At 61.3% G+C, this 461,373-nt stretch carries 360 protein-coding genes and 2 pseudogenes (2 of these 362 only partly in view); 178 read left to right on the top strand and 184 right to left on the bottom strand.

Features of this window, described 5'->3' with window-relative positions; genetic code table 11:
- Positions 1–359, top strand: the final stretch of a protein-coding gene (locus PSEBG33_RS14235; RefSeq protein ID WP_005788004.1) for a LysR family transcriptional regulator. 556 nt of this gene lie to the left of the window's left edge; the window shows 359 of its 915 coding nt (coding positions 557–915); its start codon lies beyond the left edge, outside the window; the stop codon is at positions 357–359.
- Positions 360–371: 12 nt separating this feature from the next.
- Here the strand turns inward: PSEBG33_RS14235 and PSEBG33_RS14240 are convergent, their stop codons facing one another.
- The 3 genes from PSEBG33_RS14240 to PSEBG33_RS14250 form a co-directional block, all read right to left on the bottom strand.
- Complete coding sequence (locus PSEBG33_RS14240) at positions 372–2,804, bottom strand: TonB-dependent siderophore receptor (RefSeq protein WP_005788002.1); 2,433 nt, start codon at positions 2,802–2,804, stop codon at positions 372–374.
- Between the two features lie 77 nt (positions 2,805–2,881).
- A complete protein-coding gene (locus PSEBG33_RS14245) occupies positions 2,882–3,847 on the bottom strand; it encodes a FecR domain-containing protein (protein ID WP_005788000.1) in 966 nt (321 codons plus the stop codon).
- The gene (locus PSEBG33_RS14250; protein ID WP_005787998.1) at positions 3,844–4,371 is read right to left on the bottom strand and encodes a sigma-70 family RNA polymerase sigma factor; all 528 of its coding nucleotides are present in this window, start codon (positions 4,369–4,371) and stop codon (positions 3,844–3,846) included. Before PSEBG33_RS14250 ends, PSEBG33_RS14245 begins: the two co-directional genes overlap by 4 nt.
- A gap of 235 nt (positions 4,372–4,606) precedes the next feature.
- Here PSEBG33_RS14250 and PSEBG33_RS27365 point away from each other — a divergent pair, with 235 nt between their 5' ends.
- The 3 genes from PSEBG33_RS27365 (at position 4,607) to PSEBG33_RS30135 (ending at position 6,411) form a co-directional block, all read left to right on the top strand.
- Positions 4,607–4,846, top strand: a complete 240-nt coding sequence (locus PSEBG33_RS27365; RefSeq protein ID WP_032803874.1) for a hypothetical protein — start codon at positions 4,607–4,609, stop codon at positions 4,844–4,846.
- A 156-nt stretch (positions 4,847–5,002) separates the two neighbouring features.
- The gene (locus PSEBG33_RS14255) at positions 5,003–6,136 is read left to right on the top strand and encodes a sensor histidine kinase (RefSeq protein WP_005787994.1); all 1,134 of its coding nucleotides are present in this window, start codon (positions 5,003–5,005) and stop codon (positions 6,134–6,136) included.
- A gap of 155 nt (positions 6,137–6,291) precedes the next feature.
- On the top strand, positions 6,292–6,411 hold the full coding sequence (locus tag PSEBG33_RS30135) for a DUF6429 family protein (RefSeq protein WP_413817851.1): 120 nt from the start codon (positions 6,292–6,294) through the stop codon (positions 6,409–6,411).
- Here PSEBG33_RS30135 and PSEBG33_RS14260 read toward each other — a convergent pair.
- The gene (locus tag PSEBG33_RS14260) at positions 6,390–6,905 is read right to left on the bottom strand and encodes a GNAT family N-acetyltransferase (RefSeq protein WP_005787992.1); all 516 of its coding nucleotides are present in this window, start codon (positions 6,903–6,905) and stop codon (positions 6,390–6,392) included. The genes PSEBG33_RS30135 and PSEBG33_RS14260 overlap by 22 nt on opposite strands.
- Before the next feature lie 191 nt (positions 6,906–7,096).
- Between PSEBG33_RS14260 and PSEBG33_RS14265 the strand changes: the two genes are divergently transcribed.
- A complete protein-coding gene (locus PSEBG33_RS14265) occupies positions 7,097–7,717 on the top strand; it encodes a LysE family translocator (RefSeq protein ID WP_005787990.1) in 621 nt (206 codons plus the stop codon).
- 168 nt (positions 7,718–7,885) lie between these two features.
- The gene (locus PSEBG33_RS29990; protein ID WP_005787988.1) at positions 7,886–8,425 is read left to right on the top strand and encodes a hypothetical protein; all 540 of its coding nucleotides are present in this window, start codon (positions 7,886–7,888) and stop codon (positions 8,423–8,425) included.
- 99 nt (positions 8,426–8,524) lie between these two features.
- Here the strand turns inward: PSEBG33_RS29990 and PSEBG33_RS14270 are convergent, their stop codons facing one another.
- The 4 genes from PSEBG33_RS14270 to PSEBG33_RS14280 form a co-directional block, all read right to left on the bottom strand.
- Complete coding sequence (locus tag PSEBG33_RS14270; protein ID WP_005787986.1) at positions 8,525–9,739, bottom strand: aldose 1-epimerase family protein; 1,215 nt, start codon at positions 9,737–9,739, stop codon at positions 8,525–8,527.
- Positions 9,740–9,979: 240 nt separating this feature from the next.
- On the bottom strand, positions 9,980–10,546 hold the full coding sequence (locus PSEBG33_RS29345; RefSeq protein WP_005787984.1) for a hypothetical protein: 567 nt from the start codon (positions 10,544–10,546) through the stop codon (positions 9,980–9,982).
- Between the two features lie 202 nt (positions 10,547–10,748).
- Positions 10,749–11,918: a hypothetical protein gene (locus PSEBG33_RS14275; RefSeq protein WP_005787982.1), complete on the bottom strand. Its 1,170-nt coding sequence runs from the start codon at positions 11,916–11,918 to the stop codon at positions 10,749–10,751.
- The gene (locus PSEBG33_RS14280; RefSeq protein WP_005787980.1) at positions 11,918–12,811 is read right to left on the bottom strand and encodes a LysR family transcriptional regulator; all 894 of its coding nucleotides are present in this window, start codon (positions 12,809–12,811) and stop codon (positions 11,918–11,920) included. Before PSEBG33_RS14280 ends, PSEBG33_RS14275 begins: the two co-directional genes overlap by 1 nt.
- Positions 12,812–12,905: 94 nt before the next feature.
- Between PSEBG33_RS14280 and PSEBG33_RS14285 the strand changes: the two genes are divergently transcribed.
- The 4 genes from PSEBG33_RS14285 to PSEBG33_RS14300 all read left to right on the top strand — a co-directional run bounded on the left by PSEBG33_RS14285 (position 12,906) and on the right by PSEBG33_RS14300 (position 20,580).
- Positions 12,906–14,090: an MFS transporter gene (locus tag PSEBG33_RS14285; RefSeq protein WP_005787978.1), complete on the top strand. Its 1,185-nt coding sequence runs from the start codon at positions 12,906–12,908 to the stop codon at positions 14,088–14,090.
- Between the two features lie 65 nt (positions 14,091–14,155).
- Positions 14,156–14,875 (top strand): SDR family NAD(P)-dependent oxidoreductase, encoded by a 720-nt coding sequence (locus tag PSEBG33_RS14290; protein ID WP_005787976.1) that lies wholly within the window; start codon positions 14,156–14,158, stop codon positions 14,873–14,875.
- 65 nt (positions 14,876–14,940) lie between these two features.
- Complete coding sequence (locus PSEBG33_RS14295) at positions 14,941–15,423, top strand: VOC family protein (protein ID WP_005787974.1); 483 nt, start codon at positions 14,941–14,943, stop codon at positions 15,421–15,423.
- A 213-nt stretch (positions 15,424–15,636) separates the two neighbouring features.
- Complete coding sequence (locus PSEBG33_RS14300; RefSeq protein ID WP_032803512.1) at positions 15,637–20,580, top strand: RHS repeat-associated core domain-containing protein; 4,944 nt, start codon at positions 15,637–15,639, stop codon at positions 20,578–20,580.
- Positions 20,581–20,662: 82 nt separating this feature from the next.
- Here PSEBG33_RS14300 and PSEBG33_RS29340 read toward each other — a convergent pair whose 3' ends face one another.
- Positions 20,663–20,812, bottom strand: coding sequence for a hypothetical protein (locus PSEBG33_RS29340; protein WP_157264155.1), 150 nt, complete (start codon positions 20,810–20,812; stop codon positions 20,663–20,665).
- Positions 20,813–20,914: 102 nt separating this feature from the next.
- Between PSEBG33_RS29340 and PSEBG33_RS14305 the strand changes: the two genes are divergently transcribed.
- Together PSEBG33_RS14305 and PSEBG33_RS14310 are read left to right on the top strand one after the other, a co-directional pair.
- Positions 20,915–22,291: a pyridoxal-phosphate dependent enzyme gene (locus PSEBG33_RS14305; protein WP_005787970.1), complete on the top strand. Its 1,377-nt coding sequence runs from the start codon at positions 20,915–20,917 to the stop codon at positions 22,289–22,291.
- Positions 22,288–23,454 carry a cystathionine gamma-synthase gene (locus PSEBG33_RS14310; protein ID WP_005787968.1) on the top strand — a complete coding sequence of 389 codons (1,167 nt, stop codon included), beginning with the start codon at positions 22,288–22,290 and terminating at the stop codon, positions 23,452–23,454. The genes PSEBG33_RS14305 and PSEBG33_RS14310 overlap by 4 nt, the downstream gene beginning before the upstream one ends.
- A gap of 126 nt (positions 23,455–23,580) precedes the next feature.
- Here PSEBG33_RS14310 and PSEBG33_RS14315 read toward each other — a convergent pair whose 3' ends face one another.
- Positions 23,581–25,779, bottom strand: coding sequence for an OsmC domain/YcaO domain-containing protein (locus PSEBG33_RS14315; protein ID WP_005787966.1), 2,199 nt, complete (start codon positions 25,777–25,779; stop codon positions 23,581–23,583).
- 155 nt (positions 25,780–25,934) lie between these two features.
- Here PSEBG33_RS14315 and PSEBG33_RS14320 point away from each other — a divergent pair, with 155 nt between their 5' ends.
- Positions 25,935–26,495, top strand: coding sequence for a cysteine hydrolase family protein (locus PSEBG33_RS14320; protein WP_005787964.1), 561 nt, complete (start codon positions 25,935–25,937; stop codon positions 26,493–26,495).
- A 76-nt stretch (positions 26,496–26,571) separates the two neighbouring features.
- On the opposite strand, the pseudogene PSEBG33_RS27360 reads toward PSEBG33_RS14320, so the two are convergent.
- The 3 genes and pseudogenes from PSEBG33_RS27360 to PSEBG33_RS14330 all read right to left on the bottom strand — a co-directional run.
- Positions 26,572–26,703 (bottom strand): annotated as a pseudogene (locus PSEBG33_RS27360) (DNA mismatch repair protein MutT); the annotation flags it as partial.
- Positions 26,696–27,493: a nucleotidyltransferase domain-containing protein gene (locus tag PSEBG33_RS14325; RefSeq protein ID WP_005787960.1), complete on the bottom strand. Its 798-nt coding sequence runs from the start codon at positions 27,491–27,493 to the stop codon at positions 26,696–26,698. The gene PSEBG33_RS14325 and the pseudogene PSEBG33_RS27360, both read right to left, overlap by 8 nt.
- Positions 27,490–27,969, bottom strand: a complete 480-nt coding sequence (locus tag PSEBG33_RS14330; RefSeq protein ID WP_005787958.1) for an AAA family ATPase — start codon at positions 27,967–27,969, stop codon at positions 27,490–27,492. The genes PSEBG33_RS14325 and PSEBG33_RS14330 overlap by 4 nt, the downstream gene beginning before the upstream one ends.
- 188 nt (positions 27,970–28,157) lie before the next feature.
- On the opposite strand from PSEBG33_RS14330, the gene PSEBG33_RS14335 reads away from it, so the two are divergent.
- Positions 28,158–28,583: a DUF2231 domain-containing protein gene (locus PSEBG33_RS14335; RefSeq protein ID WP_005787957.1), complete on the top strand. Its 426-nt coding sequence runs from the start codon at positions 28,158–28,160 to the stop codon at positions 28,581–28,583.
- Positions 28,580–29,872, top strand: coding sequence for a PQQ-dependent sugar dehydrogenase (locus PSEBG33_RS14340; RefSeq protein WP_005787955.1), 1,293 nt, complete (start codon positions 28,580–28,582; stop codon positions 29,870–29,872). The genes PSEBG33_RS14335 and PSEBG33_RS14340 overlap by 4 nt, the downstream gene beginning before the upstream one ends.
- 30 nt (positions 29,873–29,902) lie before the next feature.
- Here PSEBG33_RS14340 and PSEBG33_RS14345 read toward each other — a convergent pair whose 3' ends face one another.
- Positions 29,903–30,811 (bottom strand): LysR substrate-binding domain-containing protein, encoded by a 909-nt coding sequence (locus PSEBG33_RS14345; protein ID WP_005787953.1) that lies wholly within the window; start codon positions 30,809–30,811, stop codon positions 29,903–29,905.
- A 92-nt stretch (positions 30,812–30,903) separates the two neighbouring features.
- On the opposite strand from PSEBG33_RS14345, the gene PSEBG33_RS14350 reads away from it, so the two are divergent.
- Together PSEBG33_RS14350 and PSEBG33_RS14355 are read left to right on the top strand one after the other, a co-directional pair.
- Positions 30,904–31,887, top strand: coding sequence for a DMT family transporter (locus tag PSEBG33_RS14350; protein ID WP_005787951.1), 984 nt, complete (start codon positions 30,904–30,906; stop codon positions 31,885–31,887).
- Positions 31,884–32,744 (top strand): alpha/beta fold hydrolase, encoded by an 861-nt coding sequence (locus tag PSEBG33_RS14355; protein ID WP_005787950.1) that lies wholly within the window; start codon positions 31,884–31,886, stop codon positions 32,742–32,744. Before PSEBG33_RS14350 ends, PSEBG33_RS14355 begins: the two co-directional genes overlap by 4 nt.
- Here the strand turns inward: PSEBG33_RS14355 and PSEBG33_RS14360 are convergent.
- Both PSEBG33_RS14360 and PSEBG33_RS14365 read right to left on the bottom strand, forming a co-directional pair.
- Positions 32,731–34,134: an MFS transporter gene (locus PSEBG33_RS14360; RefSeq protein ID WP_005787948.1), complete on the bottom strand. Its 1,404-nt coding sequence runs from the start codon at positions 34,132–34,134 to the stop codon at positions 32,731–32,733. The genes PSEBG33_RS14355 and PSEBG33_RS14360 overlap by 14 nt on opposite strands.
- 144 nt (positions 34,135–34,278) lie before the next feature.
- Positions 34,279–34,809 (bottom strand): GNAT family N-acetyltransferase, encoded by a 531-nt coding sequence (locus tag PSEBG33_RS14365; RefSeq protein WP_005787946.1) that lies wholly within the window; start codon positions 34,807–34,809, stop codon positions 34,279–34,281.
- Positions 34,810–35,129: 320 nt separating this feature from the next.
- Here PSEBG33_RS14365 and proP point away from each other — a divergent pair, with 320 nt between their 5' ends.
- Together proP and PSEBG33_RS14375 are read left to right on the top strand one after the other, a co-directional pair.
- Positions 35,130–36,632, top strand: a complete 1,503-nt coding sequence (proP, locus tag PSEBG33_RS14370) for a glycine betaine/L-proline transporter ProP (RefSeq protein WP_005787944.1) — start codon at positions 35,130–35,132, stop codon at positions 36,630–36,632.
- Positions 36,633–36,684: 52 nt separating this feature from the next.
- Entirely contained in the window at positions 36,685–37,188 is a 504-nt protein-coding gene (locus PSEBG33_RS14375) for a GAF domain-containing protein (RefSeq protein WP_005787942.1), read from the top strand.
- Here PSEBG33_RS14375 and PSEBG33_RS14380 read toward each other — a convergent pair.
- Entirely contained in the window at positions 37,166–38,086 is a 921-nt protein-coding gene (locus tag PSEBG33_RS14380) for an AraC family transcriptional regulator (RefSeq protein WP_005787940.1), read from the bottom strand. The two genes, PSEBG33_RS14375 and PSEBG33_RS14380, sit on opposite strands and share 23 nt — an antisense overlap.
- A 168-nt stretch (positions 38,087–38,254) precedes the next feature.
- On the opposite strand from PSEBG33_RS14380, the gene PSEBG33_RS14385 reads away from it, so the two are divergent.
- Positions 38,255–39,442 (top strand): MFS transporter, encoded by a 1,188-nt coding sequence (locus tag PSEBG33_RS14385; protein WP_005787938.1) that lies wholly within the window; start codon positions 38,255–38,257, stop codon positions 39,440–39,442.
- On the opposite strand, the gene PSEBG33_RS14390 is transcribed toward PSEBG33_RS14385, so the two are convergent.
- Complete coding sequence (locus PSEBG33_RS14390) at positions 39,435–40,256, bottom strand: AraC family transcriptional regulator (protein WP_005787936.1); 822 nt, start codon at positions 40,254–40,256, stop codon at positions 39,435–39,437. The two genes, PSEBG33_RS14385 and PSEBG33_RS14390, sit on opposite strands and share 8 nt — an antisense overlap.
- Before the next feature lie 96 nt (positions 40,257–40,352).
- On the opposite strand from PSEBG33_RS14390, the gene PSEBG33_RS14395 reads away from it, so the two are divergent.
- Entirely contained in the window at positions 40,353–41,564 is a 1,212-nt protein-coding gene (locus PSEBG33_RS14395) for an MFS transporter (RefSeq protein ID WP_005787935.1), read from the top strand.
- A 545-nt stretch (positions 41,565–42,109) separates the two neighbouring features.
- On the opposite strand, the gene iolG is transcribed toward PSEBG33_RS14395, so the two are convergent.
- Positions 42,110–43,114: an inositol 2-dehydrogenase gene (iolG, locus tag PSEBG33_RS14400; protein ID WP_005787932.1), complete on the bottom strand. Its 1,005-nt coding sequence runs from the start codon at positions 43,112–43,114 to the stop codon at positions 42,110–42,112.
- Between the two features lie 43 nt (positions 43,115–43,157).
- Complete coding sequence (locus PSEBG33_RS14405) at positions 43,158–44,183, bottom strand: LacI family DNA-binding transcriptional regulator (RefSeq protein WP_005787930.1); 1,026 nt, start codon at positions 44,181–44,183, stop codon at positions 43,158–43,160.
- A gap of 123 nt (positions 44,184–44,306) precedes the next feature.
- On the opposite strand from PSEBG33_RS14405, the gene PSEBG33_RS14410 reads away from it, so the two are divergent.
- From PSEBG33_RS14410 to PSEBG33_RS14420, 3 genes are read left to right on the top strand one after another with little or no spacing between them, the layout of a single operon-like run.
- The gene (locus tag PSEBG33_RS14410; RefSeq protein WP_005787928.1) at positions 44,307–45,152 is read left to right on the top strand and encodes an SDR family oxidoreductase; all 846 of its coding nucleotides are present in this window, start codon (positions 44,307–44,309) and stop codon (positions 45,150–45,152) included.
- On the top strand, positions 45,152–46,276 hold the full coding sequence (locus PSEBG33_RS14415; protein ID WP_005787926.1) for a phytanoyl-CoA dioxygenase family protein: 1,125 nt from the start codon (positions 45,152–45,154) through the stop codon (positions 46,274–46,276). Before PSEBG33_RS14410 ends, PSEBG33_RS14415 begins: the two co-directional genes overlap by 1 nt.
- Positions 46,277–46,315: 39 nt before the next feature.
- Positions 46,316–47,239, top strand: a complete 924-nt coding sequence (locus PSEBG33_RS14420; RefSeq protein WP_005787924.1) for a sugar ABC transporter substrate-binding protein — start codon at positions 46,316–46,318, stop codon at positions 47,237–47,239.
- Positions 47,240–47,373: 134 nt separating this feature from the next.
- On the opposite strand, the gene PSEBG33_RS14425 is transcribed toward PSEBG33_RS14420, so the two are convergent.
- The gene (locus PSEBG33_RS14425) at positions 47,374–47,679 is read right to left on the bottom strand and encodes a DUF2834 domain-containing protein (protein WP_005787922.1); all 306 of its coding nucleotides are present in this window, start codon (positions 47,677–47,679) and stop codon (positions 47,374–47,376) included.
- 83 nt (positions 47,680–47,762) lie between these two features.
- Here PSEBG33_RS14425 and PSEBG33_RS14430 point away from each other — a divergent pair, with 83 nt between their 5' ends.
- Entirely contained in the window at positions 47,763–48,551 is a 789-nt protein-coding gene (locus PSEBG33_RS14430) for a helix-turn-helix domain-containing protein (RefSeq protein WP_005787919.1), read from the top strand.
- A gap of 54 nt (positions 48,552–48,605) precedes the next feature.
- Positions 48,606–50,315, top strand: coding sequence for an amidase (locus tag PSEBG33_RS14435; RefSeq protein ID WP_032803506.1), 1,710 nt, complete (start codon positions 48,606–48,608; stop codon positions 50,313–50,315).
- A 454-nt stretch (positions 50,316–50,769) separates the two neighbouring features.
- On the opposite strand, the gene PSEBG33_RS14440 is transcribed toward PSEBG33_RS14435, so the two are convergent.
- Positions 50,770–50,985, bottom strand: a complete 216-nt coding sequence (locus PSEBG33_RS14440; protein ID WP_005787917.1) for a DUF6434 domain-containing protein — start codon at positions 50,983–50,985, stop codon at positions 50,770–50,772.
- Positions 50,986–51,137: 152 nt separating this feature from the next.
- On the opposite strand from PSEBG33_RS14440, the gene PSEBG33_RS14445 reads away from it, so the two are divergent.
- A complete protein-coding gene (locus PSEBG33_RS14445) occupies positions 51,138–51,563 on the top strand; it encodes a nuclear transport factor 2 family protein (protein WP_005787916.1) in 426 nt (141 codons plus the stop codon).
- 7 nt (positions 51,564–51,570) lie between these two features.
- Here the strand turns inward: PSEBG33_RS14445 and PSEBG33_RS14450 are convergent, their stop codons facing one another.
- Positions 51,571–52,896, bottom strand: a complete 1,326-nt coding sequence (locus PSEBG33_RS14450; RefSeq protein WP_005787915.1) for a PLP-dependent aminotransferase family protein — start codon at positions 52,894–52,896, stop codon at positions 51,571–51,573.
- Positions 52,897–52,983: 87 nt separating this feature from the next.
- Here PSEBG33_RS14450 and PSEBG33_RS14455 point away from each other — a divergent pair, with 87 nt between their 5' ends.
- From PSEBG33_RS14455 to yghX, 3 genes are read left to right on the top strand one after another with little or no spacing between them, the layout of a single operon-like run.
- A complete protein-coding gene (locus PSEBG33_RS14455; protein ID WP_005787914.1) occupies positions 52,984–53,874 on the top strand; it encodes a DMT family transporter in 891 nt (296 codons plus the stop codon).
- 51 nt (positions 53,875–53,925) lie between these two features.
- Positions 53,926–54,420 (top strand): PaaI family thioesterase, encoded by a 495-nt coding sequence (locus PSEBG33_RS14460; protein WP_005787913.1) that lies wholly within the window; start codon positions 53,926–53,928, stop codon positions 54,418–54,420.
- 44 nt (positions 54,421–54,464) lie between these two features.
- A complete protein-coding gene (gene yghX, locus PSEBG33_RS14465) occupies positions 54,465–55,352 on the top strand; it encodes a YghX family hydrolase (RefSeq protein WP_005787912.1) in 888 nt (295 codons plus the stop codon).
- 18 nt (positions 55,353–55,370) lie between these two features.
- Here yghX and PSEBG33_RS14470 read toward each other — a convergent pair whose 3' ends face one another.
- On the bottom strand, positions 55,371–56,243 hold the full coding sequence (locus PSEBG33_RS14470) for a LysR family transcriptional regulator (protein ID WP_005787911.1): 873 nt from the start codon (positions 56,241–56,243) through the stop codon (positions 55,371–55,373).
- A 131-nt stretch (positions 56,244–56,374) separates the two neighbouring features.
- On the opposite strand from PSEBG33_RS14470, the gene ampC reads away from it, so the two are divergent.
- Positions 56,375–57,514, top strand: a complete 1,140-nt coding sequence (gene ampC, locus PSEBG33_RS14475) for a class C beta-lactamase (protein WP_005787910.1) — start codon at positions 56,375–56,377, stop codon at positions 57,512–57,514.
- A 45-nt stretch (positions 57,515–57,559) separates the two neighbouring features.
- Here ampC and dctM read toward each other — a convergent pair whose 3' ends face one another.
- The 8 genes from dctM to PSEBG33_RS14515 form a co-directional block, all read right to left on the bottom strand.
- Positions 57,560–58,840, bottom strand: a complete 1,281-nt coding sequence (gene dctM / locus PSEBG33_RS14480) for a C4-dicarboxylate TRAP transporter large permease protein DctM (RefSeq protein WP_005787909.1) — start codon at positions 58,838–58,840, stop codon at positions 57,560–57,562.
- Positions 58,840–59,472, bottom strand: coding sequence for a TRAP transporter small permease (locus PSEBG33_RS14485; RefSeq protein WP_005787907.1), 633 nt, complete (start codon positions 59,470–59,472; stop codon positions 58,840–58,842). The genes dctM and PSEBG33_RS14485 overlap by 1 nt, the downstream gene beginning before the upstream one ends.
- A 162-nt stretch (positions 59,473–59,634) precedes the next feature.
- The gene (locus PSEBG33_RS14490) at positions 59,635–60,618 is read right to left on the bottom strand and encodes a TRAP transporter substrate-binding protein (protein WP_005787905.1); all 984 of its coding nucleotides are present in this window, start codon (positions 60,616–60,618) and stop codon (positions 59,635–59,637) included.
- A gap of 146 nt (positions 60,619–60,764) precedes the next feature.
- The gene (locus PSEBG33_RS14495) at positions 60,765–61,580 is read right to left on the bottom strand and encodes an HpcH/HpaI aldolase/citrate lyase family protein (protein WP_005787904.1); all 816 of its coding nucleotides are present in this window, start codon (positions 61,578–61,580) and stop codon (positions 60,765–60,767) included.
- A 14-nt stretch (positions 61,581–61,594) separates the two neighbouring features.
- Positions 61,595–62,788, bottom strand: a complete 1,194-nt coding sequence (locus PSEBG33_RS14500; RefSeq protein WP_005787903.1) for a CaiB/BaiF CoA transferase family protein — start codon at positions 62,786–62,788, stop codon at positions 61,595–61,597.
- A 10-nt stretch (positions 62,789–62,798) separates the two neighbouring features.
- Positions 62,799–64,148: an MmgE/PrpD family protein gene (locus PSEBG33_RS14505; RefSeq protein WP_005787902.1), complete on the bottom strand. Its 1,350-nt coding sequence runs from the start codon at positions 64,146–64,148 to the stop codon at positions 62,799–62,801.
- 10 nt (positions 64,149–64,158) lie between these two features.
- A complete protein-coding gene (locus PSEBG33_RS14510) occupies positions 64,159–65,322 on the bottom strand; it encodes an acyl-CoA dehydrogenase family protein (RefSeq protein WP_005787901.1) in 1,164 nt (387 codons plus the stop codon).
- Between the two features lie 28 nt (positions 65,323–65,350).
- Entirely contained in the window at positions 65,351–66,169 is an 819-nt protein-coding gene (locus PSEBG33_RS14515) for an FAS1-like dehydratase domain-containing protein (protein ID WP_005787900.1), read from the bottom strand.
- Positions 66,170–66,300: 131 nt separating this feature from the next.
- Here PSEBG33_RS14515 and PSEBG33_RS14520 point away from each other — a divergent pair, with 131 nt between their 5' ends.
- The 3 genes from PSEBG33_RS14520 to PSEBG33_RS14530 all read left to right on the top strand — a co-directional run bounded on the left by PSEBG33_RS14520 (position 66,301) and on the right by PSEBG33_RS14530 (position 69,951).
- Entirely contained in the window at positions 66,301–67,182 is an 882-nt protein-coding gene (locus PSEBG33_RS14520) for a LysR family transcriptional regulator (protein ID WP_005787897.1), read from the top strand.
- 137 nt (positions 67,183–67,319) lie between these two features.
- A complete protein-coding gene (locus tag PSEBG33_RS14525) occupies positions 67,320–69,143 on the top strand; it encodes a serine hydrolase domain-containing protein (RefSeq protein ID WP_005787895.1) in 1,824 nt (607 codons plus the stop codon).
- Positions 69,144–69,159: 16 nt separating this feature from the next.
- A complete protein-coding gene (locus PSEBG33_RS14530; RefSeq protein ID WP_005787894.1) occupies positions 69,160–69,951 on the top strand; it encodes a MipA/OmpV family protein in 792 nt (263 codons plus the stop codon).
- A gap of 50 nt (positions 69,952–70,001) precedes the next feature.
- On the opposite strand, the gene PSEBG33_RS14535 is transcribed toward PSEBG33_RS14530, so the two are convergent.
- Together PSEBG33_RS14535 and PSEBG33_RS14540 are read right to left on the bottom strand one after the other, a co-directional pair.
- Complete coding sequence (locus PSEBG33_RS14535) at positions 70,002–71,279, bottom strand: ATP-binding protein (RefSeq protein WP_005787892.1); 1,278 nt, start codon at positions 71,277–71,279, stop codon at positions 70,002–70,004.
- Positions 71,280–71,987: a response regulator gene (locus PSEBG33_RS14540; protein WP_005787891.1), complete on the bottom strand. Its 708-nt coding sequence runs from the start codon at positions 71,985–71,987 to the stop codon at positions 71,280–71,282.
- A 157-nt stretch (positions 71,988–72,144) separates the two neighbouring features.
- Here PSEBG33_RS14540 and PSEBG33_RS14545 point away from each other — a divergent pair, with 157 nt between their 5' ends.
- Positions 72,145–73,344: an MFS transporter gene (locus PSEBG33_RS14545; protein WP_005787890.1), complete on the top strand. Its 1,200-nt coding sequence runs from the start codon at positions 72,145–72,147 to the stop codon at positions 73,342–73,344.
- On the opposite strand, the gene PSEBG33_RS14550 is transcribed toward PSEBG33_RS14545, so the two are convergent.
- A complete protein-coding gene (locus tag PSEBG33_RS14550) occupies positions 73,300–73,902 on the bottom strand; it encodes a tRNA-(ms[2]io[6]A)-hydroxylase (protein ID WP_005787889.1) in 603 nt (200 codons plus the stop codon). The two genes, PSEBG33_RS14545 and PSEBG33_RS14550, sit on opposite strands and share 45 nt — an antisense overlap.
- Before the next feature lie 147 nt (positions 73,903–74,049).
- Here PSEBG33_RS14550 and PSEBG33_RS14555 point away from each other — a divergent pair, with 147 nt between their 5' ends.
- A complete protein-coding gene (locus PSEBG33_RS14555) occupies positions 74,050–74,913 on the top strand; it encodes a universal stress protein (protein ID WP_005787887.1) in 864 nt (287 codons plus the stop codon).
- A 528-nt stretch (positions 74,914–75,441) separates the two neighbouring features.
- On the opposite strand, the gene PSEBG33_RS14560 is transcribed toward PSEBG33_RS14555, so the two are convergent.
- Positions 75,442–75,909, bottom strand: a complete 468-nt coding sequence (locus PSEBG33_RS14560; RefSeq protein ID WP_005787885.1) for a DUF1289 domain-containing protein — start codon at positions 75,907–75,909, stop codon at positions 75,442–75,444.
- Between the two features lie 396 nt (positions 75,910–76,305).
- Here PSEBG33_RS14560 and acnB point away from each other — a divergent pair, with 396 nt between their 5' ends.
- Positions 76,306–78,915, top strand: a complete 2,610-nt coding sequence (gene acnB, locus PSEBG33_RS14565) for a bifunctional aconitate hydratase 2/2-methylisocitrate dehydratase (protein ID WP_005787883.1) — start codon at positions 76,306–76,308, stop codon at positions 78,913–78,915.
- A gap of 217 nt (positions 78,916–79,132) precedes the next feature.
- Here the strand turns inward: acnB and PSEBG33_RS14570 are convergent, their stop codons facing one another.
- Positions 79,133–80,410 (bottom strand): serine/threonine transporter, encoded by a 1,278-nt coding sequence (locus PSEBG33_RS14570; RefSeq protein ID WP_005787881.1) that lies wholly within the window; start codon positions 80,408–80,410, stop codon positions 79,133–79,135.
- Positions 80,411–80,963: 553 nt separating this feature from the next.
- Between PSEBG33_RS14570 and PSEBG33_RS14575 the strand changes: the two genes are divergently transcribed.
- The 7 genes from PSEBG33_RS14575 to PSEBG33_RS14605 all read left to right on the top strand — a co-directional run bounded on the left by PSEBG33_RS14575 (position 80,964) and on the right by PSEBG33_RS14605 (position 87,027).
- Positions 80,964–81,464: a DUF4822 domain-containing protein gene (locus PSEBG33_RS14575; RefSeq protein WP_005787879.1), complete on the top strand. Its 501-nt coding sequence runs from the start codon at positions 80,964–80,966 to the stop codon at positions 81,462–81,464.
- Positions 81,465–81,517: 53 nt separating this feature from the next.
- Positions 81,518–81,952, top strand: a complete 435-nt coding sequence (locus tag PSEBG33_RS14580) for a hypothetical protein (protein ID WP_005787877.1) — start codon at positions 81,518–81,520, stop codon at positions 81,950–81,952.
- Between the two features lie 145 nt (positions 81,953–82,097).
- A complete protein-coding gene (locus tag PSEBG33_RS14585) occupies positions 82,098–83,051 on the top strand; it encodes a 2-hydroxyacid dehydrogenase (protein WP_005787875.1) in 954 nt (317 codons plus the stop codon).
- Between the two features lie 129 nt (positions 83,052–83,180).
- Positions 83,181–84,248, top strand: coding sequence for a phosphotransferase family protein (locus PSEBG33_RS14590; RefSeq protein WP_005787874.1), 1,068 nt, complete (start codon positions 83,181–83,183; stop codon positions 84,246–84,248).
- Between the two features lie 21 nt (positions 84,249–84,269).
- Positions 84,270–85,037 carry an SDR family oxidoreductase gene (locus PSEBG33_RS14595; protein ID WP_005787872.1) on the top strand — a complete coding sequence of 256 codons (768 nt, stop codon included), beginning with the start codon at positions 84,270–84,272 and terminating at the stop codon, positions 85,035–85,037.
- A 70-nt stretch (positions 85,038–85,107) separates the two neighbouring features.
- Positions 85,108–86,541 carry a PLP-dependent aminotransferase family protein gene (locus tag PSEBG33_RS14600; RefSeq protein WP_005787871.1) on the top strand — a complete coding sequence of 478 codons (1,434 nt, stop codon included), beginning with the start codon at positions 85,108–85,110 and terminating at the stop codon, positions 86,539–86,541.
- Positions 86,542–86,625: 84 nt separating this feature from the next.
- A complete protein-coding gene (locus PSEBG33_RS14605) occupies positions 86,626–87,027 on the top strand; it encodes a cupin domain-containing protein (protein ID WP_005787870.1) in 402 nt (133 codons plus the stop codon).
- Between the two features lie 469 nt (positions 87,028–87,496).
- On the opposite strand, the gene PSEBG33_RS14610 is transcribed toward PSEBG33_RS14605, so the two are convergent.
- Positions 87,497–88,126: a DNA-3-methyladenine glycosylase I gene (locus PSEBG33_RS14610; RefSeq protein WP_005787868.1), complete on the bottom strand. Its 630-nt coding sequence runs from the start codon at positions 88,124–88,126 to the stop codon at positions 87,497–87,499.
- A 216-nt stretch (positions 88,127–88,342) separates the two neighbouring features.
- Here PSEBG33_RS14610 and PSEBG33_RS14615 point away from each other — a divergent pair, with 216 nt between their 5' ends.
- From PSEBG33_RS14615 to PSEBG33_RS14625, 3 genes are all read left to right on the top strand, one after another.
- Positions 88,343–89,668 carry a C4-dicarboxylate transporter DctA gene (locus PSEBG33_RS14615; RefSeq protein ID WP_177327440.1) on the top strand — a complete coding sequence of 442 codons (1,326 nt, stop codon included), beginning with the start codon at positions 88,343–88,345 and terminating at the stop codon, positions 89,666–89,668.
- Positions 89,669–89,826: 158 nt separating this feature from the next.
- On the top strand, positions 89,827–90,528 hold the full coding sequence (locus PSEBG33_RS14620; RefSeq protein WP_005787865.1) for a FadR/GntR family transcriptional regulator: 702 nt from the start codon (positions 89,827–89,829) through the stop codon (positions 90,526–90,528).
- Positions 90,529–90,544: 16 nt separating this feature from the next.
- On the top strand, positions 90,545–91,231 hold the full coding sequence (locus PSEBG33_RS14625) for a GntR family transcriptional regulator (RefSeq protein WP_005787864.1): 687 nt from the start codon (positions 90,545–90,547) through the stop codon (positions 91,229–91,231).
- Positions 91,232–91,368: 137 nt separating this feature from the next.
- On the opposite strand, the gene PSEBG33_RS14630 is transcribed toward PSEBG33_RS14625, so the two are convergent.
- Entirely contained in the window at positions 91,369–96,237 is a 4,869-nt protein-coding gene (locus tag PSEBG33_RS14630) for an NAD-glutamate dehydrogenase (RefSeq protein ID WP_005787863.1), read from the bottom strand.
- Between the two features lie 481 nt (positions 96,238–96,718).
- Between PSEBG33_RS14630 and PSEBG33_RS14635 the strand changes: the two genes are divergently transcribed.
- From PSEBG33_RS14635 to PSEBG33_RS14680, 10 genes are all read left to right on the top strand, one after another.
- Positions 96,719–97,072: a hypothetical protein gene (locus PSEBG33_RS14635; protein WP_005787861.1), complete on the top strand. Its 354-nt coding sequence runs from the start codon at positions 96,719–96,721 to the stop codon at positions 97,070–97,072.
- A gap of 259 nt (positions 97,073–97,331) precedes the next feature.
- Positions 97,332–98,291 (top strand): AAA family ATPase, encoded by a 960-nt coding sequence (locus PSEBG33_RS14640; RefSeq protein ID WP_005787860.1) that lies wholly within the window; start codon positions 97,332–97,334, stop codon positions 98,289–98,291.
- Between the two features lie 5 nt (positions 98,292–98,296).
- Positions 98,297–99,229: a DUF58 domain-containing protein gene (locus tag PSEBG33_RS14645; RefSeq protein WP_005787858.1), complete on the top strand. Its 933-nt coding sequence runs from the start codon at positions 98,297–98,299 to the stop codon at positions 99,227–99,229.
- Entirely contained in the window at positions 99,226–99,720 is a 495-nt protein-coding gene (locus tag PSEBG33_RS14650) for a DUF4381 domain-containing protein (protein WP_003190798.1), read from the top strand. Before PSEBG33_RS14645 ends, PSEBG33_RS14650 begins: the two co-directional genes overlap by 4 nt.
- A complete protein-coding gene (locus tag PSEBG33_RS14655) occupies positions 99,713–100,801 on the top strand; it encodes a vWA domain-containing protein (RefSeq protein ID WP_005787856.1) in 1,089 nt (362 codons plus the stop codon). The genes PSEBG33_RS14650 and PSEBG33_RS14655 overlap by 8 nt, the downstream gene beginning before the upstream one ends.
- Positions 100,798–102,537, top strand: coding sequence for a tetratricopeptide repeat protein (locus tag PSEBG33_RS14660; protein WP_005787854.1), 1,740 nt, complete (start codon positions 100,798–100,800; stop codon positions 102,535–102,537). The genes PSEBG33_RS14655 and PSEBG33_RS14660 overlap by 4 nt, the downstream gene beginning before the upstream one ends.
- Positions 102,534–104,174: a BatD family protein gene (locus PSEBG33_RS14665; protein WP_005787853.1), complete on the top strand. Its 1,641-nt coding sequence runs from the start codon at positions 102,534–102,536 to the stop codon at positions 104,172–104,174. Before PSEBG33_RS14660 ends, PSEBG33_RS14665 begins: the two co-directional genes overlap by 4 nt.
- Before the next feature lie 182 nt (positions 104,175–104,356).
- Positions 104,357–105,598 carry an exonuclease SbcCD subunit D C-terminal domain-containing protein gene (locus PSEBG33_RS14670; protein ID WP_005787851.1) on the top strand — a complete coding sequence of 414 codons (1,242 nt, stop codon included), beginning with the start codon at positions 104,357–104,359 and terminating at the stop codon, positions 105,596–105,598.
- Entirely contained in the window at positions 105,595–109,233 is a 3,639-nt protein-coding gene (locus tag PSEBG33_RS14675) for an AAA family ATPase (protein ID WP_005787850.1), read from the top strand. Before PSEBG33_RS14670 ends, PSEBG33_RS14675 begins: the two co-directional genes overlap by 4 nt.
- On the top strand, positions 109,230–109,823 hold the full coding sequence (locus tag PSEBG33_RS14680) for a glutathione S-transferase (RefSeq protein ID WP_005787848.1): 594 nt from the start codon (positions 109,230–109,232) through the stop codon (positions 109,821–109,823). The genes PSEBG33_RS14675 and PSEBG33_RS14680 overlap by 4 nt, the downstream gene beginning before the upstream one ends.
- A 372-nt stretch (positions 109,824–110,195) precedes the next feature.
- Here PSEBG33_RS14680 and PSEBG33_RS14685 read toward each other — a convergent pair whose 3' ends face one another.
- From PSEBG33_RS14685 to PSEBG33_RS14695, 3 genes are all read right to left on the bottom strand, one after another.
- Positions 110,196–110,375: a hypothetical protein gene (locus PSEBG33_RS14685; protein ID WP_005787847.1), complete on the bottom strand. Its 180-nt coding sequence runs from the start codon at positions 110,373–110,375 to the stop codon at positions 110,196–110,198.
- A gap of 156 nt (positions 110,376–110,531) precedes the next feature.
- Positions 110,532–111,707, bottom strand: coding sequence for a lactonase family protein (locus tag PSEBG33_RS14690; RefSeq protein WP_032803498.1), 1,176 nt, complete (start codon positions 111,705–111,707; stop codon positions 110,532–110,534).
- Complete coding sequence (locus PSEBG33_RS14695) at positions 111,694–111,990, bottom strand: DUF5629 family protein (protein WP_005787844.1); 297 nt, start codon at positions 111,988–111,990, stop codon at positions 111,694–111,696. The genes PSEBG33_RS14690 and PSEBG33_RS14695 overlap by 14 nt, the downstream gene beginning before the upstream one ends.
- Before the next feature lie 893 nt (positions 111,991–112,883).
- Between PSEBG33_RS14695 and PSEBG33_RS14700 the strand changes: the two genes are divergently transcribed.
- Positions 112,884–117,371 carry a dermonecrotic toxin domain-containing protein gene (locus PSEBG33_RS14700; protein ID WP_232289422.1) on the top strand — a complete coding sequence of 1,496 codons (4,488 nt, stop codon included), beginning with the start codon at positions 112,884–112,886 and terminating at the stop codon, positions 117,369–117,371.
- 55 nt (positions 117,372–117,426) lie between these two features.
- Here PSEBG33_RS14700 and PSEBG33_RS14705 read toward each other — a convergent pair whose 3' ends face one another.
- The gene (locus tag PSEBG33_RS14705) at positions 117,427–119,802 is read right to left on the bottom strand and encodes an efflux RND transporter permease subunit (RefSeq protein WP_005787841.1); all 2,376 of its coding nucleotides are present in this window, start codon (positions 119,800–119,802) and stop codon (positions 117,427–117,429) included.
- A gap of 16 nt (positions 119,803–119,818) precedes the next feature.
- Positions 119,819–120,859 (bottom strand): WD40/YVTN/BNR-like repeat-containing protein, encoded by a 1,041-nt coding sequence (locus tag PSEBG33_RS14710; RefSeq protein WP_005787840.1) that lies wholly within the window; start codon positions 120,857–120,859, stop codon positions 119,819–119,821.
- A 298-nt stretch (positions 120,860–121,157) separates the two neighbouring features.
- On the opposite strand from PSEBG33_RS14710, the gene PSEBG33_RS14715 reads away from it, so the two are divergent.
- Both PSEBG33_RS14715 and PSEBG33_RS14720 read left to right on the top strand, forming a co-directional pair.
- A complete protein-coding gene (locus PSEBG33_RS14715) occupies positions 121,158–122,273 on the top strand; it encodes a Gfo/Idh/MocA family protein (RefSeq protein WP_005787838.1) in 1,116 nt (371 codons plus the stop codon).
- Positions 122,274–122,652: 379 nt separating this feature from the next.
- Positions 122,653–124,734, top strand: a complete 2,082-nt coding sequence (locus PSEBG33_RS14720; protein WP_005787836.1) for a M10 family metallopeptidase C-terminal domain-containing protein — start codon at positions 122,653–122,655, stop codon at positions 124,732–124,734.
- Positions 124,735–124,760: 26 nt separating this feature from the next.
- On the opposite strand, the gene PSEBG33_RS14725 is transcribed toward PSEBG33_RS14720, so the two are convergent.
- The 10 genes from PSEBG33_RS14725 to PSEBG33_RS14770 all read right to left on the bottom strand — a co-directional run bounded on the left by PSEBG33_RS14725 (position 124,761) and on the right by PSEBG33_RS14770 (position 138,314).
- On the bottom strand, positions 124,761–126,464 hold the full coding sequence (locus tag PSEBG33_RS14725) for an AMP-binding protein (protein WP_005787835.1): 1,704 nt from the start codon (positions 126,462–126,464) through the stop codon (positions 124,761–124,763).
- 31 nt (positions 126,465–126,495) lie between these two features.
- Positions 126,496–127,794, bottom strand: a complete 1,299-nt coding sequence (locus PSEBG33_RS14730) for an acetyl-CoA C-acetyltransferase (protein WP_005787833.1) — start codon at positions 127,792–127,794, stop codon at positions 126,496–126,498.
- Positions 127,794–128,681, bottom strand: a complete 888-nt coding sequence (locus PSEBG33_RS14735) for a MaoC/PaaZ C-terminal domain-containing protein (protein ID WP_005787832.1) — start codon at positions 128,679–128,681, stop codon at positions 127,794–127,796. Before PSEBG33_RS14735 ends, PSEBG33_RS14730 begins: the two co-directional genes overlap by 1 nt.
- Positions 128,682–128,685: 4 nt before the next feature.
- On the bottom strand, positions 128,686–130,029 hold the full coding sequence (locus PSEBG33_RS14740; protein ID WP_005787830.1) for a 3-oxoacyl-ACP reductase: 1,344 nt from the start codon (positions 130,027–130,029) through the stop codon (positions 128,686–128,688).
- Positions 130,030–130,108: 79 nt separating this feature from the next.
- Positions 130,109–132,634, bottom strand: coding sequence for an acyl-CoA dehydrogenase (locus PSEBG33_RS14745; RefSeq protein ID WP_005787828.1), 2,526 nt, complete (start codon positions 132,632–132,634; stop codon positions 130,109–130,111).
- Between the two features lie 262 nt (positions 132,635–132,896).
- Entirely contained in the window at positions 132,897–134,345 is a 1,449-nt protein-coding gene (locus tag PSEBG33_RS14750; protein ID WP_005787826.1) for an outer membrane protein transport protein, read from the bottom strand.
- 132 nt (positions 134,346–134,477) lie between these two features.
- Positions 134,478–134,972: an alkane oxidation protein activator PraB gene (gene praB / locus PSEBG33_RS14755; protein WP_005787825.1), complete on the bottom strand. Its 495-nt coding sequence runs from the start codon at positions 134,970–134,972 to the stop codon at positions 134,478–134,480.
- A 134-nt stretch (positions 134,973–135,106) separates the two neighbouring features.
- On the bottom strand, positions 135,107–135,601 hold the full coding sequence (gene praA, locus PSEBG33_RS14760; protein WP_005787823.1) for an alkane oxidation protein activator PraA: 495 nt from the start codon (positions 135,599–135,601) through the stop codon (positions 135,107–135,109).
- A 125-nt stretch (positions 135,602–135,726) separates the two neighbouring features.
- The gene (locus PSEBG33_RS14765) at positions 135,727–137,007 is read right to left on the bottom strand and encodes an alkane 1-monooxygenase (RefSeq protein ID WP_005787821.1); all 1,281 of its coding nucleotides are present in this window, start codon (positions 137,005–137,007) and stop codon (positions 135,727–135,729) included.
- 308 nt (positions 137,008–137,315) lie between these two features.
- The gene (locus PSEBG33_RS14770; protein WP_005787819.1) at positions 137,316–138,314 is read right to left on the bottom strand and encodes an alpha/beta fold hydrolase; all 999 of its coding nucleotides are present in this window, start codon (positions 138,312–138,314) and stop codon (positions 137,316–137,318) included.
- Between the two features lie 294 nt (positions 138,315–138,608).
- On the opposite strand from PSEBG33_RS14770, the gene PSEBG33_RS14775 reads away from it, so the two are divergent.
- The 3 genes from PSEBG33_RS14775 to PSEBG33_RS14785 are packed head-to-tail and all read left to right on the top strand — an operon-like array spanning position 138,609 to position 141,892.
- Positions 138,609–140,147 carry a flavin-containing monooxygenase gene (locus tag PSEBG33_RS14775; RefSeq protein ID WP_005787817.1) on the top strand — a complete coding sequence of 513 codons (1,539 nt, stop codon included), beginning with the start codon at positions 138,609–138,611 and terminating at the stop codon, positions 140,145–140,147.
- Entirely contained in the window at positions 140,144–141,034 is an 891-nt protein-coding gene (locus PSEBG33_RS14780; protein ID WP_005787815.1) for an SDR family NAD(P)-dependent oxidoreductase, read from the top strand. The genes PSEBG33_RS14775 and PSEBG33_RS14780 overlap by 4 nt, the downstream gene beginning before the upstream one ends.
- 15 nt (positions 141,035–141,049) lie before the next feature.
- On the top strand, positions 141,050–141,892 hold the full coding sequence (locus PSEBG33_RS14785) for a metal-dependent hydrolase (RefSeq protein WP_005787814.1): 843 nt from the start codon (positions 141,050–141,052) through the stop codon (positions 141,890–141,892).
- 28 nt (positions 141,893–141,920) lie between these two features.
- Here the strand turns inward: PSEBG33_RS14785 and PSEBG33_RS14790 are convergent, their stop codons facing one another.
- Positions 141,921–144,557 carry an MGH1-like glycoside hydrolase domain-containing protein gene (locus tag PSEBG33_RS14790; protein WP_005787812.1) on the bottom strand — a complete coding sequence of 879 codons (2,637 nt, stop codon included), beginning with the start codon at positions 144,555–144,557 and terminating at the stop codon, positions 141,921–141,923.
- Positions 144,558–144,796: 239 nt separating this feature from the next.
- Between PSEBG33_RS14790 and PSEBG33_RS14795 the strand changes: the two genes are divergently transcribed.
- Positions 144,797–146,173, top strand: a complete 1,377-nt coding sequence (locus PSEBG33_RS14795; RefSeq protein ID WP_005787810.1) for a VOC family protein — start codon at positions 144,797–144,799, stop codon at positions 146,171–146,173.
- Between the two features lie 139 nt (positions 146,174–146,312).
- Here the strand turns inward: PSEBG33_RS14795 and PSEBG33_RS14800 are convergent, their stop codons facing one another.
- Positions 146,313–146,537: a YdcH family protein gene (locus tag PSEBG33_RS14800; protein ID WP_005787808.1), complete on the bottom strand. Its 225-nt coding sequence runs from the start codon at positions 146,535–146,537 to the stop codon at positions 146,313–146,315.
- A 175-nt stretch (positions 146,538–146,712) separates the two neighbouring features.
- Between PSEBG33_RS14800 and tkt the strand changes: the two genes are divergently transcribed.
- On the top strand, positions 146,713–148,770 hold the full coding sequence (tkt, locus tag PSEBG33_RS14805) for a transketolase (RefSeq protein ID WP_005787806.1): 2,058 nt from the start codon (positions 146,713–146,715) through the stop codon (positions 148,768–148,770).
- Positions 148,771–148,828: 58 nt separating this feature from the next.
- Here the strand turns inward: tkt and uvrA are convergent, their stop codons facing one another.
- From uvrA to PSEBG33_RS14845, 8 genes are all read right to left on the bottom strand, one after another.
- Complete coding sequence (gene uvrA / locus PSEBG33_RS14810) at positions 148,829–151,348, bottom strand: excinuclease ABC subunit UvrA (RefSeq protein WP_005787804.1); 2,520 nt, start codon at positions 151,346–151,348, stop codon at positions 148,829–148,831.
- Complete coding sequence (locus PSEBG33_RS14815) at positions 151,345–153,057, bottom strand: ATP-binding protein (RefSeq protein ID WP_005787802.1); 1,713 nt, start codon at positions 153,055–153,057, stop codon at positions 151,345–151,347. Before PSEBG33_RS14815 ends, uvrA begins: the two co-directional genes overlap by 4 nt.
- 101 nt (positions 153,058–153,158) lie before the next feature.
- Complete coding sequence (locus PSEBG33_RS14820) at positions 153,159–156,230, bottom strand: error-prone DNA polymerase (protein ID WP_005787800.1); 3,072 nt, start codon at positions 156,228–156,230, stop codon at positions 153,159–153,161.
- Between the two features lie 19 nt (positions 156,231–156,249).
- Positions 156,250–157,665 (bottom strand): Y-family DNA polymerase, encoded by a 1,416-nt coding sequence (locus PSEBG33_RS14825; RefSeq protein WP_005787798.1) that lies wholly within the window; start codon positions 157,663–157,665, stop codon positions 156,250–156,252.
- A 7-nt stretch (positions 157,666–157,672) separates the two neighbouring features.
- Positions 157,673–158,287: a translesion DNA synthesis-associated protein ImuA gene (imuA, locus tag PSEBG33_RS14830; protein ID WP_005787796.1), complete on the bottom strand. Its 615-nt coding sequence runs from the start codon at positions 158,285–158,287 to the stop codon at positions 157,673–157,675.
- The gene (lexA, locus tag PSEBG33_RS14835; protein WP_032803494.1) at positions 158,287–158,904 is read right to left on the bottom strand and encodes a transcriptional repressor LexA; all 618 of its coding nucleotides are present in this window, start codon (positions 158,902–158,904) and stop codon (positions 158,287–158,289) included. The genes imuA and lexA overlap by 1 nt, the downstream gene beginning before the upstream one ends.
- Positions 158,905–159,426: 522 nt before the next feature.
- Positions 159,427–160,056 (bottom strand): ribonuclease T2 family protein, encoded by a 630-nt coding sequence (locus tag PSEBG33_RS14840; RefSeq protein ID WP_005787792.1) that lies wholly within the window; start codon positions 160,054–160,056, stop codon positions 159,427–159,429.
- 43 nt (positions 160,057–160,099) lie between these two features.
- Entirely contained in the window at positions 160,100–161,077 is a 978-nt protein-coding gene (locus tag PSEBG33_RS14845) for a Gfo/Idh/MocA family protein (RefSeq protein ID WP_005787790.1), read from the bottom strand.
- 126 nt (positions 161,078–161,203) lie between these two features.
- Here PSEBG33_RS14845 and PSEBG33_RS14850 point away from each other — a divergent pair, with 126 nt between their 5' ends.
- On the top strand, positions 161,204–161,566 hold the full coding sequence (locus tag PSEBG33_RS14850) for an NUDIX hydrolase (RefSeq protein ID WP_005787788.1): 363 nt from the start codon (positions 161,204–161,206) through the stop codon (positions 161,564–161,566).
- A 15-nt stretch (positions 161,567–161,581) separates the two neighbouring features.
- Here the strand turns inward: PSEBG33_RS14850 and PSEBG33_RS14855 are convergent, their stop codons facing one another.
- The 13 genes from PSEBG33_RS14855 to PSEBG33_RS14915 all read right to left on the bottom strand — a co-directional run bounded on the left by PSEBG33_RS14855 (position 161,582) and on the right by PSEBG33_RS14915 (position 176,961).
- Entirely contained in the window at positions 161,582–161,830 is a 249-nt protein-coding gene (locus tag PSEBG33_RS14855) for a DUF1652 domain-containing protein (RefSeq protein ID WP_005787786.1), read from the bottom strand.
- Positions 161,831–162,288: 458 nt separating this feature from the next.
- Positions 162,289–162,525: a hypothetical protein gene (locus PSEBG33_RS14860; RefSeq protein WP_032803493.1), complete on the bottom strand. Its 237-nt coding sequence runs from the start codon at positions 162,523–162,525 to the stop codon at positions 162,289–162,291.
- Between the two features lie 4 nt (positions 162,526–162,529).
- A complete protein-coding gene (locus tag PSEBG33_RS14865) occupies positions 162,530–162,976 on the bottom strand; it encodes a GNAT family N-acetyltransferase (protein ID WP_005787782.1) in 447 nt (148 codons plus the stop codon).
- A gap of 89 nt (positions 162,977–163,065) precedes the next feature.
- Positions 163,066–163,395 carry a hypothetical protein gene (locus PSEBG33_RS14870; RefSeq protein WP_032803867.1) on the bottom strand — a complete coding sequence of 110 codons (330 nt, stop codon included), beginning with the start codon at positions 163,393–163,395 and terminating at the stop codon, positions 163,066–163,068.
- A 150-nt stretch (positions 163,396–163,545) separates the two neighbouring features.
- Entirely contained in the window at positions 163,546–164,619 is a 1,074-nt protein-coding gene (locus PSEBG33_RS14875) for a class I SAM-dependent methyltransferase (RefSeq protein WP_005787777.1), read from the bottom strand.
- A 38-nt stretch (positions 164,620–164,657) separates the two neighbouring features.
- On the bottom strand, positions 164,658–166,106 hold the full coding sequence (locus tag PSEBG33_RS14880; protein WP_005787775.1) for a class-II fumarase/aspartase family protein: 1,449 nt from the start codon (positions 166,104–166,106) through the stop codon (positions 164,658–164,660).
- Positions 166,106–167,539 (bottom strand): adenylosuccinate lyase, encoded by a 1,434-nt coding sequence (purB, locus tag PSEBG33_RS14885; protein WP_005787773.1) that lies wholly within the window; start codon positions 167,537–167,539, stop codon positions 166,106–166,108. The genes PSEBG33_RS14880 and purB overlap by 1 nt, the downstream gene beginning before the upstream one ends.
- 29 nt (positions 167,540–167,568) lie before the next feature.
- Positions 167,569–168,555, bottom strand: coding sequence for an HOASN domain-containing protein (locus PSEBG33_RS14890; RefSeq protein ID WP_005787772.1), 987 nt, complete (start codon positions 168,553–168,555; stop codon positions 167,569–167,571).
- 37 nt (positions 168,556–168,592) lie between these two features.
- A complete protein-coding gene (locus tag PSEBG33_RS14895; protein WP_005787770.1) occupies positions 168,593–169,588 on the bottom strand; it encodes an HOASN domain-containing protein in 996 nt (331 codons plus the stop codon).
- A gap of 512 nt (positions 169,589–170,100) precedes the next feature.
- On the bottom strand, positions 170,101–171,549 hold the full coding sequence (locus PSEBG33_RS14900) for an efflux transporter outer membrane subunit (RefSeq protein ID WP_005787768.1): 1,449 nt from the start codon (positions 171,547–171,549) through the stop codon (positions 170,101–170,103).
- Positions 171,546–174,722 carry an efflux RND transporter permease subunit gene (locus PSEBG33_RS14905; protein WP_005787767.1) on the bottom strand — a complete coding sequence of 1,059 codons (3,177 nt, stop codon included), beginning with the start codon at positions 174,720–174,722 and terminating at the stop codon, positions 171,546–171,548. Before PSEBG33_RS14905 ends, PSEBG33_RS14900 begins: the two co-directional genes overlap by 4 nt.
- Positions 174,719–175,885, bottom strand: coding sequence for an efflux RND transporter periplasmic adaptor subunit (locus PSEBG33_RS14910; RefSeq protein ID WP_005787765.1), 1,167 nt, complete (start codon positions 175,883–175,885; stop codon positions 174,719–174,721). Before PSEBG33_RS14910 ends, PSEBG33_RS14905 begins: the two co-directional genes overlap by 4 nt.
- A gap of 638 nt (positions 175,886–176,523) precedes the next feature.
- Positions 176,524–176,961 carry a DUF3995 domain-containing protein gene (locus PSEBG33_RS14915; protein ID WP_005787763.1) on the bottom strand — a complete coding sequence of 146 codons (438 nt, stop codon included), beginning with the start codon at positions 176,959–176,961 and terminating at the stop codon, positions 176,524–176,526.
- Positions 176,962–177,054: 93 nt separating this feature from the next.
- On the opposite strand from PSEBG33_RS14915, the gene PSEBG33_RS14920 reads away from it, so the two are divergent.
- Both PSEBG33_RS14920 and PSEBG33_RS14925 read left to right on the top strand, forming a co-directional pair.
- Positions 177,055–177,444, top strand: coding sequence for a DUF2946 domain-containing protein (locus PSEBG33_RS14920; RefSeq protein WP_005787761.1), 390 nt, complete (start codon positions 177,055–177,057; stop codon positions 177,442–177,444).
- A gap of 94 nt (positions 177,445–177,538) precedes the next feature.
- The gene (locus PSEBG33_RS14925) at positions 177,539–179,665 is read left to right on the top strand and encodes a TonB-dependent receptor (RefSeq protein WP_005787759.1); all 2,127 of its coding nucleotides are present in this window, start codon (positions 177,539–177,541) and stop codon (positions 179,663–179,665) included.
- Between the two features lie 126 nt (positions 179,666–179,791).
- Here the strand turns inward: PSEBG33_RS14925 and PSEBG33_RS14930 are convergent, their stop codons facing one another.
- On the bottom strand, positions 179,792–180,799 hold the full coding sequence (locus tag PSEBG33_RS14930; protein ID WP_005787756.1) for an ABC transporter substrate-binding protein: 1,008 nt from the start codon (positions 180,797–180,799) through the stop codon (positions 179,792–179,794).
- A gap of 131 nt (positions 180,800–180,930) precedes the next feature.
- Positions 180,931–181,380 carry a hypothetical protein gene (locus PSEBG33_RS14935; RefSeq protein WP_177327419.1) on the bottom strand — a complete coding sequence of 150 codons (450 nt, stop codon included), beginning with the start codon at positions 181,378–181,380 and terminating at the stop codon, positions 180,931–180,933.
- 395 nt (positions 181,381–181,775) lie between these two features.
- Here PSEBG33_RS14935 and PSEBG33_RS28720 point away from each other — a divergent pair, with 395 nt between their 5' ends.
- The 3 genes from PSEBG33_RS28720 to PSEBG33_RS14945 all read left to right on the top strand — a co-directional run bounded on the left by PSEBG33_RS28720 (position 181,776) and on the right by PSEBG33_RS14945 (position 182,700).
- A complete protein-coding gene (locus PSEBG33_RS28720; RefSeq protein ID WP_194440557.1) occupies positions 181,776–182,051 on the top strand; it encodes a hypothetical protein in 276 nt (91 codons plus the stop codon).
- A 110-nt stretch (positions 182,052–182,161) separates the two neighbouring features.
- Positions 182,162–182,392, top strand: coding sequence for a hypothetical protein (locus PSEBG33_RS14940; RefSeq protein WP_005787750.1), 231 nt, complete (start codon positions 182,162–182,164; stop codon positions 182,390–182,392).
- Positions 182,393–182,463: 71 nt separating this feature from the next.
- Positions 182,464–182,700 (top strand): DUF2789 domain-containing protein, encoded by a 237-nt coding sequence (locus tag PSEBG33_RS14945; protein ID WP_005787748.1) that lies wholly within the window; start codon positions 182,464–182,466, stop codon positions 182,698–182,700.
- Positions 182,701–182,707: 7 nt separating this feature from the next.
- Here PSEBG33_RS14945 and PSEBG33_RS14950 read toward each other — a convergent pair whose 3' ends face one another.
- The 13 genes from PSEBG33_RS14950 to PSEBG33_RS15005 form a co-directional block, all read right to left on the bottom strand.
- The gene (locus PSEBG33_RS14950; protein WP_005787746.1) at positions 182,708–182,911 is read right to left on the bottom strand and encodes a hypothetical protein; all 204 of its coding nucleotides are present in this window, start codon (positions 182,909–182,911) and stop codon (positions 182,708–182,710) included.
- A gap of 200 nt (positions 182,912–183,111) precedes the next feature.
- The gene (locus PSEBG33_RS14955) at positions 183,112–183,516 is read right to left on the bottom strand and encodes a TraR/DksA family transcriptional regulator (protein ID WP_003191666.1); all 405 of its coding nucleotides are present in this window, start codon (positions 183,514–183,516) and stop codon (positions 183,112–183,114) included.
- 361 nt (positions 183,517–183,877) lie between these two features.
- The gene (locus PSEBG33_RS14960) at positions 183,878–184,900 is read right to left on the bottom strand and encodes an ABC transporter permease (protein WP_003191668.1); all 1,023 of its coding nucleotides are present in this window, start codon (positions 184,898–184,900) and stop codon (positions 183,878–183,880) included.
- A gap of 26 nt (positions 184,901–184,926) precedes the next feature.
- The gene (locus PSEBG33_RS14965; RefSeq protein WP_005787739.1) at positions 184,927–186,480 is read right to left on the bottom strand and encodes a sugar ABC transporter ATP-binding protein; all 1,554 of its coding nucleotides are present in this window, start codon (positions 186,478–186,480) and stop codon (positions 184,927–184,929) included.
- Positions 186,481–186,545: 65 nt separating this feature from the next.
- Positions 186,546–187,481: a sugar ABC transporter substrate-binding protein gene (locus tag PSEBG33_RS14970; protein WP_005787737.1), complete on the bottom strand. Its 936-nt coding sequence runs from the start codon at positions 187,479–187,481 to the stop codon at positions 186,546–186,548.
- 49 nt (positions 187,482–187,530) lie between these two features.
- Positions 187,531–187,707 (bottom strand): hypothetical protein, encoded by a 177-nt coding sequence (locus tag PSEBG33_RS29545; protein WP_005787736.1) that lies wholly within the window; start codon positions 187,705–187,707, stop codon positions 187,531–187,533.
- A gap of 126 nt (positions 187,708–187,833) precedes the next feature.
- A complete protein-coding gene (locus tag PSEBG33_RS14975) occupies positions 187,834–188,862 on the bottom strand; it encodes a Gfo/Idh/MocA family oxidoreductase (RefSeq protein WP_005787734.1) in 1,029 nt (342 codons plus the stop codon).
- Between the two features lie 150 nt (positions 188,863–189,012).
- Complete coding sequence (locus PSEBG33_RS14980) at positions 189,013–190,023, bottom strand: Gfo/Idh/MocA family protein (RefSeq protein WP_005787733.1); 1,011 nt, start codon at positions 190,021–190,023, stop codon at positions 189,013–189,015.
- Positions 190,024–190,042: 19 nt separating this feature from the next.
- Positions 190,043–191,974, bottom strand: a complete 1,932-nt coding sequence (iolD, locus tag PSEBG33_RS14985) for a 3D-(3,5/4)-trihydroxycyclohexane-1,2-dione acylhydrolase (decyclizing) (RefSeq protein WP_005787731.1) — start codon at positions 191,972–191,974, stop codon at positions 190,043–190,045.
- Between the two features lie 10 nt (positions 191,975–191,984).
- On the bottom strand, positions 191,985–192,800 hold the full coding sequence (locus PSEBG33_RS14990) for a TIM barrel protein (protein WP_005787730.1): 816 nt from the start codon (positions 192,798–192,800) through the stop codon (positions 191,985–191,987).
- A gap of 26 nt (positions 192,801–192,826) precedes the next feature.
- Positions 192,827–193,615: a 5-deoxy-glucuronate isomerase gene (iolB, locus tag PSEBG33_RS14995; protein ID WP_005787728.1), complete on the bottom strand. Its 789-nt coding sequence runs from the start codon at positions 193,613–193,615 to the stop codon at positions 192,827–192,829.
- A gap of 3 nt (positions 193,616–193,618) precedes the next feature.
- Positions 193,619–194,506, bottom strand: coding sequence for a myo-inosose-2 dehydratase (iolE, locus tag PSEBG33_RS15000; RefSeq protein WP_005787726.1), 888 nt, complete (start codon positions 194,504–194,506; stop codon positions 193,619–193,621).
- 87 nt (positions 194,507–194,593) lie between these two features.
- On the bottom strand, positions 194,594–196,531 hold the full coding sequence (locus tag PSEBG33_RS15005) for a bifunctional 5-dehydro-2-deoxygluconokinase/5-dehydro-2-deoxyphosphogluconate aldolase (protein WP_005787723.1): 1,938 nt from the start codon (positions 196,529–196,531) through the stop codon (positions 194,594–194,596).
- Positions 196,532–196,815: 284 nt separating this feature from the next.
- Between PSEBG33_RS15005 and PSEBG33_RS15010 the strand changes: the two genes are divergently transcribed.
- On the top strand, positions 196,816–197,724 hold the full coding sequence (locus tag PSEBG33_RS15010) for a MurR/RpiR family transcriptional regulator (protein ID WP_005787722.1): 909 nt from the start codon (positions 196,816–196,818) through the stop codon (positions 197,722–197,724).
- Positions 197,725–197,731: 7 nt separating this feature from the next.
- On the opposite strand, the gene PSEBG33_RS15015 is transcribed toward PSEBG33_RS15010, so the two are convergent.
- Positions 197,732–199,144: a PLP-dependent aminotransferase family protein gene (locus PSEBG33_RS15015; protein ID WP_005787718.1), complete on the bottom strand. Its 1,413-nt coding sequence runs from the start codon at positions 199,142–199,144 to the stop codon at positions 197,732–197,734.
- 92 nt (positions 199,145–199,236) lie between these two features.
- On the opposite strand from PSEBG33_RS15015, the gene PSEBG33_RS15020 reads away from it, so the two are divergent.
- A complete protein-coding gene (locus tag PSEBG33_RS15020) occupies positions 199,237–200,472 on the top strand; it encodes a multidrug effflux MFS transporter (RefSeq protein ID WP_005787717.1) in 1,236 nt (411 codons plus the stop codon).
- Between the two features lie 101 nt (positions 200,473–200,573).
- On the opposite strand, the gene PSEBG33_RS15025 is transcribed toward PSEBG33_RS15020, so the two are convergent.
- Entirely contained in the window at positions 200,574–201,479 is a 906-nt protein-coding gene (locus tag PSEBG33_RS15025) for a hypothetical protein (protein WP_005787714.1), read from the bottom strand.
- A 392-nt stretch (positions 201,480–201,871) separates the two neighbouring features.
- On the opposite strand from PSEBG33_RS15025, the gene PSEBG33_RS15030 reads away from it, so the two are divergent.
- Entirely contained in the window at positions 201,872–202,555 is a 684-nt protein-coding gene (locus PSEBG33_RS15030; RefSeq protein WP_005787712.1) for a response regulator transcription factor, read from the top strand.
- The gene (locus PSEBG33_RS15035) at positions 202,533–203,924 is read left to right on the top strand and encodes a sensor histidine kinase (protein ID WP_005787711.1); all 1,392 of its coding nucleotides are present in this window, start codon (positions 202,533–202,535) and stop codon (positions 203,922–203,924) included. The genes PSEBG33_RS15030 and PSEBG33_RS15035 overlap by 23 nt, the downstream gene beginning before the upstream one ends.
- Before the next feature lie 36 nt (positions 203,925–203,960).
- Here the strand turns inward: PSEBG33_RS15035 and PSEBG33_RS15040 are convergent, their stop codons facing one another.
- Entirely contained in the window at positions 203,961–205,556 is a 1,596-nt protein-coding gene (locus PSEBG33_RS15040; protein WP_005787709.1) for a L,D-transpeptidase family protein, read from the bottom strand.
- Positions 205,557–205,596: 40 nt separating this feature from the next.
- On the opposite strand from PSEBG33_RS15040, the gene PSEBG33_RS15045 reads away from it, so the two are divergent.
- Together PSEBG33_RS15045 and PSEBG33_RS15050 are read left to right on the top strand one after the other, a co-directional pair.
- The gene (locus PSEBG33_RS15045) at positions 205,597–206,310 is read left to right on the top strand and encodes a murein L,D-transpeptidase catalytic domain family protein (protein ID WP_005787707.1); all 714 of its coding nucleotides are present in this window, start codon (positions 205,597–205,599) and stop codon (positions 206,308–206,310) included.
- Between the two features lie 30 nt (positions 206,311–206,340).
- Complete coding sequence (locus PSEBG33_RS15050) at positions 206,341–207,087, top strand: creatininase family protein (RefSeq protein ID WP_005787706.1); 747 nt, start codon at positions 206,341–206,343, stop codon at positions 207,085–207,087.
- A 136-nt stretch (positions 207,088–207,223) separates the two neighbouring features.
- On the opposite strand, the gene PSEBG33_RS15055 is transcribed toward PSEBG33_RS15050, so the two are convergent.
- Positions 207,224–207,565: a hypothetical protein gene (locus tag PSEBG33_RS15055; RefSeq protein WP_005787704.1), complete on the bottom strand. Its 342-nt coding sequence runs from the start codon at positions 207,563–207,565 to the stop codon at positions 207,224–207,226.
- Positions 207,566–207,610: 45 nt separating this feature from the next.
- Positions 207,611–208,255, bottom strand: a complete 645-nt coding sequence (locus PSEBG33_RS15060) for a hypothetical protein (protein ID WP_005787702.1) — start codon at positions 208,253–208,255, stop codon at positions 207,611–207,613.
- Between the two features lie 137 nt (positions 208,256–208,392).
- Here PSEBG33_RS15060 and PSEBG33_RS15065 point away from each other — a divergent pair, with 137 nt between their 5' ends.
- Positions 208,393–208,677 carry a hypothetical protein gene (locus PSEBG33_RS15065; RefSeq protein WP_005787700.1) on the top strand — a complete coding sequence of 95 codons (285 nt, stop codon included), beginning with the start codon at positions 208,393–208,395 and terminating at the stop codon, positions 208,675–208,677.
- Here PSEBG33_RS15065 and yfcF read toward each other — a convergent pair.
- Positions 208,636–209,268: a glutathione transferase gene (yfcF, locus tag PSEBG33_RS15070; RefSeq protein WP_005787698.1), complete on the bottom strand. Its 633-nt coding sequence runs from the start codon at positions 209,266–209,268 to the stop codon at positions 208,636–208,638. The genes PSEBG33_RS15065 and yfcF overlap by 42 nt on opposite strands.
- A gap of 94 nt (positions 209,269–209,362) precedes the next feature.
- The gene (locus tag PSEBG33_RS15075) at positions 209,363–209,905 is read right to left on the bottom strand and encodes a DUF924 family protein (RefSeq protein ID WP_032803862.1); all 543 of its coding nucleotides are present in this window, start codon (positions 209,903–209,905) and stop codon (positions 209,363–209,365) included.
- Between the two features lie 71 nt (positions 209,906–209,976).
- Between PSEBG33_RS15075 and PSEBG33_RS15080 the strand changes: the two genes are divergently transcribed.
- Positions 209,977–211,131, top strand: coding sequence for a DUF1624 domain-containing protein (locus PSEBG33_RS15080; protein ID WP_005787694.1), 1,155 nt, complete (start codon positions 209,977–209,979; stop codon positions 211,129–211,131).
- 286 nt (positions 211,132–211,417) lie between these two features.
- Here PSEBG33_RS15080 and metE read toward each other — a convergent pair whose 3' ends face one another.
- Positions 211,418–213,706, bottom strand: a complete 2,289-nt coding sequence (gene metE, locus PSEBG33_RS15085) for a 5-methyltetrahydropteroyltriglutamate--homocysteine S-methyltransferase (protein WP_005787691.1) — start codon at positions 213,704–213,706, stop codon at positions 211,418–211,420.
- Between the two features lie 288 nt (positions 213,707–213,994).
- Between metE and PSEBG33_RS15090 the strand changes: the two genes are divergently transcribed.
- From PSEBG33_RS15090 to mddA, 3 genes are all read left to right on the top strand, one after another.
- Complete coding sequence (locus tag PSEBG33_RS15090) at positions 213,995–215,092, top strand: carboxynorspermidine decarboxylase (RefSeq protein ID WP_005787689.1); 1,098 nt, start codon at positions 213,995–213,997, stop codon at positions 215,090–215,092.
- 28 nt (positions 215,093–215,120) lie between these two features.
- The gene (locus PSEBG33_RS15095) at positions 215,121–216,365 is read left to right on the top strand and encodes a saccharopine dehydrogenase family protein (RefSeq protein WP_005787687.1); all 1,245 of its coding nucleotides are present in this window, start codon (positions 215,121–215,123) and stop codon (positions 216,363–216,365) included.
- Between the two features lie 189 nt (positions 216,366–216,554).
- Positions 216,555–217,322: a methanethiol S-methyltransferase gene (mddA, locus tag PSEBG33_RS15100; protein ID WP_005787686.1), complete on the top strand. Its 768-nt coding sequence runs from the start codon at positions 216,555–216,557 to the stop codon at positions 217,320–217,322.
- Positions 217,323–217,560: 238 nt separating this feature from the next.
- Here mddA and glsB read toward each other — a convergent pair whose 3' ends face one another.
- Positions 217,561–218,469 (bottom strand): glutaminase B, encoded by a 909-nt coding sequence (gene glsB, locus PSEBG33_RS15105; protein WP_005787684.1) that lies wholly within the window; start codon positions 218,467–218,469, stop codon positions 217,561–217,563.
- Positions 218,470–218,524: 55 nt separating this feature from the next.
- A complete protein-coding gene (locus tag PSEBG33_RS15110) occupies positions 218,525–218,869 on the bottom strand; it encodes a hypothetical protein (RefSeq protein WP_005787683.1) in 345 nt (114 codons plus the stop codon).
- Positions 218,870–219,170: 301 nt separating this feature from the next.
- On the opposite strand from PSEBG33_RS15110, the gene PSEBG33_RS15115 reads away from it, so the two are divergent.
- Positions 219,171–220,253 carry an LLM class flavin-dependent oxidoreductase gene (locus PSEBG33_RS15115; RefSeq protein ID WP_032803859.1) on the top strand — a complete coding sequence of 361 codons (1,083 nt, stop codon included), beginning with the start codon at positions 219,171–219,173 and terminating at the stop codon, positions 220,251–220,253.
- A gap of 73 nt (positions 220,254–220,326) precedes the next feature.
- Here PSEBG33_RS15115 and PSEBG33_RS15120 read toward each other — a convergent pair whose 3' ends face one another.
- Together PSEBG33_RS15120 and PSEBG33_RS15125 are read right to left on the bottom strand one after the other, a co-directional pair.
- The gene (locus PSEBG33_RS15120) at positions 220,327–221,121 is read right to left on the bottom strand and encodes a class II aldolase/adducin family protein (protein WP_005787679.1); all 795 of its coding nucleotides are present in this window, start codon (positions 221,119–221,121) and stop codon (positions 220,327–220,329) included.
- A gap of 106 nt (positions 221,122–221,227) precedes the next feature.
- Positions 221,228–222,133, bottom strand: a complete 906-nt coding sequence (locus PSEBG33_RS15125; protein ID WP_005787677.1) for a LysR family transcriptional regulator — start codon at positions 222,131–222,133, stop codon at positions 221,228–221,230.
- 213 nt (positions 222,134–222,346) lie between these two features.
- Between PSEBG33_RS15125 and PSEBG33_RS15130 the strand changes: the two genes are divergently transcribed.
- The 5 genes from PSEBG33_RS15130 to PSEBG33_RS15150 all read left to right on the top strand — a co-directional run bounded on the left by PSEBG33_RS15130 (position 222,347) and on the right by PSEBG33_RS15150 (position 227,767).
- The gene (locus PSEBG33_RS15130) at positions 222,347–222,958 is read left to right on the top strand and encodes a cysteine dioxygenase (RefSeq protein ID WP_005787676.1); all 612 of its coding nucleotides are present in this window, start codon (positions 222,347–222,349) and stop codon (positions 222,956–222,958) included.
- Positions 222,955–224,538: a rhodanese-related sulfurtransferase gene (locus PSEBG33_RS15135; protein WP_005787675.1), complete on the top strand. Its 1,584-nt coding sequence runs from the start codon at positions 222,955–222,957 to the stop codon at positions 224,536–224,538. The genes PSEBG33_RS15130 and PSEBG33_RS15135 overlap by 4 nt, the downstream gene beginning before the upstream one ends.
- Before the next feature lie 82 nt (positions 224,539–224,620).
- The gene (locus PSEBG33_RS15140; RefSeq protein WP_005787673.1) at positions 224,621–225,595 is read left to right on the top strand and encodes an ABC transporter substrate-binding protein; all 975 of its coding nucleotides are present in this window, start codon (positions 224,621–224,623) and stop codon (positions 225,593–225,595) included.
- A 61-nt stretch (positions 225,596–225,656) separates the two neighbouring features.
- Positions 225,657–226,826, top strand: a complete 1,170-nt coding sequence (locus tag PSEBG33_RS15145) for an acyl-CoA dehydrogenase family protein (protein WP_032803858.1) — start codon at positions 225,657–225,659, stop codon at positions 226,824–226,826.
- The gene (locus PSEBG33_RS15150; RefSeq protein WP_005787669.1) at positions 226,823–227,767 is read left to right on the top strand and encodes a D-isomer specific 2-hydroxyacid dehydrogenase family protein; all 945 of its coding nucleotides are present in this window, start codon (positions 226,823–226,825) and stop codon (positions 227,765–227,767) included. Before PSEBG33_RS15145 ends, PSEBG33_RS15150 begins: the two co-directional genes overlap by 4 nt.
- A 44-nt stretch (positions 227,768–227,811) precedes the next feature.
- Here PSEBG33_RS15150 and PSEBG33_RS15155 read toward each other — a convergent pair whose 3' ends face one another.
- From PSEBG33_RS15155 to PSEBG33_RS15175, 5 genes are all read right to left on the bottom strand, one after another.
- Complete coding sequence (locus PSEBG33_RS15155) at positions 227,812–228,693, bottom strand: LysR family transcriptional regulator (RefSeq protein WP_005787668.1); 882 nt, start codon at positions 228,691–228,693, stop codon at positions 227,812–227,814.
- Positions 228,694–228,933: 240 nt separating this feature from the next.
- Positions 228,934–229,551 (bottom strand): isochorismate family cysteine hydrolase YcaC, encoded by a 618-nt coding sequence (ycaC, locus tag PSEBG33_RS15160; protein ID WP_005787666.1) that lies wholly within the window; start codon positions 229,549–229,551, stop codon positions 228,934–228,936.
- A gap of 24 nt (positions 229,552–229,575) precedes the next feature.
- Positions 229,576–231,414, bottom strand: coding sequence for an amidohydrolase (locus tag PSEBG33_RS15165; protein ID WP_005787664.1), 1,839 nt, complete (start codon positions 231,412–231,414; stop codon positions 229,576–229,578).
- Positions 231,411–232,001, bottom strand: a complete 591-nt coding sequence (locus tag PSEBG33_RS15170) for an antibiotic biosynthesis monooxygenase (protein WP_005787663.1) — start codon at positions 231,999–232,001, stop codon at positions 231,411–231,413. Before PSEBG33_RS15170 ends, PSEBG33_RS15165 begins: the two co-directional genes overlap by 4 nt.
- Positions 232,002–232,125: 124 nt before the next feature.
- A complete protein-coding gene (locus tag PSEBG33_RS15175; RefSeq protein ID WP_005787661.1) occupies positions 232,126–233,031 on the bottom strand; it encodes a LysR family transcriptional regulator in 906 nt (301 codons plus the stop codon).
- Positions 233,032–233,234: 203 nt separating this feature from the next.
- On the opposite strand from PSEBG33_RS15175, the gene PSEBG33_RS15180 reads away from it, so the two are divergent.
- A complete protein-coding gene (locus tag PSEBG33_RS15180; protein ID WP_005787660.1) occupies positions 233,235–233,633 on the top strand; it encodes a helix-turn-helix domain-containing protein in 399 nt (132 codons plus the stop codon).
- 58 nt (positions 233,634–233,691) lie between these two features.
- The gene (locus PSEBG33_RS15185) at positions 233,692–236,463 is read left to right on the top strand and encodes an ATP-binding protein (protein ID WP_005787658.1); all 2,772 of its coding nucleotides are present in this window, start codon (positions 233,692–233,694) and stop codon (positions 236,461–236,463) included.
- On the opposite strand, the gene PSEBG33_RS15190 is transcribed toward PSEBG33_RS15185, so the two are convergent.
- Together PSEBG33_RS15190 and PSEBG33_RS15195 are read right to left on the bottom strand one after the other, a co-directional pair.
- Positions 236,410–237,915, bottom strand: coding sequence for a winged helix-turn-helix domain-containing protein (locus tag PSEBG33_RS15190; protein ID WP_005787657.1), 1,506 nt, complete (start codon positions 237,913–237,915; stop codon positions 236,410–236,412). The two genes, PSEBG33_RS15185 and PSEBG33_RS15190, sit on opposite strands and share 54 nt — an antisense overlap.
- A gap of 95 nt (positions 237,916–238,010) precedes the next feature.
- Positions 238,011–238,961 (bottom strand): GlxA family transcriptional regulator, encoded by a 951-nt coding sequence (locus tag PSEBG33_RS15195; RefSeq protein ID WP_005787655.1) that lies wholly within the window; start codon positions 238,959–238,961, stop codon positions 238,011–238,013.
- Positions 238,962–239,142: 181 nt separating this feature from the next.
- Here PSEBG33_RS15195 and PSEBG33_RS15200 point away from each other — a divergent pair, with 181 nt between their 5' ends.
- Both PSEBG33_RS15200 and PSEBG33_RS27350 read left to right on the top strand, forming a co-directional pair.
- Positions 239,143–239,865: a pirin family protein gene (locus tag PSEBG33_RS15200; protein WP_005787654.1), complete on the top strand. Its 723-nt coding sequence runs from the start codon at positions 239,143–239,145 to the stop codon at positions 239,863–239,865.
- Between the two features lie 145 nt (positions 239,866–240,010).
- Positions 240,011–240,319: a hypothetical protein gene (locus tag PSEBG33_RS27350; protein WP_032803487.1), complete on the top strand. Its 309-nt coding sequence runs from the start codon at positions 240,011–240,013 to the stop codon at positions 240,317–240,319.
- Positions 240,320–240,447: 128 nt separating this feature from the next.
- Here the strand turns inward: PSEBG33_RS27350 and PSEBG33_RS15205 are convergent, their stop codons facing one another.
- Positions 240,448–241,407: a GlxA family transcriptional regulator gene (locus tag PSEBG33_RS15205; protein WP_005787652.1), complete on the bottom strand. Its 960-nt coding sequence runs from the start codon at positions 241,405–241,407 to the stop codon at positions 240,448–240,450.
- 109 nt (positions 241,408–241,516) lie between these two features.
- On the opposite strand from PSEBG33_RS15205, the gene PSEBG33_RS15210 reads away from it, so the two are divergent.
- The gene (locus PSEBG33_RS15210) at positions 241,517–242,059 is read left to right on the top strand and encodes an acyl-CoA thioesterase (protein ID WP_005787650.1); all 543 of its coding nucleotides are present in this window, start codon (positions 241,517–241,519) and stop codon (positions 242,057–242,059) included.
- 175 nt (positions 242,060–242,234) lie between these two features.
- Positions 242,235–246,011, top strand: a complete 3,777-nt coding sequence (locus tag PSEBG33_RS15215) for a hypothetical protein (RefSeq protein WP_005787648.1) — start codon at positions 242,235–242,237, stop codon at positions 246,009–246,011.
- On the opposite strand, the gene PSEBG33_RS15220 is transcribed toward PSEBG33_RS15215, so the two are convergent.
- Positions 246,008–247,636 carry a hypothetical protein gene (locus PSEBG33_RS15220; protein ID WP_005787647.1) on the bottom strand — a complete coding sequence of 543 codons (1,629 nt, stop codon included), beginning with the start codon at positions 247,634–247,636 and terminating at the stop codon, positions 246,008–246,010. The two genes, PSEBG33_RS15215 and PSEBG33_RS15220, sit on opposite strands and share 4 nt — an antisense overlap.
- A gap of 142 nt (positions 247,637–247,778) precedes the next feature.
- Between PSEBG33_RS15220 and pvdM the strand changes: the two genes are divergently transcribed.
- From pvdM to PSEBG33_RS15235, 3 genes are read left to right on the top strand one after another with little or no spacing between them, the layout of a single operon-like run.
- Positions 247,779–249,128, top strand: coding sequence for a pyoverdine-tailoring dipeptidase-like protein PvdM (pvdM, locus tag PSEBG33_RS15225; protein WP_005787645.1), 1,350 nt, complete (start codon positions 247,779–247,781; stop codon positions 249,126–249,128).
- 18 nt (positions 249,129–249,146) lie between these two features.
- Positions 249,147–250,415, top strand: a complete 1,269-nt coding sequence (locus PSEBG33_RS15230) for an aminotransferase class V-fold PLP-dependent enzyme (protein ID WP_005787644.1) — start codon at positions 249,147–249,149, stop codon at positions 250,413–250,415.
- Positions 250,416–250,443: 28 nt separating this feature from the next.
- Positions 250,444–251,316 (top strand): formylglycine-generating enzyme family protein, encoded by an 873-nt coding sequence (locus PSEBG33_RS15235; RefSeq protein ID WP_005787642.1) that lies wholly within the window; start codon positions 250,444–250,446, stop codon positions 251,314–251,316.
- A gap of 121 nt (positions 251,317–251,437) precedes the next feature.
- Here PSEBG33_RS15235 and PSEBG33_RS15240 read toward each other — a convergent pair whose 3' ends face one another.
- A complete protein-coding gene (locus PSEBG33_RS15240) occupies positions 251,438–252,265 on the bottom strand; it encodes a formyltransferase family protein (protein WP_005787640.1) in 828 nt (275 codons plus the stop codon).
- A 202-nt stretch (positions 252,266–252,467) separates the two neighbouring features.
- Here PSEBG33_RS15240 and PSEBG33_RS15245 point away from each other — a divergent pair, with 202 nt between their 5' ends.
- Both PSEBG33_RS15245 and PSEBG33_RS15250 read left to right on the top strand, forming a co-directional pair.
- Entirely contained in the window at positions 252,468–254,120 is a 1,653-nt protein-coding gene (locus PSEBG33_RS15245; protein ID WP_005787638.1) for a cyclic peptide export ABC transporter, read from the top strand.
- Between the two features lie 117 nt (positions 254,121–254,237).
- A complete protein-coding gene (locus PSEBG33_RS15250) occupies positions 254,238–256,679 on the top strand; it encodes a TonB-dependent siderophore receptor (RefSeq protein WP_005787637.1) in 2,442 nt (813 codons plus the stop codon).
- A gap of 174 nt (positions 256,680–256,853) precedes the next feature.
- Here PSEBG33_RS15250 and PSEBG33_RS15255 read toward each other — a convergent pair whose 3' ends face one another.
- The 3 genes from PSEBG33_RS15255 to PSEBG33_RS15265 all read right to left on the bottom strand — a co-directional run bounded on the left by PSEBG33_RS15255 (position 256,854) and on the right by PSEBG33_RS15265 (position 284,244).
- A complete protein-coding gene (locus PSEBG33_RS15255; protein ID WP_005787635.1) occupies positions 256,854–268,703 on the bottom strand; it encodes a non-ribosomal peptide synthetase in 11,850 nt (3,949 codons plus the stop codon).
- Between the two features lie 3 nt (positions 268,704–268,706).
- On the bottom strand, positions 268,707–282,740 hold the full coding sequence (locus tag PSEBG33_RS15260) for a non-ribosomal peptide synthase/polyketide synthase (protein ID WP_005787632.1): 14,034 nt from the start codon (positions 282,738–282,740) through the stop codon (positions 268,707–268,709).
- Between the two features lie 331 nt (positions 282,741–283,071).
- Positions 283,072–284,244 (bottom strand): MFS transporter, encoded by a 1,173-nt coding sequence (locus tag PSEBG33_RS15265; protein WP_005787630.1) that lies wholly within the window; start codon positions 284,242–284,244, stop codon positions 283,072–283,074.
- Positions 284,245–284,375: 131 nt separating this feature from the next.
- Between PSEBG33_RS15265 and PSEBG33_RS15270 the strand changes: the two genes are divergently transcribed.
- A complete protein-coding gene (locus PSEBG33_RS15270) occupies positions 284,376–284,963 on the top strand; it encodes a TetR/AcrR family transcriptional regulator (RefSeq protein ID WP_005787628.1) in 588 nt (195 codons plus the stop codon).
- Here PSEBG33_RS15270 and PSEBG33_RS15275 read toward each other — a convergent pair.
- On the bottom strand, positions 284,947–286,302 hold the full coding sequence (locus PSEBG33_RS15275; RefSeq protein WP_005787627.1) for an MATE family efflux transporter: 1,356 nt from the start codon (positions 286,300–286,302) through the stop codon (positions 284,947–284,949). The genes PSEBG33_RS15270 and PSEBG33_RS15275 overlap by 17 nt on opposite strands.
- A gap of 84 nt (positions 286,303–286,386) precedes the next feature.
- Positions 286,387–287,217, bottom strand: a complete 831-nt coding sequence (locus PSEBG33_RS15280) for an IclR family transcriptional regulator (protein WP_005787625.1) — start codon at positions 287,215–287,217, stop codon at positions 286,387–286,389.
- 243 nt (positions 287,218–287,460) lie between these two features.
- Here PSEBG33_RS15280 and PSEBG33_RS15285 point away from each other — a divergent pair, with 243 nt between their 5' ends.
- Genes PSEBG33_RS15285 through PSEBG33_RS15315 form a run of 7 tightly spaced genes read left to right on the top strand, consistent with a single transcriptional unit; the run spans position 287,461 to position 293,900 of the window.
- Positions 287,461–288,489, top strand: a complete 1,029-nt coding sequence (locus PSEBG33_RS15285) for an ABC transporter ATP-binding protein (protein ID WP_005787624.1) — start codon at positions 287,461–287,463, stop codon at positions 288,487–288,489.
- Positions 288,486–289,331 (top strand): ABC transporter permease, encoded by an 846-nt coding sequence (locus tag PSEBG33_RS15290; protein WP_005787622.1) that lies wholly within the window; start codon positions 288,486–288,488, stop codon positions 289,329–289,331. The genes PSEBG33_RS15285 and PSEBG33_RS15290 overlap by 4 nt, the downstream gene beginning before the upstream one ends.
- 4 nt (positions 289,332–289,335) lie before the next feature.
- Positions 289,336–290,130, top strand: coding sequence for an ABC transporter permease (locus tag PSEBG33_RS15295; protein ID WP_005787620.1), 795 nt, complete (start codon positions 289,336–289,338; stop codon positions 290,128–290,130).
- Positions 290,130–290,420 carry a (2Fe-2S)-binding protein gene (locus PSEBG33_RS15300; protein ID WP_005787618.1) on the top strand — a complete coding sequence of 97 codons (291 nt, stop codon included), beginning with the start codon at positions 290,130–290,132 and terminating at the stop codon, positions 290,418–290,420. Before PSEBG33_RS15295 ends, PSEBG33_RS15300 begins: the two co-directional genes overlap by 1 nt.
- On the top strand, positions 290,417–291,760 hold the full coding sequence (locus PSEBG33_RS15305; RefSeq protein ID WP_005787616.1) for an NAD(P)/FAD-dependent oxidoreductase: 1,344 nt from the start codon (positions 290,417–290,419) through the stop codon (positions 291,758–291,760). Before PSEBG33_RS15300 ends, PSEBG33_RS15305 begins: the two co-directional genes overlap by 4 nt.
- Entirely contained in the window at positions 291,757–292,854 is a 1,098-nt protein-coding gene (locus PSEBG33_RS15310) for an NAD(P)/FAD-dependent oxidoreductase (protein WP_005787614.1), read from the top strand. Before PSEBG33_RS15305 ends, PSEBG33_RS15310 begins: the two co-directional genes overlap by 4 nt.
- 14 nt (positions 292,855–292,868) lie before the next feature.
- Positions 292,869–293,900 (top strand): ABC transporter substrate-binding protein, encoded by a 1,032-nt coding sequence (locus PSEBG33_RS15315; RefSeq protein WP_005787612.1) that lies wholly within the window; start codon positions 292,869–292,871, stop codon positions 293,898–293,900.
- Here the strand turns inward: PSEBG33_RS15315 and PSEBG33_RS27345 are convergent.
- Entirely contained in the window at positions 293,845–294,552 is a 708-nt protein-coding gene (locus tag PSEBG33_RS27345; RefSeq protein ID WP_232289421.1) for an isochorismatase family protein, read from the bottom strand. The two genes, PSEBG33_RS15315 and PSEBG33_RS27345, sit on opposite strands and share 56 nt — an antisense overlap.
- A gap of 127 nt (positions 294,553–294,679) precedes the next feature.
- Positions 294,680–295,453: an L-iditol 2-dehydrogenase gene (locus PSEBG33_RS15320; protein ID WP_005787609.1), complete on the bottom strand. Its 774-nt coding sequence runs from the start codon at positions 295,451–295,453 to the stop codon at positions 294,680–294,682.
- Positions 295,454–295,695: 242 nt separating this feature from the next.
- On the opposite strand from PSEBG33_RS15320, the gene PSEBG33_RS15325 reads away from it, so the two are divergent.
- A complete protein-coding gene (locus PSEBG33_RS15325; protein ID WP_005787607.1) occupies positions 295,696–296,643 on the top strand; it encodes a helix-turn-helix domain-containing protein in 948 nt (315 codons plus the stop codon).
- Here PSEBG33_RS15325 and PSEBG33_RS15330 read toward each other — a convergent pair.
- Positions 296,637–297,437, bottom strand: coding sequence for an aminoglycoside phosphotransferase family protein (locus PSEBG33_RS15330; RefSeq protein ID WP_005787606.1), 801 nt, complete (start codon positions 297,435–297,437; stop codon positions 296,637–296,639). The two genes, PSEBG33_RS15325 and PSEBG33_RS15330, sit on opposite strands and share 7 nt — an antisense overlap.
- Positions 297,438–297,645: 208 nt before the next feature.
- On the opposite strand from PSEBG33_RS15330, the gene PSEBG33_RS15335 reads away from it, so the two are divergent.
- Entirely contained in the window at positions 297,646–298,596 is a 951-nt protein-coding gene (locus PSEBG33_RS15335; RefSeq protein WP_005787604.1) for a nucleoside-specific channel-forming protein Tsx, read from the top strand.
- A gap of 14 nt (positions 298,597–298,610) precedes the next feature.
- Entirely contained in the window at positions 298,611–299,642 is a 1,032-nt protein-coding gene (locus tag PSEBG33_RS15340) for a purine-nucleoside phosphorylase (RefSeq protein ID WP_005787602.1), read from the top strand.
- A gap of 47 nt (positions 299,643–299,689) precedes the next feature.
- Here PSEBG33_RS15340 and PSEBG33_RS15345 read toward each other — a convergent pair whose 3' ends face one another.
- The 6 genes from PSEBG33_RS15345 to PSEBG33_RS15360 form a co-directional block, all read right to left on the bottom strand.
- Positions 299,690–300,649, bottom strand: coding sequence for a quinone oxidoreductase family protein (locus PSEBG33_RS15345; RefSeq protein ID WP_005787600.1), 960 nt, complete (start codon positions 300,647–300,649; stop codon positions 299,690–299,692).
- Between the two features lie 28 nt (positions 300,650–300,677).
- Positions 300,678–300,851: a DUF1427 family protein gene (locus PSEBG33_RS28715; protein ID WP_005787598.1), complete on the bottom strand. Its 174-nt coding sequence runs from the start codon at positions 300,849–300,851 to the stop codon at positions 300,678–300,680.
- A gap of 69 nt (positions 300,852–300,920) precedes the next feature.
- On the bottom strand, positions 300,921–301,697 hold the full coding sequence (locus PSEBG33_RS15350) for an AraC family transcriptional regulator (RefSeq protein ID WP_005787596.1): 777 nt from the start codon (positions 301,695–301,697) through the stop codon (positions 300,921–300,923).
- 116 nt (positions 301,698–301,813) lie between these two features.
- Positions 301,814–301,984, bottom strand: a complete 171-nt coding sequence (locus PSEBG33_RS27340; protein ID WP_032803483.1) for a metallothionein — start codon at positions 301,982–301,984, stop codon at positions 301,814–301,816.
- An 89-nt stretch (positions 301,985–302,073) separates the two neighbouring features.
- On the bottom strand, positions 302,074–302,529 hold the full coding sequence (locus PSEBG33_RS15355) for a DMT family transporter (protein WP_005787594.1): 456 nt from the start codon (positions 302,527–302,529) through the stop codon (positions 302,074–302,076).
- 4 nt (positions 302,530–302,533) lie between these two features.
- Positions 302,534–303,022, bottom strand: a complete 489-nt coding sequence (locus PSEBG33_RS15360; RefSeq protein WP_005787593.1) for a DMT family transporter — start codon at positions 303,020–303,022, stop codon at positions 302,534–302,536.
- A gap of 117 nt (positions 303,023–303,139) precedes the next feature.
- Here PSEBG33_RS15360 and PSEBG33_RS15365 point away from each other — a divergent pair, with 117 nt between their 5' ends.
- Positions 303,140–304,117, top strand: a complete 978-nt coding sequence (locus PSEBG33_RS15365; protein ID WP_005787591.1) for a LysR family transcriptional regulator — start codon at positions 303,140–303,142, stop codon at positions 304,115–304,117.
- Here the strand turns inward: PSEBG33_RS15365 and PSEBG33_RS15370 are convergent.
- The 5 genes from PSEBG33_RS15370 to PSEBG33_RS15390 all read right to left on the bottom strand — a co-directional run bounded on the left by PSEBG33_RS15370 (position 304,074) and on the right by PSEBG33_RS15390 (position 319,452).
- Positions 304,074–305,393 (bottom strand): Nramp family divalent metal transporter, encoded by a 1,320-nt coding sequence (locus PSEBG33_RS15370; RefSeq protein WP_005787588.1) that lies wholly within the window; start codon positions 305,391–305,393, stop codon positions 304,074–304,076. The genes PSEBG33_RS15365 and PSEBG33_RS15370 overlap by 44 nt on opposite strands.
- Positions 305,394–305,434: 41 nt before the next feature.
- Positions 305,435–306,988, bottom strand: coding sequence for a DUF726 domain-containing protein (locus PSEBG33_RS15375; protein WP_005787586.1), 1,554 nt, complete (start codon positions 306,986–306,988; stop codon positions 305,435–305,437).
- Between the two features lie 209 nt (positions 306,989–307,197).
- Positions 307,198–307,503, bottom strand: a complete 306-nt coding sequence (locus PSEBG33_RS15380; RefSeq protein WP_005787584.1) for an XRE family transcriptional regulator — start codon at positions 307,501–307,503, stop codon at positions 307,198–307,200.
- Positions 307,496–307,861 carry a type II toxin-antitoxin system RelE/ParE family toxin gene (locus PSEBG33_RS15385; protein ID WP_005787581.1) on the bottom strand — a complete coding sequence of 122 codons (366 nt, stop codon included), beginning with the start codon at positions 307,859–307,861 and terminating at the stop codon, positions 307,496–307,498. Before PSEBG33_RS15385 ends, PSEBG33_RS15380 begins: the two co-directional genes overlap by 8 nt.
- A 200-nt stretch (positions 307,862–308,061) precedes the next feature.
- Complete coding sequence (locus tag PSEBG33_RS15390) at positions 308,062–319,452, bottom strand: autotransporter-associated beta strand repeat-containing protein (protein WP_005787579.1); 11,391 nt, start codon at positions 319,450–319,452, stop codon at positions 308,062–308,064.
- 329 nt (positions 319,453–319,781) lie between these two features.
- Here PSEBG33_RS15390 and PSEBG33_RS15395 point away from each other — a divergent pair, with 329 nt between their 5' ends.
- Together PSEBG33_RS15395 and PSEBG33_RS15400 are read left to right on the top strand one after the other, a co-directional pair.
- Positions 319,782–321,590 carry a monovalent cation:proton antiporter-2 (CPA2) family protein gene (locus PSEBG33_RS15395; RefSeq protein ID WP_005787577.1) on the top strand — a complete coding sequence of 603 codons (1,809 nt, stop codon included), beginning with the start codon at positions 319,782–319,784 and terminating at the stop codon, positions 321,588–321,590.
- A 72-nt stretch (positions 321,591–321,662) separates the two neighbouring features.
- Positions 321,663–322,217, top strand: coding sequence for a hypothetical protein (locus tag PSEBG33_RS15400; protein WP_005787575.1), 555 nt, complete (start codon positions 321,663–321,665; stop codon positions 322,215–322,217).
- Positions 322,218–322,245: 28 nt separating this feature from the next.
- On the opposite strand, the gene PSEBG33_RS15405 is transcribed toward PSEBG33_RS15400, so the two are convergent.
- The 7 genes from PSEBG33_RS15405 to PSEBG33_RS15435 form a co-directional block, all read right to left on the bottom strand.
- Entirely contained in the window at positions 322,246–322,962 is a 717-nt protein-coding gene (locus PSEBG33_RS15405; protein ID WP_005787572.1) for an alpha/beta hydrolase, read from the bottom strand.
- A gap of 10 nt (positions 322,963–322,972) precedes the next feature.
- Positions 322,973–323,728 carry a precorrin-6A synthase (deacetylating) gene (cobF, locus tag PSEBG33_RS15410; RefSeq protein ID WP_005787570.1) on the bottom strand — a complete coding sequence of 252 codons (756 nt, stop codon included), beginning with the start codon at positions 323,726–323,728 and terminating at the stop codon, positions 322,973–322,975.
- Between the two features lie 45 nt (positions 323,729–323,773).
- Complete coding sequence (locus PSEBG33_RS15415) at positions 323,774–324,328, bottom strand: histidine phosphatase family protein (protein ID WP_005787569.1); 555 nt, start codon at positions 324,326–324,328, stop codon at positions 323,774–323,776.
- A gap of 85 nt (positions 324,329–324,413) precedes the next feature.
- Positions 324,414–324,890: a YbjN domain-containing protein gene (locus PSEBG33_RS15420; RefSeq protein WP_005787567.1), complete on the bottom strand. Its 477-nt coding sequence runs from the start codon at positions 324,888–324,890 to the stop codon at positions 324,414–324,416.
- 144 nt (positions 324,891–325,034) lie between these two features.
- Complete coding sequence (locus tag PSEBG33_RS15425) at positions 325,035–326,375, bottom strand: MFS transporter (protein WP_005787565.1); 1,341 nt, start codon at positions 326,373–326,375, stop codon at positions 325,035–325,037.
- Between the two features lie 33 nt (positions 326,376–326,408).
- A complete protein-coding gene (locus PSEBG33_RS15430) occupies positions 326,409–327,938 on the bottom strand; it encodes a class I adenylate-forming enzyme family protein (protein WP_005787563.1) in 1,530 nt (509 codons plus the stop codon).
- A 3-nt stretch (positions 327,939–327,941) separates the two neighbouring features.
- Positions 327,942–329,120, bottom strand: coding sequence for an acetyl-CoA acetyltransferase (locus PSEBG33_RS15435; RefSeq protein WP_005787560.1), 1,179 nt, complete (start codon positions 329,118–329,120; stop codon positions 327,942–327,944).
- Between the two features lie 130 nt (positions 329,121–329,250).
- Between PSEBG33_RS15435 and PSEBG33_RS15440 the strand changes: the two genes are divergently transcribed.
- The 8 genes from PSEBG33_RS15440 (at position 329,251) to PSEBG33_RS15475 (ending at position 335,878) form a co-directional block, all read left to right on the top strand.
- Positions 329,251–329,823, top strand: coding sequence for a LuxR C-terminal-related transcriptional regulator (locus PSEBG33_RS15440; protein ID WP_005787559.1), 573 nt, complete (start codon positions 329,251–329,253; stop codon positions 329,821–329,823).
- Positions 329,824–330,007: 184 nt separating this feature from the next.
- On the top strand, positions 330,008–330,934 hold the full coding sequence (ctlX, locus tag PSEBG33_RS15445) for a citrulline utilization hydrolase CtlX (RefSeq protein ID WP_005787557.1): 927 nt from the start codon (positions 330,008–330,010) through the stop codon (positions 330,932–330,934).
- 11 nt (positions 330,935–330,945) lie between these two features.
- Positions 330,946–331,992: an ornithine cyclodeaminase gene (locus PSEBG33_RS15450; protein ID WP_005787555.1), complete on the top strand. Its 1,047-nt coding sequence runs from the start codon at positions 330,946–330,948 to the stop codon at positions 331,990–331,992.
- 226 nt (positions 331,993–332,218) lie between these two features.
- The gene (locus PSEBG33_RS15455) at positions 332,219–332,998 is read left to right on the top strand and encodes an ABC transporter substrate-binding protein (protein ID WP_005787553.1); all 780 of its coding nucleotides are present in this window, start codon (positions 332,219–332,221) and stop codon (positions 332,996–332,998) included.
- Positions 332,999–333,130: 132 nt separating this feature from the next.
- Positions 333,131–333,832 carry an ABC transporter permease gene (locus PSEBG33_RS15460; RefSeq protein WP_005787550.1) on the top strand — a complete coding sequence of 234 codons (702 nt, stop codon included), beginning with the start codon at positions 333,131–333,133 and terminating at the stop codon, positions 333,830–333,832.
- Positions 333,829–334,542, top strand: coding sequence for an ABC transporter permease (locus PSEBG33_RS15465; protein WP_005787549.1), 714 nt, complete (start codon positions 333,829–333,831; stop codon positions 334,540–334,542). Before PSEBG33_RS15460 ends, PSEBG33_RS15465 begins: the two co-directional genes overlap by 4 nt.
- Before the next feature lie 3 nt (positions 334,543–334,545).
- Positions 334,546–335,376: an ABC transporter ATP-binding protein gene (locus tag PSEBG33_RS15470; RefSeq protein WP_005787547.1), complete on the top strand. Its 831-nt coding sequence runs from the start codon at positions 334,546–334,548 to the stop codon at positions 335,374–335,376.
- A gap of 4 nt (positions 335,377–335,380) precedes the next feature.
- Entirely contained in the window at positions 335,381–335,878 is a 498-nt protein-coding gene (locus tag PSEBG33_RS15475; RefSeq protein ID WP_005787545.1) for an Lrp/AsnC family transcriptional regulator, read from the top strand.
- A gap of 67 nt (positions 335,879–335,945) precedes the next feature.
- Here PSEBG33_RS15475 and PSEBG33_RS15480 read toward each other — a convergent pair whose 3' ends face one another.
- The 4 genes from PSEBG33_RS15480 to PSEBG33_RS15495 all read right to left on the bottom strand — a co-directional run bounded on the left by PSEBG33_RS15480 (position 335,946) and on the right by PSEBG33_RS15495 (position 340,063).
- Positions 335,946–336,827: a TIGR03915 family putative DNA repair protein gene (locus PSEBG33_RS15480; protein WP_005787544.1), complete on the bottom strand. Its 882-nt coding sequence runs from the start codon at positions 336,825–336,827 to the stop codon at positions 335,946–335,948.
- A complete protein-coding gene (locus tag PSEBG33_RS15485; protein WP_005787541.1) occupies positions 336,824–338,044 on the bottom strand; it encodes a putative DNA modification/repair radical SAM protein in 1,221 nt (406 codons plus the stop codon). Before PSEBG33_RS15485 ends, PSEBG33_RS15480 begins: the two co-directional genes overlap by 4 nt.
- Positions 338,045–338,123: 79 nt before the next feature.
- On the bottom strand, positions 338,124–339,461 hold the full coding sequence (locus tag PSEBG33_RS15490; RefSeq protein WP_005787539.1) for a lysine N(6)-hydroxylase/L-ornithine N(5)-oxygenase family protein: 1,338 nt from the start codon (positions 339,459–339,461) through the stop codon (positions 338,124–338,126).
- A 119-nt stretch (positions 339,462–339,580) separates the two neighbouring features.
- Entirely contained in the window at positions 339,581–340,063 is a 483-nt protein-coding gene (locus tag PSEBG33_RS15495) for a sigma-70 family RNA polymerase sigma factor (RefSeq protein ID WP_005787538.1), read from the bottom strand.
- A gap of 255 nt (positions 340,064–340,318) precedes the next feature.
- Between PSEBG33_RS15495 and PSEBG33_RS15500 the strand changes: the two genes are divergently transcribed.
- From PSEBG33_RS15500 to PSEBG33_RS15565, 14 genes are all read left to right on the top strand, one after another.
- A complete protein-coding gene (locus tag PSEBG33_RS15500) occupies positions 340,319–341,491 on the top strand; it encodes an efflux RND transporter periplasmic adaptor subunit (protein WP_005787537.1) in 1,173 nt (390 codons plus the stop codon).
- Between the two features lies 1 nt (position 341,492).
- Positions 341,493–343,466: a MacB family efflux pump subunit gene (locus PSEBG33_RS15505; RefSeq protein WP_005787536.1), complete on the top strand. Its 1,974-nt coding sequence runs from the start codon at positions 341,493–341,495 to the stop codon at positions 343,464–343,466.
- Positions 343,459–344,871 (top strand): efflux transporter outer membrane subunit, encoded by a 1,413-nt coding sequence (locus PSEBG33_RS15510; protein ID WP_005787534.1) that lies wholly within the window; start codon positions 343,459–343,461, stop codon positions 344,869–344,871. The genes PSEBG33_RS15505 and PSEBG33_RS15510 overlap by 8 nt, the downstream gene beginning before the upstream one ends.
- A gap of 106 nt (positions 344,872–344,977) precedes the next feature.
- Complete coding sequence (locus PSEBG33_RS15515; protein ID WP_005787532.1) at positions 344,978–345,733, top strand: alpha/beta fold hydrolase; 756 nt, start codon at positions 344,978–344,980, stop codon at positions 345,731–345,733.
- 109 nt (positions 345,734–345,842) lie between these two features.
- Positions 345,843–346,610, top strand: coding sequence for a FadR/GntR family transcriptional regulator (locus PSEBG33_RS15520; RefSeq protein ID WP_005787529.1), 768 nt, complete (start codon positions 345,843–345,845; stop codon positions 346,608–346,610).
- 220 nt (positions 346,611–346,830) lie between these two features.
- On the top strand, positions 346,831–348,033 hold the full coding sequence (locus PSEBG33_RS15525; RefSeq protein ID WP_005787527.1) for an ABC transporter substrate-binding protein: 1,203 nt from the start codon (positions 346,831–346,833) through the stop codon (positions 348,031–348,033).
- Between the two features lie 56 nt (positions 348,034–348,089).
- Positions 348,090–348,950 carry a branched-chain amino acid ABC transporter permease gene (locus PSEBG33_RS15530; protein WP_005787523.1) on the top strand — a complete coding sequence of 287 codons (861 nt, stop codon included), beginning with the start codon at positions 348,090–348,092 and terminating at the stop codon, positions 348,948–348,950.
- A gap of 1 nt (position 348,951) precedes the next feature.
- Complete coding sequence (locus PSEBG33_RS15535) at positions 348,952–349,962, top strand: branched-chain amino acid ABC transporter permease (RefSeq protein WP_005787521.1); 1,011 nt, start codon at positions 348,952–348,954, stop codon at positions 349,960–349,962.
- Positions 349,959–350,708 carry an ABC transporter ATP-binding protein gene (locus PSEBG33_RS15540; RefSeq protein ID WP_005787519.1) on the top strand — a complete coding sequence of 250 codons (750 nt, stop codon included), beginning with the start codon at positions 349,959–349,961 and terminating at the stop codon, positions 350,706–350,708. Before PSEBG33_RS15535 ends, PSEBG33_RS15540 begins: the two co-directional genes overlap by 4 nt.
- Positions 350,708–351,403 (top strand): ABC transporter ATP-binding protein, encoded by a 696-nt coding sequence (locus PSEBG33_RS15545; RefSeq protein WP_005787517.1) that lies wholly within the window; start codon positions 350,708–350,710, stop codon positions 351,401–351,403. The genes PSEBG33_RS15540 and PSEBG33_RS15545 overlap by 1 nt, the downstream gene beginning before the upstream one ends.
- A 13-nt stretch (positions 351,404–351,416) precedes the next feature.
- Complete coding sequence (locus PSEBG33_RS15550; protein WP_005787515.1) at positions 351,417–352,685, top strand: Zn-dependent hydrolase; 1,269 nt, start codon at positions 351,417–351,419, stop codon at positions 352,683–352,685.
- Entirely contained in the window at positions 352,682–354,085 is a 1,404-nt protein-coding gene (locus PSEBG33_RS15555) for an amidase (RefSeq protein ID WP_005787513.1), read from the top strand. The genes PSEBG33_RS15550 and PSEBG33_RS15555 overlap by 4 nt, the downstream gene beginning before the upstream one ends.
- A gap of 91 nt (positions 354,086–354,176) precedes the next feature.
- Entirely contained in the window at positions 354,177–355,040 is an 864-nt protein-coding gene (locus PSEBG33_RS15560) for a LysR family transcriptional regulator (protein ID WP_005787511.1), read from the top strand.
- Between the two features lie 58 nt (positions 355,041–355,098).
- On the top strand, positions 355,099–356,103 hold the full coding sequence (locus tag PSEBG33_RS15565) for a LacI family DNA-binding transcriptional regulator (protein ID WP_005787509.1): 1,005 nt from the start codon (positions 355,099–355,101) through the stop codon (positions 356,101–356,103).
- Here the strand turns inward: PSEBG33_RS15565 and PSEBG33_RS15570 are convergent.
- The 13 genes from PSEBG33_RS15570 to PSEBG33_RS15630 form a co-directional block, all read right to left on the bottom strand.
- A complete protein-coding gene (locus PSEBG33_RS15570) occupies positions 356,100–356,825 on the bottom strand; it encodes an SDR family oxidoreductase (RefSeq protein WP_005787507.1) in 726 nt (241 codons plus the stop codon). The two genes, PSEBG33_RS15565 and PSEBG33_RS15570, sit on opposite strands and share 4 nt — an antisense overlap.
- Positions 356,826–357,319: 494 nt before the next feature.
- Positions 357,320–358,852 (bottom strand): FGGY-family carbohydrate kinase, encoded by a 1,533-nt coding sequence (locus PSEBG33_RS15575; protein WP_005787505.1) that lies wholly within the window; start codon positions 358,850–358,852, stop codon positions 357,320–357,322.
- Positions 358,853–358,856: 4 nt separating this feature from the next.
- The gene (locus PSEBG33_RS15580; protein WP_005787503.1) at positions 358,857–359,948 is read right to left on the bottom strand and encodes an erythritol/L-threitol dehydrogenase; all 1,092 of its coding nucleotides are present in this window, start codon (positions 359,946–359,948) and stop codon (positions 358,857–358,859) included.
- Between the two features lie 27 nt (positions 359,949–359,975).
- Complete coding sequence (locus PSEBG33_RS15585; RefSeq protein WP_005787501.1) at positions 359,976–360,968, bottom strand: ABC transporter permease; 993 nt, start codon at positions 360,966–360,968, stop codon at positions 359,976–359,978.
- A complete protein-coding gene (locus PSEBG33_RS15590; RefSeq protein WP_005787499.1) occupies positions 360,934–362,442 on the bottom strand; it encodes a sugar ABC transporter ATP-binding protein in 1,509 nt (502 codons plus the stop codon). Before PSEBG33_RS15590 ends, PSEBG33_RS15585 begins: the two co-directional genes overlap by 35 nt.
- 62 nt (positions 362,443–362,504) lie before the next feature.
- Entirely contained in the window at positions 362,505–363,425 is a 921-nt protein-coding gene (locus PSEBG33_RS15595; RefSeq protein ID WP_005787497.1) for a substrate-binding domain-containing protein, read from the bottom strand.
- A gap of 265 nt (positions 363,426–363,690) precedes the next feature.
- Positions 363,691–364,659, bottom strand: a complete 969-nt coding sequence (gene araH, locus PSEBG33_RS15600; protein ID WP_005787495.1) for an L-arabinose ABC transporter permease AraH — start codon at positions 364,657–364,659, stop codon at positions 363,691–363,693.
- Between the two features lie 9 nt (positions 364,660–364,668).
- Positions 364,669–366,171, bottom strand: a complete 1,503-nt coding sequence (gene araG, locus PSEBG33_RS15605) for an L-arabinose ABC transporter ATP-binding protein AraG (protein WP_005787493.1) — start codon at positions 366,169–366,171, stop codon at positions 364,669–364,671.
- Positions 366,168–367,154 carry a substrate-binding domain-containing protein gene (locus tag PSEBG33_RS15610; protein WP_005787492.1) on the bottom strand — a complete coding sequence of 329 codons (987 nt, stop codon included), beginning with the start codon at positions 367,152–367,154 and terminating at the stop codon, positions 366,168–366,170. The genes araG and PSEBG33_RS15610 overlap by 4 nt, the downstream gene beginning before the upstream one ends.
- A 37-nt stretch (positions 367,155–367,191) precedes the next feature.
- Positions 367,192–368,055, bottom strand: a complete 864-nt coding sequence (locus PSEBG33_RS15615) for an SMP-30/gluconolactonase/LRE family protein (RefSeq protein ID WP_005787489.1) — start codon at positions 368,053–368,055, stop codon at positions 367,192–367,194.
- Between the two features lie 16 nt (positions 368,056–368,071).
- Positions 368,072–369,652 carry an aldehyde dehydrogenase (NADP(+)) gene (locus PSEBG33_RS15620; protein WP_005787488.1) on the bottom strand — a complete coding sequence of 527 codons (1,581 nt, stop codon included), beginning with the start codon at positions 369,650–369,652 and terminating at the stop codon, positions 368,072–368,074.
- 10 nt (positions 369,653–369,662) lie between these two features.
- On the bottom strand, positions 369,663–370,655 hold the full coding sequence (araD1, locus tag PSEBG33_RS15625) for an AraD1 family protein (protein WP_005787486.1): 993 nt from the start codon (positions 370,653–370,655) through the stop codon (positions 369,663–369,665).
- Between the two features lie 16 nt (positions 370,656–370,671).
- A complete protein-coding gene (locus PSEBG33_RS15630) occupies positions 370,672–371,994 on the bottom strand; it encodes an MFS transporter (protein WP_005787484.1) in 1,323 nt (440 codons plus the stop codon).
- Positions 371,995–372,185: 191 nt separating this feature from the next.
- On the opposite strand from PSEBG33_RS15630, the gene PSEBG33_RS15635 reads away from it, so the two are divergent.
- Both PSEBG33_RS15635 and PSEBG33_RS15640 read left to right on the top strand, forming a co-directional pair.
- On the top strand, positions 372,186–373,922 hold the full coding sequence (locus PSEBG33_RS15635; RefSeq protein WP_005787482.1) for an IlvD/Edd family dehydratase: 1,737 nt from the start codon (positions 372,186–372,188) through the stop codon (positions 373,920–373,922).
- Positions 373,923–373,970: 48 nt separating this feature from the next.
- Positions 373,971–374,693 carry a FadR/GntR family transcriptional regulator gene (locus PSEBG33_RS15640; RefSeq protein WP_005787481.1) on the top strand — a complete coding sequence of 241 codons (723 nt, stop codon included), beginning with the start codon at positions 373,971–373,973 and terminating at the stop codon, positions 374,691–374,693.
- 16 nt (positions 374,694–374,709) lie between these two features.
- Here the strand turns inward: PSEBG33_RS15640 and PSEBG33_RS15645 are convergent, their stop codons facing one another.
- The 3 genes from PSEBG33_RS15645 to PSEBG33_RS15655 all read right to left on the bottom strand — a co-directional run bounded on the left by PSEBG33_RS15645 (position 374,710) and on the right by PSEBG33_RS15655 (position 378,981).
- A complete protein-coding gene (locus tag PSEBG33_RS15645) occupies positions 374,710–375,360 on the bottom strand; it encodes a hypothetical protein (protein WP_194440495.1) in 651 nt (216 codons plus the stop codon).
- Positions 375,361–375,549: 189 nt separating this feature from the next.
- A complete protein-coding gene (locus tag PSEBG33_RS15650) occupies positions 375,550–377,685 on the bottom strand; it encodes a TonB-dependent siderophore receptor (protein ID WP_005787477.1) in 2,136 nt (711 codons plus the stop codon).
- 204 nt (positions 377,686–377,889) lie between these two features.
- On the bottom strand, positions 377,890–378,981 hold the full coding sequence (locus tag PSEBG33_RS15655) for an NADH:flavin oxidoreductase/NADH oxidase (protein ID WP_005787474.1): 1,092 nt from the start codon (positions 378,979–378,981) through the stop codon (positions 377,890–377,892).
- A 91-nt stretch (positions 378,982–379,072) separates the two neighbouring features.
- Here PSEBG33_RS15655 and PSEBG33_RS15660 point away from each other — a divergent pair, with 91 nt between their 5' ends.
- Entirely contained in the window at positions 379,073–379,372 is a 300-nt protein-coding gene (locus PSEBG33_RS15660) for an ArsR/SmtB family transcription factor (protein ID WP_005787473.1), read from the top strand.
- A gap of 15 nt (positions 379,373–379,387) precedes the next feature.
- Here PSEBG33_RS15660 and PSEBG33_RS15665 read toward each other — a convergent pair whose 3' ends face one another.
- Together PSEBG33_RS15665 and PSEBG33_RS15670 are read right to left on the bottom strand one after the other, a co-directional pair.
- Complete coding sequence (locus tag PSEBG33_RS15665; protein WP_005787471.1) at positions 379,388–380,416, bottom strand: GGDEF domain-containing protein; 1,029 nt, start codon at positions 380,414–380,416, stop codon at positions 379,388–379,390.
- A gap of 2 nt (positions 380,417–380,418) precedes the next feature.
- Complete coding sequence (locus tag PSEBG33_RS15670; protein ID WP_228309729.1) at positions 380,419–381,270, bottom strand: hypothetical protein; 852 nt, start codon at positions 381,268–381,270, stop codon at positions 380,419–380,421.
- Positions 381,271–381,601: 331 nt separating this feature from the next.
- On the opposite strand from PSEBG33_RS15670, the gene PSEBG33_RS15675 reads away from it, so the two are divergent.
- From PSEBG33_RS15675 to PSEBG33_RS15685, 3 genes are all read left to right on the top strand, one after another.
- Positions 381,602–382,477: a bestrophin family protein gene (locus tag PSEBG33_RS15675; RefSeq protein WP_005787467.1), complete on the top strand. Its 876-nt coding sequence runs from the start codon at positions 381,602–381,604 to the stop codon at positions 382,475–382,477.
- 114 nt (positions 382,478–382,591) lie between these two features.
- Positions 382,592–385,000, top strand: a complete 2,409-nt coding sequence (locus PSEBG33_RS15680) for a glucose/quinate/shikimate family membrane-bound PQQ-dependent dehydrogenase (RefSeq protein WP_005787465.1) — start codon at positions 382,592–382,594, stop codon at positions 384,998–385,000.
- Positions 385,001–385,053: 53 nt separating this feature from the next.
- Positions 385,054–386,298 (top strand): carbohydrate porin, encoded by a 1,245-nt coding sequence (locus PSEBG33_RS15685; protein ID WP_005787463.1) that lies wholly within the window; start codon positions 385,054–385,056, stop codon positions 386,296–386,298.
- Here the strand turns inward: PSEBG33_RS15685 and PSEBG33_RS15690 are convergent, their stop codons facing one another.
- Entirely contained in the window at positions 386,299–387,282 is a 984-nt protein-coding gene (locus PSEBG33_RS15690) for a helix-turn-helix domain-containing protein (protein ID WP_157264151.1), read from the bottom strand.
- Positions 387,283–387,511: 229 nt separating this feature from the next.
- Here PSEBG33_RS15690 and PSEBG33_RS15695 point away from each other — a divergent pair, with 229 nt between their 5' ends.
- On the top strand, positions 387,512–389,569 hold the full coding sequence (locus PSEBG33_RS15695; RefSeq protein ID WP_232289420.1) for a TonB-dependent receptor: 2,058 nt from the start codon (positions 387,512–387,514) through the stop codon (positions 389,567–389,569).
- 539 nt (positions 389,570–390,108) lie between these two features.
- On the opposite strand, the gene PSEBG33_RS15700 is transcribed toward PSEBG33_RS15695, so the two are convergent.
- From PSEBG33_RS15700 to PSEBG33_RS15710, 3 genes are read right to left on the bottom strand one after another with little or no spacing between them, the layout of a single operon-like run.
- Positions 390,109–392,256, bottom strand: coding sequence for a TonB-dependent receptor (locus PSEBG33_RS15700; protein ID WP_005787459.1), 2,148 nt, complete (start codon positions 392,254–392,256; stop codon positions 390,109–390,111).
- Positions 392,257–392,289: 33 nt separating this feature from the next.
- Positions 392,290–395,352 (bottom strand): hypothetical protein, encoded by a 3,063-nt coding sequence (locus PSEBG33_RS15705; protein ID WP_005787457.1) that lies wholly within the window; start codon positions 395,350–395,352, stop codon positions 392,290–392,292.
- Complete coding sequence (locus tag PSEBG33_RS15710; protein WP_005787455.1) at positions 395,349–396,233, bottom strand: ABC transporter ATP-binding protein; 885 nt, start codon at positions 396,231–396,233, stop codon at positions 395,349–395,351. The genes PSEBG33_RS15705 and PSEBG33_RS15710 overlap by 4 nt, the downstream gene beginning before the upstream one ends.
- A 300-nt stretch (positions 396,234–396,533) precedes the next feature.
- Between PSEBG33_RS15710 and PSEBG33_RS15715 the strand changes: the two genes are divergently transcribed.
- Genes PSEBG33_RS15715 through PSEBG33_RS28705 form a run of 14 tightly spaced genes read left to right on the top strand, consistent with a single transcriptional unit; the run spans position 396,534 to position 422,805 of the window.
- Positions 396,534–402,944: a non-ribosomal peptide synthetase gene (locus PSEBG33_RS15715; protein WP_005787453.1), complete on the top strand. Its 6,411-nt coding sequence runs from the start codon at positions 396,534–396,536 to the stop codon at positions 402,942–402,944.
- Between the two features lie 38 nt (positions 402,945–402,982).
- Positions 402,983–408,436, top strand: coding sequence for a non-ribosomal peptide synthetase (locus tag PSEBG33_RS15720; protein WP_005787451.1), 5,454 nt, complete (start codon positions 402,983–402,985; stop codon positions 408,434–408,436).
- Positions 408,433–410,172, top strand: a complete 1,740-nt coding sequence (locus PSEBG33_RS15725) for an ABC transporter ATP-binding protein (RefSeq protein ID WP_005787450.1) — start codon at positions 408,433–408,435, stop codon at positions 410,170–410,172. The genes PSEBG33_RS15720 and PSEBG33_RS15725 overlap by 4 nt, the downstream gene beginning before the upstream one ends.
- The gene (locus tag PSEBG33_RS15730; protein ID WP_005787449.1) at positions 410,169–411,914 is read left to right on the top strand and encodes an ABC transporter ATP-binding protein; all 1,746 of its coding nucleotides are present in this window, start codon (positions 410,169–410,171) and stop codon (positions 411,912–411,914) included. The genes PSEBG33_RS15725 and PSEBG33_RS15730 overlap by 4 nt, the downstream gene beginning before the upstream one ends.
- On the top strand, positions 411,908–413,011 hold the full coding sequence (locus PSEBG33_RS15735; RefSeq protein ID WP_005787447.1) for a saccharopine dehydrogenase NADP-binding domain-containing protein: 1,104 nt from the start codon (positions 411,908–411,910) through the stop codon (positions 413,009–413,011). The genes PSEBG33_RS15730 and PSEBG33_RS15735 overlap by 7 nt, the downstream gene beginning before the upstream one ends.
- Positions 413,008–414,036: a class I SAM-dependent methyltransferase gene (locus PSEBG33_RS15740; RefSeq protein ID WP_005787445.1), complete on the top strand. Its 1,029-nt coding sequence runs from the start codon at positions 413,008–413,010 to the stop codon at positions 414,034–414,036. The genes PSEBG33_RS15735 and PSEBG33_RS15740 overlap by 4 nt, the downstream gene beginning before the upstream one ends.
- A 2-nt stretch (positions 414,037–414,038) precedes the next feature.
- Entirely contained in the window at positions 414,039–415,715 is a 1,677-nt protein-coding gene (locus PSEBG33_RS15745) for a class I SAM-dependent methyltransferase (RefSeq protein WP_005787443.1), read from the top strand.
- Positions 415,712–416,890: a cytochrome P450 gene (locus tag PSEBG33_RS15750; RefSeq protein ID WP_005787441.1), complete on the top strand. Its 1,179-nt coding sequence runs from the start codon at positions 415,712–415,714 to the stop codon at positions 416,888–416,890. Before PSEBG33_RS15745 ends, PSEBG33_RS15750 begins: the two co-directional genes overlap by 4 nt.
- Complete coding sequence (locus tag PSEBG33_RS15755) at positions 416,887–418,026, top strand: Gfo/Idh/MocA family oxidoreductase (protein WP_005787440.1); 1,140 nt, start codon at positions 416,887–416,889, stop codon at positions 418,024–418,026. The genes PSEBG33_RS15750 and PSEBG33_RS15755 overlap by 4 nt, the downstream gene beginning before the upstream one ends.
- Positions 418,023–418,742, top strand: a complete 720-nt coding sequence (locus tag PSEBG33_RS15760; protein WP_005787438.1) for a VOC family protein — start codon at positions 418,023–418,025, stop codon at positions 418,740–418,742. Before PSEBG33_RS15755 ends, PSEBG33_RS15760 begins: the two co-directional genes overlap by 4 nt.
- On the top strand, positions 418,735–420,333 hold the full coding sequence (locus PSEBG33_RS15765; protein ID WP_005787436.1) for a (2,3-dihydroxybenzoyl)adenylate synthase: 1,599 nt from the start codon (positions 418,735–418,737) through the stop codon (positions 420,331–420,333). Before PSEBG33_RS15760 ends, PSEBG33_RS15765 begins: the two co-directional genes overlap by 8 nt.
- A complete protein-coding gene (locus tag PSEBG33_RS15770) occupies positions 420,330–421,076 on the top strand; it encodes a thioesterase II family protein (protein WP_005787434.1) in 747 nt (248 codons plus the stop codon). The genes PSEBG33_RS15765 and PSEBG33_RS15770 overlap by 4 nt, the downstream gene beginning before the upstream one ends.
- A complete protein-coding gene (locus tag PSEBG33_RS15775) occupies positions 421,073–421,381 on the top strand; it encodes an isochorismate lyase (protein WP_005787433.1) in 309 nt (102 codons plus the stop codon). Before PSEBG33_RS15770 ends, PSEBG33_RS15775 begins: the two co-directional genes overlap by 4 nt.
- Entirely contained in the window at positions 421,378–422,805 is a 1,428-nt protein-coding gene (locus PSEBG33_RS28705; protein WP_005787431.1) for an isochorismate synthase, read from the top strand. Before PSEBG33_RS15775 ends, PSEBG33_RS28705 begins: the two co-directional genes overlap by 4 nt.
- Here PSEBG33_RS28705 and PSEBG33_RS15780 read toward each other — a convergent pair.
- On the bottom strand, positions 422,693–423,898 hold the full coding sequence (locus tag PSEBG33_RS15780) for a XylR family transcriptional regulator (RefSeq protein WP_005787430.1): 1,206 nt from the start codon (positions 423,896–423,898) through the stop codon (positions 422,693–422,695). The genes PSEBG33_RS28705 and PSEBG33_RS15780 overlap by 113 nt on opposite strands.
- Before the next feature lie 139 nt (positions 423,899–424,037).
- On the opposite strand from PSEBG33_RS15780, the gene xylA reads away from it, so the two are divergent.
- From xylA to PSEBG33_RS15800, 4 genes are all read left to right on the top strand, one after another.
- Positions 424,038–425,354 carry a xylose isomerase gene (gene xylA / locus PSEBG33_RS15785; protein WP_005787428.1) on the top strand — a complete coding sequence of 439 codons (1,317 nt, stop codon included), beginning with the start codon at positions 424,038–424,040 and terminating at the stop codon, positions 425,352–425,354.
- Between the two features lie 88 nt (positions 425,355–425,442).
- A complete protein-coding gene (xylF, locus tag PSEBG33_RS15790; RefSeq protein WP_005787426.1) occupies positions 425,443–426,444 on the top strand; it encodes a D-xylose ABC transporter substrate-binding protein in 1,002 nt (333 codons plus the stop codon).
- Positions 426,441–427,997 carry a D-xylose ABC transporter ATP-binding protein gene (gene xylG, locus PSEBG33_RS15795; protein ID WP_005787424.1) on the top strand — a complete coding sequence of 519 codons (1,557 nt, stop codon included), beginning with the start codon at positions 426,441–426,443 and terminating at the stop codon, positions 427,995–427,997. The genes xylF and xylG overlap by 4 nt, the downstream gene beginning before the upstream one ends.
- Positions 427,998–429,134, top strand: coding sequence for a sugar ABC transporter permease (locus PSEBG33_RS15800; RefSeq protein ID WP_005787421.1), 1,137 nt, complete (start codon positions 427,998–428,000; stop codon positions 429,132–429,134). It begins immediately after the preceding gene.
- Positions 429,135–429,220: 86 nt separating this feature from the next.
- On the opposite strand, the gene PSEBG33_RS28210 is transcribed toward PSEBG33_RS15800, so the two are convergent.
- The gene (locus PSEBG33_RS28210; RefSeq protein ID WP_005787413.1) at positions 429,221–431,713 is read right to left on the bottom strand and encodes a hypothetical protein; all 2,493 of its coding nucleotides are present in this window, start codon (positions 431,711–431,713) and stop codon (positions 429,221–429,223) included.
- Positions 431,714–432,026: 313 nt separating this feature from the next.
- Here PSEBG33_RS28210 and PSEBG33_RS15805 point away from each other — a divergent pair, with 313 nt between their 5' ends.
- The 3 genes from PSEBG33_RS15805 to PSEBG33_RS15815 are packed head-to-tail and all read left to right on the top strand — an operon-like array spanning position 432,027 to position 434,747.
- Positions 432,027–432,974 carry an ornithine cyclodeaminase family protein gene (locus tag PSEBG33_RS15805; RefSeq protein ID WP_005787411.1) on the top strand — a complete coding sequence of 316 codons (948 nt, stop codon included), beginning with the start codon at positions 432,027–432,029 and terminating at the stop codon, positions 432,972–432,974.
- Positions 432,975–432,987: 13 nt separating this feature from the next.
- On the top strand, positions 432,988–434,121 hold the full coding sequence (locus tag PSEBG33_RS15810) for an NAD(P)/FAD-dependent oxidoreductase (RefSeq protein ID WP_005787409.1): 1,134 nt from the start codon (positions 432,988–432,990) through the stop codon (positions 434,119–434,121).
- Positions 434,121–434,747 carry a helix-turn-helix transcriptional regulator gene (locus tag PSEBG33_RS15815; RefSeq protein WP_005787407.1) on the top strand — a complete coding sequence of 209 codons (627 nt, stop codon included), beginning with the start codon at positions 434,121–434,123 and terminating at the stop codon, positions 434,745–434,747. Before PSEBG33_RS15810 ends, PSEBG33_RS15815 begins: the two co-directional genes overlap by 1 nt.
- Positions 434,748–434,890: 143 nt before the next feature.
- Here the strand turns inward: PSEBG33_RS15815 and PSEBG33_RS15820 are convergent, their stop codons facing one another.
- Together PSEBG33_RS15820 and PSEBG33_RS15825 are read right to left on the bottom strand one after the other, a co-directional pair.
- Positions 434,891–435,667, bottom strand: a complete 777-nt coding sequence (locus PSEBG33_RS15820; RefSeq protein WP_005787405.1) for an ABC transporter substrate-binding protein — start codon at positions 435,665–435,667, stop codon at positions 434,891–434,893.
- 245 nt (positions 435,668–435,912) lie between these two features.
- Positions 435,913–437,412: a CoA-acylating methylmalonate-semialdehyde dehydrogenase gene (locus PSEBG33_RS15825; protein WP_005787403.1), complete on the bottom strand. Its 1,500-nt coding sequence runs from the start codon at positions 437,410–437,412 to the stop codon at positions 435,913–435,915.
- 109 nt (positions 437,413–437,521) lie between these two features.
- On the opposite strand from PSEBG33_RS15825, the gene PSEBG33_RS15830 reads away from it, so the two are divergent.
- From PSEBG33_RS15830 to PSEBG33_RS15845, 4 genes are all read left to right on the top strand, one after another.
- Positions 437,522–438,463 (top strand): LysR family transcriptional regulator, encoded by a 942-nt coding sequence (locus PSEBG33_RS15830; RefSeq protein ID WP_005787401.1) that lies wholly within the window; start codon positions 437,522–437,524, stop codon positions 438,461–438,463.
- Between the two features lie 189 nt (positions 438,464–438,652).
- The gene (locus PSEBG33_RS15835) at positions 438,653–439,111 is read left to right on the top strand and encodes a (2Fe-2S)-binding protein (RefSeq protein ID WP_005787393.1); all 459 of its coding nucleotides are present in this window, start codon (positions 438,653–438,655) and stop codon (positions 439,109–439,111) included.
- Entirely contained in the window at positions 439,111–441,345 is a 2,235-nt protein-coding gene (locus PSEBG33_RS15840) for a xanthine dehydrogenase family protein molybdopterin-binding subunit (protein WP_005787391.1), read from the top strand. The genes PSEBG33_RS15835 and PSEBG33_RS15840 overlap by 1 nt, the downstream gene beginning before the upstream one ends.
- A 16-nt stretch (positions 441,346–441,361) precedes the next feature.
- On the top strand, positions 441,362–442,702 hold the full coding sequence (locus PSEBG33_RS15845; protein ID WP_005787389.1) for a c-type cytochrome: 1,341 nt from the start codon (positions 441,362–441,364) through the stop codon (positions 442,700–442,702).
- Positions 442,703–442,820: 118 nt separating this feature from the next.
- Here PSEBG33_RS15845 and PSEBG33_RS29540 read toward each other — a convergent pair whose 3' ends face one another.
- A complete protein-coding gene (locus PSEBG33_RS29540; protein WP_005787387.1) occupies positions 442,821–442,970 on the bottom strand; it encodes a hypothetical protein in 150 nt (49 codons plus the stop codon).
- Between the two features lie 184 nt (positions 442,971–443,154).
- On the opposite strand from PSEBG33_RS29540, the gene PSEBG33_RS15850 reads away from it, so the two are divergent.
- The 4 genes from PSEBG33_RS15850 to PSEBG33_RS15865 all read left to right on the top strand — a co-directional run bounded on the left by PSEBG33_RS15850 (position 443,155) and on the right by PSEBG33_RS15865 (position 444,437).
- Positions 443,155–443,409: a hypothetical protein gene (locus tag PSEBG33_RS15850; RefSeq protein WP_005787385.1), complete on the top strand. Its 255-nt coding sequence runs from the start codon at positions 443,155–443,157 to the stop codon at positions 443,407–443,409.
- A 153-nt stretch (positions 443,410–443,562) separates the two neighbouring features.
- Positions 443,563–443,844, top strand: coding sequence for a hypothetical protein (locus tag PSEBG33_RS15855; RefSeq protein ID WP_005787384.1), 282 nt, complete (start codon positions 443,563–443,565; stop codon positions 443,842–443,844).
- Between the two features lie 99 nt (positions 443,845–443,943).
- Entirely contained in the window at positions 443,944–444,201 is a 258-nt protein-coding gene (locus PSEBG33_RS15860; RefSeq protein WP_005787382.1) for a DUF6555 family protein, read from the top strand.
- Complete coding sequence (locus PSEBG33_RS15865; RefSeq protein WP_005787380.1) at positions 444,198–444,437, top strand: hypothetical protein; 240 nt, start codon at positions 444,198–444,200, stop codon at positions 444,435–444,437. The genes PSEBG33_RS15860 and PSEBG33_RS15865 overlap by 4 nt, the downstream gene beginning before the upstream one ends.
- A gap of 679 nt (positions 444,438–445,116) precedes the next feature.
- Here the strand turns inward: PSEBG33_RS15865 and PSEBG33_RS15870 are convergent.
- Entirely contained in the window at positions 445,117–445,974 is an 858-nt protein-coding gene (locus tag PSEBG33_RS15870; protein WP_005787378.1) for an SDR family oxidoreductase, read from the bottom strand.
- A 305-nt stretch (positions 445,975–446,279) separates the two neighbouring features.
- Between PSEBG33_RS15870 and PSEBG33_RS15875 the strand changes: the two genes are divergently transcribed.
- The gene (locus PSEBG33_RS15875; protein ID WP_005787372.1) at positions 446,280–446,732 is read left to right on the top strand and encodes a GNAT family N-acetyltransferase; all 453 of its coding nucleotides are present in this window, start codon (positions 446,280–446,282) and stop codon (positions 446,730–446,732) included.
- Positions 446,733–446,738: 6 nt separating this feature from the next.
- Here PSEBG33_RS15875 and PSEBG33_RS15880 read toward each other — a convergent pair whose 3' ends face one another.
- Positions 446,739–447,233 (bottom strand): DUF2938 domain-containing protein, encoded by a 495-nt coding sequence (locus PSEBG33_RS15880; RefSeq protein ID WP_005787371.1) that lies wholly within the window; start codon positions 447,231–447,233, stop codon positions 446,739–446,741.
- Positions 447,234–447,314: 81 nt separating this feature from the next.
- Between PSEBG33_RS15880 and PSEBG33_RS15885 the strand changes: the two genes are divergently transcribed.
- From PSEBG33_RS15885 to PSEBG33_RS29535, 3 genes are all read left to right on the top strand, one after another.
- The gene (locus PSEBG33_RS15885) at positions 447,315–447,764 is read left to right on the top strand and encodes a helix-turn-helix domain-containing protein (protein ID WP_005787370.1); all 450 of its coding nucleotides are present in this window, start codon (positions 447,315–447,317) and stop codon (positions 447,762–447,764) included.
- Complete coding sequence (locus tag PSEBG33_RS15890; protein ID WP_005787368.1) at positions 447,761–448,210, top strand: N-acetyltransferase; 450 nt, start codon at positions 447,761–447,763, stop codon at positions 448,208–448,210. The genes PSEBG33_RS15885 and PSEBG33_RS15890 overlap by 4 nt, the downstream gene beginning before the upstream one ends.
- 176 nt (positions 448,211–448,386) lie before the next feature.
- Positions 448,387–448,536 (top strand): hypothetical protein, encoded by a 150-nt coding sequence (locus PSEBG33_RS29535; RefSeq protein ID WP_198287281.1) that lies wholly within the window; start codon positions 448,387–448,389, stop codon positions 448,534–448,536.
- Between the two features lie 15 nt (positions 448,537–448,551).
- On the opposite strand, the gene PSEBG33_RS15895 is transcribed toward PSEBG33_RS29535, so the two are convergent.
- The 7 genes and pseudogenes from PSEBG33_RS15895 to PSEBG33_RS15920 all read right to left on the bottom strand — a co-directional run bounded on the left by PSEBG33_RS15895 (position 448,552) and on the right by PSEBG33_RS15920 (position 455,581).
- Positions 448,552–450,060, bottom strand: a complete 1,509-nt coding sequence (locus tag PSEBG33_RS15895) for a sensor domain-containing diguanylate cyclase (RefSeq protein ID WP_005787367.1) — start codon at positions 450,058–450,060, stop codon at positions 448,552–448,554.
- A 348-nt stretch (positions 450,061–450,408) separates the two neighbouring features.
- Positions 450,409–450,617: pseudogene (locus PSEBG33_RS29530) on the bottom strand (SDR family NAD(P)-dependent oxidoreductase); the annotation flags it as partial.
- 29 nt (positions 450,618–450,646) lie between these two features.
- Positions 450,647–451,474 carry a DMT family transporter gene (locus PSEBG33_RS15900; RefSeq protein WP_005787361.1) on the bottom strand — a complete coding sequence of 276 codons (828 nt, stop codon included), beginning with the start codon at positions 451,472–451,474 and terminating at the stop codon, positions 450,647–450,649.
- 75 nt (positions 451,475–451,549) lie between these two features.
- On the bottom strand, positions 451,550–452,455 hold the full coding sequence (gene gcvA / locus PSEBG33_RS15905; protein WP_005787360.1) for a transcriptional regulator GcvA: 906 nt from the start codon (positions 452,453–452,455) through the stop codon (positions 451,550–451,552).
- A gap of 61 nt (positions 452,456–452,516) precedes the next feature.
- Positions 452,517–454,472 carry an FUSC family protein gene (locus tag PSEBG33_RS15910; RefSeq protein ID WP_005787359.1) on the bottom strand — a complete coding sequence of 652 codons (1,956 nt, stop codon included), beginning with the start codon at positions 454,470–454,472 and terminating at the stop codon, positions 452,517–452,519.
- Positions 454,472–455,380 carry an HlyD family secretion protein gene (locus PSEBG33_RS15915; protein WP_005787357.1) on the bottom strand — a complete coding sequence of 303 codons (909 nt, stop codon included), beginning with the start codon at positions 455,378–455,380 and terminating at the stop codon, positions 454,472–454,474. Before PSEBG33_RS15915 ends, PSEBG33_RS15910 begins: the two co-directional genes overlap by 1 nt.
- Before the next feature lie 12 nt (positions 455,381–455,392).
- Positions 455,393–455,581 carry a DUF1656 domain-containing protein gene (locus tag PSEBG33_RS15920; RefSeq protein ID WP_005787355.1) on the bottom strand — a complete coding sequence of 63 codons (189 nt, stop codon included), beginning with the start codon at positions 455,579–455,581 and terminating at the stop codon, positions 455,393–455,395.
- 147 nt (positions 455,582–455,728) lie between these two features.
- Between PSEBG33_RS15920 and PSEBG33_RS15925 the strand changes: the two genes are divergently transcribed.
- A complete protein-coding gene (locus tag PSEBG33_RS15925; RefSeq protein WP_005787352.1) occupies positions 455,729–456,517 on the top strand; it encodes an AraC family transcriptional regulator in 789 nt (262 codons plus the stop codon).
- Here the strand turns inward: PSEBG33_RS15925 and PSEBG33_RS15930 are convergent.
- Positions 456,514–456,876: a response regulator gene (locus tag PSEBG33_RS15930; RefSeq protein WP_005787350.1), complete on the bottom strand. Its 363-nt coding sequence runs from the start codon at positions 456,874–456,876 to the stop codon at positions 456,514–456,516. The two genes, PSEBG33_RS15925 and PSEBG33_RS15930, sit on opposite strands and share 4 nt — an antisense overlap.
- A 328-nt stretch (positions 456,877–457,204) precedes the next feature.
- Here PSEBG33_RS15930 and PSEBG33_RS15935 point away from each other — a divergent pair, with 328 nt between their 5' ends.
- Positions 457,205–458,239, top strand: a complete 1,035-nt coding sequence (locus PSEBG33_RS15935; protein ID WP_005787347.1) for an alpha/beta hydrolase — start codon at positions 457,205–457,207, stop codon at positions 458,237–458,239.
- A 68-nt stretch (positions 458,240–458,307) separates the two neighbouring features.
- On the opposite strand, the gene PSEBG33_RS15940 is transcribed toward PSEBG33_RS15935, so the two are convergent.
- Both PSEBG33_RS15940 and PSEBG33_RS15945 read right to left on the bottom strand, forming a co-directional pair.
- A complete protein-coding gene (locus PSEBG33_RS15940; RefSeq protein ID WP_005787344.1) occupies positions 458,308–459,408 on the bottom strand; it encodes a polyamine ABC transporter substrate-binding protein in 1,101 nt (366 codons plus the stop codon).
- Between the two features lie 63 nt (positions 459,409–459,471).
- Positions 459,472–460,287: a carbon-nitrogen hydrolase family protein gene (locus PSEBG33_RS15945; protein WP_005787342.1), complete on the bottom strand. Its 816-nt coding sequence runs from the start codon at positions 460,285–460,287 to the stop codon at positions 459,472–459,474.
- Between the two features lie 103 nt (positions 460,288–460,390).
- Between PSEBG33_RS15945 and PSEBG33_RS15950 the strand changes: the two genes are divergently transcribed.
- Complete coding sequence (locus PSEBG33_RS15950; protein WP_005787340.1) at positions 460,391–461,191, top strand: helix-turn-helix transcriptional regulator; 801 nt, start codon at positions 460,391–460,393, stop codon at positions 461,189–461,191.
- Here the strand turns inward: PSEBG33_RS15950 and PSEBG33_RS15955 are convergent.
- Positions 461,182–461,373: the end of a P1 family peptidase gene (locus PSEBG33_RS15955; protein ID WP_005787337.1), read on the bottom strand. Its footprint extends 918 nt past the window's final position; only the last 192 of its 1,110 coding nucleotides appear in the window; its start codon lies beyond the right edge, outside the window; it ends in the stop codon at positions 461,182–461,184. The genes PSEBG33_RS15950 and PSEBG33_RS15955 overlap by 10 nt on opposite strands.

Raw genomic sequence — 461,373 nt, 5'->3', positions numbered from 1 at the left:
GCCATCGAGGCGTCAACTTCCTGTCCGGCCAAAGCAATCGTATATTGCCGTGGCATTTCTCGGTCAAGGGTCATAATCGAACCCTGGTCAGTCAAGCGGGCATTACCGTCACCGAGTCAAACGCCTATGTGCAGTGCGGCGTGTCGGGCTTCGGCATTATCCAGGCGCCCGGCATCACCGTGGCAGAACATCTGCACAGCGGCGCGCTGGTGGAAATCCTGCACGCCTATCGGCCTGCCCCACGCCCGGTGTCGCTGCTGTACCCGAGCCGTACTCACTTGGCGCCGCAGGTGCAGGTATTCATTGAATGGTTGCAGGAGAACTTCGTGCAGCTACAGGCCGAGTGGCTGAGCAAGTAGGCCGTAGCGCCACTAAAAACTGTAACGCGCAGTCAGTTTCATATTGCGTGGATCGCCGTAGATGTCGTACGGGCTATAGCCCCCATTGGCCACGCTGCTGTAGTACACACGATCGAACAGGTTGTTGACGTTGACCTGCAAGTCCAGTTGCTCGCTGGCCTTGTAGCCTGCTACCAAACCAACCACGGTGTACGAACCCTGCTCGTTTTTCCAGGCCGTAGCGCCGGCCCCTCCCGAGGTGCGGATGCGGCTTTGTTGATAGACATCACCCCCCACGCGCCAGCGTTGCAGTTCACCTGGCAAGGTGTAAATGGTCGAGAGTTTGAACAGTTGCCGCGGCTTCTTGCGGTCGAAGTCTTCGCCTTCGCGGGCGGCATTGGCATCGCTGACATACTGGGTCTGGGTGTAGGTATAACCGGCAGCCAATTGCCAGTTATCAGTCAGGGCGCCCTGGATTTCCATATCGATACCACGGCTGCGTACCAGCCCGGCAGCTTCATAGCAGGCACTGGCCGGGCCTGAGCCGCAGCCTTTGACATCAGGCAGCTCCTGGGCGCGATTCTTCTGGTCCAGCTGGAACACCGCCATGCTGGCGTTCAATGCGCCGTCGAAGTATTCGCCCTTGATGCCCACTTCGTAGTTCTCGCCGACGATAGGCACGATTACGCTCCTATCGACGCCTTTTTCGCTCTGCGGCTTGAAGATATCGGTATAGCTGACATAGACCGAATGATGGATGTCCAGGTCGTAGACCAGGCCGGCATAGCGCGTCAGATTACGGGTAACCTTGTAGTTGCTTTCACTGTTTGCGCGGTCTTGGAATTCGTACCAGTCGACACGCCCACCGAGGATCAGCGACAGCGGTTCAGTCAGTCGCAGCCGGGTGCTGGCATAGAAGCTGTCCTGAGTGGTGGTCTGGGGAAGACCGTTGTCTGCCCTGACATAATTGGGCTTGGCATGACCACGCGGGTTCCACGTGAAGGGATTGATGCCCGTGTCGATGTAATCGCTCCAGTCCTTGCCGGACCGGTAATCCAGCTTGCGCTTGCTGACACCGAAGGTCAGGTCATGCTGTTGGCCGAGCAATTGGAAGGGGCCACTGAGCGCAAGGTCGTAGCCGGTTTCTTTCTGCTCCATGGCTTCGGTCCATAGATACTGGCGATTGTATTCCCAGATCGAAGAAGCCAGCACGTCACCGTCGGTTTTCGACTGCATCGCCGCTGCGCGCAGTGTCCAGTCGTTGGGCAGGCCTTGTTCCAACGTAGCGAAATAGCCGGTGGTGCGATTGTCCGAGTATTCCCAGTCATGCCCCAGGAAAGTGTCACGGGGCAGCCCCAGATGACCACCACCACGGGCCATGGGCAATCCACCCCAGATGTAGTTGGTGTGGGTCTTCTGTCGGTAGCCGCCCAGTGTCAAAGTGGTGCTCTCGCTCAGGTCAGCGTCGACCACGCCGTAGAACAGATCGTTATCACTTTCCACCGAGTCCCGGAAACTCTTGGCGTCTTGCCGCGAGACCACAGTACGGGCGCGCAGGGTGCCGCTGTCGTTGAGCGGGCCACCCATATCCAGCGTGCCCGTGTAGTCATCCCAGCTGCCGGCGCTGCCGGTGAACGTGCCCTGGAATTGGTGGGTCGGGCGCTTGCGAACCAGGTTGATGGCGCCCGCAGGGCTGCCGGCGCCCTGGGCCAGCCCGTTGGGGCCGCGCACGATCTCTACCCGATCATACATGGCCAGGTTGGCCTCTGCGCTGGGCAGGTAGGTCTGGAAGCTGGTGGGAAAACCGTCGTACATGATGTTGTCAACGTCGAAGCCCCGTGAACTGAACGTAGGCCGCCCCGCGCCGCCCGCGTTATTCAGAAACAGCCCCGGCGTACTTTTGATCACATCGCTGATGGTGGTCATGACCTTGTCGTCCATGCGCTTGCGCGTCACCACGCTGACCGACTGTGGCGTTTCGCGCAGGCTCAAGGGCAGCTTGGTGGCCGTTTGCATAGGCCCGGTGGTGTAGGAACCGCTGTTCTCGGTCGTCGACGTCAGGCCCTGACCGGTAATGCTGGTCGCGCCCAGTTCCAGCGTAGTTCCGGCCACCTGCGGTACCAACAGGTAAAGCCCATTACCCTGTGCCGAGGCTTGCAGGCCGGTACCCTGCAGCAGTTGCTGCAAGCCGCCTTCCACACTGGTGGCGGCATTCAGGCCAGGGCTGCGCAGACCTTCCACCAGGCCCGGTTCGATCGGTAAGGTGATACCCGCCTGGCTGGCGAAGGCCGAGAGCGCACTACTCAGGTTACCGGCCGGCACATGATAGCCGCGGCTCTGCTGCGCACCTTGCTCGGCGGCGTGCAGCGACGCCGCAGTCAGGGCGTCACCACCTGTGATGATCAAACCCAATGCGGCAGCGTGTACTGCGCGCGCCAGTGGTTGCATGCCCTGTTTCGTCGCCATGTGTTCGTCCCCGCCCGATAAAAGTAGTGTTGTTATGAGGGGGACACGCAGCCCGGCAAAAACACGACAACTATTTTTTACGTGCTCGTACGCGCCGTTACAGTCACCCAATAGGGCGTGCGGTAGTGGACGCTCACCGGCAGAGTCTGGCTGAGGGCGTGGAGAACCTGGTCGGTATCGCGCAACTGGAAGGCACCGGAAATCAGCAACCCGGCGACTGCCGGATCGCAACGCAGCAGGCCACGTCGATAACGGTCCAACTCATTGACGAAGTCATCGAGGCGCATCTTTTCTGCGCGCAGCACACCGCTCAGCCAGTCCAGACGATGCTGCGCCAATGGCAGGGACGGCTCCATCGCCTGGCTGTTGATATAGGTCTGCCGGCCCGCCGCCAAACGCATCATGCGGCCGTCTCGTGACAGCCGCGGGCTCACCTCTGCGGCACCCTCCAGCGCGGCGAGGAAAGTGCCTTGCGGATATTGGCGCACCAAAAAGCGGCTACCGAACAGCGCAATTTGCGCCTGGGCGGTGCTGACGATAAATGGCCGCGTGACATGCACATCGGATACCTCAACGAGCATTTCGCCGGCGATAAGGCGCACATGACGAACACTGTCGTCGTAGGCGATGTCGATAGCGCTACCGGTGTTCAAGCGAATCTGCGCGCCGTCCGGCAGATTCAGCGTGCGCTGTTCCCCCGTAGCCGTGCGCTCGTCCGCCTGCCATTCGCGCCATGGCAAGCCCCGGTATGCCGCGAGGCCAACCGGCGCGGCAGCGATCAACAATGCAAGGGTCTTGAGCGTTTGTCGACGCCCCAGGTTGCACGGGCGTTCCAACGCTGCGCGCGCGGCCCCCTCGCCAAGCTGCTGGGTACGAGCACTGAAACGCTCGGCCAGTTGCCAGGCCCGTTCGTGGTCTGGATGCTGCGCCCGCCACTCGGCACCAGCGACATGCTCGGCAGCGCACGCGCCGCTGCTCTGCAAGCGCACGAACCAGCTGGCCGCTTGGCGAGCAATACGCCGGTCAATGGGTTTGGTATTCATGCTGCGCTCTGGCTGGCGAGCACAATACACTCCTCGAACGCCCTCGCCAGGTGGCGTTGTACCGAACGCACGCTGAGCCCAAGCCGGCTGGCGATTTCTTCCTGCGTATACCCCTCCAGTTGCGCCATCAGGAAGGCCTGCCGGGTTTTGACTGACAACAGCGCCAGTACCTGATCGATCTCGTCGAGCGCCTCAAGCACCAGCGCCTGATGCTCCAGCGATGGAGCCAGATCCTGCGGGGCTTGCGCCAGCGCGTCCAGGTAGGCCTGCTCCAGTGATCGGCGTCGATAGAGATTGATGCTCAACCGATTGGCGACAGTGGCCAGGTAGGCGCGCGGCGTCGTGAAGTTCAACGGTTCGCCAGGCCCACTGCTGAGCAACCGCACGAACGTATCCTGGGCCAGATCAGCTGCATCGGCGGCATTGCCCAGGCGCCTGCGCAGCCAGCCGCGCAACCAACCGTGGTGGTGGCTGTAGAGCTGATCGATGGACTGGTGGCGACTTGCCGACGAAGTAGACTGCACGGTATGAAATGGATGCTAATGAGAATTTGTCGCATTCTATCAGCCCAGGCTCTGCCTCGTGCAACTAAAACGTTGTGCAGACAACCAAGCCTTCCTTGCCCTGTTCCTGTTCGCTTCACCTCATCGCCTTTGGCTTGAGCGCTGCGAAACTCCTTAACCTTCCTTTGGTCGATGCTTTGAAGGGGCCGTTAGCGCCTCAGATGTCTTGTGTGTAATGAATGCTGCGGAGACAGCCATGAAAGAAGCCTTCAACGATTTGCCCGGCCCCATAAAGCGACAGGCTGACAGACTCCTTCGCGAGATCGAACTCGCGGGGTCGATGATTCTTGCAGTCAAAGGGGGGGCCAAAGCCCAGGGGTTTGTTCTGGGAATAACCTGCTGCAAGGGGCTGACATCCGAGCGCTGTGAGCAGCTGGCAAGCCATTTTGACAGCGTTGTAGAGCGCAAGCTGAGGTCGCTGACACTCGGGCTTTAGCGTCAGCGGGATGAATTCCGTCGGCATGCAGATGGGATCAATGCTATCGCCCCCATGGCCGCGCTTTTAAAGCTGCGAACAACCTCCTACACTGCCGGGAATTTCCCTGCGTCTGCGCAGCCTCGCTCTTGTGCCCTACCCTTCAGGATTACAGACATGCGCCTGGCCGATTTCATCCTTGAGCACCTCGAACCTATTCTGCAAGCCTGGGAAGATTTCGCCAGAACCCTCGACACCCCGGGCGAGGACCTCGACAGCGTGGCGCTGCGCGACCATGCCGAGCAGATGTTGCGAGCCATCGTCAGCGACCTGCGAACCAAACAGACCCGCCAAGAGCAAATCGCCAAGGCCCAGGGCCTGGCCCCCGCGGAGGAGCAGGAGACCGCGGCAGAAATCCACGCCATCACGCGGTTGATGGCAGGCTTCACTATCGATCAGATGGTGTCGGAATACCGCGCCCTGCGCACCAGTGTGGTCAGCCAGTGGATGCGCCAGATCAAGGACGGCACGCCGATCAACGTTGACGACATGACCCGTTTCCACGAGGCCATTGACCAGGCCCTCGCCGAGTCCATCGCCAGCTATTCGCGCGCGGTCGAGGCGTCGCGCAACGTGTTTCTGGGCATCCTCGGTCACGACCTGCGCACGCCGCTCGGCGCGATCCTGCTGGGTGCCGACGTGCTGCGGCGCTCCCAGGATGCAGGCCCCAAGGCGAACAAAGTGGCCAACCAGATCTACACCAGTGTGCGTCGAGCGAGCCAGATCGTCGGCGACTTGCTCGACCTGACCCGCTGCCAGATGGGGCCGGGCATTCCGGTCAGAACGGCCGATATAGATCTCTCACCGCTTTGCCAGCGTGTCGTAGAAGAAATCCGCACGTTTCATCCTGAAGCGATCATCCTGTTCGATTCGAAGACCCAGGCGTCGGGCCAGTTCGACGGCGCCCGAATGGAGCAGGTGTTCTCGAACATCGTCAGCAACGCCGTGCAACACGGCGACACCACGCGGCCTATCCAGGTCGAGTTGGGATTACAGGAAGATTTCGCGGTATTTTCCGTGCACAACAGTGGAGAGGCGATACCTGAGGATGTGCTGCCGTTCATCTTCAACCCGATGGGCCGCTTCTCTCAGCGTACTGCCGTCAATCACGGCCCCACAGAAGGCTTGGGCCTGGGCCTGTTCATCGCCTCGGAAATCGTCGCTTCCCATGGCGGATCGATTGAGGTCAGCTCTGATACCGAACACGGCACGGTGTTTCATGTGCGGCTTCCCCTCACTTCGATAGCCTAGGTATCAACACAGCTTCGGCGCGACCCTGAACCGATGGGAGGGGGCTTGCCCGCGAAGACGTCGGCGCAGCAAACATTGGTGTTGACTGACCCACCGCTTTCGCGAGCAAGCCCGCCCCCACAGGAAATCTACGTTTAACTGACCGGCATGGTTATATTCTGAACCCGGTCAACAAGAACAAATCGGTTTGGTTGACGACGCAAGGGCAGGAGCGAGGCAGGCAACTGGCGGATCAATTGTTTGGAGCAAAGGCTCAGGTAAAGGACAACCTGTAGCGCACCTCCACCAGTGTGACGCCGCCCCTCTCAATGTTGAGTTCGCTGCCTGCGTCCTCGACACAACCGACCCTGCGATAAAAGCGCATGGCCCGTTCATTGCGGGCCAGGACCCAAAGCGTCAGGCAGTCATACCCCTGCTGAACCAACGCCTGCAAACCCGCGTTCCACAGGGCCAGCCCGACACCCGTTTGCCAATACCTGGCCAGAACATAGATGGCCATAACCTCCCCTGCATTTGCCCCGGCGGCCTCTTCGTCACGGCTGGCGCCAACGGCTATCCACCCGACAATCTGCTGGTCCACCTCTGCGACCCATACACCAGGTTCGCCCGCGGCTATCGAGCGACGCCAATAGGCTTCGCGCTGAGCCAGGGTGGCTTGCAACCCGTTCAAATAGTCGGTGGGCACCAGGTCGCGATACGCCTCTTGCCAGCTGCTGATATGCACTTGGGCAATGGCGTTTGCGTCGGTGGGTAATGCTCTGCGAATCATCGCGTGCTCCTTCCCTCGTGCACTGAATCCTGTCTTCGCAGTATGACTGCGGGCTTATGACGAAATCAGTTTCGCCGGGGACTAAATAAAGATCTTGCGCTGCGGCACGCAGATGCACTGCCAGCCTCATTGCCGCCCCTGCCGACTGCCCCTATCCTCAACGCTCTCATCCGACCAAACCCGGAGCCGCCATGGACCTCGCCACCCTTGCCCTCTTCTTGCCTGCCTGCTTCGCCCTGAACATGGCGCCTGGCCCCAACAACCTGCTGTCGGTAAGCAACGCCACTCGCTACGGCTTCCGCACCTCCTGCCTCGCAGGTCTCGGCCGCTTGCTGGCCTTTGCCGGCATGATCGCCCTCGCCTCCGCCGGGTTGGCGGCGGTGCTGCAAACGTCGGAGTTGTTGTTTTACGGGATCAAGATACTGGGCGCGGCGTATCTGTTTTATCTGGCGTATCAGCTATGGCGTGCGCAACCACAGGCCGAGTCACCAACAGCCGCTCACCAGGTCGGCTTATGGGCCCTGGCACGGCAGGAGTTTCTGGTGGCGGCGGGCAACCCGAAAGCCATCCTGATCTTCACCGCTTTCCTGCCGCAGTTCGTGGTACCTGGCCAACCCATCACCGCACAGTTCGCCCTGCTGGGCGCGATGTTCCTGGTTCTGGAATGGATCGCCATCAGCGCCTACGCCTACATGGGCCTGCACATGCGCCGCTGGTTTGCCGAACCAAGGGGCAAGCGCATCTTCAATCGTTGCTGCGCGGGGCTGTTGTCAGCGGCGGCGACAGTGTTGTTAACGGCGCGCAGGGCGTAACCCAACCACTGTAGAAGCGAGCTTGCTCGCGAAGACCGCCAACGTTGGCACGGGGTGCCTGGATAAAAGGTGGCGCTCTTGGGCTTGCGTGAGCACGTTGACGCAGACAGGCATTGCCGTAGAATCGCCCCCCCAAAAAATCAGCGTACACAGCGAGAAGGTGCTTCGATGCGACGGGTGATGATTGTGGGTCAACCTGGGTCAGGCAAAAGCACCTTGGCGCGCAAGCTTGGTCAGTGCACGGGTTTGCCGGTCGTTCATATCGACACTATCCACTGGCAGCCAGGGTGGATCGAACGCAGCCGCGACGCGAAGACCCAGCTTTGCCTGGAGGCCGAGGCCCGTGAACGCTGGATATTCGAAGGTGGCCATTCAACCACTTGGGACAACCGGCTGGCTCGCGCAGATCTGTTGATATGGATTGACCGTTCGGCGACGCTCCGATTCTGGCGCGTGCTGCTGAGGACGCTGCTCAGACGCGGTCAGACTCGACCTGACTTGCCGGAGAACTGTCCCGAGCGACTGGCGAACCTGCCGGAGTTTTTTAGATTCATGTGGCAGACCAAAGAATCTGCGCGAGTAAAGATGCAACAACTCGTGGCGGCTGCCCCACCTGCCTGCCGTGTGGTTCATCTGCGGTCCAATCGGGACACCAGGATATTTCTTGCGAGCATTAGACGTTCGACTGGCCGGACAACGCCAGATTGATCGCCGGCTGACGGCTTCACTCCGTCGTTAATGTTGCCGCACCCCGCATAAGCGTGGGTGCTCAACATCAATAACATCGCAATCATGCACCAGGCGGCGTCATTCCTTGGTCAAATCAACCAACGGCGTCTGCCGCACCTCAGTCTCACGCCCATCCTGAATTTCGCTGACCTGCTTCAAAGCCTTATCAACAGCGGCCTTGTCCGCCAACAGGCTATAGCTGATGCGGAACTGCTTGTGTTCCTTCGGCCCGATTGTCGGCACCAGATTCAGTGGCCGCTGATAACGACGGTTGTAGGAAAAACTCGTCCCCGGCTCCAGCCCCGTGACATAGCCCTGGCCTTGGGTGTCGGTGTTTTTCCAGAGGGAAAACACCGGCAGCGTCTGCGTATTGAAGCCAACCGAAACGCCCAGGCTGCCGGCCTTGTTATGCAGCACGGTCAAGGTATCGCCCTTGGCATCGGCATATGGCACCACGTTGTAGACCGTTTCGTCATAGTCCTTGGTCGGTGCGCGATAGGTTTGCCAGTCGGCCAATTCGCCCTTGGCCTTTTCGTTGAACGGCGACACCTGCTTCACCGGCGCGACAAACCGCGCGCCCTGCTCCAGGAACGGGGTGCTGAAGTTACTGTGATACAGCGCCTGGTATTCCTTCGGATAGTCGCCGTTGTTGGTCAGGGTGTCGTTGAGGGCAAACACCACACTGCCAGGTTGGGTGACCAGTTCGGTCGCGACAGAGAAGTCGACCTTCTTGAACGCCTGCTCTTTCAGCTCACCGCGCACGGTGATGGCATACGGTGGTTTTTCATCGATATGCAGCGTGACTTTATTCGCAGGAATATTGGCGGCCCGCCCGTGCAGGGTCAGCAGTTCGCCGTTGTCGATGCCAGGGTGGCCGACCCACTCGTAGCCGCAGCGGGTGACCAGCTCGTTGAAGCCTTCCAGCCAGCCCAACCCACCGCGGCCATTGAGCTCGATGAACGACGGATTGACCACTTCCTTGACCGGCGAATCCCAACCCATGCGCACATCGCCGACCGAAGCCTGCAACACGTTCATACCGCGAGTCGGCACCACCGAAAGCTTCATCGTGCCGTTATCGATATCAACGATGCTGACCCCCTCCTGCCGACCGCCGTGCAAGGTGCGCAGGGTAACGCTGAAGGGTTTGTCGGTTGTTATGCCGAGTTGCTGGCTGGTGATCTGCCAGTTCTGGGCGGCTTTGTCGGTGTCGAGCAGGACGTAATCCCAGGCCATGGCGTGGGAGGTGACGGAGAGTGTGCTGAGGGCGATGAGGAGTTTGAGCGGGGTCATGGCTACGCCTTTTTTTGGAGTTGTAGGCGTTTTATAAACTCGATGAAACGTTTCAGCAAGCTGAAAAAGCTACACAAAGCGGGTAGATTCTGAGAAAACCTTGGCACAAACCGATAAATTAAGTCTCTGTCAGGTAAAAATAACTGGGCCGAAAAAAGGTATGGTTATATTTATCTGAAAAAATAAACGGTCTCTTTTTTCGCTACAAAAGAGTAGGCGTCACGCTACTGTAGCTTCCAATTACTTAAAGAGATGATCATCCTCATCAAAAACCTCAAAAAGATTCCAGGCAATTAATTTCTCAAACAAAAACCGCCCAGCTTGTTTGAATACATCTAGAGCCAAGTGCTCTTCGCCGCCGGCTTCGACAATCAAGTTAAATTTCATTTTATTTGAATCGGGATCAACTAAAACAAAACGACATAAACAGCGAAGGCGAAGATCTCGCCCTGGAGAGGCGTGCTTTGTAGAGTTGCACAAGGTTTGGCAAATCAATAAGCTTCGGCATTCCGCCGCCATGGCAGTCTTAAAACTTTTGAATGTGCCGTCAGGGCTAATTTTTGCCTTCTGCTCTTGATTGCATGTCCTCCATACCCAATCTAAGATATGCCAGGCAGAAATCGCACAATTAAAAGCAGCAAACTCTGCTTCTTTTTCATTTTGATAGGGTCCGGTAGTGGAATTTTCCTCTCGTTCAAGGTTGCGTATCTCCCACGCGAGTTTCCAGACCATATCATCTAGGCATCTTGCTCCAAAAGCGCCCAACCCCACATCCTGTTCTAGCTCTTTACACCTGACCTTGGACAAAACAAACTCCTAAATTACCTTATACATAAAGTCATTTACCACACCTCGAAGAGCCAGTTGCAAGTTTGATCATTTTGCCTAACAAAGCGCGCACGCCCTCCGGAATTGAACTTCACAGATAACTTTGCCACGGCTTGTTAGCTTAGCTCAAACACTCAAGCCAAAAACCCCACAAGTTAAAAATAAACTTATCCAGTTGAACTCACAACCGATAGCGAATCCCCCTATTTAACAGAGTGTACATCCGCATCGCCCACCTAAAACCATCTGACAATGATCCTGCCGCCTCAAATTCATCATCAATCGCTGAAAAAATTTCATCCCCTAGTATTACCTGCATCTGAGACTTCATTGCCTTTCTGACTTTAACTGAAGGGATTTCAATACTTTTATAATAGATGCTTCCGAGGCGGAGCCCCATATCGAGCACTAGGGCTTCTTCATTCGTTAGCCATGAGCCGGCTTTGTGGAAACGCGTCGATACTCGATCAGCGTGAAGCTTGACTGTTTTCCAGTCAGCAGGAGTATTTTTTTCAGAAAGGCAAACTTTTCTAACGAGCGCAAGTGACTCAAGTATTATGCTGCTGTCTTTTGGTGGAAATATCTGTTGGGTACGGCGCTCTAGCCCCTGAATGACTGTAGTTAATTCATCGGGATCTTGGTTAACCATGTTGCCAACACTACCATGAATGAGCTCTACACCCTCCCACAGTTCACCGCCGTGATAGCCAATTTCCAATGCAGCGATCATTCGGTCTGGGTCAGACACCTTTACAGATGGTAATGATATCTGTGGATAGTGGTTTTTAAAAACCTGAGGATTCAGTAGTAGGCTAGCCACAATTTCGTCCCAATAAATGACAGATACCGCAAACAGTCCTTGAGCCACTCTGGCGTCAGATATGTCTCGCACTTGTTGCTGGAGGACTGCATCGTGATCGGTTGCGGTCGCGATAAACAGCGCTGTCAATCGCCCCCCAAATCCCTCGGCATTTGTAATCTCAGACGTGACATCTGTAAGTTTCAACTGCTCCCTATAACATTTACATTGAACCCCTACCGGCCGCCCAATATTGTCTGCGCCATAGATGTCTACTCCATTTTGAGCCTGGCCGGGCCGACCGTTTTTCTGCAAGTTTACGCTGCACCAGCGTAGCGCCTGAGCGTCTCTGACGATCGTTTCGAAATCCTGCCAGTTCGCAGGTATTGGTAAACGCATGGACTGGATAGTAGGCATAGCAATACCCGATAGTCTCGAAGAGGTCATGACCGTATCATTGCAAGTGTTTTTTTTCATGTTCCAATTAAAATTACCCTGATTTTTTAGGCAAAAACGAATAACTGCTATTTGCAGGGATTCGTCACCCTCCATCAAACCCCATGCCGCTCCACCAAAAAATCCACAAACGCCCTCACCCGCGCCGGCATCGCCCCTCCCCCCACAAACACCGCATGAATCGGCTCCACATCCCCCGGGTTAAAGTCCTCCAGCAACACCACCAACTCCCCCCGCTTCACCTCCTCCACCACACTAAACGCCCCAATCCGCGCAATTCCTGCCCCCAGCTTCGCCAACTGTGCCAATGCATCGCCACTGTTGCCCTCAATCGTCCCCGCCACCTTCAACGAAAACTCCCGCCCATCCACCCTGAACGGCCAATCCGGCGTCGCTCGGCGAAAGTTGAAGCGCAGGCAGTTGTGCTGGAGTAGATCCTGCGGCGTTACCGGGGTGCCATGCCTTGCCAGGTAGTCCGGTGAGGCGACGATCACCTGTCCGGTGGAGCCGATATGGCGGGCAGTCAGCGGGCTGTCGGCGAGGGGGCCGAAGCGGATGGCGACGTCGGCCTGGCCGCCGAGGATGTCCACGACTTCATCGCCGAGCATCAGGTCGACGACGATGGCGGGATAGCGGGCGCTGAAGGCGGCGATCAGCGGGACGATGGTCATGCGGCCATGGGCCAGCGCGGCGCTGACTCGCAGGCGGCCGCGTGGGGTGCCCTGGTCGGTGATGGCGTCTTCGACTTCGGCCATGTCTGCGAGGATGCGCCGGGCGCCGCGCAGGTAGGCTTCGCCTTCGGCGGTGAAGGTGATTGCGCGGGTAGTGCGCAGCAGCAGTCGGGTGCCGATGCGCTTTTCGGTGCGGGTGATGATGCGGCTGATGGACGATGGCGTCAGCCCCAGGGCTCGCGCCGCGCCCGACAGGCTGCCGTGCTCGGCGACCATGGCGAACACTTCCATCTCTCCTGACCGACCGCCGATATCCATTTGTGCCTCCTGCGCAAAGCTGTAGTTCCCGAGCCGGGGCTACTGCTTGATAAGGCTGGATTGTAGCATTCGGCACACAGATGAGGAGTCAACCATGCGTATCAATCCACCCCTTGTAGCCTTGTCCATCGGTGCCTTCGGCATTGGGGTCACGGAGTTTGCGCCCATGGGCATGTTGCCCGGTATTGCCGCCGATCTTGGCGTATCCATTCCAGCCGCCGGGCTGCTGGTGAGTGCCTATGCCATGGGCGTGCTGATCGGCGCGCCGATCATGACCCTTGCCACGGCGAGAGTGCCGCGTCGTTATTTGCTGATTGGGCTGATGGCGATTTTTACCTTGGGCAATTTATTGTCGGCGCTGGCCACCAACTATCAGACCTTGATGATCGCAAGGCTGGTGACGTCGCTGAACCACGGGGCGTTTTTCGGCATTGGTTCGATTGTGGCAGCCAGCGTGGTAGCGCCGGAGAAACGCGCGGGAGCGGTCGCGGCGATGTTTCTCGGGCTGACCTTGGCGACCATCGGCGGCGTGCCGCTGGCGACCTGGTTTGGCGAAAACTTTGGTTGGCGCACGGCGTTCTGGGGTATCAGCGGCCTCGGTGCGGTGGTAATGGCGGCGCTGTGGTGGGCGTTGCCGAATGCACCCGCGCCTAAAGGCGGCAGCCTGATGGCGGAAATCCGCGTATTGGGCCGCGGGCCGGTGCTGGCCGCGTTGGCGCTGACGGTGGTGGGCTCCAGTGCGATGTTCACGGTGTTCACTTACATCGCGCCGATTCTGCGCAACGTCACCCACGCCTCGACCAACTTCGTCACCGGGATGCTTGTGCTGTTCGGGATCGGGCTGACCCTGGGCAACGTGTGGGGCGGCAAGTCGGCCGACCGCTCGGTGGACCGTACCTTGATCACCTCGCTGGTGGTGTTGATTGCCGTGCTGCTGGCCTTCTCGGTACTGATGCAATGGCCGCTGCCTGCCGCCGTGTCGATCCTGCTATGGGGTGCCGCCAGTTTTGCGCTGGTACCGCCGTTGCAGATGCGTGTGATGGAGGCCGCCAAGGATGCGCCTAACCTGGCGTCGGCGATGAACATCGGCGCGTTCAATTTTGGCAATGCGATTGGTGCGGCGCTGGGTGGCGCGGTGATCAACGCCGGGTTGGGCTACCCGGCTATTTCCCTGGCCGGTGCAATCATGGCGGGCCTGGGCTTGATGATGGTGCTGGGTTTGGCCTGGCGCTCGCGGCGTGCGGGTTTACACACTTGCCGGGAAGCCGTGCAAGCCTGAACACCACGCTGGAAAGCCCCACCCAACTGCCTTATAACTACGCGCTTCAGTCAAGGAGACGCGTAATGAAAACCATGGTAGTTGGCGCCAGCAAAGGCCTGGGCAAGGCGCTGATCGAGGGGTTGGGCGAACCCGGGGATACGCTGATCGGTGTATCCCGCAGCCGTCCTGAACAGCTCAACCACAAGGCTGATGTGCAGGTGCGCTGGATCGAAGCCAACCTGGCCGAACCCGCCAAAGCTGCCCAGGCCATTGAGGCCGCGGTGGCCGAGAGCGGGTTGGATACCTTGATCTACAACCTGGGTATCTGGGAAGAATTTGCCTTCGACCCGGCGTACAACTTTTTGGCCGACGGTGATGAGCAGCTCGAAGCCATTGTCACGTGCAACATCACCGCTACCTTGTTGCTGATCAAACGCCTGCTGCCGGTGCTGCTCGACAGTGCCAACCCACGGATCATCCTGACTGGCTCGACCTCCGGCCTGCCGCAAAGTGGCCGCCCGGAGGTGGCCTTCGGTGCCTCCAAGTTTGCGTTGCGCGGGATTGCCGATGCCTTGCGTGAAGGCTATCGGCATCAGCGCCTGGGCGTGACCTGCCTGAACCTGGGTTACCTGAACACCGAAGACCCGTTGAGCACACCCCTCGCAGTGGCAGCGCAACGCGATCAGGGCCAGTCGATTCCTGTGCATGACGTGGTGCAAGTGGTGCGCATGACGCTGAACTTGTCCCCGGCCAGTTTCGTCAAGGACATCACCTTACCGGCGATCCTGGATGAGCGGTTCTGAACGGGGCAGAACGCCCGCGGTTATCGTCTAGACTTCACGCACCTTCCAACCCGAGGAGCCTTGCGATGAACAACAAAAATACGATCTGCCTCTGGTACAACAACGATGCCCTGGAGGCGGCGACCTTCTACGCCAACACCTTTCCCGACAGCAAAGTGGGGAACGTTCACCATGCGCCTGGCGACTACCCGGCGGGTAAACAGGGCGATGAGCTGACCGTGGAATTCACCGTGCTGGGTATCCCCTGCGTTGGCCTCAATGGCGGCCCGATGTTCAAGCACAGTGAGGCGTTTTCCTTTCAGGTGTCTACGGATGACCAGGAAGAAACCGATCGCTTGTGGCATGCCATCATCGACAATGGTGGGCAGGCAAGTGCTTGCGGTTGGTGCAAGGACAAGTGGGGGTTGTCGTGGCAGATTTCGCCACGGGTGTTGGTCGATGCGGTCACCAGTAAAGATCCTGTCGTGGCCAAGCGTGCGTTTGAGGCGATGATGAAGATGACCAAGATTGATATTGCAGCTATAGAAGACGCCGTGGCCGGACGTTGATGTGCATGATATCGATCCGAACTTGAAGGCCGCCAACTGTCATACAGATCACAAACATCCTTATTCGCAAAGGAGATTAAAAAATAAACTCAAAAACTATTTAATATAAAATACTGTGAACTCTTACAGTTACTGCAGGCTTACCGGCCGTGTAGTTTTCAAGTCGTAAACATCGCCCCACGAAGGGGCCTACTACGACATAAGGAAATGAACATGGCCCACAATCCAATGGGTACGGATCCTAGCGATTCCGAAAACGATCCGATTTTTAACGCCACCACTCAAAAACGCAACGTGGTCGATCCACGCACAGGCCTGTTCGAGGCCTTTATTCCCCTTCCCTCGATCGTCGGTAACGACGGCAGCGGCCCTGTGTTTGAAATGGGGCTTCACGGTGCCCCCACCGTCAATAACCTTTTCGGAATAGGGGATGACTTTTTTGTTAGGGTAACCACGTATAGCGTTGCGCGTAGCCTTTTAACATTGCATTCCGGCGAAACAATAAGTATAAAAGAAGGTGTCAATCCGAACCCACAAAACGATGCCGTTAAAGTCTCCTGGTCCGAAAACCAACTGACCGTAACGCGCAAGGACAAAAGATGTGAAGTATTGGAGCTGCTGGACAATACAGGCATCTATGTACCCAAAATATTGACAACCTATGAACACGGCCTCGACCTTGAACTGTCGAAAAACTTATATTTTACATGGATATCAACGCCCCACGTTATCGAGGGCAAAACGCATTATCAAATTCAATTAACAGGCATCACGGACAGCACCAAGCGAAACCTGCTCAAAATTGAATACACGACCCCCGCGCCGGATACATCGCCGGCCATTGGGACGGTCAAAATTATTTTCTGGCCTGATAATGCCACTCACACCCTCACCTACACGTTGGCACTTAAAGATTACGCCCTGCAATCCGTCACCCTCGGGGATACTCACAAAACCACCCTGGAGTATTTGGACCATCCGGTGTGTGGCTGGCTGTTGAACAAGATCACCAATTTCGACGGACTCCAAGAAGCGGTCGAATATAAAGACAACGGACTGACATTTCCGGACAATCCAAAGTTGTCGGCGTTGCCTTGCGTCAGTACTCACACACTCACCCCAGCGGGTGGCGGCACGCCTGTTATTACAACCTATACGTATGAGCGCCAAGATGAAAAAAAATACCGGACGATCATGACTGAGGGCGTACCGGCAATTCGCACCACGGTTTATCAATACAACGGTAACCATGACGTCGAGGCGGAGACGCTCTCCCAAGGTTCTGCCAAAACCCTGACGACGTATATTATGAATATGGATGATGGCCTTCACAATCGTGTAACCAAAGTAACTTACCAGCAAGCGAATAGAAGCCGGACAACGACAAACAAGAATTCTTTTAACGATAGCTCTGGCCTTGTCAAAAACCAACAACAGAACATTACCAGCGAGATGGACTATCTACGCTCGCCTGGAGAACCGCTTTACAACATTCAGAAAAATAGCGCCGGTACGCTAAGGGCCCGCGCATTACTAAACTCAATCGCACGCACTTCCAAGCAGGAACCAAATGACCAACCGGGCACCCCGTGGGAAACCGAAGACCGTACATATTATAGCCCATTCGCATCTGACGCCCTGGATACCAAGTTTGTCGAAACACCCGGTTTACTGGCAATCATCCCTGGATTGCCCGACTTGATCCCTACCTTACGTAATGTTGCCAAGTTTGAACTTTACCGGTATGAAATGCAGGACCTGATGGGGACCAAACTTTACAGTACGTTAGAATGCAGTTTAGCGACGGATAGACTTGCCGATGCCGCGTTTGTAGGCCAACAGTACGAATACTACGAGGCTAACTTTACAGAAGAAGGCACTGTCATCGAAGACTTTCGCACCGGACGCGTGAAGAGCATCCGCCGGTCGACATTGGGCAATAAATATTTGGCGCCCTTGGTGAGTGACCCTCTACGTTCGTTCGCCTATGCCTTGGGGGGCGTGGGTAATATCGAACTTACCACCACAACGACCGAAACCGATGAACACGGTAACAGCCGCACCTCATCGGAAACCAAGAGCACTCTTGACGGACGCCTCATTCGCCAAGTCGACATTGACGGCAACCGCACCGAGTACAGCTACAACAATAACGGTCAACTGAGCACCTTGACAGTGTGCGCGCAGAGCACTACCTATCGCCAGGTCACCACCTACAGTTACCCGGCGCCCGGGCAGATCCAAGTGACCGACCCCAATGGGCAAACCCGCTTGAGTCAGTACGACGGCCAGGACCGATTGGTCAGCGAATACCTGATCGAAGGCGGCCAAAAAAAACAAACCATGGCCGTCACCTACGACCGTATTGGGCGTGAACTGCGTAAAACCAAGTTTGATTACCAGGAGGGTTTGCCGCCCCTGCTTCATGAGTGGCAGGAGTTGAAATACGATGACTGGAATCAGGTCAGCGGCCGACGCTACAGTGATGGCAAGGAAGATTTCGACCTCAAGGACCCCATCGCACTGACGCTTACACAGTGGACCGGAAAGGCAATAGACAAGCACAGAATGATTACCACCTATAACTTGGATGAGACCATCAAGAAGATTGAATGGAAAGGCCAGGACGGCAACGTTTACCAGACCCAAACAGCCACCTACACCCGTGCCAGGCAGATCAAGCAACTGCACACGGACGGCGAACTGGGCGACACCACCATTGACTATACCTTCGATGGCAGTGGCCGTCTGTTGAGCGAAAAACATAGCGAAAAGAACAACGGAATACTGGCTCCCAGCTTGGTCTACACCTATTACTACACTTACCCTAAACACTGGCTGATGACCGAAGCCACCCAGATCGATATCGAATTCTCGAATAAACGCCACATACTGGGCAAACGCACCATCGACAGTTGGGGCCGAGTCACCTCACTCACCCGCGGCACGTGCACTGAAACTTATACTTATATAGGCGCCAGCTCAGTCCCTGCTTCAACCCAAACCGCCGATGGCACTCTACTCCAACATGAATACATCAAGGAGCTTGGCAACCGTTTGGCAAACACCGGGACGACCAACCGCACCGAGCAGCAATCTTACACCTACGCGTATGGGGCACAGAAGATCTCGTCTGCGAGCGAGGGCGATAAATTTCTCGAGTACAATCATGACGCCAATCTGCATGTAACCCGTCAGCATATACAAACTCAGCCTGGTCAAGCCAAAGAGACACTTTCCGATTACTCAATGGGGGGACGTCTGCTCACCAGCACAGACCCTAAAGGTCTTAAGTCACTTTTCATTTACGGCGCCGACCAGCGCAGAGCGGTCAACAATTTCCATTTTACATGTAGCCATGATTATGACAGTCAGGGACTTTTGAGTGAGGAGCGAATTATTGGTCCTTTTAACTCAACCGATCCGAAGGTCACCTTCGATGTGACATACACCTACGACGCAGAACGGCGTGAAACCAGTCGCCGATTTACACTCAGTGGCAAAGTTGACCTCAACATGGAGAGCGCGTATTACCGCGACGGCAAATTGAAATCGGTGTTGTTGAAACAGGACAACATCGTGCTGGGTTCACGCATCATGGCTTACACGCCGGGCGGGCGACTCAAGTCCTATACCACCACGGGTGTATGGCGACCCAAGACCCCAAAAAACCAGGACATCGACAAGCAAGAATTTACTTACGATGCCCTGGGGAATGTCACCACTTGCGTCACAAGCTTCGTTGGATTCAAGAACACCACAACCAACACCTACGACAGCCTGAACGGTTTTCGGTTGACGACAGTCAAGAACACCCATTCGGACTACCCCGCAGCCGCCACATTGAGTTACGACGCGGCCGGGCGGGTGATACAGGACGCTTCGGGAAAAAAATACGCGTATGACTGGCGCGGTCGATTGAGCAAGGCCGGAAGTATCCGTTATAGCTATGATCCCTCCAACCGACTGATGATCCGGGACAACAGTGGCAAGCAAACTCAACTCATCTACGACGGGCTATCGGTGTGTGGAGAATATTCCACTGCGGATAACGACAGCAGCCGGGAGCTGAACCCCGGGAGCGAGGGCTGTACGGTTTTACAGATCAAACGCTCGGGCGAGAAAACAACCCTGTTTGAACTCAGAGACCCCCATGGCACGGTAGTGACCAGCTATTACCTTGAGGCGCAAACTCTCAGGCATCACGCCTATACCGCATACGGCGAGCAATCCCCGGCTGCGACCGATTCCATGCTGGGTTTCAAGGGCGAATTCCTTGATGCCGATACGGGTCAATACGTTTTGGGGGCGGGCGGGCAAGGACGCTATTACTCAGCTTCCAGCATGTGTTTCTACACCCCGGACAGCCTCAGCCCTTTCGGGCCAGGTGGCCCTAATCTCTATGCCTACTGCGCCGAGGGTGATCCAGTCAATTTCAGCGACCCCAGCGGACATTTTTCAGTGAATAACGCTTTGTGGAATCAATGGCAGGGCCAAGGGCGAGAGCCTGGCCCCCTCTCGATCGAGGGCTTTACTCAATTCAGCAGCTGGGTTTTCGGTGCAGTTGGCATATTGGTCGCCGTCATAAGCGGGGGCACATCTTTACTGCTTACGGCTGCGCTGGTCGGGCTCGCGGTCGTGTCATTAGCGGCAAATATCGTATCGGTGCTTGTCCAAGATACCAACCCTGAACTCTCGCGTATTCTCGCCTGGGTGTCCTTTGGCACAGGAGTAGTGGGCGGCGGGGCCATGCTCCTTAAACAAGCAGCCTCTCTTGCCCTGTACCTGGGGCGCTCTGGACTCGCGATGGCCAGAAACCTTGTGTCTAGAACCTTCCCGAGCTTGATCCCCAGACTCAGACGACTCGGACAATTCAGAGACTATGGTCGCTTGTACAGGGATTTTTCACAGCCCAAGAACTCGCACATCGTCGGGCCGATAAAAGGCGATCCTGTGAAGGAGTTGGAACAAGGAAAGAGGGCCAAAAGCCTCTTTACTGCGGCTGAAGCCAACACGGTCGTATTTATTACGACTGGGACGCTTGGAAATATTGAAGCCTTTGACAATAATCTGGCTAACCAAACCAATAACCTCGTTGGCGACTTGACATCGTTACTTTGGGGCGCGTTTATGAAACATTGGCTGAAGGCCCGATAGCTCCAATAGAGCCATAAACGCGTCCTACTATGCCTCTGTCGAGATGGCCATAGCCGAACGCCGATGTGGAAGCGCTCAAGCTTTAGCGAGGCCGCGATGGCGGTGGGTCGGGCAACATAAATGCCGACAGTGCCGCCGCCTTTGCAGCCTCGCCAAGGCTCATCAACTGCCACAACTGATCGCCATCAGCCCCCTCCCGCGCATCATCTATGCGCCAAAAAAAGTCATGCATCGGACCGCCCGGTTGCGACCCGGGCGATACCGGCCTATGTTTCAAGCCATGCTGTGATTTGCTGTCCCCCACCCTGTGCCCATCCCGTAACCAGGTGACGACATGCCTACCCTTTCCCGTCCTGCCGTACTTGAACTGATCGGTAACACACCGCTGGTCAAGGTCAGCCGGTTCGATACCGGCCCTTGCACGCTGTTTCTAAAGCTTGAATCGCAAAACCCTGGCGGCTCCATCAAGGATCGCATCGGCCTGGCCATGATCGACGCCGCCGAGCGTGATGGGCGCTTGCGTCCTGGCGGTACCATCATCGAAGCCACCGCCGGCAATACCGGCCTGGGCCTGGCGCTGGTCGGCCGGGCCAAGGGTTACCGGGTGGTGTTGGTGGTGCCCGACAAGATGTCCACGGAAAAAGTCCTGCACTTGAAGGCCATGGGCGCCGAGGTGCACATCACCCGCTCCGATGTGGGCAAGGGCCACCCGGAGTATTACCAGGACGTAGCGGCACGCCTGGCCAAGGATATTCCGGGCTCGTTCTTTGCTGATCAGTTCAACAATCCGGCCAACCCGCTGGCCCACGAAACCAGCACCGCGCCGGAGATCTGGGCGCAGACCCAACATGATGTCGACGCGATCGTGGTCGGCGTCGGCTCGGCCGGCACCCTCACCGGCTTGACGCGTTTTTTCAAGCGTGTGCAGCCCGATCTCACGATGGTATTGGCCGATCCGGTGGGTTCAGTCATGGCCGAATACAGCCGCAGCCGGCAACTTGAAACGCCTGGCTCCTGGGCCGTGGAAGGCATCGGCGAAGACTTCATCCCATCGATTGCCGACCTGTCCAGCGTGCGCCATGCCTATTCCATCAGCGATGAAGAAAGCTTCGATCACGCCCGCCAATTGCTCAAGGCCGAAGGCATTCTCGGCGGCTCGTCCACCGGCACCCTGCTCGCCGCTGCCTTGCGCTACTGCCGCGAGCAAACCGAACCCAAGCGCGTGGTGACCTTTGTGTGCGACACCGGCACGCGTTATCTGTCCAAGGTTTACAACGACCAATGGATGAACGACGCCGGCCTGCTGCAGTACAAACACTACGGCGACCTGCGCGACCTGATCGCCCGCCGCTTCGAAGACGGCCGCGTGATCAGCGTGAGCCCCGACGACACCCTGCTCACCGCGTTCCAACGCATGCGCCTGGCGGATGTGTCGCAACTGCCGGTGCTGGTAGACGGCCAACAATTGGCGGGCGTGATCGACGAATCGGACATTCTGCTGGGCCTGCACCATGACGCGGCGGACTTTTCCATGACCGTCGCCAGCGCCATGACCGACACCTTGCACACCCTGCCCCCCAGCGCCAGCCTGGCCGAGTTGCAGGCGGAGCTGGATCGCGGCCTGGTTGCCATTATTGCCGACGCCTCGGGCTTCCATGGCCTGATCACCCGCGTCGACCTGCTTAATCACCTACGGAGATCCCTTGCATGAGTCAGCCCGATAAAAGCGCGTTTGCCACCCGTGTGATCCACGCCGGGCAGTCACCCGACCCGACCACGGGCGCGCTGATGCCGCCGATCTACGCCAACTCCACTTACCTGCAAGACAGCCCCGGTGTGCACAAGGGCTTCGACTACGGCCGCTCCCACAACCCCACGCGTTTTGCCCTGGAGCGCTGCGTGGCCGACCTTGAAGGCGGCAGCCAGGCGTTTGCATTTGCCTCGGGGCTGGCGGCGATTTCCACCGTGCTCGAATTGCTCGATGCCGGTGCGCATATCGTTTCGGGCAATGACCTGTATGGCGGCACCTTCCGGCTGTTCGACAAGGTGCGCCAGCGCAGCGCTGGGCACCGTTTCAGCTATGTCGACCTGAGCGACTTATCGGCCTTTGAAGCGTCGTTGCAGGACGACACGCGCATGGTCTGGGTCGAGACCCCGAGCAACCCGCTGCTGAGCCTCACCGACCTGCGCGCCGTCGCACGCATCTGCCGTGCCCGCGGAATTATCTGCGTGGCCGACAACACCTTCGCCAGCCCGTGGATCCAGCGGCCACTGGAACTGGGTTTCGATATCGTGGTGCACTCCACTACCAAGTATCTGAACGGGCATTCCGATGTGATCGGCGGTATCGCCGTTGTCGGTGACAATCCGGACCTGGCCGAACGCCTGGGCTTCCTGCAAAACTCGGTCGGTGCCATTGCCGGGCCGTTCGATGCGTTCCTGACCCTGCGCGGTGTGAAAACCCTGGCGCTGCGCATGGAGCGCCATTGCAGCAATGCCCTGGAGCTGGCCACCTGGCTGGAACAGCAACCGCAAGTGGCGCGGGTGTATTACCCCGGCCTGAAATCCCACCCACAGCACGCGCTGGCCAAGCAGCAAATGCGCGGTTTTGGCGGGATGATTTCGGTGGATTTGAACAGTGACCTGGCCGGTGCCAGGCGCTTTCTGGAGAACGTCAGCATCTTCGCCCTGGCCGAGAGCCTGGGGGGCGTGGAAAGCCTGATCGAACACCCGGCGATCATGACGCACGCGAGCATCCCGGCGGCCACGCGGGCGCAGTTGGGGATTGGTGATGGGTTGGTGCGGTTGTCGGTGGGGGTTGAGGATGTGGAGGATCTGCGAGCGGACTTAGCCCAAGCCTTGGCACACATTTAACGTCAAACATCGAGCAAAATGTGGGAGGGGGCTTGCTCCCGATAGTAGGGTGTCAGTCAATGTATTTGTTGACTGATACACCGCTATCGGGAGCAAGCCCCCTCCCACATTAAATCAACTGCGTAATCAGCCTTGGGTGATGTTAGCCCGCGCCGTATGCAGCTTCTTGTAGCTGTCGATCAAGCGTAGATGCCGGTCCAGCCCTTCGAGCTTCATGCTGGTCGGCGTCAGCCCGTAAAAGCGCACACTGCCGTCCACCGAGCCGATCACCGCATCCATACGCTCATTGCCGAACATGCGCCGGAAATTGGCCTCGTAGTCGGCCAGTTCCAGGTCGTCATCCAGCTCCATCTCCAGCACCGCGTTCATCGCCTGGTAAAACAGGCCGCGCTCGACGGTGTTGTCGTTGTACTGCAGGAACATCTCCACGCATTCCTTGGCTTCTTCATACTGCTTGAGGGCCAGGAATATCAAAAGCTTCAGCTCAAGGATGGTCAATTGGCCCCACGCGGTGTTGTCGTCGAACTCGATGCCGATCAGGGTGGTGATGTCGGTGTAGTCGTCCAGCTCGCTTTCAATCAGGCGTTCGACCAAGGCTTGCAGCTCGTCCTCGTTGAGGCGATGCAGGTTGAGGATGTCTTCGCGGAAGAACAGCGCCTTGTTGGTGTTATCCCAGATCAGGTCGTCCACCGGGTAGATTTCCGAATAGTCCGGCACCAGGATGCGGCAGGCGGTGGCGCCCAGGTGTTCGTACACCGCCATGTAGCACTCCTTGCCCATGCCTTCGAGGATGCCGAACAGCGTCGCGGCCTCCTGGGCGTTGGAGTCTTCGCCGTGGCCTGAGAAGTCCCACTCGACGAACTCGTAATCTGACTGGTCGCTGAAGAAGCGCCACGACACCACGCCGCTGGAGTCGATAAAGTGCTCGACGAAATTGTTCGGCTCGGTCACCGCCTGGCCTTCGAAGGTCGGCTGCGGCAGGTCGTTCAAACCTTCGAAGCTGCGGCCTTGCAGCAGCTCGGTGAGGCTGCGTTCCAGCGCCACTTCCAGGCTCGGGTGCGCACCGAAGGAGGCAAACACGCCACCGGTGCGCGGGTTCATCAAGGTCACGCACATCACCGGGAATTCACCGCCCAGGGATGCATCCTTGACCAGCACCGGGAAACCCTGGGCCTCCAGCCCCTCAATACCGGCGAGGATGCCAGGGTATTTGGCCAACACCTCGGCGGGTACGTCCGGCAGGGCGAATTCGCCTTCGATGATTTCGCGCTTCACCGCCCGCTCGAAAATCTCCGACAGGCACTGCACCTGGGCTTCGGCCAGGGTGTTGCCGGCACTCATGCCGTTGCTCAGGTAGAGGTTTTCGATCAGGTTGGAAGGGAAATACACCACTTCACCATCGGACTGGCGCACGAACGGCAGCGAGACAATGCCACGGGCTTCGTTGCCGGAGTTGGTGTCAAACAGGTGCGAACCGCGCAACTCGCCCTCGCGGTTGTAGATCTTCAGGCAGTAGGCATCGAGGATTTCACTCGGCAGCTCATCGTCCGGGCCCGGCTGAAACCAGCGCTCATCCGGATAATGCACGAACGGTGCATTGGCCAGCTCTTCGCCCCAGAACTGGTCGTTGTAGAAGAAGTTGCAGTTGAGCCGCTCGATAAACTCGCCCAGCGCCGACGCCAGTGCGCCCTCCTTCGTCGCGCCCTTGCCGTTGGTAAAGCACATCGGCGAATGCGCATCGCGCACATGCAACGACCAGACGTTGGGCACGATATTGCGCCACGAGGCGATCTCGATCTTCATGCCCAGCCCGGCGAGGATGCCGGACATGTTGGCGATGGTCTGCTCCAGCGGCAGGTCCTTGCCAGCAATGTAGGTGCCCGCGTCGGACGTGGAATTGGGCATCAACAACGCCTGCGCGTCGGCGTCGAGATTTTCCACCTGCTCAATCACGAACTGCGGCCCGGCCTGCACCACTTTCTTCACGGTGCAACGGTCGATGGAACGCAGGATGCCCTGTCGGTCCTTGTCCGAGATGTCCGCCGGCAGCTCGACCTGGATCTTGAAAATCTGGTTGTAGCGGTTTTCCGGGTCGACGATGTTGTTCTGCGACAGGCGAATATTCTCGGTGGGAATATTGCGCGTCTGGCAGTACAACTTCACAAAGTACGCCGCACACAACGCCGACGAAGCCAGGAAGTAATCGAATGGCCCCGGTGCCGACCCGTCGCCCTTGTAGCGGATGGGCTGGTCGGCAATGACCGTGAAGTCATCGAACTTGGCTTCAAGCCGAAGGTTGTCGAGAAAGTTGACCTTAATTTCCATGCGGGCACACCAGAATAACGAGCTAAACAAATTGGCGGCCATTATGAAGCGTTTCGCCGGGAAGTCTCAGGGTTTTGCGTGTGGGTTGCCGATCGGTGGTAACGTCCAACCGACCCACACTTGAATCGCGATACTCATCCCTACAAGGACAGGCCATGGAACCGATAGCGACGAACGCTGCACTGGTGATCATTGATATGCAGAAAGGCATGGCCGATCCCGCCCTTGGCCGCCGCAACAACCCAGACGCCGAACTGCGCATACAACAGTTGCTCAATGCCTGGCGACAGGCGCAACGCCCGATCATCCATGTGCGGCATATCTCCCGCTCTGACGCTTCGGTGTTTCGGCCAGGCCAGCCCGGCTGTGAGTTCCAGGATGCGTTGCACCCCCTGGCCCACGAGCATGTGGTGGAAAAAAACGTACCGGATGCATTCAGCGCCACGGGCCTGGAGCGCTGGCTGCACCTGCGCTCGATCCACCAGTTGGTGATCGTTGGCGTCATCACCAACAACTCCGTGGAATCCACCGCCCGCTCGGGCGGCAACCTGGGATTTGACGTGATCGTGGCGGCAGATGCGTGTTTTACCTTCGATCAAACCGACTTGTCGGGACGGCTGTGGCTCGCCGAAGACGTGCATGCGTTGTCGCTGAGTAACTTGGCGATGGACTATGCCAGGGTGCTCAACACCGGGGGAATCCTGGCCAGTCACTGACAAGGAAGATGGATGTGTCTCAGGGCAAGCACGTTGTGGTGCTTGGATCAATACATCCGCTTGCTCCCGTGACGGCCTTAAAGCCGCCGCCCGGCGTGGCCCAGTAATCCTGGCCGGCCAAGGTGCCGTCTTTGTGTACGAAGCGAAACAGCAGCACTTGCTGTGCAAGGTTTATAACCAGCAATCGTGCGGTTTTGCGTTCACGCATCTGATTGATTCCTTTCTATAAGTGCCGAAACCATCCAGCTCAAAAACGCCCGTAGCCGTGTAGTGAATGCCTCGCCCTCGGCGCTCGGGTTGCGTGCCTCAAACAGGAAGTAGGCGATTTGCACGCGCATGTTCGGGTAATGCCGAACGAACAACCCGACGTAGTCTTCCAGGGTTTGCGGCCAGCGTTGCGCGTCTTGCGCTCGCAGGGTGTGGGTAGCGCGGATCAAGGCCCGCGCTGCTTCCCGCTGCAGGCCAAGCCGTGTGTGTTCAGTGCCGGCCTGTTCGATGCGCACCAGGTACGCCGTAAGCGCCTGTTCAAAATCGCCGTTGACCGCCAGGGCGATTGAGCGGGACGGGCGAAACGGTTCGAAGTGCCGTGACAGGTCTTCGCCCCAGATACAGCGGCAATGATGTTTAAGCCAGAAGCCCCAACTGTTTCGGTTCTCGGGCGCCAACACCTGGGCGCGGTGGCCGATGTCAAAGTCGATCTTGGTGACTTGGGGATGCCGTTGCTCCAAGGCGAGTCGGGCGGACTCCAATTGTTCAAGCACGGGCGCATCCGGTGGTTCGACCAGTATCAGTGAAAGGTCAAGGTCGGAAACTCCGGCCTCGCTCTCGCCCCGTGCAATGCTGCCATACAGGTAAATCCCGTGCAGCCCCAGCGCAGGCTGGGACAGGGTGACGCAGATGTCCGCCAGGAGGGGCTGGAACTCGGATTGTATAGGCGCATCGGCGACGGTGAGGATATAGCCGTCGGCATCGATGCCTGCAGGTTTTTGCGGGGTCATGGGCGGTGCACCTCAATCACCAGGCCTTCCTCTTCACTCGGCACGCAGAAGTGGCGAGTGATCAGGTCGAACTCGGCGTCGGTCGCGGCAAAATCATGCTCACCCCGGGCGTTACGCTCATGCAGGCGGGCGCGGCAGGTGGCATCGTCCAGTTCCAGATAATGCAGGCAGTGCGGCACCTCGGCCGCCTGGGCCAGGCCTAGCAACCATTGGCGATTGGCGAGGGTGTTGGCGGGAAAATCCAGCACCACGTTGACACCGGACGCCAGCAGCTCGATCACCAGCGGCTCAAGCACGCCGCGAACCCGCTGGGCACAACGCAGGTAGTCGGCAATGCTCTGGATCTCACCGGGGTAGAGAGTGGCCAGCCAGTGGTCTTCGCTGAGCACAATGGCCGCGTGCTCGGCAGCCAGGGTTTTGGCGAGCGTGGACTTGCCAGAGGCGATCTTGCCGCACAACAGATGCAGGGTTGGCATAAAACGATTCCTTGTTGGGGCCAAGCAGGATGAGTCATGGAGCTGGCGTCGTAAACACATCCAGCTACATCTGCCAGGAAACATCTCCACCTCTCAATGAACTTTCTGACAAATGACAGGCTCCTTTCCTATGCGAAGTCAGCGCACCTTGAGTCCAGGGTGCAGAACGATAAGGAGCCGCCACCGACATGACTACCCTACCCACCTACCCCGTCGTCAGACCTGGCCCGCTGCATGGGACCTTACTGGCCGGCACTGTGCCGTTGTTTCTCGGCGCCTTGCTCAGTGATATCGCCTACGGCCAGAGTTACCAGATCCAATGGGCCAACTTCGCCTCCTGGCTGATCGCCGGGGCGCTGGTGTTCTGTGGTTTTGCCCTGTTGTTTGCGTTGGTCAATCTGGTGCGTGCCGAACACAAGGGCGGGCGCCCCGTGGCGTATTTCCTGCTGTTGTTGGCTACTTGGGTACTCGGGCTGATCAATGCCTTCCAACACGCCAAGGACGCGTACGCCATGATGCCCACCGGCCTGGTGCTGTCGGCGATTGTCACCGCCCTGGCGATCATCGCCACCTGGATCGGCTTGACCAACCTGCGCTCAGGAGCTGCCCGATGAAACCACTCAACACATTGACCGTGCTCAGCGCTGCCCTGTTGCTGAGTGCCTGTGGCGGCGAAGGTGACAAGACCCAGGCCCGCGGCCCCGATCCCAAGCTGCCCGAACAACAAAGCAGCCTGCTGCCGAGCATGAAGATCGCCGAGCCCACGCCTTGGGGCGAACAAAAGCCCAAGGTGCCCGAAGGCTACAGCGTGACCGCCATCGCCACCGACCTGGCAATCCCCCGCCAAACCCTGGTGTTGCCCAACGGCGACATCCTCGTAGCCGAAGGCCGTGGCGGCAGTGCGGCCAAGCTCAAGCCCAAGGACGTGATTGCCAGCGTGATCAAGGCTCAGGGCAACACCAAGGTCAAAGGCGGCAACCGCATTACCCTGCTGCGCGATGCCGACGGCGACGGCACCTATGAACTCAAGACCGTGTTCGCCGACAACCTCAACGCCCCCTATGGTTTGGCATACGCCGACGGCAAACTCTATGTGGCCAACCAGGACGCGCTGGTGCGTTTCGATTACGCCGACGGCCAGACCAAGGCCAGTGCGCCGCCGGTCAAAGTCACCGACCTGCCGGCGCAGATCAATCACCACTGGACCAAGTCCTTGGCGGTCAGTGATGACGGGCGCCAGCTGTATGTGGGCATCGGCTCCAACAGCAACATCACCGAGCGCGGCATGGAAGTGGAGATCGACCGCGCCATGGTCTGGCAGATCGACGCGGCCACTGGCGCGCACAAACCCTACGCTACCGGGCTACGCAACCCCACGGCGCTGACCATCCAACCGGGCTCCGGGCAACTGTGGACGGTGGTCAACGAACGCGATGAACTCGGCCCCGACCTGGTGCCGGACTACCTGACGTCAGTGCGCGAAGGTGCCTTCTACGGTTGGCCCTACAGCTACTGGGGCCAGAACGTCGACCCACGGGCACAACCGCAGAACCCAGCCAAAGTAGCCTCGGCGATCAAGCCCGATTACAGCCTGGGTTCCCACGTGGCTGCACTGGGTGTGGATTTCTCCATCCCAGCCATGGGTGAAAAATTTGCCGACGGCGTGTTTGTCGGCGAACACGGCAGCTGGAACCGCGACAATCCGGTGGGCTACAAGGTGATCTTCGTGCCGTTCAGCAATGGCAAGCCCGCTGGCGAACCCATCGACTTCGCCACCGGCTTTCGGGGTGACGATGGCAAGACCCGTGGGCGCCCGGTGGGCGTGACGGTGGACCCCAAAGGCGCACTGATCATTGCCGACGACCTGGCCAATACCCTTTGGCGCGTCACCCGTAATAAATAACCGGGGGTGACAGGGGCGGCGACGCCCCTGTCAGTCGTCCTTCTGCAATTGCGCTTCAAGCCAGGCCAGCAACGCAGCCACCTCCTCCCGACTGCTTGCCCCATGCTGCCTGTACACCGAAATAGCCTCCGGCAGAAACACGCTTTCAGCACAGGGGCGCACCAGTGCCCCACTGTCAATCAGCCTGCTGGCGGTGCGACGCCAGCCCATGGCAACACCGTGCCCTTCCACCGCCGCCTGCAACATCAGCGGGTAGCTGTCGAAGGTGGCACTGCGCGCATCTTTGGCCAACACCCGCCCAAACACCTGCAGCCACTCATCCCACTCCATCAAGTGCGGAGGTTCAGAGCTATGGTGCAAAAAGGTGCAAGGCTGTAACTCAGCGAGCGCTAACGGCTGCTGCGGGCACAGGTAGGCGGGACTGCACACCGGAAACACTTCATCAGAAGCGGTAAACATCAGCGTATGGGCACCACTGGCGCGCCGGGTACTTTGCAGGGCTACATCGAAGTGGCCCTCGAATTGCGTGATGGGCCGCGTACAGGTCACCACCTGGATCTCGACCTGCGGATATTGCTGATGGAACGTCGACAGGCGCGGCATCAACCAATAGAACGCCTCGCACAACTGGCACAACAGCACCACCCGATTGCGTAGCGGCGCCGCGCGCAGCTGAGCCGCGCCATCACTGATGCTTTGCAACGCGGCACTGACCACCCGCCCCAATTCACGCCCCTCTTGCGTCAGGAACACCGCACGGTTGCGCCGACTAAAGAGTTTCACCCCCAGGTTATCTTCCAGCCCGCGAATCTGCCGGCTGACAGCCGCCTGGGTGATGTGCAGTTCATCGGCCGCCTTGGAAAAACTTTCCAGGCGCGCAGCGGCTTCAAACGGCAACAGGCTGGCGAGGGGCGGTAAGGTTTTGCCAAGTAGATTCATAATCTGAGGTAATGCATCAAGGGCCGAGAACTCGTTTGTAGCACAGCCGTGCGGCTGGGCACCATGAATCCATTACTTCATGGATCAGCCTGATGAGCACTTCCCAAGCTTCAGTCTTTACCGGCGTGATATGCGCGGTGGTCGCCACCCTTGGCTGGGCACTGAACTTCATTGCGCCCTACGTCACCGGGGCCTATAGCCTCTACGATCTGATGGCTGTGCGCTTTCTGATGGCCGGCGGGCTGGGCGTCGTCTGGATGATTGTGTGTCGATCGCAACTGCGGATGCTCAGCCATGGCCAGTGCCTGCTCGCGGCACTACTGGGCGCAATGGGCTGCCTGGGCTACGGCGTATGCATTGCAGGCGGCGTGATCGTCGGCGGCCCGGTGCTGACGCCAGCGTTTGTCGGGATGGTCCCGGTGCTGCTGGCGCTGATAGGCAACGCCAGCGATAAAACCCTGCAGTGGCGTCAACTGGTGATGCCGTTGCTCTGTCTCTCGGTGGGGCTGTTGCTGGTCAATATCAGCAGTCTGCACCAGCCCTCTTCGGGCAGCGGCTCCTGGTTGGCCGGTCTGTTTTTTTCTTTGGGCGCCGTCGCCTTATGGATGGCGTTCAGCGTGATCAACCAACAGCAACTGGCGCACCTGCCGGCCAAGGTGACAGGTGTGTGGACCGCCCTGATGCTGGTGGGGGCCGGTGCCGCTGCGCTGATCATCCTGCCGTGGCTATACGTGTTGGGCGTGTTGCGGTTGCCCACCCTTGGCGCTGGCTGGAGCCAGGCATGGCCGCTGTATGCCTGGAGCCTGGTGATCGCCGTGATGTCCACCGTCGTCGGCGCCTGGGCCTGGAACGCCGCGACGCGGCGCCTGCCCATGGTTTTGAGCGGCCAGTTGATTGCCCTGGAATCACTGTTCGCCAGCCTGCTGGGCCTGTGGTTTCACCAGCGCTGGCCAACGCCCCTGGAAGCAGCGGGCCTGGCCGCGGTACTGATCGGTGTAGTGATGGCAGTTCGTATTATCCTGGCGGACGCAAAGTCCGTCACAGCCCACGATGCTTTAGGGGAGATTCAATCATGACCCACGCAAGTGATGCCTTGGCACTGCGCGAAACGTTCGACTTTCACGGCCAGGCGGTGCGCTGGGGCCAACTCGGCACTCAGGGCCCGGCCTTGGTGATGGTGCATGGCACGCCCTTCTCTGCCCATGTGTGGCGACGCATCGCGCCATTGTTCGCCCAGCACTGTCGCGTGTTCTATTACGACCTGCTCGGCTACGGCCAGTCGCAAAAGGCGCCGGGGCAGGACGTCTCCCTCGGCGTGCAAAACACCTTGCTGGCCGCACTGCTTGAACATTGGCGCCTGGAACGCCCTCATCTACTCGCCCATGATTTTGGCGGTGCCACGGCACTGCGCACGCATCTGCTGGATAGCTGCGACTACGCCAGCCTCACCCTGATCGATCCCGTTGCCCTGGCGCCCTGGGGTTCGCCGCTGATTCAGCATGTGCGTCAGCACGAACGGGCCTTCAGCGATGCGCCGGCATACATCCACGAGGCGATCGTGCGTGCCTATCTTCAGGGCGCCGCTTTCAAGCCGCTGCCTGCCGAGGTATTGCAAGCTTATGTCACGCCCTGGATGGGCGAGATTGGCCAGGCCGCTTTTTACCGACAGATCGTGCAAATGGATCAGCGTTATACCGATGCGATAGAAGATCAACTCGCCAGCGTCCGTTGCCCGGTGCTGTTGCTGTGGGGTGAAGAAGATCGGTGGATCCCGCTGGCGCAAGGCGATGCACTCGCTGGCAGATTGGCCGGGGCACGCTACCTGCGTATCCCCCATGCCGGGCATCTGGTGCAAGAAGATGCACCAGATGCCATCGTTGCCGCGCTGATGGCGTTTCTACGGTTGCCTGAAGCGGCCCCTAAAGATCAGTAATTTCCTTGTGACGGGGCACCAATGCCTTCATCACGCTCCAGGCCACCAGGTAGGCCAGGGCGCAGATGGCAAACATGATCATGTAGCCGGTGTGGATGTCGTTGACAGACTTGTAGTAGTCGAACACCCAACCGCCGATCTTGGTCATGACCACGCCGCCCAGGCCCCCGGCCATGCCACCAATGCCGACCACCGAGGCCACGGTTTTCTGCGGGAACATATCGGACACGGTGGTGAAGATATTGCACGACCACGCCTGGTGCGCCGAGGCGCCCACGCCAATCAGCAGCACCGGTACCCAGAAGCTCAGGTAACCCAGGGGCTGTGCCAGCAACACCACCAGCGGGAACAGCGCAATCACCAGCATGGCTTTCATACGCCCGTCATAGGGTGCATCGCCGCGCGCCATGAAGTAGCTCGGGAACCAGCCGCCACCGATGCTGCCGACCATGGTCATGCTGTACAGCACCGCCAGCGGCATGACGATATCGGCGCCTTTCATGCCGTACTGCGCCGACAGGTAGGTGGGCAGCCAGAACAGGAAAAACCACCACACACCGTCAGTCATGAACTTGCCGAATGCGAACGCCCACGTCTGGCGGTAAGTCAGCAGTTTGAACCAGGAGACTTTCTTTGCGTTGGCGCCCGTAGGCTCCGGAGTGAAAGGCTGTACGGTCTGATCGCTGCGGATGTAGGCCAGTTCTTCAGCGGACAGTCGTTTTTGCTGTTCCGGTTTTTCGTACACGGCGGCCCAGACTGCCACCCACACAAACCCCAACATGCCAATGACTATAAATGCCGCCTCCCAACCCCACCAGCCTGCGATCAACGGCACGCAGATCGGCGCCAGGATCGCGCCGACGTTGGCACCGGAGTTGAAGATGCCGGTGGCCAGTGAGCGTTCCTTCTTGGGAAAATATTCAGCGGTGGCCTTGATCGCGATAGGGAAATTACCCGCTTCGCCGATCGCCAACACGGCACGCGACAGCATGAACCCGGCAATCGACACCGGAATCACCGCCAGGCCGACAGCGCTGCTGACCGCCGCAATGCCCTCGCCCATCGGCACCGAAAACGCATGCATGATCGCCCCAGTGGACCAAATGCCGATCGCCACCACATACGCGGCCTTGGTACCGATCTTGTCGACAAACCGCCCGGCAAACAGCATGGAAATCGCGTAGACGAACTGGAACACCGCGGCAATGTTGGCGTAATCGGTGTTGCTCCAGCCAAATTGTGTCGAGAGTTGCGGCGCCAACAGGCTCAGCACCTGACGGTCGAGGTAGTTGACCGTGGTCGCGAAAAACAGCATCGCGCAGATCGTCCAGCGATAGCTGCCGACCGCCTGGCCGACACGATAGGCACTGATGGGCTCGTTCAGATTCATGGCATCACTTTTTTATTTTTGTTAGGTAGGACACATGTAACGTCATATGTCGTCGTACAACTATGGCTTTTATATCGGGACGCCTGCGCAGTGTCAATCTGAACAAGCGCCGTTTATCGAGGAATTACGTACGTATGAAAAATGTCAGGCGTTAGCAGTTGTAGGATGACAAACCCGCAACACCAGACTGGGTGCCTGGCCAGGTACGTCGTCCAGCAGGCCGAAGGGCTGCATGCCAATCTTCTCCAGTACGCGGATCGACGCAGCATGATCGGGCCGTACCAGGCCGAAAACCTCCGGCAAACCCAAGGTTACAAAAGCCAGCTCCAACGCGTCACGGCCCACTTCGGTGGCGTAGCCCTGCCCCCAGGCTTCGACGGCAAAGCGGTAACCGAGGTTGATGCGTCGTTGGGTCAGATAGTTAAGCGGTGCAATGCCGCCAAACCCGATGATGTGTTCGGGCGCTTCTTTACGGGCAATCGCCCACCAGCCGTAGCCGTGATTGGCCCATTGCTCCATCCAGTGAGCCAACAAGCGTTGAGCCGTCGCAAGATCGGGCATGGGCCCGGCCGGGTTGAACAGATTGGTCTGCGGATCACCGAAGATCGCAAACAACCGCTGGACATCTGCCAGTCGTGGTTGGCGGTAGATGAGGCGTGAATGGAGGTTAGGCATACAAATGACGTCCCTGTTTGGGGCATGAACCTTCGAACCGAGTTTAGCCAATATCGCTATCGTCGCCGCAGTCAGTTAAGCGAACGAAATGCTCAAAGCAGCGACGACCCAATGTGGGAGGGGGCTTGCCCCCTCCCACATTTAAATTTGGTTGAGGCGTGGATTTGCACGCCGCCGCGAGGGCACTCACACGATATTTTCGCTAATGCGAGAAAAAACACCCGATGCGGTGAATTTTTTCGTGTCCACTTGTATCTGAACTGACAGAGCGGTGCCATCGTAGCGATGGCACCTCCCCGTTCAGCTTTAGAGTGGCCCGCATGAAACTACGGAAAAAACGCGTCAAACCCATCGGCTTGAAAGACATCACCATTGTCGACGACAACAAGATGCGCAAGGCGATCACCGCCGCCGCCCTTGGCAATGCCATGGAATGGTTCGACTTCGGCGTGTATGGCTTTGTCGCCTATGTGCTGGGCAAGGTGTTCTTCCCCGATGCGTCCCCCAGCGTACAAATGATCGCCGCATTGGGTACCTTCTCGGTGCCCTTCCTGATTCGCCCACTGGGCGGTCTGTTCTTCGGTGCCTTGGGAGATAAGTACGGGCGGCAAAAAGTCCTCGCTGCCACCATCGTGATCATGTCCCTGAGCACCTTCGCCATTGGCTTGATTCCCGGCTATGCCTCCATTGGCATCTGGGCGCCAATCCTGCTGCTGCTGTGCAAAATGGCCCAGGGCTTCTCGGTAGGCGGCGAGTACACCGGCGCATCGATCTTCGTCGCCGAATACGCCCCGGACCGCAAGCGCGGCTTCCTCGGCAGCTGGCTGGACTTCGGCTCGATTGCCGGTTTCGTCCTCGGCGCAGGTGTGGTGGTACTGATCTCCACCGTGCTCGGCGAAGCGGAATTCGAATCCTGGGGCTGGCGCCTGCCGTTCTTCCTTGCCCTGCCCCTGGGCATCATCGGCCTGTACCTGCGCCACGCACTGGAAGAGACTCCAGCGTTCCAGCAGCACGTCGACAAGCTTGAACAGGGCGACCGCGAAGGCCTGAGCCACGGCCCTAAAGTCTCGTTCAAGGAAATCGCCACCAAACACTGGCGCAGCCTGTTGACCTGCATCGGGATCGTCGCGGCGACCAACGTGACGTACTACATGCTGCTCACCTATATGCCCAGCTACCTGTCGCATAACCTGCACTACGCCGAAAACAGCGGCGTGTTGATCATCATCGCGATCATGGTCGGCATGTTGTTCGTGCAGCCATTCATTGGCTTTGTCAGCGACAAGATCGGCCGCAAGCCGTTCATCATCGCCGGCAGCATCGGCCTGCTGTTCCTGTCGATCCCGGCGTTCATGCTGATCACCAGCGGCAAGACCGGCTTGATCTTCAGCGGCCTGCTGATCCTGGCGATCGTGCTGAACTTCTTTATCGGCGTGATGGCCTCGACCTTGCCAGCGATGTTTCCAACACACTTGCGCTACAGCGCCCTGGCCAGTGCATTCAACGTATCGGTGCTGATCGCCGGCGTCACGCCAACCGTCGTCGCCTGGCTGGTGGAGAGCACCAACGACCTGTACATGCCCGCCTACTACCTGATGGTGTTTGCCGTGGTTGGCCTGGTCACCGGCCTGACCATGAAAGAAACCGCCAACAAGCCACTGCGCGGCGCGGCCCCGGCGGCTTCCGACATGGAAGAAGCCAAAGAACTGCTGCAGGAGCATCACGACAACATCGAGCAGAAGATCGAAGACATCGACGCCGAGATTGCCGCGCTGCAAGCCAAGCGTGAAAACCTGGTACAGCAGCATCCACGGATTAACTAAGACCTGACTGTGCGTGGTCGCGACCAGCGACCACGCCATTGGAGCGTTCAGCATGGCTACAAGCGTCACCGCCGCACAATCGCTACTCAGCGCAGACGAACGCGCCGCTATCGCAGAAATCGAAGCCACCACCAACATTCTCAAGCTGGTCACGCGGCTGACCGGGATGAGGTTCGCCGGCATCGCCAAGTTCACCGACCATGAATGGGTAGTGTGTTCGGCCTACGACCCTCTGCAAATGGGCATCCATGTCGACGACGTACTCGACCTGGAAACCACCCTGTGCAGTGAGTTCTGCATCGACCCTCAAGCCCTGTTCATCCCGCAGATCAGCCATAACGGTCGCTTTGCCTCGCGCCCGGTGGTCAAGCAATACGCCATCGAAAGCTATGCCGGTGCACCGATCTTTCTGCCCGACGGGCGCCTGTTTGGCGCGCTGTGTGCGCTGGACTCACGGGCAATGCTGTTCGATGACCCCAACCTGCCCGAAACCCTGAGCCTGTTTGCGCGGCTGATCGGCTGCATTTTCTACGCTAACCTGGCCCCGGATCAGTAACCCCCGCCCTGCCCCGCAGCGCGACCATGTCGCGCTTGGGTGGCACGCCAAACAAGCGACTGTACTCACGACTGAACTGCGACGGGCTCTCATAGCCCACTTTGAACGCTGCGCTGGACACGTCCTGGTGCTCGTTCAACATCAAGCGCCGCGCCTCATTCAAGCGCAGCCATTTCTGATACTGCAACGGGCTCATCGCCGTCAGTTGGCGGAAATGATGGTGAAAGGTCGCTGCGCTCATCTGCACCCGCGCTGCCAATTCTTCCACGCGTAGCGCCGCATCGAAATTCAATTTCAACCAATCGATAGCCTTGGCAATCCGATAACCCTGCCCGTCCACCGAACAGATCTGGCGCAGGCGGCCGGCCTGGTCGCTTTTCAATAGGCGGTAATGAATCTCACGCTGGATCAACGGCGCGAGCACCGGGATCGCTTCAGGCTCCTCAAGCAACGCGACCAGACGAGCGAATGCGCTGAGCATACCGTCGGTGACCGTACCGATACCCACGCCTTTCAGCACCGCACGCTCTCGGGTTGGCGGCAGATCACCTTGGGCAATCAGCTCGGCCAACATGCGCAAGTCCAGTTTGAACGTCAGCCCCAGGCAAGGTTGCTCGGGGCTGGCGACCAGTACCTCCGAGTTGGCCGGAATGTCCAGCGACGTCACCAGAAAGCGCGAGCTGTCGTAGGGGTAACCCTCACCACCGGCCCACAATTGCTTCTGGCCCTGCACCACCAGCACGATGCACGGTTCGACCATGCACACCACAGGCGCGGCCGGTTGTTCACGCCGATAGAACGCCAGCCCGGGAATCGGCATGGGGTAATCGCCGGGCGACGGGGTGCGCGACTCGATGGAGTGCGCGAGGGTTTGCAGGGATGCAGGGTGGATGCTCATAACGGACTCTTTTGCCTCTTTGCGCAACTTTACTCCCGCACGGCTCGCGAGTCCCCGGTATACCGCGAGACTCAGAGGATCAGGCAAGTAATCCGGCGAATCGAACTATGGGACCTGGGGTTTGATCCGGAAAATGCGCAGGCCATTACGCATCAACGGGTTTACGCCATGTCTGATACACCTACCAAAAGCAGTTGGGGCGCGGTGCTGGCGATGTCGCTCGCCGCGTTCGCCCTGGTCGCCTCCGAATTCATGCCCGTCAGCCTGCTGACACCGCTGGCCGCCGACCTGCACATCACCGAAGGCCAGGCTGGCCAGGGCATTTCCGTGTCCGGGGTGTTTGCCCTGCTCACCAGCCTGGTGATCGCCTCGATCGCTACACGGGTGGACCGCAAGCGCCTGTTGATGGCGCTGACGCTGCTGATGATTATCTCCGGCACCGTGGTAGCGTTCGCGCCCAATTACCTGGTGTTCATGCTCGGCCGAGCCTTGATTGGCGTGGCGATTGGTGGCTTCTGGTCATTGTCGGCGGCCACGGCGATGCGCCTGGTGCCGCAAGCACAGATACCGCGGGCCCTTGCCATCGTCAACGGCGGCAACGCGCTGGCAACGGTGATCGCTGCGCCGCTGGGCAGCTTTCTCGGCGGGATCATCGGCTGGCGCGGTGCGTTCTTCTGCGTGGTGCCGGTCGCGGTCGTTGCACTGCTATGGCTGCTCGCCAGCCTGCCCGCGCTGAAAAACCAGGGTGAGGCGAAAACCGCCAATGCCTTGCGCCTGATGAAAAACCCCAAGGTGGCCTTGGGCATGTTCGCCGTCAGCGTGTTCTTCATGGGCCAGTTCATGTTGTTCACCTACCTGCGCCCGTTTCTGGAAAGCGTCACGCGGGTTGAGGTGTCTACGCTGTCGTTGATGCTGTTGGTGCTTGGCCTGGCAGGCCTGGCCGGTACGTTTTTGATTGAACGCTTCCTCAAGCACAACCTGTACCCGACACTGATTGCCATCCCGCTGATCATGGCAGGCCTCGCACTTGCGCTGGTGGAATGGGGCAACTCAACGATCGTAACCACGCTATTGCTCGGCAGTTGGGGCCTGGTGGCAACCGCCGCACCTGTGGGCTGGTGGACGTGGCTGGCGCAGACCTTGCCCGATGACGCCGAAGCCGGCGGCGGATTGATGGTGGCGATCATCCAACTGGCGATTGCTGCCGGCGCCACCGTCGGCGGCGTGGCGTTCGACCTGAGCGGCTACCAGGCCACCTTTGAACTCAGTGCCGGCTTGCTGGTAGTCGCCACCCTGCTCGCCTGCCTGGCGTCACGCCGTGCTGCGCAAGCTGGTGTTATCAGCGGTGCTACCTGAAAAAATGACTCGGCGTCTTGCCAAACTGTTTCTTGAACATGCTGGTAAAGGCGCTGGGGCTTTCGTAACCCAGTTCAAATGCCACATCGATAATCTTCTGCCCTACCGCAATGCGCTCCAGCGCCAATAGCAACCGTGCCTGCTGGCGCCATTGGCCGAAGGTCATGCCGGTTTCCTTGCGAAACAGGCGCTGAATGGTGGTTTGATCCAGCCCCAGGCGCGCGCTCCAATCGGCGACGGTGGAGGCATCCCCCGGTTCGTCCTGCAACGCCAGGCAAATCTGGCTGAGGCGCGAGTCGGCAGGCTGCGGCAGGGACAGCGGCAAGTCCGGCAGGATCGCCAGTTCGTCGAGGATCAGGTGCATGATCCTGGTATCGCGTGAGTCCTCGGCATACGGCGGCTTCAGGCTGACCGAGGCCTTGATCAGTTCACTCAACAGCGGCGAAACCGTCACCGTCTTCGGCTCGGCTGGCAGGTTCGGGAAGCTGTCCGGGCGCACGAACACGCTGCGCATCTTCAACGTGCCCACGCATCGCAGCGAATGGACTTGCCCGCACGGCATCCAGAAGCCACGGTTGGGTGGCACCGTCCATTGATTCAGCGCCGAATACACCACCATCACCCCGCCAATGGCATAGAGCAGTTGATGCTTGTTGTGGCTGTGTTCCGGGATCACCCAGTTTTCCGGATAATCGGTGGCCGAGCTGATGACGGCCCAATCACCTTCATCGATCTCTTGGAGAAATTTGTCGAGGGATTTGATTGTTTCGCCCTTTTTGCGATGGTTTATGCCCGAATTTCGCGAGACAGGCATTTTCTTCGAATTTAGCATAGCTTTCGAAACAATTAGAAATGGCTGCCAGCTAAAGTACTGTCTGCCCCTGTTCGCTGCCTTGTATGGAATGCCCGCATGTCGAGCCTCACCGCGACACCCGCCGCTGCCACCACGACACCCCAGGTAAGCCCTCTGGTCATGCGCGTCCTCGGCGCCTGCGCCCTGGCGCATATGATCAATGACCTGATCCAGGCCGTGCTGCCGTCGATCTACCCGATGCTCAAGGCCAACTACGGCCTGAGCTTCACCCAGGTCGGCCTGATCACCCTGACCTTCCAGTTGACCGCCTCCCTGCTGCAACCGTGGATCGGCTACCACACCGACCGCCACCCCAAGCCCTGGCTGCTGCCGGCGGGCATGGTGTGCACCTTGATCGGTATTTTGATGCTGGCGTTTGTCGGCAACTTCCCGGCGATTCTGCTCGCGGCGGGGCTGGTGGGTGTCGGCTCGTCGACCTTCCACCCGGAAACCTCGCGGGTCGCACGCCTGGCGTCCGGTGGGCGCTATGGCCTGGCGCAGTCGACCTTCCAGGTCGGCGGCAACACCGGCAGCGCGTTCGGCCCTTTGCTGGCGGCGGCGATCATCATTCCCTACGGCCAAACCCATATCGCCTGGTTCGGCCTGTTTGCGGTGTTCGCGATCCTGGTGCTGTATGGCTTGAGCCGCTGGTACCGTCACCATCTCAACCTGTTCAAGCTCAAGCAGGGCAGCCAGGCGACCCATGGCTTGTCCAAAGGCCGCGTGACTTTCGCCCTGGTGGTTCTGGCCGTGCTGGTGTTCTCCAAGTATTGGTACATGACCAGCCTGACCAGCTACTTCACCTTTTACCTGATTGAAAAATTCCAGCTGTCGGTGGCCAGCTCCCAGATGTACCTGTTCCTGTTCCTTGGCGCGGTGGCGGTCGGCACCTTCGCCGGGGGCCCGATCGGCGACAAGATCGGCCGCAAGAAAGTCATCTGGTTCTCGATCCTCGGCGCCGCCCCGTTCACCCTCGCCCTGCCCTACGTCGACCTGTTCTGGACCGCCGTACTCAGCGTGGTCATCGGTTTCATCATCGCCTCGGCGTTCTCGGCCATTGTGGTGTTTGCCCAGGAACTGGTGCCGGGCAACGTGGGCATGATCGCTGGGATATTCTTCGGCCTGATGTTCGGTTTCAGCGGGATTGGCGCGGCGTTGCTGGGGTTGCTTGCCGATAACCACGGGATCGAATACGTCTACAAACTGTGCTCGTTCCTGCCGCTGGTGGGCATCCTGACGATACTATTGCCTTCGACCAAGGGGGTTTGAACGAAGGCAGGTGAGTATTTACCTGATCAAACTGTGGGAGGGACTTGCGCCCGGTAAGCATAGGTATCTTCACAACTTTGGTGCGACGCCGAAACTGTGGGAGGGGGCTTGCTCCCGATGGCGGCCTCAGGGTCGACCAGGGTGCTGGATCAGACCGAGTACATATCCGTTATTTGGGTAACGGCTGCTATTGGTTCCGCTTTTACAGCGGGTCACTTTTGAAAAGCGCAAAAGTAACCCAAACGCTCTTGCCCCACCACTCGGCACCTCGCTTAGGCTCGGTGTGCCCGTAATCCGCCATGGATTTGGGGGGCCGCCGCCACGCGCCATCCATGGCGCGGGGCGGCTAAACCGGCATCCCTGCCGGTTTACCCCCCAAATCCATGGCGAATTACGGCCAGCGTGGTTTAACGGGGCGCCTCAGATCAAAAGCAGATCAAGATCAAGAGCGGCTCGCTTCGCATCGTGGTTACCGTCGGTTGCTATCAAGTTGTGTAGATACCTATGGCCATCGGGGGCAAGCCCCCCCATTTACGCCGCGTAACCTACCGGTCATAACAAACGGCCACGCTGCGCCCCGTCTTAACCGACTCCAACGCACAGTCAGCCAGGTGCAAGGCATACAGCCCATCACGCATGCCGGTGGGCAACTCACGCCCCTCATTCAGCGCATCGACAAACTGCATCAACTCATTACGATAGGCATCCGCATAGCGCTCAAGGAAAAAGTGCTGCAACGGCTCCAGTGCTTCAGTGTGTTCAGCACTCCAGTGTCGCAAGGTACTGGGCCTGTGGTTATCGGTGAGCAGTACGCCGCTGGCGCCGGAGACTTCTACACGTTGATCGTAGCCATACACCGCCTGGCGGCAGCAGTTGATATGGCATTGCTTGCCCGAGGCGGTGCGCAGCAGGACCATCACGCTGTCGTAGTCGTCAATCTGTTCCAGGCTCGGGTCTACCAGGCGGCTGGCGAAGGCGCTGACTTGCACCGGCTCTTCACCCAGCAAGTGCCGGGCAGTGTCGAAGTCGTGGATAGTCATATCGCGCAGGATGCCACCGGAATGTTCCAGATACTCGCGCGGAGCCAGGCCGGGGTCGCGGCTGGTAATGATCACCTGGCGCACTGCGCCGATCTGGCCGGCGTCCAAGGCCTGGCGCAGCCGCAGCATGTCCGGGTCGAAACGGCGGTTGAAGCCAAGCATCACCTTGCCGCCCTGACGCTCCACGGTTTGTGCTGCGCTGCGCGCCTTGGCGATATCCAGGTCGATGGGCTTTTCACAGAGTACCGCCTTGCCCTGGGCCACGGCGGCCAGCAACAGGTCGATATGGGTGTCGGTGGGCGTGCCGATCACCACTGCGTCGATGTCCTTGCGGTTCAGCACGGCGGCGCAGTCGTATGCTGCTTCACATCCCAACTGCGTGCTCAGGGCATCGACGCCTTCGCGCCAGGGGTCGGCCACCAGCACCAGCGTGGCGTTGGGATGGGCAGCGACGTTGGCGGCGTGGATCTTGGCGATGCGCCCCGCACCTAGAACGGCAATACGTAGCATGGTCGAACTCCTGAATCGTTATTGGATTTGTAGTTTCAGAGCTTCAGTCCGGCAGGTTGAACGGCGTGACGATCTGCACCTGTGACGGCGCAATCGGCCCGGTCTTCCATAACCGGTGGTACTGCAGGATGTACAGGAACACGTGGCGGGCATCGATCTGCAAGTTGTGGTCGATGATTGCCGCGACTTTTTCTTCCCTTAGCAACTGGCGGTTTTCTTCGTCGAGGTCGTGGCCGATAAAGACGTCCAGCGGGCGATTCCGAGCGGCAAAGGCGTCGACAATCGCACGGTTGCCGCCGCCGACGCTGTACACCGCCTTGAGCCCGGGATGCTGCTGCAGCGCCTGGGTCACTCGCTCGAAGGTGCGCTCGTATACGCCGTAGCCGCCGCTGATCTCCAATACCCGCAAGTGCTCGGCGCGGCCGCGCAGCCAGGTGCGAAAGCCCATTTCGCGTTCTTCTTCACCCCGGAACAATTCACTGCCGATCACCACCGCGACGTCCTGGGGCACGTTCGGCAGCCAGTTCGACATCAGGTAGGCGGCGGTCTGGCCGGCAGTGCGATTGTCCATGCCCACATAGCCGACGCGCTCGCTCTGGGGCAGGTCAGTCACCAGGGTCACCACCGGAATGCCGGCCGCAATCAGTTGCTTGACGGCCAAGTTCACCGCTGGCTCATCGGCGGCCTTGAGCACCACGCCCTGGCTGCCTGTTTCGAGGCAGCGCAGCAATTGATCGTGCATAGCCTGGGGCTCGATCTCTTCGAACAGATGAAAGCGCGGCGCAATGCGAAACGGCGCGAGGCTGGCCAGTTGCGCCACGATCGCCACCTGCACCGCCGCGCTGAACCGCTGGGGCGTATGCATGATCACGTCCACATGGAACGTGCGCCCCACGGCCAGGCCGTTTTTTTCCTGGGCCTCCAACTCCTCCAGCGCCTGCTCGATACGCCGACGGGTCTGCGCATGCACGCTGCCACGCTGGTGCAGCACGCGGTCGACTGTGGCTTTGCTGACGCCTGCCTGAGTGGCGAGCTGCTTGACGGAAAAGTGTTTTGCGCGTTCGAGCATGGTTTTCGCCTGAGGTCTTTTTGAGGTCTTTTTTGGGCTTTACTGAGGTTTTGCAATGCTAGTCTCAGTTTTGTCCGGCGTCGAGCCGAGCGAGCAAAACAACAAAAACTCCAGGAGAGCCCAATGCCCCACACCAATCTTGCGACCTCGTTCAACAGCCAATACTTTGTCGTCACCGGCAGCACCCAGGGCCTCGGCGCGGCGGTGGCCCATACCCTGGCTCGCCGGGGTGCGGCCGGGCTGATCATTTGTGGACGCCGCCGTATCGAAGGCCAGGAGCAGGTGCGCCAGTTGGCGCAACTGGGCTGCCAGGCATTTTTTGTCGAGGCCGACCTGGAAAAAGTCGAGGATTGCCGCGCGATCATCGAGGCGGCACGCACGCATTTCGGCACTTTGCATGGCTTGGTGAACTGCGCCGGCATGTCTGACCGTGGCACCATTCTGGACACCTCGCCGCAACTCTTCGAGCGCCTGTTTGCGGTGAATGTGCGAGCACCATTTTTTCTGATGCAGGAAGCGCTCAAGTTGATGATCAGCAAGGGCGTGGAAGGTGCGGTGGTGAATATCCAGAGCGTCACCGGGCATGGCGGGCAATCGTTCTTGAGTGCCTATGCCGCGTCCAAGGGCGCGCTGGCAATCCTGACCAAGAACGTCGCTTTCAGCGCCTTGCGCAACCGCATCCGCGTGAATGGCTTGAATATCGGTTGGATGGACACGCCCCACGAAGATCAGATCCAGCGCCACTATCACGGTGCCCAGGACGGCTGGCTCGCCGAGGCCGAACACGCCCAGCCGTTTGGCCGTCTGCTCAAGCCCGAAGAAGTGGCACGTAGCGTGGCGTTTTTGCTGTCCACTGAGTCTGGAATGATGAGCGGCGCGGTGATCGACCTGGAGCAAGGCGTGGTCGGCTGCACCGACAGCAGCACCCCGCAACCTCACAAGGCCCTGAGCCTGCCCGGAGGTGCATAATGTCCGCCTTCGTAACCAGCAATGCCGTGCGCCTGGCCGACTTCAGCCGCATTTGTGCGCAGTGCGTCAACCCCGGCGACTACCCGTTGTGCCTTGAGGTGCAAGGCAATGTGCCGATCTATCAGGCCCACACCTTGCGCAACAACGACCGACTGACCGTCATGAACGAACTGCATGGCCTGTTCCGTGACGGGCCTGGTGTGATGGTGGTGCGCCAAGCCTATGAAGACCTGGAAGTCGTGGACCGCCACAGCCAGGTATTCGAAGCGATCTTTGCCCATGAGGCCACCCAAGGCGTGGCCGCCGATCACTTTGCCAGGCCCGGCAGCAATGGGCGGATATGGAACTCGTTGCAAAAGACTGCCTTGCAGTCCCCCGAGTCCTTTGCCGAGTACTACGCCAATCCTCTATTGGAGTTGATTGCTGAAGCCTGGTTAGGGCCGGGCTTCCAGGTAACGGCGCAGGTCAATGTAGTGCGCCCCGGCGGCCAGGCACAGCAGCCACACCGCGACTATCACCTGGGCTTCCAGTCCAATGAAGTGGTGGAGCGTTTTCCGCTGCCGCTGCATGTGCTGTCGCAGTATCTGACGCTACAGGGTGCTATCGCTCATTCGGACATGCCGCTGGAAACCGGCCCGACCCTACTGCTGCCGTTTTCCCAACAGTACGCCCTGGGTTACCTGGCCTGGCGCCGCCCGGAGTTTATCGACTACTTCCAGCAACACGCCGTGCAATTGCCTCTGAACAAGGGCGACTTGCTGTTTTTCAACCCCGCCCTGTTCCACGCCGCCGGCACCAACCGCACGACCGATCGCCAGCGCATGGCCAACCTGCTGCAAATTTCCTCGGCGTTCGGCAAACCGATGGAAGCACTCGACCGCGACCGCATGATGCTGGCGGTCTACCCGGTGCTGCTGGCCAACCCCAACCTGAATACCCACGCCGTGATCGCCTGTACAGCAGACGGTTATTCCTTCCCCACCAACCTCGACACCGACCCACCCTTGCAGGGCCTGGCCCCTCAGACCGGGCAACAGCTGATGCTGCAAGCCCTTGACGAACGCTGGCCCTACGCGGACTTCGCCACCGCCGTGGCGCATCTGCGGGCCAAGCGCCAAGCGTGAATCGCTGCTTTGACAACAACAAAAACAACGGAGCAAACCATGAAAAAGCAACTCCTTGCGACACTGCTGACCCTTGCGATCAGTCCCTGGGCATTTGCCGATATTCGTATAGGCGTGAGCATCGCCCAGGTGGACGACGTATTCCTTGCGCAAATGCGCGACTACATGGCCGCCCACGCCAAGGAACTGCCTGATGTCACCCTGCAATTCGAAGACGCCCAGGGCGATGTAGTGCGCCAACTCAACCAGGTGCAGAACTTCACCGCCCAGGGTATGGACGCAATTATCGTCAACGCGGTAGACACCGCAGCCACCCAGAAAATGACCCTCAACGCCCAGCAAGCCAAGATCCCGCTGGTGTATGTCAACCGTCGCCCGGAGTTCAAGGAGGTGCCGGCCGGCGTGGGCTATGTCGGCTCGGACGAGATCAAAGCGGGTGAAATCCAGATGCGCTACCTGGCCGAAAAAATGGGAGGCAAGGGTAACCTGGCGATCATGCTCGGGCTGCTCTCCAACAACGCGACCCACAACCGCACGTTGGGGGTGAAAACCGTGCTCAAGGACTACCCCGACATCAAGATTGTCGAGGAACAAAGCGCCGAATGGCAGCGCGGCAAGGCGATTGACCTGATGAACAACTGGATCGTATCCGGGCGCAAAATCGATGCCGTGGTGGCCAATGCCGATGAAATGGCGATCGGCGCGGCCATGGCTATCAGCCAGGCAGGCATGCAACCGGGCAAGGACATCCTGGTGGCCGGCAGCGACGGCGGCGCGGCCGGTCTGGATGCGGTGAAAAAAGGCCAGTTGCTGGTCACGGTGTATCAGGACAACAAAGGCCAGGCAGTGGGCTCCATTGACTTGGCGGTGAAGATGGTCAAGCAGCAGCCGTACACGGCGGAACTGACGATTCCCTATCAACAGATCACCAAGGAGAACTACCAGGCGTTCATGAATCCTTGAGTCTGGCAGGGAGCGAACTTGCCGGCAAAGCGTTCAGCCCCGGCGCGGCGCCCGCGTGATCGCTGACGTTTTTCGCGAGCAGGCTCGCTCCTACCCTACCGCCCAGCCCGCACAGGGCATGAACGTGCAGAAAATCAATCATCACGAAATCCATTGATGACGATGTAAAGCAACGGGCCCACCGACACAAACACCGCCGTCAGCAGAAAGTACGGCATCATCGAAGCCAGCGACCGCCCTCGCCCGCGCCCATCCCGGTACATCCACACACACGCCAGCGTAGCCATCAAATACAGGTCGATCACCACCTGCGCCGTATCGGGCCGTGACATCAGTTCCCTTCCAAACGCGAGCAGTGATTGCTCGGCGGTCAGGAGAGTCGCCAGGGTATAGAGCGAAAAAACCAGCAGTGCGGCCAGGGCGATATAGGGTCTTGGCATGGGGCCTTCCTTAGAGTGATCGAGCCCCAAGGTAGTGATAAGGTGCGGCCCTTCGCAATGACCTCGCAGGTTATGAATAAACCATGGATACCCCTGCCACCGCTGGCGAACAGTTGCGTCAACTGCGTCGCGACGCCAAGCTCAGCCAGCTCGACCTGGCCCTGATGACCGGCGTGTCCCAGCGCCATCTGAGTTGCATCGAAACCGGCCGCGCCAAGCCGAGCGCGGGCACGTTGCACCATTTGCTGACGGCACTGCAAACACCGTTGGAGCGCTGCAACCACGTGTTCCTCGCCGCCGGTTTTGCGCCGCGTTATCCAGCCACGCCACTCGCCGCACCGGGCATGGCGGCGATTCGTGAAGCACTCGACCACGTGCTGCACGCGAACAACCCCGCACCGGCAATACTGATAGGCAGCCAATGGGATGTGTTGGCGGCGAATGCCAGTGCCGGCCTGTTGTTTGAACTGGTCGGCATCCAGCCAACTGCGCTGGACGGCTTGAACCTGCTGGCCACACTGCTGCAATCCGGCGGACTGGGCGATCACCTGGTCAATGGCGAAGAGATCCGTAGCCTGGCCTGGCAGCGTGCGGCCCGTGAGGCCCTGGGCAACCCTGGATTGGCCGCACTGCTCGCCAACCTGCCAGCGCCAGCCAGCACGCAACTGCCCCAAGAGCTTCCGCCATTGGTGCTGACACGCGTGTATTCGCGGCACGGTGAGCTGAACTTCCTGTCGACCTTCACCACCTTCGGTATGCCTCAGGACATTACCCTCACCTCGTTGCGCATCGAGCATCTGATTCCTGCGGACGAGGCTACCTGGCAAGTCATGCGTGCGGCCTACGCGAAGTATGCCGCGCTGGTTTTGTGAAATATCTGTACGTAGACTGCCGCCATCCCCCCACGTGAAGGCGGCGAAAAAAACGTGATGCAAGTTACTGAAGTCTCCATTGCCCAATTGCGCGCTGCGCTTGAAGCCGGGCAGACCACGGCCGTTGAACTGGTCCAGGCATACCTGGCACGGATCGATGCCTACGATGGCCCGCAGACGGCTACCGCGCTGAATGCCGTGGTGGTGCGTGACCCTGACGCCCTGAAAGAAGCCGAGGCGTCCGATGCACGCCGCGCCAAAGGCCAGACCCTGGGACCGCTGGAGGGTATTCCCTACACGGCCAAGGACAGTTACCTGGTCAAGGGTCTGACGGCCGCATCCGGCAGCCCGGCGTTTGCCAAGCTGGTGGCCCAGCGCGACGCCTTCACCATTGAGCGTCTGCGTGCCGGTGGCGCTATCTGCCTGGGCAAGACCAACATGCCGCCGATGGCCAATGGCGGTATGCAGCGTGGCGTGTATGGCCGCGCCGAAAGCCCTTACAACGCCGACTACCTGACCGCGCCATTTGCGTCCGGTTCTTCCAATGGCGCGGGCACTGCCACCGCCGCCAGCTTTGCAGCGTTTGGCCTGGCTGAAGAAACCTGGTCGAGTGGCCGCGGCCCGGCCTCCAACAATGGTTTGTGTGCCTACACACCTTCCCGTGGGGTGATTTCGGTACGCGGCAACTGGCCATTGACCCCGACGATGGACGTCGTGGTGCCGTATGCGCGCACCATGGCCGACCTGTTGGAAGTGCTCGACGTCGTGGTGGCCGAAGACCCCGACAAGCGCGGCGACCTGTGGCGCCTGCAACCCTGGGTGCCGATCCCCAGCGTCACCTCGGTGCGCCCGGCCTCATACGCCGCACTGGCCACCAGCAGCGAGAGCCTGGCCGGCAGGCGCTTTGGCGTGCCGCGCATGTACATCAATGCCGACCCCGACGCAGGCACCAGCGAAAAACCCGGTATCGGCGGGCCCACCGGGCAGCGGATCAATACCCGCGCCACGGTGATCGAGTTGTGGCAAGCCGCCCGCCAGGCGCTGGAGGCCGCCGGCGCCGAAGTGATCGAGGTGGATTTCCCGCTGGTGTCCAACTGCGAAGGCGACCGTCCCGGCGCGCCGACGGTGTTTACCCGTGGCCTGGTGTCCAAGGAGTTCCTCCACGACGAACTGTGGGAACTGTCTGCCTGGGCCTTTGATGATTTCTTGCGCGCCAACAACGATCCGGCGCTCAACCGCCTGGCGGATGTGGACGGACCAAAGATCTTCCCCCATGACCCCGGTACCCTGCCCAACCGTGAAGACGACCTCGCCGCCGGCATGGATGAATACGTGCGCATGGCCCAACGCGGCATCACACCGTGGGACCAGATCGGTACCGTGCCCGATGGCCTGCGTGGCCTGGAAACAACCCGGCGCCTGGATCTGGAAGACTGGATGGACAACCTCGGCCTCGACGCCGTGCTGTTCCCGACCGTAGCCGATGTAGGCCCGGCCGATGCCGACGTGAACGAAGCGTCTGCCGACATTGCCTGGAGCAACGGCGTGTGGGTGGCCAACGGTAACCTTGCGATTCGCCACCTGGGCGTGCCCACCGTCACCGTGCCGATGGGCCTGATGGCGGATATCGGTATGCCGGTGGGGCTGACGTTTGCCGGGCGTGCTTATGATGATTCGGCGCTGCTGCGCTTTGCCGCAGCGTTTGAAGCCACCGGCAGCAAACGCGTGATCCCGCCACGCACACCGCCGCTGCCCAGCGAATAAAAGCAATTCAAATGTGTGAGGGGTATCTACACAACTTTGCAGTCGCCAACAGTAACCACGATACGAAGCGAGCCGCTCTTGATCTGCTTTTGATCTCAGGCGCCCCGTTAAACCACGCTGGCCGTAATTCGACAGGGATTTGGGGGGTAAACCGGCAGGGATGCCGGTTTAGCCGCCCCGCGCCATGGATGGCGCGTGGCGGCGGCCCCCCAAATCACTGGCGGATTACGGGCACACCGAGCCTGAGCGAGGTGCCGAGTGGTGGGGCAAGAGCGTTTTGCTTACTTTTGTGCTGTTCAAAAGTGAGCCGCCGTAAGGGCGGAACCCATAGCGGCCGTTACCCCAATAACGGATATGTACTCAGTCTGATCCAACATCCTGGTCGGCCCTGAGGCCGCCATCGGGAGCAAGCCCCCTCCCACATTTTGCTGTATTTGCAATCAAGCACCATGGCTTAGGGCAGCGTCACCTCGCGACGCTGCCACTCGTCCACCACATCACCCATAGTCTTCGGGACGCCATTGAGAATCCACGCCATAAAGGGGCGGTTGAACTTGAACGTCGGCCCGCACTGTTCGCGCATGAAACGGCGCACGTTCTGAGTGTTTTTATAGCTCGGGGTCACCGGTGTCCCACGGGTGAGAGGGTCGCTGTGCCAGTCAAAAGCCATTTTTACCTCGGCTATGGGGTGCTGGTTACCACTCTAACCTCGAATCATTTCAGACCACCTCAAAATTTCACTTTCCTTCCCTGCCGAAATTATTGCATGGTTGTACGACGACATACATCGTCGTATCCACCCAACAAAAACAAGGAACACCCATGCCCAACCTCAAAGTGCTGATCGGCTTCCTGTGCCTGTTTTCCAGCTACGTCGCCGCCGCCCCCGCTGAAAAGGAAGTGGCCCAGGCAGTCGACCAACTGACCCAAGCCATGTTGCATCTGGACGTCAAGCAACTTCACGCGCTGACATCCGACACGCTCACCTACGGCCACTCCAGCGGCAAAGTGCAGAACAAGGCGCAATTTATCGCCGACCTGCAAACCCACACCAGCGCCTTCAAGACTCTGGAAATGCAGAACCAGACCATCACCCTTAACGGCGATACCGCCCTGGTGCGCAACCACTTCCATGCCTTGGCGGTGAACAGCGGTGTGGACACGCCAACCGATATCGACAACTTCCAGATCTGGCAGAAGCAACACGGCAAGTGGCTACTGATCGGGCGGCAGGCTTACAAATACTGAGCACAGCTCACCACGCCACCACTTTGCGTATCGTCTCCAGGGCCCCACGCAACTGCGCCATCGGCACCGACCCCAGGGCCACGCGCAGTGCATGGGGCACCTGGGCCGAGACTGCGAACGGTTCGGCGGTGGACACGCAAATGCCTTCGCGCTGCAAGGTCATGGCGACTTGATCAGCGCGAGCCTCTTCGGCCAATGGCAGCCACAGAAAATACGATGACGGATGGCTGACATACCGCACGCCCGTCAGCACTTGGGCTGCCAATGCCTGGCGAGCTTGAGCATCCGCGCGTTTTTGCGCTTCCAGTTGCGCCACCGTACCGTCTTCGAGCCAGGCCACTGCAATGGCACTCATCACGCCTGGCACGCTCCAGGTGGTGGCCATGATCGTACGTTCCAACCTGCTCACCCAAGCTGAAGGCGCCGCGATAAACCCTATGCGCAAACCGGCGGCGACATTCTTGGACAGCCCACCCACATACACCGTGCGCTCCGGGGCCAGTGCCGCCAACGGCGCAGGTGCATCTTCGGCGAGAAACGCATAGGCGCCATCCTCGACGATCATCAGGTTGTGCTGCCGGGCAATCGCCACCAAACGCTCGCGCTGCTCCAGGCTCAGTACCCAGCCCAGCGGGTTATGCAGGGTTGGCATGCTGTATACCGCACGTACCGGGCGCTGGCGACACAGGCTATGCAGATGGTCCAGGTCCGGGCCGGCCGTGGTCACCGGGATGGCGACGATTTCCAGGTGCAGGGTTTCGACCAGCGCCTTGAAGCCCGGATAGGTCAGCGCATCCACCGCGATCACATCCCCAGGCTTGAGCAACGTCATCAGGGTCACCGCCAAGCCGTGCTGGGCGCCGCTGACCACCAGCACCTGCTCGGCGTCCACCGTGAGTCCTCGGTTCAACAAGTGCCGAGCCATGGCGGCGCGCTCATGCACACGCCCTGCATGGGGCTGGTAACGCAGCAGTGCCTCCAGATCGCCCGACAGCGCCAACTGGCGCAACGCCGTGCGCAACAGCTCGGCCTGCCCAGGCAAGGACGGGTAGTTGAAATTCAGGTCGAGCAGGCCCGGCGCCACCGTCATCTGCCCGCTGCCCTGCCCCGGCGGCAAGGTGATTTCGCGCACGAAGGTACCGCGACCGGTCTCGCCACTGACCAGGCCCATGGCTTCCAACTCGCTGTACACCCGGCTCGCGGTGACCAGTGCCAAGCCATGCTCAGCGGCCAACTGGCGATGAGTAGGCAAGCGCGCGCCGGCAGGCATCTGTCCACTGCGGATGGCCTCGGCGAAGGTATCGACCAGCAATTTGTAGCGCGCACGGGGCATCGGGATGTATCCATAACAATTTTTTGATTGTCCTAATCTTCAGCCCTAGGATGAGCCGCACGCAACCCCACTTTCGGACATACCGTCATGGAACGCATCGCCCGCTTCGGCACCCTGGATGTCAGCACTCAGGGTTGGATCAACGGTTTTATCGGCGTGGTGATTTTCAGCGGATCGCTGCCGGCCACGCGCCTGGCGGTCATGGAGTTCGACCCGGTGTTCCTGACCATGATCCGCGCCACCCTCGCCGCCCTGCTGGGGGGCTGCCTGTTGTGGCTATTCAAGGAAAAACGCCCCACCCGTCAGCAATGGGCTCCCTTGGTGATCGTCGCTCTGGGCGTGGTGGTCGGCTTCCCACTGCTCACAGCCATGGCCCTGCAATACGTGACCTCGGCCCATTCAATCGTCTTCATCGGCCTGCTGCCCCTGGCCACGGCGGTATTTGGCGTGCTGCGTGGCGGCGAGCGACCCAAGCCAGTGTTCTGGTTGTTTTCCATCCTGGGCAGCCTGTTGGTGATGGGTTACGCCTTTGCCCAAGGCTTGAGCGCCGCCCCTGCAGGCGACTTGTTGATGCTGTTGGCGGTGCTGGTCTGCGGCCTGGGCTATGCCGAAGGCGCCAAGCTGTCGCGCAGCCTGGGTGGCTGGCAGGTGATTTGTTGGGCGCTGGTGGTGTCGCTGCCGCTGGTGGCACCGTTGAGCCTGCTGCTGGCGCCTTCGACCCTCAGCGGCATCAGCCTGCCGGCGTGGCTGAGCCTGGGGTACGTGGCGCTGTTCAGCATGTTGATCGGCTTTGTGTTCTGGTACCGCGGCCTGGCCCAGGGCGGCATTGCCGCAGTCGGCCAGTTGCAGCTGCTGCAACCTTTCTTCGGCCTGGCGCTGGCCGCGGGCCTGCTGCATGAGCAGGTCAGCCTGGGCATGGTGCTGGTGACCGTCGCGGTGATCGGCTGCGTGGCCGGGGCGAAGAAGTTTGCCCGCTGACGCGTGGCCTGCTAAACAGGGAAGTCGCCTGAACAATAACAAGGACTTTGCATGACCACCGCTTCTCTCCAAGACATCACCGCGCCAGAAGGCATCTGCTACGGCTGCGGCAGCAGCAACCCCCATGGCCTGCATATCAAGAGCCGCTGGGCCGAAGATGGCGTACACGTGGTCGCCGAGCATCAACCCGAAGCCAGATACAGCGGCTGGCCAGACCTGGTCTACGGCGGCCTGATCGCCATGCTGGTGGATTGCCACTCCAACTGGACCGCCATGGCCTACCACTACCGCGCCGAACAGCGCGAACCCGGCAGCCTGCCGCGCATCGACTGCGTCACCGGCAACCTGGGGATCAAATTCATCAAGCCCACACCGATGGGCGTGCCGCTGGCCCTGCGCGCACGGGTCGAAGGCGACATCGGGCGCAAAAGCCGCGTGGTCTGCGAGGTGTACGCCGGTGATGTGCTCACGGCCATCGGCGATTCAGTTTTCGTACGCGTCGACACCGGGCAATTGGCCGCAGCCGCCCATGGTCGCGAGGCGTGATCCTGGTCTACAGTGACTGCAACCGCTGATCGAGGACTGCCCCCATGCCCCGTCTTACCGCCAAGGACTTTGCTCCCGAACTGCTGGAACTCTACGACGGCTACGCCCACGGCAAGATCAACCGCCGCGAGTTTCTCGACCGTGCCGCGCTGTTCACCTTGGGCGGCCTCACCGCCTCGGCGCTGCTGGCAGCCCTGAGCCCCAACTACGCCCTGGCCGAACAGGTCAAATTCACCGATCCGGATATCGTCGCCGACTACATCACCTACCCTTCGCCCAAGGGCAACGGCACGGTGCGCGGCTACCTGGTGCGCCCGTCCAAGGCTGCGGCAAAACTGCCCGCCGTGGTGGTGGTGCATGAAAACCGCGGTCTGAACCCCTATATCGAAGACGTGGCCCGGCGCCTGGCCAAAGCCGGCTTCATTGCCCTGGCACCCGATGGCCTGACGTCCGTGGGCGGCTACCCCGGCAACGATGAAAAAGGCGTGGCGCTGCAACAGACTGTCGACCCGACCAAACTGATGAACGACTTCTTCGCCGCCATCGAATGGCTGATGCACCACGACAGCAGCACCGGCAAAGTCGGCATCACCGGTTTCTGTTACGGCGGCGGCGTGACCAATGCGGCGGCGGTGGCCTACCCGGAACTGGGCGCGGCGGTGTCGTTCTACGGGCGCCAACCCGAGGCCAAAGACGTGCCGCGCATCAAGGCACCGATCATGTTGCATTTCGGTGAGCTGGATACGCGAATCAATGAGGGTTGGCCGGCGTATGAGCAGGCGTTGAAAGCTGCGGGCACGACGTATGAGGCTTACATCTACCAAGGCGCCAACCACGGTTTTCACAATGACTCAACGCCGCGGTATGACGAGGCAGCCGCCAACCTGGCGTGGGAGCGCACCCTGGGGTGGTTCCGCAAATACCTCGCCTAACCGTCGCCTCCCACATTCTTATCCAATGCACGTCTGCAACCACCCCTTGAACGCCGACATCGCCGGCGTCTCAGCCCGCGATTGCAAACGGGTCAACCAATAACTGCCGGTCGTGATCCCCACATCGAACGGCTGGCGGATCACATCGCTTTCCAACTGGCGTGAAAACATCAACGCTGGCGCCAGGGCCACACCGCTGCCTTGCAGGGCGGCCTCCATCATCGCCAGCGACGAGTCGAACACGATACTGCGCGGCACCAGGGTGTCTGCCGGCAACCCGGCAGCCTGCAACCAAAGGCTCCACTCATCGGCCCGGTAAGAGCGCAGCAAGGTGTGCTTCAACACGTCGGCCGGGCTGTGCAATTGCTCGGCAATCTGCGGCACACACAACACCGTCAGCGGTGCTTCCAGCAGAGGGCAGGCCTCGGTGCCATGCCAGGCGCCTGCGCCAAACCGAATGGCGTAATCCAGGCCCTCGGCAGCGACATCAACGCGGTTGTTGTGGGTGGACAGGCGCAAATCAATAAACGGATAGCGGCTGTGGAAATCCGCCAAACGAGGCAATAGCCAGCCCACGGCGAAGGTGCCGACCGCGCCCACTGTCAGCACCTCGCGGTAGTGACCGCCCTCGAACTGGCCCAGGGTGTGGGCAATGCGGTCGAAGGCTTCCCGCAACACCGGCAGCAGGGTTTCGCCTTCGCGAGTGAGCATCAGGCCGCGTGGCAGGCGCTTGAACAGCGTGACATTGAGCTGCGCTTCGAGGCTTTTGACTTGATGGCTGACTGCGGCTTGGGTCACGCATAGCTCGATGGCCGCGCGGGTAAAGCTCAAATGGCGCGCCGAGGCTTCAAAAGCGCGCAGGGCATTGAGGGGCAGATGGGAACGCAACAAGGCTTACCCCAATTTTTCTAATGGCTGGTGCGAGATATCATCGTTTGCTCCGGGTATAAAATCCACCTAGATTTGCCACGCCTGCGCAGGCTCTGATCATCATTGCCACCTTTACATGGAAGCGAATCACCATGAAATATCAGCCAAAGTACCTGGTTTCAGCTTTGCTGCTCGTATCCGGCGGCTGTATGGCCGCCACCGATATGCGCCAGGTCGTGGACAGCAACATCAAACCCTTGATGCAACAGCAAGGCATCCCCGGCCTTGCGGTCGCGGTGGTGAACCAGGGCAAGGTGCAATACTTTAATTACGGCGTAGCCGCCAAGGACACCCAGGCCGCGGTCACTCAAAACACGCTGTTCGAAATTGGCTCGGTGAGCAAAACCTTCACCGCCACCCTTGGTGGTTATGCCCAGGCCATCGGCAAGCTCAAACTGTCGGACACAGCCAGCCAGTACTTGCCGTCCCTGGCCGGCAGCGCGTTCGATCGCATCAGCCTGCTGCAACTGGCGACCTATACCCCTGGCGGCCTGCCGCTGCAATTTCCGGATGCAGCCGACAGTGCATCGACCATGCTGGGCTACTTCCAGCATTGGAAGCCCACTTACGCTGCGGGTGAACAACGCTTGTACTCCAACCCCAGCATCGGCCTGTTCGGCTACCTGACCGCGCAAAGCCTGGGCCAGCCGTTCAACGTTGCCATGGAGAAGACGCTGCTGCCCAAGCTAGGGTTGACCAACACCTATGTCAACGTGCGCACTGACAAAGCCAGCCAATATGCCCAAGGCTATGACAAGCAGCAAAAACCTGTGCGCGTCAGCCCCGGCGCCCTGGACAGTGAAGCCTACGGGCTCAAGACCACCAGCCAGGACCTCGCCCGCTATGTCATTGCGAACATGCACCCGCAAACCCTGGAACAGCCCGTGCAACAGGCCATCGCCGCCACCCACGCGGGCTACTACACCGTGAACGGCATGACCCAGGGCCTGGGCTGGGAGCGCTACCCCTACCCCATCACCCTGCAAGCGTTGATCGACGGTAACTCAACACCGATGGCAATGGAGCCGCACAAGGTCACCTGGCTCAACCCGGCCCAGGCGCAGCCGGCCAACGTGTTGTACAACAAGACCGGCTCTACCGGTGGCTTTGGTGCGTATGTGGCGTATGTGCCGAGCAAGGATATGGGCGTGGTGATTCTGGCCAACAAGAACTACCCGAATGCCGAGCGGGTAAAAGTGGCCCATGCGATCTTGAGTGCGATGGACCAGTAAGGCCGAAACAATCAACAAATGTGGGAGGGGGAAATCCCCCCCACCTTACATCCCCAGCCAATGCGGAAGCGCAAGGGAAATGAACGGCAAGTAAGTCACCATGATCAGGAACACCAGCAAAATCATCAGCCATGGCATCGCCGCGCGAATGGTCTGCCCCAATGTCAGCCCGGTCACCGCCGAGGTCACGAACAGGTTCAGTCCCACCGGCGGATGAACCAGGCCGATTTCCATATTCACCACCATCACGATTCCCAGGTGAATCGGGTCAATCCCGAGCTTCATCGCGATCGGGAAGAAGATCGGCGCCAGGATCAACACAATGGCCGAAGGCTCCATGAAGCTGCCTGCAATCAGCAACACCACGTTGACCATGATCAGAAAACCAATCGGTGTCAGTCCTTCCGAGATCACCCACGCAGTGATTTCCTGGGGGATCTGCTCAGTGGTCAGCACATGGGCAAACAGCATGGCGTTGGCGATGATGAACATCAGCATGATCGACAGCCGCCCGGATTCCAGCAGCACCTTGGGGCAATCGCGCAGCGCCATGTCCTTGTAGATGAACAGCGCGACAAACGCCGAGTACACCGCCGCCACCGCTGCTGCTTCGGTGGGGGTGAACATGCCGCTGTAGATGCCGCCGAGGATGATCACCAACAGCAACAGGCCCCAGAACGCCCGGCGTGCGCAACTGAGCCACTCGCGGAACGTCGCCCGTGGTTGCGCGGGTAGCTTCTTGATACGCGCGACGATGTAGATCGCGATCATCAACATCAGGCCCAGCAACAGTCCCGGGATCACCCCAGCCATGAACAGCTTGCCCACTGAGGTTTCGGTCGCTGCCGAATACACCACCATCACAATCGAAGGCGGAATCAGGATACCCAAGGTCCCGGCGTTGCAGATGATCCCCGCACCAAACTCCTTCGGATAACCGGAACGCACCATGCCTGCCACGGCAATCGAGCCCACCGCTGCCACCGTGGCCGGTGACGAGCCGGACAGCGCCGCAAACAACATGCAGGCCAGCACCGCCGCAATCGCCAGGCCGCCACGGATATGACCGACACAGGCATTGGCAAAGTCGATCAGCCGCTGAGCCACACCACCGGTGGTCATAAAGGCACCGGACAGCAGGAAGAACGGGATCGCCAGGAAGGTATAGGCGTCGCTGGTTTCAAACAGCTTGATCGCCAGGGAGCTCACCGAGTCCTGGCTGAACATCAGGATCGACACCGCGCCGGAGAGCCCGAGGGAAATCGCAATCGGCACGCCAAGAAACATGAACACGAACAACAGCAGAAACAGACAGAGCACGGCCATCAGTGACGCTCCTCATGGCTGCCGGCCAACTTGCTGGCCTCCCCGGCCTCGTCGGCCAACCCCAACCCGACCTGACGGTGGGTAAAGATGCGGTAGAAAATTTCCAGGTAGCGAATCAATACCAGGGCAAAACCGATGGGCACGATCACCACGATGTCACCGACGTCGATACCGAACTGGTCAAGGTCCTCGGCACCGATATGCGCGGTCATTACCGCACTCACCCACTTGTAGCTGGCGACCATGAACAGGCCGGCGTAGGCCAGGCAGCACAGGCAGGCGAGCATCCCGAGCAGGCGTTGTACCGGGCGTTTGGTCAACCTGACCAACGCGTCCACGCCCAAATGGCCGGCAGTGCGCACACCGTAGGAAATGCCGAAGAAAATCAACCAGCCGAACATGGCCTTGGTCAGCGCCACGCTCCAGGTCATGTCCTGGGCCCAGGTCATGGTGGTGTCGCCCAGGGCATTGAAGAAATGACTGCTCCAGGCCCATTTATCCGCCAGGGCAAAGAACAGGGTGTAGATGTTATTGAGCATGACGTAGACGAATGTCACCAGGGTCATGGCGGCCAGCAGGAAGGCAATAAAGCCTTCCTCCAGGTGCTCCCAGACGCGCCTTAGCGTTTGCATGGCAAAACCTCGCGAGGCAAATGAAATACCAGGGTGGAACTTGCCCGAAATGTGGGAGGGGGCTTGCTCCCGATAGCAGTGTGTCAGCTTGCAGGTCTGTCTCTGATCCACCGCTATTGGGAGCAAGCCGCCTCCCACATTGGACCTCAGTACGCCCTGGGACTATTGGTTGGAAGCGTCCGCTGCCTTGATCAGCTCAGCCCCGATCTGGCCTTCGAACTTCTGCCACACCGGGCGCATGGCTTCGCGCCAGAGCGTGCGTTGCTCGGGGGTCAGTTCGATGATCTCGCTGGTCTTGGCATCGATGATCTTCTGCCTGGCCGACTGGTTCAGCGCTTCGGCCTGCTTGTTCACCTCGACAGTGACTTCGGCCATGATCTGCTCCAGCGTGCTGCGCACATCCGGCGCCAGGCCGTTCCAGAACTTGGCGTTGGTGATCACCATGTAGTCGATCAGGCCATGGTTGGACTCGGTGAAATACTTCTGCACCTCGTTGACCTTCTGGCTTTCATAGTTCGACCAGGTGTTCTCAGTGCCATTCACGGTGCCGGTCTGCAAGCCCTGGTAAACCTCGGCAAAGCTCATCTTGCGCGGGTTGGCGCGGATCGCCTTGAACTGCTCTTCAAGCACGCTGGAGGCTTGCACGCGAAACTTCAGACCACGGGCGTCCTTGGGTTCGTGCAGGGCCTTGTTGGCGGAGAGTTGCTTGAGGCCGTTGTGCCAATAGGCCAGGCCGAGAATGTTCTTGTCCTGCATCGCAGTCAGCAGTTGCTTGCCCTGGGCGGCCTGGAAACGGTCGACGGCAGCCAGGTCGTTGAACAGGAACGGCAGGTCGTAGATCTGCACCTGTTTGGTGTACTGCTCGAACTTGGCCAGGGACGGCGCCAGCATCTGCACGTCACCCAACAGCAACGCTTCCATTTCCTTGCCATCGCCGAACAGCGACGAGTTGGGGTACACCTCGACCTTGACCTTGCCGGGAAGGCGTTCTTCGGCGAGCTTCTTGAACAGCAGCGCGCCCTGGCCTTTGGGTGTGTTCTCGGCCACCACGTGGGCGAACTTGATTACAATCGGGTCAGCCGCCTGGGCCAGGCCCGCGGCGAACAAGGTGGCGGCGCACAGCAGCGCCCGAGAGAGCTTGAGCATGGGAAATCACCTTCTTATTGTTGTGTTGTAAGGCAAAGTGCCTGATGTGCTGCATATTGAGAATTTCGAATTTTAGATACCTGCGTTCGGCCTGGCCGAACACCAACCTCAAGGAACATGTCGATCCTGTGGGAAGGCTTATCCAGTCAGGGTTGGGCAGCCAGCAGTCTTTGTGCCCGCAGCAACACCGGCGCATCCACCATCTGCCCATCAATCTGATAGGCCCCTGCCCCATGGGCACTCGCCTCCACTACCCGCTTGGCCCAGGCCAGTTCTTCGGCGCTGGGCGCCAAAGCCTGATGAATCACCGGAACCTGCTTGGGATGGATACACAACGCCCCGGCAAAACCCATTTCATAGGCGTGCCGGATCGAACTGCGCAGGCCCTCTGGGTCGTCGATGGCCGGATGTACGCCGTCCAGCGGTGCCACCAGGTCGGCGGCGCGGGAATGCACGATCAGTGACAGGCGCGCCTGGTCGAGGGCAAACTCAGCAGCGCGGGAATGACTGCTCAGGTTCAGATCCAGGGCCAGGTCCAAGCCACCGAACGACAGCCGCTCCACCAGCGGAGCATGGGCAATCTCGGCCACCGCCAACAAGCCGCGAGCGCTTTCGATGATCGGCCAGATGGGTTTGCCGGTGGCAGCCACTACGGCGACCTGGGCTGCGCTCTCGACCTTGGGTAGCAGCACTCCCGCGACATTTGCATGAGCCTTGCAGAACGCCACATCCTCAAAATGCTCGACGTGTTCCGGCGCATTGATGCGCACCCACACCTGGGCCTCGGGGTGGGCCTGCAGGAACATCCCCAGGTTGCCCCGGGCCTGGCGCTTGAGCGGCTCTTCCACGGCGTCTTCAAAATCCACAATCACTGCGTCGGCGCCGCTGGCCAAGGCTTTGGCGAACCGCTCCGGGCGGCTGCCCGGCACAAACAATGCTGAACGTACTAAGGGCTTTGGCATCGCACACTTCCTGATCAGATAACGCCGCGCGCACGCAGGCTGTCGATGGCTTCACCGGAATAACCCAGCTGGTCGAGAATGCCCTGGCTGTGTTGCCCCAGCGCCGGCACACCATCCATGCGCGGGGTAAACGCGGCGTTACGCGCCGGTGGCAGCAGCGAGGGCAACGGCCCGGCCGGGCTGTCGACTTCACGCCAACTGTCGCGGGCCTTGAGTTGAGGGTGGGCCCATACGCCTTGCATATCGTTGACCCGCGCGCTGGCGATCTGCGCATCCTCCAGACGCTGAATCACCGCCTCGGCGTCCAACCGGGCAAAACTGTCCACGATAATCTGGCGCAGCGCCTCGCGGTTGGCCGAACGCTTGAAGTTGGCGCTGAAACGTTCGTCCGTCGCCAGCGCTGGAGTGAGCAGTACCTTGTCGCAGAACGCCGCCCACTCGCGCTCATTCTGCAACCCGAGCATCACCGTGCCGCCATCACCGGTGGGAAACGGCCCATAGGGGTAAATCGTTGAATGTGCCGCGCCCGCACGCGGGGGCGGCGGCGCGCCGTCGAAGGCGTAATACATCGGGTAGCCCATCCACTCCACCAGGCTTTCCAACATGCTCACATCGATACGGCTGCCCTTGCCGGTTGTGCCCCGCAGCAGCAACGCCGAAAGAATGCCGCTGTAGGCGTACATGCCCGCGGAGATATCCGCGATGGAGCAACCGGCCTTGGCCATCTGCTCATCACCCGGGCCGCCAGTCACCGACAGGAAGCCGCCTTCGCTCTGGATCAGCAGGTCGTAGGCTTTCTTTTTCTCGTAGGGCCCGCCTTCGCCATAGCCGGAAATATCGCAGACGATCAGCCTTGGAAAACGTTGATGCAGTGCCTCGAACGACAAGCCCATGCGCGCCGCCGCGCCGGGTGCAAGGTTTTGCACCAGCACATCGGCATCGGCCAGCAGCGCTTCAAGGATGGCGCCCGCCTCGTTCTGCTTGAGGTCCAGGGTCAGGCTTTCCTTTGAACGGTTGGTCCAGACGAAATGCGATGCCAGGCCGCGCACGCGTTCGTCATAGCCCCGGGCAAAGTCACCGGCACCGGGGCGCTCGACCTTGATCACGCGGGCGCCAAGATCGGCCAATTGGCGGGTACAGAATGGCGCGGCAATCGCGTGTTCCAGGCTGACAATCGTGATGCCGTCCAGCGGTCGTTGATTACTCATGACAAATTCCTCAAAGCCAATGGGCCATGGACACGGTGTTACGCAGGTTCCATACCTGCTCGATCAGGCCACTGGCCTGGGCGGAGGTACGGGCGCCGCTGAAGTGAGTCAGGCGTTGGAACTTATCCGCCAGTTCGGCGCGGCTCAGGGTGTTGCCCGGGTCGCCCTTGGGCTCGTCGATGGCGCCGTGCAGCGTGCGGCCATCGGTGGTGGTGACGGTGACGCGGCCCAGCCAGCGTTGCGGATAGGCGCTATCGACCTCGGGATCGAGGGTCATGCTGACCTTGTCGCGAAAGGCCGCGACCGCAGGGTCGGTCAACGCCAGTTCATGGAACTCGGGCAACCCGGCTTCGCCATGCACCGCGATCAGGCCAAGCACGGTGCCCATGGAGAATTTGGCCTGGTGCACGGTGGTCGGCACCGTCACCCGGCCAAGCACATCGATTGCGCCTTGATGCACGCGGGTTTCCACTCGGCAGATCTGCGCCGCGCTCAAGCCTTCACGCTGCATCACGTCCAGTAGCGCATCCGCAGCGGGATGGGTGTGGCGGCAGGAAGCGTGGAACTTGAACGAAGTTTCCACCAGCGCCCAGCGGCTCCCCAAGTCAGCCGACAACTTGCTCGGTTCTGAATCACTCGACATGCCCGCCGCCAAGCCTTGATCGCCTTCAAGGATATTGCGCGCACCGGTCAATCCATCGGCTGTCAGGTAAGCCGCCAGCAAGCCATCCGCTGCGGCTTTGGCCGTGTGCAGTTGCTTGGAGTCGGCGGCATCGCGCAAGAACTCCCACAGCCCTGCCGCTTGAGTGCCGGCACTGCCGAGCAGGTTGATGAACTGTTCCTGGTTGAAGTCGAGCAATTTGCCCACGGCGACCGCCGCCGCCAGGGTGCCGACGGTGGCCGTGGTGTGGAAGATGCGGTAGTGCGAGCGGCCCAGGAACTCGCCGATGCGAATCCCGGCTTCATAACCGGCCACCGCAGCCAGCAACAGATCGCGACCCGATTTGCCCAGGTCCTGGGCGGCCGCCAGCGCGGCGGGAAACACCACCGTGGCCGGGTGCAGCACCGAACTGTTGTGCAGGTCATCCTGCTCCACCAGGTGCGACGATGCCGCGTTGACCAGTGCCGCAAAATACGCGCTGCTGCTGGCGCCGCTGACGATCACCTGGGCCGGGCCGCTGCCGGGCCCCATCGTCTGCGCATAGCGCTCGAACAGGGGAATCGGGTGTGCGCCCTGGCTGGCCAGCGCCGAGGCGAGCCAATCCAGATACAGCTCCTCGATGCGATCCAGTACGTGCTCGGGCAACTGCGAGTAGGTCAGATCAGCGAGGAATTGGCACAGGGCTTGGGTATGACGCATGCTCAGGCCCTCAGAAACTGCGTGGCAGTTCGAGCAGATGCTCGGCCACGTAGGACAGGATCAGGTTGGTAGAAATCGGCGCCACCTGGTACAAGCGCGTCTCGCGGAATTTGCGTTCCACGTCGTATTCGCAGGCAAAACCAAAGCCACCGTGGGTTTGCAGGCAAGCGTTGGCTGCTTCCCACGACGCCTTGGCCGCCAGGTACTTGGCCATATTGGCGCTGGCGCCGGCGTTCTTGCCGCTGTCGTATTCCTCACAGGCACGCCAGCGCATCAGGTCAGCCGCTTCGATCTCGATATGCGCTTCGGCAATCGGGAATTGCACGCCCTGGTTCTGCCCGATGGGCCGGCCAAATACCACGCGGTCGCGGGCATAGACGCTGGCCTTTTCGATAAACCAGCGGCCGTCGCCGATGCACTCGGCGGCGATCAGGGTGCGCTCGGCATTGAGGCCATCGAGGATGTATTTGAAGCCCTTGCCCTCTTCGCCAATGAGGCTGTCGGCCGGCAGTTCCAGGTTGTCGAAGAACAGCTCGTTGGTCTCATGGTTGACCATATTGGCGATGGGCTGCACGGTCAGGCCGTTACCGATGGCCTCGCGCAGGTCGACCAGGAAGATCGACATGCCTTCGGACTTTTTCTTCACCTCGGCCAGGGGCGTAGTGCGCGCCAGCAGGATCATCAGGTCGGAATGCTGCACTCGAGAGATCCAGACTTTCTGACCGTTGATCACGTACTTGTCGCCGCGTTTGATCGCAGTGGTCTTGATCTTGGTGGTGTCAGTGCCCGTGGTGGGCTCGGTGACGCCCATTGATTGCAAGCGCAGTTCACCGCTGGCGAGCTTGGGCAGGTAGAAGCGCTTTTGCGCCGCGCTGCCGTGACGCAACAGGGTGAACATGTTGTACATCTGGCCATGCACGGTGCCGGAGTTACCGCCGCAACGGTTGACCTCTTCGAGGATCACCGACGCTTCGGCCAGGCCCAGGCCGGAACCGCCGTACTCTTCGGGGATCATTGCCGACAGCCAGCCGGCAGCGGTCAGGGCCTTGACGAAGGCTTCGGGGAAGCCTTTGTCTTCGTCGATCTTGCGCCAGTAGGCGGCATCGAACTCGGCGCACAAGGCGCGCACGCCTTCGCGGATAGCATTGAGTTCTTCGTTGTCATTGGGGTTCATGCGCGGCTCTCCGCCTGTTGTTCTTGGGTTATTCGAAATGCACCTGGGCGGTCTGCGCCAGACCTTCAGCGTTGCCAGCCCAAAGTTCTGCGACGCCGGTTGCGCTGATGCGCCCGCCTACTTCAAACGGCTGCGGTGCAATCAACGGGCGCACGCCGCGATAGATGAAACGGCGCAGCGTGGCTTCAGGGTGCGCCCGGCAGAACGCACGCAGGCTCAAGGTGGCGATCAGTGGGCCATGCACCACCAAGCCGCTGTAGCCTTCAGTGGCGGTGACATAGGGATAGTCGTAATGGATGCGGTGGCCGTTGAAGGTCACGGCGCTGTAGCGGAACAGCAGGGTTGGTGTCGGTTCCACCGCTTCTGTCCATTCGCCCCGAACCAGAACATCGCCGCTGCCGGGTTTGGGCGGCGTGGGCTCGCGATAGACGATGTCCTGTTCCTCGCGGATCGCCAGGCGCCCGGCCTGGGAATAGTCGTGGCGCACCGTGACAAACAACAGCGAACCGGTGCGACCGGTCTTTTCTTCGACCTGAGTGATGGTAGACACGCGGGTCGCCGCCTCGCCGGCCCGCAGCGGGTGCACAAACTCGATACGCCCACCGGCCCACATGCGATTACGGTTATCGGCCGGTGGCAGGAACCCGCCGCGCGCCGGGTGGCCATCGCTGCCCAGGGCCGACTCCGGCAGCGGGTCCTGGAAAAAGCACCATTGCCACAATGCGGGTACGGCTGCACCGTCGGCAGGCACCCCTTCACCGAACGTGGCGGCGATGCGCTTGAGCAGGTTATGGCTCAGGTGGTCGTGGGCGGTCTCGCTTCGGCCGATCCAATCAGTGGCGCTCATCGGGTGCAGATCCTCAGGCAGTGGGTGTCTGCTGCCGATCATGCAAGGGACTGCCCGTTCTGAGAATTTGCATTTTAATAAACCAGCGTTCGGTTATGCTGAACGCCGCCACCCTGTACCGGGAGTCTTGCATGCACTTTGATCTCGCCGACCTGCGCCTGTTTATCCATATCGCCGAATCCCCCAGCCTGACCCAGGGCGCCAGGCGCGCGTTTCTGTCGCCGGCTGCCGCCAGTGCGCGGATCAAGGCCCTGGAAGGTCAGCTCGATACTCGCCTGCTGTACCGCGACAGTCGTGGCGTGGAGATCACCCCGGCGGGCGAACGCCTGTTGCACCATGCGCGATTGATCATGCGTCAGGTGGATTACCTGAAAAGCGAGTTCACCCAATACGGCGTGGATTCAGCCGGGCATATCCGCATCTTCGCCAACACCACGGCGGTCACCGAGTTCTTGCCGGAAGTGCTGGCGGGCTTTTTGTCCCAGCGCCCAGGCGTGACCGTCGACCTGCAGGAGCGCCTGTCTCGGGACATCGTGCGCGGCGTACTCGATGGCACCAGCGACATGGGCATTATTGCCGGCCCCGTGGAAGCGGCGGGTTTGCAAGTTCTGCATTTCAGTACGGATGAATTGGTGCTGATGGTGCCCGTCGGGCATCCCTTGGCCGATCAGCCTTCGGTCACCCTCGAACAAACCCTCGCCTACCAGCATATCGGCCTGCATGAAGGCAGCACGCTGCTGAGTTTCCTGCGCGAACATGTCGAGCGCCTGGGCAAGCAGTTGTCGCTGCGCATCCAGGTGTCGAGCTTCGAGGCGATCTGCCGGATGGTCGAGGCCGGCGTGGGCATCGGGATCATTCCCGAGTCCGCCGCCCAGCGCCACAGCCGCACCATGCAGTTGGTGACGGTGAAGCTGGACGAGCCTTGGGCGATTCGCGAGCGCAGCATTCTGGTGCGCGAGCTGGAGGCATTGCCGGGGACCATTCGGGCACTGATCGCCACATTGATGCCCTGATCTTGTAGGCGCGAGCAAGCTCGCGCCTACAGTTGGCCGTTAACAGTCTTTGACAGTTTCCCGACAAAGCACTCAAAGATTCTCAGCCCCCGCCGCCCTAGCATTCCAGCATCCAAATCATCATTCGGGTGCTCTTGATGTTTCGCAGACTGCGCGGTATTCCGCTATTGGGTTGCCTGCTGAGCAGTATCGGTTGCCACTCGCAACCGCCTGCTCCGCCGCCGATTCAAAAAGGCGATTACGGCGCGATCATCCGTTACCTGCAAACCCGCATACCCCGGGAGATGGTCCGGGAAAATGTGGCAGGCTTGTCGATTGCCCTGGTCAATGGCCAGGAGTTGATCTGGGCCCGAGGCTTTGGCCTGGCCGACAAGGCCCAGGGCGTACCGGTGACGCCCAACACGGCGTTTCGCGCCGGGGGGATTTCCAAACTGATCACCGCCACGGCGGCGTTGCAGTTGGTGGAGCAACAGCGCCTGGCACTGGATGCACCGATCCAGCAAACCCTGCGTGAGTTTTACGTACGCTCGCGCTTTCATGACGACCAGGCCGAAGCAGATCGCGCCATCACGTTACGGCGTTTGCTCAGCCATCAATCCGGCCTGCCCAGTGAGCACCTGCGTGACCTGCACAGCACCTATGCCATGGGGCAGATGCCGATGCGCGTGTCGGGCGTATGGCTGAGCAGCCCGCCCGGTTTTCAGGTGGCCTATTCCAACCTCGGCTACTCGCTGGTGGGTGCCGCCATCGAGCGCAGCAGCGGCAAAAGCTTCGAGGCCCAGCTACAAAGCAGCCTGTTGGCCCCCTTGCACATGAACCAGTCCAGTTTCCTCGGCACCGGTGCACAATTGAGCTTTCGCGCCCTGGGTTATGAGGACGGCAACGCCAGCACCGACGCCCAGGTACGCGACCTTGCCGCCGGTGGCCTGTGGGCCAGCCCCAAGGATCTGAGTCACTACGTGCAGATGTTGTTTGCCAAAGGCACCTACAAGGGCAACCGCGTGCTGGGCAGCGCTTCAATAGATCAAATGTTCACCCAGCAAAACACCGGCAACGCCTTGGATTTTGACTGCCAGATGGGCCTGGGCTGGTTTCTGGCGCCATGCGGTGACGAGCCGATTACCCCTGGGGTGCGTACTTACCAGCACAGCGGCGGCGGCGATGATTTTGCCGCCCAGTTGACCCTGCTGCCGGACCAGCAACTGGCCGTGATCATCATGGCCAACGACAGCAATGCCGAAGAGATGGTGGTGTCGTTGGCCACCGACAGCCTGCGCCTGATGCTTGAGGCACACACCGGCGAGCGCGCCTGCGCCGACGACTGCCGGGCTCCCAGCCACGGTCTGAAACTGCGCCACGTGCCAGCGGCCGTCGACCGCAAGCGCCTGGCCGGGTTCTACGCGACCCCCTGGGGCATATTCCGTATCAAGGATGACCGTGAGCGCCTGGCCGGCGAACTGGCCGGCTACACCTTCGACTTGCTACGCGATGACCAGGGCTGGCTGCGTGCGCAGAAAAAGGTCCTGGGTTTTTGGCTCAAGGACCTGGGCGACCTGGGTCGCATCCAGCTTGATGTAGTGACGGTACAAGGCCGGCAGATGCTCACGGCCCGCAGCCACGGCCAACGCATTGCCATCGGTGAGCGCATCGAGCCGCCGACCCTGTCTACGGCTTGGGCCGACACCATCGGCACCTATCAGGTACTCAATAGCCATGAACCCGACGCACCGTTGAGCGGTATCAGCGTGCGCCTGGAAGACGGCTTCCTGGTGATCCGCGGCCAATTGCACGACGAGCCACTGACTGACTACATCCTGCTGCCGGTCGACAACGCCCACGCGGTACTCGCCGGCACCGGCTACGGCCTGGGCGACACCGTCAGCCGCCAGGTCAACGGGCTGAGCGCTTCGGGTTATTCCTTCAAACGCACCCAGTCCCCCCACACACCCTTGAATTTCTAACCTGGAGAAACACCTGATGCACGCAAAAAACCTGTGCCTGTCAGTGACCTCACTGTGCCTGCTTGCCGCCGCCGACACGGCGCTTGCCGAAGACTGGCAATACAGCCTCAAGGCCGGCATAGCCAACGCCCCCCGCTACAGTGGCAGCGACGAACGCATGACGGCGCCTGTGCTGGGCGGCAAAATCATCAGCCCTTGGGGCGTCTTCCTCGACACTGATACGGGCCTGGGCTGGGGTTACGAAGGCAATGCCTTGAGCTTCAGCGCATACATTGGCGCAAGCGATTCGCGCAAGGATAAAAACGAAAGCATGCATGCCGGTTCCAAACGCCTCAAAGGCATGGGCGAGATCAAATCACGCCCGCAACTGGGGGTGAGTGCCGCCTACAACCTCGGCGGCGTGATCATCGGTGCCACCCTGGAACATGCGCTTGAAGAAGATAAACACAAGGACACCGGCAAGGCTTTTACCCACGTGGAGTTGAGCTTGGGTACCAATCTGTATGAGGGGCGCTTCGGTTCCGTCGATGCTGCCATCAACAGCCACTTTGGTGACCGTGACTACCTGCAGACCTGGTACGGCGTGACCACCGGCCAAGCCGCGCGCAGCCGCTTCAAGGCATATAAGGCCAGCGGCGGCAATATCAGCAATGGCATGAACCTTACGTGGAGCTTGCCAATCAGCGAGCACACACAGTTCTCGACGCTGCTGGATGTGCAGTACCTGGCGGATAAAGCGGGCAAGAGCCCGATTGTGGAGCGCCGCTTGCAGACGTCGGTGATGGGGATGGTGGAATACACCTTCTGATTCAAATTGGTAACCCAATCCAAATGTGGGAGGGGGGTATTCAAAAGGTGTTACTCGGCATACGCCCAGGTCATCCGAAACGACGCCCCGCCCCACTCCGAATCCAGCACTTCCACGTGCCCGCCATGCCACTGGCTGACGCGCTTGACCAACGCCAGGCCCAAGCCAAACCCTCCCGTGCGGCGGTCGCGGCTGGCGTCGAGGCGCAGGAAGGGTTCGAAGATCTTGGTGCGACCCTCCAGCGGCACGCCTGGGCCATCGTCATTGACCCGTACTTCATAGCCGTTGCCGAACTTGACCAGCGACACTTCCACGCGGCGATCGGCATAACGGATGGCGTTACGCAGCAGGTTGATCACCGCCCGCGCCATAAAGCGTGGCTCGATGCGGATAAAGTCGACCTCACAGGTACGCAGCGATAACTGCACCCCCTGTGCTTCGGCCTCCAGGGCCACACTGCCGATCACGCTGTCGAGCCAGCTGTGGGCTTCGATGTTCTCGCGGGTGACCTGGGTGGCACCGCGCTCCAGGCTGGCGTAGGTCAACAGTTCGGAAACCATTTCTTCCAGCTCGCCGAGGTCGGCGTACATATCGGCAATCAACTCGCTGCTCTGGCGTGGATCGATCTGCTGGCGCAGTTGATCAAGTTCAAACGACAAACGCGCAATCGGTGTGCGCAACTCGTGAGATACGGCGTTGGTGAGTTCGCGCTGGTTGGCGATCAGGCTCTCGATGCGCTCGGCCATCTGGTTGAAGTGCCCCGCCAGTTCGCGCACGGTGGAACGCCTTGGCAACAGGATGCGTGAGCCGAGGTCATTGTCACCAAAACGTTGCGCCGCCAGGCGGATATGCTCCAGGTCACGCCAGTGCGGGCGTACCCAGAAATACAGGACGATGGCCAGGCCTGCGCCCAGAAAGCCATAAGCCCACAAGTACAGCCATTTGGGTTCTTCCGGCAGCTGGATCTCAAGTAATTGCGGGCCGCCGTCAATCGCTGACAGGAACTTCATAAAATCCTCGCGTACCACCACTTGGTCACTCGCCAGGAGTTTCTGTTCGCGCTCGCTCAGGTGCTGGGCGTCGCGCTGCACCAGTTTCAGGCGCAAGCCATAATGCGGCTGCAGCTCATCCAGGCGTGCCTGGCGCGCCTCTCCCTGTACCGGTCGCAATTGTTCCACCAGGGCCCACGCCGGGCCGCGCAAGGCTTCACGGTTATACGTCTCGTTGGACTCGGGCATGTAAGCGTCCAGGCCATAGTTGACCAGCCAGACCGACCCGGCCAGGCCGAGCGCGAGGATCACATAGAGGCGCAGATACAAGCGCAGCATCTAAACCTCCCACGCGAACGGATTGAACAGGTAACCCTTGCCCCAGATGGTTTTGATGCACACCGGCTCGCGTGGGTTGTCGTTGAGCTTGCCGCGCAATTTGCTGATGTAGACGTCAACGCTGCGATTGAGGCCATCAAAGGCAATGCCACGCATACGGTTGAGGATGTCATCGCGCGAGAGGATCTTGCCCGAGCTGCTGGCCAGTAACCACAGCAACTCGAACTCCATGGTCGTCAGGTCGATGGTCTGACCGCCCAGGCTGACGCCCCGGCAGCTGCGATCAATCGACAAGCGGCCGAACTCCAGGGCACCCCGCGCCGCGGGCTCGGGCATCTGGCGGCGCTGCAACGCACGCAAACGCGCAAGCAGCACTGGCGGCTTGATCGGCTTGATCACGTAATCGTCAGCCCCGGACTCAAGGCCCAGGATATGGTCCAGATCGTCTTCCTTGGCTGTCAGGATCACGATGGGCGTGTCTGACACAGTGCGAATTTCGCGGCAAACATGCAGCCCGCTCTGGCCTGGCAGCATCAAATCGAGCACGACAATCCTGGGTTTGAAGTCCAGGAACGCTGCCAGGGCTTCATCGCCCCGGTGCACGACACGCACCTCAAAACCATGCTGCGACAGGAACTGCGCGATCAGCCCCGCCAGCTTTTCATCGTCCTCAACGAGCAGGACCTTGCCCAGACCCAGGTTTTCCATAAGTTCTCAGTGTAGAAACGCAGATTGAAGTGCGCGCATTATAGGTGGCAAGCAGGCGCACAGAAGCAGCTGGCCAGTACGAGCCGATGAAGCTTCATGCTTTTAAGAGTTTTTAACAAATAGCCTGCAATCTTTAACGCCATTCACAAGGAGTTGTATGCGCAAGGATTACCTGGCGTTCTTCGTTTCGCTGTTCCTCTCGCGGCTGGCCGACCAGATCCTGCTGTTCATCGTGCCGCTGATCGTGTTCCAGACCACGCAAAGTGTGTCGTGGGCGGGCCTGGCGTTTTTTGTCGAATCGCTGCCGCGCTATCTGGCATTTCCGGTGTGCGGAGCCTTGTGCGACAGGTTTTCACCCGTACGCATTCTGCATATCAGCCAGGTGTATCGCGCGCTGGCCTGCGTGGTGGCGGTGGCGCTGTATGGGCTGTTCGACGGGATCCATTGGCTGGTGATGCTGTCCGCGTTGTGCGGGGTATTGACCACTCAGGGCATCATGGCGCGGGAGGTGGTGATGCCGCATGTCTTCCAGCATTACACCTACGCCAAGACCTTGTCCTATTCGCAGATTGCCGACCAGAGCGGCCTGGTGCTCGGGCCGTTGCTGGCAGCGCTGATGCTGCAGGTTTGGGCCTGGCCCTGGGTGGTGCTGGCCATCGCCGCACTGTTTGTTCTCGCTGACCTGGCAATGCTGATCTGGCAGCGCAACACCACGGTGAGCCTACAAAGCCATGGGCAGCCCCCGGGTATCTGGCTGCAACCGCTGCGCACCGCGTTTGGCCACATCCGCAACCTGGTGGAACTCAAGCGCATCATCATTCTGGCCGTCGGCGTGAACCTGATTATCGGGGTCACACTGGCCACCTCGGCCGCCATGGTTACCGGCCAATACGCCGCCGACAAGGATGCCTACGCCCTGCTGCAAGCCGCCGGCGCGCTGGTCACCATCGGGATTCTGTTTTACCTGGCACGCTCATCACTGCCGTTGAAAGTAATGGGTGGGCTGTCGTATTCGATGATTGCAGTCGGCGCGCTGATCACCGCCGTCAGCCCCGGTGTGTGGGCGTATGCCGTGGGCTTTTTGCTGGTGATCGGCTTTGACAAGATGTTCAACGTGTACCTGCGCAGCACCCGTCAAAAAGTGATCCCGGTGCAGGATTTCGGCAAGACGGTAGGCGTGATCACCTTGCTCAACAACCTGCCGCAGCCGTTGGCGGGCCTGATGATCGCCGTGCTGGCAGCGCCGTTGGGCACGCAAACGGTGATCCTGCTGCTCGCCGGGATCACCGCCTTGATCGGCGTGGCGGTGGCCTCAGGCTGGCACGCCACTGTGAAAGCGGAACTCGATGTCGGGTGATTCGATCAGCTCCTGCTCGGCCGCCCTCACCCGCTCGATCACCTGGGCGATGTCCTTGGCGTCGCCATACTGGTAGGCCAGCTTCAAGTAACCCTGGAAGTGCCGGGCTTCGCTTTTGAGCAAACCGAAGTAGAACTTGCCGAGCTCTTCGTCCAAATGCGGCACCAATGCTTCGAAACGCTCGCAGCTGCGTGCTTCGATAAAGGCGCCGACTACCAGGGTGTCCACCAGCTTGACCGGCTCATGGCTGCGCACCACCTTGCGCAAACCCGAGGCATAGCGGCCCGCGTGCAGTTGGCGCAGTTCGACCTTGCGCTTTTTCATCAGGCGCATGACTTGCTCGTGGTGCACCAGTTCTTCGCGGGCCAGGCGCGACATCATATTGATCAGGTCAACATGGCCGTGGTACTTGGCCATCAAGCTCAGGGCGGTGCTGGCGGCTTTGAATTCGCAGTTCTTGTGGTCGATCAGCAGGGTGTCCTGATCGGCCAGGGCGGCCTGGACCCAGGCGTCGGGGGTGCGGCAGCCGAGGAATTCATGGATTTCGGGCAGGTTCATCGGGCTCACGGGCAAAGGATCACAAAAGGGCGCCGATTATACCGACCCCGCCGCAGACCACCAGCCACCGGCCTTGATGTGCATCAACATGACGTCTGGCGGGCAGCAACTATAGTTGTCGCATGCCCCTTCCTGGAGAACCCGATCATGCAAGCCATCCGCAGCATCCTGGTGGTCATCGAGCCCGAACACTCGGAAAGCCTGGCCCTCAAGCGTGCCAAGCTGATTGCCGGGGTGACCGACGCGCACCTGCATTTGCTGGTCTGCGACAAGAAACACGAGCATTCGGCGCTGTTGAGTGTGCTCAAGGAGGGTTTAAAGAACGACGGTTACAGCGTCACCACCGAACAGGCGTGGAACGACAGCCTGCATGACACCATTATCGAGGTGCAGCAAGCCGAAGGCTGCGGCCTGGTGATCAAACAGCATTTTCCCGACAGCCCGCTGAAAAAAGCCCTGTTGACGCCGGCGGACTGGAAGCTGCTGCGCTACTGCCCCACGCCGGTGCTGTTGGTCAAGACCGCTACGCCATGGGCGGGCGGAGTGATTCTGGCGGCCATCGATGTGGGCAATACCGACAGCGAACACCGCTCACTGCACAATGCGATCATCGACCATGGTTTTGATATCGCCAGCCTGGCCAAGGCGCAACTGCATGTGATCAGCGCCCACCCGTCGCCGATGCTGTCGGCAGCCGACCCGACCTTCCAGCTCAAGGAAACCATCGAGGCGCGCTATCGCGAACAATGCAAGGCATTCCAGGACGAGTTCGACGTGGACGACAGGCACCTGCATATCAAGGAAGGCCCGGCCGATGTGCTGATCCCGCATATGGCCCATCAGCTGCACGCGGCGGTGACCATCATCGGCACCGTGGCCCGCACCGGGATTTCGGGGGCGTTGATCGGTAATACAGCGGAGGTGGTGCTGGATGCGGTGGAACGTGACGTGCTGGTGCTCAAGCCGCAGACGTTGATGGATCACCTGCAAGAGCTGGCAACCAAACCCTGACACCGACCCTTCAGGCAATGAAGATCAAATGTGGGAGCTGGCTTGCCTGCGATTGCGGTGGGTCAGCTGGCGCATTTGCTTCTGATACACCGCTATCGCAGCATGGGTATCTACACAACTCTGACGTAGCAACCATCAGTAACCACGATGCGAAGCGAGCCGCTCTTGATCTGCTTTTGATCTCAGGCGCCCCGTCAAACCACGCTGGCCGGAATTCGACAGGGATTTGGGGGGTAAACCGGCAGGGATGCCGGTTTAGCCGCCCCGCGCCATGGATGGCGCGTGGCGGCGGCCCCCCAAATCCATGGCGGATTACGGGCACACCGAGCCACAGCGAGGTGCCGAGTGGTGGGGCGAAGGCCTTTTGCTTACTTTTGGGCCTCTCCAAAAGTGAGTCGCTGTAAGAGCGAAACCATAAGCGGCCGTTACCGCAGCAACGGATATGTACTCGGTCTGATCCAACATCCTTGTCGGCTGTCAGGCCGCCTTCGCAGGCAAGCCAGCTCCCACATTGAGCTCGTCAGTCAGTTAGCCCAGCGCATCTTTCAAGAATCCCGGGGCGATATAGCGCTGGTAATGCGCTTCAGAGAGGATAAAGAACTCCCGATCAATCGCATCGCGCAGGTCCGGCAAGGGCCAGTCGCGAAACTCCGGCAACAGCACCATGCCGTACGCCTCAAGGTTATTGATCACCCGCGCCCCGCGTGCGATCAACTGGTAGGCCCAGCAATACTCGGACTGGTGCGGCACGAAGCGAATCTTGCGTTGCTCCAACTGCCCGCGCAGGGTCTTGGGGTCAAACACCTCCACTTTGCCGGCCATCACCTGGACCAGCAGTTGCTCAAGCCTGAGCCAGACTGCACGCTTTTCTTCTTCGTTATAGCCATTCCACTGGATCACTTCGTGGTGGAAGCGCTTGCAGCCGCGGCACACGAGATCGCCGTAGACCGTGGAGCACAGGCCGACGCAGGGGGTCTTGATGGTTTGGTTGGACATGGGCGACAACACGCAAATCAGCGAAACAGTGCGCCATGTTAGCCCTTTGTCTAAGGTTGATCACCCAGCAAACTTGGCCAGGCAACTTACCTTTAGATTTTTTTTGCCGTAGAATCACCCGGCCTTGTAAGGCGCCAATAATCCGCTGGAAGCTGTTTTCAAAGCGTCACGAGCACAGTCGTTCCTTCAGAACGGTGTTGGCGTGGTTTCGACCCGGTAGGTCAGAGCCCACGCCAACCCTCATCAGCTCCGTTCTGCAGGCGTAAAACTTTGAAAGCAGCTTCTGTAAAGGAATGCCGGCAGCGCTGGCTTTGCGGCCCAAAAAGCCCCTGAGCGCATGCGTGCCGTTCATTTCTGGATGAGCGTCCCGTGGGACCACTGATGAGGGTAATAACTGTGCTTGAAGCCTACCGCAAACATATCGAAGAGCGTGCAGCACTGGGTATCGTTCCCCAGCCGCTTAACGCCGAACAAACCGCAGGCCTGGTCGAGCTGCTGAAAAATCCTCCGGCTGGCGAAGAAGAATTCCTCGTTGACCTGATCACCAACCGCATTCCACCAGGCGTTGACGAAGCTGCCTACGTCAAGGCCGGTTTCCTGTCTGCCCTGGCCAAGGGCGAAGCGACTTCCCCCCTGATCGACAAGAAACGCGCTGTTGAACTGCTCGGCACCATGCAAGGCGGCTACAACATCGTGACGTTGGTCGAGCTGCTGGACGACGCCACCCTGGCGCCCGTCGCGGCCGCCCAACTCAAGCACACCCTGCTGATGTTCGATGCGTTCCACGACGTCGCCGAAAAAGCCCGCAACGGCAACGAACACGCCAAAGGCGTGATCCAGTCCTGGGCTGACGGCGAGTGGTTCCGCAACCGCCCTACCCTGGCCGACAAGATCAGCCTGCGCGTATTCAAGGTCACCGGCGAAACCAACACCGACGACCTGTCCCCGGCGCCTGACGCCTGGTCCCGCCCTGACATCCCGCTGCACGCCCTGGCCATGCTGAAAATGGCTCGCGAAGGCATCGTGCCGGACGAGCAAGGCAAGACCGGCCCGATGAAGCAGATCGAAGAAATGCGCGGCCAAGGCTTCCCGATCGCCTACGTCGGTGACGTGGTCGGTACCGGTTCGTCGCGCAAGTCGGCTACCAACTCGGTACTGTGGTTCTTCGGTGACGACGTGCCTTACGTGCCGAACAAGCGTGCCGGCGGTTTCTGCTTCGGCAGCAAGATCGCTCCGATCTTCTACAACACCATGGAAGATGCTGGCGCACTGCCAATCGAATTCGACGTCACCAACATGAACATGGGCGACGTGATCGACCTGTACCCTCATGCTGGCAAAGTCTGCAAACACGGCACCGACGAAGTCCTGACCACCTTCGAAATGAAGACTCCGGTACTGTTGGACGAAGTTCGCGCCGGCGGCCGTATCCCGCTGATCATCGGTCGCGGCCTGACCGACAAGGCCCGCGCCGAGCTGGGCCTGGGCCCTACCGACCTGTTCAAGCTGCCTGAAGCGCCTGTCGACACCGGCAAAGGCTTCACCCTGGCACAGAAAATGGTCGGCAAGGCGTGCGGCCTGCCGGAAGGCAAAGGCGTTCGCCCTGGCACCTACTGCGAGCCGAAGATGACCACCGTGGGCTCCCAGGACACCACCGGTCCCATGACCCGTGATGAACTGAAAGACCTGGCGTGCCTGGGCTTCTCGACCGACCTGGTGATGCAGTCGTTCTGCCACACCGCGGCGTACCCGAAGCCGATCGACGTGACCACCCACCACACCCTGCCTGACTTCATCATGACCCGTGGCGGTGTATCGCTGCGTCCGGGCGACGGTATCATCCACAGCTGGCTCAACCGTATGCTGCTGCCGGACACCGTCGGTACCGGTGGTGACTCCCACACCCGTTTCCCGATGGGCATCTCGTTCCCGGCCGGTTCCGGTCTGGTCGCGTTCGCCGCAGCCACTGGCGTGATGCCACTGGACATGCCGGAATCGATCCTGGTGCGCTTCAAAGGCAAGATGAAGCCTGGCATCACCCTGCGTGACCTGGTTCATGCCATTCCTTACTACGCGATCCAGGCTGGCCTGCTGACCGTAGAGAAGAAAGGCAAGAAAAACGCCTTCTCCGGCCGCATCCTGGAAATCGAAGGCCTGAACGACCTGACGCTGGAACAGGCTTTCGAGCTGTCCGACGCCTCGGCTGAACGTTCGGCTGCCGGTTGCACCATCAAGCTGTCCAAAGAGTCCGTTACCGAGTACCTGAACTCCAACATCACCCTGCTGCGCTGGATGATCGGTGAAGGCTACGGCGATGCCCGCACCCTGGAACGTCGCGCCCAAGCGATGGAAGCCTGGGTTGCCAACCCGGAACTGATGGAAGCCGATGCCGACGCCGAATACGCCGAAATCATCGAGATCGACCTGTCGGAAATCAACGAGCCGATCCTCTGCGCGCCTAACGACCCGGACGACGCCCGTCTGCTGTCCAGCGTTGCCGGTGAGAAGATCGACGAAGTGTTCATCGGTTCGTGCATGACCAACATCGGTCACTTCCGCGCTGCCGGCAAGCTGCTGGAGCAGGTCAAGGGCCAGCTGCCGACTCGTCTGTGGCTGTCGCCGCCGACCAAGATGGACGCTCACCAGTTGACCGAAGAAGGCTACTACGGCATCTACGGAAAGGCTGGCGCACGCATGGAAATGCCGGGCTGCTCGCTGTGCATGGGTAACCAGGCACGTGTTGAGCCGAATTCGACCGTTGTGTCGACCTCGACCCGTAACTTCCCGAACCGCCTGGGTGACGGTGCAAACGTCTACCTGGCATCGGCCGAACTGGCGGCAGTGGCCTCTACCCTGGGTCGCCTGCCGACTGTCGAAGAGTACATGGGCTACGCAGCGAAACTGGACACCATGGCCAGTGACGTCTACCGCTACCTGAACTTCGACCAGATCGCCGAGTTCCGCAAGATCGCAGCAAGCGCCAACATCCCGGTGATTCAAGCTTAAGGGTGTGTTGATGTGAAAGACGCCGCGTATCGCAAGGTACGCGGCGTTTTTTATGCCTGGAACTAACCTTTACTGCCAACACAAAACCAATGTGGGAGCTGGCTTGCCTGCGATAGCGGTGTATCAGTCATGAATGTAATGACTGACACATAGCTATCGCAGGCAAGCCAGCTCCCACACTTTTAGAGCTGTGCAGTCAGATAGACCGCATCAGGGCTCAGGCAACCAGCGAATACACCAATGCCGTAATCGCCACCAGGCCAACCGCGGTGACAAACACATTCGACGCCTGCCCACGGTACTTGGCCATGGCCGGCACCTTGCGGATCGCATACATCGGCATCAGGAACAGGATCGACGCAATCACCGGCCCACCCAGGGTCTCGATCATACCGAGGATGCTTGGGTTAAGCGTGGCGACGATCCAGCACACCACCAGCATGAAGGCGGCGGTCATGCGGTCCAGGGTCTTCGGTGCCGGGCGGCGACCGGTCTTGACCACGAGCCCCTTGAGACCCTCGCTGGCACCGATGTAGTGGCCCAGGAACGACTTGGCAATCGCCACGAACGCAATCAACGGGGCGGCAAAAGCGATGGTCGGGTTGTCGAAGTGGTTGGCCAGGTACGACAGGATCGACAGGTTCTGCGCTTTCGCCTCGGCCAATTGCGCGGGCGACAGGGTCAGCACGCAACTGAACACGAAGAACAGCACCATCGCCACCATCAACAAGTGAGCGCGGGACAGGATCTGCGAACTGCGCTCCTCGGCGTGTGCGCCGTACTGGCGTTTCTGGTCAACCGCGAAGGCCGAGATGATCGGCGAATGGTTGAACGAGAACACCATCACCGGAATCGCCAGCCACAGCGTATTGAGCAGCGCCGACGGTGCCGGCACCTCGCTGGCAGTGCTGAGAATGCCGCCATTCCAGTGCGGCACCAGGTACACGGCCAGGAACAGCAGGGCGACGATAAACGGATACACCATCAGGCTCATGGCCTTGACGATCACTTGCTCGCCACAGCGCACCACGGCCAGCAGGCCGAGGATCAGCACAAACGCCAGAATCGCACGAGGCGGCGGCATGATGTGCAGTTGGTGTTCCATGAAGCTGCTGACGGTATTGGTCAGTGCCACGCTGTAGATCAGCAGGATCGGGAAGATCGCGAAGAAATACAGCAAAGTGATCAACGCACCCGCCTTGATGCCGAAATGTTCCTCGACCACATCAGTGATGTCGGAGCCTTCACGGCCAGACAGCACGAAACGGGTCAGCCCACGGTGGGCAAAGAACGTCATCGGGAACGCCAGTAACGCCAGGATCACCAGCGGCCAGAAGCCCCCCAGGCCCGCGTTGATTGGCAGAAACAAAGTACCGGCGCCAATGGCGGTACCGAATAGCCCGAGCATCCAGGTGGTGTCCTGGCGGCTCCAGCTTGTGAGGGTTGCAGGTGTCGTTGCATAGCGTTCGTCGACGCTATTGGCCTGATCATTCATCCGGTCGGATCTCCGCATTCACATGGCCAGCACGAGTCAGAAAAACCTGACAGGCAGCGCCCTGGCCGTAACAAGGGCCGGATTGTCCGGGATTCTCTTGAATAAGCAAAGACTTAGATGAGGAACGGTAATGCAGTGCAAAGGCTGGAAGGCAGCCCATGGGGCGGCTCAGTTGATCCAACGCCAGATGTCCACCGCCTTTACCCACCTCACGAACGCCCCTGCCAGAGGGGCATTGGGAGGGTCGATCACGCAAGGCCGGCGAAGCTTTGTTTAAATAAACGCCGTCACTCAAAGTTCGCCAGTGGGGAGCCGCTGACAGAGACCCAATATCAATTAAAGTTAAACACCCTCACATATAAGAAAGTTCTTACATACAGTTAATCAACGCCTCTCGATTGAAACTCTAATGATTGCGGCATTTGTTGCAAGGGTTTTCCCAGGCATTGAGAGCCCCTTCTATCACGTCTATATTCCAGTCCAGTTCAAAAAAACAAAAGCATCTAAACCCACCACAGCAGAATTAAAAACCTCACTCATCAGGAGCGACTAGATGAACAAACACAACCTTATTTTCTCCCTGATACTTGCCACCGGAATACTCAGCCCATTGGCCAGTCAAGCACAACCGGCAGTAGAAAACTCAGACGCAAGTGCCCTGGGTACATCCCCCCGCTGGCTGACGACAAAAGTTTATATAGAAGGCGCCCCGGAGATCGACGTAAAGGACAAGTACCCAGGTGTCGTTGGAATATCAGTGTGGGACCCTGAACGGAATCGCTACGAATTTTTCTACACCGATACCGGGCTATCAAAATATGACAACGGCGGCGGCGGTTACTTCATGGTAACGGGTGACAAGAAAAACCATATCCTGATACCGGATAAAGGTGCAACGAGAACCATCGTCAGAAAACTTGAGACGTTGAACAATCAGGAATTCACTTATTCTCGTGAAGTGCCGCGCGACATGATCGACGCCAACCCTCTTGTTCGAATACATGTGGTTCATGCGCCCTATACCGGATCAGTCAAAACCACCCCCACCCACTAACCCTCAATACTCATCCCACGAGTAGCGACAATACTCATAAAAGGCCTCAGTCAATGAAAACACTATTAAAGCCTTTATTGGCGTCTGTTTTATTGCTCTCTACCCTTGTTTCAGGCGGCCTTCATGCGCAGGTTTCCACGCCAGGAAAACCTGTCGCCATCAGCGCTGACAATGCAGTCATGTTGACCGTCTTCCTCAAACATGACCAATCTCGCAACTTGAACGAAATAAGAACAAAACTCACCGAACAGGAACTCTTTAAAGTATTCCCTCCTGAAGGGGTAGAGATTGTCAGTTGGAACATCGCCATGGGGATCGGTCACGTCATCGTTCTACGCTTCCCCGCCTCGCGCCTGCGGGAAGTCAATCTCGCCATCGAACGCTCTGCATGGGGGCCCTTCAGGACGGAGTTCTTTCCTACCTACGATTACATGGACATCGTAGCTGCCGAACAGAGCAAGGTACGCAAGCCCGTAGCCGCTAAATAATTCGCACGCGTGCAAACAGCGTCTCCCGCTCGCCGAGACGCTGGCACTTTTCGCAAAATCAGGGGCGCTTTCTCAGCGCCCTCAGCATTTCGCGCAACAAAAATGCAGCATACTCCGAGCATCGAACTCACCGGAGAGCTGCCCCATGCCCACCACCGTTCTAGTCCTGGTTGAAACCATCAACGAATACCTGCAAATCATCGAGAGCAATGACTTTCATGTGATTCTGGCGCCGACGCCCGCCGAACGCGCTCAGGCGATCAAGTTGCACGGTGGGCAGATCAAGGCCGTGCTGACCCGTGGTCCGCTGGGGTTGTACGCTGATGAAATCGCGGCACTGCCGTTGCTGGAAATCATCTGCGTGATCGGTGCCGGCTACGAACATGTGGACCTGCAGGCCGCGAGCAATCGTGGGATCGTGGTGACGAACGGCGCCGGGGTGAATGCGCCGTCGGTGGCCGACCATGCCATGGCGTTGCTGCTGTCGCTGGTGCGTGGCATTCCCCAGACGGATGCGGCAGTGCGGCGCGGCGAATGGCCGAAAGTGATGCGCCCTTCCCTGAGCGGTAAACACCTGGGGATTCTCGGGCTGGGCGCGGTGGGTATGGAGATCGCCCGGCGCGCCGCCCTGGGGTTCGGCATGGAGGTCAGTTATCACAACCGCCAACCCCGCGATGACGTAGATTACACCTACTGTGCGACGGCCGTGGAGCTGGCGCGCACCTCGGACTTCCTGGTGCTGGCCACGCCCGGCGGTGCCAGCACCCGTCACCTGATCGACCGCCATGCCCTGGACGCCTTGGGGCCACACGGTTTTCTGGTCAACATCGGCCGCGGCAGCGTGGTAGTGACCGCCGACCTGGTCGCCGCGCTGGAGCAGCGCCGCATCGGCGGTGCCGCACTGGACGTGTTTGACGATGAGCCCGCGGTGCCCGATGCCCTCAAGCGCCTGAGCAATACCGTGCTGACCTCCCACGTGGCCGGTCTGTCCCCGGAAGCGGCCCATGACACGGTGCAGCGCGTCGCTGATAACCTGGTGGAATACTTTGCCGGCCGCCCCGTGCTTACACCGGTAGCCTTGCCAGCGCCCGCAAAATGACCGATCAGGCACGCTGATCACCGTTCAACACGCTAACCTATTAAGCCGCCCCGACCTTGTCGCTGGGCGGCGGTGCGCATTAGATTAGGAAATAGTCCACGGCCTTTAGAATAAGCAGAAGGGATAAGCATGGCGCTGAACGACCAATCGACCCAGATTCGCCCCGGCGAAGAACTTGATGCCAGCCTGATCGATCCCTACCTCAAGGCCCACATTCCGGGCTTGAACGGCACGCCTGCGATCAGTCAGTTTCCCGGCGGGGCATCGAACCTGACCTACCTGCTGGAATACCCAGGCCAGGAATTCGTGCTGCGTCGCCCGCCGTTTGGCCACAAGGCCAAGTCCGCCCACGACATGGGCCGCGAATACCGCATTCTCAACCAGCTCAAAGATGGTTTTCCGTATTGCCCCAAGGCATACGTGCACTGCACCGATGAATCAGTGATCGGTGCCGAGTTCTATGTGATGGAACGGGTCAACGGCATTATCCTGCGCTCTGACCTGCCGCCCGAACTGGGCCTGGATGCGGCCAAGACTCAAGCGCTGTGCAAAAGCTTTATCGACAAGTTCGTCGAACTGCATCAAGTCGACTACAGCGCCTGCGGCCTGGCCGACCTGGGCAAGCCTGAAGGCTACGTGGCGCGGCAGATTCGTGGCTGGAGCGAGCGCTACGAAAAAGCCCTGACCCCTGATGCGCCAAAATGGGAAGCGGTGCGCGCCTGGCTCAACGACAAAATGCCAGCCGACTCGCCCACATCCAGCATCGTGCATAACGACTACCGCTTCGATAACGTGATCCTCGACCCGCATAACCCGATGCAAATCATCGGTGTGCTGGATTGGGAACTGACCACCCTGGGCGACCCGCTGATGGACCTGGGCAACACCCTCGCGTACTGGATCGAAGCCGCAGACCCGGCGCCGGTGCAACTGATGCGGCGCCAGCCGAGCAACGCTCCGGGGATGCTCACCCGCCGTCAGTTTGTCGACTACTACGCCGAGCGCTCGGGGCTTGCGATCGACAATTTCGATTTCTATTACACCTACGGGCTGTTCCGGCTGGCCGGCATCGTGCAGCAGATCTACTACCGTTTTTTCCACGGCCAGACCCAGGACAAACGCTTTGCGCAGTTCATCCACATGAACAAGCTGCTGGAGCAAATGAGCCTGAATGTCATTGGCAAATCAGCGCTCTGATCGCAACCACAAGGAACCTTTATGTCCAAGACCAACCTGTTTGACCTTGACGGCAAGATTGCCTTCGTTTCCGGCGCCAGCCGTGGTATCGGCGAGGCCATTGCCAAGCTGCTGGCCCAGCAAGGCGCCCACGTGATCGTCTCCAGCCGCAAGCTGGAAGGTTGCCAGCACGTCGCCGACGCGATCATTGCCGACGGCGGCAAGGCCACGGCGATTGCCTGCCATATCGGTGAAATGGAGCAGATTACCCAGGTGTTCGCCGGCATCCGCGAACAGTTCGGCCGCCTGGATATTCTGGTCAACAACGCCGCCACCAACCCGCAGTTCTGCAACGTGCTGGATACCGACCTTGGCGCATTCCAGAAGACCGTCGACGTAAATATCCGCGGTTACTTCTTCATGTCGGTGGAAGCCGGCAAGCTGATGCGCGAGAACGGCGGCGGCAGCATCATCAACGTGGCGTCGATCAACGGCATTTCGCCGGGCGTGTTCCAGGGCATCTACTCGGTCACCAAAGCTGCCGTGATCAACATGACCAAGGTGTTCGCCAAGGAATGCGCAGCGTTCGGCATCCGTTGCAACGCACTGCTGCCGGGCCTGACCGATACCAAGTTCGCCTCGGCGCTGGTCAAGAACGACTCGATCCTGAAAGTGGCCCTGGCGCAGATCCCCCTCAAGCGCGTGGCCGAACCCAGCGAAATGGCCGGCGCGGTGTTGTATCTGGCCAGCGATGCGTCAAGCTACACCACCGGTGTGTCGTTGAATGTAGACGGCGGTTTCCTGTCCTGACACTGCCTGGTTTCTTCAGATCGATTTGCGCGTAACCTTGGCGCGGATCGATCTGTCTCCAGGATGAAACATGGAACTGCACCTCGTCATCAAGGGCCGCAAGGACCTGGCTGCCCAGCTTTATCAGCAACTGCGCGAAGCTATCGCCACCGGGCGACTGTCGGCGGGAGCGCAACTGCCACCGAGCCGACTGCTCGCCGAACAACTGGGCGTATCACGCAAGACAGTGTCGGATACCTACACCACCCTCACGTACGAAGGCCTGCTGATCGGCAAGATCGGCCGCGGCACTTTCGTCAATGCGTGGGCGCCCCAACCCGATCGTGTACAAACCGCCACCGACCTGGCCTGCGCCGCCAACCTGGGCAAGTGGGCAGCACTGCCCTCGCCCATGGGCCACCCTTCCCGTGAGGGTATCCTGCGCTACGAATTTATCGGCGGCGCGACTGCACGCAACCAATTCCCCCAGGACGAATGGCGACGCTGCACCCAGGATGCGCTGCGTCGTATCGCCCAGAACAGTGGTTTCTACAGCCAACCGGAAGGGTTACCGGCATTGCGCGAGGCCATCGCCGGGCATATCGCGTTTTCCCGAGGGGTCAAATGCCGCGCCAGCGATATCGTGGTCACCAATGGCGCGCAGCAGGCGCTGGACCTGATTGCCCGCGTGGTGCTGGAACCCGGCAGCATGGTCGCGATGGAAGACCCAGGCTATAGCCCCGCACGCCAAATGTTCGTAGCGATGGGCGCCAGCGTTGCCAGCGTGGCCGTTGATGAACAGGGCATCCAGGTCGATCAGATCCCCGATGGCACCCGTCTGATCTACGTAACCCCGTCCCACCAGTTTCCACTCGGCATGCCGATGAGTCAGAAGCGCCGCCAGGCGCTGCTGGACCGCGCAATCGAGCTGGGAGCGATCATCATCGAAGACGACTACGACAGCGAATTTCGCTACGAAGGGCGCCCCACCGACTCCCTGCAAAGCCTGGACACCCGAGGCGTGGTCACCTACGTCGGGACCTTTTCCAAAACCCTGTTGCCCGAGTTGCGCCTGGGCTACGCGGTGCTGCCGCCAGCGATCTATGGCGCGGTGCTCAAGGCCAAGCAGTTGACCGACCAGCACAGCTCTACCCTGCCGCAGTGGGCATTGGCCAAGTTCATCAGCGAAGGCTACCTGCTCAAGCATATTCGCCGTTGCCACAGCATCTATGCGGGGCGTCGCGAACAAATACTGCAGCGTCTAGCGGGCGATCTGTCACCGTGGTTCGAGGCGGTTCCGACGGTGGCGGGCTTTCACCTGGCGGCATTGTGCAAGGTGGCGTTGAATATCCCCTTGCTGATAGAACAGGCGCGTCAGGTCGAGGTGGGGTTGTACCCTCTGGACGTATTCTTCCACGACGTGCCATTACGCTCGGGGCTGATTTTCGGCTTCGGCGCCATCGAGACCCTGGACATCGACCCGGCGCTGGACAAGGTGCGCGATATTCTCCGGCAGATTGGCTAAGGGGTTTTCCGGCGTATTGGTCATTGGTGGCGTACAGGCTACGGCGTAGGGTGAAGAGGTCTCGAACTACGCGGAATCCTGATCATGAAACGATTGCTCGCCACCACGCTGATGCTCACCTCCCTCAGCGCATTTGCCCACGACCCGGTATACAACCAGGAAACGCTCAAGGTGCTGCAGGAGCACGCCTTGACCAACGTGCCCGGCAAGAAAACCATCATGCTCACCGTGGACTATGCCCCCGGCCAGGCCACCGTGCCCCATAGCCACACCGGCACTGCGGTGGCTTATGTGCTGCAAGGCGCGATCACCTCGCGGGTCAACGATGAAAAGGCGATCACCTACAAGGCCGGGGAATCGTTCTATGAACCGGCAGGCTCACGACACTTTGAATCAAGCAATGCCAGCCAGACCCAACCGGCCAGGCTGCTGGTGGTGATGGTGCTGGATGACAAGGCTGAGGTACTCACCCCGCTTCCCAAATAATCAGCAACACCCCAAAACCCATGTGGGAGTTGGCTTGCCTGCGATAGCCATAGGTATCTACACAACTCTGTAGCGCTCAACGGTAACCACGATGCGAAGCGAGCCGCTCTTGATCTTGATCTGCTTTTGATCCTAGGCGCCCCGTTAAACCACGCTGGCCGGAATTCGACAGGGATTTGGGGGGTAAACCGGCAGGGATGCCGGTTTAGCCGCCCCGCGCCATGGATGGCGCGTGGCGGCGGCCCCCCAAATCCATGGCGGATTACGGGCACACCGAGCCTAGGCGAGGTGCCGAGTGGTGGGGCAAGAGCGTTTTGGTTACTTTTGCGCTTTTCAAAAGTGACCCGCTGTCAGAGCGGAACCCTAAGTGGCCGTTACCGCAGGAATGGATATGTACTCGGTATAGCGGTGTCGCCTGTCAGGCCGCTATCGCAGGCAAGGCAGCTCCCACAGTTTTAACCGTGTCTGGTCAGGGACGTTTGAATAGGTCGCGCTGGTGTTCAATGCGCAGCCGGCATTCGCAACCCTCCAGATGATCATTGACCATCCCCATCGCCTGCATCAACGCATACATCGTGGTCGGGCCGACGAAGGTCCAGCCGCGTTTCTTCAGGGCCTTGGACAAGCGCATCGAAGCCGCTGAGGTCGGATTGGCCGTCCAGTAAGCCATGTCCACCACTGCCGGGCGTTCAGCTTCGCCGGGTTCGAATGTCCATAACCAGCGTGCCAGCGAGCCGGTTTCTTCCACCAGCTCACAGGCCCGGCGCGCATTGTTGATGGTGGAGACGATCTTGGCGCGGTTACGCACGATCCCCGGATCCGTCATCAAGCGCTCGATATCCGCCTGGTCATATTGCGCGACCTGGCGAAAATCAAATCCGTGGAACGCCTGCCGAAAATATTCACGCTTGCGCAAGATCGTGATCCACGCCATCCCCGCCTGAAAGCCCTCCAGGCAGATTTTCTCGTACAACTGGATGTCATCCGCCACCGGCACGCCCCATTCGTGGTCGTGGTAATGGAGGTATTCCGGGGCGGCGTTGCGCCAGCTGCAATGGGTACGTCCTGCGGGGTCGGTTGTCAGCCCTGGTTGATCCATCCATCACCTCGTGTGCCGTGGGCCGATGATACGCAAAAAACTTTAAAGCCCGTCAACCGCTCAAGCACCGTACTTACCGACCAACTGGTCAGACCGGGACCTGTCAACCGCTGAATATTTACTTGTTGTTTGAAAAAAACCGAGCGTAGACTGGCCGCGCACTGGACTTACCGGTAAGACCACAACAATTAAGCCCTGGAACCACCAGGGCACCGAATAGAGATCCCTCCCATGCTCAGATGGTGCTCGCGTTCGATTTTCCTGCAAGTCGTGATTGGCCTGATGCTCGGCATCGCCTGCGGCCTGGCCCTTCCCGAATTTTCCTCACAACTCAAACCCCTGGGCGACGGCTTTATCAAGCTGATCAAAATGCTGATCGGCCTGATCGTGTTCTGTGTCGTGGTCAGCGGTATTTCCGGCGCCGGCGATTTGAAGAAGGTCGGGCGTATCGGGCTCAAGTCGGTGATCTACTTTGAAGTGCTGACCACCGTCGCCCTGGTGCTTGGCCTGATCATGGCCTTCAGCACCGGCATCGGCAGCGGCGCCAATATTCACCTTGAGCAACTCTCTTCCGCCGGCTTGAATGAGCTGGCCGACAAGGGCCAGCACATCAAGGGCACCAGCCAGTTCCTGATGGACCTGATTCCCAACTCGGTGATCGGTGCGTTTGCCGATAACAACGTGTTGCAGGTGCTGCTGTTCTCGGTGCTGTTCGGCAGTGCGCTGAACCTGGTGGGCGAAGCGGCCAGCGGTATCTCGCGGCTGATCAATGAGCTTAGCCATGTGATCTTCCGCATCATGGGCATGATCGTGCGCCTGGCGCCGATTGGCGTATTCGGTGCCATCGCGTTCACCACCAGCACCTACGGCCTGGACTCGCTGCAACACCTGGGCAGCCTGGTTGGGCTGTTCTACCTGACGTGCTTTGCCTTTGTCGCGCTGATCCTCGGGCTGGTAATGCGCTTGTCCGGCCTGCGGATGCTGCCGCTGCTCAAGTACCTGCGCGAAGAGCTGCTGATCGTGATGGGCACCGCTTCGTCCGACGCTGTGCTGCCGCAGATCATGCGCAAGCTGGAACATTTGGGCATTGGCAGTTCCACCGTGGGTTTGGTAATTCCCACCGGGTACTCGTTCAACCTCGACGGTTTTTCGATCTACCTGACCCTGGCCATCGTGTTTATCGCCAACGCCACCGGTACACCGTTGTCGATGACCGACTTGCTGACCATCCTCCTGGTATCGTTGATCACCTCCAAAGGCGCCCACGGCATTCCGGGCTCGGCACTGGTGATTCTAGCGGCGACACTCACGGCGATCCCGGCAATTCCGGTGGTGGGCCTGGTGTTGGTGCTGGCGGTGGACTGGTTCATGGGTATCGGTCGTGCGCTGACCAACCTGATCGGCAACTGCGTGGCTACCGTGGCGATTGCTCGCTGGGAAAAAGATATCGATATCCAGCGTGCCAACAAGGTGCTCGACGGTCAGCAGGGTTATGCCTTTCAGGCCAAGAAGCCGGTGCTGCCGGCGCATCAGGAGTTCTAGGACAACGCCCATCCAATGTGGGAGCTGGCTTGCCTGCGATAGCGGTGAGTCAGCGTCAAATGTAGTGCCTGACACTCAGTCATCGCAGGCAAGCCAGCTCCCACATTGGCCCTTTGCCAGACTGAATACTGTATGAGCAACATCAAGGAGCCTTCGACGTGATCAGCACTTCAACCGTCGTCAATTCAGTGGTAGAAAAACTGCGCGCCGCCCTGGCGCGAGGCCAGTGGCGCCGCGGTGAAATGCTGCCCGGTCAACGCGAACTGGCCGAACAGCTGGGCATCAGCCGCCCGAGCCTGCGTGAAGCGGTGATCGTGCTGGAGACCTTGGGCCTGGTGCGTTCCATGCCGGGCAAAGGTGTGGTGGTACTGGAAACCAGCGTCAGCGAGCCGCAGTCGAACGACGCGGTGGCCGACGCCAGCCTGGAAGACATCCTGCAACTGCGCTATACCCTCGAACCCTTCATCGTCGGCCTGGTCGCCCAATCCATCAGCAGCAAGGAAATCGGCCAACTGCGCCTGACGCTGATGGACATGCGCGAAGCCCTGGATGCCGGCGACGCCGAGGCGGGCATGAACGCCTACATCGACTTTCACGAAGAACTGTTTGCCCTGACCTCCAACCCGATTTTCCAGAACGTGGTGCAGCAAACCAGCACCGCGCTCAAACAAAGCGCCCAGGTATTGCGCAACTCCCCTGAACACCTGGCCGAACGCCTGCAAGAGAACGAAGCCGTGGTACGCGCCATCCGCAACAAGAACAGCGCCCTGGCCAGTGCGGAAATGCGTCGGCACATCCTGCAGGAAGGCTTGCGCATGGGCATTCGCTTGAATATCCCGGATGACCATCTGGGCAGCTGATTTTCGGAGACCGGCCATGAACGCTCACGCCCTGCAACGCGATTCCACTCTCACCTCCCTACGCTGGGCGCCCGAAAAAAAGCCCTCGGTGGACGATATCTACCCACGCTTGTTCGACGCCATCCTTGAGCAGCGCATTGCCCCCGCCAGCCGCTTCACCGAAGAAGGCCTGGGCGAACTCTTTGGCGTGAGCCGCAGCGTGATTCGCCGGGTGCTCGCCAAGCTGTCCCATCAGCAAGTGGTCATCCTGCGCCCCAACCAGCGCGCCCAGGTCGCCGCGCCGGATGCCCAGCACACACGGCAGATTCTGGAAGCACGGCGCCTGACCGAAATGACCGTGGTGCAACTGGCCTGCGCCCAGGCCACAGCGATGCAGATCCGCCAACTGCGCGAGCTGATTGCGCAGGAGCGCGACGCCATTGAGCGTGACCAGCGTGGGCCGGCGATCCGGTTTTCTGGAGAGTTTCATCTGCAACTGGCGCACATGGCAGGCAATGCGCCGTTGGCACAGTTTCTCAACAGCCTGGTGCCGTTGACGTCGTTGATCATTGCGCAATTTGAAACGAAGGCCTGCACGTATTGTGCGTGGCAGGAACATGTGGCGATTGTGGATGCCGTGGAACAGCGCGACGCCCACACGGCTGTCGCCCTGATGACCCAGCACCTGAATCACCTGGAAACCCGGCTACTCAAACACCACTGACCTGCGGATAATAAGGAGATCCAAATGTGGGAGGGGGCTTGCTCCCTCCCACACTAGCCCTTCAGTGTTTGATAAATGGTGTTCCAATAAAAAGCCCCCGCATCTCACGATGCGGGGGCTTTTGGTTTACCGAAGCATCAAGCCGGCTGCAACACCGACTGACCACTCAACGCCAGGTCCAGCAACTCACGATTGGCCACCGCGTACATGGCGTAGTCCGTGCCAACCGCAGCACGAATTTCCACCATCATGGCACGCCAGCGATCAGCCATGTCCTGGTGCTGTTCAAGCCACAGGGCCACGCGGGCTTCCATGTCTTGTGGCGCGTCGGCCATTTGCAGTACCGAAATGGTAATCGCCCGTTGCTGCCAGTCCACATCATCGCGGAAGGCTTCGCGGGCCTGGGCCTGCCAGTTGTTGGCCACTGGCAGATCGCTGATCTGCTGCAGGTACCACGGCAGGTCCAGAGCGCTGCCAACGGCGAAGTAGGCTTTGGCCACTTCGGCGGCGTCATGCCCGGTCACGTCGGCGGCTTCGATGATCGGCAGCAAGGTGTACAGGTGGGTAGTGCCTGCAACCATGCGTGCCAACAACTCCGGTACGCCGGCCTGGGTGTAGGCCTGGTAACGGTTCTGCCAGCCTTCACGGGTCGGACCTTCCAGCAGTTCGTCGAGCTTGAGGCCCAATGCCGCCAGGTGCGGACCGAAGTGCGCTGTGTCACGCCCGGCGTCCTGTTCGTTGCGACGGCTGCGCAGGAACCAGCGCGTAGCACGACGGCCCAGGCGCATCAGCTCGTCCATCAGCTCCAGTTGCACGTCGGCCGACACCTGGTGGTCCAGGGCTTCGATCTGACGGAACCAGTGCGGGAGGTGGAAGATATCGCGCACGATCACATAGGCACCGGCGACGTTCGCCGGGCTCATGCCGGTCGACTCTTTGAGTCGCTGCACGAAGGTGATGCCCATGTGGTTGACCAAGTCGTTGGCGATCTGGGTGCTGACGATCTCGCGCTTGAGGCGATGGCGACGCATGGCTTCGGAGAACTTGGCCACCAGGCTCGGTGGGAACGCGGTCTCCATGTCACGGGTCAGGTACTCGTCATCCGGCACCAGGGATTTGAGCAGCGCTTCCTTGAGGTCGATCTTGCTGTACGAAATCAGCACCGACAACTCCGGACGGGTCAAGCCCTTGCCGGTGGACGCGCGCTCGCTGAGCTGCTCTTCGGTCGGCAGGTACTCGATGGCACGGTCCAGCTTGCCACGGCCTTCCAGGTCGCTCATCAGGCGTTTGTACTCGGCGGCGCGCTCGTAAGCCTTGCGTGCGGCCAGGGACAGGGCCTGGGTCTGCTTGTAGTTGTTGCCCAACACCAGGTGGCCGACTTCGTCGGTCATGCTCGCCAGCAACTGGTTGCGTTGCTTGTCGGTCATGTCACCGGCCTGCACCACTTCGTTGAGCAGGATCTTGATGTTCACTTCGTGGTCGGAGCAGTCCACGCCACCGGCGTTGTCGATGAAGTCGGTGTTGGAACCGCCACCATTGAGGCCGAATTCCACACGACCCAGTTGGGTCATGCCCAGGTTACCGCCCTCGCCCACCACCTTGCAGCGCAGCTCGTTGCCGTTGACACGCAGCGCGTCGTTGGCCTTGTCGCCCACGTCGGCATGGCTTTCGGTACTGGCCTTGACGTAGGTACCGATACCGCCGTTCCACAACAGGTCCACCGGCGCCTTGAGCAAGGCGTTGAGCAGTTCGGTCGGGGTCAGCTTGTCGGCCTGGATGTCGAAACGCTCTTTCATCTGTGGCGAGATGGCGATGCTCTTGGCGCTGCGCGAGAAGATACCGCCGCCTTCAGACATGATGCTGGTGTCGTAGTCGGTCCAGGACGAACGCGGCAGCTCGAACATGCGCTGGCGCTCGACGAAGCTGGTGGCCGGGTTCGGGTTCGGGTCGATGAAGATGTGCAGGTGGTTGAAGGCCGCCACCAGTTGCAGCTTGTCGGACATCAGCAAGCCGTTACCGAACACGTCACCGGCCATATCGCCGACGCCCACTACGGTGATGCTGTCTTCCTGCACGTTGATGCCGCGCTCGCGGAAGTGACGCTGCACACCCACCCACGCGCCCTTGGCGGTGATGCCCATTTTCTTGTGGTCGTAACCGGCAGAACCGCCGGAAGCGAACGCGTCACCCAGCCAGAAGCCGTAGTCGATAGCGATGCCGTTGGCGATGTCGGAGAAGGTCGCAGTGCCCTTGTCCGCCGCCACCACCAGGTAGGGGTCATCGTCGTCATGACGCACGACGTTGGCCGGTGGCACCAGGGCGCCGTCCTTGAGGTTGTCGGTAATGTCCAACAGGCCGGAAATGAAGATGCGGTAGCAGGCGATGCCCTCGGCCGCGATCTCGTCCCGGCTGCCGCCCAATGGCAGGCGACGCGGCAGGAAGCCGCCCTTGGCGCCCACCGGCACGATCACCGAGTTTTTCACTTGCTGGGCTTTTACCAGGCCGAGCACTTCGGTACGGAAATCTTCTTCACGGTCGGACCAGCGCAGGCCGCCGCGAGCGACGTTGCCGAAGCGCAGATGCACACCTTCAACCCGTGGCGAGTACACGAAGATTTCAAACTTCGGCACCGGCTTGGGCAGCTCAGGGATCGCGTGCGGGTTGAACTTGAAGCTGAAGTACGACTTGTTCTGGCCGTTGGCGTCAGTCTGGTAGAAGTTGGTACGCAGGGTCGCCTTGATCAGGTCCAGGTAGCGACGCAGGATACGGTCTTCGTTGAGCACCTGAACATCGTCCAGGGCGGTGAGGATCGCTTGTTCCAGGCGTTGCTGCTTGTCTTCCAGGTCGTCGGCGGTGAGCTTGCGCGCCAGGTAGAAGCGGGTCTTGAACAACCGGGTCAACTCGCGGGCGATGTCGGTGTGGTTGTTCAGGGTACTGGCGATGTAACCCAGGTCGAAGCCCAGGCGGATCTGCTTGAGGTAACGGGCGTAGGCACGCAGCAGCGCAACGTCACGCCATGGCAGGCCGGCGGTCAATACCAGGCGGTTGAATGCATCGTTCTCGGCGTCGCCATGCACGATGTGCACGAAGGCGTCCTGCAGGGTGTCGTTGAGCTGCTGGATATCCAGGTTCACGCCTTCGGCGGCGATGAATGCAAAGTCATGGATCCAGAACTCACGGCCATTGGCATGGCGCAGGCGATACGGAAACTCGCCCAGCACGCGCAGGCCGAGGTTTTCCAGGATCGGCAGCACGTCGGACAGCGCCAGCGGGGTGTCAGCGTGATAGAGCTTGCAATGCAGTTCGCGCTGACCGGAGACCTGGCCCAGCGGCTGATAGAAGCTCATCACCAGCGGGTTGGCTTCGGTGAGGCTGTTCAGATGCTGCATGTCGACCACGGCCGAATGCGCGGCGAAACGCTCGCGGTAGCCGGCCGGGAAGCCTTTGGGGAAGTCCGCCAGCACGTTGGTGCCGTGGGCTTCGCCGAAACTTTCCACCACCAGACTGGCGTAGTCGTCCTGCCAGCTGCGGCAGGCTTGCACCACTTCTTTTTCCAGTTGCAGCGGGTCGATGTCCAGGCGGTTCTTCGGGTCGACCCGCAGAATCAGTTGCACACGGGCCAGCACGGACTCGGAGAAGAAGGTCCAGAACTCGCAGTCCGAAGCCTTGAGGCGATCCATCAGCACTTGCTGGATCTTCTGGCGCACTTCGGTGGAGTAGATGTCGCGCGGCACGTAGGCCAGGCAGTAGCAGAAACGACCGTACGGATCTTTGCGCAGGAACACGCGGATCTTGTTGCGTTCCTGGATCTGCACGATCGACATCACGGTGCTGAACAGCTCGTCGACCGGGGTCTGGAACAGGTCGTCACGGGGCAGCACTTCAACCACCTGGGCCAGTTCCTTGCCCAGATGCGCCTTGGCCTGGAAGCCCGAGCGACGCTCGATTTCCGCTACCTTGCGGCGAATGTACGGGATCACTCGCACGCTTTCGCCGTACACCGAGGAGGTGTAGAGGCCCATGAAGCGGTGTTCCTTGATGACCTTGCCGTCGGCACTGATCTCGCGGATCGACACGTAGTCCGGATACGCCGGGCGGTGCACGCGGCTTGGGTGTGCAGCCTTGGCGAACGACAGCACCGTCGGTTCACGCAGGTAGGCCACGGCGTAGTCTTCGATGCGCAGGTCTTCGGCGGTGAGGCCGGCGCGCAGCAGCTTGGTCAGACCGAGGAAGGAGCTGGCGTCATATTCGATATGACCGCCGTCCGCCTCGTCACGTACCACGAACTCTTCATAACCCAGGAAGGTGAAGTGGTTGCCCACCAGCCATTCCAGGAAGTTCTTGATCTCGGCTTTTTCTTCACCGTCGATCGTGAACGCGCTGGCGTCGATACCGGCCAGCAGGTCCTGGACCTTGGCTTTCATCGGTTCGAAATCGGCCACGGCCACGCGCACTTCGCCCAGCACCTGCTCCAGCTCTTTGCTCAGCACGTTCAGCTCGGCGGCGTTGGCGCAGCGGTCGATCTCCAGGTACATCAGCGATTCTTGCAGGATGCCTTCGCCCTGGGTGCCCTTGGGCAGGATTTCCAGCAACTCGCCCTTGCTGCCACGGCGCACGCTGAGCACGGTGGTTTGCAGGGTGTGGATGCTGTAGCCACGGCGGTTCAGCTCGGTACGGACCGAGTCCACCAGAAATGGCAGGTCATGGTGCAGCACTTCGACCGCGGTGTGGGTCGATTGCCAGCCATGACGTTCGTAATCGGGGTTGTAGACCCGCACTTGCGGTTGGGTGTGATCGAAGCGCTCAAGCAGGCGCCAGGCAGACAGGGTGCAACCGGCCAGGTCGGAAAGGCGACGCTGGGTCAGTTCGTCCAGGGAAATGATGCCGAAGAATTGCTCAGCAAACAGCGCCACTTGTGGCAGTGCCTGTTCACTGATGTGCTGCGCCAGTGCCGCTTGCAGTTGATGCTGGAAGTCGGCCTTGCTGGCTGCGGTGAAGAACGCCATCTGTGGTACTCCGCTTGGGCTTGTTATTGATGGAAGCGTCGCGTGTTATCCCCTTGCGGGGAGACCGTCAGCTCTGTTCGTGGGTCACGATAAACGAATCAGGCCGACAGGTGGGTGAAGCTGGACAGGACAGTCAGGTCACATACAACTTCCACAAGATGCACACCTTGCCGGGTGACGGTACGACGGGCAGGTCAGGCGCCGGGCGCGGGGCACATCCGTTGCGCAGCTTAACGAGTGTAGGAAGACCGCTGCTTGCGACGCTGCGACATATTCGGTCATCGGTAAGCAGGCAATAGGTTGCAACTTGGGCAACCGCGATTTTCCGGGCAAAAAACCTGCGCTTTTCAGCCCTCTGAGTACCGAAAATGACTGATACCGCACCCCAGGTCATGCCCTGGGTCTGACACACCCTGCAGCATAAAATTCGCCGCAATGGCACAATTGCCAGCGCAACGCCCTCCTCCACACAGGATTTCCCATGCTGCAGCTGAAAACCGACGCCCTGATGGCCACCCCGTGCGACGAAGAAGAAGACAACATGGCCATGCTTTGCTGCCACGGCAAGAACGGCGAAATGTTCATGTTGAGCCGCTACCCGGATGAAGAGGAAGTGGAACTGACCTGGGATTACGAGCCGTCGACGCTGGATGGGCTGAAGATCACCTTGAGTGCCACGACGTTGCTGGTCGAACTTGCAGCCGGTGATGCCGATGCATTGGGTGGCAAGGATCATCTGGAGATCACCCACGCCACGGCCGCATCCGACCTGGCTGAAGTGGAGGAAACCTTGCAGAAAATCCTCGCAGGCACTGGCACTTTCATCCGGACTTGAGCTGCACCCTGGTTCAAATGTGGGAGGGGGCTTGCCCCCGATAGCGGCGGGCCAGTTAATACATCGGTGCCTGACACACGGGCATCGGCGGCAAGCCCCCTCCCACATTGACCGTGTTCCCACACCAAAAGCCTACAAGTTTTTCTGAAAATACCCGTGACGTCGTTAGTCGTCACCCCCTTCGATGCATTAAAGTAAGCCTCCCAAGCCTGGCGCTCGCGCTCCACCATCAGGCTCATCTTTCCAGGAACCGTCATCGATGGAACATCGTGAAGCGCTGCTTGCGCTGCGAACCTTTCTTTCTACGCAGATTCTCGGCCAGGAAAAACTCATCGATCGCCTGCTGATTGCCCTGCTCGCCGACGGCCATATGCTGGTCGAAGGCGCACCGGGGCTGGCCAAGACCAAGGCGATCAAGGAGTTGGCCGAAGGCATCGAAGCGCAGTTCCATCGTATCCAGTTCACCCCCGACCTGCTGCCCGCCGACATCACCGGCACCGAGATCTATCGCCCGGAAACCGGCAGTTTCGTGTTCCAGCAGGGGCCGATATTCCACAACCTGGTGCTCGCCGACGAAATCAACCGCGCCCCGGCCAAGGTCCAGTCGGCCTTGCTTGAAGCGATGGCCGAGCGCCAGGTCAGCGTGGGCCGTAGCACTTACGAGCTATCGCCGCTGTTTTTGGTGATGGCCACGCAGAACCCCATCGAGCAGGAAGGCACCTACCCTCTGCCCGAAGCCCAGCTCGACCGCTTCCTCATGCACGTCAAGATCGGTTTCCCGGACGCCGCCGTCGAACGGCGCATCCTGCAACAGGCCCGCGGCGAAGCGCTCAATGGCGAAACCAAGCCTGAGCGGCGCGTCAGCCAACAGGCGATCTTTGCCGCCCGCAAGGAAATCCTTGGCCTGTACATGGCCGATGCGGTAGAGGAATACCTGGTGCAGCTGGTCATGGCCACGCGTACGCCTTCCAAGTTCGACCCGGAAATGGCCGAGTGGATCGCCTATGGCGCCAGCCCCCGTGGCTCCATCGCCCTGGACCGTTGCGCCCGCGCCCACGCCTGGCTGGCCGGTCGCGACTTCGTAAGCCCCGAGGATATCCAGGCGGTGCTGTTCGACGTGCTGCGTCACCGCATCATCCTGTCGTTCGAAGCCGAAGCTGCCGGGATCGACCAGGACCGCGTGGTGCAACGCATTCTTGACGTTGTTGCCGTCGCTTGAAGCCGATGAACGCAAGCGATGGTATACGCGTAACCCTCAGTGAACTGATTGAGATGCGTCACCACGTGCGCGAAGTGCAGCTGTTCTCCACGCCCGGCCAGCGCAGCCCGTTGATCGGCCTGCACCACTCCAAGCTGCGCGGGCGCGGTGTGGACTTCGATCAGGTGCGGGTGTATCAGGCGGGCGACGACGTGCGCACCATCGACTGGCGCGTGACAGCGCGCACCCAGGAACCGCACACCAAATTGTTCCACGAAGAACGCGAACGGCCGATCTTTATCATGGTGGAGCAAAGCTGCCGGCTGTTCTTCGGCTCGGGGCAGATGTTCAAGTCGGTGCTCGCCGCACAAGCGGCCAGCCTGATCGGCTGGGCGGCCCTGGGGCATAACGATCGGGTCGGCGGTCTGGTGTTCGGCGACAGCGAGCACTACGAAATCAAGCCTCGACGCAGCAAACAAAGCCTGTTGCAGCTGCTTAACCGCCTGGTGCGGGTCAACCAGAGCCTGAACACCGAAAGCCGCCCCGAAGCTGACGCCCTGGGCATGGCCTTGCGCCGTGGCCGTGAAGTGTTGCGACCGGGCAGCCTGGGGATTGTGATCTGCGATGAACGGGCGCTGACTGACAGCGCCGAGCAACAGCTGAGCCTGCTGTCGCGACATTGCGACCTGTTGCTGCTGCCCATTTCCGACCCCCTTGATCACGCCCTGCCCGCCGCCGGGTTACTGCGCTTCGCAGAACGTGGCGCACAGCTGGAACTGGACACCCTGAACATTGATTTGCGCCAGGCCTACAAAGCCCAGGCCGAAGCGCGTATCGCCCGCTGGGAACGGCTCGCGCAAAAGCTGCGGGTGTTGTTGATGCCGTTGAGCACACAGAGTGAAATGGTCGAGCAATTGCGCGAGTACCTCAACCCGCAACGCCCGGTTAAAAAACAATGAGCAGCCTGGACCAACTGCAACCGCTGATCGCCCCGCCGGCCATCGGCTTCTGGCCGCCTGCGCCCGGCTGGTGGCTGTTGCTGCTGGTGATCCCGCTGCTCGGCTGGGGCCTGTGGTGGTTGCGCCGCTTCCTGCCAGCGCGCCGCCCCGTGGCCCGCGCCGAACAACCGCTGGACCCGCTGCGCATCGCCGCCCTCGCCGAACTGGCCTTGATGCCCAAGCCCTACGACGGCGCGCCCGCAGGTGCCTGGCTGCAACAACTCAACGGCCTGCTCAAGCGCCTGTGCCGTAACGACTACCCGTATAGCCAGAGCCATACCCTCAACGGCCGCAAATGGCTGGCCTTCCTCGACAACCGCTGCCCCGCCGCCGGCCTGACACGCTGGATGGTACTGGTGGAAGGCGCCTACAAGCCCGAATGCAAACTCGATGACAAAGCCATCGCCGGCCTGACCCAGGCTGTCGACACCTGGATTCGCAAACATGTTTGAGTTCGCCTGGCCGTGGATCTTTACCCTGCTGCCATTGCCCTGGTTGATGCGCCTGATCCTGCCCGTGGCCGACAGCGGCGAGCCGGCATTGAAAGTCAGCTACCTCAGCGACCTCGAAAGCCTCGCCCGTCGCCGCGCCCGGGCCAACCTGCCCGGCTGGCGTCAGCAGGCCCCCTTCGTGGTGCTGTGGCTGCTGTTGCTGACCGCCGCCGCACGCCCGCAATGGCTTGGCGAACCTTTACCGATTGCCGCCAGTGGCCGGGACTTGCTGGTGGCGGTCGACGTGTCCGGCTCCATGGATTTTCCCGACATGCACTGGCAAGACGAGGACGTGAGTCGCCTGGCCCTGGTCAAACACCTGCTCGGGGACTTTCTTGAAGAACGCGAAGGTGACCGCGTGGGCTTGATCTTGTTTGGTACTCAAGCCTACCTGCAGGCACCGCTGACCTTCGATCGGCGCACCGTACGTACCTGGCTGGATGAAGCGCGTATCGGCATTGCCGGCAAGAATACCGCTATCGGCGATGCCATCGGCCTGGCCTTGAAACGCCTGCGCCAACGCCCGGCGCAAAGCCGTGTGCTGATCCTGATCACCGACGGCGCCAATAACGCCGGGCAGATCGACCCGTTGACGGCAGCGCGACTGGCGGCCGAAGAAGGCGTGAAGATTTACCCGATCGGCATTGGCGCCGACCCGGAGCAAACCGGTTCCCTGGGCATTCTCGGCGTAAATCCGAGCCTGGACCTCGACGAACCGGCGCTCAAGGCGTTGGCCGAGGCCACCGGCGGCCAATATTTCCGCGCCCATGACGGCGAAGAACTGCAGCAGATCAAGGAGACCCTCGACACCCTGGAGCCCGTCGAACAACAACCCACCCAAGCGCGACCGGCCCAGGCGTTGTACAGCGGCCCGCTGGCGCTGGCGCTGATCTTGAGCCTGTTGCTGGTGATCCAGGAACGCTGGCCCAACAACGCCTTGCAACGCGGGTTCAACAAGCTGTCGAGCAGAGGGATCTTCCTGCAACAACACCCTGAATGGCGCCAGCGCCTCAAGCGCCTGCGTTTGCGGAGACGTCGATGATCGCCCTGTGGCCGCACTGGTTCCGGCCCTGGTGGCTGTTGCTGCTACCGCTGCTCGGCTGGTTGCTGTGGCAGTTGTGGCACCGACAAAAGCGCGCCGGCCGCTGGCAGATGATCCTGCCACCGGCCTTCCATGCCGTACTGCTCAGTGGCGGCAACGGCCGCGAGAGCAAATCGCCGTGGGTGGTGCTGGGCATCGCCTGGCTGTTGGCCGTGCTGGCGTTGCTGGGGCCCAGTTGGCAACGGGTTGAACAGCCCAGTCAGAAACCCGCTGACCCGCTGGTGGTACTGCTGGAACTGACCCCGGAAATGCTTGCCACCGACAGCCCGCCCAACCGTCTGGAGCAGGCGCGGCGCAAGCTGTATGACCTGCTGCAAGCACGCACCGATGCGCAAACCGCCATCGTCGTGTATGCCGGCAGCGCCCATACGCTGGTGCCGCTGTCGGACGACCTGGCCACCAGCCGCAATCTGCTGGAGGCCCTGCGCCCCTCGATCATGCCCGAGCCCGGCCATCGCGCCGATCTGGCCGTGGAAAAAGCCCTCGGCCTGCTCAAGCAAGGCGGGCTCGGCCAGGGGCGCCTGCTGCTGATCGGCTCCTCGCTGTCGAAACAGGAGCGCCAGGGCATCCGCCTGCAACTGCAAAGCGCCCAGGCACCGCCCTTGTCGATCCTCGGCATCGGCAGCCGTGAAGGCACACCGGTGACCCAGGAAAGCGGCGAGTTCCTCAAGGACGACCAGGGCGCGATCCTGGTGCCACGCCTCGACAGCCCGACGCTCAAGGCCTTCGCCAGTGAAATGGGTGGCCGCTACCGTGCAGCGCGCCTGGATGACAAGGACCTGCGCCAACTGGGTATGCTCGACAGCGTACAAGCCCTGCGCAACGACGGCCAAGTACTGCACCTGGACACCTGGGCCGATCAGGGTTACTGGCTGCTGCTGCCGCTGTTACTGCTGGCCGCCTGCGCCGGGCGTCGCGGCTGGCTGTTCTGCCTGCCGTTGCTGCTGCTGGGCGCACCACAACCCAGTTACGCCTTTGGCCTTCAGGACCTGTGGCTGCGCCCCGACCAGCAAGGCCAATACCTGCTCAAGCACAAGCGCCCAGCCGAAGCCGCCGAACACTTTCAAGACCCGCAATGGCAAGGTGTAGCCCTGTACGAAGCCGGCAATTACGCCGAGGCGATCAAACGTTTTGCCCAAGGCAACGACGCTTATTCCCACTACAATCGAGGCAATGCTCTGGCCAAAGCCGGTGAACTCGAAGCCGCTATCGACGCCTACGAGCAAGCCCTGGAAGCCCAGCCCGATCTGCAACCGGCGCTGAAAAACAAGGCCCTGGTTGAAACCCTGATGCAAGAGCAAGCCCAGCCCGAACCGACCCAGCCTGCAAAAAACGAAGATGACGAAAGCCCCCAACCCGGCCAAACTGCGCAACCGGGGGCCAGCGGGCAAACGGGCCAGAGTGGCGAACAATCGCCCCAGGGCCAGGGCGAAGCCAGCAGCGGTGAAACGCAGGCCGGCGCCACCCCACAGCCAGGCCACAATGAAGTGCCGGGCAGCGAACTGGGCGACGAGCACACCACCACGCCGCCCCTGCGCCCTGTCGACACCCGCCTTGAAGGCGAGCGCCGCCAAGCGCTGGAGCAATGGCTGCAAGAGATCCCGGACAACCCCGGCGAACTGCTGCGGCGCAAATTCTGGTACGAACAGCAACAACATCAGGACACGACTCGATGAGCCGCCGCACCACCCTTTTGCTTCTGCTCGCGTTGTCGGCAGGCCACGCCCAGGCGGCGAACCTGGTTGCCAGCGTTGACCGTAACCGCCTCAACTCCGGGGAAACGGTGGAGCTGACGGTGGAGTCCAGCGATGTAACCCAATTCGGCAAGCCGGACCTGTCGCCCCTGGACGCACAGTTCGAAGTCAGCGGCACCCGCCAGATCAACCAACTCACCACCCTGGGCGGCGATAACCACGCCACCACCCGCTGGATCATCACCCTGCTGCCCAAGGAAAACGGCAACGTGGTCATCCCGCCGTTGCAAGTGGGCGCACTCAAGACCCAGCCGATCACCCTGCAAGTGGTCGAAACCGCCAGCCAGAACACCAGCACCGAACTGGCCCCGGTATTTATCGAGGCCAACCTCGACCAGACCGCCGTGTACGTCCAGGCCCAGGCGCTGTTGACCGTACGCGTGTACCACTCGGTATCGCTGTATGACGACAGCAGCCTCACGCCCTTGCAGATCCCCGATGCCCGTGTCGAACAACTGGGCGAGTCGCGCACCTATGAGAAGGTCATCAACAGCATCCGCCATGGCGTGATCGAGACCCGCTACGCTGTCTACCCCCAGCACAGCGGCACGGTGGTAATTCCGGCGCAGACCTTCAGCGCTACCCTGGTCGAATCGCGCCCCCCCCAGGAAAACACACTGCAGGGCACCAAGCCGGGCAAGATGATCCACGTCAGCTCTGCAGCCCTGCCGTTGACGATCAAACCCAAGCCGGACCTCTACCCCGCCGACGCTCCCTGGCTGCCGGCGCGCAGCCTGACCCTGAGCGAAGGCTGGAACCCTACGCCGGACCACGTGCAGGTCGGCGACTCTCTGACCCGCAGCCTCACCGTGCAGGCCGAGGGCTTATCCAGCGCACAGTTGCCGGCGCTGCCCAGCGCCGACGTCAACGGCCTGCGCCGCTACCCGGACCAACCGGTACTGGGCAACCAGACCAGCGACCGCGGCCTGATCGGCAGCCGTGAAGACCGCGAAGCCCTGGTGCCAACCCGCGCCGGCGAGCTGGAACTGCCGCCGGTGGAAGTGGTGTGGTGGAACACCCACGAAGATCACCTGGAACGCACCACCCTGCCGGCGCGCACTATGCAAGTGGCGGTCAATCCCAGCCTGGTGGTGGACACACCCGCCACGCCGACCATCATCACTGCACCCGACGATGAGCGCCTGTGGCTGTGGCAACTGAGCACGCTGATCCTGGCTTGCACCACGTTGCTGGGCTTCGGCCTGTGGTGGCGCGCCCGTCGGCAGCCGGCCGTACAGCGCGCCGCGCAAACCGGCCCAAGCCCACGCACCCTGCTCGACGACCTCAAGCGCGCCACCCAGGCCAACGATCCGCAAGCCACCCGCCAGGCCCTCGATGCCTGGGCGCGTCAACAGCCGGAAACCCTGGCCGACATGGCGGCGCGGTTTGTGCCATTGTCAGATGCCCTGGATGGCTTGAACGGCGCGCTGTACAGCGAAAGCGGCCAGTACTGGCTGGGTGAAGACCTGTGGCGTGCAATCAAGGCCATCCCCGTGGCCGAACGCGAGCAAGACCCGGCGACCGACACCACCAGCTTGCCGCCGTTGTATCCCAAGTAATACCGCAAACTCATGTGGGAGGGGGCTTGCTCCCGATGGCGGTGGATCAGCCAGTTAATCCATATCTGACTCATCGTCATAGGGGCAAGTCCTCTTCTATATCGGGTCTGGGCCACTTGCAGGCACTGCGTGCGTGTTACAGGTAAACTCCCCTCCTTTTCATCTTCTCCACGGAGTTCGCCTTGCGTCTGTTTCACACCTCCGACTGGCACCTGGGCCAAAACCTCCACGGCCAGGAACGCGACTTCGAACATGCCTGTTTCCTTGAGTGGCTGCTGGGCCAACTGAAGGCCCAGCGCCCGGATGCGCTGTTGATCGCTGGCGATATTTTCGACACGGTCAACCCGCCGCTCAAGGCCCAGGAACGCCTGTATGACTTCATCATCAGCGCCCACGAGCAAAACCCGACGCTGACGATTGTGATGGTCGCCGGCAACCATGACTCCGGCTCGCGTATCGAGCTGCCCGCGCCGTTGATGCGCCGCCTGCGCACTCATGCCCTGGGCCGGGTGTTGTGGCTCGATGATGGCCAGTTGGACGCCGAACGCCTGCTGATCCCCTTGCCGGATGCCAAAGGCAAGATTGCCGCCTGGTGCCTGGCGTTACCTTTTCTACGCCCGGCGGAAGTCACCGGTGCGCACTTGGGCGATGATTACTTGCGGGGTATCGGCCAGGTGCATGAATGGCTGATCGCCGCCGCCAATGCCAAACGCAAAAAAGGCCAGGCGCTGATAGCCATCAGTCATGCGCACATGGCCGGGGGGTCGGTATCGGAAGACTCCGAGCGCAGCCTGATCATCGGCAATGCCGAGGCGCTGCCGGCCAGCCTGTTCGACAAAACCGTCAGCTATGTTGCCCTCGGCCATTTGCACAAGCCGCAACAGGTCAATGGCGAAGAGCGCATTCGCTACAGCGGCTCGCCGATTCCACTGTCGTTTTCCGAGATTGGCTACAAGCACCAGGTGCTCGACGTGACGTTCCAGGGCGAACGGCTGGTGGGTGTTGAACCGCTGCTGATCCCCCGTTCAGTCAACCTGCAACGCCTGGAAGCCGCACCGCTGGCGGACATCCTCAAGCAGCTGCACGACCTGCCCGACATCGACCTGCTGGCCGAAACCCAACGTCACCCTTGGCTGGAAGTGCGGGTACGCCTCGACGAACCACAGCCAGACCTGCGCCAGCAGATCGAAACCGCCCTGCAAGGCAAAGCCGTGCGCCTGGTGCGCATCGCCGCCGAATACGCCGGCCAGCGCGGCAACAGCGAAAGCGACGATGAGCGCTTGATCGAACTCGACCAGCTCACGCCCCAGGAATTGTTCAGCCGCGCCTGGCAGGACAGCTATGGCAGCGAAGTGGATGAACAAACCCTGAAGGATTTCGCCGTGCTGCTCCAGGAAGTGCAACAGGAGGGCGAACAGCCATGAAGATCCTCGCTATCCGCCTGAAAAACCTCGCCTCCCTGGCCGGCCCGTTCGAGATCGACTTTACCGCCGAGCCCCTGGCCAGTGCGGGCCTGTTCGCTATCACCGGGCCGACCGGCGCGGGTAAAAGCACGCTGCTTGATGCATTGTGCCTGGCGTTGTTCGGCGCGGTGCCGCGCCTGGGCGATACCGGCCAGGCCAAGATGCCGGACGCCGACACCGATATTTCCATTGGCGATCCGCGCACGCTGATTCGGCGCGGCACCGGCGGCGGTTATGCCGAAGTGGATTTCGTCGGCGTCAGCGGCCGTCGCTACCGCGCGCGCTGGGAAGCCAACCGCGCCCGCGACAAGGCCAGCGGCAAGTTGCAGAACAGCCGGCAAAGCTTGATCGACCTGGACAGCGAGCAACTGCTGGCCAGCCAGAAAACCGAATACAAGACTCAGCTTGAGCTGGCCTTGGGCCTGAACTTCGAGCAGTTCACCCGTGCGGTATTGCTGGCGCAAAGCGAGTTCAGCGCCTTCCTCAAGGCCAATGACAATGAGCGCAGCGAACTGCTGGAAAAGCTCACCGACACCGCGCTGTACACCCAACTGGGGCGACGTGCATTCGACAAGGCCAAGGAGGCCAGGGACGCCCACAAACAGCTGCAAGACCAGGCCACCGGCGTAGTGCCCCTGGCGCCTGAAGCCCGCGTCGAACTCGATCAACAGTTGGCCGAAGCCCAGCAACAACTCAAGACCCAGCAGGCCCAGCTCAAGCAGTTGGAGTTGCAGCACACCTGGCTTAAAGAGTTGCGTGAGTGGCAAGAGCGCCAGCTCAGCGCCGTCGAACAACTGCAGCAGGCCCAGCAGCAGTGGGACAGCCAAGGCCCGCAACGCCAGGACCTCAATCGCCTGGAGCAATTGGCACCGCAACGTCATCACTTCCTGCGCCAGGCTGAACTCGGCACCCTGCTGACGCCACTCGCGGCACAGATTCAGCAACAGCTTGAGCAGCAAGTCGCCCTGCATACCCGCCAGGACCAGGCGCAACAACAGCAACTGGCTGCCCAAACGGCGCTGGTCGACGCCCTGAAAAACCAGGCCGAGGCGGCTCCCCTGCTGCGCCAGGCCGTTGAAGAACAGAACACCCTCGCCCACTTGACCCGGGAACTGGCCAAGCGCAGCGAAGAAAAACAACAACAGCAAAGCGCCTGCAACGAAGGCCACGCCCTGCTCAAGGGTTTGCAGGACACGCAAACCCAAGTCGCCGAGCGCCTGCACCGCCTGGCCACCGAGCTTGAGCACAGCGCCGCCCTTGCCCCGCTGAGCGAAGCCTGGAACGCCTACCGCGACCGTCTGCAACAGCTGATGGTGATCGGCAATCGCCTCAACAAGGGCGAGGCTGAACTGCCGCAACTCGAACAGCGTGCCAGCGCCGCCGCCGAACAATTCACCCAACAGCGCGAAGCCCTTGACCTGCTCTACCAGGAAGCCGGTGCCGAACCCCACGCGGTGGCCGAGCAAATTCAGTTGCTGGCCAGCCTGCTGCAGGATAATCGCAAGCAACAGCGTGCCTTCGAGGACCTGGCCCGCTTGTGGGACAGCCAGCAGCAACTGGATCAACAGACAGCCGCGCTGACACAAAAGCTCACCGACGCCGCGCAACGCCGCGAGCAACTGAACCAGAGCGGTTTGCAAACCAAGGCCGAACTCAGCGTGGCTGAGCAAACCCTCACGGTGACCAAGCAACTGCTGGAACGTCAGCGTCTGGCCCGCAGTGCCAGCGTCGAAGAGTTGCGCGCGCAATTGCAGGATGACCAGCCCTGCCCGGTGTGCGGCAGCCACGAGCATCCGTATCACCAGCCCGAAGCCCTGTTGCAGAGCCTGGGTCGCCATGACGAGAACGAAGAAGCCACGGCGCAAAAGGCGGTCGACGACCTCAAGGAAAAACTCAACGAACTGCGCGGAGAAGTCGGTGGCCTGATCGCCGAACAAAAGGAGTTCCTGCGCCAACAGGAACAGCTGGCGATACACCAGCAAGGCCTGGCACAGAGCCTGGAAGCCCATCCGCTGGCCGCTTCGTTGTTCAACCAGGACGCGGCCAAACGCAGCGGCTGGCTGGCTCAGCAACTGGCCCAACTGACCCAGAGCCTCACTCAGGACGAACAACGCCAGGGCGCCCTGCTCAACCTGCAACAAAACGCCGGGCGCCTTCAGCAGCAATTGCAAGCCGCCCAGGAGGCCAGCCAGCAAGCCCGGCAGCTGCTGGTGGACCAGCAACGGGAATTGGCCAAGGACCGCGAACGCCTCGACGCAGAACTCGCCACCTTCGCCACCCTGTTGCCCACCCAAACCCTGGAGGGCTTGCGCAGTGCGCCTGCGGCGACCTTCATGCAACTCGACCAGCAGGTCAGTCAACGCCTTGAGCAATTGGGCCATCAGCGCGATGAACTGGCCGAGCAGCAGGAGCGCCAGCAGGCCATCGAGAAACAGCAGACCCACCAGCAACATCGCCAGCAGCAGCTCGACGCGCTCACGCTGCAAGTCACCGAAGTGGCCTCACAGCAACAAGCTGTTCAAGAAAAACTCAGCGCCTTGCTGGGCGACCACGCCAGCGCCGAACACTGGCAGCAGCAACTGGAGCAGGCCGTCGCGCAGTCACGCCAAAGCGAGACCGACGCCAACCACGAGCTGCACACCGTGCACACGGCCCTGGTCCAACTGGCTGCTGACCTTAAGGCCCAGCAGGACCGCCAGCACGCGCTGCAAGCGGAACAACAAGCGCTTGAAACACGCATCAATGAATGGCGCACGCTGCACCCCGACCTGGATAACCAGGGCCTGTCACGTTTATTGGCCTTCGATGAGGCCCGGATCGCGCAGCTACGCCAGGACCTGAACAGCAGCGAAAAAGCTGTCGAGCAAGCCAAGGTACTGCTGCAAGAGCGCGAACAGCGCTTGGCCGAACACCAGGCCTTGCACAACGGCAATCTCGACGCCGATCAACTGGACCACACCCTGGCGGCGCTCAATCAGCAGCTGGCCGAAGGCGAGAAGCAGTGCGCCGAACTGCGCGCCCGCCAAGCCGAAGATCAACGCCGCCAGGACGCCAACCAGGCCCTGGCCGAACAGATCACCAAGGCCTATGAAGAATGGCAGCGCTGGGCGCGCCTGAATGCGTTGATCGGTTCGGCCACCGGCGACACCTTCCGCAAGATCGCCCAGGCCTACAACCTCGATTTGCTGGTGCACCATGCCAACGTGCAGTTGCGCCAACTGGTGCGCCGCTACCGGCTTAAACGCGGCGGCAGTATGCTCGGGCTGTTGGTGATGGACACGGAGATGGGTGACGAATTGCGCTCGGTACACTCACTGTCCGGTGGCGAAACCTTCCTGGTGTCATTGGCGCTGGCCTTGGGCCTGGCGTCCATGGCCTCAAGCACCTTGAAGATCGAGTCGCTGTTTATCGATGAAGGTTTCGGCAGCCTCGACCCCGAGTCCCTGCAATTGGCCATGGACGCTTTGGATGGTTTGCAGGCTCAGGGCCGCAAGGTGGCGGTGATCTCTCACGTTCAGGAAATGCACGAGCGTATCCCGGTGCAAATCCAGGTCAAGCGCCAGGGCAATGGCCTGAGCACCCTGGAGGTCAAGTGAGCCAGGCGCTGCTGTATTCGTTCCGGCGTTGCCCTTATGCAATGCGGGCGCGATTGGCGCTGCGCTATTCAGGCGTGCCGGTGGACATTATCGAAGTGAGCCTGAAAGCCAAGCCGACCGAGATGCTGGCGCTGTCGCCCAAGGGCACGGTGCCGGTGTTGAGCGTCGAAGGCCGAGTGATCGAAGAAAGCCTGGAGATCATGCAGTGGGCGCTGGCACAGCACGATCCCGAGGATTGGTTGTTGCAGGGTGAGCCTGCGGTATTGGCGCTGATTAGCGAGAACGATCAGGTGTTCAAACATCACTTGAATCGATACAAGTACGCCGAACGCTACCCGGAGCAACCGATGGAACATTATCGGGCCGAGGGCGAGGTGTTTTTGCGCAAGCTGGAGGGTTTGCTGACAGAGCGGGAGTATTTGCTTGCCGATCACCGGAGCCTGGCAGATGCGGCGCTTGTGCCCTTTGTACGGCAGTTTGCCCATGTGGATCGCGAATGGTTTGCGGGGACGCAGTACTACCGGTTGCAGGCGTGGCTTCAGAAATTTCTGGAGTCACCGCTGTTTATTGCGGTGATGGCAAAAACCTGAGTCTTACTCGACTAAATGTGGGGGGGCTTGCTCCCGATGGCGGCCTGAGGGCCGACCAGGATGCCGGATCAAACCGAGTACATATCCGTTATTTAGGCAACGGCTACTATTGGTTCCGCTTTTACAGCGGCTCACTTTTGAAAAGCGCAAAAGTAAGCAAAACGCTCTTGCCCCACCACTCGGCACCTCGCCTAGGCTCGGTGTGCCCGTAATCCGCCAGCGTGGTTTAACGGGGCGCCTGAGATCAAAAGCAGATCAAGAGCGGCTCGCTTCGCACCGTGGTTACCGTAGGGCTGGGAACTGAAGTTGTGTAGATACCTATGGCTATCGGGGGCAAGCTCCCTTCCACATTAGTACTCTGTAGTCTGAAGCTCAGTGCTGAGTCTTGTGATCCAGCGCTGCATAGAAATTGGCACTCTGTTGCAGGTATTTCTGGGTGTAGGCCGTGACACTGGATTTCTTGTCAGTGACTTCCACGCTGGCGCTGGCAGGCAATGCCACGGTAGCGGAAACAGCGGAAGCGGCGATGATGGAGAAGAGATTCAAGTTCATGGCGGTAACCCTTGTGTTCGTTTGGTTGGGTGGCCGGTGGAGGCCTTGGAACCAAACTTACGCCCGAGGCTTGAACCTTAGAAGTGCTTTGAAACAGTAGCCGCTATCAACCGAATTAATACAAAGGCTCAGGCCCCGCACTGCGGGGCCTGTGGCTTATTGACGCACCAGGAACTTGAGGTCGCTGGGGGCATCGATCGGCAATTGCTGCACGGTTTTACCCAACAGACCGGTCTTGGGGTCGCGTTCAACCACCACGATTTCATTGCTTTTCTGGTTGGCGATCAGCAGGAACTTGCCGCTCGGGTCGAGGCTGAACTCGCGAGGGTGATCACCTTCCACAGAGCGACGCTGGATTTCCTTGAGGTGCGCGGTGGCCGGGTCGATGCTGAACACCAGCAACTGATTGGCGGTACCGCGGTTGCTCACGTAGAGGAACTTGCCATCGCTTGACGCATGCAGCGCCGCGCCGGCCTTGTCGGACACCGGTTGGCCAGCGGCATAGTCCAGCAGCTGGGTTTGCGTCAGCTTGCCATCGCTGTAATCGAACACCGCGACCTGAGCGCTCATTTCGGTGGTCAGCCAGGCGTGTTTGCCGTCGGCGCTGAACAGCAAATGACGTGGGCCGCTGCCGGGTGGCAGTTGCACCGAGGCCGGGTTGGCCGGCGTCAGCGGCAATTCGTGATTGGCCTTGGGATCGTACTGGTAGACAAACACTTTGTCCGCGCCCAGGTCCTGCACATACACGTACTTGCCATCCGGCGACGACACCACAGAATGCACGTGATTGGACGCCTGGCGCTCAGGATTTACCCGGCTGGCCGGATGCCCGCTCAACTGCACCGGGGCCGACAGCTTGCCCTCGGCGCCTACCGGCAGCACCGCCAGGCTGCCGCCCGGGTCTTCGAGTACCGAATAGTTGGCAACGAACAGGTGACGCCCATCGGCGGCGACGCTGGAATGGGTCGGCTCGTTGCCCAGGCTCTGCACCTGGTTGATCAGGGTGAGCTGATGATTTTGCGGGTCGATGCTGTAACTGCTGACACGACCCACCGGGTCTTTCTGGCCTGGACCGTTCTCGTTGACCACAAACAGGTACTTCTGGTCCTTGGAAACCGTCAACCACGACGGGTTGGCCGTCTTGGCCGCCAGCACCGGCTTGCCGCTGAACTGCCCGGTGCGGCTGTCGAATTGCAGGCGGTAGATGCCTTCGCTGGTACCGGCAGTGTAGCTGCCCACCAGCAGTTCATAGGTGTCAGCCGGTGCAGCCTGCACCGACATGGCACCAACACTGCCGGCCATCAGCAGGGGCCAGAATTTACGCATCATCATCGGCTTCATCCTCATCGTTATTGTTGCCGGTGAAAGCGCTCATGCAGATCAGACGATGCTCGCCCGATTCACCGGTAAGGGTCCAGCTTTGCAGGGTGTCGTCGAACGTGGCCGCCTGCACCTGGGCCAGGCTGAATGCCCAGCGTTTTTCTGCACGGCCGTCCATGGCGGTGATCAGCAACTTCTCGTCATTGAGTTCGAAGTCAAAAGCGTGCAAGCCATCGATTTCAAGCATGTCGCTGGTTTCAAGGGTGTCCGGCAGGGTGGCAGATTCGGCAGTCATCACATCAGTCGTTCAGAGGAAAGACCTCATGATAGGCCAAATTGTTGCATCGGCCTAAATGCTGCCTTCAACCATCGGGGGCGTTCACATGCCGCCATAATTGCTCCCTCCCTAAGTCGGCCCGCGCATTATCAGCTTTTACCGCTGATACAGCGTTACCGGAAACAGCTGATTACTCATTGTTCATTTGACGGTTAAGCACCGGTCGTTAGTTTTCGCTCGCCTGTTCGCTTTACGCGTTCAGGGTCAAATCGCTATGCCGAGCAAGATCTCAACGACAAGGAAGCTACATGATGATCCATGGAAACCACCCTCCACGACCTTCCGACTACACCTTGAGCCCCGTACCGCTCCCCCCCGTTACCCACAAGTCGGGTGAAGTGCTCGAAACACCCCCTGGCAGCCACTCCGAGGCGTCGCTCCAAACGGACCACGATCATTCACTGCGCAGATCCCGGCGCGATACCAGCGTCCATTACGAAATATCGCCTGGGTCGTCATCGCTCAGATCCGGCTTGAGCTTTGTGCCGCTAAGCCCAACGCCGGCCGCTACGGTCTCAACGCTGCAGCCCGCTGCCGACGTCACTGCCAATACGGTTGCACACCAGTTCGCCGGCCGGCCCACGTTGCGCTCAGTGGTATCGAACCTGCTCGGCGACGCCATCAAAAACCTGTATCCCACCTTGGCGTTTGACCCTCAATACACAGCGCTGGCCGACCCCATTTCCAACAATCCCCCCCAGTACTGCTTGACCCCTTTGCTGGACGTAGCGCTCAAGCACCTGACCCGCGACGGCGAGCTGGACTTTACCGATAAGCACTCACTGGCCTGCACGCTGATTGATCAAGCCACGGGCCATATGCTCAAACCGGGGCCCTTGGCGGGAGCGCTGGTGCCGGGCATCGATATGCAAGCCATCGAATTGATCATCCGCAGCCTGCGAACCACTCTCAAAAGCGGCTTCGAACAAGCGCTGGTTCGCCACTTCAACGGCAACGCCTATGACACCCCCGAGCTTGAGACAAACCGTTGGCTATGGCTGAGCGACACACTCAGGGACACCTTGCAAACCGCTGCATTGAAACAACCCAGGCTCACCGACACGCAACGCGAGACTCTCGATCAGCTCGCCACCTACCCGGATCAAGTGCACCGCCAAGCCGCAAAAGGCAACGCAGCGGCCAAGGTATTTATCCTCGACACCACCGTAAGCCATGGCGCCACCAGTTCAGCTCAACTGAGCCCGGATCTGTTGATCACACGAGAAGTCGACGGCCGTACGCAAGTGCTGCATACCACCCCCGCTGGAGTCGTCACACCGTATGACTCATTGCAAGCATTCGGCGAAGCCTGGGGGCGAAACCTGGAGAAAGTATTTGTTTTCGACAGCCTGAATTGGAAGCGCCAGGAAATCGATGCAAACATTTTTGATACACAAGCGGCGCTCATCCTCAATGCCATGGTGGAAAACGTAGCGTCCATTGCGCTTCCGACGTCGGGCACGCTTGATCAACTGGAGCAGGCCTTCTTCCGTGCAAGCGACCCGAGCCCCTGGTTCACCGGAGCCTATGCTGCAAATGCGGCCGAGCTTGGGCGGCTGCGCAATAATTTGCCAGGCTGGCTCAAAAACGCCAGCGAAGCAGATCGTGACACTTACCGGCGTCACTCGTTGGCACTGGCCAGCAGCGTACAACGTAACAATGGCCGGACGTTTCTCGACGGCATTCCCGATATCCGCACCTACGCCCAGCAGCAGCTGGACGAGCAATTGTCCGGTAAGGGCTACACGGCAAAAGATGTGGAAGTGGTGTTCAAGGTCGCCGTGGGTAACCTGGGCAGCGGCTACATCGAGCGGGTGAAGATGAGCCTGGTGGATATGGCTCTGAACAATCTCGCCGGCTTGCCCAAGGGCGAGATGGAAGTCCATCTGCGCGGGCAACCAAGCAGCGACCCGCAAATGCCGCAGATGCTCAAGAACCTGATCAGCAGCGTGGACATCGGTAGTCACTACCCGCAACTGCTTAATCGCGAACTGCTCAGCAAGACCCCGCAATCCCAGGAGCGGGCAGCGCGTTTTGTCGAACAGGTGCCGATCCAGCTCGCCATGCAGGCGCTGGGGCTCAAGCTCAAGGGCGAAGCCGGGATGACCGCCCAGGGTTACCGCTTTATTGAAGCACTCACCCAGCCCGGTGCGGGCAGCAAACAGGTGGATGGACAGGAGATTACCGTGCGCCCCCTGGCATTTGTGCGCAAACCAGGGGCAACGCCAGACGTTGTCGACAACATGTTCATCATCGAACCACTGGCCGGCACCAGCGGCCCACATATTCTCTATCGTGCGCAACTGAAGCCTGCGTTGCTGGAGTTTGCAAGCCGCGACGCGCTACTGGAAGCCATCCGCCAGCCGGGTGCGCTGCAAGACAGCGTGCTGGCCTGGTTGAAGGATGACAAGGTCAGAGCGGTGTATGGCAATGGCGGTTTTCGCATCCCCAATATTGCACGCTTCACCGTATTCAATGAGTTCGACCCACCCACCACGCCCAAGCCCACCACCCTCGCCGTCGACGGCTATGCTGAGGCCACCAAGCTACGCCAGGACCAGCTCAACGGTGGTCTGTTCACCCATTGGTTCCGATCCAACGCCAACAGCCTCGTCACCCTGGCGCAAGGCCAATCCACCTCCGACGCTGAAAGCCGCTGGGCTTCGCACAAGGAACTCGGTTGGCTGCTATTCAACACGTTGCTGCCGGTATTGCGCGGGCCGGGGGCCATGGCAGGCTGGTTATTGCAATTGGCCAACAGCGAAGAGGACATCAAGCGGCTCTCCACACCAAACGACCCGGACCCGACTTCGGCGGTGATCGACCTGCTGATCAATTTGGGCATGACGCTGACCCATGCTCCGACCAGCGAGCCTGGCAAACCAGCGCAGTCCTTTGAACACTTCGAGCAGGACGCCCATTCCGACAGCCGCGGTCCGCTCCCTCGCGACAGCAATCAGCCGATAGTACGCCAGGCTGTGATCCGCCAGGACCCGACACCTCCCTCCTCCGGCAATTTTGGCGGCAACGGTACGGCCATCGATATCCGCTTATCCAGCCCGCGTGGATTGACGCCAAGCCTGCTTGCACACATAGACTCGTTCAAAGTAACGGCTCCGACCACCCCTGGATTGCCCATCGCCGAAGGCATCAAAAAAGGTCTGTACCGAGTGAACGATAAGCTGTATGCCAACATCGACAATCACTGGTATCGCGTAGCGACCGACCTGGATGGCCCGTACGTTATTGATGAACAGAACAAGGCGCGTACGGCACCGCCAATACAACGCGATGCCCAGGGTCGTTGGCATTTTGACGTGGCACCCAAGCTCAAGGGCGGCATGCCAAAAAACGAGAGCCCGCAGGATATGGTCAAAAAAAACCTGCTAGCGCAGAAGCAAGCAAAAGCGAACTTCCAGCGCAGCACGCGGGAATTGACCAAAGTGGTAGAAGCCCATGAAAGCGCACTCAAAGAAATCCAAACCAGCCTCTCCGACTACGAGGCCGCTCGAAAAAAACTCAAGACGCTTCGCAACCTATCCAGGAGTGAGGGTTCGGCACAGCGATTTCTTGCGCCCTATCTAGAACAGTACGAGGTCTCCGAGCGGCTCAAGAGCAACCTGGACCAGCAACTTCAGGCGCTCAAGCCGCTGACACAAACCCTAAAGGTGGCTGGCGAAAAAGCCATTGAAATCATTGCACCCAAAAAATTCGGCGGGGTCGACGACCTGTCCAAATTCAAAGAGGACCGCTCAGAGGTGTACGAAAAAGTCCTGCACGCCCTGACTGAAATAGATGACGTTTACACGAAGCTGGCCAACGACGCCCGCCACGTTGGAGTGAACGGCGCCTCGCTGGAGGAGTTGATACGGCAGTCCAATAACGACTCCGAGATCGCTTACGATGAATTGATGCAAGTATCCGAAATGGCCTATCACGCTACTGAAAACCTATTGGCGTCGAAGCAGGCGGTCAGTGACACATTTGATCAGTGGAAGAACGACTCCCCCTTCGGTAATAAAAACGCCGAGGAGTACATCAAAGAGCGATACACCTCCCCTCCCGCCGCCAGAATACTGACATCAAAACTGAATAGGATGTCGTTCCTCAAATTACTAACCACGACATGGTCTGCCCGCAGCGCAGGGGCAACTGATCGCCTGCAGATGAAGCGCTTCCTGACAGAATCCCTGAAAACCGAAATAGTCGCTTTTAACGATCTGCGCCAATACACCGGCTACACCTTGAGCGAACGCAATGCCGCGCTGACTACCATTATCACTAAATACAAACAGGTATTGAGCGACAGCCTCCTTATGCAGGAGGAGCACCCAGAACTCTTTCGGGCGCAATACCACCAGCGTTTCACCGAGGTGCTCAATGAGCTCATCGCCGAAGCGGAAGCCGAGTTGGTCCAAGTCGTCGAAGAAGAGCAGTTTCTAATTCCAAAAGCGCCCCCACGCAGCGACCAACGGGCCAAACCGAGTAATCAACGCGTATTCAAGACTGAAGACAATGAGACCTTGATCGGCACCCTGCGCGCTCCGGAACCGGGCCAGACCTTTGACATTGTCGATGTGATAGACCCACAAAGCGGCCAACCCATGGAGAGTTATAGCGAACACGCGAATGATCGTGGGTGGGTGAAGATCATCCGTGGGCAGCCCACACCTCCCCGCCTTACCTCCCCCCCGAGGTCCCTGGCGAACTATAAGAGCGAGGCACAAAAGCTGATGAGTGACGCGGCGAAAGAGGAGCAGTCAATTCTTTTCCAGAAACGCAAACTTAACGATCCGGCGCGGCGCGATACTGTTACCCCCAAGGATTGGAACGATATGCTAGAACCGCTGGCCAATAAACTCAGGGAGACAGCGGATCAAGCCGAAGCCAGCCATAGAGCCAGACCGGAAACCGCCGACTTAGTTGCACAATGGAGGGCCGCCGCAGATGAGCTGCTGCAAAAGGCCCGTCAACACGCCGCAGACGGCTTTCTGGTTCAGCCGCCGACAGCGGAAAATGTCGACTTCTTGTGGACCCATCGCTTTGTCGATATCAACCTGGTAAAGCGGGACTTCCAATTAAAGCCAAACGACTTTCTCACCGAGTACCAAGTTCGCAAAAAAGGCGAAGTCGAACCGTTGTGGTATGCCCACTTCCACTATCCGCAGAAAGGCTGGAAGCGAGCCGACCACAACGCTGCGCATCTGAAAATCCCATCCCAACGCTACAAGACCCAAAAGGACTTGATTAGAGAAGCAGGAAACAATGGCGTCGTGGAGAAAATAACCAAAACCAGTATTACAGCCCCGTTGGACCAGAAGCTCTTTCTGGATCTGTGAGGCTGATCAACTGACGCTCTGCAAAAAGCCGCACAGTGCGGCTTTTTGCATTGACTCAATGCGCAAACAACGAATTGCCCTTCTGCCCCGCCAGTTTCTCAGGCTTGATCAGGAACCGCGCGAGTGCGGGTAGTAGCCACAACGCGCCGAACATGTTCCACAACAACATGAAGGTCAGCATCAGGCCCATGTCGGCCTGAAACTTGATCGCCGAGAAGATCCAGGTACACACGCCGATAGCCAGGCACAGACCCGTGAACAGCACAGCCTTGCCGGTGGATTTCAACGTCTGGTAGTACGCCTCTTGCAGCGGCAAACCTGCACGCAGGAAACTTTCCAGACGGCTGTAGATGTAGATACCGTAGTCCACGCCAATCCCCACACCCAGGGCCACCACCGGCAAGGTCGCGACCTTGACGCCAATACCCATGAACGCCATCAGCGCGTTACCCAACACCGAGGTCAGCACCAGCGGCAGCACAATGCACAAAGTCGCCGCCCAGGACCGGAAGGTGATCATGCACATGGTCGCCACACACAGGTACACCAGGATCAGGATGATCAGTTCCGACTCCTTGATCACTTCGTTGGTGGCGGCTTCGATCCCTGCGTTACCAGCAGCGAGGATGAACTCCAGGCCGTCCTTGTTGTTTTCCTTGGCGAAGTCCTGCACAGCGTGCACCGCACGGTCGAGGGTTTCGGCCTTGTGATCGTTGAGGAACACCAGCACCGGCGCCAGGGAACAGTTGTTGTTGTACAGGCCATCGGCACGGGCGATGGAGTTGTTCAGTACGTCGGGGTTACGCGACAGGGTTTCCCATTTCAGGTTGCCCTCGTTCATGCCTTTGATCATTTGTTTGGATACGGTCACCAACGAGATCGCCGACTGCACACCCTCGGTGTTCTGCATCTTCCACATCAACTGGTCGATGGGCGCCATGGCTTCATAGCGCGAGCAACCTTCGGCACGGGTCTTGACCATCACTACCAGCACGTCGGAGCTGGTGGAGTAGTTGCTGATGATGAAGTTGTTATCTTTGTTGTAGCGCGAGTCCGGGCGCAGTTCCGGTGCGCCTTGGTCGAGGTCGCCGATCTTCAGGTTCTGGCTGTACCACAGGCCGCCACCAAAGGCGATCAAGGCCAGGAAAATCGAGACCGGTGCGACTTTCGGGCTGGCGAATTTGGACAGCAGGCGCCAGAACGCATGTTCGCGGTTCGCATCTTTCTTGCTTTTGGCGATGGCGCGTTTGCTGATGCCAACGTAGGAAATCGCCACCGGCAGCAGGATCAGGTTGGTGAACACGATCACCGCCACGCCGATCGATGCGCCAATGGCCAGTTCACGGATCACGCCGATATCAATGATCAGCAGGGTAATAAAGCCGACCGCATCCGCGAGAATCGCGATCATCCCCGGCAGGAACAGTTGCCGGAACGTGCGGCGCGCAGCCGTCAGGGCGTTGTCGGCCTCACCGGATTGCAGGGCGATACCGTTGATCTTCTGTACGCCGTGGGAAATACCGATGGCGAAGATCAGGAACGGTACCAGCATCGAGTAGGGATCCAGCCCGAAACCGGCGGCATGCATCAGACCCAACTGCCATACCACCGCCACCAATGTGGTGCTCAACACTGCGATGGTGCTGCGCAGGCAGTTGGTGAACCACAGCAACAGGACCAGGGTGATGCCAAAGGCCACGCCAAAGAACAGCACCACCATGATCAGGCCGTCGATCAGGTCTCCGACTTTCTTGGCAAAGCCGACAATGTGGATTTTTACATTAGGGTTTTGCGCCTCGAACTTGTTGCGGATCTTGTCCTCAAGCTCGTGGGAAAACTTCTGGTAGTCCAGGGCCAGTAGCTTGCCCTGGTCCTGCGGGTCAGGGTAGGACTCCAGCAACGGGATATCGACAATGCTCGACTTGAAATCGTTAGCCACCAAACGCCCGACCTGACCGGACTTGAGCACGTTGTTGCGCAGTTGGTCGAGGCTTTGCGGCGAGCCGTTGTAGCTTTGCGGGATCACTTCACCGCCGGCAAAGCCTTCTTCAGTCACTTCGGTCCAGCGCACGCTGGGGCTCCACAGCGACTTGAGGCCCGAACGATCGACGCCGGAGATGTAGAACACCTCGTCATTGATCTGACGCAGGGTCTCCATATAGTCCTTGGTGAAGATATCCCCATCCTTCGCCTCCACCGAAATGCGCACGGTGTTGCCCAGGTTGGCCAGGTCGTTGCGGTGCTCCATCATCTTTTCGATGAAGGGGTGCTTGAGGGGGATCATCTTTTCAAAGCTGGTAGACGGGCGAATCAACGTCGCCTGCCAGAACAGGAAAATGCTCACCAGCAGGCAGATGACGATCACCGCCGGGCGATTGTTAAAAATCAGGCGCTCAAGAAAGGTCGCTTTATCGTTGTGATGACTGCTCATGCGTTCCCCGCCCTTCTTATTGTTTTACGAGTTCGGCGCCGGCGGGCGTGGCGACACGAACGCCACCCTGCCCCACCAGAATCAAGTTGCCATTGCCTGCGGCTGTGACTGCCGAGAGTGAAATCCGGTCCGGGCGATTGAACACGCTGAACGTCTGGCCGTCGTCATGACTGACCACCACGCTGCCACCGTTGCCGACCACGACGATGGCGCCATCATCAAGCAAGGTGGCGCCAGACAGGCCGAACTCAAGCGCACCGCGTGTGGCATTGAGTTCGACCTGCTCCCAAGTGCTGCCGAAATCCGTGGAGCGGTAGAGATTGCCGCGCAAGCCATAAGCCAGCAGGGTCTGCGGCTGCGCCGTACTTATCACGCCAAACAACGAGCCCTCGTAGGGGCCTTCGAGTTTCTCCCAGGTTTGGCCATCGTCGCTGGAGCGGAACATGCTGCCCTGTTCGCCGACGATAAACAGGCCGGCGCCCTTGATCCGGGCAATGGCGTTGAGGTGAAACTGGTCTTCGTTATCGAGGCGGTCACTGACGTCGGCCCAGGTGGTGCCGCCGTCGGTGGTTTCAATCAACGCACCGTAGGCGCCGACGGCCAGTCCGTGCCTGGCATCGTTGAACCACACATCGAGTAGCGGCGCTTCGCGCTTGAGGTCTTCATATTGCTGAGTCCAAGTGGCGCCGCCATCGGAACTGGCAAGAATTTGCGCATCATGGCCGACGGCCCAGCCCTGTTTGTCATCGACGAAAAACACCGCCGTGAGCAGTTGCCGGGTGGGGACTTTGGCTTGGGTCCAGGTGTTGCCCTGGTCATCGGAATACAGGATATGCCCACGATCACCGACCGCCACCAGGCGCTTGCCGGCGTGAACCACATCGATCATCAAGCCTTTGGCGGCCTTGGGGGATTGAATCGCAAATACCGCGGCGGCGGAGGTATCGCTGGCGGCCAGCACGGGCGTAGACAACACCGCACCGGCAAGCAGCGAGAGCGCTGTGGCCAGCAACGCAACCCTGCGTGCGGCGCGTGGGCGGCAAACAACCCAACCCATGACAGGCTCACTCATAGACCTTTCTCCCATTTATTATTGTTAGGTCGGCTTATCTTCCAGGACGTTGAAACCTGCAATCTAGAGCGCCTGGAGTCAGCACGGGCCATCCTATCGGGCTTTGGAATCGTCTGACAATCGGCGCTACGTTATCTTTTGTTAACTGGCGGCGTTTGGCTACGGCTGAATAGGTTCATATCAACTGAAGTGATGAGTGAATTTTTATTCCAACTATTGATATTTACGAATTTTTATTCCATTAATGCCATCCCTGAAAACAATAATCCAAAGGACCACGGCTATGCGTGAACTCGGAATCGGCTTGATCGGCACAGGCTTCATGGGCCGTGCCCACGCGTTGGCGTTCAATAATGCGCGCACAGTGTTCGAGTTGCCGGTACAGCTGAAGCTTGCTGCCCTGGCCGATGCCGACACCGAGCGCGCCCGACGCTGCGCAACGGCCTGGGGTTTTGCCCAGGCCCATGGCGATTGGCAGGCGCTGATCGAGGACCCCAAGGTCGATGTCGTGGCCATCACCACCCCCAACCACCTGCACTACCCCATGGCCATGGCCGCGATTGCGGCGGGCAAAGCGGTGTATTGCGAGAAACCCCTGGCCATCAGCCTGGAGCAAGCCGATGCCATGCGCCGTGCAGCCAGCAGCGCCGGGGTGGTGACGCGAGTGGGCTACAACTACCAGCACAACCCGATGATCGTGTTGGCGCGCCAGATGCTAGCCCGGGGTGAGCTGGGCCAGATCATCAGCTTCCAGGGTGAGTTCAGCGAAGACTTCATGGCCGACCCAGTCTCGCCGTGGTCGTGGCGCTGCGAAGTGGGCCACGCCGGTGGTGCTCTGGCTGACCTGGGCAGCCATTTGCTGTCGATGGCCCGTTACCTGGTGGGCGATGTGGTCAGTGTGTGTGCCGATACCCAGACCGTGCATGCTCAGCGCCCCGCTACCCAAGGCAGCACTGATTTGAAATCCATCGCCGTGGATGACCAGGTGCACGCCCTGCTGCGCTTCGCCAACGGTGCACGCGGCACGGTGAGCAGCAGCTGGCTCAAACACGGCTACAAAAACCACCTGTGCTTTGAGATAAGCGGCACCAAAGGTACCTTGGCATTCGATCAGGAGCGCTTGAATGAACTGCGCCTGCACCGCGTCGGCCAGGACGGCTTCCAACGCGTGCTGGCCGGCCCTGCGCTGCCCGGCTATGCGGCGTTCAGCCCGGCGGCGGGGCATCAGTTGGGCTACAACGAGTTGAAGACGCTGGAGGTGCAGGAGTTGATCATGGCGCTGGCGGGGCAAGGTGCGGATGGCACGGACTTCGAGGCTGCATGGGAGGTGGAGCGGTTGGCAACAGCGATTCGCGTAGCAGCCCTCGAAGAACGTTGGGTCAAGGTCAGCGCGCTTTAATCAATCACGGTGCAAATAATCAATCACGTCGCCCTGTCTACGGGCGACGTCACTCAGTGTTGCATGTTCTTTACGCGCACTCATTGCTTGCTTGCTAAATAACGAAAACATGAACGCACGCCTCATTCAACGCCTATTCTGCCTGACAAGTTAACCGTCACCCTTCGCTTAAATATCTTGCCGCCTCCCCCACAAAGTAATTATTCCGACAACACTTAGCACACCAGTAACACGGCCGCAGTTACCTAACAACACAATCATATATCGAAATACTGTACCCCTAGAGCAGCCTCCAAAAAGCGTCTAACTTACCCCTGCCTTAAATATCAATTGCAAGCATGGCCAGCAACTAATATCCACTTACTCAAGAGCCTCTATCATGTCGTCCATTCGCGTTTATTGCCCGCCCGCAAAACCGCTTCCTGTGACAACCGGAACTTCCAAGTTACCCGCCAGTAACTCACCCTCCTCCGACCCTTCCAATGAAGTTGCCAAAAGCCTCACTCGAAGCAACTATAAAATAAAAGATCGCAATGGTGACGGACAAATAACGATCTCCTATACACTTAGCGAATTCAGCGAGGCCAAGAAAAGAGCATTCAGGCAGGCACTTCAGTCTTGGGAAGATGTTATAAAAGTCAAGTTTGTCGAAAATGGCAAAAATGCTGACACTCACCTGTCAGTTCGGGAAGTCTCAGGCGGGGGCGGTAGCGCTACGTTGCCAAATGCTTACGGCGCTCAGAGGATAGACATCGGAAAAAATGAAGGGGCTGGGCTACATGCGGCAATGGTCCACGAAATCGGACACACCTTGGGACTTGAGCATCCGGACCTTGACCTCCCTCAAAGCAGCGACGTCTATAGCACTATGAGTTATGGTTTCACCATGTTTCGCCCCTATGAAAACAGTAAAAACTCCTTCGTCGCGGACTCTTCCCAAACCCCGATGATGCACGATATTGCCGGCGCTCATCTGCGATACAAGGCCAACGACGAAACCCGTAAAGGCAATACGACCTACGGTTTCAACTCCAACACAGAGCGCGACCACTATACGTTGACTTCCCCCAACGACTTGCCGTTCTTTTGTGTCTGGGATAACGGCGGCGAGGACACTCTGGATTTTTCCGGTTTCAAAAAAAATCAAAGGATAAACTTGAACGCGGGAACACTCTCGGATGTCGGCGGCCGTGAGGGTAATGTATCAATTGCCAAGGGCGTTGTTATTGAAAACGCCATTGGCGGCTCCGGGCACGATGTGCTGATCGGCAATAATGTCAACAATCGCATGAGGGGAGGTGCTGGCGGCGACACGCTGACCGGTGGAGGTGGCGCAGATACGTTTGTATATAACAGTGTCAGCGACTCATCGGGTGAAAATCCCGATACACTCACAGACTTCACAAGTGGCATCGACAAGATTGATCTGTCAACTATGTTGAAAGATGCGGGCATCCAGAAACCCACGTTTGTTGACCGGCACACGGGGAAGAAAGGTGAACTGACGCTGGACTACGATGAGAGTATCAAGCGCTACAGGCTGACCATGAATGTAACTGGCGACCCCTATTCCATGCTGGTGATTCTGAGTGAAAAGCCCATAAAACCCGAGGATATTTTGACCAGTGCCACGCCAGTTGCGCCACCTCAACCAGAGCCTGAGAAAGAACCTACAACGACTCCAGTCCCCAAACCGGTACCCACGCCCCCGGTAACGCCACCTCAACCAGAGCCTGAGACAGAACCTACAACGACTCCAGTCCCCAAGCCGGTACCCAAGCCCCCAGTAACGCCTTCACATCCCGAGTGCGAGGTCGCCGACACTGTTTATGGCTTCAATTCCAATACCGGCAAGCCTGAAACCAGCCTTACCTCTTCCACCGACAAGCCCGGTTTCAGCGTGCACGACAAACAAGGCAATGACACGCTGGACTTCTCTGGCTTCGCGCAAAATCAGCGAATCAACCTGGCTCCGGATTCGCGTTCCAGCGTGGGTGGTTTGACTGACAACGTGCACATCAGCGCCCAAACCCTTATCGAAAACGCCAAAGGCGGCACAGGCAACGATCGTATTACCGGAAACAGTGCGGACAACGTCCTGACCGGAGGTGGCGGAGCCGACATTCTGACCGGAAACGGTGGCTTCAACACTTTCACTTATCATGCCGCCAGCGACTCGCTGCGCAACAACGCCGACTTGCTCATGGACTTCACCACAGGCCAGGACAAGATCGACTTGAGCAGCCTGAGCGAAAACACGCAGGTCAAGTTCAACTACGTCACTCAGTACAGCGGACAACCGGGCGATACCATCCTGACATTCAACCCAAAAACCAATAGGTACTTACTCGGTGTCGATTTGACGGGAAATGGCAAGACTGACTTTTTGATCAAAAGCATCCGACCGATCCACAGCGAGGATGTCATTGGTCTCAATTTCCGGGAAGATGGTTACCTCTGACGATTGGCGAGCCCCGGTGAACCGAGTCAGCGCAATGCGCGCCGCAGTACCTTGCCAACAGTCGTCTTGGGCAGCTCGGTACTGCGAAATTCCACATACCGGGGCACCTTGTACCCCGTCAGGTATTCCCGGCAATGCGCAAGAATCTGCTCCTGGGTCAGGGCCGGATCCTTGCGCACCACGATGATCTTGACCTTCTCCCCACTCACGGCATCTTCCACACCGATCGCCGCCACTTCTGCGACACCCGGGTGCATCGCCACCACATCCTCGATTTCATTGGGGTACACATTGAAACCCGAGACCAGAATCATGTCCTTCTTGCGGTCCACCAGGCGAATATATCCGCGCGCGTCCATCACCCCGATATCGCCCGTGGACAGCCAACCGTCGGCATCCAATACCTCAGCGGTTTCCTTGGGCCGCTTCCAGTAGCCCTGCATCACTTGCGGGCCACGTACTTGCAGCTCGCCTTGCTCGCCGATGTCAGCCAGCTCGCCGTCTTCGCGCATGAAACGCACCCAGGTCGACGGCAACGGCACGCCGATGCTGCCGGTGAATTCCATCTCGCGCATACGCGAAATATCGATAGGGCTGATGCTCACCACCGGCGAACACTCGGTCAGCCCGTAGCCTTCGATGATCGGCAGCCCGGTCACCTCCTTCCAGCGCTTGGCCACCGCGGTGTGGGTGGCCATACCGCCGGCGATCACCAGGCGCAGGTCGGAAAAATCCCGCGAGCAGAATTCCTTGTTCTCCAGCAAGCCATTAAACAGCGTGTTAACCCCGGCAATCCCGTTGAAGCGCTCTTTGCGCAGGATCATCTGCACCCGCTTCACGTCCCGCGGGTTGGCGATGAGGATATTGCGCCCGCCCAGGCACATGAACATCAGGCAATTCACGGTCAGCGAAAAGATGTGGTAAAGCGGCAGCAGAGTCACATTGGTTTCCTGCTTGTGCTGGTCCAGTTGGTCGCCGACCCAGGCCTTGGCTTGCAGCAGGTTGGCAATGATATTGCGATGGCTGAGCATCACGCCCTTGGCATCGCCGGTAGTGCCGCCGGTATACTGCAGGAAGGCCAGTTCATCGCGATCCAACGCAACCGGCAAGTGGTGCAACCCCCTGCCCTGTTTGAGCACCTGGTTGAAGCGCAGCGCGCCGGGCAGCGTGAAGGCTGGCACCTGCTTCTGCATGCGGCGCAGGATAAAGTTCATCGCAGCGCCCTTGAAGGTCCCCAGCAAATCACCGATAGCCGCTAGCACCACGCGCTTGACGCTGCTGCCGGCCATGGCTTTTTCCAGGGTGTGGGCGAAGTTCTCGAAGATCACCACGGTTTCGGCGCCGCTGTCCTTGAGCAGGTGCTTGAGTTCATGGGCGGTGTACAACGGGTTGACGTTGACCACCACGGCACCGGCCAGGATCGTGCCCAACAGGCAGATCGGGTATTGCAAGCAGTTGGGCATCATCAGCGCCACGCGGTCGCCCTTCTTTACGCCCTGGCCCTGTAACCAGGCGGCAAAGGCGATGCCCTGAACCCGCCAGTCGGCGTAGGTCATTTCGGTGCCGATGCTGACGTAGGCCACCCGCTCGCTGAACTTTTCCAGATGCTCCAGGAACACTTCACGCAGCGACGGATACGCCTCGATCCCGGCCTCGATATCGGCTGGAACGCCGGGCAGGTAAGTGTTCAACCAGATACGTTCGGTGTGTTCCAGGCTGATAGCGTTCATGGCAGTGTCCTTATTGTTGTTTTTAAAAGCGTTACTTTTCGACGATGGCGGTAATGCCCAGCCCACCCGCCGCACAGATCGAGATCAGGCCGCGACCGCCACCACGTTCATGGATCGCCTTGGCCAGCGCCGCCAATTGCCGACCGCCAGTGGCCGCGAAAGGATGGCCGCAGCCCAGTGAGCCACCGTTGACGTTCATCTTGCTGCGCTCGATGGTGCCCAGGGGTGCATCAAGGCCGAGCCGCTCGCGGCAATATTCAGGGTCTTCCCACGCTTTGAGCGTACACAGCACCTGGGCGGCAAACGCTTCGTGTATCTCGAATAAATCAAAGTCGGCAAAACTCAAGCCTTCCCGTTGCAACATGCGCGGCACGGCGTAGGCCGGTGCCATCAGCAGGCCCTCGGTGCCGTCGACAAAATTTACCGCCGCCGTCTCACCCGTGCGCAGGTAAGCCAGCACCGGCCAGCCATTGGCGGTAGCCCATTCTTCGCTGGCAAGCAGCACCACCGAGGCGCCATCGGTCAAGGACGTGCAGTTGCCGGCAGTGAGCGTGCCGTTCTGGCGATCGAATACCGGCGACAGGCCCGCCAGTTTCTCCAGGCTGATATCGGCACGCAGGTTATTGTCGCGGGCCAGGCCGCGATGGGGGCTGATCAGGTCGTCGAAAAAACCGCGGTTATAGGCCGCGTCCAATCGTTGGTGGCTGGTAAGGGTCAACTCGTCCTGGGCCAGGCGCTTGATCTGCCAGCGCTTGGCCATTTCTTCGCAGTGCTCGCCCATGGACAGCCCCGTACGCGGCTCGCCATTGCGCGGCAGCAGCGGCTTGAACAACATCGACGGGCGTACGTTGAGGAGTTGCTTGAGCTTCTCGCCCATGCCCTTGGCGCGATTGGCCGCAAGCAAGGTATGGCGCAAGGATTCGTTGATGCCGATAGGCGCGTCGGAGGTTGTGTCGGCGCCACCGGCAATGCCGACTTCGATCTGGCCCAGAGCGATTTTATTCGCCACCAGCAGCGCAGCTTCAAGCCCGGTGCCGCAGGCTTGCTGCACATCATAGGCCGGGGTTTGCGGCGACAGTGTGGTGGACAACAGCGCTTCACGGGCCAGGTTGAAATCCCGCGAATGCTTGATCACTGCCCCAGCGGCAAATTCGCCCACGCGTTGGCCATGCAGCTTGTAACGGTCGACCAGGCCCTGGAGAGCGGCGACCAGCAGATCCTGGTTGCTGTCATGGGCATACACCGTGTTGGAGCGAGCAAACGGAATGCGATTGCCGCCGATAATCGCCACGCGGCGAGTTGGCGCCGGGTTGAAGCTGTAGTCACTCATCACTGGTTCTCTTTCCAAATAAACAGCCCGCGCATATGGGGTTTGTCCCCGGCGAAATTGCGCACTTCGAACTCACGTCGTGGGCCGGTCACCGGGTGGCTCCACAGGGCGACCTGGCCAGGCAGGAAAATCGGCAACTTGAAATCGCAATGCGCTTGCGCCTGCTCCAGGCCACCGGGCGGTTGTTGCGCCGCCAATGCACGGCCCAGCGTCCACATGCCATGGGCGATGGCACGGCGAAAACCAAAGAGCCTGGCGCCAATGACCGAGGTGTGAATCGGATTGAAATCCCCCGAGACCTTGGCAAAGCGTCGCCCCAGGTCAGCCGGCAACACCCAGCGTTGGGTACGCAACAAACCGTCTTCCTGCAGCGGCAAAGGGTCACTCCAGGGTTCGCCCACGGGGTCGTCGACGTCACGACGCAGGTACAGGCTGTCGCTTTCCCACACCAGGACGTCAGCACCGTAGGCCCGGGTGGCGATACTCAGCGCCTGCCCCTTGGGATGCGCGACCCAGCGCTCGCAGTACACCTCCACGCGCAACGCCTGGCCCTCGTGCAGGCGTTGGTGCTGGCGAATGCGATTGGCCAGGTGCACCATGCCGCTGGCCGGGTACGGGAAGCTTGGCCGGGTCAGCAGCATCAAATGCAGTGGGAACGCCAACACATGAGGGTAGGACATTGGCACGCCCTGTTCACGCCGAAAGCCACAGGCCCGTGCGTAAGCGGCGATACCCGCGGGGGAAAGCGCCACCGCGGAGCGCACCAGGCACGCCGTGGGTAACAGCGGCGCACCGTCGAGCTTGGGCTTGCGCATAGCGCGCATACCGTCGAGCAGCAGCTGCGTGCGCGACGGCGGCGGGTCGATAATCTGTGTCACATAGTCCATCGCTTCAGGCTCCCAACAGGCTTTGGCCACACACTCGCACGACCTGGCCATTCACTCCGCCCGACGCAGGATGAGCGAGCCAGGCGATGGTCTCGGCCACATCAATGGGCTGCCCGCCCTGAGACAATGAATTCATGCGCCGCCCGGCCTCACGGATCATCAACGGGATCTTCGCGGTCATCTGGGTTTCGATAAAACCGGGCGCCACCGCATTCACTGTGACCTGCCGGGCCGCCGCATGCGGTGCCAGACCTTGCACCAGGCCAATCACGCCCGCCTTGGAGGTGGCGTAGTTGCTTTGCCCCAGGTTGCCGGCAATCCCTGAGATCGACGACACGCAGATGATGCGCCCACCGGCGTTGATGCCCTGGTTGTCGAGCAAGGCTTCACTGAGCTGCAACGGCGCCTGGAGGTTGACCGCCATCACGCTGCGCCAGGCGGCTTCAGTCATCTTGGCGATGGTCTTGTCACGCGTGATCCCGGCGTTGTGCACCACCACATCAAAGCCACCGTACTGGTTGGCATGGGCTTGCAACAGCGCGGCAGTATCGGCGGCGGTGATGTCCAGGGGCAACGACGACCCGCCGACGCTGGCGGCGGCCTGTTGCAAGGCTTGCTGGGCCTGGGGCACGTCCACGCACACCACATGGGCGCCGTCACGCGCCAGCACCTGGGCGATGGCCAGGCCGATGCCTCGGGAAGCACCGGTGACCAAGGCACGGCGACCGGCGAAGGGTTTGTCCCAATTGACGGTGGTGTTGCCATCCACAGGTTTTTCCAGGCGCACCACCTGCCCCGATACATAGGCAGAGCGGCGTGAGAGGAAGAAGCGCAAACTACTGTCCAATGCCTCCTCGGCACCCGGCGCCACATACAACAATTGCACGGTGATCGCCCGACGCAGCTCCTTGGCCAGCGAGCGCACCAAACCCTCGAGGGCGCGCTGGGCGATGGCTTGGGGCAAGCCCTGGCAGTGTTCCGGCGCGGTGCCGAGCACCACCACTCGGCCATGTTGACCGAGGCGTTTGGCATTGGCGTGGAAGAACAGGTAGAGCTCGTCCAACTGTTGCAGATCGACCACGCCACTGGCATCAAACACTGCGCCTTGCACCTTGACCGTCGACGGCGCCTTGAGGGTTGCCGCCGTGGCGGCGACGGTGTCGGTGGCGCTGAAGTTACGCAGCACCGACGCCGCCAGGCGCCCTGCCCCGGCGATGATCACCGGGTTGGCCAGCCCGGCCTGGCCGCTGCGATAACGCTGCAGCGGCAAGGGTTGCGGCAAGCCAATAGCCTGGGCCAGGCGACGGCCCCAGGGGGAGTTGACGAATGAAAGGTAGTTGTCACTCATGGTAAGCACTCACTCACACCACACATTTGCCTTGTAAACCCAATCAAATGTGGGAGGGGGCAAGCCCCCTCCCACACTGTCAATTCACCGGGGCGTTTTCGCTTTGGCTGCTGCGCCGTTTGGCGGTCGGTTCGAGCGCCTGCTTGCGCTGCTGCAACGCCTCCAGCAAACCAAAGTCCTGGGGGAAGTCATCCACCTGGATACCGTGGTCGGCGTATTCCACATAGCGGCCCAGCAAGGCGTCCTCGTCGTCGCTGATCAAGTCCAGCGCCCGCGCCTTGACGCGCCATTCGGTAAAGGCCGTGGCCGAAATCGGCAGCGGGCCAAGCAAACCTTGCTTGATGGCGGGTTTAAGCCGAGCCTCGATCGACTCCACCTGTGGCAGTAAACGAAAGCCCAATTCGCCGTAGGCCAGCTTGTCGATTTCCGGGCGCGGTATGTAGGAATTAGCCAGCAAGCGGTCGCGGGTTTCCCCAGGGGTTTGCACCACATCGGCCACTTGCGCCAACAGACGATCCGACGGTTTGTGCAGGGGAATGCCAAACGGAACACTCAACGCGCGCACCACCGTCGCCGCTGGTTTCGACGGGTAGTTGTCGAGCACTTCGGCCAAGGCTTCATGGGCGCGCAGCAACGCGTCCTGCGCCGCCCAATGCACCAGCGGCAGATCTGCCTGGGGCCGGCCGTCGTCCTCGAAACGCTTGAGCACGCACGACAGGATGTACAGCTGCGACAGAATATCCCCCAAACGCCCGGTGATACTTTCCTTGCGCTTGAGGGCCCCCCCGAGCACGCCCATGGAAATGTCCGAGATCAACGCCAGCACCACCGACAGCCGATTGGCCTGACGGTAGTAGGACGCCAGCGCCGGGTCGGTCTTGGCTGGCGCGGCAAGCAGGCGCCCGCCAGTCAGGGAATGCACGGCTGCGCGCACGGTGTTGGCCAGTACAAAACTCACATGGCCGAACATCGCGCTGTCGAAGTCTTCCAGCGCCTTGCGCCGGTCCGGGTTGCGCGCCGCTTCCATTTCGCGCAACACATAGGGGTGGCAACGAATCAGGCCCTGACCAAAGATGATCAGGCAGCGGGTCATGATGTTGGCGCCTTCCACCGTAATGGCGATGGGGCTTTGCTGATAGGCACGGGCGAGGAAGTTATTGGGCCCCATGCAGATGCCCTTGCCGGCGACAATGTCCATGCCGTCGTTGACGATGATGCGCGCGCGCTCAGTGACGTGGTATTTGGCAATGGCCGAGATCACTGAAGGTTTCTCGCCGGCATCCAGGGACGCTACCGACACCTTGCGCACCGCATCGCAGGCATACAGATGCCCGGCCATGCGCGCCAACGGAGCTTGCACCCCTTCGAACTTGCCGATGGGCAAGCCGAACTGCTTGCGCATCGCCGCATAGGCCGTAGTGCCGCGCACGGCGACCTTGCCCAGGCCAACGTTCGCCGAAGGCAGGGAAATCGCCCGGCCCGCGGCCAGGCACTCCATCAACATGCGCCAGCCGTTGCCGACTTGTTCACGGCCGCCAATCACCCACTCCAGTGGAATGAATACGTCCTTGCCGGTGGTAGGACCGTTCTGGAACACCGCATTCAGCGGCCAGTGACGACGACCGCTGTTCACCCCGGGATGAGAAGTCGGGATCAACGCACAGGTAATTCCCAGGGAACCGGCCGCGCCAAGCAGGCCGTCCGGGTCTTCGGCGCGAAATGCCAGGCCCAGTACCGTGGCAATCGGGCCAAGGGTGATGTAACGCTTGTCCCAGGTCACTTTGAAACCCAGCACTTCTTCGCCTTCGTGCAGACCTTTGCAGACAATGCCCAGGTCCGGGATCGCACCCGCGTCAGAGCCGGCATACGGGCTGGTCAAGGCAAAACACGGGATGTCTTCACCCCGCGCCAGGCGCGGCAGGTAGTAATTGCGCTGGGCGTCGGTGCCGTAATGCAGCAGCAATTCGGCCGGGCCCAGGGAGTTGGGCACCATCACCGAAATCGCCGCCGCCGAGCAGCGAGTCGACAGCTTCATCACCACCTGGGAGTGGGCGTAGTGGGAGAAGCCTTTGCCTCCGTATTGCTTGGGAATAATCATGCCGAGGAACCCGGCGTCCTTGGTGTATTGCCAGCCTTCGGGGGACATGTCCTGCCAGACTTGGGTGGTTTCCCAGTCGTTGGCAATGTCGCACAGGGTTTCGACCTCATTGTCGAGAAAGGCTTGCTCCTCCGCACTCAGGCTGGCCGGCGCGGCTTGCAACAGGCGCTGCCAGTTGGGCTTGCCGCTGAACAGCTCGGCATCCCACCACACAGTGCCGGACTCGATGGCCGCACGCTCGGTGTCGGACATCGCCGGCATGATCGTGCGAAACAGGCCCAGGGCCTTGCTGGTCAACAGCGTGCGGCGCAGGGGTTTGAGCGCCAGCACCAGGGCCGGTAACACCACCAGTACCGCCGCGACGGCGGTGCCCAGGCCGGCCACGACGTTGAACAGGTAACCCGCTGCCAGCCAAACCAGGCCAGTGACCAGCCACAGGGTAGCGGCGGCTTGTCGATACGCCAGGGCAATCGCTGCTGCGAAACCCACCAATAACCAGATAAGCATAGGGATACCTCTACTTGATTCGGGATGTGGCCAGAGCACAGGCAGGTCGAGCTGCGCGGCGGCGTAAAACCACACTACAAACTTGAAAGACTAAATTCAAATTTTGTTTTGAAATTTTTATTTAATCCTTGGGCGAAAAAAATGGCTGACCGAATCAGCCTGCTCAAGGACTACCGAGAAACATCAAAGCCCGTCAGAAAAAAGCCCTGGGGGAAGGCAGCAAGATGCGCTTGCCGCCCTCCTCCATTCTGCGCATGTATCGCTAGAACGCGTAGGTTGCCGACAAACTCACTACATCCCCGGAAGACTCGGCCTTGCCATCCAGGCTCGCACCGCCAAGGCGATCGATGTTCTTGGTCTTGAGGTTGACCTTCTGCACGAACTGGTGGGAATAGGCCACGTCCAGGCTCAGCCCCTTGACGGCTTTGACGTCGTAACCCGCCCCCAGGGAAAGGAACGTGCGGTCGCCGTCCGGAATCCGTGGGTCGCGGGTGGAGTTACGTGTCGGTGTCTGATCAATCGCCACACCGGCTCGCAAGGTCAGCTCATCGGTCGCACGATAATCACCGCCGAGGGAGTACATCCAGGTGTTCTTGTAGTTGTAGGGAATGGAGACAATCCGCATGTCTCCGGAGTCGAGCGTCAGGTCCTTGAACGATGACCATTCGGTCCACGTCACGCTTGCGCCCAAGGTCAAGCGATCATTGAACTGATGCACCCAGTCCAGGCCGGCGGTGGCAGGAATGTCCAGCTGGACACTGGCGTGGGCGCCATTTGGTGCCAGTTCCAGGCCTGGATACGCGGTGTTGACCAACGTGCCGGTGCCCCCGAATGGGCTGGGTTGCGTCATGAGGTTGTAGGAAAACTGATCGGCATACAGGTTGTATTTGCCGGTCATCTTGTTTTTGATCTTGGCGTGGTAATTCAAGCCCAAGGTGTCGCGTTCAGTGGGTTTCCACACCACGCCGGCAAACCAGCCAGTCGAGATATTGTCGACCTTGACGCGCATCAACGCGTGCCCCACATCGGACGGGAAATTGATGCCGCCCAGCTCGGAATCGGACACCGCCGCCGCAGACAACAGGTCGACGTTCTGGCTGACGAACCCCTTGCTGTGTTGCACGATCATGCCGCCACCGATAGAAAACTGGTCGTTGACTTTGAAAGACAACGAGCCCGTCAACCCGACGGTTTCGATTTTGGTATCCACGGCAAAATCGCGCACTTTGGAGTCTTCATCCCAGGTGGAGCGCATGCCCTGGGGCACGACCTGGCTCAAGCCGAAGGCGAACCGATCGCCCAGTGGCATCACCATGAAGCCAGTCGGCAGCCAGGCAGTGAAGCCACCCTGGCCCCCATCATTGTTATTGACCGCGGTCGCTGCACCGTCGGGAAAACCATTCTCGTCCAACGGCGTACTGGAAATCGGGTTGCCGGCATAGTCAGAGGCATTGCCTTTGTACTTGATCTTGATCCGCGCATAGTCGACCGTGAATTGCGCGACGTTGTGTTCGACAAACGCCATGGCGGCCGGGTTGTTATAGGCCGAGCTAGGGTCGTTCTTGAATAACGAGCCACCGGCAAACGCCCTGCCCCAACCGGGCGCGCCGTAAGTAGGGGTAGAAAAACCGCCAGCCTGCACAGGCGCGGTAACTATCGCACCTCCTATCAGTGCCAGCCCCAGCAACACCTGTTGTTTCTTATTATTCATGCGGCACTCCTTATTGTTATCTCTCTGAGCCGGCCCTGCCGGTTCGTCTTGCTGCCAGGCCATTGGTGAACTGGCGCCTGGTTCAGGCGCCAGTTTTTGAGCAGGTGATCAACCCCGCATTTCAACCTGCCATCAAGGCACGATGGTGAAGGTTGGGCTTGGGGTCACGCTCAAGCTCACCACGGTGCAGCTGCCGCTAAGCCCTTGGTTGGCCGCCGTCAGCACCCCACCGCTGTAGCCCACGGTGATGGTCGATGGGCCACAGTTGGATGCCGGGTACAGAACCGATGAGGCAATGGTATAGCCAACATTGGCGACCGAACCTGCGGTTGGGCCGGTGGCGGTCAATGTCCATGGCAACCCAGTGATTTTCGGCAATGCGCAAAGGCCGCTGCCGCTGACCGTTACTCCGGTGATTTTTGCTACCCCAGTGGCATCTACGTTGCCGGTAAAGTTCGCGGTGCAGTTAACGGTGGCCTGATAGGACGACGGTGATTTCACCGAAATGGTGCCAGGCGCAGTGAAGTTAGAATTAACCGGCGTGATGCTATAGGCGTTGGCCATGGAGGCAGCACCCATGCAAACAGCCAAGGCAGAGAGCGACACGAGAGTTTTCAAGCTTTTCATTGTTTTTCCTCACATGTTATGGCGATTCATTTCGCCAGGGGTAATGGCCATGATCGAGAGGTCACGGTGAAACTGCAGAACTTCCCTTTCCAGCCAAATTTCAATGCATTTACAGCTGCAACAGTTGGAACGGTTTATTCGACCACTTTGAAGTTGGCCGGCATCTTGATGGATACCGTGTTGATCTTGCAGTCTTCGCCAATAGCAACATTGGCGGCTTCCAACTTGCCGGTGGCGTTGTCCCAAGTACCGTCGGCGGTTGAAGGGCCGCACTTGCCGCCCAGGCCAAAGGCGTGCACATCGACACTGATCCTGGACATCGAGCCACTCTTTGTATCTTTGGCGACCAACACCCAGGGCAAGTTGATCGCTTCGACACGGCTGCATTTGAGGCCACCGTCGAACTCGACTTTATCGACATTCACCGATGAGCCATCGGCTGCAACCTTGCCGGCCACCTTGATAGTGCAGTCGGCGCTGATCAGCTTGCCTTTGGAGAAGCTGATGGGCCCTTGAGCCGTGAAGGCACTGCCGGCAGGTTCGATACGGGCAGCCTGGGCCTGGTGATAGACAATCAGGCCCATCGCTGCCAGCAGGATGTGGGCGGTGAACTTGGCAGAACTTTGCATGGTGTACGTCCTTCCCTTGAAATTATTTTTGTAGGGTCAAACCACGTTCTTGCACCTGATACTGGGGGCGACAAGGACCTGCGCGATACACAGATCCCGAGTACGCCCGTACTGCTTACTTCATTTCAAAACGGCTTGGCGCTGTTGCTGTACTTCTCCAGATACTTCAAACGCTGTGACGGTTGAAGATTGGTCAGGGTGATATCCCCGGCGTAATGATTGAGTACCCGATGGTCCATACGACGTCGCCACAAGTAAGGCACATAGGCCCAGACAATCATGCTCGCGTAACCATACGGAAGTTGCGGTGACTCATCGAAGTGGCGCAACGACTGATAACTGCGCGTGGGGTTGGCATGGTGATCGGAATGCCGCTGAAGTTGGAACAGGAAGATATTGGTGACAATCCGGTTACTGTTCCATGAATGGCGCGGCGAGCAGCGTTCGTAACGGCCATTGGGCAACTTCTGGCGCTTGAGGCCGTAATGCTCGACGTAGTTCACCACTTCCAGCAACGAGAACCCGTAGATGCCCTGGATGATCAGGAACGGAATCACCGCCGCGCCCAACCAGGCAATCATCGCGCCCCACAACACCACGCTGTACATCCAGGCACTGAGCACGGCGTTCTTCCAGTGCAAGGCCGGCAACCCGAGTTTGCGCAGGCGTTCGCGCTCCAGGTTCCAGGCCGACACGGCGCTGAACCACACCGAACGCGGCAGGAATGCCCAAAAACTTTCCCCCAGCCGCGAACTGGCGGGATCTTCCGGGGTGGCGACCCGAACGTGATGGCCGCGGTTATGTTCGGTGTAGAAGTGCCCGTAGAACGTCGGCGCCAGGGTGACCTTGGCCAGGAACACTTCCAGGGGCTTGGGTTTGTGCCCCAGTTCATGGGCGGTGTTGATCGCGATACCCGTGGCAGCACCGGTGGACATTGCCATACCCAGGTAAGTGAACACGCTGATGTGGCCATGCAGTTCAGTGCGTGCGGTGACGAATGCAGCAGCCTTGGCCAGCCAGCTCGACGGCTCAAGTGTGGCCGTGGCGTTCAGCAGGCCGCCGTTGATGATCCAGTCGATGCCACCGGCGGCCAGCCAGCCGGTGATAATCACTGAAGAGATCACAAACAGCACGCCGGTGTAGACGATCCAGCGATAGTAACGTTGGGATTCAAGGTTGCTGACGGCAGATTCAGGCGGGTTGCTGACATCTTCGCCGAGCAGGCCGTCGATCAGGGGGATCAGGCCGAAGATCACCAGCACACCCACCCACCACAATTGCTGTACGCCGGTACCGATCGCCAGGGCGCCGGAGAGCAAGGGGGTTGCCAGTGGCATGATGCCGAGCCACCACAGGTGGCGCTTACCGTCGGTCCAGACGTGCGGGGCGGCCAGGGTCTGATTCATGGCAACCTCCGTACACATTCGGTGTGCATTGGGGCAGCAAACAGGTTTACGGAGCGCTGACTGCCCCGAGAAATCAACCATGCGATAAAAGACGTTTTTTTCATTATTTTATTCGCTCTTAGGCATTTCAAAAATAATTTCAAATTACACATTGAAATAATTTTTTTAAATAAATAGCGCGGAATCGTTAGGTCGTCAACTAGTTTCTCCAGCCCTTGTTACCGTGACCGGGCAGTCTCTTTTTCAGCCGTCTGGTCAGGTGTCTAGGGCAGGCATCAACGCCTTTGAACCGCAAGTCGGGTGCACCCTTATCTACTCGCCAGGGCCTTGGGTGGGTGCAACAGCCTGATGTCTGCCCCGGGCCGGACGCGCTTGGCGACCTGCTCCACCAGCGCCGCCACCCGCTCTGTCGCGGTGATCGGCAACATATGCCCACAGCCTTCGACCACTTGCATTTTCAGCCCTGGCACCTTGCTCGCCAGGGCCTGGCCGTGTTTCTGAAAGTCGAGCACCTTGTCGCGGGTGCCATAGATCAGCCCGATGGGCAAGGTCAGTTGCGGGTAGCGCTTGACCATGTCGGGCAGGTGGTCGTTGACCTGGTTGATTTCGGTGGACGCGGCATAGAAGTTGTCCGGACGCATGCCCAGCAGCCCGCCGCCCCGGGTGGCGAAGTCCGGCGGTGCGGCATCGGGGGCGAAAACGCCTTTGACCACCGCATTTTTACTCAGCAGGCCGACGGGCATCGTCAGGGTGTGGGCCATCCAGCGTCGCAGCCAGGCCGGGCGCACCGCCAATGACAGGAACACCAGCGGCAACATGCGTTGCGGGTGGGTCAAGGGCGCTACCAGTATCAGCCCGGACACCGCATGGGGATGGTCAAGGGCCAGCGCCAGAGCAATCGCGCCACCCAGGGAATGGCCCAGTACCAATGGCTTGCCCAAGTCGAGCGTGTTGATAAAGGCCGCGATTTGTCGGGCCTGACCCGGTAAGTCTGCGGCCGTGCCGCTGTGTCGGCTGGAATAGCCGGACCCCGGCCGGTCAACGGTGATCACGCGAAAATGCTCTCGTAACTGACCGGACAAGGCATACGTGAGGTTACGGCTGCTGCCCATCAGCCCGTGGATCATCACCAGCGGCGGGCCCTTGCCCTCTTCGACATAATGAAAGCGCTCGCCATCCACCTCGACGAAACGCCCGTTGATCGGAACCCGCGCTTCAATGCGCCGCGTCATCCAGGCACTCAAGCCCCATAACGCCACGCTGGCGCCGGCCAGCACACCCGCAGCGACAACCCATTCCACAGCCATAGCTCGGTCCTCTGCTTCCCTGCTGCTGGCGACCCGACCGGAATTGATCAAGGCCTCAGCCATCGTCCACCCCTTGGACCTGGGCGCCCTGCATACCACGCTCGTCCGTCGGACAAATCGCACATGCGGAACAAGGTCCTAGCGTAGGCGAAATTTTCAGGTAGATTATTTAAAATCTTTTTTAAAATAATTAATTCAATTTTCCTTTGCAATGGTGTTCTATCTAAAAGACAAAACAAAAAGAGGAGCACATCCGATGCCCACCCGCTTTCTATCTATCGATGAGGCACGCCCATGACTGCCCACAGTGATTCGATTGACATTGCCATCATTGGCTCGGGGTTCGCTGGCCTGTGTATGGCAATCAAGCTCAAGGAGGCCGGGCTCACCGATTTCTTCATCGCCGAACAGGCCGAGACCCTCGGCGGTACCTGGCGCGATAACCACTACCCGGGTTGCGCCTGTGACGTGCAGTCCCATGTGTATTCATTTTCCTTCGCGCCCAACCCGGACTGGTCGCGACAGTTCGCGACACAACCTGAGATCCGCGCCTATCTGGAACACTGCGCCACACGTTTTGAGCTGGCGCCCTACCTGCGTTTTGGCATGGCCCTGCAACGTGCGGTGTTTGATGAGCAACAGCAGCGCTGGCACCTGAGCTTCAGCAATGGCCGCCAAGTCAGCGCACGGGTGCTGGTCTCGGGCATGGGCGGGCTGTCTCGCCCGGCGCTGCCGCATATTCCGGGGCTGGACAGCTTCAAGGGCAAGCGTTTTCACTCCCAGCAGTGGGACCATGACTACTCGTTGAAAGGCAAGCGCGTGGCCGTGATCGGCACCGGCGCCAGTGCCATCCAGTTCGTGCCGCAGATCGCGCCACAGGTGGCGCACCTGGACCTGTTCCAGCGCACGCCGCCCTGGATCATGCCCAAACCGGACCGGCCGATTTCAACGCTTGAACGCTGGCTGTTCAAACACCTGCCGTTCACCCAAAAGCTGGTGCGCGGCGCGTTTTATTGGGCACTGGAAGGCCGGGTGGTGGGTTTTGCCTTGCACCCACGCCTGATGAAGATGGTGCAGAAAATCGCCCTGCGGCATCTGCGCAAACAAGTGGCCCGCCCTTCCCTGCGCAGGACGCTGACGCCGGACTACACCATCGGCTGCAAGCGCGTGCTGATCTCCAATGACTACTACCCGGCGCTGACGCGCAGTAATGTCGAGGTGGTCACCGACAGGGTGCTGCGCATCGAGGCGGACGGTGTGATCACCGCCGACGGGATCAAGCATCCCGCTGACTGCCTGATCTTCGGCACCGGTTTCCAGGCCAGCGACCCCTTGCCGCGAGACTGCATCATCGGCCGCGACGGCATCGACCTGATGGACGCCTGGAGCGACGGCGCCCATGCCTTCAAAGGCACTACCGTGCCGGGCTATCCCAACCTGTTTCTGATCGTCGGGCCCAACACCGGCCTGGGGCATAACTCGATGATCCTGATGATCGAAGCTCAGGTCACCTACATCCTCGATGCCTTGAAACATATGCGGCGCCAGCGCATTGCCACGGTCGAGGTCAAACCCGCTGTAGAGCACGCCTACAACCACCAGTTGCAGGACAAACTCAAGCGCACCATCTGGAACACCGGCGGCTGCCAGAGCTGGTACCTGGACCCACGCACCGGCAAGAACACCACGCTGTGGCCCGGTTCTACCTGGCGTTTCAAACAGCTCACCCGTCACTTTGCGCTCAAGGACTACGTCGCCAGCCCGTTGCCGGCGCCCGCTCTGCCACGTCCCGTACCAGCCCCTCACTCCGCCACAGAAGGCAGCCTGTCATGAAGTCATTCAATGGCCGCGTTGCGGCGATCACCGGTGCAGCCTCCGGCATGGGCCGCGCATTGGCTTTAGCCTTGGCACGCGAAGGCTGCCACCTGGCCTTGGCCGACAAGAACAGCCAGGGGTTGGAACAGACCTTGGAGCTGATCCGCACATCGACCTTGTCGCCCGTGACCGTTACCACGCAGGTGCTGGACGTCTCTGACCGCCAAGCCATGCAGGACTGGGCTGCACGCTGTGCCGCGGAACATGGCCAGGTCAACCTGGTGTTCAACAATGCCGGGGTGGCGCTGTCGAGTACCGTCGAAGGCGTGGACTACGCCGACCTGGAATGGATCGTCGGCATCAACTTCTGGGGCGTGGTGCATGGCACCAAGGCGTTCCTGCCGTATCTCAAGGCCAGCGGCGAAGGCCACATAGTCAATACTTCCAGCGTGTTCGGCCTGTTCGCCCAACCCGGCATGAGCGGTTACAACGCCACCAAGTTTGCTGTACGCGGCTTCACCGAGGCCCTGCGCCAGGAACTCGACCTGCAACGCTGCGGCGTATCGGCCACCTGTGTGCACCCCGGTGGTATTCGTACTGATATCTGCCGCAGCAGCCGCATCGACGCGAACATGACCGGTTTCCTCATCCACAGCGAACAACAGGCCCGAGCCGATTTCGAAAAGCTGTTCATTACCGACGCCGACCAGGCCGCCAAAGTGATCCTGCTAGGTGTACGCAAAAACAAGCGCCGTGTGCTGATCGGCCGCGACGCCTATTTTCTCGACCTGCTCGCCCGTTGCCTGCCTTCGGCCTATCAGGCACTGGTGGTGTTTGCCAGCAAACGCATGGCGCCCAAGCCGCGCACACAGGTCTTTGAAACCAACGACCAGTCCCATCTCTGAACAGGAGGACGCAGCATGTTGCCGATCCGTCGCGATATCCGTTTTGCCTTGCCTGCCGAGCGCATCAAAGACTGGCATGAACAAGGGCCGGTGATCAGCCACTTCTTCAACGCCCTGTCGTTGCTGTTTCCCCAGGGCGAGCTGTTTTTCATGGACAGCGTGCGCCACTACCGCGGGCAGATCGACGATCCCGAACTGAAAAAGGAAATCCAGGGTTTCATAGGCCAGGAGGCCATGCACAGCCGCGAACATGTGGCCTATAACGACCTGCTGCAAGCGGCGGGCTTGCCGGCGCACACCCTCGACCGACGCCTGAAGTTCTTCCTCGACTTGCAGAAGAAACACCTGCCGCCGTCGTTCAACCTGGCGGTGACCATCGCCCTTGAGCACTACACTGCGATGCTGGCGGAAATCCTGTTGAGCGACCCCTCGCGCTTTGGTGATTCACTCAAGGGTTACCAGCAGATGTGGTACTGGCACGCCTTGGAAGAAACCGAACATAAAGCCGTAGCCTTCGATGTATGGAACCAGGTGATCAAACCTGGCCCCGCACGCTACCTGCTGCGCACCGGCACCATGCTGACCACCACCGTCATGTTCTGGCTAGTGGTGCTGGACTTCCACGTGCGGCTGCTGATTGCCGACCGCACCTCGGGCGGCACGTTGAAGGGGCTGTGGCGCATGGTCAAGTACTTGTACGGCCCCAAGGGCGTATTCCCGCGGATGCTCAGGCCGTGGCTGCATTATTTCAAACCGGGGTTTCACCCTTGGGAACATGACAACCGCGCACGCCTGGCGGGCATAGATGGCTTGCTTGAAGAGATCGAGCGCACGCGGCGCGGCGCCAAAGGGGTGTAGCTACCGATGCCTATGCGCGCCATGGGTGCTAGACCTTTGGCTGCAGCAGCAAGGCGACCAGGGCGCTCCACCCCGTCTGGTGCGACGCCCCCAACCCTCGCCCTGTCTCGCCATGAAAGTATTCATGAAACAACACCAGATCGCGGCTGGCCGGGTCCGCCTCCAGCTGCGCATACCCTGCCATGGATGGCCGCAGGCCATTTTCATCGCGCAGGAATAATCCGATCAGGCGCTGGCTGAGGCTGTCGGCCACGTCTTCCAGCGACGCCAGATAGCCGCTGCCTGTGGGGTATTCCACTGAGAAGTTATCCGCGTAGTAGCGGTGAAATTCACGCAGCGATTCGATCAGCATGTAGTTCACCGGCATCCACAGCGGCCCGCGCCAATTGGAGTTGCCGCCGTACAGGCGAGAGTCGGATTCGCCGGGCTGGTAACTGGCGCACAGGGTGTCGCCATTCATCTTCAGCGCCAGGGGTTGCTCTGCAAAGGTCTTGGACAAGGCGCGCACACCGAAGGTCGACAAGAACTCCTGGTCATCCAACATGCGGTGCAGCAAATCCTTGGTACGCTCGCCACGCAGCAACGCCAGCAGCAGGCGATTGCCCTGCCCCGGTTCGTTCCAGCGTGAGACCAATTTGGCCAGGTCCGGCCGGTGATGCATAAACCCCAGCAGACGCTCGCGCAGGCCTTCCAAGCCTTCATGTTCGCGCTGTTCCAGCACCAGCACGGCGAACAGCGGCATCAGGCCGACGATAGACCGCAAACGCACCGGTTCGCTCTGGCCGTCGGGACGGTGCAGTACGTCGTAGAAGAACAGGTCCTGCTCATCCCACAAGCCTTCGGCACTGTCATCGACGCGGTTGATGGCGCCGGCGATATACAGGAAGTGCTCGAAAAACTTTACCGCAATGTCCACGTACACGGCGTTGCGCTTGGCCAGCTCCAGCCCGATGCGCATCAGGTCCAGGGCATAGGCCGCGACCCAGGCAGTGCCATCGGCCTGGTCCAACTGGTAACCCGGTGGCAGCGTGGCCGAGCGGTCGAACAAAGCAATATTGTCCAGGCCCAGAAAACCACCCTGGAACAGGTTGCGGCCTTCGGCGTCCTTGCGGTTGACCCACCAGGAAAAATTCAGCAGCAGCTTGTGGAAGATCCGCTCCAGAAAGTCCATATCGCCCACGCCGGTCAGCGCCTTGTCCTGCTGATACACGCGCCAGCTGGCCCAGGCATGCACTGGCGGGTTGGCATCGTCGAAGCGCCATTCGTAGGCGGGCAATTGGCCGTTGGGGTGCATGAAACGATCTTTAACCAGCAACAGCAGCTGTTGCTTGGCATAGCCGGGATCGATCAGCGCCATGGCCACCGCCTGGAAGCCTTGGTCCCAGGAGGCATACCACGGGTATTCCCAGGTATCGGGCATGGACAGGATGTCGAAATTGGACAGGTGCCGCCAATGGGTATTACGGATATGCAGGCGCTCGGGCGGCGGCGCAGGCTGGGCCGGATCACCGTCGAACCACTGGTTGACGTCGAAATAGTACAACTGCTTGGACCACAGCAAGCCGGCCAGGGCCTGGCGCTGCACATTGCGCGCATCGTCATCGGCGATCCCCTGTTGCAGGGCTGCGTAGAAGTCATCGGCCTCCTGGCGGCGCTGTTCAAACAGCTTGCGAGCGTTGACCTGGGGCGCGTCCACAGGGGCAAAGCGCAGATAGAGGCTTTTGCTTTCCAGGCCCGCCAATTCAAGACTGAATCGCGCCGCCACCTTGGTGCCCGCGTCACCGCGAATGGCCCCTTGATCACCCTCCACCACGTAATCGTTGATGCCATCCTTGAACGGCCCGGACGTCGGCTGCCCGCTCAGCTTGGCGAAGTTGCTCTCGTTTTCGCAGAACAACCATTGCACCCCATCCTGTCCCCAGGCGCTGAGCTGGCGATCGTCCAGCTCATGATGACGGGCCAGCACGCGGTCGCCGTCCAGCGTCAACCTGGGTTTGGGCGCATCAAAGGTCCAGCTCCAGTCATTGCGCGCCCATAACTGGGGCAGCACCTGCAGACGTGTCGGCTGCTCCGAGCGGTTGTGCACGGTGACACGCATGAAAATATCGTCGGGCTGGTGCTTGGCGTATTCGACGCTGATGTCGCAGTAACGGTTGTCTTCAAACACGCCGGTATCAAGGATTTCATACTCGGTATCGCCCAGCCCACGGCGAGCGTTTTCAGCGATCAGGTCGGCATAGGGAAAGGCGGCATGGGGGTATTTGTAGAGCATGCGCATGTAGGCATGGCTCGGTACGCCATCGACGAAAAAGTACAGTTCCTTGACGTCTTCCCCGTGGTTGCCTTCAGCGTTATTGAGGCCGAACAGGCGCTCCTTGAGGATCGCATCCCGTTCGTTCCACAGCGCCAGGCCCAGGCACCAGCGTTGTGCCTTGTCGCTGAAACCGGCCAGGCCGTCCTCGCCCCAGCGATAAGCGCGGCTGCGCGCCTGTTCATGGGGGAAGTAGGCCCAGGCGTCGCCATCGGCGCTGTAGTCTTCGCGCACGGTGCCCCATTGGCGTTCGCTCAAGTACGGGCCCCACTCACGCCAACGCTCGGCATCTTGCGTCGCCAGGCGCTGGCCTTCAATCGTGTCAAGCAGGCGGTTTGCGGGTACGGCCGTCATTGAGTCCTCCATCACCTACACAGTGAGGCGCAGTGTAGAACCCAATGGGGCCCGGTTGCACATGAAGACTCAAAGCACCTGGCGTTGACAAGCCGCTGGGGCTGGGTTTGCTCCTGTTCATGGCATCTCATTCATTTGCAGAATGAAGTCCAGAAGAATCTTCGTTTGCAAGCCGGCCTGCGCCTCAACAAAATCGGGCAAAGGTCATTTTGCTCGCCACAGCCATCAGGAATTTTTCTATGCACGCCACTGCACATGTCAGCCCCGATGAGATCCGCAAGGGCTTTTCCAAGGCCATGTCCGACATGTACCGCGATGAAGTACCTCTGTACGGCGCGCTGCTGGAACTGGTGGCCCAAACCAATGCACGCGTACTCGACAGCCAACCTGAGCTGGTGCAGCAGTTGCAGCGTACCGGAGAAATCCAGCGCCTGGACATGGAGCGCCATGGCGCTATCCGCCTGGGCACTGCCGCAGAACTGGCGACCATCAGCCGCCTGTTCGCGGTGATGGGCATGCAACCGGTGGGCTACTACGACCTCACCCCCGCCGGCGTGCCGGTGCATTCCACGGCCTTTCGCGCCGTGCATGAACACGCGCTGCAAACCAGCCCGTTCCGGGTGTTCACCTCGCTGCTGCGCCTGGAGCTGATCGAAAACCTGGAGCTGCGCGCCTTCGCCGAAAGTGCCCTGGCCAAGCGTTCGATCTTCACCCCCGGCGCCCTGGCGCTGATCGAACAGGCCGAAACACAGGGCGGCTTGAATGCCCGCGACGCCCAGGCTTTCATCGACGAGGCGCTGGAGACGTTCCGCTGGCATAACACCGCCACCGTGACAGGCGCGCAATACGAGCAACTGAGCAACCAGCACCGCCTGATCGCCGACGTGGTCGCCTTCAGGGGCCCGCATATCAACCATCTCACGCCACGCACCCTGGACATCGACCAGGTACAGGCCGCCATGCCCGGCAAAGGCATTACGCCCAAAGCCGTGATCGAAGGCCCACCCCGGCGCCATTGCCCGATCCTGCTGCGCCAGACCAGCTTCAAGGCGCTCGACGAACCTATCGCGTTCACCGACGCCCACGGCAGCCACAGCGCACGCTTTGGCGAAATCGAACAACGCGGTGTAGCGCTCACGCCTAAAGGCCGCGCCCTGTACGACCAACTGCTGAACGCCGCCCGCGATGAACTCGGAGCGTTCCCCAACGAGGCCAACGCCGAGCGTTATGTGCAATTGATGGAACGGCACTTTACGGCGTTCCCGGATACCCCCGCACAGATGCGCGAGCAGGGCCTGGCGTACTTTCGTTACTTCGTTACCGCAAAGGGCCTGGCGGCACGCGGCCAGCCCGAGCAGCCGCGAACGTTGCAAGCGCTGGTCAACGCCGATCACGTGGCGGTGGAGCCATTGGTGTATGAGGATTTTCTGCCGGTGAGTGCGGCGGGGATTTTCCAGTCAAACCTGGGGGATGCGGCGCAGAGTCATTACGCGGCCAACGCCAACCAGGCGCAATTCGAACAGGCGCTGGGGCGCAAGACGATTGATGAGTTGCAGCTTTACGGCGAGACGCAGCAGCGTTCCATTGATGAGTGTCTGGGCACACTGCTGGCCTGAAATGGGGTGTCCTCCCCGGCTCAGCGGCACAATCCTTGCGCCGCAACAGTCCCCAGAGCCGGGTGGACGGGGCGCATCATAAAGACACAGTCCTGCGATGTCCCGCATACAAATCTGAACAAATATTGCCGTTTTGCGCCTAGCCTAATCGCCCGACGATCTCGTCCTTGATCAGCAGCCGTTTCTTCTTCAGGTTTTCTACGTCCTCATCACTGGCACTGGCTTTTTCTGCCTTCAGCACCTTTGCGTCAGCTTCATCATATTGCGTGAGCAGCGAATCCAGCCGGTTATCGTTCGCCCTGCGTTCGTGAACGTCTTCCTTGCTCAAACCCAAGTCCTGATACAGGTCGTGTTTCACTGGCATGGCGTACCTCCACAAATTGATCAATGGTCTACGCCCTTGAAGCTAGCCCATTCCAATGGGTCTTGTCATGTTTGAGGTCAATACAGTCCCGTTCGTCGTGCAGCCTGCGATGGGATCAAACCTTTGCCGTGCCCTGCCCTCCACTGTAGATCGCCACCCGAGGGAGACAGGTTTCATGAATCACGCTGCCACTGCTGCCGACACTCAATGCATCAACACGCTTCGCACCCTGGCCATGGACGCTGTACAGAAGGCCAATTCCGGGCATCCGGGCACGCCCATGGGCCTGGCGCCGGTGGGTTATACGTTGTGGAGTCGCTTCCTGCGTTATCACCCCGAACATCCCGATTGGCCTAACCGTGACCGTTTTGTGTTGTCAGTGGGGCATGCGTCGATGCTGCTGTATTCGCTGTTGCATCTGGCCGGTGTGGTGGAGATTGACGCCCACGGCCAGCGCTCTGGCCAGCCGGCCATCAGCCTCGACGATATCAAGCAGTTCCGGCAGATGGGTTCCAAGACCCCAGGCCACCCCGAATACCGCATGACCACCGGCGTGGAAACCACCACCGGCCCGCTCGGCCAGGGCTGCGCCAACAGCGTGGGCATGGCCATGGCCCAGCGTTGGCTGGCCGAACGCTTCAACCGCGACGGCCAGGTGCTGTTCGACTACGACGTCTACACCCTGTGCGGTGACGGCGACATGATGGAAGGCATCAGCAGCGAGGCGGCCTCGATGGCCGGCCACTTGAAGCTGGATAACCTGTGCTGGATCTACGACAACAACACCATCAGCATCGAGGGGCACACTGAACTGGCCTTCAGCGAAGACGTGATCAAGCGCTTCCAGGCCTACGGCTGGCACACCCAGCACGTCACCGACGCCAATGACTTGCAGGCGTTGAGCGTGGCGCTGGAAACCTTCAAGGCCAATACCGGCGCGCCGACCCTGATCGTGGTCGACAGCGTGATCGGCTATGGCTCGCCGCACAAGCACAACACCGCAGCCGCCCACGGCGAGCCTCTGGGCGAAGACGAGATTCGCCTGACCAAGGCTGCCTATGGCTGGCCGCAGGATTCGAGCTTCCTGGTGCCCGACGAAGCCCGCACGGTACTGCGTGATGCCCTCTACGAACGCGCCGAACCGCTGTTCGCCGAATGGAACCAGACCCTGGCATCCCTCGACCCGCAACGTGCCGATGAACTGCACCGAATGCGCGCCGGCGAAATGCCCGAGCAATGGCAGGCGCACCTGCCCAGCTTCGCCGCCGATGCCAAGGGCGTCGCCAGCCGGGCCTCCGGCGGCGAGGTATTGAATGCCTTCGCCCAACAGATCCCCTGGTTGCTGGGCGGCTCGGCGGATCTGTCGCCGTCGACCAAAACCAACCTGACGTTCGACGGCGCCGGGCGCTTCAGCGCCGATGACTACAGCGGGCGAAACCTGCACTTCGGCATCCGCGAGCACGCCATGGGCGCAATTGCCAATGGCATGGCACTGTCCTACCTGCGCCCGTACACCTCGACCTTCCTGGTGTTCAGCGACTATATGAAACCACCGATCCGCCTGGCGGCGATCATGGAATTGCCGGTGATTTTCGTGTTTACCCATGATTCCATCGGCGTGGGTGAAGACGGGCCGACGCACCAACCGATCGAACACCTGACCCAACTGCGCGCCACGCCGGGGCTGCTGACCCTACGCCCGGGCGACGCCAATGAAACCCTGGAGTTGTGGAAGGTGGCCCTGGCGCAAACCCATCGGCCAAGCTGCGTGGTGCTGTCGCGTCAGGCGCTGCCAACCCTGGATCGCACCCAGTATGCGTGCGCCTCAGGTGCGGCCAAAGGTGCCTATGTATTGGCCGCTGCGGATAAGCCTGAAGTCATTCTGATCGCGACAGGCAGTGAGGTCAGCCTGGCGGTGGCTGCTTACGAGCAACTCAAGGGCGAAGGCGTGGCCGCGCAAGTGGTATCGATGCCGAGTTGGGAGTTGTTTGAAGACCAGGATCAAGCCTACCGCGACAGCGTCTTGCCGCCTGCGATAAAAGCGCGGGTGGTGGTGGAACAGGCGGGGCCCCTGGGTTGGGATCGCTATGTCGGGCAAACCGGTGCCAAGGTGGTGATGAACAGCTTTGGCGCGTCGGCGCCATTGGCCAAGTTGCAGGAGAAGTTCGGGTTTACCGTGGAGAATGTGGTGAAGCTGGCCAAGGAGCAGATCCAGCATAATCTCACTGACTAGCGCTTGGCTTAATGTGGGAGGGGGCTTGCTCCCTCCCACATTTGGTCATCAACAACTGCTAGATCAGCGCCTGGGTTAGATAAGGCGCGGTTCGGCTGTGCTTGCTTTTGGCAACCTTGTGCGGCGTACCACACGCCACCACCATCCCGCCCAGGTCCCCTGCCCCCGGCCCGATATCAATGACCCAGTCACTCTGGGCCACCACGCGCATCTCATGCTCGACCACAACCACGGTATGCCCCGCATCGACCAGTTGATTCAACTGGCTGAGCAAGCGGTCGACATCCTTGGGGTGCAAGCCGGTGGTCGGCTCGTCGAGCACATACAACGTAGCGCCGCGGGCGTTGCGTTGCAGTTCGCTGGCGAGCTTGATGCGCTGGGCTTCACCGCCGGACAGTTCGGTGGCCGGCTGGCCAAGGCGCAGATAGCCCAGGCCGATATCGCGCAGCACCTGCAACGAGCGCAGTACGCCAGGCTGCTCGGCAAAGACGTCCACTGCCTGCTCGACCGTCAAGCCCAGTACCTGGGCGATGTTCAAACCCTGCCATTTGATCGCCAGGGTTTCAAGGTTGTAGCGTGCACCGTGGCAGGTGGGGCACGGCGCGTACACGCTGGGCATAAACAGCAGTTCAACGCTGACAAAGCCTTCACCCTCACAGTTCGGGCACCGCCCCTTGGCGACGTTGAACGAAAACTGCCCGGCGTCGTAAGCGCGTTTCTTGGCCGCCGGCGTAGCGGCGAACAGCTTGCGCACGTTGTCGAACAACCCGGTGTAGGTCGCCAGGTTAGAGCGCGGCGTGCGGCCGATAGGTTTCTGGTCTACCTGCACCAGGCGGCGAATGTGTTCCAGCCCGGCACTGATGCGCCCGCCACTGGCTTGCGGTGCAGCGTCTTCCAGGCTTGGCTCGTCGTCATTTTCCAGCACGCGCCCAAGGCCCGTGGCCACCAGTTCCAGCAACGCCTGGCTGACCAGGCTGGATTTGCCCGAGCCGGAAATACCGGTTACCGCGGTAAAGCAGCCCAGCGGGAAGTCCACCTTCAGGTCATCGAGGTTATTGCGCGTCACGCCTTCGAGCTTCAGCCAGGCAGTGGGCGCGCGCCGCGCCACGTTGGCCGGGCGCTGTGGAGCAAACAGGTATTCACGGGTCTGCGACGCCTCGATAGCCTCCAACCCCGCAGGCGGCCCGCTGTACAGCACCTGCCCGCCATGTTCACCGGCTGCCGGGCCCACGTCGATCAACCAGTCGGCGCGGCGCATGGTTTCCAAGTCGTGCTCCACTACAAACAATGAATTGCCCGCGGCCTTCAAGCGCTCAAGCGCACTGAACAACGCTTCGCCATCCGCCGGATGCAGGCCCGCCGAGGGCTCGTCCAGCACATAGATGACACCGAACAACTGCGAGCCCAGCTGGGTCGCCAGGCGCAAACGCTGCAACTCCCCGGAGGACAAGGTCGGCGTGCTGCGCTCCAGCGACAGATAGCCCAGGCCCAATTCGATCAGGGTGTTCACCCGTTCGAGCAAGTCCTGGGCGATGCGTTGGGCTGCCAGGCGCTTTTCCACCGACAATTTCATCTTGTCCTGCCCCGCCGCCACCGGCCGCAGCAATTGAGCCAATTGCGCCAGGGACAGTTGCGACAACTCTCCGATATCCACCCCGGCAAACTTCACCGACAGTGCCGCCTGAGTCAGGCGCTTGCCGTGGCATAACGGGCAGGCACTGCCCTGCATGAACTGCGACACGCGCTTTTTCATGAGTGCGCTTTGGGTATGGGCGAAGGTGTGCAGGATGTAGCGCCGTGCGCCGCTGAAAGTGCCCTGGTAGCTGGGTTCGAGCTTGCGTTTCAACGCATCGCGGGTCTGCTGCGGGGTGAAGCCGGCGTATACCGGCACGGTGGGGGTTTCTTCGGTGAACAGGATCCAGTCGCGCTGTTTTTTCGGCAGGTCACGCCAGGGGATGTCGACGTCATAGCCCAGGGTCACGAGGATGTCGCGCAGGTTCTGACCCTGCCAGGCCAGCGGCCAGGACGCCACCGCACGCTGGCGGATGCTCAAGGACGGATCGGGCACCATCAACGCTTCGGTCACTTCATACACGCGACCCAAGCCATGGCATTGCGGACACGCGCCCTGGGGCAGGTTCGGGGAAAAGTCCTCGGCATACAGCATGGCCTGCCCCGGCGGGTAGCTGCCGGCGCGTGAATACAGCATACGGATCAAGCTCGACAGGGTAGTGACGCTGCCCACCGAAGAGCGCGCACTCGGCGTGCCGCGTTGCTGTTGCAGGGCCACCGCCGGCGGCAAGCCCTCGATGCTGTCCACATCCGGCACGCCCACCTGGTCGATCAAGCGCCGCGCATAGGGCGCCACCGATTCGAAATAGCGACGCTGCGCCTCGGCATACACGGTGGAAAACGCCAGGGACGATTTGCCGGAGCCGGATACCCCGGTAAACACCACCAGGGCATCGCGTGGAATATCCACATCGACGTTACGCAGATTATGTTCACGGGCGCCACGCACCCTGACAAAGCCCGGTTGCCGGGCGGTAACCGCAGGGATGTTGCGCTGTGATGTCATGGGCAACCTTGTCTTGCACTGAGCACCCTGCGCACGCGTTGAGTCAGGGCCTCGGGGCTGTAGGGTTTGCTCAGCAGGTGGATGTCGGCGCTGAGCAAATGATTGGAGGACAGGATGTCGCGGGTGTGGCCGGAGGTGAACAGCACCGCCACCGGCGGGTTCTGCGTACGCGCCCAAGTGGCCAGGTCAGTGCTCTTGACCCGGCCTGGCATCACCACGTCGGTGAAGATCAAGTCCGGCGCTGCGCCACGCTGCAACACCTGCATCGCGCGGTCGCCATCTTCGGCGGTCAATACGGTGTAACCCGACTGCTGCAGCAACTCGACCACCGTCAGGCGCACGCCTTCGTTGTCCTCGACCACCAGGATGGTTTCCTGGCCGCCTCCTTGCAGGTCTACGTCACTGTAGTCGTCGAGGCACTCGGGCTCCAGGCTGTGGGGGAAATACATCTGCACAACCGAACCCTTGCCCTCCTCGCTCCACATATCCACGTGGCCGCCGCTTTGGCGCACAAAACCAAACACCATGCTCAGCCCCAGACCGGTGCCGTGGCCTTCGCGTTTGGTGGTAAAGAAGGGTTCGAAGGCGCGCTTGAGGGTGGCCTGGGACATGCCCACACCGGTGTCGGCCACCGCCAGGCGCACGTACTCGCCGGGCTTGATGCTTTTGCCGATGCAATCGTCAGGGTTGAGGATGATGTTTTCCCCGGTGATCCGAATCACCCCTTCGCCCTGCATGGCATCCCGGGCGTTGATTGCCAGGTTGAGCAAGGCATTTTCCAGCTGGTTGCGGTCGACATTGATGCACCAGGAGTCCAGGGGCAATTGCACGTCGATATGGATGGTTTCCCCCAGCGCCCGTTGCAGCAACTCGCCCAGGCCGGCATAGATGCGCTGCGGGTTGTACACCGCGGGTGATAACGGTTGGCGACGGGCAAACGCGAGCAATTGCGATGACAACTTGGCCCCGCGCTCGACTGCCGCGATGGCCGCGGTCACGCGACGTTGCACCTGGCAATTGTCCGGCTCATGCCGGGCAAGCAAATGCAGATTGCCGGCGATCACTTGCAGCAGGTTATTGAAGTCATGGGCCACGCCCCCGGTCAGGCCGCCAATCGCTTCCAGCTTTTGTGACTGGCGCAACTGGTCTTCGGCGGCAGAGCGCGCCTGCACCTCGGCGGCCACGCGTTGCTCCAGATTATGGGTAAGCTCCTGGCGCACCCGCTCGGACTTCACCAGCTCGGTGGTTTCCACCACAATCGCCAGCACGCCGGCCGGCTGCTGGTTGTCACCCGCCACCGGGCTGTAGTAGAGATCCAGCCACACGCTTTCCGGTCGGCCGTGCCGCGACAACACCAGTTCCTTGTTATTGAACGACAAGGTACCGCCCGCCAGGCACGTATCCACCACATGCCGATTGAACTCGGCCACTTCCGGCCAGCCCAGTTCCACCGGCGTACCCAGCAGGTAAGGATGGCGCCCGCCGGCAAATGCCGAATAGCTGTCGTTGTAGATCATGTACCCCGCCCGCCCCCACAGCATCACCATCGGCACGGGTGAGGCCAGCATCATTTGCACGGTGCAAGCCAGGCTTGTGGACCACTGATCCAAAGGGCCAAGGTCGGTAGTTGACCAGTCAAAGGTGCGTATCCGCTGAGCCATTTCGCCGGCCCAGCCTTCACAGCCGTGGGGGTTGGATAAAAATTGCATCATTGGGCTCTGTGCGCAGGAGAAGACGATCGCAAGTTTTGGAGCGCGCCGACGGTGGATGGTTTCATCTTGTGAACGCTGGAATGCAGAAACCACTGAACTCAATGAAAATCCCGGCTGCGCACCACCATTCCATCCAACAGCGGCGTCAAATCGGTCAAGCGCCCTGCGATCAAATGCCGCACCTCGCCCACCGCCTCCCAGCGCCCATCCACCTTGAGCAGACGTGACCCCACCAGCGCCCGGCGCTGGCGCTCGGCCAGGTCGCGCCAGACCACTACATTGAGGTTGCCGAACTCATCTTCGAGGGTGACAAAGGTCACGCCACTTGCCGTACCGGGGCGCTGGCGACCGGTCACCAACCCGGCGATGCTCACATTGCGCCCATGCTCCACCGCCAGCAACTCCTGGGAACTGCGGCAGCGTCGCTTGCGCAGCTCGGCGCGCAACAAGGCCAAGGGGTGCGGCCCAAGGGTGGTGCCCAGCGTGGCGTAATCGGCTTGCAGGTCCTCGCCTACGCTGGGCGCGGGTAATGCCACCACGGTTTCATCCTGACCTGGCTGGCCGGCAAACAAGCCCAACTGCTTGTGCACACCGGCCACGTCCCAGCGCGCCTGGTGTCGGTTGCCGGCCAGGGCGCGCAAGGCACCGGCATCCGCCAGCAGCGCCTGGCCCCGGGCATCCAGGCCGGCGCGTGCGTCCAGGTCGGCGATGTCGCTGAACGGTTGCCGCTGGCGTGCGGCTTCGATACGCCGCCCGTCGTCCTCGCGAAACCCCGAGATCATGCGCAAGCCCATACGAATCGCCGGTTGCTGGCCGTCGATGGGCTCAAGGCTGCAATCCCAGTCGCTGGCCTGCACATCCACCGGGCGAATCTGCAAGCGATGGCGCCGGGCGTCCTGCAGGATCTGGTCCGGGCTGTAGAAACCCATGGGCCAGCTATTGATCAGGGCGCAGGCAAAGGCCGCCGGCTCATGGCACTTGAGCCAGCAACTGGCGTAGGTCAACAGGGCAAAACTGGCCGCGTGGGACTCGGGGAAACCATAGCTGCCAAAGCCTTTGATCTGCTCGAAAATCTGCGCGGCAAAGGCTTCGGTGTAGCCGTTGCCGAGCATACCGTCGCGCAGCCGCTTCTGGTGCGGCTCCAGGCCGCCGTGACGTTTCCAGGCGGCCATGGAGCGGCGCAGCTGGTCGGCCTCGCCAGGGCTGTAGTGGGCGGCGACCATGGCGATCTGCATCACTTGTTCCTGGAACAAAGGGATACCCAGGGTGCGTTTGAGCACGGCCTCCAATTCGGGTGAAGGATAGGTTTCTGCTTCCTCTTTGTTTCTGCGGCGCAAATACGGATGCACCATGCCGCCCTGAATCGGCCCGGGGCGCACGATGGCGACTTCGATCACCAGGTCATAGAACGTTTGCGGCTTGAGCCTGGGCAACATCGACATCTGTGCCCGCGATTCGATCTGGAACACGCCGATGGTGTCAGCCTTGCTGATCATGGCGTAGGTTGCCGGATCTTCCTTTGGAATGCCTGCCAGGCTCAAATCCAGGTTGCGATGCCGACGCAGCAAATCGAAACAGCGGCGGATTGCGCTGAGCATACCGAGGGCGAGGATATCCACCTTGAGCAGGCCGACGGCGTCGAGGTCATCCTTGTCCCACTGGATGATGGTGCGCTCGGCCATGGCCGCATTTTCCACTGGCACCAGGGTGTCCAGCGGGTATTCGGAAATCACGAAACCGCCGGGGTGCTGGGACAGGTGCCGGGGAAAGCCGATCAGTTGCCGGGTGAGCGTCAACACGCGGCGCAGCAGTGGGCTGTCCGGATCGAAACCGCTTTCACGCAGGCGTTCAAGAGGTGGCGCGTCATCACTCCAGCGCCCGCAGCAGTCGGCCAGCGCGTTGATCTGGTCTGGTGGCAGCCCGAGGGCCTTGGCTACATCGCGCACTGCGCCGGCGGCGTGGTAGCTGCTGACCACCGCCGTCAACGCTGCACGATTGCGGCCGTAGCGCTGGAATACGTATTGCAGCACTTCTTCGCGGCGCTCGTGCTCGAAGTCTACGTCGATGTCCGGCGGTTCATTGCGCTCTTTGGAGAGGAAGCGCTCGAACAGCAAGTCGCTCAAGCTCGGGTTGATTTCGGTGATACCCAAGGCAAAACACACCGCCGAATTGGCCGCCGAGCCACGGCCCTGACACAGGATCGAGCGGCTGCGGGCGAAGCGCACGATGTCGTGCACCGTGAGGAAATAACTTTCATAGCCCAACTCGCTGATCAGCAGCAGTTCCTTGTCGATCTGCTGCAAGGTCTTGGCATCGACGCCCTCGGGCCAGCGCCGGGCAATGCCTTCTTCGGTCACCGCACGCAACCAGGAGGCGGCGTCATGACCTGTCGGCACCAGTTCGCGTGGGTAGTGATAGCGCAACTGGCTGAGGTCGAAGGTACAACGCCGCGCAATCGCCAGGGTCTCGTCCAGCAGCGCTTGCGGGTACAGCGCGGTCAGGGCATCGAGGCTGCGCAAGTGCCGCTCGCCATTGGGATGCAACAAGGTACCGGCGTCGGCCACCGCGACGTGATGGCGGATGGCGGTCATGGTATCTTGCAGGGCACGGCGGCCACGAGCATGCATGTGCACATCGCCGCAAGCCACCGCCGGGATCTGCAACCGGGCGGCCAGGTTCAGGCGCTGCTCCAGGTGGCGCCCATCGTCCTGGCCGCAATGCAACTGCACTGCCAGCCACAGGCGCCCGTTGAAAGTGCGGCACAGCCATTGGATCGAGGCCTGGGTGTCATGGTCCTGCGCCACCCACAGCGCCAACAGGCCGGGCAATGGTTGCTCGAAGTCTTCCTGCAGCAGGCGGTAACGGCCTTTTTCAGCACGGCGACGGGCCAGGGTGATCAGACGGCACAGATGCTGGTAGCCGTTGAGGTCTTGCACCAGCAGCACCAGTTTGGGGCCGTTTTCGATGCGCACTTCACTGCCGATAATCAGCGGCAAATCCACCGCTTTCGCTGCTTGCCAGGCCCGTACGATGCCCGACAAGGTGCATTCATCAGTGATTGCCAGGGCGCTGTAGCCCTGGTGTTTGGCCCGCTGGAACAGCTCCAGTGCACTGGAGGCACCGCGCTGGAAGCTGAAGTTGGACAGGCAATGCAGTTCGGCGTAACTCATGCGCGACTCGCTCCAGGGTTCATGCAAACCAGCCTTGCAGCCACAGTCCATCGCTGCACCCCACATTGCGGTAGGCCCAGCCTTGCTGGCCGGCGCGGGTCTGGATCAGGTAATAGTCGCGGCGGATATCGGCGCCATCCCACCAGCCGGATTCGATGCGCTCCGGGCCCATCAGAATGTGCACGCCCTGCTCGGCCAGCAGCGTCGGTTCGGACAACAACCAGCCGGGGCGCCGCACCTTGTTCAAGCTCGGGCATGGACGGCTGTCGGTCGCGGCTTGCCAGGCACATTCGGGGCGATGGTCGGCGTGAAAGCGCAAGCCCTGCACCGCCTCATCCCCCAGGCGCGCGCGCAGGCGTTCGCGCAATTGTTCCCACGGCAGGGTTTGCTGCGGGCGGTCGTCGAACAGGTCCTGGCGCTGGGGCACGAACACCGGCAAGTCCTCGGCCACCAGGCGCAAACCGCGCACCGGCGAGGTGACCTGGACCTGCTCCAGGCGCCCACGGGCCAGTTCGAACAGCATCAAAGGCTCACGCTCGGCACTGAGCAAGCCCACCTTGATCACGCTGTCGGGCGCCTGGGCATGTTCCAGGTGCAGGTCAAAGCCCTGCACGCCACTGTCGCGCCCGCAAAGGAAGGCCGACAAATCGCCGGTCAAGCGCCGTAATGGAAACAGCAAGGCCTGGTGGGATTGCACATCGAAGTTCAACTCGATGCGCGCCTCGAACTGGTCCGGCGGCTGATAGAACGCCAGGGCCAAGGGGCGTTGCCCGCTCAGGGCGTCGAGGTGCTTGAGCAGGCTGGCGTCAAAGCGTCGCGCCAGGGTATGCCGCGGCAATGCCTGCACCTGGGCCAGGGTGCGCAGGCCCATGCGTGACAAGGCGGTGGCGGCCTGCGGGTCAAGACCGGCGCGGTCGACAGGCAGTGGCGCCAGGGCCTGCATCAAGGCGTTGTCATCGGCCACGGCCAGGCCATCGTAAAGGTTTGCCAACACCCGCGCCGCCGCCGGGTTGGGCGCTGCGACGATGCGGTGACGAAAGCCAAGGTCGGTCAACTCCTTGCGCAAGCGCGCCTCGAACTGCGACCAGGGCCCGAACAGGCCCAGGCTCGATTCGATCTCGAACAACAAGGCGCGCGGGTAATACAGGCTGACCTGGGAACTGAAACGGTAGGCCCAGGCGGCAAGCAACTGCTGCAAGCGTTCGATTTCCAGAGGGTCGTATTCCACACAGGCAAAGCCCTTGGCCAGGGCATGGGCTGCCGTCAACGATTGACCAGGGCGCAAGCCCAGGGCACGGGCGGCGGCGTTGACGGTTTGCAGCACCCGCCGCTGCGGCGTGCCGGCCAGCAGTGCCAGAGGCTGGTCGGGTTCGGGATGCACACGCTGCGCCCCGTCCAGCGCCAATTGCGGGAATACGATACAGACCCAACGCATGGCAACCTCAATGCCCCGCCAGGGCAATCGGTGCCGGATGGGCCAACCCGCCCCGGCACTTGAGCACGCGCACTTGTGCAGGCTTTGCCTCGACCGCCAGGCGCAAGGCCGCGGGCGAGGCATTGACCGCCTCATTCAAGGAGCGCCAGGCAAATGCCAGGGTCTGTCCGGTTTCCGCCGCCACCTGCAAACGCCGCAAGGCCCGATCATCGGCCTTGCGCGGCCAGCACAACACCGCACCGCAACTGCCGGAGCGCAGGCATTGTTCCACCGCCCACAGCGCATCGCGCTCCTGGGCCTGGATAATGGAAAGCTGACGCACATCTACCCCGGCGTTCTGCCAGGCATGGGGATACGGCGTATAGGGCGGCGCCACCAGCACAATACGCTCACCCAGGGCCGACAAGCGCGCCAGGGTTGGCAGCACCAGTTGCAATTCGCCCACCCCGTCCTTGGCCATGAGGATTTCACTCAAGGCCGCTTCCGGCCAGCCGCCAGTGGGCAGCACCGCATCCAGCGCCGCCAGCCCCGTGGGGTGCACGCTGGCCGGTGGTGCGGCGGGCCGGCCCTTCCAGACTCGCCCGCCATTGAACAGCGAGTCCAGGGCAACTACGGCGCCCATCAGCCTTGCCTCACCAGGCCACAGAACACCCCTTCGATGGCCAAGTCCTGGTCGGGGCCGACCACAATGGGTTGATATGCCGGGTTGCGCGGCAATAAACGCACCCGCTCGCCGTTGCGCTCGAAGCGCTTGATGGTGACCTCACCGTCCAGACGCGCCACCACAATCTGCCCGTTCAAGGCTTCGGCACTGCGACGTACGCCCACCAGATCGCCGTCGAGAATGCCGTCTTCGATCATCGAATCACCCTGTACTCGCAGCAGGTAGTCAGGGGTCTTGGCGAAAGTGGCCGGATCCAGTTGCAAGTGGCTGTGCACGTCCGCATCGGCACCGATGGGCCGGCCAGCCGCCACGCGGCCAAGTACCGGCACATCCAGCCACTCGGGACGCGCGGGTTGATTGAGCAAACGAATACCACGGGCCTGGTTGGGGTTGACCTCAATGAAACCGGCTTCGGTCAAGGCCACCACATGCTTGCGGGCGACGCTGCGCGAGGCGAAGCCGAACGCCTCGGCGATCTCGGCGAGGCTGGGGGGCTGACCTTGGTGCGCGATGCGCTCGCGAATGAAAGTCAGGATGGCGGTACGGCGGGGAGTCAGGTTTGTCATGGAGTACATTTGTACTCCTGTGGGAAATTTCTGACAATAACCGTCAGTCGGCGACCAACTGCCTGGTCATCACCGCATAAATATCTACACAACTTTATAGCTTCCGCACACCCCGTAACCACGATGCGAAGCGAGCCGATCTTGCTCTTGATCTGCTTTTGATCTCAGGCGCCCCGTCAAACCACGCTGGCCGGAATTCGACAGGGATTTGGGGGGTAAACCGGCAGGGATGCCGGTTTAGCCGCCCCGCGCCATGGATGGCGCGTGGCGGCGGCCCCCCAAATCCATGGCGGATTACGGGCACACCGAGCCTGGGCGAGGTGCCGAGTGGTGGGGCAAGAGCGTTTTGCTTACTTTTGCGCTTTTCAAAAGTGAGCCGCTGTAAGAGCGGAACCAATAGCAGCCGTTACCCAAATAACGGATATGTACTCGGTCTGATCCAGCATCCTGGTCGGCCCTGAGGCCGCCATCGGGAGCAAGCCCCCTCCCACAAGATCAGTGTTGGCTTTAACCTGGCTCCCGCAATTGAGCTCAGCGCTGCGTCGGAATGCGAATATCACCGCTACGACATTGGCTTTTTACACTGCGCGGGCACCCGGTGAATGCCAGCTCCTTGGTCAGGCACACGCGTACCTCCGACAGCACCTTGCCCTTGCAGATCACTGCCAAGCCGTGATTGCCCATGCGCGGGTTACTCTCGCGAAACAAGTCCTCAATCTCACGCGCCTGTAGCGACGGTGGTGTATTGAATGGCTGCAGTTGCGGCGGAATGACCACCGCGCCGAGTGCCGTGTCGGTCTTGTCCAGATACTCCAGCGGTTCGAGCCCGCTGCAGGTGCCATGCTTGGCCCACTCGTGCTTGAGCAGCGCACGGGTTGGAAACATTGACGCGCCCTTGTCCATTTCCTCGTCATTCAAGCGTGACTGTGGCGCACAGGAGGCCGGCCACCCTCCCCGCACGTATTGCGGCCACAAGCCGTGTAACACAAACCCATAGCCCTTGCCCGTGCACTGTTCATTGCCTGGGTGCGTCAAGCAGAAGGTCGGTGACCACGACAACGACAGCACATAAAAGTCAAACTCCCCCGGCAGCCCTTGGTCACGCGGCGCCGCAGTTGCAACTGTGGCGATCAGGAGCCACAACACCATCCAGTATTTCATCCCGGTATTCCTTTAAAAATGAAGTCTCACGCTATCGCGGCAGCTAGGGATGGTTGGAGTAACGTTGCAACACCTTGTCCAGGATGATATCGGTCTTCAACGCCTCGATCGCCAGCGACGGATGTTCGGCGTCCCCGCGAATATGCGCATTCATGCCCAGTACGTGGTGCCACTGGATATGCGCATGGCACGGCACTTCCAACACCTCGCTGGTTTCGCCTTCCAGGCGCAATGGCTGGTCCTCGAACACTGAAAACTGAATGCGGCCACGGCTGCCGATCAATTCGACACGGTCTTCGCGACGGTCCGCCACGAAGTTCCAGCAGCCCATGCCCAAGGCACCATTGGCGAAGGTCCAGCAGGCCGTCACGGCATCCTCTGCCGCGTAGCGCCCGGCCTGACGCGCGGAAAAGCCTGAGACCTCGACAATATCCCCGGCCAGGTACTGGAACAGGTCGAACCCGTGGCTGGCCAGGTCGGCGAAATAGCCGCCACCGGCAATGGCCGGATCGGTGCGCCAATTGGCGGCGTTGCCATCAGTTGCAGCGGCAGGCTTGCACAGGGTCCAGGTCAGGTGCCGCAACTCACCGATACGACCTTCCTGCAACCAGCTGCGCACTTGCTGAAAGCGCGGCAACGAACGCCGATAGTAGGAAACAAACAGGTGCAGCCCGGCGCGCTCGAAGGTGCGTTGCATCAATGCGCTCTGCTCGGCATTCAGCGACATGGGCTTTTCGACGCAGCAATGCTTGCCCGCCGCTGCCACCATCAGGCTGTATTCAAGGTGACTGTCGGGCGGTGTGGCGATGTAGACCGCATCCACCTCAGGGTCATTGATCAGTGCCTGGGCATCGGTATAAAAACGCGCGATACCGTGCCGCGTCGCATAATCGCGCACCGCCTCGATACGCCGCCCCATCACGGCCACCAATGCCGAACCTGGCGCTTTGTAGAAAGCGGGTCCACTCTTTAACTCAGTGACACTGCCACAGCCGATCATGCCCCAGCGTATGGTCTTCATCGAATGCCCTCGTTCGTCTTCGTCAATCGGGCAGTATCCACATACAGAACCCGGCACGCCATAACCACTTAGCATGACATTTGCATTACACTTTTGTGACATTCATCCGGCGCGGGGGCACATACGATGAAAATTAGGGCAACCGTCATTTGCGAACATGAAGGGCATATTCTCTTCGTGCGCAAGGCCAGATCAAAGTGGGCCTTGCCGGGCGGCAAGGTAGAACGCAACGAACGCCCGGTGGGCGCCGCCGAACGCGAGCTGGAAGAAGAAACCGGATTAAGCGTCGATGGCTTGCTGTACTTGCAAGAACTGAAGGCCCGCGACACGCTGCACCACGTGTTCGAGGCCTCGGTGGTGAATATCGAGGAGGCGCGGCCGTGCAACGAAATCGTTGCCTGCCAGTGGTACGCCTACAGCGCCCTGGACGAACTGGACACCACCGACGCCACCCGTCACATCGTCAAATCCTTCCTGCGGCGCCTCTGACGCCGCGCACAGCCACTAACCCACCGCCGCAAACCCACGGCGCCCGGCCTTGATCTCGGCACGCAACTCACCAATCAGGTTTGAGATGGAACGGATGCTGTCCAGGCCCTCAGGGGATACGCACGTCAACAAAAGATCGACGCGACCGGACTGCGGCTCATAGATGCTGATGCGCAACGAGCCATCGCTGTTCAAGGTGCAGTCGCAGCAAAGAGGCTGGAACCCCGAGGCCATGATGCGGTTGAGTTCGACGATCGAGATCATGACAAGCGCCCTTGTGCGGGCCTACCTGGTGGTTGTGATCCAAACAGCGTAGATGAGGTTTTGTCGCAGGCCGGACGATTGATGCAAAAGTGTTAGCCATGCCTCATTTCGCCCGGCAACGAGCGCGTTTCGAATGACAGGCCGTATCGCTGCCGTTATTGCCCGTATTTAATTCCAGGCAAAAAAAAATCCCAAGTAGCTGATGGAAACTTGGGATTTAAAAATGCATAAACCGTGGGAGGTGAACGCCCGGCTATAGTAGCGACTGTAAAAACGTGTAACAAGATTATTTTAATCCTTTCGTCGGATTGAAAGCGCTGTAAGTCATTCAATAACCACATGTTTTTTAAGGTAACGGGAACAATGAGTGCCACTTTTTGGTGCAAGTAACGGTTATACCCGTGCCATAAGTCCATCTATAAAAAAGGGTTATTGATTAGGTACGGCACACTGTTCAATCACTGTTCATTCAATTGCTTGCACGTCTGTTGAAGTTCAGCGCGCCTGGCAGCGCTCACCTCCACGACGGTCTCCATGTGCCGACAAAGCGCCAGGCGCTCAGCGGCCTCTTCACGCTGGCGGTCCACCTGGGCGTTGAGTTGAACGAAATAGAACCCCAGCAGCGCCGCGAGGCACAGCACCCCCACGGCGAGATACAGCAAGCCGCTGGAGGATGTGGGTTTTGGGGCATTCATGACCTTACGGCGCCCTGCTCTTTTCGTAGCGAACATCGTCGCCATCAACCGGGCCGACGTTGGACCAGCCCAGGTGTTGATAGAAACCGTTGGCACGGACTTCACCACGCCCGTCAGTGATCAGGTACAGCCTGTCGTGGCGTTCAAACAAAGCGGCTTCAGCCACTGCCATCAGTTGCCGTCCCAGGCCCAGGTTCTCGTGTGTAGGCAACACAAACATCGCGAACACTTCACCTTCATCCAGATCAACCATGGAAAATCCGGCGGCCTGGCCGTTGACTTCGGCGATCCAGGCGCAAGGCGCTTGGCGTAACGCGTCGATCAGTACCGGCGGCGTGATCCCCCGTTCGGCCATCTGCTCAAGGCTCAGATGGTTTTGCACCACCGAGGTGCGAATAGCACACAGCGTGTCGACATCATCGGCTGTCGCCGCTCGAATAAGCACTCGCATACAAGCCTCCATGAAGAAGTGCGCAATTGTATGCAAATACTCACACAGGGTTTGTGGGGGATTTGTAAGCGCCGTTAAACGGCTTCGGCTTATTTACGTGCGACTTTGTAGCGCAGGCAATCCTGGTAAAAACTTTTGCGGATCGCCTCCGGCTTCAGTCTTGAGTGGCTGTCATAGGTTTGCTCGGTAATCCCCATGGCCATCATGCGCATCCAGGATTTGTTGAACTTGATGGTCTGGATCTTCTGCCGAGCGGCATACAGCGACACTCCGGACAACTTCAACTCCTGAGCCCTGGCAGCTGTGCCCGCGCCCCAACTGCACATGTACTTGTCGCCCTCGCGCAACTCCCGAGCCTGTACGGTGGTCGCGCCCCCCGCCAGGGAGCAGGCAATCAGCATCATTCCAACAGTGCGCATTTGCATCCCCGCCTAACCACCTGAAAATAAAAGTGATTTTGGCGAGGATTTTGTTACAAAGGGGCCATTAAATTGCCTTATTGCGCAATATTTCGGGAACGCTGCGCACCGTGGCGAGGGTGCAAGCGCCTTCGCCACAGCAAGCTCACATCAAGGTTTGAGCTCGAATAGCGCCGGCATCGGCGGCCACTCCGAGGGGACTTTGCGGAAATGGCTGAAACCGGCCGCCTGCGCCATCTGGCGCGCACGTTTCTCGCCCATGAACGCTCCCAGCCCTTCCCCGCCATGGGACAGCGAGCAGGTCATGCAATAGAGGGTGCTCTGCGGGTACATGACGCGGCCGAACAGGTTCATGTTCTCGTGCAGCTCTTCGGACAGGTTGAGTTCTACCATCAGGTAGGTGCCGTCTTTGGCCGTGGCGGCGCGCAGGTCCTTGAGCATTTGCTGGGGGTCAGTGGCGTCGTGGATCACCACGAAAGTGGTCACGAAGTCGAACTGCTGTCCGCGCAGGGCATCCGAATCGTTGACCTCGAATTGCACCCGGTCGCCCACCCCAGCCGCCTCGGCGTTGGCGCGCGCCAACTCGATGGAAGGCAAGTGGAAATCGCAGCCGACGATGCGCGCCTCGGGGTAAGCCTTGGCCATAGTGATCGCCGCCAGGCCCGCGCCGCAGCCGAAATCCAGCACACTGCCGCCGGTTTTGAGCTTCTCTTCGACGCCGTCCAGGGACGGGATCCAGTGCTGGACCAAGTAGTGCTTGTACCAAGGCATGGTCATGCGCTCCATGCCTTTCCAGGTTTCCAGCGGGAACGCTTCTTCGGCACAGCCACCGCCATGGCGGAAGGCTTCGATGACTTTGGGTGCCATGCTCACGAACGGCACGCTCAACTGGATGATGCCACCGGCGAAATACGGCGAGTCTTCATCGGCAAGTACCGGCACAAATTCAGCGGGCATCCGGTATTGGCGAGTTTGCGCGTCATAGGTCACATAATTGCCGGTGACCATACTGCCCAGCCATTCACGCAAGTAGCGGGCGTTGTAGCCGGTCTTGTGCGCCAATTGTTCCAGGGTGACGGCCTCGCCATCGGCCAGTGCCTTGAACAAACCCAACTGGTCGCCGATGTAGAGCATGGCGCCGCGCAGCGTGTTGCCGTAATCCTCCATTATGCGCGCCGAAAACTGTTGAACCTTGGCTTGATCAACTTCCATAAGTTTGGACATCTGTCGCTCCTTGATGATTGTGTAAGTCTGTTCAGTGATCAACGCGCCGCCAGTTTGGACAGCACGTTATCGACGATGTGTTCGGACATGCCCAGGTGAGTTCTCGGCTCGAACAGTCGCGCCAAAGCGCCTGCATTCATGACGGCAAGCACCCGGGCGTCGGCTTCGATTGCGGCGCGGATCGATACGTGATCACGCTGGCTGGCCTGGGACACTTCAAAGATGATCTGGTAGGCGCTGCTCTTGCCCAGCTTGCGCGCCATTTCGAACACCACCGCTTCGGTGCAGATCGCATCGCCGTAGGCATGGGCAGTGCCCTCCATCTTTTTGACGTTAACGGTGAGCCCGTCGATGGTGTCGGTCAGGATCGACAGCGCCATCAGCGCATAGTGAGAAACGTCCGCCACCGCACACCATTCCAGGCGTGTGCCGCGGTAATCACGCTCGTGTTCGAGGATCATCGCGTCCAGGGCCAGCATGACCTGGGCCTTGGCCAGCCGCGCCAACACCACCACTTGCTCGCAGCCTTCGGGGTTGCGTTTGTGCGGCATGGTGCTGCTGCCGATCTGCTGGTCGCTCCAGCCCACTTCCACTTCAGCGATTTCCCAGCGATTGAGCGTGCGGATCTCATCGGCCACACGGGCCAAGGAGGCCGTGACCATGGCCAGGGTGCTGACAAACTCCGCGACGCGGTCACGGGACACGTGCCACCCCGTCAGCGGCACTTGCAGCGACAGACGCTGCGCAAAGCGTTCCAGCATCGGTATCGCTTCCGGGCCGAACGCCGCCATGGTGCCAACCCCGCCGAACAGCTGCACCACCAGCACACGCTGACGCGCTTCGACCAGGCGCTGGCGATGCCGCAACAGTTCATCGATCCAGCCGGCGACCTTCAGCCCGAAGGTGGTCGGCAACGCCGGGATCGAGTGAGTCCTGGCCACCATGAGCGAGTCACGGTGCGCATCGGCCAGGGTCGACAACTTGCCGAGCAAGGTCTCCAGGGCCTGGTCCATCGCGTCGAGGACGTCGCGCATTTCCAGGGACTGGGCGGTGTCCTGGATATCCTGGGTGGTGGCGCCGTAGTGCACGTACTCGCGGGCGCTTGGGCTGCAATTTTTTTGCAGGGCGCTCAGCAACGGCATCAGCGAATGGCCGGTGGCTGCCACACCGTCGGCCAACTGACGCACATTGATGCCCGACAGCAAGGCGGCTTTTTCGATTTCCAGGGCGGCCTCGCGCGGGATGATATTCACATCGGCCTGAGCCATGGCCAGCGCGGCTTCCACATCCAGCCAGCGTTGCAAGCGACAGTGACTGCAGAAGATCTTGCGGCTCTGCGGGCCGGCATAGCCTGAACCGTGGGTTTTCGAGTCGAGAATGTGGCTGTGTTCATGGCGGCATTGCTCGCCTTCATGATCAAGGCCCAGGTGTTCGGTGCGTGCGGTGCAAGACGCACGGGCTACCGCTTCCAACGTTTGCGCATCCATTACATACCCTCCATAGCGTACTGGGACTGACTGGTATTGCCTTGGGTTGCCATCACCGCCTCAAGGCCATCGCTTGAACAGCGGGGGATTGTTTTATTGGCCACCAGTTCGACCATCTCCGCCGCCAACCCGGTGTAGGCGGCCGGGTCAAGCAGGTCGTCGAGTGCCTGGCGGGTGAAACAGCCGTGCAGACGTTGATCGCTGAGCAAGGCTTCGCGAAAAGAACCGCCCAAACCTTGGGCCTGCAGGGCGATGTCGTGGATCAGGTAATGGGCCGTCTGCTTGCCCAGACGCGGCGCCAGCGCGAGCATGATGCGTTCCGACAGGATCAGCCCGCCGAGCATGTCCAGGTTGCTGCGCATCCGTGCTTCACGCACGTCCAGGCCGGCCAGCAGTACGCCTTCCATACGGGCGAGCAAGGCCCCGGCGTAGATGAACAGCTCCGGCAAGGCCGCCCATTCAATCCGCCAGGTGGTGCCGTCTCGCTCATGCAGTTGGAATGCCGCGTCGGTGAGCGCAAGCATCTGCGCACGCACCAGGCGCGACAGCGCGCTGATCAAATCCACCGTCGACGGGTTGTGCTTGTGGGGCATGGTGCTGCTCCCCACCTGCCCTGCCCGTCGCCCTTCGCGCACTTCATCAATCTCGGTGCGTTGCAGGTGGTAGATCTCATTGGCAACCCGGCCCAGGGTTGCCGATGCCTGCACCAGCAACCACGCCGCCTCCAGAATGCGGTCGCGGGCGCTGTGCCAACTGCTCAACGGTGCCGCCAGGCCGAGGCTTTCCAGAGTCCGGCGCTGCACCTCCAGACCCTGCGGGCCAAGGCCGGCCAGGGTGCCCACGGCGCCGGTGAGATTGCCCACCATGACCCGGGCATAGGCTTCGTCAAAACGCTCAAGGTGTCGATCGATCTCATCGACCCACACCGCCACCTTGTAGCCGAACGTGGTGGGCAGCGCTTGTTGCCCGTGGGTCCTGGCGACCATCGGTGTGTGTTTGTGCCGCAGCGCAAGCTTGAGCAAATGCCCACGGATAGCGCGCAAACGCTGCAACACCAGGCCCCAGGCATCGCGGACCTGCAACATGAGGCCGGTGTCGAGGATGTCCTGGGTGGTTACGCCGTAGTGCACGTATTCACCCAGGCCATCGGCGCACAGGGCCTCCAGTGCGCGAAGGGTCGGCACCAGGATATGCCCGGTTTCCATGCTTTGGCGTCCCAGGGCATCAAGGTCCAGCAGTTCCACACTGGCGACCCGGGCGATTTCCCGCGCGGCCTCAGGGGGGATGATGCCCATCTGCGCCTGGGTCGCCGCCAGTGCTGTTTCAACATCGAGCCACTTCTGCACCTGATTGGCATCAGAGAAGATCGCGGCAAATTCCGGGGACGAGTAAGCGCCCCCGTGGATACGGGATTCAGTGATATGACTTGGCATGTCGGGGTACTCGCGTTGTCCAGGGAGGGCTATTTCACGCGCTGCATTTCTTCCCAGACCGCATCGTAATAAGCCCGCTCCAGCCGAAAATGCTCGGCCAGCGAGGTCAGAAACGCGTTCTGGAACCCGAGGTCCGGAATACGGCGTGAAATCAACGCCCATTCACGCTTGGCCCGCGGCGGCACCAGGCTGATATGCACTTCGTAGTACTGCGCGTCGTCCTGGCTCAAGCCCGCGTTGCGCAAAGCGTTGTACAGCTTGCCGTGATTGCCGGGCACCACCAGCTCGGTGATATAGAACACCGCCAGGCCCCAGCCGACATCGGGGTTACGGAAACACCGCGCGCGGTTGTTCAGGTAGGCGATTTCTTCGGGCATGGTCGAGATGGCTTCGAAATCAGCGGTCAGGCCAATGGCGGCGAGGAGCTTGGCCAACAACCGAGGGTGGGAGCGCTGCTCGTCTTCTTCGCCCAATTCGCCGTACAGATAACGGCCCAGTGCGGCAGCCTCGTCGACGTCGGTCAGGTTGACCAACAGGTCGGCGGCATCACGGTACAGGCGGTAGGTGCGGAACCATTGATGGCGCAGAAACACCTGCAGTTGTTCGCGGGAAGCCTTGCCCTCAAACACATACTGCGACATCGGGTGATGCTCTCGCGATTGCGCGGCAATTTGTTCTTCCAGGCGTTGCTGAAAGCCGGTTTCGGACAAGGGCGATGCCAGATCCACCGAGGGCATGAAGCGCTCTTGCACGCGATAGATGGCATTGGCCAGCCAGCGGCGGGTCGAGGCGCTGGCAACGTCATCGCTCAGCGAAAGGATATACAGCAATTGCTGGCACTGCGCCGCATTTGCGGCGTCGCCCTGCAAGCCGGACTCGCACAGGCCGCTCAGCATATTGGCGGCAATCTCGATGCGATTGAACGTTGCCTCGGGCTTCAGCGCTTCGGCCAACAAGCGGGCTTCGGCGGTGTGGATATTCTGCAACTGCGGCTGCGAGAAATTACGTGGGCTCATCATGTGCTCCATTATTGTTGTTCTGCGATCACAGGGTTCAGGCAGACAGGCGCTGTGCCTGCATCTGCTGCCACAAACTGTCGAAGTAGGCCTTGTTGATTTCGAAGTGACGTTTCAACGCGCGCATGAACGTGCGCTGGAAGCCTTCATCGCCGGCAAACTTGGCAATCAGTGCCCACATCTCCTCGGTATCGATCTCATCCTGGGTGCCATGCAGGCGATGGAACTCACTGGGTTGCTGCGGAACGTCGAGGCGCTGCAACAGCTCGTAGATGCGCCGATGGTTGACGCAACTGACTGACTCCACCGCATAGAGCAGTGCAAGCCCCCAGGCGACATCGGTGTGGCGCACGCAGCGAATGCGATTATTGAGGTAGGCCTTTTCCAACGGATGCAGCGCAGGAAAATCAATCGCCAGCGCAATATCGAAATATTCCATCAGATGGGCCAGCATCGCCGGGTGCGAACGCTCCGGCGTCTCGGCACCCGCTTCACCGTAAAGGTTGCGGTAGAACACCGAGGCGTCTTCGATCGCTTCAAAGCGAAAGGCCAGTTCGGCCAGCAGGCTGTAAAAGTTGTAGGAGCGGGTCCAGTGATGCTCCAGGAAGAACCGCACATCTTGCACAGGCGGCGTACCCTGGAACAGGTGCACCGACATGGGGTGGTTGACCCGGCTGCGCGCGGCGATTTCAGCGTCGACCAACTGGCGGAACTCATCCACCGGCAACGCGGTGAAGCCCGGCAGGTCGGCGGCGAACTCATCTTCGACGCGGTAGACCTCGCTGGCCATCCAGCGGCGGGTCGGCTCAGTGCGCGGCTCACCCGGGATGTGCAGTTGCAGCAGAGCTGACTGGTAGTGGGCGTAGGCGTCGGCATCTCCCGAAAGGCCCTGGCGGGTCAGCGTGAGCAGTGCCTCGAGGGCACGGGTGAGCTGGGCGTAATTGGCACCGGGTTCCAGGGCGTTGGCCATCAGCGTTGAAGCCGTGGCAAACCGATGGGAATCCGAGCGTTGTTGCAGGGTAGCAGTATCCATTGATAACCCCTTGATTCTTGTTTTTGTGATTTGGCGTACACGGAAAAAAGCCTAAAGGTTCCTGTAGTGGCAAGGTCAACACCTGTAGGAAATTTCTTTTTGGAGGGAGTTGCCAGGGGTAATGTGGGAGGGGGCTTGCTCCCGATGGCGGCCTCAGGGCCGACCAGGATGCTGGATCAGACCGAGTACATATCCGTTGTTTGGGTAACGGCCATTATTGGTTCCGCTTTTACAGCGGGTCACTTTGGAAAAGAGCCCCAAAGTAACCAAAAGGCTCTTGCCCCACCACTCGGCACCTCGCCCAGGCTCGGTGTGCCCGTAATCCGCCAGGGATTAGGGGGGCCGCCGCCACGCGCCATCCATGGCGCGGGGCGGCTAAACCGGCATCCCTGCCGGTTCACCCCCCAAATCCCTGTCGAATTCCGGCCAGCGTGGTTTAACGGGGCGCCTCAGATCAAAAGCAGATCAAGAGCAAGATCAAGAGCGGCTCGCTTCGCATCGTGGACTAGCCGCTATCGCATCACCGCCACCCCACATCCCTGCCCCATCTGCTCACAAATCTGCCATCCACCTCCCAACGCCTTGTAAATCCCCACCACCGCCAGCCGCTGCCCGGTACGCGCCGCCGTCAACGCACGGCGGCTGTTGAAGTCCGCGCGTTCGGCCTCAAGCACATCCAGATACACGCCCTCGCCTTCGGCAAAGCGCGTACGCGCAAACCTGGCCGCCTCGCGATTGGCCGCCGCTTCCAGCAGCCTCAGGCTCAGGATATTGCCCGCGGCGTTGTTGGCCTGAAACGCATCATCGGTCTCTTGCAGGGCACGCAAGACGGCCTGGTCGTAGGCGATCAGTGCCGCCTGGGTGCGCGCCTCGCTGGCGGCGATTCGCGCGCGCACGCGTCCGGTATCCAGCAGCGACCAGCGAATCACCGGGGCGATAAAGTTCGACTGCATACCGGCGTCCCCCAGCGAACCGAGGCTTCCGGCCAGTAGCCCGATGGAGCCCTGCACCTGGATATCCGGGTACAAACCCGCGGTTTCCACGCCTATTTGTGCAGTCTCGGCTGCCAGCGTGCGCTCGGCCGCAGCGATATCGGCGCGCCGGGCCAACAAGCCGGCCGGGTCGCCGACTTGCAGGGTACGCAGGTTCAAGGCCTCACGGCCGGGCTTGGCCGCAGGCGGCTTGAACCCCTGCGGCGCTTGCCCCAGTAGCACGGCCAGCGCGTTGGTGGAGGTTGCGCGTCGCCGTTCAAGGTCGGGCGCTACCGCCTCGACATTGCGCAGCAAGGCCTCGGCGCGCAGCCGGTCGAACTCGGTGGCGGCGCCGACGCTGACCAGATGTTCCACCAGGCCCAGGCTGTCGCGCTGGCTCTGGCTGATATCCGCGACCACCGCCTGTTCAGCTTCGATCCCTTGCAGTTCGAACCAGGTGGCCGCGACGGTGGCGGCGACGCTCGCCTGTACACTGCGCAGCAATGCCTGGCGCGACCCCGCCTGCGCTTGCGCTGCCTCTACCGAACGGCGGACGCGCCCAAACAGGTCGATTTCCCAGGCCGCATCCAGTGCCGCGCGGGTGGTTTCAATTGAGCGTTCCTGGCCCAACGGTGTCTCGACTTCACTGCGCCGTCGGTGCTCATAACCGAGGGCGGCACCGCCACTGGGCAGAAACCCTTGGCGGCTCTCGCGCAGCATCGCCTTGGCTTCATCCAGGCGTACGGCGGCGATGCCGATGTCGTGGTTGGCCGCCAGCGCCTGCTGGATCAATTGACTGAGTGCCGGCTCGTCGAACACTTGCCACCACTGCACCTCGACCTCGCCGCTGCCCAGACCTGCAACGGGCGCACCGAAGCTTGCCGGCCTGTGCGCGGCGGGCAGCACCGGCGCGGAATAGTCAGGCCCTACCGCAGCGCAGCCGGCCACCAGCAGCAACGGCAACATAAAAAGTGGAAAAGACCGTTTCATGATGCGCGCTCCTCCAGCTGCAACTTCGGATTCGAACCCTGACGCTGCAAGCGCAGCGCCAGGCTGCGCATCACCACGTAGAACACCGGCGTGAGGAACAGGCCGAACAGCGTCACCCCCAACATCCCGGCAAACACTGCAACCCCCATGGCATGACGCATTTCGGCCCCGGCGCCACTGGCCAATACCAGCGGTACCACGCCGGCGATGAACGCAAGCGACGTCATCAGGATCGGTCGCAAGCGCAGTTGGCACGCGTGGATAACCGCCTCCAACGGGCTCGCACCTTCGGCTTCGAGGCTGCGGGCAAACTCGACGATCAAAATGGCGTTCTTCGCCGCCAGCCCGACCAGCACCACCAGCCCGATCTGCACGAACACGTTGTTGTCACCGTCCACCAGCCACACGCCGATGATCGCGCTGAGCAGGCACATGGGCACGATCAGCAAGACCGCCAGCGGCAACAACCAACTGTTGTACTGCGCGGCGAGGATCAGGTACGCCAGCAACACACACAGCGGGAAAATAAACAGCGCCGATGATCCGGCGAGTTTTTGCTGGTAGGTCAAATCCGTCCATTCATAGGTCACGCCTTCGGGCAGTACCTCCTGCGCCAGCCGCTCCATCAGCGCAACAGCTTGCCCCGAGCTGACCCCAGGCATCGCCCCACCGGAGATATCCGCCGAAGGGTAGCCGTTGTAGTGAATCACCCGGTCCGGGCCGGAACCCGGAGTGACGGTGACAAACGCCGACAACGGCAGCATGTTCCCGGCCGCATTGCGCACTTGCAGGCGGCCGATGGCTTCGGTCTGCATCCGATGGTCGGCATCAGCCTGGGCGGTCACCTTGTAGGTCCGGCCGAAACGGTTGAAGTCGTTGACATACAGCGACCCGAGATAGACCTGCAAGGACTCGAACACATCCGCCAGACGCACGCCCTGGCTCTTGACCTGGGTGCGATCGATGTCGACGTTCAACTGCGGTGCGTTGACGTCCAGGCTGGTCATCAATCCGGCGACCTGGCCCGACTCAGTGGCTTTGGTCATCAATACCTGGGTCTGCTGCACCAATGCCTCAAGCCCAACCCCGCCACGGTCCTCGACCTGTAACTTAAAGCCACCGGTCACCCCAAGGCCGGGCACCGGCGGCGGCGGGAAGACGCCGAGGAAACCGTCAGGGATGCTCGCGAACCTGGCTTGCAGGCGCCCGGCGATGGCGACCGCGGACATATCGGACGAGGTTCGTTCCTTGAATGGATCGAGCATGACAAACATCACCGCGGCATTCGGCACATTGACGAAGCCGTTGACCGATAACCCCGGGAACGCCACCACGCTTTCTACACCCGGTTCATCCAGGGCGATCTTCGACATCTGCCGCACCACCGCATCGGTACGCTCCAGCGAGGCCGAATTGGGCAATTGGGCGATACCCACCAGGTAGTACTTGTCTTGCATCGGCACAAAGCCCGCCGGTACAGCGTTGAAGCCGAACCAGGTCAGCGCCAGTAATCCGCCGTAGGCGACCAGCGCCACCCCGCGGCGGCCGACGACCTTGCGCACCGAGTTGCCATACGCCTGCGGCGCCCGCTGGAACGGTCGGCTCAGCACCTGCACCCAATGCGCAGCACGACCGCGCAGGCTGCGCGGATCGTGCGCCACGGCGGCGCTGCGCGGGCGCAGCAACAGGCCGGCCAGCGCCGGGCTGAGGGTCAACGAGTTGACCGCCGAGAGGATCGTGGAAATCGCGATGGTCAGCGCAAATTGCCGGTAGAACTCACCCTGCAGGCCACTGAGAAACGCTGTGGGAATAAACACCGCCGCCAGCACCGAGGTAATGGCGATGATCGGGCCGGTGACCTCCCCCATTGCCTTGCGCGCTGCCTCGGTGGGCTCCTCGCCGTTCTCGATATGCCGCTCGACATTCTCGACCACCACGATGGCATCGTCGACCACGATGCCGATCGACAACACCAGCCCGAACAACGACAAGGTATTGAGGGAAAACCCCATCAGATGCATGACCGCAAAGGTGCCAATGATCGACACCGGCACAGCCATCAACGGGATCAGCGATGCGCGCCAGTTACGCAGGAACACCACCACCACGATGACCACCAGCAGGATCGCTTCCATCAGCGTGATGGCGACTGACTCCAGCGAAGCGCGCACAAACACGGTCGGGTCGTAAGCTATCCGCGACACCAGCCCTTCGGGAAAGTTGGCCTGCAGGCGCTGCATGGTGTCACGCACCGCCTGCGCCACATCGAGCGCATTGGCCCCTGGGCTCTGGATGATCTGCAAAGCCACGGCCGGCTCGCCATCCAACAGGCTGCGCAGCGCATAGGCATCGGCGCCCATCTCGATACGGGCCACATCGCGCAGGCGCGTGACCTGGCCGTTATCGCCGGTGCGGATGATGATGTCGCCGAACTGCGCTTCGTCCGTCAGGCGCCCGAGGGTGTTGACCGTGACTTGGAAGGCCGCATTGGAATCAGGTGACTGGCCGACCGAGCCCGCCGCCACTTGCACGTTCTGCTCGCGTACGGCGCCGATCACATCACCGGCGGTCAAGCCTCGGGCAGCGATCAGGTCCGGGTCGAGCCACAGCCTCATGCTGTATTCACCCGCGCCCCACACCAGCACGTCGTTGATCCCCGGTATGCGCGACAGCTCATCGCGCACCTGCAAGTAGGCGTAGTTGGAGATGTACAGCGGGTCATAACGTTGGTCGGGAGACAGCAGGTGGACCACCATGAGGATGTCCGGCGAGGTCTTCTGCGTGACCACACCAAGACGCTGTACCTCTTCGGGCAAACGCGGCAACGCACGCGAGACGCGGTTTTGCACCTGGATCTGCGCCATGTCGGCATTGGTGCCCTGGGCGAAGGTCGCCGTCAGGATCATGCGGCCATCGGTGGCCGACTGCGAGGTCATGTAGAGCATGCCCTCAACGCCGGTAATCACCTGTTCCAGTGGCGCCGCCACCGTCTCCGCAATCACTTGCGGGTTGGCCCCAGGATAATTCGCGGTGACTTGCACGGTCGGTGGCGTGACCGCGGGGTATTCGCTCAGCGGCAGGTGGAAGAAGGCGACAAGGCCGCCGATCATCATCAACACCGACAGGACGATGGCGAAGATGGGCCGATCAATAAAGAACCGTGGAAAGCTCATTGCACGCCTCCCACGGTCAGCGGTGCCTCAAGCGGCTTGCCCTCGATGCTGGCGGCCAGCGGCGTCACCGTCATGCCCGGGCGCACCAGCCCTTTGACGACAATACGCTCGCCCGGTTGCAGGCCCTGCTCGATCACCCGCAGGCCTTCAGCCATCGGGCCCAATTCGACCGGGCGGTATTGGGTCTTGTCGCTGTCACCGACCACCAGCACATAGCGCCGGCCCTGGTCGGTGCCGATGGAATGGTCGGCAATCAACACCCGCGTTTGTGCCGCGCCGGTGTCCAGCTTGACCTTGGCGAACAGCCCGGGGGTCAGGCGCCCGTCCGGGTTGTCGACCACCGCACGCACGCGCACGGTGCCGGTCTTGCGGTCGGCCGCGTTGGCCAGAAAGTCCACCCGCCCAGCCCGCGCATAGGTCGCATCATTGAGCATCGCGACCATCACCTTGGCGGCTTTGTCCCCCTTCGATCCGGCGTATTCACGGGTCGCGGCCAACGAGTGCAGATAGGTGCGCTCGTCGACATCGAAGTACACATGCAACGGATCGACCGAAACGATCGTCGTCAACGGCGTCTCCCCTCGGGTGACATAGTTGCCTTCGGTGACGAGGGCACGATCGATGCGGCCGCTGATGGGCGCGGTGACGCGTGTGTAGCTCAGGTCCAACTGTGCCGTATCCAATGCCGCCTTCGCCGCCTCGACCTGGGCCCTGCCGGCATTCAAGGAGGCAATGGCGGTGTCGAGACGATCACGCGCCACCACCTTCTTGGCGAACAGTTGCTCGGCTCGACCATGCTCGGCCTGGGCCAGCAACGCATTGGCCTCGGCCTCGCGCAAGCGCGCCTTGGCAGCGTTCAACGCGGCCTGAAATCCCCGCGGGTCAATCACAAACAACGGGCTGCCCTTGGTGACGAACTGGCCTTCGGGCACGCTGACACTTTGCAGATAACCACTGACACGCGGGCGCAGTTCGACCTGCTCAATGGCGGTCAACGAACCGGTGTACTCGACAAACGGCGTCACCGCTCGCGCCACCACTTCGGCCACTGGCACGCTGGGCGGCTTGGCGGCAGCGGCCGGCGGCGCGTTGTCTGTGCATCCGCCCAGCATCAACACCACGGCCATTGCCCCGGTGATCAGGCTTATTGGTTTGGCGTACATCGTTCACCCTCCTTGGAATTTTCAAGACAAATCGACACTGGAGGTTTTTATCGGGCTTGCCACATTGGGAAGGTCAAGCGCTATAAAACCGGGAGGGTGTGTTTTTGTCTGGAGGGTGTTTTGAGTGGGGATTGGGTGCGCAGGTCAAGCGCGCTTTATAGCAGCCGACGGTAACCACGATGCGAAGCGAGCCGCTCTTGATCTGCTTTTGATCTTGATCTTAGGCGCCCCGTCAAACCACGCTGGCCGGAGTCCGACATGGATTTGGGGGGTAAACCGGCAGGGATGCCGGTTTAGCCGCCCCGCGCTATGGATGGCGCGTGGCGGCGGCCCCCCAAATCCATGGCGGATTACGGGCACACCGAGCCTGGGCGAGGTGCCGAGTGGTGGGGCGATAGCGTTTTGCTTACTTTTGCGCCTTTCAAAAGTGAGCCGCTGTAAGAGCGGAACCAATAGCAGCCGTTACCTGAATAACGGATATGTACTCGGTCTGATCCAGCATCCTGGTCGGCCCTGAGGCCGCCATCGGGAGCAAGCCCCCTCCCACATTTGGATCTCGATTTGTCAGGTAGATATGTGCTGGCTGTCCGACCGTCACGAGAGCAAGCTCCCTAGCCACAGGTATGGCGCCGAGACCATCAGGTCCACGCCACCACCAACAACCCGGCACCCAACACCAGGCACAACGGCGAGTACAGGTACGTATCCAGGCGTGCAAACCGGGAATTGCCGACCTTCTTGAAAAAACCTACCAGCTCCGAATCGCCAATCGCACGGGCAAACATCAGCACCGCAATCGCGCTGATGCCCCACTGCAACGCACCATGGGACACCGGCGAGAAATACAGCCCGGCGCGCAGGCAAACCAGCAAGGCAATCGCTACCAGCCCCATCGCGACCAGAAAGGTGCCCAGCGCCGACGGCTTGAACGCTGGTCGCGGCCCGCTGGCAAATTCACCAGGCAGTTGCGGAATCGCCGCCAGGCTGCCGAATTTGCCGCCAGCCGCCCAGTAAAGATGCACCATGCTGATAAAGGTAAAAACCCCGACAATCCATCGCGCAATGACAAAACTCATGGCGCACGCTCCCGAAAAATGTGGGAATCAGGATAGTCGCCCTGAGATTTTTTGCAGGCATTTCGTCGGCGGCTGATGGTAAAGTGCCGCCCCATGAAACTCGCCCGTGCCGACCGCTCGCTCATTGCCTGGATGCTCTACTGCTGCGTCCTGTTCAATGTGTTCGCCTGCAGCATTGGTCATGGGCAGATGGTGGGGATGCAGCTCAACGGCATCAGCGGCCAGTTCTGTACGGTGGACCCGCGCACCCAGGCGCCCCTGCCCAGCAACTCCACGGATGAAAGCCTGCCAACCCTGTCGAAGGCCTTTGGTTGCCCGCTGTGTTCTACCGGCGGCATGGGGCCTGCTCTCAACTCCCATCTGAATGTGGCGGTACTGCCACAACCCCATGCGCCACCTGCTGCGGTGGTGCTTGCCGCTGACATCCCTGCCCGTTTCACCTGGCCCACGGCTAACCCGCGCGCGCCACCTGCCTACGCCTGAGCCCTGCGCTTTCTGATCTGTATTGCCGACCGCTTCCGTGAGGAAGGACGGATGGCTGTGCGTTGTTTTCAAGCCAAGTTTTCAGGATTCAACCATGAAACATCTACCCCTATTGGCGGGCCTGTTCGGCTGCCTGCCCGTTTGCGCCTGCGCCCTTGAGCTGGCGCCGACCACCATTGAAGGCGGGCAAAGCGTTGAGCCCGGCCTGGCCCTGGATCAATCCAGCGGCATGGCCTCGCGCCTGGGCCTGAGTGTGCGGGAAACCCCGGCGTCGGTGGCCATCGCCAACCGCAACGATATCGAGCGCCATGGCGCCAGGACCTTTCGCGAGGCGGCCAATACCCTGCCCGGCGTCAACGCCAGCGCGCCGCCCGGGTTTGGTGGGTTTATCTCGTACCGCGGGTTTACCAGCAGCCAGATCACCCAGATGTTCAACGGCATCAATGTCGCCACAGGCCTGGCGCGGCCGGTGGATGCGTGGATCTACGACCGCGTGGAACTGGTCGGCGGCCCCTCCTCCCTGATCAACGGCGCCGGCTCCGTGGGCGGCTCGCTCAATTACGTGACCAAGTTGGCGACCCGTGAAGAACTGGCAGCAGAAGGCCAACTGACCTACGGCAGCTACGACACCGCCGGCATGGCCTTCGGCCTTAATCACGCGCTGACCGAGCCCGGCGCCGATGTGCAGCATTACGCGCGACTGGATGTGAGCCGCAACACCAACCACAGCCACATCGACCGCGCTCAACGAGATGCCTGGAGCGTGGCGTTTTCCCTGCTCAGCGACCTCACGCCCAACCTGTCCCATACCCTGGCCCTGGAATATCAGGATGAGCATGAAGACAGCCCGTATTGGGGCACGCCGGTGCTCAACCCCAAGGCCGGCGAACTGAAGATCGACAAGCACAACCGCTTCAACAACTACAACGTCGCCGACGGGCGTTACGAACAGCGCACGATCTGGGCGCGCTCGATCATCGACTATCGGATCAACGACAGCACCACGCTGAAAAATACCCTCTACCATCTCGACAGCCAGCGCGATTACCGCAACCTGGAGACCTACCAGTACAACGCCGACAACAGCGCGGTGAACCGTTCGACCGCCTATCAGGTGCGGCATCAGGGCGAACAGAACGGCAACCAGTTTGAACTGCGCCATGACACTAGCGTGTTCGGCCTCTCCACCACTTGGTCTAGCGGTTTTGAGTACAAGGTCAACAGCACCACCAACAGCCCCTTGAACGTATCGGGTCGAAGTACCGTCGACCCGAACAACTACAACCCGGGGCACTTCTATGACATCCCCGGCACACGGCCGGGCTTCATCAAGGACAAGACCAACCAGGTCACCACCAAGGCGCTGTTCGTGGAAAACCGCCTGGGGCTCACGGACAAGCTGTCACTGCTGACCGGCCTGCGTTATGACGCTATCGACCTGGACGTGACCAACCACCGCACAATCACCGCTACCAACCCTCGGCACTTCAAGCGCAGTTGGGAGCCAGTAACCGGCCGTGTGGGGCTTACCTATCAGTTTGTTCCGTCGGCCAATGTCTACGTGCAATACAGCACAGCCGTCGAACAGCCCAATACCACCACCCAGGTGTTCGACGTGTCCACCGGCAAGCAGTGGGAGATCGGCAGCAAGTTCGATTACCTGGACGGTCGCGGCTCGGCAACGGTCGCCGTCTACAAGATCGAACGCGAAGACTTTGCCGTCACCGACCCTCAGGACCCCACCAACAGCATCCCGGTGGGCGCGCAGTCATCCAAAGGTATCGAACTGGCCAGCTCACTGCGCATCACGCCAAGGCTGCTGGCCGAAGGCAACTTTGCCTGGGTGGATGCCGAGTACGATGAATTCAATGACAAAGTTGCCAGCGGCGCCGTGGTATCGCGCAAAGGCAATACGCCGACCAATGTGCCCAAGCGCGTGGGCAACCTGTGGTTGACCTACGACTTCTCAGAGGATTGGCAAGGGGGGGTGGATGCGCGCTATGTCGACCAGGTGTATGCCGATTATGCCAACACCCAGACAGTGCCGGCTTACACGCTGTTCGGTACGTTCCTGCGCTACAAGCTGGATGCCCGCACCTCGGTGACCGCGCGCGTGCGCAACTTGACCAATGAGGTGTATGCCGAGTTTGCGCATGTGTCGCCAGCTTACTATCTGGGGTCACCGCGGACCTTCGAGATAGCGGTACAAACGCGATTCTAAATCTGGAATGCAAAAAAATTGTGGGAGGGGGCTTGCTCCCGATGAGGGTGTGTCAGTCAATTTATCTGTGATTGACACTCCGCCATCGGGAGCAAGCCCCCTCCCACATTTTGTTCTGCATTCAGGCTATTTAAGGGCCGTCTCAACCTTCTGGGCTACATCCGGCGTCAACCACGCCTTCCACACCTCAGGATGCTCCTTGAGGAACGCCTGGGCCACGTCCCGTGGCGCGGTGTGGTTTTCGCTCATCTTCGCCAGGGCTTTGTTAAGCGGCTCGATGGGGAACTCGACTTTTTCGAAGAACTGGGTGATCTGCGGATATTGCTGCTGGAACGGCGTCGATACGCCAATGCTCAATTTGGATGCCAGCGAGCGCGTAGGCTTGGGGTCAGTGTTGTCCGCGTCGGTCAGGGTCTTCCATGCATCGGCATCAAACGGCGGCTCTTCCAGCTGGATCAATTTATAGCGCCCCATCAACGGGGTGGGTGACCAGTAATAGAACAGCACCGGCTTGCCCCGGCGGATCGAAGAGGCAATCTCGGCATCCAGTGCTGCGCCCGAACCGCTGCGGAAGTTCACGTAGGTGTCGTCCAGGCCATAGGCCTTGAGCTTCTGTTTGTTGACCACTTCGGACGTCCAGCCGATGGGGCTGTTGAGAAAGCGCCCTTTGCCCGGGGATTCCGGGTCTTTGAATACATCCTTGTAGCGCGCCAGGTCCTGTACGCTTTTCAGGTCCGGCGCCAGGGCCTTGAGGTTTCTGGACGGGTCGCCCTTGACCACGTATTCCGGCACCCACCAGCCTTCAGTGGCGCCTTTGACCGTGTCTCCAAGCCCTACCACTTTGCCTTCGGCTTCAGCCTTGACCCAAACAGGGCTGCGGCCCGCCCACTCTTCGCCGATCACCTGGATGTCGTTCTTGGCCAGGGCGGTTTCCAGGGTGATGGTGGTGCCAGGCAAGGTGTCGGTGGGCATGTCATAACCCTTTTCGACGATAAAGCGCAGTACTTCGGTGATCAGGCTGCCGCTTTCCCAGTTGAGGTCGGCAAAATGCACCGGTGCCTGTGCGGCCGATACCGGCAGTGACAGACTCAGGGCCGTCAGTGACGCGGCCAGCAGTGACTTCAATCCTCTCATGCCTTTGCACCTCGCGTTCTCGCAGTCATGGCAAACGGCTTTGCCGCTAATGCGCGAAGCCTCTGAATAGTTAAGTCAACTCAACTGTAGTAGAGGTTCCGAAAGACAAAGGTGCACAGCGTATTTATCGGTTATTCGCTGGCCTTGAACGTCACCAGTTCACCCTTGCGCCACTTGGCGGCCTTGCCCGTCACGGCCTTGAGGGTTTTGGTCAGCCCTTCCTGCAATTGTTCATGGGCGGCAAATACCAGCATCACGCTATGGCCTTCCTTGAACACAATGCCCTGGCCTTCGTTTGACGATACAAAGGCGTAGTCGCCGAGGCCGTAAACGGTCAACTTGATATCGCGAAACTTGAGTTCGAACTTTCCACCTTCGCGGCTGGGTAAGACAGCCGCACGGAAATGGTCGCCCACCTTGAGTTCCAGGCGTGGCTTGTCATCCACGACCAGTGCCGCTTCGGTATCGATCTCGGCGATGTAGATGCCTTCCGGCGTCTGTTCAGTGACGTAGACAAACCGGGATTGAAACTGTTTGACCAACTTTGCGCGCAAATCACCCAGCACGAATAACGCGTGCATATCCAGATTACTGACTGCCAAGGAAACGCCCCCACATCAAGAAAGCGCTGGCCGCCGAAGCGGGCAGCACAAAAAAACGGCCGTTACGGCACGATCACACATTCGTCAAAAACCTGAAGATAACCCGCAGGCCCCGTACACCCAGCCGCGGTGGACCTAAAGCAAGGTCAGCCGGTGGCACAGCAAATCACAGGTTCAACGACCCGAGAATACGAGTCGACCAACTTCAGAGAATAACCCAGTCAAAAGTGCAGTTTTCCGACACCCGAAACAAAAAATAGACGGGCATGGAACCAGTTGCGAACTACCGACGACAATACTAAAACAGCAAGCCGGGTCAAAACCACCCGAAACGCCAAAGACAGGCTAACAAGATCGATCGACAGGAGCTGAGCATGCAACGACGTCAACACGATGCTATGTCCTTCCACACTCGTTCATCATGTCCAGACGAACGCCAATACTACTGCTTGCATAACCTTGATGGGTACTCCCATTCGGTTCTTTACCAAGTGGTACCGGCCGGAAAGAACTTTTTCCACATTCTTGAAGTGCCCAGTGGCAGGATCAAGGGGTTTCGCAGCGATCACAATAAAGCCTGTGAATTGGCCAAAATGCTTGAAGCCAAGCTGCATGCCCTTTGCGGGGGGCTCGTTTCGTCACCTGGGTGACTTTACTGCGCCTGCGCCCCTCAACAACTGCCATACTGGCCCGTCCATTGAAGTTTGCCCCGTGCGGGTCAGGTTTCATCAGTGCAGTTACCTTGAAGGGAAGGCTATACGTGACGGAATTTGATATTGGCGAATTTTTTATCCACGGCGATGCCAGGGAAGTAGACGGAGAGTTTCAAGCAGTCATTATCATGCGGGCCAAACCACCGCTGACCACCGTAACCGCGCACCAGGTAGAAAAAGACCGTTGGTTCAAGACTGTAGACGCCGCTGCCTTTGCAGCAAAAGAAGCCGCAAAAGCCCTGAAAACCGCCGTGGATTCGGGTGCTCTCAATTCCTGACACTTCGATAGAACTCTAACGCGCCTCAAGCCTCCCATACACAACGATCCTCACTTTGTATGGAGTACCCAATGGACGCGCCAATCCCCACGCTCGAAACCCTGTTTGAACAACTGGGCCTGGACTCAACCCCTGAGGCCATTGATGCCTTCATCGTCGCGCATTCTTTGCCCGAAGACGTGAAGTTGATCGATGCGCCGTTCTGGACGCCCCAACAGGCGCAGTTTCTTAAGGAAGAACTGCGTGAAGACGCTGAGTGGGCCATCCCGGTGGATGAGTTGAATCAGCGCCTGCATCAACCTCACTAGCACGGTCTCAATGCAGGCTGTCTGACTGTTCCATGCGCAACAGCGCTTGCCAGGCAGCCTGACACTCCTGCGCCTCATCACGACTTGCAAAAGCGGTGCCGCGCTGTTCACCATTGAGCAACACTACCCAGCAGGCTTTCTGACCCAAGGCGCGCAGGGTCTCAGGTACACCGCTGCCGATCATCACGGCCACATCGACTTTGTTTTGCATGGAAGTTCTCCGTAGCATTAGTTAGCTGCCTAACAATGTTGGCCATGCTACGGTTTTATTCCAGCTGGAAAAAGCTATCCTGGGAATAGCTTCATTGCATAAACAGCAACAATCCATCGCGCCAGACGCGGGCCGGATGATCTCGGGAGGTTGTTGCAGACGGGGCAGCCAGCTCACTGGCAGGCCCGTCATTCAGCACATCAGGCTTGGCGCTGATGCTTGTCGATCTGCTCGTGGCGCTCTTGGGCTTCGATGCAGTACTTGGTGGTCGGGCTGATCAGCAGGCGCTTGAGGCCGATCGGCTCGCCGCTGTCATCACACCAACCAAAAGAATCTTCCTTGATGCGCTCCAGGGCGCGCTCAAGTTGCGGCAGCATACGCTGGTCGCGATCAATGGCATTTACCAGCCAGGTGCGCTCTTCTTCAACGGAAGCCGCGTCAGCCGGGTCCGCCGGGGTGTCCAGGCTTTCAATGGCGATGCGGTTCTGTTCAATGCGCTCGTGGTGTTCCACCTTCATGTCTTGCAGCAACTTCTCGAAAAAAGCGTGCTGTTCGGCATTCATGTAGTCATCCGCCGGCATGGCCAGCAACTTTTCCTTTGTCATTGATTTCTCTATAAAAAATACGTGCATTAAGGCGAATAAGGGAGCGTTCCGCAAGGCCTGTACAGGTCTCGGAAGGGCGCCGTCCATTTCAAGCGCCACCCGGCACTCAATTTACGAGGGGCGGCAGTCTAAGGCCGACTTGAGAGCGCAGCAACTGAAAAGACAGGCATTTTTTCCCAATTAACCCCCAAAGGCACCAGGACGGGCTTGGCGAACGGTCATCGGAGTGCGTTTATAGCAAGAAATTCAGTGCAGTGGAGCTATATAGAAGACAAACGGTTGAAAGTGGCTGATCCCGGACTAAATGTGGGAGAGGGCTTGCCCCCTCCCACATTTGATCTGATTCGGCCCTTGGATTCACTCAGCGCTTGAGCTTGCGCTTGTTGCGGTACTGGTCGATCACCACTGCCACCACGATGATCAGGCCCTTGATGATGTCCTGGATATACGCATCCACACCCACGAAGGTAAACCCGCTGGCCATCACGCCGAGGATCAGCGCGCCGATCACGGTGCCGGTGATGCGCCCTACCCCGCCCGCCAGGCTGGTGCCGCCGATCACCGCAGCGGCAATCGCATCCAGCTCGTAGGACATGCCCATGCCCGCCTGCCCTGTCGCGGCACGGGCCGAGGCCACCACGCCGGCCAGGCCCGCCAGCAGCCCGGCGATGCTATAGACGATGATCAAGTGGCGCTTGACGTTGATGCCCGAGGTGCGCGCCGCCTGCATATTGCCGCCGATGGCGTAGGTGTACTTGCCGTACTTGGTATAACGCAGCGCGATGTGGAAGATCACCGCCACCACCAAGAAGATGATCACCGGCATGGCACCATGGCCGATGGCCGTGTAGGAATCCGAGAGCATGCTCACCGGCTGGCCTTCGGTGTAGTAACGCGCCAGGCCACGGGCCGAGACCATCATGCCCAGGGTCGCGATAAACGGCGGGATGCCGGTCACCGCGATAATGCTGCCATTGATCGCCCCCGCCAGCAGCCCCACGCCCAGGCCCATCGCCACTGGGATCCACACCGGCAAGTCGGTCAGGGACGGAAACACCGCCCGGGAAAAATCCGAGGTCTGCGCCAGGCTGGCGGCAATCATCGCCGACAAGGCCAGCACCGAGCCGGACGACAAGTCGATGCCCGTAGTAATGATCACCTGGGTCACACCGATAGCCAGCAGGCCGATGATCGAGACTTGCAGAATCATCAGCACCAAGCGCTGGGAGTTCATCAAGAAGCTCTGGTCGCGCACGATCCAGCCGAACAGTTCAAACACCAGGCCGATACCGATCAGCACCAAAAAGATGCTCAGCTCGGTGGGCATGCGTCGACGATTCTTCACCGGTGCCGTCGCCGGCTTGTTGTCTGTTATTGCGTTCATAGCCCATCACCTTCTTATTCTGTAGATCAGTGGACCGCAGACATGCCGGAGGCCAACTGCATGACTTTTTCCTGGGTGGCCTCGGCACGATCCAGGGTGCCCATCAGTTCGCCTTCGTGCATCACCATCACCCGATCGCTCATGCCAAGCACTTCGGGCAGCTCCGAGGAAATCATGATCACCGCCATGCCTTCGCTGGCAAGAAAGGCGATCAAGCGATAGATCTCGGCCTTGGCGCCCACATCGATACCGCGGGTCGGTTCATCCAGGATCAGCAGCCTTGGGTTGGTCATCAGCCAGCGTGCCAGCAGTGCCTTTTGCTGGTTACCGCCCGACAAGGTGTCGATGCATTGCTCCAGGGACGGAGTTTTTACTCGCAGCTTCTTGCACATCTCTTCGCACAGGCCGCGCAGGGCCTTCTGCTGGATAAAGCCGCTGCCCGAATAGTGCGGCAACACCGCCATCTCCATGTTTTCCAGCACCGACAGGCACGGGAACAGGCCGCTGAGCTTGCGATCTTCGGTCAATAGCGCAAAACCTTTCTCGATGGCCATGTGCGGGTCGGTAATGCGCACCGCCTTGCCATCCAGGGTGATTTGCCCACCGGTGCTTGGGGTAATGCCAAAAATGGTTTCCGCCACATTGGTACGCCCAGAGCCCATCAGGCCGGCGATACCGAGAATCTCCCCGGCGTGCAGGTCGAACGAGACGTCCTTGAACACGCCGTCCAGGCTCAGGTCGCGCACCGACAGCAGCAACTCACCTATCGGCGTCTCGCGCACCGGGAACAACTGGCTCAACTCCCGCCCCACCATCATCGAGATCAGGCTGTCGCTGTTCAGGCTGTCGGCACGTTGCAGGCCGATGTACTGGCCGTCGCGGAACACCGCCACTTCATCGGCGATGGCGAACACTTCGTTCATTTTGTGCGTGATATAGACAATACCTTTGCCCTGGGCCTTGAGGTCGGCAATGATCGAAAACAGGTGGGCAACTTCCTTGTCGGTAATGGCCGAGGTGGGTTCATCCATGATCAGGATGTCGGAGTCGTACGAGACCGCCTTGGCAATCTCGACCATCTGCCGTTCGGCGATGCTCAGGTTGCCCACCTGCTCTTCAGGGTCGAGGTTGATGCGCAGGCGCGCCAGCAACTCGGCGGTGCAGCGATGCATTTCGCGGTGGTTGACCATGTGCAGGCTGTTGAGCTGCTCGCGGCCGATCCAGATGTTCTCGGCGATGCTCATATGGGGCATCAGGTTGAGCTCCTGATGGATCATGGCGATCCCGGCCTTTTGCGCCGCCAGCGGCGTTTCGAAGGTAATAGGCTTGCCACGCAGGCGGATTTCCCCGGCGTCGGGCTGGTAGATGCCGGCGATGATCTTCATCAGCGTTGATTTACCCGCGCCGTTCTCGCCCATCAATGCCAGCACCGTGCCGGGGCGCACCCGCAGTTGCACATCGTCCAGGGCGACAACACCAGGAAAGCCTTTGCTGATGTTGAGAATTTCCAGCAGGTAGGGTTCGTCCAGCGGCAACGGCTGGATGCCCGGGGGCTGCGAGGCAGCGGCTTGAGCAAGCATAGGGAGGCACTCCATCTGCAGGGCGGCCGTGACCGCCCTGCCGGCTTATTGTTGTTGTGTCAGGGCTACTTGAAGTCTTTGACGTTGTCCGGGGTGATCAACTGGAACGGGATCACCACGTTCTGCTCCACCGGCTCTTTTTTGGCCATCTTGCGCGCCGCTTCTACGGAACCCACCGCCTGGCCCTTGGCGTCCTGGAAGGCCGAGGCGGCCATGTCACCCTTGGTGATCGCGTTCAAGCCATCCGGCGTACCGTCAACACCGGCAATCAGCACGCTGCCTTTTTCCTTGCCGGCCGATCGCAGGGCCATGGACGCCCCGATCGCCATCTCATCGTTGTTGGCCAGCACCGCATTGAAATCACGCCCCTGGGTCAGCCAGTCGTTGACCAGGGTCATGCCCCGGTCACGCAGCCAGGCGCCGGTCTGCTCCTGCTCGATCTTGATGTCCGGGTACTTGGCCAGCACTTCCTTGACACCCTTGGTGCGGTTGGTGGTGGAGTTGTTCGCCAGGTCACCCAGCAGGATCACGACCTTGCCCTTGCCGCCGAGTTTTTCGGCGATGTATTGCATTTGCAGGCGCCCGGCCTCGACGTCATCGGAGGTCACTGCCACCACGTCCTTGGGCAAGTCTTTCTGGTCCGGGCGGCGGTTGACGAACACCAGCGGAATGCCCGCCTTGGTCGCAGCCGCAATGATGTTCTTGGTCGAAGCGGTATCGACCGGGTTGACGATAATGGCGTCGACTTTCTGGCTGATAAAGTTCTCGACCTGGCTCAATTGCTTGACCACATCGGCCCGCGCGTCTTCAAACTGCAATTGCACGCCATCGCCCTTGGGGTAGGACTTGGCTTGCTTGTCCATGTCTTCGCGCAGATAGGTGAGGAAGGTGTCATCGAACGCAGACATCGTGACGCCCACCTTCAGATCGGCGGCGCCGGCAACGCCACTGGCCAGCAGCATGGACAGGGCCAGCGCGGTAAAACGGATCGGGGTCTTCATGAACGGTCTGTCTCCACTTTTTTGTTGGTTTTTTTCGACGTTGCGTTTATCAGGACTCGGCTGTCAGTCGCACCACTGGCGCCCCTGGAATGCAGCACACCAGCGCGCCCTGGTTTTCGACGCACAGCACGTTAAGGAAGGAGAAGTAGAACGGCCGGGCGCGGGGCAGTCCGCGTGGCGCTTGGGCGGGGCGTAAAACTCGAAGTACAGCGTTGAAGATTTTCATCTGACGGTACCTGGTTGTTTTTGATCTTGTTTTTGTTGAGTCGCCCGCTGGGTCCGGGACGTACTTTATGCAACCTGGAAACGACTGTATTAGAAAATAATTTCCATATCAACCTGTTTTAGAATTTTATTCTATTTTTGTCGAAACCACTTGCAGGCGCTCGGCGCTCAGGCGTGCGGCGTCCAATATACGGGTGGTTTCCAGCGCGTCATAGGCGCTTACCGGCAGCGGCCCCTGCCCTTGCACCGCCAACTGCAACTGGCGATAGAACTGTGTCCAGCAGCCCTTCTCCGACGGCACCCGCTCGCGCTCCGAGCCTTGTTCGAACCAGCCCCAGCGTCGATGCTCCTCCGCGCCCCAGTGCTCGCCTTCGGTCTTCGGCGATTTACCGGCGATCAGCGCTTCTTCCTGGCCATCCAACCCTTCGACGGTGTAGCAACCCAAGGTGCCACTGACACGAAAGCGCGGCGCCTGGCTGTTCTGCAAGGCGTTGCCCCACAGGTGGGAAATCACGCCGTTGGCGTGGCTCAGGGAAACAAAAAAGCCGTGATCCACGCTGGGGTGTTCAGGGGTGTAGTGCAGTTGGGCGAACACTCGGTCCACCGGGCCGAACAGTTGCAGCGCCTGATCGACCAAGTGGCTGCCCAGGTCACGCAGCCAGCCGCCGCCGCTGGCATTGCCCACGGCTTGTGGGCTGTAGCGTTCTACACGAGATTCAAAGCGGGTGATGGTGCCCAGCGCGCCGGCATCGATGAGTTTGCGCAGAGTCAGGTAATCCGAGTCCCAGCGCCGGTTCTGGTAGACGCTGAGCAGCGAGCCCTGGCGCTCGGCGGCAGTAATCAGGGCTTGGGCTTGTTCGGCGTTGGCCGCAAAGGGTTTGTCGCTGACCACCGCCACGCCGTGTTCGATGGCTTCCAGTACCAACGCCGGGCGACCTTTGAGGGTGGTGGAAATCACCAGGGCGTCGACGCCGGCTTCGACTATCTGGCCAATGGAGTCGAAGGCCTTGACACCTGGAAGATCAGTACTCAATTGCTGGCGACGTTCGGGTGAACGCGTCACCACGCCGACAAAGGTGGCCCCAGGCAGGGTGGCGATCAGCGGCGCATGAAAAAAGCGCCCGCCGTGGCCGTAGCCCACTAGTCCGATTCGCATGCTCAACTCCAGAATTGATTTGGGAACCCAAGCAACTGTGGGAGCTGGCTTGCCTGCGATAGCAGTGTGTCAGGCACTGAATCTGCCACTGATAGACCGCTATCGCAGGCAAGCCAGCTCCCACAATGTTAACCACATTTCTTCAGTGAGTTAGCCGTAGAAGTGTGGGCGATCCGGCAAGCTCACCAGCACAATCTGCCCGCTGCCCTGGGCTTCAATACACGCATCCGCCGCCACCGCCGCCGCATACCCATCCCACGCCGACGGCCCGCCGACCTGCCCAGCCCGTACGCTGTCGATAAACGCCTGCAACTCCACGTCATAGGCACCGATAAAGCGATCCTTCCAATCCATCAGGATCGCATTGGACAGCTTCGCACCGCTGCGCAGTTGCACCTGGGACGGCTCCGGCAACTTGGCGATGCCGGTCTCACCCACCACTTCGCACTGGATGTCGTAGCCGTATTGGCAGTTCACAAATACCTCCACGTCGATACGCGTGCCCTTGGCAGTTTTCAGCAGCACGATCTGCGGGTCGCGCAGGTGGGCCAGGGCCTTGCTGGTCTTGCGCGGGAACACCACCTGCACGGACACATAGTCGTCATTGAGCAGCCAACGCAGCACGTCCAGTTCGTGGATCAGGGTGTCGGTGATCGCCATGTCGGTGTTGTAATTCTCGCCCACCGTCGGGTTACGGTGCGCGCAATGCAGCATCAACGGCTCACCGATCTGGCCGCTGTCGATCACGGCTTTCAAGGCACGATAGCCTTCGTCATACGGACGCATGAAGCCCACCTGCACCAGGCGCTTGCCATGGGCCACTTCGGCCTCGACGATCTTGCGACAACCTTCGGCGGTGACCGCCAGAGGTTTTTCACAGAACACCGGTTTGCCGGCGGCGATGGCGGCCAGCACGAATTCTTCGTGGCTCGGGCCCCATGAGGTCACAAGGATCGCTTCGACCTCTGGCGAGTTGATCAGCGCATGGCCGTCCGGGTACACCTCGGCGTCCAGCTTCAAGTCCGCCACCACCTGCGCGGCCTGCGCAAGGTTGATATCAGTGACCGCCACCACCTGGCTGTTGAGCAAGGTCTGGCTGCAACGACGGATATGGTTCCGGCCAATGGCGCCCGTACCAATCACTCCAAGCTTCAAAGACATGTAAACACTCCTCTTGTTGTTAGTACTGCCGGGCCTTGGCCAGGTGCTCATTGAGTTTTTTTGCCGCTGCATTCGTGCGTTCACTGGTGGACACCTGCGCCACACCTACCCGCCACCACGACAGGTAGCCGTGGACCATGGTCTTGGGCAGAACCTTGATATCGATCAGCGTCGAGACGGTTTGCGTGCGCGCATCGGCCAGGGCCGCTTCCAGCTGCTCTATCGTGCTGACCTTGTAGGTCTTGCAACCATAAGCCGCCGCACTCATGGCGAAATCCACCGGCACCAGGCCGCCGTCGAGCTTGCCGCTCTCGGGGTTGCGGAAGCGAAATTCGGTGCCGAAGCTGTCCATGCCATTGCCGATTTGCAGGTTGTTGATGCAACCGAAGGCCATGTTGTCGAGGAGCACCACGTTGATCTTGCGCCGTTCCTGGATCGAGGTGGCCAGCTCCGAGTGCAGCATCATGTAGGAGCCGTCACCGACCAGGGCGTAGACCTCTTTGGTCGGCTCGGCGAGCTTCACGCCCAGGGCGGCATTGATCTCGTAGCCCATGCACGAATAGCCGTATTCGACGTGATAGGTATTGACGCCCTTGCTGCGCCAGGCGCGCTGCAAGTCCCCGGGCAGGCTGCCGGCGGCGGCGACGATGATCGCATCGTCGGCCAGAACCTGGTTGAGCACACCCAGTACGCGGCTTTGGGTCAGGCAGGAGCCGGTCAGCTCGATAAACTCGCGCAGTACGGCGCGGTCCAGCAGGTCGTCAACTTCCGGCACAAAATCATCGCCTGAGTATTGCACCTGATGCACGCGATCCACTTCGGCATCCAGTTGCGCCTTGGCGTCAGCGATCTGCTCGCCCCAGCCGAAACGGTAATCGCCGAGGGCATCGGCCAGCACTTCAAGCGCGACTCTGGCGTCCGCCACCACTTGCACACCGTCCAGCTTCAACGCGTCGCAGGCGCTGACATTGAGGTTGAGAAAAGTCACCTCGGGGTGCTTGAACAACGATTTCGATGAGGTCGTGAAGTCGGTATACCGCGTGCCGATGCCGATGATCAGGTCCGCCTCGGGGGCCAGCAGGTTCGCCGCCAGGCAGCCGGTTTCGCCGATGCCGCCGACGTTCAGTGCATGGCTGGAGACCACCGCGCTTTTACCGGCCTGGGTTTCGGCAAAGGGAATCTCAAAGCGCTCGGCAAAGGCTTGCAGCGCCGCATTGGCGCCGGAGTACTTCACCCCGCCGCCACAAATGATCAGCGGTTTGCGCTTGCCGCGAAACGCCGCCAGCGCATCGCCGATCATCGCGGCGGTGGCCGGGCGCCGGTCGATACGGTGCACGCGCTTTTGCAGGAAGTAGTCGGGATAGTCCCAGGCCTCGGCCTGCACATCCTGGGGCAACGCCAATGTCACCGCGCCGGTTTCGGCGGGGTCGGTGAGCACGCGCATGGCGTGGATCGCCGCCGTCATCAACTGTTCGGGGCGGTTGATGCGGTCCCAGTATTTGCTCACGGCGCGGAACGCGTCGTTGGTGCTGATGCTCAGGTCGTGGAACTGCTCGATCTGCTGCAGCACCGGGTCGGGCTGGCGGCTGGCGTAGACATCGCCGGGCAACAGCAGCAGCGGTATGCGGTTGGCCGTGGCGGTGGCTGCGGCAGTGAGCATATTCGCAGCGCCAGGGCCGACCGAGGCCGTGCACGCATAGATCTTGCGGCGCAGGTGCTGCTTGGCAAACCCGATGGCGGCATGGGCCATGCCTTGTTCGTTGCGGCCCTGGTGCACCACCAGGTCGCCGCTGTCCTGCTCAAGCGCCTGGCCAAGGCCCAACACATTGCCATGCCCGAAAATAGTGAACACCCCGGCAACGAACTTGCTCTGTACGCCGTCGACTTCGATGTATTGGTTATCCAGAAACTTCACCAGGGCCTGGGCCATGGTCAATCGTGTGGTGCTCATGTCGCGCCCCTTATCGTTTTTGCAGGTGGGCGATGCTTGCCCCCAATGCCTGCCGGATATCCGCCAACCCATGCACGCTTTCGGCAAACGGCTCGAACGACAGATAGCCGCTGTAGCCGGTGCTCAGCAAGGTGTCGATCTGCGCCGCATTCCCGAGAATATCGTCCTCGCCCACCAGCACGCGGTGGCCGTCGCGGATTGAGTCAAGCGGCGCCTCGCGGTCTTCCACCCCGGAGATATGCACCAGCCCGGTCAGTTCCGGGAAGAACTCATGCTCGCCGGCCAAATGATGGTGAAAGGTGTCATGCACCACACGAAATACATCCAGGCCACCGATGGCCTTGATTGCATCCACTGCCACGCGCTTGCGGCGCAGGGCGGATACTGCGAAGCCCAGGGGTTCGATGAAACCGAGAATCCCGTACTCACGCAGGATCAACGCCAGTTCGCTCAACGCGGTGCGCAAACCAGCGGCGCGCTGCGCGTCGTTACGCGTATCGCCAGGCTGATTGAACGGGCACATCACCAGGCCCTGGGCCCCGCACTCACGGGCGTAGGTGGCCAGTTCGATTGCCTGAGCGCGGCGTTCGTCGTTCCACACATCAAAAGGGTACAGCGCGTTGATCGACAGCACCTTGATGCCCTGCGCCGCGCACAACTCACGCACGCGGGCGGCGGACATGCCGTATTCGATTTCGCGGTTTTTGAGGTCGTTGCGAATCTCGATGGCATCGCACTGGAGGGCTTTGGCCAGCTGGATAAAATCCGCCAGGGGCAAGTCAGGCGCGACCATACGGTTAAGGGCAAAACGTAGCGGCGACTTCATTGTTGTTGTTCTCCGTCCAAAACCGTTTAAAGGTCCAGCAGCCAACTGTGCTGCGGGTCGTTATGGAAATGCCAGGCGCGCTTGGGGCCGGCCATGACATTGAGGTAATAAGACTCGTAGCCATACGGCACGCTGACCGGGTGATACCCCTTGGGCACCACCACCAGGTCGCTGTTTTCCACGGCCATGGCCTGGTCGATGCTGCGGTCATCGGTGTACACGCGCTGGAACACAAAGCCCTGGGGTGGATTGACCTGGTGGTAGTAGGTTTCTTCCAGAAAGCTCTGGTGCGGCAGGTCATCGGTATCGTGTTTGTGAGGCGGGTAACTTGAGGAATGCCCTGACGGTGTGCGCACTTCCACCACCAGCAGCGAATGGGCCGGCTCGCTGTCGGGCAGGATGTCGCAGACGTAGCGGGTGTTGGCGCCTTTGCCGCGCACACTGCGTTTGCACTGCTCGGGGCGGATCAGGCGCGGGGCAAAACCCGCCGCACCCGGCGCCGCACACACGGCAATCTGTACATCGCTCAGGGCCGTGACCTGGGCGTCGGTGCCCGGCGGCAAATAGGCGGCGAACGGTGATTTGTCTTCGAACACCGACTGGCGATCACCCAGGTTCTGCCAATTGAAGCCTTCGCCTTCGATATTCACCCGACCGCTGAGCAGTACCAGGCACAGCTCCTGATCACCCGCGCTGACCGGCAAGGTTTCGCCCAGGCTCAAGCGGTAAGCGGCGAAGCCTACGTACTCCAGGCGCCCCGCCTCCAGGGCAACCATGGTTTGCCCACGTTTGCTGCTTTTGACCAACAAGCTCATCACTCAAACCCTCTCGTTGAGAAGCGCACGCAAGGTGTCATAGCCCTTCTTCGCGTAGATATAACTGGGCGCCACGGCCGGGTCCTGCTCGGCTTCCACCACCAGCCAGCCTGTGTAGTTCGCAGCCAGCAGCACGTCCAGTAACGGTGCAAAGTCGATATCGCCGTCCCCGGGCACGGTGAAAGTGCCGTTGACGATGCAATCGGGAAAACTCCACATCTGATTGCGCGCCAATTGCACCACGGGTTTGCGCACGTCCTTGAAATGCACATGGCAAACGCGGTCGATGTGCTTGCGCAACACCTCGATGGGTTCGCCGCCGCCCATGTAGCAGTGGCCCGAATCGAACAACAGGCCGACTTCCGGCCCCGTGCGTTTCATCAACTGGTCGATGTCTTCGGGAGACTCGACGTAGGCGCCCATATGGTGGTGGTAGGCCAGGCGCACGCCTTGAGACAAGGTGAAACGCGCCAGCTCGGTGAGCTTGTCGGCGTACGCCTGCCAGGCCTGTTCGCTATGAAAACGCGGACGCTCTATCAGGCGAATGCGTGAACCCTGGATCGAATCGGCGACTTCGCCGTACACCAGTACGTTGGCACCGTTTTGTTTGAGCAGTTCGACATGGCCGGCAATGGCCTCGATCTCCTCGGCCACCGAACGACGGGCCAGGCGGCTGGAGTACCAGCCCGAGACCAGCGCCAGGTCATAGGGACGCAGCACGTCGCCGACGCCCTTGGCATCCTTGGGAAACTTGCCATTGAGTTCAAAACCTTCGTAGCCGATGTCCTTGCCTTCACTCAAGGCCGTGCTCAGCGGCGTTTCACCGCCAAGGGCCGGGAGGTCGTCGTTGCTCCAGGAGATCGGGTTGATGCCAATTCGGATTGCGGGCATGGCTGCACCTTTTATTGTTTTCTCTAGAGATCACTGAGATCTGCTTTATGTGGGAGGGGGCAAGCCCCCTCCCACATTTGACCTAATTCAATTTCGAGCACTGCGCCAGGCGTTGATGAGTTGTTCGAAGGTAGCCTGTACCTGCTGGATCAAGGTCTCATCATCGATCTCCCCCGCCATCCACGCCCGGCTCGGCTCCTGGAAGATCGTGCGGCCGACGGCAAATCCGCGGCAGGTGGTGCTCATGCGCGCTTGTTGAAAACCGTCGGCAAGACATTCAGCCGACGCGTTCAGGCCAAGCAACACCACGCCACGGCAGTACGGGTCGCGCTCCTGGATCAGTTCGTCGAGCTTTTTCCAGTCAGCGGCCGACTGCGCTTCGATCTTCCACCAGGCCGGGTAGATGCCCAGGTTGTACAGGCGCTTGAGGCTGCGATACAAAACGTCGGGATAAGTGGAGGGGTGATCCTTGGGCGGGATGACTTCCAGCAGCAGTTCATGGCCGCTGACGATGGACGCCTCATACACCGCCTTGAGTTGCGCTTCCTGTTCCAGGCGCAGCATCGGCTCGTCATCGGGGTGAAATTGCACCAGGCATTTGATGATCTGTTCCTGGGGCCAGGCAATCAGGTTGCTGCCCACCGAGCGACCGTGTTCGAACGCCAGGGGCCGTGAGTTCTGCACTTCGACCGGGCGGGCAATCCACCAGCCTCGGCCGCTGGCGGCATTGAGGGCATCCTGGCCAAAACGCTGATCGGCAAGCAGGCCCACGTCGGCCTCGATGCCCTGCTCGGCGAGCTTGGTCTCCACACGTTCGATGGCCTGGATAAACAGCTGCTTGATGGCGCTGATTCGCGTCAAGTCCTGGCCGCCTTTTTGCGCCAGGTCCACCAGCTGCCAGCGGTGGTCGAAGGCAAACACGAACAGTTGCTTCCAAGCCTTGCGCGGCACCGTGACGCGGTGCAGGCGCTGCAGGGTCGCATCCTGGTCGGGACGGGTGATCGGCACCGGGCTGTTGAACAGGTAATCGAGTTCGGCGGGCGTGGGCATGGCCGGCGCACAGGCGTGCCGCGAGACCACCAGGCCGCCACAGGCATTGGCCAACTGGCTGCAACGCTCGTCGCTGGCGTCATTGAGCCAGCCACTGAGAAAGCCCGACATGAAGGCATCGCCAGCACCCAGCACATTGAGCACTTCAACGCGCACACCGGGATAGATCGCACCGTCTTCCAGTCGGGCGGGAATCTCGCCGTGGATCACCGTGCAGCCTTGCGGGCCGAGCTTGACCACCAGGGTGGCGGGCGTCAGTTCACGTACCGTGCGCAGGGCGGTGAGCAGGTCTTCACTGCCACCGGCGATGAGGAATTCTTCTTCAGTGCCGACGATCAGGTCGAAACGCGCCAGGATTTTCTGCACATGCTGGCTGACATTCTGGTCGGCAACAAAACGGGTTTCACCATCGGCCTTGCCCGCCAGGCCCCACAGCACCGGGCGGTAGTCGATATCCAGCACCCGTTTGACGTTGTGTTTGGCCGCGTAATCCAGCGCCTGGATGCTGGCCTTGTACACACCGTCGGTAGAGAAATGCGTGCCAGTGATCAGCAGCGCCTTGCTCGATGCAACAAAGGCTTCGCTGATGTCTTCGGCGCGCAGGGCCATGTCGGCGCAGTTTTCGCGGTAGAACACCAGGGGAAAGGTTTCACGGTCTTTGAGACCCAGCAGCACCAGGGGGGTGAGGCGTTCGGGGTCGACCTTGATGCCGCTGACATCGCAACCTTCGCGGGCCAGGGATTCGATCAGAAAACGGCCCATATGGTCGTCGCCCACCCGGCTCAGCATCGCCGACTTGAGCCCCAGCCGGGCAGTGCCGAAGGCGATGTTGGCGGAGGAACCGCCGAGGTATTTGGCAAAGCTGGACACATCCTCAAGCCGCGCACCCACTTGCTGCGCGTAGAGGTCGACGCCTAGGCGCCCCAGGCAAATCAGATCCAATTGACGCCCACTGGCAAAACGAGTCTGGCCCATGCTGGCTCCTGTTATTTTTATCAGCCTGCGTTGTGCCGCCGTAGTGGCGGCAAACGCTCTTGGTGGGAGCAGACTAGAACGTCCGACGGCGGCAATCAATATTTATTCCATAATTATTTTTAGTGGAATATATTTTCCAATACGTCAGCATAGCGGCACGCCAGCGCCCGTGCATCGTTTCAGCAGGCCACGCGGGCCGTGATGCCGAGGTATTTTTTTGCGCCTACCCTGTAGACTTGCGCCACCCATCAGCGCATCAGACGAACACGCCAGAAGGATTGCCCATGTCCCGCACCGATCCCGAGACCACCCTGGAAGAAACTGTCGCCAGCCCTCCGATCAATGCCGAACGCCTGTTGCAGCTGATCACCGACGAATACGAAAGCCTGCCGCGCCAGCTCAAGCGCATCGCCAGTTACATGAGCCAGCAGAGCGACCGGATCATGGTCGATCGCATCAGTGACATCGCCCGTGAATGCGAAGTGCACCCCTCGGCCATCGTGCGGTTTTCCCAGCGTTTCGGCTTCAGCGGTTTCAGTGAAATGCAGGCGCTGTTTCGCGAGGCCTATACCCACAAGACCACGCCGGTACAGAACTACCAGCAGCGCATCCGCAGCATGATCGCCAACAAGTCGCAGAAAGCCAGCGGCGGCGACCTGGCGCGTGAGTGTGTCAACGCCACCCTGTCCGGCATCGAACGCCTGGGCCTGGAACTGGACGATGCGGCCTTCGAGAAAGCCGTGGACCTGGTGGTCAATGCCGACAACATCTATGTGGTCGGTGTGCGCCGTTCCTTTGCCGTGGCCGACTACCTGGTCTACAACCTGCAGCACACCAACAAGCGCATCCACCTGATCTCTGGCCTGGGCGGCAGTTATCGCGAGCAGATGCGCAGCGTTCGCGCCAATGACCTGGTGATTGCCATCAGTTTTACGCCCTACGGCAAAGAGACCCAGCACTGCCTGCGCATTGCCCAGCACCACCAGGCCAAGACCTTGATCATCACCGACAGCAACCTGTCGCCGCTGGCCAAGCGCGCGAATGCGGTGCTGTTGGTCAATGAAGGCTCATCGTTTGCCTTTCGCTCGCTGAGCGCCACGTTGTGCCTGTGCCAGGCGTTGTTTATTGCGGTGGCCTATCGGTTGGAATTGAAGGTGGATGAAATTCATGAGCAGGTCGGGTTCGACGACTGACGCGCTCCTACAGCAATTGCGCCAGAGCCCGGCCGTGGAAGCGGATCTGCGCGAGGGTCAATGCGGTGTAGCCGACAATCACGGCGGGCGGCAACGTTACATCGACACAAAACTTGCCCAGTGGCTGCAAGCTCAGCCCGGCGTCGGCGGCGCGGGCGCAGAAATCCGCCTCTGGCACCCCTGCCGGTAACCACAGCACAAAATGCAGCCCGGCCTGCTCGCCAGTGACCGTGACGTCCGGCGGGAGGCAGGCGAGCAAGGCATCACGCCGCGCCTGATAAGCCTGGCGCGAAGCGCGCAAATGCCGCACAAACGCACCGCTGCCCAGAAAGTCCACCAGGCCCGACTGATCGCTGGCGCCCACCGAATGCCCGGTCAGTTGCAAGGTGCGCAGCAGTGACGGACGCAGGGTTTTGGGCGCCACCATGAAACCGACTCGCAACCCTGGAAACAGGTTCTTGTTGAAGCTGCCGCAGTAGAGCACGCGGCCGTTCGCATCCAGGGACTTGAGCGCGGCCAAAGGTGCGCTGTTGTAGTTGTACTCGCTGTCGTAGTCGTCTTCGACCACCCAGGCATCGGCTCGACTTGCCCAGTCCAGCAGCGCCAGGCGGTGCGACACCGACAGGGTCACGCCCAGCGGGGCCTGGTGCGCGGGGCTGACATACACCAGTCGTGCGTGGGCAGGCAACTGAGCGGTATCGAGCCCTTCGGCGGTGACCGGGATCGACTGCACCTGTGCACCGGCCAGGTTGAACAGACGCCGCGCCGGGGTGTAGCCGGGGTCTTCGACGCAGGCCAGGTCACCCGGTTGGAGCAGCGTGCGGGCGATCAGGTCAAGGCCATGACGAATACCCGTGGTGACAATCACTTCATCCGCCTCGCAGTGCATACCGCGATAACGGCGCAAGTAATCCGCAATGTGCTCACGCAGGGCCGGCAGCCCACCAGGATGCGCGGCCTCCAGTACACCTGGGCCTGCGGCCAACAACCCACGGGCGACGCAACGCGCCCAGGCTTTGAGGTCGAACAGGCCGGCATCCGGGCGCCGTGCGACAAAGGGCACATGGCTCTGTACCCCGGCGTGGGGTGGGTCGGGGTCAACCGGGCGGCGCAGCATTTGTTTTGACGCCGGGGCCGCAATGAATTGCTCGGGAATCACCGCGCGCACCCGCGTGCCAGAGCCCGCCACGCGCTGCACATAGCCTTCGCTGTGCAAGCGGTCGAACACGGCCTCAAGTGTGCCGCGCGAAACCTGCCAGCGCTCGGCCAGGCTGCGGGTCGATGGCAAACGGCTGTCGGCCGGCAACTGCCGAGTCAGGATCGCCCCCCGCAAAGCCTCATAGGCGCCCTGCTGTTTACCCTCGCCCAAGTTGTCCGGGCGCGGCAAGTCAAGGTTGGAGGCGGCTTTTCCTCGGCTCATAGTGGTCCAGTTCTTCCATGTACAAGTGGTTCTGCGGATTAAACCACAACGCCGCTAGAGTCCGGGCTCTACCCCTCGCGAAGTAACCGCCCATGACGCAACGCATTCTCGCTCCCAGGTTCTGGCTAACGCTGCTGACGGTCCTGGTGGGCTTGCCGCGCCTCACCCTGGACCTGCACTTGCCCGCCCTGCCCGCTATGGCCGACTACTTCCAGACCTCCGATAGCCAACTGCTGCTGGTACTGACGCTCTACACCCTCGGATCGGCGATTTCCTTGCTGGTCAGCGGCCCGCTTACCGACCGCTTCGGCCGGCGTCCGGTGTTGCTGGCCGGGTTGACGATGTATGTACTGGCAACCCTCACCTGCGCACTGGCCGACAGCCTGGGGGTATTGATCATTGCGCGGCTGTTCCAGGCCCTCGGCGGGTGTTGCACCACGGTAATAGGCCGGGTGATCGTGCGCGACTATTTTGCCCCGCAGGAGCAGGCGCGCTTGCTGGGGTTGATCTCCATGGCAATGGCGGTCTCGCCCATGGCCGCGCCGGTGCTTGGCAGCGTGCTGTTGCCCCTCTTGGGTTGGCAGGGTTTGTTTGTGTTGCTGGCGGTGATTGGCAGCCTGTTGTGCCTGGTGGTCCAGCGCCGTCTTCCGGAAACCCGTCCGCCACAAGTGGCCGCCGCCCCCCCCACCCACTTGCTGCGCATCTACGGCCAACTGCTGCGCGACCGCTATTTCCTGCGTTATGCCTTGGCGATCGGCTGCGTGTACAGCACCTATTTTCCGTTTATCAGCGAGTCTTCGGCGTTGCTGCAACGCGGCTTTGATTTATCGCCGAGCGCCTACGCCCTGGTATTTGCCGCGACGATCAGTGGCTATATGTTCGGCGCCAACCTGTTCCGCCGCCTGGTAGCGCGGTTCGAGGCAGACCGCTTGATCAGCTTCGCCATCGGCCTGAATGTGCTGGGCAGCGTACTGCTTGCGACGGCCACGACACTGCTGGCGCAGGATTGGCTGGCGATTGTGTTGCCGATGGTGGTGATCATGGTATCGGTGGGGCTGACGATGCCCGCCTGCCAGTTGTCGGTGTTGCAGCCCTACGGCGCGATTGCCGGTACGGCGTCGGGGTTGTTCTTTTTTATTCAGATGTTTGTAACGGCTGTGAGCAGTTGGGCCACCGGGCTGCTATCGGACGGCACTGCGCAACCGTTGGTGATCATGACATCGCTGGCCAGCACCTTGCTGGTCATCAGTTGGCTGACGTTGCGCAAAACGAAAAGTGGGAAGGAGCAAAGCCCTTCCCACCCTTTACCGAGCCAGGCCCGGGTTTAGTGCATGAAGATCGCGATCAGAATGATCACCGGAATCGGCACGCCGAGGAACCACAGCAGTAATGAGCGCATGATGCTTTCCTTAAATGAATGGGCCTTGAATTAACGAACGTAGTTTTCGGTTTCGACGTACACCACGGCATCCCGGCGGCGACCGCCGAAGGTGGCAGCGAAGCTGGCGAAGAATGCACCGATCAACAGCGCCACGAAGGTCCACAGCGAGGTATAGGCAGCCACTTTCGCGGCGGTCTCGGCGGCCTGCTTGGCTTTGAGCTTGGCGTCTTCGATGGCTTTACGGGCATCGCCGTACACTTTATCGATACGCGCTTCGGCATCGGCCTGGCTGAGGTTGGTGCGCTGGGTGATCAACTGGGCCAGGTAGGCACGGTCTTCGGCGGCCAGTTGACCGTCATTGCTCAGGGTGCGGGCGAAGATACGGCCGACCACGGCATGGGCCGCGTCGTCGCTGACCGCGGCTGGGCGGTCATCGCGGAACAGGCTGTCGACGTAGTAGCCGAAGTCGCCGCTGTCGGCACCTTTGGCTGCGCTGCCGGCTGCTTGGGTCAAGCCACTGGCGGCGCCCGACGCAACGCTGGCACCGGCTTTCACACCACCACTGACGACGCTGCTGACCGAACCGACCACCAGCATTGCCGTGATCAATGTGGCCACGGCCCACGCCAGGAAACCATGGGCGGTATCGCGAAAGTACACTTCATCGCCATGCATGTTGGCCCACTTCACCCGCAACCGGCCGGCGATGTAGCCACCCAGGCCCGAAGCGACGATCTGGGTAAAGGCCAGCCAGACAATCGTGGAAATGCCAAGGCCCTTGGCACTGATACCGCTATCGGCCCACGGCGACACCGCCGAAAAGCCCAGGCCGAAGCCCAGCAGCACCAGAATCAGTGACAGCGCAGCCGCCGCAGCGGCCCCGGCGAAGATCGCCCCCCAGGAAACCCCGGAGAGCGTGCTTGACTCTTGCAGCGCGGATGAGGATGTGATCATTGTTGTTTTGCTCCAGGCATGAAAAATAGTGTTACAAGTCTCAAAAGGGACAGTGCAGGCACCATGCCAGTCGGCCAATAATTTAAATTCCTTGCATTTCAACAAGTTAATTAAATTGAACTTACTAAAGTCATGCAAGTTGCAAGAACCGGCCGTTAAGGGCGGGCGATATGCATTCATGTGGGAGGGGGCTTGCTCCCGATAGCACCGTGTCAATCAACAAACTCTTGCCTGAGACACCGCTATCGGGAGCAAGCCCCCTCCCACATCGATTCGTGCCAGTCATGAACAGGTGGCAGTTTTGCCAAGATGAAGTTTTATTTAGGAAACATTCAGCAACTTCTTGGCAAAATGACCTCCACTTCTAGTGTGAACGCTCACCAGGTAATCCTATGACCCGCATTTTGACCATCGAGGATGACGCCGTAACGGCCCGCGAGATCGTCGCCGAGCTGAGTAGCCATGGACTGGACGTAGACTGGGTAGACAACGGCCGCGAGGGCCTGGTCCGCGCCGTGAGCGGCGATTACGACCTGATCACCCTCGACCGCATGTTGCCCGAACTGGATGGCCTGGCCATCGTTACCACCTTGCGCACGATTGGCGTATCGACGCCGATCCTGATGATCAGCGCCCTCTCCGATGTCGACGAGCGTGTACGTGGCCTGCGTGCCGGCGGTGATGACTATCTGACCAAGCCGTTCGCCTCCGACGAAATGGCCGCCCGTGTCGAAGTGCTGCTGCGGCGCAAAAGCACAGTCAAGGAGTTCGAAACCGCCCTGCGCGTGGCGGACCTGGAATTGAACCTGATCAGCCGCGAAGCCAGCCGCGCCGAGCAGCCGCTGACCCTGTTGCCCACCGAATACAAACTGCTGGAATTCCTGATGCGCAACACCGGGCAGATCCTGTCGCGGATGATGATTTTCGAGGAAGTCTGGGGTTATCACTTTGACCCGGGCACCAACCTGATCGATGTGCACATCGGTCGCCTGCGCAAGAAAATCGATCCCCCGGGCCTCACGCCGCTGATCCGCACGGTACGAGGTTCCGGGTATGTCATTGCTGAACCCCTCTAAGGGCTGGCGTTCCTCCAGCAGCCGCTTGCTGGCGCTGTACAGCTCGTTGTTCGTGGCGTGGAGTTGCATCCTCATGGGGGTGCTGTATTACGAGGTGTCGGGCTACCTCAGCGACCTCTCGCGCCATTCTCTTCTGCAACGCCAGCACTTGTTCCAGCGCTTCGACGGCGAAGCCCTGGTGGAAGCGCTGACCACCAGCATGACCTTCGACATGAAGGGCGTCGATGCTTATGGCTTGTTCGATGAGCAGTTTCGGCCCTTGAGCGGGCCGATCCGCACGTTACCGGCGGACCTGCCCCTGGATGGCAAGATCCACACCCTGGCCAATTGCGTCGAATCCGATGACCCCAAGCTGCCCAAGGACAGCTGCGACGCCGTGGCCACCCACACCGACGACGGGCGCTGGCTGGTGCTGGTGCGCGCCAACGGTTCGTTGTTCGGTGTGACGCGGATCATCTGGCATGCCCTGTTGTGGGCGCTGTCGTTGACCATCATCCCCGGCGCTGCGGGCTGGCACCTGCTGCGCCGGCGCCCGTTGCGGCGCATCCGCGGGATCCAGGCCAGCGCCGAAGCCATCGTCGCCGGCGACCTGACGCACCGCTTGCCGCTGTCCAATCGGCGCGACGAACTGGACATGCTCGCGGCCATCGTCAACGCCATGCTCGAACGCATCGAGAAACTGATGAACGAGGTCAAGGGCGTGTGCGACGCCATCGCCCATGACCTGCGTACCCCCCTCACCCGCCTGCGCGCACAGCTTTACCGCATCAAGCAGCAAGCCGAGGAAGACTCCGCCCACGCAGTGAAACTCGATGACGCCATTGCCGAAACCGACACGCTGATGGCGCGCTTTCGCGGGCTGCTGCGCATTTCCGAACTGGAAGATCACCAGCGCAGGTCAGGCTTCCTGGTGCTGGACCCGCTGCCGTTGCTGCGCGAATTGCATGACTTTTATCTGCCCCTGGCGGAGGAAGGTGAAATGGAGTTGGTATTGCAGGCTCCCGAATCGCTGCCGTGGGTAACGGGCGACCGCGCCCTGTTGTTTGAAGCTTTGGCCAACCTGTTGAGCAATTCGATCAAGTTCACTCCGCCCAATGGCAAGGTCATCCTGCGAGCGGTCAATGATATGGGCAGTACGCGCATTGAAGTGCTCGACTCCGGCCCTGGAATTCCAGCGGCCGAGCGCGCGTCGGTGTTCCAGCGCTTTTATCGGGTGGATGAGAACGATCAGCAAGGTGGCTTTGGTCTGGGGCTGTCGATTGTGGCGGCGATCATCAACCTGCATGGCTTCAAGCTCGAAGTCGGTACCAGTGAACTGGGCGGCGCCCGACTGGTGCTGGAATGTCGCCAGCAGTTGATACCTGAATAGGTCAGATGGGGTCATGAAGACCCCTGCCCATTGTGCCTAGAGCACACTTCCCATGGCTTTGATCAACACCGGATCAAGCGCATAGATATCCGGCGCATAGACCAGGCTCCCCTGGCGATCCACTTCCACCGTCCAATACCCCAACAGCACCGGCACCGGCGTGGCCAGCCTGAATTCATGGGTCAAGCCGGTGGCCAACAGTTCATCGGTACGGGTGCGTTCGGCAGGGGTTACCAGCAGATCACGCAGCAGCAGCGGTTGCTCGACCCTTACGCACCCCGAACTGAACGCCCGTGGCCCCTTGGTAAACAGCGGCTGGCTGGGCGTGTCGTGCAGGTATACCGAGAACGGGTTGGGGAAGCGCATCACGATCTTGCCCAGCGGGTTGCGCGGGCCAGCCTGCTGGCGCAGCAGAATATTGCCGGGGCGCGCCCAATCGACCTGCTCGGGGGTCAGCGGATGACCTTCGGCATCGAGTACTTGCAGGTTTTGCTGGCGCAGGTACTCGGGGTTGAGGCGGATAGCCGGGAGTTTGTCCTCGCGCATGATGGTCGGCGGGATGGTCCAGGTGGGGTTGAGGGTCAGCCGGGTGATGCGCGACTTGAGCAGCGGTGTCTGGCGTTCGGCGCGACCCACTTGCAGGCGGGTTTGCCACACCGGGATGCCGCTCTGGTACACGCTCAATTGAGCGGCGGCCACATTGACCACTACGCCTTCAGGCTCAAGGTCCTGGGCCAGCCAGCGGAAACGCTCCAGGTTGATGCGCAGTTGCTCGCGGCGTACCGCCGGGCTGATATTGAGTTCGGCCACGGTGCCGGCGCCGATCACGCCATCGGCTTGCAACGAGTGGCTGAGCTGGAACGCCTTCGCCGCCTTGACCAGGTCGCCCTGATATTGCTTGCCGTTGGGCAACTTGGCCAGATAGCCACCACTGTGCAGGCGTCGCGCCAGTTCCGGCACGCGCGGGTCTTCCATGCCGGGGCGTAACAACGGGCCACTGCCCACCGCGTCCCAGTGCGGTAAAGGCTGCTGGCGCAGGCTGGAATAGACGTTGCGCAGGCTGCGATACAAGTCTGCACTTGGGCGTGCCTGGTCAAACGCTTTGGCCATGTCCTGCAAGCCGGTGGCGGCAAATGCCAATACTGCGGTGTTCGGGTCAGTCGCAGGCGGTTGAGAATGCCAGAGCGGTTCATAGCGCGATTGCAGCAGGCGCCCGTAATGCAAATCGTGCAGGGCTTGCAGGTATTGCTGGCTGGTCGCGATATCGCTGCACAGCACGTTGGCCGTGGCATCTACCGCAGGCAAGCTATAGTGGGTGGGATCCAGGCCGTCGTCGGCCAGCATCAGTAACTGGGTTTGCAAGGCTTGCCGGGACTCGTCGGCCGACCATAACGGTGCATTGCCCTGCTGCTGGTAAAAGGCTTGCAGGCGCACTTGTGCGGTGGCATCGACCCGCGAGACCAGGTGGGGACAGACGCTGGGCAGTTGCGCCAGCGCCTGCTGTACCGGCGCCAGGTCGACGGGCGCAGGCGTGGTCACAGGCAGCGGCTCAGGCGCCAGCGCATCGGCTGTCGCGACCAATGGTGCAACGAGCAGGCAAATGCTCAAGTAACATGCGTGTTTTTTGAACAATTGACTTAGCTCCACTCCACAGCGGGGGAATCGACTGTAGATGCTGACTTTTATGCGCCACCTCGGCTTGATCACCGGGGGCCTGGCTTTACTGAGCAATTTTGCGCTCGCGGCCACTGGCACCCCACCTTCCTTGTATAGCAGCCTGGCGCGCTCGGCTCCAGAACTCAATCCCACAGTACTCAAAAGCGCCCTGAACGCGGTGCAGTGCGCTGTCAATAACGGCGAAGAACGTTCCGATCGCCTAGCGGTTATTGACTACTCCCAGCCCTCGACCGCCCGTCGGCTGTGGATCTTCGATTTGCGCAAACAGACCCTGCTGCTGCGTGACCTGGTGGCGCATGGCGCCAAGTCCGGGGAAAACTTCGCCACCCAGTTCTCCAATCTTGAAGGCAGCCATCAATCCAGCCTGGGTTTGTTCCGCACCCAGGAAAGCTACCTCGGCGCCCATGGTTACTCGCTGCGCATGGATGGCCTGGAGCCCGGCTTCAATGACCTGGCGCGCGACCGCGCCATCGTGATCCATGCCGCCGACTACGTCAGCCCGTTGTGGAGCAAGCGCGAAGGCCGCATCGGCCGCAGCCAGGGCTGCCCGGCAGTACGCCCGCAGGTCGCCCGTCAAGTTGTAGACAAGCTCAAGGATGGGCAGTTCATGTTTTCCTGGTACCCCGACCAGCGCTGGTTGAAGTCCTCGACGTACCTCAATTGCAAGCCCCAACAGGTAGCGAGTAGTCGTACAATCCGTGGCGGATAGCCTGTCCCCACAGATAAAAGAGAGCCTCGCATGCTTCTACACGCCAGCACCTGGATCGAAATCGGGCAGTTTCTGGAACGCAGCCGCACGGTCGTGATCCCCATCGGCTCCAACGAACAACACGGCCCCACGGGCCTGCTGGGCACCGACTGGATGTGCCCGGAGATCATCGCCCATGAGGCGCAAAAAAACGCCGACATTCTGATCGGCCCTACTTTCAATATCGGCATGGCCCAGCACCACCTGGGGTTTCCCGGCACCATCTCGCTGCGCCCTTCCACCTTTATCGCCGCGATTGGCGATTGGGTGCGTTCGCTGGCCGGGCATGGCTTCGAGAAAATCCTGTTCCTGAACGGCCACGGCGGCAATATCGCCACGATCGAAGCGGCGTTTTCCGAGCTGTACGCCGAAGCCAGCTTCGCCCGCCGCCCGGCCGGGTTTGCGCTGAAGCTGGTGAACTGGTGGGACCTGGAAGGCGTCACCGACCTGGCCCAGCGCCAATTCCCGGTCGGCCACGGCAGCCACGCCACGCCGTCGGAGATTGCGGTGACGCAGTGGGCTTATCCGCAGTCGATCAAGTCTGCCGATTACTCACCGCAAATTGCCAACACCGGGCCGATCCGCGAGGCGCTGGACTTCCGCGCGCGCTTCCCCGATGGCCGCATGGGTTCAGACCCTGCGCTGGCGACGGTGGAGAAAGGCGGTGAGTTGGTGGCGTTGGCGGCGCAGGGGTTGATCAAGACGGTCGATAGTTTCAGCAACGAAGCCAAACCCTGAGCCGAGTGTTGGTCCAAATGTGGGAGGGGGCTTGCTCCCGATGGCAGAGTGTCAGCCAGCACATCTGTAGCTGACCCACCGCCATCGGGAGCAAGCCCCCTCCCACATTTGATTTTTGTTGTCCTCCAAAACGGGCTTACCGGCAGTCCTGGGCCGCCTGCTCAAGCCGCGACGGTTTGATCGCCGAGGCCAGCGGTTTGCGCTCATACAGGAACACCTTGGTGCCGTCCTGGGACTTGTAGGCTTCCAGCACATCATCAGCAGCAATCTTGCTGGTCAACAGCACCTTGGCGTGACGCGAGTTCTGCGTCACGGTCGAGGTGATGCCGTGCTTTTCCAGCTTGGGCAATACGCATTGCACATAGCCTTCGGGGGTCTTGTCGGTTTGCAGGGTCAGCGATGGGGCATTCGGAGCCGTGATACAACCGGTCAGCAACAAGGCTGCAAAGGCCAGGGCCGGGGCGAAAAAAGAGCGCATACAGATTCCTGAAAATAACCAATAGGGTTCACATCCACTCGCGAATCAACCTGCGCGAACCAGGGCCTTGAGCGACACATCGAACTGCTTCAGGGCATCTTGCTGTACATCTCGCTGCTGCTCGATCAGCGCGGCAATCTCCGGCGCCGCCTTGCCGTGCACCCACACTGACGGCACTTGCCTGTCCACCGAACCTTCGGCCTTGGCGATGTATTGCAGGTTCGCGTCATAGAAGCGTGCTGCAAAGCGTGCCTCGACCCGGTCGTTACGCTGGGTCAGCAATTGGTTATGGGTATCGAGCACCACCACCACATCCGGATGCGCCTGCACCATGTCATCCAGGCTGCCATAGACCGTCACCGAGAAAAAAGCGCCCTGCAGCGAGTTCATCAACCAGTCGATGGCCAGCTCCGGATCGGAGCTGTTGACGAACGCCTGGCGAATCCGCCCATCCAGGGCATCCTTGGCGCCGTTAAGTGCCATGGCATGGTAGCGCTCAAGGTAGATGAGGTTGTCGCGGGTATTTTCGCTGAATAACACCCCTACCCTCTGGGTGCGTTGCAGGGATTCTACGCTAGCGGCCAGCGGCAGCAAATGGCCTGTACGCAGCTCATCGGCAATCGCCGGGGTGGTCATGAGGGTGGTGCCCAACATCAGGGCCATTAAAGCAAGCTGGATAATCGTCCTCATCGCGCATTTCCTTGAGCTGCGTCTGGATGAGCAGATTCTGCGCGCTTGGCGAAAAAACAGAACTTGTGATCCTTGATGGTGACTATCATTTGAACCGATAGTGTCAGGCAGCCCATAAAACCTATAAGGACCCCGCCATGAAGCCCTACCAGAAAACCTTCGACCGCATCCGCGATGCCGTACTGCCGGAATTTCGCGAGCGGGTCGCCGATTACCTGGTCGAGTATGAAGAAGTACTGCTGGACCCAGACGCCGACGCCAAACAACGCTCGGCCAGCGCCCAGCAACTGCGTGGTTACCTGCGGGGCTTGAACACCATGCGGGTGCTGGGCATGGCCCATTGGGAGGACCTGGACCGACGTGTCAAGGAAGAGTGGCAGCTAGAGCACAGGCCGTCGCAGGTTGACCCACTCCCGCACTGACGGCCGTTGCCACTGGCGTTGCGCGTACATCACCAGCTCGGCCGGTAAGGGGTCGCCGTTGAGGATCAGGCGATTGAGCATCACCGCCAGGTCTACATCGGCGATCGACCACTCGCCAAACAAATGCTCAGGGTTGCCTGCCAGGAGAACCTGCGCCGCACCGATCAACTTACACGCAGCAGCCTGAGCCAGCGGCGATAAAGGTGGCATCTTCTGCCCGCAGAACACCACCAGCGTCGAGCGCTCCTGGCGAATCGCCAGCAAGTCGCTGCGCAACCATGCCTGAACCTGCCGCGCCCTCGCCCGCTGCTGCAGATCAGCCGGGTAAATGCTGATCTGGGGGTACGCCTGGTCCAGGTACTCAGTGATTGCCGAAGATTCCGACAGCGTAAAATCACCGTGCTCCAGAGTCGGTACCCGTTGGGTCAGGGAGCGCTGGGCGTAATCTGCCGACTGGTTTTGTCCAGCATCCAGGTCCAGGGGGACCATGTCGAACGCCAGGCCTTTTTCCCGTAGGGCAACGAACACCGACATGGCGTAGGGGCTTGTGAACAGCGAATCAACATAGAGGCGCAGCGGGGGTTGGCTCATGGGCTATCTCCGAGGATGAAACGCCACGCTACGAGATCCAGGTCGATAAGGACAATGCAGGGTTTTTATGGGGGCATTCCTGGAGGGAATAGCATCAACCAGCGAAACCACCCGCTTTGAGGAACAAATGCTCCTGCTCGGTGGTGACCCTGCCCAACACCGCATTGCGATGGGGAAAGCGCCCAAACCGCTGGATAATATCGGCATGTTCCCTGGCCCAGTGATAGGTGCTGGCATCCAACTGCTGGTTGAGCGTCAGCGAGCGTTGCTGGTCCTGCGGATCTTCCGAGTGTTCAAACGGCAAATAACAAAACGCACGCAACTGGGGTTCGATCTGTTGATCGAGCCCGGCGTCCACCATCTGATGTGCATACAGGCGTGCCAGCGGGTCGGTGGCGAACATATGCGCGGTGCCGCGAAAAGCGTTGCGCGGGTATTGGTCCAGCAGGATCAATAACGCCAGCGCGCCGTCGGCGCAGGCCAGCCAATCTTCCAGTTCGCGTCGTGCGGCCTGCATATGGGTGGCGTAGAAGGTGTCGCGAAAAACTGTGTCGAAGCCATCGTCCTTGGCGAACCAACGCTTGGGCCCCGCCTGTTTCCAGAATTCGATCACAGCCTCGGCTGATTGCGTCTTCATGCTGATCATCATGTGCCTCAATAAATGTTATAGGATAACGTCAATTATTTGCCCGCTTGTGATTCCCACTTATGACTGACGCTACTACCTTACGCCAACGCCTGCAGTCCATCGACGCCCTGCGCGGCCTGGTGATCCTGTTCATGCTACTGGACCATGTGCGCGAAACCTTCCTGTTGCATCGCCAGGTCAGCGACCCGATGAGCATCGACAGCACCGAGCCTGCGCTGTTTGTCAGCCGCACCCTCGCCCATCTCTGCGCGCCGGTATTTGTGTTGCTCACTGGATTGTCGGCGTGGCTGTACGGCCAGAAGTATCAGGGACGACGCGATGTGTCGGCCTTTTTGTTCAAACGTGGGCTGTTTCTGGTGGTGCTGGAATTCACCTTGGTCAATTTCGCGTGGACCTTCCAGTTGCCGCCCAGTGTGATCTATATGCAAGTGATCTGGGCCATCGGCGTGAGCATGATCGCCCTCGCAGCACTGGTGTGGTTGCCGCGCCCGCTGCTGATCAGCTTGGCGCTGGTGATCATCGCCGGGCATAACCTGCTTGACGGAGTGCACTTTGCCCAGGATTCGGCGTTGCAGACTGGCTGGTCAATCCTGCATGAGCGCAGCTGGATCCAGGCGTCGGAAAACCTGCGTCTGCGCGTGACTTATCCGGTGCTGCCGTGGATCGGTGTGATCGCCCTGGGCTATGGGCTCGGGCCATGGTTTGCCACTACCGCACTACCGGCTGTGCGTCAGCGTCATTTGCTGATCGCGGGTGTGGCGGCATTAATGGGTTTTGTGCTGCTGCGGGCAGTCAATGGCTATGGCGAGCAGCCTTGGTCCGTGTATGACAATGGCGTGCAGACCCTGATGAGCTTCTTCAACATCACCAAGTACCCGCCGTCGCTGCTGTTCCTGGCGTTGACATTGGGGGTTGGATTGTTGCTGTTGCTGGCATTCGAACGCGCCGGGCATAAGCGCTGGATTGGCGTGCTGGCGGTGTTTGGTGCGGCGCCGATGTTCTTTTATCTGCTGCATCTGTATGTGCTGAAGGTGCTGTATGTCGCCTGTGTGGAGTGGTTTGGGCTCAACCACGGCAACTATTTCGGCTTCGACAGCATCGGTGCGGTGTGGTTGGCAGCTTTGGTGTTGCCGCTGGTGCTATACCCGCCGGTACGTTGGTTTGCCGGGCTCAAAGCGCGCCGACGCGATATCGCCTGGCTCAAGTACCTCTGACCTGACGCGGCTCAAAATGTGGGAGGAGGCTTGCTCCCGATAGCGGTGGATCAGTATCCAATTCCTTGGCTGAACTACCGCAATCGGGGCATAGGTATCTACACAACTTTGTAGCTGCCGACCGTAACCACGATGCGAAGCGAGCCGCTCTTGATCTGCTTTTGATCTCAGGCGCCCCGTTAAACCACGCTGGCCGGAATTCGACAGGGATTTGGGGGGTAAACCGGCAGGGATGCCGGTTTAGCCGCCATCGGGGGCAAGCCCCCTCCCACACTTGCAGACAATATCAGGCCAATTCAGCGCGTAGTTGGCGGGCGGCGGTGACCATGTGAATGAGCGCCGCCTCCGTCTCCGGCCAACCGCGGGTCTTCAAGCCGCAATCGGGATTGACCCACAAACGCTCCGCCGGAATCCGCTTGGCAGCCTTGCGCAGCAAGTTAGCCATCTGCGATACATCGGGCACCCGTGGCGAGTGGATGTCATACACGCCGGGGCCGATGTCGTTCGGGTAGTCAAAGGCCTCAAAGGCATCAAGCAACTCCATGTCCGAGCGCGAAGTTTCGATGGTAATCACGTCGGCATCCATCGCCGCGATGGACTCGATCACATCGTTGAACTCGCTGTAGCACATGTGAGTGTGGATCTGGGTCTCGTCTCGCACACCGCCGGCGCACAGGCGGAATGCTTCGGTGGCCCAGTCGAGGTAGTGTTGCCACTGTGCCTGGCGTAACGGCAAACCTTCGCGGAACGCGGCTTCGTCAATCTGCACGATCTTGATGCCGGCGGCTTCCAGGTCCACCACTTCGTCACGAATCGCCAGGGCCAGTTGCCGGGCCTGCACTTCGCGGCTCACATCTTCCCGCGGGAACGACCACATCAGCATCGTTACCGGGCCGGTCAACATGCCCTTCAATACCTTGTCGGTCAGCCCCTGGGCGTAGCGGATCCACTCCACGGTCATGGCTTTCGGGCGGCTCAGGTCACCGAAGATCACTGCCGGCTTCACGCAACGAGAACCGTAGCTCTGCACCCAGCCGAAACGAGTGAACGCGTAGCCATCCAGTTGTTCGGCGAAGTACTCGACCATGTCGTTACGCTCGGCCTCACCGTGCACCAGCACATCCAGGCCGAGGTTTTCCTGCACCTGGACAGCGTGCTTGATCTCGCTGTGCATGGCTTCGACGTATTCGGCTTCGCTCAACTTGCCGGCCTTGTACGACTGGCGCGCCAGGCGGATCGCCGCGGTCTGCGGGAACGAACCGATGGTGGTGGTCGGCAACAGTGGCAGGTTCAGGCCGGCGCGCTGCTTCTCGATACGCTGGGCAAACGGCGACTGGCGCTGGCTGTCCTGCTCGGTGATAGCGGCAACGCGGGCTTGTACGGCAGGCTTGTGGATCCGTGTCGATGCCTGGCGAGCATCCTGTACGGCACGGTTTTCAGCCAGGGCGGCAAGTACAGCGGGTGCCTCGGGCTGGTCGACAGCTTGGGCCAGCAGCGCCACTTCTTCGCACTTTTGCACGGCAAAGGCCAGCCAGCTTTTCAACTCGGTATCCAGCTTGTCTTCACGGCCCAGGTCAACCGGGCTATGCAGTAACGAGCAGGACGGCGCGACCCACAGGCGATCGCCGAGCTTCTCTTGGGCATGCTGCAACGTGGCCAGGGCCTTCTCCAGGTCGCAACGCCACACGTTGCGGCCATTGACCACCCCCAGGGACAACACCTTATAGGCCGGCAAGCGATCCAGGATAGTCGGGTACTGTTCCGGTGCTCGCACCAGGTCGATGTGCAGGCCATCCACCGGCAAGTTGGCCGCCAGGCCGAGGTTTTCTTCCAGGCCACCGAAGTAGGTAGCCACCAGTTTTTTCAGCGGGTCCCGCTGGATCAGGTTATAGGCACGCTCGAACGCATTCTTCCAGTCCTGCGGCAAGTCGAGCACCAGGATCGGCTCGTCGATCTGCACCCACTCCACGCCCAGGTCCGCCAGGCGCTGGAAGATCTGCCCGTACAGCGGCAGCAAGCGCTCAAGCAGATCAAGCTTGTCAAAAGCGTCGCCCTTGGCCTTGCCCAGCCACAGGTAGGTCAGCGGGCCAATGACGACAGGCTTGACGGTGTGGCCCAGGTCACGGGCTTCCTTGACCTCTTCGAACAGTTGATCCCAACCCAGATGGAACTGCTGATCGGCGCTGAACTCCGGCACCAGATAGTGATAGTTGGTATCGAACCACTTGGTCATCTCCTGAGCGTGAGCACCGCCGCAGCAGGTGTCACTGACGCCACGAGCCATGGCGAACAAGGTGTGCAACGTGGCGTGGCCATCGGCCGGGCGGAAACGCTCGGGGATCACGCCAAACATCAGCGAGTGAGTCAGCACCTGGTCGTACCAGGCGAAATCACCAGCGGGCAGCAGTTCAATACCGGCCTGTTTTTGCAGCGCCCAATGGGTCTTGCGCAGGTCACGGCCAACGGCGCGCAGGCCGGCTTCGTCGAGCTCGCCTTTCCAGAACGCTTCCTGCGCTTTTTTCAGTTCACGATCGCGTCCAATGCGCGGAAATCCGAGGGAATGAGCGACTGCCATGACGTAAAGCTCCAATGTCGATGTTTATGGCGCTCATTGTCGGCAGTCGGCAATAGTGAGACAAACTCATTTAATTCTAGATCATCACAAGATCCATTCATGTTTGTACGGCTGCGCATTGCCCATAACCGGACTGGCAGTTATTACCGTCATCCTAACGAACGGTCACACTCGTTCCGTATGCTTAAACGCAAGCGCGCAATTTCCGCCCGCTAACCTTTCGATCTGCCCCAAGTGCGGGCACAATGCGTGTCCTTTTTTGGCAGGCACCGCCGCAGGCTCTCAAAAATGATCAAAACGCCGTACTACCTCATCGATAAACAGAAGCTTCTGGTCAACATGCAGAAGATTGCCTATGTGCGCGAGCAGTCCGGCGCCAAGGCTCTGCTGGCGCTCAAGTGTTTTGCCACTTGGTCGGTGTTCGACTTGATGCAGCAATACATGGACGGCACCACCTCGTCGTCGCTGTACGAGTTGAAGCTCGGTCGCCAGAAGTTCGAAGGTGAAGCGCACGCCTACAGCGTGGCCTGGGCCGACGATGAAATCGAAGAGATGCTCGAGAACTGCGACAAGATCATCTTCAACTCCATCAGCCAGCTGCAGCGCTTTGCCGAGCGCAGCGAAGGCAAGACCCGTGGCCTGCGCGTAAACCCGCAGGTGAGCAGCTCCGATTACCTGCTGGCCGACCCTGCGCGCCCGTTCAGCCGCCTGGGCGAGTGGGACCCGGTGAAGATCGATGGCGTGATCGATCAGATCTCCGGCTTCATGTTCCACAACAACTGCGAGAACGGCGACTTCAGCCTGTTCGACAAGATGCTCGGCACCATCGAGGAACGCTTCGGTGAGCTGCTGCACAAGGTCAAGTGGGTCAGCCTCGGCGGCGGCATCCATTTCACCGGTGAAGGCTATGCACTGGACGCGTTCTGCGCGCGCTTGAAGGCGTTTTCCGAGAAGTATGGCGTGCAGGTGTACCTGGAACCCGGCGAAGCAGCGATCACTAATAGCGCCTCCCTGGAAGTCACCGTGCTCGACACCCTCTACAACGGCAAGAACCTCGCCGTAGTAGACAGCTCCATCGAAGCCCACCTGCTGGACCTGCTGATCTATCGCCTCAACGCCAAGCTGGCGCCGAGCGAGGGCGAACATACCTACATGGTGTGCGGCAAATCCTGCCTGGCCGGGGACATCTTCGGCGAGTATCAATTTGATCGTCCGCTGGCCATCGGCGATCGGCTGTCGTTCATCGACACCGCGGGCTACACCATGGTCAAGAAAAATTGGTTCAACGGCCTGAAAATGCCGTCCATCGTAGTGAAACAACTCGACGGTACAGTCGAGGTGGTTCGTGAATTTGGTTACGACGACTACCTGTCCAGCCTTTCCTAAGCTGGCGGATATAGGAGAAATAAAGCAATTGAAAAAGAACGTTCTTATCATTGGTGCAGGAGGTGTCGCCAAGGTGGTGGCCCACAAGTGCGCGCAGCACAACGACGAACTCGGTCGTATTGCTATCGCGTCGCGCAACATCTCCAAATGCCAGGCCATCATCGACAGCGTCAAGGCCAAGGGTAGCCTCAAGGTACCCGCCGATATCCAGGCCTTTGCGCTGAACGCCCTGGACGTGGAAGCGACCAAGGCCCTGATCCGCGAGACCGAGTCGCAGATCGTCATCAACGTAGGTTCCGCGTTCCTCAACATGTCGGTGCTGCGTGCCTGCATCGACACGGGCGTTGCCTACCTCGACACTGCCATCCACGAAGAGCCGGGCAAGGTCTGCGAGACCCCGCCGTGGTACGGCAACTACGAATGGAACCACCTGCAAGAGTGCAAACAGAAGAACATCACCGCCATCCTTGGCGTGGGCTTCGACCCGGGTGTCGTCAACGCGTACGCCGCGCTGGCGCAGCAACAGCATTTCGACCGCATTGATTCGATCGACATTCTCGACGTCAATGCCGGCTCCCATGGCAAATACTTCGCCACCAATTTCGATCCGGAAATCAACTTCCGCGAATTCACCGGGCAGGTGTGGAGCTGGCAGAACAGCCAGTGGACCAGCAACACCATGTTCGAAGTCAAACGTACCGACGACCTGCCGGTAGTCGGCTCGCAAAACCTCTACCTCACCGGCCACGATGAAGTGCACTCGCTGTCGAAAAACCTCGACGTGCCCAACGTGCGGTTCTGGATGAGCTTTGGCGAGCACTACATCAACGTGTTCACCGTGCTGAAAAACCTCGGCCTGCTCTCGGAAAAACCGGTCAAGACCGCCGAAGGCCTGGAAGTGGTGCCGTTGAAAGTGGTCAAGGCCGTGCTGCCCGACCCGTCATCGCTTGCCCCGGGCTACACCGGCAAGACCTGCATCGGCGACCTGGTCAAAGGCACCAAAGGCGGCCAGCCACGCGAGATGTTCATCTACAACGTGGCTGATCACGAAGAGGCGTATGCCGAGACCGACAGCCAAGGCATCTCCTACACCGCAGGCGTTCCACCCGTAGCCGCTGCGCTGCTGGTTGCCCGTGGCGAATGGGACGTGAAGCACATGGCCAACGTTGAGGAACTGCCGGCTGAGCCGTTCCTCAAGGCGCTGGATGTGATGGGGTTGCCGACTCGGATCAAGGACGAGAAAGGTGATCGTGCCTGGGATGCGATTGCCTGACAGGCGATAGCTGACTGACAAAAGAATGCGCCCTCAGGGGCGCATTTTTTAGGCTCGCACACCTCTCAAACTCGTGAAAACTCATCGCCAATCCGTCTAAGCAACTGTCAATTCTCACAGGTTACGGGCAGGGCAAACTCCACTAGCCTGACTCACTTCTCCCGTCACCATGTGCGAAAGGAGTCGTCCATGCGCCCGCAAAAACAAACCAACAACCTGACAGTGCATCTGCTCTGTCTGCTCTACAGCATCGCCTGCTACCTGATTTTCCTGGCCGCAGTTTTATACCTCATAGGCTTCACAGGTGGCGTGCTGGTGCCCAAGAACATTAACGATGGGCCAGCTGTCGACTGGCCGACTGCTGTGCTGATCAACGGGCTACTGTTGATCCTGTTCGGTGTCCAGCACAGCCTCATGGCGCGTAGAAGCTTCAAGGATAGAATGACCGCGCTCATTGCACCTGTGGCTGAACGCTCCACCTATGTGCTGCTCAGTAGCCTGGTGCTTGGGGTGACGTTCTGGCTGTGGCAACCCATTCCATACACCGTCTGGGAGGTTGAAGCGGCTTGGGCCAAGGCACTGTTGTCAGGTCTGTTCTGGCTGGGCTGGGGCTTGGTGTTGCTGGCAACCTTCCTGATCAGTCACTTCGAACTGTTCGGGTTAAAACAGGCCTTTGATCATTGGCGAAACGCCCCACAAAAGGCGGCGATATTTAAAACGCCGCTGCTCTACCGGGTCGTGCGTCACCCGATGTACCTGGGGTTTTTGATCGCGCTCTGGGCAACCCCGCATATGACGGCAGGCCATCTGTTGTTCGCACTGGGGATGTCGGTTTATTTGTTCGTGGGTGCCCGTTTCGAAGAAAGGGATCTGGTGCAGCTGTTTGGTGAGCCCTATCAACGCTACCAGCGTGAGGTGGGCATGATTGTGCCGCAACTCAAAAAGCGGCGCCGCTAGCCTCCCGGAGGAGCGAGCTTGCTCGCGAAGATCGTCAAGGATGACGCAGGCAGCCTGGATGAACGCTGGGCATCTGCCGGATGCTGAAGGCGCGCAGTTGCTGGTAGACAAAGTCTTGGTGAAGCCTGCCCCGCCACATAAAGCCAGGCCGTACATCACTCCCCAGAACACTGAAGATGCAAGCCCCCTCCCACATTCCGTTTTTATGGCGCCTGTTATTCAGCGTTCCACCGCGCCCCTAAAACACCGACCACCCAATCCGCTCACTCAACAATTCCAACGCCTTCATCCCCGCCAGCGAGTTCCCCGCCGCGTTCAACTCCGGCGACCACACACATACCGTGAACTGCCCAGGCACCACCGCGACGATCCCCCCGCCTACCCCGCTCTTGCCCGGCAACCCGACGCGATAGGCAAAATTGCCCGCCTCGTCATACAGCCCGCTGGTGGCCATGATCGAGTTGACCTGCTTGGTCTGCCGCGCCGTCAAGATCTGCTCGCCACTGTGGGCGCTCACGCCTTCATTGGCCAAGAAACTGAAGGCCCGGGCCAGGTCCAGGCAGCTCATCTGCAACGCGCAGTAATTGAAGTAACTGTGCAGCACTGCATGCACGTCGTTATGGAAGTTACCGAAGGATTTCATCAGGTAGGCCATGGCCGCATTGCGCGCACCGTGCTGGGCTTCGGATTCGGCGACCACGCTGTTGACCAGGATCTGCGGGTTACCCGACAGGCGCCGTACAAAGTCGCGCATCGACAAGATCGGCACCGCAAAGCGCGATTGGTTGATGTCGCAGATCACCAGGGCGCCGGCATTGATAAACGGATTGCGCGGGCGGCCGCGTTCGAATTCCAGTTGCACCATGGAGTTGAACGGTTGCCCCGAGGGCTCATGGCCCAGGCGTTCCCAGATGCTTTCGCCGCCGTGATCAATGGCCTGCACCAGGCTGAAGACCTTGGAGATGCTTTGTACCGAGAACAGCGTGTCGGCATCACCGGCGCTGTAGGCCGTGCCATCGTTGCCGTAGACCGCAATGCCCAGTTGGTCGGCGGGCACGTCGGCCAGCGCAGGGATGTAGTCGGCCACTTTGCCGAGGCCGATCAGGGGGCGCACTTCGTCGAGAATCGACTCCAGCAGCGCCTGCATGTCTTGTCCTGTCATCTTTGTTTAAATCAGTGATAAGCGAGGCGCGGAGGATACGTTAATGAGCGCGGAAGCCCCACACAATCTCTACCACCCGCTCTGCAATCACCACATACACCAGGATCAATAACACTTGCAGCGCCAGGTGATAAGGCAACCTGGCGAGTCGGCGGATACCGTCACTGACATTCAACAACATCAACAACGCCGACAGGATAATCAGCCCCCAGCCAGCGACGTTGGAGGCGAACACCCCGATAAATAACTCACGTCGCCCCATCAACGTATCGGTACCCGCCGCAAACAACAGCGCGCACACCAACAGGTTCTTCACGTTGTCGAAAATCTGGGTGCTCAGGTCGTTTTCCAGCAACGCCAGATACCGCGTCCATAAGCTGCGCATACTTGAGTACCGATTGGGAGGGCTCGTCACTCAAGGTAGTTCATTTGCAGGCGCTGTCGAGCCAAGGCGAGGCATTAGAAATGCGCCACGTTTTAGAGGCCTTATCTATAAACGCTCTCCATTTGAGATCAAAGCCAAAAAGCATCTTCTATAATAATCAATCATAATTATTCTTTAATTTTATAATTAGGTTAGAACCAATCGGCATTTTACAGATTGGCCCGTGAGCCCTACTTTCATGCGACGGACCGACCCCCTGCCCGGTGGAGGCTTGTTTACCGACCTCGACAAGGACCTGACCATGAGCATCGAATTCATCGGCTATATCGGCGGCCATCACGCCTCGGAAATCCACCCGCGCAGCGGCCCGACTCTGCAACCGGACTACGTTGAAACCGTCGCCCGTGCCCACGAAACGGCGGGGTTCGACCGCGCCCTGGTGGCATTCCATTCCAACAGCCCGGACAGCACGTTGATCGCGGCCCATGCGGCCAGCGTCACCACCCGACTGCAATTTCTTATCGCCCACCGCCCGGGTTTTGCCCAACCCACATTGGCTGCTCGCCAGTTCGCCACGCTGGATGTGTTCAACGGAGGGCGTACCGCCGTGCACATCATCACCGGTGGCGATGACCAGGAACTGCGTGCCGATGGCAGCCATATCGGCAAGAACGAGCGCTATGCGCGCACCGAAGAGTACCTGGACGTGGTGCGCCAGGAATGGACCAGCGAGCATCCCTTCGACTTCACCGGCACGTACTACCAAGTGCAAGGCGCGCACTCCACGGTGAAGTCGCCGCAACAACCGCATATTCCACTGTACTTTGGCGGTTCCTCAGCTGCTGCGATCGCAGTGGCCGGCAAGCACGCGGATGTGTATGCGCTGTGGGGGGAGACCTATGAACAGGTACGCGAAGTGGTGACCCAGGTGCGGGCAGAAGCGGCCAGGCATGGGCGTACGATTCGCTTCAGTTTGTCTCTACGGCCGATCCTCGCCGACACCGAGGAACTGGCGTGGCAACGTGCCGAGCAGATTCTGCAGCAGGCCACGGCGCTGGCCGAGCAGCATGGTTTTGTGCGCCGTGAACCGCCGAATGAAGGCTCGCGGCGCTTGCTGGCGGCGGCGGCGCAGGGGTCGCGGCTGGATAAGCGCTTGTGGACGGGAATTGCCGGGTTACTTGGGGCGCAGGGTAATTCCACCTCGCTGGTGGGCACGGCGGAGCAAGTGGCCGAGGCGCTGCTGGATTATTACGACCTGGGGATTACCACGTTCCTGATTCGCGGGTTTGATCCGCTCAATGATGCGATCGACTATGGCAAGAAGTTGATTCCCCTCACCCGCCAGTTGGTCGCAGAGAGAGAACAGGCCCAGCAAGTGGCTTAGGCACACAGCAAGTCGTAAAAAATGTGGGAGGGGGCTTGCTCCCTCCCACATTTGATTTGCTGCGCACTCAGGATCAGTTCTTGTAGTCGGTATCGGTGCGCTCCAACTGCCGCACCAGCGCATTCCAATGCCGTGCCACGCCCGGCCCTTCCCCATTGCTGAACACCTTGGCCTGCTGCTCGACCTTGGCTACCACCTCTGCGGGCGGGAAAACCAACTCGGCATTCCCCGCCGCCTGCGCAGCAATCTGGATATTGCACGCGCGCTCCAGGCCTTGCAGTTGCTGAAAGGCGTGCTCGACGCTGACACCCGCCGTCAACAAGCCATGGTTGCGCAGGATCATCACGCTCTTGTCGCCCAAATCCGCGACCAGCCGCTCGCGCTCGTCCAGGTCCAGGGCCACGCCTTCATAGCCGTGGTAGGCCACGCGCCCTGAGAACGCAATGGCGTGCTGGGAGATCGGCAGCAAGCCGCCCTTCTGCGCCGACACGGCAATGCCGTCGCGGGTATGGGTGTGCAGCACCGCTTGCAAATCGTGGCGCGCGCCGTGAATGGCACTGTGGATCACATAACCGGCGTAGTTGATGCCAAGGCCCGTAGGATCATCGACGAGAGTGCCGTCCAGATCGACCTTAACCAGGTTGGACGCAGTGATTTCATCGAACAACAGCCCAAAGGCGTTAATCAGGAAATGCTCATCGGGCCCCGGCACACGGGCCGAGAAATGGGTATAGATATGGTCGGTCCACTTGTACAGGGCCGCCAGGCGATAGGCGGCGGCCAGTTTGACACGCACCTCCCATTCCTCTGGCGTAACACGTTGGCGGACAGTATTGGAAACACTCGATAGCGAGGTGACGCTGCTCATGACAAAACTTCCTGGATGGCCTTAAGGACGTCAGGCCAGCCTAGGGGAAGCAAAAAAATAATAAAAAGCACATTTTAATCTAAGCTAATTATTATTTTTTTTCATATCACGCCACTGCGCGAACCTTGTGCAAAGAAGCCGCCACCCATTGCCCGAACGCATCCACCGGCCCTTGCAGGTTGCCGAGAAAGTGCGGATAGATCAGCCACAAATCCATCACCGGTTTGAAATCCTTGAGCGGCATCACTGCCAGGTGCTCGCGCTGAGCGCTGCGTTCCAACAACGGACGTGGCACCAGGCCAAGGCCCAGCCCATCCGCCACCAGGCCCAGTTGCAACTCGGTGCCGAAGGTTTCCAGGTTGACCCGCAACGCCAGGCCCTGGTCCGACAAGGTGCGTTGCAACCCGGCACGGAAGCCGCAACCATCCGGGTTGAGGATCCAGCCGTTCTGGTATACGTCCGCCAGTTTGCACGGCTTCTTCGGCAGCTGCGCCTTGGCACAGACCACCACCAGCTCCATCTTGCCGATGGACTCGCCGACAACGTTGTCCGGGAAAATCTTGCCCGCCGGGAACAACGCCACCGCCGCATCCAGTTCGCCGCGTTCGATCTTGCCGACCAGTTGGCTGCCCCAACCGGTGGCAACCTGGGCGCGCAGGTCGGCGTATTCAGTGCGCAGGTGCTTGAGCGCATCCAGCAACACCACATCGCCAATGGTTTGCGGGACGCCCAGGCGTAACACGCCGGTGGGCGGTGCATCGGTGGCCACCAGTTCGCGCAGGGCATCCATCTCGCGCAGGATCAGCCGGCATTGTTCATAGACGCGAGTGCCGATCAGCGTCGGCTTGAGGGGTTTGGTGTTGCGGTCGAACAGCTCCACCCCCAGTGCCTGCTCAAAGTTCTGCACACGGCGGGTAATAGCCGGCTGGGTCAGTTGCAACGACTCGGCGGCATGGCTGATGGACTGGCAACGAATCACTTCGACAAAGGCATCGATATCGTCAATTTTCATTTGGGCCGCACATAGAGATCAATCATTAAGATGTGCGTGAAGCATAGTTGTCGCGCACCGCTCTGGATAGCCCGCCTTGGGATCGATAACGTCTAACGCTATTCACGGCGGTTCTAAATTACCTGTGGCTATAAGCTAATCATTAAAAAATAGCATATTAACTATAAACATTATGCTTATATAAACCCATCACAACAGCACGATGGAATGGTCATGCCCCAGGCCCGACACCCCGAAAGACTCAGAGCCTTCATAGGCGCCCTGGCGGAATTGATCGACGCCAACCCACGTGAAGGTGACCTGCTGCACCGCGGCGGCAAGCTGCTGGCGCAACTGGTCAGCCATGATGACTGGCTCCCCGACGAGTTCGCCCAGCCCGATCCCGAGCGCTATCAGCAATTTTTGCTGCATGCCGATTCGCGCCAGCGTTTCAGCCTGGTCAGTTTTGTGTGGGGGCCAGGGCAAAGCACGCCGATTCATGACCATCGGGTGTGGGGGCTGATCGGCATGTTGCGGGGCGCTGAGTTTTCCCAGGGCTTTGCACGTGCGCCCGACGGCAGCCTGGTGGCGCAAGGCTCACCCGTCCAGCTGCTGCCGGGCCAGGTCGAGGCGGTATCGCCCAAGATCGGCGATATCCATCAGGTCAGCAATGCCCACCGCGATCAGGTGTCCATCAGCATCCATGTATACGGCGCCAATATCGGTGCGGTACGCCGTGCGGTGTACCAGCCCGACGGCAGCGAAAAATTGTTTATCTCCGGTTATTCCAACGCCTCGCTCCCGAACATCTGGGACCTGTCCAAAGAAAAGAGCCCTGCCCTATGATCACCGTATCGACCCGCAGCTTTGCCCAGATTCGCCAGGCCCTGTTGGACCGTGAGGAGCTGGCGTTGATCGACGTGCGTGAAGAGGCGCCGTTTGCCGAGTCCCACCCGTTGTTCGCCGCCAATATCCCGCTGTCCAAGCTGGAACTGGAGGTGTACGCACGCATTCCACGCCGCGATACCCAGGTCACCCTGTATGACAACGGTGAAGGGCTGGCCAGCCGCGCTGCCGAACGTCTACTTGAGCTGGGCTACACCCAGGTCAGCCTGCTTGAGGGGGGACTGGACGGGTGGCGCCGCGCGGGTGGCGAGCTGTTTATCGACGTCAACGTGCCGAGCAAAGCCTTTGGCGAGCTGGTCGAAAGCCAGCGCCACACGCCGTCCCTGGCCGCCGAAGAAGTCCAGGCCCTGCTCGACAGCCAGGCCGATGTGGTGGTGCTCGATGCCCGCCGTTTCGACGAATACCAGACCATGAGTATTCCCACCGGTATCAGCGTGCCGGGTGCGGAGCTGGTCTTGCGCGCCCGCGAACTGGCGCCAGACCCGGCCACGCGCATTATCGTCAACTGCGCCGGGCGCACCCGCAGCATTATCGGTACCCAGTCGTTGATCAATGCCGGCCTTCCCAACCCGGTTGCGGCGCTACGCAACGGCACCATCGGCTGGACCCTGGCCGGGCAAACACTTGCCCACAACCAAGCCCGCCGCTTCGCGCCAACGCCAGAGGAACATCGCCAGCTCGGCGCCGAGGCTGCACGCCGCGTTGCCGACAAGGCCCGCGTCGGCCGCGCCACCCTTGACGAGCTACACCACTGGCAGCAGGACACGACGCGCACCACCTACCTGTTCGATGTGCGCACCCCGGAAGAATTCGAAGCCGGGCACCTGCCCGGTGCCCGCGCCACACCCGGCGGGCAACTGGTGCAGGAAACCGACCACGTCGCCAGCGTACGCGGTGCGCGCCTGGTGCTGGTCGATGACGACGGCGTGCGTGCCAATATGTCCGCCTCCTGGCTGGCTCAGTTGGGTTGGCAAGTGCATGTGCTGGATGACCTGCAAGCCGAGCACTTCAGCGAACGCGGCGGGTGGGTCGCGCCAGTGCCTGCGCCACCCCAGGCCGAACTGATCAGCCCGCACACCCTCGCCGACTGGCTGGGCCATGGTGACACCGTGGTGCTGGACTTCACCGCGAGCGCCAATTACGTCAAACGCCATATACCCGGTGCCTGGTGGGTGCTGCGTGCGCAACTGCCTCAGGCCCTGGCCAAGGTGCCGCGTGCCCAGCGCTACGTATTGACCTGCGGCAGCAGCCAATTGGCGCGCCTGGCGGTGGCCGAGGTACAAGCGCTGACCGGCCAGCAGGTGTTCGTGTTGCAGGACGGCACTGCCGCCTGGATCGCCGCGCAACTGCCCCTGGAGGAAGGCGAAACCCACCTCGCCTCACCGCGTATCGATCGCTACCGTCGCCCCTACGAAGGCACCGACAATCCACGGGAAGCCATGCAGGCTTACCTGGATTGGGAGTTCGGCCTGGTCGAGCAACTGGCCCGCGACGGCACCCATGGTTTCTACGTGATCTGAGCTGCTGCTGCATCGTTTTCGCCTATCCGACCCCTTCTCCAGGTGGAGGTATCCCCCTTATCCAACGCCTGGAGTGTGTCCCATGCTGTACGCCATCCCTTTCAAACACCTGCTACTGGGCGCCGCCCTGGCCCTCGGCCTGCTGTCCAGCGTACAGGCTGCCGACCTGCAACCGCTGCGCGTGGCCAACCAGAAATCCACGATCAAGGCGCTGCTGCAAGCCTCTGGCGAAACCCGCAACGTGCCCTACGAAATCAAGTGGTCGGAATTCCCCTCGGCCTCGCCCTTGGGCGAAGCGCTGAATGCCGGCGCCGTGGATGTCGGCGCGCTTGGTGACGCTCCTTATGTGTTCGCTCTGGGCGCCGGCGCGTCGCTCAAAGTGATCAGCATCATCCATGCACAAGGGCGTAACACCACCGCACTGCTGGTGCCCAAGGACTCGCCGATCAAGACCGCGGCCGATCTCAAAGGCAAGAAAATCGTCACCGGGCGCGGCTCCATCGGGCATTACCTGGCGATCAGGGCCCTGAACGATGCGGGCCTGAGCACTCAGGATGTGCAGTTCATATTCCTGCTGCCTGCCGAGTCGCGGCTGGTGCTGGACAACGGCACTGCAGACGCCTGGGCCACCTGGGACCCGTACACCACCGTGGTCACCTCACAGAGCAACGCTCGCGTGCTGGTCAGCGGTAAACACCTGCTGAGCAATCATCTGTACTTCGCTGCGACCGGCCAGGCCATTGCCGACAAGCGCGCGCAACTGGACGACTTTGTCGCACGGGTTGACCGCGCCTACGCCTGGGCCAACGCCCACCCCGATGAGTATGCCGCCGCCCAGGCCAGGATCACCGGCTTGCCGCTGGCCGTGCATATCGAAGTGGCCAAGGACACTCACCTGTCGCCGGTCGCGATTGACGACGCGGTGATCAGCGGCCTGCAAGCCACCGCCGACACGTATGTAAAAGAGGGGCTGCTGCCCAACCGCATCGATGTCTCCCAGGGCTTCGATCCAAGCTTTAACGCCAAGCGTGCCACCCTCGACCAAGCCTCGCGCTAAAGAGGGATGCAGTGCGAGCCCCGGCCCAGACCCCCTCCCACACTTGACCGAGTACATGCTGATGACTCACTCGTCTCTACGCGCTGTAGACGTCGTCGATTTCGACACCACGCTCACCCGCCTCAGCGCCGAACTGGCCGGGACCGCTCATGCCTATGACGAAAGCGGCGCCTTCCCCCACGCCAACTTCAACCTGTTGCACCAACACGGCCTGGTCGCCCTCACCGTCCCCAGCGCCCTCGGCGGCGGCGGTGCCAGCCTGGCCCAGGCGCGCAAGGCCATCAGCGCCGTCGCCAAGGGCGAGCCCTCCACGGCGCTGATCCTGGTGATGCAGTACCTGCAACACGCCCGCCTGCAAGACAGCAAAACCTGGCCCCGGCACCTGCGCGTACGCGTCGCCGAGGACGCGGTGCGCAACGGTGCGCTGATCAATGCCCTGCGCGTCGAGCCGGACCTGGGCACACCGGCCCGTGGCGGTTTACCCGCCACCACCGCCGTGCGCACCGTTGACGGCTGGCGTATCAGCGGGCGCAAACTCTACTCCACCGGCAGCCATGGCTTGAGCTGGTTCAGCGTATGGGCGCGCAGCGACGACGCAGACCCGCTGGTGGGCGCCTGGCTGGTGGCCAAGGACAGCCCCGGCGTGAGCATCATCGACACCTGGGATCACCTGGGTATGCGCGCCACTTGCAGCCACGAGGTGGTGCTCGACAACGTACTGGTGCCACTGGACCACGCCGTCAGCGTCAGCCCCTTTAGCGCGCCGCAGCCGGAACTGGATGGCGAAGGCTTGCTGTGGATGTCAGTGCTGCTGTCGTCGGTTTACGACGCGGTGGCCCAGGCGGCGCGGGACTGGTTGGTGAACTGGTTGCAAGAGCGCAAGCCATCCAACCTGGGGGCTGCGCTGTCCACTTTGCCGCGCTTTCAGGAAACCGTCGGCCATATCGACACCTTGCTGTTCGCCAATCGCAGCCTGCTTGAGGCTGCCGCCGAAGGCCACACGCCGGCCGCCAACGCCGCACAATTGAAATACCTGGTGACCGGTAACGCGATCCGCGCCGTCGAGCTGGCCATCGAAGCCTCGGGCAACCCAGGCTTGTCACGCCATAGCCCACTGCAACGGCATTACCGCGATGTGCTGTGCAGCCGCGTGCATACCCCACAAAACGACGCCGTGCTGCAAGGTGTCGGCAGAGCCGTGTTCACCCAACACCAGAAGGAGCGCCCATGAGCCACGTGATAATTGCCAGCCAGTTGGACGAAGACTTCAACCAGGTCATTCGCGAACGACTGGCGCCGCTGCACCCCCAAGCTCAGGTGATCGGTGTGCCGGTGGGTGCGCCGAACGACCTGCCACCCCAGGCCAATATCCTGCTGTTGCGCCCGATCAATGTGCGCGGCTATATCGCCCCCGACACGCCCCCACCGGGCTGGCCGTACGGCGCGCAATGGGTGCACCTGGTGTCATCGGGCATCGACTTTTACCCGCAGTGGCTGTTCAACGGCCCGCCTGTGAGCACGTCCCGGGGCAGCGCGGCCGACAACCTGGCCGAATTCGCCCTGGCAGCAATCTTTGCCGCCGCCAAACACCTGCCGGACATCTGGGTGAAAGACTCGCAGTGGAATTTCACCGCCCTGCGCCCGCTCAAAGGGACCACCCTGGGTATCTTTGGCTTTGGGGCGATTGGCGAAAGCCTGGCGCAAAAAGCCCTGGGCCTTGGTCTCAAGGTGATCGCGCTGCGTCAGAGCCAGGCTCCGTTCAGCGCCGGCGTGGAGGCCGCCACTGACATCCACGACCTGTTCGCCCGCGCCGACCATCTGGTGGTGGCGGCACCACTGACCGAGGCAACGCGGCACGTTATCAACCGTGACGTACTAGGCAGCGCCAAGCCGGGGCTGCACCTGATCAACATCGCACGCGGTGGCTTGCTGGATCAGGAGGCGCTGCTGGAGGCGCTGGATAACGGGCAGATCGGGCTGGCATCGCTCGACGTGACCGAGCCAGAGCCATTGCCGGACGGGCATCCGCTGTATACCCATCCCAGGGTGCGGTTGTCGCCGCATACGTCGGCGATTTCTACCAACAGCAAGGAGGAGATTGCGGATACGTTCCTGGCGAATCTGGAGCGGTATGTGGCAGGCCTTGAATTAACCAACGTAGCAAACGCCTGACGCTATTCAAATTACAGGAGCTGGCCTGCCTGCTCCCACACGTATCAGCAGCCGCCAGCCAGGCGTTCACGCAGGAACTCGACCAACGCCTGTACCGGCCGTGAACTCTGCCGGTGCTGGGGGTACACCGCCGACAACGTCAGGGCTTCGGGCGCGAACTCGTCCAATACGCTGACCAGGCGACCGTCCTTCAATGCCTCGCCGACTATGAACGTCGGCAGGTAGGTAACCCCCAGCCCGGCAATGGCGGTGTCACGCAGCAAATCGCCGTTGTTGACCCGCATGCGCCCGCTCACATTCAGCGCTTGCAGCTTGCCCTTGAAGCGCCATTGCACCTGGCGGCCGTGACCGTAGGGCAGGCAATCGTGGTCGGCAAGGTCGTCAGGTTTTTGCGGCGTGCCGCGCAAAGCCAGGTAATCGGGGCTGGCGCAATACACCCTCGGGATGCTGGCGATACGACGGGCGATCAAGGTGGAGTCTTCCAGGGTGCCGATCCGCAGCACCAAGTCGTAGCCTTCGCCGATCAGGTCTACCGGGCGGTCGCTGAGATCTACCTCCACCGACACGTCGGGATAGCGCTGCAGGAACAGCGGCAGCAGGCAACCCAAGTGCGCCATGGCAAACGAAAGCGGCGCACTGAGGCGAATCGTGCCGCGCGGTTCGCTGTTCTGCCCGGCAATGCCCTGCTCCACCTGCTCGACATCACTGAGCAGGCGCAAGGCGGATTCGTAGTAACTCTGGCCCAGCGGCGTGACATCCAGGCGCCGCGTGGAGCGATTGAGCAGGCGCACGCCCAGGCGTTCTTCCAGCTGGATCAGGCGGCGGCTGACAAATTGCTTGGACAGGCCCAGTTGCTCGGCGGCGGCGGTGAAACTGCCGGACTCCATGACCTGACAGAACAGGCGCATGTCTTCGAAGGGGTTCATTGTCGCTACTCGGTGGACGATGGGCTGTTTTATAGCGGGTTCAGAGGCACACCACAAACCTGATGTGGGAGGAGGCTTGCCCCAACGCTCCCCCGTAGGAGCGAGCTTGCTCGCGAAAAACGTCAACGATAACGCGTGTTTCCTGAATGAACGCGGCGCCTATCAGTTTTTCGCGAGCAAGCTCGCTCCTGCAAAAGCATTACCCTCCCACAGGGGATTACTTACACCTGGCAGATCCGCTTACTTGGCAGTAAACGCCGAGTAGCTGTTCATCAGGTTGCGGTAGTTGGGGATGCGCGGCGACAGCAGGTTGGCCAGGCCTTCCATGTCGTTGCGCCAGTCCACTTGCAGCTCGCAGGCCACCGAGAACCAGTTCACCAGTTGCGCACCGGCGGCGGTCATACGTGCCCAGGCAGCTTGTTGCACGGTCTCGTTGAAGGTGCCGGAGGCGTCAGTGACCACAAACACCTCGAAGCCTTCGGCCAGGGCGCACAGGGTCGGGAAGGCAACGCACACATCCGTCACCACACCGGCAATGATGATCTGCTTGCGGCCCGTGGCCTTGACGGCCTTGACGAACTCTTCGTTGTCCCAGGCGTTGATCTGGCCAGGGCGAGCGATGTACGGCGCGTCCGGGAACAGTGCCTTGAGTTCCGGAACCAGTGGGCCGTTGGGGCCGCTTTCAAAGCTGGTGGTCAGGATGGTCGGCAGGTTGAAGAACTTGGCTACATCGGCCAGGGCCAGCACGTTGTTCTTGAATTCGTTGGGGGAAAAATCCTGCACCAGGGAGATCAGACCGGTCTGGTGATCGACCAGCAGGACAACGGCGTCATCTTTGTTCAAGCGCTTGTAAGTCATGGGGTAACTCCTTGGGTTTCTGGATTAAAAGGCAAAGCATGAGCAGCCAAACGCACCCCAGAAGCCCTGGAAGTCGCTGACCGGCACGCTGGAAAGACGGGCTTTTTCATGGCTGTGGGCGTGCACGCCGCACGGGCCGCTGCACTGATGTACCTGCGCCTGCATCGGCGAAGTCGGGCGCCAGTGCCCCGGCACCTTGGCCACCGGCGACCAGTCCGGCAGCACCGGCACGCGCGGCGGTGCGTAATCTTCGAAGTCGCCAGTGCCGTAGACGACCTTGCCGCCGACCACGGTGAGTACCGACTCGATCCACTTGATGGCCTCTTCATCGACACTGAAAAAGTCCGCCGACAGCGCTGCGACATCGGCCAACTGACCGACCTTGATCTGGCCTTTCTTGCCCTGCTCGGACGAGAACCAGGCGCTGCCGTGGGTAAACAACTCCAGCGCGGTAAGGCGCGGCAAGCCCTCGGCATGCAGCTCCAGGCCGCCGACCGTGCGCCCGCTGACCATCCAGTACAACGAGGTCCAGGGGTTATAGCTGGAGACCCGCGTGGCATCGGTGCCCGCCCCTACCGGCACGCCTTCGGCCAACATGCGCTTGATCGGTGGCGTGGCTTCGGCGGCCTTGGCGCCATAGCGCTCGACAAAGTACTCACCCTGGAACGCCATGCGGTCCTGGATCGCAATACCACCGCCGAGGGCGCGCACCCGTTCGATGTTTTTCGGGGTGATGGTTTCGGCGTGGTCGAAGAACCACGGCAGGCCATTGAACGGAATGTCACGGTTGACCTTCTCGAACACGTCGAGCATACGCGAGATGGATTCGTCGTAAGTGGCGTGCAGGCGGAACGGCCAGCGCTGTTCCACCAGGTGGCGCACCACCGGTTCCAGTTCCTGTTCCATGGTCAGCGGCAGGTCCGGACGTGGTTCGAGGAAGTCTTCGAAGTCCGCAGCGGAGAACACCAGCATCTCCCCGGCACCGTTGTGGCGCAGGTAGTCGTCGCCCTGATGCAGGGTCACGCTGCCGGTCCAGTTCTTGAAGTCGCTGAGTTCTTCCTTGGGCTTTTGGGTGAACAGGTTGTAGGCGATGCGCACCGTCAACTGCTGGTCCTTGGCCAGTTGCTCGATCACCGCGTAATCGTCCGGGTAGTTCTGGAAACCACCGCCGGCATCGATAGCGCTGGTCAGGCCCAGGCGATTGAGTTCGCGCATGAATTGGCGGGTGGAGTTGACCTGGTATTCCAGCGGCAGTTTTGGGCCTTTGGCCAAGGTCGAATACAAAATCATCGCGTTGGGCCGCGCCACCAGCATCCCGGTGGGGTTGCCGTTGCTGTCACGTACGATCTCGCCGCCCGGTGGGTTCGGCGTGTCCTTGGTGTAGCCGGCCACGCGCAGCGCCGCACGGTTGAGCAAGGCGCGGTCGTACAGGTGCAGCACGAACACCGGGGTATCCGGCGCGGCCTGGTTGAGTTCTTCCAGGGTGGGCATACGTTTTTCGGCGAACTGGAATTCGTTCCAGCCGCCGACCACGCGTACCCATTGCGGTGTGGGCGTGCGATCGGCCTGGTCCTTGAGCATGCGCAAGGCATCGGCCAGGGACGGCACGCCCTCCCAGCGCAGTTCGAGGTTGTAGTTCAGCCCGCCACGGATCAGGTGCAGGTGCGAGTCGTTGAGCCCGGGGATGACGGTACGGCCCTTGAGGTCGATCACCTGGGTGCCACTGCCGCGCAGGGCCATGGCCTCGCCGTCAGTGCCGACAGCGACGAAGCGCCCGTCGCGAATGGCGACGGCGCTGGCGCGTGGGTTTTCCCGGTCCACGGTGTGGAACTGGCCATTGAACAGAATCAGATCGGCGTTCATAGGGTTTCCTTTACAGAGGCTTCAAGCCAGGGAGCGAACAAGCGGGTGGCTGCCGGCATCAGCAGGTACACCACCAACAGCACGATGGTGAGGGTGACCAAAAAGGTCGAAACCACGTAGTTGGACAAAAACGGATGCAGCCGCAGGATCGGCCCCCAGATAATGGGCAGCAGCAAGGTTTGCGGCAGGATCACAAACAGGCTCACCACCGCCTGCTTCCAGCGCGGTGGCTTGGCGGCGCCGTCGGCCTGAGGGGCGAACCAGAACTCATTGGCGCCGCCGATTTCAGTCTGGTCGCCGTCAGCCAGCATCGGCGCGGCTTCGTCGATCAGGGCCTGGCGTTGTGGAGAGTCGAGCCACAGTTCCAGGGCATCGGTGGAGCTATAGCGCAATACGCAGGTGAACAGGGCCGTGCCGTTTTGCTGGCTGCGCACCACGTCGACGCCCAGGTGGCCGGGGCGTTCGCCAGCGATACGCACGATGCGGCGTAGCCAGGCTTCGTACTCGGTTTCACGGCCGGGCTTGACCCGGTGCTTGACGACCAGCGTGACGACTTCGTCAGAGCTGGTTTTAGGTGTTGGGTCCATGATTGGGTGACTCCCCCGCAGGATTGAGCGATGGGAGGAGTTTGCCGGGCCGGGGGTACTGGGAATTGGATGTATGTGCTGTCTGGGTTTCTGTGGGAGGAGATCACCGACAGTCACTTGGCATTCAGTTCGCCGCCATATGCTCGGCAATCCGCCCGCGTAGCCAGCGCTCCGCCGGATCATTGTCATGCACCCCGCTCCAGACCATCGACAGTTCCGCCGCATCAATCGCAAACGGCGGATCCTCGGCCCGCAAGCGGGTGCCTTCGGTCAACGCGCACGCTGCGTAGTCCGGCACGGTCGCGATGATCTGCGTTCCCGCCAGCAACGCGCGCAACCCGCTGAACTGCGGCACCGCCAGCACCACCCGCCGCGAGCGGCCGATGCGCGCCAGGTCCAGGTCGATATTGCCGCTCAGGTCACCCGAGAATGACACCATCGCATGGGGCCTGGCGCAGTAGTCATCCAGGCTCAGCGGCGCCTCACCGTCATCCCCGCGCAACACCTTGCAGGGAATATCCCGCAGTTTCTTGCGCTTGGCATTGGCCGGCAGTTCGGTGGTGTAGCTCACCCCGACCGAAATTTCACCGCTGGCCAGCAGCGATGACATCAACAGGTAATTGGCCCGGCGCACCACCACGATGATGCCCGGGGCCTCTTCGCGCAGTTGGCTGAGCAACGCGGGAAACAGCCCGAACTCGGCGTCATCGGACAGGCCAATGCGAAACACCGCGCAACTGGTGGAAGGGTCGAAATCCTTGGCGCGGCTGACGGCGCCGGAGATGGTGTCCATGGCCGGTTGCAGCTCCTTGAGTATTGCCACCGCCCGTGGCGTGGGCTCCATACCGCGACCGTTGCGCAGCAACAACGGGTCGTCGAACAAATCGCGCAGACGGCCCAGCGCCGCGCTGACCGCCGGTTGGCCCATGAAGAGCTTCTCGGCAACCCGGGTCAGGTTTTTTTCGAACATCAGGGCCTCGAAAATCACCAGCAGGTTCATATCGACGCGACGCAGGTCGTTGCGGTTCATGGCGGTATCCAGACAATTTGCAGAGGGCAAGCAAAGCATGTCCCGCACGCCTGCGATTGCATAGCCGTGCTGTCTTTTATGCGACGGCACCTGGCGAAATTAACAACGATTAACTCGTCAGCCAGGCGGCTCGGCAACAAGATAAGCCGCGTCTACACTGCATCCATTCACGGGAACGCTCCCATCGACTGCGGATATTTGTCATGGCCCGACTTGAGCAATATGCCCCTCGTTTGTCCGCCACCGGTGGCCTGTGCCCCCGGCGCGAGCGCATCGCAAAGCAATTGATCCTCGCCAACCTCGGCGAAAGCCTGGCCATCGCCGACCTGGCCCAGGCCTGCGCCTTGTCGCGCAGCCATTTCTCCCGCGCCTTCAAATGCACCACCGGGGTGTCGCCCCAGGAATGGATTCGCCAGCAGCGGATTCTGCGGGCCAAGGAATTGATCACCGGTTCGTCCCTGAGCCTCACGCAAATCAGCCTGGAATGTGGATTCTGCGACCAGGCGCACTTCTGCCATATGTTCACGCGCAGCGAAGGCGTGAACCCGATGACCTGGCGAAATCACCACTCGCGCTCCAAGCCTGCCGTGATCGCCGCCTAGTGGTCTTGACGCAGCTGGAATATGCTGGCCCAACCCCTACTCCAGAACCTGGGCAACCATGACAGACCTGAGCGACCAGGCCGTGCACTTCGGCCCCTACTGCATCCACCCGCGCCAGCGCTTGGTGCTGGAGGCTGGTCGCCCGTTGCGCCTGGGGCGGCGGGCGGTGGATATCCTGCTGATCCTGCTGGAGCAGGCCGGCAATGTGGTGAGCAAGCAGGAGCTGATCGCGCGGGTCTGGCCCACCAGCGTGGTGGAAGACGGCAACCTGCGGGTACACATGGCGGCGTTGCGCAAGGCGCTGGGTGACGGCCAGGCCGGGCAGCGCTATATCGTCACAGTCGCCCAGCGCGGCTACAGCTTTGTTGCGCCACTGAGCATCGAACCGATGACGCTACCCACCGACGGCGCCCCCCAGCGCCCGCGCCATAACCTGCCGCTGCGACGCACGCGAATGATCGGCCGCCAGGCCCTGATCGACGCGCTGGTGCAGCAACTGCCGCAGCAACGCTTCATCACCCTGACCGGCGCCGGTGGCATCGGCAAGACCACCGTGGCCCTGCGTGTCGCCGAATTGCTGATCGGGCATTACCGCGATGGGATTCATCTACTGGACCTGGCGCCGCTGAGCGCCGCGTCGATGATCCTGCCCAATCTTGCCGCCCTGCTCGGCCTCACTCCCGGCGAAAATGCGCCACTGGTCAGCTTCGCCCGCAGCCTGCAGGCGCGTCAGATGCTGCTGGTGATCGATAATTGCGAACACCTGCTCGACGACATTGCCCTGATCAGCGAAACCCTGTTGCGCCATGCGCCGCACCTGCACATTCTCAGCACCAGCCGCGAAGCCCTGCGCGCCGAGGGTGAACATGTACAACGCCTCGAACCGCTGGCCTGCCCGCCCGCCACCGGCAACCGTGCCCAGGCCCTGGGTTACCCGGCCATGCAGTTGCTGATCGAGCGGGCGATGTCTCATCAGGACAGCTTTGCCCTCAGCGAAGCCGAACTGCCGTTGGCAATCGATATTTGTCAGCGCCTGGACGGCATTCCCCTGGCGATCGAACTGGTCGCCGCGCAGATCGAACGCTTTGGCTTGCAGGGGCTGCTGGTGCAGATGGAGGACAACTTCCGTCTGCTGACCCGCGGGCGACGCAGTGCCCTGCCCCGCCAGCAAACCCTGCGAGCTACGCTCGACTGGAGTTTTGATTTGCTCACCGAATGCGAAAAAATCTGCCTGCGCCGGCTCGCGGTGTTTCGCGGTGGTTTCAGCCTGGTCAGCGCGGCGGCGGTGATCGCCGGGGAAAACATTGCCCCGGCCCAGGTGCTGGGCTCCATCACGCAACTGGTGGCCAAGTCGCTGTTGAATGTGGAAGCCAGCGATGACGAGGTGGTTTATCGCCTGCTGGATATTACCCGCACCTATGCCCTGGAAAAGCTCAGCCAGGCCGGCGAGCTGCACGCCACTCGCGAACGCCACGCCGCCAGGTGCCTGGCGCTGATGGAACAGGCGCAAGGCGACTGGGAACTGATCGCCACGCAGCCCTGGATCGACCGTTACGCACCGCTGCGCGAGGACGTGCGCGCCGCACTCGACTGGAGCTTTACCGAGGAAAACGAGCACCTGTTGGCCATTCGCCTGACGGTCAGTGCGATGCCGCTGTGGCAGGAGCTGTCGTTACTGCGCGAGCACGGCGGTTATGTGCACAAGGCGCTGGCGCTGATTGATCAGGTCAAGGCCCCTTGCACCCAATTGACCCTGCAATTGCAGTTGGCCTTGGGCAGTCTCTCGTACCATGCCTTGGGCCCCGCGCCCCAGACCGTCGCAGCCTTCGTGGGTGCCGCACGCCTGGCCGAAATGAATCAGGACCTGGCCGGCCAGTTGCGTGCGGTCTCAGGCCATATGGCCGTGAACCTGTGTGCCGGACGCTATGCCGAGGCGCTGGAGCAAAGCGTACAGTTCGAGCGCCTCGACCCGCGCACCGAACCGCTGCTGGACCTCAGCGTCCAACGCTTGCGCGCGCTGGGCCAGCACTACATGGGCAATCAGCCGCTTGCTCGTCACCATGCCGAGCAGGTGCTGCAGCGCATGACCCACAGCGGCCACGTGAACCGCTTCGCCCATGGCGTTGGCGTGCAATACGACCAGAACGTCGCATCCCTGACCGTCCTGGCGAGGATCCTGTGGCTACAGGGCTTTCCCGAGCGCGCCTGGCGCACGGCCAGCCAGGCACTGGAACTGGCACTGCAGATCAATCACGGCACGTCGATCTGCTACACCCTGGCGTTGGCCGGCGTGGTAATCGCCCGCTACAACGGCGCCGAAGACGACGCACACGCGTTGCAAACGCTGCTGCTGGAGCAATCCCACAAGCATTCAGTGCAACTGTTCCAGACCTGGGCCGGGCATTACGCCGGCATCCTGGGTGACAACCATTTGCAGGGTTTGGGACTGATCGAGGATACCTTGATCACACTCGGCTCCCGTGAAGCCGACGCGGCCGCCGTCGAAAGGGCACGCAGTGGCGCTGCCGGCTGGTGCGCCACGGAAATCCTGCGGGTGCGCGCCGAACAGTTGGCGCGTCAAGGTGATATGCGCGTCGCTGAAGACCTCTTGCTCCAGGCCCTTGGCCTGGCGCGCCAGCAAGGCGCGCTCGCCTGGGAGCTGCGATGTGCGCACTCCCTGGCGCAACTGTGGCAACAGCAAGGGCGCAGCCTGGCTGCCAGGAACCTGCTGAGCCCGATCCACGCGCAATTTACCGAAGGCTTCGCCACCCAGGACTTAATGCGCGTGCGCGGCCTGCTCGACCAGTTGCAAGACAAACGGCCGGCCTGAAAACACATCCAGGCAGTCTCCATAACCTTGCTGCAACCGCTGCACCTGGCTCGGATCACGCAGTTGCGCCAAAGCATAGCTGCGCACGCAGTTGAGCAACCGGTAGCGCCGCGGGCCAAGCCCAGGCTCGATGACCAGCAGCGAGGTATTGACCAGACGCGCCAACAGATAAGTCAGGTCGGCGTGCTCAAGCTCGGTACCGCGTACCATCTCACTCAACGTGGGCAAGCTCACCGCCATCTTGAACAAGCCCAACTGCAAGAACAGCCAGCACTGCGGCAGGCTCAGACGCGCGTAGCTCCAATCCAGGGCAGCGGTCAATGAGCGATGGTGCTCTACCGCTGTGCGGCGACCGCGCGTCAGCCCCTGCAGGCCGCTGCGCAACTGCTGCTGCACTGCGCCGATGCCCAGCGCATCGACCTGGGCGGCCGCCAGTTCGAGGGCCAATGGGATACCGTCCAGGCGTCGACAAATATCGCGCAACGGCGCCAGGTCCTGCGGCCGCAATACAAAATCCTGCTGACTGGCGCGGGCGCGGGCGACAAACAGCTGCACCGCTGCACACTCCATGGCCTGCTCGACACTACGGCACGCCGACGGTGAAGGCAGTGCCAGCGCAGGTACACGCAACACCCACTCGCCGGGCGCCAGCAAGGGTTCGCGGCTGCTGATCAGGATACTCACCTCGGGCGCTCTTTCGCGCAGTGCGCGCACCAGCTTTCGACAGGCGCCGAGCAACAGGTCGGCACCGTCGAGCACCAGTAGCAGTTGGTGCGAGGCCAACTGGCGAGACACCTCATCGAGGCTGTCAGTGGGCTTGAACTGCATGACCGTGGCAACGCTGGCAAGCAGTTCGCCAAGGGTTTGCACCTGGGTCAGGTCGAGCCACCACACCCCGTCGCGATAGCGCGGCAACACGCGCTCGGCCAGGACCAGGGCCAGCGTACTTTTGCCGACGCCGGCCACACCGGTGAGGGTGAGCAAGCGTTGCCCGGACAAGCGCCGCGCCAGCAGGCTCACCAGCTCTTCGCGACCGAACACCGGGCTGAGCCGGGCAGCCAGGTTATGCGCAGCCGGCAGCGTCGGCACAGTGGCTTGCACGGGGCCGACGAAGCAATAACCACGCTGGGGGTGATTGAGGATCAGGCGTTGTCCGTCCAGCGCCCGACGCAACGCGGCAATATGCACGCGCAGGTTATTGTCTTCGACGACGCTGTTGGGCCAGACCCGTTCGATCAAGGTGGCCTTGCTGATGAAGTGCCCCGGCACTTCCAGCAGTACCGCAAGAATATCCAACGCACGCCCACCCAACGGCACCGGCCAGCCAGACTTGCTGACCAGGCGCTGGTGCCGATGAAAGGTGTAGGGGCCGAAGCTCAGCGTCGCAGAATCTTGCATGTCCGTAACTGCGCTGAAACACCCGTGCTTGAGTGCCTGCGCATCCTTTTCCATGGGCTCGGCCCTATCTTGCCAGCTAGCGATGACAGGACAATGCTGGCACGGGGAGCGATACGGACAATCGAGTGCCTCAGACGGACATTGTGTCGTTAACTGAACTGTTGTCGGTATTGGGTCGGGTTCAGGCCCAGTTTTTCACTGAACAGAAAGCGCATATGCCGCACGCTGCCGAAGCCTGCGTGAAACGCCACGGTCTTGAGCGGCAGGTCGGTGGTTTCCAGCAGTTGCCGGGCACGGTCGATGCGCGCGCCCTGCAAGAACGCCATGGGCGTCATCTGCACGTCCTTGGCGAACAGTCGCGCAAAATGGCGTGCACTCATGCCGGCCAGTTCGGCCATGGACTCGATGGTAAACGGCTGCTCAAGATGCGCCAGCACGTGGTTCTGCACGCGGGTGATCGCGGTTTCCTGGGGCGCTACCGCAGCCGTCATGGGGCTGAACTGGGCCTGGCCACCCTGGCGCTTCATCACCACCAGCAAGACTTTGGCCACGTCCACCGCCACTTGCTTGCCATGGTCCTGGGCAACCACCGACAGGGCCAGGTCGATACCCGCAGTGACGCCGCCGGAGGTAATCAGGCGCCCGTCCTGCAAGTAGATGCGGTCTGTCTCGACGATGGCCTTGGGAAAAGCCTTGATCAAGCGCTCGGTGTAGTGCCAGTGGGTGGTCACGCGGTGCGCGTCGAGCAAACCTGCATGGCCGAGCACAAAGGCCCCGGTGCAGATCGAGCCGAAACGCCGGGCACGCGGCGCGGCGGCCTTCAGCCAAGGCAGCAACGCGGGATGGCATTCGTTATAGGCACCTGGGCCACCCGGCACCAGCAGCAGGTCATAAGCCGCCTGGGCCTGTTCCAACAGCAGATCGGTCTGGACCACCACACCATTGGATGCCCGCAACGGACCAGGCTCAGTGCCAATGGTCAGGATCTGGTAGTGATCGGCCGCCGGCAGGTAGCGGTTGGCAATCGAAAACACTTCAAGCGGCCCGGCCATGTCGAGCAGCAGGAAGTCCGGAAACAGCGCCATGGCCACGGTTTTCATAAGCGGGAAATGTCCATCGAGAAGAAGTGCGACGGGCATTATGGCACGACTTTTACTGTCAACTTGAGGTTGACAGTTATTCTATTTCCACCTTCTTAATCAATCGCTTGTTAACCATTAACCTTCTTCTCAACGCAAGCGCCCTGCATCTCGCAGCCTGCGCTCACTTGAGGACTGGACCATGCTGACCCTTCGCAAAGCTTCCGAACGCGGCGCCGCCAATCACGGTTGGTTGAAGTCGTTCCACACCTTCTCTTTCGCCAACTACTGGAACCCCAAGGAGCAGGGGTTTTCCGACCTGCTGGTGATCAATGATGACCGTGTCGCCGCGGGTAAAGGCTTCGGCCAGCACCCCCACCGCGACATGGAGATCTTCTCCTATGTGCTTGAAGGCGCACTGGAGCACAAGGACACCCTGGGCACCGGTTCGGTGATTCGCCCCGGCGATGTGCAACTGATGAGCGCCGGCAGCGGCGTGGCCCACAGCGAGTTCAACCACAGCCAGCGCCTTGGTGTGCATTTCCTGCAAATCTGGATCGTGCCCAACGAAGCCGGCGCCAAGCCACGCTATCAGCAGGAGCACTTCAGTGAAGCGCAAAAACGTGGGCGCTTGCAGTTGATCATCTCGCCGGACGGCGCCAACGGTTCGCTGAAAGTGCGCCAGGACGCACGGGTGTATGCCGGGCTGTTCGACGCTGACGAAAGTACCCGCCTGGAGCTGGCACCGGATCGCTACGCCTACGTCCATGTGGCACGCGGCAGCGTTGAACTCAATGGTCAGCGCTTGCAGGAAGGCGACGGTGTGCGAGTGCGCGACGAGCGCCAGATCCGCCTGAGCCATGGCGAAGACGCCGAGGTGCTGGTGTTTGACCTGCGCCCCAACGAACTGCCGCAGATGCCATGACGGCCACAGTGATGGCCCCGTAAGCGGGACCATCGCTGGCATCGATAGTCACCATCAGCGCAATGAAGTTCTCTTAAAACATGCAGCGCGTAACATCAAACCCATGCCAAACGGCACCCAACCAAAGCACTCGGAGCACACCATCATGAAACGCCAAATCCTGCTTAGCCTCGCTTTCTCGGTACTCGCTGCAAACGCGTTTGCCCACCCGGTAGTCGCCGAAGGCGGTGCCGACCGCCTGATGGAAACTCGTGTCGCCGAAGGTGGCGCGGATCGCTTGCAGGAACGTGGCCTGGCCGAAGGTGGTGCTGACCGCTTGCAGGAACGTGGCTTGGCCGAAGGTGGTGCTGACCGCTTGCAGGAACGTGGCTTGGCCGAAGGTGGTGCTGACCGCTTGCAGGAACGTGGCTTGGCCGAAGGTGGTGCCGAGCGTCTGCTGAGCTCCCACGTATAACCCCGCGCTGTTTGCGGGAGCCCCCAAACCGGCCTGATCAGCCGTTTTTTTTTCGTCTGCGATTTGCTCGGCTGTCAGGTCGCCTCCGGGGGAAGTCGAATCGTCGCACCGCCCCTTCCACATTTGGGTCAGCCCTGGACGATCAGGAATTTCTTGCGATACGCCGCCGGCAACATACCCACCCGCTGCTGAAACAGGCGTCGAAACGAATTGCTGTCTTCATAGCCAACGGCATAGGTAATGCTGTCGAGCGTCATGCGCGTTGACTCAAGCATCTGCTTGGCCCGTTCCAGACGCAGAGTTTGCAGGTAGCCGATTGGCGTATGACCGGTGGCGTCCTTGAAGCGGCGCTTGAAATTACGCACGCCAAAGCCGAAGCGCCGGGCCACCTCGTCGATCACCAATGACTCGGTAAAGTGCTGCTCCAACCAGTGCTGTACGCGCAGAATCTCGCTATCCCCGTGGCTTTTGGGCAACGACCACATGGCATACACCGACTGTTCGGTGCGCCCGGTATCGATCAGCAAATATTTGCCGCAGGTATAAGCCAGTTCCGCAGAGCCGAAGCGGCGGATCAGGTGCAGCATCAAATCCATCGCCGCCGTGGCGCCACCGCAGGTAATCAAGCGGTTTTCTTCGCAGAGGATCTGCCCCTCATCCAGGCAGACCTGGGCATAGCGACGACGGAAGAACTCGGTAAACGCCCAATGGGTGGTGGCGCGCAAGCCCTGCAACAGGCCCGTTTCGGCCAAGAGAAACGCGGCCGTGCACATCGAGGCCAGCACTGCGCCACGACCGTGCTGCTCACGCAACCAAGGGCCGTAAGCGGCAAACGTCGGCAAGACTTCCTTGAGGGTAAACAGAAAGCCTGGGATCAATACCAGGTCGGTCCGGGCCACCTGCGCCACGCTGCAATCCACCTCCAGGCGCTGGCCGCCCCATGTCACCACCGCCTGCCCATCCAGGGAAGCCAGCACCACCTCAAAGCACGGGCTATCCGCAAACAGGTTGGCCGCACTGAGTACTTCCATGGCGAGGGTGGCATTGGCAGCGGAACATCGGTCAGCCAGAAGCAAGGTAATGTGCATTTAAAAACCAGTTTGCGCTTTTCGCATGAAATAAGTCATTTGCGCACCTACCTTATCCGATTCCTCACCTTTACAGTGCGGTCATTGTTCAACTGTCTGGCGTCTTTTCATGAATCTCTGGTTTCGATTACTGCACATGCTGTTGCGCCGCCCCTGGCGCAAACCGGTCCACGGCCTGGCCACTACGGTGGTGCGCATGAGGGTTTGGCCGTTGGACCTGGATCTGAACCGGCATGTCACCAATGGTCGCTATTTCACCCTGGCAGATGTGGCGCGCATGGATTTTGTGCTGCGCACGGGTGCCTTTCGCGTGGCGCTGCGCCACAAGGCAGTGCCGATCGTGGGCGATACCTGGGGCAAGTTTCGTCGCGAGTTGAAACTGTTCGAGGTATTTGAAGTGCACACCCGAATGCTCGGCTGGGACCACAAGTGGAGCCTGATGGAGCACCGCTTCGTCAGCCATGGCCGAGTAATCGGCGTGGTGGTGATCCGTGGAGTGTTCCGCGGCGCCAAGGGCAACGTGCCGCCGTCGGATTTCGTGCGCGAACTGGGTCTGGAAGAAACGTCGCCACCTATGCCCCAATGGCTCAGTGACTGGGCGCGCAGTTGCGATCAGATGAGTGTGCAATTACGGGAACAAGAGCAAGCGTGAAGGCTGTTTAGCCCATAGGGGGTAATTCGACCGCGTGTCGCTATTAGTCACACTCCATTCTCTGCCGGAGGGGAACCCTGGCGCCCCTTTCCTTCACCCAACTCGGCGTCTGAAGCTCAAGCGTACACCTTAGGAAACTTGCCTATTTGCTATTCGACTTACAGGTCCGCCATCCATGCTCAACCCGACTACACACGCCGAATCACACTGGTACAACAGACCCTTCCATACCCCCAAGCCTGATAGGCCGCCCCACCAGGCACCCGCAATCGAACCGGCAACCACCTTCCCTGCCGTCGACTCCGAGAAGCGTGCCATTGCGCCGAAAACCTTTAAGCAAGGGTTCGGCGACAGGCATGACCTGCAGCTGCTGGCAACGAAACTCGCAGCCATCGCGCCACAATTGGATGTAAACACCACGCCTCAAGCAATACTTGTCACCTTAAGAGCACCACTGGATATTCATCCTGACTCATCGTTTCCTATGCGCCCCAGTGAAGGGGCGACACTGGAGAGCTTTATCAGGGCCAAGGGTTGGTCGATACCGACCACCAAGCTTTCGCTGATTGAGCTGATAAATACGGTAAAACAGCAAGCCCTGGCGCAACCACTGGGGGATTTTGGTGGAGCGTTGTCATGGTCAACTCCCCTGAGCCAGGCTGAACAGAGTCGACTGCGCATTATCTCCATGAGGTCAGATTACCAGAACGCTCTGGAGGCTTTGCTGGCCGAGCACCCACTGCCCACTGAGGTACACAGTGATCCCGCCCAGGCGCTGGAGGCCTTGCTTAACGGTGCCGCTGGGCAAACGCTGGGCAAATACCTGCAGGAGCAGTCCGGCGGTATTGCCACGGCCAACAGCGCCACGGACTACCTGATGGCCGCCATTCACCTGCAATTGGACCCAGAATCCATCACCGCACCTCACCGCCATAAAGTGGCGGGATTCGATCTGGCGCACGAGAACCACTGGGGTAAACCTGCTTCCTCGGTCCTGGATGCATTGAGCAAGTACCTGATCGACAGCGCCAGGATCAGCCCTGCGCTGTCCAAAGTCGGCGCGTATGCATTACTGGCCAGGAAAGCGCCTGTCTATCTGATCAAGGACATCCCAGCCACTGTAAGGCCTGGCAGCCCCGCCTGGCTGAACCTGGTGATTGCTGCGGCAGCCATTGAAGCCGGTACGCCGGGAAAAGTCCCGAACATGACCTACGTCCAGGTGATGCAGGAAGGTGAACGTGCCAGGCTGGCGCAACCTGAGGCGGCTGAGCGAGCGCGCACGGCCGCACTGGTAGATTGGGGGGTTTGCCATAACGTGATTGCACGCAAGGACGACACGCAATACAGCCTGCAGGAACTCGAAAGCCTGAAAACCACCTTCACACAACGCCAGCAGGACATGCTCGCCGCGTCCCGAGCACTGGATATGGAACTCCCTACTCGCGAAAAAATGGCCATGGCCGTGCTGGTAGAACGATATGGCGATCTGGGCGATCTGTTCAGACAAAAGCTGATAAAGACCACCAACACGCCGCGCACAGGGCAGAACAAGGCTCATACATGGCTCTATGGCCGTCACTCGATGCTGGACATCGCAATGATGGATCTGAGATTGCCCTACCTGTTTGAATCGGCGGACAAACGTGTACCGATAAAAGACCTGAACGCCCGCTACCGGTTTGATGTGAGCGGCAACTTCGAAAAGCGCTTTGAGGAAACGATCAAGCAGAAAAAAGTCGCCCTTGGCACGACCGTCAAACACCTGATCGCTCAATTGCCCCTGGAAGACCGCAAGAACTTCGAGTACGGCAAAATTACGTATTATCGAAACTCCTCCACTGAGTTGGGCTTCTGGAGCAAGTCCAACCCCGTCTATGAAAAAAACCTGCTGGTAAAAATTGAACGTAACGGCCAAACCACTGGCTACTGTATTGACCTTACCCAAGGCGCAATCGTGCCCGTTGAAAGGTGGGCGGTTAAAGAGCGCGAGTCCAGGGATGCTGGAAATGTGGAGCTCAAGACCAACGTGTTCGTACCCACGAGCGTCAGTGCCAGCCACGCAAGCGAACGCACGACTGGCGCAGCTATGGATAGTTTTGCCACCACGCGCACTCAACACATCGCCGATGCCTTCGTCGAGCATTTCAATCTCGACGACCCGGACATAGAGAAATACGCCAGAGGCCAAACAACCCAGGACCTGGCCAATGAGAAAGCCAATCAGGTGAACGATTTCTTCATGAATTTGATTCCTTTCCGCTCGGCAATTGAAAACTTTAAAAAAGGCAACACTCTTGAGGGCGGGTTTGACTTGGCCCTGGATGTATTCGGCTTTCTGACAGCCGGCGCGGCTACCATCGGCAAACTGACCAACGTTGCTGCAAGCGCCGCATCCCTTGTGACCAAAGTCGCACGGACCGGCAAAGTCATCGGCATGGTCACATTGAGCAACTTCAACCCTTTGGACGGGTTGGCTGACCTGGCCGTTGGCGGTACAAACCTGATCAGCAAAGGGCTGAACAGGACCACGGCGTGGCTTGCCAACATACGTGCCACGGATAAAAGCCATGATTGGTTGAAAACTATCAGCCAGGAACATGGCAGCGCTTTGCTGGGTTCGGTCAAAGCCAGCGGGCGCACCCTTGAAAGTGTGGCGGTATACAAAAACAATCAGTGGCATCACTACGACCCCATCACCCGCCAACCCTACGGCGCACCGATCAAGGACTTCACCCCTAAGCTGCTGGCAACCCAGGGTGAGATCAAAGGCACCTTCGACGAGTGGATCACGAGCTGGTTCAACCCGACAAAACCCATACCGGAAGCCTTCAACGATGCCGTTGCCGACGCCAGGTCAACCGCCGCAGGTGGGGCTGCGTTCCATCAGGGGTACAGTACGGTCGACCCGACCAGCCTTGCTGGTTACTCCCCGGATCTGGGGGTCACACAATTGAAAAAACTGGCCACGGATTCCACGGCTTCACCCAGCGTACTGGGCAGCTTGTCCAGGCGCATTGACGAACTGGAGGCACTGCCAGGCAGAGTCAAAGCACTCTACGAAACGCTCATTCCGCCCAGGAATTTATCGCCCGGCAACCTCCCAACCGCCCAACAAATGCAGTTTGAAGAGGCGCTTGCCAGGGGCAACCCTGCGGGGATCGAGGGTTTCTCACCGACGATGAAAAAGCATCAATTGCGCGAGTTGATATTGACCCCTGGGCTAAACCCTGCAGAAGTCGGGGCGCTGTTCAAGCACCTGCAAAATCAGACGATTGAGACTAGCCTTGCGTTCAGCAAAAAATTCAGTGACGACATGACCGCTGCCGGCGCAACAGTCGTCTCCATGCCGCAAGGCTATTACCTGAGTCAGGTCAACCTGGCATCCGATGGCGATTGTGCCGCGCTGTCCAATGCCATGGCATTGGCTATTCTCGATGACAAGCAAGACACGCTGATCAAAAACTTCTTCATCAGTATGGCGCACCCCAAGCACCCCAACACGGAAGCATTCCGCAACAGCCTGGAGAGGTATCAAAACACGCTCAGAGACGACTTTCATTCCGGGCAACTGACCCACAACGCCACGCACGAGATGATCATCGCGGACTTGGCAAAGGCCACCACGTCCAAAGCCTTGCTCATCAGCAATCCAAAGCACGGCGTCACGGCCGGAGTGAAAGTCGTGGATGGCCAAAAAACCTGGTTCTTTTACGATCCCAACCTCGGGCTCGCCAAATTCCCCAATGAGGCGTCTATGCGCAGCGGCATGGAACGCGCGCTCAATAGTGGGCAGACCAGCCACTTGTTCCAGCCGCTCAGAAGGGCTGATGGTTACACCGTGTCCGACTTCAACGAGTTGTACCTGATGAGCAAGACGGGTAGCCCTCTAAGTGTCAGCGGCCTGTATAGAGCGGAGATAAAGCTGGAACAGGACGCTGCCAATGGCGTTTAAAGCTTGGGCGTGACCTTCAAATGCCGCGCGTACCAAGGCCGCCGCGGTACGCGTTTGAACAAGCCCTTGAGCAGGTCCTCATCGGCGCCGAAGGTAATACGCAGGGCCAGTTTCATGATTTCCGGGTCCATTTCCATCGAGCGACCCTGCTGCAAGCCCGGCGTGGTGCTGCAACCGTGGGTGTCCGGGCCCAGCCAGGGGTCGCCCACTTCAACCCAACGGCCCGGCGCAAACCAGGCCACACCGTTGACTTCAAGGCGACGCACTTCGCCCGGGTTGAAACGCTCGTGGGCGCGGAACCAGTCTTCGATACGGTCATCAATCCAGCCGTGGAAGTGCCAGAACACCGGATTGACGTGGGATGAAAACGGATCGCCAAGGAAGTCATTCTCCGGCGCATACCAGCGTGCCGAGAAGTCTGCTGGGTCACGGGCGAACGGCACAGGTGCGCCGTTGGACGGGTCACGGGGCACCGAGGCCCAGCGCATGTGCAGCCAGTCGTGCAGGCCCAGTTCCATCTCCGAGCCCAACTGGCCCAGGGTCATCCTGGCCAGGTAGCGCGGGTCGCGGTATTGGGATTCCCAGACCTGGAAGTTGCTGTGGTAGGTCTCGGCCGCCTTGATATCGCTGACCCACTGGGTGTAGTCGGCGTCGTCCGGCGCCGACCAACAGGGCGGCAGCGCGAAGCCGTCGTGGTTGTCGAAGTAGCGCACAAAGCCCAGGCGATCACGCTCCAGCGCCGGTTGCGGCGCGGGGAATTGCGGCCACGACGGCAGGTCTTGCATGGAGCGCGCAGTACCGAGCATATGCCGGTGCATGAAGAAGAAGTCGATGCCCGAGCCATTGCGATCCTTGCGTTTGCCGCGGGCATCGCGCTCCTGACCACGGGGCCCCGGTTGCCAGCCGATGCCACGCAGGGCCTCGCGTTTTTCTTCGGAGAGCTTGTGCCACTGGTCACGCGTGGCGTGCCACAGTTGGTGAAACAGGCGGTGTTCGGGAGAAATCAGCCAGGCCAGCAAGGTGGGATTCAGACCGATGCGTTGCCGTGCCTCGGGGAACAGCTGTTTGTGCGCAATGAAACGGTTGTCGCGCTCGGTCAACGCCAGGGGCCGCTCGAGGTCGAGGATTTGCCCGCTGAGCGTGGCGCTGCCGGCATTGCCGAAGTCGGCCCAGACTTCATCCAGGGTCATCTTGAACTCATAGGCCGGCACACCGCCGACTGAGTCGCGGTCGATCAACCGCCAATAGAGCACGGCGCCCTCGCCCGTCAGCAGGTCGCCCAAGACTCGATAGCGTGGCTCGCCGTCGGCGCGCAGGTTCTCGGCGGTATCCAGGTAACCCCGCAGCCCACGGCCACGAGGGGCGATGTCGAGCAGCAGCTCCAGGCCGTGCAACGGCAAACCCGCAAGGCCGGCATCGCGCCCTGCCAGGCGCAGGCTCCAGACGCCGCGCAGGGTGTTCGCCAGGTGCTGGCCCTGGGTGTCGGCCAGGTCCACCGTGGCTTCGCCGGGGGTGATGGGGAATTCTTCTTCCCGCGTCAGCTCGCGATGGGCATAAAAGGCCGCCGGCACGGCCGCGCCGGTCAGCGCCAGGCCTGCGATGAACCCACGTCGAGAGATTGTCATTGGCTACCTTAGGAAACGGCTTGATCAGAGCTAGAACGTTTGCAGCCCGCTGAAATTTACCGTCGCGCCAGCGCTGCCTAAATTTCCCCCGCCAGTGCTCGTTCTTCCCTGATAGCAAAGGCCGCAACTGACTGAGATGGCAATGACAAAATCACGTTCGAAAAAGGCGTTGTATATCGGCCTGCCGTTGGCCCTGGCTATCGGCGCCGGGGCCGGCTTTCTGGTCTGGGACCAATGGTTCAAGGGCAACGCCGGCTACCCGCTGGAGGTGATAAAGCAGGCCAATGAAATGCAGGATCGCCTGTTGTCGTTCGACAGCCACATCACCCTGCCCCTGGATTTCGGCACGGCGGGCAATGAAGCCGACAAGGATGGCAGCGGCCAGTTCGACCTGGCCAAGGCGGCGCGGGGCCGATTGTCGGGTGCCGCACTGACGATCTTCGGCTGGCCGGAGATCTGGAACGGCGACAACGCCCCGCACAAGCCCACCGACGGTTTTGTCGAAGAGGCCCGCCACGAGCAGGAGGTGCGCTACAAGATCATCTCCGGCATGGTGCGCGACTTTCCCAACCAGGTGGGCATCGCCTACACCCCGGACGATATGCGGCGCCTGCACGGCGAAGGCAAGTTCGCGATCTTTATCAGTATGCTCAACGCCTACCCGCTGGGCAACGACCTCAACCAGCTGGACCTGTGGGCCGCACGCGGCATGCGCATGTTCGGGTTCAGCTACATCGGCAATAACGCCTGGTCCGACTCGTCGCGCCCACTACCGTTTTTCAATGACTCCCCCGACGCCCTTGAAGGCCTGTCGCCGATCGGCCAGCAGGCGGTGCATCGCCTGAATGACCTGGGCGTGATCATCGATGTATCGCAAATGTCGACCAAGGCCCTGGAGCAAGTCGCGCAGTTGAGCCGCACGCCGATGGTGGCATCCCACTCGGCGCCTCGGGCGTCGGTGGATATCCCGCGCAACCTCAGCGACAAAGAACTGCAACTGATCAAGAACAGCGGCGGCGTGGTGCAGGTGGTGGGCTTCCCCGCGTACCTGCGCCCCTTGAGCCAGCCGACCCAGGACAAGCTCAACACCCTGCGCGCACGCTTCGACCTGCCACCACTGCCCAACCTGGCCATGGCCTTGATGCCCGGCGATGCAATCATTGCCGCCTGGCCCGAGCAACGCTTCGGCGAGTATGCCAGCGCGCTGTACGCCATCCTTGAAGAAGAACCCAAGGCCACCCTCAAGGACCTGGGAGACGCCATCGACTACACCGTGCGCAAGATCGGCATCGATCACGTCGGCATCGCCTCGGACTTCAACGACGGCGGCGGTTTGCAGGGCTGGGAGAACGTTGGCGAAGTACGCAACGTCACCGCCGAATTGATCCAGCGCGGCTACTCCGAAGCCGATATTGCCAAACTGTGGGGCGGCAACTTCCTGCGGGTGTGGGACCAGGTACAAAAAGCCGCCAAACCATTGGCCAATCGCTAACCAGCACGAAGTAAGTCCATGACCGACCGCCGTACATTTCTCAAGCAGGCCGGCGTCTTTGCCGCGAGCCTGCCACTGGGCGCCGCACTGCTGCCCGAGGCACTGGCAGCCTCTACAAACGACCCATGGACGGGACTCAAACAGCTGTTCAACCAGGATCCGGACTACCTGCACTTTTCCAACTTCCTGGTGGCCTCGCACCCCAAGCCGGTGCGCGAAGCCATTGAACGCTACCGCCAGCAGATCGATCGCAACCCCGGGCTGGCCATGGACTGGGACCTGCAGGAGACCTGGAAGCGCGAAGGCCAGGTACGCGAGTGGGCCGCCCGCTATTTGAAAGCCAAACCCGCGCAGATCGCCCTCACCGGTAGCACGTCCGAAGGGCTGGCGATGATTTATGGCGGGATCAAGGTGCGCGCCGACCAGGAAATCCTCACCACCGTGCACGAGCACTATGCCACCGAGTTCAGCCTGGATTTCAGAGTGCGCAAAGAGCAGACCCAGGTTCGTAAAATACGCCTGTTCGAAAACGCCAATCAGGTATCGGTCGATGAGGTGCTGAGCAATATCCAGCGCAATATCCGCCCCAACACTCGCGTATTGGGCATGACGTGGGTGCAGTCGGGCAGCGGCGTGAAATTGCCCATCGGCGAGATCGGCAAGCTGGTGGACGAACACAACCGCAACCGCGACGAGCCGGACCGCATTCTCTATGTGGTCGACGGCGTGCACGGCTTCGGCGTCGAGAACCTCGACTTCCCGGACATGCACTGCGACTTCTTTATATCAGGCACCCACAAGTGGATGTTCGGCCCGCGCGGCACCGGCCTGGTGTGCGCCCGCGAGACCGAAAACAAATACGTCACACCGATGATACCGACCTTCTCGGAAGACAAGGACTTCGCCACGACCATGACACCCGGCGGCTACCACGCCTTCGAACATCGCTGGGCCGCCGACGAAGCCTTCAAGTTGCACCTGCAGTTGGGCAAGGCGCCGGTACAGGCACGCATCCATGCGCTCAATACCGAACTGAAAGACCAGTTGCTGGCTCACTCGCAGATCGAACTGGTCACACCACGCAGCCCCGAGCTGTCGGCGGGCTTCACCTTCTTTCGGGTCAAGGGCCAGGACAGCGATGCAGTTGCGGCCCACCTGATGAAAAACCGCGTGGTGGTGGACGCGGTAGACCGTGACGTCGGCCCGGTCATTCGTACCTCGCCCGGCCTGCTCAACAACTCAGCCGAGATCCAGCGCTTCATGACCTTGCTGAGCCAGCGGTTATGACCTTTTTCCCTTTGAACGAGATGCCCACATGACTCCATCCCGACTCAAACCCCTGACCGCCCTGGCACTCACCGCCCTGTGTGGGGCCCTGCTGCCCAACCTTGCCCAGGCTGCCGCCCCGCAGCCGGGCAAGGTCTTCAAGGACTGCAAGGACTGCCCCGAGATGGTGGTGCTACCCGCCGGCACCTTCACCATGGGCACCCCGGACGATGAAGTGGGGCGCGAGCCCGATGAAGGCCCGATGCATGAAGTGACCTTCGCCAAGCCGTTCGCCATGAGCCGTTTCCACATCACCGCCGGCGAATGGGACAGTTACGTGCGCCAGACCGGCGTGAAGATCGCCAACGGCGACGACCGCCCCGGCCGCGAATGTATCGCCAGCAAGCCACGCTACCCCCAGGGCCCACGCCAGCCGGCAGTGTGCATGGACATGGACGACATCAAGCAATACGTGAGTTGGTTGTCGAAGAAGACCGGGCACACGTACCACATGGTCAGCGAAGCCCAGCGTGAATACGCCGCGCGCGCCGGTACCACCGGACCGTTCCCCTTTCCGTTCGACGAGGGCAAGGGCTACAGCATCGCCAAGCACGCCAACACCTACGGCCCGGCGGACGGCTATAGCTATTCGTCGCCGGTCGGCAGCTACCCGCCGAATGCGTTCGGGATGTATGACATGCACGGCAATGTGTATGAGCGGGTAGCCGATTGCGAGCACCCGAACTACATCGGCGCACCGACTGATGGCAGTGCGTGGGTGGAGCCGAACTGTGAGGCTTACCAGATTCGCGGCAATGACTGGGGTGAGGCGCCGGTGTTTTCGCGTTCGGGCAATCGCAACAACATCTATCCGCAGACACGCGGCGACTGGATTGGCTTTCGGGTAGTGCGCGAGCTCTAAATTGTGGGAGGGGGCTTGCTCCCGATAGCGGTGTGTCAGTCACCCATGCATTGACTGACATGCCCTCATCGGGAGCGAGCCCCCTCCCACATTTAGATCCCATGCATCAGCAAGATTGTGCTCAGCCTTGCTTGGCCAACAGCTCCAAGCCTTCGTGCAGCGCCGGGAACAGGCTGTTATTGAAGTTGTTCCAGCGCAGTTCGAGGATGGTGTCCTCGGGCGAAATCTCTGTCTTGAGCACGTCGTGGAACACTTCACCGGAGTCGATACCGTTATCCACGTAATGGAACGATGCCCCGGTCAGGTACAGCGGCTCGCACGGCTGCGTCTGCCTGGTCGCCCAATCTACAACCGCTTGCCCACGCGCGCCGTACAGCGCATTCCAGGTGGCGTAGGCCCCACGGCGCTCGTAAGGCGATTCGATGCGGGTGATGCCCGGATGAATGTTCATGATGCGCCGCGCAAACGGCGCGCCCGGACGCACCAGTTCATCGAGGATCACCAGCAAACCGTCAAGCACCACGATGTCGGCCTTCAACTCCACCAGGGTGTCATGCAGGCGCCGCTCGAAATCCTGCTTGCCGGCGATATGTTCGGCGCTGCCCCGTGGCAGCCGGCGATAGGTGGATGGCACGCTCAGCAGCAGGTCATTGACCAACTTGCCCTGCACGCGCAAATCCGCCGGGTACAACCACTGGCGGCCCGGCTTGTAGGCGAAGCCATAGTCCGCGACCAACTGCTGGTCGCGCGGGTTTTGCTCATCGTCGTCATACACCACGCCCACCAGGTTGTAGACCTCGCCCAGCGGCGTGTCGTTGAGCGAGCCCACCAGAAACTCCAGCACCGACTTCATGTAGCGCTCGTGGTCCTTATAGGCCACCGGCTGCCCGGCCTTGTCGGCAGCGGCATTTCTCAGGGACCAGACATACACCAGGTTCTTTTTCGTCATTTGTTTCGCTCTCGCTGAAAGGGCCACGCACAGCGTCGATACGCGTGCGCCTACACAACAAGAACGAACCAGGCCCCAGGCAATTTATCGCTCACTGCCACCGCCTGGCGCACCGAGCTAAATAGTCACGCCGATGCTTCGTTTGTCATGGGTAAGGGTCTGTGTGCCCAGCCCCCTCTTTTTCATTTCCCGGGAAGTATTTATGACCGACCCCAAGCGCGGCGCCTTCAAAGGTTTGCTCGCATTGCTCCGGCCCTTTCGCACCATTGTTACGGTCTCCGTCGCCCTCGGTATGGTCGGCGGCCTGGCCATCACCCTGCTGCTGGCAACCATCAACAATGCTCTGCATTCCGAGGGTGGCATGACACAGGGTGTGGTCCTGACCTTTGCCGCCTTGTGCGTGGTGGCGCTTATCAGTTCGATCATTTCCGACATCGGCACCAACTATGTCGGGCAACGGATCATTGCCGCCCTGCGCAAGGATCTGGGTGAAAAGGTGCTGTCAGCTCCGATCGGACAGATCGAGCAGTATCGCTCCCACCGCCTGATCCCGGTGCTGACCCACGACGTGGACACCATCAGCGATTTTTCCTTTGCCTTCACACCCCTGGCCATCGCCGCCACCGTTACCCTGGGTTGCCTCGGTTACCTGGCTTACCTGTCGGTGCCGATGTTTCTGATGATGGTGGTCGCGATCATTGTCGGTAGCGCCGTGCAGTTCATTGCCGGCGGCAAAGGCATCCAGGGCTTCGACCTGGCCCGCAGCCACGAGGATGAATTGCAGCGCTATTACAATGCGATTGCCTCCGGCGCGAAGGAATTGCGCATGCACCGCCCGCGGCGGTTTCGCATGAACACCCATCGCATCCAGGAAACCGCTGACCGCATCAGCGACATCCAGGTGCGCTCGGTCAATATTTATATTCTGGCCAAGACCTTCGGCTCGATGCTGTTCTTCGTGGTCATCGGCCTGGCTTTGGCGATGCAGGCGTACAACCCCAACCCTGACCCTACGGTGATTACTGGCTTCGTGCTGGTGCTGTTGTACATGAAGGGGCCGCTGGAGCACCTGCTGGGTTACTTGCCGGTCGTGGGCAAGGCCAAGATTGCCTTTGGGCGCATCAGCGAACTGTCGGAGCGTTTTTCTTCGCCCGAGCCCCACTTGTTGATGGACGACAGTGAAGCGCCAAAGCCGCTGGTCAACAGCCTTGAACTGCGTGGCGTCAGCTACAGCCCACCAGCGGTAGAAGGCAGCCAGCCGTTCCATCTGGGGCCGATCAACCTCAGCATCAAGCAAGGCGATATCGTATTTATCGTCGGCGAAAACGGTAGCGGCAAGACCACCTTGATCAAGCTGCTGCTGGGCCTGTATCCCCCTCAGGCTGGCGAGATTGTGCTCAACGGCACAGCGGTGACCGACCCTGAACGCGACGATTATCGGCAGTTGTTCACTACGGTGTTTTCTGACTACTACCTGTTCGACGATTTGGTACAAGGCAGCGCCGCCCAGTCCCTGGACAGCGCGACCAAATACCTGGAACGCCTGGAAATCGCGCACAAGGTCAGCGTCAAGGATGGCGTGTTCAGCACCACCGACCTGTCCACCGGCCAGCGCAAACGCCTGGCCCTGGTCAATGCCTGGCTGGAGGAGCGCCCGGTACTGGTGTTCGACGAATGGGCTGCCGACCAGGACCCGGCCTTTCGCCGCATCTTCTACACCGAGCTACTGCCGGACCTCAAACGCCTGGGCAAGACCATCATCGTGATCAGCCATGACGACCGTTATTTCGACATTGCCGACCAATTGGTGCGCCTGCGCGCCGGCCAGGTGGTGCATGAAATGGAGCCTGCATGATGCGTCGGAATATTTTTTCCGGTTTTGCGAAGTAGGAACGTCTCACTAGTGGTAATGAGAACTAACCTCAATAAACACTTATAATTGCCCACTTAAAACACAGAAGAGAAAGCATCCATGCCAGCACGACTCGGTCTCAGCCCCCTGAGCAAAGCGCTATCCATGCGCCGGGCCCTGAACATCAACCTCTTGCCGAGTGCCCTGGCGCTGGCTGTGTCGATGCCAATTGCAGGTTATGTGCAAGCCCAGGAGATCGAGCTGAATATTCCTGCACAGTCGCTGGGGAGCGCACTGCAGGAATTTGGCCGCCAGACCAATGTGCAAGTGCTGTACAGCCCGGGCGATGTACAGGGCAAGAACAGCCGCGCCGTCAAGGGCAAGATGCAGCCGCAGCAGGCCATTGACGCGTTGCTGGCTGGCAGCCAGACCACCTATAGCCTCAATGGCAATACCTTGACCGTTGCCGCCGCCAGCAGCGGTGGCGGGCTGGAGCTGAGCCCGACTGAGGTGACCGCCAACTACTTGGGCAACATCACCGAAGGTTCCGGTTCCTACACGCCGGGCACCATTGCCACGGCTACGCGCCTGACCCTGACGCCGCGGCAAACGCCGCAGTCGATCACCGTGGTCACCCGCCAGCACATCGAGGACTTCGGCCTCAACAACATGGATGACGTGATGCGCCACACCCCGGGCATCACCGTGTCAGCCTATGACTCCGACCGCACCAACTACTACTCTCGTGGTTTTTCGGTCAACAGTTTCCAGTACGACGGTATCCCGTCCACCGTGCGCAACGTTGGTTATTCGGCGGGCAACACCCTCAGCGACATGGCGATCTATGATCGTGTCGAAATCCTCAAGGGGGCCACCGGCCTGCTCAATGGCGCGGGCTCATTGGGCGCTACCATCAACCTGATCCGCAAGAAACCTACCTCGGATTTCAAGGGCCACGTCCAACTGGGCGCGGGTTCCTGGGACAACTACCGCAGCGAAGTGGATGTCAGCGGCCCGTTGACCGACAGCGGCAATGTCCGTGGGCGTGCAGTGGCGGCGTACCAGGACAAAAAGTCCTTCATGGACCACTACTCACGCAAGACCGAAACCTATTACGGCATCACCGAATTCGACCTCTCCCCGGACACCATGCTGACGGTGGGCTTCGATTACCAGGACAACATTCCGCAGGGGTCGAGCTGGTCCGGGTCCTTCCCGCTGGTCAACTCCAACGGCAGCATCAACAAGATGCCCCGCTCGTATAACAACGGCACCACCTGGAGTTCCTGGGAGCAGAACACCCGTACCGCCTTCGCCATGCTCGAACATGACATGGGTGACGGCTGGGTCACCAAATTCCAGCTAGACCACAAGATCAACAGCTACCATGCCGACCTGGGTTCGATTCAATTCGTCCAGCCAGCAGCCGACGGCACCGCCGAGATTAATGGCCAGAAATACACCGGCGAGACCAAGAGCACCTCGGCGGACCTCTACGCCACCGGGCCGTTCAGCCTGTTTGGTCGCGAACATGAACTGGTGGTGGGTGGCTCCATCGGCACCTCGCGCTGGCAAGGCAAGGGCTACTGGTCGCCGGAATGGCCAGGCGGTAACAAGGTCGACTTCTATAACTGGAACGGCCATATCGCCAAGCCGATCTACGGCCCGGCCCAACAGCACATCGATGACACCATCCGCCAGACCGGCTACTACCTGACCGCACGCTTTAACGTGATAGACGACCTGAACGTGATCCTGGGTGGGCGCGTGGCCAACTATCACGTCACCGGCAACAATCCTTCCTACAAGGAAACGGGTCGCTTTATTCCCTACGCCGGCGTGATCTACGACCTCAACGACAACTTCTCGGTATACGCCAGCTACACCGATATTTTCCAACCCCAGGAAAGCACCTATAAGGACCGCAACGAAAAACTGCTGGAACCGGACGAAGGACAGAACTACGAGTTGGGCCTGAAAGGTGAGTTTTTCGACGGCCGTCTCAACACCAGCATCGCTTACTTCGAAGTGCATGAGACCAACCGCCCGATCTCGGACGATGCCTATAACAACCAAGTACCAGCCCCGCAAAACTGGGCGTTCAAGGGCTCCAAAGCCGTCACCAAGGGATATGAAGCAGAGATCTCCGGTGAGTTGAGCCCAGGCTGGCAACTGCAGGGTGGCTACACCCACAAGATCGTACGAGACGAAGACGACAAGAAGCTCTCTACCTTCGAGCCCGAGCATCAGGTCAACCTGAATACCACCTACAAGCTCAAGGGCGACCTGGACAAGTTCACCATCGGTGGTGGGGTGCGCTGGCAGACCAAGGGCTGGAACTCAATCTGGAACGAGCCGCTCAAGCAAGATCAGGACATCACCCAGGAATCCTACTGGTTGGTGGACTTGATGACTCGCTACCAGGTCACCAAGAACCTTTCGGCCACCGTCAACTTCAACAATATCTTCGACAAGTCCTACTACAGCAACGTGGGCTTCTATAATTCGGCCGCCTACGGCGAACCACGTAACGTGATGGTCAGCACCCGCTGGGACTTCTGATCGCACCCCTTGATCGACCGCACGCCCGGTGAGAGTTGAACGCTCACCGGGCGTTTTTTTTTCGTACGAAAATAGTCTGTGGCTGCTTCATTGATCGGCATCAGCCAAAAAGACTATGCCGCTCACCCACAAAAAACCCGGATACAGGATCCGGGCTTCTCGTAAAGCGGCGGTTTACCTCATCGCATCCACCAAACTGCTGATGAACACCGCGCTGTCGATAATGCCGTCATGATCAGTCTCAATCATCACCGAACGCTCGATACGCCCCTGGCTGATCACCGTCGCCATCTGCTGCTCAATCACTTCCTTGAATCGCCCTGCCCGGCTCTTGGCTGCCCACCAGCAACTGATGGGAGCCTTGATCGGCTTGAAGTCCGCCTGCAGCAAGCGCTCACTCAGTGCCCGGTCAACGTCCCAGGATATCTGCGCCTCATTGCCACGCAGCAGTTCCTCTTTGACGGCAATAAATGCTTCGCCCAAGGTCTGTTCAGCCCAGCTCACGAATCCCAGCCATTGCTGCGCTTCATCCTCGGTATCCTGCCGGCATTGCTGCCAGGCACCCTGGATGGACTCGGCAAATTCGGGGAACATCACCCCCAACAAGGCGGCACGGCGCTCATTGGCTGAGACTTCGAGGTCGTCCTCGACCTCCACAGCATCCCAGTAGGGTTTGACCCACTGCGGCGGCGCAGCGTCGATCCAGCCTACAAACTCAACCTCGCGGCCGGCTTGCTCCAGGCCGTAGGCCACTTCCATGGCCAGGTTACCGCCCAACGACCAGCCGGCCAGGCGGAACGCGCCATGGGGTTGGGCCGCCAACAATTGCGCGGTGTAATCCTCGACCATCACCTGCCAATGCGGCACCGCAGCGCCCTCTTCAGCCAATGCGCGACACATCACCCCGTACACCGGGCGCTGCTCACGCAGGGCCAGAGCAATCGCGGTGTAGCAATGCACCGAGCCGAAGCTTGGGTGGAACATGAACAACGGCGTGCCTTGCGTCTGCTGGTTAAGCTTGACGATCAACGACGCTCGGCTATCGCCCTGCACGCACTTGACCTGCCCCGCCACGGTGGGGTTAAGCATCAATTGGCTGACGGACAGGTTCACGCCGCTGACCTTGCGAATCCGCTCCTTGAGCATCAGCACCCGCAACGAATGGCCGCCGAGTTCGAAGAAATTGTCGCGAAGCCCCACACGCTCCACCTCCAGTACCTCGCACCAGATCGCCGCGATCTGCTGCTCGATCTCGGTGACAGGCGCCTGGTGTTGCCCAGCGCTCTGAGCCTCAGGCTTGGGCAGTGCCTTACGGTCCAACTTGCCGTTCGGGCTCAGCGGCATCTGCGTCAGCACCACCCACTGCGCTGGGACCATGTAGTCCGGCAACTGCGCGGCCAGGTACGCAACCACCGCCGCTTTCCAATCCTCAAGCGGCTGTTGCAGCACCAGGTAACCCACCAGGTGCGTGCCGTCCACCGCCAGCACTGCGGCTTCGCGGACACTGTCGAGCTCCAGCAGGCGCGCTTCGATTTCTCCCAACTCGATACGCAGGCCACGCAGCTTGACCTGATGGTCCATGCGCCCGGCATATTCGATCACGCCATCGTCGCGATAACGCGCCAGGTCGCCAGTGCGATACAGACGTGTGCCGCTACCGAACGGGTCAGTCACAAAACGCTCAGCGGTGAGTGCCGCGCGGCGATGGTAACCCCGCGCCAAGCCAATACCGCCCAAGTACAATTCACCCAACACGCCCACCGGTGCAGGCTCCAGGTTGTCATCCAACACGTAGCAACCCAGGTTGGCAATCGGTCGGCCAATCGGCACGGCATCGCGGCCTTCCTCGACACAAGTCCAGTGGGTCACATCGATAGCCGCTTCGGTGGGACCGTACAGGTTGTACAACCCGGCGAGGGGTAACTTGGCGAACACCTGTTGCTGGGCGTCCGCGGGCAATGCCTCACCGCTGCAGACGATGCGTTGCAGGCTCTGGCACGAAGCAACTGCCGCGTCTTGCAAGAACGCTTGCAGCATGGACGGCACGAAATGCAGGGTGGTGATCTGCTGCGAGTTGATCAGGCTCACCAGCCTGGCAGGGTCACGATGATCCCCCGGCGCCGCCACCACCAGGCGGGCGCCGGTCATCAACGGCCAGAAGAATTCCCACACCGACACGTCAAAGCTGAACGGGGTTTTCTGCAATACGCTGTCGCGAGCGTCCAGACCATAGGCCTGCTGCATCCAGCACAGGCGGTTGGTCAGTGCATGATGGCGGTTGCCGGCGCCCTTGGGTTGGCCGGTGGATCCGGAGGTGTAGATCACGTAGGCGAGGTTTTCGCCATGCACGGTAATATCCGGGTTGTGGCTGCCGAACGCCTCCAACCAGGCATCGCCCTGCTCCAGCACCAGAGTGTTCACACCCGCCGGAACCGGCAGCTGCGCCAGCAGGTGGGCCTGGGTCAACAGCAGTTGCACGCCACTGTCGTGCAGCATGTAGGCCAGACGGTCACCGGGGTATTCCGGGTCCAGCGGCACATAGGCGCCACCGGCCTTGAGCACCGCCAACAGGCCGACCACCATTTCCACCGAGCGCTCCAGCGCCAGGCCCACCAGCACATCCGGGCCGACTCCGGCAGCCATCAAGCGGTGCGCCAGCCGGTTGGCCCGGGCGTTCAACGCGCTGTAACTCAGGGTTTGCCCGTCAAACACCAACGCTTGCGCATCCGGCGCGCGCAACACCTGAGCCTCGATCAAGCGGTGTACTGCTTGATCGAGCGGGTAGTCCACCGCCGTGGCATTCCAATCCTGCACCACCAACTGACGCTCGGCCTGCGCCAGAGACGGCAACGCGCCAAGACGTTGACTGCCATCGGTGGCCAGGGCCAGCAGCAACTGCTGGAAGTGCTCGGCCAAGCGCTGGATATGCGTTGTGCTGAAGGCCTGGCGGGCGTAATTGAATTCCAGGCCCAGTGTCTCGCCGAGGGCCAACAACACGGTCAATGGATAGTGGGTCTGCTCCAGGCTGTGCACTGCACCAAAGCGTAGCCCCGACGGTGCGCCCTGCTCCAGCGCCTCGGACACCGGGTAGTTCTCGAACACCAGGATACTGTCGAACAGCGCTTCACCGCCCAACCCGGCCCAGCGCTGGATCTCGAACAGCGGCGTGTGTTCCTGCTCACGCAAGCCGACGTTCTGCTGCTGGAGCTGCTGCAACCAGTGGCTGACCGACATCTGCGCATCCGGCGTCGCGACTACGGGCAGCGTGTTGATGAACAATCCGACCTGCTGTTCAATCCCGCGAAGTTGCGCCGGACGCCCTGCCACCGTGGCGCCGAAGGCTACGGTGGCTTGCCCCGTGTGGTGATGCAACAGCAACAACCAGGCGCCTTGCACCAGGGTATTGAGGGTCACCTTGTGGCGCTGGGCAAAGGTTCTAAGCTGTTCGGTTTGCGAGGCATCCAGGCTCAAACGATGCTCGCCATTGACCGCCAGGGCCGCATCCTCCTCGGCCTGCGCGGAACGGGACAGACGTGTAGGCTCTTGCAGGTTGACCAGTTGGTCTTTCCAGAACGCTTGACTGGCAGCTTTATCCTGCGCCTGCAGCCAGGCGATATAGTCACGATAACGCCCGGTCGGCGCGGGAAGCGCCTCGCCCGCATACTGTTGCAGCACCTCACCGAATAGCTGCGAACCACTCCAGCCATCCATCAGGATATGGTGATTGGTGTAGATCAGGTGGTAGCTCGATACCCCCGTGCGCACCACCGTCAAGCTCAACAACGGCGCCTGCTCCAGCACAAAGCCCTGGGCCCGTGCCGACTCGGCCAGGTCATCAAGGGCCTGGTTGCAGTCTGCACGCGTTTGCCAATCCAACTGCACAAACGGCAGGTGCGCCTGCTTGTAGACCACCTGCAAAGGCTGCTCAAGCTCCGCCTGCCAGACCACGCCGCTGCGCAGGATCTCATGACGCTCTACCGCCACCTGCCATGCCTGGTGGAAGCGCGCTACGTCCAGGCCCTGCACATCAATGCGCATCTGGTTGATGTAGTCACCCGAGCCTTCGCCGTACAGCGATTGGAACAACATGCCTTGCTGCATCGGTGACAACGGGTACAGGTCTTCGACCTCGGACACGTTCAGCGCCAGGCCATCCAACTGTGCCTGGGACAAGCGCGCCAGGGGGAAGTCCGACGGCGTCACGCCCTGGTGCGTCGACTCACAGCAGTGGTCGATCAGCGCCTTGAGTTCAGTTGCATATTCATCAGCCAGGCATTGCACCGTCGCCTCATCGAACATCGCCTGGCTGAAGCTCCAGTTCAATTTCAGCTCGCCGCCAAAGACTTGGCCATTGATCTCCAGCCAGTTGCCCAAAGGCGCCTGCTGGCTTTGCTCGGCACCACTGGCATCACCGGTCGGTGTGAACAGCCCTGGCTGTTCGCCATTGTCAAAACTGGCGTCAAACTGCCCCAGGTAGTTGAAGGTAATACGTGGGCGTGGCAAGGCCGCCAGCGCCAATTGCGCCTCGGTATCGCCCAGGTATCGCAATGCGCCAAACCCCAGGCCCTTGTCGGGCACAGCGCGCAATTGCTCCTTGATGTGTTTCAGGGAAGTACCCAGGGAGTCAGCCGGAACCAGTTGCAATGGGTAAAGGCTGGTAAACCAACCGACCGTGCGGGTCAGGTCGATCTCATCGAACAGGTCTTCACGACCGTGGCCTTCCAGCCGTATCAACATCGAGGCCTCGCCGCTCCAGCGTGTGATCACCCGCGCCAGGGCGGTGAGCAACAGGTCGTTGATCTGGGTGCGGTAGGCACTCGGCGCGTCTTGCAGCAAACGTCGCGTATACGTGGCGTCCAACTGCGTGCTCACGCTCAGCGCCAGCTGATTGCTCAAGCTTGCCTGTGGATCAGCGCCGGGCAAGCCGACCGGGCTGCCTTGCAATTGCGTCTGCCACCAGGCCAGTTCGTGTTGCAGCGCAGCGCTACGGGCATAGGTCTGCAAGCGTGCGGCCCAGGCGCGGGTGGCGCTGGTCTTGGCCGGCAGCGCCACAGGAGTGCCCTGCGCCAGTTGCTGGTAAGCGCTCTGCAGGTCTTCAAGCAGGATGCGCCACGACACACCGTCCACCACCAAGTGATGGATCACCAGCAACAAACGCTGGGAGCCATCGGCCAACTGCGCCAACACAGCACGCACTAACGGCCCCACAGCCAGGTCGAGGCTGCGTTGGGCTTCTTCACCCAGGGCGTCCAGCTCCTCGACGCTGTTCAAGGTGGTTTGCCACAACACCTGTTCAGCCTGGTGCTGATCGGGACCGCGGTAAGCTGCGCTCCAGCCTTGCGGCCCCTCGACGAAAGTGCTGCGCAAGGCATCGTGATGCACGATCAACGCCTGCAGTGCCGCCACCAGCAACGGCGCCTGCAACGGCTGGTGCGGTTGCAGCACCACGGACTGGTTCCAGTGGTGACGCTGGGGAATGTCATCGGCAAAGAAGCCTTGTTGCACTGGCAGCAGCAGCAACTCGCCGGTCAGCGCCGACTGGTCCAGTTGCACCGTGCCCTCGCCTTCCCGCGCGACGGTCGCCAGGCTTTGCACGGTCTGATGCTGGAACAGATCCTTGGGCGTGAAGCGCACCCCGGCCTGGCGGGCCCGGCTGACCACCTGGATCGAAATGATCGAGTCGCCGCCCAGTTCGAAGAAGTTGTCATGCAAACCGACTTGCGGCAGGCGCAGCACGTCGGCCCAGATGGTGGCGATCTTGCGCTCCAACTCGCTCTGAGGTGCCACATACACCTGCTGCATCTGGCTAACATCCGGCAGCGGCAAGCCCTTGCGATCGAGCTTGCCGTTAGGGGTCAGCGGCATACGTTCGAGGAACATCAAGTGCGTCGGCACCATGTAGTCCGGCAAGCGGGATTTCAACGCGCGACGCAAGGTTTCGCGACCGTTTGATTGAGCGACTGCGTCGTCCAGAAGTGTTGAGTCCAGCGGTACGACATAGGCCACCAGTTGCTTGCCGGTCGGGCCCTCCTGAGCCACTACCACGGTTTCACCGACGCTGGCCTGCTCGCGCAAACGCGCTTCGATTTCACCCAGTTCGATACGGAAACCGCGGATCTTCACCTGATGGTCGACACGCCCCAGGTAGTCCACCACCCCATCCGGACGCCCACGGGTCAGGTCGCCGCTGCGATACACACGGCTGCCCGGTTTGCCGAACGGATCCGGCACGAAACGCTCAGCAGTCAGTGCCGGGCGCTCCAGGTAACCCCGGGCCACGCCCTCGCCGCCCAGGTACAACTCGCCTGCCACGCCGATGGGTTGCAGATTGAGTTGCGAATCCAGCACGTAACCGCTGCGGTTGCCGAGCAAGGTGCCGATGGGCGCGTAGACTGCACCGCATGGGTCACCCTTGCGCGCTTTCCACAGCAACGGCGTAACCACGGTTTCGGTCGGGCCGTAGCCGTTGAACAGGTACTTGGGTTTCAGCGCGCGCCAAGCCAGGTCATAGCTGGCTTGAGCAACGGCGTCACCGCCGAAGCAATACACCCGCACCGCCGGTGGGTTGCCGTCGCGCTCGGCATGTTCGGCCAACTGTTGCAGGTACACCGGCGGGAAGACCGCCATGGTCACGTTATGGCGGTGCATCTGCTCATAGGTGTATTCGGGCAACCACAGGCTGTCATCACGGATCAACACGCTGGCGCCGTTGATCAACGGGTGCATCCAGCCTTCGTGGGAGCCGTCGAAGGCGAACGACATAAAGTGCAGTTCGCAATCGGCCGGCGAGGTTTCATAACGCTCACCGGTAGCGATAATGTGCGCCACCAACGGCCCGTGAGACACCGCCACGCCCTTGGGCAGGCCGGTGGAACCGGAGGTGTAGATCACGTAGGCGAGGTTGTCGCCGTCCAGCGCCACATTCGGTGCTGTTTCGCTATAACCTGACCAGGCGTGTACCTGATCCACCGCCAAGGCTTCCATGCCCTCCGGGATCGGCAACCGCTGCTGCACTGCCGAATGGGTCAGCAGCAATTTCGAGCGGCTGTCCTGCATCATGTACAGCAAGCGATCACGCGGGTACTCGATATCCAGCGGCACATACACGCCACCGGCTTTCATCACCGCCAGGAATGCCACCATGATCTCGGCGCTGCGCGGCATGGCAATCGCCACGCGCACTTCCGGGCCGACGCCACGGGCAATCAGGGCATGAGCCAGACGGTTGGCCTGGCGATCCAGTTCGCCGTAGCTCAGGGTTTGCGCGTCGAACTTCACCGCCACCGCCGTCGGGTTTTCCCGGGCGCGATCGGCAAACAATTCGTGCACCCAGCGCTCGGCCGAGAAGCCGGAATCCGTGCGGTTCCAGAGTTGCAGGATCTGTTGTTGTTCGGCCGCGTCCAGCAAGCTCAACTGACTGAGCTGCTGCCGTGGGTTGGCAACCATCCCCTGCAGCAGGTTCTGCCAGTGGCACGCCATGCGTTGCACAGTGCCAGCTTCGAACAGGTCCTGGGCATAACCCAGGGTGGCCCATATGCCTTCGGTGGACTCCTGGATATCCAGGTCCAGGTCGAAATGAGCGGTCTTGCTTTCCCACTCCAGCCCTTCCACCTGCAACGCTGGCAATTGGCGCTGAACCTGGACCTGGCCGACATCGGTCTGGTGGTTGAACATGACCTGAAACAACGGGTTGTGACTCAGGCTGCGCTCAGGTTGCAGGGCTTCCACCAGCTGTTCGAACGGCAAGTCCTGGTGGGCCTGGGCCTGGACCGCGCGTTGCCGAACGTGCTGCAACAACTGCTCGACGCTCATCTGCCCATGCACATCCGCCCTGAGCACCTGAGTGTTGACGAAAAAGCCGATCAGCCGCTCGGTCTCGCTGCGATTGCGGTTGGCAATCGGCACACCGACGCGTATTTCTTCCTGGCCGCTGTAGCGGTGCAACAAAGTCTGGAACGATGCCAGCAGCAACATGAACAGGGTCACGCCCTGCTCTTGCGCCAACACCTTGAGGCCCTGGGTGAGTTCGGGCGCCAGCTCGAAGGCCAGGCGCGCGCCACGGTGGCTCTGCACCGCCGGGCGCTGGTGGTCGAACGGCAACTCCAGCACGCTCTGCTCACCGCCCAACAGCTCACGCCAGTAGGCCAGTTGACGTTGCTTCTCGCCGGCGTCCATCCAGTTACGCTGCCATACGGCATAATCGGCGTACTGGATCGGCAACACCGGTAGCGGCACATCCTGGCCTTGGCTGTAACCGGCATACAACTGCACCAACTCCTCGACCACCAACTGCATTGACCAACCATCGGAGACGATATGATGCTGCACCAGCACCAACACATGCTCGTCTGCGGCCAGGCGCAGCAACGTCACGCGTAGCAACGGGCCTTGCTGCAGGTCGAACGGTTGGGCAATCAACGCTTCTACCCGGCTCTGAAGCTGGGCCTCATCGACATCAGCCTGGGTGATCGGCAAGGCCACCCGCGGTTCAATCACTTGCACCGCGCCGTCGTGATCCTGGCGAATATGGGTGCGCAAGCTTTCATGGCGCGCCAGCAAGCTATCGAAACTGTGCTGAAGCGCGCCTGGATCCAACTGCCCTTTCAAGCGTAATGCACTGGGGATGTGATACGCCGCACTCTGGGGCTCCAGTTGCCACAGAAACCATTGGCGCTCCTGGGCATAAGACAGCGGCAAGGGATGCTCGCGGCCCGCCGGCATCAGAGGTGGCGCCGTCGGCATCGGGCTGTCCTGGGCCTGCAAGGCGGTGACAAATGCCTCCAGGCGTGGGTGTTCGAACACGGCCTTGAGCGGCACTTCCAGGCTCAGGGTCTGGCGAATCCGTGATACCACCTGCATCGCCAACAGCGAATGCCCGCCCAGTTCGAAAAAGTGCTGGTTCAGGCCCACGTGCTCGGCGCCGAGGATATCCGCCCAGATCGCTGCCACCTGTTGCTGCAACGGCGTGACCGGCGCCAGCCAGTCCTGTTGCAAGGCGGCGGCTTCGGGTTTGGGCAGCGCCTGGCGGTCCAGCTTGCCGTTGGGGTTCAAAGGCATGTGGTCGAGGAAGATCAGGTGCGCTGGCACCATGTAGTCCGGCAGGTGTTCGCGCAAGGTCAGCATCAGTTGTTCGCCAGCCTCCGCGCGCTCGGTTTCAGACAGCGTCTGCGCCGGCACCAGGTAGGCCACCAGTTGGTTGTCAGCGGCCAGCAACAAGGCTTCACGCACACTGTCCTGAGCCAGCAGTACGCTTTCGATCTCACCCAGTTCAATGCGGAAACCACGGATCTTGACCTGGTGGTCGACCCGCCCGACATACTCCACCACGCCGTCGGCGCGATAACGCGCCAGGTCGCCGGTGCGGTACAGGCGCTCGCCTGCGGCGCCGAACGGGTCCGCGACGAAACGTTCGGCAGTCAGGCCCGGCCGTTGTAAATAAGCGCGGGCCAAGCCACTGGCGCTGGCGATATAGAGTTCACCGACTGCGCCCAGCGCCAGCAAGTTCAGGTCGCGGTCCAGCACATACAGGCCACGCCCTGGCAGCGCCCGGCCAATCGGGCTGGCACCGGCGGCGCTGACGGCGCTCGCGTCAGTGCAGTCCAGCACACTGGAGACCACAGTGGCCTCGGTAGGCCCGTAGGTGTTGAGCAAGCGCACATGGCCGAGCCCTGCGCGCTGCCACAGGAGTGGGCCATCCAACGGCATGGCTTCGCCGCCGATATGGATCTGGCGCAAGGCACCATAAGACCTCGGGCCCGCTGCCAGGCAGTCTTGCAGGAACAGCTTCCAGTAGGCCGTGGGCAAGTCGGCCAAGGTGATGCCCTGGGCGATGATCTGCCGATACAGCTCGGCACCGTCCCACAGTTGCGGGCCGCGCAATACTACGGTGGCACCGAGGGTCAGGGCCGGGTACAACTGCTCGACAAAACCGTCGAAGTTCAGGGTGGCAAACTGCAACACCCGGTCTTGGGCAACCAGTTGCGAGTAATCCGCCGCGATGCCAACGAACTCACTCAGGGCAGCATGGCTGATGGCAACCCCCTTGGGCTTGCCGGTGGAGCCGGAGGTGTAGATCACGTACGCCAGGCTCTGGGGCTCGACATCAGTCGGTAGATTGTCCTCGGAGCACTGCGCCAATGGGGCCAGATCAATATCCACGGACGACACATGAGCCGGCAACGGCAGGCGCCCGCGCAGGTGAGATTGAGTCAACACCAGGCCGACGCCGCTGTCCTCAAGCATATGCACCAGGCGTTCGCGCGGGTACTCAGGGTCCAACGGCACATAGGCTGCGCCCGTCTTGAGCACCGCCAGCAAGCTGACCACCATGGCAAAGGAGCGCTCGATGCAGATCCCCACCGGCCCATGCGGGCCGATGCCCTGGGCCAGCAGGTAATGCGCCAGGCGGTTGGCCTGGCGATTCAGTTCGCCATAGCTGAGGGCCTGGTCATCCAGGGCCAGGGCCTGGCGGCCCAGCTGCCGGTCGGCCTGGGCTTCAAACAGCCGGTGCACCGCGTGCAGGGTGGTGGCACACGCCGGAGCGTTCCAATCCTGGAGCATCACCTGTTGCTCCACGGCACTCAGCATCGGCAGCTCGCAGAGACGGCTGCGCGGTGCGTTCACCACTGCCTGCAACACGTGCTGCCAGTGCTGCGCCAAGCGCTCGACGGTAGCGGTGTCGAACAAGTCAGTGGCATAGGTCAGCGCAGCCCAGAGGCCCTCGGCGGATTCATGGGTATCCAGGCTCAGATCGAAATGGGTGGTCGGGCTGTCCCAATCCAGTTCCACCACACGCAGGCCCGGTAACTGCTGGCCTTCGCGGCCGCCCTGGGCATCGGTCTGGTGGTTGAACATCACCTGGAACAATGGGTTGTGGCTCAAGCTGCGTTCGGGCTGCAACGCCACCACCAGTTGTTCGAACGGCAGATCCTGATGGGCCTGGGCCTCCAGGGCGCGACGCTTGGTTTGTTGCAGCAGTTCGGCAAAGCTCATCTGCCCGTCGAGGTCAGCCTTGAGCACCTGTGTATTGACGAAGAAGCCGATCAGCCGCTCGGTTTCGACGCGGTTTCGGTTGGCATTCGGCACGCCAATACGAATGTCCGACTGCCCGCTGTAGCGATACAACAGGGCTTGGAACGACGCCAGCAACAGCATGAACGCCGTCACACCCTCCTGCTGCGCCAGGCGCTTGAGACCGGCCACCAGAGCCGGTGGCAGATGCACCTGCACGCTTGCACCGCGATGGCTTTGCTGCGCCGGACGCGGGCGGTCCAGCGGTAGCTCAAGCACCGGCTGCTCGCCGCCCAGCAGGGCCTGCCAATAGGCCAGCTGGCGCGCCTGCTCTCCGGCCTCCATCCAGCCTCGTTGCCACAGGGCGTAGTCGGCGTACTGGATCGGCAGCTCAGGCAGTTGCAAATCATGGCCCTGACTGTGAGCGGCGTAGAACTGCACCAGCTCCTCGACCATCACTTGCATCGACCAACCATCGGACACGATGTGGTGCTGCACCATCACCAGCACATGTTCATCCTCGGCCAGTTGCAACAGCGTCACGCGCAACAACGGCGCCTGGTGCAAATCGAACGGCCGTGCGACTTCGGCTTCCACCCGCGCCATCAACTGCGCCTCGTCGATACGCGCCTGGTGGATCTGCACCCGCGCCTGGGGCATCACCGCTTGCCAGAGGCGTTCGCCGTCCTCGACCAGTTGTGTGCGCAAGCTCTCATGCCGGGCCAGCAGGCTGTCGAAACTGCGCTGCAATGCCGCCAGGTCCAAGTGCCCGTGCAAACGCAGGGCCCCGGGGATGTGATAGGCGGTGCTGTCCGGATCCAGTTGCCAAAGGAACCACTGGCGCTCTTGAGCGTAGGACAGCGGCAGATGTTGGCCGTCCTCGCGGATCGAGGCAATCGGCAGTTGAGCGAAACTCATGCCCCGGCTTTGCAGGCGCTGGTAAAACTGCTGGCGCTGCTCCAGAGGCAAGCGAAGAAAGCGCGACACCAAGTCGATATTAGGGTTGGAAAGCATGGTTCAAATCGCCTCTAGTTCGCTCAAAAAATCACGCAGGTCATCAAAATCTTCCACGCTGCCGGCGCGGAAAGTGGCTGCCGCCTGCACGTAGGCACGCAGCGAATCGGTCTGGAACAGTTCCATCAGCGGCACGTCAAGGCCCAATTCGGCTTGCACCCGGGAGGTGATCTGGATCGCCAGCAAGGAATGGCCGCCGACTTCAAAGAAGTTGTCGTTCAGCCCCACTTGCGGCAGGTGCAGGATGTCGGCCCAGATCGCCGCGATCTGTTGTTCAAGCTCGGTTTGGGGGGCCACGTACTGTTGCTGCATCTGGCTCGCATCCGGCAATGGCAAGCCCTTGCGGTCGAGCTTGCCGTTGGGGGTCAGCGGCATTTGCGCCAGGAATACGAAGTGGCTGGGCACCATGTAGTCCGGCAAGTCGGCTTTCAAGGCTCGCCGCAGGGCATCGCGGAACTCGGCGGGGTCTGCCAGGCTGGCATCTGCCGGCACTACATAGGCCACCAACTGCTTGCCGGTCGGGCCTTCCTGAGCCACTACCACGGTTTCACCGACGCTGACCTGCTCGCGCAAACGCGCTTCGATTTCACCCAACTCGATACGGAAACCGCGGATCTTCACCTGATGGTCGACACGCCCCAGGTAGTCCACCACCCCATACGGACGCCCACGGGTCAGGTCGCCGCTGCGATACACACGGCTGCCCGGTTTACCGAACGGGTCCGGCACGAAACGCTCAGCAGTCAGTGCCGGGCGCTCCAGGTAACCCCGGGCCACGCCCTCGCCGCCCAGGTACAACTCGCCTGCCACGCCGATGGGTTGCAGATTGAGTTGCGAATCCAGGACGTAACCGCTGCGGTTGCCGAGCAAGGTGCCGATGGGTGCGTAGACTGCACCGCATGGGTCGCCCTTGCGCGCTTTCCACAGCAACGGCGTAACCACGGTTTCGGTCGGGCCATAGCCGTTGAACAAATACGTTGGCTTGAGTGCACGCCATGCCAGGTCATAGCTGGCTTGAGCGACGGCATCACCGCCGAAGCAATACACCCGCACCGCCGGTGGGTTGCCGTCGCGCTCGGCATGTTCGGCCAACTGTTGCAGGTACACCGGCGGGAAGACCGCCATGGTCACGTTATGGCGGTGCATCTGCTCATAGGTGTATTCGGGCAACCACAGGCTGTCATCACGGATCAACACGCTGGCGCCGTTGATCAACGGGTGCATCCAGCCTTCGTGGGAACCGTCGAAGGCGAACGACATAAAGTGCAGTTCGCAATCGGCCGGCGAGGTTTCATAGCGCTCGCCGGTAGCGATAATGTGCGCCACCAACGGCCCATGGGACACCGCCACGCCCTTGGGCAGGCCGGTGGAACCGGAGGTGTAGATCACGTAGGCGAGGTTGTCGCCATCCAGCGCCACGTCTGGTGCCGTATCACTGTAACCGGTCCATTCTTCGCTACGATCGATCGCCAGGGTGGTGAGCCCCTCGGGGATCGGCAGTTGTTGCAACGCACGGCTATGGGTCAGCAGCAGTTGCGCACGGCTGTCCTGCATCATGTACAGCAAGCGATCACGCGGGTACTCGATATCCAGCGGCACATACACGCCACCGGCTTTCATCACCGCCAGGAACGCCACCATGATTTCGGCACTGCGCGGCATGGCAATCGCCACGCGCACTTCCGGGCCGACGCCACGGGCAATCAGGGCATGAGCCAGACGGTTGGCCTGGCGATCCAGTTCGCCGTAGCTCAGGGTTTGCGCATCAAACTTAACCGCCACCGCATCCGGGGTTTCCCGGGCACGGTCGGCTACCAACTCGTGAACAAGACGCTCGGCGCAGAAACCGGCGTCGGTCTGGTTCCACAGTTCAAGGATGTGCTCTTGCTCATCCTGGCCCAGCAGCTTCAATTGGCCGATAGCCTGTTGTTGATCGGCAACCATTGCCCGCAACAGGTTCTGCCAATGCCCGGCCATCCGCTCGATGGTCGCCACAGCGAACAGGTCAGTGGCGTAACTCAGGGAGGCGCGCAGCACGGTCGGGCTTTCTTCCACATCCAGCGCCAGGTCGAACTGGGCCACGCCCTCATCCAGATCCAGGACCTCCACGTGCAGGTCGGTCAGGCGACTCAGGTGGCTGTCGGCACCGCTCACACGGTGGTTGAACACTACTTGGAACAACGGGCTCAGGCTCAGGCTGCGCTCCGGTTGCAAAGCCTGCACCAACTGCTCGAAGGGCAGGTCCTGGTGCGCCTGAGCCTCCAAAGAGCGCTGGCGTACCTGGCGCAGCAATTGCTCCACGCTCATCTGACCATGAATATCGGCCTTGAGCACTTGGGTGTTGACGAAGAAGCCAATCAAACCCTCGGTTTCGAGACGGTTGCGGTTGGCAATCGGCACGCCGACGCGCACGTCCTCCTGGCCGCTGTAGCGATGCAACAATGCCTGGTAAGACGCCAGCAGCACCATCGGCAGCGTGACGCCGGCAGTGTGTGCCAGTGCGCGCAAACCCTTCAGGAGCTCGGGGGCCAACTCGATGCCCAAGCGGTCGCCGCGATGGCTTGGCTGGGCCGGGCGCGGGTGATCGAACGGCAATTCCAGCACCGGTTGCTCGCCGCCCAAATGCTCGCGCCAGTAGGCCAATTGACGTGCCTGCTCGCCCGCGGCCATCCAGTCGCGTTGCCATACGGCATAGTCGGCGTACTGGATCGGCAGCATCGGCAGGCTTGGGGTTTGACCCTGGCTGAAGGCGGCATACAACTGCACCAACTCCTCAACCATCAGTTGCATCGACCAACCATCGGAGACGATGTGGTGCTGCACCAGCACCAGCACATGATCATCGTCGGCCAGACGCAGCAACTTGACCCGCAGCAGTGGCCCGCGCAGCAGATCGAACGGGTGGGCGACCACTTCGGCGACCCGCGCCTTGAGGCCAGCGTAATCGCTATCGACCCGGTCGATATCGACGCAGCCAACGGCCTCAATGACCTGCAACGCACCGGTGGCCTGTTGCTGAAAATGCGTGCGCAAGCTTTCATGGCGTGCCAGCAGGCTGTCGAAGCTGCGTTGCAGTGCACTCAGGTCCAGCGGCCCTTGCAAACGCAAGGCGCTGGGGATGTGGTACGCGGCGCTGGTGGGGTCCAGTTGCCAGAGGAACCATTGGCGCTCCTGAGCGTAGGACAGCGGCAAAGGCTGCGTGCGATCGGCCTTGAGCAACGCTGGCGCAGTAGCGCCCTCCTCGCCCAAGGCCCGAACGAAATCACTCAGCAGCGGGTGTTCGAACAAGGTCTTGAGCGCAACTTCCAGTGTCAGGGCCTGGCGAACCCGCGACACCACACGCGTAGCCAGCAATGAATGGCCACCCAGCTCGAAGAAGTGGTCGTCGAGGCCGACCTGCGGCACCTCCAGCACTTCGGCCCAGATGGCGGCTACCTGCTGCTCGCGCAGGGTTACCGGTGCTATATGGCCTTTGAGTGAATCGCCAACCTCCGGCTTGGGCAGCGCCTTGCGGTCGAGCTTGCCGTTGGGGGTCAAGGGCAGGCTATCGAGAAACATCCAGTGCGCAGGCACCATGTAATCCGGCAGGCGCTCGCGCAGCGCGGCTTTGTACACCTGCGGTGGCTGCGGTGCAGTGCTGACCAGATAGGCGATCAGGCGGTCGTTATCGGCCAGCACCACCGCTTCGCGTACACCGTCGTGCTCACGCAGACAGGCTTCGATTTCACCCAGCTCGATCCGGAAACCACGGACCTTGACCTGATGGTCGACGCGCCCGATGTACTCCACCACGCCGTCGGCCCGGTAGCGTGCCAGGTCACCGGTGCGGTACAGGCGTTCGCCCGGCGCCCCAAACGGGTTGGGCACGAAGCGTTCGGCAGTGAGGGCCGGCTGCCTGTGGTAACCGCGCGCCAGGCCGACACCGCCGATCAGCAGCTCGCCAGACGCACCTTGCGGGCATGGCATGAGGCCGGGATTGAGGATAAACAACCCGGTATTGGCAATGGGCCGTCCAACGAAAGGCTGCGCTTGATGCAGACGATGAGCCGCTGACCAGATGGTGGTTTCCGTCGGGCCATAGAGGTTCCATACGGGACCTTGCAGCTCGAGCAGGCGCTGGGCCAAGTCGGCTGGCAGCGCTTCACCACCGCACAGACAGGTTATGCCACGCAGTAAATGGGCGCGCGGGCTATCGAGCAACATGCGCCAGCTCGATGGCGTGGCCTGCAGCACACTCGCGGCCTGACGCTGGGCCAGTTCGAGAATCGCCTCAGGGTCGAGGGCCATGTCCTGGGCGCTCAGTAGCACTGTGCCGCCCATACTCAGCGGCACGTACAGCTCCAGGGCGAAGATATCGAACGAGAAGGTCGTCAGCGACAACAGCCGCGTCTGCCGGCCAATATCCAGGGTGCCCGCCATACCGCTGGTAAAGCTGCACAGCGCCTGGTGGCCTACCATCACCCCTTTGGGCTTGCCGGTGGAGCCGGAGGTGTAGATGACGTAGGCCAGATTTTGCGGTGTAACGGCAACCTGCGGGTTATATGCCTGCGTGCCGACATCCTCGACCATCAGCACCTGCACGCCTTGCGACTGCACCAGGCGCCCTTGCAGGTGCGCCTGGGTCAGCAGCACCCGGGCGCGGCTGTCTTCGAGCATGAACGCCAGGCGCTCTGCCGGGAATTGCGGGTCGAGCGGGACATAGGCGCCACCGGCCTTGAGAGTCGCGAGCAAGCCGACCACCATGTCCAGGGAGCGCTCCACGTGCACTGCCACCAGCACGTCCGGGCCGACACCCATGGCGATCAAACGATGGGCCAGGCGATTGGCGCGGCGGTTGAGTTCACCGTAGCTCAGGCGCTCCTCGTCGAAGTGCAGCGCGATGGCGTCGGGTTGCGCCACAGCCTGGGCCTCAAACAGCTGGTGTACGCAGTGTTCGTGTGGGTATGGGGTGTCGCTGCGGTTCCAGTCGTGCACCATTTGTTGCCATTGCGACGTGCTCAGCATCGCCAGTTCATCCAGGGGCTGGGAGGCATCGTGCACGACCGCGCGCAGCAGGTTTTGCCAATGCTCGGCCAGACGCTCCACGGTTGCAGCGTCAAACAAGTCGGTGGCGTAGGTCAGGGACGCCCAGAGGCCGTCGGCCGATTCCTCGGTTTCCAGGTTCAAGTCGAACTGCGTGCTGTGACCCGCCCAGTCCATTGGCTGCAACACCAGGCCAGGCAGTTGCACTGACCCCGAACGCAGACTGCCTTGATGATTGAACATCACCTGGAACAGCGGGTTATGGCTCAGGCTGCGCTCCGGCTGCAACACCTGCACAAGTTGCTCGAACGGCAGGTCCTGATGGGCCTGGGCTTCCAAAGCGCGCAGTTTGACTTGGCCCAGCAACTGCTCGAAAGGCATCTGCCCGTGCAACTGCGCCTGCAGCACTTGGGTATTGACGAAGAAGCCCATCAGCCGCTCGGTTTCGAGACGATTACGGTTGGCGATCGGCACGCCGACGCGAACCTGCGACTGGCCGCTGTAGCGGTGCAGCAAGGCCTGGAACGAGGCCAGCAGGAGCATGAACAAGGTCACGTCCTGGCGTTCGGCCAAGGCTTTGAGCTCAGCCAGCATCACGCGGTCAAGGTGGATCTGCCGGCGCGCGCCGCGATAGCTCTGCACCGCTGGGCGCGGATGGTCCAGCGGCAAGTCCAGCAGCGGATGGTCGTTACCCAGACGGGCGCACCAGTAATCGAGCTGGCGTTGTTGCTCCCCTGCCGCCATCCAATCCCGCTGCCAACGGGCATAGTCGGCGTATTGGATCGGCAAGGCCGGCAAGTCCGCGTCACCTTGGTACAGCGCTACCAACTCGTCGATCATGACCTGCATCGACCAGCCATCAGAGATGATGTGGTGCTGGGTAATGACCAGCACGTGGTGTTCAGGCGCGACGACCAGCAACTTGACGCGCATCAATGGGCCGTCAAGCAGGTCGAACGGGCGCTGGATTTCTTCGCTGACGGCGTGCTCGATGGCATCGGCGTCAATCGCTTGCTGCTCAATCGGCACGGTCAGACTGGGGTGGACGACTTGCAAGGTGTGCTCGCCCGCCTCCACAAATGTAGTGCGCAGCGGCTCATGACGCTGCACCAGGGCCTGGACGGCGCGTGCAAGTGCCGCACTGTCGAGTTGACCGCGCACGTGCAATGCAGTCGGTACATGGTAAGCCGCGCTGGCCGGGTCCAATTGCCACAGGAACCATTGACGCTCCTGAGCAAAGGACAACGCCAGCGGCTGCTCACGTCCAAGCGCTTGGATCGCTGGTGCCGTATCGGCCGTCAAGCCTGCGCAAGCCGCCGCGAAGGCTGCCAGCGTCGGCTGTTCGAACAGGGCCCGCAGCGGCACTTCCAGCTTGAGGTCGTGACGCACCCGTGAGATCACCTGAGTCGCCAGCAACGAGTGACCGCCGCGTTCGAAGAAGTGGTCGTCCAGGCCAACCCGCTCCACGTGCAGCACCGCTTGCCAGATCGCTGCCAACTGCACCTGCAAAGGGCTCTGAGGTGCCACGTACACGGCGCACGCCTGGCTCAGATCCGGTGCCGGCAGCGCCCGGCGGTCGAGCTTGCCATTGTTGTTCAGCGGCAAGGCATCGAGTACCACCCAGTGTCCCGGCACCATGTAATCCGGTAACGCCTGACGCAAGCGAGTGGCCAGTGCCTGCGTTTCCAACGGCTGATCGTCGGCGGGTACCACATACGCCACCAACTGCATGCCGATCGCGCTCGGCTGGGCAATCACTGCCGCTTCACGCACTTCGGGCAAGGCTTGCAGGCTGGCTTCGATCTCGCCCATTTCGATACGAAGGCCGCGAATCTTCACCTGATGGTCGATACGCCCCACGTATTCCAGCGCCCCCGCCGCGTTGTACCGGGCCAGGTCGCCACTGCGATAAAGCCGCGCACCGGGCGTGGCGGAAAATGGGTCAGGCAAGAAGCGCTCGGCGGTGAGCGCCGGGCGATCGAAGTAGCACTGGGCCAAGCCCGCCTCGGCGCCGATGCATAACTCGCCCACACCGTCGGTGCTTAGCAGTTCGAAACCGCTGTCGAGCACATACAGCGCACGCCCCGCAATCGCCCGCCCAATCGGCACGCCGTACGCGTCGTTGGCATCGGTCAACTGGCAGTCATGCACGCTGGACACCACCGTGGCTTCGGTCGGCCCGTAGGTATTGACCAGGCGCACATGGCCAAGCCCTGCGGCATGCCAGGCACGTACACCCTCCACCGCCATGGCTTCACCGCCCACATGCACCTGGCGCAGCTTGCCCAGGGAGCGGCAGTGCACTGCACATTCCTGCGCCAACAGATACCAGTAGGCCGCCGGCAAGTCGGCCAGGGTTACGCCTTGCTCGACGATCTCCCGCGCCAGTTGCCCGGCGTCCCACAGCTCATCACCGCGCATGATCACCGCTGCGCCCACACACAAGGGCGGGAAGCACTGCTCGACAAAACCGTCGAAACTGAAGGTCGCAAACTGCAAGACGCGATCCTCGGCACTCAAGCGGCTGTACAGCGTGGCACTGTCGCAGAATTGACCGAGGGCGGCATGATCGATGGCCACACCTTTGGGCTGACCGGTGGAGCCCGAGGTGTAGATCACATATGCCAGATCACCAGCGGCGGCAGGGTTGGGCACGTTGGTCGCCGGGTAGCCGGCCAGCTCGTCACCGCAGGCGGTGAAATCCACACGTGCCAGTCCTTGGGGCAATGGCAGATCCACGAGCAAACCCACTTCGCTGAGCAGCAGGTTGAGTCGGCTGTCGGCGAGCATGTAGGCCAGGCGTTCGACGGGGTATTTCGGGTCCAGCGGTACGTAGGCCGCGCCACTTTTGAGTACCGCCAACAGGCTGACAATCAACTGCGGGCCACGACGCGAAGCCAGGCCCACCCTTTGTCCGGGACCGACACCAAGCTCCAATAGGCGATGGGCCAGACGATTGGCCCGCTGGTTTAGCTCCGCGTACGTCAAGCCTTCGCCACCGGCCAGCACAGCCATGGCGTCTGGGGTGGCCTGGGCTTGGGCAGCGATGCGTTGATGCACGCGCTCGTCACCTTGGGCAGCCGCGGCCGACCGGCTGAGAGCGAGCATATTCTGCTGTGCGGTGGCGTCGAGAAGGCGCAGGTTACCAAGGGGCACATGGGCATCGGCGAGCAATTGCGCCAGCAGGTGTTGCAGGTTGGCGCTCAGGTGCGCGACTTGCGGCTCGCTGAACAGCGAACGGTCGTAGCTGAACTCCAGGCGCAGGTTGGCCCCCAGCTCAATGCCCAGGGTCAATGGGTAGTGCGTTTGTTCATGGTTGTGCAGGCGGCCGAAGGTCAGGCCAGCCGGCGCGCCTTGCTTGAGCGCCTCGGCAACCGGGAAGTTTTCGAACACCAGCAAGGTATCGAACAGCGCGCCGTGATGGCCGGCCCAAGCCTGGATATCGTAGAGCGGTACATGCTCATGGTCGCGCAGGCTGAGGTTGAGCGCTTGCAACTCGCCGAGCCAGCTTGCGACTGACTGGGCTGGCGAGGCTGCACTGATGATCGGCAAGGTATTGATGAACAGGCCCAGTTGCTGCTCGATCCCTGGCAATGGCGCGGAACGCCCGGCCACGGTGGCGCCGAAGGCCACGCAATCCTGGCCTGTGTAGCGCTGCAACAGCAGGCCCCAGGCGCCTTGCAGCACAGTATTGAGGGTCACTTTGTGCTGGCGCGCAAACTCGCCGAGACGTCGGGTAACGTCGCTGTCCAGCGCCACGTGATGGTCCGCCATGCCGATCCCGTCCACCGGCTTGCGCAGTGCCTGGGCCAGCAAGGTCGGCGCCGGCAATGCTGCCAGTGCGGCTTTCCAGAACGCTTCGCCAGCGCCTTGCTGTTGCAACCAGCCCAGGTAATCGCGCCACTGCCCCAGTGGTGCGGGCACAGCCTGGCCTGCGTAGTGAGCAATGACTTCGCCAAGCAACTGCGCGTTGCTCCAGCCATCCATGAGAATGTGGTGGCTGGTAAAAATCAGGTGCCAGGCCGCGCCCGCACCGCGCACCAGGGTCAGGCGAAACAGCGGCGCGGCATCCAGTGCGAAACCGCGCTCACGTTCAGCCTGGGCCAAGGCGTCGAAGTCGGCATACGGGTCTTCAATCACTTGCAGTTGCAGGTCAACCTGGTGCTGGATCAACTGGTGAGCACTGTCCATGCCCAGCCAGTGGAAGCTGCTGCGCAGGGTGTCATGGCGATCCAGCGCGGCCTGCCAGGCACGCCCGAAGGCCAATAGGTCGAGCCCTTCGATGTCGAGGCGCAACTGGTTGATATAAGACTGGGCCTCGGGCGCAAGCAACGTGTGGAACAACATGCCCTGCTGCATCGGCGACAGCGGGTGAAGATCGGCAATGGCCGACCCCGCCACGGGCAATGCATCCAGTTGCTGCTGAGTAAGACGTGCCAACGGAAAATCCGACGGGGTCACCTGCCCTGCCGGAGCAGCACAGCAATGTTCGATCAACGCCTTGAGTTCAGCGGTGTATTCATCCGCGAGACGCTGGACGCTCGACACGTCAAACATCTCACGACTGAAGCCCCATTGCAGCGCCAACTCACCGCCATACACCTGCCCTTCCACTGTCAACCAGTTGGCCAGCGGTGCCTCGGGATCCTGGGCTTGGCCGCTGCCTTCACTGGCCGGTACGAAGAGTGCCGACTCATTGAACTGACGGTCGAACTGGCCCAGGTAGTTGAACGTAATGCGTGGCGCGGCGAGGTTCGCCAGGCTTTCGCGGGCCCGCGGCGACCCCAGGTAACGCAGCAGACCGTAACCCAGGCCCTTGTCGGGCACGGTGCGCAGTTGCTCCTTGACCGATTTGATCGCATCGGATAAACCGCCTTCGGCGTGCAGACGCACCGGGAACAGGCTGGTGAACCAGCCGACGGTGCGGCTCAGGTCGATGTCGTCGAACAGGTCTTCGCGGCCATGGCCTTCGAGCTGGATCAGCGCAGCGGGTTGTTCGCTCCAGCGGCTGATCACCCGCGCCAGGGCCGTCAGCAGCAGGTCGTTGACCTGGGTGCGATAGGCCGCCGGTGCGTCTTGCAGCAACCGGCGGGTCTGCTCGGCGTCGAGGCGGGTTTCCAGTTTGGTGCCCAGCCGGTTTTGCAGGCCGCCCTCGGGGTGGTCGCAAGGTAGATCGGTGTCGACCGATTGCGCCTGCCAGTACGGCAGTTGCTCGTCGAGGGTTTGCGCGTGGTCGTGAAGTTGCTGCGCCCAATGCTGGTACGCGCTGGTTTTCGCCGGCAGCGACTGTTCGCGGTAAGCCTGTTGCAAGTCTTCGAGCAGGATGCGCCAGGACACACCATCGACGACCAGGTGGTGGATCACCAGCAAAAAGCGTTGGCTGCCATCGGCCATGCTCACCAATGCGGCGCGTATCAGCGGGCCTTGTTCGAGGTCTAGGCTGCGCTGGGCTTCGTCACACAGCGCTGCCAACTCGGCGTCGATGTTGGCATGGGACTGCCACAGCAGCGGCGCGGCGAGGAGTGCCGTATGGCTCTGATGCCAGCCATCCGCCTGCTGCACAAAACGCAGGCGCAAGACGTCGTGATGCTGGATCAACTGGTTCAAGGCCGCTTCCAGCCGCGCGGGCTGCAACGCCTCTCGCGGGGTCAGCAGCAACGACTGGTTCCAGTGATGACGCGCCGGGATCGCCTGGGCGAAAAAGCGCTGTTGCACTGGGGTCAGAATCACCTCGCCACTGACCGGGCCCTGGTCGATCAGGCTGACTTGGTCAAAGCTGGCCACCCGCGAAAGGCTGCGGATGCTTTGGTACTGGAACAGGTCCCGGGGGCTGAGTCGAATACCGGCCCGACGGGCGCGGCTGACCACCTGGATAGAAATGATCGAGTCGCCACCCAGCTCGAAGAAGTTATCGTCCTGGCCGACCTGTTCAACGCCGAGCACATCGCTCCAGATCGCCGCCAGGGCTGTTTGCAGGTCGCCTTGCGGGGCGATAAACGCCTGTTGCAGCGCTGCATCCGGCAGTGGCAATGCCTTGCGGTCGAGCTTGCCGTTGGCGGTCACCGGCAGCTTGGCCAGGGTGATGAAGTGGGTCGGCACCATGTATTCCGGCAGGCTGCCGAGCAGCCACGCCTTGAGGTCGGTCGGCTCCTCGCCTTCACACACCAGGTACGCGACCAATTGTTTGCCACCATGCACCAACACCACCGCTTCGCGCACTTGCGGGTGCTGCATCAGGCGGGTTTCGATTTCGCCCAGTTCGATACGCAAGCCGCGCAACTTGACCTGGTGATCGAGGCGACCGAGGTATTCGATCACACCATCGGCGCGCTGGCGCACACGGTCACCGGTACGATACAGCCGCTCACCCGTCACGAACGGGCTTGGCACAAAACGTTCGGCGGTCAACGCCGGGCGCCGATGATAACTGCGCGCCAGGCCAGTACCGCCCAGGTACAGCTCGCCAGCTACACCGTCAGGCACCGGGTTGAGTTGGGCGTCGAGCACATAGGTGGCGAGGTTGGCGATCGGGCGGCCGATGGGTACGCTGTCGGTGCCTTCGTCGATGCAGGTCCAGTGGGTGACGTCAATGGCCGCCTCGGTCGGGCCATAGAGGTTGTACAGCGCCGCACCCGGCAACTTGGCGAACACCTGCAGTTGCGCATCCAGGGGCAAGGCTTCGCCGCTGCACACAATGCGCTTGAGGCGGGTGCACGCCTGCACGCCCGGCTCGTGGATAAACGCCTGCAGCATCGACGGCACGAAGTGCAACGTGGTGATGGCGTGCCGGCCGATGGTTTCGATCAGGCGCGCCGGTTCACGGTGTTCGCCAGGCGCGGCAACCACCAGGCGCGCACCGGTCATCAGCGGCCAGAAGAACTCCCACACCGACACGTCGAAGCTGAACGGGGTTTTCTGCAACACTGCATCACTGGCATCCAGACCATAGGCCTGCTGCATCCAACTCAAACGGTTGACCAACGCACGGTGGCTGTTGCCAGCGCCCTTGGGCTTGCCGGTGGAGCCGGAGGTGTAGATCACATAGGCGAGGTTGAGGGCATGGACCGCCACGGCGGGCGTTTCGCGGCTGTAGCCGTCGAGCCACAGCGCCGGCTGATCCAGGGCAATCACCTGGATACCGGCAGCGGGCAGCGCGGCCAGCAGGCTTTGCTGGCTGAGCAGCAACCGAATGCCGCTGTCTTCGATCATGTAGGCCAGGCGTTCCTGGGGATACTCGGGGTCGAGGGGCACGTAGGCGCCACCGGCCTTGAGAATCGCCAGCAGGCCAATCACCATTTCGACGGAACGCTCGACACAGATTCCCACCAGCACGTCGGGGCCTACGCCCTGCTCGCACAAGGCGTGGGCCAGCTGGTTGGCCCGGCTGTCGAGCTGGGCGTAGGTCAAGGTGGTTGTACTGAATACCAGTGCCGGTGCATCCGGGGTGCGCTGAACCTGGTCTTCGATCAGGTGATGAATTGCGCGTTCAGTTGGGTATGACTCGGCAGTCTGGTTCCAGGTGTGAACCAGCCGGTGCTGTTCTTGGGCATCAAGCATCGACAATTCGCCGATACGCTGTTCGCCATCCACCACCATCGCCTGCAACAGGCTGATCCAGTGTTGGGCCATGCGGTCGATGGTCGGCGCGTCAAACAGGTCATTGGCGTAGGTCAGCGCGGCGTGCAGGGTGCCGGATTTTTCATAAGTGTCCAGGGTCAGGTCGAACTGCGTGGTGCGGCCTTGCCATTCCACCAGGGCCAGCTCCAGGCAGGACGCGGTACTGACCGAAGCGATGTCGGCGACGACCGGCTGGTGGTTGTACATCACCTGGAACAGCGGCGTGTGACTCAGGTTGCGCTCGATTTTCAGCGCTTCTACCAGGCGCTCGAAGGGCAATTCCTGATGGGCCTGGGCACCCAGGGCGTGCTCCTTGATGCCTTGCAACAGCTCGGTGACGCGGGTTTGCCCGCTCAGTTCGGTGCGCAACACCTGAGTGTTGACGAAGAAACCGATCAGCCCTTCGACTTCAGTGCGGTTGCGATTGGCAATCGGCACGCCGACGCGGATATCACCCTGGCCCGTATAGCGATGCAGCAGCACATTGAACGCGCCCAGCAGCAGCATGAACAAAGTGACGTTGTGTTTTTGCGCGCAACTGCGCAGTTGCGCCGCCAATGCCGGATCAATCGCGAAGTTATGCCGCGTGCCTTGATGGCTGGGCATCGCCGGGCGTGGGTGGTCGGTGGGCAGTTCCAGTACCGGATGCTCGTCGCCCAGGCGCGCCTGCCAGTATTCCAACTGGCGCGCCTGCTCCCCCGCTTCCAGCCAGCGCCGTTGCCACAGGGCATAGTCGCTGTACTGGATCGGCAGCGCCGGCAATTGCGGTTCTTGGTTGCGCTCATGGGCGTCATAGCAACGAATGAACTCGTCGATCAGCACGTTCATCGACCAACCATCAGAGACGATGTGATGCAGGGTCAGCAGCAGCACGTGCTCTTGATCGGCGAGTTTGAGCAGTTGCACGCGCAGCAGCGGGCCGTGCTCCAGGTCGAACGGCAACAGGGACTGGCGGGTAGCGGCGTCGCTGACGGCCTGCTCGCGCTCGGCGGCTGGCAAGGCGCTGACGTCCAACTGCTCGACATTCACCGCCGGTTCTACCGCCACCTGCGTCAAGCGCTCGTCGGCCTGACGCTGGAACACGGTGCGCAGGGTTTCGTGACGCGCCACCAGGCTGGCGAACGCCTGCTCCATCGCAGGCAGGCTCAGCGCGCCGGTCAAGCGCACCGCGCCAGGCAAATTGTAGGCGCCACTGGCCGGGTCCAATTGCCAGAGAAACCACATGCGCTGCTGCGCGTAGGAAAGCGCCTGGCGATCCTCAACCTCCACCCCTGCCGGTATCGGAAACCTGGAAAAATCCACGCCCTCTTTCTGCAGGGCTTGCAGGAACAGTTGGCGTTTTTCCAGGGGTAGCCCGATAAACCGGCGAGCAAGTTTCAAGGAGTCTTCAGCATTCATTTCTTCGAATCCGGGGCAATAGGCGGGAAGCACAAAGGCACGTCGTCCCTATAAAACGAACCGGGAAGGGAAAAATTAGCGGGGGGATAGGCGGCCGTTATCCGCGGGGAATGCGGGCTGGCGGGAAACGTCCTACGAAAAAAAAGCGTGCGCGGCCGATATTTTCAGCGATGCGTAAGATTCAGGCTTGCCGAGGCCAAGTTATCCAGCCGTTTAAGTGAGGAAAATCCGCACAATGAATCGCCAACTGCAACACAAAGGCTATAGAGGCTCGGTTGAACACAGCGCAGCCGTAAATGATTTTCTTGACCGGGAGTGCTCCGTAGCCCCTTCATCCTAAACGCCGGTAACCCAATGCAGCCGAGCACAACACCACCGCCCCCGCCGCCAGCGCCACCCAGAATCCACTGGTCGCGCCGAAATGATCGATCATCCAACCAGAACTGGCGGCGCCGATAGCAACGCCGATGCTCAACCCGGTGATCAGCCAGGTCATGCCTTCGGTGAGGCGGCTGGGCGCAACGATCTGCTCGACCATGGCCATCGACACGATCAAGGTGGGCGCAAAGAACAGGCCGGAGATAAATATGGCGACGGCCAGGGCGGGGATGTTGCTCACCAACAACAAGGGCAAGGTAGTCAACGCCGTGGCCACGCCGCAGAACAGGAACTGACGCGGCAACGGCGCCTTGAGCTTGAGGGCCCCGAAGGCCAATCCGGCCAGGCACGAACCGATGGCGTACACCGACAGCACAATACTCGCCGCCGCCGGCTGGCCCTGATGCTGGGCGAACGCCACACTGACCACGTCCACCACGCCAACGATCACGCCCATGGCCAGCAGCAAGGTCATCAGGATCAAAACCGCAGGGGAAGCGATCAGCCAGCGGCCATGCGCGCCGTGGTGCTCGTGTATGGGTGGCTCGGTTTGCCGCTGCAATACAAAGGTGGTGACGCCCACCGCCAGCAACAACGCCGCCACCAATGGGCCGGCTTCAGGGAACAGCACCACGCTCAGGCCCACAGAGATGGGTGGGCCGATAATAAAGCACACCTCATCCAGCACCGACTCCAGAGCAAACGCGGTTTGCAGCCTGGGCTGGCCGCGGTACAACTCGGTCCAGCGCGCCCGCACCATGGCGGACATATTGGGCATGCAGCCGGCCAGCGCAGCAAACAGGAACAGCGTCCAGCTTGGTGCCTGCAAACGCGTACACAGCAACAACATCAATAGCGCCCCGCCGCCGATCAGTGCGGCTATCGGCAGGACCTTGCCCTGGCCGTAGCGGTCCACCCAACGCGACACTTGCGGCGCACAAAACGCCGTGGCCAGGGCAAACACCGCCGCCACCGACCCCGCCAGCCCATAACCGCCATGGACTTGGGCGAGCATAGTGATCAGGCCGATACCGGTCATCGAGATTGGCATACGCGCCAACATGCCTGCGAGCACAAAGGCTCGGGCGCCTGGGACCTGGAATAATTCGGCGTAAGGGTTTGCCATCCTGCGTAACCTCTTGCTCAAGCCGCGGCCTTGCTATCTGAAGCGATCCGGGCAGAATACATACGGTGCGTATGTGAGGGATCATGCTTCGCATACGCACCGTATGTCAATCACCAACCGATGAGACTTCCATGAGCCGAGCCCGTGCCGAAATGATCGAAGAGACTCGCGCCCGCCTGATCGCAAGTGCGCGCCGGGCATTCGCCACCCAAGGCTATGCCCATACCTCGATGGATGACTTTACCGCTCAAGCCGGGCTGACGCGCGGTGCGTTGTACCATCACTTTGGTGACAAAAAAGGCTTGCTGGCAGCCGTAGTCGCCCAGCTCGACAGCGAGATGGACGAGCGCTTGCAACGCATCAGCGCGCAGGCCACAGAGGTGTGGAGCGGGTTTTGCGAACGCTGCCGAGCTTATCTGCGCATGGCCCAGGATCCGGAAATCCAGCGCATTGTGTTGCAGGATGCGCCAGCGGTGCTGGGGGATACCGGCTCACAACATCACTGTGTTGAGTCGTTGCGCCAACTCCTGGAAGCCCTGATGCAAGCCGGATGGGTCGCGCCGGCACCCAGCCAGGCACTGGCGCAGTTGATCAACGGCAGCCTGGTCAACACGGCGTTGTGGATCGCCCGGGATGCACACCCGGGCGCGCGGCTGGAGGAAGGCTTGCAAGGCCTGGAGGTGTTATTGCGCGGGCTTAGCCTCAAACCAACCGCTTGATCTGCTTATGCCGCCATACCAGCCGGTAATACGCGGTCTGCAATACCAGCATCGCTAGGTAGGTCACCGGGAACGCCATCCACACCCCCTCCAACCCGAAGTGTGCGTTGAACAGATAAGCCATCGGCAGCTCCACGCAGAGCACGCAGAAAATCGAGATCGCCACCGGCATCAGCACCACGCCGCTGGCGCGCATGATGCCGCCGATCACCGCCTGGAAGCCGAACACCAGGATGCTCCAGAGCATGATGTGCAGCAGGTGTTCGGCTCTGATCCGGGCGCTGTCGTCAGTGATGAACAGCCCCAGCAACCAGTGCGACAACCCATAACCGAGCACAATCAGGCCACCGGTCAGGCACAGGTTGATCACCAACCCCGTGCGCAGGATCGGCCCGATGCGCTCCAGACGCCCGGCGCCGATCGCCTGGGCACCGAGGATCGAGGCGGTGATGGCAATCGACAGCGCCGGGAACTGCACGTAGTTGACGATCTGCGTCACTGCGCCATAAGCCGCCGTGGCCTGGGAGCCGTGGCTATTGACCAGGGCCAGGATGACCAATTCCGACAACGACAACACCACCATCTGCAAGCCTGTCGGCAGGCCGATGCGCAGCACTTTACCGAGGATGACGCGGTCCAGGCGTAAAGCCGCGAGCAGCTCGCGATCCGGTGCCATCACATGGTTTTTATGCCGCAGGCGCAGGACCAGAAACAGCATGGCCAACGCATTACCCACCAAACCTGCGTACACCGCACTCTGGATGCCCAGGGGCGGCAGGCCGATCCAGCCGCGAATCAGCGCTGGCGTCAGCAGCAAGCCCACCAGGGTCGAAACCATTAACGCCAGCAACGGCGAAATCGTATCGCTCACCCCACGCAGCAATTGGGTATAGAGGATGAACACCAGTAACAGCGGCATGATCAACATCATCATCTGGGCATAGCCCACCGCATCGTCGAGCACATCCAGCGGCGTGCCCAATGCCTGCAGCGCCGGCCGTGCAAACAGGCTGCCGAGCACCGCAGCAATCAGGCCCACCAGTGCGCCCAAGGCCAGAGTGGCGCCAGTAATCGCCTTGACCATGCCCGTCTCCCGGGCACCCCACGCCTGGCCGATCAACACCGAGGCGCCCGCCCCCAGGCCGATCACCAGGGCGATGAAGAAAAACACGATGGGGAACATCCCCGACACCGCCGCCAAAGCCTGGGTGCCGAGCATTTGCCCGACATAGATACCGTTGAGGGTGCCGGAAAAGCTTTGCAGAAAATTGGACAGCACCATCGGTGCCAGAAAGATCAGATAGATCTGCCACAGCGGGCGTTGCAAAGGGGTCAGCATGAAAAATGGGACCTCGAATAACGAAAGCGTCGCAGGGTTATACCGTAAGTGGATCCAATGCTAATGCGCTTTAGCAAAGATCACTCATCCACCAAACGTCTGCGACGGCCTGCGCAACGTAGGGTCGAACGGGTTGATGCGTGGCCCGATTGCTGCAGCTTCGCGCTTGAGCAATTCCACCACCATCGGCAATCGGCTTGGCCCCAGGCGGTCACTGATGGTCGCCACACTCAACGCTGCGACCGCATGCCCCTCGCGGTTGAGGATCGGCACTGCCAACCCCGCCATACCTTCCAGCACCCCGGTGTTGCGTGCCGCGTAGCCCAAATTGCGAACGTTCTCAACTTCGGAGCGCAGCAGCACTTCGTCATACAAATGAAAATCCTTGAGCCGTGGCAGGTTGTAGCGGATGACCGTCTCGCGCTCTTCCTGCGGCAGAAAGGCCAGAATTGCCAGGCTGCCCTGCCCTACCCCCAGGGCTACGCGCCCGCCGATATCACCGGTGAAGGTACGAATCGGGTACGGGCCTTCGCTGCGGTCCAGGCAAATGGCGTCGAAGCCGCTGCGAGCCAGCAGGAACAGCGAATCTCCCAACGATGCACTCAGGCGCAACAGGCTTGGGCGCACCAGATCGCGCAGGTTGCCAGTCTTGCCGGCATTGGCGGCCAACGCAAAGAACTCCAGGCTCAGGCGATAGCGTTTACTGCGCGCATCCTGCTCGACCATGCCTTCATCCATCAGGCTGCGTAGCAAGCGGTGAGTGGTGGGCTGGGAGAGGCCAACGCGTTGGGCGAGCTGGGTGACACGTTCGCCTCCCTCGGGCACTTCACCCAGAGCACGTAGTAAGGCAAACACGCGGGATACGCCACCAGCACCGACTTCCTTGCCGTTGCTATTCCGCTGAATGGAATCCATATCACTCGATATCAACATAAATTCTGCTCAGTGAATAAATCTTAAAATAGTAGTCCGCTGAATGAAATTCCATCTTCCGCCCATCCTAGTCTTCGCTCTAATCTGCGTCCACAGGGGCGAAACGAACAACAACTGGCAGCCGACTCAAGATCGAGCGTCAACGCACCGGCAACACTCTTTTCGCATCTGCCCAAAACAAAAAAACGCGCTTCGGCGCGGCGGAATAAAAGGTGGATCGCAGACATGGCATTTCTCCAACTCAACGCCTTGAGTAAACGCTACGGCGCCGTTGATGCAGTAGTTGCCACCGACCTCGCGGTGGAAAAAGGCGAATTCGTTTCCCTGCTTGGTCCTTCGGGCTGCGGCAAGACCACCACCCTGCAAATGATCGCCGGCTTTGTCGAGGTGAGCAGCGGCCAGATCCTGCTCGATGGTCGCGACATCACCCGTGCCAAGCCTGCCAGTCGTGGCCTGGGCGTGGTGTTCCAAAGTTATGCGCTGTTTCCCCATATGAGCGTGCGCGACAACGTCGCCTTCGGCTTGAAGATGCGCAAGGTACCGGCCACCGAGATCGCAAGCCTCGTCAAGACCGTACTCGAACTGGTGCGTCTGGCCCCCCATGCCGAACGCTACCCTCGGGAACTCTCCGGCGGCCAACGCCAACGCGTCGCGCTGGCCCGTGCATTGGTGATCGAGCCACCGGTTCTGCTGTTGGATGAACCGTTGTCCAACCTTGACGCCAACCTGCGTGAAGAGATGCAGTTCGAGATCCGCCGCATTCAATGTGCGGTGGGCATCACCACCTTAATGGTCACCCACGACCAGGCCGAAGCGCTCTCCATCAGCGATCGCGTGGTCGTGATGCAGGCCGGGCGCGTGACCCAGATCGACGCGCCATACAAACTCTATGAACACCCGCGCACGCGCTTCATCTCTGACTTTGTCGGCAAGGCCAACCTGCTGGCCGGCGACTACGACGCGCTCGGTGTCCCCCAAGTGCGTCACCAGGGCGGCGCTGGCCAACTGACCCTGAGCCTGCGTCCGGAAAAGATCCAATTGGTACAAGCAGGTTCAGGCCGCGTGCAAGGCCAGGTGCTCGACCGCTACTTTTTCGGCAGCCAATGGTTGTATCGCATCCATACCCCCCTTGGCGAAATTACCGTGGTGCGCGGCAACGATGGCAGCGCACCGCTTTGCAACGGCGCGGCAGTGGGCCTGCAATGGCAAGCGGATTTGCTACGGGTACTGGCGGCCGATGAGGTGCACCCATGAATCGCGGCTACCTGCTCTCGTTGCCGGCATTGGTGCTGTTTGGCGGGTTACTGATCCTGCCATTGGCCTTGACGCTGGTACTGTCCTTCAACGTGTTCGATTACCAGGTGGGTGTAAAGGCCGATCAGTGGACCCTGGCCCACTACCAGGCATTGTTGAGCGATGCCTATTTCTACGAGATCTTCTGGCGCACCTTCTGGATCAGTGCGCTGGTAACGTTGCTGTGCGTGGTGATCGGGGTACCGGAGGCGTACATCCTCAGCCGCATGGGTACGCCGTGGCGGTCGGTCTTCCTGATCCTGATCCTCACACCGCTTCTGATTTCCGTGGTGGTACGCGCGTTTGGCTGGAGCTTGCTGCTCGGCGCCGATGGCCTGGTCAACCAGGTGATCCAGGCCGTCGGCGGGCGCCCGGTGAAGCTGCTGTATACGCCGTTCGCCGTGATCATCGCGCTCGTGCACGTGATGCTGCCGTTCATGATCATCCCGGTATGGACCTCCCTGCAAAAGCTCGACCCCTCGGCGGAACAAGCAGCGCTGTCTCTGGGCGCAAGCCAGGCCACGGTGATGCGCAAGATCGTGTTGCCGCAAGTGATGCCCGGCGTGCTGTCCGGCACCTTGATCGTGTTCGGCCTGGCCGCCAGTTCGTTCGCAATCCCAGGGTTGCTGGGCGGGCGGCGTCTGAAAATGGTCGCCACTGTGGTGTATGACCAATACCTCTCGGAACTCAACTGGCCCATGGGCGCGACCATTGCGGTGGTGCTGCTGTTGGTCAATCTACTGATCATGCTGAGCTGGAACCGCATGGTCGAAGGCCGCTATAAAAAGTCCCTGGGGGTTTAAGCGCATGTCCAGAAACGGTCCTTTGGCCCTCGGTTTCCATGGTTTGGTGGTGCTGTTCATGATGGCGCCGCTGGTGGTGGTGTGCCTGGTGGCGTTCACCCCGGAAAACACCTTGAGCCTGCCCACATCGGGCTTTTCCCTGCGCTGGTTTCGCGCCGTATTCGAGCGCGCCGACTTCATCCAGGCCTTCTATAACAGCCTGATCCTGGCGTTTACCGCCGCGTCCCTGGCGACCTTGATCGCGGTACCGGCGGCCTTGGCGATCAGTCGCTATACGTTCCCCGGGCGCAACTTTTTCAGTGCACTGTTTCTGTCGCCAATCATCATCCCGCACCTGGTGCTGGGCGTGGCGATGCTGCGCCTGTTTGCGTTGATGGGCGTTAATGGCAGCTTTACCTGGCTGATGCTGGCACACGTGGTGATCATCACTCCCTATGTACTGCGCCTGGTGCTGGCGGCAGCGATCGGGATTGATCGCAGTGCCGAGCAGGCCGCCGAATCCCTCGGAGCCGGGCGCTTTACGTTGTTCCGGCAAATCACCTTGCCGATGATTTTGCCTGGGGTGGCCGGTGGTTGGTTGCTGGCGTTCATCAACAGTTTCGATGAGGTGACCCTGTCGATCTTCGTCAGTTCACCGGCCACACAAACCCTGCCGGTGCGCATGTACGTGTATGCCACTGAGTCCATCGATCCAATGATGGCGGCGGTATCGGCGCTGGTGATTGCACTCACCGCAGCGACCATGATTCTGCTCGATCGGGTCTACGGCCTGGACCGTGTACTGGTGGGGAAACACTGATGGCGCTGTTCAAGCGACTGACCGAAACCCAGCGCCCAGCCCTGGCGTTCACCCTTGATGGGCAGCCGGCCACCGGGCTGCTCGGCGATACCTTGCTGACTGCCATGCTGACCTGCGCCGACCATCTGCGCGGCAGCGATTTCAGCGCCGAACGCCGCGCCGGTTTTTGCCTGATGGGGGCGTGCCAGGATTGTTGGGTACGGCTTGCCGATGGGCGACGCGTACGGGCCTGCTCGACGTTGCTCGAAGAAGGTCACGCGATCAGCCGCGATCCAGGACGGCAGCCATGAAGCCCGTGGCAATTGTAGGCGCAGGCCCAGCGGGCATCGCTGCCGCACGTACGCTGCTCGATCACGGCATAAAACCCTGCTTGATCGATGAGAACCTGCGCGGCGGCGGGCAGATATATCGGCGCCAACCGGCAAACTTCCAGCGCTCGGCCAAACAACTCTACGGCTTTGAAGCGAGCAAGGCGCAGACCGTGCATCGCATCATGGACGAGCTTGCGCCGTTGATCGACTACCGGCCGCAAACCCTGGTATGGAACGCCGAGGACAACCGTCTCGACCTGCTCACCAGTGGTCGCATCGACAGCGTTGAGTATTCGCGCATCATTGTCGCCACCGGCGCCACCGACCGTATCCTGCCGGTGCCGGGCTGGACCTTGCCGGGCGTCTACAGCCTGGGCGCGGCGCAAATCGCCTTGAAGTACCAGGGCTGCGCAATTGGCGAACGCGTAGTGTTTTGTGGTTCCGGGCCACTGCTCTATCTCGTCGCTTATCAATATGCCCAGGCGGGCGCCAAGGTGTTGGCCGTGCTCGACAGTGCGCCGTTCAGTGCCCAATGTCGCGCATTACCGGCGTTGCTCAGGCAACCGGCGACCCTGGCAAAGGGTTTGTATTACCGTGCTTGGCTGGCGGCCCATGGGATTGCCGTGCATCAGGGCGCAACGCTGTCGCAGATCGATGGAGAGCAACGGGTCCACGGCATTCGCTGGGGCGAACAGACACTGGAATGCGATGCGGTGGCCTTCGCGCATGCCCTGCGCAGCGAAACGCAGCTAGCGGATTTACTCGGCTGTGACTTTGCCTGGAATAATCTCAACCGCGCCTGGTTGCCGCAGCGGGACTGCGCTGGGCGCAGCAGCGTCGAGGCGGTGTATCTGGCTGGCGATGGCGCAGGGATCATGGGCGCGGATGCGGCGCAGATGGCTGGCGAATGTGCGGCGTTGGCGCTGCTGGAGGATGCCGGCATTACGGTCGATCAGCACCGCCAGGATACGCTGCAGAAGCAGTTGGCGAGGATCCAGGGCTTTCGTCAGGGCCTGGAAACCGCGTTCCCTTTCCCCGAACAATGGGCTGTGCAAGCCCCCGACGAACTGATTCTGTGCCGCTGCGAAGAGGTCAGCGTCGGTGAAGTGCGGGCAGTAGTGGATGAGGGTCACTGGGAAATAAATCGGGTCAAAGCCCATTGCCGCATTGGCATGGGCCGCTGTCAGGGACGGATGTGCGGGTTGGCGACGGCGGAAATTGTCGCCCAGCGCAGCGGGCGTGGCATCGAACAAGTCGGACGCCTGCGGGGCCAAGCGCCGATCAAGCCGCTGCCGTTTGGCGTGGAGGGGCAACCATGATCGACGTCATCGTCCTGGGCGGCGGGATTGTCGGCGCTTCGGCAGCTTTGACACTCGCGCGAAAAGGCCAGCGGGTGGCGCTGGTGGAACGGGATTTTTGTGGCTCGCACTCCAGCGGCGTCAATTATGGCGGCGTGCGCCGCCAGGGCCGGCCCTTGCATCAGTTACCGTTGTCCCAGCGCGCCCATCAACTGTGGGCCGACTTGCCAGGCTTGATTGGCATTAGTGGCGAGTACGTGCGCTGCGGGCATTTGAAGCTGGCGCGCAGCCCGGCAGATTTTGCTGCGCTGCATGCGTATGCCGAAAAAACCCGTGGCTTCGACCTGGGCTTGCAGCTGTTGGATCGCACTGAGTTGCGCGGGCGTTTCCCCTGGGTGGGCGACGTGGCAGTGGGTGCCTCCTTGTGCCCGGAAGACGGACATGCCAACCCGCGACTAGTGGCCCCGGCCTTCGCCCGTGCCGCCCTACGCCACGGCGCCGAGGTGTACGAGCAAGCCGAAGTGATCCGCATCGAGCACAACAGCCAACAGTTCCAGGTGCACTGTGCCAATGGCTTGCATCTGCAAGCCCCCTGGCTGCTCAACTGCGCCGGTGCCTGGGCCGGCAGTGTCGCTGCACAGTTTGACGAGCCAGTACCGCTTACCTCGGCGCACCCGGCGATGCTGGTCACCGAACCACTGCCGGTGGTGATGACTGTCAGTACGGGTGTCGAGGGCGGAGGGGTCTATGCGCGGCAAGTCGCCAGGGGCAACTGCATCCTCGGCGGCGGTCGCGGCTTTGCCCTCGGCCCACAGCAAGCCAGGCCAGGTCAGGCCGCGCTGCTGGAAATTCTGCGCAATGCCAGCGAACTCTATCCATTTCTCAAGGGTGCCCAGGCGATACGGACCTGGAGCGGCACCGAAGGTTACTTGCCCGATCACGAACCGGTGATCGGCCCCAGCAGCACCCAACCTGGCCTGCTCCACGGTTTCGGCTTCGCCGGGGCCGGGTTCCAGCTCGGCCCCGCAGTCGGCGAAGCCCTGGCAGAGATTGTCTGCGCAGGGGCCAGCCGCCAGCCCATCGAAGCGTTTTCCATCCGTCGTTTCCAAGCCTGAGAGGAAAAACATCCATGTACTCACGCATCGCTTTATCCTGCTTGTCCCTCGCCTTGCTCACCGGCACCGCCCATGCCGCCCCCACGCTGTACCTGGGCATGAACGGCGGTACCATGGAACGGGTGTACGCCGACAAGGTGCTGCCCGCCTTCGAGAAAGCCAACAACGTCAAGGTGGTGATCGTACCCGGCACCTCCTCGGACATCCTTGCCAAGGTCCAGGCCAACAAGGCCAACCCGCAGATGCACGTCATGTTCCTCGACGACGGCATCATGTACCGCGCGATCTCCATGGGTCTGTGCGACAAGCTCACGCCAAGCCCGACCCTGGAGCAGATCCCGGCCAAGGCCAGAATCAAGGACGAAGCCGTGGCCGTAACACTGGGCGTCACCGGCCTGGGTTACAACGCCAAGATGTTCAAGGACAAGGGCTGGTCCGCGCCCACCTCGTGGATGGACCTGGCCGACCCGCGTTTCAAGGACAAAGTGGTGTTCCAGTCCCTGGCCTCCTCCACCTTTGGCCTGCACGGTTTCCTGATGTTCAACCGCATCCAGGGTGGCGATGAAACCAATGTAGAACCGGGCTTCAAAGCCTGGCCTACCAGCGTCGGCCCCAACGTACTGGAATACATCGCCAGCTCCGCGAAAATCTCCGAGATGGTGCAAACCGACGAAGCCGCACTCTTCCCCCTGACGCCGACCCAGGTCGCCACGCAGAAGCTGTTGGGCATACCCATGGAATATGCGCAGCCCAAGGAAGGCGCGGTGGTTCTCAACGTGGCCGAGTGCGTGATCGCCCGCAATGACCAGCCGGAACTGGCGCAGAAACTCGCGGCGTTCTTGCTGACCGCTGAGGCCCAGGCGCCGGCGCTGGAGGACGGCGACCAGATTCCGTCGAACCCGACGACGCCCACCACCGAAAAGACTCGGGCACAGGTGGAAGCCATGCAGGGTTACTTGCAGACGGCGATTTCAATTGATTGGGACCAGGTTAACCAGGCGAGGCCGGAATGGAATGCGCGGTGGAGTCGCTCGATTGAGCGTTGAGGCTTGAGCGCTGCGCAATCGCGGCCAGCTCATCACGGGTGCTACTGATGACAGCACCCGCCTTGAGCAACTCATTGACCGCCTGTACACCCCCCTCCTCGCTGATGCTGCGGCACGCCGGCAGGTGCAAGACCACTTGCAATCCGGCCTGGAGCAACTGCAACGCAGTGGTCTTGACGCAGTAGTCCAAAGCCAGGCCGCCGACGATCACACGCACCACCCCTCGGGCCTTGAGGTACTCGATGACGCCGGTGGACAGTTTGTCGTGCAGGTCGTGGTAGCAGGCGCCATAAGGGTGCAGGTCGGGTTCGACGCCCTTCCAGATGAAGTAGTCATAGTCATAAGGCGCTGGCAGTTCGTCGAGCAACGTGAAGCCTTCGGTACCCGGCACGCAGTGGCTGACCCAGGTGACATCGGCGTGGGCAAGGCCAGTGGGCTGCAACATCTGGCTGTGCTGCGCGACCACCCAAGGGGCGTGCGGGGTGTGGGCGTCCTTGCTGCCGATGCGATGACCGGCGAGGCTGGCCATGTAGTTGAGTTCGGCGCCAATGCGGTCGCCTCCGACCACCGGCAATTCGTTGGGGCACAAAGGCGTGAAGCTTTTCTGCGCGTCGACGTCGAATGAGGCGATGGCGGTTTTCGCAAGGGTCATGGTGATTCTCCGGTGGCAGGCCCCAGGTGACGGAGTGTCAGTCACTTTATAGATGGCTGGCAACACCGCCATGGGTACAAGTCGAATCGTCGCACCGACCCTCCCATGTTTTTAACGGTGCGAGGCTTCAGTTCATCCAGTTGCCGCCATCCACGTTGTAGGTCTGGGCCACCACATAATCGGCTTCCTTCGACGCCAGGAAGATCGCCATTCCGGTCAGATCTTGCGCCGTGCCCATGCGCCCGAACGGTACCTCATCCCCTACCCGCTTTTTCTTCTCGCCAGGTGCCAGCCCCTCATGCCTGGCAAACAGCGCATCAACGGCGTCCCAGTGCTCGCCGTCCACTACGCCCGGGGCGATGGCATTGACGTTGATGCCCTGCTTGATCAGGTTCAACCCCGCCGATTGCGTCAGGCTGATCACCGCCGCCTTGGTCGCACAATAGACGGCTACCAACGGCTCACCCCGCCGTCCGGCCTGGCTGGCCATGTTGATGATCTTGCCGCCATGGCCCTGGCTGATCATCTGCCGCGCCGCGGCTTGTAGCGTGAACAGGGTGCCGGCGACGTTGATCGAGAACAGCCGCTCAAAGCTGTCGCGGGTAATGTCGACAATAGGTGCCAGGTCGAACAGCGCAGCATTGTTGATCAGGATATCCAGCTTGCCGGCATGGGCCACGACCGCGGCGATGGCGGCGTCGATGCAAGCTTGATCGGTGACGTCCATCGCCACGGCATAAGCCTGGGGGCCCAATTCGGCAGCGGTGGCCTGGGCGCGTTGCAGATTGATGTCGGCAATGGCAACGGTAGCGCCTTCAGCAATATAGGCCTGGGCAAACGCTCGGCCGATACCCCGCGCCGATCCGGTGATCAACGCGCTTTTACCTTCGAGTCGTTTCATCGCGGTGTCCTGTAAAAATGAGTTCGGGTCGCCGGCACATTGCACCTGTTGTTTTTGTGGGCGTGCCTCGATTACAGCAGCTCGGCCTGGCCCTCACAAACGACTGGCGACTGCGCGGCTGATACTTTTTTGACCTCAAGCCCAGGATCAAAAAAGTACCAGTGCAAGGCAAAACCGGGGTAGCACACTGATTGCCGGTGCGCGTATTTTGAGTCCATTGCACAACCACAAGAGGCAGCACCATGCCCATCAGCTGCACCAGCCTGTTCGAGCACCGCCCTGCGGAGCTTGAAGTGATCCTGCCCGAACCGGAGCATGGTTTTCGCTGGTTCGAACATGACTATCCCTATGAACTGGCGCGCTGGAACCATCATCCCGAGTTCGAGATTCACCTGATCCGCCAGGGCAGCGGCAAGCTGGTGGCGGGCGACTATATTGGTGCGTTTGGCGCCGGTCATGTCGCGTTGATCGGCCCTGACCTGCCCCACGACTGGATCGGCGACCTGGCGCCGGGCGAATACCTGAGCGGCCGCGACGTGGTGCTGCAGTTCGACGGCGCCGCCCTCCTCGCCCTGCGCACCACCCTGCCTGAGCTCGGCGATCTACAACCGTTGTTTGAACGGGCGCGATGCGGCCTTGAATTCAGCGGCGAAGCAGCAACGAGTGCGGCACGGCTGATGGAGGCCATCGGCAGCGCCCATGGCCTGCAACGCCTGACCCTGTTCCTGCAGCTGCTCGACACCCTGAAGAACGCCTCGCCCACACAGGCCAAGACCCTGGCCAGCCCGTACTACGCACCCACCCTGGATGCACGCAGCGCCGATCGCATCAACAAAGCCTTCGATTACCTGATGCGCGAACTGACCGGCGACGTGCGCCTATCGGACATTGCGCGGCAATTGGAGATGAGCGAGCCGGGCTTCTCGCGTTTTTTCAAGCGCAACACCGGCCACGGTTTTATCGACCTGATGCGCAAGTTCCGCGTGCAACGTGCCTGCCGGTTGTTGTTGCAAAGCCAGATGTCGGTGGCGGATATCTGCTTTGAAGTGGGCTACGCCAACCTGTCCAATTTCAACCGCCATTTTCGCATCGAAATGCATCAGACGCCGAGCGAATACCGGCGGCAGACTGCATTGCATTTATTCAACTCCATCGCCAATCAACCACCACGCGCCAAGCTCACCTATTGACCCAGTGCCTGTTGCGCCAGGCAAGCCACCCGCAACTCAGCCTCGGCGCGTTCGCGTTCCTGATCTTCCAGAAACCAGGCGGCGGACAGCCCAGCGTGAGCCACCACCCATTGCAGCAGACGCGTGCGCGACAGCCCCGCCGCCTGCGTAATCACCTCGACCTGGCGGCTGAAACGCTGCGGGTCGCTAGCAGTAGGCAAATCCGGATTGCAGATCAGGTTGACGTAATCGTAGCCGCGCTCACCCACCACCCGTTTTGGATCAATCGCCAGCCAGCCCCGAGGGCCGAAGTCGAGAATATTGTTGTGATGGATATCTCCGTGCAGCACCACCCTATCCTGTTGCGCCGCCAACAAGGTACGGGCCATCGCCGCGCAATCGCGTAGCACGCCACCTTCGCGCTCGGCGGCGTTCCACAAGGCATTGAACCATTCATCCAGCCCAAGCAAACCCTCGGGCGGCGATGCGCGGGGCGCATGCAGTCGGGCCACGGTAGCGCAGGCGATCTGGCTGGCTTCGTCGTCCTGGCCATTGAGGGCCATGCGCATCAAGGAACCTGGCCCAGTGGCGCGCTCCATCAATACTGCGGTGTGGTCATGGGCAAACACCTGCGCCGCGCCGTCGCCTGCCCACCAACTCAACAAACGACCGCCAAGCTTTTCTTCCGAGGTATGGGCAATTTTCAACATCGCCGCCATGCCTTGCCAGCGCACCGGCAAAAGGTGACTGCCAGGCGTAACGATAGGCTCGCCATCGGCACTCAAGCTCCAGGCGCGCAGATAGTGATCGAACATATGGGTGCTCCAGTGGGTGTGCACAGGATGACATGTAACCCGCTGGTTTTCTGACCAAAGCGTCGGCTAATTCGCATTTTTTCCAAACAGTTCAAGCCATTGGCACAAGTTGGTACAGCCTGTGCAAACGTTTGCGGAACGAACTTGGCAGCCAAGTTCAGCCCTACCCGACGAATCGGGTTAAACCGCGTACGAATAAGGACTTTCAATGCATCCCACCTCTAAGCCTCGTGCTTGCCTTGGTGTTTCCCTGCTACTGGCCGCCGTTACGGGAGTACTCAGTGGCCCCATTTTGGCGCAGCAAAAGCCCGTCGATGATTCAGCCCAGGGCGAAACCCTTAGCCCTGAGGCCAGCCCACCGGCGAAAAAAGGCGTTTACCTGTCGGAGTGGTTCAACCAGGACCTGACGCTGATCGGCAGCAAAGACATCAGCTTCGGCCCCAAGCCCCAGGATGACGTCTACCTGGAGTACGAGTACTTCGGGCGCAAGGGGCCCTTTGAGCTGTACGGCTATATCGACGTGCCGAAGATCCTCACCATCGGTAACAGTAATGACAAAGGTGTATGGGACCATGGCTCGCCGGTATTCATGGAGCATGAACCGCGGATCTCCATCGACTACCTCGCAGGGCGCAGCCTGGCGATCGGCCCGTTCAAGGAGTGGTATGTGGCCTTTGACTGGATCTACGATCACGGCAGCCATAAGGAAAACCGCGCCAATACCCTGTACAGCGGCCTGGGCACCGATATCGACACCCACTCGCGGGTCAACCTGTCGGCCAACTTTTATGGCCGCTACCAGTGGGAAAACTACGGCGCCAGCAATGAATATTCCTGGGATGGCTACCGCGCGCAGATGAAGTACATCGTGCCCATCGGCAAGTTCGACAACGGTGCTTCGCTGACCTATATCGGCTTTACCAACTACGACTTCGGCTCGGACCTGCACAAGGACAACCCGGCGCGCACCGCCAATTCCCTGGTGGCTACCAACGTGTTGCTGTACGCGTTCACCCACCTGCGCTTTACCCTGGTGGGTCGCTACTTTCACAACGGTGGCAACTGGGAAGACGGCAGCGAGTTGAATTTCGGCGAAGGCAACTTCCGCGCCCGCTCTGATGGCTGGGGTTACTACGCCGGCGTGGGTTACCAATTCTGATCAAGGAGCTGTACATGAACGCACTGACTCGTATCTCGCTGGCCGTCGGCCTCGCCCTGCTGCCCCACGTAGTGCTGGCGGATAACCCCGCACCGATCAAGCCCAAGGTGATGTTGATCACCATGTTCGCCCCCGAGGCGCAAACCTGGATCGACCGCCTGGAACTCAAGCAGGAAGTACGCGTGCCAGGGCTGTCTGCCGAGTACCCGGTGATTCGCTGCAACACCCAGGACGTATGCCTGCTGGTAACCGGCATGGGCCAGACCAACGCCGCTGCGTCGACCCTGGCCCTGGCCTTGTCGCCCAAATTCGACCTGCGCCAGAGCTATTTCCTGATCGCCGGTATCGCCGGTATCAGCCCCAAGCACGGCACCATCGGCACCGCCGCCTGGGCCCATTACCTGGTGGAGTTCGGCACCCAGTGGGAGCTGGATTCACGGGATGCGCCCAAGGACTGGCCGACCGGTTATATCGGCATCAACACCAAGGGGCCCAACGAAAAGCCACCGCTGGACTACAAGACCGAAGTATTCGAGCTCAACCCAAAGCTGCAAGCCAAGGCGTTTGCCTTGTCGCACAAGGTGGAGCTGACCGAAAGCAAAGAATCCGCCGCCTGGCGCAAGCACTATCCCGACGCCCCGGCCAACCAGCCGCCGCAAGTCACGCGCTGCGACACGCTGGCGGGCAATACCTGGTTTTCCGGCACCCGCCTGAGCGAACGCGCCGAAGTCTGGACCAAGTTGCTCACCGACAATAAAGGCGAATACTGCACCACCCAGCAGGAGGACAACTCCACTTATGAAGCCCTGCTGCGCGCCAGCCGTGAGGGCCTGGTGGATATCCAGCGCCTGGCCGTGGTGCGCGCAGGCTCCGATTTTGACCGGCCTTATCCGGGTTACAGCGAGGTCGACAACTTGCTCAAGTATGCGGACCAGGGCGGCTTTGTACCGGCACTGGAAAACCTGTACCGCACGGGCAATCCGCTGGTACAGGCGATTGTGAATCAGTGGTCGGCGTGGGAAAAAGGCGTACCCGAGGTCGAGTAAAGATCTGAAGTGGGAGGGGCTTACCCCCTCCCACATTTGCGACGATGTCACGGCAGCAGGATGAATTTGTCCGGGCTGCCGCTGTTCACTTGCTCATAACACTCAACTCCATCAGCCAACGCCACTTCGCGCAGGCCGGTGGGCAACGGCAACAACCCCTCATCAAAGAACCGCCCGAACGCCCCTAACATCACCGCACATTGCTCACAGCTATAGAGCAACGAATTGACGCCTACCACCGTCCCCCCCTTGCGATACAGCGCCAGAGCCGGCAGTTGCACGTGGCCGTCAACCGGTGCGGCAATGATTGCGATACGGCCGAAAGGCGCCAACCCCGCCACTGCTGCGGGCAGCCAGAAACCGCTGGTATCGAAGATCACCTCGGCGCCGCCCTTGAACACGGCGTGCACTTGTACGCCCAGTTCCTGCGGTTGGCCCAGGGCAATCGCCTCCACGCCTTGCGCCTGTAAGACATCCACCTGATCAGGGCGACGCACCGCTGCCAGCACCTGCGCACCACGAAGCTTCGCCAGTGCCAACGCCGCGCTGCCAACGGCACCATTGGCGCCGATCACCAGCAACCGCGTGCCCTTGCCCACACCACTGCGTTCCAGCGCATCCCAGGCCGTGGTATACGGCACGCCAAGGCCCGCGGCCTGGGTGAAGCTCAAGTGACCGGGCTTGGGCGCCACGCCTGTGGCCAATACCCGAAGGTATTGGGCATGGGAGCCGTCAGCAAAAAAGCCCAGGTCGCGACCGGTGCCCCAGACTTCCTGACCGAGCAAGGCTGGCGGACCTTCGACCACCACCCCGGCAAAATCGCGCCCGGGAATGCGCGGCAGCGTGGTGTAGGGAAACCGGCCGAGTACGTTTTTCACATCGCTGGGGTTCAGACCGGCGGCTTTGACCTGGACCAGCACTTCATCGGCAGACGGTACGGGCATGGCAACATCGACCAGGCGCAGGTCGGCGAGGTCGCCACTGGCGCTAAATTGTAGTGCTTTCATTAAAGGCATCCGTCGAAGAAGAAAAGGCTCAGGACAACCAACCGCTGACCAACTGCCGCCCCATGGGCCACAACTGTTCGCCGAGCAGCATGCCCATCAGCCCCACCAGAGCAATGGCCGGCGGTGCGGGCGAACGGAAGCCCAGCGCGCCGTAGATCACGCCGACAAACAGGCCGATGGCCAAGGAAATCAGATAGTTCATGGTGACTACGCCCGGTTGATTGATGGGCTCAGCTTAAGGTGCGACTGGCTTCGGCATCGGCCAAGTGCTTCAGGATTTCGGCCAACCCGTGTACTGCGAAGGCGATACACCCAATTCACGGCGGAACATGTCGCTGAAACTGCTGGGCGAATACCCCAGGGCACGAGCAATGCCGCTCACCGACCGGCCCTGGATCAGTTCCGCCGCCGCCGTCGCCAACTGCACTTGGCGCCGCCACTGCGCGAAGCCCATGCCCAGGTGGTTCTGGAACAACCGCGCCAGGGTGCGCACGCTGGCACCGACAGTTTCGGCGTGCTGCTCGAAAGGGATGTCCAGGGACGGCGCAGCCATGACCGCCCGGCATACACTGCTTAGCCGACGATCAGTCGCCACCGGCATGACGATACGGATTTGCGAGCGGCGTGCCCGTTGCAGCTCCAACAGGGCCAGGCCAACGAGCGCCTCGTAGTAGCCGGCATCGGCGTGATCGACCTGCTCCACTAACGTCACGATCAATTCACGCAATAACCGGCCCACCTCAATCACCTGCACCTGACTGTCCAGCGTCGCCGCCAACGCCGGGCGCAGGTAGATGTTGCGCATCTGCAAGTCGGAGACAACACGGATGCCGTGTTCGACTCCCGGCGGCAACCACACGGCGCGCTGCGGCGCAACTATCAGGGCTTCACGGGGCGTCTCGACCCACATCACGCCGCTCATCGCATAGAGCAACTGGCCCCAATCATGGCGATGGGGTTCCACATACAACCCACGCGGGTACGTGCGTGCCAGGGGCTGCACTGGGACGGCTTGATCGCTGAGGTCGGGGGGCGCAGCCAGGGCCATGGCGGGTATATGTCAATCAAGGGAAAGGCGACCATGGTAAAGACTGGCCGCCGACAAGCGAACTGTTTTTACTCACCCGGCAGGCCCGGGTTGTCCGAGCCTGCAGGTAGATCACGTCAGGTGCGGGCCGACTTGGCGCACTCACAGCCGGTCGCGGCGGCGCAGGGCTCACCGTGGGCATGGTGCTCGGCACAGCCTTGGCAGCAATAACCCTTACCGTCCTTCATGATCGCATCGGCACCCAGTACGCATTTGCAATGTGGGCAAGCACAGGTTTTATCTGGCATGGTCAGACTCCTTCTTCATGGTCGTCCCGGTGCAGCGAACGCCACACCTTAAGCAGTGACTCCACGCAGAGCGCCAAGGTTCAGCGCCGTCAGTCGGCCGCCCGGGTATTGCTGCGGTACATGAACACCAGTGCCAGCGCCAGGCACAGCATCGCCACGATGCGGCTGCCCGACAATTCGATCGCCGGGTTGCCCAGCCAGCCAAAGTTGTCGATCAGCATGCCCATGCCCAATTGCCCGACAATCACCGCCACCGTGGCGACCGCCGTGCCAACCACAGGCACCGCGCCGACCATCACCAGCATGTACACCACGCCGAACAAGGCGCCGGTCAATTGCCATTTCGGCACATCCAGCAGGCTGACGGCGTGGGCCGGCTCGAAGAAGAATATCAACAACGCCGTGGTGAGCGCGCCGACGGCAAAGGTCAGCAGGCTGCTGCGCAATACGCCTACCGCCTGGCCCAGACGCCCGTTGATGGCGGCCTGCACACTCAACACCGCCCCCGCTGCAATCACCACCACCAGTAACATCATCAGATTCATCGTCTTACCCTCGTGCAATCAGAACCAGCGCCGCCACAATCAACGCCAATGCAATCCAGCGCTCGCCATTGACGCGCTTGCGCGCCGTGCCGAACCAGCCGAAGTGGTCGATCAACACACTCTTGCCCACCTGCCCCGACAAAATCGCAATCATGGTCATCGCGATACCGATATGGGGCGTGGCCAGCGTCAACACCACCACGTACATCGGCCCCAAAAGTCCGCCAATCAACTGCCAGCGCGGCAGTTCGGTGAACGCCGGGCCCTTCTGCGGGCCGCTGAACAGCAGCAGTAGAAGGAGAATCGCGGTGCCGACGCCGAAGATGCTCAAGGTCGCCCACAAATGCCCGACCTGCGCGCCCAATGGCCCGAGCAGGCCAGCCTCCAAGGACAGGCCCATGCCCGCCAGAATTACCAACGGCAACAACAGCAACCGCAGAAAATTTTTGTTAGGTCTGGCCTGCGCCACACCTTCGATAGAACGTGCCTGCATAGATCACCTGCGCATCGACAAAGAAAACATGGCGCGCATTATCCGGTGGCCGTACTGTGCGATAAATGGGAGCATACAAACAACACCTTTGCGCAATACGCACAGCCAGGAGAGATGATGCAGAGTTTGAATGAGCTGAGTTTCAAGGCGCTGCGCCTGTTCGTCGCCGTGCTGGACCATGGCAGTTTTTCCGAAGTGGCCCGCCGAGAAAGCCTGGCGCCCTCCTCCATTTCGCGGCAAATTCAACTGATGGAACAGGCCCTCGGCCAGCAATTGCTGTACCGCCACACCCGCGCCGTAAGCCCCACCGAAGCCGGGCGCCTGCTGGGGCGTCACGCGCGGCTGGTACTGGAGCAGTTGGAAACGGCGAACCAAGCCCTGCAGGAACAAGACAGTGAGCCCAGCGGGCTGGTGCGTATCAACGCGCCGATGGTATTCGGCCAGCGCCACCTTTCACCGTGGTTGGGGCAACTGTGCCGGCGCTACCCGAAGCTGCAACTGGATATCCAGCAAACCGACACCTTCGTCGACCCACTGCAAGACGGCACCGACCTGCTGTTTCGCATTGGCGTGCTCAATGATTCGGGTATGCAGGCACGCATCTTCGCGCCCCAGCGCTTTCGCATCGCCGCAAGCCCCGCCTACCTGGCGCAACACGGCACGCCGCGCCACCCCGACGAACTGGTCGACCACCACTGCCTGGCCTACAAAGGCATCACGGGCCAGCAACGCTGGTTCTTCCGGCGCGGCCAAAGTGACTGGACCTCCTACAGCGTCAAGGGCCCGATCACCGGCAACCACGCCGACACCCTGACCCACGCCGCCGAACAGGGCCTGGGCCTGGTGGTGTTTCCGTCCTGGCTGATTGGCGAAAGCCTGCGCGCCGGCAGTTTGCAGGCCGTGCTGACTGAATATGAAGTGGCGACCACCCTGGAGCCCCAGCAGATAGCCGCACTGTGGCCGGGCAGCCGGAGATTGTCGTTGAAAGTGCGTACGGTGATCGACTATTTCGTGGAGTGTTTTGGGACGGTGCCGTATTGGGATCGGCAGATCAAAACAACCACTGCCCAATCAACCACGCATTCGCCCCACTGATCACCGCGAACAGGAACCACGCCAACAGCCGCGTGGGCAGTCGATTGACGAAAGGCCCCATCAACTGCTTGTCACCGGTCATGCGAATCAGTGGATACAGCGCGAACGGCAACTGCAGGCTGAGTACCACCTGGCTGAGAATCAGCAGCTTGCCAATGGCATCGTCGCCCATCAGCCATACCCCAAGGAACGCCGGGATCAACGCCAGTCCGCGAGTGATCAGGCGGCGTTGCCAGCAGGGTATGCGCAGGTTCAGGTAGCCCTCCATGATCACTTGCCCGGCAATGGTGCCGGTAAAGGTCGAACTCTGCCCCGATGCCAGCAACGCGATACCGAACAGGATGCTGGCGAAGGCGCCACCTACCAGTGGGTCGAGCAGGTGATAGGCGTCCTGGATTTCCACCACATCGGTATGGCCCGTCTTGTAGAACGCCGCAGCGGCCAGCACCAGGATCGCTGCGTTGACCAACAGGGCCAGGGCCAGGGAACCGATGGTGTCGATACGCGCCAGCTTGACCGCGTCCTGCTTGCTCGCCAGGTCCTTGCCGATCAGGCGCGTCTGCACGATGGAGGTGTGCAGGTAGAGGTTATGGGGCATGACCGTGGCGCCAAGGATGCCGATTGCCAGGTACAACGGCGCCGCGTCGCTGATCGCCGACAGTGAAGGCGTGAAACCGCTGAGCACGTCGGGCCAGTAGGGTTTGATCAGCACCAGTTCGATAAAGAAGCACACGCCGATGGTCGCCACCAGCGCCAGCATGATCGCTTCAAGGCGGCGGAAGCCGCGGTTTTGCAGGGCCAGGATCAACAGCGTGTCGAAGGCGGTGATGACAATGCCGGTGGTCAGCGACACGCCAAGCAGCAGGTGAAACGCCAGGGCGCAACCGAGCACTTCGGCAAGATCGGTGGCGATGATGGAGATTTCCGCCAACAGCCACTGGGTACGTGAGGAGCGCTTGCTGTAACGCTCGCGGCACAGCTGCGCCAGGTCCTTGCCAGTGGCGATGCCCAGCCGTGAGCACAGGCACTGCACCGCCATCCCCGCAAGGCTGGCCAGCAGCACCACAAATAGCAGGCTGTAGCCGTAGCGTGAACCGGCTTCAATGGCGGTCGCCCAATTGCCCGGGTCCATGTAGCCAATGGAGATCAACAAGCCGGGGCCGGCGAACATCAACATGCGCTTGAAAAACGACGCCTTGGGGTCAACGGCAACAGAGCCGGCCACTTCCGGCGGGCAGAAGGGGGCGGTAGCGATTTTCGGCAGGTTGAATTTCACGCGCAATTCCAGACAATACACTAGGCTTGGGCAGCAGCTTATCAGTCGGACGCGACTGTGCGCATCACCGTATCTCGCGGCAAATCAAAGGCCTCTACCACTTGCACCACCAGGTCCAGCTCCTGGTTCAGCGCCTCGCGCTCCATGCGCTGACGAATCACACCAACCACCAATACCGCCAAGGTGGTGATCGAATACGCCGGGCCGGAAAACGCTCGCACGCCGCTGACCAGCAACATCGCCGCAGCCAGCGCCTGGCCCACCACCGGAATCGCCGTGGCCGCACCCCGACGCAGGATAAACCCGGTCAGCCCGGCCAGCGCGGTACCGCTCAAGGCCGTGGCGGCTGAACGGCCCACGTCGAAGCGGGTGAACACCCCCTGCTCTTTTTGCGCGGCGGCCTTGAGTTCGGCGTCGAACGCCTGACGGTCGGCGCGGCTGAGTTTGTCCTTGTACTGCTCGATCAGTTTTTCAGCGGCCTGCGCTTCGATATCCGCCAGCGCCACGCTTTCAAGCGGCTCGTCGAACTTGATGCCCAGGCGTTGCGCCACCTCCTCGGCAATCTGGCGATAGCTCACCCCGTGACCACGGGCCAGGTTCATGAAGCTATCACCGCCCATGCGCTGCAACTCGATGGCCAGTTTCAGCGGTTCACGCACACTGGCGTCGATCGAGGCACTGCGCTTTTGCGCCATCAGCTCGGCTAAAAACTTCAGCTCTTCGGGCCGCGCCTGCACCAGCACCGGGAACAGTTCGGCATCTTCTTCGGCAAAGCGCACTTCGCTGCTGCGCAGGTCCGCGCGGATCAGGCCACGGCGCTCCTGCAGCAAGTCGGTGTACTGCACCACCGTCTTCAATTGCGGCCAATAAGCGGCATGATCGAAGCTGGCCAGATGCACATTGGTGACCTTGGTCTTGAGTGCAGGCGTGACGTCAATCGCATAACGGCCGATGCAGCGCTCGCTATCCGGTTTCAAGGCCAGCGCCCAGTCCTTGCTGGAATGGCAGTTGATCAGCCGCCCCTTGAGCGGCGCCGACACGTCATCCCAGGGGCTTGACGTACAGATCGCCCCGCCCATCAGCAACAGGTTATTCAACGGCAGCTCGCGGGCGATATCGGGGCTGGCCAACAGACTCTTGACCAGAATACGTGCGCCCAGGGAATGACCGATCAGGTTGATGCGCCGCACCGGCAGCGACTCGTCGTGCAGGTAGCCGGCCAGTTCAGGCAACAAGGTCCTGGCCACTTCATCGACCCGCACCTCGACACTTTTGTAATGGTCAAGAAAATAGGCAATCGCCCTACCGACGCCCACCGTCGCTGCGCCCAGGCCACCACCGCCGAGCATCGAAGCGATCACATCCTTGAACGGCGCAAACAGGTTTTCCAGAAAGTGCCCCGCCGGCCAGAACAGCATCAGGTTGGTTGAGCCTTCGATACCCGCCAGTTGTGCCTTGAAATTGCCCAGTTGCTGGCGGTTGAAGAAGGCCGAGTAACCGTGAACATAGAGATTGAGCACATCCCCCTGGGGCTCGCCACATAGAACGAATGTGGGCTTGCGGGTGCGGTGCATTTCATCCCACTGGTGTTGCATGGGCCGGTGACTCCTGGTGGCAAGGGATGGCGATAGTAACAAACAGTGCCCGCAAGGAAGGTGAATCCTGACGGGCGTTAGCCACGTTCGGAACAACGGGAATAGCCCGAGTCGAGCACACCACGGTTCAGCCAGAGCCAACACTTCACCTGTGTGGCGAGGGAGCTTGCTCCCGCAGCAGTTCCACTCTGGCGAAGAACACAGCGGCTTCAACAGGCAAAGTTGTCAATCTTGACCTGGCCATCCGGAAAGGTTGCGATGATTTCCAACTCGCCCCCCATCGCACGTATGTAGTCACGCAACGTACTGATGTACATATCAGTTCGACGCTCCATCTTCGAAACCGCTGCCTGGTTGATATTCAATGCCTTCGCCAGGCTTGCCTGACTCAACTGCTGAGCCTTGCGCAGCTCATGCAGTGGCATTTCTTTCAAATGTTGCTCGAATATCCGTTCGGCATCGGCGCGCGACTCGGGCGTCATGCGAGCTTTCAGTTCCGCGAATTTCTTAGCCATGGTCACGGCCCTCTTTACGCAATATGTCTAAATGTACGTCGTACAGCTTTTCAGCCAAGGGTACGTACTCGTGGTACCAACGGTGCTGTGCGGTTTTATCGCCACCTATCAGCAACACTGCACTGCGCCGAAAATCGAAGGCATACAACACTCTATAAGGTCGTCCTGCATGCTGTACCCGCAGCTCTCGCAGGTTGCCGTGTCGAGCGCCCTTGATATCGCTGCTATGAGGAAAGCGCAGCCCCGGCCCGAACAGCTCCAGCAAATCAACACTGGCAGCTACCGAAGACTGCTCCTTTGCATCCAAACCACCCCACCAGTCTCCGAATTCATCCGTGTATTCAATGTCCCAGACCATGCAAATATGCCACCCAAGGAATATAAACTCAAGGGCATAACTTTAGGTCGACGTTGGTTAGCCAGCCAGCCGCGCTCCGGAAGAAATTGTGTGTACATTCTTCAGTCTGGCGGGTGAGCAATAAACTCTGTGCATTCAGGAACCAGTATTACTTCAAAAAAAAACCGCCCTTTCGGGCGGTTGAAAAAACTCGGCCTTGATCAAAAACCGAGGGAGAAACTCACCGTCACTGCATGGTCCTTGTCGTTGCGCGAGAGTTGACCCGAGTAACCCAGGCCCAGCTTGCCGTTCTGGCTGATCTGGTAGTCCAGGCCCGCTTCCACCACCGCGCTGTCCTTGGCAATCGGCACGCCCTGGGTGCTGAACGAGCCACCGCCATTGATGAAGCTCAGGTCGGCGTCAGGCTTGGTATCGCCGAAGGCATGGCGCCAGCCGATGCTGCCCCGTGGGGTGATTTTCGAGCCGTTGCCCAAGGTAAAGGTCTGGCCGATGCGTACGCCCAAGGTCGAGTAGGTAATATTCTGGTCGGCATCGCCACGCAGGGCTGCCGAACCGCCTTTCTCCTTGATCGTATCGCTGTCGTAGTTGACGTAGGCCAGGCCAGCGAACGGTTCCAGGGCAACGCTGGCGGTTTGGATGGTGTAGCCGACCTCACCGAACACCTGGGCACTGCGTGCCTTGTAGTCGGCTTTCAGGCGTTGGCCCTCACCGCCGACCGCCACGTTGCGTTTGCTTTCGATGTCATGCCAGCTGTACGCCACGCCCATGCGTGCGGCGAAGGCTTCCTGCTGGTAGGCGGTGTAAGCCATCAAGTGGTAGCTGTCCACATCGGCACTGGAATTACGGCGCTTGGCATCCAGATCACTGCGGGTGTAGCCGGCGGCCACACCGACGCGCCAGGCGTCGTCCACTTGCTTGTCGGTGCCGAGCAGGAAGCCGCTGAGATTGCGATCCAGCTTGGCGGTGTTGCTGTCACCGCCCATATGGCCCCAGGTGCCGAGTACGCGCATCCAACCGACCATCTCGCCGTGGCAACCGGCGCTGCTCAGGTGGTTTTCGCTCGGCGCCAGGGCATTGCGTGGGTCGTCCTCGCGGTAGCAACCAGGTTGGCGCATACGCTCGTTGACCGCGTCACGTACGTAACGGGAATCTTCGAGCATCGCGCTGGCGGTGCTGGCATGAATCTCGCCAGACAAGCTGTCGAAGGCTGCACGCGCCCCGGCCACATCAGCGTTGAGCAACGCGTTCTGTACCGCCACGCCACCGACGGCTGCGCCGCTGCCCAGGGCCGCCGCCACGCCGCGCTGGTTAGCGGTAGCCGCCACACTGGCATAGCTGACGTTGTTGCGGCTGACCGCCAGTGCCACCTGGGTTGGGCTGTAGTTCAACGCAGTAGTCAGGAACGCCAGGTTCTCCAGGTTGGTGGTGGCAAAGGTGCCGTTGACCGCGCCCGCGGTCAGCAGGGTGTAGGTGGTCGCGCCGGCATACGGTGCCAGGTTGATCACATTCAAGGTGCCGCCCAGGTTGGCAGTGCCGCCCACGGCCAGGGAGCCGGTGGTGGATGGGGTAATCACCAGATTCAGCGCGCCCGTGCTGGCGTTGGTGAAGTTGCCGGCCACGGTCAACTTGCCGCCGTCAGGCGTCACTGAGCCGTTGTTGACCAGCGAACCGACACTGCCGTTGCCGGTCAGGCCCGCACCGTTGGCCACGGTGACCTGGCCACCGAGCACCGCGCCTGGGTTGGCCGCATTACCCACCTGCAGCACGCCCTCTTGCACCGCTACGGTCCCGCTGAACGGCTGGTTGCCGGTCAGCAACAGCGCACCGGTGCCTTGCTTGACCACCGCACCGGTGCCGCTCAAGGTGCCGTTGAATTGGCCATTACTGCTTTGGGCAAATACCAGACTGGCGTTGTCGAGGATGCTGCCTTGCAGGCTGGTGGTATTGCCCACCAGCGTACCGCCACTGACCGTAGTGCCGCCGGTGTAGGTATTGGCGCCGGTCAGCAGCAACGTGCCGGAATCCAACTTGTTGATCCCACCGGTTCCCACCAGCGGTGCATCGATCTGGGCAGTCACGCCGGAGTTGACCCGTACCGCAGCCAGGCTGCCATCCGCCGCATTGGTCGGGCTCAAGCTGCCCCCAGCGCCGGCCGTCAGGGTGTAACCGGCGTCAAGGAATTGCAGGCCGGTAAAGCCTTGGTTACCGACAACCGTCACGGTGCCGCCCTGCCCGCCAAATACCGCGAACTGGTTGGTGGACGCCTGCCCTTGGGTACCGGTAGGGTCGGTCCAGTTGGTGCCCGGGCCCCAGGTGCCACTGCCACCGGTGATGGTGCCGTCGGGGTTGGTGGTGCCGCCGTTCCAGAACTGGATCTGCCCTGGCGCGTTTTGCACCACCAGGTTGAGCTGGTTGGCCAGCGCGGTTTGCAGGCTCACGTTGCCCAAGGCGACGGGCAAGGTGCCAAAGGTAAGGCCGTTATCGACCAAGCTGCCGCCATAGCGGAACAGTTGATACACGCCCAGACCGAAGCCGCCCGCATCGCTGACGTTGAGCGTACCGTCCAGGGTCAGGTTGCCAGCGACATTCACCGCAGTGCTCGAAGCACCCGGTGCGCCGAGGGCAAAGTCCAGCGTGGTACCCGACGACAAGGCCAGCGAGCCCACCGACAGAGGGGTCGCCGAGCCCGCTTTGAGCACCGAACCGTCCGCCATGCTCACCGCGCCGCCCAGGGTGCCGCTGCCACCCAGGGTCGCGCCGCCGGCAACTTGCACCGCAGCGCTGTTCAAGGTGCCGTTGACCAACAGGCTGCCGGTGTTGACGTTGGTAGTGCCGGTAAAGCTGTTGTTACCGGTCAGCAGCAACGCGCCGGTGCCGGTTTTGTTCAGTACGCCGGTGCCGGTGAGGTTGCCGGTGTAGGTGCCGTCGGTGGCCTGCTCAAAGGTCAGTGCCGCATTGTTGGCGATGGCGCCTTGCAGGCTGTTGGTGTTGCCGGTGGTGGTGCCACCGTTGAGCGTGGTGCCGCCGCCGTAGGTGTTGGCACCCGCCAGCAGCAAGGCGCCGCTGCCGTTTTTCACCAGGCTGCCGGTGCCGCTGACGACGCCGTTGAGGGCCAGGTCATGGCTGCCGGCCAGGGTCAGCGGGCCGCCCAGATTGACGGCATTGGCCAGTTGCAGGTCAGTACCACCATCCAGTTGCGCAGCGCCGCCGACAGTCAGGGCACCGCTGCCCAGGGCGGCGTTGTTGCCCAGCACCAGTTGACCGGCGTTGAGGCCGGTGCCGCCGCTGTAGCTGTTGGTGCCGTTGAGGGTCAAGGTTGCAGCGCCGTTTTTCACCAGACTGCCGCTGCCGCTGATGTCACCATTGAGGGTCAGCGCGTTGCTGCCGCCAATCGCCAGGGCGCCGTTGAGTACCGCTGCATTGGTCAGGCTCACTGCCGCGTTGCTGTCCAGGGTGGTGCCCGCCGCGGCAGTCAGTACGCCGGTGCCCAGGGCACTGTTGTTGCCGACCACCAGAGTGCCGCCATTGAGCGCAGTGCCGCCGGTGTAGCCATTGGCGCCGTTGAGCACCAGGGTGCCGCTGTCGAGCTTGGCCAGGGTACCGGCACCATTGAGCGTGACGCCCAGGGTGGCGGTCACGTTCGGATCGACGCGCACCGCGGTGTTGCCGGTGCCGCCATTGACCAGGTTAAGCACACCCGCCGTGCCGGAGGCCAGGTTGTAGCCATCGGTGACAAACTGCATGCCGGTGATGTTTTGCGTGCCGTCCACCGTCACATTGCCGGCTGCACCCTGGAACACTGCGAAACTATTGGTCCAGCCTTGATTGAGCGTGCCGTCGACATTGGTCCAGTTGGTATTACCGGCGCTCCAGGTACCGTTACCACCGTCGATGGCAGCGTTGCCGATCAGGTTATTGCCATCCCAGAACTGCACAGTAGTGTTAGGTGCAGTCACCAGCAGGTTGACCTTGTTGCTGATGGCGGTCTGCACTTGCAGATCGCCCGGCACCACGCTGCCCGGCAGTATGCCGAGGGTCAACCCGTTGTCGGTAAGCGCCCCGCCGTAGTTGATGAGGTTATAGACGCCGCTGCCAAAGCCGCCGATATCGGTGACGTTGAGGTTGCCGTCCAGGGTCAGGTCGCCGCCGACATTCAGCAGCCCGGTGCCGCCGCCCACAACTGGGGTGCCTAGACCGACATCCAGATTGGAGTTGCCGCCCAGCACCAGCGAGCCCACCGACAGCGTGCTGCCGGTGTTCAGGCCGATATGGCCGCCGTCGGCGACAGTCACGGCACCACCAAGAGCACCGCTGCCGGTCAGGGTCGCGCCGTTGTTGACCGTCACCGTGGCACTGGCCAGCGAGCCTGTGACATTCAAGGTGCCGCCATTGACGTTGGCTGCGCCGCTGAGGCCATTGGTGCCGCTCAGGTTGAGCACACCGCTGCCGTTTTTATCCAGGCCGCCGGTACCGCCCAGCGAACCGCCAAAGGTGTTGTCCAGGTTGCTGCCGCCCACCGCCAGCGTGCTACCGCCCGCCACCTGCACCGCGCCGTTGCCGGCCAGCGTGTTGAGGCTGGCATTGCCGCCCAGGTTGAGGCTGGCGCCGCTGCCGACAGTAACGCCGGAAGTGCTGCCCAGTGCGCCGTTACCCAACGTAGTCAAGCTGCCGCCGGCCACAGTCAGCGGGCCGCTGAAACTGTTATTGCCAGTGAGCAACAGGTCCGCCGCGCCATTTTTGATCAGCGCCGCATTGCCGGCCAGTACCCCGGCCAGGGTCAGGTTATTGCTGCCTGCGACGGTCAGGTCGCCATTCAGATTGACCGCGTTGGCCAGCACCAGCGGCGTGCTGTTGGCCAGGGTCACCGCACCGCCGACGGTCAAGGCGCCCGACCCCAGAGCTGTGGCGTTGCCCAAGGTCAACGTACCGGCATTGAGGGTTGTGCCACCGCTGTAGGTGTTGGCGCCGTTGAGCGTCAGGTTGGCGCCGCCGGCCTTGGTCAGGGAACCGCTGCCATCGACTACGCCATCAAGGCTCAGATCATTGCTGCCGCCGACTGTCAGCGCAGCATTCAGGCTGGTGTTATTGGCCAGGGCCAGTGCAGCGCTGGTATCCAGAGTCGCGACGCCATTGACTGCCAGAGCACCGCTCCCCAGGGCCGATGCGTTGCCCAGGGTCAACGACCCCGCGTTCAGTTGGGTGCCACCGAGGTAGGCATTGGCGCCATTAAGGGTCAGGTTGCCCGCACCGGTTTTGGTCAGGCCGCCGGCACCACTGACCACACCGTTCAAGCTCAGGTCCGCAGTCCCCAGAATGTCCAGATTACCGGCCAGGTTCAGGGTATTGGCCAAAGCCACCGCGGTGCTGCTGTCGAGGCTGGTACCGGCTGCCGCGTTCAACGCGCCACTGCCCAGTGCGCTATTGGAGCCCAGGATCAAGGCGCCGGCGTTGAGTGCGGTTGGCCCGGCGTAAGTGTTGTTACCACTGAGGGTCAGGTTGGCGATGCCATTTTTGATCAGGCTGCCGGTGCCTGCCACGGTGCCGGCCAGGGTCAAGGCGTTGCTGCCGCCAACAGTCAACGTACCGTTGACGTTCACATTGTTGGCCAGGTTGACCGCAGCGTTGCTGTCCAAAGTGGTGCCATTGGCGGTGGTCAACCCGCCACTGCCCAGGGCACTGTCATTGCCGACCACCAGCGTGCCGCCATTGAGCGCGGTGCCACCGGTGTAGCTGTTGGCCCCGTTGAGTACCAGGGTGCCGGTGTCCAGCTTGGCCAGGGTACCGCCGCCATTGAGCGTGACGCCCAGGGTCGCGGTGACGCCAGGGTCGACCCGCACGGCGGTGTTGCCGCCGGTGCCATTGAACAGGGTCAAGGCCCCCGCCGTGCCACCCGCCAGGTTGTAGCCATCGGTGACGAACTGCAACCCTGTGATAGCTTGCGCGCCGTCAACGGTGACGGTGCCCGCTGTGCCCTGGAATACCGCAAAGCTGTTCGGCGCCCAGGTTGTATTGAATGCACCGTTGACGCCGGTCCAGTTGCCGGTGCCAGCGCTCCAGGTACCGCTGCCGCCTTCGATGGCACCGTTGCCGGTGACTTGACTGCCGTCCCAGAACTGCACGTTGGTACTGCCGTTGACCAGCAGGTTGACCTGGTTGCCGATGGCTGTTTGCAGGTCCAGGTCAGCGGCCGGGATATTCACCGGCAGGCTGCCCAGTTGCAGGCCGTTGTTGGTCAGGCCGCCGGTGTAGTCGATCAGGCGATAGATACCGGTGCCGAAGCCGCCGATATCACTCACGTTGAGCGTACCGTCCAGGGTCAGGTTGCCGTTGACCTGTACCAGCGCCGTACCGCCGGTGGATGGCGCGCCAAGGCCGGCATCCAGGTTGGAGTTGGCATTGAGCAACAACGAGCCGGTGGTCAGGGTAGCGCCCGAGTTGACCGCCAGGTGGCCGCCATCGGCGATGACCACATTGCCCAGCAAGGTACCGACACCGCCCAGGGTTGCGCCGCTGCCCACGCTCACATTGGCGCTGGCCAATGAGCCGTTGACGAGTAGGCTGCCGCCATTGACCAGCGTATCGCCGGTCAGCGCGCTGAGGCCACCGAGGGTCAGGGCGCCCGTGCCGTCCTTGGCAAAGTTGCCGAGCCCGGCCAATACGCCGTCGAACGTGCTGTCGAGGTTATTACCGCCAACGCTCAACGTGCTGCCCGCCCCGACTGTCGCCAGCCCTGTGCCGGTGAGCGCGCCCAGGCTGGCGGTACCGCCCAGGTTCAAGGAGGTACCGACCGCCAGATTGACGCCGGCACCGACACCCAATGCCCCATTGCCCACTGTGGTAAGGCTGCCCGATTGCACATCGAACAAGCCGTTGAAGGTGTTGTTGCCGGTCAGGCTCAAATCAGCCGTGCCGGTTTTGATCAGGTCACCACTGCCTGCCAGCACACCCGCGAGGGTCAGGTTGTTATTGAGACCACCCACTGTCAGGCCTGCATTGAGGTTGACCGCGTTGGCCAGCACCAGCGGTGTGCTGTTGGCCAAGGTGGCCGCACCGCCGACCGTCAAAGCGCCGGTACCCAGCGCCGCTGCCGTACCGAGGGTCAAGGTGCCCGCATTGAGGGTGGTACCGCCTTGATAGGTATTGACGCCATTGAGCGTCAGGTCGGCGGCGCCGTTCTTGACCAGCTCGCCAGTGCCACTGAGCAGGCCACCCAGGGTCAAGTCATTGCTGCCGGCCACGGTCAGCGCCGCGTTCAAGACGGCATTGTTACCGATGGTCAAGGCTGCATTGTTATCCAGGGTTGCGGCGCCACCGACGGTGAGATTGCCCAACCCCAGCGCCGCCGCATTACCCAGGGTCAGCGTACCAGCGTTCAGTGTGGTGCCACCGAGAAAGGCATTGGCACCTGTCAGGGTGAGGTTGGCAGCGCCGTCTTTAGTCAGGCTGCCGGCGCCATTGATCGCCCCCGTCAGGGCCAGGTCGGCGGTGCCGCCGATGCCTAGATTGCCCGCCAGGTTGATTGCATTGTTGACGCTCAGCGCAGTGCTTGCATCCAGGGTTGTACCGCCTGCCGCATTGAGCACGCCAACGCCCAACGCGCTATTGGCCGCCAGCACCAGACCACCCGCATTCAAGGCCACCGGGCCAAGGAAGATATTGCTGCCACCCAGGGTCACAGTGGCCGCGCCATTTTTGATCAAGCCGCCCGTGCCGCCAATCACGCCGTTGAGCGCCAACGCGTTGCTGCCCGCCAGGTTCAGGTCGCCGTTGAGGGTGACGTCATTGCCAAGCGCTGCCGCGGTATTGCTGTCCAGCGTGGTGCCCGCCGCAGCGGTCAGGGCGCCAGTGCCCAGCGCGGTGTTGCTGCCGACCACCAACGTACCGCCATCGAGCAAGGTGCCACCGGTGTAGCTGTTGGCGCCACCGAGTACCAGTGTGCCGGTATCGAGTTTATTCAGGGCACCTGCCCCGGTGATATCGACGCCAATGGTCGCGGTTGCCAGCGGGTCGACACGCACCGCGAAGTTGCCACTGCCGGTGCTCAATTGCCCCCCGGTGCCATTGACCAGATTGTAGCCATCGGTGACGAATTGCATGCCAGTAAGGGTCTGCGCACCTTCCACGCTGACGGTACCCGCCGCGCCCTGGAACACCGCAAAACCGCCGCCCCAGGTCTGGTTGAGAATGCCGTCGGCCGAGGTCCAGTTGGTGCCGCCCGCCGTCCAGGTGCCGCTGCCACCGTCAACACTGCCGTTGGGCACGGTGTTGCTGCCGTCCCAGAAACGGATGTTCGGTGCCGACACCACCAGATTGACCTGGCTGCCCACCGAGGTTTGTACCAACAGGTCACCCAGGCCATAGCCCAACGGCACGCTGTTGACGTTCAATGCGCCGGCCAGGCTGCCGGTATAGTTGATCAACCGATACACACCGGCACCGAAACCACCGGCATCGCTGACGTTCAGGTTACCGGCCAGGTTCACATTGCCACCGACATTCAGCAACGAAGTCAGCGAAGGTGCACCGAGGGCCACATCCAGATTGCCGCCGGCGCTCATGTTCAAGCTGCCGGCGGATAAGGTCGCCCCGCTACCCAGGGCCAAGTGCCCGCCGTTGTTGATATTCACCGCACCCAACAGCGAACCGCTGCCGGTCAGCGTGCCGCCGCTATTCACGTCAACCACCGCACTGCCCAGGGAACCGGTGAGGTTCAAGGTGCCTGCGTTGATCGCCGTGTTACCACTGATGCCGTTGATCCCGGTGAGGTCCAGCGTGCCGGTGCCGACCTTGATCAAGCCACCCGCGCCACTGAGGCTACCGTCAAAGGTACTGCTGGTGCTCAGGCCGCCTACGGTGAGATTGAAACCACCGCCCACCGCCACGTCGCCCGTGCCGCTGAGGCCGGCCAGGCTGGAATCGACATTCAGGTTCAGCGCCGCACCGGCTGCCACGTTGGCGCCGGAACTGCCCGCCAGGGCATCGGCGCTCAACAGCGTGACGCTGCCAGACAGGATATCCACGGCGCCAGTGAAGGTGTTGCTGCCCGACAGGGCCAGATCGGCCAGGCCATTTTTGATCAGCGCACCCGCGCCGCTGATCACGCCGTTCAGGGCCAGGTCGTTATTGCCCGCGAGGCTCAAGTCGGCATTCAGTGCAATGTTGTTGCCGATCCCGAAGGCCGCGCTGTTATCCAGGGTGGCTGCGCCGCCGACCGTCAAGGCGCCACTGCCCAGCGCGCCCGCTGTGCCCAGGGTCAAGGTACCGGCATTGAGGGTGGCGCCGCCGCTGAAGGTGTTGGTGCCGTTGAGGGTCAGATTGGCCAGGCCGTCCTTGATCAGCGGGCCCGCGCCGCTGATTGTATTGCCCAGGGTCAGCGCATTGGTGCCGCCAACGGTCAGCCCGGCATTGAGGACAATGCCATTGCTCAGCGCAACCGGGGCGCTGCTGTCCAGAGTCGCCGCGCCGCCGACAGTCAGGTCGCCAAGGCCTAGCGCCGAGTTGCTGCCGACGGTCAGTGTGCCCGCATTCAAGGTGGTGCCACCCAGGAAGCCATTGGCGCCACTGAGAATCAGGTTGGCCGCGCCGGTTTTGGTCAGGCTACCGGCACCATTGATGCCACCGCTCAGGGTCAGATCGGCGGTGCCGCCGATGCCCAGGTTGCCCGCCAGGTTGACCGCGTTGGTCAAGGTGACGGCCGTGCTGGCGTCCAGGGTCGTGCCCGCCGCCGCATTTAATGCTCCGGAGCCCAACGCGGTAGCGGAACCTACCACCAGCCCACCGGCATTCAGCGCAGTAATCCCGGTGCGGGTGTTGTTGCCGGTCAAGGTCAACAGGCCCGCACCGGTTTTGATCAAGCTGCCGGCGCCGGACATCACCCCGCCCAGCGTCAGCGGGTTGGTGCCGGTCAGCGTCAGGTTGGCGCCCAGCGCCACGTTGTTGGTGAGTAACGACGCACCGCCAGCATCAAGGTTCGCAGCACCCGTCACACTCAAGCCACCGCTGCCTAATGCGGTGTTATTGCCCAGCACCAGTGTGCCGGCGCCCAGGCTGGTGGTGCCGCTGTAGCCACTGTTGACGCCATTGAGGGTCAAGCTGCCCGCACCGCTGTGGGTGATCCCACTGGTGCCGGAAATCGCACCGCCCAAGGTCAGCGCGCCGGCGACGTCGGTGGTCAGGTTGCCGTTCAGGGTCAGCGCATTACCCAGGCTCACAGTACCGGGGGCCTGCAAGGTGGTGGCTGCACTGACCGTCACTGCGCTGCTGCTCAAGGCCAGGTTATTGCCCAGTTGCACCGAACCGCCGGCCAGGTTCGTCGCACCGGTGTAAGTATTGGCTCCGCTGAGGATCAGTTGCCCGGTACCGGCCTTGGTCAAGCCGCCCGCGCCCGAGAGCACACCGCTGAGGGTCAGCCCGGTCGAGGCACCCTGCACCGTCAAACCGCCAGTGCCCAGGGTCAGCAAATTGGACAGGGTCAAGCCATTGCCGGTGGCCTCAATGGTCCCGCCGTTGGCGGTCAACACACCGGTGCCGAAGGTGGTGTTGTTATTGAACTGCGAAATGCCGCCATTGAGGGTCGTGCTGCCGCTGACCAAAGGCCCTTGCAGGGTCCAGGTGCCGCTGTTGATGGTCAGGTTGTTGAAGTTGACATAGTTGGCGCTCGACGCTGTGCCAGTCCCCGTGATACCGCCGCCGACACCCGTGGTGTTCTGCAGGATCAAGGTGTTGCTGCCCAGCGCGCCACCGTCCACTTGGCCGGTGGGCGCGAATGTCAGGTTCACACCGAGCAGTCCGCCCAGGCTCGCGCCGATGCCGCCGCCGTTCGTTACGCTCGAACCGGAGACAGCGGTGAAGGTGTTGGTGCTGCCGGCCCCCATCGACACACCGCCGGAGATGGTCCCGGTGTTGAGAAAGGTGTTACCGGTGGCAGAGCTTTCGAACGCCACGCGCCCGGTCAGGGTGCCGTTGTTGGTCATGTTGACTTGCCCGCCGCCTTGCACCGCCACCACTGGGGTGTCGGATGTGAACAGTGACAAGCCGAGCAAGGACGAAGAGCCGATGGTGCCGTTGTTGACGATGGTGGTGATGCCGCCTGCACCGTTGGTGGCGTTCAGGGCCATGCCATCGAGCGAGGCCAGGTTGAGCCCGAGCAGCGCACCGGTACCGCGCATGATGCCGCTGGCGGTGTTGGTGATGTTCAAGGCGCTGGCTGCCGTGTTGCCGATCACTACGCCACCGCTCAGCACTGAAACCAATCCCAGGAGTGCCGGGTCAATGGTGCCGGAGTTATTCAACGTCGCGTTGTTACCCGTCAGGGTCAACGCTTTGCCGCCCAGCGTCGCATTGAGTTGCGCTCCGGGGCTGACGTTGACCGTCAGGTCGTTGACCGCGCTGCTGAAGGTGTTGAGGAACAATGGCAATGACGGCACGCCCGTACAGGTCACCGTCGCGCCGGCTGCAGGACTTGCCGGGGTACAGGCGGCGAACACATCCGGGCTTGCCAGGCCCATGACCAAACCGGCCACGCCCAGGCGGATAGCAAGAGAAAGCGCAGAAATACGAGGTACAGCGGCAGTCGCAAGTCTTCTATCCACGTTCTACTCCTTGTGGTGCAAGCGTTTCGTCCATGAATGCGTAAAAAGCCCGGGTTTAACCTTCCACACGCATCGAATTCGAAATACCTGACCGTGTTGACTAACAATCCAGTTTGTCGAAACGTTAGTAGAGCCACGGAAAAGTCATTGAATTAAATGGTATTAATACTTTCGTAAAACCCGTGATCGAATGGGGTAACAACCAACATCGATTGACTGTCGCGACAAAAATACAAGTTTCAAAATGTGAAAAAGCGTTCTAATAGCGCCCTATTTCCCTCGCCACAGCAATGGTTAGCCGTTGATCCAAGTAAACAATGGAGTTCGCAATGCCCCATGAAGGCAACCTGTTACAAGCGGCCGTAGTGTTCCTGCTCGCTGCCGTGCTCACCGTGCCCCTGGCCAAGCGCCTGCAATTGGGCGCGGTGCTGGGCTATCTGTTTGCCGGTGTGATCATCGGCCCGTCGGTACTCGGCCTGATCGGCAACCCGCAAAGCGTGGCGCAGTTCTCTGAATTGGGTGTGGTGCTGCTGTTGTTCATCATCGGCCTGGAGCTGTCGCCCAAACGCCTGTGGGTGATGCGCAAGGCCGTGTTCGGGGTCGGCCTGGCACAGGTGCTGCTCACCGGGTTGGTCATGGGCGCGGTGGCGCTGTGGCTGTTTGGCCAGCCATGGAACAGTGCCATCGTGCTAGGCCTGGGCCTGGCGCTGTCCTCCACCGCGTTTGGCCTGCAAAGCCTGGCCGAGCGCAAGGAGCTCAACCAGCCCCACGGGCGTCTGGCTTTCGCCATCCTGCTGTTTCAGGACATCGCAGCCATCCCGCTGATCGCCCTCGTCCCCTTGCTGGCCGGCGGCAGCCACCCAACCACCGAAGCCGAGGGCCTGCGCCATGGCTTACAGGTACTGGGCAGCATCGCCGTGGTGATCATCGGCGGGCGCTACCTGTTGCGTCCGGTGTTTCGCATCGTCGCCAAGACCGGTCTGCGCGAAGTGTCCACCGCCACCGCGCTGCTGGTGGTGATCGGCACCGCCTGGCTGATGGAGCTGGTGGGCGTGTCCATGGCCCTGGGGGCGTTCCTCGCCGGCCTGCTGCTGGCAGATTCGGAATACCGCCACGAACTGGAATCCCAGATCGAACCCTTCAAGGGCCTGTTGCTGGGGCTGTTCTTTATCAGCGTGGGCATGGGCGCCAACCTCAGCCTGCTGCTCAGTACGCCGCTGGTGGTGATCGGCCTGACCCTGCTGTTGATCGGGTTGAAACTGCCCCTGCTATACGCCGTTGGCCGCATGGTCGGCGATCTCAATCGCGAAAGCGCCTTGCGCCTCGGCGTGGTGCTGGCAGCCGGGGGTGAATTCGCCTTCGTGGTGTTCAAGATCGGCCGCGACCAAGGCCTGTTCGAACCACACCTTTACGATGTGCTGGTGCTGACCATCACCCTGTCCATGGCGTTGACCCCGCTGTTGCTGCTGGTGTGTCCGAAGCTGTTCAAACCCAAGGTCAAGCCGGTGGAAGTGCCGGAGGAATACCGCGCCATCGAAAGCGACGCGCCCCGCGTGGTCATTGCCGGCATGGGGCGGATGGGTCAGATTGTGGCGCGGATCCTGCGGGCGCAGAACATTTCGTTTATCGCCCTCGACACCTCGGTGGAAACCATCGAGCTGACCCGCAGTTTTGGCGGTATGCCGGTGTTCTACGGTGACCCCCAGCGCCCGGAAATTCTCCACGCGGCCAAGGTCGATCAGGCGGAGTTCTTCGTCATTGCCATGGACGATCCGGAGATCAACATCAAGACCGCCGCTCTGGTGCGCAGCCTCTACCCGCACATGAAGATCATCGCCCGTGCCCGTAACCGCCAGCACGTACACCGCTTGGTGGACCTGGACGCTTCACCGGTGCGCGAAACCTTCTACTCCAGCCTGGAAATGAGCCGCCGCACCCTGGTCGGCCTTGGTTTGAGCCAGGCTCAGGCCGACGCGCGCATCAACCGCTTCAAGACCCACGACCAGCAAGTGCTCGCCGCGCAACACGCAGTGTACGACGATGCAGCCAAAGTCATGCAAACCGCTCAGGAAGCCCGTACGGAACTGGCGCGCTTGTTTGAAATGGACAGGCTTGAGGAAGAGTCCGACAAGGTGTGACATGGAGAATGAACGAAATTGCGAATTTTCTGACAGAATACGCCGCAATTTCGTTCATCCCTGGAGCGCTACATGGCCACGTTCACCAAGACCGCAGTGCTGCTGGCCCTCGCGCTTATCGCCGGCAGCGTGTTCGCTGCCGCCAAGCCAACCACGCAAAAAATCTCCACCTTGGGTGGCAAGTTCACCTTCAACCTGCCCAAGGCTTACAGCGCTGACACCCTGCCCTCCGGCAAGGCTGAGGACGGCACCGCCGATACCCAGGGCACGCTGTATGCCAACTCGACAACGAAAAGTGTAGTGATCGTCGCCGAAACCGTGCGCAACGATGGGGCAACCATCAAGGATAACGACCCGCAGTTCCTCGATGGTGCCGTGGCCGATTTCGTCAAGGACCAGAGCGCCGCCCTGCCCGATTTCAAGAAGCTGGGCGAGAAGAAACTCACTTACAAGGGTCTCGGCCTGCGCCAGGTTGACAGCAGCGCCACCCAGGGCGGCGGCAAGACCTTGAACTCCACGTTCCTGGGCGGTTCCGGCAACCATCTGCTGGTGATCCAGGCGATTTCTCGGGCCGATGATGTGAAGGGGCATGCGGCATTGGTGAAGCAGATTACGGGCGGCAAGTAACCGCCCCTCCCACATTTTTTACTGCATTTCACTTCAGGCTTTTCTCTAGCCAGGCTTTCAAGTCCTGCACTTCCGCTTCGCTGATCGTGTGATTCATCCCCGGGTATTCATGAAACTCCGGCTTGAGCCCCAACCCCACCAGCACCTTATCTGCCTGCGTGGCCGAGCTGAAGGGCAGCGCCTGGTCCAGAGTGCCATGACCGATAAAAATCGCCAGTTTGCCCATGGACGCATCAGGTTTCAGCGCAGACCTGAGTACCGGTAGCACGCTGCCACTGAGCGCGGCGATACCGCGTACCAACTCGGGTTCACGCAAGGCCACCTCGTAAGACATGATCGCGCCCTGGCTGAACCCCACCAGGAATACCCGATCGCTTTGGGTGTGGTACTTGGCCGTGGCCTTGACCACAAAGTCCTTGATCAGTCGGGCGCTGCTGAACAGTTCATCGGTCTCGCCGTTGTACTCAGGCTCATCAGTCTTGGTAAACCAACGATAACCGTGCGGTTCCACCGGCAGCGGCGCACGCACCGACAGGTAGGTCCAGGTGGATGGCAACGCGTCCTTGATACCAAACAGGTCGTCCTCGTTGCTGCCAAAACCATGCAGGAAGATCACCAGCGGCTGGTTGCGCGCATCGCTCTGGGTTTGTTCCAGGTAGGACAACGGCAAGTCGGTGTGCAAGCCGGTATCGGCATGAACGGCGCCGGCCACCAGGGCCAATGCGAGGGCAAGCTGTTTGAGCATCGGATTTACCTCAGGGTTTGCGCAACAAATAGGTGTCCATGATCCAGCCGTTTTCCAGGCGCGCCGCCTTGCGTACCCGTTCAATCTCTTGCGCCACGTGCGCCACTTTACCGCTGATCAGGATTTCGTCAGGCGTGCCCAGGTAGGCGCCCCAGTAAATATCCAGGTCCTGATCCGCCACGCTGCGGTAGGAGTCTTCGGCGTCGAGCATTACTACCAGGGTATCGGCATCACTGGCCTGCCCCGCCGCCAGGCGACGTCCCGTGGTGATTTCGACGGACTTGCCAATACGGTTCAACGGCACCTTATGCTGGGCCGCCAGCGCCTGCACGCTGGTGATGCCGGGGATCACCTCGAACTCGAACACGCACCGGCCACTGGCCAGGATCGCCTGCAAGATACGAATGGTGCTGTCGTACAGCGCAGGATCCCCCCAGGCCAGGAACGCCCCCACTTCACCGTCGGCCATTTCTTCGTTGATCATGCGCTCGAAGGTGTGCTGCTTATCGCGGTTAAGGTCTTGCACGGCGGTGGTGTAGTCGATGTCACCGCGTACGCGCTCAGGGCAATCGGCCTCGACAAAACGGTAGCCGGGCTCGGTGATGTAGGTCTGGCAGATCTCACGGCGCAGGTCGATCAGCTTGTCCTTGCTCTGGCCCTTGTCCATCAGGAAGAACACGTCGGTACGGTTCAGCGCCTTCACGGCCTGCATCGTGATGTAGTCAGGGTTGCCGGCGCCAATGCCGATGATCAGGATGCGTTTCATGGGGTGCTCTCAGTGCGGGGCGTTGATTTTGCCATGATCTGCACGTCAGGCGTGAGTTTCCAGGCGCAGGCGCCACACACCATTGAAGCGCAACTCAGTGGCCGACAGGGGCTCGACGTCGATCCGATAGAACATCGAGACCGGGAACTGCATGACGGAGAGCATCGCGGCGCGAATCACGAACGGGTGGGTCACGGCGACTGTATGGCCAGGGTGGGTTTCGAGAGATTCGAGCCATTGGCCCACACGCGCACAGAGCTGATCCACCGACTCGCCGCCATGGGGTGCGCGGGTGCTGTCGGCGCTCCAGGCCTTTAATTCCTGGCTATCGAGTTGGCTGATGTCCTGGCCTTTCCATGAACCGAGATCAACATCGCGCAACGCCATTTCCACCTCGGCGTGGGCGCCGAACAAGCCGGCTGTCTGGCGGGCCCTGGCTTCGGGGCCGCAGAGCAGGCGTGGCTGTTTTTTGTAGCGTCCGGCCAGGGAGCAAGCAGCACTTTGCCAGTCCATCGAGACGGACTCATCGTCGGGAAAACGCCCATGTTTTTGCAGGGGGGTGATGGCGTGGCAGATCAGGGTCAAACGGGTGGCGAGCATCGCACTTCACTCTGTTTTCGGTATGTTACTGCACCCCCAGTGTGAAGGATGTACCTGTGGGAGGGGCTTGCCCCCCCACATTTAATCAGGCGGATGCACTTTCACTGAGCGGCGCGGCTACGGCCTGGGCCTGCAACTGCGCGGCTTGCTGGCTGTATTCGCGCAGGTAGACGATAAATTCCTGCAACAGGCGGTCCCACAGTTCCAACTGGCTACGCAGATGCGAAGCGCCGACACCGGCAACCACCACGTCCATCTCCATCAACAGAAACTCCCCCTGCACCGACAACCGCGCAAAGCGCCGCGAGGCATTCCACACCTGAGCCAGCCCCTCGGGCAATTCACCCTGCACCCGCAGGGCGCAGCTGTAGGTAAAGTCCACATAACTGCCCTGCTCGGCCGCCGGGTTGCCAAAGCGCACGGCAAAACCGATGCCCTGACTGGCGCTGAGCAATTGCACAACGCCGTTCTGCTCAGACTGGTTGACCCGATACCCGGCTTCCTGCAACAGCTCGGTGAGGCTTTGAATGGATACGCTGGTGATCAGTTGAACATCGCTCATAGTGGTCTCTTCCTTGTTGATCATTGATTAAGGCGGTGTGCGAGCATCGAACCGATTAAGGTATAGCTCATCGCCAAAACCTTGGGTCAATTCATTGGAAATGACCCATTCTCATCACAACAACGGCTGACCACCTTTTTTCGATCATGCTGCATCAGTCAGATAAGCGTCGGCTATGAGGCCGTCTTCGGGAGCAAGCCCCCTCCCACATGCGACAAAATCCTCCTTGCGCAACACCACCAATGCCACCAACGACACCACCCCGGTGGCCACGTAGAAGTACCACGGCGAAGTAATGTCCCCGGTCACCTTGATCAACCAGGTGGAAATCAACGGCGCACTGCCGCCAAACACCGCCACCGGCACGTTGTATGCCACTGCAATCCCGGTGGAGCGAATCCGCGTCGGCAGCAGCTCACTCATCAACGCGTAGGTCGACGACGCATACAGCCCGAACAGAATCGCCACCGCCATCAACGGTGCGAAGAACGACGCCGGGGTCGCGGTAGGTGCCGACTTGAACAGCCAGAACATCGCCAGGGTCGCCAGCGTGCCGATCACCATCAGGAACGGCTTGCGCCCGTATTTATCGGTAAATGCCCCGCCAAACGGCATCACGAAGGCGGCCGAGAAACTGGCAACGAACACGTAGAGCAAGGTGGTGCCGCTGTCGAACTTGAGGATCTTGGCCATGTAGGTCGAGGCGAAGGTCAGCACCAGGTAGAAGATCGAGCTGTGCAAGGTGATGATAAAGAACACCAGGGCAATCGCGCGCTTCCACTGCCAGACCTCCCGCAGCGGCGCCCGCGAGGTTTGCCCGGCGCGTTGCAGGGCTAAAAACTCGGGGCTGTCTTCAAGCTTGAGGCGGATGTACATGGAGATAAAGCCCAGGGGCGCAGCGATCAGGAACGGTACGCGCCAGGCCCATTCCTGCATGACCTCGGCGCCCAGCACCCAGGTCATGCCATTGGCCACGGCGCCGCCCAGCAACAGGCCGAGCACAGCGGTGACCATCAACCAGCAGGTGGCGAAGCCGCGGCGACCGGGCCCGGCGTATTCGGAGATAAAGCTGGTGACCGTGCCGATTTCGCCGCCCGCCGAGAAGCCCTGCACGCAGCGCACCAGGATCAGCAGGATCGGCGCGGCGATGCCCAGGCTGGCGTAGGTCGGCAACAACCCCAGCATCACCGTGGAACCGGTCATCATCACCAGCGCCATGATCAGGGTTTTGCGCCGGCCGATCTTGTCTGCCAGCGGGCCGAAGAACAGCCCACCCAGAGGGCGGATAAAGAAGCTCAGGGCAAACGCGGCGAAGCTGGCCAGCAGGCTGGTGGTGGGGTCATCGGAGACGAAGAACGCCTGGCCGATATAGACCGCGAGAAACCCATAGACGCCGTAGTCGTACCACTCGATCAAGTGGCCCGAGGTGGCGCCCAGAAACGCTCGGCGGCGCTTGCGGACAGTGTCTTGTGCGGGATTGCCCATCGTGGGGACTCCTTGTCTGATTATCGATCCATGTCAAAGCGCGGCGATACTCGCTGCTTTCAACCACTGCCGCAAGTCGGTCTTGAGAATCTTGCCGTAGCTGTTCTTGGGCAAGTCGCTGCGCCACACATATTTTTTCGGTTTCTTGAACGAGGCCATGCGCGCCAGGAACCAGGCGGTGAGTTCGCCCTCATCCAGGGGCTGGCCGCTGCGCGTCACCACAAATGCCACCACCGACTCGCCCCACTGAGCGTCCGGCTCGCCCACCACGCACACCTCAAACACCTGCGGATGCTGGGCCAGTACTTCCTCGACTTCACGCGGGTAGACGTTGCTGCCGCCGCTGATGATCACGTCCTTGGAGCGATCCGTCAGGGTCAGATAGCCGGCCGCGTCGAGATAGCCGATATCACCGGTCAGCAGCCAGCCGTCCACCAAGGTTTGGCCAGTGGCCTGCGGGTTGCGCCAGTAGCCTTGCATCACGGTGGCGCCACGCACCGCGATTTCGCCGCGCTCGCCGGTGGGCAAAGGCTGGTGCGCAGTATCGAGAATACGGATTTCCACACAGGACTGCGCGTGGCCCACCGAAGCGGCCAGGCTGGCCCAGTCGGGGCGTTGGCGATCGGCAATCACTGCACGGGGCAACACGCTGATGGTCATGGGGCTCTCGCCCTGACCGTAGATCTGCACCAGGCGCGGCCCGAAGGTGTCGGCGGCTTCACGCAGATCGGCCAGGTACATCGGGCCGCCGCCATACACGATGGTCTTGATGCCAGCGCCGTGATAATCCTGGCGCCGTGCCTGCTCGACCATGCGCTTGACCATGGTCGGCGCGGCAAACAGCGACACATTGCCCACCTGCTCGGCCAGCCCGAACAGCTCGGCGGCGTCGAAGCCATGGGAGGCCGGCACCACGTGGCGTGCGCCGCAGCGCACATGGATGAAGTTATACAGGCCAGCACCGTGGGACATCGGCGCGGCATACACTGCCGCATCGTCGGCGCTGACCGCATCGACATCTGTGGCGTAGCACAGCGACATCGCGACCAGGTTGCCGTGGGACAGCATCACGCCCTTGGAGCGCCCTGTCGTGCCGGAGGTATAGAACAGCCAGGCGAGGTCCTGGTCGTGGCGTGGCACCGGTTGTTCCAGGGTCGGCCAGCCAGTGTTGGGAGGTAAGAGGTGGCCGTCCAGCTCCTTGCAGCGCGGGGGCAAATCCCGCGATGAGAACACCCGGCCGCCATCGGTAAAGATCAAGCGTGCCTCGGCGTTATCGGCAATCCACGCCGCTTCGCTGGGATGCAGTTTGGCATTGATCGGCACTGCCACGGCGCCCATCCACCAGATGGCGTAGAGCAACTCCAGGTAGTCGCAGCTGTTTTTCATCAGCAGCGCCACCGCGTCCCCCGGCACCAGGCCGTGCTGGTCCACCAGGTGCGCGGCGCGTTGGCGCACGTGGGCGGCGAAGGTGGCGTAGTCGGCCACTTGGGTGGTGCCGTTGAACAGCGCCGGGCGTTGCGGGGCCCGACGCTGGGTGTCGTGCAGCCAGTTGGCAATGTTCATGGCTCAGCTCCGGCGTGCCTGCAGGACCGATGCGTAGTTGGCCACCGCCATGCCGCCCATGTTGAACACCAGGCCGAACTCCGGGTTGGGCACCGCCAGGCCAATCGGTTCGCCGGTCAATTGCCGGAACGCCAAGGCATGCATGGACACCCCCGTTGCACCGACCGGATGCCCCTTGGCCTTGAGCCCGCCGGAAAGGTTGACCGGCAAGCGCCCGCCGGCACGCACCACGCCGCTGTCGAGCACGCGATGCCCTTCGCCTTTGGGCGCCAGGCCCATGGCTTCGTAGATCAGCAGCTCGGCAATGGTGAAACAGTCGTGCACCTCGGCGAAGCTCAGGTCTGCCAGGGTCACATTCGCTGCGCGCAGCGCTGCATGGATCGCTCGTTGCGGGCCTTCAAAGGCGAGGATGTCGCGCTGGGCGATGGGCAAGGTGTCATTGACCTGGGTCATCGCCCGGATCTGCACCTCGCGGCGAAACGCTCGCGCACGTTTGGGTGACGCCAGGATGATCGCAGCGGCGCCGTCGCTGATCAGCGAACAGTCCGTCAGCCGCAGGGAGTCGGCCACGAACGGGTTGCTCTGGGACACGTTGTTGCAGTGCTCGAAATTCATCTCCCGATGCATCTGCGCCAGAGGGTTCGCCATGGCGTTGGAGTGGTTTTTGGTGGCGATGGCCGCCATCGAGCCCAGCGGGCAGTGGTAGCGCTCGGCGTATTGGCGGGCGGCGCGGCCGAACAATTGCGGGAAACTCAGGCCGGCTTCGGCCGGGTCGTTCTGATAGCCGGCGCCGGCCAGCGCTTGGGTGACCGCGGCGGTGCTGGTGTGGGTCATCTTTTCGGCGCCCACCACCAGCACCAACTCGGCGCTGCCGGAGAGAATCGCATTGACTCCCGCCTGGATCGCCGCCGAACCCGAAGCGCAGGCGTTTTCGCAGCGGGTGGCAGGTTTGAAGCGCAGCCCGGGGTCGGCCTGCAACAGCAACGAGGCGGCAAAGCCGTCGGGCACCAGCCCAGAGTTGAAATGCCCCAGGAACAGCGCGTCGATTTGCGACGCATCAATCGCAGCGTCGCTCAGGGCTTCACGGGTAACCTGGACGATCAGGTCTTCCAGCGTGGTGCCTTCCAAGCGACCAAAGCGGGAGTGACCAGCGGCAACAATGGAGACGCAATCAGCAGGCATAATCAATTTCTTCTGTTCTTGATCCGGACTTTACTTACAATGACCCACCCCTGGTCCCGCGCCAATTCGTGTAACTACTTACATGGGTAAGTAGCGCACCAGGGCATTGAACAACGAGGCAGGATGCCCCATGAACGCCCTTGCACAGCAATTTCCCGACCTCGAACGCCTGGCGTTCAAGCTGTCCCCTGCCCCGCAGATCGTCACCAGCGACCGGGTAATACTCGACTGCAACGATGCCTTCCTGAAGCTGTTCGGCTATACGCGCCAGGCGCTGGTCAATCAGTTGACCCTGCTGATCTACCCGTCCCAGGCCGACTACCATGCCATCGGCAAGCGCAGCCATGACTGGCTGCTCGACAGCGACAACGGCTTTTATTCCGATGAGCGCTTCATGCAGCACCACAATGGCGAAGTGTTCTGGGCCAAGTCCCACGGCTACACCCTCACCCCCAAAGACCCGTTCAAGCTGATGATCTGGCACTTCGAACGCCTGGACCGTCTGCATCAGGGCACTGGCGACCTCACGCCGCGGGAGCGGGAAATCGCCATGCACATCGTCAATGGTTTCAAGTCCAAGGAAATCGCCCTGCGCCTGGCGATTTCCCACCGCACGGTGGAAGTGCACCGGGCGCGGTTGATGAAGAAATTGCAGGCCAAGACCGTGGTGGAGTTGGTGTCGAAGATCATTATGGTGGCGTGACAGGTAACGGCTATTGAGCAGGTTGCCCCCCTACATGTGAGCACATTTCAATCCGGCAGCCGATTCAGCTGCCTTATCCACCTTTTCAGCTTTCCCGGCTGAGCCGCCCCGCTGTTTCAGCCGGGATCCTCCCACCCTATGGCACAAAATAGCTTCACAAGATCCCCCATGGACCCGTGCCCCCATGCAAACCACCAACACCGTCCTGATGATTCGCCCGGCGCGTTTTGCCTTCAACCCGGATACCGCGATCAACAACCGTTTTCAACGCCCGCCGCCGGACCCGCTCAGTGCACAGCACAAAGCGCTGGAAGAATTCGACGGCTATGTCGACACCCTGCGCAGTCACGGCGTGGAGGTGCTGGTGGTGCAGGACACTCCGGCCCCTCACACCCCGGACTCGATCTTTCCCAATAATTGGTGGAGCAGCCACGCCGACGGCAGCCTGGTGCTCTACCCCATGCAAGGCCAGAACCGACGACTGGAGCGCAACAAGGGCGTGCTGCAAGTTCTGGAGCAGCGCTTTGCGATCAACACCACCATCGACCTCAGCCACCTGGAACAACAGGACATCTTCCTCGAAGGCACCGGCAGTATGGTGCTCGACCGCCAGCACCGCATCAGCTACGCCTGCCACTCCGGGCGCACCCATCACGCGGCGCTGCGCCAGTTTGCCGAACGTCTGGACTACCAACTCTGCGTGTTCCACGCCCTGGACCGCCACCACGCGCCGATCTACCACAGCAACGTGATGATGAGCGTCGGTCGCGACCTCGCAGTGGTGTGCCTGCAAGCCCTGCCCGACGAGCGCGAGCGCCTGGCCCTGGAACGCTCACTGCGCGACACCGGCAAGGACATCCTCGCCCTCGACTTCGACCAGTTGGAAGCCTTCGCCGGCAACATGCTCGAAGTCCACGACCGTGACGGCCAACCGCTGCTGGTGATGTCCGCCAGCGCCTGGCGCGCGTTGCAACCGGCGCAGCGCCAGCAGGTGGAGCGCCATACGCGACCAGTGGTGGTGAATATCGACAACATCGAACGCATCGGCGGCGGCAGTGCCCGTTGCATGTTGGCCGAAGTGCATCTGCCGATCCGCCCCTCATTTCAATAAGGAGTCTTGCCATGACCCGTTATATCGACGTCAACGACCTCAGCTACCTGGTTTCGCAAAAAGGTGTGCAAACCTGCATCACCGAGATGGCCGAGTACATCCGTGCCGACTACCTGCGCTGGCAGGACTTCGAGAAATGCGCACGCCTGGCCAACCATTCACCGGATGGCGTGATCGAGTTGATGCCCGTCTCGGACGCCTCGCTGTACGCGTTCAAATACGTCAACGGCCACCCGAAAAACACTCTGGCCGGTATGTTGACCGTGATGGCCTTTGGCGCCTTGGGCGATGTGGATACCGGCAAACCCGTGCTGCTGGCGGAAATGACCCTGACTACCGCCATCCGCACCGCTGCCACCTCGGCCCTGGTCGCCCGCTACCTGGCGCGCGACAACAGCCGCAGCATGGCGTTGATCGGCAACGGCTGCCAAAGCGAATTCCAGGCCCTGGCCTTCCACGCCATGCTTGGCATTAACGAAATTCGCCTGTTCGATATCGACGCCAAGGCCACCGCCAAACTCGCCGCCAACCTCAAGGCGTTTCCGGCGATCAAGGTGATCCTGGCTGACAGCGTGGCCGAGGCGGTCAAAGGCGCGGATATCGTCACCACCGTCACCGCCGACAAGGCTTATGCAACCATCCTCACCGACGAGATGATCGAACCGGGTATGCACCTCAATGCCGTGGGTGGCGATTGCCCGGGCAAGACCGAGCTGGACCGGCGCATCGTCGAACGCGCCCGGGTGATCGTGGAATACGAACCGCAAAGCCGCATCGAAGGTGAGATCCAGCACATGCCTGAGGATTCGCCGGTGACGGAGTTGTGGCAAGTGATCAACGGCCAGAAGCCCGGCCGCGAGAATGCGCGCCAGATCACCCTGTTCGACTCGGTGGGTTTTGCCATCGAAGACTACTCGGCCCTGCGCTATGTACTGGACGTCGCCAAGGCGTTGGACGTGGGCAGCGAGCTGGAACTGGTACCCGACCTAGCTGACCCCAAAGACCTGTTTGCCCGCCTGGCCCGGCAGCCGGTCGCACAGCACAAAAAGCGCGCCTGAGACCGCTCTGGCCTGCCGCTTTGCGTCGAGGGCAGGCCGGACTTTGCTGGGTTAAAAGCCGATTCGGCGGGTGCAACAGCCGATTGCGCTGCATTGTTGGTTTTAACAGCGCAATTTGCGCTTTGTGCAGGGGGTAAACGACACAAAAAACGCACCATCATGAAGCATTCTCTGCTCCCAGTTATTCACTGCCCTGACATCAATTACAAAATATAGGGACCTCCACATGACTCCACTGCGATCACTCTTCGCTGCGTTGCTGTTGCCTCTGTGCGCCACCGCCGCCCACGCCCAGGACTGGAAAGAAATCCGTTTTGGCGTGTTCCCCGAATACCCACCCTTCGAATCCGTGGCCGCCGACGGCAGCCTGCAAGGCTTCGATATTGAACTGGGCAACGCCATCTGCGCCAAGCTCGAAGTGAAATGCACCTGGGTGCACAATGAATTCGACGGCATGATCCCGGCCCTGCGTGCGCGCAAGTTCGACGCCATCATGTCCTCCATGGCCGTGACCCCGGCTCGCGAAAAAGTCATCGACTTTACCGATCGCCTGTTCCTCAGCCCCACCTCGGTGATCACGCGCAAAGGCGCCGACTTCGGCGATACCCCGGAATCGCTCAAGGGCAAGCAGGTCGGCGTGCTGCAAGGCTCGCTGCAGGAAGCCTACGCCCGAGCGCACCTGGCCAGGCTGGGCGCGCAGATCAAGGCGTACCAGTCTCAAGAGCAGAACTACGCCGACCTGCAAAACGGGCGCCTCGACGCCACCCTCACCGACAAACTCGAAGCCCAGCTCAACTTCCTGTCCAAGCCCGAAGGCGCCGACTTCAAGACCGGCCCTGCCTTCAAGGACCCGACCCTGCCGCTGGACATCGCCATGGGCCTGCGCAAGAACGACCAGGCACTGCGTGAGCTGATCAACAAAGGCATCGCCGCCGTCCAGGCCGATGGCACTTACGCGCAGATCCAGAAGAAATACTTCGGCGATCAAGATATCTACAACGAGTGATGTCCGCGCCCCTGTAGGAGCGAGCTTGCTCGCGAAAAGCGTCAACGATAACGCGTTAAGCCAGCATGAACGCGGCGCCCTTGAGTTTTTCGCGAGCAAGCTCGCTCCTACATATAAAGAGATCTCCTTCCCATGAACGAACTCCTCAACCTGCAAGGCTACGGCCCAATGCTGGCCCAGGGTGCCTGGATGACGCTCAAGCTGGCCTTCCTCGCCCTGGCCCTGAGTCTCACCCTGGGCCTGGTCGCCGCCGGCGCCAAACTCTCCAGCGCCAGATGGCTGCGCGTACCGGCCACGCTCTACACCACGCTGATCCGCAGCGTGCCGGACCTGGTGTTGATCCTGCTGATCTTCTACAGCCTGCAACTGTGGCTCAACGACCTGACTGAAGTATTCGGCTGGGACTACTTTGAAATCGACCCGTTCACCGCCGGGGTGGTCACCCTGGGCTTTATCTACGGCGCGTATTTCACCGAGAACTTCCGTGGCGCGATCCTCAGCGTACCGGTGGGCCAGTTGGAAGCCGCGACGGCTTATGGCCTGAGCCGCTGGCAGCGCTTCCACCTGGTGCTGTTCCCACAACTGATGCGCTTTGCCCTGCCGGGCCTGGGCAATAACTGGCTGGTGCTGCTCAAGTCCACGGCGCTGGTGTCGATCATCGGCCTGTCAGACCTGGTCAAGGCCGCGCAGAACGCCGGCAAGTCCACCAGCGAGCCACTGTATTTCCTGATCCTCGCGGGGCTGGTGTACCTGCTGATCACTACCCTCTCCAACCGCATCTTCAAGCGCCTCGAACGGCGCTATAACCTGGGCATCAAGGGGATGGCGCGATGATCGAACTGTTCCAGCAATACGGCCTGGCCTACCTGTTCAGCGATGGCAGCGGCTTGTCCGGCGTCGCCATGACCTTGTGGCTGTTCATCATCTCGGTGGTGCTCGGCTTTTGCCTGTCGATTCCCCTGGCACTGGCGAGGGTTTCGCAGCATTTCTGGCTGCGCTGGCCGGTGGAGGTCTACACCTATCTGTTCCGTGGCACGCCGCTGTATATCCAACTGTTGATCTGCTACACCGGGCTGTACAGCCTGGAGGTGGTGCAGGACAACGCCCTGCTCAACCAGTTTTTCCGCAATGCGCTGAACTGCACCTTGTTGGCGTTTGTGCTCAACACCTGTGCCTACACCGTGGAAATCTTCGCCGGGGCGATCCGCAATATTCCCCACGGCGAAATCGAAGCGGCACGCGCCTATGGCCTGCACGGCTGGCGCCTGAATCTGTTCGTGGTGGTACCCGCCGCATTGCGCCGCGCATTACCGGCCTACAGCAATGAAATGATCCTGATGCTGCACGCCACGTCACTGGCGTTTACCGCCACCGTTGCCGACATCCTCAAGGTCGCCCGCGATGCGAATGCCGAAACCTTCCTGACCTTTCAGGCGTTTGGTATCGCTGCCCTGCTCTACATGTTGCTGTCCTTTGCACTGGTGGGCCTGTTTCGGCTGGCCGAACGTCGCTGGATGCGTTTTCTTGTTCCTACCCGAGGCTAACCCATGAATCAGTCCGCGCAGGCCCTGGCCGCTTATCCGGTGGATGTACCGGTTGTCGAAACTGCAACCGCCGCCATCAAGCTTCAAGTCGAAGGCATTCATAAACGCTACGGCGAACACGAAGTGCTGAAAGGTGTGTCCCTCAATGCCCGTCAAGGCGATGTGATCAGTCTGATCGGCGCCAGCGGCTCGGGCAAAAGCACCATGCTGCGTTGCATCAACTTTCTTGAACAGCCGGACGCAGGCGTCATCACCCTGGACGGCATCAGCATCGAAATGCAGCGAGGCCGTGCCGGCTCCCGCGCGCCGCACCAGGCACAACTGCAAAACCTGCGCACGCGCCTGGCCATGGTGTTCCAGCACTTCAACCTGTGGAGTCACATGACGGTGCTGGAAAACATCACCATGGCCCCGCGCCGGGTGCTGAATGTGAGCGCCACCGAGGCGGAAAAACGTGCGCGCCTGTACCTGGACAAAGTCGGCTTGCCAGGCCGCGTGGCGGATCAATACCCGGCGTTCCTCTCGGGTGGCCAGCAGCAACGCGTGGCGATTGCGCGGGCATTGGCGATGGAGCCGGAGATTATCCTGTTCGACGAACCGACCTCAGCCCTCGACCCGGAACTTGTAGGCGAAGTGCTCAAAGTCATACAGACGTTGGCCGAGGAAGGCCGTACCATGTTGATGGTCACCCACGAAATGGGCTTTGCCCGCCAGGTGTCCAGCCAAGTGCTGTTCCTGCATCAGGGCCGGGTCGAGGAACACGGCGGCGCCGAGATCCTCGACCACCCCAACAGCGAACGCTTGCAGCAATTTCTTTCCAACCGTTTGAAGTGAACTCATGGATACCAAGGCCAACGGACCCCACTCCTCCCCTGCGCTGGATCGCATCGACGAGGCGATCATCGACGTGCTCAGGCACCAGGGGCGCATCACCTATGAAAAACTCTCGTCGCTGGTGCACCTGACCCCCAGGCCATGCCTGGAGCGGGTGCGCAAGTTGGAGCGACGCGGGGTGATCCGTGGGTATGGGGCGATCATCGATGTGCAGATGGTCTCACCAGGGCTGTCGCTGCTGGTGCTGGTGGCCTTGTCCAACCAGAGCGGGCGCTCGGCGCAAAAGGCCTTCGAAGCCTGCGTCAAAGCCTGCCCGCAGGTGTTCGAATGCCAGTTGATCAGCGGGCCGTTCGACTACAGCCTGCGTATGCGCTGCCGGGATATGGAGCATTATCGGGTGCTGACCGAGATCTGGTTGAACAATGACGAGTTGCACATCGATAAGCTGGTGGCGCATCCGGAGCTCGCGGTGGTCAAGAACACCGCCACCGAACTGGCCTGATACCCACTCCCCCAGGCTGCGAAAACCAAATGTGGGAGCTGGCTTGCCTGCGATAGCGGTGCATCAGTCACCCCACATCTGACTGGTCGACCGCTATCGCAGGCAAGCCAGCTCCCACATTGACCGGGTTTGCAATTCTTTTGCCTGGCTTGGCCCCCACCAGCTTCGCCTGCCCATCCTTCTGCTTGCCCGTACGCGCCTCGCTGATCAGCCCCGGGATCAACTTGCCCTCCGGCAAATTTTTCCAGAACCGACTGGGCAAGTGCCCTTCCATCACCTTGGGATTCAGCCGCGCCGGGTTGAAGATGTGACTGTAGTAGGTCAGCCACATGGCGCTGTGGGGGTCTTCGACATTTTGCGCCAGTTGCTGCCACGCCTCGGGGCAGCGGCGTTGGTGAACCAACTGCTCGCCGTCGTAATACACCCCGTCCAGGGGCGTCGCGATCATCCACCGATGGCGGCCCATGCGCCCGACAAAGTGCTGGCTGGCACTTTTGAGAATGTCATGGGCCGGTTCATGCCAGGCCACGTATTCAGGAAGTTCGGGCCCCGCCTCGGCCGGCAGGGCAATAAAGCGCACAAACGCATGCAGGTGATGGGCCTCGCGGCTGACTTGCTTGATGCGTCGCTGCAACTCGCTGCCCAGCTTGTCCCCCGCCAGCATCGCGGTGCGATCACCGTGGCTGACCCGCCACAGCACTTCATACAGCAGGCTCCAGCGTTGATCACCGTGATAACAGGCGGCAGACTCCAGCAACTCCAACAGCGCCTTGGGAATGCGTGCCTGGAACGGCCCCAACCCTGGCGGGATCGGCTCATCGGTAGCGAACAGGTCAGCTGCTTGTGCCTCGCCCCAGCTCACCTGGCTGGGGTCGACCTGATGGCTGAGCAGCCAGCGCGCCTGTTCGCGCCAAGTACTGAACAGGTTGTCGCATTCCAGGCTGATCATCCCCACAACCCCATCTGTTGCGGTTGCGGACGGTCGCGCAATTGCTCGCGCAGCAACACGCTTGTGCTGTCGGCCTGTTGCGGGTGGTAGTCACTGGTGATGAAGAACGGTTTGGCCTTGGCCAGTACGCAGCGCATACGCGCCAGGTCTTCGAAGCGGATCTTGCGCTCGCGGCGCAGATCCACCAGGCGTTGGGTGGTGCGCAGGCCAATACCGGGGATGCGCGCAATCAGGGTGGGCTCTGCGCGGTTCAGGTCCAGAGGGAACACTTCGCGATGCTCCAGGGCCCAGGCCAGCTTGGGGTCGATATCCAGGGCCAGGTGGCCGGGGCCGGCAAACAGCTCCCTGGCGCTGAAACCGTAGCTGCGCAGCAGGAAATCGGCCTGGTACAAGCGGTGCTCGCGCATCAACGGCGGCGCGGCCAGGGGCACGCTTTTCGGGCTGTTGGGGATGGGACTGAACGCCGAGTAGTACACTCGCCGCAGCTTGAAATTGCCATACAACGCCTCGGCACCGTGGAGGATGGTGCTGTCATCAGTGTCGTCGGCGCCGACGATCATCTGCGTGCTCTGCCCGGCCGGGGCGAAACGCGGGGCGCGAGGCTCGTTGAACACCGTCTGCTCGCCGGTGTAGATGGTCTGCATCGCCTGCTTGATCGACACAATCTGCTTCTCCGGCGCCAGGGTCTGCAGGCTGGCCTCGGTGGGCAGTTCGATATTCACGCTCAGGCGATCGGCATAACGACCAGCCTCGGCAATCAATGCAGGATCCGCATCGGGAATGGTCTTGAGGTGGATATAGCCGCGAAAGTCATGCTCTTCGCGCAGCAGTTTGGCGACCCGCACCAATTGCTCCATGGTGTAGTCCGACGAACGGATGATGCCGGAGCTGAGAAACAGCCCGCTGACGCAATTGCGCTTGTAGAAATCCAGGGTCAGGGTGACCACCTCTTCCGGGCTGAAACGCGCACGGGGCACGTCGCTGGAACGGCGGTTGACGCAATACTGGCAGTCGTAGAGGCAGAAGTTGGTGAGCAACACCTTGAGCAGCGACACGCAACGGCCATCGGGCGTGTAGCTGTGGCAGATGCCCATGCCGTCGGTGGAACCCAACCCCGCCTTGCCCTCGGAGCTGCGCTTGGGCGCGCCGCTGCTGGCGCACGACGCGTCGTACTTGGCGGCGTCGGCGAGGATGCTGAGTTTTTCGATCAACTGCATGGCGGGCTACCGATACTGGTTTTTTGTACAGTACCAATAGCCGCACGTTGTCACAAGTGCCGTCTGTAGGAGGGGCAGGTCAGCTGGCAGTGGCCAGGAGCAGGTCCTGCACCGAACGGCCCTTGTCACGGTTTCGATCGTTGGCATACAACGATGCCGCAATCTCATCCGCGCGAATCGGCAGCACCGACAGCAAGGTATCGCTCAAGCCATGGCTGGCCTGGCTGAAGCCCTGGATGTAGATACCCGCCTTGCAGCGCTCGTCGGTGACGATGCGGTAGTCGCGGGCCACTTCGAAGTCGCCCATGTAGGCTTGCAGCGGCGCCAACAGTTCGCGGTGCATCTGGCGCTCATAGCCGGTGGCGAGGATCACGGCGTCGTAGTGGTTGACACTGGTTTCGCCCGTGGCGTTGTTGCGCAATACCAGTTCGATACCCAGCGGCCCGGGCGTGGCCTTCTCCACCACGGTCATGGTGCGGAACGCCTGGCGGGCGATGCCGGAGACTTTCTGACGGTAGAAAATCCCGTAGATGCGCTCGATAAGGTCCAGGTCCACCACCGAATAGTTGGTGTTCTGGTACTCGGCGACCAAACGCTCGCGTTCGGCCCCCACTTGCTGGAACACCAGGTCGGTAAACGCGGGCGAGAACACTTCGTTGACGAACGGGCTGTCATCGGCCGGCTTGAGCGCCGAGCCGCGCAGGATCATATCGACCTGCAACGATGGGAAGCTGTCATTGAGGTCGATAAAGGCTTCGGCCGCGCTTTGGCCGCCGCCGATCACCGCGATGCGCATGGCCTTGCCATCCACGCAAGGCTGGCTCGCCATGCGCTCCAGATACTGGGAATGGTGGAACACGCGGCTGTCACCCTTGAGCGCCTTGAACGCTTCGGGGATGCGCGCAGTGCCGCCGGCGCTGACCACCACCGAGCGGGTGGTACGCACATGCTGCTCGCCCTGGGCATCGCGGGAAATGACGCGCAAGGCCTCCACCTGCTGCTGATGCAGGATCGGTTCGATGGCCAGCACTTCCTCACCGTAGTTGGCCTGGGCCTGGAACTGCCCGGCCACCCAGCGCAGGTAGTCGTTGTACTCCATGCGGCAGGGGTAGAAGGTGCCCAGGTTGATGAAGTCCACCAGGCGATCGTGAGCCTTGAGGTAATTGACGAAGGAGTACGGGCTTGTGGGGTTGCGCAGGGTCACCAGGTCCTTGAGGAAGGAGATCTGCAGTTCGCTCTGGGTCACCAGGGTATTGCCGTGCCAGCGGTAGTCGGCTTGTTTGTCGAGAAACAGCACGTCCAGCTTGCCCTGGGCCTTTTCACGCTCCTGCAGGGCGATGGCCAGCGCCAGGTTCGAAGGGCCGAAGCCAATACCGATCAGGTCGTGAACCGCGGGCGAAGCAATTGCCTGTGTCATTCCAGTGTCCTCTGGATAAGCCCCTTGGCGGTGGGGCGGGAATACCTTCATGGCCTGAACAACAGGCCGTGTGTTGATAGGAAACGAGGACAGTGAAATAAAATTTAACCAACTGGCGATCAGTGCGCTTCCCACTCACGCATACGCACCCGGCAATGCTTCATGGCGTTGACGATGTGTTTTTCCACCAGGCTGCGGGAAATCCCCAGGCGCTCGGCGATTTGCACATGGGACAGGCCCTCGAGCTTGCGCAGCAGGAAACTGTCGCGACACGCCGCCGGCAACTCGGCCAGGGCGCGCTCAAGCATCTCCAGGCGCTGGTTGTGGTCATGACTGGCGTGGGGTGAACAGGGGGCGAAGCGCTCTTCGCTGTCCAGCACCTCAAGAGGCTCGGACTGACGCAAGGCGTTGCGCCGGTGGCCGTCGATCACCAGGTTCAAGGCCGTGCGGTACAGGAAGGCGCGGGGCTGTTCGATCGGGATGTCGCTGGAACGCTCCAGCACCCGAACATAAGCGTCATGCACCACATCTTCGGCCACCTGACGGTTGCCCAGCTTGGCGTTCAGGAAACACACCAGCTCGCGATAGTAGTTTTCCAACATGACTCCTGGCCCCGTGGCCGTGGTGCTAACGATCCCAGCCCGTTAGGAGCGAGCCCATCGATGATGGCAGTTTGAGTGTGTGCAATTTATAGTAATTCTCATCTACTTTTAAAGGAGTCTTGCACCAACGGTGCATTTTTTTTCGTCGCACGAGCTGTTACCACATGTGTAACAACCTAAATTCCCGAGCTTTTTTCTCGTATAACTGTCAACTCCCCGCTCCTGCGGTCAACACCTCCTGGCTGGAACCAAGACATGAAACGCCCTCGACCTGCCCGACGCGCCCTGCTTGTGCTGGCGTGCCTGCTCCCCATCCTTGTGGTGGCTGCCTGGCAAGTGCTGCCGTCGGGACGCGACAGCCTACCCACGGTCACCGTAACCCGCGGCGACATTGAAAATAGCGTTACGTCACTGGGCACCCTGCAACCGCGCCGTTATGTGGACGTGGGTGCCCAGGCGTCCGGACAGATTCGCAAGATCCATGTGGAGGCTGGTGATCAAGTCAAGGAAGGCGATCTGCTGGTGGAAATCGATCCCGCCACGCAACAGGCCAAGCTCGACGCCAGCCGCTATTCCATTGAAAACCTCAAGGCGCAGTTGCAGGAACAGAAAGCCCAGCACGAACTCGCACGCCAGAAATACCAGCGCCAGCAACGCTTGGTTGCAGGCAACGCCACCCGCGAAGAAGATGTGCAAACCGCCAAAGCCGAACTGAGTGCCACCCAAGCACGTGTCGATATGTTCCAGGCACAGATCCGCCAAGCCCAGGCCAGCCTGCGCAGTGACGAGGCCGAACTGGGCTATACGCGGATTTACGCGCCCATGAGCGGCACCGTGGTGGCGGTAGATGCGCGAGTCGGCCAAACCCTCAACGCCCAACAACAAACGCCGTTGATCCTGCGCATCGCCAAATTGTCACCGATGACCGTATGGGCCGAAGTGTCCGAAGCCGATATCGGCCACGTCAAACCGGGCATGAGCGCCTATTTCACTACCCTCGCCGGCGGCAACCGGCGCTGGAGCAGCACCGTGCGCCAGATTCTGCCGATACCGCCCAAGCCGCTGAATGAAACCAGCCAGGGCAGTGGCAGCCCCAGTAGCACGAGCAAAACCGGTAGTGGCCGCGTAGTGCTGTACACCGTACTGCTGGATGTGGACAACACTGACAATGCACTGATGGCCGAAATGACCACCCAGGTGTTTTTCGTAGCCAGCCAGGTCAAGGACGCTCTCACCATCCCGGTCGCAGCGCTGCTCGGCAGCCAAGGCAGCGACAAGCAGATCGCGCGGGTCGTGACCAAAAACGGTGCCATCCAGAAGCGAGAAGTACAGCTGGGTATCAGTGACCGCCTGCGAGTTGAAGTGTTGGATGGCCTGGACGAAGGCGATCACCTGTTGATCGGTCCCGCCAGCAGCAGCGGGGGTTGATGTGACCACGCCACTGATCGAACTCAAGAACATCCGCAAATCCTACGGCGGCGGCGACAGCCCGCAGGTCGACGTATTGCGCGGGATCGACCTGTCGATCCATGCAGGAGAGTTCGTTGCCATCGTCGGCGCCTCGGGCTCCGGCAAATCCACACTGATGAACATCCTCGGTTGCCTCGACCGCCCCACCGTGGGCGACTACCTGTTCGCCGGGGAAAACGTCGCGCACCTGGATAGCGACGCACTGGCCTGGCTGCGCCGCGAAGCCTTTGGTTTCGTGTTCCAGGGCTACCACCTGATCCCGTCCGGCTCGGCCCAGGAAAACGTCGAGATGCCGGCGATCTATGCCGGCATCAGCGCTGCCGAACGCCATGCCCGCGCCAAGGCTCTGCTGACCCGCCTGGGCCTGGCCGATCGCACCAACAACCGCCCGCACCAGCTCTCCGGTGGTCAGCAGCAGCGCGTCTCGATTGCCCGTGCGTTGATGAACGGCGGGCATATCATCCTTGCCGACGAACCCACCGGTGCCCTCGACAGCCACAGCGGTGCCGAGGTGATGGTGCTGCTGGATGAATTGGCGAGCCAGGGCCACGTGGTTATTCTGATTACCCACGACCGCGAAGTCGCGGCGCACGCCAACCGCATCATCGAGATCAGCGACGGCCTGATCATCAGCGATTCGGCGTTGAGCCCCCCCCACGTGCCCGTCACGGCTGGCAGCGACGCATTGCAAGCCGTGGACCTGCGCCAGCGCCTGGCCGACGGCGCCGAACACAATGGTGCCTGGAAAGCCGAGCTGCTGGACGCGGTGCAGGCGGCGTGGCGGGTGATGTGGATCAACCGCTTCCGCACCGCGCTGACGCTGCTGGGGATCATCATCGGCGTGGCGTCGGTGGTGGTGATGCTGGCGGTAGGCGAAGGCAGCAAGCGCCAGGTCATGGCGCAGATGGCGGCCTTCGGCTCCAACATTATCTACCTGAGCGGTTTTTCGCCTAACCCGCGCACACCGCCAGGTATCGTGACCCTCAATGATGTGGCCGCATTGGCTACATTGCCCCAGGTCAAGCGCATCATGCCAGTGAACGGCACCTACGCCGGTGTTCGCTTCGGCAACGTCGATTACATGGCCTATGTAGGCGGTAACGACACCAACTTCCCGGACATCTTCAACTGGCCAGTGGCCGAGGGTAACTACTTTACCGAAGCCGACGAGCGCGCCGGGGCCACGGTGGCGGTGATCGGTCATCGCGTGCGCGAAAAGCTGTTCAAAGGCCAGCTAGACCCCATCGGGCAATACATCCTGATCGAAAACGTGCCCTTCCAGGTGATTGGCGTGTTGGCGGAAAAAGGCTCCAGCTCCGGCATGCAAGACAGCGATGACCGTGTCGCCATTCCCTATACCGCCGCCAGCGTGCGCCTGTTCGGCACCTATAACCCCGAATACGTTGCCATTGCCGCCGCCGATGCGCGCAAGGTGCAAGAGGCCGAGCAGGCCATCAGTCAGCTTATGCAAACGCTGCACGGCGGCAAACGCGACTTCCACCTGACGAACGACGCCGCGATGATCCAGGCCGAAGCGCGGACCCAGAACACCCTGTCGCTGATGCTCGGCTCGATTGCCGCGATTTCCCTGCTGGTGGGCGGTATCGGCGTGATGAATATCATGTTGATGACCGTGCGCGAACGCACCCGCGAAATCGGCATCCGCATGGCCACCGGGGCGCGCCAGAGCGACATCCTGCGCCAGTTCCTCACCGAGGCGGTGATGCTCTCGGTGGTCGGCGGTCTGTTCGGAATCGCCCTGGCATTGCTGGTGGGCGGCGTGCTGGTGCTAGCCGAAGTAGCGGTGCAGTTTTCCCTGGTGGCGGTGTTCGGCGCGTTTGGCTGTGCGCTGGTCACCGGCGTCGTATTCGGCTTTATGCCGGCCCGTAAAGCTGCCCGGCTCGATCCGGTTAAGGCATTGACCAGTGAATAAACGATCCATCGCACCGCACCTGTCGACACTCAGCCTGTGCCTGTTGCTCAATGCCTGTGCCGGCACCTCGCCTGCCCTCGACAGCGGCATTGCCGCGCCCGTCGTCTGGCAATATGCCGAACGCGACGCCGACCAGGCCACCAACCAGCGTTGGTGGACGCAGTTTGGCAGCCCTGTGCTGAACCGCCTGATCGATCAGGCCCGCCGTGACAGCTTTGACGTGGCTGCGGCCATGGCGCGGGTGCGGCAGGCCCAGGCGACAGCGGTGATTGCTGGCGCACCGTTGCTGCCCGAGGTGACGTTCAACCTCAGCGCCAGCCGTCAAAGACTGTTGCGCGGCAGCGGCAACTCGGACTTGGACGCCACCGAGAGCAACAAGACGGTCAATAACTATGACGCCAACCTCACGGCCAGCTACGAAATCGACTTCTGGGGTGGCCGCGCCGCTGCGCGAGACAGCGCTGTGCATAGCCTGCACGCCAGTGAGTTCGATCAGGCCAACGTGGAGTTGACCTTGCTCAGCAATGTCGCCGACCGCTATGCGCAAACCCTGGCCGCGCACCAGCGCCTGCAGATCGCCGAGCTGAACCTGGCCAATGCGCGCAATGTGCTGGACCTGGTGCAAACCCGCTACGATGCCGGTTCCGCCACGGCCCTGGAGTTCGCGCAACAGAAGAGCCTGGTGGCCGGCCAGCAACGGCAACTGCCGCTGATCCAGCAATCGGCCGAAGAATCGCGCATCACCCTCGCCGCCTTGCTCGGCCAGCCGGTACAGGCCCTGGCGCTGGGCAGCGAGCCGTTCCAGGCACTGACCTGGCCGAATATCGGCCCCGGTGTTCCTAGCCAGTTGTTGCGCCGCCGCCCTGACATCGCCCAGGCCGAGGCACAGCTGGCGGCGGCCAATGCCGACGTCACGGTGGCCCGTGCGGCTATGCTGCCCTCGGTGACATTGGGCGCAACCCTCGGCTCGGGTGCGTACAAGGCTGAAGATGTTCTGCGCAGCCCGTTCTACACCCTGACCTCGGGCCTGATCGCACCGATCTTCAACAACGGTCGGCTGAGTGCCGAGCGCGATAAAGCTCGTGCGCGCCAGGATGAACTGCTGCAAACCTACCGCGGAGCGATCATCAACGGCTTTGCCGATGTGGAAAAAGCCCTCAGCAGCCTGACTCGCCTGGACCAGCAACGCCAATGGCAAACTGAAGAACTGCAGCAGGCGCAAACGGCCTTTCAGATTGCGCAAAGCCGCTACGAGGCCGGCGCCGAAGACCTGCTCACGGTGCTGGAAACCCAACGCACCCTCTATGCCGCCCAGGACCTGAACGTGCAACTGCGCCTGTCGCGGCTGCAAGCCAGTATCGCGCTGTACAAGGCATTAGGGGGTGGATGGAAGACCGATAGCTGATAAGCAAAATCGGTATTTCTTACACAAACTGTTTCTTAGCCTTACATTCTCCACCCCCAGGTCCTTGGTAAAAAAGCTGTTACATACGGCTGCCCGGGACCTCGTGATGACACCCAGCGTTCTTGTAAAAACCCTGGTGTGCATAAGCTGCTGGCTTATAGCAAACGCAGTGCGCGCTGAGCCCTTGATCGTGCCCACTGCAATCGACTGGCTGTTGGATTGCCCCCTCACTACCACTGCGCGCCTGGACCCTGAGGTGGTCGGGCGCACCCAATGCGGCCTGGTCAGTGTGCCGCGGGACCACGCCGCTCCCGGGCGCGGTCGCATACGCCTGAGCGTGACGCGTGTGGGCGCCAGGCAACCGCTCAACCGCGAGGGGGTGGTGTTCGTCCAGGCCGGCGAACCGCCCCGGCCCGCCAACGCGTCTTTCGTGCTGCACCTGGCCAGCCGCTGGGAGTCGCTTGCCACCCGCGCTTATCGCACGCTGGTCGACCGTTATGACGTGATCGAACTGAGCACCCGCGACCTGCGCCAGCCAAACGCAGTCGAGCAGGCAGCGCTGGACATGGAGTATGTGCGCGGGCAGCTCGGCGAGGCACGCCTGCACTACCTGGGCAACGCTGCCGCTACCCGTCTTGGCAGCCGCTACGCCACGCTTTTCCCCCAGCGCGTCGCCCGCATGGTGCTGATTAATGCGGCGCCGGGCGACACTATCGCCGTCGGCGTTGAGCAGTTACTACTCAAGGAGTCCAAGCAGTCCGGCGCCGACGGCTGTATCAGCCGCTGGCTGGGGGATTTCCTCGCCCACGGCAAACAGCCACCCGCCTCCGCGCGCTGCCTTGACCTCGGTGCCTGGGAGTAACCGGGGGCATTTGCGACCTGTTGCCATCGAAAACGACACGCTGCGTTGACGCTCCGATGCAATCGTTATTAAGTGCTATTTATCCGCATTAATACGATAAATCGAACCCATGCTGACTCGCCCGCTACGCCGCAAACGCCAGAAGCTGTCCGATGTGATTGTCGAGTCGGTCAAGCGCTCCATCGTCACCGATGCCTTGAAGCCCGGCGACCGCTTGCCCACCGAACGCGAGCTGATGGAAAGTTTTCAGTGCTCCAAGGGCTCGGCACGCGAAGCGCTCAAGGCATTGGAGGTCGAAGGGTTGGTCAATACGCGCACCGGCCCCAGTGGCGGGGCCTATCTGAACCAGGCCGGCACTGAACCTGCCAGCCGCGCCTTGCGCAACTACCTGCACTTCCAGCATCTGGATGGCGAGCAGGTGTATCAGTTGCGCAAGGTCATCGAAGTGGAACTGGCGCTATCGGTGCTCGGGCGCTTGAGCGAAGACGACTATCAGGCCCTGCAAGCCAATGTGGATTTTTGCAGCGCCCCCGAAGACAGCGAAGCCGGCCAGCGCGAACAGCGCCTGGCGGAACTGGAGTTCCACAACCTGCTGGCCCGGGCGTGCCCCAACCCGCTGCTGAGTTTTATGGCGCAGTTTCTCAACGACCTGCTGCGCGACCTGGTGGTGCTGAAGAAAGCCTACAAGCCCAAGCGCAAGCAGTTCGACGCGGCCAACCTCGACTATCACAAACAACTGCTGATCGCCTTTCGTGCCGGGGATGAAAGCGCCGTGCGCAGTTTGATGCATGAGCATATGTGCGATGCCGAACACCACATGACTGCGCTGGAAGGCCAGGTCAGCCCGCACTTCCTTCTGGAGTTTGATCACCGTTAGGAACAAAACCCGATCAATGTGGGAGCTGGCTTGCCTGCGATGGCATCGACTCGGTCCCCCTGTAACACCGAGGCGCCCGCATTGCAGGCAAGCCAGCTCCCACATTTGACCGTGTCCATCTGTTGAACCGAGTTACCCAATAACAAGCCTGCCCACAGGCCCTTGCACCACCGTATCGCCCTTGCCGCTCCTGCCAATAACTAAACCAGGGAGTCACCCCATGCAGCGTCGTACGTTATTGAAAGCCAGCCTCACCGCGGCCGCCGCCCTCAGCTTGCCGCTGAGCGTGCGTTCGGCCTTCGCCGCCGAGCCCTTTACCTTTTACGGCCTCAAGTCCATGTCTGGCGCGTTTGCCAGCTATGGCAAATTTGCCGACATGGGTTCGCGCCTGGCCGTGCAACAGCATGCCGAGATCCTCGGCCGCCCGCTGACCTACAAGGTTATCGACACCGAAGGCAACGCCGGCAAGGCGGTGCGCAAGGTGCAGGAGGCAATCGCGCAGGACGGCGCACGCGTTTTCCAGGGTTGCACACTGTCGTCTTCCGCCCTGGCGGTGGCCAAGGAAGTCGATAAAGTCGGCGGCGTTTTCATGACCCCGGTGGGTGCCGATGAAGTCACCGGCAAGGATTGCAACAAGGCGACCTTTCGCTGGTCAGTGCCCACCTACGGCGCGATCCGCGAAACCATGGTGCCGCTGATCAAACTGTTGCCGGACGCCAAACGCTGGTACACCATCACGCCGCAATACGTGTTCGGCGAAGCCTTGCTCGAAGGCGCAAAGAGCGTGCTGAAGGAACACGGCCTGGAGCATGTCGGCAACAGCTACCACTCGCTGCAGGAGCAGGAATTCTCCGGCTACCTGACCAACGCCATTTCCACCCGGCCCGACGTGCTGGTACTGCTCAACTTCGGCAGCCAGTCGTCCAACACCTTGCGCCAGGCGGTGAACTTCGGCATCAAGGAACGCATGAAGGTGCTGCTGGTATGGTCGGCCGGCCTTGATCAATTCCAGGAACTGGGCAGCGATGTGCTCGAAGGCGTGTACCTCGGCGCGCAGTACTGGCATCAGGTCGATACGCCACTCAACCGCGAACTGGTCAAGCTGACCCAGGCCAAATACGGCATCAACCCCACCTACCCGCTGGCCGCCGACTACATCAGCACCAAGGTCATGCTCGACACCATCATCGCCACCGGCAGCTTCGACGGCGCAACCGTGGCCAAGGCCATGCAAGGCTTGAGCTATGAAGGCCCGACCGGCAAGGAGTCGATCCGCGCCGGCGACCATCAGGTGATCAAGGATTACTACCTGCTGGTCGGCAAGGCCAGCGGCGACATGGCCGACAAGGACGACCTGGCCAAGGTGCTCAGCGCCGGCCAATCGTTCCCACCGGTCGAGGCGACGGGCTGCACGCTCGGCTGACTGCTTACTTTTGTCGCGCAGGGCCGCGCAAGCGGCCGCCTGCAGAGGGTTCCTGCATGCTCAATTTGTACCTGTTCCAGATTCTCAACGGCCTTGGGCTGGGGATGATCTACTTCCTGATCGCGGTCGGGCTGACGATCATTTTCGGCCTGCTCAACTTCGTCAACTTCGCCCACGGCGCGTTTTTCCTGCTGGGCGCCTACATCTGCTACACCGCCGTGAGCCTCACCGGCAGCTTCTGGCTGGCGCTGCTCGTCGCGCCGCTGGTGGTGGCTGCGCTGGCCTGGGTGATCGAGCGTTTGCTGATCCAGCGGATCTACCACTTGCCGCACATGTTCCAGATTCTGGTAACCCTGGGGATCGCGCTGATTATCCAGGAAGCCAGCGTGATGATCTGGGGCCCGGTGGGCAAAAGTGTCGCCGTACCGGAGTTGCTGCGCGGCGTGCTGGTGGTGGGGGATTTTGTCTATCCCTACTACCGCCTGTTTCTCATCGTGTTTTCCGGGCTGGTCGGCCTGGGCCTGTGGCTGCTGCTGGAACGCACGCGCTTCGGCGCCCTGGTGCGCGCCGGCAGTGAGAGCACTGAAACCGTGTCATTGCTGGGCACCAATATTTTCCGCCTGTTCTCCATGACCTTCGCCCTCGGCGTGGCCCTGGCCGGTGTCGCCGGGGTGTTGTTCGCACCGTTGCGCGGCGCCCAGCCCTTTGTCGGCCCGGAGATTCTCGGGGTGGCGTTCGTGGTGGTGGTGATCGGCGGCATGGGCTCGTTCAGCGGTGCGCTGGTCGGCGGTTTGCTGGTAGGCGTCGTGCAAAGCCTGATGACCACACTCTGGCCCCAGGGTGCGAGCCTGATGATCTACGGCGCGATGGCCGTGGTGATTCTGGTCCGCCCCTACGGCCTGTTCGGGAGAGCCTGACATGAGCGAGAAAAATCCCCTGCCGTTTGCCAAAACCCAATCCAAAGCGATGCTGCTGTGGGTATTGGCGGTGCTGATCGGCCTGCCGTTGATACTGCCCTCGGCAACCCTGGCCACCGAGATCCTGATCTTTGCCATGGCCGCCCTGGCTTGCAACCTGTTGCTGGGCTACACCGGCTTGCTGTCATTCGGCCAAGGCATCTTCTTCGGGGCCGGCGCCTACTGCGCGGCGTTGCTGATGATCCACCTGCAACTGGGGTTGTTCACCGCACTGCTGGGTGCCGCAATCGCCGGCGGTTTCCTGGCATTGCTGGTGGGCGCCCTGGCGATTCGGCGCACCGGCATTTACTTCGTGATGCTCACGCTGGCGTTCAGCCAGATGGCCTATTTCGTCGCCTACACCCTGAGCGACTGGACCGGCGGCGACAACGGCCTGCTCAGCGTGCCGCGCCCGGAAATCCGTGTGGGTGAAACCGTGCTGCTGTCCTTGGCCGATGCCCGTGCCTTCTATGGATTTGTCGCGGTGCTGTTCCTGCTGATCTTTATCGGCGCTCGCCGGGTGATCGCTTCGCCGTTCGGCAGCACGCTGATGGCGATCCGTGAGAACGAAACCCGGGCCTCGGCCATCGGCTACGACACGCGGCACTTCAAGATCCTGGTGTTCGTGCTGTCCGGGGCGGTCACCGGGATTGCCGGGGCGCTGTACGCCATGCTGCTGCACTTTGTGCCACTGTCCAATATTGACCTGGCGATGTCCGAGAACATTCTGATCATGACCATCGTCGGCGGCACGGGCTCGTTGTTCGGCTCATTGCTGGGCGCCGGCTCCATTGTGCTGCTGGGGGATTTCCTCTCCGACCTGTGGCCGCGCTGGCTGATGCTGCTGGGGGTGATCCTGATCCTGGTGGTGATCTTCATGCGCGGCGGTTTGTGGGGCGGCCTGGCGTCGCTGTTCGAGAAGCTGCGCGGCAATCGCAAAACTGCGGCCGTCGCCAAGGAGCCAGGGCTATGAGCATCCTGCTGGAAACCCAGAACCTGGAACTGGCCTATGGCGCGTTCCATGCGGTCAATGGCGTCAACCTCAAGGTCGAGGCCGGCACTATCCACACCATTATCGGCCCCAATGGCGCTGGCAAGACCAGCCTGTTTCATTGCCTGACAGGTGAGCGCCAGGCCACTGCCGGAGCGATCCATTTCGACGGCAACAACCTGATGCGCAAGCCCGCCCATGCCCGCGTCGGCCTGGGCATGGCGCGTTCGTTCCAGCTCACCAGCCTGTTCCAGAACCTCAGCGTGCGCGAAAACCTGCGACTGGCCGCCCAGGGCCGCGATGGCGCCCGGGCCTTGAACTTCTGGCGCCGAGTGGACAGCAAGCGCGAACACCTGGAGATGGCCGACCAGGTCCTTGAGCGCCTGCAACTCACTGCCCGCGCCGACACCCTGGCCGGCGAGTTGTCCCACGGCCAGCAGCGGGTACTGGAGGTGGGCATGTCGATCTGCTCCAAACCCAAACTGCTGATGCTCGACGAGCCCACTTCGGGCATGGGCATCGACGACATCCCGATCATGACCCAACTGATCAGCGACCTCGGCCGCGACCACACGGTGCTGCTGATCGAACACAACATGAGCATTGTCATGTCCATCAGCCAACGCATTACGGTAATGAGCCACGGCCAGATCCTGGTGGAAGGCACGCCAGATTTCGTGCGTGCCGATGAACGTGTGCGCACTGCATACCTTGGGGAGGCCGCCTGATGCTGATCGTCGAGAATATCCATTCCTACTACGACAAGAGCCATGTGCTGGAAGGCGTGTCATTGACCGTCAACCCTGGCGAACTGGTGACCCTGCTGGGTCGCAATGGCGCCGGCAAGACCACCACCCTGCGCAGCATCCTCGGCATCATTTGCCCGCGTCAGGGCCAGATTCACTTCAATGGCCAGGCGCTGGTGGGGCAGAAAATCTTTGAAATTGCACGCCAGGGCTTGGCACTGGTGCCGGAGAACCGCGGGATTTTCCGCCTGCTCAGCGTCGAGGAAAACCTGCGCATCGCCGTACGCAAAAGCAGCCGTTGGCAACTGGACGATGTATACGCCATGTTCCCGCGCCTCAAGGAACGGCGCAAAAACGCCGGCCATGCGCTATCCGGCGGCGAACAGCAAATGCTCGCCATCGCCCGCGCCCTGCTCAACGACCCCAAGCTGCTGATCCTCGACGAACCCACCGAGGGCCTGGCCCCGGTGATCGTCGACGAGCTGGTGAAGATCCTGCGCAAGGTCAAGGACGACGGCCTGCCGGTGCTGCTGGTGGAGCAGAACCTGATGGTCTGCGACAAGCTCGCCGACCGTCATTACGTACTCGAACAGGGCCGCGTGGTGTACGAAGGCAGCGCCGCTGACTTCCGTGCCGACCCGTCGATCAAGAACCGTTATCTGGCCTTGAGTGCCTGACTGGAGATCTCTGATGAATAGTGTTGCGCAACCGCTCCAGAGCAACGCCCCGCTGATCAACCGTGACCGCCTGTGGCAATCGCTGATGGACCTGGCCCGACTCGGCGCCACGGCCAAGGGTGGCGTGTGTCGCCTGGCCCTCACCGATCTGGACCGCCAGGCCCGCGACCTGTTTGTGCAGTGGTGCGAAGCGGCTGGGTGCAGCGTCACTGTCGACGCCATCGGCAATATCTTTGCGCGTCGTGCCGGACGCAACCCCGCCCTGCCCCCGGTGATGACCGGCAGCCACATCGACACCCAACCCACCGGCGGCAAGTTCGACGGCTGCTACGGGGTGATGGCCGGGCTGGAAGTGATCCGCACCTTGAATGACTTGCAGATCCAGACCCAGGCGCCGATTGAAGTGGTGGTGTGGACCAACGAAGAAGGCTCGCGCTTCCCGCCGTGCATGATGGGCTCCGGGGTGTTTGCCGGGAAGTTCGACTTGCAGGACACCCTCGACAAACGCGACGACCAGGGCCTGTCGGTAGGTGCCGAACTACAGCGCATTGGCTATGCCGGTTCCCGTACGGTTCTGGGCCATCCGGTCGGCGCCTACTTCGAAGCCCATATAGAGCAAGGCCCGGTACTGGAAGACCAGGCCACCACTATCGGCGTGGTCATGGGCTGCCTGGGCCAGAAATGGTTCGACCTGACCCTCACAGGCGTCGAAGCCCACGCCGGCCCCACCCCGATGCACCTGCGCAAGGATGCCCTGGTCGGCGCCGCCGAGGTGGTCAGCGCGGTCAACCGTATCGCCCATCAACAACAGCCCCATGCCTGCGGCACCGTTGGTTGCCTGAGCCTGCACCCGGGTTCGCGCAATGTGATTCCCGGCCAGGTGCAGATGACCCTCGACTTGCGTCACCTGCATGGGGACAAACTGCAAGCCATGGTCGATGAAGTACGCGCAGTGATCGAAACCACGGCCGACCGACACGGCTTGACCTTTGAACTGACACCCACCGCCGACTTCCCGCCGCTGGACTTCAACCCGGCCTGCGTCAATGCCGTGCGCGATGGCGCGAGGGCCTTGGGCTTGAGCCATATGGACATCGTCAGCGGCGCTGGGCATGACGCGATTTTCGTCGCCGAACTGGGCCCCGCCGGGATGATCTTCGTGCCGTGCGAAGGCGGCATCAGCCATAACGAAATCGAAAACGCCGCGCCGGATGATCTGGCGGCTGGCTGCGCGGTGTTGCTGCGGGCCATGGTCAACGCGGCTCAGGGAGTTCAAGCATGAGTGAGATCGGCCAACTGACGGCGGTGCAACTGCTCAAGCATTATCGCGACAAGAGCTTGTCACCGGTAGAGGTCACCGAAGATGCGTTGCTGCGCATCGAACGCTACAACCCGGTGGTGAACGCCTACTGCCATGTCGATCCTGAGGGGGCATTGAGCGCGGCGCGGGCCTCGGAACAACGTTGGTTAAAAGGTGCCCCTTGCGGCGCACTGGATGGCGTACCAGCGTCGATAAAAGACCTCACGCTGACCCTCGGCATGCCCACGCGCAAGGGCTCGCGCACCTCATCCGCCGAGGGGCCCTGGAATGTGGACGCGCCCTTCTCGCACTTCATGCGCAAGGCCGGTGCGGTGCTGCTGGGCAAGACCAGCACCCCGGAGTTCGGCTGGAAAGGCGTCACCGACAACCCGCTGTACGGCATCACCCGCAACCCGTGGGATACACGCACCACCGCGGGCGGCTCGTCGGGTGGCGCGGGGGCGGCGGCGGCGTTGAACCTCGGCGTGTTGCATCAGGGCAGCGATGCGGGCGGTTCGATTCGCATCCCGTGTGCGTTCACCGGAACGTTCGGGATCAAGCCGACCTTCGGTTATGTACCGCAGTGGCCGGCCAGTTCCATGACCATCCTGTCGCATCTGGGGCCCATGACCCGCACCGTGGAAGACAGCGTGCTGATGCTACAGACCGTGGCACAAGTGGATGTGCGCGATGGCCTGATCGGGGCGCCAAGGACCACCCCTTGGCTTACGCCGGGTGCAGATTTGAAAGGCTTGCGTGTCGCCTATAGCCCAACGTTCGGCTATGTGGATGTGGATCCGCAGGTCGCCAAGGTCGTCGCACAGGCGGTTGAGGGCCTGGTGCAATTGGGCGCCCATGTCGAACAGATCGATCCGGGTTTCAGCGACCCGCTTGAGGTGTTCAGCACCCTGTGGGCCGCCGGCGCTGCACGCCTGACCGGGGCGATGAGCGATGCGCAAAAGCAACTGCTGGACCCGGGGCTGCTGCGTATTGCGCAACGGGGCGGGCGTCTGAGCCTGGACGACTTCAACGCCGCCCTGGAAGCGCGCGCCGCACTGGTTGCGCGCATGGCGGCGTTCCATGAGCACTACGACGTGCTGGTATCGCCGATGATGCCGATTACCGCGTTCGAAGCCGGGCACAACGTACCGCCCGGCTCGGGGATGAACGAGTGGATGCAATGGACGCCGTTCAGCTACCCCTTCAACCTCACCCAGCAACCGGCTGCGTCGGTGCCGTGCGGGTTGGCCGCCAATGGTTTGCCGGTGGGGTTGCATGTGGTGGCTGCGCGGTTTGCCGATGAGCAGGTGTTGAGGGTGTGTCATGCCTATGCAAAAGCCTTCCCTACCGAGCATTTGCAAGCACCTGAAACCCTGAGCTGAGATTCAATCGAAAATGTGGGAGGCATACCCCCTCCCACAGTTTTTACCGCATTCCACTACAATGCCCTCCATTCATCTTCCGGGGGGCTTCATGGACATCGAACTGGCACGCACCTTCCTCGAAATCACCCGCTGCGGCAGCCTCGCCGCAGCGGCGGAGAAACTGCACGTCACCCAGACCGCCATCACCGCCCGGGTCAAGAACCTGGAGAGCCAGTTGGGCAGCACGCTGTTTATTCGCAACCGTGCCGGTGCACGCCTGACCGCCGATGGCGAGGCCTTTGTGGTGTACGCCAACCAGTTGCTGCAAACCTGGGAAGCGGCACGCCGTGACCTACCGTTACCCGATGGCTATCGCAATGTGCTGCATATCGGCGGTGAGGTCAGCCTGTGCAACCCGCTGATGCTCGGTTGGGCCAAGGCGCTGCGCGAGCATATTCCCGGACATGCACTGCGTACCGAAATTCGCGAGGGCGAGTACCTGTTGCGTCAACTGGAGTTGGGCGTGCTCGATGCCGCGCTGGTGTTCCAGCCGCAGTACTGGCCAGGTTTGCAGGTAGAGCAAGTGCTGGAAGAAAAACTGATCCTGGTGCAATTGGCGAGCAAACCCGAGCCCTATGTGTATATCGACTGGGGCCAGGGTTTCCGCCAGCAGCATGACGCCGCCCTGCCCGACCGCGCACGTGCCGCCGTGAGTTTCAACCTGGGCCCATTGGCGCTGCAGTACATCCTGGAAAACGGCGGCGCCGGGTATTTCCGCACGCGGGTGGTACAAAGCTATCTGGACAGTGGCGTGATGCAGCGCGTGCCCAAGGCGCCGGAGTTCAGTTTCCCGACTTACCTGGTGTATTCGCGGGCGCGGGATTCGGCGGTGCTGCAGCAGGCGCTGGCGTTGCTGCGCGAGGTGGTCAAGGCTGAAGGTGACTGGTCGCAACGCTGGGACCCGCTGATTTGAATCACACTGGGCCTGCACACATGCTAGCCTGCTGATGTGTCCTCTCGCAGCCTTACCGATGAACAAGAAAAAGTCCGTCACCATCAGCGACATTGCCAAACGGGTCGGCATGACCACCATCACCGTGTCCCGGGCGCTGAGCAAACCTGACCTGGTCAAACCCGCGACGCTGGCGCGCATCCTGGAGGTGGCACGCGAGCTCGACTACGTGCCCAACGCCTTCGCGCGCGGGCTCAAGCGCAGTGAAAGCCTGATCATCGGCGTGATCACCGCGTCGGTCGACAACCCGTTCTACAGCGAGATGATCAAGGCCATTTCCCGCGAGGCGAAACAACACGGCTACACCATCATGCTGGTGGATACCGACGAACTGGAAGAACTGGAAAACAAGGCGGTCGATACGCTGCTGGGTTACCGCGTGGCGGGGATCATCCTGTCGCCGGTCTCCGATGAGCCCAGCTACCAGCCCGACTACCTGGAACGCCTGGGTAACGGCAAGACCCCCGTGGTGCTGCTGGATCGCACGATCCACGACAGCCCGTTCAGCCGCGTGGTGCTCGACAACTACCACAGCGGCATCCAGGCCGCGCACTACTTGTTGCGCCAGACGCCGCACCTCAAGCGCCTGCTGGTGCTGACCGGCCCCGAGCACTCGCGCATCACCGTGGAGCGCCTCAAAGGCTTGCGCGAAGTGCTGGCCGAGCATCCCCAGGTGCACGTTGAAGTGCAGGCGGGCGACTACACGCTGATGCCATCCTACCTGCACACCCTGGACTACCTCGCCGAACATTCGGCGCCGGACGCGATCATGGGTTTTAACCAGTTGATCACCCTCGGCGCACTGCGCGCACTGCGCATGCACAACATCTCCCATGACAGCCTGACCATCTGCGGCATCGACCGCCTGCCCTTCGCCGATATCTTTGGCGTGCCGATCGCCTGCGTGGCCCACGACGCGTCACTGGCTGGCAGCAGCGCGGTACGTTTGCTGCTCGATCGCCTGGAAGATCCGTACAAGCCGCGGGACAAGGTGGTCATCGCCGGCCAGTTGGAAAACGGCTAGCGGCTGGTGTAACCGCCGTCGATGGGCAGGCTCACGCCGCTGATCATGCTGGCTGCGTCGCTCAGCAGGAACAGCACCGGCAACGCCACTTCCGCCGGTTGCGCAAAACGCCCCAAGGGGATCGCCGCCAGCGCCGGATCGCGCTTGGCCGGGTCGGACCAGGCCATGCTTGCCATCGGCGTCAAGGTCACCGTGGGGTTGACGCCATTGACGCGGATACCAAAACGGCCCCACTCAGCGCACTGCACACGGGTGATCGCATCCAGCGCAGCCTTGGAGGCGCAGTAACCAAGATGGTCATCCAGTGCCACCAACGACGCCTGACTTGAGACGTTGACGATACTGCCGGCGACGTTCGCCGCGATCATCTTTGCCGCGACACGACTGGCCACCTGGGCCGCGGCGCGAGCGTTAACGTTCATTACCTGGTCGAAAGCCTCGGCGCTGATGGCAGCGGCGGGTTCCAGGCGCGAGATGCCGGCGCAGTTGACCAGGCCGTGCATGAGGGGCAGGTCTTGCAGCGCTTTATCGAGGGCTGCGCTGTCGGCAATGTCCACACAGAGGGAGTGGCAGCCCAGTTCGGCCAACGCTTGGGCGTCGCGGCCAAGGGCGAAGACTTCGGCGCCGTTGTTGATCAGTTGGAGCGCGATTTCGCGACCGATGCCGCTGCTGGCGCCGGTGACTAGGATGCGGTGCTGAGTGAAATCGAAGACTGCGTTCATAGATAAAAATCTCAAGAACAATGAAGATTGACTGTGGGAGGGGGCTTGCCCCCGATGGCGGCCTGAGGGCCGACCGGGATGCTGGATCAGACCGAGTACATATCCGTTATTTAGGTCACGGCCACTGTTGGTTCCGCTTTTACAGCGGGTCACTTTGGAAAAGAGCCCCAAAGTAACCAAAGGGCTCTTGCCCCACCACTCGGCACCTCGCTTAGGCTCGGTGTGCCCGTAATCCGACAGGGATTTGGGGGGCCGCCGCCACGCGCCATCCATGGCGCGGGGCGGCTAAACCGGCATCCCTGCCGGTTTACCCCCCAAATCCCTGTCGAATTCCGGCCAGCGTGGTTTGACGGGGCGCCTGAGATCAAAAGCAGATCAAGATCAAGAGCGGCTCGCTTCGCATCGTGGTTAGTGTTGGCTGCTACCAGGTTGTGTAGATACCTCTGCTCATTGGGGCAAGCCCGCTCCCACATTTTTGTTTGGACTGTGTTGGGTCAGGTGGTTTGCAGGGTGTGCATGATCGGTTTCAGGGCCGGATACAGCTTCAGGTACTCGGTAAACGCCCGGTCATAGGCCATGACATTCTCGCGCTTGGGCTGTGCCCGCTGCTCCAGTTGCACCCAGCCTGTGTCCATCGCCTCATCACTGACCAACCCCACCGTATGCGCCGCCAGCAACGCCGCGCCCAGGGCCGCTTCAACCTCCTGGACAATGGTGTACACCGGGTAGCGGGTGACATCGGCAATGATCTGCATCCACAAATCCGAATGGCTGGCCCCACCCACCACGATCAAACGCGGGTCAAGGGAATGCGCGCCCTGGGTGCCCGCTTCGATATTGTGGCGCAGGGCAAAACTCACCCCCTCCAGCACCGCGCGATACAGGTGGATGCGGCTGTGATACAGGTTCAGCCCGACAAAACTGCCGCTGGCGCGGTCGTCCCATACCGGGCTGCGCTCGCCCATCAGGTACGGCAGGAACACCACGCCTTCACTGCCCGCCGGGATCTTCGTCGCGCTCTGCTCCAGCAGCACCAGGCTGTCTTGCCCCGTCGCCTGGGCTTGCTGCTCTTCGGCCTGGCAGAACTGCTCGCGAAACCAGCTGACCGAAGCCCCGGCGGTGATCGCGCCGCCAAAGATGTACAGGTCGCGATGGCCGTTGTAGACGTGCGGCATGCTCACCAGGCCGTGGTGCGCATCCACCTGCTGGTTGAGGTAGCCCCAGCACATGCTGGTGCCGATCATCGCCACATGATTACCCGGCTGGGTGACGCCTGCGGCCAAGGTGGCCATGGCCGCATCTACGCCGCCGGCGAGGATCGGCATGCCCGCCTGCAAACCCAGGCGTGCCGCCCAGTCCGGCAACAGCTCACCCACCACCTCACCGGAATACAACAGGCGCTTGGGCATCATGGCCAGGGGAATCTCCAGCGCCGCGAGCATCTCTTCGGACCAGTTGCGCGCCGCCACGTCATACACCCCGCCGATATTGCCGGCGCTGCTGTGGTCCACCGCCAACTCGCCGGTCAGGCACCAGTTTATGTAGCTGTTGGGCGGCAGCAGGTAGCGAGTGTTCGCCCACACCTGCGGTTGATGCTGCTTGAGCCAGAGCATCTTGGTGAAGCCATAGTAGCTGTCCACCGAGTTGCCGGTGACCGCGAACAGCCGCTCCAGATCCACATGCTCACGCACCCACTCGACCTGCTCGCCAGCGCGGCGGTCCATCCAGATCAGGCACGGGTGCAACGGTGTCATCTGCGCATCCACGGCAATCCCCGAGCCGCCGTACAGGCTGCTGATGCACAGCGCCTTGACCTGCCCCGCCGGTACGCCAGCCTTGGCCATGCACTGGGCAACGCAGGCTTGCACAGCGTCCAGCCACACCTGCGGCCATTGCTCGGCCCAGCGCACTTTGGGGGTATCCACGCGATAGCCCTGGCTGTGTTGGGCAATGATCGTGCCTTGGGCATCCACCAGCAGCGCCTTGGTGCTCTGGGTGCCGATGTCGACACCCATGACGTAGTTCATGTTGTTACTCATGGACGGGCAGCACCGGTTTCAACAGCACCTTGATCGACTTGGTCGAGTTCGCCAGTTCGAACGCTTCGGCCCAGTCGTCCAGCGGGAAATCGTGGGTGACGATGCCTTTGGACGTGACCAGGCCACGCTCGAACAGGTCGATGGCAATCGGGTAGCAATACGGCCCCAGGTGCGCGCCGCGTACATCGAGTTCCTTGCGGTCGCCGATGATCGACCAGTCCACGCTGGTCTCGGCGCCAAACACGCTGAACTCCACAAACCGCCCAAGCTTGCGGATCAGGTCCAGGCCCTGGATGACGCCGGCCGGTACCCCCGTGGTCTCGATGTAGACATCGCAACCATAGTTTTCGGTGAGGCCATTGATGATCTCGCGGGCGTTGTCACGGGCGGGATTGATCACCACATCGGCACCGAATTTTTTCGCCAGTTCCAGGCGCGCGTCGACCATGTCGATCACCACCAGCTTTTTCGGGGTTTTCAACGCGGCAACCTGGACCATGCACAGGCCAAGGGTGCCCGCACCGGCAATCACCACCACGTCATCGAGCTGGATATCGCCGCGGTTAACGGTGTGGATCGAGCAGGCCATGGGCTCCACCAGCGCCGAATCCTCCAGGGACACCGCCTCAGGGATCTTGTGCACGATGGCAGTCTTGGGAATACGCATGTACTGGGCCATGCCGCCTTCGGCCACTTCACGCTGGAAGCCGAAAATGTTGTGCACTTCGCACATCCAGTATTTGCCCGACTTGCAGAAACGGCACTTGCCGCACGGCACGATCTGTTCGGCGATGACCTTGTCGCCGACCTTGACCTCGAAGTGTTCCTCGGCGCCCTCGCCCGCCTCCACTACGTAGCCAAAAAATTCATGTCCCGGCACCACCGGCGCCTTGACCCAGGGGTTGTCACCGCCCCAGAACATCGCCGCGCCGGAGTGGCACTTGCAGTCACTGGCGCAGATACCGCAGGCAGCGATGCGGATCACCAGCTCATTGGCGCGGGCCTGGGGTTTGCCGATGCGTTCCAGGCGGTAGTCTTTCGGGCCGTGGCAGACGACGGCTTGCATGTGGGTGTGCTTGTCCATGGTGTTCGATCCTGTGTAGTGAGGTATTTATCGATGGCGCTGACGGCTGATAAAGATCGCCAGCAAAATGATCCCGCCCTTGATCACACTTTGGACGTAGGGCGACACGCCAAGCATGTTCAAGCCGTTGTTCAACACGCCCAGCAGCATGGCGCCGAGCAAGGTGCCGACGATCACCCCGCGCCCGCCGGCGATCGATGCACCGCCGAGTACCACGGCGGCAATCGCATCAAGCTCGAACGACACACCGGCATTGGGCTGGCCGCTCATTAGCCGCGAGGTGAGCACCAGCCCGGCTATCGCCGCCGTCAGGCCACTGATGCCGTACACCAGCAGCTTGAAGCGCGCAGCACGCACCCCGGACAAACGCACCGCTTCTTCATTGCCGCCGATGGCGTAGATGTAGCGGCCTATACGCGTGTGTTGCAGCAGCACATAGGCGGCCAGGTAAGTGAGCACCATGATCAGGATCGGCACCTGCATACCGAACACGCTGCCGCGCCCGAAAAAAGCGAACCACTCCGGCAGCCCGGAAATCGGGTAGCCGTCGGTGTACATCAGCCCGAACCCACGGGCGATGCCCATGGTCGCCAGCGTGACGATGATCGGTGGCATGTGCAGGTAAGCCACGAACAGCCCGTTGCCGATGCCGAACGCCACGCCTACCAGCAGCCCGGCGCCAATCGCCAGGCCGGGCGGCACGCCGGCCAACATCAAACCGGCCGTGAGCGTGCCGGATAACGCCATCACCGGCCCCACCGACAAATCGATGCCACCGGTAAGAATCACGCAGGTCATGCCCACCGCGATGATCGCGTTGATCGACACCTGGCGGGCGATGTTGGACAGGTTGCTGGCGGTGAGGAAGGTATCGCTGGCAAGGATCATCACCAGGGTCACCACCACCAGCCCCACGAAGGGATAGAACGCCGGCGAGCGCAGCAGCCGTGCCATATTCAGGCGCAAGCGGCCGGTGTTTGCGGTGTTAATGGACGTATTCACTTGAGCCCCCTGTTGCATGGCGCATGACCTCTTGAGGATTGACGGCGGACGCTTCCAGGACCTTGACGATCGCGCCCTTGTGGAACACGGCGACGCGGTCGCACATGCCGATGACTTCGGGCAATTCGGAGGAAATCATGATGATTGCGTAGCCTTGTTCGGTGAGGCTGCGCATCAGCGCGTAGATCTGCGCCTTGGCGCCGACGTCGATGCCGCGGGTGGGCTCGTCGAACACCAGCACCTCGCAGTGGTGGTTGATCCAGCGCGCGATTACGACTTTTTGCTGATTGCCGCCGCTGAGGTTAAGCACGCGGCTTTCACCGCTGGGCGCCTTGATCGACAGCTGGCGCATCAGTGCTTCGACGCTGGCGCACTCCTTGGCCTTGTCGATCAAACCCGAGGCGTTCTGATATTTGGGCAGGTTGTTCAGGGAGATGTTTTCGCGAATGCTGAAATCGGTGATCAGCCCTTCGCTCTTGCGACTTTCCGGCAGCAGGCCGATGCCGTGCGCCAAGGCTTGGGCCGGGTCATCGAGGCTGATTTTTTCGCCGCGCAACCACACCTCTTTGCTCACGGACGGCAGCGCCCCCATCATGCCCAGGGCCAATTCGGTACGGCCCGACCCCACCAGCCCGGCAAAGCCCAGGATTTCACCCTTGTGCAGTTGGAAGCTGTTGTGTGGGCCATTGCGCACCAGCTGGATGTCTTTGACCTCCAGCAACAGCGGGCCGCGCTCGCAAGTGGGCTTGGGCGGGAAACTGCACTCCAGGCGGCGCCCCACCATCATCTCCACCAGGCGGTCGATATCGCTGTCGGCCACGTCGGTGACGCCCACATTGCCGCCGTCGCGCAGCACGCTGATGCGGTCACAGACCTGGAAAATCTCTTCCAGGTGATGCGAGATAAAAATCACCGCCACGCCCTGGCGCTTGAGTTCTCGCATGATCTCGAACAGCAGCTCGGCTTCGCTGGGCGTCAGCGTCGCGGTGGGTTCATCGAGTACCAGCAGGCGTGCGTCCAGGGCCAGGGCCTTGGCGATCTCGACGAACTGCTGCTCGGCCACGCTCAGGTGCTTGACCGCGCAATGCAGGTCGATACTCACCCCCAAACGCTGAAACAACGCCTGCGCCGCCTCGGTCATTTCACGTTTGCGCAACAGGCCGAAGCGGTTGCTCAACTCATGGCCGAGGAAGATGTTTTCCACCGCCGTGAGGTAGGGAATCAGGCTGAACTCCTGGAACACGATGCCGATACCGGCGGCGATGGCATCGCGGTAAGTGGCGAACTGCTGCGCCTGGCCGTCGATGAGGATCTGCCCTTCGTCCTGATGCTCGACGCCGCCGAGGATCTTCATCAGGGTGGATTTGCCCGCGCCATTTTCCCCCAGCAAGGCATGGATTTCGCCGCGCTCCACTTGCAGGTTGATGGACTTGAGGGCCTGGACCCCCGGGTAACGCTTACAGATGTTTTCCAGCTTCAGAAGACTGCTCATACCGCCGACCTCGCGTTCAGAAGGAAGACCTGGGCCCCACGGTTTGCGTGGGGCCTGGGGATTTACCAGCTGAAGTCCCTGGCCTTGGCCTGGTCGATCAAGGTGATGTCCACCGGCACGCTGGCCGGGACTTGAGAGCCCCACTTTTTGGCCAGGGCAATGCCCAGGGTGAGGCGGATCTGGTCGCGGGGGTACTGGGCCGAGGTGGCGATGAAATGGCTGCCGGGTTTCTGGATCGCCTTGATCGCTTCCGGCGCACCGTCGACGCTCACCAGTTTCACGTCCATGCCGCTGGCTTCGATGGCCGAGAGCGCACCGAGGGAGCCGTTGTCATTCACGCTGAAAATACCCTTGAGGGTCGGCTGGGCCTGCAGCATGTTTTCGGTCACGGTCAGCGCCTGGTCACGCTCCTGCTTGCCGTTCTGGATGCTGACGATCTTGATGTCCGGATGCTTGGCCACCGCCTCTTTGCAACCGCGCACACGTTCGAGAATCGGCACCACGGCGATGCCGTCGAGGATGGCGATATTGCCTTTGCCACCGATGGTCTTCGCCAGGTATTCACACGCCTGGAAGCCCGCGTCGAAGTTCTTCGAGCCCACGAACGAATCCAGCGGGCCGTCCGCCTGGGCATCCACTGCTACCACCACGACACCTGCGGCGTGGGCCGACTTGACGGCGGACTGCACGCCGACCGAATCGGTAGGGTTGATCAGCAGGATATCGATGCCTTTTTGCAGCATGTCTTCGACGTCACTGACCTGCTTGGACACGTCGTGGCGGGCGTCGGTGATGATCAGCTTGGCACCGATGGTCGCGCCGGCTTCTTCCAGAGCGTTTTTCATGGTGACGAAATAGGGGTTGTTGATTTCCTGGAAGGAGGCGCCGATACGAATGGGCGCGGGCGGTGTGGCGGCAAAGGCTTGAGTACCGAAGGTGATGCCGACAGCCAGTAAACACAGGGTTTTTGGGAGCATTTTCATGGCATGAGTCTCTGTTTTGTTTTTATTGTTAGAGCAAATGTTATCGTTAACATTTTGCCAGAAGCTAACAATTAAACAGAGGTGACGCAAGCCCCCGTTGGTCGCTTGAAGCGTTGCAATGGATTTGTTCAGGCAGGGGCAAGCTTGATTTTGTAACGGCCTTGGCACCCACCCGTCTGGATGGCTCGTGCTCGGTGAACATGTGAGAGGGGCAAGTCGAATCGTTGCACCGCCCCTTCCACATTTGATCTCCCGATGGCTTGGATCAACGTTGTTTCATGCGGTCGATAACGACGGCCAAAAGCAGGATCGAGCCGCGAATCACGTACTGGTAAAACGTGTCGATGTTCTTCAGGTTCATCGCATTCTCAATGATCGCCAGGATCAGCACCCCGGCAATCACATGGCGAATCATGCCGATGCCGCCACTCAGGGATACGCCGCCCAGCACACAGGCCGAAATCACTGTGAGCTCGAAGCCTTGGCCGATCATCGGCTGGCCCGAGGTCATGCGTGACGCCAGGATCACTCCAGCCAGGGCGCCGATCAGGCCGTGCACGGCGAAGATCAATATCTTGGTGCGATCAACGTTCACCCCCGCCAACAACGCAGCTTCCGGGTTGCCGCCGATGGCCATGGTGTTGCGCCCGTAAGTGGTGTAGTTGAGCAGCCAACCAAAAAACAGAAAGCACACGATGGTGATCAGGATCGGCACCGGCACACCGAACAACTGGCCGTTGCCGAACACAAAGAACTGTTCCTGCGACACACCCACCGCTTTGCCGTCGGCGAAGATGTACGCCAGACCGCGCACAATCTGCATGGTCGCCAGGGTGGTGATCAAGGCATTGACGCGCAGCTTGGCGATCACGATGCCGTTGATCAGCCCCACCATCAGGCCCATCAACAATGCAGCGCCGATGCCCAGCATCACGCTGTCGGTATCGCGCATCACAATCGCCGCCACCACACCGGCACAGGCGATCACCGAGCCCACCGACAAGTCGAAGTGCCCCGACGCCAGGCAGAACAGCATGGTGCACGCAGCAATGCCCACCGTGGATATCGCCAAGCCCAGCCCGCGCATATTCAGTGGCGAGAGGAAGTTATCGATCAGCAGCGCGCACAGCACGAAGATGCCCACCGCAGCCAACAGCATCGCCCAGTTGTCGAGCAATGCGCGCATATCGAGGGGTTTGCGTGCCGAAGGCAGCGCGTTGTTTTGAATAGTCATGGTCTTCTCTCAGTTCGCCAGGCCGCGCGGCAAGGCCAGCTGCAGCAGGTTGGATTCAGTCGCGTGCTCGCGCAGTTGTTCGCCGCGCATGGCGCCTTCGCACAGCACCAGGATGCGGTCGGAAATGCCCATCACCTCCATCAGGTCGCTGGACACCACGATTACCGCAATGCCGCTGGCCGCCAGGTTATGGATGATCTGGTAAATCTCCGACTTGGCGCCGATGTCGATACCGCGGGTGGGCTCGTCCAGCAGCAGGACCTTCATCGGCATCGACAGCCAGCGACCGAGAATGGCTTTCTGCTGATTGCCGCCGGAGAGGTACAGGATCTTCTGCGCCGCGTTCGGGGTTTTGACCCGCATCGCCTGGATCTGCCGGTCGGCGTTAGCTTTCTCCCAGCCTTCGCGCAACAGCCAGCCAAAGGTGGAATGCGCATCCCGGGCACTGATGTTGATGTTTTCGGCGACGCTGCCCAGCGGGATGATGCCTTCCTTTTTGCGATCCTCCGGGCACAGCAAGATACCGGCGGCGATGGCGTCGCGGGGTGAGCGCAATTGCAGGGTTTGCCCGCACAGCTGCAGGCTGCCGGCGCTGGTGCGCTCCAGCCCACTGAGCAGGCGAAACAGCTCGGTGCGCCCTGCCCCCACCAGCCCGAACAGCCCAAGGACCTCGCCCTTGCGCACCTCAAAGCTGATCGACTCGCGCAGGCCCGGGCCGAGCAGGCCGTCTACCTTGAGCGCCACTTCGCCGTGCTCGCGTGGGCGGTAGTCGTAGATGTCCTGGATATCGCGACCGACCATGCAGGTCACCAACTGGTCGTGGGTCAGCGTGCTCATGTCTTCGAACGTGCGCACGTAGCGACCGTCCTTGAACACCGTCACCGCATCGCAGATACGGAACACTTCTTCCATGCGGTGCGACACGTAGAGCACCACTTTGCCCTCGTCGCGCAGGCGCGCAATGATTGCCATCAGCCGGTCGATTTCCCGCGCCGACAAACTGCTGGTCGGCTCATCGAAGGCGATCACGTTGGCACCGCGGGACAACGCCTTGGCGATTTCCACCAGTTGGCGCTGGCCCAAAGACAGGCGCCCGAGCTTCTCGTCGGGGTCGATCTCATCGGCCAGGCCCTTGAGACATGCCAGCGCCTGCTGGCGCAGCACGCCGCGGTTGACCACACCGAAACGCGTCGGCAAGTGCCCGAGGAACAGGTTCTCGGCCACGCTCATTTCCGGCACCAGATGCAGTTCCTGGTGGATCACCGCGACACCGTTGGCGATGCTGTCGGCAGCGTTCTTGAACACCATGACCTGCGCGCCGATCTGCACGCTGCCGCTGCTGGGAATGTAGGCGCCGCCGAGGATTTTCAGCAGCGTCGACTTGCCCGCACCGTTCTCGCCCATCAAGGCGTGTACCTGCCCGGGGTGGGCAGTGAAGCTGATGCCGTCCAGCGCCTTGACCCCGGGAAAGGTTTTGCCGATAGCGTCAAAACGCAGGGCCGCAGCGGTCATTTCCACAACCCGATTTTGGTCAACTCTTCCTTGAAGTTCTCGCGGGTGATCAGGGTGACTTCGTCCATGGCGGTGTACTTGGCAGGTTCCTTGCCGGTGGTGACCCATTCGTACATCGCCAGCGCGGTGTTATAGCCTTCGATATGCGGGCTCGGCAGCATGGAGCCGAAGAAACCACTGTCGGCTTTCTTCAATTCGCCAATGGCGTCGGTGCCATTGATGCCGATGCCGATGACGTTGGCCGCCTTGAACCCGGCACTTTCGGTGGCGCGCACGCCGCCCAGTACCGTGTTGTCGTTCATGCCGCCGATGATCAGGTTCTTCGCGCCGCTCGGCAGCTTGACCAAGGCCGAGTTGGTGGCGTCCATGCTGCCGGGTACGTCGAGGGTTTTAAGCGCGGCGGTGAGGATGTGATCCTTGGGAATACCAGCGTCTTCCAGGGATTTGATCGAGCCGTCGGTGCGCTTCTTGCCGGTGTCGAGTTCGTTGAAGGTGTTGATCACCGCATAGGTGTCCTTCCAGTCCCAGCCGCGTTTTTTCGCTTCGGCGGCCATGGCGGCCCCTTGTTTCTGGCCCACTTCAAACGCGGCCATGCCCAGGTACGGTACGTCTTCCATGAAGTTGCCCTTGGCATCGACAAAGCGGTCATCCACGGCCATGACTTTCAGGCCATTGACCTTGGCCTTGGCGACAATGGCCGGGCCCAGGGACACGTCCGGTGGGCAGATCACAAAGCCCTTGGCGCCGTTGGCGGCGAGGCTGTCGATGGCCGAGAGGGTTTTCTCGCCATCGGGCACGGCGATCTTGATCACCGTGAAGCCATGCTCCTTGCCGGCTTTTTCGGCGAAGGCCCATTCAGTCTGGAACCACGGCTCTTCGGCCTGCTTGACCAGGAAGCCGATCTTCACTTCTTCGGCGGATACGATGCTGCTGAGGCTGCTTAACGCAACAGCGGCAGCCAGAACGCGTAGAACCTTTTTCATGAACGACACCTCTTGTTGTTGTTTTTGAGTCTTGGGTTTAACCGGCGAAACGATGGCAAGGCTTGCCAGGGACATCGACTTCAATGGCCAACAGCGCACCGTCCAAAGGGTGATCCAAGGGACTCGCGGCACTGGTGATATACAAGGTGGTGAGGTCGGGCCCACCGAACACGCAACTTGTGGGACGGCTGACCGGCAGCTCGATGATGCGATCGACCTCACCTGCGGGCGTCAGGCGCAGCAGGCAACTGCCGTCCCAACGGGCGTTCCAGATGTAGCCCTCGCTGTCCATGGCCGAGCCGTCCGGCCCACCGCGCTCATGGGGTGCAAACCACACCTGGGCGGGTTCGAGCTGGCCGTCGGACTGGATTGAATGCTGATACAGCGTGCCGTCCATGCTGTCGCCGAAATGCACCTGGCTACCCTCCTCGTTCCAAAGCAACGTGTTGGGAATGCCCAGCCCGGTGAGCAACGGCGTGACACGCGCATCGGCATCGACACGGAACAGGCCACCGGAGCGCCGGGTGATGGGCAGGTCTTCGCCCTGCTCACCGATATTGTTCTGCATGGTGCCCAGCCACAGCCGGCCCTGAGCATCGCAGCGCGCTTCGTTGCCACGGTTGCCCGGCTGCGGGTCGGCCACGCACAGCAGGGTCAGCGTCTGGGTAGCCAGGTCGAGGCGATACACACCGCTGCTCAAGGTCACCAGCGCATCGCCGCTTTCACACGGAATAAACGCCGAGACATGCTCGGGCAACTGCCAAACCTGCAACTGCCCGTCCATCCAGCGCAGTGCCTGTTTGGCGGCGATATCCACCCAGTAAAGCGCCTGGGATCGAACATCCCAGAACGGCCCTTCGCCCAACCGGGCACGGTGTGCGGTGACTGCGCTCAACGACATGAAGCCTCCTGATGACTTACAGCGATTCTCGAGACGGCGCGCCATCCACCAAGCGCTGGATACGCAACGGGTTGGCGTTTTTCAACGCGTCGGGCAGCAGGCTATCAGGGTAATTCTGGAAGCACACGGGCCGCAGGAAACGGTCGATGGCCAGGGTGCCGACCGAGGTGCCGCGGGCGTCCGAGGTCGCCGGGTACGGCCCGCCGTGCACCATCGAATCGCAGACTTCCACCCCCGTGGGGTAACCGTTGAGCAGGATGCGCCCGACCTTCTGCTCCAGCAGCGGCGTCAACTCGGCGAACTGTTGCAGGTCAGCCGGTTCGCCGATGATCGTGGCGGTCAACTGGCCGTGCAGCCCATGCAGGGCGGCGCTGAGTTGAGCCTGGTCGACGACCTCGACGAACACCGTGGTGGGACCGAACACTTCTTCCTGCAGCACTTCGTCGCCGTCGATCAGCAAGCGTACATCCGCCTTGAACAGTTGCGGTTGGGCCTGGTTGCCCACTTGCGTGCTGCCTGCCAGATGCTGGATCCCCGAGTGAGACAGGAGTTTTTCCAGGCCCTTGCCGTAGCTGCCCAGGGTGCCGGTGTTGAGCATGGTTTGCGCCGGTTGCTCACCGATCAATTGCGCGACCTGTTGCGTGAACGCGGTGAACGCAGGCGAAGCAATGCCAATCACCAGTCCGGGGTTGGTGCAGAACTGACCGCAGCCTAGTACCACCGAGGCAGTCAGGTCGCGGGCGACACTCTCGGCGCGCGTTTGCAGGGCCTGGGGCAGCACGATGACCGGGTTGATGCTCGACATTTCGGCAAATACCGGGATCGGTTGCGGGCGTGCGGCCGCCATATCGCACAGGGCACGACCCCCCTTGAGCGAACCGGTGAAGCCCACCGCCTGGATTGCCGGGTGCTTGACCAGCGCTTCACCGACACCGCCGCCGAAGATCATGTTGAACACGCCTGCGGGCATCTCGGTGGCCTCGGCGGCGCGGATGATCGCATCGGCCACGCGCTCGGCGGTCGCCATGTGCCCGCTGTGCGCCTTGAACACCACCGGGCAACCGGCGGCCAGCGCAGCGGCGGTGTCGCCACCGGCGGTAGAAAACGCCAGGGGGAAATTACTCGCGCCAAACACGGCGACCGGGCCCAGGCCGATACGGTATTGGCGCAGGTCCGGGCGTGGCAGCGGCTGGCGATCAGGCAAGGCTTTATCGATACGCGCCCCGTAGAAATCACCACGGCGCAGCACGGTGGCGAACAAGCGCATCTGGCCACTGGTACGCCCGCGTTCGCCTTTGATACGGGCAGCAGGCAACGCAGTTTCGCGGCAGACCAACTCGACGAAATCATCGCCCAGCGCGTCCAGCTCATCGGCCACCGCGTCCAGAAACCGCGCACGCCGTGCGGCGCTCAAGGCGCGGTAGGCCGGGTAAGCGGCCGCTGCGGCTTTGGCGGCGGCATCCACCTCTTGCGGGGTGGCCTGGTAGAAATCCTGGGGCAAGGCTTCGCCGGTGGTGGCATCGATACTCTGCAGCTTGACGCTGCCGTTGGCGCTGCGCTGGCCGCCGATGTAGTTGTGGCCGAGGAACTGGGTCATGTAGGTCTCCTTAAAGGGTGATGACGTGGCCGGGTTCGAATACCGCGTCGACCGTGCCGATGCCGTTGATCAATGGCGCGCCGAACTCAGCCTGGCTGATCTGGAACACATCGCCCGATTGAGTACGTATACCGTCGGCGAATGACAGGGTGGCGGTGCCGAAGAAGTGAATGTGCACATCGCCCGGTTTGAGAAACTGACTGTATTTGAAGTGGTGGTATTCAAGATTTTCCAGGCTGTGGCACATGTTGGCTTCGCCACTGAGGAATTCGTTCTGCCAGATCACCTCGCCGTTACGCAGGATGCGGCTGGTACCGGCCAGATGCGCGGGCAACTCGCCCACGCGCAACTCCGGGCCATAGCTGCAACTGCGCAGTTTGGAATGGGCCAGGTACAGGTAGTTCTTGCGCTCCATCACATGGTCGGAGAACTCGTTGCCCACCGCGAAGCCCAGGCGATAAGGCTTGCGGTCATGACCGATCACATACAGGCCGCCGATTTCCGGCTCTTCGCCGGCGTCTTCGGCAAACGGCGGCACCGGGAAGGCGGCGCCTGGGCGCACGACAATGCTGCCGTCGCCCTTGTAGAACCACTCCGGCTGCACACCGGCCTGGCCGGCAGCGGGTTTGCCGCCCTCCACGCCCCATTTGAAGATGCGCATGGTGTCGGTCATCGCGCTGTCATCACCGGCCTGCTGGTGCATCTTGTCGCGGGCCGAGGCACTGCCCAGGTGGGTCAGGCCGGTGCCGCTGATCAGCATATGGGCCGGGTCCGGGTGGTCCAGCGGTGGCAGGATTTTAAGTTCGGCCAGCAGCGCCGCGTAGTCATGACTGGCGCCCAGGCCCAGGCTCTGTACCTGTTGCTGCAATTTGACCCCGGCTTCGATCGCGGCCAGGGCCAATTCGCGCACGCTGTGCGCGCCCTGCACTTCCCGCAGGGTGTCGCCTTCCACCACGCCGACGCGGCGCTCACCGTTGCTCAACTCGAACTGAACTAAACGCATGCAGGTTCTCCTGGATTTAAGTACGTGTGGCGCCACGGGCGCTGGCAGCAAATTGATCGACCGGCAGTACATGCTTGCGCTCCAGCAAGCGGTAGACCACGAGGGTCAGCAGCAACCCGAACAGCATCACGCCGGACAGGAAATACAGGCCCGAGGCGAGGTTGCCGGTGTACTCCTTGAGCGCCCCGATCACGAACGGGCCGATATAGCCGCCAAGGTTGCCCACCGAGTTGATCAAGGCGATGCCAGCCGCCGCGCTGGCACCGGCAAAAAACCGTCCCGGCAAGGTCCAGAACACCGCCGTGCAGGAAAACATCGCGAAGGCCGCCAGGCACAGCGCGGCCATCTGCAGCACCGGTACACTCAGCCAGGCACTGCAGAACAGGCCAATGGCGCCGAGCACATAGAGCACGGCGAGATGGCCATAGCGGTCGTTCAAACGATCGGAACTGCGCGGGATGATCAGCAGGCCGATGATGCCGAAGATATAGGGCACGGCCGAGATGAAGCCGGTGGTGAGGTCACTGCCACCGAACTGCTTGATCAGGGTCGGCAACCACAGGCCCAGGCCGTAGATGCTCAGGGTCACCGGCAGGTAGAACAGCGCCAGCAACAGCACGCGTTTGTCTCTGAGCGCGTGCAGCGGGTTGCCGTGACGGGTCTGGCCGTAGGCTTGCAGGTCTTTTTCCAGCTCGCCGGTAAGCCAGGTTTTCTCTTGCTCGCTCATCCAGTTGACCTGCCTGGGACCGTCCGGCAGGTAGCGCAGCACCGGCCAGGTCAGCAGGATCGCCGGGGTGCCGATCACGATAAACAGCCACTGCCAACCGTGCAGGCCAAGAATCCCGTCCATGCCGAGCAAACCACCGGACACGGGGCCGGTGATCATCATTGCAATGGGTTGGGAGAGAATGAACAGCCCAAGGATCTTGCCGCGATGGCGCACCGGGAACCACTGGGTGATGTAGTACAGCACCCCGGGGAAGAACCCGGCTTCCGCCGCGCCCAGCAGAAAGCGCATCACGTAGAAACTGTGCGGCCCCTGCACAAAGGCCATGCCGATGGTGATGGCGCCCCAGGTAATCATGATGCGCGCAAACCAGCGCCGCGCGCCGAAGCGGTCGAGCATCAGGTTGCTGGGGATCTCGAACAGAAAGTAGCCGATGAAGAACAACCCTGCGCCCAAACCATAGGCAGCATCACCGATACCAACGTCGGCGCCCATGTGCAGCTTGGCGAACCCTACGGCGGAACGGTCTACGTAAGCGATCAGGTACAGCAGGATCAGGAAGGGAATCAGTTTCAGCGTGATGCGCCGAATAAGCCGCAATTCCTGGCTCATGGGGTCGATCTCCGATTGTTGTTTTTATAGAAGCTCGGGGGACGCCTCTCGCGAAATCCGCCAGGGTCATACCTCAGTTGAGAAAGACTATATAGTATGACTATTTACAAAACAACACTTCCAAATAAGCGATTTTGCGCTTATGTTTAAGCACGCATAGAACATATAGTCATACAATAAGAGAATCGAACATGCCTGACAAAAAGCCCGGCCTACGCTCCGCCCAGTGGTTTGGTACCGCCGACAAAAACGGCTTCATGTACCGCAGCTGGATGAAGAACCAGGGCATTGCCGACCACCAGTTCCATGGCAAGCCGATCATCGGCATCTGTAACACCTGGTCGGAGCTGACCCCGTGCAACGCGCATTTCCGCCAGATCGCCGAGCACGTCAAGCGCGGCGTGATCGAGGCCGGTGGCTTCCCGGTGGAGTTCCCGGTGTTCTCCAACGGCGAATCCAACCTGCGCCCTACCGCGATGCTGACCCGCAACCTGGCAAGCATGGATGTGGAAGAAGCGATTCGCGGCAACCCGATTGACGGTGTGGTACTGCTGACCGGCTGCGACAAAACCACCCCGGCGCTGCTGATGGGCGCCGCCAGTTGCGACGTGCCGGCTATCGTGGTCACCGGCGGGCCGATGCTCAATGGCAAACACAAGGGCCAGGACATCGGCTCGGGCACGGTGGTGTGGCAGCTCAGCGAACAGGTCAAGGCCGGCACCATCACCCTGGATGACTTCCTCGCGGCCGAAGGCGGCATGTCGCGCTCGGCAGGCACCTGCAACACCATGGGCACCGCCTCGACCATGGCGTGCATGGCCGAGGCACTGGGCACGTCCCTGCCCCACAACGCGGCGATCCCGGCGGTGGATGCGCGGCGATATGTGCTGGCGCACATGTCCGGTATGCGTGCGGTCGAGATGGTGCGCGAAGACTTGAAGTTGTCGAAGATCCTCACCAAAGAAGCGTTTGAAAACGCGATTCGCGTGAACGCGGCCATCGGCGGTTCGACCAACGCGGTGATTCACCTTAAAGCCATCGCCGGGCGCATCGGCGTGGAGCTGGACCTGGATGACTGGACCCGCATCGGCCGTGGCATGCCGACCATCGTCGACCTGCAACCCTCGGGGCGCTTCCTGATGGAAGAGTTCTACTACGCCGGCGGCCTGCCTGCCGTGCTGCGTCGCCTGGGAGAGGCCAACCTGATCCCCCACCCGAACGCCTTGACCGTCAACGGCAAGTCCCTGGGCGAGAACACCAAGGACTCGCCGATCTACGGCCAGGACGAAGTGATCCGCACCCTCGACAACCCGATTCGCGCCGACGGCGGCATCTGCGTGCTGCGCGGCAATCTGGCGCCGTTGGGTGCGGTGCTCAAGCCGTCTGCCGCCAGCGCCGAACTGATGCAACACCGTGGCCGTGCGGTGGTGTTCGAAAACTTCGACATGTACAAGGCGCGCATCAATGATCCGGAGCTGGACGTGGACGCCAACTCGATCCTGGTCATGAAGAACTGCGGCCCCAAGGGTTACCCAGGCATGGCCGAGGTCGGCAACATGGGACTGCCGGCCAAGCTGCTGGCCCAGGGCGTTACCGACATGGTGCGCATTTCCGATGCGCGCATGAGCGGCACCGCCTACGGCACGGTGGTCTTGCACGTGGCACCGGAAGCCGCTGCCGGCGGGCCGTTGGCGGCCGTGAAGGAAGGTGACTGGATTGAACTCGACTGCGCCAATGGCCGCCTGCACCTGGACATCCCCGACGCCGAGCTGGCAGCGCGCATGGCTGATCTGGCGCCACCGCAAAAGCTGATCGTCGGTGGCTATCGCCAACTGTACATCGACCATGTGCTGCAAGCCGACCAGGGCTGCGACTTTGACTTCCTGGTGGGCTGTCGCGGAGCGGAAGTCCCACGGCATTCCCACTAATTGGGATGCTATGATGCGGCGAATTCAAGCCAGAGCCTGCCCGTCGTTATGGATCACCAGCCGCCCAAGCCGCGCAAGAGCCAGCATGCCCAGATCGTTCAGGACCTGGGCATGCACATCGTTTCCGGTCGCTTCAAGCCCGAAGAACGGCTGCCCATGGAAGCCACGCTGTGCGAGGAATACCAGGTCAGCCGTTCGGTGTTGCGCGAGGCGACGCGGGTGCTCAGCGCCAAGGGCCTGGTGTATTCCAAGCCACGGGTGGGTGCGGTGGTACGGCCACGCTTGAAATGGCACCTGCTCGACCCAGATGTGCTGTCCTGGTTGATGCAGTCCACGCCCCACAGTGAGTTCTTCAATACGCTGGCCGGGGTGCGCCGCATCCTCGAACCGGAAATCGCCGCCATGGCCGCAACCACCGCCACCGATGAAGACATCGCCATCATCGAACAAGCCTACCAGGGCATGGAAACCGCCAAGACCCACGAGGACCTGTTGCAGGCCGACCTGGACTTCCACCGCGCGATTGCCGACGCCACCCGCAACGACCTGCTCGCCTATATGTGCAACATGCTCTCGTTGCCGCTGCGCGAGTCGATCAATATCACCAACCGCCGCCCGGATATCCAGGGCCTGAGCCTGCCCCGGCACAAGGCAATCCTCACCGCGATCCAGAACCGCGATGCGCTGGGCGCAAGGCATGCCTCGCTGGTACAACTGGATGACACGCGGGTGGCGCTGGATACGGTGATGAATGTGTTGACGCCGTTGTAACCCAACCCCGTCGCACTCACTCCTGATTGTTATTGTTGGCTCTGGGGCAGGTGTTATCGCCCTCTTTTTTCAGCGCCAGCACCGCCTGGCGCTCGGACAACAAGTGGGTGATAGCCCCGCCGATAGCGGCGGAAATCAGCGCCAGGGCCTCTTTGGGCAGATTGATCGCCGCCCACGTCAAGCCGCCGATCAGCAGGATGACAAACAGGATATTGAAACGTGACACGCCCAGTTTGATTGAGCGGACAATATCGGAGGTGTCCTGCATTTTTTCGAAGCGTTTAAGGTCTTCGAACTTACGCACCGATTCCAGCGTTTCCAGATAGTGGGTTTCGGCCCGTTTCAATTTCTTGATCACGTCGGCTTCGAGCATGACCTCCTCTATCTCGATCCTGACCAGGCTGATATTGGCACCTGGCCGGCCGAGGATTTCGGAGCTCAACGAACTTTCGGCAAGCTCGGCCAATAGATAAGTGTACGAAGTCTCGCTGATCTCCTTGCCATACTTTTGCAGGGCCGAGGTGTAGCACTTGGTGGCGTATCGGGTGAACAGACGCTCGGCATCGTTGGTTTTTTTAATCAGTTCATCGGTTTCAATGAGGAGTTCCCGTTCCATTTTTAATATCCCTATTAAGCGTGGTTTGGAAAAATAATAAGCGCCGACCACTACGCTGACACGTTAACGGTAAACATCCCTCCATCGCCCTTCACTGTCTACTGTCAAACCTGACAGTAACGCAGCTGCAAATGTGGGAGGGGGCTTGCTCCCGATAGTGGTGTATCAGTCAAAAACATTGAGACTGACTCACCGCTATCGGGAGCAAGCCCCCTCCCACACTTAGTACTGTGTAGAGCCTTATAGCGTGTAGGAGATTCCGACCTGCACGGTGCGTGGTGCGCCTGGGTAAGCGTAAATATTGCCGAACGCGCCTTCCTCATACTCGCGGTTGAACAGGTTCTTGACGTCCAGGTTCAGACGCACCTGCTCGTTGACCTTGTAGTAACCCAGCAGGTCGACCACGGTGTAGGCGTCCATCGAGAAGGCCGTATTGGCGGTCTGGCCGGCGCGCTGGTCGACGTACTTGCCACCGGCACCCAGGCCCAGCCCTTTGAGTGCGCCGTCCTGGAACTCGTAGACGTTGAGCAGGCTGAAGCTGTTGCGCGGGATGTTCATCAAGCGGGTGCCGGAGCGCAGGGTGGTGTCGCGGGTCACTTCGGCGTCCACGTAGGCGTAGCCGCCGATCACACGCCACTCGGGTGTGAGGTTGCCTGCCACGTTGAGGTCAAATCCGCGGCTGCGTACCTGGCCGGTCGCGACACTCAGGGTATTGTCCAAAGGGTCGGTGGCCAGCACGTTTTTCTTTTCGATCTGGTAGACCGCCGCGTCGACGCTCAGTTGACGATCAAGCGCTTCCCACTTGATACCCATCTCGTAGGACTTGCCTTTCTCCGGCGCGAAACCACCGCCTTCGCGGCTGGCGCCGGTGTTGGGCTTGAACGAACGGGCGGCGTCGGCATAGACCGCGACGGTGTCGGTGAGGTCGTAGATCACGCCCACACGCGGGGTGACGGCGTTGTCGGCGGCGGTCCACGGTTTTACTCCCGCCACATAACTTTGGTAGTCATGTTCAAAACGCTCGAAACGCGCACCTGCCAAGACTTTCAGACGCTCGGTCAGTGCCACCTGGTCCTGCACGAAGGCAGCGTAGGTCTTGAGGTTTTCTTTATCGTGGGTGGGCGTGCGAGTCAGCGCCGGGCGCGTTTGGCCGTACACCGGATTGAAGATGTCGATCGGGTAAGTGCCCAGGGCCGCGCTGGAACGCTGGATGATCGACTTGTAGTCGTAATCCTCGTACTCGATGCCGGTAAGCAAGGTGTGCTCCAACCCGCCCGTGGAGAAGTGGCCCGTCAGGTTGAGCTGATAATCCTTGTCGGTCCACTCCAGCTTGCGGTAGTTGAAGTTGCGTTGCAGGGTACGGCCATCGGCACCCAGGCTGCCCGGTCCGTTGGCTTCAATGGCGTTACCTTTCAAGCTGCCGTCCAACCATTGGAAACCGCCGCCCAGGGTCCAGTTGTCGTTGAGCGCGTGCTCGAAACGCAACTGGGCCATGTTGTTGTCGTTGTGCAGCTTGCCGGCATCCTTGTCGCCCCAGAACGTATCGCGCGATGGCGTGCCGCGCTGGTTGGGAAAACGCGTCAGGCCACGGTCCAGCGGGTGGTTGTTGCGCATGAAGTCGCCTTCGAAGGTCACCTTGGTGGCATCGGTGGCCTGCCAGGTGATCACCGGCGTCACGCCGTAGCGCTCGGTCTCGACATGATCGCGGAAGGTATCGCCGCCCTCGCCCACCACGTTGAGGCGATACGCCAGACGGCCCTCTTCGTCCAGAGGGCCGGAGGCATCCAGGGTGCCGCGCTTCATGCCCTGGTCATTCAACTGGCTGCCCAGGGTGACGGTGCGTTCGGACAAGGGTTGCTTGGACACCACGTTGAACGTACCACCGGGGTCGCCACGACCGTAGAGCATGGTTGCGGGGCCGCGCAACACCTCAAGGCGTTCGATGGTGTTGGCATCCGGCATGTTCGGGTAACCCCGGTTGATCGGGAAACCATTGCGGTAGAACTCACCGGTGGTGAAGCCACGCACGGTGAAGGTGGTCAGGCCCTGGCCGCCAAAGTTGTTGGCGCGACCGACGCCGCCAGCGTAGTCGAGAGCATCTTGCAGGCGGGTTGCGCCGATATCCTCGACTACGTCTTTGGAGACAACGCTGATGGACTGCGGGGTTTCATGAATAGAGGTGTCGGTGCGCGTCGCACTGGCTGAACGGGTGGCGTGGTAGCCCTGAACCGGGCCCTGCGCCGATTCGAAATCTGCAGTAGCAGTCACATTGGTGGCTTGCAGCTCGATACTGGCTTTTTCAGCAGGGGCATCCTCTGCCCAGGTCAAAGGGGAAAACGCCTGGAGCACACAGATTGAAATCAGGGTACGACGCATGGATGTAAACCTAGTGAATGAGCCAGATGGGGCGGCAAACCTGCCAATAATTCGCCGCGCATCATATCTCAGCACATTCTCGTTTGATATCGGTTCTCATTTGTTATTTTTCGAGTATCGGCGTTGTATCGAGCGGGTACTGCAAAAACCACGGGCGAAAAAAAGCCACTCAATCGAGTGGCTCATATCACCGGCTGGCTGGCCTCAACGGTAGCGTTCCAACCAATGTGCATAAGGCGCCGGCAAGGTCCAGGAGGACTTGTCCACGCCCAACTCCTTGGCAGCAAAGTACGCCCAATGCGGATCGGCCAAGTGCGCACGCCCTACCGACACCAGGTCCAGATGACCGGCCTGCAGCGCGCCTTCGGCCAGTTGCGGAGTACCAAAGCCCCACGCCGATGTCACCGGGATACCGGCTTCACGGCGTACACGTTCAGCAATTGGCCCCATGAACGCCGGACCCCACGGGATGTTGGTGTCAGGAATCGTGAAACCGACACTGACGCTCAACAGATCCAGGCCACCGGCCTTGAAGCGGCGCGCCAACTCGATGGATTCGGTAAGCGTCTGCTCGTCGCGGCCGTCATATTCGATCACGCCAAAGCGTGCGGTCAGTGGCAGGTTTTCCGGCCAGACTTCACGTACGGCGGCCAGGGTTTCCAGGAGAAAACGGCTGCGGTTATCGAAGCTGCCACCGTAGGCATCGGTGCGCTGGTTGGAGTGCTCGGAGAAAAAGCTTTGGCCCAGGTAACCGTGGGCGAAGTGCAGTTCGATCCATTCAAAACCGGCATCGCGGGCGCGACGGGCGGCATTGACGAAGTCTTGCTGGACGCGGGCGATGTCTTCCAGGGTCATGGCACGCGGCACGTTGGGCAAATTGGCGCCGAATGCGATGGCCGACGGCGCGATAGTTTCCCAGCTGCGGGCATCGGAAGCCGGGATGTGGTCATCGCCCTCCCAGGGGCGGTTGGCGCTGGCTTTGCGGCCCGCGTGGGCGATCTGGATGCCCGGTACCGAACCTGCGGCCTTGATGGCCTTGACCATCGGCACGAACGCCTGGGCATGGGCATCGCTCCAGATACCGGCGCAGCCTGGGGTGATACGCCCCTCCGGTGCGACTGCCGTGGCCTCGACCACCAGCAGGCCGGCACCGCCCCGGGCCATGCCGGCCAGGTGCACATGGTGCCAGTCGTTGACCATGCCGTCGTCGGCCATGTATTGGCACATCGGCGGGATGGCAATGCGATTGCGCAAGGTAACGTCTTTGAGTTTGAACGGTTCGAACAATGCGGACATCAGATACTCCGAGAGAAGCGTGTGTGATTCGATAGTTCGATGGTAATCGAACTATGGTATTGAACGCTACCCCCCTGTTATGATCCGCCCCATGCGAGCCTTTAAACACCCTACCCTGCAAGAATTGACGCTTGAGCGCGTGCTGTACGCCCTCAGCGACCCCGTGCGCCTGGACATCGTGCGCTGCCTGGCCGGCGTGGCTGAAGCCAGCTGTGGTGAACTGGATGGCGGGCGACCCAAGTCCAGCATGTCCCACCACTTCAGGGTGTTACGTGATGCGGGCCTGGTACACACGCGCAATGTGGGCACCACCCATATGAATTCGTTGCGCCGTGAAGAGCTTGAGGGCCGCTTTCCAGGGTTGCTGGCGAGTGTTCTTGCGCAATCCTAGCGGGCGTTTTGCCCCTCAGGACGCAACAGGCTGCAGCAACACGCCATTAAGGTGCACGCAGTCCTTGCCATTGCGTTTGGCGCCATAGAGATTTTTGTCCGCCATCTTGAGCACCGCCGATAACTCGTCACCTGGCGCGAAGCGTGCCATGCCCGCACTGCAGGTGTAGTTGTGAGGCGCGGCAACACTTGAGCGTATGGCCTGCAACAAACCCAGCACGAACTCACGGGCGAAGGCCGGGTCATCGTCCTGCAACAACACGCCGAACTCTTCCCCGCCGATTCTTCCAAAGCTGTGGCTGCCTTTGGCGTTTTTCAGGCACACGGCCATGGCCCGCAGGATCTTGTCACCGACATCGTGACCGTACAGATCATTTTTTGCCTTGAAGCTGTCGATATCCAACATGATGAAGTAGCCAGCCTGGCCGCTGTCGAGCAACTGTTCGAAGCTTTGCATAAAAGCGCGACGGTTAAGGATGGAGGTCAAGTAATCGGTTTCGGCCAAGGCGCGAAACTCGCTTTCCACCAACAGCACCGAACGCAGGTTCTTCAAATACGAGTAACTCAGGATAAAACCGATGGAGACCGAAGATGCGCAAAATATCAGCAGATAAGCCTGTGTTCCTGCATATATATCGGCCTGCATCGGCGACCATAATATGGACCAGACCAACAGGGCGCCGACCAGATAGTCCTGAACACTGATAAACAAGATTGCACTACCCACCACCAGAGTCACGGCCAGGGGCAAGCCGTAGATACGCAACTCCTGATTAAGGCCAATGACATAGGCAAACCCCACGGACAACATCACGATATAGGCCACTCCCAGCATCCGCCACAGTAGAAAGTTGGCGGTTTTGGAGTGAACCCGGCATACCAGCAACAGGCCAATGGTGACACCCAACATGGACAGGTCGAACTGCATGGTCGGATGAATCAGCCAGATACCGACCCAGGCAATGATCCCGATCCATTCCGCTTGGGTCACCGCAGGCGACAATAACCTGCGCATCCTGGGCCTTAACTTCAAGTTAGCAGGCATCCTTACGCTCCCATCTCAATAGCATGCAGGCCCAGCGCAAAAGAAAAGGCCATAAAGCGTTTTACCAGGCTGACAAAAGGCGGCAGCACTTCCAGCCGGGTCTTGGAGTGAGCTTTGAAATACCCCTTCTCGACGCCCTCCTGGACCATTCGAATAATGTGGGTCTTGGACACGGAAAGTTGCTTGGCCAAGGCCAGGTAAGACGATGATCGGAACGTGGCCCGATCATTTTCCGGCGCGAAGGCATCGTTATAAATCGCCAGCATCAACAGATGCCCGGCGTCTCTTTTCACCAACCAGTAACACTCGGGAAGCAGTACATCCACCGTGAGATCGGCGTCGAGGATAATGGCAAAGCCCTTGAAATAAAGGGACAGGAAGCCACGGTCATCCAACTCGCGCATTTGCCGGAAAATCGCCCGCTCAGGGTAAAGCCGCGCCAATGACTCGGTGAGCGAGGTCAACATCAAACGCGCTTCGCGACAGGCCTCATCCGACGGCGCGTAGACCCTGAAGCGACTGTCTTCGGGGTGCGGCGCGACGTCCATGAAGCCCAGCGCCCGCAATAACAGGAACATTGATTCCAGGCTGTTTTTTGAACAATACCTGCGCGTCACACACAGGGTCTTAACTTCCGACAATAACGGTAAGGGTGTGGCGAAGTATTCACTCAATAAGGCAAACGACACCATCAAACGGCTGTATTTAAGTGCACTCTTGTAGAAAAACGGTCTTCGGGAATAGGGCACGAGCAGCACGTGGTAATGCGCTCTCAGGCACGATTCAAAATCCTTATGACGTTCGAGCGCTTGCGCGGTATTACACATAGCCGACTTCAACGAACTGACATGCATGAAAGAGCCCTGATCATCCAACTTGATTCCACTGATCTCAGCTACGAAATCCCTGCAGCCCGGCCCCAAAACAAATCACGTGGTAAACCCTACGGTTAATGGCTTTTTGCCTCGAACGCAATGTACAGCGATTGCCGGACAAGACGTCATCAGTACCAAAGTTGTTCCAGATTGAAGTGGACCCTGTGCGCACACCTGCGCGTAACTTCTCGTTACATCCTCCGAAGCTAGTGACTGGTCGACGAATCGATTCAGCAACCGGCGAACCTTTCTCCCTTGCGTGGCGTCGTAACAGAGCATTGTTGCCAATTGCCCGCCGCGAGGTTCTCGTTTGAAAGCTGCCGTCCTGAAAAAATACCGCCTGATCATCAAGACCATGGGCTATGTGGGCTGGGCCCTGTTCTGGCTATTGCTGTGGGATGTGGCAGTAACCGTGGACTTCATGTTGTTTCTCACCACCAAGATCAACCTGCCGCTGATGCCACTGACATTGCTGGGTTCGGCGCTGGTGGTGTTGATCAGTTTTCGCAACAGCAGCGCCTATAACCGCTGGTGGGAAGCGCGCACGTTATGGGGGGCGATGGTCAATAATTCGCGCAGCTTTGCGCGCCAGGTGCTGACGCTGCTGGATGACCCCGACGGCGAAGTGAATCCGATCAAATCCACACTGCTGCGCCGCCATGTGGCGTATGTGAATTGTCTGGCCGCCCACCTCAAGGGCGAACCCTGCCCGGATGAAGTGCGAGCGTTTATCCCGGCCGAGGAATTCGCCCGCAATGGCGCGACCAACAATTTTGCCAATGACATCCTGACCGGGTCAGCGGCGTTGCTGGCCAAGGAATACAAGGCCGGCCACCTGGACAGTATTCGCCTGGCGCGGCTGGAGTCGACCCTGGTCGACCTGTCCAATGCCCAAGGCGGCATGGAGCGCATCGCCAATACGCCACTGCCCTACCCCTACGTGTATTTCCCGCGGCTGTTTATCTCGCTGTTCTGCCTGATCGTACCGGTGGGCCTGGTGGAATCCCTCGGCTGGTTTACCCCGCTGGCTTCCACGGTAGTGGGCTTTATGCTGCTGGCCATCGAGCGTATCGGCACCGACCTGCAAAGCCCGTTTCACTCCAGCGAACATCAGATCCAGATGGAGGCGATTTGCGAAACCATTGAGAAGAACCTGCAATCGATGCAGCGCGATGCGTTGGCCTGAGCCAAGGCATCATCGCCGTAGTTGTAAAAGACTATTACGAGGCACAATGTACTAACCGGTTACTTATCTTGCTAAAATCGCGTCTTTGCCCTCTCTCACTCGAGTCTATTCGACATGAAACGAGCATCGCGCGCCGCTGGCGTCTCTAGATTTCTACTCCTGGGCCTGGGCGTTGTCATCGCCCTGCTCGGCCTTGCGCTTGCCGTGGGCGGCGCCAAACTGGTCAGCCTGGGAGGTTCCTGGTACTTCCTGGCAGGTGGCGTGGCCATGGCTGTCTCCGGCCTGTTGATCGCTCGGCGCAAGCCTGCCGGGGCGTGGTGGTTTGCCGCGTTCCTCGTCGGTACGGCCGTATGGGCGGTGGCCGACGTCGGCCTGGTGTACTGGCCGCTGTTCTCGCGGCTGTTCATGTTCGCGGTGATCGGCGTGGTGGTGGCGCTGGTGTATCCATTGCTGGCCGGCAAACCGGCGCGTGGCGCTTATGCGGTCGCGGCTTTGTTGGCAGTCGGCGTGGCGGTGGCGGCAGGCAATATGTTCGTCGCTCACCCAAGCGTAGCGCCGACCGGTGCTGGCCCTGGCATCACCCCGGTAGCCGAAGCCGATGCACAGAAAGACTGGGCGCACTACGGCAACACCGAGGGCGGCAGCCGCTTCGCCGCGCTGGACCAGATCAATCGCGACAACATCGACAAACTCAAAGTCGCCTGGACCTACCACACCGGTGACGTGGCCATCAGCGACGGCAACGGCGCCGAAGACCAGCTGACGCCCTTGCAGATCGGCAACAAAGTCTTCATCTGCACCCCGCACAACAACCTGATCGCCCTGGACGCCGACACCGGCAAAGAGCTGTGGAAGAACGAGGTCAACGCCCAGTCAGCGGTGTGGCAGCGTTGCCGTGGCATGGCCTACTTCGACGCCACTGCGCCGATTGCCCAGCCGACCCAGCCCAACAGCTCGCCGATCATTGCCGCCAGCGTGCCTGCCGGTGCGCAGTGCCAGCGTCGCCTGCTGACCAACACTATTGATGCGCGCCTGATCGCCGTGGACGCCGACACCGGCAAGTTCTGCGAAGACTTCGGCACCCATGGCCAAGTGGACTTGAAAGCCGGCCTGGGTAATGTGCCGGACAGCTACTACCAACTGTCCTCGGCGCCCTTGATCGCCGGCACCACCGTCGTTGTCGGTGGCCGTGTCGCCGACAACGTGCAGACCGATATGCCAGGCGGCGTGATCCGTGGCTTTGATGTGATCAGCGGCCAGATGCGTTGGGCGTTCGACCCAGGCAACCCTGAAGACAAGCAAGCGCCGGCCGCGGGCAGCACCTATGTGCGCAGCACGCCGAACAGCTGGGCACCGATGTCCTACGACCCGCTGATGAACACCGTTTTCTTGCCGATGGGCAGCTCCTCCACCGACATTTACGGCGTGGAACGCACCCAGCTGAACCACAAATATGGCGCCTCCGTGCTGGCGCTCGACGCGTCCACCGGTGCTGAAAAGTGGGTCTACCAGACCGTCCACAATGACCTCTGGGACTTCGACCTGCCGATGCAGCCGAGCCTCATCGACTTCACTGCGCCGGGCAGCAACAAGGCAGTACCGGCCGTGGTGATCGGCACCAAGGCCGGGCAGATCTACGTGCTCGACCGCGCCACCGGCAAGCCGCTGACCGACGTGCAGGAAGTGCCGGTCAAGGCCGCGAACATTCCCAACGAACCGTACTCCCCGACCCAGCCAAAATCGGTGGGTATGCCGCAGATTGGCGCGCAGACCCTGACCGAATCGGACATGTGGGGTGCTACGCCGTACGACCAGTTGCTGTGCCGTATCGACTTCAAAGGTATGCGTTACGACGGCCTGTACACCGCACCGGGCACCGATAAATCCCTGAGCTTTCCGGGTTCGCTCGGCGGCATGAACTGGGGCAGCATCTCCACCGATCCGGTACACGGCTTTATCTTCGTCAACGACATGCGCCTGGGGCTGTGGATCCAGATGGTGCCGTCGCAAAACAAGGCCCAGGCTTCTTCCGGTGGTGAAGCACTGAACACCGGTATGGGCGCCGTGCCGCTCAAGGGCACGCCTTACGCGGTCAACAAGAACCGCTTCCTGTCGGTGGCCGGCATTCCCTGCCAGGCACCGCCATTCGGCACCTTGACCGCCATCGACATGAAGACGCAAAAAGTTGCTTGGCAAGTGCCGGTGGGCACGGTTGAAGACACCGGCCCCCTGGGCATCCGCATGCACCTGCCAATCAAAGTCGGCCTGCCGACACTGGGCGGCACGTTGTCCACCCAAGGCGGCCTGATCTTTATCGCCGGCACCCAGGACTTCTACCTGCGCGCCTTCAACAGTGGCAACGGTGACGAAATCTGGAAAGCCCGTTTGCCGGTCGGCAGCCAGGGTGGCCCGATGACCTACGTGTCGCCAAAAACCGGCAAGCAGTACATCGTCGTCACCGCCGGCGGCGCGCGCCAGTCCACCGACCGTGGCGACTACGTGATCGCCTACGCCCTGCCGTAACCCCCTCTGTTCGCGCGGTGCTCCCGCACCGCGCTTTGCGTTTGGAACCCCGCATGAACCCTACTTCTCATACCTCCCTTGGGCGCCTGGTGCTCGGCCTGGCGTTGACTGCTGCCCTGCCCGTTCAAGCCGACGACACCACCCTGACCGGCGACTGGGGCGGCCTGCGCCGTGAACTCGACGCACAAGGCATCCGCTTTACCGGCGACTACAGTGGCGAAACCGCTTACAACGCCCACGGCGGCCAGCATCGCTCGGCGCGCTATTCGCAAAACCTCAAGCTCGGCGTGCAGTTCGACCTGGGCAAGCTTTACGGTTTCAACAACGGCGACCGCATCCAGCTGACCATCAACGACCGGCGCGGCAACAGCGCTTCCGAAGACCTGGTGGGCAACCGCCTGCCGATCCAGGAAAACTACGGCGGCCTCTACACGCGCCTCACCGAGTTGAGCTACGAGCGCACGCTGTTCACCCCCGCACTCAACGTCAAGCTCGGCTACATGGCCATGGGCAATGACCTCGGCGGCCTGGACAGCGGCATTCTGTGCAACTTCATGAACGCCGGTTTCTGCGGGCATCCGCTGAACATGTCGGGCGGCAGTGGATGGGCCAACTACCCGAATGCGCACCTGGGCGCGCGGGTGAAATATGACTTTTCGCCAAACTGGCAACTGCGGGTGGCGGCGTTCAACGTCGACCCTTCCAGCAATGGCAACTCCAGCCGCGCCTGGCACCTGGGGCCCAAGCACACCACCGGCACCGTGGTGCCCATCGAGCTGATCTACAAGCACGCGGGCAGCCTGCCGGGTGAATACAAACTCGGTTATTACTACGACAGTTCCGATGTAAAACGCATTGGCAGCAACAAGGACGTCAGCGGCCGCGGCGGTCACTACCTGTTGATCGACCAGGCGGTGTGGGCCTCCCGATCCTCCCAAGGCCGCAGCTTGCACGCCTTCGGCCAATACTCTGCCGCCAGCGAAGCAGCCTCGCCGTTCACCAAGTGGTATGGCGCGGGGCTGGTGCTGTACAAACCGTTCGACAGTCGCCCACGGGATACCGTCGCCCTCGGTTATGGCCGTGCAGTGCCCAACCCGCGCAGCCGGGATAATGCGGATGCGGCCTACGCCAACCTGGACAACGCTGAACAGCTGATCGAACTCAGCTACGGCTACCAGGCCACACCGTGGCTGACCTTGCGCCCGGACGTGCAATACATCATCGAGCCGGGGGCGTTTTCCGCACAGAACATCGACAACGCGCTGGTGCTGGGAATGCAGGTGAAGGCGACCTTCTAGTCAGCCGGCATCCAGGGCTCTGCCGCGCCCGCCATTTTTCAACATCGACGGATTGATCCCGAACTGCTTGCGGAACGCCGTGGCGAAATGGCTGGCGTTGGCATAACCGAGGTCCGAGGCGATGCGCATCACCGATTCATTGCCGCTCATCAAGCGGCTGCGCGCCTGGATCATGCGCGTCTGCTGGAACACGCCATAGACGCTGTTGGAGAACAGTTGGCGAAACCCGCGGGTGAGCTTGGGCTGGCTCAAGCCGGATTCACGGGCCAACTCCGACAGGCTTGGCGCCTTGCCCAGGTCTTCCAGCAAACGATCGCGGGCCCGCACCAGACGCTGGCGGTCGGTGTGGCTGACGCGGCAGGTGCATTCGCCATCCTGGCGCGCTTCGAGGAACAGACTGACCAGTGTGACACTTTGCCCGTACAGCCACAGGCTGCTGCGCGGCGGGGCCGATGGCAGGCTGGCGCCGTGGTCCATGGCCAGGCCGAGCATGTGCGCGGTAGCACTCATTTCACCGCTGCGATGGCCGTCGAGGAAGCAATGTTCGCAGGCCAATGCCTTGTTCAGCAGCGGGTCGAGCTTTAATTCCCACTGGGCCAGCAACTCGGGGCGGATCATGACGGTGATGTTGTCGATCTCGCCGTGCTGGTGATATAGGCCATGGCGGCAACGGCCAAAGCTGATGCTGCCCGCGCCCTCATCAATCACATAGCGACGTTGTCGGCGCCCATCGCGAAAGCTGCACGCGGCCTTGCCCTTTAGCAGGTTGGTGAAGCTGAAGTGAATGCATTCGCTGTCGTCTTGCAAGGGCAACTCTACCGGCTGCTCAAAGGTGCTCTGCCAACGCAGGATGTCCAGGCCCTCCTGCAGGGTCATACGCGTGACCCGGCAATGCGCTCCCGGCCCCAGATCGCTACCAAACCCTCCCGTAATGATTCGCGAGACCGGCATCGGTTCTCCTGCGCCTCCCTGAACGGCTGACATCGTAAATCTCCTGGCTGACCGGATACGGCTCGAATCAGACCACATCGGGGTAGAACCCTGCAATTGATAATTATTAGCATTTGGCGTACCGCACGTGCCAAGCCAGATTGCTGCTGCCCCTGAGCAACGCACGCCGATCAGAACTCTCAGTCAAGGTCCCATCATGTCTGCACGATGCAACACGGCGGCTACCCGTCAATCTTGCTACAAATGTAATAGTATAACAATAGTGATTGCTTTGACACTGACCCCTCCTGCCTTCGCCGCCACCCTCAGCGAACCCCTGCAACTGCCCGCCTCCACGGTAACGGCGCGCATGGCCCAGGAAGATTCCAAGGAAGTGCCGATCAGCGTCAGTGTGGTCGATGGCGAACAACTGCGTACCCAACGCCTCGATACCCTGGAAAGCGCCCTGCGCAATACCTCAGGGGTCAGCGTCAATTCTTCCGGCGGGCCCAACGACTTCAACGTGTTGATCCGCGGTGTCGGTTCGCTTTACCAGATGTCCATGGACGACAGTTCGGTCGCATTCAATATCGACGGCGTACCTGTGTCGTCGCGCAGCCTGGGGTTCGGCACCCTCGACGTCGACCGCATCGAAGTGCTCAAGGGGCCGCAGGGCACACTGTCCGGCGCAATCGGCCAGGCCGGTGCCGTGAATATCACCACCCGCCAACCCAGCCGGGAACTCGAAGGTTATGTGCGTGGTGAAGTCGGCCAGAAAGGCCAGTTCCTCACCGAAGGCGCCATTGGCGGACCGCTCAGTGACAGCCTCAGCGGCCGCCTGGCGGTGCGACGTGCCGGCTACGACAGCTGGATCGACAACGACCAGACCCATAACCCCATTACCAAACCGCGCAACGAAGCCTATCGCGCCAGCCTGTTGTGGGACCTCAACGATGACACCCACGTGCTGTTCAGCGCCGAACGCCAGCAGACCGAACGCGCCACCAATTCCCTGGTACTGCGCCCCTACGGCAGCCACCCGAGCCTGGATCTGACGCCCGGCCTGTTCGACGACAACGACAAGACCACCGAGCGCTACACGATCAAGGTCGACCACGACTTCGCCAACAGCCGGCTGACCTCCACCACCGCCACTGGCACGGCCGACTTCACCGGCTTGATCGCCTACGACAGCAAGCTGATGGGCGCCCTCTATGGCACGCCCGGTGAGTTCTGGGTGGTCGATAAATCCTTCGAGCGCAGCTGGAGCCAGGATATACACTTGGGCTCATTGCCCGATTCCGACGTGTTCTGGGTCGCCGGCGTCGCCGCCAGCCGCAATGAACGCAGCTACGACACCCCACGCAACACCTACGGCACCTCCGGCGCCAAGTTCCGCGACTTCACTACCACCACCTACGCAGGCTACGGCGAAGTGACTGTCCCGCTCACCGAGCGCCTGAAACTCACCACCGGCTACCGCCATTCCTGGGACCGCAAGACCTACGACGGCCAATACTTCTCAGGCTCGAGCACCGTGGACGACTCGCGCACACTCACCGACCACTACGGCACCGGCCGCGTCGCCCTGAGTTATGCGATCACCCCACAGACCAACGTCTACGTGCAATTGGCGAGAGGGTATAAATCCGGCGGGTTCAATGATTATGCCTCCCAGGTCAGCGACAGCGAACCCTACAAGGCCGCCGTCAGCAAGGCCGTCGAACTGGGCTTCAAGAGCGAGACCGACGACCGTCGCGGCAGCCTCAACGGCGCGCTGTTCTACACCCGCGTGCACGATGATCACTTGCTTGGCTACGACGCGGCGACCTTCGCCACCAACGCCTTCAACGCCGACACCCGCACCCGCGGCGCCGAACTGGAAGGTAGCTGGCGCTTCGACTACGGCCTGACCCTGGCAGCCAGCGCGACCTACCTCGATGCCAAGATCACCAGCGGTGTGCAAGGCATCCAGGCTGGCGACGTCGCCGCCGGCAACCGTACCCCCGATGTACCACGTTGGAGCGGCAACTTTAACGCCAGCTGGAAACATCCTTTGGGCAGCCTCGCCAGCCTCGGCGAAACCACCCTCAACACCAGCCTCAACTACCACCTGGTGGGCGAACGCGCGGCCGATCCGCAGAATCACTTCAATCTGGATAACTATGAAAAGCTTGACCTGAGGGCGGGGCTGGAGAGCAAGTTTGGCGAGGTGTATGCGTTTGCCGACAACCTGTTGAACCAGACGTATGACACCTATGGTTTCTACAGTGACCCGGTGGCCTATGGTGGGCCGTCGCGGCGGCGGACGGTGGGCGTGGGCTATACCTATCAATTCTGAACCGACGCGATTCGGCCGGCTGTCCTGAGTTCAAATGTGGGAGGGGGCTTGCTCCCGATGGCGGTGGATCAGTCACAGATGTCCTGACTGACACTCCCCCATCGGGGCATGGGTATCTACACAGCTGTGTAGCAGCCGACGGTAACCACGATGCGCAGCGAGCCGCTCTCGCTCTTGATCTGCTTTTGATCTTGATCTCAGGCACCCCGTTAAACCACGCTGGCCGGAATTCGACAGGGATTTGGGGGGTAAACCGGCAGGGATGCCGGTTTAGCCGCCCCGCGCCATGGATGGCGCGTGGCGGCGGCCCCCTAAATGCATGTCGGATTACGGGCACACCGAGCCTAAGCGAGGTGCCGAGTGGTGGGGCAAGAGCGTTTGGTTACTTTGCGCTTTTCAAAGTGACCCGCTGTAAAAGCGGAACCAATAGTGGCCGTTACCTAAATAATGGATATGTACTCGGTCTGATCCAACATCCTGGTCAACTGTCAGGTCGCCAGCGGGAGCAAGCCCCTCCCACATTGCACCCAGTGGCTGCCTCAGAACTGATAGCTATACCCCACCCCCGCCGAACGCCCGCGCCCCGGCATCCCGGTCAGCACCGTATCAGTGGAATACGAGCCATACAGGTCATACCGCGCATCCAGCAAGTTATCACCCCACAGATATACTTCCGACCCCCCACTCTCTACTCCAAGGTGCAAGTCCAGCTTGGCATACCCCTTGAGGTCGTAGTGGTTCTGCGGATCCGCCGGGCGGTTTTTCTGGATGCGGTAATTGAGCAAGGTATTCAAGCGCGGCGCCGGCAAGCCCAGCAGTTCGCCCAAGGGTTTATTCCAGGCCACGCTGAAGTTGCCACTCCACAACGGCACATCCGGCACGCGGCTGCCCTTGGCCACATCACCACCGGACACACCCGGTGCGTCCGAGGTGACCACCGCATTGGTGTAGCTGATGGCACTGCCCAGGGTCAGTGCATCGGTGACATGCCAGGTGCTCGACAACTCGGCGCCTTTGCTGCGGGTATCAGCATTCACTGCGCTGACTGCCAGGGACGTGAAGTCATAACCCAGCAAGTGATCATCCTGCACACGCGTAATGAACAACGCGCCTTCCAGGCTCAGCGCGCCGCCTTCGCTTTCATGCTTGAAGCCGACCTCGGCGGAGTTCACCTTGGCCGCCTTGTAGGGTTCGCTGTCCTTGATCGAGGTGGCGTAGTCGTTGAATCCTGCCGACTTGTAACCCCGCGACAGCACCGCATACAGGTTGGTCTGCGGCGTCCACGCGTAGCTCAGGGCCACGCGCCCGGTGTTGTAGTCGTCCTGCAAGCGTCGGCTGTCGCTGACCAGCTTGCCGCCACCGCTGTAGTCGGCGCCGTAGGTCTTGCGGTCCCAGGTGTGGCGCAGGCCAGTGGTGAGTTTCCAGTCTTCGGCAATCGGGAAGGTGACTTCGCCGTAGGCGGCATAACTGTTGGTGGTGAAGTCGCGCAACTGCTTCGCGCCGTTGGTGAAGTTGTTGGAGTCAAAGCTGCGCTCGGAGCGCGACAGGTTCACCCCGGTCACCCAGAACACCTCGGCATCCGCCAGCGAACCCAGGCGCAGGTCCTGGCTCCAGACCCGCTCGTGGGCCGAGTCTTCGATCAGGTATTCAAACGGTTGACCATACAGCGCCTGGGTGATGTTGCGGTCATAACCCTTGACCGCATTGAAGTCGGTGCTGGTGTAGGCGCTGATCGAGGTGATCCGGGCCTGGGCCAGGTCATGGTTGAGCTCGAAGGAATAACGCTCGTTGGTCTTTTTGTTGCCATTGAACGTACCCGGGGTGTAATCGAGACTCGGGCGATTGCCGAACGGGCGCAGGATCTCCGAGCCGGCATAATGATCGGCGCGCTGGCGTTCGACGGTCAGCAGGCCGGTGGTGCCTTCATCGTTGTCCCACAACAGGCTGCCGCGCAATGCCAGGTCGCGGGGCTTGGTCAGGGGGTCGCCATCCTGCTGGTCATCGACCCAGTTATCAAAGCCGCTGCGCCGCACGGCAAGTCGCCCGGCCAGGGACTCGGTCAGCGGCCCGCCCACTGCGCCCTCGGTCATGAACTGGCCCTGGTTGCCCACCTCGCCGCGCACATAGCCTTCCAACTCACGGGTGGGTTTGCGGGTGGTGACGTTAATCGCGCCGGCCTCGCTGTTACGTCCGAACAACGTGCCTTGCGGGCCCTTGAGCACTTCCACTTGCTGCACGTCGAGGGTGGCCATTGCCGCGTTGCGCACCGACATCGGCACACCGTCCACGTTCAGCACCACCGAGCCGTCATCCATGCTCATCTGGTTCAGCGAGCCGACCCCGCGGATGCGCACGTTGGCATCGTTGGCGCCGCCCCAGGAGTTCACATCCACCCCCGGCGTGGTACGCAAGGCATCTTCCAGGGTGCGTAACCGCCGGGTCTCAAGCGTTTTCCCATCAAGCACCGAGAGACCGAATGGAATGTCCTTGGCACTTTCCTGGTTCAACCGCGCACTGACCGTCACCGGCGCCAGCTCGATGGTCTCGCTGCTGGCGGCGGGTTGATAGTCAGCGGCATAGGCCGTGCACATCTGGCTGGACAAGGTCAGCGCCATGGCTTGGGTCAATACGTTGGCGCGCCAACCGAAAGGACGACGCAGCGGCTGGATAGACAGTTCAGATGACATGGCAAAGCTCCAAAAGACAGGGATGATTCAACTTCATTGCACAGGCCCCCAGCGCTTGAGCGCGGCGGCAATCGCAGGATCGGAGGGCGCGCCCAGCAGGCCCTGGATCGCGGTTGGCCATCCCTGGCCGTTACGGACATCGGCGGTCAGCGCCGTGAGCTGTTCGGGAGTTTGCCCGGCGACCCAGTCAAGGCTGACCAGTGCGGCATAACTGGCGGCCCACCCCTGTTCGCGGGCATCGGCCAGGGTGCCGACGGGCTCACCGTCGTTGCCCAGAGCACGGGTCAGGTCGTCGGCCATCAGCTTGACCAGCGCTGCACGGGCATCAGCACCGTCGATGTCCTCCACACACAGCAGGCCCAGCGCACCTGCCACACCCTGGCTGAGCCACAGGTAGCCGGGGGTTTGGCGCAGGTTGCTCGCCTCGACCAGCGATTGGCGGGCAAGCAGTTCGGCGATATGGGCACGGCGCGTCCAGCGCCCGACGCCTGTCGGCGCCACGTCCCAATTGGGTGACTGGCCAAGCAGTAAATGACCGTGACTCAGACGGCTGGCACCCATGCCGACAGGCCACTGACTCAGTTGTTCGACGCTGGGGCGGCTGCCCAGGCGCCGCGCCACACAGGCGCTCATCGCGTCCAGGTCCTCCTGCACTTCACGGGCGGTGTGCTCGCGGCTGATATCCTTCTGAGCCGACGTGGCATAGGCAAAGTCCAGCGGCCCCTCACTGCTGCCGCTAAAGGCCTGGCCATCGACCTCAAGCTGCCATTGCCAGTGCCCGGCCGGTGCGACGGCATCCACCGCCACCGCCGCACCCGTCGGCAACCGGGGCACCGCTGTCGGCAACCCGGCTTCGCTGCGCTGGGCCGGTGCACGCAACAACCGCTCACTGTCCAGCCCCAGGCGTGGCACCACACGGTGCGCTTGCAGCCACACACCCTGAGGCCCAAGCCAGAATGCTTCACCTTCGGCAGGCCAGCCGTCAGCACTCACCGTCCAGTTCAACACCACCTGACAACCGCTTGCTGCGCACCCCTCCAACGGCACCCGCAGGTGCTCGGTGGCGTGTTCAAACACAACCGGGCGCCCCATCACGCTGACCGCGGTCACCTGCATCCCCGGTGGCAACTCGGCATCGAGGCCGGTAGTGAGCACCCCATCCAACGTCCACTGCCCCACCACCTGCCGGGCGGCCGAATCGACCTGCACCTGCAACTGCCCGCCCGCCACCTGCCAGGCACTCGCCCCGGGCAGCCAGCGCCGTTCCCAGTCGGCGCGTTCGGCGCGCTGCTCGGCGACAGACTGGTAATCGCCCTGCTCCACCAAATGCCGCTGCAACAACACGCCGCTGCCAAGCAAGCCGACAGCACCCAGAGCCAGCAACACACCGGGCAAGCCGAGCAAACCGCGGCGCACGTCGCTCAATCGACGACGCTCCGGCCCACGGGGCAAGGCCAGTGCCGCGATCGCGAGCATGACCAGGCAACCGGCCAGTTTCCAGCCGGCCAGGGTCGTCAGAAACGCCAGCCACGGCGCCCAGCCGGTCAGCAGCGACACACTCACATGCGCAGGGATAGCCATGGCATAGGCCGGATAGGTGACCAGGCCCAACTCATGGTTGAGTACCAGGAAGAACGTCAGCAGCATCGAGGTGGCATACGCCAGCCCGGATCGGCGGATCAGCGCATGCACCAGCACCGTGAGCATCGCCAGCTCCACCAGCGGCGGCGCGAACACCAACGCCTGATACACCAGCACAAAGCCCGGCGCCAGGCTGTCGGGCGCGGCAATCGCACTGATCAGCAAGCTGGCCAGGCCCGGCACCAGCGCAAGCGTCAGGGTCGCCAGCAGCACACAAGCCACCCGCCCCAGCAATCGCAACCACGCCGGGGCCGCAGTTGCCTGCAACATAGCGCCAAACCCTTCGACGTCATCGCGCCGGCACACCAGCCCAACCAGCGCCGCTACGATAAAGGCGATCACCAGGAACAACGCACTCGACAACAACGGCAGGGTCAGGTCCGCCCGGGGCACCATCGGCCCTCGCGCATGCCACACGCCGTGGACAAAGCCACTGAGCACGCCCATCACCAACAGCAAGCCGAGCGCCACCCACCAGAGGCGCCGGGCGAACAGCTGGCGTACCTGCCAACGTGCCTCGCGCCACAGGGCGCGCGACCATTGGCTATGGGTCAGCGGGCCAGGCAAGGTCACTGCGCCTGTCAGTAACATCGGCGGCTCCGACAGCACTGCCCCGCTGCGTTTGCCCATCAAGCCCTGGCGCGTGGTGCGGGCCAATACAGCGGCCAATAACAGCAGCGGCACAACGCACCACAACAGCCGGTTAAGCCAGAACCCCGGGGTCAAGGCCAACAGCGATTGGGATTTCTGCGCGGCGCTCCAGGTCTCGACCTGGGCCTGGGCAAAGGTGAACAACGACGGGTCCAGGCTGGCAGCCAACAGCGGGTTGATATGCCCCCCCTTGAGCACCACCACGGCAAACATCCAAAGCAGCATCAACACCGTCGCCAACCCAAACGGTGCCGCCAGGCCACGGCTGCGCAAGGCCAGCAGGTAGTACAAGGCTCCAACCCCGGTGCTGACCGGCAACAGCAACGCAACCCAGGCAAACCCCAGCGCCGACCACATCGGTGCACCGATACTCGCGGCCGGCACCCAGCCGAGCCAGCCCAGTACCGGGCTGACCAGAAAGCCCACGATCAGCGAACTGGCGAGCAAGCCACCCACCAGCGCCGCACCGATAAAGCGCCCCCATAGCAGCGCCGGCAGCGACAGCGGCAAGGCCAGCAGCACCTCTTCCAATTGCGCCTTGCGGTCGCGCAGTGCCGGTTGGGCGAACACCCAGGCCCAGGCGAAAAACAGGAAAAACATGCAACCGCACGACATCAGGTAGATGAGGCTCGGCGCATTGCGTGCGATGTCGCTGGCGCCCATTTTCTGCACGTAGTCGGCATTGGTCAGGGACATCAGCAAATAGCCGGTGAGGCCCAGGAACACCAGGAGTGGAATGCCGCTGCACAGTCCGGCGCGCACTTGCACCCAGGCCTCGCGCGTCAAGAGAGCAAAGGTATTCATGCCGCGACTGCCTCGCCGGCCTGGGCCAGCGCCAGGTAATAGATGTCTTCCAGGCGCGGCGCGTGGGGCCTGAAGCGCGGATCAGCCGGACGTTCGCCGTGCACGATCACGCGGCTGCCGTCGGGGCTCGCCGCCACATGCAAGGCGTCGGGCAGCGGCTCACCACGGCCGAACGACGCCTCCCATAAACGGCCCTGCTCAGCCTCGAGCAAATCCGCCGGGCGCCCTTCGACAATAATCTGCCCAGCGGCCAGCACCGCCAGGCGGCTGCACAGGTTCTCGACGTCTTCAACGATATGGGTCGAAAGCAACACGATGGACTCGGCCGCCACATCCGCCAACACCCGGTGAAAACGGTTGCGCTCGGCCGGGTCGAGCCCGGCGGTCGGCTCATCGACGATCAGCAAGCGCGGCGAGCCGATCAGGGCCATGGCAATGCCGAAGCGACGCAACATGCCCCCCGAATACGTGGCCAATGCCCGGTGCGCGGCTTCCTGCAGGTTGACCTTGGCCAGCAAGCCCTCGACTTCCTCGCGGCGCTGGCGAGTGTCGGTACGCCCCTTGAGCCAGGCAAACCGATCGAGCAAATCCCGCGCACTCACCCCCGGATACGCCCCCAGCTGCTGTGGCAAGTAACCCAGGCGACGACGCAAATGCCCGGCATCGGCCAACACATCCACACCATCCAGGTGAATGCTGCCGGTGTCCGGCTGCTGCAAGGTCGCCAGGGTGCGCATCAGGCTGCTTTTGCCCGCGCCATTGGGGCCGAGCAAACCGTACATGCCCGGCCCCACATTCAGGTCAACGCCGCGCAGCGCCTCAACGCCATTGTTGTAGCGCTTGCACAAACCGCGCACCTGCAAACCCGAATCGACTGACATCCACAACTCCCTCAAGGACAAGCCCTGCAAAAGGGCGGCGAGCGACGGTAGTCAAGGGCGGCGGCGCGGCTCTACCCGATTCAAGTCATTTTCCAACCGTATCCCGCACGCTGATCGGCGTTATGCCCCACCCCTCACACGCCCGAAACCGCGCAAGGGAAACGGATACGGGGCAAAAACGATTCGATCCGGGTAGTCGAGACAATGAGAATGACTAGCATCTTCTTCCACGCAATTACCTGCCCCTCAGCGCCTGGGCCAACGCCGGTCCGGGCCCTAGCGATGAGAAGACGTTGAGCCATGGCCACTCCCAGCACCTCAACCCTAACCCTGCTGCGCCGTTCCCTGTCCGAAGCCCTGGGACAGCCTGCCGAGCAGATTCCCCTGGAGGCCAACCTGATCGAATGGGGCCTGGATTCGGTCACCCTGATCCGCCTGGCCGGCCAATGGCGGCGCCAGGGTCTGGCCGCACGTTTCGCCGAGCTGGTGGCCGACCCGCGCCTGTGCGCCTGGCTGGCCCTGCTCGACACCGCGCCGGCTCCTGCCGCGCCCGTCAATCACAGCGCCGACGATGGCCAGCCTTTCGAACTGGCCCCCATGCAACATGCGTACTGGATCGGCCGTGCCCCTGGCCAGGCACTGGGCGGTGTGGCTGCACACTTCTATAACGAATTCGACGGTCACGACGTTGACCCGGCCCGCCTGGAAGCCGCCGTGCACGCCTTGTTGGCCCGCCACCCCATGTTGCGGGCGCAATTCCTCGACGATGGCCGCCAGCAGATCCTGCCCCGCAGTCCATGGCCAGGGCTTAAAGTGCATGACCTGCGCCAGGCCGATGCCGCACAGCGGCAACACCATCTGCACGCCTTGCGCGCCGAACTTTCCCATCGCCAGTTGGCCGTGGAACACGGCCAGGTGCTGGACATCCAGTTATCACTGTTGCCCCAGGGCACGCGCCTGCACCTGAACCTCGACATGCTCGCCGCCGACGCCTTGAGCCTGCGTACCCTGCTCGGCGACCTGGTGCAGTTGTACCGCCTGCAGCCGCTGCCCGCGCTGGATTACAGCTTCCCCCGTTACCTGGCCGACCTGCGCCTGGAGCACGCCAGCCCCGAGCACCGCGAGCGCCATCGACACGCCCGCGACTACTGGTTGCAGCGCCTGGACGCGTTGCCCGGCGCCCCACGCTTGCCCATCAAGAGCCAGGGCGATGAGCGCCAGGTGCGCCGCCGTCACCACTGGTTGTCGCCGTCACAACGCCAGGCGTTCGAACGCCACGCCCGCGAGCACGCCCTCACCCCGGCCATGGCCCTGGCCGCGGTGTTTTGCGAAGCCCTTGGCGCCTGGTGCGAGACGCCTGAGCTGCTGCTCAACCTGCCGTTGTTCAACCGCATGCCTTTGCATACCGATGTCGAGCGCCTGGTCGGCGACTTCACCTCCTCGATCCTGCTGGCCTGGGACGGCCGCATGACCGGCACCTTCGCCGCCCGAGCCACGGCGCTGCAACGACGCTTTCATGGCGATGCCGCACACAGTGCGTTTTCCGGCCTGGAGGTATTGCGTGAACTGTCCCGCCATCGCGGCGAGCAAGTGCTGGCGCCGGTGGTGTACACCAGCGCGCTGGGCCTGGGGGAATTGTTCGCCGAGGGCGTGCAGGAGAGTTTCGGCCAGCCGGCCTGGATCATTTCCCAGGGCCCGCAGGTGTGGCTGGACGCCCAGGTCACCGAGCTGGACGGCGGCATTCTGGTCAACCTCGACGCCCGCGAAGGGTTGTTCGCCGAGGGTGTGCTCGATGGCCTGTTCGATGCCTATACCGGCCTGTTGCAGCGCCTGTGCCATGATGCTGCGGCCTGGGATCAGGCGGTGCCGGCGCTGGTTCCCGCCAGCCAGCTTGACGTACGCCGCGCCACCCAGGGCCAGCGCACAGCATTACCGGTAACACGCCTGCACGAAGGTTTTTTCACCCAGGCGCAGTTGACGCCCGCCCGGCCCGCACTGCTGCACGGCAACCACATCATCAGCTACGGCGAGCTGGCCGAGCGAGCCCTCGCCGTCGCGGCCTACCTCGAAGGCCAGGGCGTACAGCGCGGTGACATCGTGGCGTTGCAACTGCCCAAAGGCCCCGAGCAGGTGATCGCCGTGCTGGGCATCCTGGCGTGCAGCGCCACCTACCTGCCCATCGGCGCCGACCAGCCCGAGGCGCGTTGCTGCAAGATCTGCCAGTCGTCCGGCGCACGCTTGCTGCTCACCCGCTTGCCGCACGCCGACACCGCGTTGCAGGCGCCGCGCCCCGGTGCGATCAGCGACCTGGCCTATGTTCTATATACCTCCGGTTCCACTGGTGAGCCCAAGGGCGTAGAGGTCAGCCACCTGGCCGCAGCCAACACCCTGGAAGACCTGCAACGGCGTTTGCAGCTCAATGGCGAAGACCGAATCCTGGCGCTCTCCGCGCTGGAATTCGACCTGTCGGTGTTTGACCTGTTTGCCGCGCTGGCCAACGGCGCGGCGGTGATCCTGATCGAGCCCCAAGCGCAACGCGACGCCCCACGCTGGCGTGAACTGGCCGTGCAGCACCGCGCCACTGTGCTCAATTGCGTGCCGGCGCTGCTCGACATGTTGCTGGGTTGCGCCGACGCCCCACTGCCCCTGCGCGCGGTATTGCTCGGTGGTGACAAGGTCGCGCCGCAGTTGGCGTCACGTCTGTGGGCCCAGGCGCCCGGTTGCCGCTTCATGGCCCTGGGCGGCGCAACGGAAGCGGCGATTCACTCGACGCTGTTCGAAGTCGCCCCCGGCCAGGCACTGCACTGGCATTGCCTGCCCTACGGCAAGCCGCTGGATAACGTCAGCCTGCGCATCGTCGACCGGCATGGCCATGACTGCCCGGATTGGGTGGCCGGTGAACTGTGGATCGGTGGCGCCGGGGTGGCCGAGGGTTACCGTGGCGACCCGGTACGCAGCGCCGAACGATTTGTGCAGTACCAGGGCCTGCGTTGGTACCGCACCGGCGACAGTGCGCGCTACCACCCCGACGGCACGGTCGAGTTTCTGAGGCGCACTGACTTCCAACTCAAATTGCATGGCTACCGCATCGAAGCCGGTGAAGTAGAACAGGCGCTGCTGGCGTGCCCCGGCGTCGAACAGGCGGTGGCGCTGCTGGTCGGCCAGCACCTGGCAGCGGTGGTGCGCCTTGCAAATGGCCCGGTGCAGCCCACAGTGCTGGAGCTGCCGGACCTGGCCGAGCGCCTGCCGGCCTATATGATTCCCAGCCTGATCCTCGGCTGCGCGCAGTGGCCCCTGACAAGCAATGGCAAGGTGGATCGCAACGCACTCAACGGCTGGCTGGCCGACCACAGCAGCGCCGTCCCTGCCCAGCTGTCGCCACCCTGCGGAGCCATCGAACAACAGGTGGCCCGCGCCTGGCAGCAATTGCTCGGTTGTGGCGAGGTCTGCCGTGAGCACAACTTCTTTGCCCTCGGTGGCGACTCCCTGAGCGCCACGCGCCTGGTGCGCCTGCTGGCCGAACAAGGGCTGGGGGGCGCACGGATCGCCCAGGTGTTTGCCAAGCCGGTGCTGGCGCAGTTCTGCACAGGCCTGCATCAACAGGCCCAGGCCGAAACACAACGCACCGTGGTACCGGACCTCGACCAACGTCACGCGCCCTTCCCCATGACCGAGGTGCAGCAAGCCTACTGGCTGGGCCGCGACCCCAGCCTGGTATTGGGCGGCGTGAGCTGCCACTTCTACCGCGAATACGACGTCGAAGACCTCGACCTGCCACGCCTGCAACACGCATTGGCACGCCTGATCGAACGCCACGAAACGCTGCGCACGGTGTTCGACCACACAGGCCAGGCACGCATCCTCCCCCAGGTGCCCACCTTCGTGATCGGCCAGCGCTACGCCTGCCTTGAAGACCTGCGCGAACACTGTGCCCACCGCGTGTTCGATCCCGCCCAATGGCCGCTGTTCGATGTGCAGGCCGTGACCCAGGGCCGGCACACGCGGCTGGCGATCAGCCTGGACAACCTGATTCTTGATGCCCTGAGCATCCTGCGTTTCTATGCCGAACTCGACGCGCTGTACCGCGAGCCGACGCTGGCCCTGGCACCGCTGCAGCTTTCATTTCGCGACTATCAAGTGCAATCCCGTGTGGAACCTGACGAATTGCACGCCGCGCAACAGTTCTGGCAGGAACGCCTGCCCACGTTGCCGCCGCACCCGCAACTGCCCCTGGCAACCGACCCCGCCAACCTGGGCCAACCGCGCTTCGAGCGCCTGCAAGGGCAGGTCAAGGCCGATGCCTGGCAAGCGATCCTGGCCAAGGCCCAGCAACACGGCCTGACTGCTTCGGCGGTACTGCTCTGCGCGTTTGCCGAAACCCTCGGGCGCTGGAGTGCGCGCCCCGACCTGAGTCTCAACCTGACCCTGTTTGACCGCCGGCCGGTGCATCCGCAGATCGATCAGGTCATGGGCGATTTCACCTCGCTGACCCTGCTGGGCTATGCGCCCAAGGTCGGCGAACGCTGGATCGACCGCGCACGGCGCACCCAGCAGCAGCTCGGCGATGCGCTGGAACACCGCTGCATCGGTTCGGTGAGCTTGCTGCGTCAACTGGCGCGGCAACGCGGCGAACAGCAGGTCAACATGCCGGTGGTCTTCACCAGTGCGCTGGGGGTGCCGGATGGCACCGCCGCACCGGTAGACGGGCCGTTCGCCCGGCAGGTATTCGGCCTGACCCAAACTCCGCAGGTATGGCTCGATCATCAGGTGGTGGAAGCCGACGGCGGCATCGCCCTGAACTGGGACCGGGTGGTCGGCCTGTTCCCCGAGGGGCTGGTCGAGGCCATGTTCGACGCCTACCTGCACAGCCTCCACTGGCTGGCCGAACACGCCTGGGACGACGCGCCGCCAGACGTGCTGCCCCTGGCCCAGGCGCAACTGCGCGCCCGCCTGAATGCTCCCGGCCCCGGCGTGCCGGGTGATCCGACCTTGCACCAGGGCTTTTTCCAACACGCCCACCAGGCCCCGCATCGCCCTGCATTGCTATGGGGTGAGCATGGCAGCCTGAGCTACGGCGAGCTGGCCGAACGGGCGTTGCGCATCGCCCGTAGCCTGATGGACGCAGGGGTGGCAGCCGGTGACCTGGTGGCGGTGTCCCTGGCCAAGGGCCCGCAACAGATTGCGAGTGTATTGGGCGTGCTGGCCGCCGGCGCCGCCTACCTGCCAGTGGGTGTCGACCAGCCGTTGCAGCGTTGCCAGCGCATCCTGCAACAGGCCGGCGTCAGCCTGATCCTCGCCGAGCACGACCCACAGCTGCCAGGCGTCAAGCATCTCAAGCCGTCCCAGGCGCAAAGCGCCGAACCGCTATTGGCACCGCTGGCCGTGTGCGCCAACCAACTGGCCTACGTGATTTACACCTCCGGCTCCACCGGCCAGCCCAAGGGCGTGGAAATCACCCACCGCGCCGCCATGAACACCGTGGCCGAAATCAACCGCTGCTACGGCATCGACGCGTCGGACCGCGGTCTGGCGCTGTCGGCGCTGGACTTCGACCTGTCGGTGTATGACGTGTTCGGCCTGCTCTCGGTGGGCGCCGCTCTGGTGTTGATCGACGAAGACCAGCGCCGCGACGCCCGCGCCTGGCTCAAGGCCCTGCGACATCACCGCGTGAGCCTGTGGAACAGCGTACCGGCGCTGCTCGACATGCTGCTGGAAGCCAACGCCCTTGAGCGCCAACCCCTGGCGCTCAAGGTGGCCCTGCTGTCGGGCGACTGGATCGGCCTCGACCTGCCGCAACGCCTGCGCCAACAAGCCCCGGATTGCCGCTTTATCGCCCTGGGCGGCGCCACCGAAGCGGCGATCTGGTCCAACCATTACGAGGTACGGCAACTGTTGCCGGGCTGGCGCTCGATCCCCTACGGCGTGCCGCTGGCGAACCAGGCTTACCGCGTGGTCGACGCCCTTGGCCGCGACTGCCCGGACTGGGTCACGGGCGAGTTGTGGATTGGCGGCAGCGGCGTCGCACGCGGCTATCGCCATGCACCGCAATTGAATGCCGAGCGCTTTGTCGAGGGTTGGTACCGCACCGGCGACCTGGGCCGCTACCACCCGGGTGGGTTGCTGGAGTTTCTCGGGCGTGCCGACACCCAGGTGAAGATTCACGGCCATCGTATCGAGCTGGGGGAAATCGAAGCCGCGCTGGCCCGTCATCCCTGCGTGAACCGTGCCGTGGTGCTGGTCGAGGATCAGCGCCTGCTGGCTGCTGTCACCGCCAGCACCTGCGCCGAGGTGCTGGCCCAGCACCTGGTGCAATGCCTGCCCGCCTATATGCGCCCGGAACAGATCCTGGTGCTGGAGCACTTGCCCCTGAGCAGCAATGGCAAGGTAGATCGCCGTGCCTTGCTTGCGCCATTGGCGGCGGCTGCCCGGTCCCGCTGCGCCGTGGATGAAGCCCCGCTGAGCGCCGCAGAGCAACTGGTCGCCGAGCTGTGGCAGCAATTGCTCAACGTGCCCAGCGTGTCGCGCCATGACAACTTTTTTCGCCTGGGCGGCGACAGCCTGCTGGCCACGCGGTTTCTCGAAATGCTGCGCAGCCGTGTTGGCCTGGAATTGCCCATGGGCCAGTTGTTCGGCGCCGCCAGCCTGATGGAAGTGGCCCACGCCGTCGAGCGCCAACCCACCCCGCACACCGTTGAAGAGGGCGTCATCTGATGCCCGCGCAACCTGCCCTTATCCCAGGAGCTGCCCCCATGCCCGCCGCCAAACTGTTAAGCGAACTCAAGTCCCTGGGCGTCGAACTCTGGCCCCAGGATGGTCAACTCAAATTCCGCGCGCCCCAGGGCCTGCTCGACGCCGAGCGCCTGGCGCAACTGCGCGAGCACAAGCAGCAGATCCTGCACCTGCTGCAAACCCAGGAGCGGCCCCAGGTGATGGCCGACCCGGCACAGCGTCACGCGCCGTTCCCGCTCACCGATGTGCAGAACGCCTACCTGCTCGGCCGACAGGCTTCGTTTGGCTACGGCAACGTGGCCTGCCACGGTTACCTCGAACTGAGCTGGCCGAGCCTCGACCCGCAGCAGGTCGAACACGCCTGGAACCGCCTGATTGCCCGGCACGACATGCTGCGCGCGGTGATCGCCAGCGAAGGCTCCCAGCGCGTGCTGGCCGAAGTCGCCCATTACCCGGTGGCGGTCGCCGACCTGCGCGGCGCCACTCGTGAACAGCACCAGCACGCCGTGCAGCAGATACGTGAGGCCATGGAGCAGAAGCTCTACCCTACCGATATCTGGCCGCTGTTCGAATTGCGCCTGAGCCGCAGTGACAGCGGCGACACCCTGCACTTCTCCATGGACTCATTGATCGCCGACTGGGCCAGCGCGCAACTGCTGTTCAATGAGCTGGAACAGCTACTGCACGACCCCCAGGCCAGCTTGCCCAGCCTGGACATCACCTTTCGCGACTACCTGCTGGCCGAACGGGGTCTGCTCGAAGGCAGCCGCCACCAACGCGACCGTGACTACTGGCTGGCGCGTATCGATGAACTGCCCCCCGCCCCACAACTGCCGGCGCCCCTGAGCGGCGAAGACACCAGCGTGCCGCGCTTCCAGCGCCACTGCGCGCAACTCCACGCGCAGCCATGGGCAGCCTTGAAAAGAGCCGCCGGCGCCCTCGGCCTCACCCCGTCCATCGTGGTGCTCAGCGCCTACGTCGGCACCTTGCAACGCTGGAGCCAGCAACCCACCTTCAGCCTCAATCTGACACTGCTCAACCGCTTGCCGCTGCATCCGCAAGTGGGTCAACTGGTGGGGGATTTCACCTCGGTCAGCCTGTTGCAGGTCAAGGATCCCCAGGGCCAGGATTTCACCAGCCAGGCACGCCAACTGGGCAATCAACTGTTTGCCGACCTGGAGCACCGGCTGTTTTCCGGCATCCAGGTGATGCGCGAAATCGGTCGCCGGCGCGGGCGTGAAGCGGCGTCCATGCCGGTGGTGTTCACCAGTGCTATCGGCCTGGCGATCGAACCACCGCCTGCCAGCCAGCGACAGGTCGGCCACGGCATCACCCAAACTCCGCAGGTGACCCTCGACTGCCAGGTAATGGACGACGCGCAGGGTTTGCACATCCACTGGGATGTGCGCCAAGGCGTGTTCCCCGACGGCCTGATCGAAGACATGCAGCAGGCATTCGTCGCCGAGTTGCAGTTACTGGCCCTCGACCCGGCCGCCTGGGACCACCCCATGCAAGTGCCGTTGCCGGCCTGGCAACAACGTGAGCGCCTGGCCGCCAATGCCACCGCCGCGCCGCTGCCCACCGGCCGCCTGCATGACGGCCTGCTGAGCATGGCCTGGGAACAGCCGCAGGCCCTGGCAGTGATCGATGCCCACGGCAGCCTGACCTACGCCGCCCTGATGGAGCGTGCCTTGGCAGTCGCTGCTGCCCTCAGCGCCGCCGGTTGCCGCGCCCAGGAACCGGTGGCGATCCTGATGCCCAAGGGCCGTGACCAAGTGGTGGCGGCCTACGGCGTACTGCTGGCCGGCGCCGCCTACCTGCCTCTGGACAGCCATGCCCCGGCCGCCCGCCGCGACCGCGTGCTGCACAGCGCCAAGGTGCGCCACGTGCTCGGCCATTCCCAGGCCCTGCCCCACACGCCATTGCCCGAGGGCTTGCACTGGCATGCCGTGGATCAACTGGCGCTGACCCCATCGGACTTCCCGGCACCGCACGGCAGCCCCGACGATCTCGCTTATGTGATCTACACGTCCGGCTCCACCGGTGAACCCAAGGGCGTGATGATCAGCCATCGCGCCGCGCTCAATACCGTGCAGGACATCAACCGGCGCTTTGCGGTCAACGCCGCCGACCGCGTGCTGGGCCTGGCGCAACTGAGTTTCGATTTGTCGGTGTATGACCTGTTCGGCCCCCTCGCGGTGGGCGGCACCCTGGTGCTGCCCGACCCGGCACGCGGCGCCGACCCGTCGCACTGGGCCGAGCTGGTGCAGCGCCATCAGGTGACGCTGTGGAACTCGGTACCGGCGCAATTGCAGATGCTGGCCCACTACCTGCAAGCCGAGCCGCGCCCCCTGGACAGCCTGCGCCTGGCGTTGTTGTCGGGTGACTGGATCGCGCTGAACCTGGCGCCGCAACTGCACGCGCTGTTGCCGGGCCTGGCCCTGGTGGCCCTGGGCGGCGCCACCGAGGCCTCGATCTGGTCCAACCTGCACCCCATCGGCGCAATTGACCCCGCGTGGCGCAGCATTCCCTATGGCTTGCCGCTGGCCAACCAGGGCTTTCGCGTGCTGGACAGCCAATGGCGCGACGTGCCGACCTGGGTGCCGGGTGACCTGTACATCACCGGCGTAGGCCTGGCCCAGGGTTACCTGGGCGACCCGGCGCTGACTGAGGCACGCTTCCTTGCACACCCGCTCGACGGTCAGCGTCTGTACCGCACCGGTGACCGTGGCCGCTATCTGCCGGGGGGTGAACTGGAGTTCCTCGGCCGTAACGACGGCCAGGTCAAGATCCGTGGACATCGGGTGGAACTGGGCGAAATCGACGCCGCACTGCTCTCCACCCCGGGCGTGGACAGCGCGGTCAGCCTGTTCAGCGACGAACTGCTGGCCTTCGTCACGCCTGCGCGGGCCGAACCCGAACCGCTACCCGGCGCGCCGTTGCTGACGGCGGTGCAGCGCTACGCCGACAGCCAGGTCGGCAGCTTTGACCCCCAACAGGTACGCGACTATCAGGCGGACCTCAGTGGCGCAGCGTTGAGTTCGATGCTGGACGTGATGCTCAAGGCCAATCTATTCAGCGGCGCGTGGGCCGAACCGGATGCACCCACCATCCTGCAGGCCCTGCAAGCGCAGCCCCGCCATCACTGGCTGGTGCGGCGCTGGCTCGCGGCCTTGTGTGACGCGGGCCTTTTGCACGGTGAACAGTCCCGCTATCGCCTGCTCGACAGCGCGCCAAACCCGGCGCTGGCCTGGGGCCGGGTGGAACAGGCGGTCGCGTCCGGGCTGTGCAGCCAGACGCTGCTCGACTACCAGCTCAATCACGTCGGGCAACTGCAGAAACTGCTGCGCGGCGAGGTCAACCCGTTCGACCTGTTGTTCCCTCAGGGCGAGCAAAACCTGGCATTGCAGCTGTATGGCGGGGATGCCGTGTCGCGCTACAACAACCACAGCATCGCTGCGCTGATCAACCGCCTTGCTACCCACCACGAAGGCGACGGCCCGCTGCGCATCCTCGAAATCGGCGCGGGCACCGGCGCTACCAGTGCGCCGGTGATCAGCCTGCTCGATGGGCTCGAAGTGGATTACCTGTTCACCGACATGACCGCGTTTTTCCTGCCGGCGGCCAGGCAACGCTTTGCCGACCACGCCTGGGTGCGTTATGGCGTGCTGGACATCGATCAGCCCATCCGCCCTCAGGGCCTGGCCAGCAACAGCGTGGATATCGTGCTGTGCGCGGGCATGCTCAACAGCGTCAAGGACATCGACAACGCCCTCGGCCAGATCACCGAACTGCTCAGCCCGGGTGGCTGGCTGGTGTTCAGCGAGCCAACCGGCGAATGGCCGCCGATTCTGCTGACCCAGGGCTTCATGATGACGCCGTCAGGCAGCGATCACGACCAAGGCCGCAGCGGCTTGTGCAGCGCCGACACCTGGCGTGAGCGTATCCAGGCATTCGGCGGCGAAAGCCTGCCGACCCTGCCCCACGCCGACCACCCGCTGGCGGCCCTGGGTATGCAGGTGTTCGCCGCACGCTTCAAGGCCGGGCTCCAGCGCCTGAGCGTCGACAGCCTGCGCCGCGCCCTCGCGCAACGCCTGCCAGACTACATGCTGCCGGCGCACCTGCAAGTACTCGACCGCCTGCCCTTGACCGCCAACGGCAAGGTCGACCGCAAGACCCTGGCCAACTGGCGCCCCGCCGTGGATACCCAAGCCGCCAGCAGCGAGCAGGTACCCAGTGACCCACTCACCGCGCAGCTGTGCCAAGTGTGGGCCGAGGCCCTGGGCCTGGCGCAGATCGGCGCCGACGACAGTTTCTACGAAAAAGGCGCCGACTCGCTGATCCTCGCCCGGGTCGCCGGCCAATTGCGCGAACAACTGCCCCAGGCGCAACGCGTGAGCTACGACACCCTGTTGCGGCAGATGCTCAACGAGCCGACTGTCAGCGCACTGGCGCGCCTGCTCAGCCATGGAGAAAGCGCACCGTCTGCGGTCAAGCCCGGCGATTCCCAGCGTTCATCCAACAGCAACGCCCTGGTAGTGCCCTTTGGCGGCGGCGACGTCGGCCCGGTACGGGTGATGTTCCACGCGGCCCTCGGCACCCTGGATTATTTCCAGCACCTGGGCCGTTCACTCGCCGCTCAGCAGGCCGGCCCGGTGATCGGTTTTGCGGTGGCCGACACCGCGCAGTACCTGGCCCTGGAACCCAAGCGCCTGATTGAAAGCGTGGCCCAGGACTACGCCGAACGCTTGATCGCCGACGGCCATCAGCGCTTCCAGTTGATCGGCTACTGCCTGGGCGGCCTGCTCGCCACCGAAGTCGCCCGGCGCCTGCTGGAACGTGGCATGGAGGTGGTAGACCTGAGCCTGATCGACAGTATCCCGATGTTTATCGACACCGACGAAGAGCTGGCCTACGAGGCTATCTTCGTGCCCAACCTCAACCTGGACCCGGTAAAGACCGTGTTCGGCGCGCATATCGAAGACTACGACGTGTACCGCGCCATCGACCTGCTGATGGCCCGCGACAACCGCCGCGTACCCGCCGGGGCCATGGCTGCCTTGGGCGGCGACCCGGGCCTGGACGCGCTGGCATTGGCGGTGCAGCAACAGTCGGCGCGCAGCCAGGAAGAACGCCTGGCCGAGTATGCACGCCTGGCGTCCGGCCAGGCCGGGGTGCCCATCGGCCCGGAGCTGGTGCCCACGCTGTTCCGCGTATGCCGCCACAGTATGCGGGCGGCACGGTTCGATCCGCCGCCGTTCCTCGGCAACATGACCTACCTGCGCTGTCTGGAGCAGCAATCGTTCGGGATCACCGGCGGCGTCGGCCACCTGGCGGCGCCGTTCTGGGAGGACGCGTGCCTGGGCCAATTCAACCTGATCGACGTGCCGGGCAACCACTTCAGCGTCATCGAGCCACCCCACGTGCACACCGTCACCGCGCACCTGCTTGAGGCCCTTCGGAAAAACTCATGAGCACCGCACTCGATACCCTCAAACGCCCGGTCAACCGCCTGATCCGCCTCGGTGTGGTATTCGCCGCCGTCGGCGCACTGGTCAACCTGGTGCCCTTTATCGGCCTGACCGAACTGGGCCGCTTGCTGCTGGCCGGCAATGCCCACAGCCACACGTTGTGGCTGTGGGCGGCGCTGGTAGTGGTCGCCCTGAGCCTTGGCTGGATGGCCAGCGGCGTCGCGCTGTGGCTGACCCACCTGGCCGACCACCGCCTGCAATCGAGCTTGCGCGAAGCCATGGTGCGCAAGCTGGGGCGCGTGCCGCTGGGCTGGTACACCGACACCACCTCCGGCGCGGTGCGCAAAGTGGTGCAGGACGACCTGGAAGACCTGCACCACCTGGTTGCCCATCACGCAGTGGAAGTGACGGCGGCGATAGTCACCCCGCTGGCAGGGCTGATCTGGTTGGTCACATTGAACTGGCGCCTGGCGCTGTTGGCGGTGCTGACCCTGCCGATCTACGCGGTGGCCTACAGCCTGATGATGCGCGGCTTCGGCGCCAAGATGCAGTTGCTCGACAAGAGCATGACCCGGGTCAGCGCGGCGATTGTCGAGTTTGTCCACGGCATTGCCGTGGTCAAGGCGTTCGGCCAGGTGGGCCAGGCCCATCGCAGCTATCAGCAGGCGGTCGACCAGTTCAGCACGCAATACGCTGGCTGGGTGCGGCCGCTGCTGCGCCTGGAAGCGTTTTCATCGATGGCCCTGAGCGTGCCGGTAATTCTGTTGGTGAGCCTGGGGGTGGGCAGCCTGTTGCTGGCCCAGGGCTGGATTACAGCGCTGGAGCTGTTCGCCGAAACCCTGGTAGCCGTGGTGATTCCGCAGTCGTTGCTGGTGATCAACCAGAGCCTCACCGCCCAGCGCACTGCCCTCGCGGCCGCCGACCGCATCGAGGCGCTGCTTGAGGTTGAGGAACTGCCTACGCCCAAGGTGTGCAGGATGCCCCAGGGCAGTGATATTCGTTTTGAACAGGTGCAGTTCGGCTATGACCCCGAGCACCTGATCCTCAATGGCGTCGACCTGCACTGCCCGGCAGGCAGCGTCACCGCGCTGGTGGGTGCCTCCGGCGCGGGCAAATCGACCCTGGCCAAATTGGTGCCGCGCTTTCACGACGTCTACGCCGGGCGGGTCTGCGTGGGTGGTGTGGATGTGCGCGAGATTGACCCGCGCCAGCTGTATCAACACGTGGGCTTTGTGTTGCAGGACGCGCAACTGGTGCACGGCACCGTTGCCGACAATCTGCGCCTGGGCCGCCCCGAGGCCAGCGATGCCGACGTCGAGGCAGCGGCACGCTCCGCGCAGATTCATCAACGCATCCGCGCCCTGCCCCGCGGCTATCAGTCGGTGATCGGCGAAGACGCGATTTTTTCCGGCGGTGAAGCCCAACGCTTGTCCATCGCTCGCACGCTACTGGCCGATACGCCGGTGCTGATCCTCGATGAAGCCACCTCCCACGCCGACCCCGAGTCCGAAGCGCTGATCCAGGATGCCCTCTCTGCACTGGCCCGCGGCCGCACGGTGCTGGTGATTGCTCACCGTCTGGCGAGTATCTGCGGCGTCGACCAGATCGTGGTGCTCGACCAGGGCCGCGTGCTGGAAAACGGTACTCACGAGCAATTGCTGGCGGCGAACGGCACCTATGCCCGCCTGTGGCTTGCCGGCACCGAAACCACCGCCCCCGACCTGGAGATGTCCTTGTGATCCGCAGCCTCGTGACTTTATTGGGCCCGGCCCACGCCGCACGCCTGTACCGCTACCTCGCCTGGCTGGTGACCAGTGCCGTGTTGCAAGGGCTGGCCGTGGCGTTGCTGGTGCCGATCCTGCACGCGCTGTTTGCCGGTGACCTGCACCGCGCGTCCCTCTGGCTGGCTGGCCTGGCGGCGATGGTGGTGCTGACCTGCATCGCCCATTACCAGCAGGCCATGAAGGGCTTTGCCCTGGCGCTGCTGGTGTTGACCACCTTGCATGACCGCCTTGGCCAGCACCTGGTCAGCCTGCCGCTGGGCTGGTTCAACTCCGAGAAGGTCGGGCGCCTGTCGCGCAGTGCCACCAGCGGCACGCTGATGGTCACCGGCTTGTTTGCCCATTACCTGGGGCCGGTGGTGTCCGGCGTGGTGGTGCCGGCTACCGTGGCGCTGACCCTGTTCGTGTTCGACTGGCGCTTGGGCCTGACCGCCGCATTGTGCGCGCCGCTGATCTACTTCACCCATCACTGGTCGGCCGCCGCCATCGGCAGCAATGATGCGCGCGTGGAAGCCGCCGCGACTCTGGCCGGTAACCGCGTGGTCGAGTTCGCCCGCTACCAGCCAGTACTGCGCGCCTTTGGTCGCACCCAGGACGGCTACGCGCCGTTGCAGGCCGCCAACCTGGCGCAGAAACACGCGGGCGGCTCGATGCTGTCGCAGACCTTTCCGAAGTTGCTGGCCGGTGGCCTGACCGTACAACTGGCGTTTGCGTTGCTGGTGGGCGTGGGCATCGCCCTGGCCGCCCATGGCGAAATCGACGCCATCCAGTTGGTCGCCTTGCTCGCGCTGGCGGCACGTTTTGTCGGGCCGCTGGCCGAAGCGGCGGCGCGCAGTGGTCTGTTACGCATGGCCGCGAACGACCTGGAGCAACTGGTGGGTATCCTGCGTGAGCCGCCGCTGCCGGAGCCCGCGGTGAGCCAACCGCTGACGGCACCCGGCACCCTGGCCTTCGACAAGGTCAGCTTCGGGTACCCCAGCGGGCCAAAGGTGCTGCATAACTTGACCTTCAGCGCACCGGCGCATTCGATGACCGCGATTGTCGGCGCCTCGGGCTCGGGCAAAACCACCGTCACCCGCTTGTTGATGCGCTTTTTCGATGCCAGCGAGGGCAGCGTCAGGGTTGGCGGCGTGGACGTACGCGAGCTGTCCAACGCAGCGCTGATGGCGCAGTTGTCCCTGGTGATGCAGGACGTCTACCTGTTCGACGACAGCCTGGAGGCCAACATCCGCGTCGGCAGCCCGGACGCCAGCGCCGAGCAAGTGGCCGAAGCGGCGCGATTGGCCGGTGTGGATGAAATCGTCGCGCGCCTGCCCCAGGGTTGGAACACCCCCGTAGGCGAAGGCGGCGCGGCGCTGTCCGGCGGCGAACGCCAACGGGTATCCCTGGCCCGGGCCCTGCTCAAGCGGGCGCCCATCGTACTGCTGGATGAAGCCACGGCGGCCCTCGACCCGCACAATGAAGCCTTCGTGCAGACGGCGATTCACGCCCTGATGCAAAACGCCACAGTACTGGTGATCGCCCACCGCCTGCCCACCATCATGGCCGCCGACCAGATACTGGTGCTGGATGAAGGCCGATTGGTGGAATCGGGGACGCACGCACAATTACTTGCTCAAAACGGTCGCTACGCCGGGTTCTGGCATGACCGCCAGCGCGCCGGCGGCTGGCGCTTGAAAGCCGAGGCGCAGCCATGCTGATCGGGGTGTTGGGCGCCAGTGGCGACGTGGGACTGGCCAGCGCCAAGGCGTTGTTGACGCTGGGAGTGAACAATCTGCGCCTGGGCGGGCGCGATGCCGCCAAGGGCGCGCACTGCGTGCAGGTTCTCCAGCAGCAATGGCCCCAAGCCCGTTTGCAATGGGCCGCAGTGGACTTCAACGATGCCCAGGCTTTGGCCACCTTCGCCCGTGGTTGCGCTGTGCTGCTCAACTGCGCGGGCCCCTCGTGGCGCATGCAGGACCGTGCCGCGCTGGCAGCGTTGCAGGCCGACGCCCATTACGTTGACGCCGCCGGTCATATGCACCTCGACCCAGCCCAATGGTGTGGCCGCTGCGCGATATTGGGCGCAGGCCTGCAACCGGGGCTCACCGGCCTGCTGCCGCGCTGGCTGGCCGAGCAGGAATTCACCCAGGTGCGCAGCCTGACCAGCTATTTCGGCTTGCGCGATCACTTTACCGCCGTGGCTGCCGACGACTTTTTGCACGGTGCGGTGGACGGCAGCAGCGAACCGCTGGCGGCCTGGCAACACGGGCGTCGCAGCCGCGCACTGCGGCGCCGGCGCGAGGTGTCGGTGCCGTGTTTTCCCGGCCCGGTCCACCTGCTGCCCTACCTGAACCTTGAGGGTGAACGCCTGGCCATGGACCTGAACCTGGACATCGGCCAGTGGTTCAACGTGATCACCGACGGCTACGTGCTCAAGGCGTTTGACCAGGCTCACGGTTTGCCAAGGGCAGAAGCGGTGCAGCGCTTGTGCGAAGCCAGCCGCCTGGACCTCAGCGGCCAGGCGCCCTTCGTCACCCTGCTGCTGCAACTGGAGGGCCTGCACGATAGCGAGGTCCGGACCCGCAGCCTGGTGCTCAGTGGCGCAGGCAATGCGGCGCTCACCGCAGCCATGGCCGCGATCACGGTGATCAGCGTGATGGAGGGTGAGATCAGCGCCGGCTGCCATGAAGCGGCCCAGGCCCTGCCGCCCGCCGCCAGCCTGGAGCGCCTGCTGTGCACCTCGGCGATTCGTAGCCTGAACCTGTTGCACGACCCGCTCGATCAACTGCACGTCGCCCAAGAAGGTTGCCTATGAACACCGCCCTGAACGAGCTGGAACACTTGAGCCTGGGCGTGATGGCCCAGGTGTTACTGCACAGCCATGCGTTGCCGTTGCAGGCGTGGCGCACTGCCGAGCACATCAACCAGGCCCTGGGCACGGCGGCCCGTCATGCCTGGGTGGTACGCCGCTGGCTGGCCGCGTTGACCCGTGCCGGCCTGCTGCACGAGGAAGGTAAACGCCTGGGTTGGCCAGTGCCCCCCGATGACCCGCAAGTGGGTGAACTGCCGCGCCTGTATGCCGCATTGGGCTTTCCAGCCAGCATGGCGCGCCTGCATACCCAAGTGATCGAATGCCTGCCCGACCTGCTGCGCGATCAATTCACCCTCACCCACTTGCTGATGCTTGGCGGGGACCCGGTGAAGGTGATGGGCGCCTACCAGCACAACCACTTCACTGCGGCGGTCAATCACGCTTTGGGCACCCGGGCGCGACAAGTCAACGCCGCTGCCGGGCCGCTGCAGGTGCTGGAGCTGGGCGGCGGCGCCGGTTGCACCACCGCTACGGTGCTGACGGCGCTGCAAGAACGCGAGAAGGATTATCGCTTTACCGACATCAGCTCGCTGTTCACCAGTGCGGCCCAGCGTCAGTTTCGTCTTGAGCCGGGGATGCAGTTCGGCCTGCTCGATCTCAATCGCCGCTTCAGCGACCAGGGCATAGCGCCCCGCAGCCAAGACCTGGTGATTGCCGGCAACGCGCTGCACAACGCCCGCGACCTGCCCGACTGCCTCGGCCAGATCCGCACCAGCCTGCGCGACGGCGGCGCCTTGCTGTTTAGTGAATCCATCGCCGACAACCCGGCGATGCTGACCTTCATGCACCTGTTGCTGTCGCCGCCGGCCGATGCGCCGCTGCGTGCTTGCGATGAAGCCTTCATGGCTGTCGACGCGTGGCGCCAGACCTTGCAGGTCGCAGGTTTTGAGTTGCTGGAGGTATGGCCTGACGCGGGCGAACCGCTCGCTGCTGCGGGGCAGCGCTTGTTCCAGGCCAGAGGAGTTTGAGCATGAATATCGACACCTTGCTGATCGAACTGCCCGCCGGCAAGCACCCCTGGCGCTTGCCGGTCTTTACCGACCTGGGCCTGCATCAACAGGCCCCGGCCCGTTTGCTGGCAGTGCTCGAACGCCAGCGTCCGGCGGTGGTAATGATGAGCGCCGAACAACTGGAGCGTCTGCTGGACTTTCCCGCCCTGGCCCTGAGTGATCTGAGCCATCTGCAACAGCTGTTATTCATCAGCCCCCGACCGGGCGACTGGCAGTTGGCGGAACGGGCAGCGGCGCAGCTCGATTGCCACGTAGAGGGTTTTACCGATGACGGGCGCGACTTGGTCAGCGTCAAGCGTGAGCACCAGCGCTGGTGCCGGCGGGCACTGGAACATCCCCAGGTGAATGCGGTGGCGCTGCACGGCACGACACTGTTCGCGGTGCCCCAGCCGTGCGAACCGGCGACAGTGGACGATCAGTTGGACGCGACCGCAGCCGCCGTCGATCAGCAGTTCAGCGTCACGCAGCTGACCGACGCCGTACAGTTGAACCAGCGCTTGAGCCACGCCGCCTTGCTGTCGATGCTCAATGGCCTGGAGCAGTGCGGCCTGCTGCCCGCACCACTCAACGATGTGGCGCAGAGCCTCGCCAATGCCGGCATAGCCCCCGGCCACCGCCCACTCATCGCACGCTGGCTCGACGTGCTCCAAGCCGAGGATTTGCTGCGCCGCCAAGGCGACCGCCTGCATCCCAACCTCGACGCCTGCGCCTGGAGCGACGCCAGCCTGGAGGGCATCTGGGCACAGTTGAGCCTGGACTGGGCGCGCAACACCGGCGGCAGCGCCACCCTCGATTACGCGCGAGACAACGCTCGCCAGTTGCCGGCGTTGATGCGCGGTGAGTGCGCAGCGGTGCACCTGCTGTTTCCCGAAGGCCGCACCGAACGTGCGGCGGCGTTGTACCGCGAAAGCCTGGCGGCGCAGTACCAGCATCGCGCCGTGGCTCACTGGATTGGCGCCTGGGCTGCGCGCCAGAGCGGCACCGAGACCTTGCGGGTGCTGGAAGTCGGTGCCGGCACCGGTTCCACCACCCAGGCCGTGGTGCCGGCCCTGGCCAAGGTCACGGTGGACTATCTGTGCACCGACGTGTCGCGCTACTTCAGCGAGCAGGCCGCCGAGCGTCTGCACGCCTGGCCGTGGGTGCGCCACGGGGTGTTTGATATCGACCGCCCCGCCCCTGCCCAAGGCTATCGCACCCAGAGTTGGGACCTGATCGTCGCCGGGGGCGTGCTGAATGCCGCCCGCGACACCGAGCGCTCCCTGGCCACCCTGCTCGCCTTGCTCAAACCCGGCGGCTGGCTGGTGTTCAGCGAGCCGACCCAGGAGGAGTTCTGGGTGATGGCCTCCCAGGCTTTCATGCTCAACCAGGCCAGCGATGAGCGCGCGCTGAGCAGCAGTACCTTCCTCGATCTCAACCAATGGCAAACCGCCCTGGCCCGCGCCGGGTTCCAGGGCAATCGCAGCCTGCCCGCCGCCGACCACCCGCTGGCGCCGCTCGGCCATCGTGTGTTCGTCGCCCAAGTGCCCTGCCAACGCTTGAGCCGCGCCGCGCTGGCCGCGCACCTGGAACACCCAGACCTGCACCTGGAACTGCTCGACCGTTTGCCCGACCTGCCTACCGCCAAGGACTTGCCATGACCCCGCTGGCCTACCCTTTCAATGCCTTCACCGACCTGGAGCTCGCCGAGCCTTACCGCCATGCCCAGCAAGCGCCGGGCCTGCTGCGTATCCAGATGCCCATCGGCGCGCCAGCCTGGCTCGCCACCCGCTATGACGATGTGCGCCTGGTGCTGGGCGACCGGCGTTTCAGCCGCAGCGAAGCCTTTCGCCGCGACGATGCCCCGCGAGCATTCCCGCGAATTGCCGGCGGCATCGTGATGATGGACCCGCCGCAACTCACGCGGATCCGCTCCCGCGCCGCCCAGGCGTTTACCCGGCGGCGCGTCGAAGCACTGCGCCCCCATGCTCGGGCCTACGCCCATGAGTTGATCGACCGTATGCTCGCCGCCGGCCCGCCCGCCGACTTGGTGAGCGACTATGCCTTACCGTTGCCCCTGGCGTTGATTTGCGAGCTGCTGGGCGTACCGCTGCAAGACCGTGACCGCTTTAAGGTATGGAACGACTCATTGCTGTCGACCCGCGCCGAAGACGCCGCGTTGACCCAACAGCACTTGGGCGAACTGGCCGAATACATCAAGGGCCTGGTCGCCGAGCGGCGCCGTCAGCCCCAGGACGATTTCATGACCGCCCTGGCCCAGGCCGATGACCAAGGCGAGCGCCTGAGCGAAGACCAACTGCTGCTGTTGTGCATCGCCATTCTCGTCGCCGGCTACGAAGGCAGTGCTTCGCAGATCCCCAATTTCATTCTGGTGTTGCTGGACAATCCCGCACAGTGGCAACAACTCAAGGCCCATCCCGAGCAGATTCCCCAGGCGGTGGAAGAGCTGCTGCGCTATATCCCGCTGGCGTCGGCGGCGATGTTTGTGCATTACGCCCTCGAAGATATCCAGGTGGGTGAAACCCTGGTTCGCCGGGGCGAAGCCGTTTTCGCATCCATCGGTGCGGCCAACCATGACCCGGCGCGCTTTGCCGACCCGCAAACCCTCAACCTGCAACGCGATGCCGGCGGCCATTTCGGCTTCGGCCACGGCCTGCATCACTGCATCGGCTCGGCGCTGGCGCGGGTGGAGTTGCAAGAGGCGTTGCAAGCCTTGGTAGAACGCCTGCCCAACCTGCAACGCTGCGGGCAGGTGCAGTGGAAAACGGCGACGTTCTTTCGCGGTGCCCACTGCCTGCCGGTGACCTGGTCATGAGCCGCGCTCGTCCACGCGTGATCGTCGCCGGCACCGCGTTCGGCCGCATCTACCTGCAAGCCTTGGCTCGAGCCCATGAGCGCTATGAATTGGTCGGTATCCTGTCGCGTGGCAATGCCTATTCGAAGGCCTGCGCCGATCACTACGGGGTGGCGCTGTACGAGGCCGTCGAGCAGGTGCCCGATAGCGTCGACATTGCCTGCGTGGTGGTGCGTTCCGGCGCCACCGGTGGCGTGGGCAGCGAACTGGCCCAGCAGTTCTTGCGCCGTGGCATTCACGTATTGCAGGAACACCCGGTGCATCACCGCGAAATCGCCGCGTGCATGCAGGCCGCGCGTCAGGGCCAGGCGGCCTATGCGGTCAATACGCTGTACCCGAATATCCTTGCGATCCGGCGTTTTCTGGCGGTAGCCGCGTACCTGCGTGAGCAACAAGGGCTGGCCTATATCGACGCGGCCTGTAACAGCCAGGTGGCCTACCCGTTGCTGGATATTCTCGGGCGCCTGGCCGGTGGTTTGCGGCCCTGGGTATTTGCGGCGCCGGCCGCCAGTGTCGGTGCGCAGCCCTTCACCCGGTTGAACGCCAGCTTCAATGGCGTGCCGATCAGCCTGCGCGTGCAAAACCAGGTACATCCCCAGGACCCGGACAACCACTCGTTCCTGCTGCATCGCCTTGAAGTCGGCTGTGAAGGCGGCGTGCTGAGCCTGTGCGACACCCACGGCCCGGTGCTGTGGAACCCACGCCTGCACGCACCACGGGACGACACCGACCGCCTGATCATGGCAGGCAAAGGCAGTGAACGATTGGCCGGGCCGAGCATGGTGGTGCTCGACCCGCACATACCCGCCAGCTATCACCAGGTGTTCAACCAGCTCTGGCCCGATGCGGTCAGCCTCGCCCTGGATGCGCTATGCGCCGACATCGCCGAACCGGCGCAGCGCCTGCGCAGCGGCATATGGGCCACCGAGGTGTCGATGGCCTGGCGTGAAATGAACAGCCTGATCGGCATGCCGGAACTGATTGAACCGCCGATTCCCCGCACGCTGCCGATGACCGAACTGCATCGCTGCGCCGACGCCGTACAGCCGCCAGGCGCTGACCCCAGCGCGCAACTCGTGGGAGCCCTGCCCCTTTGAACACTGCCCAATCCCGTTCGTCCTGCAGCCATGTGCTGCTGTGGGTTCGCGACCTGCACCAGGCGGTGGCGAACTTTCGCGCCGCCGGTTTCGAGGTTATCTACGCCACCGCCGAGGCCCGCGCGCAACACGCGCATATCTGGTTCAGCCACGGGCCGATCATCGAGCTGCTCACCACCCCGCGTCATGCCTGGCTGTTCAAGTGGCCCATCGACTGCCTGGCCGGGCGTGGCGCCGGGCGGCGCATGTTGCGCTGGGCTGCCCAGGGTGAAGGTTTTTGCGACCTCGCGCTGCTCTGCGATGACCTGGCCCTGGCACCCCGTCTGACAAACCTGGCGGCCGGCGGCGTGGCCATGGGCCGGGTGGTGAAGTGGCAACGCACCTGTGCGGACGGCAGCCAGACGCGCTTTCGGTTTGTTTACCCGCGGCATGAGCGTCTGCCGTTTCTGGTCACGCCCTATTCGCCCTCCCAGCACCCGCAGCGACTGATCCATCCCAACGGCGCCACGGGGCTGGCGGCCATTCACCTGGGGGTAAGCCCCGCCGATCACAGCGCCCTCAATTTGCTCGCGGGCGATGACCCGATGTTGCACCTGCAACCCGCCGAATTTACCGGCGTACAGGCGGTGCAAGTCGCCGGCCTGGCGCAACCATTGACGTTACACGGTGCGCAATTGCTGAGCTGCCCGACTGCACATGGAGATAGCCATGCTTGATGGATTCACAGACTGGCCCGAAGATTTTATCCGCCGCTACCGCGAGCAAGGCTACTGGCAAGGCGTGCCACTGGGCCAACTGCTGCATGAGCAAGCCCAGCGTACGCCGCAGCAAGAGGCGCTGGTGGACGGCAACCGACGCTGGAGCTACGCCGAGCTGGACCAACACGCCGACCGCCTGGCCGCCGGCCTCGCCGCGCGCGGGCTGGTCGCCGGCCAGCGCGTGCTGGTGCAACTGCCCAATATCGCCGAGTTTTTCAGCCTGACCTTCGCTCTGTTGCGCCTGGGCGCGATCCCGGTGTTTGCGCTGCCGGCCCACCGCGAACATGAATTGGCCCACTTGGCGCACCTTAGCCAAGCGGTGGCCTATGTGATTATCGACCGGCACCTGGGCTTCGATTATCGGCCCCTGGCGCGCACGTTGCGTAGCCAGGTGTCGAGCCTGCAACAGGTGTGGGTGGTAGGCGTGGCCGAGGAGTTCGTGGCCCTGGCCGACTGCGTCGCCACGCCTCGCCCGTTCCCGGCGCCGGACGCTCGCGATGTGGCGGTGCTATTGCTGTCCGGCGGCACCACTGGCCTGCCCAAGCTGATCCCGCGCACCCATGACGACTATGCGTGCAATGCCCGGCTGGCGGCGCAAGCCTGCGGTTTCGACCGCCACACCCGTTACCTGGCGGCGCTGCCGGTGGCGCATAACTTCCCGCTGGCCTCGCCGGGGGCACTCGGAGTGTTCAGCGTCGGCGCCACCCTGGTACTGGCGCCGGAGCCAAGCCCCGACACCGCCTTCGAACTGATCGAGCGCGAACGCATCACCCACACGGCCTTGATCCCGCCACTGGTGTTGCTGTGGCTGGAAGTGGCGCAATGGTCCGACAACGACCTCAGCAGCCTGCAATGGCTGCAAGTCGGTGGCGCACGCCTCAAGGCCGAGATCGCCACACGCATCCGCCCCACCCTGGGCTGTGGCCTGCAACAGGTGTACGGCATGGCCGAAGGCTTGCTGTGTTTTACCAGGCTGGATGACCCGCAGGCGCTGGTCTTCGACACCCAGGGCCTGCCGCTGACCGCTGCGGATGAGATCCGTATCGTCGATGCCGACGATGTGCCGGTGGCCCCCGGCGACGTCGGTGAATTGCTGGTGCGCGGGCCCTACACCATTCGCGGTTACTACAACGCTCGCGAGCACAACCAGCGCGCCTTTACCGCCGATGGCTTTTATCGCAGCGGCGACCTGGTACGGCGCCTGCCCGAAGGGCATTTGATCGTCGAGGGCCGCAGCAAGGATGTAATCAACCGGGGCGGCGAAAAGATTCCGGTGGAAGAGATCGAGAACCTGCTGCTCGGCCATCCGCTGATCCGCGATGTGGCGCTGGTGGCGCTGGCCGACGAGTTGCTGGGTGAGCGCAGTTGCGCCTGCATACTGGCCCACGGCGCGTCATTGGACCTGGCGTCGATCAACGCCTGGCTGCGCGAACGTGGGCTGGCGGCCTACAAGTTGCCAGACCGCTTGCAGGTGCTGCGCGAGTTTCCGCTGACGCGCCTGGGCAAGGTCAACCGCAAGGCCCTGGCGGAACAGGTACTGGCCTTATGAGCCCGTGGCTGCGTGTATTGCGTGAGGGTCAACAGCCCCGCGCACGCCTGGTGTGCCTGCCCCACGCCGGTGGCAGCGCGAGCTTTTTTCGGCCGTGGCTGGCGCATTTGCCGGGTGACATTGACCTGTTGGCAGTGCAGTACCCCGGGCGTGAAGAGCGCTTCAACGAGGCGCATATCCCGTGCCTGGCGACCCTCGCCGAGCACATCAGCCAGGCGTTGCTGGCCTTGCCTGCGCGGCCCCTGTGGCTGTTCGGCCACAGCATGGGCGCGGCGCTTGCCTATGCCGTGGGCGCACTGCTGGAGGCCGACGGTGTCGGCCCTGACCACGTGTTTGTTTCGGCCCACGCACCGCCGCACCGGCAGCCGTCCAGCGACCTGCATCGCCAGGACGACAGCGCGTTGATTGCCGACATCCTGCGCCAGGACGCCCAGGCCGCCGACCTGTGGGCCAACCCGCAGTTACGCGCGCTGTTTCTGCCGGCGTTGCGCAGCGACTACCAGGCCATCGAAACCTGGCGCCCCGCGAACCTGCAGCCGTTAACGGCACCGCTGGACGTGCTGCTGGCCCGCGATGACGCCGAAGTCAGCCTGGAGCAGGCTAGCGCCTGGGCCGACCTGAGCCGCCATACCCCGGATATCCGCCTGTTCGACGGCGACCACTTTTACCTCAAACATCAGCCGCGACCGGTGATCGACCACCTGTTGCAGCGCACCACCGACCTTCAGGGAGACGCACGATGAAAACCCCGGAACACTGCACTGGCCTTCACGACATTCGCCATGCCATCGACAGCCTCGACAAGCAGATCATCGACGCCCTCGGCCTGCGCATGCAATACGTCAAGGCCGCCTCCGCGTTCAAACCCGACCAGGCCAGCATCGCCGCACCCGATCGCGTTGCGGCGATGTTGCCCCAGCGCCGGCAGTGGGCGCAGGAGGTCGGGCTGGATGGCGAGTTTGTCGAGGGCCTGTTCAACCAGATCATCCACTGGTACATCGCCGAGCAGACGGCCTTCTGGCTACAGAAAAAGAGCCAGTGCGTATGAACGCGGCCGATTTGCTCAAGACCTTCCAGGCCGCGCATCAACGGGCGGTGGCGTACCAGCGCCCCGTTATTGCCGTCAGCGCCTACCCCGCGCCGACGCTCGCGCCCCTGGCACTGTACGAGGCCCATCGCCAGGGTTTCTTCTGGTGCGCGCACTCGCCGGACTTAAGTTTGTTCGGCCTCGGCTGCGCCTGGCAGATCGAAGCCTCGGGGCCCCAGCGCATGGCCGAAGTGGATCGCCAATGGTTCGCACTGTGCGCCGATGCGCTGGTGGACGGCCCGCATCCGCCCTTGCTGCTGGGCGGTATGCGCTTTGATGAGCAGCAGCCCTGCGCATCCCATTGGGCGCCGTTTGCCGATGCCAGTTTCCACCTTGCCCACTGGTTGCTCAGCGAGGACAGCCACGGGCGCTGGCTGCGCTGCCAGCGCGTGGTCGAGCCCGGCAGCGATCCTGCGGCCTTGGCGCAAGCAAGCCTGGCCGCCCATGAAAAACTGCTCAACCCAGCCACCCACGTTGCCCCCGCCCCCCATGTGGTGGAACGCGTCGCACTGCCGCGGGATCAATGGCAGGCCAAGGTCGACACCGCCTTGCACGTCATCGCCCGGGGTGACTTGAGCAAGGTGGTGCTGGCGCGGCATATCGACCACCACCTGGACGCCGCGCTCGACACTGGCGCGGTGATGGGCCGCCTGCACGCTCGGCGCAACGCCTCGCACTTGTTCGCGATTCACCGGGGCGAACACTGCTTCATGGGCGCCACACCCGAGCGGTTGCTCAGTTGCGAGGCGGGCCGTCTCACCACCCACGCCCTGGCAGGCAGCACCCGTCGTGGGTGCAAGCCCAATGAAGATCAGGCGCTGGGGAAACGTTTATTGGCCGACCCGAAAGAGCAGCACGAGCATCGACTGGTGGTGCAGACCATTACCCAAGCCTTGGGTGACAAGGTCAGTGACCTGCACGCCGCGCCGCACCCCAACTTGCTGAAACTTGCCACCGTGCAGCATTTGAGCACGCCCATCACCGCAAGGCTCAACGCCGGCAAGCGCCTGCTGGACGGTATCCAGGCCTTGCACCCTACCCCCGCAGTCGGCGGTCTACCGCGCGCGCCTGCGCTGGATTTTATCCGTGAACACGAAGGCTTTGATCGGGGCTGGTATGCCGCGCCAGTGGGCTGGCTGGACGCCGAGGGCAATGGCGATTTTCTCGTGGCCCTGCGCTCGGCGCTGATCACCCCCAGGCACTGCCACGCGTTTGCTGGCTGCGGGATTGTCGAGGGCTCGCTGCCGGCCAATGAGTACGAAGAAACCCAGATCAAGCTGGCAAACATGCAACAGGCGCTGCAACTGGCCTGCCCTGCTGATACTGACGTGGCGTACAGCCAAACTCGCGGCGAAACACCGTATGCAAGTACTGCGCAGAGGTGAAGCCGCAGCGGGCGGCGATGTCGGCGATGGCCAGGTCCTGGTTCTCCAGGCCCTTGGCGGCGGCCGCGAGTTTGAAGCGCAGGATTTCGTCATGCACGCTGCACCCACGCACTTTGCGAAAGTGCGCTTCCAATGACGAGCGTGAGACCCCGACATAGGCGGCGACCTGGTCGGTCTTGATCCCCTGGCACGCGTACTGACGGATAAACAGCAATGCCTGCATCACATAAGGGTTGCCCAAGGGCTGATGCAGGCTGGAGGCCTGCACGTTGATCGCGTCCGGCGGCACCAGCACCTGCGTGCCGGTGCAGGGCTTGCCGTGCAGCATCTGATGCAACAAGGCCGCGGCAGTACGGCCCATGGTCTCGGTGCCCTGGATCACCGAACTCAGCGGCACCCGCGTCAGGGTGCGGGTCAGCGGGTCGTTGTCGATCCCGATCAGCGCCACCTCCTCCGGCACCGCAATGCCCGCCGTCAGGCAAGCTTGCAACAACTGCCGGGCGCGGGCATCGGTGACCGCGATAATACCGATGGGCTTGGGCAGGCTGTGCAGCCAGGCAATCTGCTGCTCCACCGCGCTGTCCCACAACGGCGCACTGGTGCCCAGGCCACGATAGATCTCCACCGGCAAACCATCGCGTTGCACCAGGCCGCGAAAGGCTTTCTCACGCTCCTGCGCCCAGCGATTGGCCTGGGCTTCGGGCAGGCTGAAACAGGCAAAGCGCGTCAGCCCGGCCTCGATCAAATGCTCGTAGGCCAGCTTCATCAAGGCGTAGTTATCGGTGGCGACATAGGGAATGCCCTTGGGGTACGCGCTGACGTCCTCGTAAGATCCCCCCACCGCCACCACCGGTATCCGACTCCCGGCCAGCGCCTCGCCAATCAGCGGGTCATCGAAGTCGGCAATGATGCCGTCTCCCTGCCAACGCTCGATACCGCGCAGACGGCAGAGAAAATCCTCTTCCAGGAACAGGTCCCAGGAAGCGCGGGTGCTGCTCAGGTAATTGCCGATACCGGTGATGATGCCGCGGTCGTAGATTTTGCTGCCGTTGAAGAGCAAGGCGATGCGGTGCACGGGCGGTAGGGTTTTCATTGTTTTTGTCCTGGGGCCGGTGGGTGCAGATTAGACCTCGCTGTGCAAAATCGCACTACACCTTGGTGATTTTCATAATCAGCACCCCAGGTGCCGTTGCTAGTATCCAGACACCGCCCAGAACAATAAGGAAACCGCCATGCCGTACTTCCCCGGTGTCGACAAGGTTCGCTTCGAAGGCCCTGCCAGCGAATCCCCCCTCGCCTTTCGCCATTACGACGCCAACAAGCTGATCCTAGGCAAACCCATGCGCGAACACCTGCGCATGGCCGCCTGTTATTGGCACACCTTTGTGTGGCCGGGGGCGGATATGTTTGGCATGGGTACGTTCAAACGCCCATGGCAGCGCAGTGGCGATCCGATGGAGCTGGCGATCGGCAAGGCGGAGGCGGCCTTTGAGTTTTTTTCCAAGCTGGGTATCGACTACTACAGTTTCCACGACACCGACGTAGCGCCAGAAGGCAGCTCGCTCAAGGAGTACCGCAACCATTTCGCACAGATGGTCGATCACCTGGAGCGCCATCAGGAACAGACCGGCATCAAGCTGCTGTGGGGCACCGCCAATTGCTTCAGCAACCCGCGCTTTGCCGCCGGGGCCGCGAGTAATCCGGACCCGGAAGTGTTCGCCTTCGCTGCCGCCCAGGTGTTCAGTGCGATGAACGCCACGCTGCGGCTCAAGGGTGCCAACTATGTGCTGTGGGGTGGCCGTGAAGGGTACGAAACCCTGCTCAACACCGACCTCAAGCGCGAGCGTGAACAGCTCGGGCGTTTTATGCGCATGGTGGTGGAGCACAAGCACAAGATCGGCTTTACCGGTGACCTGTTGATCGAGCCAAAACCTCAGGAGCCGACCAAGCACCAGTACGATTACGACAGTGCCACGGTGTTCGGCTTCCTGCATGAATACGGCCTGGAGAACGAAATCAAGGTGAACATCGAGGCCAACCACGCGACGTTGGCCGGGCACAGTTTTCATCATGAAATTGCCACGGCCGTGTCCCTGGGGATCTTCGGCAGCATCGACGCCAACCGCGGCGACCCGCAGAACGGCTGGGACACCGACCAGTTCCCCAACAGCGTCGAAGAAATGACCCTGGCCACCTATGAAATCCTCAAGGCCGGAGGTTTCAAGAACGGTGGCTACAATTTCGATTCCAAGGTGCGCCGCCAGAGCCTGGACGAGGTGGACCTGTTCCACGGGCATGTGGCAGCCATGGATGTGCTGGCGCTGGCCTTGGAACGTGCGGCGGCGATGGTGCAGAACGACACGTTGCAGCAATTCAAGGACCAGCGTTACGCCGGGTGGCAGCAGCCATTGGGCCAGGCGGTGCTGGCGGGTGAGTTCAGCCTGGAATCATTGGCTGAACATGCGTTTGCCCACGAACTGAATCCGCAGGCCGTGAGTGGTCGACAGGAGATGCTTGAGGGGGTTGTGAATCGGTTTATCTACACCTGAGTGTCCTGTGGCTAGGGAGCAAGCTCTCTCGCCACAATGAGAGTCTTCACCTAGTGTCTTTCCAACAACAATAAAAGGACGCACCACCATGAAGTCATTCAAACGCACCCTGCTCGCCACTGCCCTGGCCCTGCTCGCCTTGCCGGTGATGGCCGATCCGGCCCATCCGAAAATCGGTTTTTCCATCGATGACTTGCGCCTGGAGCGCTGGTCCCGCGACCGCGATTACTTCGTCGCCGCCGCAGAAAAACTTGATGCCAAGGTCTTCGTGCAGTCCGCTGATGCCAACGAGCAAAAGCAAATCTCGCAAATCGAAAACCTGATCTCCCGTGGCGTCGATGTGATCGTGATCGTGCCGTTCAACGCCACGGTGCTGACCAACGCCGTAGCCGAAGCCAAGAAGGCCGGGATCAAAGTGGTGTCTTATGACCGCCTGATCCTCAACGCAGACATCGACGCGTACATCTCGTTTGATAACGAAAAAGTCGGTGAGATGCAGGCCAACGGCGTGCTGCAAGCGGCGCCCACGGGCAATTACTTCCTGCTCGGCGGCGCACCGACGGACAACAACGCCAAGGTGCTGCGCGAAGGCCAGATGAAGGTGCTGCAACCAGCTATCGACAAGGGCGACATCAAGATTGTCGGCCAGCAGTGGGTCAAGGAGTGGAACCCTACCGAAGCCTTGAGCATTGTCGAAAACGCCCTGACCCGTAATGACAACAAGATCGATGCCATCGTTGCCTCCAACGACGCCACCGCCGGCGGCGCGATCCAGGCCCTGGCCGCACAGAAGCTGGCGGGCAAGGTGCCGATCTCCGGCCAGGACGCTGACCTTGCGGCAATCAAGCGCGTGATCGACGGCACCCAGACCATGACCGTCTACAAGCCGCTCAAGCTGATCGCCACCGAAGCCGCCAAGCTCTCGGTGCAACTGGCGCGCAGCGAAAAGCCGACCTACAGCTCGCAGTACGACAACGGCAGCAAGAAAGTCGACACCATCCTGCTCACCCCAACGCCGTTGACCAAAGCCAATATCGACGTGCTGGAGAAGGATGGGTTCTACACCAAAGAGCAGATCGGCGGGCAATGACCGCCATGGCCGCCGACTACCTGCTGCAAATGAACGGCATCGTCAAAAGCTTTGGCGGTGTCAACGCCCTCAATGGCATCGATATCAAGGTACGCCCGGGAGAGTGCGTCGGGCTGTGCGGTGAGAACGGTGCCGGTAAATCCACCTTGATGAAGGTGCTGTCGGCGGTCTACCCCTACGGCACCTGGGAGGGCGAAATCCTCTGGGACGGGCAGCCGCTCAAGGCCCAGTCCATTCGCGAAACCGAGGCCGCCGGCATCGTCATCATTCACCAGGAACTGACCCTGGTGCCCGACCTGTCGGTGGCCGAAAACATCTTCATGGGCCACGAACTGACCCTGCCCGGCGGGCGCATGAACTACCCGGCGATGCTGCAACGGGCCGAAGTCTTGATGCGCGAACTCAAGGTGCCGGACATGAACGTGGCGCTGCCAGTGTCGCAGTACGGCGGCGGCTACCAGCAACTGGTGGAAATCGCCAAGGCTCTCAACAAGCAAGCGCGCCTGTTGATCCTTGACGAGCCGTCCTCAGCCCTGACCCGCTCGGAAATCGAAGTGCTGCTGGACATCATCCAGGGCCTCAAGGCCAAGGGCGTGGCCTGCGTGTATATCTCGCACAAGCTCGATGAAGTGGCTGCGGTGTGCGACACCATCGCAGTGATCCGCGACGGCAAGCACATCGCGACCACCGCCATGGCGGACATGGACATCGCACAGATCATCACCCAAATGGTCGGCCGCGAGATGAGCAACCTCTACCCCTCCGAGCCCCATGCAGTGGGCGAGGTGATTTTTGAAGCGCGCAACGTCACCTGCTACGACGTCGACAACCCCAAGCGCAAGCGCGTCGACGATATTTCGTTTGTGCTCAAGCGCGGCGAAATCCTCGGCATTGCAGGGCTTGTGGGCGCCGGGCGCACCGAACTGGTGTCGGCACTGTTCGGCGCCTACCCCGGCCGCTACAGCGCGCAGGTGTGGCTGGACGGCCAAATCGTCGATACGCGCACGCCGCTCAAATCGATCCGCGCCGGGTTGTGCATGGTGCCCGAAGACCGCAAGCGCCAAGGCATCATTCCCGACCTGGGCGTCGGCCATAACATCACCCTGGCTGTGCTCGACACCTATGCGCACCTGAGCCGCATCGACGCTGAGGCCGAACTGGGCAGCATCGACCAGCAAATCGCACGTATGCACCTCAAGACCGCCAGCCCGTTGCTGCCGATCACCAGCCTGTCCGGCGGCAATCAGCAAAAGGCCGTGCTCGCGAAAATGCTGATGGCCAAGCCCAAGGTGCTGATCCTCGACGAACCCACACGCGGGGTAGATGTGGGCGCCAAGTATGAGATCTACAAACTGATGGGCGCGCTGGCGGCCGAAGGTGTGTCGATCATCATGGTTTCCTCGGAGCTGGCCGAAGTGCTCGGCGTGTCCAACCGCGTGCTGGTAATCGGCGACGGCCAACTGCGCGGTGACTTCATCAACGAGGGGCTTACCCAGGAACAGGTGCTCGCCGCTGCGCTCAGCCAACACCCTAATAATCGGAAGACCGCGTAGATGAATCAGGTCAAACAGCTTTTCACCCGCTACAAAATGCTCGCCCTGGTGATCGCCGTGGCGTTCATCTGGCTGTTTTTCAGTTGGCAGACCGAGGGCGGCTTTGTCACGCCGCGTAACTTGTCCAACCTGCTGCGGCAGATGTCGATCACCGGCATATTGGCGTGCGGTATGGTGCTGGTGATTATCAGCGGCGAGATCGATTTGTCGGTGGGTTCGTTGCTCGGACTGTTGGGCGGGCTGGCGGCGATTCTGGACGTGGTCTATCACGTACCGCTGCTGGCCAACCTCAGCCTGGTGGCGCTGTGCGGGTTGATAATCGGCCTGGCCAACGGTTACATGACCGCCTATCTGCGCATCCCCTCGTTTATCGTCGGCCTGGGTGGGATGCTGGCGTTTCGCGGGATTTTGCTGGGGATTACCGGCGGCACCACCATTGCACCGGTGTCGCCGTCGCTGGTGTATGTGGGCCAGGGGTATTTGCCCCACACCGCCGGTATCGGGCTCGGGGTGTTGCTGTTTGCCTTGACGGTGTTCCTCACCTGGAAACAACGGCGCAACCGCGCACTGCATGGCTTGGCCGCGCACTCACTGATGCGTGACGGGTTGCGCGTGGTGCTGATCGGGGCGGTGCTGGCCGGGTTCGTCACCACGCTCAACCGCTACGACGGCATTCCGGTACCGGTGCTGTTGTTACTGGTGCTGCTCGGCGTGTTCAGCTACGTCACTCGCCAGACCGTGTTCGGCCGCCGCGTCTATGCGGTGGGTAGCAATATGGAAGCCACGCGCCTGTCGGGCATCAATGTGCAAGCGGTGAAACTGTGGATCTTCGGCATCATGGGCGTGATGTGCGCCCTCGCCGGCCTGGTCAACACCGCCCGCCTCGCCGCCGGCTCCCCGTCGGCGGGCAATATGGGGGAACTCGACGCCATCGCCGCGTGTTTTATTGGCGGCACCTCGATGCGCGGTGGCTCGGGCACGGTGTATGGGGCATTGCTTGGAGCCTTGGTGATTACCAGCCTGGATAACGGCATGTCGATGCTCGACGTGGACAGTTACTGGCAGATGATCGTCAAGGGCAGCATTCTGGTGCTCGCGGTGTGGGTGGATGTGAGTACGCGGGCAGGACGGCGCTGATTCGCCAGTCCCTCAGTACCATGGCAAACCGGTGGCGTGGCGCACATAGTCATGCCGCCATCCAGCCGACTGAGGGGCTCAGGCAATCAGTAAATGATCTTCCCATCAAATAGATTGTAAACATGCTCCGGCATTTTGGACGGCGAAGCGAGGTACACAAACAACTTCTGGCCCTGCTCTTTGAAAGCCAGCACCTGCAAAAATTCTCCAGCACCTATGGCAACATGGTCCTTCAAAAAGTCTGTCGACATATTCATTTTCGGCACAGACTCATCAAAAACATACACCACCTGCTGAGTGGCACGGGTTCGCTGCTTTGCCGCGCCTTTGGCCCACCCCTCCCATTCGGCAGAATTACGCACCGTTGCCGAAGCAGATTGGACCCCTGGGTCCTGGAACACTTTCCCAACACCATCTTTAAGCCTTTTCGCGCCTTCATCCGTAACAAAAGCTGAGCGATAAGCTTTGCCTTCATAAGGGTTCAATTGATTGAACTCGCCGAGAAACGCTTCAAGCTCAGGCGTGGTCTTACCCGCTCTCAGTGGTCCGTTGACAAAGTCGGAATCCGCGTGAGTGTAGGTTTCAATCCATTCGAACTCACCTGCATTACTCTCGCCCATGAGTGTCACCAGCGTCTTTGTAAACTGCTCGACCTCGTGTTCCTTGACGGGGAGTGCCATGTCGGCATGTTGTTGAGCAACGGCGCCCAACGTTTCCCGTGCCTGTCTGTATTTACGGGAAAAATATTCTTTCAGCCCGCCACCCGGGACGCCCATTTTTGCCCACACTCCCGCCTCATCCGGCTTGGCGGCAATACCGCTATATGCCAATTTCGAGGGGTCTTGCGGGTCGGGTACTTGCAGCTTGTAATGTTCACCATCTGCCACATCGGGTTTGTCAGCAACAAAATACTTCTTGCCCCTGAACTCCACCTCGCGCATTCCCGCAAAGGTTGGCGCTGGTGTGGACGGCGTAGTGGCCGGCGCATTGGATATTCGCGCCAGTTCAACTTCGTCGGGCTGCGCTGTAGGGTGCCATTGGTAACGATCATTGGCGCTGGCGTTAAACGGTATGAGCGGCGGCTCCTGCGCCTCTGCCCCGGCTGGCACCAGATCGTGCGCCAGCTGCAAAGCTGAAATGGCCGCTGCGGCATTGCCGCCCACGCGATCGTTAGCCGTCATGCCATAAATGGAGTCGTGCGCCCCGAAAACGATCTGGCCCAGATTGCCAACGACGGGTGCATAACCAAAGGTACTGCTCCACGCTTCTTTTACTGCCTTCCATCGTTGCTGCGAGGCGCCAAATACCTGTGTCTGGTCCTTCCACACCGCATTATTGGCATTTAACCCTTGGTACGTTGAGGCAATACCGGAACGGAGGCTGCCGTACTTCAAAAAATAATCACTGCCTCGCGACTTCGTATAATTAAATGTTTCCCACACCGGCACAGCCATGTCTTTGACTATATTTTGACGCCCCGGATAGGTAGCAAGATTGCCCGCAATGTAATAATCAAGCACCTCTCCAGCTTTGGGCCAATGCGCGTCTATACCGCCTTGCCTGTCGCTGGCGTTGAATCGACTAACGATGTCATCGCGATTTTCTTTGGCCCACTCGGAAAAGCCTCTATCGCCCGATATTTCACTGGCCTTGCCGCTCTTCAAATCAATCATCAACCCCTTATTGGGTCGATGCTCGACATTCCCATCAAAGGGCAAGTCAGGAATAAAGGCATAGCCTGCCAATGGGTAACCATAGAGATTGGGAATAATGACTTGGCCGTTCCAATATAACGTTCGATAGATCGCCTCTTGTGTTTCAACGCTTAACTGTTCGAAGCCAGTCTTATCGTTTAACAGGCTTTGCAAGGTGCCGCGCAGCACATAGACATCCGCTTTGCCCGAGCGCTCGGCCAGTGGCCCTGATTCATCGCTCATTGGCTTGGCTACCTCAGCTTCCCAATGGCGCTGGAGTCGCGCTCCCAACGCCTCCAGATCACTGACCCTGCTGCGGTCTTGTGGCTCGATTTGGGTTGTTCGGAAATTGACCAGGCCACCTTCCGATGTCCTGTCGTGCTTTAGCGCGCCGGCTGCTATTTCCCATGCAAAGTAGGTGCGTGTGTCCGTGTTGGTTTTTACCTGCGGCGTCCATTTCCCTACGTAAGTGTTGAATGTCACGCTGATTTTTTCATGGGGGTCGTACCCTGCGGCCAACAATCCGGCGCTAAAGTAACCTGCAGGTTCCAGGAACTGACGAGTCTGTTGGAACCGGATATTGCGCTCACCTTCGTTACCCCGTTCTACGCTATCGATCAGCGCGGTAACCCGGAGGGCATAAGCATCGATACACGGCAGCTGTTCTTCCAGGGTATTACGCAAGGAGCCCGTGAAAGGTCCATGGATGATCGCAGTGTAAAGCGCCTCTTGGGACAGAGGTCGTGCCAGAATGCTCGATGTTTCGCTGAGAGGATCAGCTGTATTGTTGCTGGGCAAGTCCAGTGCGCTTGTCATCTCTGAATACGAGGGATCACCGGGCAAATAGCAATCGGGGCTCGGTGAAGAAAGATCATTCAAGAACATTGATGAGGTACCTTTTTCAGACAATTGCGATTACCCCACCTGACTGTCTGGTATGGGGCGTCCTGCGCTGGTGGCACTGACATACGCGGATCGTTCCTCGCGCTTACACCGGCCGTCAGGTGAGTCGCGCCTATACGCGAATAGGTTCCTTCAACAGGCACTGCGCTTGTTACGTTTCCTAAACAATCCTTGCCGCCTTGTGCCTGCTGAGCAATCGGGGGCAAGCCCCACATTGGCCTGATTTTTTCCTTGGGTTATTGCGCATACAAACTAATTGTCCATAATAGACAAATAAGTTTATTCAGAGGCATCCATGTCCAATACCCCCCTCATCATCGATCAGGCACAGGCCCGTACCTTGCTGGCTCAAATCGACGTGCCCGCTATCCTGCGCAAGCTGTTTCGCGAGCTCGCCGCCGGGCAGGCAGTGCAGCCGGCGCAGCAGTTCGTGGAGTTTCCCCAAGGCGCCGGAGATTTCATCAATTACCTCGGAGTGCTGGCAGAAGATGGCGTGTATGGCGTCAAGACCTCGCCCTACATCGTGCGTGAACAGGGCCCGCTGGTGACGGCGTGGACCCTGCTGATGTCGATGCACAGCGGCCAGCCGCTGCTGTTGTGCGATGCCGCTGAATTGACCACCGCACGCACGGCCGCCACCACCGCATTGGCAGTCGATGCGCTGGCGCCGCTGTCGGCGCAGCGCCTGGCGATTATCGGCAGCGGCAAGGTCGCCCAGGCACACCTGCGCTATGTGCAAAACCTGCGTGACTGGCAGCACATCCGTCTGTATTCCCCAAGCCTTGGCAGTGCCAGCGCCGAAACGCGCGCGCAACTCAACGCGCTGGACCCGCGCCTGAGCCTCGCCGCCAGCTGCGATGCCGCGCTGCAAGACGCCGATGTGATTCTGCTCTGCACCTCCTCGGCAGGCCCTGTGATCGACCCGATGCGCCTGAGCAAGCCCGCGCTGATCACCTCCATCAGCACCAACGCACCGCGTGCCCACGAAGTGCCTCCCGTGTGCCTCGAACAGATGCAGGTGTACTGCGATTATCGCCAGACCACTCCGGATGCGGCGGGCGAAATGCTGATTGCCAGGGAACAGCACGGCTGGGATAAACGCGCGGTGCTCGGCGACCTGCCCGAGCTGCTCAGCGACATGGCGCAGCGCCCGGACCCTCAGCGCCATGTGTTTTTCCGCTCCATCGGCCTGGGCCTGGAAGATATTGCATTGGCCAATGCCCTGTACCAACGCCAGCGCTAATCAGGAGATTCACATGCACCAGGCAGACTTCATCATTATCGGCGGCGGCATTGCCGGCGCGTCCACCGGCTTCTGGTTGTCGCAGCACGCCAAGGTGCTGGTGCTGGAGCGCGAAAACCATCCGGCCTATCATTCCACGGGGCGCTCGGCGGCGCTCTACACCGCTGCGTACGGCACCCCGCAAGTGCGCGCGCTGACCCTCGCCAGCCGGGCGTTTTTCGACCAGCCGCCAGCAGGTTTCTGTGAACACCCACTGCTCACTGCGCGGGGCGAAATGACCGTCGATTTCACCGGTGACCCGGCCGAACTCGACAGTCAATACCTGAGCGCCAAAGCCACCGTGGCACAGGTGCAACGCTTGAGCGCCGACGAGGCCTGTAAACGCTTGCCGATCCTGCGCCGGGAAAAAGTCCACGGCGCAATCTATGACCCAACGGCGTGCGACATCGATACCGACGCCCTGCACCAGGGTTACCTGCGCGGCATCCGTCGCAACAATGGCCAAGTACGCACCGACAGCCATGTGCTGGGCTTGAGCCGCTTCGCCGATGGCCTGTGGCACGTGCGTACCCAAGATGCGACCTTCACCGCGCCGGTCATCATCAATGCTGCCGGCGCCTGGGCCGACCATATCGGCGGCCTGGCAGGCGCGGCCTCCATCGGTTTGCAACCCAAACGTCGCTCCGCATTTATCTTCGCCGGCCCGGACGGCGTCGATGCCCATGACTGGCCGATGCTGGTGGCCCTTGACGAAGCCTTCTACATGAAGCCCGACGCGGGCATGTTCCTCGGCTCGCCGGCCAACGCCGACCCGGTCCAGGCCCAGGACGTGCAACCCGAAGAGCTGGATATCGCCATGGGCATCTACCAGATCGAGGAAGCCACCACCCTGACCATCCGCCGCCCGACGCGCACCTGGGCCGGCCTGCGCAGTTTTGTGGCCGATGGGGATTTGCTCAGCGGTTTTGACCCACAGGTGCCGGGGCTGTTCTGGGTGGCGGCACAGGGCGGTTATGGCATCCAGACCTCACCGGCCATGGGCCAGGCCAGCGCTGCACTGGTGCGCGGCGAGCCGCTGCCCGAGCACCTCGTACAGTTCGGGCTGGACGCTGGTATGCTCTCCCCCGTCCGCCTGGAGCCCCTTTGATGAACACCGCTGAACACGACAACGTCATGCAGAACTTTCGTGCGATTGCCGACGCGATCGCCACGCTATTCTTTCCCCATGCGGAGGTGGTGCTGCACGACCTGCGCACGCAAACCGTCGACTACATCGCCAACAATCTGTCCAAACGCAGCCTGGGTGACGACTCGTCGCTGGAGGACATGCTCGACGGTGACGTCAGCGAAGTGAATATCGGGCCTTATGAAAAGCTCAACTGGGACGGCCAGAAAATCCGCAGCCTGAGCACCGTGCTGCACGACCACAACGGTCGCCGGCTGGCCGTGCTGTGCATCAACCTGAATATCTCACTGCTGGAAAACGCCAAGGCCGCGCTGGATCTGTTCCTGTCGCCGAGCAAGCTGATCGCCCAGCCGGACGCGCTGTTTCGTGATGATTGGCAGGAGCGCATCAACACCTTTCTGCATGGCTGGCTGCGTGAGCGTCAGTTGAGCCTGAACCTGCTGACCCGCGACCACAAACGTGAACTGGTGTTGGCGTTACACGCCGAAGGCGCGTTCAAGGGCAAGAGCGCGTCCAACTATGTCGCCAACGTACTGGGCATGGGGCGGGCGACGGTCTACAAGCATTTGAAGGAACTCAAGGGTTGAGCCCTTTCTGAAGACAGCGCCGCCCCCCTGTGGGAGCTGTCGAGCCCCGGCGAGGCTGCGAAGGGGCCGGCACGCCTGACCCACCGCTTTCGCAGCCTCGCTGGAGCTCGACAGCTCCCACATTGACCGCGTATTTCCCTGGATCAGTCGCCGTAAATATCGGCCTTGAAGTATTGCTGTGAAATCTTCTGGTACTCGCCGCTGGCACGAATGCCGTCGATGGCCGCATTCAATTCGCTGACCAACTCGCCATTGCCCTTGCGCACCGCAATCCCCGCGCCCTCACCGACGTATTTCGGATCCTTGAGTTCCGGCCCCACAAACGCGTAACCCTGGCCGCGTGGCATCGAGAGGAAGTCACTCAAGGGGATGGTGTCGGCAAAAATCGCGTCCAGGCGCCCTGCGGCCAGGTCCATGTAGATTTCTTCGTTATTGCTGTAGCGCTTGACGTTGATGCCCTTGGATTCGAACACCTCGGTGGCATAACGGTCGGTGGTGGTGGCGCGCTGTACGCCGACGTTCTTGCCCTTGAGGCTGGCGTACTGGTCATCCACCACCGCGCCGTCCTTCATCACCAGGCGTGAGGAGGTGAAGTAGTATTTGTGGGTGAAATCCACCGACTTCTTGCGGTCCTCGTTAATGGTCATGGACGACAGCGCCAGGTCGATTTTCTTGACCTTGAGGGACGGGATGAGACCGTCGAACTCACCTTCAACCCACACGCATTTGACCTTCATTTGCGCGCACAGGGCGTTGCCGATGTCGTAGTCGAAACCGACGATCTTGCCGTCGCCGGTCTTGGACGCAAACGGTGGATAAGCGGCCTCGATGCCGATGCGCAGGGTTTTCTCGGCGGCCAGCAGGTGGCTGGCAGCGAACAGGCTCAGGGCCAGGGCGGGAATAAGGTGGCGTTTCTTCATGATCGGGTTCTCGCGGGTTGTTGTTGGTTTGGCAAGAGTGAAGAAAAACGGACAGCAGCTTTTTTGTACTTATAATTCCATACTGGACTTTTATGCTCACCTCGTCAATTCAGAACAAACGCGTACGAAATGTGGGAGGGGGCTTGCTCCCGATAGCGGTGTTTCAGTCACATAGAGACTGACTGACACTCTGCTATCGGGGGCGAGCCCCCTCCCACACTTGGACTTACAGTGCTCGTGAGACCTTACTTCGACACCGGCATCGCAAACTCCGCACCCTGTTCAATACTCTCTGACCAACGCTGCATGATTGACTTCTGCTTGGTGTAGAAACGCACACCCTCAGTGCCGTAGGCATGCATGTCGCCAAACAGGCTCTTCTTCCAGCCGCCAAAACCATGCCAGGCCATCGGCACCGGAATCGGCACGTTGATGCCGACCATGCCCACTTCGATGCGCCGCGCGAATTCGCGGGCGATGTTGCCGTCGCGGGTGAAGCAACTGACGCCGTTGCCGAACTCATGGTCGTTGACCAGCTTCACCGCTTCGGCGAAATCGTTGACGCGCACGCAGGCCAGCACCGGGCCGAAGATTTCTTCGCGGTAGATGCTCATGTCTTGGGTCACGTGGTCGAACAGCGTAGCGCCAAGCCAGAAGCCGTTTTCCAGGCCAGGCTCGGTTGGCACGTAATCACGACCGTCGAGTAGCAATTGCGCGCCGGCCTGTACGCCTTGCTCGATATAGCCGCTGATGCGCTCCAGCGAGGCCCGCGAAACAATCGGGCCCATCTCGGCTTTCAAGTCACGGCCATCGGTGATGCGCAGCGTCTTGGCGCGCTCGCTCAAGGCGGCGATGACCTTATCCCCCACGTCCCCCACCAGCACCGCCACCGAGATGGCCATGCAGCGCTCGCCGGCGCTACCGTAGGCAGCGCCCATCAGTGCATCGACGGTGCGCTCGATATCGGCATCGGGCATCACCACCATGTGGTTTTTCGCTCCGCCCAGGCCTTGTACGCGCTTGCCGTTGCGGGCGCCGCTCTCATAGATGTACTGGGCAATCGGCGTGGAACCGACAAAGCTCACAGCCTTGACCTCTGGGTGTTCGATCAGCGCATCCACCGATTCCTTGTCGCCCTGCACCACGTTGAACACGCCTTTGGGCAAGCCCGCTTCACGCAGCAACTCGGCCATGAACAACGAAGCGCTCGGGTCGGTGGGGCTTGGCTTGAGGATGAAGGTGTTGCCCGCCGCGATGGCGATCGGGTACATCCACATCGGCACCATCACCGGGAAGTTGAACGGCGTCACGCCGGCCACCACGCCCAGCGGCTGGCGCATGGTCCAGTTGTCCATGCCACGGGAGACTTGGTCGGAATGCTCGCCCTTGAGCAGGTTGGGAATGCCGCAGGCAAATTCGAGAATGTCGATGCCACGGTCGACTTCGCCCTGGGCGTCGGTAAAGACCTTGCCGTGCTCGGCGACAATGATGCGCGCCAAGTCATCCTTGCGCTCACGCAGCAGGTGCAGGTATTCAAACAACACGCGGGCGCGGCGGATCGGCGGGGTGTCGGCCCAGCCGGCGAATGCAGACTGGGCGGCAGCGACGGCTTCGCCTACGGTCTGGCGGCTGGCCAGGGCCACGCGCGCGGTGACGTCACCGGTGGCCGGGTTATAGACGTCCTGATAGCGATCATCGCGGCTCACGCGCTGGTCGTTGATGTAGTGCTCGATGGTCGTGGTCATGGCAATGGATCCCAGGTGGGTAGCGTTGGGACACACGATAGGCTTTCGATTTGTTCCAAACCAGAGCAGAATCCAGAACTTATTGTCCTTTTATGCGAACAATACACTCATGGAAAAGGCTGAGATCGAAGGGCTGTGGACCCATATCCACTGGCTGTCGGTGCTGGAAGAACAAGGCACCTACACCGCCGCTGCGGCACGGTTGGGGGTGAGCAAATCGGCGGTCAGCCAGCGCATCTCCGATCTGGAGAAAGCCACCGGTACGCGCCTGGTGACCCGCACCACCCGCAGCGTGCGATTGACCGAAGCCGGGTTGTCTTTGACCCGCGAAGTGCGCAGTGCCTATGCGCAGATTGCCCGCAGCTTCTCGTCGGTGCGCGACTCCGCCGGCGAAATTCGCGGCCTGGTGCGCCTGACCGCCCCCGTGGCGTTTGCCCGGCAACAACTGGTGCCGCACCTTTCCGGCTTTTTGCAGCAGTACCCGCAAGTGCGCATCCAGCTAGACGTGTCCGACGCCTTGAGCTCACTGGCGGCCGAAGGCTACGACCTGGCGGTGCGCCACGGTTTCCAGGTGCCGGAGACGCATGTGGCGTGGAAGCTGTGCGATACCACCTCAGTGCTGGTGGCTACCCAGGACTACCTGCAACGCCACGGTGAACCGCGAACCCCGGCAGACCTGGGCGCCCACAACTGCCTTTACTACCCACGGGGCAGCGACCAGCCGGCCTGGACCTTCGAGCGCGGCAGCAAAAATATCGAGCGCACCACCGTGCCCATCGCCGGCAGCTTTTCCACCAACAACAGCGAGGCCTTGCGCGACGCGGCGCTCAATCACCTGGGCGTCGCCTTGCTGCCGGACTTCAGCGCGCATGCTGCCCTGGCCAGCGGCAAGTTAGTACAGGTGTTGAAGGGCTGGACGCTCAAGGGCGCGTTTGCCGATGAAATTTATCTGATTCGGCCCTACTCGCCCCATGTGCCCAGGTCCGTGACGGTGCTGGTGGGGTATTTGAAGGAAAAACTGTCGGGCGGGTTTCAATTCACTGGCGGCTGATGAAGGCTCGCTCCTACAGAGGACAGTGACCCAATCCTGTTGAATTCTTGCCTGATCCTCTGAACTTGAAGTCGATTGCATAGATAGCTGTTGCGCGGTGGTCTAGAGTTCGACGATGGGCGACGTACAGTCGCACCGTTCCTATAAGAATTTTGCAGCACCAACCGATGATCAGCAGGTGAGCCAGCCATGGAATTACGTATTAACCAAAAGGCCTATCAAGTCGAGGCCGAGGCAGACACGCCGTTGTTGTGGGTGATCCGCGACAACCTGGGCCTGACCGGCACCAAGTACGGCTGCGGCCTGGCCCAGTGCGGCGCCTGTTCGGTGCTGGTGGACGGCAATGTGGTGCGCTCGTGCGTGACGCCGGTAGCCGGGGTGGTCGGTCTCGAGATCACCACCATCGAAGCCATCGAGGCCGATGAAGTAGGCAAACGCGTGGTCTCGGCCTGGGTCGAGCATCAGGTGGCGCAGTGCGGCTACTGCCAGTCCGGGCAGGTGATGGCGGCCACCGCGCTGCTCAAGCACACCCCCGCTCCGTCGCAAGCGCAGATCGATGCGGCAATGGTCAACCTGTGCCGCTGCGGCACTTACAACGCCATCCATGCTGCCATGGATGGCTTGGCCGCCGGGAAGGAGACCGCCTGATGAATATGTCCGAGATTCTGCCCGGCGTTAAATTGGACGAGCCGATCAACCTGTCGCGTCGGCGCTTTCTCGCCAGTACCGCCGTAGGTGCGCTGGTCATCGGCTTTGGCTTGCCCCTGGGCTCGTCGCGGGTGCAGGCCGCCACCGGCGCTGCTGAACGCGGCACCCAAGTGCCGGCGTTCCTGGAAATTCGCCCGGACGGTAGCGTGCGCCTGCTCAGCCCCTTCATGGAAGGCGGCCAGGGCACCCATACCGCCATGGCACAGATCATCGGCGAAGAGTTGGATGCCGACCCCGCCACTTTTATCGTCGAAGCGGCCCCGCCGGGTGAAGCCTACGTGGTAATGGAAAACGGCCTGCGCATCACCGGCGGCAGCATGTCGGTGCGCATGAGCTACCCGACCATGCGCCGCCTCGGCGCCCTCGCCCGCGCCATGCTGATGCAGGCCGGCGCCGAGCAACTGCGCGTGCCGCTCAGCGAGCTGACCACCCAGCCTGGCCGCGTGGTACACGCCGCGTCCGGCCGCTCCGTGGGCTACGGTGAACTGGCCGGTCGTGCCCTCGATATGCCGGTGCCCGACCCCGCTACCATCACCCTGCGCGACCCTAGCCAGTTCCGTTGGATCGGCAAGCCGGTCAAACGCCTGGATGCCTATGACAAATCCACCGGCAAGGCGCTTTACACCATCGACCTTAAACTCGACAACATGCTCCACGCCGCCGTCCAGCACGCGCCGCGCCTGGGCATGAGCGTGGGCAGCCTGCGTAACCAGGCCCAGGTCGAGGCCATGCCGGGGGTGCATTCGGTTCATACCTTGCCAGGCGCCGTGGCGGTGGTGGCCGAACGCTGGTGGCACGCCAAGCGTGCGGTGGAGGCCATCCAGGTTGAATGGCAGGAAGCCGCTGCCGACTCGGCCGTACGGGCGATGCCGGCGGATTTTTCCAGCGACAAATACCGCGACTTCCTCGCCGCCCAACAGGGCCCGGCCCGCGATGACGAAAACCAGGGCGATGTGGCCGGCGCCCTGGCTGGCGCCAAGACTCGGGTCGAAGCCACCTACCATAACCAATACCTCAACCATGCCCAGCTGGAGCCGCCTTCAGCCTTGGCGCGCTTCAACCCCGACGGCACGCTTGAGGTGTGGCTGCCCAACCAGGCGCCGGACATGTTCCGCGCCGACATTGCCAAGCGCACCGGCCTCGCCACCGAGCAAATCACCCTGCACTCCCCGCTGCTGGGGGGCTTTTTTGGTCGGCATTTCCTGTATGACTCGGCTAATCCGTACCCGCAGGCTATCGCGCTGGCCAAGGCGGTCGGCCGCCCGATCAAGCTGATCTGGAGCCGTGAAGAAGAGTTCCTGCGCGATGTGTTGCGCCCGCTCGCCGTGGTGAAGTTTCGTGCCGCGCTGGACGACAAGGGCCTGCCGGTAGCCATCGAAGCGGTGAGTGCCACCGAAGGCCCTACCGAAGCCCTCAGTGGCAAACAGGGCGAGCAGATCGACCCCACCGCCCTGGAAGGCCTGTCGGGCAAGAGTTATGCAATCCCCAACAAGCGCATCGCGCAGATCTACGTCAAGGGCGCGCCCATGCTCGGCTACTGGCGTTCAGTGGGTAATTCCCTTAACGATTTTTTCTACGAATCATTCCTGGATGAGCTGGCGGACAAGGGCGGCCACGACCCGTATGAGTTGCGCCTGCACCTGCTGCGCGACAACCCGCGGCTGACCACCTTGCTGCAAGCGGTGGGTGAGCTGTCCGGTGGCTGGAAGCGTGGCCCCTACACCGCCGAAGACGGCACACGCCGTGCACGCGGGGTGGCCATGGCTTCGCCCTTTGGCTCTCACGCGGCGGTAGTCGCCGAAGTGTCGATAGAGAACGGCCAGGTCAAGGTCCACCATATCTGGGAGGCCATCGACCCGGGCAGCATCGTCAACCCGGCGATCATTCAAGCCCAGGTCAGCGGCGCGGTAGCCTTGGGGCTCTCGCAAACGTTGCTGGAGGAAGCGGTGTACGTGGACGGTATGCCACGGGCGCGTAACTACGACCTGTATCCGATCCTGCCGCCCTCACGTATGGCGCAGGTGCACGTGAAGATCGTCGAGAGCGGCGAAAAGATGGGAGGCATCGGTGAACCGCCATTGCCCGCCGTGGCACCGGCGGTGGTCAATGCGGTGGCACAGTTGACCGGCCAGCGCATCCGCAGCTTGCCGTTGAGCCGCCACACCTTCAGTTAACCCACAGGGAACGCCCATGAACAACCGCCGATTCGCAAGAACCGCAGGCTGGCTGGCGCTGCCCTGCCTGGTCGCCGCAGGCCTGCTGGCCTGGTACGTCACCCGCGAGCCCGCCTCGCCGTTTGAACAGCAACAGGCCACCAGTTTCGACCCTGCCTTGGTCAGTCGCGGCGAATACGTCGCGCGGGTGAGTGACTGCGTGGCTTGCCACAGCCTGGCCGGCAAGCAGCCTTTCGCCGGTGGCCTGGAAATGGCCACGCCTCTGGGGGCGATCCACGCCACCAACATCACCCCCGACCGCGAGCATGGCATCGGCACCTACAGCCTGGCCGACTTTGATCGCGCCGTACGCCAGGGTGTCGCACCGGGCGGCCGTCGGCTGTACCCGGCCATGCCCTACCCGTCTTACGTCAAGCTCAGCGACGACGATGTGAAGGCGCTGTATGCGTTTTTCATGAAGGGCGTGCAACCGGCCAACCAGCCGAACATCCCCAGCGATATTCCCTGGCCGCTCAACCTGCGCTGGCCCATCGCCCTGTGGAATGGCGTGTTTGCGCCCATTGCCACTTACGCCGCCAAGCCCGACCAGGACGCTCTGTGGAACCGTGGCGCCTACATTGTCCAGGGCCCCGGCCACTGCGGCAGTTGCCACACACCGCGTGGCCTGGCCTTCAACGAGAAAGCCCTGGACGAATCCGGCGCGCCGTTCCTCTCCGGAGCGCTGCTTGATGGCTGGTACGCACCCAGCCTGCGCCAGGACCCCAACACCGGCCTGGGCCGCTGGAGCGAAGCGCAGATCGTGCAGTTCCTCAAGACTGGGCGCAATGCCCATGCTGTGGTCTACGGCTCGATGACCGAAGCCTTCAACAACTCCACGCAGTTCATGCAGGACGAGGACTTGGCTGCTATCGCCCGCTATCTCAAATCACTGCCCGGTGACCCGCAGCGTGATGGCAGCCCCTGGCAGTATCAGGCGGTGACAGCGAGCCAGGATGTGCCCGGCGCCCACACTTACGCGACCCGCTGCGCCTCCTGCCACGGCCTCGACGGCAAAGGCCAGCCCGAATGGATGCCGCCCCTGGCCGGCGCCACGTCGGCACTGGCCAAGGAAAGCGCCTCGGCGATCAACATCACCCTCAACGGCTCGCAGCGCGTGGTGGCGGCCGGAATGCCGGACGCCTACCGGATGCCGGCGTTTCGTGAGCAGCTGTCCGATCAGGAAATCGCCGACGTGCTGAGCTACGTGCGTGGCACCTGGGGCAACAACGGTGGCGCGGTCGATGCAAAAGCGGTGAGCAAATTGCGCGGGCATACAGACCCGGCGAGCAGCAGCCCGATCATCCTGCATATGCGCTGAGTGATGCATGAACTGTGGGAGGGGGCTTGCTCCCGATGGCGGTGGCTCAGTCACAGTTATATTGACTGACACACCTATATCGGCAGCAGGCCCCCTCTCACATTTGGCCCGGGGACCTCTACTTGCTTTCGTCCGCCTTGCCTTCCTGCATCTGCACCGAAGACTTGCTGCCGCTGGTGTTGTCTTTGGTGGTGTTATCGGAACTGTCAAAACAACCGTGCAGCATGAACACACTGCACAAGCCCAGGCACATATATAACTTCTTCATGAGATTCCCCTAGCGATGTTTGGGTGATGCATCAGCCTATGCTGTATCAGGCTGGCGCAACCGCCCATATGTTCAACGCGCAGCCTCAGCGACTGACGAGTGGCTTGCCATCAACTCGCTAGCCTTTACGCACGACCAATCTGAGCTACCCTTGATCCGTTAAGGCCTGCTATCCGGTGACCCCATGGACACATTGACCAAAGCGCAAATCCAGCGCGCGCTTGCGAGGCGGCTGTGCAACTGCCGTGTCTCCTGCACGATCAATCCGGATAACAGCCTGTCGGTGACGGTGCTCGCGCCCGATGCCAACCAGTTCACCATCGCCAACATCAACCGTGCCCAGTATCACGGCGAGCCAGGGATCAATCGGCTCGTTCGGGAAATCCTGGAAGACATGGTGGTTTCGCGACAATCGTCGCGCCTCTCCTCCGTGGAGTAAACGCAAAACACAACGAGGCTTGCCATGCACGAAGGTGCACCTATCACGGCGTTGTCGTTGATGCCGAGTCATCTGGATTGAACAATCACTGACCAGCGCTTGCCTCACAGGAACACGGCTGCATCCGCCGCCCTTCGCATGAGGTATTGCAACATGTCTTACGATTATCAAGGCCCCGCCAGCATCATCACGGCTTCGCGTCACCTCGGAACCCAAGCAGATGAACGCCTCAACGAACACGTTGACGTAAATCTGACAGGGAGTGGTAAACCAACCCTGGTTCGCCTGGACTTTGACACTCCACTGGAGTGGCCCGGCCATCCCAATTTCGTCATGGTGAACTTGCCAGACGGCACCTCTTTCGGCGGTGTAATCGCTGAAATAGAGCGGCCAGCTGACGGAGCTGGGTGGGTAAAATTTACCGTGGATGACTGACTTCCACAGCGCTGCCAGCCCCCCATCGAATTGCCCGACAAGTTCTTTGAATTTTTTTTGACGTCAATTATCTGTAGTTCATGAGCATAGGGAGGCCTCATGAAAACCAACGAGCTATTTACCATCAAGTATCAACTTCACGGCGAGCCGAGGTCCTTTATCGTGCGTACGGCACGCATGAACAATGCTGAAGCATGGCATTGGGCCAGTTGCGATGCCGGCGTGGCGGTCATTCCCAGGTTCGGTCAAAACAACCTCAAGCGCGTGTCCAAGCCGATGGCGGAAAAATACGGCATTACCGATGTGCGCTGGTGCGGGGCAGAAGAAATTCAGTGGGCGGAGGGTGTCACACAATGAACAGTCAGGTGCTGGATTACACAATCAGTCAAAGGTGGGATGAGGAGATTGCGCAGAACACCCAGATGTTTTTCGAAGCGGATCGACTGGATGCGCAGGCGTATAACATCATCGAACACTACAGCGGCGATGCAACGACCTGGGCGCGCTTCACGGAGGCGAAGAAGCTTGCGGATGCGCAGCGGACTGCGGCTTATCGAGAGTGGATGCGTATACGGCGGGCGATGAGAACGTAGGAGCGAGCTTGCTCGCGAAAAACGTCAACGATAATGCGTAAACCTGAAGGGACGTGGCGCTTGTGAGTCTTTCGCGAGCAAGCTCGCTCCTACAAAAAAGACACGCCCCGTCCGGGGCGTGTCAGTCAACAAAGCGTGGACTGGTTTGTCGCTATCGGGGGCATGGGTGTCTACACACCTTTGGTGTGACGCCGGACCTGTGGGAGGGGGCTTGCCCCCGATGGCGACCTGACAGTTGACCAGGATGTTGGATCAGACCGAGTACATATCCGTTATTTAGGTAACGGCTGCTATTGGTTCCGCTTTTACAGCGGGTCACTTTGAAAAGCGCAAAGTAACCAAACGCTCTTGCCCCACCACTCGGCACCTCGCTTAGGCTCGGTGTGCCCGTAATCCGCCATGGATTTGGGGGGCCGCCGCCACGCGCCATCCATGGCGCGGGGCGGCTAAACCGGCATCCCTGCCGGTTTACCCCCCAAATCCCTGTCGAATTCCGGCCAGCGTGGTTTAACGGGGCGCCTCAGATCAAAAGCAGATCAAGAGCAAGATCAAGAGCGGCTCGCTTCGCATCGTGGTTAGCGTCGGCAGTGGCTAAAAAAGTTGTGTAGATACCCATGGCTATCGGGGGCAAGCCCCCTTTCACATTTTAACGCTGCTTGAATCAGGGGGATGTGCCGATTCAAAGAATCGGCTTGCCCCCCGTCACGCCATAGCGTTCGCCAGAGATGTAACTGCCTTCATCCGACGCCAGCAACACATAGATGGGCGCCACTTCCACCGGTTGGCCTGGGCGGCCCAGTGGCGTGTTGCCACCGAAATCCTTCACCGACTCCTCGGGCATGGTCGACACGATCAACGGCGTCCAGATCGGCCCCGGCGCTACGCTGTTCACCCGAATTCCACGCTCGCCCAGCATCTGCGCAAGGCCGGCGGTGAAGTTGGCAATGGCACCCTTGGTGGCCGCATAGGGCAACAGAGTCGGGTTGGGCATATCGGAATTGACCGACGAGGTGTTGATGATCGAACTGCCTTGCGCCATATGCGGCAGCGCTGCCTTGCAGATGCGAAACATCGCCGTGATATTGACGTTGAAGGTTTTCACCCAATCCTCGTCGGGAATATCTTCCAGGGATTTATAGGTCATCTGGAACGCAGCGTTATTGACCAGCACATCGATACGACCGAACTTCTCGACGGTGTCATTGACGATCGCCCTACACTGCGCCGCATCGCCCAGGTCGCCGGGCAGCAACAGGCATTGGCGCCCTGCCGCTTCGACCCAGCGAGCGGTCTCCTTGGCGTCCTCATGCTCGTCCAGGTACGACACCGCGACGTCCGCGCCTTCGCGAGCAAAGGCAATCGCCACCGCACGCCCGATACCGCTGTCGGCGCCGGTGATCAACGCAATCTTGTTGGCCAGGCGCCCCGAGCCTTTGTAGCTTTTCTCACCGCAATCCGGCACCGGGTCCATCTTGCGCTGGTCGCCCGGAACGGGCTGCTGCTGGGGATTGAAGGGTGGTTTTGGGTAGTGGTTCATCGGATTCCCTCCTGTGTATGGATACTGTTGCGAGGGCGTGCCGAGCGCGATAGTTCAGAGCAATTTTCATAAAATCGGATAACCGTTGCCGACAGATTTCCCTTTTTGTTGTAGAAGCGAGCTTGCTCGCGAAAATCGTCAACGCTGACGCGTACTTTCTGAATGAACACGGCGCCTGAGAGTTTTTCACGAGCAAGCACGCGCCTACCGTTGCGTAATAAAAATGTGCTATCCCTATGCGCTAGGGACTCATACATGAACGTGAAGCCGGCACTCGCCACGTGGAAGAAAAAACCAGAACGCCCATGACTGAACACCGCCCCCCCACCGCCACAGAGTGGCTGATCCGCCAGGCCCAACCCGACGACGTACACGCCCTGGTTGAACTGGACGCCTACGCGGCTGCCCATGCCCACCGCCGCGTATTTATCCACGACGCCGTGGTTAACCAGCAATGCCTGGTGGCAGTCAGCGACCACGCGTGCGCCGGGTACCTGGTGCTCACCCACGACTTCTTCGATCACGGCTTTATTGCCCTTGTGGTGGTATCACCGACCTGCCAGCGCCAGGGTGTGGCCCTGCGCCTGCTGGCGGCGGCCGAGGCGGCCTGCAAGACGCCGAAGTTGTTCGCCTCCACCAATGCCTCCAACCGCGCTTCCCAGGCATTGATGACAAAGGCTGGATTCATACCCAGCGGGCAGATCGAGAACCTCGACGAAGACGACCCCGAGTGCGTGTACGTCAAATTCCTGCGCTGATCTGCATCAGGCCCAGGCCCAGGCGATCACCCACGCCGCCAGGTAAAGGCCCACACCAAACACGCCATGGTTGATCAGGCTGCGCAGTCGGTTCTTGCCTGGCGTCGGCGTCCTGGACGACGCAAACCCGGCCCCCATGGCCGGCTGTATCACAAACAGCGGAACGGCCACTGTCACCACACCCCACGCCAGTGCAGGTACAAAGGTCGGCGCCAGCAACCAGGCATCGCCTTCAATCCACACCAGCACCCACGCGAACACCACTCCGGTGACGTAGTGCGCGATCCAACCCAGGGCTGCTTCACCTCGAACGGGATGCGCTTGCCCAATGCTTGAATGCGCAAATCGCCCCCGGCACGCATGGCCGACCCAACGGCCTACGAACGCAAAATTCAGGGTCGGAACGCCAAGCACCTTCATCAGCAGCATCCACACATCCATCACCACGGTGGCCCCTGCCCCCAACAACACCACCTGTGCAACCCCTTCCAGCGCTGTCATACCTACCTCTTAGTCATGGACCCATTCAACCTGCGCAGGCATCATAGAAGTTGAAGTCAACTTCAAGTCAATGGTCTGTCTATGGATATCACCGAGGTCGTCAAACGCACGGGCATCGCTGCCCATACGCTGCGTTTTTATGAAAAGAAGGGGTTGATTACATCGACCAGCCCGCCCGGTGCTCGCCGTCATTTCGCAGCAGCGGTCGTTGAGCAGTTGGCGGTCATCGCCCTCGGGCAGGCGGGTGGCCTGTCGCTGGACGAGATACACGCCATGCTGTCACCCAATGGCCAAGCCAATGTGGATAGAGCGGTGCTGCTGACCAAGGCCGACGAGATTGATGCCACGGTCAAACACCTGCAGGCGATGAGCCGGGGCTTGCGCCATGCGGCCGCCTGCCCTGCCCCCAACCACGCACAATGCCCGACTTTTCGCCGCCTACTCACCATCGCAGCAGCGGGAGCCTTCAAGCGCGGCGGCGCCGGCCTCGCCAGGGTTCGGCCTGCTCACTCAAACACTGAGGCACTATGATTCGCCACTTTCAACCTGCCGACCTGGAACCCGTCCTGGATATTTGGCTGCACGCGTCCGTCCTGGCCCACCACTTTATCGACCCCGCCTTCTGGCATGACCAACTGGGCGCCATGCGCGAGGTCTACCTGCCCAGCGCCGTGACCCGTGTGTTTGAAGCCGACGGGAAAGTGCTGGGCTTCAGTTGCGTATATCAAGACACCCTGGCGGCGCTGTTTGTCGCGCCTGAGCATCAGGGCAGTGGTATCGGTACACAACTGCTCAAGGACGCGCAGGCAGCCAGAACCTCACTTCAACTGAGCGTGTATTCGCAGAATGTTCCCAGCCTCCACTTCTACAAGAAGCACGGTTTTATCGCACTCAGAGAGCAACGGGACGAACACACCGATCACCTTGAAACAGTGATGGGCTGGGCGCCTGATGGCTTATTTGACCCACTGCCCTGATTACTCCAACCCGGCGCATCGGCCAGGAGTTGAAATGCCCTTGCGGCGGCCACCGGCATGCGTGTTCGGCGCTTGCCTATTGGCGATCAGTTAACGCGTTGACGCCTTGTTCAGGAACCTTTTCTTGAATACACAATCTGTGCATCACCTTTCGACCTGACTTGAGCACCACTCGCATGATTCTGAGAAAAGCCGCCCTATACCTTGTACTGCTAAGCGCCGGCTTCATCGCTGGCTATGCGGCCAAGCCCACTGCGCAGTTGGAAGTGACGGCGGGCCAACTCATGGAGTGTGGTGAAGTGATGATTCCGACGCTGGGGATGTGAGGTTAGAGCAGACAATCAAGGCCCCGTGGCGTGCAAGGACAATCCATTGCGTCCCGCAGCCTTCGCTGAGTAAAGCGCCTGATCAGCCGCCTCGATCAATCCGAGCGCCGGCTCCAGACGCGAACCCGTGCCCGTGGCAATGCCGATACTCACACTGACGTAACCGAACGGGCTGCCTGGGTGCGTGATGTTTTCGTGCTGCAGCGAGTCAAGGATCCGTTGCGCGACCACCGCCGCGCCTTGGCTGTCGGTGCCGGGCATGATGATCGCCATTTCCTCACCGCCATACCGCGCCACCAGGTCTGACGGCCGTCGCGCGCATCGTTCCAATAGCCTGCTGACCTTCTGCAAGCAAGTGTCGCCAACCACGTGACCGAAGGCATCGTTGTAGCGTTTGAAATGGTCGATATCGATCATCAGCAACGCCAGCGAGGTACCTTCACGCTGCGTCCGGCGTGCTTCCAGGGCCAGTGTTTCATCGAAACAACGGCGGTTCGCCAAACCGGTCAACGCGTCCTTCATCGCCAGGAACGCCAATTGACGATTGGAATCGAGCAACTGTTGCTGGGCGACGCGCAGCGCCTCTTCCGCCGCGGTTCGCCGGCGAATATCCAGGATCAGGAACCAGCCGATCAGCCCGGTCAGCCCCAGCAAGCCCGCCACCACGACGGCTGACAGTACCGCCTCGATGCGCCACGCCGCGAGGGCTTCATGCTTGCCCAGCGCGACGGTGGTAATCAACGGCAGCGTTTCGCTTTTGCGAAAGGCATACAACCGCTCCACACCATCCAGGCTGGAGGTATGCGCGGTGGTGCCAAAAGGCTGATCGAAATACTTGGCGTAGATAGGCGACTTGGAAAAATTGCGCCCCATGTCCTGTTCACGGAAGGGATAGCGCACCAGCAACGTGCCGTCGGTATAGGACAAGCCGATGGCACCCTCCTGGCCAACGTCAAGCTTGCCGAACACGCGCAGAAAGTTTTCCACCCCCAGCGTCACCGCGACCACCCCGGCAAAATTGCCCGATGCATCATTGAATCGACGGCTGACGGTAACCACCCATTCCTGATTGGCACGGCTCTGAATCGGTGGGCCAATGAACGGCTCGGGGCTCGGATCGTCACGATGATGAATGAAATAGGCGCGATCGCTGCTATTGGCCCCCTCTGGAATCCGCCGGTTGGAGGACATCAACCAGCCGCCCTGACGGTCATACACCGTGATGCCACTGAGCTGCGGCATCAGCGGCTGCTGGCGGTTGATCAGCGCATGGATACGCTCGATTTGCACCGGGCCACTGCCTTCGGTTTCGAGGCGCTCGACCAGGCCCAGCAACAACAGCGCGCTTTGCCGGACGATACCTTCGGTATAGGTATTGAGTGCCTGGGTCAGGTTCAAACCATGCACATCCACTTCCGCCAGCGCGCGCTCACGCGAAGACAGAACCTTCCAGATCGTCAACGAGGTCAGGGAGCAACCAATCACCAACAGCAAAAGCATCACAAGGCGGGTATCGCGCTTCACGTCAGCACCTTAAGGAAGTCCGGTTTCCAGTCCAGCCATCATTCGAACGTCGGCACTTACAGAGGCCACCGGTTTCTGGGCGCAAGCATACAAGCACTCTGCCTGCACTGCAGCAATAGCACCCACAGAAATTTCCTACACCAACTGCCTCACCTCCGCTTGAACCAGACCATACGGCTCACGCCCCACCCTGCTGAAAACTCAACAGCGCCTGCTCAAGATCATCTATCGCGCGTTCAACCTCTGCCACACTCGCCTCAAGTGAAACAACCGAGGCTTCAGGGCCAGTGTAAGCAACCTCCAGGGCCCGGCACCGTTCTACCAGTTGCTCACCTTTAACCACACGGGCAGCGGGCCGATGGCGTTGACCGCGAAGATGCGCTGCATGCGCTCCAGGCTCAGATCCTCCGGACGCGACTGAGTCGCCAGCACGCCGGCATTATTGACCAGTACGTCGAGGCGCCCGAACCTGCGGTCGATGGCCGGGCGGTCGCGGCACCCACTCCGCGACTGCCTCCGGTGATCAGGATCAGCGGTGCCTGCGAGACGTCAATCATTGAAAATACCTCCTTGGGAGATGGCTGTATCAGCCGATGATGAGGGTGCCGCTGGCGATCACCACGCACGCCAGGACCCTGCGCGCGGTAAGGGTTTCGCCAAGAAAAAAGTAGCCAATCAACATCGCGAACAACACGCTGGTTTCGCGCAATGCCGATACCGCGCCCAACGGCGCTTCGTTCATCGCGTAGATCACAATTGCATAGGCCAGCAAAGACACCAGCCCGCCGACCACTGCGGCCAATGTACCGGGCCGAGCGCTCCATAAGCTGCGGGCATCGCGCAGGCCGATGTACACCGCAGGCATCATCACGCCCCACAGTGCACACATCCATACGGTATAGGCCAGCGGCGCACCGGAGAGCCTGGCGCCAATGCCGTCGACAACGCTATAGGCCGCGATGAAACAGCCCGTTCCCAGCGCATAAGGCAGGCTGGGAACCGATAACCGACGCCCGCTGAAAGCCAAGGAAATAATCGCGCCTGACACCAGTGCAATCCCCAGCAACTCGTCGGGGGCGATGCGTTCTCCGGCAAATACCGCAGCCCCCAGGGTAATCAGCGCCGGCGACGAGCCCCGGGAAATCGGATAGATCTGCCCCAGGTCGCCCACCCGGTAGCTGCGCACCAGGAACAGGTTGTAACCAACATGCAGCAACGCCGAAAGCACTCCATAGCCCCAGCTCTCAATCGCCGGCGTCACCATGAACGTAGCGGCGATGAGACTGGTGAAGGCAATGGCCATGCACATGACAGTCATCGACCATAGCCGGTCGGCACCACCACGCAATAGCGCGTTCCAGCTGGCATGAAGCAGTGCGGCGAACAGCACCAGGAAGATGATATGAGTAGGCATGCGCCATCTTAGGCAAGCCAAGCCCCCGGCTTACAGCGAAGTCTGCTCATCACAGCATGAACAGATACTCATACCTCATTGATCCGCCCGTTGTACTTTCAGCGCCTCGCTCATCAGCCATTGACGAAAGCTGAGGATATGCGGCTGGGTTTCGATGCCCTTGGGGCACACAAAATAGTAGGCAAGCGGTGACGGGAACGGCACATCGAACAGGCGCACCAGGCGTCCGTCACTTATTTCCTGCTCCACATGCCCGCTGCGCACCAACGCGATGCCATGGCCGAGCAAGGCCGCCTCGACGGTCATGTTGGTATCGCCAAACCTGACGCTTTCCCTGAGCGGCGTAAAGGCCAGCCCCACGGCTTGAAACCAGACCTCCCATTTCGGTGCCAGCTCGGCGCCATCGCGGGCCAGCAGCGGGAAGTCCAATAAATGGGCGGGGCTGCCCGGGGTGCCAAGGCGCCGCAACAGTTCGGGGCTGGCCACGGGAAACACCTGCTCGCCGAACAAAAACTCCGAATACAGGCCCGGGTAATTCCCCTTGCCCAGCCGGACCGCGACATCCGCTTGGGCGTCGGAAAAGTGGATGACGTCGTCCGTGGTGTCCAGCGCAACCAGCAGCTCGGGGTGCTGGCGAGCGAGGTTCGGCAAGCGTGGCAGCAGCCATTTCAAGGCAAAGGAATAAGTGGTGCTGACCTTGAGCCGTACCCTGCCCTTTTGCTCGCGCAGGTCGGCCAGGGTCGCCTCCAGGCTCATGAAGAATTCGCGCACGATGGGCGCCAGCGTAGCCCCCGCCGGGGTCAGGCGTAACGACTGGCCACGCTCGAACAACGCCAGGCCCCACAGCGCTTCCAGGTGTTTGAGCTGGTGGCTGACCGCGCTCTGGGTCACGTGCAACTCCTGCGCGGCCGCGGTAAAGGTCGGGTGGCGAGTGGCGGCTTCGAAAGCGCGCAAGGTCGCGGTGGGCGGCAGATCTCTCATAGATAGGGTGTCCGGCAAGTTAGCAGTAAGCGCTGAGCATGAGCATTGACTCATGTTAGCCCTAAAGCACCAGGTTCGCGTATTGCTCCAGCAGCTGCGCCAAGTGCTGATATCCGCTCGCCAGATGAGGCGCACCAAGCCTGCTCAACGACCGGGATGTGCGCCGCGCCTGTGCGGCGCCGATCGCGGGATGATGGGCATATCGTGCAACCCGCCGCGCACCGCTTTGCACGCATCGGGCCACGGGAGATGCCGGCTCAATACCGCTGGCTTTGCGCTGTAGCCGATTCAATTGCTTGCTCAGTTGCAGCGACAAGTAGCCCGCCGGGTCAGCGTGCGGGTGATCAGCGCCAAGCAAACTCTTCAACGTAACTAACCGGTGTTGTTGCTCCGCTTGCCATTGAGCATGATCGATTGTACGTGCCTGGCGTAACAGCAGGCGTGTGTGCCGGTGCAGCGCACGTGTCAATGCGCGTATCTGCCTGGCTGGATCTTTGGGCAGGATCTGAAACGCCAGGAGGCACACAATCATCGCCACGATCCAGGCCAGCGCCTGGTTGGCGAAACCGACGAAATCGTAGGTGGCGGTCATGCCGGTGCTGACCAAGGTGTTGAAGCCGATCAGGTAGGCAACCCCTTGCAGGGCATGGCGCGGCTGGCTCGTGGCATGGATGCCGAACGACCAGAAGCCTGCCATGACCAGCAACAACAGAGGGAAGCCGTTGATCTGTGGCATCAACAGGAATTTGCACAGCGCCGCCGCCACAATCGCGTAGAGCGTGCCGCGGATAAAACCGCTGATACCTTGGGCTGGCGCGGCAGCTGTCGCCACCAAGGTGCAGTACGGCCCCAGCACCGCCAGTAATGTGGGCCCTTGATCCCAGCCGCTGAAATACCAGATCGCACCCGCACTCAGTATGGCGAGCAGTGCCCGGATGCCGTTTCGCGCCGCATCCGCGTAATGGCGGTGATACCCCACGGCGCGTACCGGTGCGCGGCGAGCCTGGTCGAGGCTGGCGAAGTTCAACAGGGCCTCGCCCAAGTCCGCCAGTTGGTCGTCCAAGCGTTCGCTGCGCAACCGCAGGTGTGGGCTTGAGTGGGCGCAATCCTCCACCCAGCGACGCAGTTGCTCCAGTGTCGCGGCCGCGGCGCGAAAGTCGCAGCGAGCCTGCGCCAGGCATTCACTCAGTTGCTGCAAGCCTGTGCTTATGCGGGCGCGCAACGCGGGGTCGATTGCGGGGTCGGGGTCGTCCGGGTGCACGTCGAGCACAGCCGACTGCAGATGCGCCAGGCCGGCCTGAATCGCCAGCTGCCGCGAGCGGATCAGCGACGATTCGCCACGGCCGAGCCCAAGCTGGTCGTCCACCTTGCTGATATCGATCGCGAGCTGGTGCCGTTGTGTCGCCAGCTGCGCAGGCTCTTCGCCCACAAGGCTTGCCGCGAGCAACCGGGCACTGCGCGCGCAGGCGTCGACGAGCGAGCTTCGAACTTTATGCGCCATGGTCTTGGCGCTGAACAGCGTCGCTACCAGGCTCAAGCTGAGCACGCCGAGCGCTACCGCCGTGCCACGGGTGATGATGTGGTCGAAGCCCTGCTCCGGGGCGACGATGGCAGGGCCCAGCGCCAAACACACCGTATAGCCCGCCACCACTGCTGCGGTGGCCTGGTAATGACGCAAAACCGTCATTGCACCGACGCACAGGCCCAGCCATATACCGACGCCCAGTATGAACAACAGCATCTGTTGCGCGAACAGCCCCATCAGCACAAAGGCTGCGACCATGCCGACCAGGGTGCCCAGCATCCGGTACACACCCTTGCCTCGCACTGCCCCTTGGATGGGCTGCACCAGCAACAACACCGTGGACGCACCCGAGAATGGCGAATCCAGATGCAGTTGGAAGCCAAGCCAGAGTGCCAGGCTTGCCGCCAGGATACTGCGCAGCACGTAGGCCAACGTCGCAGACGTCCAGGGCCGAGGTATCGCCGCGAACAAGCGTGTCGCCAGGCCAGTCATCACATGAACGCCTGCAACCATTGGGTGAGTCGCCAGCGCGCTGCGGCGCCCGGCTGCGTCACTTCGACACTGGCGGTCATGCCCGCCGCCAACTCTACCCCGTCCGGCACCTTGTCCAACTCGATGCGCACGGGCACTCGCTGGGCCAGACGAATCCAACTGAAGGTCGGGCTCACCTGGGGCAAGCCGCTGTCGTTGCGCAACTCATTGGTGTCGGCAATGCCTCTGCCCAGGCTTGTTACGTGGCCTTGCAGCAGCGGGTCAAAGCCCATCAGCTTGATCGACACCGGTGCGCCGATGAGTACACCCGGCAGCTTGGTCTCTTCAAAATAGCCCGTGATCCAGAAACTATGAGCGTCGACCACGAACAGGTTGGTAGCACCCGCCTGCGCATAGTCACCAGGCTGCAACCGCAGTTGCGTGACGTAGCCGTCCACTGGCGAACGCACAGTCGTTCGGTCAAGGTCGAGCTGGGCCTGGGCCAACTGGCTGCGTGCCGCGTCCAAACGTGCTTGGGCCACGGCCAAGTCACGCGCTGCGTTGTCGATCTCTTCCCGGGCGATGGCGCCGCCCAGTTGCGCGCGCCGCTTGAACTGCGCACTGCGCTGCTCGAACACACTCCGCGCTTCTGCGAATTGCGCTGCGCGCTGCTGCTGGGTCAATCGATAAGCACGCGTATCGATGCGATAGAGCAAAGCACCCTTTGCTACCCATTGGTTGTCGCTGACCCATAACTGATCGATTTGGCCGGACACCTCGGGCGCAATGCGGATCACCTGCGCACTCACCCGCCCATCCCGCGTCCAGGGCGCCAGCACGTAAGCCCGCCAGAGTTGCAGGCAAAACACCAGGGCCAGCACGCCAAGCCCCACGGTGGCGGCAGTTTTAAGCAGTTTGACGATAGACATGCGCGGCCTCGCTCAGCAATGGACGACCATCGTCGACACGACGATGAGCGAGACGAAAAAACGCGCCAGCGCCGGGTGCCACGCTCGGTCCAGCCAGCGACCGGCCAGGCGTTCGAGCAGCCGGTAGGCCAGGAGGGACGCACCGAGGTAGATCAACAAGGGTGGAAAGTAGAGGTTGGCAATCGAGATTTCGCTAAGCATGGCAAGCACCGGGATTCGGAAGGTTCTAGCAGTCGCCCGCCCAAGGAAGGCAAGGCTTGTAGGTGATGCTAGGGAATTACTGCCACTGCCGATATTGAGTACACTGCCAAAATATAATCAAATCCGGACAACCTTGGATGACCTTGCATGGCCGAAATCCACGTCGATCAGTTTGAGTACGACACCCTGTCCCAGCCCGCCGTAGCGCTGATGCTGGAACCCCAGCGCAACGACAGCGAGTCTGCCGTACACAAGCACCGCAAGGGGCAACTGGTGGTGGCGTGTTGCGGTGGCATTGTGTGTACGGTGGAAGATGGCGTGTGGATGGTGCCGTCAGGGTTCGGCGTGTGGATTCCGGGGGGCGTCGCCCATAGCAACCGCGTGACAGCCAACGGGCAGGTGTGTTTTCTGTTCGTGGAGCCCGGCGCTGCATCGCTGCCGGATCGCTGCTGTACCTTGGCGCTGTCGCCATTGATCCTTGAGCTGATACTGCACCTGAGCGGCCAGGCTCAGGATTACCCGGCCGATTCACGCACTGCTCGATTGGCCCACGTACTGCTCGAAGCGCTTGAACTGGCCCCCACCGAACAACTCTACCTGCCTCTACCCGCCTCAAACCCGTTGCGTACCATCGCCCGAGCCCTGGCGCGAGATCCCGCCAACCGCGCCACCATGGCGAACTGGGCAAGCCACGTGGCCATGAGTGAACGCTCGCTGGCCCGCCTGGTAAAAGCCGAAACCGGCCTGACCTTCGGACAATGGCGCAAGCAATGGCAGATCATCGTCGCCCTGCAAAGCCTGGCCGAAGGGCAATCAGTGCAGAGAACCGCTGAAGCGCTCGGCTACGAGTCAGTCAGCTCGTTCATCACGATGTTTCGTAAAACCCTGGGCACCTCACCGGCCCGTTACCTGCGCAATACCGTGGGTCTTACCTAAGACTCCAGCGTCAGCGCAATTTTCAACCGCAGATCCTGTTCCGCAAATGGCTTATGCAACACCGGACAGCCCCTGAACTCTTCCGGCAGGCCACTGCCGCCGTAGCCCGTACTGAACAAAAACGGAATGTGGCGTGCGCGCAGAATCCGCGCCACTGGGAAGACATATTCTCCAGCCAGGTTCACGTCGAGGATCGCCAAGTCGACATCCACCACCCCTGCCACGTGTATCGCCTTTGCGAGTTGGGCCACGGAGGCGACTACGGTGCACTCCAGGTCTTCGAGCATTTCCTCGATCAACATGGCGATGGTGCCCTCGTCTTCAACCAGGAGCACTCTGGTGCCTGGGAACGTGGTCATATCTGGTTCTCAGCGAGCATAAACGAGAAGCGGCAGTGAACGCCCTCCGTATTCACTGGGTTCGCGTGTGGTTGTGGGGGGCTGGTCAACATTCAACATACTTGATCCTCAATGCACCTGTGTTGAAAAACGCGACTGCTATTGCCGCCTTTCGCTCTTCCCTGAGTGTATGTACTGAAAAAGCATTCCACCTTGGATAAATTTCATTCACACGCAAGACCTTGCCTCGAACGCTGGAAGCGCTGAATGGGAACGAAACATGAAGCCTACCGCTCAGTATAGTGTTGCCGCTTCGAGTTTATCCGCCGACGTAGCATGAGGAGAGACTGTGTCCACTTCCAAGCTGACCTCGCGTGTTCTCAATACGCCGCGCCATACGACGCACTATGTAGAGATGGGGCCGGCAGATGGGCCATTGATGCTGTTCCTGCACGGTTGGCCGGAGCTCAGTCTGATCTGGCGCGCACAGATACAAGCATTCGCAGCACAAGGCTGGCACTGCGTTGCACCCGACATGCGCGGTTATGGTCGTTCTTCTGCACCCGCGCCCACGCAGGCGTACACCCTTGAAAACATCGTGGCCGACATGGCAGAACTTCACGACCATCTCGGCGGCAGGCCCGCCATTTGGGTAGGCCACGATTGGGGCAGCGTCGTGGCGGGTGAACTGGTCGCTCATGAGCCTCAGCGCAGTCGCGGTGTTGTATTGATTTCGGTCCCGTACTTCCCCGCCACTAACGCGCTGCCAACGCTCGTCCCACTGGTTGACCGCTCAATCTACCCGGCGGACACGTATCCGGACGGTCAATGGGATTATTACCGCTACTACAACACACACTTTGCGTGCGCTGTCGCTGACCTTGATGCGGATAAAGCCGCATCGCTGGCGTCGATTTATCGCCGAGGCGATCCGGCGAATATCGGCAAGATTGCAGCGAATGCCGAAGTGACCCGCAAAGGCGGGCGGTTCGGCCAAGCGCACCGGGCCCCCCTCACCCAGCCAGACCTTGCACTCTGGCCGCCGGCAGACTTCGCGCAATTGGTGCGCAGTTTCCAGGCGCAGGGTTTCCGCGCTCCCTGCGCCTGGTATTTAAACGACGATGCCAACATTGAATATGCGCACCGGGCGTTAAATGGCGGCCTCTTGTCATTGCCCGTACTGTTTGTGAACGGCGACTACGATCAGATGAACACCATCAAAGGTAATCAGCTGGGCGATCCAATGCGGGCGGCCTGCGTAGATCTCACCGTGGCAAGCCTACCCGGCGGTCATTGGTTGCCGGTGGAATGCAAGGTAGAACTCGTTGAAGCCATAAGCACCTGGCTACGCAAGCTCAATTTGGCCGCCCAGGGTGCTCCGTAATCGCCGCATAGATTTCAGATCTGTGAGCGGTAAACAACGCCGGTACATTCAAAAAAACCGCCATACGATCAGGTCCCACTCTTGACCTTGCTCCAGACCCGCGTGCGCACGCGCTCCAACTTCAACGGCAGCGGCTCCAGCGCAAACAGCGTATCCAGCACTGCCTTGGAAGGATAAACCCCCGAATTATCGCGCACCTTCTCATCAACCAGCGCTTTGGCGTCCTTGTTGGCATTGGCATAGCTGAGGTAGTTGGACGACGCGGCAATCACCGGCGGGCGCAGCATGTAATCGATGAACGCCAAGCCCTGCTGGGGATTCGGTGCATCGTTGAGCAGTACCAGGTTTTCCACCCAGATCGGCGCGCCTTCCTTGGGAATGCTGTACTGGATCCGGCGACCATTACCGGCTGCGTCGGCCGCTTTGCGTGCGTCCATCACGCCACCCGCCCAGCCGACGACGGCGCAGATATCACCGTTGGCCAGATCGGTGATAAAGCGCGAGGAGTCGAAGTAGCGGATGTGTGGGCGCAGTTTCAACAGCAGGGCCTGGGCCTTCACATAGTCGTCCGGGTTCTGGCTGTTATAGGGCAGCCCCAGATAGTGCAAGGCGATCGGGATGATTTCAGCGGGCGCATCCAGCATCGCCACGCCGCACTCGCCCAGCCTGGCGAGGTTTTCTTCCTTGAAAATCAGGTCCCAGGAATCTACCGGTGCGTTGTCACCCAGGAGCGCGTGGACTTTGGCCACGTCGTAGCCGATGCCGGTGGTGCCCCACAGATAAGGCACTGCGAAGCGATTACCGGGGTCATTGCTGCTGACCTTTGCCAGGATATCCGGATCCAGATGTGACAGGTTGGTCAGTTGCGAGCGATCCAGTTCCTTGAGTACACCGGCCTTGATCAGGTTCGGCAACAGGTCGCCGGTAGCGACTACCACGTCATAGCCGCTACGCCCGGCCATAAGTTTGCTTTGCATGACCTCGCTGTTGTCGAACACATCGTAGGCCGACTGAATGCCGGTCTGCGCCTGAAAATCCTTCAGCGTGGTGGGCGCGATGAAGTCATACCAGTTATAGATATTGACCTTCGGCTCCGCCGCTTGGGCGCAAGCCATTGCGCCGCTGACAATGGCAGCCAGCCCCCATTGCATGCATCGAATAGCGATCATCACGAACTCCTGGGCCGGCACCTGCGCGCCAGCTGATTATTGTTATGGAGGGTACAAACGCAGTCAGCGAATCAGCAGTTCACGGCGGCCATTGGGATGCTCGACAGTCTCGCCTTGCAGCAGCAGCCGACGATCATTGAGGTAGTGATAATCCCTGCGGGCCGCCTTGATTTGAGCAAGGTCCAGACTGATCGCATGACGGGTTTCTTCGCGCCCGGCTTCGTACAGCAGGCGACCAAACGGGTCGACCACGGCGCTTCCGCCAGCAAACACCAAGCCGTCATCGCCCTGCCCTGCGCGATTGACCATCACGCTGAACAGCTGATTTTCCTGGGCCCTGGCCATGATCGCGGTGCGATGAACCTGGCCGTAGGGGTCCATGTTGCCGTTGGTAACGATGATTAACTCGGCCCCCAACTGCGCCAGTGCCCGCGCCGTTTCCGGCAGCTCGATGTCGTAGCAGATCAGCAGGCCGACACGCACGCCGTTCAATAGCGTGGTGACAAAGCGATCACCCGGTGTAATGTCAGCGCGCTCGGAGGGCCACAAATGGGTTTTGCGATAGCGCAGGGCGATACCCTCGGGTGTGATCAATACCGAGGTGTTGTAATAGACGCCCCCATCCCGTTCGACCAAGCCAATCACAACCGACACATTGCGTTGGCGCACCGCCTGTTGCACGGCTTGCAGCGTCGTGCCGTCCAGGGGCTCGGCGACCTTGGCCAACTGTTCGCCACCGACGAAGCCCATCAAATGGGTTTCCGGAAATACCAGCAGGTCGGTATCCGCGTTGCAGTTGGCGATGGCCTCCAAGGTGCGTCCCAGGTTATAAGCGGTATCACCGTCGCGGCCGGCTAACTGCAAGAGTTCGATGTTCATGGCAGGTCCTTGGGCAAAGTGGAAACCCGAATTTACCCGGGCCTTCAAATGAGTATGGGGTGCAGCGCAATGGGAAAAAATCACTTCAATGGGGTACCCCGCAATGGGTAGTGGAACCAATCTGACCTTGCAGGATGTGGCCTGGCATGACGCGGTGGGGCGGTTGATCGAAAACCTCGACGAACCACACTTCTGGGCCTCCATGACGCGTTTGCTCGGGCGTTATGTGCCGGTGGACAGCTGGGTGGTGCTGATCTTCAACCCTGGCAGGCCACTGGTACTGGCTGAATCGCCTACGGAGGAAGGCGGCACTGACTCGCTGTTCCAGGACTACCTCAAGGGGCTTTACCTGCTCGACCCCTTTTACCTGGCCAATCGTGAATCACCGCGAAGTGGGCTGTTTCAACTGGACGACGTTGCCCCTGAGTGTTTTGAGCAGACCGATTATTACCAGCGCTACTTTCGCCTGAACGTGGTTGCCGATGAGATACATCTGAATGTGCAACTCGATCCTCAGCGCACCCTGAGCCTGTCGTTGGGCAGCCGTTGCCGCTTCAGCCAGGAGCAACTGGCACTGCTGCGATTGATCCAGCCCTGGGTGGCCGGCCTGATGCGTCAGCGCTGCGTGTTTGAACAGGCATCGAGCAGCGTACCGGCAGCGGAGCCGTCAACGGACTGGCAAGAGCGCCTGTTGTCCCCAACGCTGCAGATCAGCTCGGCGTTGTCGAGCCGTGAAGCCGAGGTAGCGCAGTTGATGCTCAGTGGCTGCTCGAACAAAGAGATCGCCCGCAAGCTGGCGATCTCTGCCGAAACGGTCAAGGTGCACCGCAAGCACATGTACAACAAGCTGGGGATCAAATCCCAGTCCGAGCTGTTCCTGCTGTTCCTCCAGGCTCAGGAGTGAACCGGGGCCGTCCAGCCCACTTTTGCCATTGCTGCCAGCAATTGTTCAGGCTTGAGCGCCAGTGCTTGTCGGCCACGGCCCTGCAGGTCGTTGGCGGCCAACAGAGCGTTGAGGATTGCCTCTTCGACGGCGTCTGCTGCGGCAACGAATAACGCAGAGATGTAGTCGTTGTTGACCATCTG

Origin of the sequence: Pseudomonas synxantha BG33R (genome assembly GCF_000263715.2) — a bacterium.
GTDB classification, from domain to species: Bacteria; Pseudomonadota; Gammaproteobacteria; order Pseudomonadales; family Pseudomonadaceae; genus Aquipseudomonas; species Aquipseudomonas synxantha_A.
The sequence above is the reverse complement of the archived record's forward strand: the minus strand, read 5'-3'. Positions and strand labels throughout refer to the sequence as shown.

Coding starts and splice junctions, on each gene's coding strand:
- PSEBG33_RS14240 (WP_005788002.1), bottom strand. CDS start 2,804: ATGGCGACGAAACAGGGCATGCAACCACTGGCGCGCGCAGTACACGCT.
- PSEBG33_RS14245 (WP_005788000.1), bottom strand. CDS start 3,847: ATGAATACCAAACCCATTGACCGGCGTATTGCTCGCCAAGCGGCCAGC.
- PSEBG33_RS27365 (WP_032803874.1), top strand. CDS start 4,607: ATGAAAGAAGCCTTCAACGATTTGCCCGGCCCCATAAAGCGACAGGCT.
- PSEBG33_RS14255 (WP_005787994.1), top strand. CDS start 5,003: ATGCGCCTGGCCGATTTCATCCTTGAGCACCTCGAACCTATTCTGCAA.
- PSEBG33_RS14260 (WP_005787992.1), bottom strand. CDS start 6,905: ATGATTCGCAGAGCATTACCCACCGACGCAAACGCCATTGCCCAAGTG.
- PSEBG33_RS14265 (WP_005787990.1), top strand. CDS start 7,097: ATGGACCTCGCCACCCTTGCCCTCTTCTTGCCTGCCTGCTTCGCCCTG.
- PSEBG33_RS29990 (WP_005787988.1), top strand. CDS start 7,886: ATGCGACGGGTGATGATTGTGGGTCAACCTGGGTCAGGCAAAAGCACC.
- PSEBG33_RS14270 (WP_005787986.1), bottom strand. CDS start 9,739: ATGACCCCGCTCAAACTCCTCATCGCCCTCAGCACACTCTCCGTCACC.
- PSEBG33_RS14275 (WP_005787982.1), bottom strand. CDS start 11,918: ATGGAGGGTGACGAATCCCTGCAAATAGCAGTTATTCGTTTTTGCCTA.
- PSEBG33_RS14280 (WP_005787980.1), bottom strand. CDS start 12,811: ATGGATATCGGCGGTCGGTCAGGAGAGATGGAAGTGTTCGCCATGGTC.
- PSEBG33_RS14285 (WP_005787978.1), top strand. CDS start 12,906: ATGCGTATCAATCCACCCCTTGTAGCCTTGTCCATCGGTGCCTTCGGC.
- PSEBG33_RS14290 (WP_005787976.1), top strand. CDS start 14,156: ATGAAAACCATGGTAGTTGGCGCCAGCAAAGGCCTGGGCAAGGCGCTG.
- PSEBG33_RS14295 (WP_005787974.1), top strand. CDS start 14,941: ATGAACAACAAAAATACGATCTGCCTCTGGTACAACAACGATGCCCTG.
- PSEBG33_RS14300 (WP_032803512.1), top strand. CDS start 15,637: ATGGCCCACAATCCAATGGGTACGGATCCTAGCGATTCCGAAAACGAT.
- PSEBG33_RS29340 (WP_157264155.1), bottom strand. CDS start 20,812: ATGCATGACTTTTTTTGGCGCATAGATGATGCGCGGGAGGGGGCTGAT.
- PSEBG33_RS14305 (WP_005787970.1), top strand. CDS start 20,915: ATGCCTACCCTTTCCCGTCCTGCCGTACTTGAACTGATCGGTAACACA.
- PSEBG33_RS14310 (WP_005787968.1), top strand. CDS start 22,288: ATGAGTCAGCCCGATAAAAGCGCGTTTGCCACCCGTGTGATCCACGCC.
- PSEBG33_RS14315 (WP_005787966.1), bottom strand. CDS start 25,779: ATGGAAATTAAGGTCAACTTTCTCGACAACCTTCGGCTTGAAGCCAAG.
- PSEBG33_RS14320 (WP_005787964.1), top strand. CDS start 25,935: ATGGAACCGATAGCGACGAACGCTGCACTGGTGATCATTGATATGCAG.
- PSEBG33_RS14325 (WP_005787960.1), bottom strand. CDS start 27,493: ATGACCCCGCAAAAACCTGCAGGCATCGATGCCGACGGCTATATCCTC.
- PSEBG33_RS14330 (WP_005787958.1), bottom strand. CDS start 27,969: ATGCCAACCCTGCATCTGTTGTGCGGCAAGATCGCCTCTGGCAAGTCC.
- PSEBG33_RS14335 (WP_005787957.1), top strand. CDS start 28,158: ATGACTACCCTACCCACCTACCCCGTCGTCAGACCTGGCCCGCTGCAT.
- PSEBG33_RS14340 (WP_005787955.1), top strand. CDS start 28,580: ATGAAACCACTCAACACATTGACCGTGCTCAGCGCTGCCCTGTTGCTG.
- PSEBG33_RS14345 (WP_005787953.1), bottom strand. CDS start 30,811: ATGAATCTACTTGGCAAAACCTTACCGCCCCTCGCCAGCCTGTTGCCG.
- PSEBG33_RS14350 (WP_005787951.1), top strand. CDS start 30,904: ATGAGCACTTCCCAAGCTTCAGTCTTTACCGGCGTGATATGCGCGGTG.
- PSEBG33_RS14355 (WP_005787950.1), top strand. CDS start 31,884: ATGACCCACGCAAGTGATGCCTTGGCACTGCGCGAAACGTTCGACTTT.
- PSEBG33_RS14360 (WP_005787948.1), bottom strand. CDS start 34,134: ATGAATCTGAACGAGCCCATCAGTGCCTATCGTGTCGGCCAGGCGGTC.
- PSEBG33_RS14365 (WP_005787946.1), bottom strand. CDS start 34,809: ATGCCTAACCTCCATTCACGCCTCATCTACCGCCAACCACGACTGGCA.
- proP (WP_005787944.1), top strand. CDS start 35,130: ATGAAACTACGGAAAAAACGCGTCAAACCCATCGGCTTGAAAGACATC.
- PSEBG33_RS14375 (WP_005787942.1), top strand. CDS start 36,685: ATGGCTACAAGCGTCACCGCCGCACAATCGCTACTCAGCGCAGACGAA.
- PSEBG33_RS14380 (WP_005787940.1), bottom strand. CDS start 38,086: ATGAGCATCCACCCTGCATCCCTGCAAACCCTCGCGCACTCCATCGAG.
- PSEBG33_RS14385 (WP_005787938.1), top strand. CDS start 38,255: ATGTCTGATACACCTACCAAAAGCAGTTGGGGCGCGGTGCTGGCGATG.
- PSEBG33_RS14390 (WP_005787936.1), bottom strand. CDS start 40,256: ATGCCTGTCTCGCGAAATTCGGGCATAAACCATCGCAAAAAGGGCGAA.
- PSEBG33_RS14395 (WP_005787935.1), top strand. CDS start 40,353: ATGTCGAGCCTCACCGCGACACCCGCCGCTGCCACCACGACACCCCAG.
- iolG (WP_005787932.1), bottom strand. CDS start 43,114: ATGCTACGTATTGCCGTTCTAGGTGCGGGGCGCATCGCCAAGATCCAC.
- PSEBG33_RS14405 (WP_005787930.1), bottom strand. CDS start 44,183: ATGCTCGAACGCGCAAAACACTTTTCCGTCAAGCAGCTCGCCACTCAG.
- PSEBG33_RS14410 (WP_005787928.1), top strand. CDS start 44,307: ATGCCCCACACCAATCTTGCGACCTCGTTCAACAGCCAATACTTTGTC.
- PSEBG33_RS14415 (WP_005787926.1), top strand. CDS start 45,152: ATGTCCGCCTTCGTAACCAGCAATGCCGTGCGCCTGGCCGACTTCAGC.
- PSEBG33_RS14420 (WP_005787924.1), top strand. CDS start 46,316: ATGAAAAAGCAACTCCTTGCGACACTGCTGACCCTTGCGATCAGTCCC.
- PSEBG33_RS14425 (WP_005787922.1), bottom strand. CDS start 47,679: ATGCCAAGACCCTATATCGCCCTGGCCGCACTGCTGGTTTTTTCGCTC.
- PSEBG33_RS14430 (WP_005787919.1), top strand. CDS start 47,763: ATGGATACCCCTGCCACCGCTGGCGAACAGTTGCGTCAACTGCGTCGC.
- PSEBG33_RS14440 (WP_005787917.1), bottom strand. CDS start 50,985: ATGGCTTTTGACTGGCACAGCGACCCTCTCACCCGTGGGACACCGGTG.
- PSEBG33_RS14445 (WP_005787916.1), top strand. CDS start 51,138: ATGCCCAACCTCAAAGTGCTGATCGGCTTCCTGTGCCTGTTTTCCAGC.
- PSEBG33_RS14450 (WP_005787915.1), bottom strand. CDS start 52,896: ATGCCCCGTGCGCGCTACAAATTGCTGGTCGATACCTTCGCCGAGGCC.
- PSEBG33_RS14455 (WP_005787914.1), top strand. CDS start 52,984: ATGGAACGCATCGCCCGCTTCGGCACCCTGGATGTCAGCACTCAGGGT.
- PSEBG33_RS14460 (WP_005787913.1), top strand. CDS start 53,926: ATGACCACCGCTTCTCTCCAAGACATCACCGCGCCAGAAGGCATCTGC.
- yghX (WP_005787912.1), top strand. CDS start 54,465: ATGCCCCGTCTTACCGCCAAGGACTTTGCTCCCGAACTGCTGGAACTC.
- ampC (WP_005787910.1), top strand. CDS start 56,375: ATGAAATATCAGCCAAAGTACCTGGTTTCAGCTTTGCTGCTCGTATCC.
- dctM (WP_005787909.1), bottom strand. CDS start 58,840: ATGGCCGTGCTCTGTCTGTTTCTGCTGTTGTTCGTGTTCATGTTTCTT.
- PSEBG33_RS14485 (WP_005787907.1), bottom strand. CDS start 59,472: ATGCAAACGCTAAGGCGCGTCTGGGAGCACCTGGAGGAAGGCTTTATT.
- PSEBG33_RS14490 (WP_005787905.1), bottom strand. CDS start 60,618: ATGCTCAAGCTCTCTCGGGCGCTGCTGTGCGCCGCCACCTTGTTCGCC.
- PSEBG33_RS14495 (WP_005787904.1), bottom strand. CDS start 61,580: ATGCCAAAGCCCTTAGTACGTTCAGCATTGTTTGTGCCGGGCAGCCGC.
- PSEBG33_RS14500 (WP_005787903.1), bottom strand. CDS start 62,788: ATGAGTAATCAACGACCGCTGGACGGCATCACGATTGTCAGCCTGGAA.
- PSEBG33_RS14505 (WP_005787902.1), bottom strand. CDS start 64,148: ATGCGTCATACCCAAGCCCTGTGCCAATTCCTCGCTGATCTGACCTAC.
- PSEBG33_RS14510 (WP_005787901.1), bottom strand. CDS start 65,322: ATGAACCCCAATGACAACGAAGAACTCAATGCTATCCGCGAAGGCGTG.
- PSEBG33_RS14515 (WP_005787900.1), bottom strand. CDS start 66,169: ATGAGCGCCACTGATTGGATCGGCCGAAGCGAGACCGCCCACGACCAC.
- PSEBG33_RS14520 (WP_005787897.1), top strand. CDS start 66,301: ATGCACTTTGATCTCGCCGACCTGCGCCTGTTTATCCATATCGCCGAA.
- PSEBG33_RS14525 (WP_005787895.1), top strand. CDS start 67,320: ATGTTTCGCAGACTGCGCGGTATTCCGCTATTGGGTTGCCTGCTGAGC.
- PSEBG33_RS14530 (WP_005787894.1), top strand. CDS start 69,160: ATGCACGCAAAAAACCTGTGCCTGTCAGTGACCTCACTGTGCCTGCTT.
- PSEBG33_RS14535 (WP_005787892.1), bottom strand. CDS start 71,279: ATGCTGCGCTTGTATCTGCGCCTCTATGTGATCCTCGCGCTCGGCCTG.
- PSEBG33_RS14540 (WP_005787891.1), bottom strand. CDS start 71,987: ATGGAAAACCTGGGTCTGGGCAAGGTCCTGCTCGTTGAGGACGATGAA.
- PSEBG33_RS14545 (WP_005787890.1), top strand. CDS start 72,145: ATGCGCAAGGATTACCTGGCGTTCTTCGTTTCGCTGTTCCTCTCGCGG.
- PSEBG33_RS14550 (WP_005787889.1), bottom strand. CDS start 73,902: ATGAACCTGCCCGAAATCCATGAATTCCTCGGCTGCCGCACCCCCGAC.
- PSEBG33_RS14555 (WP_005787887.1), top strand. CDS start 74,050: ATGCAAGCCATCCGCAGCATCCTGGTGGTCATCGAGCCCGAACACTCG.
- PSEBG33_RS14560 (WP_005787885.1), bottom strand. CDS start 75,909: ATGTCCAACCAAACCATCAAGACCCCCTGCGTCGGCCTGTGCTCCACG.
- PSEBG33_RS14570 (WP_005787881.1), bottom strand. CDS start 80,410: ATGAATGATCAGGCCAATAGCGTCGACGAACGCTATGCAACGACACCT.
- PSEBG33_RS14575 (WP_005787879.1), top strand. CDS start 80,964: ATGAACAAACACAACCTTATTTTCTCCCTGATACTTGCCACCGGAATA.
- PSEBG33_RS14580 (WP_005787877.1), top strand. CDS start 81,518: ATGAAAACACTATTAAAGCCTTTATTGGCGTCTGTTTTATTGCTCTCT.
- PSEBG33_RS14585 (WP_005787875.1), top strand. CDS start 82,098: ATGCCCACCACCGTTCTAGTCCTGGTTGAAACCATCAACGAATACCTG.
- PSEBG33_RS14590 (WP_005787874.1), top strand. CDS start 83,181: ATGGCGCTGAACGACCAATCGACCCAGATTCGCCCCGGCGAAGAACTT.
- PSEBG33_RS14595 (WP_005787872.1), top strand. CDS start 84,270: ATGTCCAAGACCAACCTGTTTGACCTTGACGGCAAGATTGCCTTCGTT.
- PSEBG33_RS14600 (WP_005787871.1), top strand. CDS start 85,108: ATGGAACTGCACCTCGTCATCAAGGGCCGCAAGGACCTGGCTGCCCAG.
- PSEBG33_RS14605 (WP_005787870.1), top strand. CDS start 86,626: ATGAAACGATTGCTCGCCACCACGCTGATGCTCACCTCCCTCAGCGCA.
- PSEBG33_RS14610 (WP_005787868.1), bottom strand. CDS start 88,126: ATGGATCAACCAGGGCTGACAACCGACCCCGCAGGACGTACCCATTGC.
- PSEBG33_RS14625 (WP_005787864.1), top strand. CDS start 90,545: ATGAACGCTCACGCCCTGCAACGCGATTCCACTCTCACCTCCCTACGC.
- PSEBG33_RS14630 (WP_005787863.1), bottom strand. CDS start 96,237: ATGGCGTTCTTCACCGCAGCCAGCAAGGCCGACTTCCAGCATCAACTG.
- PSEBG33_RS14635 (WP_005787861.1), top strand. CDS start 96,719: ATGCTGCAGCTGAAAACCGACGCCCTGATGGCCACCCCGTGCGACGAA.
- PSEBG33_RS14640 (WP_005787860.1), top strand. CDS start 97,332: ATGGAACATCGTGAAGCGCTGCTTGCGCTGCGAACCTTTCTTTCTACG.
- PSEBG33_RS14645 (WP_005787858.1), top strand. CDS start 98,297: ATGAACGCAAGCGATGGTATACGCGTAACCCTCAGTGAACTGATTGAG.
- PSEBG33_RS14650 (WP_003190798.1), top strand. CDS start 99,226: ATGAGCAGCCTGGACCAACTGCAACCGCTGATCGCCCCGCCGGCCATC.
- PSEBG33_RS14655 (WP_005787856.1), top strand. CDS start 99,713: ATGTTTGAGTTCGCCTGGCCGTGGATCTTTACCCTGCTGCCATTGCCC.
- PSEBG33_RS14660 (WP_005787854.1), top strand. CDS start 100,798: ATGATCGCCCTGTGGCCGCACTGGTTCCGGCCCTGGTGGCTGTTGCTG.
- PSEBG33_RS14665 (WP_005787853.1), top strand. CDS start 102,534: ATGAGCCGCCGCACCACCCTTTTGCTTCTGCTCGCGTTGTCGGCAGGC.
- PSEBG33_RS14675 (WP_005787850.1), top strand. CDS start 105,595: ATGAAGATCCTCGCTATCCGCCTGAAAAACCTCGCCTCCCTGGCCGGC.
- PSEBG33_RS14685 (WP_005787847.1), bottom strand. CDS start 110,375: ATGAACTTGAATCTCTTCTCCATCATCGCCGCTTCCGCTGTTTCCGCT.
- PSEBG33_RS14690 (WP_032803498.1), bottom strand. CDS start 111,707: ATGATGATGCGTAAATTCTGGCCCCTGCTGATGGCCGGCAGTGTTGGT.
- PSEBG33_RS14695 (WP_005787844.1), bottom strand. CDS start 111,990: ATGACTGCCGAATCTGCCACCCTGCCGGACACCCTTGAAACCAGCGAC.
- PSEBG33_RS14705 (WP_005787841.1), bottom strand. CDS start 119,802: ATGAGCAGTCATCACAACGATAAAGCGACCTTTCTTGAGCGCCTGATT.
- PSEBG33_RS14710 (WP_005787840.1), bottom strand. CDS start 120,859: ATGGGTTGGGTTGTTTGCCGCCCACGCGCCGCACGCAGGGTTGCGTTG.
- PSEBG33_RS14715 (WP_005787838.1), top strand. CDS start 121,158: ATGCGTGAACTCGGAATCGGCTTGATCGGCACAGGCTTCATGGGCCGT.
- PSEBG33_RS14720 (WP_005787836.1), top strand. CDS start 122,653: ATGTCGTCCATTCGCGTTTATTGCCCGCCCGCAAAACCGCTTCCTGTG.
- PSEBG33_RS14725 (WP_005787835.1), bottom strand. CDS start 126,464: ATGAACGCTATCAGCCTGGAACACACCGAACGTATCTGGTTGAACACT.
- PSEBG33_RS14730 (WP_005787833.1), bottom strand. CDS start 127,794: ATGAGTGACTACAGCTTCAACCCGGCGCCAACTCGCCGCGTGGCGATT.
- PSEBG33_RS14735 (WP_005787832.1), bottom strand. CDS start 128,681: ATGGACTATGTGACACAGATTATCGACCCGCCGCCGTCGCGCACGCAG.
- PSEBG33_RS14740 (WP_005787830.1), bottom strand. CDS start 130,029: ATGAGTGACAACTACCTTTCATTCGTCAACTCCCCCTGGGGCCGTCGC.
- PSEBG33_RS14745 (WP_005787828.1), bottom strand. CDS start 132,634: ATGCTTATCTGGTTATTGGTGGGTTTCGCAGCAGCGATTGCCCTGGCG.
- PSEBG33_RS14750 (WP_005787826.1), bottom strand. CDS start 134,345: ATGAATAATAAGAAACAACAGGTGTTGCTGGGGCTGGCACTGATAGGA.
- praB (WP_005787825.1), bottom strand. CDS start 134,972: ATGAAAAGCTTGAAAACTCTCGTGTCGCTCTCTGCCTTGGCTGTTTGC.
- praA (WP_005787823.1), bottom strand. CDS start 135,601: ATGCAAAGTTCTGCCAAGTTCACCGCCCACATCCTGCTGGCAGCGATG.
- PSEBG33_RS14765 (WP_005787821.1), bottom strand. CDS start 137,007: ATGAATCAGACCCTGGCCGCCCCGCACGTCTGGACCGACGGTAAGCGC.
- PSEBG33_RS14770 (WP_005787819.1), bottom strand. CDS start 138,314: ATGGCTGTGGAATGGGTTGTCGCTGCGGGTGTGCTGGCCGGCGCCAGC.
- PSEBG33_RS14775 (WP_005787817.1), top strand. CDS start 138,609: ATGACTGCCCACAGTGATTCGATTGACATTGCCATCATTGGCTCGGGG.
- PSEBG33_RS14780 (WP_005787815.1), top strand. CDS start 140,144: ATGAAGTCATTCAATGGCCGCGTTGCGGCGATCACCGGTGCAGCCTCC.
- PSEBG33_RS14785 (WP_005787814.1), top strand. CDS start 141,050: ATGTTGCCGATCCGTCGCGATATCCGTTTTGCCTTGCCTGCCGAGCGC.
- PSEBG33_RS14790 (WP_005787812.1), bottom strand. CDS start 144,557: ATGACGGCCGTACCCGCAAACCGCCTGCTTGACACGATTGAAGGCCAG.
- PSEBG33_RS14795 (WP_005787810.1), top strand. CDS start 144,797: ATGCACGCCACTGCACATGTCAGCCCCGATGAGATCCGCAAGGGCTTT.
- PSEBG33_RS14800 (WP_005787808.1), bottom strand. CDS start 146,537: ATGCCAGTGAAACACGACCTGTATCAGGACTTGGGTTTGAGCAAGGAA.
- tkt (WP_005787806.1), top strand. CDS start 146,713: ATGAATCACGCTGCCACTGCTGCCGACACTCAATGCATCAACACGCTT.
- uvrA (WP_005787804.1), bottom strand. CDS start 151,348: ATGACATCACAGCGCAACATCCCTGCGGTTACCGCCCGGCAACCGGGC.
- PSEBG33_RS14815 (WP_005787802.1), bottom strand. CDS start 153,057: ATGCAATTTTTATCCAACCCCCACGGCTGTGAAGGCTGGGCCGGCGAA.
- PSEBG33_RS14820 (WP_005787800.1), bottom strand. CDS start 156,230: ATGAGTTACGCCGAACTGCATTGCCTGTCCAACTTCAGCTTCCAGCGC.
- PSEBG33_RS14825 (WP_005787798.1), bottom strand. CDS start 157,665: ATGCGTTGGGTCTGTATCGTATTCCCGCAATTGGCGCTGGACGGGGCG.
- imuA (WP_005787796.1), bottom strand. CDS start 158,287: ATGGGCGCCGTAGTTGCCCTGGACTCGCTGTTCAATGGCGGGCGAGTC.
- lexA (WP_032803494.1), bottom strand. CDS start 158,904: ATGTACTCCATGACAAACCTGACTCCCCGCCGTACCGCCATCCTGACT.
- PSEBG33_RS14840 (WP_005787792.1), bottom strand. CDS start 160,056: ATGAAATACTGGATGGTGTTGTGGCTCCTGATCGCCACAGTTGCAACT.
- PSEBG33_RS14845 (WP_005787790.1), bottom strand. CDS start 161,077: ATGAAGACCATACGCTGGGGCATGATCGGCTGTGGCAGTGTCACTGAG.
- PSEBG33_RS14850 (WP_005787788.1), top strand. CDS start 161,204: ATGAAAATTAGGGCAACCGTCATTTGCGAACATGAAGGGCATATTCTC.
- PSEBG33_RS14855 (WP_005787786.1), bottom strand. CDS start 161,830: ATGATCTCGATCGTCGAACTCAACCGCATCATGGCCTCGGGGTTCCAG.
- PSEBG33_RS14860 (WP_032803493.1), bottom strand. CDS start 162,525: ATGAATGCCCCAAAACCCACATCCTCCAGCGGCTTGCTGTATCTCGCC.
- PSEBG33_RS14865 (WP_005787782.1), bottom strand. CDS start 162,976: ATGCGAGTGCTTATTCGAGCGGCGACAGCCGATGATGTCGACACGCTG.
- PSEBG33_RS14870 (WP_032803867.1), bottom strand. CDS start 163,395: ATGCGCACTGTTGGAATGATGCTGATTGCCTGCTCCCTGGCGGGGGGC.
- PSEBG33_RS14875 (WP_005787777.1), bottom strand. CDS start 164,619: ATGTCCAAACTTATGGAAGTTGATCAAGCCAAGGTTCAACAGTTTTCG.
- PSEBG33_RS14880 (WP_005787775.1), bottom strand. CDS start 166,106: ATGGATGCGCAAACGTTGGAAGCGGTAGCCCGTGCGTCTTGCACCGCA.
- purB (WP_005787773.1), bottom strand. CDS start 167,539: ATGCCAAGTCATATCACTGAATCCCGTATCCACGGGGGCGCTTACTCG.
- PSEBG33_RS14890 (WP_005787772.1), bottom strand. CDS start 168,555: ATGAGCCCACGTAATTTCTCGCAGCCGCAGTTGCAGAATATCCACACC.
- PSEBG33_RS14895 (WP_005787770.1), bottom strand. CDS start 169,588: ATGGATACTGCTACCCTGCAACAACGCTCGGATTCCCATCGGTTTGCC.
- PSEBG33_RS14900 (WP_005787768.1), bottom strand. CDS start 171,549: ATGAAACGGTCTTTTCCACTTTTTATGTTGCCGTTGCTGCTGGTGGCC.
- PSEBG33_RS14905 (WP_005787767.1), bottom strand. CDS start 174,722: ATGAGCTTTCCACGGTTCTTTATTGATCGGCCCATCTTCGCCATCGTC.
- PSEBG33_RS14910 (WP_005787765.1), bottom strand. CDS start 175,885: ATGTACGCCAAACCAATAAGCCTGATCACCGGGGCAATGGCCGTGGTG.
- PSEBG33_RS14915 (WP_005787763.1), bottom strand. CDS start 176,961: ATGAGTTTTGTCATTGCGCGATGGATTGTCGGGGTTTTTACCTTTATC.
- PSEBG33_RS14920 (WP_005787761.1), top strand. CDS start 177,055: ATGAAACTCGCCCGTGCCGACCGCTCGCTCATTGCCTGGATGCTCTAC.
- PSEBG33_RS14925 (WP_005787759.1), top strand. CDS start 177,539: ATGAAACATCTACCCCTATTGGCGGGCCTGTTCGGCTGCCTGCCCGTT.
- PSEBG33_RS14930 (WP_005787756.1), bottom strand. CDS start 180,799: ATGAGAGGATTGAAGTCACTGCTGGCCGCGTCACTGACGGCCCTGAGT.
- PSEBG33_RS14935 (WP_177327419.1), bottom strand. CDS start 181,380: ATGCACGCGTTATTCGTGCTGGGTGATTTGCGCGCAAAGTTGGTCAAA.
- PSEBG33_RS28720 (WP_194440557.1), top strand. CDS start 181,776: ATGCAACGACGTCAACACGATGCTATGTCCTTCCACACTCGTTCATCA.
- PSEBG33_RS14945 (WP_005787748.1), top strand. CDS start 182,464: ATGGACGCGCCAATCCCCACGCTCGAAACCCTGTTTGAACAACTGGGC.
- PSEBG33_RS14950 (WP_005787746.1), bottom strand. CDS start 182,911: ATGCAAAACAAAGTCGATGTGGCCGTGATGATCGGCAGCGGTGTACCT.
- PSEBG33_RS14955 (WP_003191666.1), bottom strand. CDS start 183,516: ATGACAAAGGAAAAGTTGCTGGCCATGCCGGCGGATGACTACATGAAT.
- PSEBG33_RS14960 (WP_003191668.1), bottom strand. CDS start 184,900: ATGAACGCAATAACAGACAACAAGCCGGCGACGGCACCGGTGAAGAAT.
- PSEBG33_RS14965 (WP_005787739.1), bottom strand. CDS start 186,480: ATGCTTGCTCAAGCCGCTGCCTCGCAGCCCCCGGGCATCCAGCCGTTG.
- PSEBG33_RS14970 (WP_005787737.1), bottom strand. CDS start 187,481: ATGAAGACCCCGATCCGTTTTACCGCGCTGGCCCTGTCCATGCTGCTG.
- PSEBG33_RS29545 (WP_005787736.1), bottom strand. CDS start 187,707: ATGAAAATCTTCAACGCTGTACTTCGAGTTTTACGCCCCGCCCAAGCG.
- PSEBG33_RS14975 (WP_005787734.1), bottom strand. CDS start 188,862: ATGCGAATCGGACTAGTGGGCTACGGCCACGGCGGGCGCTTTTTTCAT.
- PSEBG33_RS14980 (WP_005787733.1), bottom strand. CDS start 190,023: ATGTCTTTGAAGCTTGGAGTGATTGGTACGGGCGCCATTGGCCGGAAC.
- iolD (WP_005787731.1), bottom strand. CDS start 191,974: ATGAGCACCACACGATTGACCATGGCCCAGGCCCTGGTGAAGTTTCTG.
- PSEBG33_RS14990 (WP_005787730.1), bottom strand. CDS start 192,800: ATGAAGTCGCCGCTACGTTTTGCCCTTAACCGTATGGTCGCGCCTGAC.
- iolB (WP_005787728.1), bottom strand. CDS start 193,615: ATGAGCTTGTTGGTCAAAAGCAGCAAACGTGGGCAAACCATGGTTGCC.
- iolE (WP_005787726.1), bottom strand. CDS start 194,506: ATGCCCGCAATCCGAATTGGCATCAACCCGATCTCCTGGAGCAACGAC.
- PSEBG33_RS15005 (WP_005787723.1), bottom strand. CDS start 196,531: ATGGGCCAGACTCGTTTTGCCAGTGGGCGTCAATTGGATCTGATTTGC.
- PSEBG33_RS15010 (WP_005787722.1), top strand. CDS start 196,816: ATGTCCCGCACCGATCCCGAGACCACCCTGGAAGAAACTGTCGCCAGC.
- PSEBG33_RS15015 (WP_005787718.1), bottom strand. CDS start 199,144: ATGAGCCGAGGAAAAGCCGCCTCCAACCTTGACTTGCCGCGCCCGGAC.
- PSEBG33_RS15020 (WP_005787717.1), top strand. CDS start 199,237: ATGACGCAACGCATTCTCGCTCCCAGGTTCTGGCTAACGCTGCTGACG.
- PSEBG33_RS15025 (WP_005787714.1), bottom strand. CDS start 201,479: ATGATCACATCCTCATCCGCGCTGCAAGAGTCAAGCACGCTCTCCGGG.
- PSEBG33_RS15030 (WP_005787712.1), top strand. CDS start 201,872: ATGACCCGCATTTTGACCATCGAGGATGACGCCGTAACGGCCCGCGAG.
- PSEBG33_RS15035 (WP_005787711.1), top strand. CDS start 202,533: ATGTCATTGCTGAACCCCTCTAAGGGCTGGCGTTCCTCCAGCAGCCGC.
- PSEBG33_RS15045 (WP_005787707.1), top strand. CDS start 205,597: ATGCTGACTTTTATGCGCCACCTCGGCTTGATCACCGGGGGCCTGGCT.
- PSEBG33_RS15050 (WP_005787706.1), top strand. CDS start 206,341: ATGCTTCTACACGCCAGCACCTGGATCGAAATCGGGCAGTTTCTGGAA.
- PSEBG33_RS15055 (WP_005787704.1), bottom strand. CDS start 207,565: ATGCGCTCTTTTTTCGCCCCGGCCCTGGCCTTTGCAGCCTTGTTGCTG.
- PSEBG33_RS15060 (WP_005787702.1), bottom strand. CDS start 208,255: ATGAGGACGATTATCCAGCTTGCTTTAATGGCCCTGATGTTGGGCACC.
- PSEBG33_RS15065 (WP_005787700.1), top strand. CDS start 208,393: ATGAAGCCCTACCAGAAAACCTTCGACCGCATCCGCGATGCCGTACTG.
- yfcF (WP_005787698.1), bottom strand. CDS start 209,268: ATGAGCCAACCCCCGCTGCGCCTCTATGTTGATTCGCTGTTCACAAGC.
- PSEBG33_RS15075 (WP_032803862.1), bottom strand. CDS start 209,905: ATGAAGACGCAATCAGCCGAGGCTGTGATCGAATTCTGGAAACAGGCG.
- PSEBG33_RS15080 (WP_005787694.1), top strand. CDS start 209,977: ATGACTGACGCTACTACCTTACGCCAACGCCTGCAGTCCATCGACGCC.
- metE (WP_005787691.1), bottom strand. CDS start 213,706: ATGGCAGTCGCTCATTCCCTCGGATTTCCGCGCATTGGACGCGATCGT.
- PSEBG33_RS15090 (WP_005787689.1), top strand. CDS start 213,995: ATGATCAAAACGCCGTACTACCTCATCGATAAACAGAAGCTTCTGGTC.
- mddA (WP_005787686.1), top strand. CDS start 216,555: ATGCGCCCGCAAAAACAAACCAACAACCTGACAGTGCATCTGCTCTGT.
- glsB (WP_005787684.1), bottom strand. CDS start 218,469: ATGCAGGCGCTGCTGGAGTCGATTCTCGACGAAGTGCGCCCCCTGATC.
- PSEBG33_RS15110 (WP_005787683.1), bottom strand. CDS start 218,869: ATGCGCAGCTTATGGACGCGGTATCTGGCGTTGCTGGAAAACGACCTG.
- PSEBG33_RS15115 (WP_032803859.1), top strand. CDS start 219,171: ATGAGCATCGAATTCATCGGCTATATCGGCGGCCATCACGCCTCGGAA.
- PSEBG33_RS15120 (WP_005787679.1), bottom strand. CDS start 221,121: ATGAGCAGCGTCACCTCGCTATCGAGTGTTTCCAATACTGTCCGCCAA.
- PSEBG33_RS15125 (WP_005787677.1), bottom strand. CDS start 222,133: ATGAAAATTGACGATATCGATGCCTTTGTCGAAGTGATTCGTTGCCAG.
- PSEBG33_RS15130 (WP_005787676.1), top strand. CDS start 222,347: ATGCCCCAGGCCCGACACCCCGAAAGACTCAGAGCCTTCATAGGCGCC.
- PSEBG33_RS15135 (WP_005787675.1), top strand. CDS start 222,955: ATGATCACCGTATCGACCCGCAGCTTTGCCCAGATTCGCCAGGCCCTG.
- PSEBG33_RS15140 (WP_005787673.1), top strand. CDS start 224,621: ATGCTGTACGCCATCCCTTTCAAACACCTGCTACTGGGCGCCGCCCTG.
- PSEBG33_RS15145 (WP_032803858.1), top strand. CDS start 225,657: ATGACTCACTCGTCTCTACGCGCTGTAGACGTCGTCGATTTCGACACC.
- PSEBG33_RS15150 (WP_005787669.1), top strand. CDS start 226,823: ATGAGCCACGTGATAATTGCCAGCCAGTTGGACGAAGACTTCAACCAG.
- PSEBG33_RS15155 (WP_005787668.1), bottom strand. CDS start 228,693: ATGAACCCCTTCGAAGACATGCGCCTGTTCTGTCAGGTCATGGAGTCC.
- ycaC (WP_005787666.1), bottom strand. CDS start 229,551: ATGACTTACAAGCGCTTGAACAAAGATGACGCCGTTGTCCTGCTGGTC.
- PSEBG33_RS15165 (WP_005787664.1), bottom strand. CDS start 231,414: ATGAACGCCGATCTGATTCTGTTCAATGGCCAGTTCCACACCGTGGAC.
- PSEBG33_RS15170 (WP_005787663.1), bottom strand. CDS start 232,001: ATGGACCCAACACCTAAAACCAGCTCTGACGAAGTCGTCACGCTGGTC.
- PSEBG33_RS15175 (WP_005787661.1), bottom strand. CDS start 233,031: ATGAACCGCAACGACCTGCGTCGCGTCGATATGAACCTGCTGGTGATT.
- PSEBG33_RS15180 (WP_005787660.1), top strand. CDS start 233,235: ATGGCCCGACTTGAGCAATATGCCCCTCGTTTGTCCGCCACCGGTGGC.
- PSEBG33_RS15185 (WP_005787658.1), top strand. CDS start 233,692: ATGACAGACCTGAGCGACCAGGCCGTGCACTTCGGCCCCTACTGCATC.
- PSEBG33_RS15190 (WP_005787657.1), bottom strand. CDS start 237,915: ATGGAAAAGGATGCGCAGGCACTCAAGCACGGGTGTTTCAGCGCAGTT.
- PSEBG33_RS15195 (WP_005787655.1), bottom strand. CDS start 238,961: ATGAAAACCGTGGCCATGGCGCTGTTTCCGGACTTCCTGCTGCTCGAC.
- PSEBG33_RS15200 (WP_005787654.1), top strand. CDS start 239,143: ATGCTGACCCTTCGCAAAGCTTCCGAACGCGGCGCCGCCAATCACGGT.
- PSEBG33_RS27350 (WP_032803487.1), top strand. CDS start 240,011: ATGAAACGCCAAATCCTGCTTAGCCTCGCTTTCTCGGTACTCGCTGCA.
- PSEBG33_RS15205 (WP_005787652.1), bottom strand. CDS start 241,407: ATGCACATTACCTTGCTTCTGGCTGACCGATGTTCCGCTGCCAATGCC.
- PSEBG33_RS15210 (WP_005787650.1), top strand. CDS start 241,517: ATGAATCTCTGGTTTCGATTACTGCACATGCTGTTGCGCCGCCCCTGG.
- PSEBG33_RS15215 (WP_005787648.1), top strand. CDS start 242,235: ATGCTCAACCCGACTACACACGCCGAATCACACTGGTACAACAGACCC.
- PSEBG33_RS15220 (WP_005787647.1), bottom strand. CDS start 247,636: ATGACAATCTCTCGACGTGGGTTCATCGCAGGCCTGGCGCTGACCGGC.
- pvdM (WP_005787645.1), top strand. CDS start 247,779: ATGACAAAATCACGTTCGAAAAAGGCGTTGTATATCGGCCTGCCGTTG.
- PSEBG33_RS15230 (WP_005787644.1), top strand. CDS start 249,147: ATGACCGACCGCCGTACATTTCTCAAGCAGGCCGGCGTCTTTGCCGCG.
- PSEBG33_RS15235 (WP_005787642.1), top strand. CDS start 250,444: ATGACTCCATCCCGACTCAAACCCCTGACCGCCCTGGCACTCACCGCC.
- PSEBG33_RS15240 (WP_005787640.1), bottom strand. CDS start 252,265: ATGACGAAAAAGAACCTGGTGTATGTCTGGTCCCTGAGAAATGCCGCT.
- PSEBG33_RS15245 (WP_005787638.1), top strand. CDS start 252,468: ATGACCGACCCCAAGCGCGGCGCCTTCAAAGGTTTGCTCGCATTGCTC.
- PSEBG33_RS15250 (WP_005787637.1), top strand. CDS start 254,238: ATGCCAGCACGACTCGGTCTCAGCCCCCTGAGCAAAGCGCTATCCATG.
- PSEBG33_RS15255 (WP_005787635.1), bottom strand. CDS start 268,703: ATGCTTTCCAACCCTAATATCGACTTGGTGTCGCGCTTTCTTCGCTTG.
- PSEBG33_RS15260 (WP_005787632.1), bottom strand. CDS start 282,740: ATGAATGCTGAAGACTCCTTGAAACTTGCTCGCCGGTTTATCGGGCTA.
- PSEBG33_RS15265 (WP_005787630.1), bottom strand. CDS start 284,244: ATGGCAAACCCTTACGCCGAATTATTCCAGGTCCCAGGCGCCCGAGCC.
- PSEBG33_RS15270 (WP_005787628.1), top strand. CDS start 284,376: ATGAGCCGAGCCCGTGCCGAAATGATCGAAGAGACTCGCGCCCGCCTG.
- PSEBG33_RS15275 (WP_005787627.1), bottom strand. CDS start 286,302: ATGCTGACCCCTTTGCAACGCCCGCTGTGGCAGATCTATCTGATCTTT.
- PSEBG33_RS15280 (WP_005787625.1), bottom strand. CDS start 287,217: ATGGATTCCATTCAGCGGAATAGCAACGGCAAGGAAGTCGGTGCTGGT.
- PSEBG33_RS15285 (WP_005787624.1), top strand. CDS start 287,461: ATGGCATTTCTCCAACTCAACGCCTTGAGTAAACGCTACGGCGCCGTT.
- PSEBG33_RS15290 (WP_005787622.1), top strand. CDS start 288,486: ATGAATCGCGGCTACCTGCTCTCGTTGCCGGCATTGGTGCTGTTTGGC.
- PSEBG33_RS15295 (WP_005787620.1), top strand. CDS start 289,336: ATGTCCAGAAACGGTCCTTTGGCCCTCGGTTTCCATGGTTTGGTGGTG.
- PSEBG33_RS15300 (WP_005787618.1), top strand. CDS start 290,130: ATGGCGCTGTTCAAGCGACTGACCGAAACCCAGCGCCCAGCCCTGGCG.
- PSEBG33_RS15305 (WP_005787616.1), top strand. CDS start 290,417: ATGAAGCCCGTGGCAATTGTAGGCGCAGGCCCAGCGGGCATCGCTGCC.
- PSEBG33_RS15310 (WP_005787614.1), top strand. CDS start 291,757: ATGATCGACGTCATCGTCCTGGGCGGCGGGATTGTCGGCGCTTCGGCA.
- PSEBG33_RS15315 (WP_005787612.1), top strand. CDS start 292,869: ATGTACTCACGCATCGCTTTATCCTGCTTGTCCCTCGCCTTGCTCACC.
- PSEBG33_RS27345 (WP_232289421.1), bottom strand. CDS start 294,552: ATGACCCTTGCGAAAACCGCCATCGCCTCATTCGACGTCGACGCGCAG.
- PSEBG33_RS15320 (WP_005787609.1), bottom strand. CDS start 295,453: ATGAAACGACTCGAAGGTAAAAGCGCGTTGATCACCGGATCGGCGCGG.
- PSEBG33_RS15325 (WP_005787607.1), top strand. CDS start 295,696: ATGCCCATCAGCTGCACCAGCCTGTTCGAGCACCGCCCTGCGGAGCTT.
- PSEBG33_RS15330 (WP_005787606.1), bottom strand. CDS start 297,437: ATGTTCGATCACTATCTGCGCGCCTGGAGCTTGAGTGCCGATGGCGAG.
- PSEBG33_RS15335 (WP_005787604.1), top strand. CDS start 297,646: ATGCATCCCACCTCTAAGCCTCGTGCTTGCCTTGGTGTTTCCCTGCTA.
- PSEBG33_RS15340 (WP_005787602.1), top strand. CDS start 298,611: ATGAACGCACTGACTCGTATCTCGCTGGCCGTCGGCCTCGCCCTGCTG.
- PSEBG33_RS15345 (WP_005787600.1), bottom strand. CDS start 300,649: ATGAAAGCACTACAATTTAGCGCCAGTGGCGACCTCGCCGACCTGCGC.
- PSEBG33_RS28715 (WP_005787598.1), bottom strand. CDS start 300,851: ATGAACTATCTGATTTCCTTGGCCATCGGCCTGTTTGTCGGCGTGATC.
- PSEBG33_RS15350 (WP_005787596.1), bottom strand. CDS start 301,697: ATGGCCCTGGCTGCGCCCCCCGACCTCAGCGATCAAGCCGTCCCAGTG.
- PSEBG33_RS27340 (WP_032803483.1), bottom strand. CDS start 301,984: ATGCCAGATAAAACCTGTGCTTGCCCACATTGCAAATGCGTACTGGGT.
- PSEBG33_RS15355 (WP_005787594.1), bottom strand. CDS start 302,529: ATGAATCTGATGATGTTACTGGTGGTGGTGATTGCAGCGGGGGCGGTG.
- PSEBG33_RS15360 (WP_005787593.1), bottom strand. CDS start 303,022: ATGCAGGCACGTTCTATCGAAGGTGTGGCGCAGGCCAGACCTAACAAA.
- PSEBG33_RS15365 (WP_005787591.1), top strand. CDS start 303,140: ATGCAGAGTTTGAATGAGCTGAGTTTCAAGGCGCTGCGCCTGTTCGTC.
- PSEBG33_RS15375 (WP_005787586.1), bottom strand. CDS start 306,988: ATGCAACACCAGTGGGATGAAATGCACCGCACCCGCAAGCCCACATTC.
- PSEBG33_RS15380 (WP_005787584.1), bottom strand. CDS start 307,503: ATGGCTAAGAAATTCGCGGAACTGAAAGCTCGCATGACGCCCGAGTCG.
- PSEBG33_RS15385 (WP_005787581.1), bottom strand. CDS start 307,861: ATGGTCTGGGACATTGAATACACGGATGAATTCGGAGACTGGTGGGGT.
- PSEBG33_RS15395 (WP_005787577.1), top strand. CDS start 319,782: ATGCCCCATGAAGGCAACCTGTTACAAGCGGCCGTAGTGTTCCTGCTC.
- PSEBG33_RS15400 (WP_005787575.1), top strand. CDS start 321,663: ATGGCCACGTTCACCAAGACCGCAGTGCTGCTGGCCCTCGCGCTTATC.
- PSEBG33_RS15405 (WP_005787572.1), bottom strand. CDS start 322,962: ATGCTCAAACAGCTTGCCCTCGCATTGGCCCTGGTGGCCGGCGCCGTT.
- cobF (WP_005787570.1), bottom strand. CDS start 323,728: ATGAAACGCATCCTGATCATCGGCATTGGCGCCGGCAACCCTGACTAC.
- PSEBG33_RS15415 (WP_005787569.1), bottom strand. CDS start 324,328: ATGCTCGCCACCCGTTTGACCCTGATCTGCCACGCCATCACCCCCCTG.
- PSEBG33_RS15420 (WP_005787567.1), bottom strand. CDS start 324,890: ATGAGCGATGTTCAACTGATCACCAGCGTATCCATTCAAAGCCTCACC.
- PSEBG33_RS15425 (WP_005787565.1), bottom strand. CDS start 326,375: ATGGGCAATCCCGCACAAGACACTGTCCGCAAGCGCCGCCGAGCGTTT.
- PSEBG33_RS15430 (WP_005787563.1), bottom strand. CDS start 327,938: ATGAACATTGCCAACTGGCTGCACGACACCCAGCGTCGGGCCCCGCAA.
- PSEBG33_RS15435 (WP_005787560.1), bottom strand. CDS start 329,120: ATGCCTGCTGATTGCGTCTCCATTGTTGCCGCTGGTCACTCCCGCTTT.
- PSEBG33_RS15440 (WP_005787559.1), top strand. CDS start 329,251: ATGAACGCCCTTGCACAGCAATTTCCCGACCTCGAACGCCTGGCGTTC.
- ctlX (WP_005787557.1), top strand. CDS start 330,008: ATGCAAACCACCAACACCGTCCTGATGATTCGCCCGGCGCGTTTTGCC.
- PSEBG33_RS15450 (WP_005787555.1), top strand. CDS start 330,946: ATGACCCGTTATATCGACGTCAACGACCTCAGCTACCTGGTTTCGCAA.
- PSEBG33_RS15455 (WP_005787553.1), top strand. CDS start 332,219: ATGACTCCACTGCGATCACTCTTCGCTGCGTTGCTGTTGCCTCTGTGC.
- PSEBG33_RS15460 (WP_005787550.1), top strand. CDS start 333,131: ATGAACGAACTCCTCAACCTGCAAGGCTACGGCCCAATGCTGGCCCAG.
- PSEBG33_RS15465 (WP_005787549.1), top strand. CDS start 333,829: ATGATCGAACTGTTCCAGCAATACGGCCTGGCCTACCTGTTCAGCGAT.
- PSEBG33_RS15470 (WP_005787547.1), top strand. CDS start 334,546: ATGAATCAGTCCGCGCAGGCCCTGGCCGCTTATCCGGTGGATGTACCG.
- PSEBG33_RS15475 (WP_005787545.1), top strand. CDS start 335,381: ATGGATACCAAGGCCAACGGACCCCACTCCTCCCCTGCGCTGGATCGC.
- PSEBG33_RS15480 (WP_005787544.1), bottom strand. CDS start 336,827: ATGATCAGCCTGGAATGCGACAACCTGTTCAGTACTTGGCGCGAACAG.
- PSEBG33_RS15485 (WP_005787541.1), bottom strand. CDS start 338,044: ATGCAGTTGATCGAAAAACTCAGCATCCTCGCCGACGCCGCCAAGTAC.
- PSEBG33_RS15490 (WP_005787539.1), bottom strand. CDS start 339,461: ATGACACAGGCAATTGCTTCGCCCGCGGTTCACGACCTGATCGGTATT.
- PSEBG33_RS15495 (WP_005787538.1), bottom strand. CDS start 340,063: ATGTTGGAAAACTACTATCGCGAGCTGGTGTGTTTCCTGAACGCCAAG.
- PSEBG33_RS15500 (WP_005787537.1), top strand. CDS start 340,319: ATGAAACGCCCTCGACCTGCCCGACGCGCCCTGCTTGTGCTGGCGTGC.
- PSEBG33_RS15515 (WP_005787532.1), top strand. CDS start 344,978: ATGACACCCAGCGTTCTTGTAAAAACCCTGGTGTGCATAAGCTGCTGG.
- PSEBG33_RS15520 (WP_005787529.1), top strand. CDS start 345,843: ATGCTGACTCGCCCGCTACGCCGCAAACGCCAGAAGCTGTCCGATGTG.
- PSEBG33_RS15525 (WP_005787527.1), top strand. CDS start 346,831: ATGCAGCGTCGTACGTTATTGAAAGCCAGCCTCACCGCGGCCGCCGCC.
- PSEBG33_RS15530 (WP_005787523.1), top strand. CDS start 348,090: ATGCTCAATTTGTACCTGTTCCAGATTCTCAACGGCCTTGGGCTGGGG.
- PSEBG33_RS15535 (WP_005787521.1), top strand. CDS start 348,952: ATGAGCGAGAAAAATCCCCTGCCGTTTGCCAAAACCCAATCCAAAGCG.
- PSEBG33_RS15540 (WP_005787519.1), top strand. CDS start 349,959: ATGAGCATCCTGCTGGAAACCCAGAACCTGGAACTGGCCTATGGCGCG.
- PSEBG33_RS15545 (WP_005787517.1), top strand. CDS start 350,708: ATGCTGATCGTCGAGAATATCCATTCCTACTACGACAAGAGCCATGTG.
- PSEBG33_RS15550 (WP_005787515.1), top strand. CDS start 351,417: ATGAATAGTGTTGCGCAACCGCTCCAGAGCAACGCCCCGCTGATCAAC.
- PSEBG33_RS15555 (WP_005787513.1), top strand. CDS start 352,682: ATGAGTGAGATCGGCCAACTGACGGCGGTGCAACTGCTCAAGCATTAT.
- PSEBG33_RS15560 (WP_005787511.1), top strand. CDS start 354,177: ATGGACATCGAACTGGCACGCACCTTCCTCGAAATCACCCGCTGCGGC.
- PSEBG33_RS15565 (WP_005787509.1), top strand. CDS start 355,099: ATGAACAAGAAAAAGTCCGTCACCATCAGCGACATTGCCAAACGGGTC.
- PSEBG33_RS15570 (WP_005787507.1), bottom strand. CDS start 356,825: ATGAACGCAGTCTTCGATTTCACTCAGCACCGCATCCTAGTCACCGGC.
- PSEBG33_RS15575 (WP_005787505.1), bottom strand. CDS start 358,852: ATGAACTACGTCATGGGTGTCGACATCGGCACCCAGAGCACCAAGGCG.
- PSEBG33_RS15580 (WP_005787503.1), bottom strand. CDS start 359,948: ATGGACAAGCACACCCACATGCAAGCCGTCGTCTGCCACGGCCCGAAA.
- PSEBG33_RS15585 (WP_005787501.1), bottom strand. CDS start 360,968: ATGCAACAGGGGGCTCAAGTGAATACGTCCATTAACACCGCAAACACC.
- PSEBG33_RS15590 (WP_005787499.1), bottom strand. CDS start 362,442: ATGAGCAGTCTTCTGAAGCTGGAAAACATCTGTAAGCGTTACCCGGGG.
- PSEBG33_RS15595 (WP_005787497.1), bottom strand. CDS start 363,425: ATGAAAATGCTCCCAAAAACCCTGTGTTTACTGGCTGTCGGCATCACC.
- araH (WP_005787495.1), bottom strand. CDS start 364,659: ATGACTATTCAAAACAACGCGCTGCCTTCGGCACGCAAACCCCTCGAT.
- araG (WP_005787493.1), bottom strand. CDS start 366,171: ATGACCGCTGCGGCCCTGCGTTTTGACGCTATCGGCAAAACCTTTCCC.
- PSEBG33_RS15610 (WP_005787492.1), bottom strand. CDS start 367,154: ATGAAAAAGGTTCTACGCGTTCTGGCTGCCGCTGTTGCGTTAAGCAGC.
- PSEBG33_RS15615 (WP_005787489.1), bottom strand. CDS start 368,055: ATGTCGTTGAGCGCAGTCACCGCACACCGTGCCCGGTTGGGCGAAGGG.
- PSEBG33_RS15620 (WP_005787488.1), bottom strand. CDS start 369,652: ATGACCCAGTTCCTCGGCCACAACTACATCGGCGGCCAGCGCAGCGCC.
- araD1 (WP_005787486.1), bottom strand. CDS start 370,655: ATGCGTTTAGTTCAGTTCGAGTTGAGCAACGGTGAGCGCCGCGTCGGC.
- PSEBG33_RS15630 (WP_005787484.1), bottom strand. CDS start 371,994: ATGAGCCAGGAATTGCGGCTTATTCGGCGCATCACGCTGAAACTGATT.
- PSEBG33_RS15635 (WP_005787482.1), top strand. CDS start 372,186: ATGCCTGACAAAAAGCCCGGCCTACGCTCCGCCCAGTGGTTTGGTACC.
- PSEBG33_RS15640 (WP_005787481.1), top strand. CDS start 373,971: ATGGATCACCAGCCGCCCAAGCCGCGCAAGAGCCAGCATGCCCAGATC.
- PSEBG33_RS15650 (WP_005787477.1), bottom strand. CDS start 377,685: ATGCGTCGTACCCTGATTTCAATCTGTGTGCTCCAGGCGTTTTCCCCT.
- PSEBG33_RS15655 (WP_005787474.1), bottom strand. CDS start 378,981: ATGTCCGCATTGTTCGAACCGTTCAAACTCAAAGACGTTACCTTGCGC.
- PSEBG33_RS15660 (WP_005787473.1), top strand. CDS start 379,073: ATGCGAGCCTTTAAACACCCTACCCTGCAAGAATTGACGCTTGAGCGC.
- PSEBG33_RS15665 (WP_005787471.1), bottom strand. CDS start 380,416: ATGCCTGCTAACTTGAAGTTAAGGCCCAGGATGCGCAGGTTATTGTCG.
- PSEBG33_RS15670 (WP_228309729.1), bottom strand. CDS start 381,270: ATGCATGTCAGTTCGTTGAAGTCGGCTATGTGTAATACCGCGCAAGCG.
- PSEBG33_RS15680 (WP_005787465.1), top strand. CDS start 382,592: ATGAAACGAGCATCGCGCGCCGCTGGCGTCTCTAGATTTCTACTCCTG.
- PSEBG33_RS15685 (WP_005787463.1), top strand. CDS start 385,054: ATGAACCCTACTTCTCATACCTCCCTTGGGCGCCTGGTGCTCGGCCTG.
- PSEBG33_RS15690 (WP_157264151.1), bottom strand. CDS start 387,282: ATGTCAGCCGTTCAGGGAGGCGCAGGAGAACCGATGCCGGTCTCGCGA.
- PSEBG33_RS15700 (WP_005787459.1), bottom strand. CDS start 392,256: ATGTCATCTGAACTGTCTATCCAGCCGCTGCGTCGTCCTTTCGGTTGG.
- PSEBG33_RS15705 (WP_005787457.1), bottom strand. CDS start 395,352: ATGAATACCTTTGCTCTCTTGACGCGCGAGGCCTGGGTGCAAGTGCGC.
- PSEBG33_RS15710 (WP_005787455.1), bottom strand. CDS start 396,233: ATGTCAGTCGATTCGGGTTTGCAGGTGCGCGGTTTGTGCAAGCGCTAC.
- PSEBG33_RS15715 (WP_005787453.1), top strand. CDS start 396,534: ATGGCCACTCCCAGCACCTCAACCCTAACCCTGCTGCGCCGTTCCCTG.
- PSEBG33_RS15720 (WP_005787451.1), top strand. CDS start 402,983: ATGCCCGCCGCCAAACTGTTAAGCGAACTCAAGTCCCTGGGCGTCGAA.
- PSEBG33_RS15725 (WP_005787450.1), top strand. CDS start 408,433: ATGAGCACCGCACTCGATACCCTCAAACGCCCGGTCAACCGCCTGATC.
- PSEBG33_RS15735 (WP_005787447.1), top strand. CDS start 411,908: ATGCTGATCGGGGTGTTGGGCGCCAGTGGCGACGTGGGACTGGCCAGC.
- PSEBG33_RS15740 (WP_005787445.1), top strand. CDS start 413,008: ATGAACACCGCCCTGAACGAGCTGGAACACTTGAGCCTGGGCGTGATG.
- PSEBG33_RS15745 (WP_005787443.1), top strand. CDS start 414,039: ATGAATATCGACACCTTGCTGATCGAACTGCCCGCCGGCAAGCACCCC.
- PSEBG33_RS15750 (WP_005787441.1), top strand. CDS start 415,712: ATGACCCCGCTGGCCTACCCTTTCAATGCCTTCACCGACCTGGAGCTC.
- PSEBG33_RS15755 (WP_005787440.1), top strand. CDS start 416,887: ATGAGCCGCGCTCGTCCACGCGTGATCGTCGCCGGCACCGCGTTCGGC.
- PSEBG33_RS15765 (WP_005787436.1), top strand. CDS start 418,735: ATGCTTGATGGATTCACAGACTGGCCCGAAGATTTTATCCGCCGCTAC.
- PSEBG33_RS15770 (WP_005787434.1), top strand. CDS start 420,330: ATGAGCCCGTGGCTGCGTGTATTGCGTGAGGGTCAACAGCCCCGCGCA.
- PSEBG33_RS15775 (WP_005787433.1), top strand. CDS start 421,073: ATGAAAACCCCGGAACACTGCACTGGCCTTCACGACATTCGCCATGCC.
- PSEBG33_RS28705 (WP_005787431.1), top strand. CDS start 421,378: ATGAACGCGGCCGATTTGCTCAAGACCTTCCAGGCCGCGCATCAACGG.
- PSEBG33_RS15780 (WP_005787430.1), bottom strand. CDS start 423,898: ATGAAAACCCTACCGCCCGTGCACCGCATCGCCTTGCTCTTCAACGGC.
- xylA (WP_005787428.1), top strand. CDS start 424,038: ATGCCGTACTTCCCCGGTGTCGACAAGGTTCGCTTCGAAGGCCCTGCC.
- xylF (WP_005787426.1), top strand. CDS start 425,443: ATGAAGTCATTCAAACGCACCCTGCTCGCCACTGCCCTGGCCCTGCTC.
- xylG (WP_005787424.1), top strand. CDS start 426,441: ATGACCGCCATGGCCGCCGACTACCTGCTGCAAATGAACGGCATCGTC.
- PSEBG33_RS15800 (WP_005787421.1), top strand. CDS start 427,998: ATGAATCAGGTCAAACAGCTTTTCACCCGCTACAAAATGCTCGCCCTG.
- PSEBG33_RS28210 (WP_005787413.1), bottom strand. CDS start 431,713: ATGTTCTTGAATGATCTTTCTTCACCGAGCCCCGATTGCTATTTGCCC.
- PSEBG33_RS15805 (WP_005787411.1), top strand. CDS start 432,027: ATGTCCAATACCCCCCTCATCATCGATCAGGCACAGGCCCGTACCTTG.
- PSEBG33_RS15810 (WP_005787409.1), top strand. CDS start 432,988: ATGCACCAGGCAGACTTCATCATTATCGGCGGCGGCATTGCCGGCGCG.
- PSEBG33_RS15815 (WP_005787407.1), top strand. CDS start 434,121: ATGAACACCGCTGAACACGACAACGTCATGCAGAACTTTCGTGCGATT.
- PSEBG33_RS15820 (WP_005787405.1), bottom strand. CDS start 435,667: ATGAAGAAACGCCACCTTATTCCCGCCCTGGCCCTGAGCCTGTTCGCT.
- PSEBG33_RS15825 (WP_005787403.1), bottom strand. CDS start 437,412: ATGACCACGACCATCGAGCACTACATCAACGACCAGCGCGTGAGCCGC.
- PSEBG33_RS15830 (WP_005787401.1), top strand. CDS start 437,522: ATGGAAAAGGCTGAGATCGAAGGGCTGTGGACCCATATCCACTGGCTG.
- PSEBG33_RS15835 (WP_005787393.1), top strand. CDS start 438,653: ATGGAATTACGTATTAACCAAAAGGCCTATCAAGTCGAGGCCGAGGCA.
- PSEBG33_RS15840 (WP_005787391.1), top strand. CDS start 439,111: ATGAATATGTCCGAGATTCTGCCCGGCGTTAAATTGGACGAGCCGATC.
- PSEBG33_RS15845 (WP_005787389.1), top strand. CDS start 441,362: ATGAACAACCGCCGATTCGCAAGAACCGCAGGCTGGCTGGCGCTGCCC.
- PSEBG33_RS29540 (WP_005787387.1), bottom strand. CDS start 442,970: ATGAAGAAGTTATATATGTGCCTGGGCTTGTGCAGTGTGTTCATGCTG.
- PSEBG33_RS15850 (WP_005787385.1), top strand. CDS start 443,155: ATGGACACATTGACCAAAGCGCAAATCCAGCGCGCGCTTGCGAGGCGG.
- PSEBG33_RS15855 (WP_005787384.1), top strand. CDS start 443,563: ATGTCTTACGATTATCAAGGCCCCGCCAGCATCATCACGGCTTCGCGT.
- PSEBG33_RS15860 (WP_005787382.1), top strand. CDS start 443,944: ATGAAAACCAACGAGCTATTTACCATCAAGTATCAACTTCACGGCGAG.
- PSEBG33_RS15865 (WP_005787380.1), top strand. CDS start 444,198: ATGAACAGTCAGGTGCTGGATTACACAATCAGTCAAAGGTGGGATGAG.
- PSEBG33_RS15870 (WP_005787378.1), bottom strand. CDS start 445,974: ATGAACCACTACCCAAAACCACCCTTCAATCCCCAGCAGCAGCCCGTT.
- PSEBG33_RS15875 (WP_005787372.1), top strand. CDS start 446,280: ATGACTGAACACCGCCCCCCCACCGCCACAGAGTGGCTGATCCGCCAG.
- PSEBG33_RS15880 (WP_005787371.1), bottom strand. CDS start 447,233: ATGACAGCGCTGGAAGGGGTTGCACAGGTGGTGTTGTTGGGGGCAGGG.
- PSEBG33_RS15885 (WP_005787370.1), top strand. CDS start 447,315: ATGGATATCACCGAGGTCGTCAAACGCACGGGCATCGCTGCCCATACG.
- PSEBG33_RS15890 (WP_005787368.1), top strand. CDS start 447,761: ATGATTCGCCACTTTCAACCTGCCGACCTGGAACCCGTCCTGGATATT.
- PSEBG33_RS29535 (WP_198287281.1), top strand. CDS start 448,387: ATGATTCTGAGAAAAGCCGCCCTATACCTTGTACTGCTAAGCGCCGGC.
- PSEBG33_RS15900 (WP_005787361.1), bottom strand. CDS start 451,474: ATGCCTACTCATATCATCTTCCTGGTGCTGTTCGCCGCACTGCTTCAT.
- gcvA (WP_005787360.1), bottom strand. CDS start 452,455: ATGAGAGATCTGCCGCCCACCGCGACCTTGCGCGCTTTCGAAGCCGCC.
- PSEBG33_RS15910 (WP_005787359.1), bottom strand. CDS start 454,472: ATGACTGGCCTGGCGACACGCTTGTTCGCGGCGATACCTCGGCCCTGG.
- PSEBG33_RS15915 (WP_005787357.1), bottom strand. CDS start 455,380: ATGTCTATCGTCAAACTGCTTAAAACTGCCGCCACCGTGGGGCTTGGC.
- PSEBG33_RS15920 (WP_005787355.1), bottom strand. CDS start 455,581: ATGCTTAGCGAAATCTCGATTGCCAACCTCTACTTTCCACCCTTGTTG.
- PSEBG33_RS15925 (WP_005787352.1), top strand. CDS start 455,729: ATGGCCGAAATCCACGTCGATCAGTTTGAGTACGACACCCTGTCCCAG.
- PSEBG33_RS15930 (WP_005787350.1), bottom strand. CDS start 456,876: ATGACCACGTTCCCAGGCACCAGAGTGCTCCTGGTTGAAGACGAGGGC.
- PSEBG33_RS15940 (WP_005787344.1), bottom strand. CDS start 459,408: ATGATCGCTATTCGATGCATGCAATGGGGGCTGGCTGCCATTGTCAGC.
- PSEBG33_RS15945 (WP_005787342.1), bottom strand. CDS start 460,287: ATGAACATCGAACTCTTGCAGTTAGCCGGCCGCGACGGTGATACCGCT.
- PSEBG33_RS15950 (WP_005787340.1), top strand. CDS start 460,391: ATGGGTAGTGGAACCAATCTGACCTTGCAGGATGTGGCCTGGCATGAC.